Source organism: Mesorhizobium sp. M0174 (assembly GCF_040322275.1).
Lineage (GTDB): Bacteria > Pseudomonadota > Alphaproteobacteria > Rhizobiales > Rhizobiaceae > Mesorhizobium.
In genome coordinates, this window is the sequence record NZ_JAMYTB010000002.1 from 108,219 (window position 1) to 565,516 (window position 457,298).

Sequence of the window (457,298 nt, forward strand, 5' to 3'; positions counted from 1 at the left end):
GCCATAGGGATTCTGGAACACCATCTGCACGGGAAGGGCGCTCTGCCCGGCGACGGCCTTGCGCGTGCTGGCCGAGATTGTGCCGCGTGTCGGGCGCACCAGCCCCAGAATCGCGCGGGCGGTGGTGGACTTTCCGGAACCGCTCTCGCCGACGACCGCCAATGTCTCGCCCGGCATTAGCTCGAAATCCACACCGTCCACCGCGTGCACGATACCGCTGGCGCGGCTGAAAAACCCAGCCTTGACTGGAAACCGCACCACGAGGCCATCGACCATCAGCGCCGGCTCGGCAGCTTTTTGCGTTTCGCATTGCACGTCCTTGCGTACGGCACTGCCGCCGGCGAAATGCGGCACCGCATGAAGCAGATGCCGCGTATAGGGATGCTGCGGATCGTCCAATATCTGGTTCAGCGCGCCCTGCTCGACAGCTTCCCCGCTTTGCATCACCATGACCTTGTCAGCGATGCCTGCAACCAGACCGATGTCGTGGGTGATGAAGATCATCGACATCCCGGTTTCCTGCTTCAACTCGGCGAGCAGCGCCATGATCTGCGCCTGCACCGTAACATCCAGCGCCGTCGTTGGTTCGTCGGCAATGAGCAGGCGCGGGTTGCAAGCGAGCGCCATGGCGATCATCACCCGCTGCAACATGCCGCCCGAAAGCTGGTTGGGCGTATATTTCAGTCGCCGTGCAGCGTCGGGAATACGCACGCGGTCGAGCGCGTCCTTGGCCGCCGCCGTCGCTTGCCGGCCGGTCAGGCCGCGATGCAGGCGAAACGATTCCTCGATCTGCCTGCCGATGGTCAGCACCGGATTGAGCGAGCTCATCGGCTCCTGGAAGATCATGCCGATTTCACCGCCGCGGATCTTCGTCAGTTGCGGCTCGTCCGCGGCGGTCAGGTCGAAAATGCTGTTGTCGACCCGCTTCAGCGTGATCGAGCCTGCGGTGATGCGGCCGCCGCCATAATCGACAAGGCGATTGATCGACAGCGCCGTGACCGATTTGCCCGAGCCGCTTTCGCCGACGATTGCCAATGTCTCGCCGTCGGCGAGATCGAAGCTGACGCCGCGCACGACCTCATTGGCTTTCGGGTTGCGGCCGAAGCCGACGCGCAATCCGCTGACGGACAGCAGCGGAATCATGCGATCGATCTCCGCATCTTCGGGTCGAGGACATCACGCAACGCATCGCCGAGCAGGTTGAAACCGAGGATGCTGATCATGATCGCCACGCCGGGGAAGATCATCAGCCAGGGAGCTGTCTCCATCAGATTGCGGCTGTCGCTCAGCATCAGGCCGAGCGACGCGGCGGGCGGCTGCGTGCCTAGCCCGAGGAAGCTTAAGCCGGCCTCGGTCAGCAGTGCCCAGGCCAGCGCCAGCGTCACCTGAACCGTCAGTGGCGCCACCAGATTGAGCAGCAGATGGCGTGTTACGATATAGCCCGCACTGCTGCCGAACGTGCGGGCCGCGTCGACGAACTCGCGCGCCTTGAGCGACAGAGCCGGACCTCGCACGACGCGCGTGAAGATCGGCGTGTAGACGATGGCAATGGCAATGACGCTGGTCGAGGTTCCCGGTCCAGCAACCGCGACGATCAGCAGCGCCAGCAGGATCGCCGGGAACGCCAGCACAACGTCCATGATGCGCATCACCAGGCCGTCCCAGCGGCGCCCGAACCAGGCTGCCGCCAGCCCGAGCACGGTGCCGGCCAGTGTCGCGAAGGCGACCGAAAAGAAGGCCACGATGAAGGACTGGCCGATCCCGGTCATCAGCCGACTTGCGACATCGCGGCCGAACAGGTCCGTGCCCATCAGGTAGGTGCCGTCAGGCGCATGCAGTCGCTCGACCCGGTGCTGCGTCAGCGGATCGTGCGGCGTCAGCCCCAGCATGCCAAGCACGGCAAGCAGCAGATAAAGCGCAACGATGGCACCGCCGATGCGGCCGCTGGGATGCGCAAATATAGCCCGCAATGTCGCCATCAGTGCTCGCTTAGCCGGATACGCGGGTCGAGCGCGACATAGGCGAGGTCGACGAGGAGATTGACGATCATGAAGTTGAAGGCGATGAACAGCACGCTTCCCTGCACCAGCGCGTAGTCGCGCTGCAGGATGGCATCCAGCACCATACGGCCGAGACCGGGCAGCGCAAATATCTGCTCGACGATGACTGCCCCGCCCAGCAGATAGCCGAACTCTATGCCGCTCAGCGTCACGACCGGGATGAGCGCGTTGGGCAAAGCATGCCCCCAGATGACGCCGCGCGCCGAAACGCCTTTGCTGCGCGCCGTCCTGACATAGTCGTCGCTGAGCACATCGAGCATCGCCGAACGCGATATGCGGGTCACCGAAGCCGCGAAGGCAAATCCAAGCGTGACCGCAGGCAGCAACAGCTGGCCGAGATTGCGCAGCGGATCCTGCCACAGCGGCGAAAACTCACCCATCGCCGGCAAAACGCCAAACCCCGCCGACAGCGTGTAGATGATCAGCAGGGCAAGGACAAAGTTCGGCGTCGACTGCCCGATCATTGCGACAACGCGCACGCCGAGGTCGGACAGCTTTTCATTATGGGTGGCGGCAAAAATCCCGGTCGGCATGCCGACAACCAGGGCGATGACCATCGAAAGCAGGGCGAGCTCCAACGTTAGCGGGAAACGCTCGAGGATGACGTCGAGCACCGGCCTGCCATAGGTGGACGAAATGCCGAGATTACCTTGGACAAGACCAAGCAGCCAGCGCCAGTACTGGATGAACCAGGGCTGGTCGATGCCGAAATAAGCTGCAAGCGCATCGCGCTGCTGCGGCGTCAGCAGGCCGGCTTCGGTCCCCAGCATTGCCGTGATCGAATCGCCCGGAACCATCCTGATCGCCAGGAACACGACGATGGACACGCCAAGCAGGACGAGAGGGAAGGTTGCCAGTCGCCGCATCAGATAGTTCACGCGAAGAATACCCTCTCGTCTGGCACCAAAGCAGCTACTGGATCGTCACCTTGGCGAGGCTGAACAGCGAGCCTGTCGGCACCGGTTCGAATCCTGCGATATTCTTCTGCTGTGCGGTGTAGCTGTAGGACGTGTAGAGCCAGATCCAGGGCGACATCTCAGTGATGTGCTTCTCGAAGTCGGCGAAGATCGCTTTGCGCGCTGCCGGGTCGGTCTCGCTGCGGCCCTTCTGCATAAGACTGTCCAGCGTATCGTCGATATAGTTCGCGACCTTCTGCAGATTGCCCGTCTTGGTCCAGTAACGGTTGTACATAGTGTAGGGATCGGCCCTGCCGCCGTTCAGGGCGATGGCCATGTCGAAATCGCCCTTCAGCCAGGCATCGACATAGACGTTGAGCTCCATCATTTTGATGTCGAGCTTGACGCCGATTTCTGCGAGTTGCGACTGGATGACCTGGGCTTCCGCCGCCGCTGTCGGCGGCTCGCCGGTGGCGCCGATCACGGTCGCCGAAAAGCCGTCGGCGTAGCCCGCTTCGGCCATCAGCTGCTTGGCTTTCTCGACGTCGCGCTTATAGCAGAACAACTGGCTCGGATCGGTCGCCAGCGCAGGGATAGTCAGCGGGCCGGTGACTTTGCCTTCACCGAGCGAGGCGGTGTCCAGCACTTCCTGCCGGTCGATGGCGCAGGAAATCGCCTGACGCACCTTGAGTTCGGTCATCGGCTTGCGGGAAGGATTGAGCTGCAGCACGTGATAGGCAAGCACCGGCACACGGTTCAACTGCAGGCTGGCTTCCTTGGGCACAAGCGTGGCGACAAGCGGATCGTTGAGCAGGGCAAAATCGATCTGCTTGCTGCGCATCGCCGCCAGGATCGCCGTCTCGTCCGGCAGCACGCTGACCTCGATGCCGTCGATGCCGGTCGTGCCGCCCGCCCAATCCTTGTTGGCGACAAGCACTTCCTTGGAATTCGGATCCCACTTTTCCAACTTGAACGGACCCGAGCCGATCGTCGTCGTGCCGATCGAGCCGGCCATGATTTCGCTTGCCGGGACGATCGCGGCGTTGACGTCGCTCATCGCCGTCAGGATCGGCACATCCGGCTGCGAGAGGTGGAACACGACGGTGGCTGGATCGGGTGTGTCGATGCTGGCGATCGAGAGAAAGTTGGCGCGCGCGGCCGCGCCGGTCTTCTCGTCGAGTATGCGCTCGAACGATGCCTTGACATCGGCCGAGGTCACGGCGGCGCCGTTCTGGAATTTTGCTTTCGGATTGAGTTTGAAACTCAGCTCCTTGCCGTCCGGCGAGAACTGCCATGAATCGGCAATCGCGGGCGTGATTTGCAGGTTTGCGTCGAGCCGCACCAGTGGCTCATAGATCAGTTCCAGCAGCCGCAGTGAGGAGAATGCCGTCTGCTTGTGCGGATCAAGACCGGTGGCGTCCTGCGACCACGCCATATGCAGCGTCGCCGCACTCGCCTGCGCCGGTAGCGCCGCGATGCCAATCATTGCCGCGAGGGTCATGCCGGAAAGCAGTTTCTTGCCAATGTGCCGTACCATTGTCGTCTCCCATTATTGTTAAACCTGATGCCTTGCAGTTCGCCGGACCGCTTCAAAGGGACACACGCCCCGGAACATCGGCCCAGTGTCCATGCGGTCTTACACCGTCTTTTCGCCTATCGCCTTGCGCAGGAAACCTCCCGCGTTGCCAAGCGCCTTACGTGCTTCCTCGACGCCCATGCCGGTGATCGTCACCAGGATTGCCAGTTTTACATCGTTGCCGGTCTGGTCGAGTGCCTGTCGTGCCTGCTGTGCCGCGCAGCCGGTCGTCTGCATCACGATCCTGACCGCCCTGGCGACAAGCTTCTTGTTGCTTGGATTGAGGTCAACCATCAGGTTCTGATAGCTCTTGCCGATGCGGATCATGCTGGCGGTAGACAGCATGTTGAGCACCAGCTTTTGCGCGGTTCCCGATTTCAGTCGGGTCGAGCCGGTGAGAACCTCCGGGCCGACCACCGGAGAGATGGCAATGTCGGCTATGCCGGCAATGGTCGATCGCGGATTGCAGGACAGCGCCACGGTGGTCGCTCCCACCTGCTTGGCATAGGTCAGGCCGCCGATGACGTAGGGCGTGCGCCCGCTGACAGCGATGCCGACCACCACATCGTCGGCGGTCAGCTTGATGTCCTGCAATGCCTTTACACCCTGTTTCGGGTCATCCTCGGCGCCTTCCGCGGAGCGCACCAGCGCGTCGTCGCCGCCGGCGATCAGGCCCACCACCATGTCCTCGGGTACGCCGAAGGTCGGCGGACATTCCGAGGCGTCGAGGACGCCGAGCCGGCCGCTGGTGCCAGCGCCCACATAGACAAGGCGCGCACCCTTCTGGAACGCGCTCACGATCCGGTCCACGGCAGCAGCAATCTCAGGAATGACCTTCTCGACGGCGGCCGCAACGCCTTTATCTTCGTCATTGATCTTCCGCAGCACCTCGATGGTCGGCAACAGGTCGATGTCGATGGTTCTCGGGTTGCGGTCCTCGGAAACCAGCCGCTCCAACTCCGACATCAACCCGTGTTCGACCACTTGCTTACTTTCAATCTGCCGTGAGCGGGAACGCGATGCCGTGCCGGGCAGGCGACCGGCTGTCGTGTTTCTGCTTAGTTAACTTTTTAGAATTCGGTATTCCCGGTGTCAACGGATTGTAGGAATAAAATATTCCTCTTTGAGTAGCGCGTTACTCGCCGCAAAGCGACTTTCTGGCCAGGATTATGGCTCCCGAAACCGCATCGCCGTCGGCCGGCTTCAGCCGTCGGCGGACGTCGGGAGCGAGCCATGGCTCAAGCGGGCTGGACAACCCTCCGAGCAACGTAACCCGCGGCGCGCCTTTTTCGAACAGCACCCGCACGAAGGTGTCGATCTGCTCGGCAGCGCCTTGCACGATCCGCCGACCGGCCGGATCGCCCTGGTCGGCATGGCGGATCACCATCGGCGCCATGGCGGCATAGTCCGTCGCACTGGCGCGGTCCATCCAGGCCACCGCCTCGAACGGGTCGTCCTTGAAGCGCTGCATCACCTCGGCCAGCAGCGCGGTCCGCTCGTGCCGGCCGTCATGGGCGCGCAAGGCGAACTGTACCGCTTCCAAACCTAGATCGGCGCCGCTGCCCTCGTCGGAAATCGGAAAACCGTAGCCGCCGACACGCAGGTCGCGCCCTTCGACAAAGCCGAGCCCGATCGAACCGGTCCCGGCTATGACGATGGCGCCGTCCTGGCCCGAATGCGCGCCCAGGCAAGCCGCGACGCCGTCGCTGACGAAGTCGAGACTTGCAAAGGGATGGGAGATCGCACGAAACGCCTCAAGCGACCCCTTGCGGCCGATGCCGGCAAGACCGACGCCGGCACGGATCCTGGCGATTTTCGTCGCCGTGAACCCTGCCTCTCTGATCGCAGCACCAAAGGCTTTGGCAACGGAGGCCCAGGCCGCCTCTATACCGAGCCGCGTTGTCGCCGGACCTGAGAGACCTTGCCCGAGCACGGTTCCCGCCTCGTCTTCGATACGCGCCCGACAGCCGGTTCCGCCGCCATCGACGCCCAGGAAATAATGCGAAGACGCCGCGCCGGCACTCATCCACTTATCCGCTCGATCTGGGCGCCGCAAAGCCGGAGCTTGCGGTCCAGCTGCTCATAGCCGCGATCGAGATGATAGACGCGGTTGATCGTCGTCTCACCCTGGGACACCAGCGCTGCCAGCACCAGCGAGACGGAGGCGCGCAGGTCGGTGGCCATCACTTGCGCGCCCTTCAGCTTCTCGCCTCCGCGCACCAGCGTCATGGTGCCTTGCAGCTTGATGTTGGCGCCGAGCCGCATCAGTTCAGGCACATGCATGAAGCGGTTCTCGAAGATCGTCTCACGCAATAGCGAAGCGCCCTCGGCACAGCACATCAACGCCATGAACTGCGCTTGGAGATCGGTCGGAAAGCCCGGATAGGGCTCCGTCGTCACATCGACGGCTTTGAGCGGCCCGTCTCTCGATACGATCAGCCCGCGGTCGCCCGGCCAGATTTTCACACCGGCTGTTTCGAGCAGCTGGACGACGGATGCCATGTGCTCGAGCCGCGCGTGGGTCAGCTCGAGCTGACCGCCGGTGATAGCCGCCGCGACGGCATAGGTGCCGGCCTCTATCCGGTCCGGGATGATGTCGTGCGTGGCGGCGCGCCAGCCTGTGCTGCCCGCGATCAGGATACGGTGCGTGCCGGCGCCCTCGATCCGCGCGCCCATGGCGTTCAAGCAGGCGGCAAGGTCGGCCACCTCCGGTTCGCGCGCCGCATTGAGGATCTCGGTTTCGCCCTTTGCAGTCGTCGCTGCCATCATCGCCGTTTCGGTCGCGCCGACCGATGGTGAGCTCAAAACGATACGCGCGCCTTTCAGTCCGCCCGGCGCGGACGCGACGATCAGCCCGTTTTCGATCGCAATGTCGGCGCCAAGTGCGGCAAGTGCGGCGACATGCATGTCGACCGGCCGTGCGCCGATCGCGCAGCCGCCGGGCAGCGAAACCCTGGCGTGGCCGAAGCGGGCAAGCAGCGGGCCGAGCACCAGCACTGTCGCGCGCATACGCCTGACGGTATCGTAGGTTGTCTCCTTGGAGACGGCAGCACTGGTATCGATTGTGGCGGCATGCGCCGATCTGGTGACTTCGGCCCCATGAAGGCCGACGACGCCAAGCATGTTGTCGACGTCGGTCACCGCAGGCAGGTTGGTCAGTTGCAGCGGATAAGGGCTGAGCAACGCCGCCGCTATTTGCGGCAAGGCCGCGTTCTTGGCGCCGGAGATCGTCACCGCGCCCTCAAGCCTATGCCCGCCGACGATCCGCAATTTGTCCATGGCTCTGACCTAATCCCGAGCTGTCGGCGTGTCTACGATCTTTCGTGGCCGAATCGTCGGCTTGCCCGAAGGCTGGGCCGCAACCGCACCGGTAGAGATTTGATGGATCATTCTTGGCTGTCAATCAGAGACGGAATAATTTATTCCTTGGTTTGGCATTGTCCGTGACTGGCAACAGGTGAACGCATGTCCATCCTGAAGAAAATCGAGGCCAAGCTCGAAATCATGGCGCCCGGCGACCGCGAGATCGGTCGGTATATCGTCGATAATCCCGACCAGATGCTGCGCCTGTCGACGGCGGCGCTTGCCGCTGAGATCGGCCGCAGCCAGTCGAGCGTCGTCAAGTTCAGCCAGAAGCTCGGCTATTCCAGCTATCAGGAGCTCAAGCTCGCCGTCAGCGAGGCCAAGTCGCAGGAATGGCACGTGCCGGCCGGCATGATCCACGGTTCGATCGAGGTCGGCGACAGCTATCTGGTCATCCTGCGCAAGCTGATCGGCAGCAAGCTTTTGTCGATGCAACAGACGGTCGCGGCCAACACCGAGCATGAAATCGGCAAGGCCCTCGAAGCATTGAACGGTGCGCGCCGCATTCATTTGGCAGGCGTCGGCGCATCCTCTCTGGTGGCGCGCGATTTCTCATACAAGCTGATGAAGCTCGGCCGCAACGTGCTGCACGACAGCGACAGCCATGTGCAAATGGCCAATGTCTCGACGCTTGGACGAGGCGACGCGTTATTCGCGCTCTCCTATTCCGGGGCGAGCATCGAAACCCTGCGGATAGCTGAACTCGCACATAAACGCGGCACCACCGTTATCGCCGTCACCGGGCTTCGCGACAATCCGCTGAGCCGGGTTGGCGACATTCGCCTCCACACGATCGCCGATGAAGAGCGCGCGCGCTCTTCATCGATAACCGCGCGTGATGCACAACTGACGCTAACCGACCTGCTGTTCATCCTGCTTGTGCAGAAGCAGCCTGACGCCAATGAATATGTCCACAACAGCGAATTGGCCGTCTCGGTGCTGAAGGCTTAGCTGTCTTCGGCATGGCGTTAAGGCCTCTGTTCCTCCCTGATGCTGCACGTCGACAAGAGCAGGTTTCGTCCTCCGAATAGCTTTCTTCAATGCGCTCACACGCTCTCCGGCTGGCAGAGCCGCGGGAGCGCCGATTGGTCAAACGCCGCCATGGCAAACCAATGTTGACAAGATCATCTGTTGTTTCATACATCGAGTTCAGCCTCGAATTTGGCGGGCCAGGTGAGACGATGGACGACCTTGGAGCACAAGAACAAGCGGTTCTCGACCTGATTGCGGCGAATCCGTTCTCCGGCCAGCAGGATATTGCAACCGCGCTCGGCATTGCCCGCTCGACGGTCGCCGCCCACATCGTGCAACTCATCAACAAGGGCTACATTCTCGGCCGCGGCTATGTCTTGCCGGCGTCCAAACGTATGGTCTGCATCGGCGGCGCGGTGCTCGACCGCAAATACCACGCCAGGAAGGATCTGATCTTCGAGACATCGAACCCGGTCGAAGGCCATCGCAGCTTCGGCGGGGTTGCCCGCAACGTCGCCGAAAACCTTGCCCGCCTCGGTGTCGACATAAGCTTCGTCTCGATCGTCGGCGAGGATGAAACCGGCCGCGCGCTGGTGCGGCATTTGCGTGATTTCGGCGCCGATGTCAGCCAGGTCATCACCACCACGGAGCGGCCGACGGCCGAATACGCGGCCATCCTCGACCGCAACAACGATCTCGTGCTCGGCATCGCCGACATGGAGATATTCGATCTGTTTTTGCCGTCCTATCTCGACCGTTTCTGGCCGCACCTGGCTTCGGCGACATGGGTCTTCATCGACTGCAATCTGCCGGCCGCGACCATCGCAGCGCTGATCTCGCGCAAGCACGGTGCGCGCTTCAAGCTCGCAGTCGACACGGTATCGTCGCCGAAGTCGGCGCGCCTGTCAAAGGACCTGACCGGCATCGATCTTCTGTTCACCAACCATGACGAGGCCAATACGATGCTCGGCGTGACGGATGCCGACAAGCGGCTGACGCCGGAGGGAGCAGCAGCAGGGCTGCGCGCGGCCGGCGCCGCCGAAGTGATCGTGACCGCAGGCGCGCATGGATTTGCCGTTGCGACCGAGAGCGGTGTGACGGCCATGCGCTCCGTCCCGGCGCAGGCCGTCGACATCACCGGCGCCGGTGACGCGATGATCGCCGGCACCCTGTACAAGGTGCTTTCGGGTGAGCCGGTCGCTCATGCCGTGCGCACCGGCGCGCTGCTTGCCACACTGACCACCGAGAGCGAATCCAGCGTCCACCCCGATCTGTCGCCGCGCTTCCTTGCCGCCGGCATGTACCGCCTTCCTGCCTGAAAGCGAGATGATATGAAACCTTCCCTTGTCCATTTGAACGATGAAGTCGCTGCTGCGCTTGATAAAGGCCGCGCGGTGGTGGCACTGGAATCGACGATTATCACCCACGGCATGCCATATCCGGCCAATCTGGAAACCGCTCGTGGTGTCGAGACCGTCGTGCGTGAAGACGGCGCCGTGCCCGCCACGATCGCAGTGGTCGCCGGCAAGATCAAGGTTGGCCTCGACGATCGGGAACTGGAAGAGCTGGCAGCGGCAAAGGGCGTGGTCAAGGCTTCCGGGCGCGATCTCGCCGCAATCATGGTGCGCGGCGGCTCGGCCGGAACCACCGTCTCGGCGACGATGCGGATTGCCGCTTTAGCCGGGATCGGTATTTTTGCGACCGGCGGCGTCGGTGGCGTGCATCGCGGCGCCGAAGCCACTTTCGATATCTCCGCTGACCTGACCGAACTTGGCCAGACCGGCACGACCGTCGTCTGCGCCGGGGTTAAGTCGATACTCGATATTGCGAAGACGCTGGAATATCTGGAAACTCAGCGCGTGCCGGTGATCGCCTATGGGAGCGATGATTTTCCGGCTTTCTACACCCGCTCCAGCGGGCTCAAGGCAGACCATCGCCTCGATACCCCCGACGAGGTCGCGCGAGCCATGCTGCTGCATGACGAGATGGAATCCGGCACCGGCATTCTCGTCGCCAACCCTATTCCCGAAGCGGACGCGCTCGATCCGGCGTTCATCGACGGCACGATCGCAGCGGCCGTGGCTGAGGCCGAGAAGCGCGGCATCGGGCGCAAGGAACTGACGCCGTTTCTGCTCGCCCGCATCAACGAGCTTTCACAAGGCCGCAGCCTGAAGGCCAACATAGCGCTTGTCCGCAACAACGCCGCGCTTGCTGCCCGCATCGCAGTTGCGCATGCGGAATTGAAGGGCGCGACCAGATAGAGACAGCGCCCGGCCAGCGCTACGTGCCTTCGATTTCAGCCCGGTGCGAGGTCGAAGATGCGCCCGGCATTGAGGATATTGTTCGGGTCGAAGGCTGCTTTCAGGCGGCGCATGGCCGCGATCTCGGCGTCGCTGCGCACGAGATGCAGCCATTCCTTCTTGTCGAGGCCGATGCCATGCTCGGCCGAGACGCCGCCGCCAGCCGCGGCCACACCCCGGTAGATGATCCCGTATGCGGCCGCCGGATCCACGGTGCGGACCTGGTAATGCAGGTTGCCGTCGCCGAGATGGCCGAAGACGTAGATGTCGGCGCTCGGGTCGACGGCTTTGATAGCGGCTTCCGTCTCGCGCAGGAAAGTCGCCATTTTCGCCAGCGGGATGCTGACATCGACGCTAATCAGGCCTGCTATCGAAAACAGAAAACGGTTGGCCTCCTCGCGCACCGCCCAGAGCGCCCGGAATTCGCGCGGCGATTGCGAGACGACGACGTCGTCGATCACGTCGTCCTCGACCGCCTGCATCAGCGCCGCGGCAAAGCGGTCGCCGTCGCGGTCCGACTCGCTGCCCTGTATCTCGGCCAGCACATAGACGGGCGAGCCGACGGGCAGCGGCGCCGGCGCCTCCATGCCGGCGATCATGGCGCCATAGAGCGGTGCGAAATTCACATCATAGGCCGAGAGCAACGGCCCAAGCTTCTGCCGAAGCTGCGCAAGCAGCGCAATCGCCGCATCGAGCGATGGAACTGCGCAGAAGGCATTGACCTCGGTAGCAGGTTTGGGATGCAGCCGCAGGCAGGCGCGCGTGACCACGCCGAGCGTGCCTTCGCTGCCGATGAAGAGCTGGTTGAGGTCATAGCCGGAATTGTCCTTTGGCAAGCCCTTGAGCGACGTGAGCACACTGCCGTCGGCAAGCACCGCCTCCAGCCCAAGCACCTGCGCCCGGTACATGCCGTAGCGCAGCACGCGGATACCGCCGGCATTGGTGGCGACATTGCCGCCGACGGTGGCCGTGCCGCGCGCGCCGATGTCGACGCCGAAAAGCAAGCCGGCCGCATCGGCCGCGTCCTGCACCATTTGCAGCGGCGCGCCGGCCTCGGCGACGATAGTCGCCGCCTCGCGGTCGGGCGCCGCGACCGCCGTCATGCGCTCCAGCGACAGCACCGCCTCGCCGGGCTGGATGCGCGCCGCGCCCGCAAGACCGGTGCGGCCACCCTGGATGACGAGCCTCTGCCCGGCCTCGTTGCACAGGCGCAGAATGTCCGACAGCTCGCCGGTCGTGCGTGGACGCAAGACGATCGCTGGCGGCGCGCCGTCCTTGCCGTCGGGATCTTCCCGGTAGCGTGGTCCGGCCTCCTCAGCCGAGACAATCGCTGACCTGTCCAGCCGCTTTTCCAGCCGCGACAGAAGCTCGGCAATTTTCTGCGACATGTGGCTCAAGGACATGAACGGCCCGGGCGCATCGACGCGGCCGGGAGAGGGAAGGGCGAGGGCTGTGAAAGCGGCCGTGGCTGATTTCTACTGTTCAGCAAATATGGGGAAAACCCGCCAAGAATACAGCCGGTTGCCTTCGCCATGCGTCGCTCCTGTAACCGGTCGACCATAGGCGCGGCCGGCTATTTGTCAAACCTTTGACCGCAAGCGCTTGCCTGCGGGCGGCCCGGTATTCTGGACCGAGGCAAACGCTCACTCATGCATCCCAGGCGCCTCAGCCTCGGCGCGAATGAGCTTGATGTCGGCTCCCGCCGCCCAGGCGCCGATATCCTCCCGCCGCAGTGCCGCCGCCATCATGTCCGGAAACAGATCCGGCGTGCAGGCGAAGACCGGAATGCCAAGTGCCGCGACCGAACCTGCCATCGCTGGATCATAGCCGGGCCGTCCCTGATCGGTCAGCGCCAGAAGCACGACGACATTGACGCCGGATCGAACCAGCGCCGCCAGCCGCCGCAGCAGTTCCTGGCCATTGCCGCCTTCAAAGAGGTCGGTGATCAGCACCAGATGCGACTTGGTGGGCCGCTCGATACGGTCGGCGCAATAGGCGACTGCCTGGTTGATGTCGGTGCCGCCGCCGAGTTGCACGCCGAACAGCACTTCAACAGGATCGCTGAGTTCTTCGGTCAGGTCGACGATTGCGGTATCGAAACAGACGAGCTTGGTGCGCACAACCGGCAGCGAGGCCATGACCGCTGCGAAGATCGAGGCATAGATCACCGAACTTGCCATCGAGCCGGACTGGTCGACGCACAGAACCACCTCGTCGAGATCGACCAGCCGTCGCTGCTTGCGTATGAAACCAACCAGCTTCTCCGGCACGATGGTCTTGTGTTCGGGTTGGTAGTGGCGAAGGTTCGCCGAGATGGTGCGCTGCCAGTCGATATCGCGCGAACGCGGGCGGTTGGTGCGCCTCGACCGGTCGAGCGCGCCTCGGATTGCCTCGACTGTCTTCTGCTCCAGCCTCTGCATCAGCTTGGCCACGATATCGGCGATGATCGCGCGGGCGATGTCCTTGGTCTTGGCAGGCATCACCGAGCGGAGCGAAACCAGGTCGGCGACCAGATTGACGTCCGCCTCGATCGCCTTCAGGAACTCCGGCTCCATCAGCATCTGCTTCAGGTTCAGCCGTTCGAAGGCATCTTTCTGGACGATCTGGACGACCTGCGCGGGAAAGAAAGAGCGGATGTCGCCCATCCATTGCGCAACGCGCGGCGCCGAACGGCCTAGCCCGCCGCGCCGTTTGCGCGGGTCGGCAGCGGCATTGGCGCCGTCGCCGTATAACGCGTCAAGAGCCGCCGAAAGCCGTTTGTCGTCGCTGGAAAGTGCCGCAGATGTCTCATCGTCGGCGCCGATCGCCAGACGCCAGCGGCGCTCTCTTCCGCCATCGGGCGATGGTGCGCCGGTTTGGGTCGCCTCTGCCTCGTCGTCCATCGTTATGTCCCGCTCTTGAGCAAGGGTCCAAGCCGCTCCAGGTGCCGACGCCAGGCCTCGCCGCCATCGGGCGCCGGTATCAGGCCGGCCGGCAGCCGAGCGGCGCGGCCGAGCACCGCTTCAATCAACCGCCGGCGCTCCATGCTGTCCAGATTGGAGAAGACGCGGCGCAGCAGCGGTAGATGCGCGATGAAAGCGTCCTCGTCGAGGGACTTCAGCCACGCATCAACCGCGCCGCGCAGACCTTCGTCATAGATCAGCCGCTGACCGGCAGTGCTGAAGAAGCCTTCGAAGAACCCGGCCGCTTCAATGACAGGAGTCCCCGGTGACAAGCGTCGCTCGAGCAGTCCGGCAGCGTCCTCGGCGGAAAGCCGGCCAGCTTCGTAGAGCAGGTGCGCGGCGCATCCTGCCGGCAGCGCCGTCGACCGCGATCCCTCCAGCACGGCAGCCAGTCCGTTACGCCATCCGTCCAGCACGTCTTGCCCGGGCTCGACCAGTCTGATCGCCTCATCGGCCTTGCGCATCGCACCGACCAGCGTCGCGGCGGCTTGCTCATCCAGATCGCGTACAGCATACGGAAGCGCGATCGCACCTTCGACGATCAGCCGCTCCATGAGACCGGACAGCCGGTTCGTCTCCGTTTTGCGGGCCTCGCCGTAACGGATGATGTCGGCGAGGGGCGGCACAGACGCCAGGATCTCCAGGCATTCGCTGCTGCGCGCCGCTCGCGCCTCCAACGCCGCAAGGCCGGCAGTCGATGCTTCCGACAGGCTTGCCGTGATCGCGTTCTGCACCAATGCCGCAAGCGTATCGAGCGTCGCCGCCGTTTCGATCATCTGGATCAGGCGGGCATTGGCAGCCTTTTCGATGGTCGGCCCGTAGATCAGGTTCTCGACCAGACGAACGGCATATTCCGGTTCCCACGCCAGGGTCCACCGCTCGCGGAAGGTGCCACGGCTGCGACCGGCATCGGTCAGTCTGCCCCAATGCACACCAAGCACGCTCAGCCGATGCAGCAATGTCGAGCGAAACAGCCCGCTTTCGCTGCGCAGGTCGACGGACAGTTCGCGCTCCAGCGCCTCGGGCTTCAGCCGCGCCGCCTTCTGGTTGCGCTGCAGATCCTCGATCAATGGCGCCAGCGGCGTGTCGGGCGGAATTTCACCGACGTCCGCACCCAGAAGCAACTCGGCCTCGACCAGCCCCCACAGCAACGCTTCGCCATTGAACAGGGTCGCGATCGCGGCGTCGCGCAATTCCTCGAACCCGGGCTTCGGCCGTTCGCGAATGGCGGCGAGCGCGCGGGCGAGCCGCTCCGCTTCGATCAGCGAAGCGGTCGAGACCAGATGGCCCTTCGCCCGCAGCAGCGCCGCGATCATGGCAAGCCACAGGGTTGCCGCATCGCGCCGACCGCGCGTGCGCCAAAGATGCTTGCACCAGCCGGGCGCGACGACGCCCGCGCCATAGCCGTATCCCAGCGCCAGGCGCGGTCCGGTCCACGGTGCCCATGTCATTGTGCTCTTGCGCCGGGCAATTCCCTTGATCAGGACCTGATCGTTTTTCTGAGTGTGGGTGGCTTGCAGCGCCGGCACATGCCATGCTCCGCAGACGACGGCGATCGGCCCCTCGAACTGCTTACGCGCCTTGGCGATTTCGAGCCGCATATGCGCCTCGCGCTTGGCTTCGAACTGCGCGATCGGACCCTCACCATTCCGCAGTGTCGTCATCGCATCGGCGATGGCCGCAAATATCGGGCCGGGTTCCGGGTTCTGTTCAATGATGTCCGACCACCAGCTTTCGCCGTCCTCATAACCGGCGGCGTGCGCCAGCATGGCAATCGGATCACGCGGAATCGGAGCCGCGTCACCATCCTCGGGGGCTTGGGTAGCTTCGGTCGCATCGGTGTCCTCCGCGCCACCGATCGCAGCAGTGGTGAACCGTGCCGACGATGGCAGGTCGATAAACTGCAACGTCGCCTTATTGCCCACAGCCCAAAGCGCCGCCTGGTATTCGGGCGAGAACTCGGCAAAAGGCCAGAAGCTTGTCGAAGCCGGATCGTCTTCCGGATAGCAAAGGAGCGCCACCGGCGGCTGCATTTCGGGGCGGGCCAGCATGGGCAGAAGCTCAGAGGCGTCGATCGGCCCCTCGATCAGCACGGCGACCGGGTTCAAATCCTGCAGTGCCTGCAGCAGGCTGTCGGCGGAACCCGGCCCGTGATGGCGTATCCCGAAATAGGCAATGTCGCCGTGGCTCATGGCGTCAGATCGCTGCGTTCAGCGCCGCGTAATAGCCGGCATAGTCGGGGCGCTTCTTGAGCACCGTTTCCAGATATTCGTCGAGCACCACCTTATCCTGCACCGGATCCTTCACGATCGCGCCGACAAGGCTGGCGGCGAGACCTTCGGCGCCGAGCTTGCCACTGTCGAACCACGCCGCCTGGCTGAGCCCGCCAACCATCGTGGCGATCGCTTCTGCGGTCGACAGCGAGCCGGAAGGAATCTTCAGCGTCACCTTGCCGTCGGCAGTCGCGCCGGAGCGCAATTCGCGAAAGATGGTCAGCACACGGGCGATCTCCTCGCCGACATTTTTTGGCACCGGCAGGTCGAGTCCGCCAGCCATCTCATCGACCCGTTTGGAGACGATCGCCACCTCTTCGGCCATGTCTTCCGGCAATGGCAGCACCACGACATTGAAACGACGCTTGAGCGCCGAGGAGAGCTCGTTGACACCTTTGTCGCGGTTGTTTGCCGTGGCGATAATGTTGAAGCCGCGCTGGGCGTAGATCGAGGTGTTCAATTCCGGGATCGGCATCATCTTTTCGGAAAGCACGGTGATCAGCGTGTCCTGCACGTCCGAGCCCATGCGGGTCAGTTCCTCCAGCCGGCAGAGCTTGCCGTTCTGCATGGCTCGGTAGAGCGGCGTCGGCACCAACGCTTCTTGGCTCGGGCCTTTTGCCAGCAGCTGCGCATAGTTCCAGCCATAGCGGATCTGGTTCTCGTCGGTGCCGGCCGTGCACTGCACGATCAGCGTCGAGTCGCCCATGATGGCGGCGGCAAGATGTTCAGATACCCAGGACTTGGCGGTTCCGGGAACGCCGAGCAGCAAGAGTGCACGGTCGGTGGCGAGCGTCGCTACCGCGGTTTCCATCAACCGGCGGCGACCGACATATTTCGGGGTTATCAGTGTGCCGTCGCTAGCCTTGCCGCCGAGCAGATAGGTCAGCACAGCCTGTGGCGACAGGCTCCAGCCGGCAGGTTTTTGCCTGTCGTCACCGCGCGCCAGCGCCTGCAATTCAGAGGCATAGGCCTGCTCGACCGGGAGACGGATGGCAGCGTTCATATGAATTCTCCGGATTGATCATGTGTCGGTTCGAGACTGATGTTCGGCCAGCGCCGCGTTGAGACGCAGGACACTGAGTGATGGGGCGGCGGGCGGCATACCGGCAGCGACGACCTCGTCGATCAATTTGGCTGCTGTGGTCGCTGTGGCAAGGTAGCCGATCGTTGCCAGTATATCGTCAGCGCCCCGCCGCACGGCTTCGTCGTTTCCCGCAACGGCGGAACGCAAAGCGGGAAGAACTGACCCGTTCGAAAGATCGTCCCATTCCAGCCAGCCAGCATCAATGCCTTCCGCCAGATTGATCGCGCTGAGGTAATTTGCTTGCTTGAGGATCAGCCGGACGAGAGCCCGTTTCCTGCGGCTGTCCAGACGCGGCACAAGGTGCAACACGAACAGCGCCGGTTTGCCGCCTTCGGTGACAAGCATGTCCGCCATATGCGTCACCGCCGCGTCGCTCCCAGAAGCGGCGACCATTCGGGCGATCAGGATATCAGCGTTGTTGTCGGCGCCGAACTGCCAGGCTCCGATGAATTCGGGTTCCGTGATGCCGAACCGTCTGGCGAGGTCGACCAGATTGCAGGTCTCGAACAATTCGGCGCGGCGCTTTTCCTGCGCCGGGGATTTGAGTTTCGCCGGCGTGTAGGTGGTCCGGCGGCGGATGAAGCCGGATTTGCCTTCGCCGATGAAGACGGCGAGTTCGACTGCTGGATCCTCCGCCCCGCCTTCGCTCGAATGGCCGTGCTCGCCCAACCTTGCCAGCAACCGGCCAGCCAGGTCCTGCACCTTGCCGGAACGGTCGGTGGCAAGGCTTTTCAGGAACGGCGCGTCCTCGGCATTGAGGCCGAAGCGCATAAGTTCGATGAGCGCAAGCCTGACCTCCGCAGGTTCGCCCGAGGCCTTGGCCTCGATCAGCATTCGCGCCGCGGCCGGTTCGCGCCGGCGCATATCGGCCAGCGCGATGCGGCGCGCGGCGGGATAGAACTCATCCCAATTTTCCGCCGTGAGTTTCTCTTGCGGGGTATGTCTTTCTCCATCCACGCTGGCTTGCCAGTCGATCCATGGAGCGTAGATATCCGGGCTGTTCTGATCCGACGAGGGCATCCAGTCCATTGGGTGGAGCACGAAGCCGCGGCTGGCGACGAGCGCCGCCACGCGTGCCTTTCGCCTCGCGTCAGCGGCTTGTTTCAGGGCGGCGCGCAAAAGCGGCCGCAACCGCTCCGGCAGCATTGGCAAGGCAAGCCCGGGCAGCGGCGGCCGCCGCTTGAGCGTCTTCGGCGCCGCCGGCCGCAAGGCGACGTCGAGCGCTTGCGCTGCAATTGCCAGGAGCCGGCGCTCCTGCTCGTCGGGACTTGCGCCGCCTGCGATTGCCTTCCAGGCGGCAGGAGCCAGATCGAAGGTGGCTCCGCCGGTGATCCAGCATTCGCGCATGGTCGCCAGGCCTGTTTGTTCGCCCTCATTCACGACAGGTCAAGCCTCCCGAACCCGCTTTGAGCCGCCAGAAGGTCAAGCCGAGCGCCGTCCCAGAGCGCTGCCGTGGCGGCAAGGTCGAGGCCGAGCAATGTCTGATTGACGGCGCCACTGATCGGCAAGGCGAGCCCTTGCGGATCATCGGCGGCCTGCCACCAGGCTGCGCCCCGATCGTCGACCAGGATCGCACCAGGCGGCAGCATGAGAGGGCTATCTGTGAGCCAGGGAGCGGCATCCTGATGGCACACATGCGCAGCCAGCGGATCCTTGGCGACGCCCAGGGTAAAATCGGGCCACGGGCCCGATGCGACGTCGCCCATGCGTTCTGCCACCAGCGCCCGGAGTGGCCGGCGTGATGGATAAAAGACCAACCGGGCATTGAAGCGATCGCCTGGCGAGAAGGCGTTGGATCGGCGTCCGGCCGAGGCGGGAAAATAATCGAGCAGCAGGGCAAATTGTGGTGTGGAGCTTTTCAGATCGAGCAGCCATGTCGAATGGCTGACCAAACCATCGCGCCGGGTCTCGATCTTCTCGCCGACAACCTCCCAGAGACTTTCGACTTGCATTGCATCGGGATTGGCCAGCACCTGTTCGCGGGTTTCGGATGTCGATACAAGCCGCTTCAGCTCGGGATCGTCGGGCGCCGACCGCCAGGCCTTGGCCAGCAGCACGAGCTTGCCGAGTTCGCGGATCGCCGCATCCGGTCGTTCTTCGCTGCGCAGCGCCATCAGCCGCGATGGAATCTCGTCGATACGGCCGGCGAGCGCCGCTGCCTTCATATCGACCAGCCGCGCAGCAATCCGCCGGCAACGGTCGCTGCTGGCGTCGACAAACCCGGAAAGACCGAGCCGCAACTGGTCGGCAATCCATTGGTCGAGTTCATCGAGCGCCGCCGACACTGCTTCTCGTGTGCTTTCCGCCCGCTTGCGCTGCGCCGCCTCGCGACGCTCGACCGTTGCGTTATCTTCAACGGTGGCGCTCTCGTCCGCCCGTGCGGCTTCGCCAATGCTCTTGGCTTCCGCGCCCGGCGCCGGTTGCTGCACCGGCTGTGACGCCGTCTTCCGGCGCCGGCCAAGCCAGTCATTCACCCATCCCGGCGTGGATTCGGCCGCGGCAAAGCTGGCTGGCGCGGTGGCGGCAATCCACATCAGGGCCAGCGTGTGCTTGCATGGGAATTTGCGCGAAGGGCAGGTGCATTGGTAGCCGTGATCACCCGTGTCGACCACCACTCGATAAGGATTGGAGCCGGAGCCCTGGCATTCGCCCCAGATGAGCGCCTGCTGCTCATGCTTTTCGAGCCGCGGCCAGTTCGTTCGTTTGGTGAGCTTGGAGGCGGCGCTCAGCGACGCCTGATCGGGAGCAAGCGCCTCAATGGTCTTCAGGTCGAATTCCAAGCCGCGCTTCTCCCCGCCCCGACGCAGTATAGATAGGGTTTGTGACGAATTATTATAGCTCTGGCATGGTGAAGATTGGGCATGCCTTGGCCTGTTTGATGGGCCAGGACACGCCTCAGACGCAAATGGGGTCGACTGTTATTCGGCAGACAGAACGGGCTTTGGTAGCCGGCGGCCTAGACGGAAGCGTTCAGGCTCTGCCGTTCAGGAACTCGATCACCATCGCCGCGGTCCAGGTGAAGCGATTGCCGCCGAGCGGCTCGCCGCTGAGGGGACCGTAATATTCGGCAAAACCGCTCTCGGCGATCAGGTCGAGACTGGATTGCGTGATCCGTTGTGCGATTTGGCTGTGGCCGGCGGCGGCAAGGCCGTCGGCGATCATGTAGTTGACCACCAGCCAGACCGGGCCGCGCCAGTAGCGCTTTGGGTCGAAGCGTCCATCGCCAGGATCGTGCGAGGGGACGATGTAACGCGCTTTGCCGGCGATGCGCTCGATCGTTGCAGCGATGGCCGCTGCCCGGCTTTCCGGAATGGCCGAAAACACCGGCAGAATGCCGCCGACCGACGCGCTGTCCACGAGCTTTCCGGCCACTCGGTCGAAACAAATGTACTGGCCATGTGTGTCGCTCCACAGCCGTTCCATCGTTGAAAGCCCCTTTTCGGCACGGGCGCGGTTGGCTTCTGCGATTTCGGTTTCGCCAAGTGCCTCGGCGAGATCGGCAAGGTCGGCGGCGGAACGGATCAGGATGGCGTTGAAGCCGGGATCGACGACCTGGAAGGGCGAGGCATCGTGCAGCCGGGTGTTGTCCCAACCAAGTCCGCGGAAATGCTGCAGCAGCCAGATATAGCGATCGTACTGGGCCCTGGTCGGTCGATGCGCAGGGTCGGCGTGCAGGATGTCGCGGCGGGTGTAGGGCTCGACGCCTTCGGTCGGCACGCGCTCGAACGCCTCGTCCCAGTCGATCGAGTTGTCGCGGCCGGACTCCCATGGGTGAATTATGGCGACCAGCCCTTCGCCGTTCGGGTCGCGATTTTCGTAGAACCAGCGGTGCCAGGCGTCGATCTTCGGCAGCAGCGCGCGGGCGCGCTCGGCCGCCAGTTTCTTGTCCTTGGCCTGATCGAACAGGCGGCGCACGGCAAAGCCGGCGACTGCCGGCTGGGTGATGCCGGAGGTGGCGGTCGGGCGGTCCGTTCGCCAGACCTCCGGCCCGGGGAAATAGCCGTCGCTCCAGACGTGGAAGACGATGTGCGGCACCATGCCGTCCGGCCACTGGTGAGCAAACAGTGTGTCGATCTCGGTCCAGGCTCGGGCCTCGTCATAGTGGGCAAGACCGAGGGCGGTCAGGCAGGAATCCCAATTCCACTGGAACGGGTAGAGGCCTTTGGTCGGTATGGTGTAGGTGCCTTGGTCGTTTTCCCTGAGCACCTCGACGGCGCGGGCAATGGTTTCGTCAATGGCAAGAGATATCATTGAGGCGTTCGTGCTTTCAGGATCAAAGGGCGTTCGTGGTTTCGGGATCGAACCAGCGGATGCGGTCGGGTTTGGGAGCAAGCCGAAGATGATCGCCGACCGCGACCGTGGCATTCGATTCGAGGATGGCGCGAAACAGGCCGCCCTCGACATCGCAAGTGACCAGCGTGTGCGGTCCGAGCGGCTCGACGACGCGCACGGTGGCGTTAATACCTTCGTTGCCGGCGTCTACGTCCTCGGGGCGAATGGCGAATTCTATTGTCTGCTTGTCCGATTTGGGGCCGGGCAGCGTCAGGCCGGCGACGATCCAGCTGCCGTTCGCCGTCTTCGTCGCCGGGATGAAATTCATCGGCGGGTTGCCGATGAAGGAGCCGACGAAGCGGGCCGCCGGATTGCGGTAGACCTCTACCGGCGAGGCGGCCTGGACGATACGGCCCTGATGCATGACGGCGATGCGGTCGGCGAGGCTCATCGCCTCGACCTGGTCGTGGGTAACGTAGATGGCGGTGGTCTTGGACGCCGCCAGCACGCCCTTGAGCTCGGCGCGCATTTCGAGCCTGAGCAGCGCGTCGAGGTTCGACAGCGGCTCGTCCATCAGGATCACATCGGGCTCCATGGCGAGCGCGCGGGCGACGGCCACACGCTGGCGCTGACCGCCGGAAAGCTGGCCCGAATAGCGCTTCAAAAGCTGCTCGATATGCATGAGCTCCGCGGTGCGGTTGACGCGCCCGTCGACCTCCTGCTGCGGCAGCTTCTTCATGCGCAGGCCGAAGGCGATGTTCTCGAATACCGTCAGGTGCGGAAAGACCGCGTAATTCTGGAACACCATGGCGATGCCGCGGTCGCGCGGCGGCAGATGGTCGACGCGACGGCCGCCGATCCAGACCTCGCCCTGGCTTGGCGTTTCCAGCCCGGCGACGATCCTCAGCAGCGTGGTCTTGCCGCAGCCCGAGGCGCCAAGCAGCACCATGAATTCCTGGTCGGTGATGGTCAGGTCGATCGAATGCAGCGCGGTGAAGCCGCCGAAACGTTTTGCCACCTGCTTGATGACGATCTCAGCCATCGGCGTTCTCTTTTGTGCGCGTCATCGATTGGCGATCCCCCACATGGCGAACAAATATTTGCGGACGGCGAAGATGAAGATCAGCGCCGGAATGACCAGTGCCGCGCCACCGGCAAATTTGAGGTAGAGCGGCGATTCGCCAAGGCTCTGCAGCAGGAAGGCGGTCAGCGTCCGGTTCTCGATGGTGAGCACTGCGGCGGCAAACACCTCGTTCCAGGAGATGGTGAAGGCAAACACCGCCGACGCCGCGATGCCCGGCAGCGCCAGCGGCAGAATGACTTTTCGGAATGCCTGCAATCTCGTGCAGCCGAGTGTCCAGGCCGCCTCCTCCAGCTCGACGGGAATGCCGGAGAACAGCGAGAAGGTGATCAGCACGGCAAACGGCAGCGCCAGCGTGGTGTGGACCAGCGCCAGCCCGATCGCGGTGTCGTCGAGGCCGGTGCGGATGAACATCACCGCCAGCGGCAGCGCCAGCAGCGGCAGCGGGAAGGCGCGGGTCATCAGCACGAGGAAACGGAACGTTTCCTTGCCCCGGAAATCGAAGCGCGACAGCGCGTAGCCCGCGGGTGCGCCGAAGCCGATCGAGAGCAGCATCGTCAGCGTGGCGACGAGAACGGAGTTCCACAGCGCCTTGGCGACACCGGCGAAATTGATGAAGAAAGAAAGGCTGCCGAAATCGAGTGACGGGAAGAATCGCTTGGGAAAGGCGGTCACCTGTTCCGGCGACGACAGCGCGTTGACGATCAACAGATAGATCGGCAGCAGCACCCAGACGCAAAGCAGGATGACGGTGGCGACCAGCAACCAGTTACCGGCTTTGCGGGCCTCAGGCGCGGCGATCGAGAGCTCCGCGACCGTGCTCATATCCGCGCCTCCTTCGGCACACGCAGCACCCGCAGGAAGAACAGCGTGAAACCGATCGAGATGGCGAGGATGAACAGCGCCATGGCGGCGGCGACATTGCGGTCCTGCAGCGTGAACTGCCAATTGTAGGTCTCGCCCATCAGCACCGGCAGATTGGTGCCGCCGAGTGCTGCAACCACGGCGAAGACTTCAAAGGCAAGGATGACGCGCAGGATGATCGCCGTCTGCAGGCTTGGGCGCAGCAGAGGCAGCGTGATCTTGATGAAGCGCTTCCACGGGCTAGCGCCAAAAACCTCCGCCGCCTCGTAGTATTCCCGGGGGATCAGCCCCATGCCGGCGACCAGAATGACCATCATGATGGCGGTCGCGCGCCAGATCTCGGCCAGCGCCACGGCGATGAAGATCGTCAGCTTGCTCTGGTAGCCGAGGAACATAACCGGCCTGTCGATGACGCCGAGATTGGAGAGCAAGGTGTTCAGGAAGCCGGACTGGTCGAAGATGGCGAGCCAGATCAGTCCGGCGGCGAGATCGGAAATGCCGAGCGGAATAGCGAAGATGTAAAGCGCAGCGCTGCGTCCGGTTTCAAGCCGCGACACCATCGTTGCCATCAGCAGCGCCATCACCAGTTGGATCGGCACGACGATGGCGCTCAGCAGCAGCGTGTTGCGGACAGTGACCGGAAACTTCCAGCTGCCCGCCATGGTGCGGAAATTGTCGAGCGTAAAGCCGCCGTCGCGGGTGAACGCCTCGAAGGCGACCAGCGCGAACGGGTAGAGGAAGAAGACGCAGAGGAACAGCGTCGCCGGCATCAGCAGCAGATAGGGAAGGGCCTTGCCGTGCATGGAGCGCTCTCTATTCGACGCTTGAAAAAAGGGTGGGCGCCCGGCGCGCTGGAAATCCGGACGCCCAGGGAGGATTCCTAATCGACCGGGCAGGCGCCTTGCGATGGCTTGTCGGGCGCCCAGCACGGCGCCTTCGCCTGTTCGATGATCGCTTTCAGCGCCGTCGCCTGTTCGTCGAGCACGCCGTGCACATCCTCGCCGCCGAGCACGATGCGCTCGAAGCTGTCGGTGTAGATCTGATTGAACTTGCCGCTGAGGCCGCCAAGTCCCATCGGCAGCAGCGCCGGCAACGCATCGGGAGCTGCTGTCATGGTGGCGATCACTGGGCTGAAAGCCTTCACCGAGGCCGGCATGTCGTCGGGCAGCTTGACGTTGACGATGGGGAAGAAGTTTGTCGCCTTCAGCGTCGCGATCTGGGTTTCCGGTTTCAGCATATAGGCGACCAGCGCCTTGGCCTTGTCCATGTCAGGCGAGGTCTTCGGGATAGCGACACCGGCCACCACCGGCATGTAGCCGCGGCCTGCCGGGCCAGCCGGCGCCGGAAAGGCGACGAAGTCATTGGGTTTCTGGTTAAAGGCGTCGGCAAGCCGCGCCACGTGGTCGAATGCCACCCAGACTTCGCCGGTCAGCAGCGGCTCCTGCATGAAGGCATAGTTGGTCGAATTCGGGTTGGTGTACTGCCACAACTCCTTGAATTTGTTCCACGCCGTCTCGGCCTCCGCCGAGCGGAACTTGGTCACCATCGAACCGGTATAAGACGGAAGGAGAAAACCCTCGAAGAAACGATGCTTCAGCCCTTTCGGGCCGGCCGGAAAACCGAACTTGGGTGAACCAGTCTTTTCCGCGATGTTTTTCGCCCACTCGATCAGTTGGTCATAAGTGATGGTGTTGAGATCGGTGCCGGCCGGCAGATATTGCAGCGCCTGTTTGTTGGCCGCCATCAGAAAGGTGGCCTGCATCCATGGCAGGTACTTCTGCTCGCCGGTGCCGAGCATGCCGAGCTTCTTGTAGGTCTCGTTGACCTTGACGCCACCGAGATCGACGCCGGACAGATCGACAAGGTTCGCGCCGACGGTGGAGAAGTCTCCGTGCAGGCCGCCGAGCACGCCTATGGTGCCGGAGCCGGCCTGCAGTTCGGCCTGAAGGCGGGTGAGCCAGGGCCCGTCCTCGGCGACCTGATAGTCGACCTGGCCGTCAAACCCCTTCAGCACTTCGCTGCGCATCTTCTGTGTCTCTTCCACTGGTCGCGCCTGTGTCGACCAGAACAACACTTGCTGGGCTTGTGCTGCGCCAGCAGCAAGCGACAACGCCAGCACCGCACCTGCCAATGTCCTCAACGCATTCATCGTCATCTTCCTCCCTGGTTGTGCGCCGCTAAGGCGTCAGTTCCGTCCTGTAGGTGTCGGGCCATGGCTTGCCCGCGAGACAAGTATCGGCCGCACCAGCCGCGTCAGCGGCTTGGTCGGCCTGTCGCCGATGACGGTCAGCAGCATCTCGCCGATCTCGCGCGCGCACTGGCGGATCGAGGCGTCGAAAGTGGTCAGCCCCGGCGGCGCATAGGCGGAGGCGGCTATGTTGTCGAAGCCGATCACCGACAGGTCGTGAGGAATGGCAAGTCCGGCGCGCCCTGCCTCTTCCATGACCGTCAGCGCCAGCTCGTCGAACAGCGCGACAATGGCCGTCGGCCGCTCGGCAGCGTGCAGCAGCCGGTTGATCGCCTGGATGCGGGCACCGCGATCGAAACGCGGCGCCGTCGCCACATCGAGCCTGACCGACGGATCGCCCCGGCGGGCGATCGCGGCGGCGAGCCCATCCTGCCTAAGATGGCGAAACGTCATCGGCTCGGAAATCGTCACCAGGCCGAAATGCCGGTGTCCGAGGTTGTAGAGCATGTCGAAGGCTTCGCCGAAAGCATGCGCGCCATCGGTATCGAGCCAATGGTAGGCAAAGTCGCCGTCGAGCAGCCTGCCATGCGCGACGAACGGGAAATTGCGTTGGCGCAAATAGGCAAGCCGCTCGTCGACCTCGGCGATACGGGTGACGATGACCCCGTCGGCGCGGCCCGATTCGACGACATGGCGAAGCACGGAAAGTTCCGACTGGCCCTGCGCCGCTGCGGCCAGGATCAGGTCGGAGCCGTGCGAAACCAGCCCTTCGCCGAGCCCTGTGACGAATTCGCCGAGGAAGGAATCGACCAGATTGGGGCCGCGGATCGGCAGCACCATGCCGACAAAGCCGCTGCGGCCGGAGACCAGCGTGCGGGCTGCGGTATTCGGCACATAGCCGGCCAGGCGCGCGGCCTCGGTGACACGTTGGCGCGTTTTCAAGGCGATCTGCTCGTGGCCGGCAAGGGCCCGCGAAACGGTGGTGATTGACAGGCCGAGCTGCGCAGCAAGTTCCTTGAGGGTGGTAACGCGGGCCGGCATCGTTCCTCCCGAACGAAGTTTGAAACGTTTGTAATCACTTCAAACGAAATTGCAAACGTTTTAAATGGTGCGCGGTCGATGTGATTTCTTGCCCGTTGGGTAGCGCGGCCCTATCGACCCCGGCCCGCAAGCTCCTAGTCGGCGATTTAAACGCAGCGGTTGCTTGACTCGGGCGACGCCTTGTGAAAAATTTTGCAGCAACTGATAAAAATATCAAAGGGCGGAAATGGTTGGTTTTGGCAACGGCCTGCTGCGCGACGATGAGACAGGTATGGCAGCCCGTGCCGCCTGGCTTCACTATGCCGGCGGCCTGACCCAGTCGGAGGTCGCCAAGCGGCTCGGCCTGACCAGCCTCAAGGCGCATCGCCTGATCACCAAGGCCAATCAGGAAGGCCTGGTCAAAGTCTATATCGACGGCGAAGTCTCCGAATGCGTGGAGCTTGAGGACGAGTTGTCCGGCCGCTACGGCCTCGACTATTGCGAGGTAGTTCCGGACTTCGATGCCGAAGACCTGCCGCTCAAGGCGCTCGGCATCGCAGGCGCGCAGTTTCTCAAGCGCGAGATCGAACGCGGCGAAGAGGCGCTGATCGGCGTCGGCCACGGCCGCACGCTTGCCGCCTGCGTGGAGTATCTGCCGCGCATATCGGCCGGCCGGATCCGTTTCGTCTCGCTGCTTGGCGGCCTGACGCGCAAGTTCTCGGCCAATCCGCATGACGTCATCCACCGCGTCGCGGAACGGACCGGTGCGGAGGCCTATGTGATGCCCGTACCGATGTTCGCCAACACGGTCGAGGATCGAACCGTGTTGCTCGGGCAGAAGGGCGTCAGCGATGTCTTCGACCTCGCCAAGTCCGCCGACTTGCTTATCGCCGGCATCGGCACCGCCGAACGTGAGGCCTCGCTTGTCGCCACCGGTATGATCGAGAAGGGCGAGATGGAGGAGATCCGCCGCAATGGCGGCGTCGGCGAACTGCTCGGGCATTTCTTCGACAACGCCGGAAAGGCCGTTGCGACGACGCTTTCCGACCGGGCGCTGGCGCTGGCGCGCGAAGACATCAGCAACCGCAGGATTGTCGCCGTTGCCGGCGGCAAGGTGAAGGTTCGCGCCATCAAGTCAGTGCTGGAGGGCCGCTATCTCAAAGGCTTGATAACCGACGAGCGGACGGCGCGATCGCTCGTGGAACAGACGCCGGTCGGGTAGCCGGCAACCATTTCGTTGAAACTACCCTGTGGAGGAGAAGAGAAATGCGTGAGAAAGAGAAAGACCTCATCGACGCGTTCCTGCGTGGACAAGTCGACCGCCGTGGGCTGATCAAGGGCCTCGGTACAATGGGCCTTGCCGCCAGCACCGCCGGCACACTGCTCAATTTCGGGCAGACCCGCGCCCTGGCGGCTGATTTCGACTGGCAGGCGCATAAGGGCAAGACCATCAAGCTGTTGCTCAACAAGCATCCTTACGCCGATGCGATGATCGCCAACCTCGACAATTTCAAGCAGTTGACCGGCATGAATGTCGTCTATGACGTGTTCCCCGAAGACGTCTATTTCGACAAGGTTACCGCCGCGCTGTCGGCCAGCTCGCCCGAATACGATGCTTTCATGACGGGCGCCTACATGACCTGGACCTACGGCCCGGCCGGCTGGATCACCGACCTCAACGAATGGATCAAGGATCCGGCCAAGACCAACCCGAAATATGCCTGGGACGACTTCCTGCCCGGCGTCAGGAAGTCCTGCGCCTGGAACGGCCAGCCTGGCGGAGTGCTCGGTTCCGACGACGCCAAGCAGTGGTGCATTCCGTGGGGTTTCGAACAGAACAACATCACCTACAACAAGGGCATGTTCGACAAGGTCGGCGTCAGCGTTCCCGGCAATATGGATGAGATGGTCGCTACGGCGGCGAAGCTCACCAAGGACGTCGGCGGTGGCGTCTACGGCATCGGCGTGCGCGGCTCGCGCTCCTGGGCGACGATCCACCCGGGCTTCCTGTCGGCCTACGCCAATTTCGACCAGAAGGACCTGAACGTCTCGGCTGACGGCAAGCTGTCGGCCGCGATGAGCACCGCCGAATCCAAGGCTTTCCACAAACAGTGGGTCCAGATGATTCAGGAGAGCGGCCCGAAGGACTGGTCGACCTACACCTGGTACCAGGTCGGCACCGATCTCGGTGCAGGCGCCTCGGCGATGATCTACGATGCCGACATTCTCGGCTACTTCATGAATGGCGGCGATAACAAGATGGCCGGCAAGCTCGCCTTCGCGGCGTTCAAGGCCAATCCCGCCGCCAAGGCACCGACGCCCAATATCTGGATCTGGTCGCTGTCGATGTCCAACTTCTCCAAAGACAAGGACGCCACCTGGTACTTCATGCAATGGGCATCCGGACCCGAGCATGCACTGTTCGGTGCGACCAAGATGGACTTCGTCAATCCGGTCCGCCAGTCGGTCTGGAACGACCAGATGTTCCGGGACAAGTTGAACAAGAGCTATCCCGGTTATGTCGAGATGTTCGACGTCTCGGCGCCGGGCGCCAGCATCAAGTTCACTCCGCAGCCGCTGTTCTTCGATCTCACCACCGAATGGGCGGCGACGCTGCAGAAGATGGTGGCCAAGGAAGTGCCGGTCGACGAGGGCCTCGACAAGCTGGCCGAGAGCATCAACGGCCAGCTCAAGGAAGCCGGGCTCGGCTAAGGGGCGGCAAAGGCTGGCCCGTCGCGGGCCAGCCTTTGAGATGTGATACGTTTGCGACGCGGTCCCGAAAGGTGCCGCCTGCTCGCCCGCCCGGCCGCCTTGCTCCCTTGGGCGGCCGGGACGGCGAAGCAACAGGATGACGGAGCAGCAGATGACTGCGGCGACAATACAAAGAAACACGCCGTCGGGCTTCAGGATCAGCAAGCGTGTGCTGCCTTACCTCCTCAGCCTGCCGGCCCTGCTGGTCTGCATCGGAATCCTGATCCCGTTCCTGACCTCGGTGGTCTATTCGTTCCAGCGCTACCGGTTGAGCCAACCCTGGGCGCGGCAGTTCAACTGGGGCGACAACTATATCTCCTTCTTCACCGACCCGAAGTTCTGGAACACGCTGGAGATTTCGCTGCTCTACGCCGGCATCACCGTCGTGCTCGAGCTGCTTCTCGGTCTCGGCATCGCCATGCTGCTGCAGAAGCGCTCGACGCTAAACAACTTCATCTCGATAATGCTGTTGATGCCGCTGATGACGGCGCCGGCGCTCGCCGCGCTGATGTGGAAGCTGATGACCAATCCCGGCTTCGGTGTGCTCAGCTATCTCGCTAGCCTGATCGGGCTGCAGGATTTCCGCTGGGCCTCGTCTCCGTCGACGGCATTGCTCACCGTCGTCCTTGTCGACATCTGGGTCTACACGCCTTTCATCATGATCCTGCTGCTTGCCGGACTGCGCAGCCTGCCGACGCAGCCCTTCGAGGCGGCAGCACTCGACGGCGTGCCGCGCAGCTTCGTCTTCTTCCGCATCACCCTGCCGATGCTGACCCCCTACATCCTGACAGCGACGCTGTTCCGCCTGCTCGATTCAATCCAGCAGTTCGACATCATCTACGCCATGACCCAAGGCGGGCCGGGCGATACGCTGACCGTCTTCCAGGTGGAGGCCTATCTCAACTTCTTCCAGTCGACCAATGTCGGCCGCTCGGCAGCACTGATGATCATCCTGTGGGCGATTACCTATTTCCTCTCGAACATTTTCATCAAGAACTGGCTGCGGCTGCGCGAACGCGCCCGCGGCCATGCATAGGAGGCTGGCATGGAACACACCTCCCTTCTCGAACGCATCCTGCGTGGCATAGCCCTGGCACTGGTCGTGATCTTCTTCATGTTCCCGATCGTCTGGATCCTGATGATGTCGTTCCAGACCAACGAGACAATCCTGCGGATCCCGCCGCAGCTTGTCTTCGAGCCGACGCTCGCCAACTACACCGCCTTGATCACAGGCAAGCTGATGACGGCAGCCGGCACGCTCGACATCGCCTTCATGCGCAATCTCTGGAATTCCGTCTTCCTGTCGGTCACCTCGGTTGCCGTCGCGCTGCTGCTCGGCGTTCCCGCAGCCTATGCCTTTGCCCGGCACAAATTCCGCGGCTCGGAGGACATCGCCTTCACGCTGCTGTCGTTCCGGTTCGCGCCGGCGCTGCTGGTGCTTTTGCCGCTCACCCTTTATTTCCAGAAGCTCGGGCTGGCCAACACCTATATCGGGCTGATCTGGGTCTACCAGCTGATCTGCCTGCCGCTGATCCTGTGGATCGTGCGCGGCTATTTCGAGGATATTCCGGCCGACATCGAATACGCCTACCGCATCGCCGGCCATTCCTGGTTTGCCACCTTCCGCAAGATCGCGCTGCCGCTCGCCGGGCCGGGCATTGCCGCTGCCGGCCTGCTCGCCTTCATCTTCGCCTGGAACAATTTCGTCTTTGCGCTGGTGCTCGCTTCGGCCGACAAGCAGCCGGTGACGGTCGGCGCGCTGGCGTTCATCACCTCCTCCGGCATCCAGTACGGCCAGATCTCAGCCGCGATCGTGCTGTCGATCACGCCGACGCTGGCGCTCGCGCTTTATGCGCAGCGCTATCTCGTCGAAGGCCTGTCGCTTGGCGCGGTGAAAGGATAGTCCGATGGCAAGCCTCGAACTGCGAAACATCGTCAAGCGCTACAAAAGCCAGACCGTTCTCGACAATCTGTCGCTGACCGTCGCCGACGGCGAAACGCTGGTCCTGTTCGGGCCGTCCGGCGCCGGCAAGACGGTTCTATTGCGGCTGGTCGCCGGCGTCATCGACCCCGACGAGGGAAAGATCCTCATCGGCGGCGAGGACATGACCGACGTCGACGCCGAGTTCCGCGGCGTCGGCATGGCGTTCCAGAACTTCGCGCTGTTCCCGCATATGACGGCGTTCGACAACATCGCCACGCCGCTGCAGGCGAAGCATTCGTCGCAGGGCGCGATCAAGGCCGGCGTCGAGAGCGTCGGCAAGCTGTTGAAGATCGGCCATGTGCTCAGCCACAAGCCGCGGGCGCTGTCCAACGGCCAGAAGCAGCGCACCGCGCTTGCCCGCGCCCTGGTCGGCTCGCCGCCGCTTCTGCTGCTCGATGATCCCTTGCGCAACGTCGATGCCAAATTGCGCTTCGAAATGCGGCTCGAACTGCCAAGACTGCTCGCCGATCGTGGCGCAACCGTTGTCTACGTCACCCAGGACTACAAGGAAGCGATGGCGCTTGGCGATCGCATCGCAGTGATGTCGCAAGGCGTCGTGAAACAGCTCGGCACGCCCGAACAGATCTACCGCGAGCCGGCCAACGTCGAGATCGCCCGGCTGTTCGGCGACCCGACCATCAACCTGCTCGACGTCAAGCCGTCCCGGGATGCCAAGGGCGTCTATGTCGGCCTGTCCAATGTCCAGGTCCATCTGGCCGGCGCGCATGAGGCGGCGGTCGGCCGTGACTGCGTGATCGGCTTGCGGCCGGAGGCGCTGGCCTTTGTTGACGAAGGCACGTCCGGCGCCATCCCGGTAACGGTCGAGGCCGAGACGCCGCTCAACGAGAAGATCGTCACCCTGGTGCGCACCGTGCGCGGCCGTGAAATCCTGGTTTCGCGTCCGTCCGGGATACCGGGTCAATCCGAGGGCAGGGCGCATATCGCTGTCGACAGCAAAAGCGCCCTGCTGTTCGATCGTGCAAGCGGCGAGCGCATCGGCTCGAAAAATGTCGTCAATTTGCGCAGTGGAGAAGCGGCATGAGCCCGAGCGCAATCACCATTTCGGGCGTCGACAAGTTCTACGGTCCGGTCGACCGCGGCGTGCACGCCGTCAAGAACCTGACGATGGAAATCGCCAAGGGCGAGATCGTGGCACTGCTCGGCTCATCCGGCTGCGGCAAGACCTCGACATTGCGCATGATCGCAGGCTTCGAAGAGGTCTCGCGCGGCACAATCTCGGTTGCCGGCCGCAAGGTGCACACGTTGCCGCCGGTCAAGCGCAACGTCGCGATGGCCTTCGAGGGCTATTCGCTCTACCCGCCGCTGACCGTGCGCGAGAACATGGCCTTCGCCCTCAAGGCTGCCAGGCTGGCTAAGAGCGCGGTCGATGCAAAGGTTGCTCATATCGCCAAGCTGCTTGAGATCGAGGACATTCTCGAGCGCTATCCAAGCTCGATCTCCGGCGGCCAGCAGCAGCGCGCCAGCCTCGGCCGGGCGCTGATCCGCGAAGCCAACCTGCACCTGCTGGACGAGCCGATGGGCCAACTCGAGCCGCAGCTTCGCGCTGTGCTGCGCGGCCGCATCAAGCACTTCATCAAGGAGCGCGGCCTGACCGCGATCCTGGTCACCCACGACCAGACGGAGGCCAATGCGCTGGCCGACCGTATCGCGGTCATGGAAGGCGGCGTGCTGCAGCAGTTCGATACGCCTGACAGGATCAAGGAGCGGCCGGCAAACCTGTTCACCGGCACCTTCGTTGGCGAGCCGCCAATGAATGTCTTCGAAGCCTATGTCGGCACGACTGACGGCAAGATCAATCTCAAGCTGCCCGACGGGCTTTCGCTCGACTACGACAAGGATGCCTTCAGCGGCCCGGTTCGCGACGAATTGCTCAACCGGCAGCGCGTCGTCATCGGCGTCAGGCCTTATGCTGTCCGCCGCTCCAAGGACGGCGTGCCGGCCACGGTTTCGGCCAATCAATGGCTCGGCGATCAGACCCATATCGCCGCCGATTTCGCCGGCGGTTCGCTGGTTCTGGTCGAGCATGACCGGACCCGCCTGGAGCTCGGGGCGCCGATCAAGGTCAGCATCGATCCAAAAAACCTGCACGTCTTCGATCAGGCGAGCGGTGACGCCATATCGCATGGCACGGAGCTTGCCTGATGCGGGATGTGCTGATCGGCGTCGACGCCGGCACGTCTGTCATCAAATCCGTCGCCTTCGACACGGCGGGCAGGCAGATCGCGGCTGCCGCGCTGCCCAACAAGTACGAGACACTGCCGGGCGGCGGCGCCGAGCAGGACCTGACACGCACCTGGGCCGACACCGCGACGACCTTGCGCGAGCTTGCCAACAAGGTGCCGGATCTCGCCAGCCGGACCATTGCCATCGCCGTGACCGGGCAGGGCGACGGCACCTGGCTGATCGACAAGGATGGTGAGCCGGTGGCCAAGGGCTGGCTGTGGCTCGACGCGCGCGCTGCCGCGGTCGTCGAGGAGATACGCGCGCGGCCCGAGGACCGGCTGCGCTTCGAAAAGACCGGCAGCGGGCTCGCTGCCTGCCAGCAAGGATCGCAGTTCGTCTTCATGAAGCGCCACATACCCGCGATGCTTGCCAATGCAGCGACGGCCTTCCACTGCAAGGACTGGCTCTATTTCAAGTTGACCGGCCACCGCGCCACCGACCCGTCCGAGGGCACCTTTACCTTCGGGGATTTCCGCACGCGCGGCTATTCAGATGATGTACTCGAGGTACTCGGCGTCACCGATCTCCGGCATCTGCTGCCGCCCATCGTCGATGGCACCAGGCAAAGCACCTCGCTGTCGGCGGCAGCCGCCAAAGCGACCGGTCTGCTCGCCGGCACACCGGTCGTTCTGGCCTATGTCGATGTCGCCTGCACGGCGCTTGGCGCCGGCCTGTTCGATCGCGAGCGCAAGCCGGGATGCTCGATCATTGGCTCCACCGGAATGCATATGCGGCTTGCCGAAACGCCGGAGGAGGTTCTGCTCAACGAGGCTGCAACCGGCTACACGATGACGATGCCGGCGCCGGGCGTCTTTGCGCAGATGCAGTCGAACATGGCGGCAACGCTCAATATTGACTGGGTCCTTGGCCTCGCCTCCGGCATTCTCGCCTCGCAAGGTATCACACGGACCAATGGCGAGATGATCGCGCTGGTCGACCAGTGGATATCGTCGTCCGAGCCAGGCTCGTTGCTCTACCAGCCTTATGTCTCGGAGGCCGGCGAGCGCGGGCCGTTCGTCGATGCCAATGCCCGGGCCGGCTTCATCGGCATTTCGTCCAGGCACGGCTATGCCGACATGGTTCGTGCGGTGTTCGAGGGGCTGGCTTTCGCGGCACGCGATTGCTACGCCGCCATGGGGCCGCTGCCCAAGGAAATCCGCCTGACCGGCGGAGCGGCCAGGAGCCCGGCGCTGCGCAATATCCTGGGTGCTGCGATCGGCGCCGACATTCGCACCAGCGAGCGCGAGGAGGCCGGTGCGGCGGGCGCCGCAATGATTGCTGCGGTCTGCGTCGGCCAGTACGCATCGATGGACGATTGCGTCAGTGAATGGGTCACACCGTTGCTCCGTTCGGCCGAGCCCAGCGACCGAAAGCTTGCCGCTGCCTATGAGGCGATGGCTCCGTCCTACACATTGGCGCACGAGGCGCTGCGGCCGGTCTGGCGTTCGCTGGCCGCGTCCAGGCAAACCGACGTGAATTGAGAAGAGCATGCCCAAGAAAATTGCGATCATCGGCGACCGCTTCATGCTTCCGAACGTGTTTCGCGAGAAAATCGAGGCGGCCTGCGGCGACAATCTCGACATCCGCACCGTTGAAACCGCTTGGCCCGACGAGCCGATGCAATTCGGCAATGCGGCGCTCGGCCTCGACAAGGTCAAGGAGTATTTCGGCGATCCGGACGAGGTGGTCGATTTTGTCGGCGATGCCGAAATTTTTGTTACCCAGCTTGCGCCGCTCTCCGAAGCCATGATGCAGCGCCTGCCCACACTCAAGCTGGTTGCGGTGTCGCGCGGCGGGCCGATCAACATCGACATGGCTGCCGCCAAGGCCCATGGCATCACGGTGGTCAATGTGCCCGGCCGCAACGCCAGCGCGGTGGCCGAGTTCACCATTGGCGCCATTCTCGCCGAAACGCGGCTGATCCGCGTCGGTCACGAAGCCTTGCGCAAGGGCGAGTGGCGCGGCGATCTCTACCGCGCCGACCGCACCGGCCGCGAGCTCAACGAAATGACCGTTGGCGTCATCGGCTATGGCAATATCGGCACCAGGCTGGTTCGGCTGCTGCGTGCTTTCGGCTGTCGCATCCTGGTCTGCGATCCCTATGTGCAGTTGAGCGTCGAGGACCGCAATGCCGGCGTCGAGCTGGTAGCGCTGGACGATCTGCTGTCGCGCTCCGATGTGGTCACGCTGCATTCCCGGGTCACCGAAGAGACGCGCGGTCTCATCGGCAAGGACGCTATTGCCCGGATGAAGCCAGGCGTAATCTTCGTCAATACCGCGCGCGGACCGCTGGTCGACTACGATGCACTCTACGAGGCGCTCGTCTCGGGACAGATCGGCAGTGCCATGTTGGAGACGTTCGCCGTCGAGCCGGTGCCTGCCGACTGGCCCTTGCTGCAGCTGCCGAACGTGACACTGACGCCGCATATCGCCGGCGCGTCGGTGCGCACGGTGACTTATGCGGCCGAGCAGGCGGCCGAGGAAGTGCGCCGCTTCATCGCCGGTCTGCCTCCGGTCAATCCATGCTGACGACAGGGCATCGAGCGAGATGAACGGTGAAACCGAAATCGTCGACCTCTTCGTCGTCGGCGGCGGCGTCAATGGCGCCGGAATCGCGCGCGATGCGGCGGGCCGGGGCCTGTCGGTCATTCTTTGCGAAAAAGACGATCTCGCCGAGGGCACCAGTTCGCGATCGGGAAAGCTCGTTCATGGCGGTTTGCGCTATCTCGAATATTACGAGTTCCGCCTGGTGCGGGAGGCGCTGATCGAGCGCGAGGTGCTGCTCGAATCCGCGCCGCACATCATCTGGCCTATGCGCTTCGTGCTGCCGCACAGCCCCGATGACCGGCCGGCCTGGCTGGTCCGGCTCGGCCTGTTCCTCTACGATCATCTTGGCGGCCGCAAGCGGCTGCCGGCCACCCGCACGCTCGACCTGCGCACCGCACCCGAAGGCGCGCCGATCAAGGACGCCTTCAAGCGCGGCTTCGAATATTCCGACTGCTGGGTCGACGACGCCCGCCTGGTCGTCATCAACGCGCTCGACGCCGCCGAGCGCGGGGCCAGGATATTCACCCGCACCGCCTGCATTGCCGCCCGTCGCGAAAGCGGCCTGTGGTCGGTGGAGATGCGCGACGGTCGAACCGGCGTCAGGACCACCGTCCGGGCACGCGCGCTGATCAACGCCGGCGGTCCCTGGGTCAACGACATCGTCAACTGCGTGGCCGGCCAGAACTCCAAGCGGAACGTGCGCCTGGTCAAGGGCAGCCATATTGTCGTGCCAAAATTCTGGGAAGGGCGACAGGCCTATCTCGTCCAAAACAGCGACAAGCGCGTGATCTTCATCAATCCCTACCAGAACGATCTGGCGCTGATCGGCACCACCGACATCCCCTATGACGGGCGGCCGGAAGACGTGACCGCGGATGCCGGCGAGATCGATTATCTGATCAAGGTGGTCAACCGCTACTTCAAGCGCCAGCTTGCGCGCAGCGACGTCGTTCATTCGTTTTCCGGCGTCAGGCCGCTCTATGACGACAATGCCGACAATCCGAGTGCGGTGACCCGCGATTATATTTTCGAACTCGACGCTTCGGCAGGGCAGGCGCCGCTGCTTTCCGTCTTCGGCGGCAAGATCACCACCTTCCGCAAATTGGCCGAGCACGCGCTGGACCGCATCGCCCCGTTCTTTCCGAAGATGGGCAAGCCGTGGACCTCGAAAGGGCATCTGCCGGGCGGCGATATCGCCAATGCCGATTTCGAGCAGTTCCTCGGTGACCTCGGCCACGAATATCCCTGGATGCCCGCCTCCCTGGTCAAGCATTATGGCCGGCTCTATGGCACAAGGACGCGTGATCTGGTCGGCGCGGCCGGTTCGCTCACCGAACTGGGCCGGCGCTTCGGCAAGGATTTTTTCGAGCGCGAAGCTAACTACCTGCTCGAGCACGAATGGGCCGAGACCGCGGCCGATATTCTCGAACGACGCACCAAGCACGGCCTGCATCTGTCCAGCGCGGAAAGAGAAGCGTTCGAGGACTGGTGTTCGAATCGGCTGGCGAAGGCCGGCTGATGGCCTTTACGCTGTCCCTCAACACCAATCCGCTGGTCAACCGTTTTGCCGAACCGGACGACCTGATCGATACGATCGCCTACGACATCGGCATCCGCGACGTGCAGCTCACGCATGAGTTCATCAATCCCGGCTGGCCGGCGGCAACGATCGCTAAATTCACCCGCCTGTTCCGCTCCGCTCTCAACCGCACCGGGGTGCGCGTGACCTCGGCGATGACCGGCCCTTACGGCCGGCTCAATCATTTCGGCCATCCCGATGCCGACGTGCGACGCTACTACGTCGACTGGTTCAAGACCTTTGCCGAAGTTTCGGCCGAGCTCGGCGCCGGCGGCATGGGTACGCAGTTCGCGATCTTCACCCATCGGGATTACGACGATCCTGAACGTCGCGCGCGGCTTTTCGACATCGCGCTGGCGTGCTGGCGTGAGGTTGCCGAGCATGCCCGGGCCGCCGGCTTGATCTACCTGTTCTGGGAGCCGATGTCGGTCGGCCGCGAGTTCGGCCATACGATCGAGAGCTGCCGGACGCTGCAGCGCGAGATCGATGCCGCCGGCATGGCGATCCCGCTCAAGATGATGGTCGACATCGACCATGGCGACGTGACGTCGAGCAATCCGGACGACATCGACCCTTATGCCTGGGCCGAAGCCTTTCCAAAGCAATCGCCGATCATCCACGTCAAGCAGTCGTCGATGAACAAGGGTGGCCATTGGCCGTTCATTGCCGCCCACAACAAGGACGGCCGCATCACGCCGGAAAAGCTGCTGGAGACGGTTCGCCGTGGCGGCGGCGTCGACAACGAGATCTGCCTCGAATTGTCGTTCCGCGAGCGCGAGCCCGTCGACCACCGGGTCATCGCCATGATCCGCGAGTCGGTCGACTATTGGGCGCCCTTCATCGAGACTGGCAGGGCCGATCTTTTGCCGCGAGCATGATGGATGAGCAGGAGCCGATGCGGCCCCTGCTCATCCAGAACACATCAGCCGAATTTAGGGTCGAGGCTGCCGGATTTATAGCGCCTGGCCATTTCCGATAGCGGCAGCGGCTTGATCTTCAGTGCGTTGCCAGCGGTGCCGAATTGCTCGAAACGCTCCTTGCAGAGCTTTCGCATGGCGGCCATCGCCGGCGTCAGATATTTGCGCGGGTCGAATTCGCCCGGGTTCTCGGTCAGCACCTTGCGAATGGCGCCGGTCAGCGCCATGCGGTTGTCGGTATCGATGTTGATCTTGCGCACGCCGTGCTTGATGCCGCGCTGGATCTCCTCGACCGGCACCCCCCATGTCGGCTTCATCTGGCCGCCGTATTTGTTGATGATCTCCTGCAGCTCTTCCGGCACCGAGGACGAGCCGTGCATGACGAGATGCATGTTCGGCAGGCGGCGGTGAATTTCCTCGATGACGTTCATGGCCAGCACAGCGCCGTCCGGCTTGCGGCTGAACTTGTAGGCGCCGTGGCTGGTGCCCATGGCGACGGCCAGCGCATCGACACGGGTGTCGCGCACGAATTGTTCGGCCTGCACGGGATCGGTCAGCAGCTGGTCGTGACTGATGACGCCCTCGACGCCATGGCCGTCCTCCTGCTCGCCGCCGCCCATCTCCAGCGATCCGAGAACGCCGATCTCGCCTTCCACCGAGACGCCGCCCCAATGCGCCATGTCGACGACGCGGCGGGTGATGCCGGAATTATAGGTGTAGTCGGCCGGTGTCTTGCCGTCTTCCTTCAGCGATCCGTCCATCATCACCGACGTGAAGCCGTGCTGGATCGCGGTGACGCAAGTGGCTTCGTTGTTGCCATGGTCGAGATGCATGCAGACCGGGATATCGGGATGGATTTCGACCAGCGCGTCGATCAGCTTGGCCAGCACCACATCGTTGGCGTAGGCTCGCGCGCCGCGGCTCGCCTGCAGGATAACCGGCGATTTGGTCTCCTCGGCTGCCTCCATGACGGCGAGGCCCTGTTCCATATTGTTCATGTTGAAGGCAGGCACGCCATAGCCGTATTCGGCGGCATGATCGAGCAATTGTCTCAGTGTGATGCGAGCCACTCAGTAGTCTCCCGTATCCGGTTTCGAGCCAGTGTTTGCGGGCTGTTCGGTTGTCGTCGAGCCCCTGATGCTTCTGGCCGGATTTCCGCGGCACCGCAACCGCTGGGCGCTCGGCCGGCAGCAATTCTTGTTACAGCACGCGACCAGAAGCGTCATGATATCCCATAGAGACATAACATTATCACAAAAAATTTGATGGCTTGTGCGACGTTTGCTGTTATGTCTCGGAACCGGGGTGCACGAGGAAGCCGCGGAAATGAAGAGCGACGGCCGTCGGCAAGGCATCATGGATTTTCTGATGGACATCGGTACGGCCAGTGTCGACGATCTTGCCTCACGCTTCGGCGTGTCGAAGATGACCGTCCACCGCGACCTCGACGAGCTCGAGGAAAGCGGCTTTCTGCGCAAGGTGCGCGGCGGCGCCTCGATCCAGCCGAGCAGCCTTTTCGAGAGCGATTTCCGTTACCGCCAGAGATTGGCTGGCGACGAGAAAAAGCGCATCGCCGTCGCCGCCGTGAGGATGATCGAACCGGGCCAGACGGTGATTATCGACGACGGCTCGACCGCGGGCGGCGTTGCTCGGCACCTTGCCGATCTGCGTCCGCTGACGGTGATCTCGAACAACCTGGCTGTCATCCAGGATTTGGCGGGCGTTGCCGGCATCAACCTGATTGCGCTTGGCGGCCAATACAGCAAGAAGTTCCACGGCTTCTTCGGCCTGCTCGCCGAAGACACGCTGAAATCTTTGCGCGCAGATGTCGCCTTCCTGTCTTCATCGGCCATCCATGGTGCCTCTGCCTTTCACCAAGATCAGGAAGTGGTCCAGACCAAACGGCTGATGATGGCCGCAGCAGCGCGCAAATATCTGCTGGCCGATCACGGCAAGTTTGGCCGCACTGCCTTGCACTTCCTGGCCGATCTCAAGGCCTTCGACATGGTCTTCACCGGCCGCGAGCCGCAGCCGCAGATGCGCGCCGCGCTGGATGGCGCTGGCGTTTCGCTGACGGTGATCGCAGAGTAGGAGGGCACGTATGGTTTATTGGGTCGGCACCAGCTGGAAAATGAACAAGACGCTCGCCGAGGCGATGGCTTTCGCCGAGGCGCTGGCGGAGTTCGTCCCCGGTTTCGACGAGCGCATTCAGCCTTTCGTCATCCCGCCCTTCACGGCGGTCCGCGAGGTCAAGAAAGCGCTGTCGCCGACACGCATCAAGGTCGGCGCGCAGAACATGCATTGGGCCGACGCCGGTGCCTGGACCGGCGAGATCTCGCCGGTAATGCTGAAAGACTGCGAACTTGATATGGTAGAGTTGGGCCACAGCGAACGGCGCGAGCATTTCGGCGAGACCGACAAGGCTGTCGGGCTGAAGACTGCAGCGGCGGTGAAGCACGGTCTCGTGCCACTCATCTGCGTCGGCGAGACCTTGGCTCAACGCAACAGCGGGCAGGCCGCTGCGGTACTGGCCCTGCAGGTGCACGGCGCACTGCAGTTTCTCGAAGGGGCGGCGAAGGCGGCGACGATCCTGTTTGCCTATGAGCCGGTCTGGGCGATCGGCGACAAGGGCGTGCCGGCCAGTTCTGATTATGCCGACAGGCAGCAGGCGCTGATCAAGAAAATCGCCCGCGACCTGCTGCCGGTGGTGCCGCCGGTGCTTTATGGCGGCAGCGTCAATCCGCAAAATGCCGCCGAACTGGTCGGCCAGCCCAATATAGACGGCTTGTTTATCGGCCGTTCCGCCTGGCAGGCGGAAGGCTATATCGACATCCTCAAACGCGCCTCGGCGGCGATCTGAAGCATCGAACAGGAAGGAAACCGAACATGAAAATAGCCATTGGAGCCGACAGCGCCGGCAAGCCGCTGCTCGACGTCATTGCTGCTCACCTCGCCACCAAGCCCGGCCTCACGGTCAGCGACCTCAGCCAGGCGGGCTACTATGCCGACCTGTCGCAGAAGCTCGCCCAGACCATCCTGGACGGCGAGAACGATCGCGGCATCCTGTTTTGCGGCACCGGCATCGGCGTATCCATTTCCGCCAACAAGGTCCCCGGCATTCGCGCCGCACTCACCCACGACACCTATTCGGCAGAGCGCGCGGCAAAATCCAACAACGCCCAGATCATCACCATGGGCGCGCGCGTCATCGGCCCGGAACTGGCCAAGTCGATCGTCGACGCCTGGCTCGCATCGGAATTCGATGAGAAGGGACCATCGGCCGGCAATGTCCAGGCCATCGACAGGCTCGACGCGGCGAAGCGGGGTTAAGCCAGACTGTTCCGCATTGCCCTGATGATCGTCACGGCCGATGCGGCGCCAGGATCGAGATGGCCGATCGAGCGCTCGCCGAGACGCGAAGAGCGGCCCTTCGTGGCGATCATGTCCTTGGTCGCCTCGGCGCCGCTTTCGGCCGCGGCAAGTGCCGCATCCAGGCTCTCGGACAGGCTCTTGCCGGCTTCCTGTGCGACACCCGCTGCCTGCGCTGCCGGCAGCCAGGCGTCGATCATGGTCTTTTCGCCGAGCTCGGCCTTGCCGCGATCCTGGATGCCTTGTGCCATCGCCCGGAACATGGCGATGACGTCAGCGTCCTCCAGAATTGCCTTGCCTTTGACGGCGGCGGCACCGCGCATGAAGGCGGTCGCATAGAGCGGGCCCGACGAGGCGCCGACTGCGTTGAGAAACGACTTTGCCGCGGTGTTGAGCAATGCCGTCGGCTCGGTCGACGCATCGATCTGGTCCAGCGTGTCGCGCACAGCGCCGAAGCCTAGTGCCATGGCGATGCCATGGTCGGCGTCGCCGATGACGCCGTCGAGCCGGCAGAGCCTGTCCTTGTCGGCGTCGATCGCCGCGGCGATCGCATCGAACATTCTTTTCAATTTGGCCGTATCGGTGGATGTCATGATGCTCTCTCAGCCGGCGCGGAACATGGCGCAGTCGCAGGGATGGTCGAGCATCTCCTGCAATTCGCCGTCGAGATGCATCAGCGTCACCGAGGCGCCGGCCATTTCGAGCGAGGTGCAATAATTGCCGACCCAGGTCGCGTGGACGGAAACGCCGATGTCATCGAGCCTCTGCTTGATCCGCCGGTTCATGATGTAGAGCTCCATCAGCGGCGTTGAGCCGAGCGAATTGACGAGCACGGCGACCTTATCGCCGCGCGCCGGCGCCATCTCGTCGAAGATCTTGTCCAGCATCTCGTCGGTGATCTCGTCGGCGGTTTTCAATTTTCCGCGCGCGATGCCCGGTTCGCCATGAATGCCCATGCCGATCTCCATCTCGTCCGGCCCGATCTCGAAATTGGGCCGGCGGGTCTGCGGCAGCGAGCAGGGCGACAGTGCCACGCCCATGGTAAAGGTGTGATCGTTGGCCTTCCTGGCAATGCGTTCGCATTCATCGAATGACAGCATCCGGTCGCAGGCTGCACCAGCGGCCTTGAAGATGAAGAAATTGCCGGCGACGCCGCGCCGCTTCTGCCTCTGGTCGCGTGGCGCCGAGGCGACGTCGTCGGTGGTCAGCACGGTGCGCACTTCGATGTCGTCCATCGCCGCCATCTCTGCGGCCATGTCGAAGTTCATCACGTCGCCAGCATAGTTGCCGTACATGAACAGCACGCCGGCGCCGCCGCTGGCCGCCTTGGCGCATTCGAGGATCGGGTCCGGCGGCGGCGAGGCGAAGACATTGCCGATTGCGGCGGCGTCGGCCAGCCCCTTGCCGACGAAGCCGAGGAAGGTCGGCTCGTGGCCCGAGCCGCCACCGATGACGAGACCGACCTTGTCGGGGCGTGGGCCGTCGCGGGCGATGATGGAGCGCGGACTTCCCTCCGCACTGCTGAGATGGCGCGGATGCGCAGCCAGGATGCCCTCCAGCATCTCGTCGACGGAGCGGTTACCGTCATTGATGATCTTCTTGGTCTGCACCGGCATCCTCCCTGGTTTTCGTGAGATACTACAGCGCCTTACCGGGATTTCCACCCGCGACGGAGATTTCATGCCGCGATGCGTTCGCGTGCCGCCAGCAGTTGCACGCAGGCACTGGCCGCCTCTTTGCCCTTGACCTTGAAATGCTCGAAGAAGAAGCGGTGATGGTCCGCGCTGTCATGGTAGTTGTGCGGCGTCAGCACCGCCGAAAGCACGGGCACGCCAGTCGACAATTGCACGTTCATCATGCCGTCGATGACAGCGCCCGCCACGAATTCATGGCGGTAGATGCCGCCATTGACGACAAACGCCGCGCCGAGGATCGCCGCATAGCGACCGGTCTGGGCCAAGGTCTTTGCATGCAGGGGAATCTCATAGGCACCCGGCACGTCGAAGACATCGACGGCAAAGCGTTTCTCCCCGAGAACCGCCAGTTCCGCCTCGAACGCTTCAACGCATTGGTCGACGATGTCGGCGTGCCAGCGCGCCCGAATGACGGCAACGCGGATCATTTCATAGTTTTTCCGGGAATGCTGATTCATGGGTCCATCCTTCCGTTTCGAACCAGAATCAGGACGCACGATAGGGAATCCGAACCGCGAGAGCGGACCGTCTTCCATTCGTTCTCTTCCATCCGGACTTTGACCGTCGGCTCCGGAATCACACCGGATCTGCTGACCCTTCCGATCATCTGGAAGGCGCTCGCGGGCTTGGGCCGAAACCCTTCACCGCCGGTGGGGACTTTCACCCCGCCCTGAGAACATTGACGGCGTTTGTATGAAAGGGCTGGATGACGCTGTCAACCACCGGCGTCGCGGTCACCCTTGAGGGCGAGGAGGCGCTGACAACTTGCAGCGTCAAATGGCGATCACAGGCAAGGCAGGCAGCACCTTGTCCAAGGTGATGGGAAATTCACGCACTCGCACGCCGGTCGCGTTGTAAATGGCGTTGGCGACAGCTGCCCCGGCACCGCACACGCCGAGCTCGCCGAGACCCTTTGCGCCAAGCGGGTTGGCCTTGTCGTCATCTTCCTCGAGGAAGGCGACCTCCATATCGGGGACATCGCCATTGACCGGCACATGATACTCGGCAAGATCGTGATTGACGAAGTGGCCGTAGCGCGGATCGAGCACCGTCTGCTCCATCAGCGCTGCACCGATCCCCAGGTCATGCCGCCGATGATTTGCGAGCGCGCGGTCTTGGCGTTGAGGATACGGCCCGCGCCGATCACAAGTCAGCATCCGGCGCATGCGGATTTCACCGGTATCGCAATCGACAGCGACCTCTGCGAAATGCGCGCCATAGGAATGCTGCGAATAGGTCTTGTATGACTGGGTAGTGGCGCCCGCGGCTACGGAGCCTTCGGCTTCGAGCCCGTCGGGAGAGATCCCTCGGATAAGATCGGCTAGGCTCGCCGATCGCTGGCCGACCCTGACCTCGCCGTCGGCAAAGCTTGCCTCGGTGGCGTTCGCGCCGCGCAACGGCGAGGCTTCGTTCGACTGCGCCGCCTCCAGGATGCGTTCCGTCAGAGCGTTGCAGGCGTTGTGCAGCGCCGAACCCGCGCTTGCTGCGCCCCAGGACCCGCCGGAGCCGGCGGTACGCGGGAAGCGGCTGTCGCCAAGCTCCACTTTGATGACGAGATCGGCAGGCCGAGGCTCTCCGCCACGATCTGGGTCAGGATCGTATAGGTGCCGGTCCCAATATCGGTCATGTCGAGCCGCGCCGTCACCCGACCGTCCCGGTCGATCGCAACCCGCGCCGTCGCCGCGCCGATGTAGTTCGGACGGATCGCCGCCGCCATGCCGTAGCCGATGAGCTTGCGGCCCTCTCGGGTGCGGCCAGGTGTCGGGTTTCTCCGCTCCCAACCGAAACGGCGGGCGCCTTCCTCCATGCAGGCGACGAGATTGCGGGTGGAGAACGGCACGCCGCGCTCGGGATCCTGTGCCGGCTCGTTTCGGACCCTGAGTTCGATCGGATCCAGGCCGACCCGCTCGGCGAGTTCATCCATTGCACATTCGAAGGCCAGCATGCCGGGCGCTTCGCCGGGCGAGCGCATCCATTCGCCGCGGTTGATGTCCAGCGGAACCAGGCGATGGCGGGTGAGACGGTTCGGCGCCGCATAGAGCGAGCGCGCAAAAACTGCCGTTTGTTCGCAGTACTCCTCGAAGCTGGACGTTGCCGACCAGACATCGTGCGCGATCCCGGTGAGCCGCCCGTCGGTGCCCGCGCCGAGACGCACCTGTTGGATCATCTCTGCACGATGACCGGCATTGGCGAACATCTGTTGTCGCGTCAGCGCGATTTTCACGGGGCGCCGCAGGACCTGCGCTGCAAGCGCGGCCAGGATCGTATCGGCATGGACAATCAGCTTGGACCCGAAGCCTCCGCCGATGAAGGGGCTGACGACGCGCACTCGCTCGGGCGGGATGCGAAGCGTGCTGGCGACCCCGGCCCGGAAGTTCGCAAGGGTCTGCGCCGATGTATGGATCGTCAGCTCGTTGCCTGACCAGGCAGCAAGCGTCGCATGAGGCTCCATCGGATTGTGATGTTCGAAAGGCGTCCGGTACGTGGCATCGATCTTGACCGGAGCCACAGCAAAGGTGCTCTCGAAGTCGCCGATCACGCTGTCGGTCTCGAAGCCGGCATTTGTCCGCTTTGGCGCATAGGCGTCGGCCTTATGGCCCGGTAGATCGTAGACGCCCGGCTCCTCGTCGTAGCGCACCTTGATGAGGCCCGCAGCAGCGCGTGCCGCCTCGAACGTCTCCGCAACGATCAGCGGACGGGCTCGTCGTAATACCGCACCCGCTCGCTGTTGAGCGCGGGCCGGGCACGGGTGAAGACCTCTGGCACCGTCGGCGTGACCGCTGGGCCGAAATCCGGCTGGGCCGGCGCATTCCGGTGCGTCATGGCGAGCAACACCGCCGGCGCCCCTTCGGCATCGGTCGTGTCGATCTCGGCGATGCGGCCCCTGGCGATGGAGACGCCGAGAATGTAGCCATAGACTGTACCATCCAGCACATTCTCGTAAGCGTATGTGGCGCCGCCCATCACTTTGAGCGGACCGTCAATGCGGTCGATCGGCCGCCCGATTAAGGCATTGCGCGTTTCGGAAGGATGGTTCTCGCTGGTCTTCGTCTCTGTCATCGCATCACCTCATGCACTCTCGGCGGCAGCAGCGAGCGTGTGCCGCATCGTCCGTTTCGCCAGCGGGACCTTGAAATCATTGGCGCCATGCCCGACGGCTCCGGCGAGCGCGGCTTCGGCCGCGTCGGTAAAGGCACCGTGGGACGCCGCCGCGCCTGCCAGCGCGCGCTCCGCCTCCGTCGCGCGCCAGGGTTTCGCTGCCACGCCGCCCATGGCGATCCGAGCGCTTCGGATACGGTCGCCGCTTTTCTCGACGATTGCTGCCACCGACACCAGCGCGAAGGCGTAGGAGGCACGGTCGCGCACCTTGCCGTAAAGCTGCCGGCCGGGTGGTGGCGGCGGCAGGGTAACCGCAACGACCATTTCGCCGTGGCCGAGCACGGTCTCCACATGGGGCGTCGCCTCGGGCAATCGATGGAAATCGCCGATCGTGATCGTGCGGGTCTCACCGCCGGGCGAGACGGTCTCGATCCAGGCGTCGAGCCCGGACATGGCGACCGCCATGTCAGAAGGATGTACCGCGATGCAGGCTTCGCTCGCGCCGAGTACGGCGTGCATGCGGTTGAAGCCCTGAAGCGCCGCGCAGCCCGAACCCGGCTGGCGCTTGTTGCAGGGCATGTTGCGGTCATAGAAGTAGGGGCAGCGCGTACGCTGCAGGAGATTGCCGCTGGTCGAGGCCTTGTTGCGTATCTGTCCAGACGCTCCCGCCAGCAGCGCTTGCGTGAGCATCGGGTAGCGCGACCTTACCCGTGGGTCGGCGGCGAGATCGCTATTGCGGACCTGGGCGCCGACCCGAAGCCCGCCTTCCGCCGTCTCCTCGATCCGATCAAGAGGCAGCCGGCTGATGTCGACGAGATGCGCTGGGCGCTCGATCTCGAGCTTCATCAGGTCGAGCAGGTTGGTGCCGCCGCTGATGAACTTGGCGTCCGGCCGGGCCGCAACCGCGGCGGCCGCCTGCTCGGCACTCGTCGCACGTTCATAAGTGAAGGACTGCATTGCTCATGCCTCCTCTGCCGCGTCGCGGATTGCAGCGACAATGTTCGGATAGGCGGCGCAACGGCAGATGTTGCCGCTCATCCGCTCGCGGATCTCGACATCGGTGAGACCGACGGAAGCCGCTGCCACGTCAGCGCTCGCATGGCTTGGCCAGCCGGCCCGCGCTTCGCCCAGCATACCAACCGCCGAGCAGATCTGGCCTGGCGTACAGTAGCCGCACTGGAAACCGTCGCGGGCGATGAAGGCAGCCTGGACCGGATGCAGCCGGTCACCCTCGGCAAGGCCCTCGATCGTGGTGATCTCGTCGCCTTCATGCATTGCGGCAAGCGTCAGGCAGGAATTGATCCGGCGCCCATCGACGAGCACCGTGCATGCGCCGCACTGGCCGTGGTCGCAGCCCTTCTTCGAGCCGGTGAGGCCGAGATGGTTGCGCAGGGCGTCGAGCAGCGTCGTCCGCGGGTCGAGCGCGATGGCAAGATCCTTCGCGTTGATCCGCAACGATATCGTCATCGTCGGTACCGGCGTGGCCGATGCCGCCGCCGTGACGGTCTCGGCCGGCTCGGCGTCAACCGGTATTCCGGTAGCCAGGAGCACCCCGGTCGCAACACCGCCTTCCAACACCATCCGACGCGTCGGCCCGCTCCTGTTGTCCGTTTTGGCCATGCATGATCTCCCAGTCGCAATGAAGCGCAGACGGCAACTTGACCCGAGCAACCCTCGGGTTCTGTCACCCAACGACACTGGAGGTGGGAGTGCGCGCGGCGCCTTTCTTTCAAGAAACCGGCGGCACTATCAGGATTCTGGAGAAGAATTCATCCGATAGGCACGAGGCGTCGTGCGCCTTAGACGTCGGAAGGTCGTGGTGAAGTGGCTCTGGCTTGAAAAGCCGAGCCGAAAGGCAATGATACCGATCGACAAACCCGTTTCGCGCAGCAACACCTCCGCTCGCCGCACCCGTTCCTCGATCACATAGGCATAGGGTGCAAGGCCGGTCGTCGCCTTGAAGCGACGCGCAAAGCTGTCGACGGCCATGCCCGCGACGGCTGCCAGCTCGCTTAGCGAAATGTCGGAATTCATATGCGCATCGATGTAATCCCGAACGCGACCAAGTGCTCGGCGGCTGAGACAGCCGTGACGTACAAACCGCTGTTGCTCCCGGCTCAGGTTGGCCACGCGGAGGCTGACCAGGGCGACCAGATGCTCGACATAGGCAGTGTCTGGCTTGTGGCCGAGTGCCATCTCGTCGCGAAGCGAACTCAGGAGCGTGGCGACGACCGCGTCTTTCTTGTTTACCAGTAGAGGCAGGTTCCTCAGGCGTTGGCATCCGGGAAGCCTGATATCGGGATCGATCCACAGGGCTGAATAGGAGAGGTTTACATCGCGATAGAAGCCCTGTCGTTCCGCGCCTGCCGGGACGAAGGTGAGGGCTCCGGGACGGTCCATCCCATCGTAAAGGGATCGCGCCTCGTGCCGGATGGATGTATGGGACGTGCCGCCTTTTTCGGTCAGCACGATCAGATGATGAGGGGCTGTCCAGCGGAGCTCCGCCTCCCGGCACGCCCACCGCCGGTTGTCGAACACGATCGAGGAGCTGACCCATGACGCGGTTTGCAGGGGCTCCGACTTCTCGTCCTGGCTCCGAACCCGTCCGTCACCAAGCAATGGTCTGAATGACATCGCGGTATCCCGCTTGTTCACTCGCCGGGCCGTGGTCAACCCCGGCTTCGAGCGTTGGGCGCCGCCCCGCCGCTACGCATACAGCCGTCCATGTGGGACAGGCAACGGGCGTTTTTAACCGTGCCGTGGTCAAGAAATCGTGAGATGAGGCAATCCAGAGCGCCCTCCCGGAAAAGCCGATCATCCGCGCTCGGGAAACATCGCCTTCAGGCCTTCGCGCGAGGCCGTAGCGACACCGCGTTCGGTGATCAAACCGGTGACCAGCCGCGCCGGCGTCACGTCGAAGGCCGGATTGGCCGCCGGCGTGGCTTCCGGCGACACGCGGACCTGGGCGATCTCGCCGGAAGCGGTCTTGCCCCAGACCAGCGAGACCTCGTCGGGCGAGCGCTGTTCGATCGGGATTTCGGCCAGCCCGTCGCCCACGGTCCAGTCGATCGTCGGCGACGGCAGCGCGACATAGAACGGCACGTCGTTGTCGGCCGCGGCCAGTGCCTTGAGATAGGTACCGATCTTGTTGCACACATCGCCGTCGGCGGTGGTCCTGTCTGTGCCGACGACGACCATGTCGATCTGGCCGCGCTGCATCAGATGGCCGCCGGCGTTGTCGACGATGAGCGTATGCGGCACGCCGTGGCCGGCCATCTCCCAGGCGGTCAATTGGGCACCCTGGTTGCGGGGTCGCGTTTCGTCGACATAGACATGGACTGGAATGCCGGCTTCCGTCGCCAGATAGATCGGCGCGGTGGCGGTGCCGTAGTCGACGGTGGCCAGCCAGCCGGCGTTGCAGTGGGTCAGGATATTGACCGGTTCGCCCTGCTGCTTGCGCGCCGCGATCGTCTTGATGATTTCGAGCCCATGGGCGCCGATGGCGCGGTTGAGGCCGACATCCTCGTCGGCGATCTCGCCGGCACGCCGATACGCCGCCGCGGCACGTTCTGCCAGGGGAAGCGTCAGCAGGAAGCGCTGCATTTCGTTCAGCGCCCAGCGCAAATTGATCGCCGTCGGGCGCGTTTCGTGCAAGGTTGCCCAGACGGCGTCGAGTGCCGCATCCGACGGATCATCGGCCATCTGCATGGCGACGCCATAGGCAGCGGTGACGCCGATCAGCGGCGCCCCGCGAACCCACATGTCGCGGATTGCCGTGGCGATGCCGGCGACGGTATCGATCTTTTCGGTGCGGAACTCATGCGGCAGCCAGCGCTGGTCGATGATCTCCACCGAACGCCCGTCGTCACTCGGCCAGATGGTGCGGTAGTGGCGGTCGCCGACGTTCAAATCCTGCTCTCCCGTTCGATCAGCGCGGCCAACCGGTTGACCTCGTCGATGCTGTGGATCTGGCGCCGGTTGACGGCGAGGTGACGGCCGAATTTCAGCGCCTTTGCCTCACATCTGGCGCGCAGATCAGGATCGGCAATGGTCTCGAAATCGGCATTATGGGCAAGGCCGAGAATGCGCCGGTGAACCTCGACGCCGGCAAAGCCGAGCAGATCGGTCCAGATCGACTGCAGCATGTGGTCTAGCGCCTGCTCGGCGCCAAGCCTGTCGCCCTGATCCTCGAACAGACTCTTGTGGTAGAGCATGCCGGTACGCTCGGTTCGCCACAGATGCGAGAACTCGACGCGGAATACCGACCATGTCTCGACCGTAACGCCGAGCAGATAGTCGCGCATGGCATCGCGGCTTCCGCCCTGTTCATGGCCGCGCTGCGAGAAGAACGCCATCCAGAAATTGGCGAGCAGCATGCCGACGTCGAAGGCGATCGGGCCGTAGAAGGCGAATTCGGGATCGATCATCCGCGTTTCGGTGTCGGTGACCATGATCGAGCCGGAATGCAGGTCGCCATGCAGCAGCGTCTCGGCATTGGCAGCGAAGATGTGCTTCATGCGCTGCGCCTCGACCTTGAGGTCGCGGTCGGCGCGCAGCTCGGCGACAATGCCGTCGAGCTGCGGGCTGGTGTGCCGGTTCATCTTGGCATCGAAATACGGATCCGAGAAAACCAGGTTCTCGGTGATGTCGCAGAGTTCGACATTGTCGGCGAACAACGCCAGATCGGCCTTGCGATCCTTGGTCGCCATATGCAGGTCGGAGCCGCGAAACAACGTGCGGGCCATGAACAAGCCGATGTCTTTCGCGATGTTCGGCAATTGCCGGCCTTCGATCAGTGCCCGCCGCAGGATGATGTGCGGCGACAGGTACTCCATGATGATCAGCGCCTGGCCTTCATCGAAGTGGTAGATCTCAGGCACCGAACCCGGCGCCCGTGCCTGTTGCCGCGTCAGCGCATGGTATTCGAAAAAGGAGCGTTTTAACGGCAGCGGCCAGCTGTCGCCGACCAGCCGGACGTAGGGCAGGGCCTGCTTGACGACGGCCGCACCCTGAGCACCCTCGACGATGAACACCAGGTTCAGATTGCCGTCGCCGACTTCACGAACCTTCCACTGGCTCGTATCCTTGCCGATCTGCGAACACAGGGCCTCGTTGGCACCGAGACGGCCCGCCAGTGTCTCGACCGACAGTGCTTCGAACGGCGATTTCCCAGTCATCCTCACCTCCCGCTCATGTGCTCCGATAATAGCGGAGCCATGGCGGCCGGGCCAAGCTAGGAAGCCTTCTGGCAATTGTCAATCGTGTTGACAATTGCCGATATAGCCCATAGCGTCACGGTCAGGGAGGAACGAATGGGCAATGATGCCGTGTTCCGCGTCGACGGCCTGAGGAAATCCTTTGGCCATATCGAGGTGCTTGGCGGCGTCTCGCTCGAATTGCATGCCGGCGAAGTGACCGTGCTGATGGGCGCCAACGGCGCCGGCAAATCCACCCTCGTCAAGATCATCAGCGGCGTTTACGACCATGGCGGCGGCTCGATGTCGCTTGCCGGGCATGAGTTCGACCCGAAAACGCCGGCGGAGGCGATCCGCGCCGGCGTCGTTACTGTCCACCAGAACATCAATGACGGCGTCGTCGCCGACCTCGACGTCGCCACCAATCTTACCCTCGACAGGCTGAGCGGCAGCGGCGTGCCGACCCTGTTCAATCCAGGCCGGGTGCGTCGCGAGGCAAAGGCGGTGGCCCACCGCATGGGACTGGCCATCGACCTCAAGGCCCGGATCAGCGATCTCTCTCTGGCCGACCGCCAGATGGTGGCGATCGCCCGCGCCATGGCGCACCGGCCGAAAGTGCTGATCCTCGACGAGCCGACCTCCTCGCTGTCCAGCGCCGAAGCCGACCGGCTGTTCGCGCTGCTCGACCGGCTTCGCCAGCAAGGCGTGGCCATCCTCTACATCTCGCACCGTATGTCGGATATCAGACGGCTTGCCGATCGCATCATTTCGATGCGCGATGGGGTTATCTCAGGTATCTTCGACAAGAAGCCGCTGGATTACGAAGGTGCGGTCAACGCCATGCTCGGCCGCAAGATCCAGCTCGAGCGGATCGTCGCCAGGAATTCGGCCAAAGCAATTTTCACTGCCGACGCGCTGCGGATTGCTGAAGGCGCCAGGCCGATCTCGCTGACCCTCGGCGATGGCGAGGTCGTTGCCATCACCGGCCTTGTCGGTGTCGGCAAGACCGTGCTCGCCGAGACGCTGTTCGGCCTGCGCCAGCCGCTGGCCGGGACCATGGTGCTGAACGGGAAACCTTATGCTCCCGCATCGACCGGCGAAGCGATTGCCGCCGGTGTGTTTCTCGTCGCCAAGGACCGAGGCGAAAACGGCATCGTCGGCGACTTCAACATCCAGGAGAATATCAGCCTGCCGTTCCACAGCCGCATGTCGCGTCTCGGTGTTCTCAAACGCCGTATCGAACGCGCCATTGCCCGCCAGCAGATCCAGGAGCTCGGCATCGTCTGCCGCTCGGAGAGGGACGAGATGGCGTCGCTTTCCGGCGGCAATCAGCAGAAGGTGATGGTCGCCCGCTGGATGTCGCAGGCGGCAAGGCTTTTCATCCTCGACGAGCCCTTTCAGGGCGTCGACATTTCGGCTAGGCGCGACATCGCCGCCAAGCTGCGGGCCAGCGCCCACGGCCGCGCGACGCTGCTGTTCGTCACCGAACTCGACGAAGCCCTGGAGACGGCCGATCGCATCCTGGTGATGTCGGAGCAGACGATCGTCGGCGAGCACCGCAATACCGATGTCGATCTCGAGCGTCTGCTGGCCGAAGTGGCGGGCGGGCCGTTGCACAGCGCAGCCTGACGGCGGGATGACGATGAGAATTGGAATGGAGAGGGCATGAATTCGGGTTGGATAAAGACGGTGCCGGCGTGCGGGAGCGCTGAATGATCCTGCGCGACAATGCTATTCGCTACGGCTTCATCGTTCTGTTGTTCGGGCTGATCGCCTATTTCGCCGTCGCTGCCGATGGTTTCGTCTCGCCGCAAAGTGCTGTCTTCATCTTCCAGTCGGTCGCCATCACCGGCGTTCTGGCGCTCGGCGTCACCGCCACGCTGGTCGTCGGCGGCTTCGACCTGTCGATCGGCTCGGTCGCTACCAGCGCCATGATGGCGGCTGCCTATGTCATGGTGGTGCTGGAGCAGAACGCCGTCATGGCGGTCGTCGTCTGTCTTGTGATCGGCGCCGTGGTCGGCCTGATCAATGGCTGGCTGATCGTCTATATGCGGGTTCCGGACCTTTTGGCGACGCTCGGCATGATGTTCCTGCTTGTCGGCCTGCAGCGCATCCCGACCGAAGGCCGTTCGATCGCCACCGGCATGACCATGCCCGACGGCTCGGTCGCCAACGGCAGCTTCGGCGCCGCGTTCCTGGCGCTTGGCCGCCATCGCTTCGATTTCTTCATCCCGAACCTCATTCCGGTGTCGGTCGTCGTTCTGCTCGTGCTGGCGGTGCTGATCTGGTTTTTTCTCGAATACACGCGTTTCGGGCGCATGATGTATGCGGTCGGCAGCAACGAACGCGCCGCAGAACTCGCCGGCGCGCCTGTCAAGGCATACAAAATCTGGGCCTACGTTATTTCGGGAGTTTTTGCCTCGATCGGCGGCATTTTGCTCGCTGCCCGGCTTGGACGCGGCGACATCGCCTCGGGTAATAATCTGTTGCTCGACGCGGTGGCTGCGGCACTCATCGGTTACGCGGTTCTCGGCGCCGCCAAGCCGAACGCCTTCGGCACGGCTGTCGGCGCGGTGTTTGTCGGCGTGCTGCTGCAAGGCCTGACGATGATGAACGCGCCTTACTACACGCAGGATTTCGTCAAGGGCGTGGTTCTCGTGGTCGCCCTTGTCTTTACCTTCGCCCTTTCCGGCAGGGGCAGGAGATAGGGTTCGACCGGGTCATATTTTGGGTTCAACAAGTGGAGGAAACGACGTGAACATCACAAGAAGGCTTTTGGGGAAGGCAGCGCTCGGGCTTGCCGGCGCAACATTGCTGATGCAGATGCCGGCAATAGCGCAGGACAGGCCGGCGCCGTTCGACAAGCCGGGTGCCGTCAAGATAGCGCTGGTCCGCTATCTCTCGACCGGCGACTTCTTCCAGGCCTACCTTTCCGGCGTCGAGGCGCAGGCCAAGGCGCTCGGTGTCGACCTGCGCGTGCTCGATAGCCGCCAGGACGCGGCGCTTCAGGCGGACATGGTCGACCAGGCTATCGCGCTCGGCGTCCAGGGCATCATCATCCAGCACGGACTGACGGAATCGATGAAGGACGCCGCCCAGCGTGCGGTCGACGCCGGCATCAAGGTTGTCGCCTTCGACGTCAATGTCGAAAACCCCAAGATCCCGCAGATCGAACAGTCCGACCGCGACCTCGCGCGCCTGGCGCTCGAACAGGCGGTCAAGGACAATGGCGAGAGCTGGAAGGCCGGCTATGTCTATGTCGCCGGCATCGCGCCGCTCGACCGCCGCAACGAGACCTGGGTCGAATTCAAGAAGAAATATTCGGGCATCAACGAAGCCGCCATGTTCGGCACGCTCGACAATCCGATCGCCAATTCGGTCGCCAACCAGGCCCGTTCGGTGCTATCGGCCCATCCCGACATCAAGGTGATGTTCGCGCCCTATGACGAATTCGCCAAGGGCGTGAAGATCGCGGTCGACGAGGCGGGGCTGAACAAGGACATCAAGATCTATTCGGCCGACATCTCGACCTCGGATATCGCCGCGATGCGCGAGCCGGACAGCGCCTGGGCGGCAACCGCCGCCACCAACCCGGCCGTCGTCGGCCAGGTCTCGGTGCGTGCGCTGGCGCAGCTCTTGGCCGGCGAGGATCCCGGCCACAACGTCATCGTGCCGCCGACGCTGATCACCCAGAAGGATCTGCTCGACAAGGACATCAAGAACATGGAGGACCTCTCGGCCAAGCTGCCGCAATTCGCCCATGCCGATGTCGCGATGCCGACCTGGATGCCGAACCCGAACGCGAAGTGACTTTCGGCACGAGCAAAACAATAGCCGTCTGCAGCAGCTTGTTGCAGGCGGCCTTTTTGTCGAAGATGTCTGGCGTGCCGGACCGCCGAATTGCAATTGTCGCAGCCGCCGGCTTTGTGGGCCGATTGGACAATCGAAACCCAGGATTGACGGGTACATGGAGATGCGGGCGGTAGAGGAAAGTCTTACCGGCGCCGTCGCCGGAACATGTTTTCGATGCTTGAAGGCCACCACGGGCGTTGTGGTGTTGGGTGGATCGAGCGGCCGTGTTGACGTCGGTCGCGCGCGGCTCTTTGCAAATGCGGGTGCATCGGCCTTGGCTCTGCAGTGGTTTGGCGGTGAAGGCCAGGTTCCCGGAATATGTGAGATTCCCCTGGAAACGTTCTTTGCGGCAACCGATTATCTCATTGAAACAGGATGCCGTCGTATCGTCTATGTGGGCACGTCTAAGGGTGCCGAGGCGTCATTGCTTGCCGCCGTCCATGACCAGCGAATTGATGCGGTGGTCGCGATTAGCCCGTCATCCGTAGTTTGGGGAAATGTCGGTGCGGGCCGCGATGGTGTCAGCTGGCCTGAACGATCCTCATGGTCGCTCGACGGCATCGCGCTGCCGTTTGTGCCGACAGATCCAGATTGGACACCAGAGTATGTCGATGGCCAGGTGTCCTATAGGGGGCTTTTCGAAAGTTGTTTGAAAACGTTCAAGCGGGAAGCGAATACGGCGACCATCCCTGTTGAGACCGCATCGGCCGAGCTTCTGCTCGTCGCCGGTGGGGGCGATGCACTGTGGCCTTCCCTATCGTTCGCCCGAGATATTGTTGGGCGGCGCGGCGAAGCAGGCAAGGTCACGCATCTCATTTCGTCGCCGGATGCCGGTCACCGCATTCTCTTGCCAGGCGAGAACACACCACGCTCGACTTTGCATCCACACGGAGGCAATGACGAGGCCGATTCAAAGCTGGGCCGAAAGGCTTGGGAAGGCATCCGAGAACTACTTTAGCAAAATTCTCAAATGCGCACCTGTCTCGGCTATTCGTTGAACAGATCGGAATGGGAGCCGGTGCGAGCTAGCTGGAGTTCATCGCCGGCAACTCGGTAGATCAAGAGCCAGTCCGGTTCTATGTGAGCGTCACGAAAGCCTTTCCAATCGCCTTTCAGCGAGTGGTCCTTATAGCTCGCCGGTAGCTCATCTCCGGCGAGCAGGAGGCCTAGCAGTTCGCGCAACTTGCCAAGATCTTTGCCCCGCTTCTCCGCACGTTTCACGTCGCGACGGAATTGCCCAGAGCGAACGGGCGTCAGCACGTCACATTCCCAAATCCTTGAACAACTCATCGGCCGAGGCGAAAGGCTTGCCCTTGCCACGTTCCAATTCGGTCATGGCCTTTCGAGTCGTTGCGTTCGGCACTTTCACCGGGAAGGGAAATTCCTTGTCGGCGGCGACGCGGACCAGCAGCAGGCGAATGGCGTCGGAAACGGACAATCCCATTGCCGCCAAGGCCTCCGTTGCCTGATCCTTTGTCGCCGTATCGATCCGAGCGCGGACCACGGTATCCGTTGCCATGTTGTGACTCCTTGAGGTCTGAGCCACAATGTAGCTACAAAATACCAATTTCGCAAGAGTGATCCCGATCAGGGGCTATCTCAACGCAGCCGCGATGTTGCCGCCGTCGACCGTCGTCACATCGGCGGTGGTCCGCTCGGCCAGCGCTTGATGCAGAAAGGCCTGGGCGACGTCTTCTGCCGTCACTTCCTGCCCGAGCAGGTTGCCCGACATGTACTCCTTCTCCGACACGCCGCGCGCGCCCGAGCGGCTGGCGATCATGGCGTCGGTCAACAGCCCCGAACGGATGCGGTCGGCGTTGACGGCATTGGAGCGGATGCCATGGGCACCGTAGTCGAGGGCATATTGCCTGGACAAAAACAGCGTTGCCGCCTTGGGAATGCCATAGGCGCCGAACTTCGGCCCCGGATTGACCGCCTGCTTGGAGGTATTGAACAACAGCACGCCGCCGGTGCCCTGTTCCAGCATGATGCGCACGGCATTCTGCGCCGCCGACTGGTGGGCGAAGAAATTGAGTTCGAAACTCTTGCGCAAGGTGGCGTCGTCGAGCTCGCCGATCCGGCCCTCCCAGGCAGCACCGGCATTGGAGACAAGAATGTCGAGGCCGCCGTAGACCTCGACCGCTTTGTCGAAGGCGGCGCGCATCTGCACCGGTTCGGTGATGTCGGCGCCAATGCCGATCGAACCGTTGCCGGCTTTTTTTGCCGCCTCGGCAGCCCTTGACGCATCGAGATCGACGACGACGGCATGGGCACCGTTGTCGGCGAACAGCTTTGCGGTGGCAGCACCGATCGCGCCGGCGCCGCCGGTGACCAGCATCACCTGGCCGGTCAGCGGCTTCGGCTTGTTGGCGGCGAGCTTGGCCTGTTCCAGCGACCAGTATTCGAGCGGGAACAGGTCGGCTTTGGAGAGCGGGCGGAAATCGCCGACGGCTTCGGCGCCGCGTACCGCCTCGATCCACATTTCGCCGACGTCGGAGGCGATCTTCGCATCCTTCAGCGTGCGGCCGTGGCCGAACATGCCGAGGCCGGGCACCAGCGTCAGCCGCGGCATCGGGTCGAGCATGGTGCGCTTCACGTCGTCGAGCGCATCATTGGTTTCGAAATAGGCGCGATAGTCCTTGGCGAATTTCTCGACATGCTGGCGGATGACGGATTTGTAGTCGCCGACCTTGTCCGCGTCGGGCGCCGGCAATGCCATCGGTCCGGTCTTGATGCGGATCGACAGGTCGGGTGTCGACACACCGCGGCCGGCATAGTCGGCAATTTTTGCCGAATTGATGAAATCCACGATCGCATCCGAGGTGCGGAAATCGCTGATCATCCGGTCGAAGCGGCCTTCGCCGCGTGCCACCGCCACCGCGCCGCGCAGCATCGGCGCAATCTCCGCGGGCTTGGCCAGCCTGGCCGGCAGTGCCACTTTTTCGGTGCGCGGCTTGCCGTTCCCAGCGATGAAATCCTCGGCGACGTTCACATAATGGATCATCCGGTCATAGGCCTGCCTGGCATCGTCGCCGAAGGTGAAGATGCCGTGCTTGTCGAGGATCAGACCTTCGACCGTCGGATCGGCGTCGAATACATCGGCGGCCGCCTTGGCCAGATCGAAGCCCGGCATGATGTAAGGCACGAATCCCATTTTCGCGCCGAACACCTTCCGGCTCAGCGCTTCACTGTCCTCCTGGTCGACGATGGCCAGGATCGCCGTCGAATGGGTGTGGTCGACGAATTTGTGCGGCAGGAAGGCGTGCAGCAGCGTCTCGACCGAAGGGTTGGGCGACGACGGATCGATGAGGTTCGCCCGCTGCAGCGCGACCATGTCCTCGTCGGAGAGCTTCTTGAGCGACCGCGCCTTCAACAGCGCGCCGAGCTTGACCGCCGGCAGGCCCTGCGGCTCGATGACGCCCATGTCCCAGCCGCTGCCCTTGACGCAGAGCACGTCCCATTCGTCGCCGACAAGGTCGGTGGCCTTGATCTTGCACGATGTGTTGCCGCCGCCATGGAGGACGAGCCGCGGCTCGCCGCCCAGCAGCCTGGTCGTATAGACGCGCAGCGCCAGGTCGCGGGCCACACCCTTCTTTGCATAGTCGGCGACCAGCTTCTCCGCCTCGCCGTCATTCCACAGGTTCTTCATGTCAGCTTCGTCCGATTTCTCTTTTGTTGTGAACAGGAATACCGCGACGCCTTGATGACAATGCGTCGGCGGCTCTAGGTATCAGGCGACCTCTTTTGCTGCTGCTCCGGCATGGTCGAGCAGCCGTCGCGCCATGCGCGCGCCGACGACCAGATGGGTGCAGAGCCCGCCGGCGATCGCCGCGACGAGCGGTTCGAACTTGCTGTCCTCCTGCACCACCACCAGGCGCTTTTCGATGCTGCGCAGCGATGACAGCTCTGCCGAAATCAGCCGGCGGTTGTAGCTGCAGTCGAGCGCCTGGCCTCGGGCGTCGATGATCTGCCCGGCAATGACGCCGGCCGCACCCGCCTTGCGCAATGCAGCCATTTCGCTCTCGGTCAGCGCGCCGCATTTGACCAGATGGCTGTCGGTGTCCACCGAGCCGACCGAATACAGCGCCAGGTCGCACTCACCGATGCCCGACAATTGCTCGCGGATCACCGGCTCGGCGCGCAGGCCGCGTGCCAGTTCTTCCGTCGTCAGCACCAGCGGCGCGTAGAAATTCAGCCCCTTGGCGTTGAGCCGGCGCGCGATTTCCATCGTGCATTGGTCCGGCCGGTACGAATAGGGGGCGCCCAGATTGCCGCAGAGCTGCACCACGGTGACGTCCTGCAGATCGGCATAGGACATGATGTCGGCGATGGTGTAGATGGTCCGCCCCCAGGCGACGCCGATGCGGTCGCCCTTCCTGACCAGCTCGAGAAAGACGCTCGCCGCCAGCACCGCGATGTCGGTCGAGGGGTCGGCGACATAGCCGTTTTCCGGTGCTATCCAGACGGCGTCGAGTTGCAGCGCGTCTTCGAGCTTGCGCGCCAGCACGTCGTCGGTGAAAAGCTGGGTCGAGGTCGAGATGTTGACGATGCCGGTCTCGCGCGCCTTGCGCAGATACATCGCCACCGAGGCACGGGAAATCTTGAGCTGGCTGGCCACCTGGTCCTGGCGCAGGCCGTGTGCATAGTAAAGCCAGGCGGCCTTGTGGATAAGCTGTTCTGCCGGTCGGATCGCCATGCCATCTCCTCGCTGACATTATTCACGGCTCTCGACAAAAGTCAAACCTTAGGCTGCGCATCTGATCCGACACCTGGCATTCCGGATGTCAGTAATTGCGCATTTATTGTTATCTCGGTACAATAAACCGATCAGGAGGTCCGACAATGAACGTATCACTGGGAGAGCGTTGGGAAACCTTTGTTTCCAACATCGTCAAGCGCGGCCGCTACGGTTCTGCCAGCGAAGTCGTGCGCGAGGGCCTGCGCCTTGTCGAAGAGCGCGAGGAAAAGCTGAAGGCGCTCCGCGCCATGGTGGACAAGTCGTTTGCTGAAGGCGGCGAAGCCACCGAGCAGGATATTGACGCCGCCTTGGAAGCCAAGGCCAAGCAACTCGCAAGGGAAGGCTTTTAGGAGTGCCACGGCTGCGCATGCTGCCGTCGGCACAAGCAGATTTGGTCAATATCCTTGAATACCTCACTCGTGAAAGCGGCAGCCTGTTTATTGGCGGGCGTTTTGTGGATGCTCTGCGCCCGAAATGCCGTGATCTGGCGAGCTTGCCGGCGACGATTGGTCGTGCTCGTCCCGAACTCCGGCCGGACGTCCGAAGTTTCGCTTTCAGGGGATACGTGATTTTCTTCCGCTATAATGGCGACTTTTTCGAAGTGGCGAATATCGTGGAAGGGCATCGGGACATCGACGCTTTGTGGCCGGAGGGTGAGGGCGGGGAGGGGCGTCCCAAGTAATGGGCGAAGGTGGTAAGAAGGCTCGACCAGACATTGCGGAGGACGGGATGGGCAATCCCTACGAACAGGACCTCGACAGGAATCCGGCCAACCACCAGCCGCTGACGCCGCTGACCTATTTTGAGCGGGCGGCAAAAACCTTTCCCGACCAGACCGCCATCATCCATGGCCGCCAGCGCACGACCTATCGCGCTTTCTGGAAGCGCTCGCTGAGGCTTGCCTCGGCGCTGGCGAAGCGCGGTATCGGCAAGGGCGACACCGTCACCGTCATGCTGTCCAACACACCGCCGATGCTGGAGGCGCATTTCGGCGTGCCGATGACCAGGGCGGTGCTCCATTCGCTCAACACCCGCCTCGACGCCGCCGTCATTGCCTTCCAGCTCGATCATGCCGAAAGCAAGGTGCTGATCGTCGACCGCGAATTCGCCGGCGTGGTTCGGCAAGCGCTGACGCTGGCCAAGGTCAGGCCGCTGCTGATCGATTACGACGATCCCGACTATGCCGCCGATGCGCCCTATGCCAAGGGCGAGCGGATCGGCACGCTCGACTACGAGGCGTTTGTCGCCGACGGTGACGAGGATTTCGCCTGGTCGATGCCGGACGACGAATGGGACGCCATATCGCTCAACTACACCTCCGGCACCACAGGCAATCCGAAGGGCGTCGTCTGCCACCATCGCGGCGCGGCACTGATGGCCTATGCCAACACCATCCATGCCGGGATGGGCAAGCACCCGGTCTATCTGTGGACGCTGCCGATGTTCCACTGCAACGGCTGGTGCTTTCCCTGGACGCTTGCCGTGCAGGCCGGCACGCATGTCTGCCTGCGCTGGGTGCGGCCGAAGCCGATCTACGACGCCATCGCCGATCACGGCGTCACCCATCTGTGCGGTGCACCCATCGTCATGTCGGTGCTGATCAACGCCTTGGACGAGGACAAGCGGCAATTCCCGCAGACCGTCACCTTCAACACCGCCGCAGCGCCGCCGCCTGAGGCGGTGCTGTCGGGCATGGCCGATGAGGGCTTTGCCGTCACCCATCTCTACGGCCTGACCGAAACCTATGGCCCGGCCGTCGTCAACGAATGGCACGGCGAGTGGGACCGGCTGGAGAAAGGGGCGAGGGCGGCGAAGAAGGCCAGGCAAGGCGTGCGCTACGCCGCGCTCGAAGGCCTGACTGTGATGGACCCGCAGACGATGCAAGAGACGCCGGCCGACGGCGAGACCATCGGCGAGGTGATGTTCCGCGGCAACATCGTCATGAAAGGCTATCTCAAGAACCGCAAGGCGAGCGACGAGGCCTTTGCCGGCGGCTGGTTCCATTCGGGCGACCTCGGCGTCATGCATCCGGACGGCTACATCCAGCTCAAGGACCGTTCCAAGGACATCATCATCTCCGGCGGCGAAAACATCTCCTCGATCGAGGTCGAGGAGGCGCTGTACAAGCATCCCGCAGTCGGCTCCTGCGGCGTTGTCGCTAGATACGACGACAAATGGGGCGAGGTGCCAGTCGCCTATGTCGAGCTGAAGCCGGGCAAGGCGGCGACCGAGGCGGAGGTAATCGAGCACTGCCGCGCGCTGCTCGCCCGCTTCAAGGTGCCGAAAGCGGTGATCTTCGCGGAAATCCCGAAGACTTCGACGGGCAAGATCCAGAAGTTCCGGCTGCGGGAGATGGCAAAGCAGCCTTAGGGCCTGATCCGAAAACGGAACCGATTTCGGAAAGCATCTTTTCAAGATCCTTCGCAAAAAAACACGGGGCGGCGTTGCAGGCGCGCCCGGCGGAAACCACATGCGTTTCGTGGGCCAACTCCGTCGGGGGATGTCACCATCTGTCACTAGTAGCCAAAATCGTGCCTTGACAGGTGATGGTTTTCAATTTACGAGTGACGAAATTCTAAATTCGTCAGTCGTAAATTTGGCCAACGAGATGCTTGAAACCCTAGACACCACCGCCGATTCCGCCCGCCAGGAAAATGTCACGCGCATCCTGGATTGCGCGGAGCGATTGTTCCGCCACTACGGCTACGGCAAGACCAACGTCGCCGACATTGCGCGCGAACTCGGCATGTCGACTGCCAACATCTACCGCTTCTTCGCCTCCAAGGTGGAAATCCATCAGGCGGTTTGCGGCCGTATGCTCGAGACCTGCTACCGGTTGAGCTACGAAGCCTGCCATGGTTCCGGCACCGCCAGCGAAAAGCTCCGCCGCTACGTGCATACGCACTATCAGTGGACGCTGGAAACCATGATCGACCAGGAGAAGGTGCACGAGATGGTCATCGTCGCCATCGAGCGCGACTGGCATGTCATCGAAAAGCACATCGACCGCATCCACGACCTGGTCGCTGACGTGATCCGCGAGGGCATCGCCACCGGCGAGTTCGTCGATCAGGATCCGGTAGTCGCTTCCCGGTGTTTCGGTGCTGCCATTATCAGCCTCTCTCATCCACAGATGATGGCCCAGTGCCTCGCCAAGAAGAACCGGGCGACGCCGGACGAGCTTACCGAGTTTGCCATCAGAGCCTTGAAGAAATGACCATTGCCGCCCGTCGGGCGGTGATGTCGGCAATTCATCTCCACAATTCGGGAGTACGAAAAGTGTCTTTGTCCAAGTCCATCACCTACAGGCGACCGGCCGCCGGCCTGGCACTGATTGTCGTTGCCGCTCTCGGCCTCGCCGGCTGCTCGCAGGAGAAAGCCGAGGTCACCGAGATCATCCGCCCGGTCAAGGTGGTCGAGATCGCCAAGGCAAGCGATACCCGTCAGCTTTCCTATTCCGGATCGGTGCGCGCCCGCACCGAGATGAATCTCGGCTTTCGCATCAACGGCAAGATCACCGAGCGCCTTGTCGACATCGGTGACCGCGTCAAGCCGGGCGACGTTCTCGCCCGCATCGATCCCACCGACTACGAGCTTTCGGTGAGAAGCTCTCAGGCCAGCCTCGATGCTGCCGACCGTCAGGTCGAGACAGTCGAGCTTACGCGCAAGCGGGCCGAACAACTCTACGCCAAGAATTTCGCGCCGAAGTCGCAGCTCGAGCAGGCGACGCTCAGCTACAATCAGGCGGTCGCCACGCGCGACTCCGCCCGCTCGCAGCTTGCCCAGGCACAGAACCAGGTCCGCTATACCGATCTCAAGGCGGACAAGAACGGCATCGTCACATCAGTTGCCGCCGATGTCGGCCAGGTGGTCGGCTCCGGGACACCGGTGGTGACCGTTGCCATCGACGGCGAGAAGGAAGTCCTGATCGCTGTTCCGGAAACCGATATCGCCGAATTCAAGCCGGGCAAGACCGTCAAGGCTGGCTTCTGGTCCGATGAGGCGCTGACGCTCGACGGCAAGGTCCGCGAAGTCGCCGGCAGCGCCGATCCGCAGTCGCGCACCTTTGCCGTTCGCGTCAGCCTGCCCAACGATCCTCGCGTGCTGCTAGGCATGACCGCCTCCATCGAAGCCGCGGCGGACAACCGGCAGCAGCTGGTGTCGATCCCGCTGGCCGCGTTGGCGCAAAAGGACAGCCAATCGATCGTCTGGACAGTCGACCGCAACGGCGGGACCGTCCATGCGCATCCGGTCAAGGTCGCCGCCTTCACCCCCGACGGCGTCAGTGTCGCCGATGGGCTGAAGCCGGGTGACGTCGTCGTCGCCGCCGGCACGCAGTTCATGACCGAGAATCTGAAAGTCAAGCTGACCGGTGATGCGGCGCAACAGTCGGCGTCGGCCGATGACGCTGCAAGGCGCTTGCGCTGACGGCCAGGCAATTCACGGTTTCCGGGCGGCAGGCGCCCCCGATTTTCGAGATCTCAGGTCGATGTAACCCCCACGTCGATCCTCGCGTCCCACCGCGATGTAGATCTCTCAACTCGGAAAGCCACGCCGCCCGGAAGCCCACATCGGAAGTTCCTTGGGCATGCGAAAGCGCGTGCTCTGTTGATCAAATTGAAACGGACTGACGCCGATGACCATCGACACCAATGAAAAGCGGTCTTTCAATCTTTCGCGCTGGGCAATCGGCCATCCGAGCATTGCCCGCTTCCTGTTCGGGCTGATCATCGTCGCCGGTGCACTCGGCCTGATGCGCATGGGCCAGAAGGAAGACCCCGATTTCACCTTCCGCGTCATGGTCGTCCAGGCGATCTGGCCAGGCTCCTCGATCAAGGAGATGGAGGACCAGGTCGTCAACAAGATCGAGCGCAAGCTGCAGGAAACGCCGCACCTCGATTTCGTCCGCTCCTACACCCGCGCCGGCAGCGCCATCATCACCTTGCAGGTCAAGGGCGACACCAATCCGGCGCAGGTCGCCGATGCTTTCTATCAGGTGCGCAAGAAGGTCGGCGATATCGCCAATGAGCTGCCGCAAGGGCTGCTCGGGCCCTACTTCAATGACGAATTCGGCGACACGTTCATCACCCTGCATTCGATCAGCGGCGACGGCTACAGCTATCCCGAGCTGAAGAAATTCGCCATCCAGGCGCGTGACATGCTGCTGACGACGCCCGGTGTCGAGAAGGCCGTGATCATCGGCGACCAGCCGGAAAAGCTCTACATCGACGTTTCATCCAAGGTGCTTGCCGAACGCGGCCTGACGTTGACCGACCTGCAGAATGCGATCCAAGGCCAGAACAATGTCGACCCGGCAGGTTCGGTCGACACCGGCCAGCGTTCGGTGCGCATTTCGGTCGAGGGCGATGTCACCAGGGCGGCCGACATCCGCGAGCTTCGCCTGCGCGCCGGCAACCAGGTGACGCGCCTCGGCGACATCGCCACCGTGACCTCCGGCCTCGAGGATCCGTACCAGCGCAAATACCGTTTCAACGGTCACGACAGCGTCCAGCTCGGCGTCGTCATGGCCAAGGGCTTCAACGTCACCGACGTCGGCAAGGACGTCGAAGCGACCTATAAGCGCTTCGAAGAGGCGCTGCCCTATGGCGTTTCGGTCGATCAGATTTCCGACCAGCCGCATGTCGTGAAGGAGGCTGTGAGCGAGTTCATGGAAGCGCTCGGCGAAGCGCTGCTGATCGTGCTTTTCGTATCGTTCCTGTCGATCGGCTGGCGCTCGGGCCTGGTGATCGCGATCGTCATTCCGCTGGTCCTGGCCGCCACGTTCGCCATCATGTACGAGCTCGGCATCGACCTGCAGCGCATTTCGCTCGGCGCGCTGATCATCGCCCTTGGCCTCCTGGTCGACGACGCGATGATCGTCGTCGAAATGATGGAGCGAAAGCTCGAGGAAGGCTTGGTCAAGGTCGAGGCGGCGAGCTTCGCCTATTCCTCGACCGCCTTCCCGATGCTGACCGGCACGCTGATCACCACGGCCGGCTTCATCCCCGTCGGTTTCGCGGCCTCGACCGCCGGCGAATATGTGCGCACCCTGTTTTACGTCGTCGGCATCGCGCTGGTCGTGTCCTGGTTCGCGGCGGTCTATTTCACGCCATGGCTCGGCCACATGATCCTGAAGCAGCGCAAGCACGCCGGCAACCATCACGATGTCTTCGACACGCGCTTCTACCGCCGTCTTCGCTCGACCGTTGCATGGGCGGTGCGCCACCGCATCATCGTCCTGGTGATGACGCTGATGACGTTTGCCACCAGCCTGTGGGCGTTCCAGTTCATCCCGCAGAATTTCTTCCCGCAATCGTCGCGCCCGGAAATCCTTGTCGACCTCTGGCTGCCGGAAGGCACCAGCATCAAGGAAGTCGAGACCCAGGCCAAGGCGCTCGAAGCCAGGATGATGGACGACAAGGACAAGCGCTTCATCGCCACCTATGTCGGCGAAGGCGCGCCGCGCTTCTTCCTGCCGCTCGACCAGCAGCTTCGCAACCCGAATTTCGCCCAGCTTCTGGTGATGGCCAATGACGAACCGGCCCGCGAGCGGCTGATTGTCAAGCTGCGCACCATCCTGGCCAATGATTTCCCATCGATCCGCGCCAAGGTCGACCGCCTGTTCCTTGGTCCGCCGACCGGCTGGCCGGTGCAGATGCGCGTCATGGGTCCGGATCGCCAGGAGGTGCGCCGCATCGCCGACGAGGTGAAGGCGAAGTTCCAGGCAAATCCGCTGCTCGGCGCCATCCACGACGACTGGCTGGAGCCGGTGCCGACGATGAAGCTGGTGATCGACCAGGATCGCGCCCGTGCGCTCGGCGTCACCTCGCAGCGCATCCGCCAGACGCTGCAGGCGGCCATGTCGGGAGCGCCGCTCGATGACTTCCGCGACGGCGAGGAGACGGTTTCGATCGTCGCCCGTGAGCCGGAGGCAAGCCGTCACCTGCTGTCGGCGGTCGACTCCGTCTACATCCCGACCGATTTCGGCGGCTCCGTGCCGCTGTCGCAGGTCGCCAAGGTGGTCCCGGTGCTGGAGCAAGGCGTCGAATGGCGGCGCGACCGCTTGCCGACCATCAGCGTACGCGCCACGCTTCCGGACGGCGTGCAGCCGAACGATGTCGCCATGAAGATGTACAGCGACATGCAGGGCCTGCGCGCCAGCCTCGCACCCGGCTACAAGATCGAGATCCAGGGCGGCGCCGAGGATGCGGCCGAAAGCCAGGCCTCGATTGCGGCGAAAGCGCCGATCATGCTGGCCGTCATCGTCGTGCTGCTGATGATCCAGCTGCAGCATTTCGGCAAGGCCATGCTGGTGCTGGCGACCGGTCCGCTCGGCATCATCGGCGCGGCGGCGGCACTTTTGATCAGCGGCGCGCCGTTCGGCTTCGTCGCCATCCTCGGTGTCATCGCCCTGCTCGGCATCATCATGCGCAACTCGATCATCCTGGTCGATCAGATCGACCAGGACATCGCCGCCGGCGTGGAGCGTTCCGAGGCCATCATCGGCTCGGCGGTGCGCCGGTTCCGGCCGATCGTGCTGACGGCGCTGACGGCGGTGCTGGCGCTGATCCCGATCTCGCGTGGCGTCTTCTGGGGGCCGCTCGCCTACGCCATGATGGGCGGCATTCTCGTCGCCACGGTGCTGACCATCCTTGTCCTGCCGGCAGCCTATGCGCTGTTCTTCGGCAGGGAGCCCAAGAAGGTGGTGGAGCAGCCGGCCGAGACGGAAGAAAAGAACGAAAGGCCGCAACTGGCCCTGGCGGCCGAATAGCGGTCGAGCGAACGTCTTCCATAGATAACCCCGCCGAGGCGGGGTTATCAGGGTCGGGTCAGGCCGCAATCAGTTCGTACGGCCGAGCATCGTTATTCATTTTCTGTATTTTGATCGGTTGCTCGTCCGCGGTAGGAACGCTCCGACGCGACAACTCATCGATTCCCGCGTCAACAGGCAGCCCCAGCTTTTCGATTGCCAAACGACGCACCAGGGCCTCAGCCGAGCTGTCAATGTCGATTTCGTTGCGCTCCCATCGGCCAATCGACTGCTTGTCACGGTGGACCATGGCGGCCAATTCAGCTTGGGTCAGACCCATTTCGGAGCGCAGGAAACGAAGCTCGTCCCCGCTCATGCCCTTGGCATGGCTTACGATCCCAAGCGCGATTACTTGATGCAGTTCATTCACAGCAGGAATCGTGATGATGTCGTCGCCATCGTCATCCACCTCAACGGCGATGCCTTCGATGTAAACGTTGAGCAGACCGCTTTCTGTGTAGTGGTGTGCGTTATTCATCAGCTTCAACTCCAATTATCGAGCCCGCTTTTCGCTCGAACTCATCGATCCACATAACCGAAATAACTTTGACGAGACATCCGTTCTTGGAAGGGATGGATAACGACCCCGATGGATCGACTCCCGCTGTTCGGTGTCTTGCACTCCACGCGATAACGGAAATGACCCGGCCGGGTTGCGGGCACAGGTGGTTGGTACACATTTCCAAACTTGAGCGCATGCAGCACATCAGACATGATCAAGCCGCGTTCGGAAAGCCGATCCTGCGCATGCAGCTTGTACGAGATGTTTAGTTTCAGATTTCTCGCGATAGATCTTATTTCAATCGTCGCACGGCCGGCATCCCAAGGTTGCGTGATCGTCACAAATCCCCCTTCTATGGCATTCCTTCCGGTGCTTCATCTATCATGGTGATACCTACATAAGTGCTGAACGTCAATAAACAAGCGGCATGCCATTGACGCCCGTTGGGTGGTGACAAATTCGCTACCGAACACAGGACGACACCGCTATTAAGACTAGCGCGTGGTTGGAGGACAGTCATGACCATAGCTCAGACAAAGGCACCGCTGCGGCTGCCGATCGACGGGCGCCATCGCCGGATGTTCATCGGCGGCGGCTGGGTCGATGCCCGCTCCGGTCGGACCACGGAGAGCCGCAATCCCGCCACCGGCGCGGTCATCGCCACGGTGCCGCGCGCCGACCGCCAGGACATCGACTTGGCGGTGACTGCTGCGCGCAAGGCGTTCGAGGGCCCGTGGAGCCGGTTCAAGCCTTATGAGCGCCAGGTGCTGCTGCTGAGGATCGCCGACCTCTTCGAAAAGCACTGGGAAGAGATCAGCCGCTCCGACACCACCGACATGGGCATGCCGATCATACGCACCCGCGCCAATCGCAACCGGGTCATCGGCATGCTGCGCTACTATGCCGGCATGGCGACGGCGCTGCACGGCGAGACGATCGACAACTCGCTGCCCGGCGAAATCGTCTCTTTCACCCGCAAGGAGCCGGTCGGCGTCGTCGGCGCCATCATTCCCTGGAACGCGCCAACGGCGGCGTCGATCTGGAAGATCGGCCCGGCGCTGGCGACCGGCTGCACCATCGTGCTGAAACCATCGGAAGAGGCGCCGCTGACGCCGCTTTTGATCGCCGACATCATGAACGAGGCCGGCGTTCCGGAAGGCGTCGTCAACATCGTCACCGGCACCGGCACCGAGGCAGGTGCCGCACTCGCCGAGCATATGGGCGTCGACAAGATCGTCTTCACCGGCTCGACGGCGACCGGCCAGTCGATCGTGCGGGCCTCGGCCGGCAATCTCAAGCGCGTCTCGCTGGAGCTCGGCGGCAAGTCGCCGGTCATCGTCTGCGCCGATGCCGATCTCGACAAGGCGGTGCCGGTGGCGGCGATGTCGGTGTTCGCCAATTCCGGCCAGATCTGCATCGCCGGTTCGCGCCTTTTCGTCGAACGGCCCGTCCATGACGAGTTCGTCGAGCGGCTCGCGGCATACGCCAAGGGTCTCAGGGTCGGCGACGGCATCGACCCGGCGACCGAGATCGGTCCGCTCGTCTCCGAAAAGCAGCTGCAACGGGTCACCGGTTACCTCGAGGCCGGCACCGCGGAAGGGGCGAAACTCGTCACCGGAGGCACCCGGCTTGTGGAAGGCGCGCTTGGCGCCGGCAATTTCGTCGCGCCGACCGTCTTTGCCGGCGTCTCGGACGACATGAAGATCGCCCGTGAGGAGATCTTCGGGCCGGTAATTTCAGCCTTGCCGTTCGATACGCTGGACGAGGCAGTCGAGCGGGCCAACAACACGCCTTACGGCCTGGCTGCAGGGGTCTTCACCCAAAATCTCGCCACCGCCCACCAGCTGTCGCGCAAGATCCGCGCCGGCTCGGTCTGGGTCAATACCTATCACGCCATCGATCCGGCCGTGCCCTTCGGCGGCTACAAGATGAGCGGCTACGGCCGCGAGGGCGGCGCCGAGCACCTCGCCGAATATCTTAACACCAAGGGCGTGTTCATCAAGATCGATTGATCGGTCCGCCGCCCGCACAAAAAATGCTCCCCGACGCCGGTTTTGCAAAACAGAATTCCTTCCCATGGCCGCAAAGCCATCCCATGCTCGAGCAATTGGAGCGTTACGCTCGTCGTCATCGGTGCATTTTTCCATGGCAGAAAATCGACAATTGCGGCTTGGCGCTTTCATGCGGCCCGTCAGCCTTCATACCGGCGCCTGGCGCTACCCGGGCGCCTATCCCGACGCCAACTTCAATTTCGCGCATCTCAAGCACTTCGCGCAAAGGCTGGAAGCGGCAAAGTTCGACGCCTTCTTCATGGCCGACCACCTGGCCGTGCTCAACATGCCGATCGAGGCGCTGCGGCGCAGCCACACGGTCACGTCCTTCGAGCCGTTCACGCTGTTGTCGGCGCTTGCCGCCGTCACCGATCGTATCGGGCTGATCGCAACCGCCTCGACGACGTTCGACGCGCCGTACCACATCGCCCGTCGTTTCGCCTCTCTCGACCATATCAGCGGCGGGCGCGCCGGCTGGAATATCGTCACCACATCCAATCCCGACGCCGCGCTGAATTTCGGCCTCGACGAGCATGTCGAGCACGACGAGCGCTATCGCCGGGCGCGGGAGTTTTACGATGTCGTCACCGGCCTGTGGGACAGTTTTGTCGACGATGCCTTCATCCGCGACGCCGAAAGCGGGCTCTATTTCGATCCGGCGAAGCTGCATGTGCTCGACCATAAGGGCGAATATCTTTCGGTGCGGGGACCGCTCAATATCGCGCGGCCGGTGCAGGGCTGGCCGGTCATCGTGCAGGCCGGCGCGTCGGAGGCCGGACGGCAGCTCGCGGCGGAAACGGCCGAGGTGATCTTCGCCGCCCATGCCGATCTCGCCTCGGGGCAGCGCTTCTTTGCCGACGTCAAGAAACGTGCGCAAAAACTTGGCCGGTCGCGCGACGACATCAAGATCCTGCCCGGCGCCTTCGTCATTGTCGGCGAGACCGTCGAGGAGGCGCAGACGAAGCGGGCCAAGCTCGACAGCCTCGTCTACTACGAGAGCGGCGTCGCCTCGCTGTCGATCGCGCTCGGCCACGACGCGTCGCGGTTCGATCCGGATTCAGTCTTGCCCGAAATCCCGGAAAGCAACGCCAGCAAGAGCGGCCGCGAGCGCGTCATCGAACTGGCGCGCAAGGAAAACCTGACCGTCAGGCAGCTTGCGCAGCGGCTGGGCGGCTATTCCGGTCTTGCCTTCGTCGGCACTTCGAAAACCATCGCCGACGAGATGGAGGAATGGCTGGTCACCGAAGGCTCGGACGGGTTCAACGTCATGTTCCCCTATCTTCCCGCCGGATTGGATGATTTCGTCGAGAAAATCGTGCCCGAATTGCAGCGGCGCGGCATTTTCAGGAGCGAATACGAAGGATCGACCCTGCGCGAAAATCTTGGCCTGAAGCGGCCGCCAAACCGGTTCTTCCAACCTGAGACGGCAGCGATCCGCAAAGCTGGCTAGAACCGGTAATGATTTTAGACCGTGGCAAGCATCCGTTCTTTTCGTTCGGCCCGAATGTCCATAGGGTCAGCAGCGGGCTGGCAGCCCGAAATCATCGCGAGGGCTTTGCATCATGACCAATCCGGCCGTTGTCGGTTTCTCAGGCAATTTCACCCGGCCGTCCAAGACGCGCGGCTTCGTCGATCGTATCGTGAACGAGGTAGCCGGCAGATATGGCCTGGCCGCCAGCACGCATGACGTCGTCGACCTCGGCCCCAGCCTCGGTGGCGCCAAATGGGCGCGTGAACTGGATGCGCAAGCGGGCGATATCCTCAAGCGCGTCGTCGCGGCGGACGTGCTCGTCGTTGGCTCGCCCACCTACAAGGGCAGCTATACCGGCCTGTTCAAACACTTCTTCGATCTTGTCGACCCAACGGCGCTCAGGGGCAAGCCGGTGGTGCTGCTGGCGACCGGCGGCGGCGACCGGCATGCGCTGATCATCGAGCACCAGCTGAGACCGCTGTTCGGCTTCTTCGAGGCCTTTACGCTGCCGACCGCGATCTACGCTTCGGACAGGGATTTCATCGACGGCGTGCTTGCGTCCGAGACGATCCAGGCGCGCGTCGGACAGGTCCTCGAGGATATCGGTGCAGCGCTTGGCGGTCGCTCCCGCGCCGGCACCGCTGCCGAATAGCCCCTAAAAAGAAAAACCCGCCTCAGCGGCGGGTCTCGGGGCGAATCAGCACCATACCAAAATTATTAGCATAGCTGCCGGCACAAAGCAAGAACAAAATGCAGGAATCGAGCGCGCCTTGCGTGCCCGATCCCTCAACGCAGCCGTCAGATGACGAACAGCCAGTTGGCGAGCAGCATCACCACGACGCCGGCGACCAGCGTCAGATAGGGCAGCATCCCCGCCTTTTTCACCGCAAGGTCGGACGAGCTCATGCCGAGATCGGCCAGCATGTGGTCGGGGAATTTGCCCTTGTCCTGGATGTAGTGCCGGAAGCAGAACACCGGGATGATCAAGGCTGCCGTGATCAGCCCGGCCCACAATGCCATCGGGTTCCAGACCTTGGCGCCGGCGCCCATGAAGACCGCGTTGACGTAGGCAAAGATGGCGCCGAGGCCGAGCAGCCAGCTCGGCGCCCTCCATGGCCGCGCGATGTGGCCATTGTCGATGCGGTGGATCCAGCCGGCATTGAGGTTAAGGAAGTTGAAGATGATGTAGCCGCAATTCGACACGGCGAGGATGAAGAAGAAGCTTGTTGCGTCGGCCGAGGCGATGGCCAGCACGATCAGGTTGAAGATCAGGTCGGTCCACATCGCCCGCGTCGGGGCGCCGTGCTCGTTGACATGGCTGAGATAGCGCGGCAGCCAGCCGTCGACCGAGCCTTGATAGAGCGTGCGCGAGGAGCCGGCCATCGCCGTCATGATGCAGAGCACCAGCGCCAGGATCATCAGCATCACCAGCAGGCTGTGGATCAGCTGTCCGCCGCCGACCATACCGGCCAGCGCATCGGCAACGCCGGAGCCGTCGACGATCGGCGTCGCCAGCATGCCGTTCAAGCCGAGCACGCCCTGGAAGGTGAACGGCACCAGGATGAACAGCAGCATGCACAACAGGCCGGAATAGAAGATCGCCTTGAAGGTATCGGTGCCCGGGTTTTTGAACTCGGAGGTGTAGCAGACCGCGGTCTCGAAGCCGTAGGTCGACCACGCCGCGATGAACATGCCGCCGAGCACCAGCGTCCAGCCGGCGATGTTCCACGCGCCGGGCTCCGGCGCATAGGCTGCCGCGAGCGGCACCAGCGGCGAGAAGTTTGCCCAGTTGATCTGGCCGGTGACGATCGGCACCGCGCCGACGATCAGCATCGGGATGATGACCAGCAGGCCGATATATTTCTGCACGTTGGCCGTGCCCAGGATGCCGCGATGCTGGATCGAGAAGATGATCAGCATCAGCACCGCGCCGATGAAGAAGGTGGCGTTGAAGGTGAAGGAAACCGGGCCAAGCGTGTGACCGTAGAGCGTCCAGTTACGGATCGCCGGCGTCGCCGCCGCGGTGACCGCGGTGATGGCGTCGGCGGCGCTGGTTCCGGCATGGGCCGCGATATAGGCGGCGACCTCCGGCGACGTGTCGGTGAACAGCGGCACCGGCGCCAGTGCGTTGAGGATATAGGCGGCGGCGATCGAGCAGCCGAGCGACAGCACCGGCGACCAGGCGAACCAGTTGCACCACACCGAAAGCGGCGCGATGAATTTCGAATAGCGCAGCCACGCGGTGGCGCCGTAGACCGAGGCGCCGCCGGATTTGTTCGGGAACAGCCCGGCGATCTCCGCATAGGTGAAGGACTGCAGGAAGCCCATGACCATGGATACGGCCCAGATCAGGAAGGCCAGTGTTCCGGTGGTGCCGGCGATGCCGCCGATCGAAAACAAGACAAGGGCCGGAACGCCGCTTGCCACCCAGAAGGCGCCGCGCCAATCGATGTTCCGGTGCAGCTGCCCTTCGGCAGGCGGCACCAAGGTGGTGACTATCGTGCTCATTTACGTGGATTCCCCATTTTTGATGTTCCCCATCGGCAACAGCCGCAATCTCGCGAGGCGTCATCGACGCTCACGTTGAACGGCCCCAGGCGTTTTCCGCTCAGTAGTATTTTTTTCTTAGCAGTGAAGATTGACCCAAGGCGCTTTCACGTCAAGTGGTTTGTGACGCTGTGCACATTGCGTTTGTGAAACAGTCGAGCTTCGCTGGCGCTGCCAACGGGTGCGGTCTTTCTCCCCTTGTTGTGGGAGAAGGGAAGAACCAGACAGCGTCGATCAGGAGCGCGGCCTGGTCTTTTGCGGGTCGTAATGGGCAAGGGCGACAACGCGCGCCGGCAGCCGCTTGCTGTGGCCGTCGAGCTTGCCGATCTCGACCTCGGTGCCGACCGCCGAATGCGCGACGTCGAGCCTGGCCAGCGCGATGGTCTTGTTTAGCAGCGGCGAGCGCATGCCGGAGGTGACCACGCCGATCTGGGCGCGGCCGACATGCACGCAATCGCCGTGGCCGACGGCGACATTGGCGTCGATGTCGAGGCCAACCAGCTTCCTCTGCGGATTTTCCTTGCGCCGGATCAGCGCCTCGCGGCCGATGAAATCGTCGCTCTTGGTCTTCAGCGGTACGGTGAAGCCGATGCCGGCCTCGAACGGATCTGTCTGGTCGGAAAATTCGTAGCCGGCAAAGATCAGCCCGGCCTCGATGCGCACCATATCGAGCGCCTGCAGCCCCATCGGCTTCAGGCCGTGCGGCTGGCCGGCCTGCCAGATGGCGTCGAAGACCTTGTCGGCGTCGCGCGGGTGGCACCAGATCTCGTAGCCGAGCTCGCCGGTGTAGCCGGTGCGCGAGACAATGACGGGAATGCCGTTGCCGCCGCCGATGCGGGCGACCGCGAAGCGGAACCACTCAAGCTCGTCGATCGACGGCTGCAGCGGCGAGGTCCAGATGATCTGCCGCAGGATGTCGCGGCTTTTCGGTCCCTGCACCGCGACATTGTGCATCTGGTCGGTCGACGAGCGCACCAGCACGGTGAGGCCGAGTTTTTGCGCCGTTTCCCGCAGCCATTCGCCGGATAGATCGTCGCCGCCAACCCAGCGGAAATTATCCTTGCCGAGCCGAAGCAGCGTGCCGTCGTCGATCATGCCGCCGTGCTCGTAGCACATGGCGGAGTAGACCACCTGACCGGCGCCGAGCTTCTTGATGTCGCGGGTCAGCGTATATTGCAACAGCGCTTCGGAGTCCGGCCCGGTGACCTCGAACTTGCGCAGCGGCGACAGGTCCATGATCACGGCGTCCTGCCGGCAGGCCCAGTATTCGTCGATCGGGCCTTGCCTGGCGAAGGAATTGGCCAGCCAATAACCCTTGTACTCGACGAAGTTGCGGGTGTGCTTGGCAAAGCTCGAATGAAAGGCGGTCTCGCGGGTCATTTTAGGTTCCGAATCGGGCGTCATGCGTCTGGCGATCGCTCGCGAGAATTTGTGCTGGCCGGAATAGGTTCGCACATGGATGTCGGTCAGGTCCCAGCCATTGGCCGGCGTGGTGTCGTCGGGGCAGGCAGACGAAACGCAGACGATGTCCGTGAGCGCCCTGAGTAGCACATAGTCGCCCGGCCGCGACCACGGCTCGTCCGAAACCACGACACCATGCGCGTCGATCGCCGTGTTGAAGAAGAAGTTGATCGCCATCCAGCCGGCGCGGGGCGTGACGCCCTTGTCGGCCAGCGCGCGGTTGAAATTCTCCGAGCAGTTGGGATGGCCGGGATAGCCGATGTCGTCGTAATATTTGGCGGCGCAGGCGAGCGCGAACGCATCGTGCCGGCCGCAAGTGTCCTGCACCACCTCGACCAGCGGCTCCATGTCCTGGTCGTAGTATTTCGAATGCAGGCCGGGCATCGGATAGCTCGAGCCCATCAGCGTGCGCGTCGTCGTCACGTCGAGCGGATGATCGCGGCCCTTGTCCAGCTTGCGCGCCGAAAAGCACTGGAAATCCGTGCATTGGCGGCCGTCGACATCAATGATCTGCAGATAGTCGCCCGCCTTGACGAAGTAGGCCTCCGCCGTTGCCGAATGGACGCGCAGGTCGAGCACGGGATCGGCCAGCGGGTCGGCAAGCCTGGATTTCGCCGCCGGGCGGATGGTGGCGCGCCGGACGACGACGCTAAGCGGCGTCGCGGTATCGTGGCCGTCGACCAGCATCGGCCCGCCGGGCGCGGCAATCAGCATTGAGCCGTCGCGGGCGACGGCAAAAGCCTGTTCGGTACCGGCAGGGGTGGCGCCGCCGAAAACGCGAACCGCCTTTGCCTGATCGAGCTGCACCTCGCGCCGCTCGAGGCCTCGGCGCAAGGAAGCGAGGCTATCGTCGCCCTCGGCCAGCATCGCCTTGATGCCGGCGGCATTGCTGTTCGATTTCTCTCCGAGAATGCCGGGATCGGTCGCGCCGCTGCTGTCCCATGCCAGCAGCTCGCAAGCCTGCCCGCCCTCGACATTGCGCACGCTGATCGTATCGCCGGCCTCGACCTCGATCAGCACCGCGCCGTTGCCCTGGACGGTGTAGCGCTCCATCCCGGCCGGCAGCGCGATCTGGCCTGGCCGCAGGATCAGGCTCGGCCGCGGCGGTCCGGCGGCGACGGCGGGGTAGGGCGACTGGCTCATCTCAACCCTGGTTTCGAGAAACAAGTTTGCCTGTGCGTGAAATTATTTTAGCGGGAAGAATAGCAGGGGGATCGGGTTTGGCAAGGTGAAGGTGGCACAAGCTCCCCCTTCGCCCTTGTGGGAGAAGGTGTCGCCGAAGGCGACGGATGAGGGGTGTTCCAGGGAACGCCGGCCTCTCACTCCGCTGGAACACCCTCATCCGTCCCGGCGCTGCGCGCCGATCCACCCCACAAGGGGAGAAGGGAAGGCGCAACAAGGCTATGCCAACGCCTCGCTGTGGCTGATCTCGACGCCATACTCGGCGGCAGCGTCGAGCATCGTGTGCCACAGGCTTTCCGCGAATGTGGCGAACACCAGAAGATTGAACACCGCCTGCCCATCCGGCCGGTCACTGCCACGCCAGAGATTGATGCTGGTGTGATCGACCGCGGTCGCCGCAGCGGTGCCGGGCGGGAACGCCGCCGGGTGCAGGTCTAGTGACAACAATTTCGCCAACATCGAGCGCGCCTTGGCTCCAGAGACGCTGATCAGGGCGCGCGCATGCGACTGATCGGAAAGCGAGGCGGACTGCGAGAACGCCTGGCTCAGCTTCTCCATCGCGTGAATGCCGCCCTTCGACAAGACGAGGAACTGATCCGGTCCCGACCAGATCAGCGTCGCGTCGGGAACTCGGACCGCGTTGGGCGCATTCGGGGCGGCAACGCCGAAGCGGGTTTCGGCAGCCTTCGCCAGTTCTGCCGCTTTGCCGCGCCGCGCCATCACCTGGATCAGGTCGAAATTGCGGATCTCGGTGAGCGATACGCCGGCCGCCGTGCCGCGCGCGCCGTAGCCGCCGACAACAAGCGCTTTCTCCAGCGGACTGCGGGCAATCCAGGAAAACTCAGCCACGCTGGCGCCCTCCATCCGGATCGTAGAAGACAGGACTGCACAGCTCGACATCGTAATCTTCGCCACGCAGCGGATCGTGCGCATGGACGATCTCGCCGATGCGCTCGCGGCCGCGCTCGACCAGCCCAAGCCCGATCCACTGGTCGAGCATCGGCGAAAAGCAGACCGAGGTGACATAGCCCTGGTCATTGTCGGGACCGGGCGTCTCGCCCTTCGGGATAATATGCGCGCCGGAACGCAGGCCGCGCGTCTTGTCGACCGGCTTGATGCCGACGACGACCTGGCGGTCCGGCGCGACCAGCGCCTCGCGCCCGGCCATGACGCGGCCGATGAAGTCTTTCTTGGTCGACATCATCTTGCCGAGGCCGAGGTCGGCGGCGGTCGTCGTGCCGTTCAACTCCGGTCCGGCGACATGGCCCTTTTCGATGCGCATGACGCCGAGCGCCTCGGTGCCGTAGGGCGTAACGCCGAATGGCTTGCCAGCCAGCATCAAATTGCGCACCAGCGCGTCGCCATAGCGCGCGGGAACCGAAATCTCGAACGCCATTTCGCCGGAGAAGGAGATGCGGAACAGCCGCGCTCTGATGCCACCGTGCAGCGCGACTTCCCGCGCCCCCATGAACGGGAAACCTTCGTTCGACAGGTCCTCGGATTCATCAAGGACCTGTTTCAGCAACTCCCGCGCGCTCGGCCCGGCGATCGAGAATTGCGCCCACTGGTCGGAAACCGAGGTCAACTGCACGTCGAATTCCGGGAACAGCACCTGCCGGCAGAATTCGAGATGCTGCATCACCAGCCCGGCCTTGGCGGTGGTGGTGGTCAGGAAATAGTGATCCTCGGCCAGCCGCGACGTCGTGCCGTCGTCATAGACGATGCCGTCCTCGCGCAGCATCAGCCCGTAGCGGGCTTTGCCGACAGCAAGACTGGAGAAGGTGTTGATGTAGACGCGGTCGAGGAAGGCGCCGGCATCCGGGCCGTGCACGTCGATCTTGCCGAGTGTCGAGACGTCGCAGAAGCCGACGCCGGAGCGCACCGCCTTGACCTCGCGCGTGACCGATTCCAGCCAGTCCTTTTCGCCGGCGCGCGGATACCATTGCGCGCGCTTCCACAGGCCGGTGTCGACGAACACCGCGCCCTGTTCGGCGGCCCAGTGATGCGACGGCGTCAGTCGCGTCGCATGGAAGTTCTCGTCGCGATGATGGCCGGCGAAGGCGCCGATGGCGACCGGCACATAGGGCGGCCGGTAGATCGTCGTACCGGTCTCGGGAATGGACTTGCCTGACACAGCCGCCATGATGGCGAGGCCGGCGACATTCGAGGTCTTGCCCTGGTCGGTGGCCATGCCGAGCGTCGTATAGCGCTTGAGATGCTCGACCGATTCAAAACCCTCGCGCTGCGCCAGTTCAATGTCGGAAGCCGTGACATCGTGCTGGTAGTCGACGAAGGCTTTCCCTTTGCCGGCGACATGCCAGAGTGGCGTTAGTGAAAACGCTTCGCTGTCGGCGACCGGCGACGTGCCGGCATTGCCGCTTCGTCCGGCGCTCTGCGCTGCCGCAACACCCGCGGCAAATCCCTGGCGCAGGCAGTCGCCCAGCCCGAAGGCGCCGTTGGCGGCGCCGACAGCCACCATGCCGGGCGGCGCACCGTCCGGCACGAAAGCTGCGATGTCGTCCTGCCATTTCGGCCGGCCGCGATGATAAGAGGTCAACCCGACCGCCGGATTCCAGCCGCCGGAGACGGTAAGCCCGTCGGCTTCGACTTCCGCCCGGGAGCCACCGGTGAGCGCCACCGCAATTTTCCTAACGCCGTCCTTGCCGCCCTCGACCCCGCTGACGGAACCGTTGAGCACGGCAAAGCCGGCCTTGGCGGCAAGCACGCGATGCGCGGCGGAGACGTCCGGGCGCGCATCGACGACCGCCGCGATCTGCAATCCGGCGGCGAGCGCGCTCTCGACCGTGCGCCAGCCGTCCTCATTGTTGGTGAACAGCGCGATCCGCTTTGCCGGCGTCGCCGCATAGCGCGCGACATAGGTCCGCATCGCCGAAGCCATCATCACGCCGGGCGTGTCGTTGCCGGCAAAGACGATCGGCCGCTCGATGGCGCCTGCGGCGACGACGCAGTGCCTGGCCACGATCCGCCACAGCCGCTGGCGCACCTGGTGCTCGGGCGGCGAGGGCAGGTGGTCGTTGACCCGCTCGATCGCGCCATAGGTGCCGCCATCATAGACGCCGAACAGCGTCGTGCGGTTCATGATGCGGACATCGGGCAGTGCGGCGAGTTCGGCCAGCGTGCGTGAAATCCATTCGGCTGCCGGCTCGCCGTCGACCATGCCGCCGTCGGCGAGCAGGCGGCCGCCAAGCGCAAAATCTTCCTCGCACAGGATGACGCGGGCGCCGCCGCGCCCGGCCGCCAGTGCCGCAGCCAGCCCGGCCGGGCCGGACCCGGCAATCAGCACGTCGCAATGCGCCCACGCCTTGTCGTAATGGTCGGGATCGGCGACGCCTGCAGCGCGACCGAGGCCGGCGGCGCGGCGGATCGCCGGCTCGTAGACCGCTTCCCAGAATTTCGCCGGCCACATGAAGGTCTTGTAGTAAAAGCCGGCGACGAAGATCGGCGCAAACAGCTGGTTGACCGCCATCAGATCATGGCGCAGCGACGGCCAGCGGTTCTGGCTGGCCGCTTCCAGACCGTCATAAAGCTCGGCCGTGGTCGCCTTGGTGTTGGGCTCGCGTCGCGCTCCGCTGCGCAGTTCGACCAGCGCGTTGGGCTCCTCCGAACCAGCGGTCAGGATGCCGCGTGGGCGATGGTATTTGAACGAGCGGCCGACCAGCTTGACGCCATTGGCGATCAGCGCCGAGGCCAGCGTGTCGCCTTGGAAGCCGGCAAAGCTCTTGCCGTCGAAGCGGAAGCCCAGTGGCGCGGCGCGATCGATGAGACCGCCTGATACGAGACGATAGGGCTGGCTGGAGGTCACGATCGCCCGCCTTCCGTCGCTGTGGCCTGATGAGCGCTGACCTGGACAGAATTCATCTTGCAGCCTGCTTCGCACCAACGCCGGCCGCCGGCTCGACGGAGGAAATCTCATGCGTAAGCGTGTTGCGGGCGACCTTCAGCCAGGCCCGGCAGCCGCCGCCATGGTACCAGTATTCGCTCATCGGCCCGGCGACATTGTCGCGCAGATAGACATAGTCGAAGACCTCGTCTTCGGAGGAGCCGGCCGCCGGACGCACCGGCCTGGCGTCGCCCAGATAGGTGAACTCGCCGAGTTCGCGTTCGCCGCAGAAGGGACAGACAATGCGCATGCTCTTCAGCCAGCCTTCAATGCAGGTTCGGTTGGGCGCCCTGGCCCTTTTCGTCGATCATCGCACCTCGCCGGAAGCGGTCGAGGCGGAAGCGCGCCGCCTCCTTGTGCGGCTCGTCGCGCGCCAGCAGATGGGCAAAGACCAGGCCGGAGCCGGGCGTCGCCTTGAAGCCGCCATAGCACCAGCCGGCATTGAGATAGAGCCCGTCGACCGGCGTCTTGTCGATGATCGGCGAGCCGTCCATCGACATGTCCATGATGCCGCCCCACTGGCGCAGCAGCCGCACGCGGCCGATCATCGGCATCAGCGCCATGCCGCCCTCGCAGACGTCCTCCATGACAGGCAGATTGCCGCGCTGGGCGTAGGAATTATAGCCGTCGATGTCGCCGCCGAAGACCAGGCCGCCCTTGTCGGATTGGCTGACGTAGAAATGGCCGGCGCCGAAGGTCATGACATTGGGGATCAGCGGCTTGATCGCCTCCGAGACGAAGGCCTGCAGCACATGGCTTTCGATCGGCAGCCGCATGCCGGCCATCGCCGCGACGCGCGACGAGGAGCCGGCGACCGCCATGCCGACCTTGGCCGCACCGATCTTGCCGCGGCTCGTCTCGACGCCGGTCACCTTGCCGTTGCCGTCGCGGACAAAGCCGGTCACCTCGCAATTCTGGATGATGTCGACGCCGAGCGCGCTCGCCGCATGCGCATAGCCCCAAACCACGGCGTCGTGGCGTGCCGTGCCGCCGCGTCGCTGCAAAAGCCCGCCCTGCACCGGAAAGCGCGCATTGTCGAAGTTCAGGAACGGCATCATCTTCCTGACCGCCGCCAGATCGAGTAGTTCGGCATCGATGCCGTTGATGCGCATGGTGTTGCCGCGCCGTGCGTAGGCGTCGCGCTGCGCGTCGGAATGGTAGAGATTGATGACGCCGCGCTGGCTGACCATGGTGTTGTAGTTGAGGTCCTGCTCCATACGTTCCCACAGCTTCATCGAAAGCTCGTAGAAGCCGGTATTGCCGGGCAGCCCGTAATTGGAGCGGATGATGGTGGTGTTGCGGCCGGCATTGCCGGAGCCGATCCAGCCTTTTTCCAGCACCGCGACATTCCTGATGCCGTACTCGCTGGCGAGGAACCATGCCGTCGCCAGTCCATGGCCGCCGCCGCCGATGATCACCACGTCGTAGTGGCTCTTCGGGCTGGCGTCGCGCCAGGTGCGCTGCCAGTTCTTGTGGCCGGAAAATGCCGCCCGGGCGAGGGAGAAGATCGAGTATTTCATGAACCTGTTTCGCGCCGGGCGTGCTTCCGGATCAGATGTCGAGCGTGTGGTCGCGCTCCCACTGGGTGAAGTGGGAAGCATAGGAATTCCATTCCTGTTGCTTGAGCTTTAGATAGGCCGACGAGAATTCCTCACCCAGCGCCGCCTTGAGCGATTTGTCGTTGTCAAACTCGCGCAATGCGTCGAGCAGGTTGAGCGGCAGCTTCGGCGCGCCCTCGACCGTATGGCCGAACTGGTACATGTCGATGTCGTAGCGCCTGCCGGGATCGGCCTTCGAGCGGACGCCGTCGAGGCCGGCGGCGATGATCACGGCCTGCAGCAGATAGGGGTTTGCCGCGCCGTCGGGCAGGCGCAGCTCGAAGCGGCCGGGGCCGGGCACGCGCACCATGTGGGTGCGGTTGTTGCCGGTCCAGGTCACGGTGTTCGGCGCCCAGGTGGCGCCGGAGATGGTGCGCGGTGCGTTGATGCGCTTGTAGGAATTGACCGTCGGGTTGGTGATGGCGGCAAGCGCGGAAGCATGTTTCATGATGCCGCCGAGGAAATTCCTGCCCTTGGCCGACAGGCCGAGTTCCATCGCATTATCGGCAAAGACATTGGTCTTGCCGTCCCTGTCCCAAACCGAGATGTGGGCATGGCAGCCATTGCCGGTCAGGCCCTGGAACGGCTTCGGCATGAAGGTCGCGCGCAGGCCGTGCTTTTCCGCAACGGATTTCACCATGAATTTGAAGAAGGAATGCTTGTCGGCGGTCGCCAGAGCATCGTCGAAGGCCCAGTTTATCTCGAACTGGCCGTTGGCGTCCTCATGGTCGTTCTGGTAGGCGCCCCAGCCGAGCGCCAGCATATGGTCGCAGATCTCGGCGATGACGTCGTAGCGGCGCATCACCGCCTGCTGGTCGTAGCAGGGCTTCGACGCCGTGTCGTATTCGTCGGAAATCGTCTTGCCGTCCGGCGAGATCAGGAAGAACTCGGCCTCGACGCCGGTCTTGATGTGCATGCCGTCGCCGGCGGCCTCGGCGATCAGCCGCTTCAGCGTGTTGCGTGGCGCCTGCTCGACCGATTTGTCGTCCATGATGCAGTTGGCGGCGACCCAGGCGACCTCCGGCTTCCAAGGCAACTGGATCACCGAGGCCGGATCCGGCACCGCCAGCATGTCGGGATGCGCCGGCGTCAGGTCGAGCCAGGTGGCAAAGCCGGCAAAGCCCGCACCGTCCCGCTGCATGTCGGCGATCGCCTGCGCCGGCACCAGCTTGGCGCGTTGCCCACCGAACAGGTCGGTGTAGGATATCATGAAATATTTGACGCCCTTTTCCTTGGCGAAGGCGGCGAGATCGTTCCCCATTATAGTTCCTCGCTTACTGGCATTTGGTTTGTTTTAGAAGCCGTTCTTGCCCGGTATCCAATTGGTGCCGGCCAGCGGCACGCCGGCCATGGCTGCGGCTTCGATCGTCAAGGCCACAAGATCCTCGGGCTCGAGATTGTGCAGGCTATTCTTGCCGCAGGCGCGGGCGATCGTCTGAGCCTCAAGTGTCATCACCTTAAGATAATTCGCCAGCCGTCGTCCGGCCGCAATCGGATCGACCCGTTTCATTAGCTCGGGATCCTGCGTGGTGATGCCGGCCGGATCGCGTCCTTCGTGCCAGTCGTCATAGGCGCCGGCCGTGGTGCCGAGCTCGTTGTATTCCGCCTCCCAGCGCGGATCATTGTCACCGAGCGCGACAAGCGCTGCCGTGCCGATCGACACCGCGTCGACGCCGAGCGCTAGCGCCTTGGCGACGTCGGCGCCGTTGCGTATGCCGCCCGAGACGATCAGCTGCACCTTGCGGTGCATGCCGAGGTCCTGCAGCGCCTGCACCGCCGGCCTGATGCAGGCAAGCGTCGGCTGCCCGACGTTCTCGATGAACACTTCCTGGGTTGCTGCGGTGCCGCCCTGCATGCCGTCGACGACGACGACGTCGGCACCGGCCTTTACCGCAAGGGCTGTATCGTAATAGGGCCGGGCGCCGCCGACCTTGACGTAGATCGGCTTTTCCCAGTCGGTGATTTCGCGCAGTTCCAGGATCTTGATCTCGAGATCGTCCGGCCCGGTCCAGTCGGGGTGGCGCGAGGCCGAGCGCTGGTCGATGCCTTTCGGCAGCGTGCGCATTTCGGCGACGCGGTCGGAGATCTTCTGGCCGAGCAGCATGCCGCCCCCGCCGGGCTTGGCGCCCTGGCCGACGACAACCTCGATCGCGTCGGCACGGCGCAGATCGCGCGGGTTCATGCCGTAGCGCGACGGCAGATACTGGTAGACCAGCGTCTTCGAATGGCCGCGCTCTTCCTCGGTCATGCCGCCGTCGCCGGTGGTCGTCGAGGTGCCCGACAGCGTGGCGCCGCGGCCGAGCGCTTCCTTCGCCGGCCCGGACAGCGAGCCGAAGCTCATGCCGGCAATGGTGATCGGGATTTTCAGTTCGATCGGTTTTTTTGCATAGCGCGAGCCGAGCACGACGCTGGTGTCGCAGCGTTCGCGATAGCCTTCGAGCGGATAGCGCGAGATCGAAGCACCGAGGAACAGAAGGTCATCGAAATGCGGCAGCTTGCGCTTGGCGCCGGCGCCGCGGATGTCGTAGATGCCGGTCGCCGCGGCGCGGCGGATCTCGGAAAGCGTGTAGTCGTCGAAGGTCGCGGATTTGCGCGGCGTCGTCGGCGGGTTGCGATAGGTCATTGAGCCTCAATACGCGTCGGCGTTGTCGATATTGAAATTGTAGAGGGTACGAGCCGAGCCATAACGCTTGAACTCCGCCGCCTTGACGCCGGTCACGCCGGCGCGGTCGAGTAAGCCTTGCAGCAATTCGAGATGCTCGGGCCGCATCTCCTTGGCGATGCAGTCGGCGCCGAGGCTTTCGACCTTGCCGCGCACGAAAAGCCGCGCCTCGTAGATGGAATCGCCGAGCGCATCGCCGGCATCGCCCAGCACCACCAGATTGCCGGACTGCGCCATGAAGGCCGACATGTGGCCGATTTTGCCATGGACGACGATGTCGATGCCTTTCATCGAAATGCCGCAACGCGATGACGCGTTGCCTTCGATGACCAGCAGCCCGCCGCGGCCGGTGGCGCCGGCATACTGGCTGGCATCGCCTTTGACGACGATCTGGCCCGACATCATGTTCTCGCCGACGCCGGGCCCGGCCGAGCCATGCACGGTGATGGTGCCGCCGTCGTTCATGCCGCCGCAATAGTAGCCGACGCTGCCGCGCACATCGATGGCGACCGGCTGGTCGACGCCGACGGCGACCGAATGGCTGCCTCGCGGGTGGAGCACCTCCCAGGCGGTCTCGTTCGAACCGGGCGCCAGATCGTGCAGCGCCTGGTTGAGCTCGCGCAGCGACATTTCGGCCAGGTCGAAGACCCGCGATGCCTGGCCCGGCTCACGCGCTGCCTTGGAGAGGTTGATTGCCGGCATCAGCTCAATGCTCCCAGAAATAGACGGTTGCGGGCTCGGGTTCCCAGACGTTCGCATTGTCTATGCCGGGCAGTTTGGTGAGCGCACGATATTCCGAGCCGAAGGCGACATACTGGTCGGTTTCGGCCATCACGGCGGGCTTGCAGGCGATGGGGTCGCGCACCACGCCGAAGCCGTTCTTGGTGCCGACGACGAAGGTGAAAAAGCCGTCGAGATCGCTCAGCGTGCCTTCCAGCGCCTCGCCCAGGTTCTTGCCATGCGCCATCTGCGAGGAGAGATAGGCGGCAGCGACCTCGGTGTCGTTCTCGGTCTCGAACGTCATGCCTTCACGGATCAGTTCGCGGCGGACATTGTTGTGGTTGGATAGCGAGCCATTATGCACCAGGCACTGGTCGGCGCCGGTCGAGAACGGATGCGCGCCCATCGTCGTCACCGCCGATTCGGTCGCCATGCGGGTATGGCCGATGCCGTGCGTGCCGGTCATCTCGCGGACGCCGAAACGGTCGACGACTGCTTCCGGCAAGCCGACTTCCTTGTAGATCTCGACGACGTCGCCGGCGCCCATGATGCGGATGTCGGGGCGCAGCGTCTGGATCGCCTCGCGGGCTTCGTCGATCTTGGCAGGCATCGTCCGGACCACGGCATGCGTCGACTTCGCAGCAATGCTCACCGGCGCGCCGATTGCCTTGGCGAGTTCGGCGTCGAGGCCGCGGAAATCGCGCTCCGGCTTGGCCGACTGGATGGTGATCTTGGCTTCACTGGAGGGCGCGCCATAGATGGCGATGCCGGCGCTGTCGGGACCGCGATCGCTGAGCGAGATCAGCATCTCCGACAGCATCGCGCCAAGCTGGGGCTCGAGCGACTTGTCCTTCAAAAACAGTCCGACGATTCCGCACATGTCAGGCTCCGCGAGTTTGTTCCTCCGAGATGTATCGAATGAGTCCCGGGAATTCAATTGGTATGAAAAAAATTTTCCTGTCGTTATATATCGGCTGAGGCGCCGCCGGCCGCACTATTGCTGCGCTGGCCGCCATTGTGAACCCATTTGGCATAGCGGATCCGGGCGATCTTGTAGGCATCCAGGATCGACAGGGCATAGATCAGGACGCCGCCGGCATGGCGGCCGATGAAGCTGGCATCGGGCGGCGCGATCTTGGCGGTGACCCAGGCCAGGACCACCATGAAGAACAGGAATTGCAGGCCGCGCACCGGCACGCCGAGCACGACATGCCCGCTCGCCGGCAAAACGATCGCAGCGCCCAGAACCAGATAGGGGCTCAATGGTGCGGGGGAGGTGGTGATCTGCCTGCCGTTCGCTTTGATTGATGGCATCGCGCAGCGCCGAAGCCGACGACAGCAGCCGCTCGATCAGCCCCGGATCGAGCCTGACCGTGCCGAATTCGGCTTGCCGGAATACGCCGTAGCGCGCCCGCTCGGCCTCGGCCAGCAGCCAGACGATGCGCACGCCGTTCGGTGTGATCAGCAGTTCCTTGGCGCGCTCCTCGGCAAAGACATCGAGGTGATCGGCGATGACGGCTTCGGGGAAGCGCACGCCCTTGCGGTCGCTCCGCAGCACCGCCTCGGCTGGAAATCCGGCGGCCTTCGGCAGTGTATGGACGAGATGATCGAAATTGGAAAAAGTCGTCGGCGATCCCGGCCGCATCATCATGTCGAAAGTGCCTGGTATCACGACCTTTTCGGTGATCGAAACGCTCAGCCAGCGCGCCGGCAGCTTCCTTATCGCCAGCGTGTCGACGATGGTCCGCACCTGCACCCGCCGGCCGTTCCACGAGCCGGCGAAGGTGACGACGCCGGCGACGCCGTCCGAGACGTTGGCCGCGTCGGGGATGACGGCGCGGACGCCGGCTTCGTCGGCAGCAAGCGCAGTCGAAGCCTTGGCGCGGTTGGCGCGCGCAAGCCAGGCTATGTGGAGGACGAGAGCCAGGGCAACCGCCCCGGCGAGCAATGCTGAGATCACCTAGCGCACCTCGTCACGCAAATGCCCGCCCAGACCGGGCGCGCCGTCAGTACCCCTGCGGCTTCGGCCACGGCATGGTGAACTGGGCACCACGGCGTACGAATTTGTAGCGGTAGAAGTGGAACCACAGCGAGATCAGGAAGTAGAAGGCGACCATGGCGATCAGCTGCGAACCAAAGCCGAGGAAGATCGCAAAGAAGGTCACCACGCAAAGGCAGAACAAGACGATCGCCGGCAGCGGATGGAAGGGATGGGTGTAGCCGCGGCGGATCGAGCCGAGCGGCCACTTCTTCCTGAACATGATGATGTTGATGCTCATGAAGGTGTATTGCAGCACGCCCGACAGGATCGAGAAGGTGATCGCCTGGTTGAGGTCGGCGATGAAGGCGAAGGCGAGCGCGATCGGCAGCAGGAACAGGATCGAGCGGTAGGGTGTGCGGTATTTCGGATGCACCGCCGAGAACCAGGTCGGCAGATAGCGGTCGCGGCCGAGCGAAAACCAGGCGCGCGCGGCGTCGTTGATGCAGCCATTGGCGGAAGCAAGTGCAGCAAGCAGCGTCGCGATGAACAACAGGTTCTCCAGCAGCGCACTGCCAGTCAGTTTGCCTGCGTCCCACAGCGGATAATAGGTGATGCCGAGATATTCCCAGGGCATCAGCGAGGCGCAGACATACCAGGTCATGGCGGCCGCGATCAGAAGCGTGATCATCCCGGCCATCGTGCCGTAAGGCAGCGAGCGCGCCGGCGAGCGTACTTCCTCGGCGGCCTGCGTGGTGCCCTCGATGCCGAGATAGTACCAGATGCCGAACTGGAAGGCGGCGATGACGCCGATCCAGCCATAGGGCAGGGCGTTGCCGGGGGTGACCAACTCGTTCAGCTTCAGCACGGCGCCTTGCGTCCACGGACTGACCGAGAAGAACAGGATGACGATCGAGACATAGGCGATGGCGGTGATGACGAAATTGACGTTGAGCGTCATCAGCACGCCACGATAGTTCAGCCATGCCAGCACGACGATGGTCGCGGCGATGAAGGAATTGTGGTTGAGGCCCTCGACGCCGGCCTTGGCGACAATGGTGTCGCCGAGCAGGATCGCGTCCGACACTTCGAGCATGGTATAGGCAAAGACCAGGAAAAGCGCGACGTTGAAGGCCATCAGCGGCCCGACAATGTGCTTGGCCTGGGCATATTGGCCGCCGGCGGCGGCAACCGTCGAGGTGACTTCGGAATCGATCATCGCGACCGAGGTGTAGAGCAGTCCGACGATCCAGCAGACTATCAGCGCCGCCAGCGCGCCGCCCTTGTCCGCCGCGAAATTCCAGCCGGTGAATTCGCCGACCAGAACGATGCCGACACCGAGCGCCCAGACATGGGCGGGGCCGAGCACCCTGAGCAGTGAAACCCTGTCGCCTTGCACTTGCACCGCTGGTTCAGCCGCGATCGTCATCGTTCAATCCCCCACTCAGATCCGGTGTTTTTCGGACACGGCTTCAAGTTCGCCTTCCCTGGACGAGGTCAGCATCTCTTCGGAATAGGTCGTGTCGATCTTGAACCAGTCGTAGAGCATCCACAGCGCGAGCACGATCGAGATGCCCCAGCATGCGTAAGAGAGTGCCACCCACATGACGATGCTTCCCTATCTATTTGTCGCCGAATTTTTCGTCGATGACGTCGCGGTATTCGCGGTCCGATGCGCGGAACAGAAAGATGAAATAGCCGATCAGCACCGCGGCCATGATGATCAGCGTCGGCCAGTCGATGATGTAGTGGAACCGGTTCTGGATGATGTCGTGCGCGGTTTCCGGCGTGTAGCCGAGCTTTTCCCAGATCGAGGCCATGGTCGGGTTCTGGCCGAGCGCTTCCCACGTCTTGGCGTCGAGCGCGTCGATGGATTTTGCCGCCCCTGCCAGGCCTAGTTTCAGCGGCAGCCACAGCGCGACGAAAATCGCGACCACGACGACGGCGATATCGAAAACCTGTCCGGCCTTGCTCTGTTCGGGCGGTGTATAGCGGGCCATGCGTCTTCCCCTCAGGACTTGCGGTTGCGGTAGGCGTCGGCGTTCTTGATGTCGAGGCCGTAGATGAAGTCCTTGTCTTCCTTGTAGTGGTTGACCATCGCCAGGATCGCGGCCGTGTTGAAGATCAGCACGGCGGCCGCGGCGACCGCGACGACGAGCTTGATGCCGGCATCGGGGATGTATGGCCATGTCATGAACAGGACGAAAAGGATCGTCGCCCACAGGCAGACGATCAGGAGCACCGATCCACGAAGGTCGGAACGGTACAGGGCTTCAATGCGCTGCTGCATGTCGGACATCGGTTCCCCTCCATCGCTCTCTTTCAAGAGAGTGAAATTTTTTTCATAAATTCAAGCCGAATTCCGCAATTGTCAAGACGATTTTACGCAACGTTAACCGTTTGTTTGATCCGCCGAATTTTGCCTGACAATGAAATTATTTGCTTGCGGGTATTGCAGGCTCCCGGCGTTTGCGATCAATATTCGGGCAACGCTCCCGCCGCTGTGCAGGGAGCAGGGAAAGCAAACGTTTTTCGAAACGGAGGACAGCGGATGACGGCATCCTGGAGATTTTCGACGCTTGCGGACCGCCATCGCGCGCTCGGCTCCAAGCTCGAGGACTGGAGCGGCATGGGCACCGCCTGGACCTACGACAAGGACGCCGACGAAGAGTACATCGCCATCCGCACCAAGGCCGGGCTGATGGACGTGTCCGGCTTGAAGAAGGTCCACATCACCGGGCCGCACGCCTCTCACCTGATCGACCTGGCGACGACGCGCGACGTCGAAAAGATCTATCCCGGCAAGTCGGCCTATGCCTGCATGCTCAACGAGGCCGGCAAGTTCACCGACGACTGCATCCTCTACCGCACCGGCCCGAATTCCTGGATGGTCGTGCATGGCTCGGGCACCGGCCATGAAGAGCTGCAGCGTGCTTCCGTCGGTCGCGACGTGTCGCTGCGCTTCGACGACAATCTGCACGACCTTTCGCTGCAGGGGCCGCTAGCCGTGGATTATCTGGCAAAGCATGTGCCCGGCATTCGCGACCTCAACTATTTCCACCACATGCAGACGCAGTTGTTCGGCTTTCCGGTGATGATCTCGCGCACCGGCTACACCGGCGAGCGCGGCTACGAGATCTTCTGCCGTGGCCAGGACGCCGGAACGATCTGGGACAGGATCCTCGACGAGGGCAAGAGCGTCGGCATCATCCCGTGCCGCTTCACCACGCTCGACATGCTGCGCGTCGAGAGCTACCTGCTGTTTTACCCCTACGACAATTCGCAGAAATATCCGTTCGAGAATGAGGGGCCCGGCGACACGCTGTGGGAGCTTGGTCTCGACTTCACCGTCAGCCCGGGCAAGACGGGCTTTCGCGGTGCCGAGGAGCACTACCGCCTGAAGGGCAAGGAGCGCTTCAAGATATTCGGTGTGCTGCTCGAAGGCAGGGAGCCGGCCGACGAGGGCGCACCGGTCTATCGCGACGGCAAGAAGGTCGGCGTGGTGACCTGCGCCATGTATTCGCCGCTGGTCAGGAAATCGATGGCCATCGCCCGGCTCGACGTTGACTGCGCGGTCCAGGGCACCCGGCTCGAGATCCGCAACAGGAGCGGCGCCATCAGCGCAACCGCCGAGCCGCTTCCGTTCGACGACCCGAAGAAGACCAAGCGCACGGCGAAAGGCTGAGGCATACTGCGGGTATGGCAGCGAAAAGCATCATCAGCCGCCCGGTCTATGGGACCCTGTCTCCACAGCCCGGCAAGCACCATCTTTTCGTAGCGGACGCAGAGGGAGCGCTGGCGATTACCGATCTGGCTGCCAAGGCACCGGCGGATTTCTTCGGCGGCGCCCACATCATCTTCATTCCCGGCCGCGACGGTAAATACGCCGAGGCGGTCGAAGCACTGAAGCCGGCGCAGCTCTACCTCGGCCATTCCTTCGCCAGTGCCCTGCCGCGGCTGAAGCAGACGCTGGCCAACGCCCATATGGGCCTCAGGCTCTACCTTGCCGGCACCGAAGGGCTGATCGGCCAGGCCATGCAGGCGGCGCTCGAAGCCGGCATCGACCACACCTCGATCCAGACCGAGCATCGCGGCTCGCTGGCGCGCCGCGTGCAGTGCGTCCATTGCAAGGGCATCACCGAGAACGTCACGACGCAGCCGGCAACCTGTTCGCATTGCGGCCTGCTGCTTCTGGTGCGCGACCACTATTCGCGGCGCCTCGCCGCCTTCCAGGGCGTCTGCATCAACGCCGAGGACCGCAGCGAAATTCCTCCGATCGAGGAGGTCTTTCGATGAGCACCGGCACCACCAAACTCGATGTCGTCGTCAGCGATGTCGTCCCGGTCAACGAGTTGGTGACGCGCTTTCATTTCCGCAGGCGCGACGGCCAGCTTTTGCCGACCTTTTCCGGCGGCGCCCATGTCGTCGTCGAGATGCGCGATGGCGAACGCACCAGGCTCAATCCCTATTCGCTGATGGGCTCGCCGCTCGACACCCGCGAATACACCATCTCGGTGCGCCGCGACGACGCCGGCCGCGGCGGCTCGCTGTTCATGCACAGGCAGGTCAGGCCGGGCACGGAGATGGTGGTGAGCTACCCCGTCAATCTGTTCTCGCTCGATCTTCGGGCCAGGAAGCATCTGATGCTGGCCGGTGGCATCGGCATCACCCCGTTTATGGCGCAGACCGCGCAGCTGGCGGCGCAAGGCGGCAATTTCGAATTGCATTACACCTGCCGCACCGCCTCGCTCGGCACCTATGCGGACCTGCTGAGAGAGCGCTACGATCGCCGGGTCAGGCTCTATCACGACGACCGCGACGAGCGCGTCGATCTCGACCGGCTGTTGTCGTCGCAGCCGCTCGGCACGCATCTCTATGTCTGCGGGCCGTCCGGCATGATCGGCTGGGTGCGCGAACGCGCCGCTGCCCTCGGCTGGCCGCCAGAGACCGTGCATTTCGAGCATTTCGCGGCCCCGCAGCCCGGCGCGCCGTTCGACGTGACGCTGGCGCTCAGCGGCAAGACGATCCGCGTCGACGAGCAGCAGAGCCTGCTCGAGGCGATCGAGGCGGCCGGCGTCGATCCGCCCTATCTATGCCGCGGCGGCGTCTGCGGCCAATGCGAGACCAACGTGATTTCGCATGACGGCAAATTCATCCACAACGATCACTGGCTGAGCGAGGAAGACCACCGGTCGGGCTGCAAGATCATGCCTTGCGTGTCGCGCTTCGAGGGCAGGTCGCTGGTGCTGGAAAGATAGGAGGCGAGCTTGGGCATCACCTTTCGCAAGGAAACGTTCCGCGACGACTTCACCTTCAGGAACAGCCCCGAGCACATCAGGCGGTTCCCGTTCCCGTTCCATGAAGATAGCTACATGTATGCGGTCAACATCGAGCCGCATGTCGTCGGGCCGAAGGGCAGCGTGCTGGAGAATTTGATCGACGTCGACGAGCACTATGTCGCCGAGATGCAGGACCGCGCTTTGGTGCTGGCCGAGGATCCGCTGCGCTGCCAGTCGCTGCCGCACATGACGCTGGCCGGCTGGGACCTGCTCGAACTCCTGATGGAGCAGCAGGCGCTGGGCTACCCCGAGCATTTCACGCTGATCCGCGACGGCGATCGCTGGCGCTGGATCAACCGGCCGCTCGGCATCGACGACAGCTTCACCTTCGGCGACGTCTCGACGCTGCCCTATGGGCCAATGGAATACATCACCCGCCAGAGCCAGGGCGATTTCTGCATTCTCGACCAGCGCGACGGCAATCTGTGGATGGATGCCGGCATGGTCACCACCCAGGCCGACTGGTCGCTCGATTTCGACATCGGCATGAACTTCTTCGAATGGCACGCGCCGGTGCCGCTGGCGCATGAGAAGGGGATCTTCGTCCGGGCGCTGAAATTCCTCACCAACATCCAGCAGGGTAAGCCGGCGCGCCGGCTGAACTGGACGATGACCATCAATCCGCGCCTCGACACCAGCCCGGAAAATTACCACAAATGGGGTCCGGACCGCGCCACGGTGACGCCGGAAAACGTTGGCGAAAAAGTGCATCTGCGCGTCGAACTGCAGAGTTTCTGGCGGCTGCCACGCTCGAATGCGATCGTCTTCCCGATCCGCTGTTACCTCATCAAGATGGACGAACTGGTGACGCAGCCGAAATGGGCACGCCGCCTGCACCGCGTCATCCGCGACCTGCCCGACGAACTCGCTGCCTACAAGGGCCTGACGCGTTATCGGCCGACTTTGGTCGAATGGCTGTCGAAATTGGATGATGGCAGCCCGACATCGCCGGGCTTCGGGCCGGAGTAAAGCTGCCCGCGAAGCTGCTAATCTCCCCACGAGGGGGGAGATTGGCCAACTCACCCCGCGCTCTGCGGGTAGCAGATGATCGACAGATAGCGCATCGGCAGAACGCTCAGCACTTCCGGTCCGTGCGGCGCATCGGCGTCGAAGAACAGGCTGTCGCCGGGCTTCATCGGGTAGAGATTGCTGCCATGCCGGTAAACCACTTCGCCTTCGAGCATATAGAGGAATTCCATGCCTTCATGCTGGAAGGTCGGGAACACGTCGGAATCCTCGGTCAGCGTGATCAGATAGGGTTCGACGACGACGCCGCTGGTGTTGGAGCCGATATGGCCGAGCAAATTGTACTGGTGGCCGGCGCGCGTGCCGCGGCGTTCGACGTCGAGGCCTTCGCCGGCCTTGACGAAGACGGCACTGCGCTCCTCCTCGAAACGGCGGAAGAAGGCGGTGACGGGAACGCCGAGCGCCCGCGACAGCGCCTGCAACGTGGTCAGCGATGGCGAGGTGATGCCGTTCTCGATCTTCGACAGCATGCCGAGCGAAATGTCGGTGGCGGCAGCCAGATCGGCGACGGTGATGCCGAGCTTTTTGCGGAATGCCCGCACCTCGCGGCCGATCGCGACCTCAAGCACTTTTTCGCGGGTGTCGCGAATGGCGTGCGGGTTCTGGGTGAGCGGCACGCGTATCTTGCGCGGCTCGATCGCGGCGGGTTTGGCTTTGCCCGCCGCGGCGCTGGCATCTTGCTTCAGATTGGACGCTCTTTTCGCCATTTCGCCACCCCGGACCTTGCCGATTCATTTCACTCACGGTGAACATATTCGGTGCCGATACAGAAGCGCAACTCTCACGACAAGTCGAATTGCGCAATGACCGGATTTCGCCCGAGCTTCCACGTCGTTTAGAAATCCAGCTCGGCGAAGCGCGGTTTCGCGACAAGCCCTGTTGACAGCATCGAAGGGGCAATTACTGTCCTGTCAGTGAAATTTGTTTCGTTAGAGAAATGAGATTGGGAGGCCCGCATGAAAGATCGTGTTGCCGTCATCGGAGCCGGGCCGTCCGGCATGGCCCAGCTCCGGGCCTTCAAGTCGGCCGCCGACAAGGGCGCCGATATTCCCGAGATCGTCTGCTTCGAAAAGCAGTCCGACTGGGGCGGCCTGTGGAATTACACCTGGCGCACCGGCCTCGACGAGCACGGCGACCCGGTGCATGGCTCGATGTACCGTTACCTCTGGTCGAACGGGCCGAAGGAATGCCTCGAATTCGCCGACTACACGTTCGAGGAGCATTTCGGCCGGCCGATCGGCTCCTATCCGCCCCGTGCCGTGCTGTGGGACTACATCAAGGGCCGCGTCGAAAAATCGGGTGTGCGTCAATGGGTGCGCTTCAACAGCCCGGTGCGCATGGTCACCTTCTCCGACACGACGAAAAAATTCACCGTCACCGCGCATGACCGCACCAACGACGTCACCTATTCGGAAGAGTTCGACAATGTCGTCGTCGCTTCGGGGCATTTCTCCGTGCCCAACGTTCCCTATTTCGAGGGCTTCTCGACCTTCAATGGTCGCATCCTGCACAGCCACGATTTCCGCGACGCGATGGAATTCAAGGGCAAGGATATCTTGATCATCGGCCGCTCCTATTCGGCCGAGGACATCGGCTCGCAATGCTACAAATACGGCGCCAAATCGATAACCTCGAGCTACCGCTCGAAGCCGATGGGCTTCAAATGGCCGGAGAACTGGAAGGAAGTGCCGCTGCTGCAGAAGGTCGTCGGCAAGACCGCGCATTTCAAGGATGGCAGCACCAAAGACGTCGACGCCATCATCCTGTGCACCGGCTATCTCCATTCCTTCCCGTTCCTCACCGAGGATTTGAAGCTGAAGACCGCCAACCGTATGTGGCCGGACGGGCTCTACGAGGGCGTCGTCTGGGAGAAAAACCCGAAGCTGTCCTATATCGGCATGCAGGACCAGTTCTACACCTTCAACATGTTCGACGCGCAGGCCTGGTTCGCCCGCGACGTCATCATGGGCCGTGTCGAGCTGCCCTCGGCCGAAGCGATGGCGGAGCACGGCCGGAAATGGCGGGCACGCGAGGAGACGCTGGAAGACGCCGAGCAGATGATCTGGTTCCAGGGCGACTACACCAGGGAGCTGATGGAGCAGACCGACTATCCGGGCTTCGACGTCGAGGCCGTCAATCGGACCTTCATGGAGTGGGAGCACCACAAGGCGGAAGACATTATGGGCTTCCGCGACCATGCCTATCGCTCGCTGATGACCGGAACGATGGCGCCTTTGCACCATACGCCGTGGCTGCAGGCGATGGACGATTCGATGGAGAGCTATCTCGAGGTGAAGGGCGTGGCGGCGGAGTAGCAGTCAGAACGGCGATGACTTGCCTCAGACAACCTCCCGCGCCGGGTCGGCTGCAAGCGCCAGGGAATTTGCGACGTGCTCGAGGTGCTCCTCGTCCAGAATGCTGGTCGCGACGCGGACGGCGTTCGTTTTTCCGGTCGAAAACTTCGCCCCGGCATGGACCGCGATGCCGTGGGCGGCCAGCGTGACCATCGCGTAAGGTTCCGAAGCAACCGGAATGAGGACGCTGAGACCGTGCCCGGCGTCGATATCGACATTGCGTTTGGCCAGTTCGCAGGCGAGCCGTTCGCGGCGGCGGCGGTAGACCTGCTTCGCCCGCTCCACCAGGGCGGTTGTGGCCGGGTCTTGCAGCAGCCAGGCGGTGGCCGCCTGCAGGATGCGGCTGGTCCATCCCGAGCTGAAGCTGCGGTAGGATTGGATCTGCTCGACGATCGTCGCCGATCCGGACAGGACGGCGAGCCGCAGGTCCGGGCCGTGGGTCTTGGAATAGGACAGGATATGGATGACGCGATCGGGAAAACGCCGGCCAAGCGAGATGCGCGGCGCCGAGGCAATATCGCCGACGCCGTCATCTTCGACAATCAGCACATCGGTACCGGCGAGCAGGTCGCCGATGACTTCCAGCCGCGCCGGCGACATGCAGGCGCCGGTCACCGAATGGACGCGCGGCTGGAACAGGAACGCCACCGGCCGCTGCCGCAGTGCGCTGGCGAGCGCGTCCGGCAAGGGGCCGTCACCGTCGCAATCCACCGGAATGATCGGTACGTCGAGATCTTCGAGGATGTCGAGCAGGCGAAGCGCCGTCGGGTTCTCGATAGCTACCGGCGCTCCCGGCGGGACCAGCGCATGCAGCAAGGTGTAGATGGCGTTGTAACCGCCATTGGTGGCCAGGAACGCGCCGGGATCGTACGGCCATGATGGGCGCACTGCGCCCTCCAGCTCGGGCAGGATGCGCACCCGCTCGTAGCTGTTGAGCTTTTCGGCGCGCGCGCCATGCGCCAGCGCGATGTCGAGCGGCGGCAAGAGCCTCACATCGGGCTCCGCGATCGCCAGGTTCAGAACATCCTGTCCGTAATTGCCGCCGCTCATGTGGCGCTCGGGGCGGGCGGCAAAGCGGTTGCCCATGATCCAGGTGCCGTTGCGTCCGCGGCCGCCGATGATCTTGTAGCGCCGCAACTCGCTCCACGCCTGCGAAACCGTCGCCGGGCTGACGCCAAGCACATAGGCCAGATCGCGCACCGGCGGAAGTTTTGCGCCGACGGGCAGCGCGCCGCTTCTGATCAGCGCACTGGTCTCGCGCGCGATGCCGCGCATCGTGCGGTCGCCAAGGCGTTCAGCGAACCATCCTGCATCGAAATTCATCCGCATCGGCGACCGCTAAAGCTAATGTTCAATAACGTAATAACATTTGATCGGCAGAAAATAAACATTTACCAATCGCCGGTCAAACATAGCTTTGAAGTTCATGCCGATGGCCGTTTCCATCACTATAGCCACCCGCGATTGGGACTATCTCACTCCCTTGGTCCTGGGTGACGTCGCCTCCAGCCGCCTGTCGGTGAAGGTTGATCGTGTCGCCACGCTAATCGCGGATCTCGGCACCGATCCGAACTACGATGCGGCGGAGGTCTCGTTCAGCCGTTATGTGTCGGCCATGGCGTCGGGCCGGGATACGGTGGTTGGAATACCGTGCTTCATCATGCGCGGCTTTCGCCATCGCTGTATCATCACGGTCGAGGAAAGTCCGCTGGAGCAGCTTTCCGACCTTGCCGGCAAACGTATCGGCGTCACCGGCTGGCGCGATTCCGGCAACACGTGGACGCGCGGGGCGCTTCGCCGGGAGGGCGTCGGCATCGAGGATGCCTATTGGTTTGCCGGCCGGTTGACATCCGAGCACCCGATCGCCGACCGCCTCGACGGATTCGGCAGGCCGGGGCGCATCGAAGCAGCACCGGGCGAGCGCCCGATGATGGAGCTGCTGGCGCAAGGCGAGCTCGACGCCGTTTTCACGCCCTTCATGCCGGACGGCTTTTTCGGCCCGGCTTCCGGCTTCCGGCAAGTGCTGCGCGATTTTCGCGCGGCCGAACGCGCCTATTTCGCCGACGTCCGTTATGTGCCGGGCATGCATCTGGTCGCTGTCAAGGCTGCAATGGCCAGGGAACATCCCTGGCTGCCGCAGGAACTCGCCAGGCTGATCGACGAAAGCCAGCGCGTCTGGACGGCAAAGCGCCGAAAATATGCCGACACCTCGCCGTGGATCCTCGAGGAGCTGCTTCATGCGGGGCGCGACCTGCCTGCCTCCTGGAACGCCAGCGGCCTGCCTGCCAACCGGCGCATGATCGAGGATTTCGTCATCGAGCTCCATGCCCAGGGCATTCTGACGGAACCGATTTCCGCCGAAGCCTTGTTTCCTTTCGAGGCCGGGTCGCGGGCCACCTGACAACGCAACGAAGAACACGAAGGAGAATGCCATGAGGACAATCAGCTTCATATTCGCCTCGCTCGTCACCATGCTGGCGCAGGCCAGCTTTGCCCAGGACGTCCAAAAGCAATCGGTGAACGAAGACTTGCGCGCCCGGCTGCCGGAAGAGATCCGCACGGCGGGAAAGATCACGGCTGTCAACAACGGCTCGTTCCCGCCCTATGAGATCGTCACTGGCACCGAACTGACAGGGGCGACCAAGGACATTTCGGACGCTATAGGCCAGCTGCTCGGCGTCGAGGTCGACCATGCCTCGGTCGCCGGCCTGCCGGCTTTGCTGAGCGGCATCAACGCCGGCCGCTATCAGTTCGCGATGGGGCCTGTCGGCGACTATCCCGACCGCCAGAAGTCCAACGACTTCATCGATTGGGTGCGCGAATACGTCGTCTTCGCCGTCGAGAAGGGCAACCCGCAAGGCATCACCTCGCTCGACACCGCGTGCGGCAAGCGCATTGCCGTGATGTCGGGTGGCTCGGCCGAAAAGGTCATCAAGCAACAGGCGCAGAAATGCACCGAGGGCGGCAAGCCGGCCGTCGAGGTGCAATCCTTCACCGACCAGCCAAGCTCGATACTGGCCGTCCGGTCGAAGCGCTCCGACGCATTCTTCTCCTCGCAGGCGCCGCTGACCTATTTCGTCGAGCAGGCGAAGGGCCAACTGGAACTCGCCGGGGTCGGCCAGGCCAACGGCTTCAAGGACATCTACCAAGGCGCCGTCGTCAAGAAGGGTTCGCCGCTGGGCGGCGTGCTGCTCGACGCCTTCAAGATCCTGATGAAGAACGGCACCTACGCCGCGGTGATGAAGAAGTGGGGCCTCGAGAAGAACATGATCGACGCGCCCGGCATCAACCAGGGCCAGTAGAGGCTGCCATGACCGACGCGACCGCTGCCTACGCGGCCGGGCTGCCGCGACGTCCCGACGACGCGCTGCGCGACGTCAAACGAGCCCACCGGCCATTCCCGCTCGTCCGGCTGGCGCTCTGGGCATTCACCGTCGCCGTCGCCGCCGGCTTCGCCTATATCGTCGCGGTCAACCCGAATTTCGGCTGGCCCGTGGTCGCCCAGTATTTCTTCGATCCGACGGTCATGCAGGGGCTTTCCGTAACGCTCGGCCTGACGGTCGTGGCGATGATCCTGGGCATCGTGCTCGGCCTGCTGCTCGCCATCGCGCGCATGTCGAACGACAGGCTGGCATCCTTTCTCTCCGGCCTGTTCATCTGGTTCTTCCGCGGAACGCCGCTGCTGGTGCAATTGATCCTGTGGTACAACCTTTCGACGCTGTTTCCGCGCATTTCCCTCGGCTTCGCCAGCTGGAATACCAACGACCTGATCACGCCTTTGACGGCCGCCGTTCTTGGTCTGGCGCTGAACGAGGCCGCCTACATGGCCGAGATCATTCGTGGCGGGCTGCTGTCGGTGGACAAGGGACAGGCCGAAACGGCTGAAGCCTTCGGCATGACGCGCGCGCGGGCCTTGCGGCGAATCATCATCCCGCAAGCCATGCGGTCGATCGTGCCGCCGACCGGCAATCAGCTAATCAGCATGATCAAGGCGACGTCGCTTGTCAGCGTCATCGCCATGGCCGACCTGCTCTACTCGGTGCAGTCGATCTACAACCGCACCTTCGAAATCATTCCGCTGCTGATGGTTGCAGTGCTGTGGTACCTACTGATTACCTCGGTCCTCAATGTCGCGCAAGGCGCGATCGAACGCCACTACAGCCGCGGCGACCGCGGCGCGCGTGAGAAGACGGCGACCGCCACACTGGAGGCCGCCAATGAGCGCGCATGACACGCCCCTGGTCAGGGCGCGCAACGTTCACAAGGCGTTCGGCCCGCTCGAGGTGCTGAAGGGCATCGACCTGGACGTCGCGCCTGGCGAGGTGGTGGTCATTCTCGGACCGTCCGGCTCCGGCAAATCGACCTTCCTGCGATGCATCAATCATCTGGAGGCGATCGATCAAGGGTCGATTGAGGTGGACGGCGAGCAGATCGGCTACCGGCTGCACAACGGCCGGCTCGACAAACTCTCCGACCGGGCGATCGCCGCGCAGCGGCGCAAGATCGGCATGGTGTTCCAGCAGTTCAATCTCTATCCACACATGACGACCCTGCAGAACGTCATCGAGGCTCCAGTCGGCGTCCACCGGGAGAACCGCAAGGAGGCGATCGGCTACGCCCGCGAACTGCTGACCCGTGTCGGTCTCGCCGACAAGATCGACGCCTATCCGCGCCAGCTTTCAGGCGGCCAGCAGCAGCGCGTCGCCATCGCCCGCGCGCTCGCCATCCGCCCGAAATTGATGCTCTTCGACGAGCCGACGTCGGCGCTCGATCCGGAACTGGTCGGCGAGGTCCTCGCCACCATGCGCGATCTCGCCAGGCAGGGCTTGACCATGATCGTGGTCACGCATGAGATCGGCTTCGCGCGCGAAGCCGCGGATCGGGTGGTGTTCATGGACGACGGCAATGTGATCGAGGCCGGGCCTCCGGACGAGGTTCTGGCTAACCCCAGGCACCCGCGCACGCGGGCCTTTTTAAGCCGTTTCATCTGACAGCAAAGCCGGCACGATTACGTGCTCGGCCGGCAAAGGACCTTCGATGCCAAAGACCTCCAACCAGTTCGCCGACATTTCCGACTTCGCCGACAAGGCCGCCGAGCTTGCAGCGGCCCGCCAGCACCTGCACGCCCATCCCGAGCTTTCATTCCAGGAGCACGAAACCGCTGCATATGTTGCCGAACGGCTCGAAGGCTGGGGCTACGAGGTGACGCGCAATGTCGGCGGGCTCGGCGTCGTCGGCCGCTTGCGCCAGGGCAGCGGCCGCAGCATCGCCATCCGCGCCGACATGGACGCCTTACCGATTACCGAAGCGACCAATCTCCCTTATGCCAGCCAGGCCAGCGGCAAGATGCACGCCTGCGGCCATGACGGCCACACCACGATGCTGCTCGGCGCCGCCGAATACCTGGCGCGCACGCGGCATTTTAACGGCACGGTGAACCTCATCTTCCAGCCGGCCGAGGAAGCCGGCAAGGGAAGCGGGGCGCAGGCGATGATCGCCGACGGCCTGTTCGAGCGCTTTCCCTGCGATGCGATATTCGGGCTGCATAACCATCCGGGCGCGCCGACGGGTTCGTTCCTGATGCGCGCCGGGCCGCTGATGGCGGCGAGCGATACCGTCACGATCAAGATAACCGGGCGTGGCGGCCACGCCTCGCGTCCGCACCTGACGGTCGACCCGATCGTCGCTGCCGCCAACATCGTCATGACCCTGCAGACGGTGGTGTCGCGCAACGTCAACCCCATCGAGACGGCTGTCGTTACCGTCGGCACCATTCACGGCGGCACGGCCTCCAACGTCATCCCGGAACACGCCGAGATCGCGCTGAGCGTCCGCTCTTTCTCGGCCGAGATCCGCGACACGCTCGAGCAGCGAATTCGCAATATCGCAGCACTTGTGGCGCAGGCGCATGGCGCAACGGTCGAGATCGATTACGAGCGCGGCTACCCGGTGGTGATCAATTCCCAGGGCGAGACGTCCTTCGCGACAGACGTCGCTGTCGAGCTCGTCGGTCAGGACAAGGTGTCCGTCTGCCCGTTGATCCCCGGCAGCGAAGATTTTTCTTATTTCCTCGAACACAAACCCGGTTGCTTCCTGCGCCTCGGAAACGGCGAGGATTCAGCCATCCTGCACAGCCCGAAATACGATTTCAACAACGGCAATCTGACCGTCGGCGCAGCGCTCTGGGCTCGACTGACCGAGAGATTCCTGGCCATTTGATTCACATCTGCGGCTTGGATTGTCGATCGGCCGGTCGAGCAGAATTGGGGCGACCGGCCGCGCGACTATCAACGAACTCTCACCGCATTCCGCCTCTTCGAATAGGATAAGAGTTTCGCTCTCAGACGAACAAAAAGTCGCTCGTCGTCAGCGTGTTCGTAAAGTTTGCGAGAGTAACTTGATCGACTCCCGCGGTAATGATGGTGTCGGTTCCAGTTTGCGCAATAGTGAGATCATCGAACGATTGCACGCGCTCCACGCCGCTAAACACGATAGTGTCGCCTTGGGTCTGGCTGAAATCGTAGATGGTGTTTTGGGTTCCGACCGTCATGGAACCATCGTCCTTGAATATGAATTGGTCTCTGCCGCCCTGAGCCAACTCGCTCAGTTGCCCGTCGCCCCACATGTCATTGATGACCGTGCAGCCGGGTGCCGCGCTCCCGGCGTACAGGGTATCGTTTCCGCCCTTGGCCGAACCGGACATTTGCAGAGCGTCGCCGCACAGGAAGTTACGGACCTGGCCGCTTTCGCTGTTCTGGCCCCCAGTAAGAATGTCGTTGCCGCCCTGGGCGGAACCGGACATAGAGCGCGCGTCGCCGTATAACTCGTTTAGAACATCAGGAAAGGCGCTTTTGTCCCCGCCAGTCAGGGTATCATTGCCGCCCACAGCGCTGCCGAGCATCGTGACCGCATCGCCATACCCCAAATTATGAGTGCCTTGCAGCACGGCCACGTCGTCGCCCCCAAGCGCGTGATCGAACATACTGCCGCCCGCGTCCCCGTAGAACGTTATCTCCGAGCCACCCGCGCTCGTGAAAGTGTCGTTGCCGCCCGCGGCGAAACCGGAAAGATCACCGCCCGCATCGCCATAAAGAGTTTTGCTCCCGATCTCCCCACCCAGGTCCGTATAGTGGTCGTCGCCGCCCTGAGCATGGTCAGACATGTTGCCGCCGGCGTCACCGAAGAAGGTGTTGGTGGAAAAGAAGCTACCCGTGAAGGTATCGTTGCCACCCTTGCTGTAGGCCGACATATCGCCGCCGGCATCGCCGTAGAAAGTGTTGAAGGAGTCGGTCCTGCTCCTGAAATTGTCGTCGCCGCCTTGCGCATTGCCGGACATGTTGCTGGCCGCGTCACCGTAGAAAATGTTATTGGCTTCTATCGAGCCCTGGAAGGTGTCGTTGCCGCCCTTGCCATGATCGGACATCTCGCCGCCCGCGTCACCGTAAAAGATGTGATCGGCTCCTTGTCGAGTGCTGGTCACGAAAATGTCGTCGCCGCCTTGAGCAAAGCCGAACATGTTGCCGCCGGCGTCGCCGTAGAATGTGTTGTCTACCCGTCTACCCACTTCACTGCTCAACGTATCGTTGCCGCCCTTGCTGTGGTCCGACATATCGCCGCCGGCATCGCCGTAAAAAGTGTTGGAGGAGTCGCCCTCGGCGGTAAAACTGTCGTCGCCGCCCTGAGCATGGACGAACATGTTGCCGCCGACGTCACCGTAGAAGATGTACGTGCCTAGCGAGGCGCCTGTGAAACTGTCGTTGCCGCCCTTGCTGTGGTCCGAGCCATCCTCGCCGGCATCTCCGTACGCAGTGGTGGTGGAGGATGGCGGCCCCGTGAAGGTGTCGTTGCCGCCTCTTGAGAAATCGAGCAGGCTGCCGCCAGCATCGCCGATTAAGATGTTTGTATTTAGATCGCCTGCGAGGACGTCATCGGTGCCCCGTTGACGATCTACTAGATCACCGGGAGTAAAGGGAACGCGTATAGCCATTGTTCGCTCTCCTGTTGAGCCTGCCCGTCCGATGACAGCCGTACGATTTGAGGTAACAGCGAGCAATCATCCCGAATGGCTATATCTTTAGGCGTAGGGATCGGTGCCTCGTTAACGGCGCGCTTGGCGGCAGCTTCCTGACGCCGTCCTATTCCGGACTATCCCAGCCTTGCGCGAGCCTTCGCCGTCCAGGCGTTGAACAGCCGGTCGGCGACGATGCCGATGAAGGCAATGGCCAGGCCGGCGACGATCCCGCGGCCGGAATCGGCCTTGGACAGGGCGATGAACACCTCCTGGCCGAGATCGCGCGTGCCGACCATGGCGCAGATGATGATCATCGCCAGTGCCATCAGGATTGTCTGGTTGACGCCAAGCATGATCTCTGGAAGCGCCAGCGGCAGCTGCACGCAAAAGAAGGTCTGGCGCCTGGTGCAGCCCGAAACCTTCGCCGCCTCGATCAGCGCCGGCGGCACCTGTCGAATGCCGTGATTGGTGTAGCGGATCGCTGGCACCACGGCGAAGGCAACGGTGGCGATCATCGCGGTGACGTCGCCGACCCTGAACAGCATCACCACCGGAATGATGAAGCAGAACGACGGCAGCACCTGCAGTGTGTCGATGACCGGCGTGACGGTCTTTTCGAAGCGGTCGCTGCGCGATGCCATCAGCCCGATCGGGATGCCGATGAGGCAAGCGATAAAGGCCGAGATGCCGCACAAATAGACCGTCGCCATGGTCTTTTCCCAAAGGCCGGTGACGGCGCAGAACGCTGTCAATGCCGCGACCAGGGCGGCGAGGCGGAAGCCGCCGAGCTGGTATCCGGCAAGGCCGAGGAGACAAACCGCGCCCAGCCACGGAAAGCCCTCGCAGAAGGCGCGCACCGGGTTCAGCACGTTGAGGATAAGCGCCACGCGGAACGCTTCGATCGTGTCGAAGAAGTTGATGGTGATCCAGTTCACCGCCGCCTTCCACAAAGGCGCGGTGGTGAAGGTGATCGCCTTCGGCACCGCGGCGAAGGCCGGCACGAACAGGCCGAGCAGCGTGGTGACGGCGAGAATGGCGACGGCCAGCGTCAGGTTGGGATAACGCCGCCAGAAGCTGGTGCCGGCCTGATGGCGGACATTGCCCTTGTCGTGATTGTGGGCGATCGCCTGGCTCAGCCGGTCGAGTGCAATTGCCAGTGCGACAATGGCGAGGCCAGCCTCCATCGCCTCGCCGACCTTGAGCGCGCGCAGCGCCAAAAGCACGTCATAGCCGAGCCCACCGGCGCCGATCATCGAGGCGATGATCACCATATTGAGTGCCAGCATGATGACCTGGTTGACGCCGACCATCAATGTCGGCCGCGCCGACGGCAACAGCACTCGCCACAGCTTCTGCCGTGCCGTGCAGCCGGCCATCTCGCTGAAATCGTCGATCTCCGACGGCACCCGCGACAGGCCGAGCATCGTCGCCCGCACCATTGGCGGCGTCGCGAAAATTGCCGTCGCGATCATTGCCGAGACCGGGCTGTTGCCGAAAAGAAGCAGCATCGGGATGAGATAGGCGAAGGTCGGGATCGTCTGCATCAGATCGAGGGCAGGGGAGATCAACAGCCTCTCCACCCAAGGCTTGCGCCATGCCCAGATGCCGGCGAACAGCCCGGTGACAATGCAAAACGGCACGGCGATCGAGATTAAGCCCAGCGTCAGCATGGCGCTGGTCCACTGCCCGAACAGCGCGATGTAGAGAAAACAGCCGCCGGCCAGCGCACCCAGCTTCCAGCCGCCGGCCGCGCGTCCGGCAAGGTAGGCGGCAGCGCAGACGCCGACCCAGGACAGGCGCGGCAACACGACCATATCGGCGCCATGGCCGATCTTGAAATTTTTGGCCAGAAGAGCGAGCGCGAAATCGAGCGGCACGCCGAGCACCGCGGTGATCGAACGGGTCAGCCAGGAGAAATTCGACTTCACCCAGTTCATCAGCGCACCGACCCAGTCTGCGACAGGAACGATCGCGCCGGCCGGGTAATTGACCGCCCAGGGCAGGCTTTCCTGCAGCAGGAAAACGATAAGCACGGCGGCGAGCGCGCAGGCCCAGATCGCCAGCCAGGTTTGAATCGGCCGGGGCCTCGCTGCGCTGGCGCTTGCCGTGACCGTCATGCGCCGACCCCACGACGTTCTATGCCGGCGAGAAGATCGATCACCGCCTGCGGCGTGACCTCGCCGATCGGCTTTCCGGCGCCGTTGACCACCGCGAAGGGCTTGCCGGCAGAGACGATATCAGCCGAAAAACTTGATATCTTGGCATCCGGCGCGACCGTGCCGCCGTACTCGGCGCCATCGCAGGCGCGCATCAGGCTGCGCGCCGAGATCACCTTGGCGCGGTCGACGTCGCGGGTGAATTCGGCGACATAGTCGGTCGCCGGGTTGACCACCAACTCTTCCGGCGTGCCGATCTGGATGACCTCGCCGTCCTTCATGATGGCGATACGATCGGCTAGCCGGATGGCCTCGTCGAAATCATGGGTGATGAAGACGATGGTCTTGTGCAGCATGGTCTGCAGCCGCATCAGCTCGTCCTGCATCTCACGGCGGATCAGCGGGTCGAGGGCCGAGAACGGCTCGTCGAGGAACCAGATTTCCGGCTTCGTGGCGAGGCTGCGGGCGATGCCGACACGCTGCTGCTGTCCGCCGGAAAGCTCGCGCGGATAGAAATGCTCGCGGCCGCGCAAGCCAACCAGCTCGATGACTTCACGGGCTCGCTTCTCGCGCGTCGGCCGGTCCTGCCCCTGGATGCCCAAGGGAAAGGCGATGTTCTCCAGTACGTTGAGATGCGGCAGCAAGGCAAAATTCTGGAACACCATACCCATGCGATGGCGTCGCAGCTCGATCAGCGCGGCATCGGAAATCTTGAGCAGGTCCTTCCCCTCGAATTCGACCTTGCCGTGGGTCGGCTCGATCAGCCGCGACATGCAGCGCACCAGCGTCGACTTGCCTGACCCCGAAAGTCCCATGATGATGAAGATCTCGCCCTGTCGGATTTCGAGATCGACGCCGCGCACCGCGCCGACCAGTCCGGCCGCGGCGATGTCCGCCAGGCTGGCCTTGCCGTCGCGCCGGCGGATGAAATTGGCCGCGTCCGCCCCAAACAGCTTCCAGACATTGCGGCAGGCAAGCTTTATCGGGCGTGCATCGTTGCCGGCTTTCGCCGCCTGTTCAATCGTATCGCTCATTCAACCGTCCTTCTGGAATAGGGGATCGAGACCCGGCCCTGAATGGCCGGGTCGTCGCGTTTCCAGTCAGACGGTCACTCGGCCCAGGCTTTCCAGTCGGCTTCGTGGGCGGCGATCCAGGCGGCGGCGACATCTTCCGGCGTCTTGCCTTCGAGATCGATCTCGCCGCTCATCTTGTTGAGCTCGTCGGTATCGACCGTGTAGTTTTTCGCGACCTTGTAGGCGACCGGCCATTTGTCCTTCATGCCGGCCCAGGAATATTTCCAGATCTCGCCATGCGGCTTGCCGCAGTCATATTTGGCATCTGGGTTCACGCCCCATTTCGGGTCGTTGTAGCATTCCGGCGTATAGTCGGGGAATTCGACCCATTCGCCCTTGTATTTGGCCGGCGCCCAATGCGGCGAATAGATCCACAGCATGATCGGCGCCTTGCGCTGATAGGCCGAGTCCAGTTCGGCGAACATCGCCGCATCGGTGCCGGCATGGATGACGGTGAAGGGCAGTTTCAGCGCCTCGACGCGTTCGTCGTCAAAACCTTCCCATGTCACGGGTCCGCCGAGATAACGCCCCTTCGGCGCGGTTTCGGCGGTCGAGAACGCTTCGGCGCATTTCGGGTCTTTCAGCGCCTCCCAGTTAGGCAGGCCGGGGCATTTCTCTTTCATATACTCGGGAAACCACCATTCTTCCTTGGCCTTGGGTCCGAGCTTGCCGAGGCGTTCGGTCTGGCCCGTCGCGTCCGAGGCCTTCATCGCCTCGCCGGCCGTCGTGTCCCAGAATTCCAGGCCGACATCGATGTCGCCATTGGTCAGGCCGGTGGTCAGGCTGGAGAGATAGTCGGCGGTCGGGTACTCGACGGTGTAGCCGAGCTTTTCGAGGATGCCGCCGAGGATCTTGGCGTTCAGATTGACGCTGGTCCAGTCGAACAGCGCGATCTTGATCGGGTCGTTGGATTCCGGCGCTGCCGCATAGGCCGAAGATGTCAGTGCGGCTGCGGCAAGTGTTAAGGCTCCCATTGAGAAACTCGAAATCATGTTCCGAAGTGACATGCTTGTTCTCCTGTCAAGCTCTGGTGAAGTTATCGTTCGTTCCCTTCTTGCGTCTTTTTTTGATTGTGTTGGAAAAGCTGGTCGTTGCGCAAGGGCGTTGGCGCCAGATTGCTGCCGGCGCTGAAGCGGCGCAGAGCGGATGGTGCCCAATTTTGTGAAAATGTGCCGGAGGGGACCGTGTCATGGCTGCCGATGGATTGCCGCCAAGGCAGTCCGCGGATCGATCGCCGGTCTGGCGGCGCTATGAAAGGTGCGAGCCATCAAGGTCCCATGATCTCAGCTGTCGGCCTGGCGAACCCATCTCGCCAGAGCCGTTTCATGGGATGAAATTATATATACCAACATTCATGTCTCGCAACGCGTAATGCCGTCACGGTCATGCAATTCGGACAGGGCACTGCCGCCCGAGTATCCTCACGACATGATCAGGCCGCCATCGACATTGATGGTCTGCCCGGTGATGTAGGCCGCATCGTCGCTGGCTAGAAAGCTGACCAGGCCGGAGACATCCTCGCCGCTGCCGGCGCGGCCCATCGGGATGTTCCTCACCCATTCGGCCATCAGCTCGCCGGGCTTGTAGTCGCCCATCAACTTGCCCCATGCGGCGTCGTTATAGGCCCACATATCGGTGTCGATGATGCCGGGGCAGATCGCGTTGACGGTGATCTTCTCCTTGGCCACTTCCTTGGCCAGGCTCTGGGTGACGCCGACGACGCCGAATTTCGAGGCCGCATAATGCGGCGTGTAGATAAAGCCCTGCCGCGCCTGGCCGGATGCGGTGTTGATCAGCCGGCCGCCATCGCCATGCTTGCGGATGCGCGCGATCGCCTCCTGGCAGCACAGGAACACGCCCTTGGTGTTGACCGCCATCACCTTGTCCCATTCGGCCTCGGTCATCGCCTCTATCCTGGCGATTGTGATGACACCGGCATTCTGTACGGAGATGTCGACGCGGCCGAACTGTTGCTCGGCCAGGTCATAGAGGGCGACGACCTCGTCCTTTTTGGTCACGTCCATGCGCAGCGATGCGACCTTGGCGCCCGTAGCCTTGAGATCGGCGGCGACCTCTTCGACGCGCGCGTCGATGGCGCTGACGACGACCGCGGCACCTTCCGCCGCGAAGCGCCTGGCCATTGCCGCGCCGATGCCGCCGCTGGCGCCGGTGATGACCGCCGTTTTTCCCTGGAATCGCTTCTGCATCTTTTCTCCTACCAGCAGACGAAGCCGCCATCGACGATCAGGTCGATGCCGGTGACGAAACTCGAGGCGCGGCTGGCCAGGAACACGGTCGGGCCGACCATCTCTTCCGGCGCCGCCATGCGGCCCATCGGCGTGTCGCGCTCAAAGATCCTGACCTGGTCGGCGACCTCCGGCCGCTTGTTCATCGGCGTCAGCGTGTAGCCGGGGCTGACGACATTGACGCGCAGGCCGCGATCGGCCCATTCCATGGCGAGGCTCTTCGACATGTGGATCACCGCGGCCTTCGACGAATTGTAATGCGCCTGGGTCAGGCCGCGATTGACGATCGAGCCCGACATCGACGCGATGTTGATGATCGAGCCCTTGCGCCGCGTCAGCATGGCGCGGGCCTCGGCCTGGCAGGACAGGAACACGCCGCTGACATTGACGTCATAGAGCTTCTGCCATTTCTCCAGCGACAGCGTCTCTGCCGGCTCAGCTCCGGCGACGCCGGCATTGTTGACGGCGATGGTCAACGCGCCGAGTTCCATCTCCGTACGCTCGATCGCGGCCGCGAGATCGGCCTCTGAAGTCACCGTGCCGGTCAGCACCAGCGCCTTGCGGCCGAGTGCCGTGATCCGGTGCGCGGTCTCCTCCAGCCCGCCTTTCGAGGCGTGGCCGAAGCAGGCGATGTCGGCGCCGGCCTCGGCCAGCCCAATGGCGATTGCCTGCCCGATGCCGCTGCCGGCGCCTGTCACAAGTGCCACGTCACCATGAAGGTCGAATAATTTCATCGTCGGTCCCTCTGCTCCAACCGCCGTCCTCCGGAAATAAAGGGGCGCCAACTCTGTTGCTGGCGCCCCGCGCGGTCTGGTGCCCGGGAGGATACCACCTGCTGCGCTTTGTTTCGATGGGCTGTTCCTAGCTCGTGGCGAGTTCCATGACGGCGATATTGCTTGCTTCGCTGCGGTCGAGAATGCCGCGTTGCCGGCCGCGGCTCAGCACCAGAACGCGATGCGACAGGCCGAGAACTTCCTCGAGGTCGGAGCTCACCACCACCACCGCCATGCCGGAGCGGGCAAGGTCGGCGATGACATCATAGATCGCGGCGCGTGCACCGACGTCGATGCCGCGCGTCGGCTCGTCCAGGATGAATACCTTGGGCGGGCGCGACACCCATTTGGCGATGATCACTTTCTGCTGGTTGCCGCCGGAGAGCTTGCTGACCGCCTGGTTCGGCCGGCCCTTGACGCCGAGCCGGCGAATGCCGGCCTCGGCGAATTTCTGCACCGCCTTCGGGAACACCCAGCCATTCGGCGCGACATGGTCGAAATTGCCGATCGCCAGGTTCTCGCCGATCGTCTGGTCGAGCACCACGCCTTGCGCCTTGCGATCTTCGGGCACCAGGACGACGCCGGCCTTGATCGCCGCCGCCGGGCCATGGAGATGCACCGGCTTGCCGGCGACGCGCACCGATCCCGATGAGATCGGATCGGCACCGGCGATCGCTCGCACCAGCTCCGTGCGTCCGGCGCCGATCAGCCCGGCAATGCCGAGGATTTCGCCGGCCCGCACTGAAAAGCTGACATTTTGAAAGCTGCGTTCCGGCGAGGACAGGTTCTCGACCTCGAGCAGCGTGTCGTTGCCCGGCGCCGATATCGTAGGGAACATCCGCTCGACACTGCGGCCGACCATTTGCTCGACGACAGTGCGCACCGGAATGTCGGCGCGCTCGTGCCGGGCGACGATGCGCCCGTCGCGCATCACCACCACGCGGTCGGCGATTTGGGCGATCTCGTCCAGCCGGTGGCTGATATAGATGAAGGACATGCCTTCCGCCTTGAGCTTGCGGATTTGCTGGAACAGGAGCTCCGTTTCCTCGCCGCCAAGGGCGGCCGTCGGTTCGTCGAAGATCAGCAACTCGGCATTGAGCGTCAGCGCCTTGGCGATCTCGACCTGCTGCTGGGCGGCGATACGCAGCGTGCGCACCTTGCGCTCGGGCGAGACATCGAGGCCGAGGCGCTTCAACTGGGCCGATGCCCGTGCGTTCATTGCCGCGCGGTCGATGCGGCCGCCACGCATCGGCAGGCGCCCGACATAGACGTTTTCGGCGACCGACAGATCGGGCAAGAGCTTCAGCTCCTGGTGGATCATGCCGATGCCGGCGTCGATCGCCGCGGCAGGATTGGCGGGGGAATAAGCGTTCCCCCGCCAGGTGATGGTGCCGGCATCGGGTTTCGTCGACCCGGCGATGATGTTCGAGACAGTCGACTTGCCGGCGCCGTTTTCGCCAAGCAGCGCCACGACCTCGCCCGGCCGCACCTCGAAGCTCGCATCGGCCAGGACCTGCACCGGCCCGTAGCTTTTGCAGAGGCCGCTGACGACGAGCCCGTTATGGGGGTGCGTGTGGCGAGGATCGGTGGACATCGTTGCGCTCGTCGACTGCCGGACTGGTCTCAATCAGGGATGCTTGGCGATGAACTGCTCGACATTGTCCTTGGTGGTCAGCGTCGCATCCTGCAGCTGTTCGGCGGGAATGGTCTCGCCGGCCACCAGCTTGATCGCCGCATCGACGGCGAGCCGGCCCATGCCCTGGGTTTGCTGCGTCGCGGTCACGTCGAAGACGCCGTCCTTCAGTGCCTTGAGCGCCGCCACATCGCCGTCGAAGCCGGCAACCCAGACCTTGTGGCCGGGATTGGCGACCTTGACCGCCTGCGCCGCACCGAGCGCCAGCGCATCGGCCTGGCCGATGACGATCGACACGTCGGGGTGCGACTGCAACAGATCCTGCGTCAGCTTGAAGCCTTCGTCCTGATGCCAGCCTTCGCTCCACAATTCTCCGACAACCTTGATGTCGGGATAGCCTTTCAGCGCTTCGCCGCAGCCCTTCGAGCGGTCGACTTCGGGCGTCGTGCCCTTCTGGCCGTGGATGATGATCAGCTCGCCCTTGCCGCCGGCCTGCTTGGCGATGTAGTCGCAAACCGCCTTGGCCGATGCCACGCTGTTGGTTGCGATGAAGGTATCGCCGGGCGCGCCATCGGCGTTGCGGTCGACATTGACGACTGGGATGCTGGCAGCCTTGGCGGTCTTGGTCGGCACGGTGGCGGCGGTGGCGCCGGCTGGAATGTAGATCAGCGCATCGATGTTCTGCGTGATCAGGTCCTGCACCTGGCTGACCTGGGTCGCCGAATCGCCCTTGGCGTCGACGGTGACGACCTCGATCCCCTTTTCCTTGCCGTAGGCTTCGACGGACTGCTTGATCTGGTTGAAGAAGTCGGCCTGCAGATTGGCGACGGCGAGGCCGAGCTTCTTGGCCTCCTTGGCCGAGGCCATGTCGGAAAGGCCAAGCAGCGGGATGACGGCCGCGGCGGTAAGCAGCAATGAACGTTTGGTCAGCATGTTTATTCCTCCGTTGATGTTCAATCTGTCCTGCCCGCGCATCGCGGCGCCCCTTGGCCGAACAACTCCCAGTTTCGGATCACCGATCCGTTTTCGCCCGAATATCCGGGTGAATCTCATTGAGCCCAATTCTTCGTTGTGCCCCATTCTTCATTGTGCTCGGCGCCGCCAGGTGTCGGTGGCCACCGCCAGCGCGATCACCACGCCGATAACCACTTGCTGGATGAAGGGCGAGACACCGAGCAGGTTCAGCCCGTTGCGCAGCACGCCGATGATGAGGACGCCGATGGCTGTGCCGCCGATCGAACCGACGCCGCCCGACAGGCTGGCGCCGCCGATCACCACCGCCGCGATGGTGTCGAGTTCGTAGCCAAGGCCGGAGCTCGGCTGGACGGAATCGAGCCGGGCGGCAAGCACGATGCCGGCGAGACCGGCCAGCACGGCGCAGATCGCATAGACCCAGTTTGTCAGCGACTTGACTGGTATGCCGGACAGCCGGGCGACTTCGGCGCTGCCGCCGATTGCGTACAGGCTACGGCCGGTAGCGCGATAATTCAGGAAGATCGCGAAAATGACGGCAAGCACGATCATCAGTCCGACGGTGACCGACAGGAATCCGAAATGGCGGATGATCGACAGGCTGGTGAACCAGTCGGGAAAGCCGACGATCTGCGAGCCGTCGGTGATCATGTTGGCGAGACCGCGCGCCACCGACATCATCGCCAAAGTGGCGATGAAGGGCGGCAGCTTGGTGATCGTGACCAGCAGGCCCGAAACCAGGCCGCAAAGACCGGCGACGACGAGGGCCGCGGCGATGCCGGCGGGCAGGCCGAGATTGAGATAGTCGGGATGGGCGACGAAGCCCATCACCATGGAAGCCAGTGCCAGCACCGAGCCGACGGACAGGTCGATGCCGCCGATCAGGATGACCAGCGTCATGCCGATCGCCATGATGCCGAGCACGGTGACCTGGTCGAGCACGTTGAGGATGTTGCGGATGGTCAGGAACGTGTCGGTGGTCAGCGAGAGCGCCAGGCACAGCAGAACCAGCCCGATCAGCGGACCCATGGTTCCGGCAAAGACAGCTGAAAACCTTGCGCCCGCCGTAGCCTGCGCGCCAGAGCCTGCCTTCAACTCGCCTGCCTTCAAATTGCTTGTGTCGTTGCTCACAGCCACTTTGTCTCCTCCACAGCAATCCGGCGCTGCATCACCGCGCCACTTTGCTCACCAGGCTCCTCCCTGTGAACAATTTATCTTTAACATGCAATTTTGTTCAGCTAAACTGTTCGTCGGAAAATTGTCAAGGCCTGCCGCTTCATTCGAGGACGGGTTTGCGCTGTCCGCCGGTTTGGCTTACGCAAGGTCTCCGAAATCTTGGACATTTCGAAGTCGCCGCATTGGAATTTCATGAGCAGAGCCGGCGGCTGCGGCAAGGCAAACAGATGACGATCGTAGAGAACGAAAGAGCCTCGCGCTTCCCCGACGCCGAACTCAAGGCCCGCGCCGCCTGGCACTATTACGTCGAGGGTCTTACACAGGAACGGATTTCCGAAATTCTTGGCGTCGGCCGCATCAAGGTGCATCGCATTCTCTCCGCCGCCCGCGAAGAGGGGGTCGTCCAGTTTCGCATCCGTGACAGCGTCGTCGAATGCGTGATTTTGGAGGAAAGCCTGAAGCAGCGGTTCGGGCTCAGCCAGGCCGTGGTCGTGCCGTCGGCAGCCGACCGAAGCAATGCGCCGCTGATGATCGGCCACGCCGCTGCCGCCTACCTGGCCGACCATGTGAATGCCGGCGATGTCATCGCGCTGGGCTGGGGGCGGACACTGAAATTCGCCATCAATGAATTGCCGCGGCGGCCCATCGCCAGGACGACGGTGGTTTCGATGCTTGGCGGCCTCACCCATGCCCAGCCGCTCAACCCGACAGAAAGCGCCTGGGATTTCGCCGAAAAGATAGGTGCGGAATGCTTCCTGCTGCCGGTGCCGGTCTATGCCGACAGGCCGGAGCAGCGCGACGCCTTCATGAGCCAGCGCAGCGTTCAGGACGTCGTCTTCCGCGCACGCCGGGCAAACATCGCCGTGCTCAGCGTCGGCTCGTTTTCCAACGACAGCCCGATCGCCAATTATGGCTTCATCAAGCCAAGCGAACTCGAGGAATTGCAGGCGGCCGGTGCCGTCGGCGATATTCTGTGTCATTTCATCGACGTCGAGGGCCGCCCGGTCGACCACGAGGTCAACCGCCGCGTCTGCGCCTATCCGCTGCAGGATCTGTCGGATATCCCGAGCATCATCCTGGTGTCGGGAGGCAGCGAGAAGGTTGCGGTGATGCGGGCTGCGCTCGCCAACACCAAGGTATCGGTTCTGATCACCGACGAAGACGCGGCCAAGGGGCTGCTCAACCGCTAGATTTCGCGGAGAGCGCCGAGGCGGGTATGGATATCGCGCGTCGCCTGGTAAAGGTCGCGGTAGATTGCCTTGCGGTCGCGATAGGCGGCGACAAGCCCGTCGACCGGATCGACATGCCTGGTGGGAGCGGCAGCCATTACCTCTGCTGCGGCTTCCGGCGAGGCAAACCAGCCGATAGCCGCTGCCGCCAGCATCGCAGCGCCGAGTGCAGCGGCTTCGTTGACCGGCGAAACCGAGAGCGGCCGCTCGAGCACGCTTGCCATGATCTGCATGAGCAGCGCGCAATTGGTGCCGCCGCCGGCGGCAATCATCGCCGCCGGTCCGCCCGCCCGGGCTTCCATGGCCTCGGTGGCGACGGCCTGCTCGAAGGCGATGCCTTCCAGGACAGCGCGGAAGAGATGCTCCGGCCGGTGGTCCAGCGACAGGCCGACAATGGCGCCGCGCGCCGCACCGTCCCAATAGGGGCTCATGACGCCGGCCCAATAGGGCATGATGAGCAGGCCGTCGCTGCCCGCGGCAACATCCAGCGCAGCCTTCTCCAGCGCTGCCGCCGACGGCGAACCGGTCGTGCGAACGATCCAGTCGACCAGCTGCATGCCCGAGCGCAGCACGGTCTCGAGCATGAAACCGGAGCCGGTCGGCGAGACCAGCGTTCGAAAAGCGTCCGAGGTTTTCACCCTGCCGGAATAGCAGCCGCTGACCACGCCCGAGCCGAGCGAGAGATAGCTCTTGCCCTCGCCGTAAACGCCCATGCCAAGGCCCATAGCTTGGCCGTCACCGGCGCCGGCAACAACCGGCGTGCCGGCCTTCAGGCCGGTCAGCTGCGCTATGCTTGCGGAAAGACTGCCGCAGACCACGCCCGGCGCGACCAGCTCGGGCAATTGCTCCAGTTGCAGCCCCGCCGCCGCAACGAGCTCTGGACGCCAAGTGCCCTTCTCGAGGTCGAGCAGCCCGAGCGGATCCGCACTTGCGGTGCTGGTGACCAATCGCCCGGTCAGCCGCTGGACGAAGAATCCATGCACGTCGACCAGCGCCGCTGCCTGGCGAAGCACTTGCGGCTGGTGCTCGGCAAGCCAGGCGATGGCGTAGAGTGCCGGCGTCGGGTCCGGCGGCTTGCCGCTCCAGTCGCGGATCGCCTCGCGGCCGAGTTCGGCCGAAAGCCTGATAACCTGCGGACGGGCGCGTTCGTCCAGCCACAGGATCGCCGGGATCAGTGCTTTGCCGGCGCTGTCCACCAGCGTGAAGGTCTCGCGCTGATGGGCGATACAGATCGCCGCCACCCGCGCAGCGCCGACCGCCTCGGTGACCTGCTTCAATGCGCCAAGCAGCGCCGTCCACCAATGTTCGGCGTCCTGCTCGAAATGACCGGGCTTCGGATTTGAAAGCGGGTACGGTTCGCGCGCCTGGAACAGCTCTTCGCCGTCGCGCGAGAAGGCAATTGCCTTCACGGCCGTGGTCGAGGCGTCGATCCCGATTACGACATCTTCCATCAGGCGGAGATCCGGCGGGGTCAGGCCGCGTTGGTAGCGAACCGTCCGTCTGACTGGTCAAGACGGCGGCGGATCTGGGTTATCACCATCGAATCGTCGGGTACACAATTTTCATAGGTCAGGAAGTCGCCGGTCTTGAGCGGCTTGACCACCTTGGCGCGTTCGGCAAGGCCGAGCGGCAGGGCGCCGCGGGCGCGCGCATCCTCCCAGGTCATGGCGAAGCCGCGATAGTCGTTCTCGCCGATCATGCCGAGAGATTGGCCAACGCCGAGATCGCTCTTGGCAACCGCCACCGCCTCGGCGACCGGATGGTCGAGCGGCTCCATGTCGGCACGCTTGTAGACCACCGCGCGCGCCGCCGACAGCGGCACTTCCAGGCTGGTCAGATGATAGGGCCGGAAGATCGTGAAATAGGGGCCTTGGCCGACCTTGAGGTCGATCATGCGCTCCAGCACACGCGGATGCCGGGTTTCGATGATGCAGAACACGCCGGGCGCCACGCCCTTGCCGATCGAGTAATCGACAACGCCCTTGCGGTGCAGCACGCCGCCATCCTCGCGCGGGCAAAGCACGCTTGCCAGCTCCTCTAGCGTCGCGGTCGGGCCGTGCATGCCCGGCACATCGGGCACCAGGCCGGTCGCATTGGCGATTGCCACCATTTCGATCGCCGTCTTCGAGCCGTCGACGAATTCGACCAGCATGCGCGCATTCATGTTGCGCTCGGCCGCCTCCTTCTCGTAGTCGGCCGGCATGGCGTCGATCTTCAGCGGATTGTTCTTGCCCTTGCCGGCGGCGATGATGTTGAAGCCGAGGCTTTTGGCAAAGCCGATGATCTCCAGCGTGCAGGCGGGCTCGTCGCCGGCGGCACCGGTATAGACGACGCCGGCCTTGCGTGCCTCCTCCTTGAGGAAGCGGCCGATGGTGATGTCGGCCTCGACATTGAGCATGACGATATGCTTGCCGTTCTTCATCACTTCGAGCGCAAACAGCGTGCCGATATTGGGATTGCCCGTTGCGTCGATGATGACGTCGATCCGGCCGGCCGCCGCCAGCGCATGCAAATCTTCGGTCACCGCGATCTTGCCCGCCTCGATGGCGCGGTCGATCGCCGCGGCATTGCCGGCCTGAACGATGTCGGAATGGTCATGGCCAGCGAGCAGCGCCGCGTCGATCGCTGCCTGCGGCCTGACTTCGGAAATGGCGCCGATCCGCATGCCCGGCATCAGCGCGACCTGGACGACGATGTCGGTGCCCATCTGCCCGGCGCCGGCAAGCCCGATGGTGATCGGCCCCTGCTGTTCAGCGCGCTTCAGCAGTTCCGCTGCAAATTGCGGATGGGACATGTCGCTTCCTCCAGTTCCTGACGCGCCGCAGCGTCCAAATCAACGTTTTGAACATTTCTATTTGCAAATGAAAAATATTTCAACCGGCAATTGGGCATTGCCGCTCTGCAATCGGTCGAGGACGATTGGATGAGCGGTCAATCCACACGGCCGTGCCTCCGCAGTCAGAAGGACGCGGCATATTCAGGTTGATTCGGTGCAGCCTTATTGCAGTTCAGCTGCCGATTTCGAAGAAGGGCGCGCCGAGCAGGCCGGGAACGACATCGATGCCGAGGCCCGGCCCATCCGGAATGCCCATACGGCTTCCCGAAACCGGCGGCATGTTGGATGCGGTGCGCACCGTCACCCATTCGTGAAAGGCGATAGCGTGCAGCCGGCGCTCCTCCGGCGTCGACAGCGACAGATGCGCCATGGCCGATGTGTCGATCTCGGCGCCGCCAGTGTCCTCGACCGTGATCATGAAGCCGAGGTCGACGGCAAGGTCGCGGATCTGGCGCGTTTTGGTGACGCCGCCAAGGCGTGAGATCTTCAGCGTCAGCCCGTCGGCGGCGCCCTTGCGATGGATGTCGAGCATATCGTCAAGCGAGGCGACGGATTCGTCGAGCACCATCGGTTTGTCGAGCGAGCGGCGCACCGACAGGCATTCGTCGATCGTCGTGCAGGGCTGCTCGAACGTGTAGTCGATGTTGCGCGTCGCATCGGCGAACTGGCGCGCCTGGTAAGGCGTCCAACCGGCATTGGCGTCGCAGAAGATGACGGTGCCCTTCGGCACGGCGGCGGCGACGGCTGTGACGCGTTCGATGTCGTCATGGACGTTGCCGCCGACCTTGACTTGCAGCCGGTGAAAGCCGTCGTTGAGGATGCGCTTGGCGAGTGCGGCCATCGCGTCGACGGTGCCGTGGGTGACGACCTTGTAGAGTTCGGCCGTCTCACTTTCGCGCCCACCGAGCAGGGTGACCAGCGGCACGTCGGCGGCGCGCGCCGCGAGATCCGAGCATGCCATGTCGAGCGCCGACTTGATGTAGGGATGGCCCTTGAACACCGTGTCCATCAGCCTGTTGATACTGGCAAGCCCGCGTGGGTCATGGCCAATGAGATGCGGTGCGATCTCGACGACGCCGGCGCGCGTGCCGGCGGCGAAGGCAGGCGAATAGAAGTTGCCGAGCGGCGCCATCTCGCCCCAGCCGGTGAGCCCGCTATCGGCGGTGACGGCGACGATCACCGCGTCGAACGCATCGGCGACGCGCCCCTTGGACATACGATAAGGCCCGTCAACGAAGGGCTGCACGACATGATAGGCCTTGATGGTTTTGATCTGCACGTTTTCTGTCCGTTGCCTATTTTCCGGGATGACCACCAGAATTGTCTGGCTCAGCCGCCTTCAGGCGGTCCGGCACGATTGGCGCCAGCACCCTTTGAGCCGCGCTGTTCCAGCCCGCGCGCATAGGCGAGCAGTTCTTCGAAATCGAAATCGATGTGCTCCTTGGCGTGGCGCTGGGCAGCGCGCATGTCGCTGCCCTTGAGCAGCCGTACATAGGTCTCGTGAGCATCTTCGGCAGGCACCGGCTCGTTGCGCGCCCGCTGGTGCAGCGCGAAATACATCTGCAGCCGGCTGGTCAGCCGCTGCCACGTTTCAAGCAGCACCGAATTGTCGGCCCATTCATGGATCAGGCCATGCAGTTGCAGCGCGGTTTCGATCTGCCGCGTCGTGTCCAGTTCGCGCGTCGCCTGCTTCACCGCCGCATGGCGTCGGTCGATCTCGTCGAAGAAGCGCTCGTCGCGAAGCGGCCAGGTCCGCGCGATGGCGAATTCGTCGAGCACCTTGTTGAGCGAATAGGCATCGTCGATATCCTTCGCGGTAACGTCGATGACGAAGGTTCCGGCGTAAGGAATGCTGGTCAGGATGCCTTCCTGCACCAATTCGCGCATTGCCTCGCGCAGCGGCGCGCGGCTCACCCGCATCTGCTCGGAAATCCTGAGTTCGTTGAGCTTCTGCCCAGGTTCCAACTGGCCGGTCAGGATCGCCCGCCGGAGCAGCGCCACGATCTCGGCGCGTCTTGTCGTGTCGGCGATCGGACTGAAATCCAGCGTCGCCATTCCGGCTGCTCCAGCAAACCGGAAGGAAAAACAGATTGTCGACAATCTTACAAGAGGCTGGTTGTGGATTTCTTAACTTCCGCTTGGCCGGCGGCTTGCGGCGCAGGCAAGGCCGTCAGGCCGCACGGCCGCAGAACCGACCCCGCTGAACATCACGCCGGCTTCTCGAAGCTGGCGTATGTAGCGCTTTCCCCAAGGAATTGCGTAAAACGAAACATAGCAAAACGGCGCCCTTGGCGTGGGAGCCGAGGGCGCCGCGGGACCGGACCTGATGGGGGTTATCAGGTGGGCGGTTTCTCGGGCAGCGGCGAGACCGGCATTCCCGGGCCGATCTTCTGCAGATTGCCGGTAATGACCCGGTCGCCTTCGGCCACACCGCTCAAGATGGCGACCTGATCGCCATTGGTCGGTCCGAGCGAAACGATACGCTGGTCGACCGTGTTGTCCTTGCCGACGACATAGAGGTATTTGCCGAGCTGGCCTGAGCCGAGTGCCGTCTGCGGTACCATCAGCGCATCGGGCTGCTCTTTGACGTGCAGCCGGACGCGGACATATTGGCCGGGGAGCAGCGTGAACTTGGCGTTGCCGATCGTCGCCCGTGCCGTGATCGTGCCGGTCGAGCGATCGATCGAGTTGTCTATGAAGGTAAGATCGCCCTTCTGGCGCGGTTCCGTTTCACCGGGAAGCAGGACATCGACACTGATCGGTCCTGCGGCCCGGGCTTCCTCGATCTGTGTCAGGTCCGTTTCGCTCGGATTGAAGGTGACGTAGATCGGATCGAGCTGCACCAGCGAATTGAGCACCGTGCCGGCAACGCTGACCAGCGTTCCAACGGATGCCTGGCTGCGTCCGATGCGTCCCGCGAACGGGGCGCGGATTTCGGTATAGCTCAAATTGAGCTCGGCGGTCCGCAAGGCGGCCTGGTTCACGGCGAGCGAGGCCTGAGCCTCACGCAAGGTGCTGGTGCGCTGGTCGAACACGTCCTTGGCGAGATAGCCGCTCTTGGCGAGCTCGCTGCCGCGCCCGAGATTGGAGCGCGCATAGTCGAGTGTTGCCGTGTCGCGCTGGATAAGCGCCTTCGCCTGCTCGAGGGCAGCCTGGAAATCCTCAGGGGCGATCTTGTAGAGAAGGTCGCCCTTCGCAACGTCACTGCCGTCGATGGCGACCTGCTCCTGCAGGTAGCCCGGCACGCGCGCCTGCAGCGTGATGCTGCGGATCGGCTCCACCCGGGCGGCATAGTCGAGATAGATCGGGATCGTCTTCTTGACGACGCTCACCACCGGCACCGGCATGACGAAGGCTTCCGGCTTGGGTGTTGCCGCCCCGGCTGTGCCGGCGTTGAGGCTGAGGCTGCCCATGTCGAGCAGGTGAACGCTCGCCACCGAAATCGCCCCAAGGGCGACGGCCGTTCCCAGCGCCATTTTCCATTTACGCATGATCAATTCTCCAGTCCTATTCAGCCGCTTCGGCCAATGGCTCGAAGGCGGGTTCGGCAGTTGGTTGTTCGGTCGCTTCGGAAACCGGTTCGCTCTCGCTGCGGCGCTCGCGCAGCTGCTCGATCACCGCATAGAAGACCGGCACGAACACCAGCGACAGGATCGTCGCCGCGACCATGCCGCCAAAGACGGTGGTGCCGATCGACTGCCGGCTTGCGGCACCCGCACCTGTGGCGAACATCAGCGGCAGCACGCCGAGGATGAAGGCGAAGGCGGTCATCAGGATCGGTCGCAGCCGAAGCCGCGCCGCTTCCATCGCGGCGTCGACGATGCTGAGGCCTTCTTCGCGCCGGCGCCGGGCAAACTCCACGATCAGAATCGCGTTCTTGGCCGCCAGTCCGATCAGCATGACGAAGCCGATCTGCGAATAAACGTCGATCTGCATGCCGCGCAGCCACAGCACGACGAACGCACCGAACAATGCGAGCGGCACCGCCAGCAGCACCATGAACGGCATCGCCCAGCTCTCATACTGCGCGGCCAGGATCAGGAAGACGAAGACGATTGCAAGGCCGAAGACGACGGATGCGATCGATCCTGCCTTGAGCTCCTGATAGGTGATGCCGGTCCATTCGTAGCCGAAATCTCTCGGCAATGCCGTGGCAGCGGCACGCTCCATTGCCGCCACCGCCTGGCCGGACGAAAAGCCGGGGGCGGCGCCGCCATTGATCAGCGCCGACGCATTGTTGTTGTAATGCGGCACGGTCTCGGGGCCGACGATCGGCACAAGCTTGCCCAACGTGCCCAACGGCACCATGCCACCCGACGCATTGCGGACATAGAGCCGCGATATGTCCGCCGGACCGGCGCGAGAGTCCTTGTCGGCCTGGATCGTCACCCGGAAGGTGCGGCCGAACAGGTTGAAATCGTTCACATAGAGCGAGCCGAGATAGATCTGCAGCGTGTTGAAGACGTCCGGCAGGTTGAGCCCGAGCAGCTTCGCCTTGGCGCGATCGAGATCGTAGTTGAACTGTGGCGTCGAGGTCGAGAACGACGAGAACAATTGCTGCGGGTTGAGCTCCGGCTGCTTGCGCGCCTCGGCAATCACGGCTTGCGTCGCATCGTTGAGCGCCACGCTGCCGCGGCCGGTCAGGTCCTCGACCTGGAACTCGAAGCCACCGGTGGTGCCGATGCCCGGGATCGACGGCGGGTCGAAGCTCAGCGCAAAAGCCTCCGGAATTTGCAGCAGCTTGTTGCGCACGTCGGCGACGAGTTTCGAGGCGCTCTGGTCGGGGCCGCGTTCGTCCCATGGCTTCAGGATCGCGAATTCGACCGCCGAGTTCGACTGCGCGGCACTGGTCAGGAAATTCAAGCCGCTGATCGAGCCGACGATGTCGACGCCGGGCGTGTTTTGCAGGATGTCGCGCGCCTTTTGCGCCACCGCATCGGTGCGTTCCAGCGAGGCCCCGTCCGGGAGCTGGATGACGACGAAGAAATAGCCCTGGTCCTCGACCGGAAGGAAGGTCGACGGCAGGCGCTGCCAGACGAAATAGGTCGCGACAAGTCCGGCCGCGAACACGCCGAGCATGATCCAGCGCAGGCGGATGAGAATGCGTACGCCATTCGCATAGGCATGCGCCAGCCGTTCGAAGCCCATGTTGAACCAGCGGAACAGCACGAACTGTGTTTCCGGCCGGTGGCGCAGGAAGGCGGCGCTGAGCGACGGGGTAAGCGTCAGCGAGACGAAGGCCGAGATGCCGAATGAGATCGCCACGGTCAGGGCGAACTGGTTGTAGAGTCGGCCGGACACGCCGGGAATGAAGGCGACCGGCACGAACACGGCCATCAGCACGGCGGTCGTGGCGATGATCGGGCCAGTGACCTCGGCCATCGCCGTGCGCGTGGCGGCCAGAGGTTTGAGGCCGGCCTCAAGTTGGCGTTCGACATTCTCGACGACGACGATGGCGTCGTCGACGACGAGGCCGATCGCCAGCACCATGCCGAGCAGGCTGAGCATGTTCAGCGAGAAGCCAAGCATATGCATGACGGCCAGCGTCGTTACCAGCGACACCGGAATTGCGATCGTCGGGATGATCGTGGTGCGCCAGCTTTGCAGGAAGATGAACACCACGGCGACGACCAGGACCAGCGCTTCGCCGAGCGTGATCAGCACGTCGTGCATTGAGGCCGAAACGAAACGTGTCGTATCGTAATGCATGGCGTAGCTGACGCCCTTCGGGAAACGGCCCGACAGCTCCTGCATCTTGTCCTTGACGCGCTGCTGCAGATCGAGCGCGTTGGAGCCCGGCATCTGGTAGACCGCGAGCACCACCGTCGGGTCCTTGCCGAAGAAGGCCGACGACGAATATTGCAGCGCGCCGAGTTCGATGCGCGCAACGTCGCGCAGCCTGACCAGCGAGCCGTTGGCGGTATTGGCCCGCACGACGATGTCGCCGAACTCCTTGGGATCGCTCAGCCTGCCGACGGCGTTGACCTGCATCTCGAAGGCAGTGCCGGCCGGAGCCGGTGATTGCCCGATCTTGCCGGCCGCCACCTGGACGTTCTGCTCGGCGACGGCGTTCTGCACGTCGACTGCGGTAATGCCGAGATTGGCGAGCTTGTCGGGGTCGAGCCAAATGCGCATCGAATAGCGCCGCTCGCCGAAGATCTGCACGTCGCCGACGCCGGGCAGCCGCTTCAGCGGATCGACCACCTGCAGATAGGCGAGATTGCTCAGCGCGACCGGATTGACGGAACCGTCCGGCGAGGTGAGGTCGACGATCAGGACGAAGTTCGGGTTCTGCTTCTTGATCGTCACGCCGCCCTGATTGACGATGGCCGGCAGCGAGGAAGCCGCCTGCGAAACGCGGTTCTGGACGTCGACGGCCGCCGTGCTCAGATCGTAGCCGACGTCGAAGGTGATGGTGATCGTCGACGAGCCGTCATTGGAGCTCGACGACGACATATAGATCATGCCTTGGACGCCGTTGATCTGCTGTTCGAGCGGTGTCGTCACCGTGTCGGCGACGACCTGCGCGCTGGCGCCCGGGTAGTGAGCACTGACCACGACCTGGGGCGGCGTGATGTCGGGAAATTGCGAGACCGGCAGAAGGAAATAAGAGATTCCCCCGGCGAGCACCATGATGATGGCGATCGCCGACGCAAAGATCGGACGATGGATGAAGAAGTTTACCATGAGATGCACGCCTCGCCCGATGCTCTGGCCCGGCCGAAGGCCTTGGCCACCCTGGACAGTCGCCGGCTGCGCGTCGAGCCGGAATCTTCGAGAAAGCCGAAATCTTGCAGGGGGCGACGCGGCGCATTGCGGCGCTCGGCCTGCTCGTCCGCCAGCGTACGCAGCATCGCCTCGAAAGACCGCGGGTCGACGCGGTCGGCTTTCATCAGCATGCGGATCATCGGATCCCTCACGACTTCATCGATCGTCAGATCATTGCACTGCGACATCGAAGCGGCTCCTGGTTTTGGCGATCCGCGGCGAGCCGCGGATCGGGTGTTCTCTTGCTCGCCGGCCGAGGCCGTGCGGTGCGGTTCGTGCCCTTGCCGATCGGGGCGGGGCTGATGGCCGGCACTTGCGAGTTTGACATGATGCAATGCGGGTGTTACAGGTAAGTAACATCGCTAACGTTACAGACCGGTAACACCCTAGTCAAGAGGTGCACCGAGGGAATTTCGGAAACGCAATCACGGAGGTTTTGATGACAGACGGTGTTGTGGAGCGTGTTCGCCCCCGGGACAGGATCCTTGAGACGGCACGGGACATGTTTCACAAGCATGGCATTCGCGGCGTCGGCATCGACGCCATCACCGAGGCCGCCGGCACCAACAAGATGACGCTCTACCGGCATTTCGAGTCCAAGGACGACCTGATCATCGAATGTCTGCGGGCGACCGCCTGCAGCGCCAACGCGATGTGGGAGAAGTTCGAGGCGGAGAATCCGGGCGACAAGCTGGCGCAGCTGCACGCCTGGGTCCGGATGGCGGCCGATTGCCTGATGTCGGATCGCCGCGGTTGCGACATGGCCAACGCCGCCATCGAGCTGAGCGAGGCCGATCATCCGGCAAGGCAAGTGATCAAGGAACTCAAGGAAGCGCAGCGCGAGCGTCTGGTCTCGCTGTGTCGCGATGCGGGTATCGGACAGGCCGAGCTTCTCGCCGATACGCTGTCGCTTCTGCTCGAGGGCGCCCGCGTCAGCCTGCAAAGCGTCGGCGCCGAGGGCCCGAGCGCGCAGTTCGTCCGCATGGCGGAAGGCCTGATCACTTCTTTCAGGGCCAGATAATCTCGCAAGCGGCGAAACGATCCGCGGCGTTTTGATTGCGCGCCGTGCCGCTGGGTGATGTCTCGTCCCATCGCGATGTTCCATCTCGCGTCGCCCTTGCCGCAACAGCATTGCTGGCGCGGCGTTGTTTGCTGGTCGTCAGGCAGGATAGGGCCGTTGGCGAACCGGTGAGAGTGACAAGTGTGACAGGATTTCGCCCGATAAGCCGCGGCGGTCGCAGCGAAGCTCATCGATCCGCGGATCAGCAATCGTGTCCGGTGTCAGTCACGATCCCAGCATCGCCCGCTATCCCGGCGCCGGAACAAAAAAAGCCCGCTGCCGGGAGGAGGTGGCAGCGGGCTCGATTTCGAATACGGCACGGGAGGAGGTGTACCGCACTCAGCGTCGGCATCGCATCTGGGAGGAGTAGATGGCCGACACCTGCGAAACTATCAATTGCCCAATGATTCGGCAACCAAAAAAGTTGCATAGGTGATGTGCAGATTTGCGGTATCAACCGAATTTTAACGATCAAGGCCCGAGCGACCATCGCCCCCGCACGACATCACTGCACCGGGACATTTTCCTTGAAGATCAGGCGCGGCTCGATGAATTTCCGCGTCAGATAGGGCGCCGACGAGGCGATCGAGCCGAGCAGGCGAATGACCGACTGTTCGGCGATCAGCCGCGCATTCTGGTCGATGACGACGTCGAGCAGATCGTCGACCAGATAGCCGCGCGTCTCGCGCGTCAGGTCATGGCAGATGAACACCGGCTTCGTCCGAGGCCTGGCTTCGAGCAATGCTTTTGCCACGCCCGAGCGCCCGGCCCCGACACAGTAGATCCCGAGCAGCTCCGGCTCGTTGTGCAGCGCCTTCATGGTCGCGGTATAACTGACCTCCGGCTCGTCGTTGATCTCGACGGCGCTGGTGACGGTCAGATTGGGGAACTCCTCGCCGAGCACCGAGCGAAAGCCCATCTCGCGTTCCTCATGGCCGCGATAGGAGCGTGAGCCGACCACCATCGCCAGATGGCCCTGGCGGCCGCCGAGGAACCGTCCCATCAGCAGCGCCGCGGTGCGGCCGGCCACTCTGTTGTCGATGCCGACATAAGCTGAGCGCGGCGCGCCGGGAACGTCGGAAACCAGCGTGACCAGGCGGATGCCGGCCTCGACGATCTCGCGCAAGATGTTGCGCGTTCTCGGATGGTCGATGGCGATGACGCCGACACCGTTCGCCTTGAGAGAGAGGTCTTCGACGGCCATCTGCAAGGCACTCGGCGAGATGCCGGTGAGCTTGTGGATGCGGCAGGAGGCGACCAGCGGCAGGCGCGCCGCATAATCCTCGATGTGCCTGGCCAGATCGGCCATGAAGGCATTGCTGCCCATCGGCAGGAAGAATTCGAGATGTGCCGGCCGCGAGGGCAACGCGACCTGGTCGACGACCGGCAGATAGCCGAGCTGCTTGGCCGCCTCCATCACGCGCTGCCGGTTGGCGGCACTCGCCCCCGGCCGGTTGTTGAGCACACGGTCGACCGTCGCGGTCGACAGGCCGCAGCTCCTGGCAATATCCGAAACGGTGGCTTTCATGTCGCAACCATGTGGCGATGCGATCCAGTGCCTCGACGATAAGCCCGGCCCGGCTGCTCACCCGGGCCGTTGCGTGCCCTCGGCCAGCGCGTCACGGATCTCCTTGTCCGACATGCCGGTGATGACGCGCTCGACTTCGGCGACGCTGGTCTTCTTCGGGTCGATATCGTCGGCGACCACCTTGCCGCGGCGCATGACGACGATGCGGTCGACCACCTGGAAGACATGATGGATGTTGTGGGCGATGAAGATGCAGGAATGGCCGGAATCGCGGGCACTGCGCACGAAGCTCAGCACCCCTTGCGTTTCGGCGACGCCGAGATTGTTGGTCGGCTCGTCTAGGATGATAAGGTCGCTGTCGAAATGCATGGCGCGCGCAATCGCCACCGCCTGCCGCTCGCCGCCGGAGAGTGAGCCGATCGGCGTCGTCGGCGGGATGTTCTTCGAGATGCCGACCTGCTTGAGCAGGTCACGGGCAACCACGTTCATCGCCTCCTGGTCCATGCGGTTGAGGAAACGCGGCGGCTTGATCGGCTCGCGTCCGAGGAACAGGTTACGGGCGATCGACAGCTGCGTCACCAACGCGGAATCCTGGTAAATCGTCTCGATGCCATGGGCGATGGCGTCGCTGGTACTGCGCAAATTCACCTTCTTGCCACGGATAAAGATGTCGCCGCTGGTCAGCGGGACCGCGCCCGACAGCACCTTGATCAGCGTCGACTTGCCGGCGCCGTTGTCGCCGAGCAGTCCGACGATCTCTCTTTCGTTGACATGGAAATTGGCATCAATCAGCGCCTGCACGCGCCCATAGGACTTGCGGATTTTCGTCATGCGGATCAGTGGCTCGACCATCGTCTCAAGTCCCTGCCTGATGCCGGCGTTCCAGCCATGAGTGGAGCGCCATCATGCCGAGGATGATGGCGCCGATGAAGATGTTGTAGGCAAGGCCCGGCACACCGATCAGCACGATGCCGTTGCGCATCACGCGCAGGATCAGGATACCGAGCACCGTGCCGATGATTGTACCGCGCCCGCCGGTCAGCGCCGTGCCGCCGATCACCACCATGGCGATGACTTCGAGCTCGTAGCCGGTGCCGCTGTTGGGGTTGGCCGCCGAGGTACGCAGCGAGGAGATGACGCCGGCGAGCGAGGCCAGGATCGACGACAGGATGAACAGGCCGATCTTGACGCCGCTGACATTGACGCCGCGCGCCCTTGCAGCACTCGGGTTGCCGCCGGCCGCCTGGATCCAGTTGCCGGTCCGGCTCTGCGTCAGCACGTAGCCGAGCGCGATTGCGGCGGCGATGAACCAGAACAGCGACATATAGATACGGAACGGCCCGATGAAGAAATCGCCGACCAGGGCTTCCGCCAGCCAGCTGCCCTCGGCGCTCCAGGTCCGCTGCGGAAACCCGCTGGTGACGAACAAAGCGGTGCCGCGCACCACCAGCAGCATGCCAAGCGTCACCAGGAAGGACGGGATCTTGAGCTGCGTCACGAACCAGCCATTGACCAGTCCGATGAAGGCAGCGACCACCAGCGCAACGACGAAGGCGGCTTCGAGCGAGGCGACGCCGCTGTTGAACAAGGTCCACATCAGGACCGGCGAGAAGCCGAACACCGAGCCGACCGAGAGGTCGAATTCGCCTGATGTCATCAACAGCGTCATCGCCAGCGCGATCAGCCCGAGTTCGACCGTGAAGGCCAGCGTGTTCGAGATGTTTTGCGGCGACAGGAAGTCGTGGTTGATGCCCCAGAACACGGCGATCTCGATGACGAGCAGCACGAACGGCCCGAACTCAGGCCGCGCGATCGAGCGTTGGATAAGAGAACGATTTTCCACCTTGGACCCGCGATAGGATTGGATTTGGCCGAGACCGCAAGCGGTTCGGCGGAATGATGAGACGGTCACGGCCGCCGAAGCGGCCGTGACCAACTCGATCGCGGACCTATTTGCCGGACAGGATCTTGTCGTATACCGCGGCGGTGTCCTTCTCGTAGAGCGCGCCGGTGATCACGTCGAAGCCTGGCGGGATACCGCTTGCCGCCATGTTGGCGAGCGAGAGCGCGACGTAGCTGGTCGCCTGCGGATCCTGCCACTGCGCGGCATTGACGTAGCCGTTCAGCACTTCCTGAGTGGTGTCGAGCGAGTTGCCCCAGCCGACGACCGGGATTTCGCCCGGCTTGACGCCGACCTGGTCGAACACCCGCTTGATCGAACCGGTGACCAGGTCGCCGAGGCCGATAACCGCCTTGACCTTGGCCCTGTTGGCGGTGAGGTAATCGACCATGCGGTTGATCACTTCGGCCTGGTCGAGCGTCGCTTCGGTGATTTCGTAGGTGATGCCGAGCGGCTCGAACACGCTCTTGATGCCTTCCTCTTCCTGGACGCCATAGGTGGCGCCGGGAATCTCGACCGGCATCCAGACGAAGTCGCCCTTCTTCACCAGGCCCTTGTCGACCAGATACTGCGCCCAGTGGTTGCCGAAGGTGACGTTGTCGCCGCCGACATAGGCGTTGAAGTCCGCCTTCGGGTCGGGCGTGTTGAAGTTGATGATCGGGATGTTCGCCGCCCGCGCTTCCTTGACGATCTCGACAAGGCTGCCCGGATCAGGGCTGGTCGTGGTGATGCCGTCGGCCTTCGCGGAAATCGCGGCGCGAATAGCCTCCTGCTGCGACGCCACGTCGCCATTGTGGAACGATGTGTTGACAGTGTTGCCGGTGTCCGCCGCCCATTGCTTGGCCCCGGCAAGGAAGTAGGTCCAGACCGGATCGGCCGGGCCGCCATGCGAAATCCAGTAGAACGTCTTGGCCTGTGCCGCGGCCGGAATGGCCAGCGCCACTACCAAGCCAAGTACAAGCAGTCTTAGCCTCGTCAGCATGTGATTTCCTCCCATTTGAACCGAACTCCTCCTCCGACGACGATCACCGCGAAAGGCCGTGCGCGGCCAAAACGGTGGTCGCATTTTGCCAGCGTCGACCTGGGCGCATTAGAGCATTCCCTTTTTCGATCGATGGCAAGCCTCCATCCGCCAATGGACGTTGGCGCAATGCACGACGCCATCAGCAATCCCATCAGATTGCATCAGTTTGGCTGATATTTTCCAGGCGGCCGACGATCGGCCCTGCGACCGTCACGCAATGCCGCGCGGCGGCGCGCCGAGCACGGATTGCTCTAGGTCGATAAGCGTCCCGGTCATCAGCCCGGAGGCGTCGCTGAGCAGGAACAGCGTTAGCTGGGCGACTTCGTCCATGGTCAGCAATCGACCAAGCGGCAGGCCGGCGGCGGCGATCTTTGCCCAGTTTTCGCCCTTGCCCAGCGTGCGCGCCTGCATCTCTTGTTCGGCCGGCGTCGCTACCCAGCCCATGTTGATGCCGTTGACGCGGATGCGATCGGAAAGATGCGCGTTGGCAATGTTTCTGGTCAGCGTCGAAAGCGCGCCCTTGGTGGCGGAATAGATGGCAAGGTCCGGCGCACCGCAATGCGCATTCACCGACAGTATGTTGACGATGGCGCCCGCCGCCTGCCGTGTCTTCATGTCGGCTACGGCCGCTTGCATGAGGAAGAACGGCGCGCGCGCATTGACGGAAAACAACCTGTCCCAGTCGTCGATTGTGCCAGTTTCCAGCGAGGCCCGGTCGGTGAGGGCCGCAGCGTTCACCAGACAATCGATGCGGCCGAGTCTTTTGATCGCTTCCGCCATGACAGCTGCAGGCGCGGCCGGATCTCCAAGCTCGGCCTGGATGAAGACGACGGGCCGGCTTGGTCGTGAAAGCTCTTCGGCGATGCGTGCGCCACGCTCGGCATTGCGGCCGACAATGGCGATCCCTTCGCCGCCGCCGGCTGAGGCCAGCCGGGCGATGGTCTCGCCAAGCCCTTGCGTCCCGCCGGTAACGACAAGGGTCTTGCCCTCAAGAGCGACGATCAATGGACTCTCCCGAATGCCGACGAGCAGGTAATTTCCAATCAGAGAATTCTAGATCTATCGGATGTTAGGCTGGGGGACTAGATGAGGTCGGCCCTTGCGAGGTCACGCATCAGATGGCTGGCGCCGTAGGTCCAGTGTGGGCAGTCGGGTGACAGCCGCACGCGGTTGACCAAGGCACCGAACTTCTCCGACGATATGGTGACGATGTCGCCGACCTTGTGGGTAAAGCCCTTGCCTGTTTCGCCGCGATCCTTCGACGGCACGAACATCGTGCCGAGATAGAGCGCCAGCCCGTCCGGGTATTGGTGATGTGGCCCCATGGCGGCGGCGACCAACTCTTCTGGCGAGCGGCTGATCTCGGCCATCGAACTGGCGCCTTCCAGCGAGAATCCATCCTCGCCTTCGACTTTCAACCGTACGATCGCCTGCTTCACGTCGCCGATGGAAAATGTCTCATCGAACAGCCGGATAAAGGGGCCAAGTGCTGCCGAAGCGTTGTTGTCCTTGGCTTTGCCGAGCAGCAGCGCCGAGCGCCCCTCGACGTCGCGCAGATTGACGTCGTTGCCGATCGTCGCCCCGACGATCCTGCCGCTGCTCGCGGCGATCATGGCGATCTCCGGCTCCGGATTGTTCCATGTCGAAACCGGATGCAGGCCGACATCGGCGCCGAAGCCGACCGAGGCCATCGGCTGGCATTTGGTGAAGATCTCGGCATCGGGGCCTATGCCGACTTCCAGATATTGCGACCAGGCGCCGCGCGCAATCAGCTTGGCCTTGATCTCCATCGCTTCCGGCGAGCCGGGCTTGAGCTTCGACAGATCGTGGCCGATCAGCCCGGCGATGTCGGCGCGAATGGCGTCGGCCTTGTCGGCTGAACCGCGCGCCTGCTCCTCGATCACCCGTTCGAGCAGGCTGACGACAAAGGTGACGCCAGACGCCTTGATCGCCTGCAGGTCGACGGGGGACAGCAGGTACGGTTTCCCCGGATCGCGCGCTGTCTCGAAACTGTTGGCCGCAATGGCGTCGAGCGGGCCGATCGGCCGCCCCTTTGCCGAGCGGACGTGTCCTGCCGGATCCGGCAATTCGCAAACGTCGCGTACGGTCGGTGCCACATTTGACGTGATGTCGAAGACCGTGCCGTCACGCACCGTGACCACCAGCGGATGGGAAGCATCGCTCGCCCGGGCGCGGCCCACGAAGAGGCCTTCGGCGGGCAAATGTGTGGCGTTCGTCATGGCTTGTATTTCCTGTTGTCTTGTCCTTCGGCCGCGGCACTTTCAACAAATTCCCGGCAAAGGTCTATCCCGTTTCGAAGGCCAGCTTTGTCAATCTGTTAAGGTCGTCTTGCGCTGCTGGATCGTAATCGATTTCGCCCTGCGCCAATGGCGAGCCGAAAACAGGCTGTCAAATCCATGAAATCGTCACTAGGATTTTCACTGAAAAGCGCAGCCCAGGTGACCCTTGTCCTTACGGTTTTCCGATCCGATCTGGCAAAAGCCGCGGACAGCCACCGCGTTCCAGTCGCTTTTTCCAGCCGGCCAATGCGTCGATGTCGTCATCGTCGGCGGCGGCATCATGGGGCTGTCAACGGCCTTGCACGCTGCCCGGCTCGGCCTTGCGGTCCAGGTGCTGGAGGCCGGCGAAATTGGCAATGGGGCGTCCGGTCTGAACGGCGGTCAGGTTATTCCTGGCCTGAAATACGATCCGGACTGGCTGCTGGAGCATTTTGGTCTCGAACGCGGTGAGGCGCTCGTCAACTTTGCCGCCTCGACGGCGGACGCCGTCTTCGAAATGATCCGCGACGAAAGACTGGCGGTGCCGTTCGTCCGCAATGGCTGGATCCAGGCCGCACACACCGAGACCGCGCTGAAAGCGGCGGCGAATCGGGATCGGCAGTGGCGCGCCCGCGGCGCCGATGTCCGGTTGCTGAGCGGGACGGAGATCGCGACGATGACCGGCGCGCAAGGCTATCTCGGCGGCTGGCTCGATCGCCGTGCCGGCGTCATCGATCCGCTCGCCTACACGTCGGAACTGGCGCGCGTCGCTGCAGCGGCAGGCGTGAAGATCGCCGAGCGCCAGAACGTGATGCAGATCAGCAAGAATGCCGGCAATTGGCACGTTTTTACGGAAAGCGGCGCCGAACTCAAGGCCAAGGCGATTGTCCTGGCGACCAACGCCTATACCGGCGGCCTGCTTCCCGGCCTCGCCGAGACGATCGTCCCGCTGCATTCCTTTCAGATCGCGACAGCGCCGCTATCGTCCAATCTCGCGGCGGCGATCCTGCCGGAGGGGCAGGCGGTTTCGGATTCGCGCCGCATCCTCGTCTATTACCGCAAGAGTGCCGATGGTCGGCTGGTGCTTGGCGGACGCGGCCGCATGGCCTTGCCGAACAGCCCGGCCGACTGGGCGCATCTGGAACGCGCGCTGCTGCGGCTCTACCCGGCGCTGTCCGACGTGGTCATCGAAAAGCGCTGGTTCGGCCGGGTGGCAATGACGCCGGACCATCTCCCGCATATCCACGAGCCAGAGAAGGGTCTGCTGGCGGTGGTTGGCTGCCAGGGCCGCGGCATCGGCCTGATGACCGCGCTTGGCGAGCGCATTGCCTCCTATTTGTCGAGTGGCGACACCAGGCAATTGCCGTTCCCGGTCTCGCCGATCCGGCCGATTCCGTTTCACGCCTTTCGGCAGGTCGGCGTTGCCGCGACCATCGCCTGGTACCGGATGCTGGACGCCTTCGAACGCTGACGTTCATTCCCAAACGTCAAACAGCTTGACAGCTTCACGAATATGAAAAAAGCTTAGTCGATTTCAAATACCATAGGCAGTCGATGTCGACCATCGCCGCAACGCAGCCGCTGCCGGAAACCCGGTCTTCGCCGGGTTTCCGCTTCGCCATGCTGCTGCCGGGCGGGCTCGTCACCTTTGTGCTGATCCTTTTCGCCTTGGGGCTGGTGTTCTTCCTGGCCTTTCGCGGCAATGACGGCTCGCTGCTCGGGACTGGTTTCACCCTTGCGAATTTCGTCACGGTGGCCACCGATCCGCTGTACTGGACGGTGACGCTGCGCTCGCTGAGCATCGCCGGCCTGGTGACGCTGGCAACCGTCGTCACGGCGTATCCTGTCGCCTATTATCTGGCTTTCCATGCCGGGCGGCGACGCGGGCTGCTGCTGCTCCTGCTGACCCTGCCGTTTTGGACCAGCTATCTGCTGCGCGTCTTCGCCTGGAAGATCGTGCTTGCCTATAATGGCGTGCTCAACTCGGCGCTGATCGAAAGCGGCATCTGGTCGGAGCCGACATTGGCCTTTCTCAACACACCGGCAGCGGTCGTCGTCACGCTTGCCCACGCTTATGCCCCGTTCGCCATCCTGCCCATCTATGTGGCGCTGGACACGATCCCGAAATCGCTGCTCGAAGCCGCTTCCGATCTCGGCGCAAAACCGTTCACCAGCTTCCGCCGCATCGTGCTGCCCAATTCGATGCCGGGCGTGCTGGCGGCGGCCCTCGTCGTCTTCGTGCCGACCGTCGGCGACTATGTCACCCCGGCGTTGGTCGGCGGCCCGGCCAGCACCATGATCGGTACGCTGATCCAGGCCGAGTTCGGCAAGGCAAATGACTGGCCGTTCGGCGCCGCACTCGCCGTCGCCGTCATGCTGGTCATCCTCGCCGTGGTGCTGGTGGTGCGCTTCGCCGACCGCCGATACGGCAGCGGCACATGAACGCGGCGCGTATCGATGCAAAACAGGGCGGCGGCTGGCTCGGCGCCTATGTCCTTGCCTATTTGATATTCCTGTATTTGCCGATATTGCTGATCCCGCTGTTTTCCTTCAACAATTCAATCCAGGCGGCGTTTCCGCTGCAAGGCTTCACGCTTGAATGGTACGGCACGCTTTACGGCAATTCGGCGCTCTCCGGCGCGCTTGCCACCAGCCTCGTCATCGGCGCAATTGCTGCCACCGGCGCAACACTCTGCGGCGTGACCGTGTCCTATATGGACCTCTACGGCCGCTCGCCGCTGGCCGCCACGATCAGTGCTATAGCGCGGCTGCCGATCCTGATCCCAGGCGTCATCGTCGGCATATCGCTGCTCATCCTGGTCAACCTCGCCGGCGTTGGGCCGTCGCGCATTGCCATTGTGCTCGGCCACGTGTTGGTGGCGCTGCCGACGACGGTGGTGGTCATGCGCAGCCGCTTCGCCGCCATCCCGAAGACCATCCGCGAGGCAGCGCTCGACCTCGGCGCTTCCGACTGGACGACCTTCAGAAGGGTGATGCTGCCGCTCAGCCTGCCGGCCATTATTTCGGCCTTCATGCTGGCCTTCCTGACCTCCTTCGACGAGTTCATCGTCGCCTTCTTCCTTGCCGGCACCGAGCCGACGCTGCCGCTTTATATCTGGAGCCAGCTGCGCTTCCCGAAATCGCTGCCGACCGTCATGGCGCTCGGCACCGCGATCCTGGCCGTGTCGTTCCTCATCGCCGCGCTCGCCGAAATCCTGCGCCATCACGGGCTTGCTGCCACCCGGCGGTCAGCGCCCGCCAACCTGTCAAAACCAGAAGAAACCGAAAGAGGAGAACTGCAATGGCATTCGACCTGAAATCGATAACGGCAAAGACAGCGAAAACCGGACTGGCTGCGTTCGCGCTGGCGCTTGCGTCGACTGTCGCCTTTGCCGGCGACAAGCTGCAATATTTCACGTGGTCGGGCTATGAACTGCCCGACTTCAACAAGAGCTTCCTGGCCGCGCACCCCGATGGTCTCGAAGCTTCGATGTTTGGCGACGACGATGACGCTTTCACCAAGGTCAAGGCCGGCTTCCGCCCCGATGTCGCGCACCCATGCTATGACAAGGTGGCGCGCTGGAACAAGGAAGGCCTGCTGCAGCCGATCGACACCAAGCGCATCAAGAACTGGGATTCGATCTTCCCGGTCTTCAAGAACCTGCCCGACCTGCAGGCCGGCGACGGCAAGGTCTGGATGGTGCCGTGGGACTGGGGCAACACCTCGATCCTCTACCGCACCGATCTGGTGAAGAACCCGGAAGCCAGCTGGAACCTGCTTTGGGATAAGCAATATGCCGGGCGTATGGCGACCATCGATGCCGTCCACGACACACCGGTGGTGGCGGCCCTTCTCGCCGGCGTCAATCCATTCGACATGACACCGGAACAGATGGACAACGTGGCAGAAAAACTTCGCGAGCAGCGCCCGCTGCTCTCGAACTACACCACCGACATGACCTCGGTCGAACAGGCATTGGCCAGCGGCCAGCTGGTCGCGGCCATGACCTGGAACGCCTCGGCCACCTCGCTGAAGAAGCAGGGCGTGCCCGTCGAGTTCATGAAGCCGAAAGAAGGCATGCTGACCTGGGCTTGCGGCTTCGTCATGCTCAAGGACGCCAAGAACGTCGACCTAGCCTATGACTTCATCAACAGCCGGCTGGAGACGGATTCCGGAAAGTATCTGATCCAGGCCTACGGCTATGGCAGCTCGATCAGCTCGGCTTTCGCCGCCGTGCCGAAGGAGGAGTTGGAGAAATTGCAGCTACCTTCCGATCCCGAGGTGATGCTGAAGACCACGATTTTTACCGGGCCGATGAAACAGAATGACGAACTCGCCAAGATGTTCGAGAAGGTCAAGGCAGGCGGCTGAGTTCGCACTTCCTTCTCCCCTTGCGGGAGAAGTGTCGCCGAAGGCGACGGATGAGGGTGTTCCAGATGGCACAGACGGCACTCGGGCCAACACCCCTCATCCGTCTCGGCACTTCGCGTCGATCCACCTTCTCCCACAAGGGGAGGGAAAACCTTACCAAACAAGGACGAACGAATGGACATGCTGGACGAAGCGGCTGAGAAGCCGAAGGACGACGCCGACGTCAGGGTCGGCCGGCGCGTGCGGGCGCTCAGGCTGGAGCGCAATCTCTCGCTGGCCGAACTCGCCGCTAAAGCCGGCGTCTCGATCGGTGCGCTGAGCCAGATCGAGCGCGGCATGTCATCATTGCGGGTGCGAGTGATCTGGCCGCTTGCCGCCGCCCTCGACATCGAGCCGTCGGCGCTGATTGTTGACGGCAACGATGCCGGCAACGATCTTTATTGCGTGCGCGCCAACAGCCGGCGTCAGATCCCGGTCAAGTCGGAAGGCATCGCCAAGGCGCTGCTGTCGCCGCCGGCCGCCACGCTGACCGGCATGCTGGTGACGGTGGAGGCCGGCGGCGGCACCGCCGAAGCCTACGCCCATGCCGGCCACGAATTCGGCTTCGTCCTGTCGGGTGAGGTCGAACTGGTGGTCGATTCGACCAGATACGGGCTGAAGGCCGGTGACAGCTTCGCCTTCAAGAGCACCTTGCTGCATGCCTTCCGCAATCCCGGCAGCGAGCGCTGCCAGATCCTGTGGGTCAACACCACCAAGCCGTCCGAGGTTCGCGATGGCGCCTGATCCGCTCGTCCGGCTGGACAAGGTCTCCAAGATTTTCCCCGGCGGCATCGTCGGGCTCGACACTGTCGATCTCAATATTTCGCGCGGCGAGTTCCTGACCCTGCTCGGACCGTCCGGCTGCGGCAAGACCACCAGCCTGCGGGTCATCGCTGGTTTCGAAGGCCCGTCGAGCGGCAGGGTCCTGCTCGAAGGGCGCGACATCACGGGGCTCAGGCCCTTCGACCGCCCGGTCAACACCGTATTCCAGGACTACGCGCTGTTTCCGCACATGAACGTCGCCGAAAATGTCGGCTTCGGCTTGTCGCTGCGCAAGCTCGCGGGTGCCGAACAGGCAAAGCGCGTCGGCGCGGCGCTCGACATGGTCGGCCTTGCCGACAAGCTCGGCGCCCGCGTGTCCGAATTGTCGGGTGGCCAGCGCCAGCGCGTCGCGCTTGCCCGCGCCATAGTCTGCGAACCGCGCGTGCTGCTGCTCGACGAGCCGCTGTCGGCGCTCGATGCGCATCTGCGCGAACAGATGCAGGCCGAGTTGAAGCGCCTGCAGTCGCGCCTCGGCACCACTTTCGTCATGGTCACGCATGACCAGACCGAGGCGCTGTCGATCTCTGACCGCATCGTTGTCATGAACAAAGGCCGCATCGAGCAGATCGCGCCGCCGGCGACTCTCTACGACCGGCCCGCCACCAAATTCGTCGCCAGCTTCATCGGCACGATGAACCTTCTGCAGTCGCGCTTTGTCGGCCGCGACGGCGAGCGCTTGCGGTTCGCCGCCGGCGCCCTGCCGCTGGAAGCGGTTTCGGAGACGGGCGAACTGCCTGGCGAGGGCACGGTGCGCACCATCGGCGTGCGTCCGGAGGATCTTTTGGCGACGACCGAGGCCACGGCCGGCACTGTACCGGTGCGGGTGAACAGCATCGTCTTCCACGGCCGCACCTTGCGCCTTCATGCAGAGCTGGGGCAGGGGACACAGGTCGTGATCGACGCGCCACGCCCGACAGAGGGTTTTCAATTCAGCGTCGGCGATGTGGCGCATATCAGCCTGCGCCGCGGCGCCAACTGCCCTATGCTGCCCAGCTAGTCTGATTTTCAACTTCCAGAAAACTGGAGTGTTCCCACATTATCGGCAACGGGGCGCAGACTTCGAATTCCTGCTCGGCAGGGCTTCCTCGACCGCTGAAATCGCGGGTGTTGGCGCGGAAAGCATTCAGCGCCCGTTGCGTTTCCATTTGACGAGTTCTCTGTTTGTTCTAAATTTCTCGGTCGGATACGATTTTGCCGGACGAGAGATCAATTATGAGTGGGCAACCTGCATTCGGAACCCCGAACAACGGCCAGATCTTTTTCCGATGGCAGGGGACCAAGCGACGTTTCGACGACCGCATATTCTTGCCATCTTGGCTGAGAGCGCGGTCGCTGGTCCCTTGGCGCGAAAGACTATCGCCTTGAATCGAGAGTTAAGGCTGCAAGGCTGGTTTGTTCCGGAGAACCACATCCATATCTCGCTCGTCGGCCTCGGTGACCATGATGGGTATCCGGAAAAGCTGGTTGAAATCGCTCGGCATATCGGCTCGATGATCGTTGCAAAACCGTTCGATATTTCTTTCGATCGCCTGACGGCTTTTGGTGGTGGTTCGCTGGTTCTGCGCAACGGTGACAGCAATCCAGCGCTCCAAGAATTCTGGCGCAATCTCACCCTCTGATTTCCGACAGCCCGCTAAAGCTCTTTCTCACGAAGTCCATTGAACCGCATGTTACGCTGCTTCGTGACGAAGTCCGTGTCCCCAGGATTCGCGAACGGTCGATTGATCCAATTGGCTGGACAGTCCGGGATTTTGTGCTGATCCACAGTGTAATCGGCAAGGGGATTTAGCGCGAGAGCGCACGTTGGCAATTGAACGGCCAAGACGATGCCTTGGCCGGGATGTAGAGGCCCAAGCCGTCGTCATAGCCCGCACGATATTCATCATCCTGACATGGCATGTCAGCTGTCTCGGGATTGACGATGGCAGGCCAGCACGCGACCCGCTACTTCCAATGCGTCTTAACAAGAGGAACCCCATGACGATCACGGAAATTGCCAAGGATTTCACCGAGCTCCTCAAGCAGGGCGATCATCAAGGTGCTGCTGAGAAGTACAATGCCGACGACGTCGCCAGCTACGAAGCCATGGAGGGGCCGATGGCCGTCTCCCGTGGCAAGGAAGCTCTGAAGCAAAAGAACCAGTGGTGGCAAGAGAACAACGAAGTGCATGGCGGTTCGGTCGAGGGCCCATATGTCAACGGCGACCAGTTCGCAGTGCGCTTCAAGTTTGACATAACGCCCAAAGCTACCGGCGAACGTGCCACCATAGATGAGGTTGGTCTGTACACGGTCAAGAACGGCAAGATCACCGAAGAGCGGTTCTACTATTGAGGCCGGAAATACCACCGGCTTCCGGGAGCCGCTGCAAGGTTGAACAATAAGCATGGCGGCCGGAGGATGACCTGGCCGTCTTCGAGAAGCTCAGATCGTTTTGACGTAGCCCGCCAACTGATCCGCCACCGTGCCCCAGCCGTCGTAGAAGCCCATCTCCTCGTGGCTGTTGCGCGTGGCTTCGTCGCGGTGGATGGCGGTCGCGGTGTAGCGCGTCGCCTCGCCCCGCGATTGCAGCGATATGACGGCTGTAATGAATGGGTCGCCTGACGGCCGGTAGCCTGGCAGCAGCGCATCGGTCCACACCAGCCGCTCATCCTGGACGATCTCGAGGTAGCAGCAACGCCTGTCGTTGACTTGCCTGCCGTCGGGCGACTGCATGCGGGTGCGGAACAGGCCGCCGGGCCGCAGGTCGATCTCGCAATCGGTGATGATCCACGGCTTCGGCGTGAACCATTGGCGGACATGCTCGGGCTTCGTCAAGGCCATCCACAGCAGTTCGCGCGGCGCCTCGATCGACCGTTCGAGCACGAGGTCGAGCTTCGGATCGGGTTGGAACAACGGAGCCATGTTCATCTGTCTTTCTCCTTGAGTTTCAGCACGTAGTCGTCGAACTGGTCGAGACGGCGCTCCCACAGCGCCCGCTGCTCGGCCAGCCAGTTTTCCGCGAGCTTCAGCGGCTCCGGCGCGAGCCGGTAGGTCCTGACGCGGCCTGCCTTCTCCGAATGCACCAGCCCGCAGCCTTCCAAAACCCTGAGATGCTCGATGAAGGATGGCAGGGCCATCTCGAACGGCTGGGCAAGCTCGCCGACCGAGGCGGGGCTTCGGTTCAGTCGCTCGACCACGCGTCGCCGGGTCGGATCGGCGAGTGCCCGGAAAATGCCGTCGACGGGCGGGGGGCTTTCGGTCTGCAGGCTCGTCATAGTCGTTTCCTTGCCTCGGCCATTCCGCGTGACCAGAGTTGGCTTAGAAACAGTTAGGGAAATTCCTTACTATTGGCAATGGCGAAAATCATGGATGCCCGGCAAGCCGCTGGAAAACTGAGAGGTGCGGTTTTAGGGTGCCGTCAGATTCGACCGGTCCGAGGATCCGTTTTTGACGATCACCATGTATGGCATCACCAATTGCGATACGATCAAGAAGGCCCGTTCCTGGCTGGCGAGCCATGATGTTGCCTATCGCTTTCATGACTACAGAGTCGACGGGCTGGATGCGGATCGGCTGAACGGCTGGTCAGGCAAAGTCGGTTGGGAAATTCTGCTCAACAAGGCGAGCACGACGTTTCGCGAACTGTCGGAGGAGGACAGGATGGGCCTGGATGAAAGGAAGGCCAAGGCGCTGATGCTGGCAAAGCCGACGATGATCAAGCGTCCGGTGCTGGAACTTGGCGATCGCATATTGGTTGGCTTCAAGCCTGATGTTTATCAACAGGCGATCGGTAGGAAGTAGAACCGACCCACCGCGATCCGTCGCGCCCCCTCTGTCCTGCCGGCATGCATATCGATCGTATCAGATGCTTGTGGTTTTCCCACGCAAATAGCTCGCCAGCGCGACCGCATTATTATGGGCCTCGTCGTGCGCGCCGTAGAGCAGCGTCACCTTGCCCTCACGGAGCAAGGCGCGCAGTTCCGCCAGCGCCTCGCCGTTCCGGTCGAGCTCATCGCTGTATCGCCGCTGGAACTCCGCCCAGCGCGCCGGCTCATGGCCAAACCATTTGCGCAACGCGTCGCTTGGCGCGATGTCCCTCAGCCATAGCGTCAGCGCCGCGTCCTGCTTGGCGATGCCGCGCGGCCATATGCGGTCCACCAGCACCCGCTGCCCGTCATCGGGCGCCGGCGGCTCATAGATGCGCTTGACCGCGAGTTCCATTGCCAACCCCGCATGCGTCACAGGCGCGGCTGCGTGCTGGCGCTCTTAAACCCACTCGCCCTTGCGCATCACCGGCACGCGGCTGCTGTCCTTGTGGACGCCGTCTATATCGATCTTGTCCGAGCCGATCATCCAGTCGATGTGGATGAAACTCTTGTTGCCGCCGCGCGCCGCGATCTCGTCCTGGCTGAGCGAGGCGCCGTCGACGAAGCACTTCGAGTAGCACTGGCCAAGCGCGATGTGGCAGGCCGCGTTCTCGTCGAACAGCGTGTTGAAAAACAGCAGCCCGCTCTTGGCGATCGGCGAGGAATGCGGCACCAGCGCCACCTCGCCGAGACGGCGCGCGCCTTCGTCGGTATCGAGCACCTTCTGCAGCACATCCTCACCTTTCGAGGCCTTGGCCTCGACGATGCGGCCCGCCTCGAAACGCACCGCAATGCCGTCGATCAGCGTGCCCTGGTAGGACAGCGGCTTGGTGCTGGTGACATGGCCTTCGACGCGCCTTGCATGCGGCGTGGTGAAAACCTCTTCGGTCGGGATGTTCGGGTTGCAGGTGATGCCGTTCTTGGCGGTCGAGGCGCCGCCCATCCACTCGTGGCCGTCGGCCAGCCCGACGGTCAGGTCGGTGCCGGGACCAGTGAAATGCAGCGCGTGGAAATTGTGGCCGTTCAGCCATTCGGTGCGGCTCTTCAACGCCGCATTGTGCGCCGTCCAGTTGCCGATCGGGTCTTCGACGTCCACCCGCGAGGCGGCAAAGATGGCGTCGGCGAGCTTGGCCACGGCGACGTCTTCGGCATCGTCCGGGAAAACCTGCTTCGCCCACGCCTGATCAGGATAAGCCACAATGTTCCAGTTGATGTCGAAGCCGGTGATCTTCTCCAGCGCCGGCTGATAGGCCATCGAATTCGCCTTATTGGCACGCGCCACCTTTGCCGGGTCCTGAGAAGAAAGCAGCGACGGATCCTCGCCGCGCACAGCAAGCCTCGCCGCATTGTCGGCGAAGGCTTTTGCCATGCCTTCATAGAGCCAGCCGGCGGCGCGGTCGAAACCGGCGTCGGCGCCGTAGCGGAAGCGCGCGAGAGTGATCTCGTCGTCGTTGAAGATCGGCGTCACCAGGCCGGCACCTGCCTTGTAGGCGTGCTCGACGATCCGCCGCGTCAGAGGCAGCGCGGCGATAGACGAGGTCAGCACCAGATCCTGACCCGGCTGCAATTGCAGCCCGACCTTGACGGCGACCTCCGCCAGCCTGTCGAGCTTCACCGGGTCGATGGTTGCGGAAACGCCGCGCGAATGTGTGGTCATGATCCTGCCTGCCGTGATTGGGGACTGTGTCTTACATAGACCGGCGCTACCGACCTTTCCACTCTGATGACGCCGGCAGGTCTAGCTGACGCTCTCGAGCGACCTGAACTGCGCCATCGTCGCCTCGATCTCTTCGCGCACCCAGATCTTGAAATCCCTGACCTTGCGGCTTTCGCCCTTGCTGGCCGAGGTCACCAGCCAATAGCCGAGTCCGCTCTGGGCGCGTATGCCGAACGGCGCAACGAGACGGCCGTCGGCCAGCGCGTCTGCGGCCAGCAACTGCCAGCCGAGCATGACGCCGTGACCGGCAATCGCCGATTCCAGGCACAGCATCGGATCTGTGAAGCGCGCGCCTTTCATGAAGGTGACCGGCTCCACCCCGGCCGCTTCGAACCAGCTCTCCCAACTGATCATCGATCTTTCGTCTGTGATCGCACAAGTCAAAGCAAGGTCCTCGATCGATTTCAGCTTGCTGGCGATCACCGGTGCACAGACCGGAAACACCTCTTGCGCCAGCAGCAATTCGGCCCGCCCGCCCGGCCATTTGCCGTCGCCGAGCCGGATGGCGACGTCGATGTCCGAACGATCGAAATCGGCAAGCCGCACCGAGGCATCGATGCGCAGGAGCACGTTCGGATGCCGGGCAAAATGCCGCGATAGCCGCGGCAGCAGCCATTTCGAGGCGAACGCCGGCGCCACCGAAACCACCAGCGTGCACTCCGAGCTTTCATCGGCAAGCGCTACCGCCTGTGCGAGTTCGCGAAACCCGGCGCTGAGCCGCGCGGTAAAGACGGTGCCGAATTCGGTCGCCACCAGGCCAGCTGGCGTTCGTTCGAACAGCGCCCGGCCGAGCTGCTTTTCTGTCCGGTTGATCTGCTGGCTCACGGCGCTGACCGAAACGTTGAGCTCGCCGGCCGCCGCCGCGAGCGAGCCCAGGCGGGCAACGGTTTCCACGGCGCGCAAGCCGTTGAGATGGACGCGGTTCAAAGTAGCCATACAGTTTTTCTAAACTCGAACGGCGGAAATCTCAATTGCCAAACACTGCAGGATGCCGGATTCTAAGTGGGTTACTCAGAGTGACGAGGCAAATCCGATGAAGATTTTGTCATGGCTCGGCGCCTTTTCGCCGATCGGAACGCAACCACACCGGCATGCCACCAGCTGGGTGACCGATCCGCTGTCGCATCCGGTGCTCGACACCATGTCGGAGCGCGAACTCGCCGACATGCCGTTCAGGCTGACCGCGCATCGTACCCGCTACGAGACGGCCTCGACGAGGACCTGCTGCGGCTGAACAAGGACTTGCTGACACTTCAGGTGAGCCGGCCGCCGACGCCGCTGCGCAGCCCTTCTGGGCCAATAAAAGGCGGATTGTCTCGCCGGCAGGCGCACTTATTGTGCACCGCGATGAACATCGCTTCGCCCTTGCGCCTGGCAATCGCCGGCATGATCGCCCTGGCCGTCGCCATGGGAATCGGCCGCTTCGTTTATACGCCGATCCTGCCTGGCATGATGGAAGAGCTCGGCCTGTCGCCGGCTGATGCCGGCTGGATCGCATCGGCCAATTATCTCGGCTACCTCGTCGGCGCGCTTGCCGCCACCGGCGGCTGGGCGCAAGGCCGCGAACGCCAGCTGATGCTGGCCGGCCTTGCAGCCACTGCGATACTCGCCGGGCTGATGGGCCTGACCGGCACGATGGCCGCCTTCCTCCTCATCCGCTTCCTTGCTGGCCTCGCCAGTGCCTTCGTCCTGGTCTTCATGACCAGCATCGCTTTCGGCCATCTCGCCGCGGCCGGGCGAAACGACCTGCAGGCACTGTATTTCGGCGGTGTCGGCCTCGGCATCGCGGCATCCTCGGCGCTGTTGGCGCTCCTCGTCACCGAACACGCCGGCTGGGCGGCGGGGTGGCTGTGGTCCGCGGTGATTTCGGCCTGCGGCTTTGCCGTCGTCGCGTTGCTGGCTGCCGGCACCTCGACCGCGAACAGCGTTGCCGGGCCCGAGCCGGCGTTGCCAAAAAACCCTTCACTGGTGAAGGTCATTGTCGCCTACGGCCTGTTCGGCTTCGGCTACATCGTCACGGCAACATTCCTGGTCGCGATCGTCCGCCAGGGCGGCGACGGCCGCGTCTTCGAGGCCGTGGTCTGGATGGTCACCGGCCTTGCCGGTTTCCCGTCGGTCTGGCTGTGGCAGAAGCTCGCGGCCAGAATCGGGCTTTATGCCACCTATGCCCTGGGGTGTCTGGTCGAGGTGGTCGGGGTCAGCGCCAGTGTCGTCATCGACGGACGCACCGGGCCGCTGCTCGGCGGCCTGCTCGTCGGCGGCACCTTTATCGCCATCACCGCGCTTGGCCTTCAGACCGGCAGGCAGCTTGCTCCGCAAGCGCCGCGCCGGATGCTGGCGGTGATGACGGCCGCCTTCGGCCTTGGCCAGATCGTCGGCCCGATCGTCGCCGGTCTGCTTGCGCAGGCCTCGGGTAACTTTTTCCTCGCCTCGATCGTGGCCGCCGCCGTCCTGCTCGCTTCCGGCGCGATCGCCTGGTCGGCTGCGCCAAAATCGCCATGATTGTGGTCTTGCTCGGGGCCGGGCGTGGGACACGGGCATTTTCTTTCCCACTAATGTGTGACTTTATGCCCGCTGACCAACGCCGCTGATTTGCGCCGACCGAGGATTTCGCCACAGTGTTTGTATCGTTTTTTCCGCAGCCGAAGCTGTTTTTCACCTCGGCGGCCGTCTGGAGTCTTCTGCTCGTTGTTCTTTGGTTTTTCGGCGGCGAACACCTCGGCACGATGCTTGGCATGCCGCCAGTCGATCCGCAGGCCGCGCCTGTCATAAGCCCAGTGAGATTCCTGACGCCGTCATTCCTCTGGTTCTACGGATATTTCTTCGCCGGTATCGGCATATTTTACCTTTTTTGGGCGCTGTACGCCCCCCATCCCTGGCAGAACTGGTCGATCCTTGGTTCTGGTTTGGTTGTTTTTGTCACTAATTTCATCGTCCAGATAAGTGTGGCGCTGAACGATTGGCGTGGCATGTTCTACGATATGGTGCAGAGGGCCCTGACCACGCCCAGCTCCGTCACGCCTGCCGAGCTTTACTACGGAGTGTGGCAGTTCCTCTCTTTGGCGCTGGTCTATATGACCATCGCGGTTTTGAACGTCTTCTTCGTCAGACACTATGTCTTCCGCTGGCGGACGGCCATGAACGACTATTTTACCGCCTATTGGCCGAGGCTACGTCATATCGAAGGGGCGTCGCAGCGCGTTCAGGACGACACGATGCGCTTCTCGAGCACAATGCAAGGGCTGGGAGTGAACTTCATCGATTCCGTTATGACCCTCATCGCATTCCTGCCCTTGCTGGCAGCTCTGTCTCGTCATGTCCCAACCCTTCCCATCGTCGGAGCGATTCCCTATCCATTGGTCATCGCCGCAATCGTGTGGTCGTTGTTCGGCACTGGGTTGTTGGCCGTCGTCGGGGTCAAGCTTCCTGGCCTGGAATTTCGGAATCAACGGGTTGAAGCCGCTCTGCGCAAGGAACTTGTCCTTGGTGAGGACGATATGGCAAGAGCGCAACCGCTAACCCTAGCTGAGCTGTTCGCGAATGTTCGGAAGAACTATTTCACCCTCTACGCTCACTATGTCTACTTCGACATGGTCCGGTATCTCTATCTCCAGGTAGACAATGTTTTCGCCACACTTATTCTTGTTCCGACTCTCGCTGTGGGCAAGATAAGCTTCGGCATTTTTCAGCAGGTCGTCTCCGCCTTTTCCCAAGTCGCCAGTTCGTTCCAGTATCTCGTCAATTCCTGGCCTACTATCGTCGAGTTGATTTCTATCTACAAACGTCTGCGCGCGTTCGAAGCGACCCTTGAAGGGGCACCGCTGCCGGTAATCGATCAGCACTATCTGGAACGGGAGCAAGCTGGCCTGCGCCCTGAGGATCAGCCAGCAAGCTAAGAAAATCGGGCGGCGATCGCTTCCGGCTCAGCCGCCCACCGCCGCCTGTCTTTCGCCTCGCCGCGAGACGTAGTCGCGAAAACTGATGCACTCGACTTCCGCCTTGACGCAGACCTCGCCGGCAAAGCGTTCCAGCGCGTTCCAGTAGGCGCCGTCGTTCATCAGCGTGAAGTGGAAGCCGAGCTCCAGCGGAATGCGCTTGCCCTGATATTGCGCATCGAAGGCGGCGCGAAAGGCCTGATAGGTCCGGTCGGCGAACGCTTCTGCCATGCTCGGCCGCTCGAAGCCGCCGGAATGCCTGACATAGAGATTGTAATCCATGGCGATCACCCGCGTTGAGTTCGGCCCTTCCGGGATCTGCGGAAGCGAAAAGCGCGTGATGCCGTTGACGGTCGGCGGCTCGACCGGCCCACGGGAAACGCCGCTTGCGTCGAGCAGGAAACCGGCCGCGGGCAGCGCCTCGTAAAGCGCCTTGTTTGCCGACAGGTAGGGCGCGCGAAACCCGACCACTGCCCTGCCTGCGAAATCGCGCCAACCCTTTGGTTCGGGTGCAATGCCGTTGATCGAATAGGCGTTTTGGAGAATGTGCTTGAACGAGCCGAACTCGCTCAGCCAGTCGGCCTTGCTCCAGTCCTTGCCATCGAAATGACCGCAGCCATGGCTGCCGATGTCGTGGCCTTCCCTGGCGGCGAGGTTGATCTGCTCGAGCCGCTCGGCAACTTCCTGTTTGGAGGCGGCAAAGCCGATATTCGATTTGCCGGCCGTTTTGCCCGGCGCGGTGTATTCCTTGCGCGTCTCGGGTGACAGCAGGAACACGCAGGAGACAAAATACGTGAAATGCGCACCGGTGCGCGCGGCCAGCGCCCGGCTGCGCTGCCACTGCGAAATATCGCGGGCGCTGTCGAACGAAATGATGACCGTCTGCTTCGGTTTTGCCGGCGCCGCCGGCGGGTCGGCAAAAGCCGCGCCGGTAGCAAGCGCGGCAATCGAAAACGCAACAACGCGGGACAAACGGGGCAAAGGCATCTGACCGGATCAAGGAATGTAGAAGCACCGCCTACCGGCGAAATATGGCACGGATACGATCGACCTGCGCGGCCGCCGGTGGCGGCGGCTGCCTCGTGAATAGGCGATTTTCCTGCGGAACCCCTTCCATGCCGGCAAAATTTCGCTAAAACGCGGGCTCATCAACCGCCCCGGCCGGGGGCATGAATGGTTTTGATCCATGTCGGACGACAGTTTTATCCGCGAAGTCAACGAAGAGATTCGTCGCGACCAGGCGCATGCGCTGTGGGACCGTTTCGGTCCCGTCTTGCTCGTATTGGCCGTGCTGGTGGTGCTCGGCACTGCCGCTGTCGTCGGCTACCGCTATTGGGACGAGACCCGCGCCAACCGCTCGGGCGATGCTTTTTCGCAGGCGCTCAAGCTCGCCAATGAGGGCAAGAACGACGAGGCGCTTGCCGCTCTGGAGGCGCTGGAAAAGGACGGCTACGGCGCCTACCCGCTGCTCGCCCGTATGCGCGCGGCAACCGTCAAGGCGGACAAGGGCGACGTCGATGCCGCCGTCAAGGACTTCGACGAGGTCGCCGCCGACACCAAGATCCCTTCCGGCATTCGCGACATGGCGCGGCTCAGGGCTGCGCTGCTGCTGGTCGACCACGGCTCTTTCGCCGATGTCTCCAGCCGCGTCGAGGCGCTCACCGCCGACACCAATACGCTGCGCCATACGGCGCGCGAGGCGCTTGGCCTTGCCGCCTGGAAGGAAGGCAAGGCGGCGGATGCTTTGAAGCTGTTCGACCAGATCGCCGCGGACGACGGCGCCCCGCGCAACACGCGCGAGCGGGCGACGTTGATGTCCGAGCTGATCCGCGGCTCGGGCGGTGTATCGTAATGCATGTCGCCCAAAAGTGCGCAGCGGTTTTGGGACAACGACATGCATGGCAGATGTAGGGCCGGATGACCTTCAAAGTCGCCATCATCGGCCGACCTAACGTCGGCAAATCGACCCTTTTCAATCGGCTGGTGGGAAGGAAGCTGGCGCTTGTCGACGACACGCCCGGCGTCACCCGCGATCGACGCGTCCATGCCGCAAAGCTCTACGATCTGCATTTCGACGTCGTCGACACTGCCGGTTTGGAGGATGCGGCCGCCTCGACGCTGCCCGGCCGCATGCGCGCCCAGACCGAGATCGCCATCCGCGAGGCCGACCTGATCTTTTTCACGATCGACGCCAAGTCCGGGCTGATGCCCGACGACAAGACTTTCGCCGAGATCGTGCGCAAGTCCGGCAAGCCGGTTGTCGTCGTGGCCAACAAGGCCGAGGCGCGCGGCGCCCAAGGCGGCATGCTGGAGGCATGGGAACTCGGCCTTGGCGAGCCGATCCCGGTCTCGGCCGAACATGGCCAGGGCCTGCCCGATTTGCGCGATGCGGTGATCGCCGCACTGGGCGAGGCGCGCGCCTTCGGCGAGGACGAAGAGGCCAGCGAGGAGGAGATCGCCGCCAGCGAGGTGCTGATCGGCGAGGACATCACCGACCCGGACGCCGAGCCGAGCTATGACGACACCAAGCCGATGCGCATCGCCGTCGTCGGCCGCCCCAACGCCGGCAAGTCGACGCTGATCAACGCACTAATCGGCGAGGAGCGGCTGTTGACCGGCCCTGAGGCCGGCATCACTCGCGATTCCATCTCGGTCGACTGGGACTGGCATGGCCGCCGCTTAAAATTGTTCGACACCGCCGGCATGCGCCGCAAGGCCAGGATCCACGAAAAGCTCGAAGTGATGTCGGTGCAGGACGGCTTGCGCGCCATCCGCTTTGCCGAAATCGTCATCATCGTGCTCGACGCCACCATTCCCTTCGAGAAGCAGGATCTGCAGATCGCCGACCTGATCATCCGCGAGGGCCGTGCCCCGGTGATCGCCTTCAACAAATGGGACCTTGTCGATCATCCCCAGGAGTTGCTGGCCGAGCTGCGCGAAAAAACCGAGCGGCTGCTGCCGCAGGCGCGCGGCATGCAGGCGGTGCCGGTGTCGGCCGAGACCGGGCGTGGCCTCGACAAGCTGATGGATGCTGTCATCAGGACGCATCGAGTTTGGAACAGCCGTGTGTCGACCGGCAAGCTCAATCGCTGGCTGGAAGGCATCCTGGCGCATCATCCGCCGCCCGCTGTCGCCGGGCGTCGGCTGAAGATCAAATATGTCACGCAGGCCAAGACGCGGCCGCCGGGCTTCGTCGTCTCCTGCTCACGGCCGGATGCGATGCCGCAATCCTACGTCCGCTATCTCTCGAACAGCCTGCGCGAGGCTTTCGACATGCCCGGCGTGCCGATCCGCATCGCCTTGCGCACCTCGGACAATCCTTTCGCCGGCAGGGCGAAGAAGCGCCGCTGAGCTGCGCGTCTTCTGGGCGCCAGCATCAGGCTACGCTCGGCAGGCCGCTCGCGGGCAGCGCCTGCACATTTTCGGGAAGGCGATTCCACCGACACCTGCAGCAGGATGTCGGCAAGTCGCGCCGCCACCGGGTCTGGCTCGGCCTTCCTTGCGATGCGGCAACAGGCCCATCTCAGGCAGTGCGGGCAGCCCGGCGATCTCCGGCGTCATCGCCCTGACGGTGGCCGGCGCGAGTGGGGGCAGCCTCTGCACCTAATGGGCGGTGTAAGCTCCGTCCACCAGATGGTAGCTCCCAGTGATAAAGCTGGCCTGGTCGGACAAGAGGAAGCATACAAGAGCCGCTACCTCTTCTGGTTTCCCGCGCCTGCCCATCGGCTGAAGACCTGCCATGCGCCGGCTGGCTAATGCCTCCATTTGCTCCGACAAAAGAGGCGTTTCGATCCAGCCGGGGCCGACTACATTGATCCGGATGCCCATCCTGGCATATTCGATCGCCGCAACTTTGGTTAGTCCAACGACTCCGTGTTTCGCTGCCGTGTATGCGGACGCAGTTGGCAAGCCGACGGAACCGAGGACGGAGGACATGTTCACGATGGCGCCTCCGCCTCGATCCAGCATCGCGGCGATTTCGTACTTCATGCTGTAGAAAACGCCATTTAGATTGACGTTTATCAGCTTGTGCCAGTTGTCGAGCGGATAGTCTGCCGTGGCTTTTCGAATGCCGTCGATACCTGCATTGTTTACCGCCATATCCAGTCCGCCGCATTTCTGGACAGTGAACTCGATCAGCTTTTCCACGGCTGCCGCATCCGTGACATCTACCGCAAAGTCGTAGGCCCTGCCGCCTTGCGAGCTTATTTCGGCGGCTCTGCAGTGCGCGGCCTCGGCATCAAGGTCGGCGACAACAATCTCGGCTCCTTCTTGCGCGAGTTGCCGTGAAACAGCCGCCCCTATTCCGGAGCCTGCGCCGGTCACAATCGCGACTTTACCATGGAAGTCAGGCTTCATCGTCTCTGTCCTATGCCAATTTTGACATAACCGAACAGAGGCAGACGGTTATCGCAAGAAGTTTCGCTCCAATTCGCTTGTCAATCCTGTGAATTCATTTTGCCACCACACAGCGAGACTTGGCGCGCAGGCCTTGGAATGGTAGAGACGAGGGCGGCGGTAGATGACCAGTTTCCTAGCAGGTACAAATGGAAGAACACCACATTGCGCGCCGGGGGCTCGTGCTGGGTAGTCTGGCTCTGATGGTCTCCGGATGTACGTCGATTTCATCCGCGTTCGGACCAAGGCGTGGCCTGAATCCTCGTTACCGACGACAGCACGTGCGGTACGACGGAAACGAGCCGGCCGGAACGATCGTCGTCGATACTTCGCAACGCTTTCTCTATGCCGTCGAGACGGACGGGTGGGCGACGCGCTACGGCGTTGGCGTCGGCGAGCAGGGACTTTCGTTCAAGGGTACAGCGACCGTCGGCCGCAAGGCGGACTGGCCGTCGTGGACACCCACCGCCAGCATGATGCAGCGCAAGCCGCGCCTGGTGAAGTATGCAGGGGGGGTCCCTGGCGGACCAAACAACCCGCTTGGTGCGCGTGCCCTTTATCTCTATCAAGACGGGCGCGACACCCACTTCCGGATACATGGTACAAACGAGCCATGGACGATAGGCACAGCGGTATCGAACGGGTGCATCCGTATGATAAATGACGACGTCATTGACCTCTACGACCGTACTCCTTTGGGCACGACGGTGGTGGTTGTTTGATGGTGGGCAGGCCTGATCTCCGTTGCATGGTGAACCCTGCCAGCACGTCACCGCAAAGGTGCCGCCGGCAACTGGATGCCAACTGTGTCATTTCTGCACTAGGCGTTGGTGTAGATCGCAGCTAACTTGGTGGGGCTGCATATCGTTTTAGTTGTGGCGATTCTATAGGCTATTCCGCCCCCGGGGAAAGGATTGCTTGATGAACAGGATATTGGTTGCAATGGTTGCTGTGCTCGCCGTTGCCAGCCTGAGCGGCTGCGCGAACGACTGGATCGGCAAAGGAAAGGGTAAGGCTCCGGCACCCGCTCCGGTAGAGGAACCAGTGATTAAGTAAGGACCGGCTTGTATGGGGAAGGGGTGCCAAGCCCTTCCCCATACATACGCAGCCGGGGCTTTGGCCGGCTTCATAGCGTCCGGCGCGGTTGGCGGGCATAGGCCGTTATTAGGTCTGTGCATTGTGAAGTTCGGGAATGGACGCGGCGATGACGCTTGTAAGTAGCCGTCTCTTGCTTGTGGCATTGGTGGCCCTCCCGGCAGCGGCATGTCAGACGAAAGACCTGCCGCCCCAGCCGAATTTCGTATCTTATGCCGATGGCGGAGCTGCGCCTAAAAAAAACGACGAGCGGTACTTCATCGAGTTCCGCTCCCGCTACGCCCTAAGCTACGGCCACACCTACGCAGTTTTTGGGCGCCTGGACCGGGCCGGGAGAATGATCGATCCCCAAGTCGCGGGCCTTCACCCGGCTTCGAACAGTGCGGTTCCCTATGTTCTGGGCCATATCGTGCCGGTGCCAGCCGAAACCGGGTGGAGCGACGGTGATCTGGAAGAACCATACAGATCCGCAAGCTGGCGAATCATATTGACCCGGGCCGAATACGACAAAGTCGTTGCCTACATCCGCAAGCTGCAGGCGAGCTCGCATGTCTGGCAGGCGACGGTCTTGAACTGCAACGGCTTCGTGGCGGACATCGCTCATTCCATGGGATATAAGACTCCCGCCATTCAGCTCCGGCCGCAACAATTCATAACCGAGCTTCGGGAGATGAATACATAACCAAGATTCGAGGGATGAATGGGACCGAATGCGATCGGTACTGCCCCTCCGGCTTTCGCGTGTGCGGACTAACTCGGAGAGGATCGCTGCGCCTGAAGGTAGGCCGGTGACGAAATCGAGGCGATGGGTGAAGTGGCCATACTCAGGGGCAGCTGCTACAGTCGCGATCGCAGAAAGGGCGCTGGTGACCTGAAGTGACCATTGCTTTAGCCTCACTTGGCGAGATCATATGGGTGATCGGCATCGTCGCTTGGTACGTGATCCGGTATCCCTTCGAGCGCCGGGCAAGGCGCGTGCGAATAGTAGCTGGCGGCCGCTCAAGTTCCGACACCGTCGGGCTTGCATCGGCTCTCCTTGGCCTGGCGATCCTGCCTGGCTTCTATGTCGCCACCGGCATCCCCGCAGCGGCTGATCATCCGGCCAGCGTGTGGTCGGTGGCGCTCGGAACCATCATCTTCTGCTCAGCGCTGTGGATTTTTCGCTTATCCCACAAGGAACTTGGCCGTAACTGGTCGATTACGCTCGAGATTCGCGAACGGCATGAACTGGTCAGCGCCGGGCCATACGCCTTGGTCCGTCACCCTATGTACACCTCTTTCCTGCTTATGGGGCTCGGCCAGCTCTTTCTGCTGCCGAACTGGGTTGCGGGCATATCGGGTTTGGTTGGTTTCGCAGTCCTTTTCCTGCTGAGAGTGGATAAGGAAGAGCGTATGATGCTGGAGAATTTAGGCTCGCAATACCGTGTCTATATGGAAAGGACCAAGCGAATATTCCCTTATCTTTATTAGAGGTCGTTTTATGCGAGGCCGAGCCCTCAAGCTTTCCGCGCCCCGGCGCCTTGTTGGCGACCTGATGAGGTTTTCGATCGGCGTGCCACGGGTCGCGGTGCAGCGTCAGATGAATCTCGGCCCACTCGTAAGGGCTAGAATGGCGCAGCAGACCAGGCCCTCGTGGACCGCGATCTTCCTGAAAGGGTATGCGCTTCTTGCCCTAAAGACCCCGGAGTTGCGGCGCGCCTATGTCAAGTTGCCCTGGCCGCAGCTTTACGAGTATCCGGCAAGCGTAGCCTCGATTGCCCACGAGCGCGAATATGATGGCGAGCCGGCCGTTCTGCTGAGCTGCATCAAATGCCCGGAGCGCTACTCCATCACGGAACTTGAGCGATCCATCCACGCGGCTCGATCACGGCCGATCCAGGAGGTCCCGGAGTTTCGGCGTGCCTTGCGGATGGCAGGTGCGCCCGCGCCAGTCAGGTGGCTGCTTATGTGGCTAGGGTTGAACATCGCCCGGCAAAGGGCAAATTACTTCGGTACCTTCCAACTGTCCGTCTATTCTGGTCTCGGTGCGGAATCACTCAACCCGCTGACACCACTGACCACCCTTCTAAACTACGGTCCGATCGGCAAAGACGGATCGGTGAATGTCCGCATCCACTACGATCACCGGGTCATGGATGGAGCGAACGTCGCACGAGCACTGGAGAGATTCGAAAAGATTCTGAACGGCACTGTCGCCAATGAAGTGGTGCTGCTCGGTCAAGGTGTTTCCGCTCCTGCAAGACAGAGGAATGCGAAGTGATTTCGCACTGTGAATTCCGGCCAGCTATCGTCGTGATTGGCGGCTCGGGTGGAATTGGCCGGGCGATTGCGAGCGTCGCTGCAAGGGAGCGCGGTGCGGTTGTGCTGGTTGCCCGCTCACCTGAGGGTTTGGCCGCCGCGGCGTCTGAGGTTAGGGAGGCGGGCGGCGAGGCATTCACGCTCGAGTTGGATCTCGTGGCAGGCGATGCGCCAACGCGCCTGGAGGGCTTTCTGTCCGCACACGGCCTGGTCTGTGATGTCCTGGTCAACAGCGCCGGGTACGGCCTGCGGGGCGCGACGACGGCGCTGCCTATTGATGGTCAACTCGGCATCATCGATCTCAATATACATTCCCTCACAGAACTGACCCTTCATTTTCTGCCGGGAATGGTGGCACGCCGACGGGGCGGGGTGCTCAATCTCAGTTCCGTGGCCGGGTTCGTTCCCGGGCCTTATATGGCTCTGTACTTCGCTAGCAAAGCTTTCGTGCGCTTCTTCTCAGAGGCGCTTCACCAGGAATTGCGCCGAACCGGTGTGACGGTCACATGCGTTGCACCAGGCCCGGTGTCCACGGAGTTTCTCGCAAGATCAGGCGCCAATCAGACGGTGCTCTTCAACATCTTGCCCAAGGTGGATCCGAAGTATGTGGCCGAACAGGCGTGGCGAGCGTTCAAATCCGGTCGTCGCCTCGTCGTACCGGGAATCTCGGGTAAGTTGGCTGCCCTTGTGGCAGCGCTCCTGCCTTCCGCGGCGCTGCTGCCCCTGGTCGGCCGGCTGCAACGCGGCGGCAATGATCAATGTCCTTGCGGTTCAGGTATGAAGTTCAAGAAATGCTGCGGTACCCGCCAGATTCAGCTACGCCGGGGCCCTCGGGGAATTATCCCCTGACCGGACCAGCATGTCACCGAAAAACCTCATTGAAACAAGAGACCGCTCGCCGATGACGGGCGTAAAGTAAGCATGTTGGTAGCATAGAGGCGAGGCTTTCGATATGCCCGGCGCGCCGATCCGCATCGCTTGCGCACCTCGGACACCTGTTCGCCGGCCGGGAGAGATTGGCCGTTCCCTCCGCTTTTAGCCAATCTCCGACGCCGAAAGACGGGTGGGACGGCGAAGCTGCTAATCTCCCCCTCGAGCGGCCCTCGAGGGGGAGATATCCGGCAGGACAGAGGGGCGCGCGAGGGATCGCCAGCATTACTGCTTCTTCGACCGACTAAGTTATGGAGCGCCCTGCGCCCCTTTCGGCTCGTCTGCGCTAAGCCGCTTTCCTCAGACCATCCGCGTCGCCACTTCCCGGCAACGCTTCCAGCGCCGCCTGCAGCAGGATGTCGCCAAGCCGCGCCGCTATCGGATCGGGCTCGGCCTCCTTGCGGTGCAGGAACAGCGCCATCTTGGGCAAGGCGGGCAGCCCGGCGATCTCCGGCGTCATCGCCCTGACGCTGGCCGGCAGGCCGATATCGGTGCGGATCGTCAGTCCGAGCCCGGCGGCGACGGCTGCCCAGATGCCGCCAAGGCTGGGGCTGGAGAAGGCCATCCGCCATGCCAGGCCGGCGCGGTCCAGCGTTTCGGTCGCCACGCTGCGCAGCAGGCACGGCGCTTCGAGCGCCACCAGCGGCAACGGCTCGCCATCGCGCAGGCAGGTCTCGATCTGTTTTGCCGGGCCGATCCAGCGCATCTGGACGTCGGCGAGATTCCGGCTGTAGGGCAGCGTCGCGCCATTGTGCCAGGCAAGCGCGATATCGACGCTGCCCGAAATGATCCTTTCGGCAAGCTCATGGCTGCGCGCGATCCTGGCCTCGATCTTGACCTTGGGATGGGCGCGCGCGAAGCGCCCGAGCACATCCGGCAGCACCGCCTCGCCGAAATCCTCCTGTAGCCCAAGCCGTACCCAACCCTCCAGCTCGACATCGTGGATGGCGGAGGCGGCCTCGTCATTGAGCTCGATCAGCCGGCGCGCGTAGCCGAGCATGGTCTCGCCCGCGTCCGTCAGCGCCAGGCCACGCCCAGATTTGCGGAAGATCGGCGTCGCCGCCTGCTCCTCCAGCTTCTTCAATTGCGCACTGATTGCCGACGTCGAGCGGCCGAGCCGGTCGGCGGCCTTGGCGAAGCTGCCCAGCTCCATGCCGGTAATGAAGCTGCGCAGAACTTCGAGATCGAATGTCACGCGTCGCATAGCGATAATCCTGATATTTAGGACATTATGTGAAAAACTTCCTGATATTCAGTACGAAGTTATGGCGGTAGAGAGAGCGCGTCAAGACCCGAACGCAACCAGCGCATGCAGGAGCTGAACCATGTCCGCTGTCGACACACGAGCAGATTGCAAACCGCTTCGCCCGGCCGCCGTTACCACCCTGTCAGAGGCGGCGGTGCTTCGACCCAATCATCGCTGGAAGGTGCTGGGTATCGGCGTCGCCGCCAACGCCTGCTTCTCCGCGACATTCTCCGGCATTCCGGCCACGGCGGTGTTCCTACGCTCGGGCTATCATCTCTCCAATGGCGAGCTCGGTCTGGCGCTTGGCCTTCTCGGCTTGGGCGTGGCGCTGAGCGAATTGCCGTGGGGGCTGCTGACCGATCGCTGGGGCGACCGCCGCGTGCTGCTGACCGGGCTCGGCGCAACCGCGTTGTGGCTGCTCGTCATGGCCGCGCTGGTCGTGCCGTCACCAGCCCAAATTCCCGGCGTCGCGCTTCTCGCCGCTGCCCTGCTGGTCACCGGATTGCTCGGCGGCAGCGTCAACGGCTCCAGCGGCCGCGCCATCATGGCCTGGTTCGGCGAAGGCGAGCGTGGCTTTGCCATGAGCATCAGGCAGACGGCGGTGCCGCTTGGCGGCGGGCTTGGCGCGCTGGTGCTGCCGTCGCTCGCTTCGGCCCATGGCTTCACGGCGGTCTTCGGACTTCTGGCGGCTGCATCCGCCGTCTCGACCTCACTCGCCTGGCGCTGGCTGCATCAGCCGCCGGCGCACGACCATGCCCATTCGAGCAGCGCGGCAAAGCCGGCCGGCCCCGCGCCGCTGCGCAACCCGGCCGTCTGGCGCATCGCGACAGCCATCGGCCTGCTGTGCTTCCCACAGGTGGCCGTGCTCACCTTTGCTTCCGTCTTCCTGCATGATTTTGCCGGCATGGGAACAGCCGTGATCAGCGCCAGCCTGGGTGCCGTGCAGGTCGGCGCCATGGTCATGCGCGTCTGGAGCGGCCGCTATACCGACCGTCACGGCAACCGCCGGTCGTTCCTGCGTCTGTGCAGCATGCTGAGCGTGGCCGCCTTCGCCGTGCTTGCGGCGCTCGTCTTGTTTTCGGCCCAATTCTTGTCAGGCCAAGCGCCGATGCTGTCGCCGGCGATCGTTGCGATGCTCGTCGTGGCCGGCATCTGCGTCTCCTCCTGGCACGGCGTCGCCTACACCGAGCTTGCGACGCTGGCCGGCGCCAGCCAGGCCGGAACGGCGCTCGGCCTTGCCAACAGTCTGGTCTTCATTGCCTTTTTCCTGGTGCCGATCGCCATTCCGGGGCTTCTCGTGCTCTGCTCGTGGCCAGGCGTCTGGCTGGGTGCGGCTATTTGCGCGCTGATCGCCTGGCCGATCTTTCTTCCGCCAACGGACAGCCGCAAAAGCGCCTGACTTCGACACGAGATGGGAAAACAAGGTTCTAAGCTGTTAACGCCCCATCAAGGTTAATGCATCATTGTAGCTCTCCAGTGGGGTCCGTTGCGTTTCTGGAGAGTTCCGTGCATCGACGTGTTTTGACGCGGCTTGTCGCCGCCGCCGGTGAGAAAAAGCGTTCCTTCCTGTCTCCGTTTATTATTGGCCTTGGCATCTGGATCGGCTTTCCGAGTGTCGTTGCCTATCAGGACATGACAAGCCTGGTCTCCGGTCTTGAGGCGCCGAGCGTCCGCTGGAACGCCTATGTCGAGAAATCCGTCGCCGGCTCCGTTCACGCCGCCGAAATGCCCTTCCTCGATTCCAGCAGCACCGGCTCGCTCTCCGGCTCCGGCGTCCAACTGCCCGGCATCGGCGCCGTCTCGTTTCGCGGCAAGGGCGGCATCGCCGGCACGACGCCGGACGAGAACCGTATCACGCGTGCCGACAAGAAGGGCCGCATCATCGAGGTCTCGCCCGTCTCGCCGCCGAAGAACTTCAACGCCGGCTCGATCTTCGAGCGAACCTCCTCGCTGCTGCGCCCAAGCATGGACAGCGGCCTGAGGATGGCCTTCGCCAAGCCCGAGATCAAAGGCAAGGAAATTCAGATCGCGGCCTCCTTCCACACGCGCGTCGACAAGAAGCCGGATTCCGGCGTGCCGGCGATGCTTGCCGCGCTGGTCAACAACGATCATCCCGACGTGCTGGCGACCGCCTATGCCTCGTCTGCCCCCGATTACGCCAAGGCGTCGCCTTTCGAGGCCTTGCTGCAGGACGAGGACCCGAACGATGGCCGCTTCATTCCGCCCCTGAGCAAGGGCGATCATTCTTGGATGCAGACGCCGCTGCCGGCGAGCGTCTTTTCCAAACCGGAGCAGGCCTGTCTCGCCAACGGCATCTATTTCGAGGCGCGCGGCGAGTCCGTGCGCGGCCAGGCCGCCGTCGCCCAGGTCATCCTCAACCGTGTCCGAAACCCGGCCTATCCGAACTCGATCTGCGGCGTTGTCTACCAGAACGACAACTGGTTCAACCGCTGTCAGTTTTCCTTCGCCTGCGACGGCAGGAAGAAGCGGATCGACAACCCCGCTGCCTACAAGACCGCTCAGGATGTCGCCATGGCCGTCACAGCCGGCAAGATCTTCATTCCGGAAGTCGGCTCGTCGACCCATTATTACGCCAACTACGTCCATCCGGGCTGGGCGCGGACGATGCAGAAAATGACCAGGATCGGCCTGCACATCTTCTACCGCACCTATGGCGGCGGCTGGAGCTAAGCGCTCTGGCGGCCCTTGCATCTTTCCCGCGAGAGCGGCCGATGGAAGACGCATCGCCGTGGGGATTCGGCCGCAGCCCGCCGGAGACCGCGTCGGGCACGATGTCGCACCCAGGCAAGTAGCTGATTCATAACGAAAAAATACTTGAGCTCGAAGGTCCGCCCGTGGCTTGACGGGCGCGGACCCTCTAACTATGTTGCCGGCGACTTTAAGAAGCGGACGGACGGTAACGGTCTGACCGGGCAGGGGGGGTTGCGTGGCCGACAAGAATGGGCCAGACGGAACCGGCAAAACCGGCCGCGGCAAGCAGCATGAAGCCGACATCCGCGACGACGATCTTGAGCGCCGCCGGCGCGACCTTGAAGCATCGCTTGCGACAAGGCGGCCGGATCGGCTCGAGGGGAAAGACGACGCGAAAACGGGCAGTGTGGCCGGGTACGGCCAGGCGCTCAAGCTGTCCAGCGAGTTCATCGCCGGGATAGTGGTCGGTGCGGCTCTCGGCTGGTTTATCGATCGCGTGGCGGGGATATCGCCATGGGGTCTGATAGTCGGGCTGCTGCTGGGTTTTGGCGCCGGCGTGCTCAATGTCCTGCGTTCAGCCGGGCTTGTGTCGGAATTCGGAACGGGCGACAAACCGCGCGATCCGAAAGAATGAATTGAGGCGCCGCATGCCGGCGCATTGAACAGAATGCTGAAGCCGTCTGCGGCTTTGATGGGGATTTAAAGTGGCTGCTGACAAGGTCGATCCGATCCACCAGTTCCAGATCCATCCGATCATTCCGATTCACATCGGCGGCTATGACCTGTCTTTCACCAATTCGGCTCTGTTCATGCTTGCGACGGTTGCCGTCGCGGCGGCGTTTCTCTATCTCAGCACATCGAGCCGCAGCCTGGTTCCGGGCCGCCTTCAGTCGGTCTCGGAAATGGCCTATGAATTTGTCGGCAATATGCTGAGGGACGCCGCGGGCACGCAGGGCATGAAGTTCTTCCCCTTCGTGTTCTCGCTGTTCATGTTCGTGCTTGTCGCCAACCTGCTTGGCCTGTTCCCGTATTTCTTCACCGTCACCAGCCACATCATCGTCACTTTCGGCCTCGCCGCGCTGGTGATCGGAACGGTTGTCGTCTACGGCTTCACCAAGCACGGCGTTGGCTTCCTGAAGCTGTTCGTCCCGCATGGCGTGCCGGTCTACCTGCTGCCGCTGGTGGTGCTTATCGAGGTGATTTCCTTCGTCTCACGTCCGGTCAGCCTGTCGGTTCGTCTGTTCGCCAACATGCTCGCCGGTCACATTACGCTGAAAGTGTTCTCGGGCTTTGTCGTCAGCCTGAGCGCGCTCGGCGCGGTCGGCGTGGCGGGTTCGGTTCTGCCGCTGGCGATGGCCGTGGCGCTGACGGCGCTTGAGTTGCTGGTCGCGTTCCTGCAGGCCTACGTCTTTGCCGTGCTGACCTGCATGTATCTCAACGACGCCCTGCATCCCGGGCACTAACTAGGTTCCGGCATTGCCGCCGGATCGAATTTGCAACGGAATTTTAGATCCAAAGGAGTTGAACAAATGGACGCAGAAGCAGCAAAGTACATCGGCGCCGGCATCGCATGCCTCGGCATGGGCGGCGCGGGCGTTGGCCTCGGCAACATCTTCGGCAGCTATCTGGCGGGCGCGCTGCGCAACCCGTCGGCCGCCGACGGCCAGTTCGGCCGTCTGATTTTCGGCTTCGCCGTGACCGAAGCGCTGGGTATTTTCTCGCTTCTCATCGCGCTTCTCGCCCTGTTCGGCTGAATATTTGTTCGGCTGAACATTGGGAAGAATTGAACAGGCCGGCCGCGATCCTGCGGCGGGACTGAATTTCGGGGATAGTCCATGTTCGTGACATCTGCCTTTGCGCAAGAGTCCGCGCCCGCCGCAACGGAAGCCGACGCGCACGCCGCCACCGGCGTGCCTGCCGAGGCGCACGGCACGTTCCCGCCATTCAATCCGGCAACGTACCCGTCACAGCTGGTGTGGCTGGCAATCACTTTCGGGCTGTTCTACCTCTTCTTGAAACGGGTAGTGATGCCGCGCGTCGGCGGCATCATCGACGTTCGCAACGACCGCATCACGCAGGATCTCGATCATGCTGCCCGGTTGAAAAGCGAGGCCGATGCCGCCGTTGCCGCCTATGAGCAGGAATTGGCGGAAGCCAAGGGCAAGGCCAATGCGATCGGTCAGCAGGCCAACGATGCGGCCAAGGCGGAAGCCGAAGCTGCCCGCAAGACGATCGAGGCAGCGCTTGACCAGAAGCTTGGCGAGGCCGAGGCGCGTATTTCTTCCATCAAGGCCAATGCCATGAAGGAAGTCGGCACGATCGCCGAGGACACCGCTTCGGCCATCGTCGAGGCGCTTGTCGGCGGCAAGGCCAGCAAGGCCGAAATCGCGGCCGCGGTCAAATCCGTGGCCGGGTGAGGAGCGCATCATGGACGCCACATCTCTCGCGACGCTTTGGGCAACGGTTGCCCTCGTAATCTTCCTCGGCATCGCCATCTACATCAAGGTGCCGGGCATGATCGCCAAGGCGCTCGATGCGCGGGCCGACAAGATCAGCTCCGAGCTCGAGGAGGCGCGCCGGTTGCGCGAAGAGGCACAGCAGCTGCTTGGCCAATACCAGCGCAAGCGCAAGGAAGCCGAGCAGGAGGCGGCGGCCATCGTTGCCGCCGCCAAGCGTGAAGCCGACATGCTTGCCGCCGAGGCGCACCAGAAGACCGAGGACTATGTCGCCCGGCGCACCGCCTTGGCCGAGCAGAAGATCGGCCAGGCCGAGCGCGAAGCGATCGGCGAAGTGCGTGCCAGCGCTGTCGACATTGCGGTCGAAGCCGCGCGCGCGCTGCTGGCCGGCAAGATCGACGCCAAGGCCGGCGCCGACCTGTTCAACGCCTCCCTGCAGGATTTGAAGTCGAAACTGAATTAAGCGACTTCGTCGAGAAATTCATCGGAAGCCGCCGGGGAAACCTGGCGGCTTTTTTGTTGGCGAAAGCGGCAGAGCGCATAATCTCCCCCCTTGAGGGGGAGATGTCGCCAAAGGCGACAGAGGGGGGCGGTACGTCCTGGCGCGACGCCACTGGGACGAAAGAGAACGTTGACGCTTCACACGAAGGCGACCCCCTCTGGCCTGCCGGCCATCTCCCCCTCAAGGGGGGAGATTGCGCGCTCAGCCGCTTTCGCCAATCTCAATCCAAACCCGAAAAACCCTCTTCCTCCAGCACCTCGGTGCCGCCGAACCGGAACGGCGCGAAGGAGGCGCGGTGCAGCCGCGCCACCGGCCCGTGCAGATCGATTGCCGTGCGATGGCGCACAGTGGCGTAGCCCATATGCAGTTCGAAGCCGTAACGCGCATGATGGCTGCCGCAGCCGCACATCATTCGGTCGCGCAACACCTTGGCGACGATCGAGGCTGCGGCGATCGACTGCGAGCGCTGGTCGCCCTTGATCAGCGCTTTGCCCTCGCAGGGCAGGCCGGGCGGCACGTCGCGGCCGTCGGCCAGTGCCAGCTTCGGCCGGATTGACAGGCCGGCCACTGCACGGCGCATCGCCTCCAGGCTGGCCCTGAGAATGTTGGAGGCATCGATGCCTTCGGCGCTGACCGAGGCCATCGACACGGCGAGTGAGGAGCCGAGGATTTTCATGAACAGCGCCTCACGCTGCAAATGCGTCAGCCGCTTGGAATCATCGAGGCCGTCGGGGATGTTGGCGGGATCGAGCACCACCGCTGCCGCCACCACCGGCCCGGCGAGTGGGCCGCGGCCGGCCTCGTCCATCCCTGCCACCGGCCAAAGGCCTTCGGCCATCGCTCTCGTTTCGAACGAGAAGTCGGGTTTCTCGACGATTTCGAAGAGAAGCGGAGAATCGGAACGCGGGCGAGCCATGGTGCGGCGAGGTTCGCATCGGCTCCGATTCTCCGCAAGTCCCCTCCGGGTCGGGCGGGGCACCGGACCAGGAGGGGGCTACCGTCTGCAAGCCCGGGGACAGGACAGGCCGGACGGGATTTTTCGCCTTCTGCGGCCGCTTCAAAGCGGCTGGCGCGAGACGCTTTGTCACAGCAGCATCAGCTGCTCGGTTGCCTTGGCAGCGGGGACGAACTGGTCGGTCCTGAGCGAGCGCCGTTCGGCATTGAGGCCGAGCCGTTTGGCGGCGATCTCGAAACGCCGGCCGATCTGCCAGGCATAGGGGCCGGAGCCTTTCATGCGCTTGCCCCATTCCGAATCGTAGTCCTTGCCGTCGCGCATCGAACGGATCAGCGACATGACGTGGCGATAGCGGTCGGGATAGTGGCGCAGCAGCCAGTCCTTGAAGATCGGCGCGACCTCCAGCGGCAGGCGCAGCAGCACATAGCCGGCTTCACGCGCGCCCGCTGCCTGCGCCGAATCGAGGATGCGCTCCATTTCCGGGTCGGTCAGTCCGGGGATGATCGGCGCGACCATCACCGAGGCCGGAATGCCGGCGTCCGAAAGCTGTCTGACCGCCTCCAGCCGCTTGGTCGGCGTCGACGCGCGCGGCTCCATCGTTCTGGCCAGCATCCTGTCCAATGTCGTCACCGACAGCGCCACCTTGGCCAACCCTCGCTCGGCCATGCGCGACAGAATGTCGATATCGCGGATCACCAGTGCCGATTTGGTGACGATGCCGACCGGATGGCCGCGCGCCTCCAGAACTTCGAGGATCTCGCGCATGATCCGGTATTGCTTCTCTATCGGCTGATAGGGATCGGTGTTGGTGCCTATGGCGATGGTGCGCGGCTGGTAATTGTCCCTGGACAATTCCTTGTCGAGCAACCGCGCCGCATCCGGCTTGGCAAACAGCTTCGATTCGAAATCCAGCCCCGGCGACAAGCCCATGAAGCTGTGCGTCGGCCGCGCGAAACAATAGACGCAGCCATGTTCGCAGCCGCGATAGGGATTGATCGAGCGGTCGAAGGAGATATCGGGCGATTCGTTGCGGGTGATGATGGTGCGCGGCTTCTCGACCTGTACCTCGGTCCTGAAGGGCGGCAGCTCCTCCAGCGAATTCCAGCCGTCATCGAACACATGCCGGCTGACCGGCTCGAAACGGCCGGACGGATTGATGCCCGCCGACCTGCCGCGATTGCGGTCCGGACGGACGCGCATGCCGCTCTGCTCGATCATCGCATTCGCCATCTCGGCCCTGCCAGCGCCGAAGGCGGCAATGTCGGCACGCACGATCTGTTCCATTTTGGCCCTTTCCCAGGGACTATCCGCCCGCTGTCGAATCGCTCTGCTCATGAATGTATTCCTATCGCATCGATGAGAACAAAGCAAGAACTTTCTCGCGGCGCGCCGCAAAAACTGGCGCTGCCCACCGCTTTCCGCTATTCGGCTAAACATGCTCAGCGTCCTGATCGAAACCCTGAATGACGAGGAGGGCCTTGCCCGCACGCTCGCCTCGCTGATCGGCGGCGCGGTCGAGGGCGTGGTGCGCGACGTTCTCGTCTGCGACACCGGCTCGACCGATCAGACGCACCGCGTCGCCGAACATGCCGGCTGCCACTATGTCAGCGGCGGCATCGCTGCGGGCATCAGGCAGGCCAAGGGCGACTGGCTGCTCTTGCTGGAACCGGGCGCGCGGCTGGGGGAGGGCTGGATCGACGAGGTCGTCGCCCATACCGCCAGGCAAACCATGGCGGCGCGATTTTCGCGGGCACGCGGCAGCCGCGCGCCCTTCCTGTCACGCGTCTTTGCCGGAAATCGCGCTCTCGCCGAAGGCTTGGTGATCAGCAAGCGTCAGGCCGCCGCGCTATCAAAGAGCGCCCGCAGCGCCGAAGCGATCGCCCGCGGCCTGGCGACCAGGAGGCTCCACGCCGAGATCTGGGTGGCGCCGCGGAAGTGACGGCTTACCATCCCGGCCTAGGGAATGCCGCCCAAGCAAATTTTCTGGCGGGTCGTCGCTTATTGTGCATTGCACAAAATCTGGCCGGGGGTTACCATTCCCTGCGAAACGGGCGAATGGGTTTGGGGTGTGCCGGAGCGGCGGCGACGACTATCGTCGATGCTGTTCCATCGACATTTGAGGACCCCGATGACCCTTTCAAGCCCCGACAAGTCCGGCGCTGCAAGCCTCGAGGCGATCGCACGCAACGGCGGTACGCTGCGCCGCATCGCCGCCCGCATCCCGACCTATCTTTCCGACCTTCGCGAGAATCCGGCATGGCTGCCGATGTTCATGCTGGCCCGCACCATGCCGGCGCGGCGCCTGCACTGGCGCGGTGCAAAGCCCGTTCCGCCGGCGCGCAATGTCGGTGAAACGATGTTCGCCGGCGTCGATCGCGATGCCGTCGTCGGCGCGCTGCGGACGGAGGGGCTCTATTCGGGCCTGATGCTGCCGGCCGCCATCCATGAGGAGATTGCCCGCTTCGCCGAGCGCACGCCATGCTTCGGCAATTTCGACCGCCGGCTGGAATTCCTGCCCGAAAAACACGCCGATGCCGAAAAGCATTTCGGCCGCCCGCTGCTCAGCGGTCACTATTTCGAACGGGTCCTCGACTGCAACGCTGCGGTCGCCGTGCAGCGCGATCCGCTGCTTCTCGATATCGCAGCGCACTATCTCGGCAGCCAGGCCAAGCTGATCACCACCCGCGTCTGGTGGAGCTTTCCGACCGGTGGCGTCTCGGACGCCGACAAGAACATGGCCTCGCTCGGCAAATACCATTTCGACCTCGATGACTGGCGGATGCTGAAGTTCTTTTTCTACCTGGTGCCGGTCGACAACGACACCGGGCCGCATGTCTATGTCCGCGGCTCCCACAACCGCCGCATCCTGAAGCATCAGCTGACGCTGCTTGTCGGCCATTCGGCGGAGGAGGTGCTGGGCGTCTATGGCGAGCAGAGCCCGGTCACGCTGACCGGGCCGGCCGGCCTCGGCTTTGTCGAGGACCCGTTCGGCTTCCATATGGGCACCGTGCCGACGCGCACGCCGCGGCTGATGATGGAGGTCGGCTTCGGCGTGTCGCCGCCCTCGCGCCGCCGTTTTCACGGCGAGCCGGTCATTCGCTAAACCGAGGTCGCTTGGCTGATACCTTGGCTCGCCTCAGCCGCGCCGCAAATGCTCGTCCAGCCGCGGCATGATCTCGACGAAGTTGCAGGGCATTTGCCGGTAATCGAGCTGCGGCTTCAAGATGCCGTCCCAGGCGTCCTTGCAGGCGCCGGGCGAGCCCGGCAGCACGAAGACGAAGGTGGCGTTGACGACGCCGCCGGTTGCCCGGCTCTGGATCGTCGAGGTGCCGATCTTGTCGTAGGATATGCGGTGGAACACTTCGGAAAAGCCGTCCATGCGCTTTTCGAAGATCGGCTCCAGCGCTTCCGGCGTCACGTCGCGGCCGGTGAAGCCGGTGCCGCCGGTGGTGATGACGACATCGATCGCTTCGTCCCTTGACCAACCTAGGACCTTGTCGCGGATCTTGTCGCGGTCGTCGGTGACGATGTCGCGGGCGGCGAGGATGTGGCCGGCCTCGGCAATACGGTCGGCCAGCGTCTGCCCGGATTTGTCGTCGACGAGGCTGCGCGTATCGGAAACGGTCAGTACCGCGATGCGCACGGGAACAAAGGGGCGGCTCACGTCAATCCTGGCCATGGGCATCAGCCTCCGATCTCACGCTTCGCGTCGCCGCGACAAACCAGTCGGGATGGCGGCCGCGGATATCGACGGCCGCGCGCTTGGCCACGTTGCCGGTCTCGAACAGCCCGAAGCAGGTGGCGCCGGAACCCGACATCCTGGCAAAACCGGCTCCGGCCTTGTTAAGCACGGAAAGCGCCTTGCCGATGGCGGGCTGGATTGCACGCGCCGCAGGTTCGAGATCGTTGCGGGTGATCTCCAGCCAGTTGCGGATGCTGTGGAAGTCGAGGCTGTGCGGCAGCGGCGGCAGCGCCGCATTGTCGCGGCGGCCAAGCGCCTCGAACACGTCGGCCGTCGAGACGGCAGTGCCGGGATTGACGAGCACCAGACCCAGCGCCGGGAAATCCGGCACGAGTGTCAGCTCGTCGCCGACGCCGCGGGCTATCAGTGGCTTAGCAGCGAGGCACATCGGCACGTCGGCGCCGAGCGACAGGCCGATCCGCGCCAGTTCGGCATCGTCAACATCAAGTCCCCAGGTCTGGATCAGGGCGCGCAGCACAGCCGCCGCGTCGCTCGATCCGCCTCCGACACCGGACGCGACCGGCAGGTTCTTTTCGAGCCGGATGGCGACAGCCGGCGCGTGTTGGGAACCGGCCTCGCGACGCAGTGCGTCGCGCGCTCTCACCACCAGATTATTGTCGTCGACCGGCACCGCGGAGGCGTATTTGCCGGACACGGAAAACCCATCGCTGTCGGCAAGTTCTGTCTCGATGCGGTCGCCGAAGCGCGTGAACACAGCCAGGCTTTCGATCATGTGATAACCGTCGGCGCGCCGGCCGGTGACGTGCAGCGCGAGATTTATCTTGGCGTGCGCATGCAATGCCCGGAGGCTGGCCTCGGCGTTGATTGGCTCGGCCGCGAGGGGGACGACGGTCAATCCTTGGCCAGACGGTATTCGCCGGTCTTCGGATCCTTGACCAGTGTTCCCATGGTCCCGTTGGCCGTCTGCTTTTCGGCCCGACGTACCTTGGCGGTCACCCGCTCGGCTTCCCTGACGAAGGAGCGGTAGCCGAAATAGGCGGCAATGCCGACGACGGCGAAGAAAATGATCTGCGGCATGTCAAACTCCTCCCTCGCAAGGCCGGCAAGGCCGCCGGTCGGGTCGGTTGATGATTTATGCTAGACGCTTTCACCGGCTTTTCAAAGCCCGAAGCGCGCCCACAGCGCGCGCTCTTCCGCCGCATCGATGACGCCGCTTGCCGCGGCGGCAGCGATGTCGGGCGCCGACAAGCTCGAGCCGAACAGGCCGAAGCGGCCGAACAGGCCGCGCGGCGCGGTGATCAGCTTGAGCTGGGTTTTCGGCCCGAAACGGCTCTTCAGCACGCTGCGCATGTCGCCGAGCGCATCGACCAGCCCGAGTTCAAGCCCCTTCTTGGCCGTCCAGAACAGGCCTGTGAACAGGTCGGGATCGTCCTTGAGCTTGCTGCCGCGCCTGTCCTTGACGAGGTCGATGAAGGTCTCGTGGACCTCCAGTTGCAGCGCCTTCAGGCGCTCGACGTCCTCCTTCTTTTCCGGTTTGAACGGGTCGAGCACCGCCTTGTTCTGGCCGGCGGTGTGGACGCGGCGCTCGACGCCGATCTTCTTCAACAGCTCCGGAAAGCCGAACGAGGCCGACACCACACCGATCGAGCCGACGATGGAGGACGGGTCGGCAAAGATCTCGTCGCCCGCGACCGCAATCATGTAGCCGCCCGATGCCGCCACGTCCTCGACGAAAACCAGGACTTTCTTGTTCTTCTCGCTCGCCAGGTCGCGGATGCGCCTGAAGATCAGCCGCGACTGCACCGGCGAGCCCCCTGGCGAATTGATCGAGATGGCGACCGCCGGCGCATCGAAGGAAAACAGCTTTTCGAGAAGACCGGCGGTGGAAGCGAGCGACAGGCTCGGCCGGAACTGGCCGCCGCCGGGCATGATCGTGCCGTGCAGCCGGATGACCGGAATGGTGACGACGGTGGAGCGCCAGGATTTCGGCAGCAGGCGGTTGAAAAGGCGTTTCACGAGGGGGCGGTCTCCGGTCGATTTGCTTGAGGCATGTAGGAATTCGCCGGCCAACGGCAATGCCGTCACCCCGGCAATCAGAATGGATCAGTCTCCGAACAGCGACGCCAGCCCGTTATTGATCAGCTCTGCCCGCTCCGAAGGGCCATTGCCTGAGTAGGCATGCAGCATCAGCGGTGGCTGGATCGACAGCTTGCCGCGTGCGCCGAGTGCTGCCCGGACGACGATGCGGATCGCTGCCGCCTCGGGGCGAGGATGGACGGCCAGCATCTCGGCGTCGCCGAAGCGGCCGGCAACGGCATCGAGGATGGCGCCGAGCTGTTCCGGCCGGGCGATGACGGCCAGCCCGCCGCCCGGCCTCACCACCGCGGCCGCGCTGCGGATCCAGCTGTCGAACAATCCATCCTCCGAGACATGCGCGGCCTTTCTCAGCGGATCGGGCGTCGCGCGATCCTCGGCGGCATTGAACGGCGGGTTCATGATGACGAAATCGAAGCTGTTGTCCTCGAGGCCGGCGGCCGTTCGCGCCCGGCCCGACAGCGCGACATCGGCGACGAGCACCGAGGCGCGGTCGCTGAGATGCGCATTGCCGGCATGGGCAAGCGTGGTGGTGGCGAAGGCCGCCATTTCCGGGGAACGCTCGACAAGCACGGCCGCGGCAGCGGGGCAGCGCGACAGCACCGCCAGGCCCGCGGCACCGGCACCCGCGCCAAAGTCGGCCAGCCGCCCGGCGAAGGAGGACGGCACGGCAGCCGCCAGCATCATCGCATCCATGCCGGCGCGGTGGCCGGCCTTTCTCGGCTGCACCAGCCAGAAGCGACCACGATGGAAGGCATCGACCGTGTGAGTCGGCATGTCCGGGACAAGGGCAGCGGGCGACGCGGACATTATTTTTGGCGGATCTCGTTGGCGATGCCGGCATCCGTCAGGATGCGCCGTGCCGCATCGGCCTTGTCGGCGTCCACCATGACACGGCGGGGCAGGATGCCGATCGAGCCGTCGAGCACGCTCATGTTCTGGTCGGCGACGAAACAGCCGATACCGGCATCGCGCATCAGCGATTCGACAAACGAAATGATGACAGCGTCGTTGGTGCGGATGAGCTCTATCATCGGATGAAACTCGCAGTTTGCGGCGTTGATGTAAACGTAGGCGTGATCATGTACCAGAGCCGGCGCGCCAATTCGCCTCTTGCCGCACCGGTGGGTGACACCCTAGAGTCTGTCCAGGGACCATGTTGCCGTCGTGCATATCGAGGTTGGGAGTTTTGCCGTGGGTGTCGTTCTCAACATTGAAAACGGGAAGCGCGAAGCCGCCTCGATAAAGGACCTCATCGACCTGACCGCGGCCGACATGGGGCGCGTCAACAAATTGATCCTGTCGAAGGCCGGCTCCGATGTCGAGATGATCCCGGAGATCGCCAACCATCTGATCTCGTCCGGCGGCAAACGGCTGCGGCCGATGCTGACGCTCGCCGCCGCCCAGATGTTCGGCTATTCCGGCGACGGCCATGTCAAGCTCGCCACATCGGTCGAATTCATGCACACCGCGACACTTCTCCACGACGACGTTGTCGACGAAAGCGGCATGCGGCGCGGCAAGAAAACGGCGCGCATGATCTGGGGCAACCAGGCCAGTGTTCTGGTCGGCGATTTCCTGCTCGGCCAGGCCTTTCGCATGATGGTCGATGTCGCCTCGCTGGAAGCGCTCGACATCCTGTCGAGTGCGGCCTCGGTGATCGCCGAAGGCGAGGTGATGCAGCTTGCCGCCGCCAAGAACCTCGAAACCACCGAGGACGAGCATTTCGCCGTGATCAAGGCCAAGACCGCGGCGCTGTTCTCAGCTGCCGCCGAGGTCGGCCCGGTCATCGCCCAGGCGACGCGCAACGATCGCGCAGCACTCCGCTCCTACGGCATGAATCTCGGCCTTGCTTTCCAGCTGATCGACGACGCGCTGGATTATGGCGGCACCAGCAAGGATCTCGGCAAGAATGTCGGCGACGATTTCCGCGAGGGCAAGGTAACGCTGCCGGTGATCCTCGCCTATCGGCGCGGCACCAAGGCCGAGCGCAGCTTCTGGAAACGCGCCATCGAGGACAATGCCGCCGACGATGCCGGGCTGGAAAAGGCAATCGGCCTGATGCTCCGCCACGGGGCGATTGCCGACACCATCGGGCGCGCCCGCCATTTCGGCGAGATCGCCCGCGACGCCCTGGCGCCGCTCGAAGCGACGCCGCAGAAGTCTGCACTGATCGACGTCATCGATTTCTGCATCAGCCGGGTGAATTGACAGCCATCGGCGCCCGCGCCGTTCTCATCGCGCCTTTGCCGGAAGAACCATTGCTGCGAGCAGGCTGACGACGATGCCCGCCGCCGCGAACCAGAAGGCGACCTGGATGCCGTCGGCGACGGCAATTTTCAACGCATCGCCGGACAATTCGCCGATTTGGCTGTTCGCAATCGCGATCAGCACGGCCATGCCGATGGCGTTGCCGACATTGAGTGTCGTCGAAGCCATGCCCGAGGCGACGCCTTGCTGATCATGGGCAACGCCGGAAGCGGCGGCAATCCACATTGCGGTCCAGACGATGCCTTGTCCGACGCCGGAGACGATCAGGCCGGGTACGAGGGACAGATAGCTGCTCTCCGCGGTTGCGCCTGATACCATCAATGCAGTGCCGACCGCGCCGACGATCATGCCGCCGACCAGCGTGCTGCGCGTGGAAAAGCGCGTCGCCAGACGCTCGCCGGCTTGCGTGCCGGCGGCGATGGCGACCGACGGCACGAGAAAGGCGAGGCCCGTCTGCAAGGCAGTGAAACCGTGCACGTTCTGCAGCAGCACGGTGAGGAAGTAGGGCAGCGCTCCGAAAGTCGCCATGTAGAGGAAGGTTATCGTCATGCCGGCGACGAGGCTGCGGTTGTAAAACAGGCGCAGCGGCATCAGCGGATCGGCGCTCTTCGCCTCGATCATCGTGAAGGCGATCAGGAAGAATGCCGCCAGTGCTGCGCTGACGATAATTGCGGTCGATCCCCAGCCATACTCAGGCCCCTGAACCAGGGTGAAGACAAGCAGCGTCGCCCCGGCGGTGACGGTCAATGCGCCCGGCAGATCGAAGCTACGGTGCTCGTGCCGCTTGCGATCGCGCGGGATGATGGCGAAAGCCGCGATGATGGCGATCCCGGCCAGCAGCACGTTGACGTAGAAGACCGACGGCCAGCCAAAGGCGCTGGTCAGAAACCCGCCGGCAAGCGAACCGAACGTCAGGCCGCTGGCGCCTGCGCCGCCCCAGACGGCGAGCGCCCGGTTGCGTTCCGGTCCTTCGGCGAACAGACGGTTGATCAGCGACAGCGTCGCCGGAAACAGGAATGCGGCGCCGATGCCTTGGACCGCGCGTGCCGCAATGATGATTTCCGGTGACCATGCCAGGCCGCCGACAAGCGAAGAAAGCGCGTAGAGCCAGAGTGCGAAGATGAAGACGCGGCGCTGGCCGATCAGGTCGGCGGCCCGGCCGCCGAACAGCAGGAAGCCGCCGGTAAAGACCGTGTAGGCGCTCACCACCCATTGCAGGGTCTGACCGGAAAATCCGAGGCCGGCGCCGATCTCCGGCAGCGCCACGAAGACGATGTTGAGGTCGAGCGAGATGATGAGCTGCGCTAAGGCGAGCAGCGCCAGCGTTGCGCCGCGCTTCACACCGGTCGTCTCTTGCGTTGCGATTGCCCCGAGCGGCGCACCCTGATCCAGTGAACTCATGTCGGTCTCCTTGTCGACAATTATTTAATGATCAACAAAGAATTGAGATTTGCAATCCGAAGTCAAGCGTATTATTTGTTGATCGACAAAAATTGGAGGTCGCAATGGCGGGAAGGCCAAGGGAGTTCGACCGCGATCAGGCGCTGGAGAAAGCCCGGGACGCTTTCTGGAGACGTGGCTACGAGGGCACCTCGATGGCCGATCTCGTTTCGGCGCTTGGCCTCGCATCGGCGCGCATCTATGCCGCCTTCGGCTCGAAGGAGGATCTGTTTCGCGAAGCGGTGGCACTTTACGAGGCCAATGAGGGCGGCTTTGCCACACGCGCGCTGCAGGAAGAACCAAACGTCCGGGGCGTCATCGAGCGCATGCTTCGCGACGCCGTCGAAATCTATACGCGGCCGGGGCAGCCGCAGGGCTGCATGGTGGTGACGGCCGCCACCAATTGCGCCGTCGAAAACGACGCCGTGCAGCAATGGCTGGCGGAGCATCGGCTGGCGCGTACCGCATCGATCGTCGAGCGGTTGAAGCAAGCGGTGCGCGAAGGCGAATTGAAGCCGGGTACCGACGCCGAGACGTTGGGTGATTATTACGCCACGCTGATGCACGGCCTTTCGGTGCAGGCACGCGACGGCGTGCCGAAAAAGCGGCTGCACGATCTTGTCACCGTCGCCATGCAGGCGCTCGACGCAAGCCTTTCGCAAACGTCCTGAGTTCCGGGCCGTGACGCCGGTTTCCCATGGTCGGATTGTCGCAATGCGGTCGTGCGACCTCTTTCGGCATGGTTTATTAGTTGCTTTACCCGATTGTGAATTCGGGCCGGGTTGAAGCGTGACCCCAAAAAGGCCATGCTTTACCTGTAAAGATCGAGTCTACGGCGATCCCGCTGACGCGGAGATGGCGTTTGGCTGAAAGGGATATGATGCGGCAAGGATATGCGCGCTGGCTGACGGGGCTGGCAATCGCGACGGGCATGGCGATCTCGGCTTTGCCGGCGCATGCCAGACAGACCGCCGAGCCGGTCAGGATCACATCCTTCTCGGGAGCCTATCTCGCGGCGCGGATTGCCGAAGGCGACAACGACCTCGACAGCGCCATTTCCTATTACAAGCAGGCGCTCGCGTTCGATCCGAACGATACGGGACTGCAGCAGAGCCTGATGCTGTCGCTGATCGCGCAGGGGCGCTTCGACGAGTCCCTGGTCTATGCCGACAAGCTCAAGGCGGTTCCCGACGTCGAGCGCTTCTCGCGCCTGGCGCTGGCGATCGATTCCTTCCACAAGAAGGATTTCTCCAAGGCCGAATACTGGCTCAAGCTGTCGCTCGAATCCGATCTCGACCGGCTGATCTCCGGCGTCATGACCGGCTGGGCCAAGCAAGGTGACGGCGACGCCGGCGAGGCCATGGCTTCCATCGACAAGCTGCAGGGCCCCGACTGGTTCAGCCCGTTCAAGTCGTTCCACCGTGCCTTGATTGCCGACGCCTCGGGCCTGCCCGACAGGGCGGATGCGCTCTACACCGCCACCCTGCAAGACACGGCCGCTGGCGGTGCGGCGCCCGAAACATGGATGCGCAACGCGCAGGCCTACGCCTCTTTCCTCGCCCGCAAAGGCGACAAGGCCAAGGCGCTGTCGGTGCTCGACAAGGCCGAGGCGTTTGCGCCCGGCAAGGTCGAGATTGCAGCGCTTCGCGACAAGATCAACAAGGGCGAAAAGATCGAACCATTCGTTGCCGGTCCCTCGGACGGCGCCTCGGAGATCCTGCTCGATCTCGCCACCGCGCTCAACCGCGGCGGCGGCGAGCCGTTCGTGCGGCTTTATCTGCGATATGCCCTGGCGCTGCGGCCCGGCAACGACGCGGCGCTCGTTCAGCTTGCCGCGGTCGCCGAGCAGTTGAAGGACGGCGAGGGCGCCATCGCGCTCTATCGCCGCATTCCCGCCGGCTCGCCGCTGAAGGAGCTTTCGGACCTGCAGCTTGGCCTCAACCTTGCCGATCTCGACCGCAATGACGAGGCGATCGCTCACCTCAAGGCCATCGTCGATGCGCATCCAGACGACATGCGCGCCTATCTGGCGCTCGGCGGCGTCTATTCCGCGAAGGAGGACTTCCGCTCCGCCGCCAATCTTTACGACAAGGCAGTCGAGGTGCTGAAGACGCCGACCGCCGCCAACTGGAACATCTTCTACCAGCGCGGCATCGCCTATGAGCGGCTGAAGGAATGGCCGAAGGCCGAGCCGAATTTCCGCAAGGCGCTGGAGCTCTACCCCGACCAGCCGCAGGTCCTGAACTATCTCGGCTATTCCTGGGTCGACAAGAACATGAACCTCAAGGAAGGCCTCGCGATGATCCAGAAGGCCGTCGACCTGAGGCCGAGCGACGGCTACATCGTCGACTCGCTGGGCTGGGCCTATTACCGCCTCGGCCAGTTCGACGACGCGGTGCGCGAAATGGAACGCGCCGTTTCGTTGAAGCCGGAGGATCCGGTGCTCAACGATCACCTCGGCGACGCCTACTGGCGCGTCGGCCGCAAGCTGGAAGCCACCTTCCAGTGGAACCAGGCCCGCGACCTGAAGCCGGACCCGGATGTGCTTGCCGCCTTGCAGCAAAAGCTGATGAAGGGCCTGCCGCCGATCGAATCCAACACGGCGCAGGAAACCCCCAAGGTGAAGGCCGAGCCGGCGCCCGCCCCGAAGGGATGACTCCATCGCCTTGACGGTCGCGGAGCGGCACTCTACGAGGTGCCGCATCCGCCGGAGGCCGCCGTGACCGTTGATATCCCTGCCCATATGCATCCCAGCCGCTCGTTCCAGGGGCTGATCCTGACGCTGCATAATTACTGGGCGGACTATGGCTGCGTCGTCCTCCAGCCTTACGACATGGAAGTCGGCGCCGGCACATTTCATCCGGCCACGACATTGCGCGCGCTCGGCCCAAAACGCTGGAACGCCGCCTATGTCCAGCCCTCGCGCCGCCCCAAGGACGGCCGCTATGGCGAGAACCCGAACCGACTGCAGCACTATTACCAATACCAGGTGATCCTGAAGCCCAATCCGCCCAATCTGCAGGAGCTTTACCTCGGCTCGCTGGCCGCGATCGGCGTCGATCCGCTGCTGCACGACATCCGGTTCGTCGAGGACGACTGGGAAAGCCCGACGCTGGGCGCCTGGGGGCTGGGTTGGGAGTGCTGGTGCGACGGCATGGAGGTGTCGCAGTTCACCTATTTCCAGCAGGTCTGCGGCATCGAATGCGCACCGGTAGCGGGCGAGCTCACTTACGGGCTGGAGCGGCTGGCCATGTATGTCCAGGGCGTCGACAATGTCTATGACCTCAACTTCAACGGCCGCGAAGGCGCCGACAAGGTGACCTATGGCGACGTCTTCCTGCAGGCCGAGCAGGAATATTCGCGCCACAATTTCGAATTCGCCAACACCGCGATGCTGCTGCGCCATTTCGAAGACGCCGAAGCCGAGTGCAAAGCGCTGCTACAAGCCGGCGCGTCGGCGTCGAACGACAATGTGGCGATGCACAGGATGGTCTTCCCAGCCTACGACCAGTGCATCAAGGCCAGCCACGTCTTCAACCTGCTCGACGCACGCGGCGTCATTTCGGTCACCGAGCGCCAGAGTTACATCTTGCGGGTGCGCAATCTGGCCAAGGCCTGCGGCGAGGCGTTTCTGCTGACCCTGGCGGGCGGAATGGCGGCTTAAAGCGCGTCGCGTTCGACCGGCCTCATGCGACGCGCTTTAAGTTCTTGTTTTGATGCATGTCGTTATCGCAAAACCGCTGCACACTTTTGCGCGACATGCACATTAGCTCCAGGCGATTTCGACAGGAGCGCTGATTGGCAACGTACCTTGGCCGCTTGCACCGGCTATCGTCCGCAGCGCTTGCCTGACGCCGGGCATCGAGAACGTGCCATGCACCTGTGCTGTAAAACAGGCGCTGAGCGCGAGGATCTGCAGGAATGTCGATGCCGTTTTCATTCGTTCAGCCAATAGTTCTCTGCCTGAGCGTTGGTCGCTTCAGCGCTGCGTTCGGTTGATGGAAATCTTTGACCCAAGGACGGGCGGACCGCTTCGTGTCCGACAGGCGGATGAATTTTTTCGGAAATCGCCGTTGGATGCCGCGATCGTGCAGGCCCGACTTTGCTGGGAAGGGTGACAGCGGCCGGCCGAGTTGCTATGCCCCGCCCGGACCATTTGCCGCGTGAGCACACTCAATGCCCGACCTGCTTTTAGAACTCCGTTCGGAAGAGATTCCTGCTCGTATGCAGAGAAAAGCTGCCGGCGACCTGAAGAAGCTGCTGACCGACGGTCTGGTCGAGGCCGGGCTGACTTATGAGGCGGCGCGCGAATATTGGACGCCGCGCCGGCTGGCGCTCGACATCCGCGGTCTGACCGCCCGCTCGAAGGACATAAACGAGGAGATCAAGGGCCCCTCGACCAAGGCGCCCGAGCAGGCGGTGCAAGGTTTTCTGCGCAAGGCCGGCCTTGCCTCGATTGCCGACGCGCATGTTCATTCCGATCCGAAGAAGGGCGACTTCTATGTCGCCCATATTGCCAGGCCGGGCCGGCCGGCCGAGCAGATCATCGCCGAGCTGGTGCCGGGCATCATCCGCAACTTTCCCTGGCCGAAATCGATGCGCTGGGGGCCGGCTTCGGCCAAGCCCGGCTCGTTGCGCTGGGTGCGGCCGCTGCAATCGATCCTGTGCACCTTCGGCCCCGAAACCGAGGAGCCGGTGGTGGTCGATTTCGAGATCGACGGCATCCGCTCGGGCAATGTCACCTACGGCCACCGTTTTCATGCGCCGGGCGCCATCACGGTGCGCCGCTTCGACGATTATGTCGCCAAGCTTGAGGCGGCCAAGGTCGTGCTCGATGCCGACCGACGCAAGGAGATCATTCTTGCCGATGCCAGGAACCTCGCCTTCGCCAGCGGGCTCGACCTCGTCGAGGACGAGGGGCTGCTGGAGGAAGTGTCGGGCCTGGTCGAATGGCCGGTCGTGCTGATGGGCGAATTCGAGCAGGATTTTCTGACCATTCCGGCCGAGGTGATCAGGCTCACCATCCGCGCCAACCAGAAGTGTTTCGTGACGCGGCCGCACAGTACCGGCGAAGACCTCTCCAACCGCTTTATCCTGACCGCCAACATCGAGGCCAAGGACGGCGGCAAAGAGATCGCCCATGGCAACGGCAAGGTGGTACGCGCGCGCCTGTCCGACGCGCTCTATTTCTGGAAGACCGACCAGGGCGACCTGCCGGATCTCGACCAGCTGCAGGCATCGGCGCAAAAGTTCGGGCTCGATCTAACCAAACCGCTCGACCAGCGCATGGCCCGCCTCGACCATCTCGGCGTCACCTTCCACGCCAAGCTCGGCACGCAGGGCGAACGGGTGGAGCGCATCAAGCGGCTGGCGGAAGAACTGGCGCCGGTCGTGGCGAGTTCAATCTCCCCCCTTGAGGGGGAGATGGCCGGCAGGCCAGGGGGGGTCGCTTCGCGTGAAGCGCCGGCATCCTCTGCCCAAAATAGGAAGCCGCGTCAGGACGTGCCGACCCCCTCTGTCGCCTTCGGCGACATCTCCCCCTCAAGGGGGGAGATTCCCGCGCTGGCGCGTCGCGCTGCCGTTCTGGCCAAGGCCGATCTCACCACCGAAGTCGTCGGCGAATTCCCGGAACTGCAAGGCGCCATGGGCCGCAAATACGCGCTGCTGCAGGGCGAGCATCCGTCGGTCGCCGCCGCGATCGAGGAGCATTATAAGCCGCAAGGCCCGTCCGATAACGTGCCGACCGATCCGGTTTCGATCGCAGTAGCGCTTGCCGACAAGCTGGATACGCTGGTTGGATTCTGGGCGATTGATGAAAAGCCGACGGGATCGAAGGACCCTTATGCGCTGCGGAGAGCGGCCCTGGGGGTAACGAGGATACTGATTGAGAACGGGATTAGGTTGTCCCTGAAATCTGTGGCCAATGTCGCGTCCGAAAATATTGCTGATCACATACGCGATCCCGAACTCGACCGACAGTTCGAAATTGCTGCGGAGCTAGAGCAGCAACTCGGGGGAGATTCGCTTACCGATCTCGTCATCGAACGCGATTCCGCAATCTCAAACAACACCTTTGAGCGTTCTGGAGAAAGGCAGCAGCAAGAGATCAACAACCTCCTGTCCTTCTTCCATGACCGCCTCAAAGTCTATCTCCGCGATCAGGGCGCCCGGCACGACCTGATCGACGCCGTACTCGCGGCAGGTTCGCGCCCAATCTCCCCCCTAGAGGGGGAGATGTCGGCGAAGCCGACAGAGGGGGGCGCTGTCCCGCCAGCCTCTCATTCTGTCGCGCCCCCCTCTGCCCTGCCGGGCATCTCCCCCTCTAGGGGGGAGAGTGGCCTATCGCAAAACGACGATCTCCTGCAGATCGTCCGCCGTGTCGAGGCGCTTGGCTCCTTCCTCGACACCGAGGACGGCAGGAACCTGCTTGCCGGCACCAAGCGCGCGGCCAACATTGTGGCTGCCGAAGAGAAGAAGGGGACGGCGATCGCAACCAGCGTTGAGCCGGCTCTGTTCCGGGAGAACGCCGAAAAAACCTTGTTCGCCGCGGTGAATCAGGCCGAGAGGCAAGCCGGCGAAGCAATTCAAAACGAAGACTTTTCCGCCGCCATGCTGGCGCTTAGCGTGTTGCGCGAGCCAGTTGATTCATTCTTTGAGAAAGTCCTGGTAAACGATGAGGACCAGGCGGTGCGCGCCAATCGCCTGGCATTGCTCGCCCGCATCCGCGCGGCGACGGACCGGGTCGCCGATTTCTCGAAAATAGCCGGCTGACATCCGCGAAAAAATCATCGCTTGTGCTTCAGGCCCTATTTGGGCTGGTCGGGAGCTGCTAGCGGCGCAGGCTGCGGCGCTGCCGGCTCAGGGGTTTTGCTGGCGACCTTTGGATCGGCCTTGCTGTTCGCGGCGGGCGCGGCAGCGGTGGCCGGCGCGGCTTTGGGCGCGGGCGTTGCAAAGGCATCGCCGACGATACCGCCGCGAATGATCATCGGGCTTCTGTCGAAGCCATGACTCGGCTGGCTCGGGATTACCGCGACCTTTTCATCGGTGACGGTTTCATTAACGTCAGGCAAGTTCTCGCCGAGCGCGACGATCGACGGTGTTTTCGCCCGTTCGAGCGCGCCGGCACTTACCACCGACGGCGTTGCAGTCGTCTGCCCGACAAAAACCAGCGACGAGGCCTGCGCCGTGCCGGCCATAGCCGCAAGGCCAAGCGCACCAACGATACGCATCGAAAACATGATAGTTCCCCTTGTCCAAGAAGACGGCACCCTAGCCGAGGGCAATTGATGCCGGCTTGCGAGGAAGCATAGCATTTTAGCGATTTGCGATTCGCCGACGCCTGGGCTTGCCCGCCCGGCGTCGCCGTACTAGGCACCCGCATCCGTGAGGTGACGACAGTGGCTGAAATTCGTGCCGTCGGCGAGGCGATGGAAAGAGCGTTGGCGCTGCTCGAGAGCGGCGATGTCGTCGCCATCCCGACCGAGACCGTCTATGGGCTGGCCGGCGACGCGACCAACGGCGTTGCCGTGGCTCGTATCTTCGAAGCCAAGGGCCGACCTCGCTTCAACCCGCTGATCGCCCATATTGCCGATCCGGCGATGGCCGAGCGCATCGCGCTGTTCGATCCGCTGTCGGAAAGATTGGCGCAGGCATTCTGGCCGGGGCCGCTGACGCTCGTGCTGCCGCAACGGCCCGGCAATGGCATTCATCCGCTGGTCACCGCAGGGCTGGACACCATCGCGCTGCGCATGCCGAAAGGCTTTGGCGGCGAGCTGATCGCCAGGCTCGGTCGCGCGCTGGCGGCGCCCAGCGCCAATTCCTCGGGCAGGATCAGCGCCACGACGGCGGAAGCCGTGGCCGCCGACCTCGGCCCCAGGATCAAGCTGGTGGTCGATGGCGGCGCGACGCCGGTCGGGCTGGAATCGACCATCCTCAAGGTCGAAGCTGGAAAGCTGCGGCTGTTGCGGCCCGGCGGTATTGCCGCCGAAGAGATCGAAGCGATCGCCGGGGTGAAGTTGCTCCGCGGCGCTTCGGCCATCGAGGCGCCCGGCATGCTCGCCTCGCACTATGCACCAGGTGCGGCGGTACGGCTCAATGCTGCGGAGGTCGCACCGGGCGAAGCCTTGCTGGCCTTCGGCCGCAGCCGTGCCGAAGGCTGGCGCGATGCAGCCGCACTGCGCAATTTGTCGGAGACCGGCGACCTGCGCGAGGCAGCGAGCAATCTCTTCGCCCATCTGCAGGATCTCGATCGCAGCGGCGCCAAAACCATCGCCGTCGAACCGATCCCGTTCGACGGGCTGGGCGAGGCGATCAACGACAGGCTTTCGCGCGCCGCCGCCCCGCGTGACAAGATCGCCCCTCGTGACAAGATGGATTGGGCACCATAGTTTCCACCCATGAACGACATTTCCCTCGACCTCGACCCCGCCGTCGTCGCGCGCTTTGCGGCAATCGTCGGCGACAAATATGCGCTGCGCGACCAGCAGGACATCGCGCCTTACCTCACCGAGCGGCGCGGACTTTGGCATGGCAGGACGGCGCTGGTGCTGAGGCCGGGGACCGTCGAGGAGATCAGCAGCATCATGCGGCTGGCGACCGAAACCGGCACGCCCATCGTGCCGCAAAGCGGCAACACCGGGCTGGTCGGTGCCCAGGTGCCCGACTCTTCCGGCCGCGAGATCGTGCTGTCGCTGTCGCGGCTGAACCGCATCCGCGAGATCGATACGCTGTCAAACACGGTGACGGTCGAAACCGGCGTCATCCTGCAGACGCTGCAGGAAGCGGCCGATGCCGCCGACCGGCTGTTTCCGCTGTCGCTTGCCGCGCAAGGTTCCTGCCAGATCGGCGGCAATCTCTCCTCCAACGCCGGCGGCACCGGCGTGCTTGCCTACGGCAATGCGCGCGAGCTGTGCCTCGGCGTCGAAGTGGTGCTGCCGACCGGCGAAGTGTTCGACGACCTGCGCAAGCTGAAAAAGGACAATACCGGTTACGATTTGAAGAACCTGTTCGTCGGCGCGGAAGGCACGCTCGGCATCATCACCGCCGCCGTGCTCAAGCTTTTCCCCAAGCCCAAGGGGCGCGAGGTGGCGTTTGCCGGCCTGTTATCGCCGGAGGCGGCACTGTCGCTGTTCAGCCTGGCGATGGATCGTGCCGGGGCAGCGCTCACCGCCTTCGAGCTGATCGGCCAGAGGCCCTACGACTTCACGCTTGCCCACGCACAAGGCGTGGTGCGGCCGCTGGCCGGCGATTGGCCGTGGTATGTGCTGATGCAGATCTCGTCGGGCCGTTCGGCCGACGATGCCAGGGCGCTGATCGAGGAGGTGCTGGAGGCAGGCCTCGAGCAAGGGATCGTCGGCGATGCGGTGATCGCGGCAAGCATGGCCCAGGGCGACGCGTTCTGGAATTTCCGCGAGGTGCTGCCCGAGGCGCAGAAACCGGAAGGTGCCTCGATCAAGCACGACATCTCGGTGCCGGTGGCGTCAATCCCGCCATTCATCGAAAAGGCCGCCGGCGCCGTGCAGTCGGTCAGTCCCGGCGCACGCGTCGTCTGCTTCGGCCACATGGGCGACGGCAACCTGCACTACAACATCTCCCGGCCGGTCGACGGCGATGACGAAGCGTTTCTCGGCCTTTACCACGTCATGAACAAGGCCGTGCACGACGTCGTGCGCTCGTTTCATGGCTCCATCTCGGCCGAGCACGGCATCGGCCAGTTGAAGCGGGACGAATTGATCGCGACGGCACCGCCGATGACGATCGAGCTGATGCGCAGGGTGAAGGCCGCGTTCGACCCGGCCGGCATCATGAATCCCGGTAAGGTTATCTGATCCTTTCGCCGGTCTGCGCCGGTTCGCAATCCGATAACCATCCGCCCCGGATCAGCAAAATTTAACCGACTTTCTTAAGCGCGAGGATAAGAAGCTCGCGCTAATGTTTCTCCACAACGAGGCTGGGAAAACCGGCCCGGAGAACCGGAAACACCGGCTCTCAGGAGAAACAGGAAAGGCACGACATGAACACTGGACTGAAGCCAGTCTGGGCCGGCCGCAATATGCGTCTCGACCCATTCCGCCTGCCGCAGGTGGTGAGCTACGCCACGCGCGACGACTATGGCGACGTTACCTTCACCATCGACCAGCGCGGCGCGGTTATCCGCCGCACGCTGGAGATGAGCGGCGTGCCGGCGATCATCGCTCTGCCCGCCAACGCGTTTCGCGGCGTCGCCGCCCGCGCCATGGAGGATCCGGATGGCAATGTCACAGTGACGCTCGAGCTTCTGCACAACGATCCGATGCTGTCGGTGCCGCTGCTGGTCGCCGACGATCTCGACGATGTCGCCGCCGACTGGCGCGCCTGGGCCGACGCCTACCGGCTACCGATGCTGCTGATCGAGGCCGACGGCATTGCCCGCACGCTGGAAGAATCGCTCGGCGCCGCCATCAAGGCGCTGCCGGCGCAGGACCGCCGCAAGGGTCGCGTCTCGACCATGCGCCGCCCGCGCTTCCTCGCCCGCCGCCGCGCCGGCGATCTCGGCCTCAGGCTGGTCATCGGCGGCGAGGAGCTTATTTCGCGGGAGTAGCTAAACCAGCGGCTTCAGCGCCACCCAGGCTGCGCCGCCGATCAGCCCGAGGAAGATCAGCCAGCCGACTTGGTTGTTCGATCTGAACAGCCTCAGGCACTGGTCCGGATCGTCGATGTCGAGCACGGCGATCTGCCGCGCCATATGCGCGCCGGCGGCGATCAGCCCGGCGAGCGCCGGCACCGGTGCCTGCGCCGAGGCAAAGGCAATGGCGAAGCAGACCAGCGCTCCGCCATAAAGCCCGGCCAGCCAGGCTTTGGTGTTATCGCCGAACAGGCGCGCCGTCGAGCGCACGCCGACGATGGCGTCGTCTTCCTTGTCCTGATGCGCATAGATCGTGTCGTAGCCGATCACCCACAGAATCGAGCCGATGTAGAGCATGATTGCCGGCCCATCGAGATCGCCGAACTCGACCGCCCATCCCATCAGCGCTCCCCAGGAAAAGGCAAGGCCGAGTACCAGTTGCGGCCAATTGGTATATCGCTTCATGAACGGATAGATGGCGACGATGACCAGCGAGCCGATGCCGAGCGAGATGGCAAAGCTGTTGAACTGCAAAAGCACGGCGAGGCCGACCAGTGCCTGCAGGGCAACAAACATCCAGGCCTGTCGGCGCGTGACCTTGCCGGCCGGCAGCGGCCGCGAGCGCGTGCGTTCCACCTGGTTGTCGATGTCCTCGTCGACCAAATCATTGTAGGTGCAGCCGGCGCCACGCATGGCGAACGCACCGAGAAAAAACAGCAGCAGGTACCACGGCGACGGCAGCAGCGAGAGCAGCGGATCCGTCGGACGCGGATAGGCGCTCGCGGCAAGTGCAGCCGACCACCAGCATGGCCACAGCAGCAATTGCCAGCCGATCGGCCGGTCCCACCGGGCAAGCTGCGCATAGGGCCACAACCCCCGCGGCAGCGCGCGATAGACCCAGTGGCCGCTCGGCGCATCGGCGACGCGGCCTTGGGCCGCTTTCGACTGGACGGTTTCCATTTTGCTGAAGTGGCAGCAGAGGCGAATGCCGTCAAGCGTCAAGCAGCCCCCGCGCGCTCGCCACGCGCAATCGGCGCGTCGGCAGCCAAATGTCTTGACCCGTCGGGCGCGGCGCAATAGCGCAGTCCTGGTCTTGGAATGACGAGGAATCTGGGCATGCGTGTTTTACTGATCGGCTCCGGCGGACGAGAACATGCGCTGGCATGGAAGATGGCGGCGTCACCGCTGCTGACCAAACTCTATGCGGTGCCCGGCAATCCGGGGATCGGCCGCGAAGCCGAGCTGGTGAAGCTCGATATTGCGGATCACACGGCGGTGGCCCGGTTTTGCCGCGAGAATGAAATAGACCTCGTCGTGGTGGGGCCGGAAGGGCCGCTGGTCGCCGGCATTGCCGACGACCTGCGCGCCGAGGGCATCCGCGTCTTCGGCCCGTCAAAGGCGGCGGCACGGCTGGAAGGATCAAAGGGTTTCACCAAAGACCTCTGCGCCAAATACGGCGTCCCGACCGCCGCCTATGGCCGCTTCGGCGATCTGGCTTCGGCCAGGGCGTATGTCGAGAAGGCGGGTGCGCCGATCGTCATCAAGGCCGACGGCCTAGCTGCCGGCAAGGGCGTCACCGTCGCCATGACGCTTGACGAGGCGCGGACCGCGCTCGACGCCTGTTTTGATGGCTCCTTCGGCCAAGCCGGCGCGGAAGTGGTGGTCGAGGAATTTCTCGTCGGTGAAGAAGCAAGTTTCTTCTGCCTGTGCGACGGCACCACCGCGCTGCCCTTTGGCACGGCGCAGGACCATAAGCGCCTCAGTGACGGCGACACCGGCCCGAACACCGGCGGCATGGGCGCCTATTCGCCGGCGCCGGTGATGACGCCGGAGATGATCGACCGAACCATGCGCGAGATCGTCGAGCCGACCATGCGCGGCATGGCTGAAACAGGCGCTCCGTTTTCCGGCGTGCTGTTCGCCGGCCTGATGATTACTGACAAGGGGCCAAAGCTGATCGAATACAACACCCGTTTCGGCGACCCGGAATGCCAGGTGCTGATGATGCGGCTGAAGGACGATCTGCTCGTCCTGCTCAACGCCGCCGCTGACGGCCAACTGGCGCACACCTCGGTGCGCTGGCGCGACGACGCGGCGCTCACCGTGGTGATGGCGGCCAGGGGTTATCCCGGAGCGCCGGAAAAGGGCTCGGTCATCCGCGGCGTCGAGGCGGCGGCGGGCGAGGGCGTCGAGATATTTCATGCCGGCACCGCGATAAACGGCGGCGCACTCGTCGCCAATGGCGGTCGCGTGCTCAACATCACGGCGACCGGCCGCACCGTCGGCGAGGCGCAGAAGAGGGCTTACGCCGCGCTCGACAGGATCGACTGGCCGCAAGGCTTTTGCCGCCGCGACATTGGCTGGCTGGCACTGGCGCGCGAGCAGTCGAACTGACGCTTCAGGCGGCCTCCGGCTTCAGTGCAGGCCGCTGTAGAATTCGGTCGAGACGGTGCTGACCGCACCGGCGGCGGAGACAATTCCAGGGTCCGATGCCGCACGCTTTTCGTTTCGCATCCAGGCAACATATTCGGCAATCCCGCGGGGAAGGCTCGGCGTCGTCTTCGCAGCCGGCATTTGAAAGCCGCTGCTGAAGCTGGCCAAGCGCGCCCTAAATACCGCGACCAGTTGCTCGAGGCTCGGGGGTGCTGCCACGGTGGCGTAGGTCATAGCAGTGCCGGCGAGCCCCGCCTCGCGTGAGAGCGGCACCGGTATCAAGGCGAGATAATCCGGCTGCACGTCGATCAGGCCGCCGAATGGCCACTGCGCGCGCAATTCCGTCGCGTTCATCGGCGCGACGCTGACGTCGATATCGTTGGGTGTGCCCGCGACCCGGTAGGGACAGCGGAACCGGCCGCAATTTGCTCGCGCCGAAAACTGCCAGAGCGCATAGCCCTGCCAGTTGCCCATCGGAAAATGCAGGCCGATGTCTGGCTTGTAGCGCGCATACCACAGCGGCAGCCGGGACAGGAGCGGGTATTTATACTTGTTGTCGGCGATATGCCTGGCTGTCGTGCCGTTGGTGTAGAGCACCGGAAAGCGGCCAACCCGACGATGCACATGGCGCACGAATTCCTCGGCATTTTCGAGCGACATCCATTGGGTGGGATCATCGTCCTCGATATCGAGGGCAAGCAGGTCATCCGGCCCGGGTTTCACGAAATTGATGAAATTATTGGCCTGTCCCACGGGGTTGCCGGGGCGGGCGAGATGATAGGCACCCCATTTCAGGCCCAGTGCCTTGGCCACCACCTTGCGCGTCTGGAACAGTTCCTGTGCCATCGCATGGCGTTTCCAGAGCGTCTTGCACAGCCGCAGCTCGGTCTCGTCGCCGAAACAGAAATAGGGTGGCGGCATTCCGTCCGATGCCTTGTTGATGAAGCCGACAAGACGCTTGTCGGCGGCTAGCCGGGTCCAGTCGATGGAATTATATTCGTAGGCGTCGACGACCAGCGCCCGGTCCGCATCCTTCCAAGGTTCGGAGAAATCCGAGGCCTTTGCCGGCGTCAGCGCCAGGGTCATCGCGGCCGCGACAAGGAGGAGCGCTGAGCGGACAAGGGGGCGCGCCGGCGTCTTCAAACAGCAGATCCTTGCTGGCCAAAGCCATATCCTGAACGGCCATGGTTAAGGAAATGCTCTCGATCGCGGCCCGGGGACGCCACGGCTCGGACAGCTTCTCCGTCGATGGTTTTGATGGTCGTCAATGTCGAGAGCGGGTTTGAAACGGGTCGGGCGCCGGCACTTGCGACAGCGTTCCCGCCGTCTCGCGCTTACGGTGACGGGCGAGCGAGCATTGCGGCGAGCACAATATGCCGCGATCAGACCAATAGCCTGCTCCGTTCTCCATCTTACCTTCGTGATAGCAAAAACCGGTCGCCCGGTAGGGCAGGCCGCATTCGATGCAGCGATAGGCGTCAGGTCTGGCGAGCACGGGCGGTCCGATCCGGTATTCCTGATTCCGCCGGTCGAACTTATCCCGGCTTTTGGCGAATTTAGCCTGCGTCGCAGCAATTGGCAAAATCCGCGTGACAAAGTTTGACGTTTACGTAAAAAGAAGATCGCCAGGGAAGCCGAAAGCAGATGATTTTGCCTCGGCACGGGTCTTAAGTAGACCTTCCGGACTGAGGGCGGCCGGACGGAGGAGGAGCGAGCGCCATGTATCGGGCACCGGTCGAGGAAATCGCCTTCACCCTGAAGCATGTCGCCGGCTTGAAGCCGGCGCTCGATGCCGGCACCTTTGGCGAACTCGGTGAGGACCTCGTTGACGCCATTCTGGCCGAGGCCGGCCGCTTCGCCAGCGAGGAGGTGGCGCCGCTCTACACGATCGGCGACCAGCACGGCGCGGTGCTCAACGGCGCTGCCGTCACTACCCCGCCGGGCTGGAAAGAACTTTATCGCCGCTGGATCGGCGGTGGCTGGAATGCGCTGTCGGCGCCGGAAGCGTATGGCGGCCAGGCGCTGCCGGCCATGCTCGGCGTCGCCGCGCTTGAAATGTGGAACTCCGCCTCGATGGCGTTCGGCATCGCCCCGACGCTGACCATGGGCGCGGTCGAAGCACTCGACAAGCATGGCTCGCAGGCGCTCAAGGCCAAATATCTGGAAAAACTGGTCTCCGGCGAATGGATGGGCACCATGAACCTGACCGAGCCACAGGCAGGCTCGGACCTGAATGCCTTGCGAACCCGCGCCGAACCGGTCGGCGACGGCAGCTACCGCATCTTCGGGCAAAAGATATTCATCACCTATGGCGAGCACGATTTCACCGACAACATCATCCATCTGGTGCTGGCGCGGCTGCCGGACGCACCGCCCGGTACGCGCGGCCTGTCTTTGTTCCTGGTACCGAAATTCCTCGTCGGCGACGATGGCGCGCTGGGCGCACGAAACGACGTCTTCTGCTCCGGGCTGGAGCACAAACTGGGCATCCACGCTTCGCCGACCTGCACGATGATCTATGGCGATGGCTTCGAAGGCGCTGCGCCCGGCGCGATCGGTTGGCTGGTCGGCGAGGAGAACAAGGGCCTCGCCTGCATGTTCACCATGATGAACAACGCGCGCCTTGCCGTCGGCATGCAGGGCGTGGCGGTCGCCGAGGCGGCGATGCAAAAGGCGCTCGCCTATGCAAACGACCGCCGGCAAGGCAAGGCGGCGAGCTATCGCGGTGCCGGCATGGCGCCGATCGTGCATCACCCCGACATCCAGCGCAGTCTTCTGACCATGAAGGCGCTGACCCAGATTGCCCGCGCCATCTGCTATTCCTGCGCCCACGCCATCGATCTCGCGTCGCGGAGCGAGGATGCAAAGCACTGGCAGGAGCGCGCCAATCTCTTGACGCCGCTGGCCAAGGCGTTTTCCACCGATGTTGGCGTCGAGGTCGCCTCGCTTGGGCTGCAGGTGCATGGCGGCATGGGATTCATCGAGGAGACAGGGGCAGCGGCGCTTTATCGCGACGCGCGCATTGCACCCATTTACGAAGGCACCAATGGCATCCAGGCGATCGATCTGGTGACGCGCAAGCTGCCGCTCGGCGGCGGTCAGCATGTGCATGGCTACATCGCCGAGCTCAAGGCCGTCGCCGATGCGGTGCGAGCGTCGAACCTTGAGGGCTTTGGCCGCACCGCCGATCGCCTCGACCAGGCGCTTGATGACCTGTCACAGGCGAGCCGTTCCCTGCAAGACCTGCAGGCCGAAGGCCGTCCGGACCAGGCGTTGGCCGGCGCCACACCTTATCTCAGGCTGATCTCGCTTGCCGCCGGCGGCGCCTATCTGGCGCGCGGCGCGCTTGCCGACCAAAGCCGCATCGCGCTGTGTCGGTTCTTCGCCGAGAACCTGCTTGGCGAAGCGGGCGCGCTCAAGGAGCGCGTCATCGGCGGCGCCGACAGCCTTGCCGTTGCCGGCAAAGCGCTGATTTCAGCCTGACGTTCGCACGCGCCGAAATTCACAAAGGCCCGAAATTCACAAAGGACCAATCCGTGACAGACCACATCCTCGTCGAACGCCAGGGTGCCATCCAGATCATCCGCATGAACCGTCCGGACAAGAAGAACGCCCTGACCCGCGCCATGTACGCGACGATGTCGGCGGCTCTTGCCGGCGGCGACGCCGATCCGGCAATCCGCGTCCATGTCTTTCTCGGCGTGCCCGGTGCCTTCTCGTCCGGTAACGATCTTGCCGATTTCATGGTCGTCGCCTCGGGCGGCGAAGGCGGTACCGAAGTCTGGGATTTCCTGATGGCGCTGGCCAAAGCGGAGAAGCCGATGGTTTCCGGCGTCGACGGCATTGCGGTCGGTATCGGCACCACGCTCAACCTGCATTGCGACCTGACCTTCGCCACGCCGCGCACAATGTTCCGGACGCCCTTCGTCGATCTCGGCCTTGTGCCGGAGGCAGGATCGAGCCTGCTCGCACCGCAGATCCTTGGCCGGCAAGGCGCCTTCGCGCTGCTTGGCCTCGGCGAGGGCTTTTCGGCCGAGCGCGCCAAGGCCGCCGGGCTGATCTACGAGGTGGTCGAGGAAGAGGCACTCGAAGCATCGGTATTGGCGGCGGCGGGCCAGATCTCGGCCAAACCGCCGCAAGCGCTAAGGATCGCGCGCGACCTGATGCGCGGCTCGCGCGACGACCTTGTCGAGCGCATCGGCAAGGAAAGCCAGCATTTCCGCGAGCGGCTCAAATCCGAGGAGGCCCGCGCAGCCTTGACGGCCTTCATGGCCAGGAAAAAGGCCTAGACCCTGGCCTTGTCTCGCATCGTGGACCCGCCGGCAGCGACCGGCGGGCGGTTTCGCCACGCTCTCTTTGTCACATCGCCATTTTCTTACATTCGGCCTGAGCCTTTGCCGAAGACGTGTCGATCATGAATGTCTTGCCTTTGGCGTCGGTCATCAACATCATGCAATGCTTGATCGGTTTCGCCATTTTCATCATTTCGGCGCTCATCTTCGCGTCGGGCATCATGGTGCCCATATGCCCATCGGGCATGATCGCCATGACCTCCCCACCCTTCATCATCGTCATTGTCCCCATCGTGTCTTCCGCAAAGGCCTGCGAAGCGAAAAGGCCGACGAGACCGGCCATCGTGACCAACCTGAGTGAATGCATTGCGTCCTCCTGAATTTGCGCCAGCGGCGCGTTGAGCCCTTTCCTGGTTCGTTGCGGCAAGCTGGAACGTTTCACGCACACGAGATCGTGATCGTGGGATTGGAAACGCCAGAAGCGGCCCGGCCTTGGCCGCCTTCATGACTAGGAAGAAGGGCTGAAAAAATGGGCGCCGGTGCGGAAGCTGCCGATCTGCCCCACAAGGGCCCACAAGGGGGAGATCGGCGCTCCACCGTCGTGCCCTACGGATAAAGCCTCATTTTGTCCCAGCCGCCCTCGGCGTTGCGCGAAAACACGACACGGTCGTGCAGCCGGAACGGACGGTCGTGCCAGAACTCAATGCTCTGCGGCACGATGCGAAAGCCCGACCAGTGTTTTGGCCGCGGGATCTCGCCGATCGCGTGGCGCGCCGTATATTCGGCAACCGCCTTTTCCAGCGCGAAGCGGCTTTCCAGCGGCCGCGACTGCTTGGAGGCCCAGGCGCCGATGCGGCTGCCGCGCGGACGCGTCGCATAATAGGCATCGGCTTCGGCGTCGGTGACAATCTCCACCGGGCCCCGCGCCCGCACCTGCCGGCGCAGAGATTTCCAGTGGAAGCACATCGCTGCTTTCATGCTGCCAAGGATCTCGCGGCCCTTGGCGCTCTCGAAATTCGTGTAGAAGACAAAGCCACCCTCATCGAACCCCTTGAGCAGCACCATTCGCACATTCGGCATGCCCTCGGCATCGACCGTCGCCAGCGCCACGCTGTTGGGGTCGTTGATCTCGCTCTTCGTAGCGTCGTCGAGCCACGCCGCAAAAAGCCGGAACGGCTCCGCCGCCTCGGTAAAGTCACCGCTTGTTAACCCGGTTTCGCTCATAGTTTTCCCAAATTTGTCGCCGGCTGGGGAGATTGCCGATTGTCGCGTATCGCGCAAGCTTTTGACAGTGGGCAATGGAGCGTTATCGCTTCGGCCAGCGCCAAAGCCATGATCGTGACAATCATCCTGCCGCTTGCCGCCTGTGGCGGGGGCGGCTTCAGCCTGGAGCAGGCGGAGGTGGACGGCTCGATACTGACCTCGAGCACGCCGGCCTCAGTCACGCCGCTCGATCAGGACCGCGCTTCCGACCAGGCTACGATCCGCAACGCCGTGTCCTCCGCCGACGTCGAGCAACTGGCCGGGCAGGCCATTCCCTGGGCGAATGCCGACACCGGCTCGCGCGGCTCCATCACCGAGCTCGCAGAATTCAGGGCTAACGGTGAGACATGCCGTCGCTTCACCGCGTCGCGCGAGAGCTTCGACGGCGTCGCGCTGTTCAAAGGCGAAGTATGCCTGGCCGGCGGCAGCGCCTGGCGAATGCAGGACTTCAAGGCGCTCTGATTTTCCGCCGGCTATATAGCGGTAAGCCACTGGAATTTCTTCCTATGCAAGCGCATATAGGAGGCGATCATGGAACCACTCCTTCTCCAGGGCAGTAAGCATGCGCGACCCCTATGAGGTGCTGGGCGTTGCCAAGAACGCATCGGCCAAGGACATAAAATCGGCGTACCGGAAGCTCGCCAAGAAGTATCATCCGGACCAGAATCCGGATCCCAAGGCAAAGGAGCGTTTTGCCGCCGCCAATCAGGCTTACGAGATCGTCGGCGACGAGAAGAACCGGGCGGCTTTCGATCGCGGTGAGATCGACGCCGAAGGCAAACCGCGGTTTCAGGGTTTCGAGAGTGCGGCCGGCGGCGCCGATCCTTTCGCCGGTTTCCGCCGGCAGCAAGGGCCGGGCGGCGCGCATTTCGAATTCCGCACGGGCCGTCCCGGTGGTGACCCGTTCGACGGCAACAGCGACATCTTCAGCCAGATCTTCGGCGATGCTTTCAGCCAGCAGCGCGGCGCCGGCACGGGCGGCCGCCGTCAGGCGCCGACGGCCGCAGATCTCAACGTGACGCTGGACGTCACCATCGAGGAAGCCGCCACCGCCGAGAAAGTGACGGCGATGTTCCCCGACGGCCGCAAGATGGCGGTCAAGTTGCCGGCCTATGTCGAGGACGGCCAGACCATCCGGTTGAAAGGCCAGGGTGAGCAAGGACCGGGGCAGCCGGGCGATGCGCTGGTCAAGATCCGTTTCCGCCGGCACCCGCGCTACCGCGTCGAGGGCCGCGACCTGCATGTCGACCTGCCGGTAGAACTGGCCGATGCGGTGCATGGCGCCAAGGTGGCAGTCGAAACCCCGACCGGCAGGATTGCGGTCAACGTCCCCCCTTGGTCGAGCTCGGACAAGGTTCTGCGGCTGAAGGGCAGGGGCCTGCCGGAAAAGGCCGGCGGTCACGGCGACCTCTACGCGCACGTGCGGCTGATGCTGCCGGAAGGCGGCGACGCCGAGCTAGAGGCGCTGATGCGCCGGCGAAAGCGCTGACGGTCGAAAAGGCCGGCGCTTGACGTCGTAAGCGGGCGTGAGTGGTTTCATGCCGCGTCGGTTATTGACAGGAAACGAGCAACCAGCGCCACTGGGCTGGCCGACCACAACTCGCGATCGGCCATGCGCGCACTAGATCTAGCGTCTATCAGTCGCCAAGTCTTCCCCCGCGGTGCCCCATCATCATTCGGGACGCGTACATTGTGGGCGAGCTTTTGCCCGGTAGATTCGCGTCAAGAACAATCTGCTCGACGAAACCCTGATTCACTTCAATCTCCACGCATTTGTCGAGCTTATCAACGATCCAGACGGCGTATCCTTCACTCTCCTTGGATTTATAGTTGGAGTCGTCTTCAGGAATATCTGCCTCCGGATTTGCTGGAATTAACATTACCTTGGGCTTCGGGAGATCATAAGTATGACCCTCGTAGGCATATCCAAATATTACACCGCAACTAAGTATTTCTTTATCACCATTTGTCGGGTTTATATCAATCGCCCCAAGCATAAGCATAAACCTATTTACGATAGAATTAACAAACACATAACTGCTATTGTTAGGTGGGGTTTTACTAAGATATTTCTTAAACCGTAAAATTCTTTTGTCATCAGGATCGCCGTCATCAAGTATCTTTGCTATTATTATAGAATGATTCTTGTATTTTCCTGTTATTGGCTCCAATGTCTTTTTCTTTTTGCTGGATATAGGAAGACCAAGACCAGGTATTCCATAGAGGCGCACTTGTGTGGCGTTAAATGCTCCATGGGGATCTTTCGTGGTGTAAGTCGGTCGATGAAAATCGTCGCTCATGTTGTTACCCTCCGTTGCAATCACCAATTCATAAAATTTCCCGCCACCTGAAATTCTCTTCGAAGCTTGCCGCTATGGCCGGGCGGATGCGGTCGGACACTTCGATGATGGTGGAGGCTGCGACTGCGAATGTGAGATGATCGGCATCGAGGCGTGTCCACGCGCGCGCAAGCCCAAGCGCGACATCGTCGCGCGCCTTGATTAGCTCGGTCTTAAAAAGGAACGGACGGGCCCGGAATGCATCGCCCGTGAAGTCGGAGATGTGCCGCATGTCGGCTTCGCCAACCTGCCTGATGTCGAAGCCAAGCAGGCGCTCGTCGGCCAAGCCCTGCCGCACCAGGCCGGCATGGTAGAGATCGACCAGAGTATCGAACACCGCTCCCGTGAATGGGCGAGACCGGTCATGAATCTCTTCGGTCACTTCCGTCATCTTGCGCGAGTTACTGGCAAGGCGGATCTGGCGGTCGCCCGTCAGTTCGGCGATGCGGTTGAGCTCGTTGAGGACAAGCAGGTTTGCCTGGCTGTGCCGTAACAATCGATCCATCCCGCTGTCGAAATGCAGGAACGAAAGCAGCGAAATAAGATCGGCGTTGGCTTCGTGGAACGGCCCGAAGTCGCCGTCCTGCAGGCCTTGCGTGGGCACTCCGAAGAGAGAAAAGAGTATGGCGTGACCCATTTCGTGCGCGATCACGTCGAAGTTGAGGGCGTACGGATGGCCGCGCCCGTCGGCTCCACGCTCGCGGCCAAGCTCCAGATATCCAAACCCCGATTGCGCATTCTCCCAGTCAAGCCAGGGAATGATCTCAAGCCGCTCGTATGTTTCGGCGAAGTACCAGACAATCGGCTTGCCCAGATAGCTTTCCCAGATGTCCAGCACCCGGCTCGCGGCCGCGAACGCATGCGCTGCCAGGAACTGGCGCGACTGAAGAGAGAGGTGGTCGAAATGACCATCAAGGCCGGGTCCGGCTGGTGGGAAATACGCGCCAACAAAGGGCGGCAGGTAAGGATACTCGTACGGCTGCTTGTCCAGCACGGGATCACGCACGTATATGCGATGATCCTCCGGGCCCGGATGGATCAAACCAGGCGATGTTGAAATCCAGACCGCCTCGGGTTTCTCGTACCCAGAAACGTGAGGCGCTTGTGGGTATAGCAGGAAGCGCGTTCCAGCCGACATCCCCGCCCGACCGGCGACATCGAGCGCGTTCAACTGCGCGGCCCCTCTCATAGTCGGCAACACTAGCACGAAGCCTGCACTTCGTAAATTGCACCAGGTATCACCGGCAACTCTGTCGTCAGATTGCTAAGCCGGCGTCCTCCAAATCCTGGACAAACGCGACCGTCATTCTGAAATTCTTCAATTCCGCCGGCACCAATGCCTTTTCTCTCATAAGTTGCAGAGCCGACAGTGCGTCGCGTTTCTTTTGCTGAACGAAAGCTCCTGCGAGAATTTGCCGGCAGGCTTCGATATCATGGTCACCGGCTTCCGGTAATGTCTCGCGGACCATTCGCGACAGCGTACGTTCCCTAAAATTGAGGTTCCGGGCCGTATTCCCAAGCTTTCCTGACAAATCGGTGGAGATCAGGTTCCGCCTCCAAGCGGCGCGGACGGTTATTCGCAAATCAACCAAAGCGTGCGTTAGCGGCGAAAAATTCACCGCCTTCGGACCGTACAGCACTGCCACTGCGTCATCAGGCAGGAAAGCGAAGCGGCGATACCATCGATAGATAAGGCCAACGCCGTGCATGTACGGGTAAAGCTCGGCGGCTCGCAAGGCTCCCATGCTTCCCGCACCAATTACCGGGATGGCCTGGCTGATCGCCCACAGTATCTCCTTGTGCCTCACTGCCGGCTCAGCCTGGAAAGCGCCGTCTATGATGACAATTGCAGCCGGGTCATAACGCTGCACCGCGGCTATGATCGAGCCTTGTACCGCGGGCGCCAGGCAGATCACGTCGGCCACCTGCTGTGCCTCTGGATGCGATAGCGTGGGGCCGGTGAAAACGAGCCGAGGTCGCATCCGGTCACTCCACTAAAGGGTACAATTGCGGGATAACTATCCTGACGGCCGACAGTCGGTTCCAAGGGCTGGTGTTGAGGCGGATCAGATACACCGCGCTGATTCCGCTTTCCTCCAGTCGTGCGAGAAGGCTGCCACGCAAGGTCTGCCCGCTCGCCGCTCGATCGGCAGGCTGGCGGGCGAAACTCACGTCCTTGCGGCCGCCGGTGATCAGCTGGCGGTGCGCCTCGATAAGCTGCCAGTCGGGATATTTCGGATAAGACGCCCGGGTCATGTCGTCGCGCGCACCCGAGATCGCCGCAAGCCGCGCCTGCGCCGCCTCATGGATCGCTTGGACGGCAGCTGCCGCCGGATCGAATGCAGCGGCCGAGCCGTCGGCCGGCAGATGGAGCAATGCCGTCTCTCGAGGATTGCTCTCAATCAGATGGCACCAAATCACAGGCAGGCCAACAGGCGACGGCGCGAGCCAAAGGCCGACGATCATGTCTTTTCGTGCGAGTTCATCCAATAAAGCCAAGACCCTTGCGTCATCGATGGTCGCTGGATCGATTCGCTGGTGTTGCAGAAAACCATGCGTCTTGAGAGCGCGGGCGATCGCATCGCGTTCGACGCATTCCAATATGCCGTGTGTGATGGCGTCTGCTTCATCAAGCGCGGCCGCCAGTCCGGTTGTGGTTGGCGTGAAAATTCCGTCACAGGGGCTGGGCGGTACGAGATAGGCCGTGTGCACCAATTCCAGCGGAACGAAGTCGCGGCCGCCGCCCAGCAGGTTCTCCGCCTCCATCCAAGCGATTTTTCGGCCGCGCCAATCAGCAGGGGCGGGCTCTCGCAGCCACGTCTCAAATCGCCCGTAGGGTATGCCGAGTAAAGTGGCCGAAGCGTAAGCTGCATCAAGATATTCGATGCGCTCGGCGAAAAAGCTCTCAGCGGATTCCAAAATGGCCGATATGGCAGCGCGAGCCAGGCTGGCACCCTTTCCCTGCGCGACCGCGTTTGAAAACGAGAACGGCCTCATTGCCTGCACGACCGGGATGCCGACACGGTCCAGGCCGGTAATGTCCGCAATACGGGTGATGCCCAACGCTTGTCGCATCGACATCAGATACGTCAGCGCTTCGTCTGCCGGAGGACCAAGGCGCTCATATTGTTCCACTATCGGCTGGCCCGCAGTTCCGGCTCAGGGTTGACGATCAGCGGTTCGCCGGGCTCAACCGACTTCCTTGCCGCTTCGATACGGTCGTTGTAGCTCCGAAGCAGGACGGGCGAGAGATTTGACACGCTGAGCGTCTCGTAGGCCGCGATGAGGATGGGCACGGCATTTTGCTCGGCTGCAGTATTGAGGCTCTTCTCAAGGGCAGCTGCCACCTGGCCAGCTGCCGCGCCGTCAAGGACGAGAAGTTGTGCAATTCGCCGATGTAGTTCCGCCAGCCAATATCGACTGCCACCCGCCTCGGCCTGCGCCACCGCCGAATGAAGCAGGGCAAGCGCGCCACTGATCTCACCCGAGCGCGCGAGAAGTTCCGCCAGCATGCCGCAATAGACGGCCTCGTCCTCAGGTGTCTGCACTTGTCCATGCAGGCCGAGGGCCTCACGCATCTTGTCCTTGCCCCGCTCGAGGTGGCCAGCGTTGCCATCGCACCAGCCCTCGAAGATTTGTGCCGAGACGACTAGCGAAGGCAGGTGATGAAGCGCGGTCAGCTGCCGCAGATCCTCAATCACGTCACGCAACGAAGCGAAGTCGCGGCGATAGCAACTCAGCATCGCGCCGTTGATACAGGCATGCGCGATGCTGCTGACATGGCCAGTCTGCTGAGCCCAGCGGCGGGCCTCCGACATGGAGCGGAGAGCGCTCGTTGCACGTCCCGAGAACCACAGCGACAGTGCACGATGCGCCAAGCCGCACACGCGCGCGTCGTGCCCCCCAAAACGCGTGGCATTCGCGTGCCCCTGGCCCACGTCATAGTGCGGCAATCCAGCATCAACCGCGGCTATGCATCCACCATGGTCTCCGCGATTGAAATCGACTGCCCACAAGCAGTGCCTAGCCTGAAGCTGAATCTCGGGGTCGTTAACCTCCTTTAGATCACTGACGACGGCCTGCGCCCGCTCGCCATCAACGACCGAACCCGTGAACCACCAACCCCAATAGATCGGGAACCACTTGGCGCGCTCCGCTATCGGCCGACGCCGTGCGATATTTACGCCTTCGTCGTAGAGCCTGCGGGCGTGCTCGGAATTTGGCCCTTCGACAGCGGTCAATATCGGCCCGAGCGCCACCATCGCCGAGAGCCGCAGCGCATCCCGTTTGTCATGATCAGAAACCTGCCCGCAAAGCGCAATGGCATGCTCGAGCAGCTGCCTTGCCTCAGCCATAGCCGAGCGGGACGAGCTTTCCATGCCGGCATTGACGAACTCGCCGATCGCTTCGTCAAGCAGGCCACCTCGCTCAGCATGATCGGCAAGAGCTGCCGTTGTTAGCCAGCCAACGAGGCTGCGGTTGCCACTAGCCACCGCATAAAGACGCTGATGCAGGGTCCGGCGCCGTTTCCGTAGTGTTCCACTATAGATCGTTTCTTGGATAAGCGCATGCCGAAACGCGTACACTGTTGCTGCTGCATGCCTGGCGCGTACGAAGCCAGCCTCGGCCAGGGCATTGAGCGCCGCAGAGATTGTGCCCGGGTCAAATTCCGGCAAGAGCGCCGACAGCAAGTCCAGGCTGAATCTGTTGCCGGCGACGGCGGCCGCGCGCGCCACCTCGCGGGCGCGGCCGAGAGGCTCGAGCCGGGCGTCCAACACTGTTTCCAACACCGCCGCGCGGCCGAGCGAAACACCCTGTGGCAGGTGCTCAGTACCGCTAGCGGCATTCTCCGCCATCCATTGGCAAACCTCCTCGATGAACAGGGGTACACCGCCGGTGACGCGCTCGACCAACTCTATCAGCTCAGGCGCGGGCGCTCGCTTGCCCTGAGGCCACATCGTCGCGATTGCCCGCAAGGTGTCGGCATGCTCAAGGGGAGCGAGCAGGACATGCTTGCTTTTTTCATCCAGCCAGTCGCCAGATCCCGGCCTCGTCGTTGCGATCAAGAGCACGGGGCAACTAGGAACCAGTTTTGCAAGTTCACCCAGCAGTTGCTTCGACGTAAGGTCGATCCAGTGAATATCCTCAGCGATCAAGATCACTGGGCCACTGGCGCACGTTGCTTGTAACGCATGGCGCGCAGCCCAACCGGCTTTCTCTCGGATCACTTCCGGATCCATCTCATGGAAACCGGACCTCGCGCCTTCCACGCCGAGCAGAAAAGAAAAGATGTCGACGACTTCGGCGTCGTGAATGTCATGTGCTGCGAACACCTCTGCTACAAGCGCAGGGGTGAGTGCACGCTCGCCGTCGTCGAAATTGCCCAGCATCGCCTGCCGCAGTGGATACAGCGTCGAACGCGAGTCGCCTGGCATACATTGGAAGAGGAGCAACCTGTTGCGTTGGAAGCGCGTTCGCCGGCGCACCTCGTGTAGGATGCGCGACTTGCCAATGCCGGCCTCGCCCTCGATCACTACGACTTGGCCACGTCCCGAAACGGCCTCATTCCAACATTCGTGGATCAGCTCGGCCTCATCCGTACGGTCGACCAAGGGGCTGGTGAGGCGTCCGAACGCGGAGAAACGGTCTACCCCCCGCTTGTGACTCAGCGCCTGCCAGACCTGCTCGGGTTGCGCGAAGCCTTTGATGACGTGAGAACCGTAGAAGCTAAATACGTGTGAGCGCCGTGCCAGATTACGCGTCTCGTTGCACACGACGACGGTATCCGGCCGGGCAATTGCCTGCAGCCTGGTTGCCAGCGCAAATGCAGGGCCGGTTACCGTGTCCTGCGCTACAGCGGTGTCGCCCTTCAGGATTAGCGTCATCGAGGTCGCCACGCCTACCCTTACATGCAGGTCGCTCCTCCCTTTCTCCGCGGCAAGGAGCTTGCACGCCCTGACGATCCCAAGCCCGGCGCTGATCGTCAGCGACGCCGCATCCTTCGCACCCAGATCGACTGGGAACACAGCGACGCCGCCGTCGCCGACCTCGACCGTCACGGTTCCGGAGCACGATACAATCGCTTCCTTGGCGGCCATTTGAAACGCCAAGATAAGTTCCTCAAAATCTTCGATGCCGAGCAGGCCCAGCAGCTCGGTGGAGCCTACGAGATCGTAGCAAAGAGCGGTTAGTATGCGCCGTTCGTGACGGGTCTCGACACCGTCATCCATCAACCCTTTGCCGATCGGAAGGCGCGAGCCAGTCCCCGCCTTCGGAACATCAACTCGGCTCTTATGCGACATGTCACCCTCGCTGACAGGGCATACTATCAAAAGTATGACAGAGCACAAATTACTGAGCGGCGATCGCCGGAAGGTGCGACGGCTGCTCAGGACCTCTCGCCTGTGGGTTGGCGGACTCAACGTCAAATTTTTTGTCCAAAGGCAGACATTCGACGGCCTAAGCCCAGACGTCCGCTCCCGGCGCACCGCAAAGCGGTCGTCCACGGCCCAAAGTATGGAAGTCGGCTCGGGGTCATGACCGTGGCTTCGGCCGCTGGCCAACGAAACTTCTGCCAAAGGGTCATCTTCCGCCGTGACACCGATACTGGCGTCGGATTTTTCCACTGGCCCGCCACTCCAAGGTCAAAGCGCTACAGCGTCCTTTGCGCGCCCAAAAGGACTCGCGGCTCTGTAGACCAGCGGCTTTGTCCCCCGAACTGTCCGCTTTGAACGCTTGAAGGGGCACTGTGGCTGTGCGATAGGCACTCCACAAAGCAGAGAACCTTGCGGAGAGCGCTGACATGGCGGGTGAACGGGGCCTTATGGCCGGCAAGCGCGGCCTTATCCTTGGCATCGCCAACAATCGCTCGATCGCTTACGGCATCGCCAGGGCCTGTGTCGATCACGGCGCCGAGATCGCGCTGACTTATCAGGGCGAGGCGTTCAAGAAACGTGTCGAGCCGCTCGCGGCGGAACTGGGCGCGCATGTCGCCGGCCACTGCGATGTGACCGACCCGGCCAGCCTCGATGCGGTGTTCGCCGATATCGCCAGCCATTGGGGCAAGCTCGATTTCCTCGTCCACGCTATCGCCTTTTCCGACAAGGACGAGCTGACCGGCCGCTATGTCGAGACGACGCGCGATAATTTCCTGCGCACCATGGATATTTCGGTCTATTCCTTCACGACCATTGCCAAACGTGCCGAGGCGCTGATGACCGACGGCGGCTCGCTGCTGACGCTGACCTATTACGGCGCGGAAAAGGTGATGCCGCACTACAACGTCATGGGTGTCGCCAAGGCGGCACTCGAAGCCAGCGTGCGCTATCTGGCCGTCGATCTCGGCGCCAAGAAGATCCGTGTCAACGCGATCTCCGCCGGCCCGATCAAGACGCTTGCCGCATCCGGCATCGGCGATTTCCGCTATATCCTGAAATGGAACGAATACAATTCGCCGTTGAAGCAGACGGTCACGCAGGAGGAGGTTGGCGATTCCGGCGTCTATTTCGTGTCCGACCTTTCGCGTGGCGTCACCGGCGAGATCCATCATGTCGATTCCGGCTATCATGTTGTCGGCATGAAGGCGGTCGACGCGCCGGATATTTCGACGGTCAAGGACTGACGCCACCGCCTGACCTCCTCCGGAAGACCTGATGTACCCGCTCGTCTATATCGTGCGCCACGGCCAGACGGCGTGGAACGCCGAGGCCCGGCTGCAGGGGCAGGCCGATACCGACCTCGACGAGCTTGGCCGCGAGCAGGCTAGCCGCAACGGGCGCAGGCTGGCCGAACTCATCGACAAGCCCGAAGATTTCGACTTTGTCGCCAGCCCGATGCGGCGCACGCGCGAGACGATGGAGCGCCTGCGCGCGGCGATGAAGCTCGATCCGCACGCCTATCGTACCGAGCCGCTGCTCGTGGAATTGAGCTTTGGCGACTGGCAGGGTTTCACCTTTGCCGAACTCGAGGCGAACAATCCTGGTTCGACCAGGCGCCGCCGGCTCGATAAATGGAATTTCCAGCCGCCCGGCGAAGGCGCCGAAAGCTATCAGATGCTGCTCGAACGGGTGAAGCCGTGGTTCGACGCGCTCGATCGCCAGACGGTCTGCGTGACCCATGGTGGCGTCATGCGCGTAATGTTCCGCTTGGTACTGGGGATGTCCGAACAAGATGCGGTCAGCATGGACGTGCCGCAGGACCGCGTGCTCAGACTGGACGGCCGGCGCCTGGAGTGGCTTTGAGACCGATGACGCAGCGTATGTTGAGATCAGGTCGGGCCGGCATCAGCTGAATGTCGACGCGTCCTACTCGGTCGATCCGGTGTCCGGCAGTTCCATATCGGTGACGACATTCTCGCCATTCGTCACGTCATAGGCGAGGACGATGTCCATGCCTGGCTTCAGCGCATCGAGGTCGGTTTCGGCGTTCAGCTTGTAGGACTTGCCGTCGTCCAGCGTCAGCGTCAGCGCATCCTTGTCGACCTTCTTGATCAGGCCTTCGGTCTGGCCGGCGAAGGCGGCGGTGGAAATCAACAGCGTGGCGGCAACAGCGCCAATCAGGATACGCATCATCGTCCTCTTTAATCATTGCCGGTACAGCGGCTCGGTCCAACGGAACGGAACTGAGCAGAAACCAATCGAATGTGTCAAAACTAAATCCGCCGGATCACAGTTTGACCACTGTGGAAAACGCCAATAGAAGGCAGGCGACAGCGCCGCGCGTCCTCCTGGACGCGCAAAGGACGCTGTAGCACTTTTGATTTTGTGCATGATCCTTTCCGAAAATCGCTCCGATTTTCGGGGTTATGCGCTAGGCCGGCTCCGACGCCGGCAGGGCTGGTTCCATGTCGCACAACACGTTCGGCCATCTTTTCCGCGTCACCACCTGGGGCGAAAGCCACGGGCCGGCGTTGGGCTGCGTCGTCGACGGCTGTCCGCCAGGCATCCGCTTCACTCGCGACGAGATCCAGGCCGAACTCGACAAGCGCCGCCCCGGCCAGTCACGTTTTGTGACGCAACGTCGCGAACCGGATGAGGTGAAGGTCCTGTCCGGCTTCGTCCTCGATGAGGACGGCGAGACGATGATCACGACCGGCACGCCGGTGTCGATGCTGATCGAGAATGTCGACCAGCGCTCGAAGGATTATGGCGACATCGCCCGCCAGTTCCGGCCGGGCCATGCCGATTACACGTACGAGGTCAAATACGGTCTGCGCGACTACCGCGGCGGCGGCCGCTCCTCGGCGCGTGAGACGGCGGCGCGGGTGGCGGCCGGAGCGCTTGCCCGGAAGGTCGTGCCCGGCATGGTGGTGCGCGGCGCGCTGGTGTCCATGGGCGATAAATCGATCGATCGCGCCAATTGGAACTGGAATTTCGTCGGCGACGCCGAAAACCCGTTCTTCACACCTGATCCGGCGTCCGTCGCCGTCTTCACCAAATATCTGGACGGCATCCGCAAGGCGGGCTCCTCGGTCGGTGCGGTCATCGAGATCGTCGCCGACGGCGTTCCGGCCGGGCTTGGCGCGCCGATCTATGCCAAGCTCGACCAGGACATCGCCGCCGGCCTGATGTCGATCAACGCCGTCAAGGGTGTCGAGATCGGCAACGGTTTCGAGGCCGCCCGCATCACCGGCGAGGAGAATGCCGATGAGATGCGCATGGGCAATGACGGCAAGCCGGTCTTCCTGTCCAACAATGCCGGCGGCATTCTCGGCGGCATCTCGACCGGCCAGGCGATCGTCGCGCGTTTCGCCGTCAAGCCGACCTCGTCGATCCTGACGCCGCGAAAGTCGATCGACAAGGACGGTAACGACGTCGAGATCATGACCAAGGGCCGGCACGATCCGTGCGTCGGCATCCGCGCTGTACCGATCGGCGAGGCGATGGTTGCCTGCGCCATTGCCGATCATTATCTGCGTCATCGGGGACAAACGGGAAGGCAGTAGGGAGTAGAGTAGGGGAGTAGGTTACGCAGCTCCCACGACAGCATTTTTTCCTTTTCTCTACTCCCGTACTGCCCTACTCCCCTATTCCCTGCGAGCGAAGCGAGCACTTATGCCTTACGACCAGAAGAAGATCGTCGAAGCCCTGCGCGCCTTCGAGCGCGGCGAGATCGTCGTCGTTATGGACGATGACGGCCGCGAGAACGAGGGCGACCTGATCGTAGCCGCCGTCCATTGCACGCCGGAAAAGATGGCGTTCATCGTTCGCAACACGTCGGGCATCGTCTGCACGCCGATGCCGCGCGAGGAAGCCAAGCGGCTCAACCTGTCGCCGATGGTCGCCGACAATGATTCGGCCCACACCACCGCCTTCACCGTCAGCGTCGATTTCAAGCACGGCACCACGACCGGCATTTCGGCGGACGACCGTACTCTGACTGTCCGCAACCTCGCCAACGGCAATGTCGGCGCCTCCGATTTCGTCCGGCCCGGTCACATCTTTCCGCTGATCGCACGCGAAGGCGGCGTGCTGATGCGTTCGGGCCATACCGAGGCCGCTGTCGACCTCTGCAAGCTCGCCGGCCTGCCGCCGGTCGGCGTGATTTCCGAGCTGGTCAACGATGACGGCACCGTCATGCGTGGCCCGCAGGTGCAGGCCTTCGCCGAAAAGCACGGGTTGAAGCAGATCTCGGTTGCCGACCTCATCGCCTACCGGCAGCGCAAGGAAACGCTGGTCGAGCGTGTCGCCTGTTCCGACATTGAGACGGCAGGCGGCAAGGCACAGGTCTTCACCTACACGCTGCCCTGGGATTCGATGCATCATGTAGCGATCGTCTTCGGCGACATCCGCGACGGCGAGGAGGTGCCGGTGCGCCTTCATTCCGAGGACGTGGTCAGCGACGTGTTCGGCACCAGCCACAGACTGGACGCCATCATGAAGACGATGGGCGAGCGTAAGCGCGGCGTCATCGTCTATCTGCGCGAAGGCTCAGTCGGCGTCGCCCATCAGGAGCGCAAGCGCCCGGCTGCCGGCGACCGCGAGGATCACGAAGAGGCTCGCCGCCGCGAAAACGAATGGCGCGAGATCGGCCTCGGCGCGCAAATCCTCAAGGATCTCGGAATTTCCTCGATAAATCTGATCGCCTCGCGCGAGCGCCATTATGTCGGCCTCGAAGGTTTTGGCATCCACATCGCCAAGACCGAGATTCTTTAGGCCATTCTCACGGTGCTGGTATGCGTCCGGCCCCGGCTCGGGGCCGGACGCACCGGAAACTATTCCGCAGCGACCGCGGCTGCGTCGCATGCCGCCATGTCGCAGTTCGGCGCGGCAAGGCTGCGCTGGCCGGCGAGCACGATGGCCAAAGCGATTGTGCCCGATGCCACCGATACCCAGAACCCGTTCTGCGCGCCGAAAGCGTCCACCACCCAGCCGGCGGCGAAGGAGCCGAGCGCCATGCCGATGCCGATGCCGGTCATCACCCAGGTCACGCCCTCGGTCAGCACCGCCTCCGGCACGCGCCGCTCGATCAGGCCGAATGCCGTGATGAAGGTCGGCGAGATTGCCACGCCGCTGACGAAGACGGCCAGTGCCAGCAGCGGCACGGTGTCGGCGACGAGCAGCGGCAGCGTGGTGAGCGCAATGATGGCGATTGCGATGGCAAGCTGAATCTGCAGCGGCACTTTCAGGTTCAGGGCGCCGATGACGATGCCGACGACGAACGATCCGAGCGCGTAGACGCCGATGACGAAGCTGGCGGCGCCCGGCTGGCCAAGCTCCTTGGTGATCGCCACGGTGCTCACCTCCGTGGTGGCGAAGGTCGCGCCGATGAAGATCAGGGCCAAGGTGATGATCTGGACCGGCCGCAGGCGGATTGCCGAGCCGCCCGAACCGTGTTCCACCGGTCGCGCTCGCGGTTCGGTCGAGCGCTGCAGGATGAAGGCCGTCGAACCGAAGGCCAGGAACAATGTGCTCGCGAGCACTCCCGCTTCCGGGAAAAGCGCGACACTCAGTCCGACCGACAGCGATGCGCCGGCGATGTAGACCAGTTCGTCCGCCGCCGACTCGAAGGCGAACGCCGTGTTCAACTCGGGGCGGTTGCGGAAGATTTCGGTCCAGCGTGCGCGCACCATTGCCGGGATGCTGGGCATGACGGCGGCGAGCAGCGCCGAGACGAATAGCGTCCATATCGGCCAATGCTGATTGGTCGCTGCAATCAGGATCGCGAAGGCGAGCGCGGAAATCATGGTGGTCGGCACCACAATCCGCGTCTGGCCGAGGCGGTCCACCAGTCGCGATACCTGCGGGGCGACGAAAGCGTTGGCCAGCGCATATGTCGCGGAAACGGCACCGGCCAGCCAGTATTGGCCATCGGTCTGCGACAGCATTGCGACGATCCCGATCGGAGCCATGGCCATCGGCAGCCGGGCAACGAACCCGGCGGCAGCAAAGCCCTTGGCGCCCGGCGCGCGAAAGATCTGGGAATAGGGATTTTGCATGGTCTGGCTCCTCGACAACGGCCGGTTCGGCGATTACATACGTAGCGTATGAGTTTAAATAGATCATACGTGGCGTATGTCAATTGGCATGCGAAGCGTATGTTAATAGGGCCAGTGCATGCACAAACCACGCAAGGAGATGATTGCCGAGACCCGCGCCAAACTGATTGCCGCGGCGCGCCAGGCCTTCGGCACGCTCGGCTATGCCGAAGCCTCGATGGATAACTTCACGGCATCGGCCGGGCTGACGCGCGGTGCGCTCTATCATCACTTCGGCGACAAGAAGGGCCTGCTCCAGGCGGTTATCGCCGAGATCGACGCCGAAATGGCAGCCCGGCTGAAGGTCGTTTCGGCCAAGCCGGACAATCTCTGGCAGGGCTTTGTCGACGAATGCACCGCCTATATCGAGATGGCGCTGGAGCCGGAGATCCAGCGTATCGTGCTTCGCGACGGGCCGGCGGTGCTCGGCGATCCATCGCAATGGCCAAGCCAGAGCACATGCATCCGCTCGATGACAGAGAGCCTGCAAAGACTGAGCGACGAGGGGACAATTCTCGCCGTCGATCCCGAAGCCGCGGCAAGGCTGGTCAGCGGCGCCTCGCTGCATGCGGCGCAGTGGATCGCAAATTCGAACGATCCCGAAGCGACGTCGAAGAAGGCAGTGAAGGCGTTCAAGGTTCTTCTGGAGGGGCTGCTCAATCGCACCGGCAGGCTGCATCAACCTGATCGACCGTCAGCGATGCAGCCCGAGGTTGACCGATCACCGGCCTGAGATCATCTTTTCGCCAATCCCAGGCGGCTCGCGGTGGGCTCGGCCGACGCCGGTTGCCTAAACCCTGTTGAACATCGCGTCACCAGCGCGCGAAAACATGGCCAAAGCGGTAAGGCGCGCCTATATCGGGGCATGGTCACGAGACTTTACACGCATCCGATTTTCCTCGAGCACATAACACCGCCCGGTCATCCGGAGCGGCCGGACCGTCTGCGCGCCATAGAGCGTGTGCTTGACGACGAGGCCTTCGCGGCGCTCGATCGCGTCCAGGCGCCTGAAGGCGACGAGGCAACCATTCTCTACGCGCATCCGCCCGAATTCGTCGAACGTGTCCGTGCAGCGATACCGGACACCGGCATCGCCCGTATCGACGCCGATACCACCGCCAGCCCGAAGAGCTGGCAGGCTGCCGTGACCGCGATCGGAGCTGCCAACGCCGCGGTCGATGACGTCTTCACCGGCCGTGCCGAGAACGTCTTCGTCGCCGCACGGCCGCCCGGCCATCATGCCGAAAAGACCACCTCCATGGGTTTTTGCCTGTTCAACACCGCGGCGATCGCGGCACGCTACGCGCAGAAGAACCATGGCGCCGGCCGTGTCGCCGTCGTCGACTGGGATGTGCATCACGGCAACGGCACGCAGGACATCTTCTGGGACGATCCGTCGGTGCTCTATTGCTCGACACACCAGATGCCGCTTTACCCGGGAACCGGCGCCGCGAGCGAAACCGGCGCCGGCAACATCGTCAACGCGCCGCTGGCGCCGCAGAGCGGCAGCGATGTTTTCCGTGACGCCTTTCTGTCACGCATCCTGCCGGCGCTCGACAATTTTGCGCCCGATCTCATCATCATCTCCGCCGGTTTCGACGCCCACCACCGCGATCCGCTGGCCGAGATCAACCTGACCGAGGATGATTTCGACTGGGCGACCGGCCAGTTGCTCGAACGAGCCGGGCGCCATAGTCGCAACCGGCTCGTCAGCGTTCTCGAGGGCGGCTACGATCTGCAGGGATTGGCATTTTCGGTCGCCGCCCATGTCGGGCGGCTGATGAAGGGATAGATGATGGCTGGTGAGACCAACGAGGACGTCAAGGCGATGAGCTTCGAGCAGGCGCTCGAGGCGCTGGAACGGATCGTCGACGATCTGGAGCGCGGCGACGTGCCGCTCGACCAGTCGATCCGCATTTACGAGCGCGGCGAGGCGCTGAAGGCGCATTGCGACCGGCTGCTGAAAGCGGCCGAGGACAAGGTCGAGAAAATCAGGCTGTCGCGTGACGGCAAGCCGGTGGGGACAGAGCCGCTGGATGCGGACTGAGGCGCGGCCTCGAACGACGATTGTGCTTACCGGCTTTGGACATCATCACGATTGAGGGTAAAACTCATCCCGTTTGAAACGGCTCCAGGACGAGAGGAGATTGCGAACGATGTGCAGAAACATCAAAACCCTGTTCAATTTCGATCCGCCGGCAACCAATGACGAGGTCCGCGATGCCGCACTTCAGTTTGTCCGCAAGCTGAGCGGAACGACACGGCCGTCGAAACAGAACCAGCATGCGTTCGACCATGCCGTCGAGGCCATTGCCGCCTCGGCGCGTGAATTGCTCGACAGCCTCGAGACGACGCAGCATCCGCGCAATCGCGAAGAGGTGGCGGCCAAGGCGAAGGCCAAATCTGCACTTCGCTTCGCCTGAGGGGACCGCGTGAGCTTCTTTCCCGGAAACGATCCGCAGATGGGCGATGCCTTCGCCAGCGATCAGATCGAACTGATGGTCATTCCGAATGCCAAGGACATCGGCGGATTTCAGGTTCGCCGCGCCTTGCCGACGGCCAGGCGCCGGCTGGTCGGACCCTTCATCTTCTTCGACCGCATGGGTCCAGCCGTTCTGCGGGCCGGCCAGGCGCTCGACGTGCGCCCGCATCCGCATATCGGCCTGTCGACGGTGACTTACCTGTTCGACGGCAAGATCAGGCACCGCGATTCGCTCGGCACCGAGATGGTGATCCAGCCCGGCGACGTGAATTTGATGACCGCCGGCCGCGGCATCGTCCATTCGGAGCGCACGCCGGAAGAACTGCGCGGCTTGCCGATGTCGGTTTCCGGCCTGCAGACATGGCTGGCGCTGCCGGACGGCAAGGAAGAGGTCGCGCCGGTCTTCGAAAACACCGCGGCCCTGCGCCTGCCCGAAATCGATGCAGAGGGTGTCAGCGGCCGTATCGTCATCGGTGCATTGTCCGGGCTGCGCTCCCCGGTCGCCACCGCTTCGGACACGCTCTATGCCGATCTCAGGTTGGCGCCGGGTGCCAGCGTGAAGATCCCGGCCGACGCCGAGGAGCGCGCCATCTATACGCTGGCAGGCGAGGTTTCGATATCCGGTGACCGCTTCCCGGCCGAGCGGCTGCTGGTTTTCCGGCCCGGCGATGAGATCGTTGTTTCATCGGAGGGCGGCGCCCATTTCATGCTGTTTGGCGGCGCTTCGCTCGGTTCGAAACGTTATATCTGGTGGAATTTCGTATCGTCCTCAAAGGAACGCATCGAGCAGGCGAAAGAAGAATGGAAGACGGGCCGCTTCGATATCGTTCCTGGAGACGAGCAAGAGTTCATCCCGCTGCCCGAAAGCTGATGCGCGTTACCGCCACATTTACATTCGCCGGCCAGCGGCATATTTCACGATGAACAGAAAATCTGACCAGGCTCGCAAACAGTGAACGCAAAGCCCGATACGCCGCTTCTCGACAAGGTCCGCGTCCCAGCCGATTTGCGCACGCTTGCCGAAGCCGACCTGCCGCAGCTGGCGTCAGAGCTTCGCGCCGAACTGATCGACGTCGTTTCCCACACCGGCGGCCATCTCGGCGCCGGCCTCGGCGTGGTCGAACTGACTGTCGCGCTGCACTACGTCTTCAACACGCCGGACGACCGGCTGATCTGGGACGTCGGCCACCAGGCCTATCCGCACAAGATCCTGACCGGCCGCCGCGACCGCATCCGCACGCTGCGGCAGGAGGGCGGCCTGTCCGGCTTCACGCGTCGCGTCGAGAGCGAATACGATCCGTTTGGCGCAGCCCACTCCTCAACCTCGATTTCAGCCGGCCTCGGCATGGCGATGGCGCGCGATCTGTCCGATGGCCGCAACAATGTCATTGCCGTCATCGGCGACGGCGCCATGTCGGCCGGCATGGCCTACGAGGCGATGAACAATGCCGGCGCACTCGATGCCCGGCTGATCGTCATCTTGAACGACAACGACATGTCGATCGCCCCGCCGACCGGTGCGATGAGCGCCTATCTGGCGCGGCTCGCCTCAGGCAAGACCTATCTTGGGTTGCGCGATTTCGGCAAGAAGCTGACGTCCTATCTTGGCGAGCGCGCCGATCGCGCCATCAAGCGCGCGGTCGAGCACGCGCGCGGTTACGTCACCGGCGGCACGCTGTTCGAGGAGATGGGTTTCTACCACATCGGTCCGATCGACGGTCACAACCTCGAGCACCTGATCCCGGTGCTGAAGAACGTCCGCGACAATGCCGACGGCCCGGTGCTGATCCATGTCGTGACCCAGAAGGGCAAGGGCTACGCCCCGGCCGAGGCCGCGGCCGACAAATATCATGGCGTCAACAAATTCGACGTCATCACCGGCGCCCAGGCCAAGGCGCACGCCAATGCGCCGAGCTATACGAAGGTGTTTGCCGAAAGTCTGATCCAGGAGGCCCGAGAGGACGACCGCATCGTCGCCATCACCGCCGCCATGCCGAACGGCACCGGGCTTGACCTGTTCGGCGAAGCGTTTCCGGCGAGGACCTTCGATGTCGGCATCGCCGAGCAGCATGCGGTTACCTTCGCCGCCGGCCTTGCCACGGAAGGCTTCAAGCCTTTCGCCGCGATCTACTCGACCTTTCTCCAGCGCGCCTACGACCAGGTCGTCCACGACGTGGCGATCCAGAAATTGCCGGTGCGCTTTCCGATCGACCGCGCCGGCTTCGTCGGCGCCGATGGTGCCACCCATTGCGGCGCCTTCGACACGACCTTCCTGGCGACGCTGCCCGGTTTCGTCGTCATGGCCGCGGCCGATGAGGCCGAGCTGCGCCACATGGTACGCACCGCTGCAAGCTTCGATGACGGCCCGATCGCCTTCCGCTACCCGCGCGGCAACGGCGTTGGCGTCGAGATGCCGCAACGAGGCTCGGTATTGGAGATCGGCAAGGGCCGGATCGTCAGGGAAGGCACCAAGGTTGCGCTGCTTTCCTTCGGCACCAGGCTGCAGGATTGCCTTGCCGCGGCCGAGGAGCTTGGCGCGGCCGGGCTTTCGACCACGGTCGCCGATGCCCGTTTTGCCAAGCCGCTCGACGAGGACCTGATCCGGCGGCTGGCCCGTTCGCACGAGATCCTGGTGACGGTGGAAGAGGGCGCGGTCGGCGGCTTCGCCAGCCATGTGCTGCAGTTCCTGGCCCATGAAGGGCTGCTGGAGAGCGGCTTGAAGGTGCGCCCGCTCGTGCTGCCCGACGCCTTCGTCGACCATGCCAAGCCGGAAAAGATGTATGCCGATGCCGGGCTGGACAGCGCCGGCATCGTGCGCACTGTGTTCGTGGCGTTGGGGCATACCGCGCAGGCCCAGCGCGCCTAGTTTTTAGACGCATGTCCCGCGACGCCGAAGCGATTCAACTTGGCTGCAAGATGCCGGTCTGAATCAAAATCTCAACTGCTTGAATCAAATTGCCGGCGAACAGTCGTAACGTGCTGTTTACGCTGCTGGTTTCCGGCCGCGCACGCAGGTGTCCGGCGACAGCAGCGACGGTCTGACGCCGGCCGTCGAACGGCGGGTTTCGCGGAAGATATTCTAAAGCATGATCCCGAAGAGACTCTAGAAACTAGAACCACATATCCCGCACGCAGCGACCATCTCTCGGCAAATCCTCGAATGTATCGAGACCATCGAAATGGTCGATCGGGAGATCGGCGACGGCCTCGGGCGGCGCAAGCCTCACATTGACGGCGATGCGGTAGCGCCCAGCCGCATCGGGACGCAAACCGCGCCAGGCCAGGACGCAAGCGCACGTTGGACAGAAGAGAATCTCAAGTGAAGGATGAGCCTTTCCGACGCGACTATAGGCGCTTACGGGCCCGGCAAGGCGGATGCGTTCGTCGATATAGTCGTAAGCCCAGAGCGTGCCGTAGCGGCGGCAAAGTGTGCAGTTGCAGGCAGTGACCGAACCGGGATCGCCCTCCAGGGTCCAGCGGGCGGCACCGCAGTGGCAGGTTCCCGTCAGCATTTCCTCCTCCGCGTTTCGACCGCAAAACGGCATCTCGTTCTTAGCATTGCGTCGCGCCTGGCGCGAGGTTCGACTGGTAGCGGAGCGGCTTGATGCGTTCACCGCTTTTCCAGCCATGCCTTGTCTCATCGCCAATATCCTTGCCATCATCGTTGGCATTCGCCATGAAGGCCGATGACTTCCCTTCCGCCAGCCAGCATACGCCAGAGGCTCGACGAATTGCTCGTCCAGCGCGGCCTGTTTGCCAGCCGCTCGCGTGCCCGCGATGCCGTGGGGCGCGGCACCGTGACGGTCGATGGCATCGTCGCCCGCAAGCCAAGCCAGGCCGTTCTGCCTGAGTGCAACATCGTCGTTGATGATCCGGCGCAAGGTTACGTGTCGCGCGCCGCACTGAAGCTGAAGGCTGGTCTCGACCATTTCGGCCTCGACCCCACCGGCAGCGAAGCCCTCGATGTCGGCGCCTCGACCGGCGGCTTCACGCAGGTGCTGCTCGAACGCGGCGCGGCGCATGTCACGGCGATCGATGTCGGGCACGGCCAGATGCACTCCGACATTGCCGGCGATCCGCGCGTGACGGTAATTGAGGGCCTGAATGCGCGCGAACTGTCGGCAGCCGATCTCGGCGGCCGTGTGCCGGATTTCGTCGTCTCGGACGTCAGCTTCATCTCGCTGAAACTGGCGCTGCCGCCGGCGCTTGCCTTGGCCGGGAACGGCGCAAAGGCTGTGTTTCTGGTCAAGCCGCAGTTCGAGGCCGGCCGCGAGGCGATCGGCAAGGGCGGGCTGCTGAAGGACCCCTATGATGCGGCGCGTATTGCCGGCCTGATGCAGGACTGGCTCGATGCCATTCCCGGCTGGCGCTCGCTAGGGCTGCACCTGTCGCCGATAGAGGGCGGTGACGGCAACCGCGAGTTCCTGCTCGGCGGCATCAAGGACGTCGAGACCCAGAAGCGATGAGCACCCGTTTCACGATCGCGAGGTTGGGCTCGCAGGGCGACGGCATCGCCGAGACGGAAACCGGCGAGGTTTTCATTCCGTTCGCGCTGCCGGAAGAGATCGTCACCGCCGCGCGGGAGAAAGATCGCGCCACCTTGATGTCGGTCCTTGAGGCTTCGCCGTTGCGGGTCGATCCGCCGTGCCGGCATTTCGGCGCGTGCGGCGGCTGCGCCGTTCAGCATCTCGAGACAGAAGCCTATCACCGGTGGAAGCGCGAAAAGGTCGTGCATGCGCTGAAGAGCAAGGGCATCGCTTGCGATGTCGGCGCGCTGGTGCCGTGCTCGCCGCACACGCGCCGCCGCGTCGTCTTCACCGCCCGGCGGAGCGAGGCGGGAATGCAGTTCGGCTTTGTTCGCGCGCTGTCATCCGAGATCATCTCGATCGAGGAATGCCCGATCTCGCTGCCGCAGATCGTCGCTGCGCTCGGCCGTTTGAGGATGCTTGCCGGGCTGATCTGCACCACGACCAAATCGTTCCACATGGCGGTAACGGTGACCGGTTCCGGCCTTGATGTCGCGGTTCACGATTCCGGCAAGCTCGGCGAGAACCAGCGCCGCGTCGCGTCCAACTTCGTCATCGCCGAGGGGCTAGCCAGGCTGTCGGTCGACGGCGAGATCATTATCGAACCAAAGAAACCGGTCGTCCTGTTTGATGGCGTCACCGTCGCACTGCCTCCGGGCGCTTTCCTGCAGGCGACCGAGGCTGCCGAACAGGCGATGGCCAACATTGTCGGCCAGCATTTCGCGCGCGCCAAAAAGGTCGCCGATCTCTTCGCCGGCTGCGGCAGCTTCGCGCTGCGCCTGGCCGCAAGATCTGAGGTTCACGCGGTGGAAGGCGATGCGGCAGCACTCGCGGCGCTCGACCGGGCATTCCGTTTCGCCAGCGGCCTGAAGCGGGTGACCGGCGAACGTCGCGACCTGTTCCGGAGGCCGCTCACATTCAAGGAGTTGAATGCCTTTGACGGCGTAGTCTTCGACCCGCCCCGCGCCGGCGCCGAGGATCAGTCGAAGCAGATCGCGCGCTCCGACGTGCCGCTCGTCGCCGCGGTGTCCTGCAATCCGGCAACGCTGGCGCGGGATCTTCGCATCCTCCTCGATGGCGGTTACGCCTTGAAGAGCGTAACCCCGATCGACCAGTTCCTGTGGTCGCCACATGTCGAGGCAGTGGCATTGCTGGAGAAGCCCAAGAGAAGGCGCTAGCAGCATTTATCGGGCGTGAAATGCGCACTAAAAAAGCGCATTTAAGCGTACGCCGGTCAAATATTCTAGGAAATTTATAATGAGCCAAAGCCTTTGATATTTCGGCATCGCGCTGCGGCGAGGAGCGGACGCCGTTTCTCTCGTCGAAGCGGATGGCTGAACTGCTCGGGAACTGGCGGGCCTGAGCGGCATCGCCCGCGACACGTTTGCCGCTAAGACCGGAGCGCGCAAGGTCGACGCCGCATTGAGCCCCATCATTCGTATTCTGGCGACGGCCGGCGAGATGACCGGCGATCAAGTGCGTGCAGCGATCTGGTTCAAACATCAGCCGATCCCGGCTGGGTGGGAAAGACCGCCTATGATCTGGTTCGCGAAGGCAAGACGGATAAGGTTCTCGCTTACCTGCAGGCCGCTCGTTCCGGTATCTATGCCTGAACGGTCGCCTTCATGCCAGGCTGGGTGGCCATAAACTGCTATGCTTCTTGCACGCCGTCATATCCAGCCGCCTGCGCTGCCGTGACGAACTTACGATCAAAAGTCGCGAAGCCAACGCAGTGAGCAGATTTGCCCAGATGCAGCGCATCAGCGAAATCCAATCCCCTTTCCGAGAGGTCGAGCGCGGACGACACGACCGTCCCGTCTTCCACCTCTACCGTAGGGAGCCCGCTAAACGCCCGTAGCGTGCGGGCGATTTCGAGCGGTGCCAAACCGTAGGCGCTGCGCAACACCCACTCGACCTCCAGCATTACCGTGACGGCGACAAAGACTGGCTGGCTATCGATCAACGCGCGGGCGCGGGAAGACTGAGTCGGGTGATCGTCCGTCAGGTAGCGGACGATCAGGTTGGTATCAATCGCGAGCATGGCGCCGCCGCGCTTCGGCGAGCACGCCCGCGTCCATTTCTTCCAACGTCTTCGGTCTGCCGCTATAGCGCAGCGATCCAAACACGTCCTCTGGCCGCGTCTCGGCGAAGACTGGCGCAGGCTTCAGTAGCACTCCCTCCGGGGTATCTTCGACCAGAAGGCGTGTGCCGGCGTCCCATTCTCTCCGTTTCCGGATCGAACTGGGCAGGATGACCTGTCCCTTGGTCGAGACGGTGGTCACGAGCTTTTCCGCGGCAGCCATGATGGCGCTCCTCTGGATGTAAGACGAACGTAAGATAAGTGAAGATCGCGCCCAATTCAAGGCTCGAATAGCTCAATGGGACGACAGGACGGACAGGGTGTTCGAAACAGCGATGCCGGACCGCCGGCCGCATCAAACCCTGGTGCCGCCGACCGTCATCTGGTTCATCCTGAGATGCGGCTGGCCGACGCCGACCGGCACGCCCTGTCCGGCCTTGCCGCACATGCCGATGCCGGTGTCGAGCGTCATGTCGTTACCGATCATCGCCACACGATGCATGGCATCCGGCCCGTTGCCGATCAGCATGGCGCCCTTGATCGGCTGCGTTACCTTGCCGTTCTCGATCATGTAGGCCTCGGTGCAACCGAACACGAACTTGCCCGAAGTGATGTCGACCTGGCCGCCGCCGAACGACACGGCATAGATGCCGTTCTTGACCGAGGCAATGATTTCCTCCGGCTCCATGTCGCCTGCGGTCATGTAGGTGTTGGTCATGCGCGGCATCGGCTCGTGTGCGTAACCTTGGCGCCGCCCGTTGCCGGTGGCTTTCATGCCCATCAGACGCGCGTTCTGGCGGTCCTGCATGTAACCGACCAGCTTGCCATCGTCGATCAACACGTTGTGGGCAGAAGGCGTGCCTTCATCGTCGACGGTCAGCGAACCACGCCGTTCGGGAATGGTGCCGTCGTCGACGACGGTGACGCCTTTCGCCGCCACCTGCTGGCCAAGCAGGCCGGCGAAGGCAGACGTCTTCTTGCGGTTGAAATCGCCTTCCAGCCCGTGGCCGACGGCCTCGTGCAGCATGACGCCCGGCCAGCCGCTCGACAGCACGATGTCGAAAGTGCCGGCAGGCGCGGGAACCGCTTCGAGATTGACCAGTGCTTGCCGCAGCGCCTCCTTGGCCGCATGCTTCCAGCTGTCCTCGATCAGGAACTCGCCAAAATCCTTGCGCCCGCCCATGCCGTAGGAGCCGCTCTCCTGGCGGTCACCGTCGCCGACCACCACCGACACGTTGATCCTGACCAGCGGGCGGATGTCGCGGACCATCTGGCCATCAGCGCGCACGATCTCGACATGCTGCCAAGAGGCGGCGAGCGACGCCGTCACCTGCCGGACGCGCGGGTCCTCCGATCGCAGCCAGGCATCGATTTCCTGAAGCAGCTTGGCCTTGGTCTCGAAGGAAGGCGAGGGGATAGGGTTTCCGTCACCGTAGAGATGGCGGTTGGTGCGGGCGGGAGCCGCAGCAAGCCTGCCGGAATAGCCGCTCTTCACCGTCGAAACCGCGTCGGCGGCGCGCAGCAGCGAGGCTTCGGAGAGATCACTGGAATGGGCGTAGCCGCTGGCCTCGCCGGCGACTGCGCGCAGGCCAAAACCCTGGTCGGTGTTGAAATTGGCGGTCTTCAGCTTGCCATTGTCGAACATCAGCGCTTCGCTTTCGCTGTATTCGAGAAACAGTTCACCGTCGTCGGCGCCGTTTATAGTCTCGGCGACGATCTGCTTGATGCGATCGTCGGAAATGTCGAATTGGCCGATCAGGCTGTTCATGGCGCTGGCCTCTTGAGAAGTGATTTACGGCATGTAGGCGCCTGGGCGCCGTTCGGCAACTTCACGGTGGAACACCACGACCTAAGTCAAGCGGCGTGCCATCATGATTTCGTCGATCTCCCTGCCTTCATGAAGAAAGCCGGCCGGTATGCAGCCTACTTCGTGAAAACCTTCTCGTTGATAGAATCGTATGGCCGCTGGATTTTCAGCACTTACAGCCAGCTCGACCTGCCTTATGCCCAATGCTCGGGCGTGATCGAGCAGCAGATTGAGCATCTTGACGGCGTATCCGCCGCCACGCTCGCTGCCGCGCAAATAGACCATGACGATCGTCGCGCGGTGCGCCATCTTGCTGGCCGGCTGGCGCATCAGGCCCATTATGCCGACAGGTTCCCCGCTCCGAAAGCTGACGACAACCAGGTTGTTCGTCAGGCGCCGCCGCCATTCCTCGTCGGGAAGTTGCTCCCATTCCGCTGCGCTGCTGGCGAAGGCTTCGGGCGCAGCGCGCAAAGCCTCCAGGCGAATTCGCCTGAATATCTCGAAGTCGTCCGCATCGAGCAGTTTCAGCGTCAACGTGCAGCCTCAAGGCAGGGCGGCAAAGCCGTCGGCGAAACCCTTGAGGTCGACGGGAATGCCGATGCCCTCCTCCGGCGTCTGGAAGACGATGAAGGTGGCGGACGTACCGGTCTTCAGCGTGTCGAGCAGCGGCTTTTCCAGGATGACCTCGGCGTAGCAGCCGTCCTGGAAACAGCGCACGAAATAGGCGCGGCCGATATCCTTGCCGTCGACATTGAGGCCGAGCCCGTTGGGCAACAGCACGCCGAGCGGCGCCAGCACGCGAAGGATTTCGGCCTTATTGTCGGCTGTACGCAGCACGACGACGGAAAGACCCATTTCCGGGCGGTCCTCGGCGACGACGTTCTGCATCATCACGCATTGTTCGGACGTAGCACCGGCCGGCGTATCGCAGATGATCGACCACGCCCCATGCGTCGACTTCACCGTGCCGCTTGGCTGCGCGGCATTGGCCAGGCCGGCGCCGGGCAAGGCTATTGCGGCGGCAACAAGGATGACCTTCGCCAAGGTTCTCGAAAGCCAAGGGTTCATGACGGCTCCATTGCGAATCACGGCACTTTAAGCCGCACTAAACCCAAGTAAAGGACGAGACCCCGGCGATCTGCCCCGACACAGGCGACAATGCGCTTTTCAGTGCCAATTTCGCCCTAATTGCGACGGTTCCGCGCGCCGCGCGGCTCATTCTACTCGGATGCCGCTCTGGTGATTCGCGGCGAGCCATCACCGCACGAAGCCAGCGCCGCGCTTGCGCGCAAAAATGCCGCACGGGTTCCGGCGCTCCTTTCTTGCGGAGGCAAATAGAGTATGGTTTGAACCAGCCTTGAATTGTCCGGGATTCCCGTCCCGGCATTGTTCGACATTCTTGCGGTCCGATCGCGAGGAACTGGGAGATAACGAGGGCGATGAGAAAATTCCTGGCAACCGCCAAAATCGTAGCTAGTGCCGCCGCCACGTTGTTTGCCGCTGCATCGGCTCGTGCAGCCCAGCCCCAGCCTTGGGAAACCAGTTTTCAGCCTGCGGCGACCGACATTATGAGGCAGATCGAGTGGTTCGGGAACTACTCGTTCGCGTTCATCATTGTGATCACCGCCTTGGTGCTTTTCCTGATCGCCTACTGCATTTTGCGGTTCCGGGCGAGCGTCAACCCGACCCCGTCGCGCACCAGCCACAACACGCTGATCGAGGTCATCTGGACTGTCGGTCCCGTCGTGATCCTGCTCTGTCTCGCCATTCCCTCGTTCCAGCTGCTGACCGCGCAGTACACGCCGCCGGAAGAAGCCAAGCTGACCGTCAAGGCGACCGGAAATCAGTGGAACTGGGACTACGAATACCAGGTCGACAATACGCTTTCCTTCAATTCCGCGATCCTTCAGGATGCCGACAGGGCTGCTGCCGGCAAGGAAGATCGCGCCGCGTATCCGCGCCTGCTCGCCGTCGACAATGAGATGGTGGTGCCGGTCAACACCATGACCCGGGTGCTGGTGACGGCGACCGACGTCATTCACGCGTTTGCCATGCCGTCCTTCGGCATCAAGACCGATGCGGTGCCGGGCCGCATCAACGAGGTGTGGTTCAAGGCCGACAAGGAAGGCCTCTATTATGGCCAGTGTTCCGAACTCTGCGGCAAGGACCACGCCTTCATGCCGATCGCTATTCGCGTCGTCTCCGATGCGCAATACAAGACCTGGCTGGCGGCAGCCAAGACCGACCTTCCCGGCGCCAACAAGGCGCTGATGGCCGAGGTCGATGGCACGAACAAGGTAGCGGCCGCCGGCAACTGATGCCGCGACCAGAAAAGATTCAGGGAACGGAGCCGATCATGGCAGACGCTGCAGTTCACGACGACCACGACCACAAGCCGTATCATGGCTGGGTCCGGTGGGTGTATTCGACCAACCACAAGGACATTGGCACGCTTTATCTGATCTTCGCGATCATGGCGGGCTGCATCGGTGGCGCCTTGTCGGTCGTCATGCGCATGGAATTGCAGGAGCCGGGCATCCAGATATTCACTGGCCTGGCGCAGATGGTCTACGGCATGAATGGTGACGCCGCTATCGACGGCGGCAAGAGCATGTACAATGCTTTCACCACGGCGCATGCGCTGATCATGATCTTCTTCATGGTGATGCCGGCGCTGATAGGCGGTTTTGCCAACTGGATGGTGCCGATCATGATCGGCGCGCCGGACATGGCCTTCCCGCGCATGAACAACGTCTCGTTCTGGCTGCTGCCGCCGGCTTTCATCCTGCTGATTATCTCCGCCTTCGTCCCGAGTGCGCCCGGCGCCTACGGCGTCGGCGGCGGCTGGACGCTTTATCCGCCGCTATCGACATCGGGCCAGCCCGGACCGGCCATGGACCTGGCGATCCTTTCAATCCACATCGCCGGCGCCTCCTCGATTCTTGGCGCCATCAACTTCATCACCACCATCTTCAACATGCGCGCGCCCGGCATGACCATGCACAAGATGCCGCTGTTCGCCTGGTCGGTGTTGATCACCGCCTTCCTGCTGCTTCTGTCGCTTCCAGTGTTGGCCGGCGGCATCACCATGCTGTTGACCGACCGCAATTTCGGCACCACCTTCTTCGCCCCGGACGGCGGCGGCGATCCGATCCTGTTCCAGCACCTGTTCTGGTTCTTCGGCCATCCGGAGGTCTACATTCTGATCCTCCCGGGTTTCGGCATCATCAGCCACATCATCTCGACCTTTTCGAGGAAGCCAGTGTTCGGTTATCTAGGCATGGCCTATGCGATGGTTGCCATCGGCGCAGTGGGCTTCATCGTCTGGGCCCACCACATGTACACGACGGGCCTGTCACTCGACACACAGCGCTATTTCGTCTTTGCCACCATGGTCATCGCGGTGCCGACGGGTGTGAAGATCTTCTCGTGGATCGCCACTATGTGGGGCGGGTCGATTTCGCTCAAGACGCCGATGCTGTGGGCGATCGGCTTCATCTTCCTGTTCACTGTTGGCGGCGTCACCGGCGTGCAGCTGGCCAATGCCGGCCTCGACCGCCCGCTGCACGACACCTATTTCGTGGTCGCGCACTTCCACTACGTGCTGTCGCTGGGCGCGGTCTTCGCCATCTTCGCCGGCTGGTACTACTGGTTCCCGAAAATGACCGGCTACATGTATTCGCCGGTGATCGCCAACACCCACTTCTGGGTCACTTTCGTCGGCGTCAACCTGGTTTTTTTCCCGCAGCACTTCCTCGGCCTTTCCGGTATGCCGCGTCGCTATATCGACTATCCGGATGCCTTCGCCGGCTGGAATATGGTGTCGTCCTACGGCTCGTACATCTCGGCTGTCGGCGTCGTCATTTTCCTGTTCGGCGTCTTCGAGGCGTTCCAGAAGAAGCGTGTCGCCGGCGCCAATCCTTGGGGCGAGGGTGCGACCACGCTGGAATGGCAGCTGCCTTCGCCGCCGCCGTTCCACCAGTGGGAACAGTTGCCGAAGATCAAGTAGGCGGTTGCCTCCTTTAATACGGAACCGCCGGCCGACCGGCGGTTTTGGCCAACGGAATGATGGACTTTAAGTACGCATGGCCCTTGCCGAAGACAGACTGATTGACGAGCCAGGCTTCCGCATGTCGGAAGCGACGGCGGGCGATTTCTTCGCCCTGCTGAAGCCGCGCGTCATGTCGCTGGTGGTGTTCACCGCGTTTGTCGGCATGGTCGCCGCTCCGGTGACCATCAATCCGCTGCTGGCGGTGATCGCGATCCTGGCTATTGCCATTGGTGCTGGCGCGTCCGGTGCGCTCAACATGTGGTACGACGCAGACATCGATGCGGTGATGACGCGCACCGCCGGCCGTCCCGTGCCGGCCGGCCGCATCCGGCCAGGCGAGGCATTGAGTTTCGGGCTGGTGCTTTCGGTTCTGTCGGTGATGACGCTCGGCGTGCTGGTCAACTGGTTGGCCGCATCGCTTCTGGCCTTCACCATCTTTTTCTATGCTGTCATCTATACGATGTGGCTGAAGCGCCGGACGCCGCAGAACATCGTCATCGGCGGTGCTGCCGGCGCCATTCCGCCGGTCATCGGCTGGGCGGCGGTAACCGGATCGGTCAGCCTCGAAAGCTTGGTGCTGTTCCTGATCATCTTCCTGTGGACGCCACCGCATTTCTGGGCGCTCGCGCTGTTCAAGTCGGAGGACTACGCCAAGGCAGGCATTCCGATGATGCCGAATGTCGCCGGCCATCCCGCGACCAGGCGCCAGACCTTTGCCTATGCGCTGGTCCTCGCGCCAGTTGGCGTGCTGCCATGGGTTCTTGGCTTCACCACGCCGGCCTATGGCATCGTTGCATTGCTGCTCGGCGCCGGCTTCGTCTGGTATGCGTGGAAGGTGCTGCAAATGGCCGATGACGACAGGGCGATGAAGCCGGCCAAGGCCTTGTTCGGCTATTCGCTGCTTTATCTCTTCGCTATCTTCGCCACCTACCTTGGCGATTGCGTCGTCGCGCGCGCGCTGACCATCGGCGGAGCATGAGCATGGCCGAAAAGCAGCTTGAACTGGTCACACTGACCGAACGTCAGCAGAAGGCGCGCCGCAATCGCTCGGCCGCAATCGGTTTGGCGCTGGCGGCGCTGGTCGTCATATTCTACGTCGCGACCATCGTGAAATTTGGCCACAGTTTCCCTGGCTCGATGTGAGCTGACGATGACCAGGCAAACAGTCACCGATCCTACGAAGAAGAATACGAACCGCGTCGTCGCTGCCGTCTGCATCGCGTTCTTCGGCGGCATGATCGGCATGGCCTACGCCGCGGTGCCGCTCTATGCGATGTTCTGCCAGGCGACAGGCTACGGCGGCACCGTCAAACGGGCGACCCAGCAATATGCCGATCGGGTGCTCGACCGCGACATCACCATCCGCTTTGATGCCAACACCGCCGGCGTTCCCTGGCAATTCCAGCCGGTCGACCGCTCGATCACCATCAAGATCGGCGAGACCGCCGAGGCGCATTTCAGCGCGACGAACAAATTCAGCCGGCCCATCACCGGACGCGCCACCTTCAACGTGCAGCCGGAACTGGCCGGACCTTACTTCAACAAGGTCGAGTGTTTCTGCTTCACCGACACGACGTTGAAGCCGGGCGAGACGCTGGACATGCCGGTCGTGTTCTATGTCGATCCCGACATCGTCAACGCGCCGGAATTGAAGGATTTGAGGACGATTACCCTGTCCTACACGATGTTCCCGGTCGACAAGACCAAGCCGGTCGCATCATCGGTGCCGGCCGACGGCCGCCGCAACAAGATTTCAGATACCGAAGCAAGCCTCGGGGGTTGATATGGCAGACGCACACGCAAAACCACAGCATGACTATCATCTCGTCGACCCGAGCCCGTGGCCTTTTCTGGGCTCCGTCGGGGCGCTGGTGACCGCGATCGGCGGCGTCTGTTACATGCAGTATCTCAAGGGCGGCGATTTCCCGATCTTCGGTTTCAACATTGCCAATCCGTGGCTGTTCTTCATCGGCCTTTTGATCGTCATCTACACGATGTTCGCCTGGTGGTCCGACACCATCAAGGAGGCGCATGAGGGTCGCCACACCCGCGTCGTGTCGCTGCATCTGCGCTACGGCATGATCATGTTCATTGCCTCCGAGGTGATGTTCTTCGTCGCCTGGTTTTGGGCCTTCTTCGACGCCAGCCTGTTTCCGGGCGAGGTCCATCAATACGCCCGCACCGCCTTCACCGGCGGCGTCTGGCCGCCCAAGGGCATCGAAGTTCTCGACCCCTTCCACCTGCCGCTCTACAACACCGTCATCCTGCTTCTGTCGGGCACCACGGTGACATGGGCGCATCACTCGCTCATCCACGGCGACCGCAAAGGCCTGATCAATGGCTTGGTGCTGACCGTCGGCCTCGGCATGCTGTTCACCATGGTGCAGGCCTACGAGTACATGCACGCGCCGTTCGGCTTCAGGGATTCGATCTACGGCGCCACCTTCTTCATGGCGACCGGCTTCCACGGCTTCCACGTCATCATCGGCACGATCTTCCTGTTGGTCTGCCTGATCCGCGCCATGAAGGGCGACTTCACGCCCAAGCAGCATTTCGGCTTCGAGGCCGCCGCCTGGTACTGGCACTTCGTCGACGTGGTGTGGCTGTTCCTGTTTGCCTCGATCTACGTCTGGGCATCGAACGGCGCGATGATCGAACCGCATTGAGATCGACCTGAGGAAATCGACAAGGCGGCTGCGGCGACGTGGCCGCCTTATCTTTTGCGGCAAATGCTCCTAGGATGATCCGATGAGCGACGACAAGGCGATCTGGCCACCAATCGATCCGATCCCGGCCGGCCTGCATGGCCGCTGCCCGCGCTGCGGCGAGGGCAAGCTGTTTTCTGGATTCCTCACGGTCGGCAATCGCTGCACCAATTGCGGCCTCGATTATTCCTTCGCCGATGCCGGCGACGGGCCGGCGGTGTTCGTTATCCTGATCATCGGCTTCATCGTCGTCGGCCTGGCGTTGTGGACGGAGGTGACGCTCAATCCGCCGCTCTGGCTGCATCTGCTGCTGTGGATTCCGCTGACGCTGGTGCTTTGCCTGGCGGCGCTCCGGCTGATCAAGGGCGTGCTGCTGACGCTGCAATACCGCAACAAGGCGGCCGAGGGCCGGCTGGACCGCGGCGAATGAGCGAGGCATCAGGTTTGGTGGCCGGCCGGTCGCGGCCCAAGCGCGCATTGGCACTCGGCCTGGGTATCATCGTGTTTTTGATCCTGCTGGCGCTCGGCACCTGGCAGGTTCAGCGCCTGCACTGGAAAGAGGGCCTTCTCCAGACGATAGACCAGCGCACGCATTCGGCGCCTGTGCCATTGGCCGAGGTCGAAAAGCGGTTTGCTGCCACCCGCGACGTGGACTACACGCCGGTAACGGTGACCGGCACTTTCCTGCATCAAGGCGAGCGGCATTTCCTCGCCACCTGGGAAGGCCAGTCCGGTTTCGATGTCTTCACGCCGCTGCAACTCGACGATGGCCGTTTCGTACTGATCAACCGCGGCTTCGTGCCTTACGATTTCAAGGACCCAGCCAAGCGGCCGCAGGGGCAGGTAACGGGCGAAGTGACGGTGACGGGGCTCGCCCGCAACCCGCTGCCGGCCAGGCCCTCGATGATGCTTCCCGACAATGATCCGCAGAAGAACATCTTCTACTGGAAGGATCGTGATGCGATGGCCTCGAGCGCCGGCCTGCCGGCAGGTGCGGCGCTGGTGCCGATCTTCATCGATGCGAACGCCACGCCCAACCCCGGCGGGCTGCCGGTCGGCGGCGTCACCGTCATCGACCTGCCGAACAGCCATCTGCAATATGCGATAACCTGGTACGGCCTTGCCGCCGCCCTTGCCGGTGTCCTTATCTCCTGGCTCCGCCGCCCGGCGAAAGACCAATGATCGCCGCCACTACCCTTGACAGGGCAGGGCCGCGCACCTCATTTCGCGCCTAGAGCTCAGAAGTCACAGTCCGATCAACCGGCCTACAATCAGCGTAAGATGCAATCATGCTTCACACAAAGCCACCGCTGACCATCCGGCTTTGCCAGCCGCGCGGTTTCTGTGCCGGCGTCGACCGTGCCATCCAGATCGTCGTGCTGGCGCTGAAGAAATACGGCGCGCCGGTCTATGTCCGCCACGAGATCGTGCACAACCGCTACGTCGTCGAAGGGCTGCAAAGCCTCGGCGCGGTGTTCATCGAGGAGCTCTCCGAAATCCCGCCCGAGCATCGCCAGAGCCCGGTCGTCTTTTCGGCGCATGGCGTGCCGAAATCGGTGCCGGCCGACGCCCAGTCGCGCAACCTCTTCTATCTCGACGCGACTTGCCCGCTGGTTTCGAAAGTCCACAAGCAGGCAATGCGCCATCAGCGGCTTGGCCGCCACGTGCTTTTGATCGGCCATGCCGGGCATCCCGAGGTGATCGGCACAATGGGCCAGTTGCCGGATGGCGCGGTCACTCTGATCGAGACCGAAGCCGACGCCGCAAGCTTCGTGCCTGCAGACCCGCAGGCGCTCGGCTTCGTGACCCAGACGACGCTGTCGGTCGAGGACACCGCCGGTATCATTCGCGCCCTGCAGCAGCGTTTTCCCGAGCTGCACGCGCCGGCGGCGGAATCGATCTGTTATGCCACCACCAATCGCCAGGAAGCGGTCAAGGAAACAGCGGCCGGCGCCGATCTCTTCCTCGTTGTCGGCGCACCTAACTCCTCCAACTCGCGGCGCCTGGTCGAAGTGGCCGAGCGCGCCGGCGCCTCGATGTCGCTTCTCGTGCAGCGCGCCTCCGAAATTCCGTGGAATGAGATTGCCGGCATTTCGACGCTCGGCCTGTCGGCGGGCGCCTCGGCGCCGGAGATCATCGTCGACGAGATCGTCGATGCGTTCAGGCAGCGCTTCGACGTGACCATCGAGCTGGCCGTAACGGCGACGGAGACGGAGGACTTTCCGGTGATGCGGGTGTTGCGCGATGTCGAACTGACGGCCGCCGACATGGCCTTCGTCAACGGGGCCGCGTAACAACGATGGCGGTCTACACCGACGTCAACGAGGGCGAGCTCGGCGCATTCCTCAGGAACTATCCGGTCGGCGACCTCCTGTCCTACAAGGGCATCGCCGAAGGCACCGAAAACTCGAATTTTCTGCTGCACACCAGCAGCGGCTCCTACATCCTGACGCTTTACGAGAAGCGCGTCGACAAGGCTGACCTGCCGTTCTTTCTCGGCCTCATGGCCCATCTCGCCAGAAAGGGCATTTCTTGTCCGCTCCCGGTCACCGCACATGATGGCAGTGTGATCGGAACACTTGCTGGTCGGCCGGCGGTCATCATCACCTTTCTCGAAGGCCTGTCGCTGCGGCGGCCGACGGCTGCGCATTGCGGCGAGGTCGGCAAGGCACTGGCGGCACTGCATCTGGCCGGCGCGGATTTTCCGATGACCCGCCTCAACGCCCTTGCCATCGATGGCTGGCGCAAGCTGTGGAATGCCGCCCGCGCCCGCGCCGACGAGGTCGAGCCGGGACTGGCGGCCGAGGTCGATGCCGATTTCGCCGATTTCGAGCGGAACTGGCCGAACGGTCTGCCGCAAGGCATCATCCATGCCGATCTTTTCCCGGACAATGTGTTCTTCCTCGGCGAGAAACTGTCCGGGCTGATCGACTTCTATTTCGCCTGCAACGACCTCTACGCCTATGACGTTGCCACGTGCCTGAACGCCTGGTGCTTCGAGAAGGATTTTTCCTTCAATCTGACCAAGGGCACGGCGCTGCTTGCCGGCTACCAAAGCGTGCGGCCGTTGAGCAGTGACGAGAAAGCTGCGCTGCCGATGCTGGCGCGCGGCTCGGCGCTGCGCTTCATGCTGACCCGGCTCTACGACTGGCTGACGGTTCCGGATGGCGGGCTGGTGATGAAACGCGACCCGACCGAGTATATCCGCCGGATGCGCTTCCACCGGGCGATCAACTCTCCTTCCGAATATGGACTGACATGACCAAGCGCGTTGAAATCTTCACCGATGGTGCCTGTTCGGGCAATCCCGGGCCTGGCGGCTGGGGCGCAATCCTGCGCTTCAACGGCGCCATCAAGGAGCTCCATGGTGGCGAGGCTCTGACCACCAACAACCGCATGGAGTTGTTGGCGGCGATCTCGGCGCTCAACGCGCTCAAGGAGCCTTGCGTCGTCGACCTTTATACCGACAGCAACTACGTCAAGGACGGCATTTTCGGCTGGATCGAGGGCTGGAAACGCAACGGCTGGAAGACCGCTGCCCGGCAGCCGGTGAAGAATGCCGAGCTGTGGCAGCAGCTCGACGCGGCGCGCAACCGCCATCAGGTCACCTGGCATTGGGTCAAGGGCCATGCCGGCCATCCTGAGAACGAGCGCGCCGACGAATTGGCGCGGCTCGGCATGGCGCCATTCAAGACGAAGTCGGCGAAACCCGTGCTCGCGTCCGTGCCGCCGAAGGAAGGCACCCGGTCCAGGCAATCGGCGGCCAAGAAGGTTCGGCGCTCGACCCAGAGTTATTGATCCGGTTGAACTGGCGTGTCAGCGGATCAGAAGGGCGGTGCCGAACAGTCCGATGGCAAACACCGTATGCGACACAAGATTGAGGGCGCGGACCTGCATCGGATTGGGCCGCTTCGAAGCGGTCCAGCCGGCGCCCATGCCGGGCGCCAGCAGAAACCACCCGGCGCCGACGGTGACGATGCCGAGGATAAAGGCCGGCAGGAAGGTCGGCGCGGTGAGCCAGGCCGTCCCGGCCAGCACGACCAGTATGATGCCGTAGACGATACCGACAGCATAATGAAAGGCCCAGCCAAGTACTGATTCATGTGGATAGGGCGAGGCCTCGCCAATGTCATCATGGAAGACCTTGCCCTCCCTGAGATGCCAGACCCAGCGGCCGACCAGCCCCCAGTTCGGGCGCGGTTGGGCAAAGGCCTTGTTCAGGAAAATCGCCCAGACATCCATAAGCGCGGTTGCGCCGATGCCGATCGCGACGCTGCGCCACAAGATGTCAGACATAATCGAGGTCCCCAAAAGCAAGCAGTCCCGAAGGGCCGACACATGGCCCCGAAAACCGGGTCGGCTTTCGGAAGGATCATGCGCCGATGAAAAAGTCAGCGTCCTTTGGACGTTGAGCGCTCGAAGGCGCCCTTTGCCGTGCCTGGCCTAGGCTGTCGCCAGGACGGAAAGCTGTCCGAGAATGTGAGCCGCACCGGATTCGTCGACGCCGGGCTTTGTCTCGACATTGAGTGCGGTGACCTTGCCGTCCTCGACGATCATCGAAAAACGCTTCGAGCGCAGCCCCATGCCGCCGCTCGAGAGGTCGGCGTCAAGGCCGACCGATTTGGCGAAATCGCCATTGCCATCGGCAAGATAAAGGATTTTGCCTTCACCGCCGCTGAAGCGGGCCCAAGCTCCCATGACGTGAACATCGTTGACCGAGACAACGGCGATAGTGTCGACGCCGCGCGCCAGGATGGCGTCGTAATTGTCCAGGTAGCCGGGCAGATGATTGTTGCTGCAGGTCGGCGTGAAAGCGCCTGGAACGCCAAACAGCACGACCGTCTTTCCTGAGAATATCTCGCCCGTCGTGATCGGCTTTGCACCGTCGGCGGTCATTGTCTTGAAGGTCGCATCGGGCAGTTTGTCGCCAACGGAGATCGTCATGATGGTCCTCGTTTGGAATGGAAGGGAGTTTCCTTGCGATAGCGAATTAAGGCGCGCCCGGCAACCGTCCAGACGTTGGCATCACGGGAATGGCAACAGGCCTTCGACCGCGCCTGCGGCACTTGTCAGTGTGTAGTGCAGGCCGCCATCGGTTGGCGTTGTCGACGGCCTGTCGAGGATCGGCACAGTAAAGATCAGCTTGCCATCCTTTTCGCTGCGTGCCGGGACACCGAACATGTATTCGCGTTCGCCGGCAACGAAGAAGTCGGCGCCCTCGGGGCTGCCCGGAAAGCTCGCTTCGACAATCAGTGTTTCGTGGTCGCCCGGCAGTACGTTTATGCCGAAATCGGGCGTTGCCGTGGCGGGCAGGGTGGCAAGGCCTGCCTTGACCAGTGCCGCATCCTCGGCGTTGTCCGGATCGGCGCCGGGATCGACAGTCAGCCTTGTCTGCACCGGGATGCAGATGGTTTCGCAGATGCCGAGGAAAATGTCAGCATCGATGACCGCCGGCTGGCCGGGCGCGGCAAGCGTGAACGTCACCGGCAACGAAACCGGGTGGTCGTAGCCGGCCCATTTGCCATAGCCGTCGTCATGGCGCTGCGGCGGCGGAAATAAAAGCGTCGCGTCGGCAATGTTGGTGCTGGCCGAGACGTCGATCTGTGGCGGCACGCCCGCATCGCCCGGATCGCGCCAATAGGTTTTCCAGCCGGGCTTAAGCGCAATGTCGAGGACGCCCTGGAGGCGTCCGGCCTCGTCGGCTTTGCCGCTCGTCACCAGCCTCACCCTGCCGCCTTCGCTGTTGTACCAGGCCGACGAGGAGGCTGAGGCCGGGAGGCCGGTCGCCGATCCAATGGCCACACCAAGCAGCAGGATTTTCAAGCTTTGCATGACGGTGATTTGATCGTCCGTTGATGGCCGCACAATGATTTCATGACGCGGCCGGCATCATATTTGCGTGACCTTCGATTTACGAGCCTGATCAAATCGAGCGCCGCCCATCTTTTCGAGGCTTCGGAAACGCGTTACGCTGTGGCCATGGATTTGTTGCGCCATAAAAGGACGGCCGCAGGACCCGGCTTTCTCGACGACCAGTTCCTGATCGCCATGCCCGGCATGAAGGACGACCGCTTCACGCGCTCTGTCATCTACATTTGCGCGCACAGCGACGAAGGCGCGATGGGGCTGATCATCAACCAGACGCAGCAGATGCTGTTTCCGGACCTGCTCGTGCAACTTGGCATCATGAATGAGATGGAGGCGATCCGTCTGCCGGCGCCGGCGCGCGACTTCGTCGTGCGCAATGGCGGACCGGTGGATCGCAGCCGCGGCTTCGTCCTGCATTCGGGCGACTACCGGGTGGAATCCTCGCTCGCCGTGTCCGATGACGTCTGCCTGACCGCGACCGTCGACATTTTGCGCGCCATCTCCTCCGGCCGCGGACCCCGGCGGGCGCTGATGGCTCTCGGCTATGCCGGCTGGGGTGCGGGCCAGCTTGAAAACGAGATCGCCGAGAATGGATGGCTGACTTGCCCGGCAAGTGCCGAGCTTCTGTTCGACGCCGACATCGACCGCAAATACGACCGGATCCTTGCCTCGATCGGCATCGATCTCGCGCATCTCAGCCTGGCTGCAGGTCACGCCTGAGTGAGCGGATACTGTTCCTTCAGCGTCTTCAGCACCTGGTCGCCGGGCATCGGCGCGCCGAACATGAAGCTTTGCACGTATTCGCAGCCCATCTGCCGCAGCTCCAGCGCATCGCTTTCGTCCGAAATGCCTTCGGCAACGACCGACAGGCCGAGCTCATGCGCCATGTTGACCATCGATTTGAGCAGCACCGCGCGTTTCGGCGTCGCGTCGTCGACGAAGCTCTTGTCGATCTTGATGGTGTCGAACGGAAAGCGCGTCAGATAGGCCAGCGATGAGTAGCCGGTGCCGAAATCATCCAGCGACAGGCCGATCCCAAGCTGCTTCAGCTTGGTCAGCACATGGGCGGTCTGCTCGGGATTGTCCATCACCAGCGATTCGGTGAGTTCGAGCCGGAAGCAGCGCGGTTTCAGGTTGGCTCGCGCGATCACCGAGCGGACGTCGCTGACCAGGTCGCGGCGGATGAGCTGACGGCTGGACAGATTGACCGAGACCGACAGCGGCGCATCGCCGATCTGCTTTTGCCATCCGGCCAGGTCTTCGGCAGCCTGCTGCATGGCGAACAGCCCAAGCTGCACGATCAGGCCGCAGTTTTCGGCAACCGGAATGAAATCCGCCGGCGGGATCATGCCGCGCCGCGGATGGTCCCAGCGCAGCAACGCTTCGAAGCCGGCAACGCTGCCGTCCTCGAGCCGCACGATCGGCTGATAGGCAAGCGTGAATTCACGTCGCTCGATGGCGCGGCGCAGGTCGGACTCGAACTGCAGCCGGTCGGTGCCGACCGTGCGGAAGGCGGGCCGGAACGGCTCGATCCTGTCGCCGCCGAAGCGCTTGGCCTGATGCATGGCAAGCTCGGCATCCTTGACCATGTCCTCGGCCGAGGTCTGCGTGGACGTCCAGGTGATCAGCCCGATCGAGGCGGTCAGCACGATCTCGCGCTTGGCGAAGGTGATCGGGTTGTTGATGGCGTGCTTGATGGCATCGGCGATGGCCGCGATGCGAGCCGGATCCTGCTCCGACAAAAGCATCAGCGCGAACTGGTCGCCGGCAAAGCGCGACAGCGAATCCTTCGGCTTGAGCAGCCGGTGCAGCCGCCGCGCTATGGTCAAAAGGATGGTATCGCCGGCCGAGATGCCGAGCCCGTCATTGACCTGCTTGAAGCGATCGATGTCGATGACGAACACGGTCGGGCGCACCTTCTCTTCGGTGCGGGCGATCGAAATGATCGCCTCCAGTCGGTTCATGAACAGCTCGCGGTTGGGCAAGCCGGTCAGATTGTCGTGCACGGCGTCGTGCAGCAGCCGTTCCTCGGACTTCTTCTGCTCCGTCACGTCGACCATGGTGCCGACGCAGCGGATGACCTCGCCGTCCGAGCCGATCACCGGCCGGGCGCGCAGCGCAAACCAGTGATAGTGCCCGTCGGCGCCGCGCAGACGGAAGTTTTGCGACACCCGGCCACGCCGGTGCTCGAGCACCACGTCGAGCGTCGTGCGAAACGTGTCGCGGTCGTCGGCATGCAGCACCGGCAGCCAGTTGCGGGCGGGACCGCCGAGACTGTTGGGAGCAAGGCCGAGCTGAATGCTGACGTCGGGACGAGTGACGACCCGGTCGCGCAGCACGTCCCAGTCCCACACAGTATCGCCCGATCCGGCAACCGCCAGCGCCTGCCGCTCGAGATCGGAGAACAGGCCCTGATGCAGGGCGCCGCCAGCAAAAGCGTGCTGCATCACCGTGAAGCCGATCAGCAGGATGATGAGGATCAGCCCGCCGCCCAGCGCCGGCTGGGCGATATCGTTGTCCAGCATGCCGGTGATCGCCATCCACGATCCGCATAGCCACAGCAGAACCATCACCCAACTGGGCACGAGCATAATGGCGCGGTCGTAACCGCGGATACCGAGGAAGATGATCAGGCCGAGCCCGGTCAGTGCGGTGGCGGCGAAGGACAGCCTGGCAATGCCGGCGGCAACCGCCGGATCGATGATGGCGACGCCGGCGATCAGCACCAGCCCGAGAATCCAGACCAGCGCGCCGTAGCTGAAATGGCCGTGCCACCGGTTGAGGTTGAGATAGGCAAACAGGAACACAACGAAGGTCGCCGCAAGCGCCACCTCCGTTCCGGCGCGCCACATCTGCTCGTTCCCCGGGGATATTTCTATGATCTTGTTAAGAAAGCCGAAATCGACGCAGATATAGGCAAGCACCGCCCAGGCAAGGGCCGCCGTCGCCGGGAACATCGAGGTCCCCTTGACGACGAAAAGAATGGTCAGGAACAGCGCCAGCAGGCCGGCGATGCCGATGACGATGCCACGAAACAGCGTGTAGGAATTGACCGAGTCCTTGTAGGATTCAGGATCCCACAGATAGACCTGCGGCAGCTTGGGCGAGGCGAGCTCGGCGATGAAGGTGATCACCGTTCCGGGGTTCAACGTCACCCGGAACACGTCGGCGTCGGGGCTGGTCTGGCGGTCGAGCGCAAAGCCTTCGCTGGGCGTGATCGCAGCGATACGGGTCGAGCCGAGATCCGGCCAAAACAGGCCGGAATTCACCAGCCGGAAATGCGGTGCGACAATCAGCCTGTCGAGCTGCTGGTCGGTGGTATTGGCGAGCGCGAACACCGCCCAGTCGCCGGTCGAGCGCGCGTCATTGGCCTCGACCTCGATGCGCCGCACGATGCCGTCCGGGCCGGGTGCCGTCGAGACCTGGAAATTCTCGCCCTGGTTGCGGTAGATTGCGACGGCACCCGAAAGGTCGAGCGCCACGTCGTCGCGGGCAATCTTGATCGGTTCGACCGCAAACGCCGACGATGCTGCGCAGAGCGTGACGATTGCCGCCAGCATAAAGGCAAGCAGCGACCCGTTGCGCAGAAAATTCGTCAAAAATCAGTCCTTTGTTCCAACGCCCGGCGGATCGTCCGCGATTCGGGCGTATAGGTAATGGTCCTGCCAGATGCCGTTGATCCTGAGATACGATCGTAGCAGTCCTTCGCGCCGGAATCCGGCTTTTTCAAGCACGCGGATCGACCGGGCATTATCGGGGATACAGGCAGCTTCGATCCGGTGCAACCGCAGCGTTTCGAAGGCGAAACGCGTCACCACCTTGACGGCATCGGTCATCAGGCCGCGTCCGCTGAACCGCTCGCCGATCCAATAGCCGATATGGCCGCTTTGGGCGACCCCGTGGCGGATATTGCCGAGGGTGATACCGCCGGCCAGCTTGCCGCTGCTTTTCTCGAAGATGAAGAAGGCGATCGCCGTCCCCTGCGCGTAGTCCTCGCGGTAGCGGCCGATACGGTGCCGCCACGCCGTGCGGTCGAGCTCGTCAGGCGTCCATCGCGGCTCCCACGGCTCGAGGAAGGCGCGGCTTTCACTGCGCAGCACCGACCACTCGCGATAGTCGTTGGTCAGCGGCACGCGCAGCGTGACCAGCTCGCCCTTCAGTGCCGGCAGGTCGCGGCGAAAGAAAGGGAGCGCGAACACGATGCTCGAATGGGCTTAGACGGCAAGCTTACGGGCAGTGGTCTGCGTGCCCGAAAGCGAATCGAGGATCGCCTCATAGGGCGCGAGCGTACCCACCGGCCCGACAGCTGTAAGCGTCGGCTTGGTCGAAAAAAGCCGGGACGACAGATCCGTCAGCCGCTCGACAGTCAACGCCGACAGGCGCTCCATCAGCTCTTCCTTGGCGATCGGCCTGCCGAACAGAAGCAACTGCCTGGCGATCTGCGAGGCGCGGCTGGCCGGGCTCTCGGCCGACATGATCAGCCCGGCGCGGTACTGGGCACGCGCCCGGTCAAGCTCCTCCTGCAGGATGTTTTCGCCGGCCTTTTGCAGCTCGTCGATGATCACAGGCACCAGCTCGGCAATATCGCTTTGTCCGGTCGCGGCATGGACCCCGAAGACGCCGGTGTCGGAAAAACCCCAATGGAAGGCATAGACCGAATAGCACAGGCCGCGTTTTTCGCGGACTTCCTGGAAAAGTCGCGACGACATGCCGCCGCCGAGGATCATCGACAGGACCTGGGAGGCATAGAAATCGCGGACGTGATAGGCGCGGCCCTCGAAACCCAGCACGATCTGGGCGTCCATCAGGTCGCGGTCCTCGCGAAAATCGCCGCCGACATACTGCGCATATTGCGGGATGGTGCCGTCGGCCTTGCCGCGGAAGCTGCCGAGACGCTTTTCCACCTCCCGCACGAAATCGTCGTGCTTGATATCGCCGGCCGCCACCATCACCATGTTCTCGGCGCCGTACTGTCGTTCGATGAAGTCGTGCAACTGCTTCGAAGTGAAGGATTTGACGGTTTCCGGCGTGCCGAGAATCGAGCGGCCGATAGTCTGGTGGCGAAAGGCGGTCTCGGTAAAGTGATCGAAAACGACGTCGTCGGGCGTATCGTGCGCGGCGCCGATCTCCTGCAAAATCACATGCTGCTCTCGTTCCAACTCCTGCGGATCGAATTCGGATTCCTGCAGGATGTCGGAAAGAATATCGACCGCCAGCGGCACGTCGTCGCTCAGAACCCTTGCATAATAGGAGGTCGTCTCGACGCTGGTGGCGGCATTGATCTCACCGCCGACGTCCTCGATCTCCGAGGCAATCTCGAAGGCGCTTCGCCGCCTGGTGCCCTTGAAAGCCATGTGCTCGAGCAAGTGCGCCATTCCGTGCTCTTCGTCACGCTCGTTGCGTGCGCCCGACTTGACCCAGGCGCCAAGGGCAACAGATTCGAGGCTTGGAAGGGTTTCGGTGGCGACTGTCAGGCCGTTCGACAGACGGCTTACCTCAACACCCATATGGCAATTACTCCCTAACGCGCCGCCCGCGTGTGGCGGCCGAGATAATCTTCCACCATTTTCAGGTCGGATGGAAGTACCGTGTATTTTTCCTCGGCGCTCATCAACCCGCCTAGCCATGCAGGCAGGGCAGGCGACACGCCGCTGGCGGCTTCGACGGCGGCGGGAAACTTTGCCGGGTGCGCAGTGCCCAGCACCACCATCGGCACCTCACCCGCAGCCTTGCCGGCGGCCACATGCACGGCCGCGGCCGTATGCGGGTCGAGCAGATAGCCGCTCGCCGCTAGTGTGGTGCGGATACTGGCGGCGACCTCGTCCATGGTGGCGCGGCCGGCGTCGAATTCGGAGCGGATCTTGGCGATTTCGCCAGCCTCGATGGTGAAGGCGCCGGACTGCTTGAGCCCGTTCATGTAGCGCCGCACGGTCGAGGCATCGCGGCCGGACGCTTCGAACAGCAAGCGTTCGAAGTTCGAAGACACCTGGATGTCCATCGAGGGCGACGTGGTCGAAAAAACCCCCTTCATGCGGTATTCGCCTGTCGCCAGCGTGCGCGCCAGAATATCGTTGTCGTTGGTGGCGATGATCAGCCGTTCGATCGGCAGCCCCATCTTCTTGGCGGCATAGCCGGCAAAGATGTCGCCGAAATTGCCGGTCGGCACGGTGAAGGAAACCGGTCTGTCGGGCGCGCCGAGCGACAGCGCGGAGGAGAAATAATAGACGATCTGGGCCATGATGCGGGCCCAGTTGATCGAATTGACGCCCGACAGCGATACCCGGTCGCGAAAACCGTGGTCGTTGAACATGTCCTTCACCAGGCCCTGGCAGTCATCGAAATTACCTTCGATCGCCAACGCATGGACGTTTGCGGCGGTCGAGGTCGTCATCTGCCGCTGCTGTACCGGCGAGACGCGGCCATGCGGGAAAAGCACGAAGATGTCGGTGCGGTTGCGCCCGGCAAAGGCATCGATGGCGGCCCCTCCGGTGTCGCCGGAGGTGGCGCCGACAATGGTGGCGCGCTGGTCGCGCTCGGCCAGCACATGGTCCATCAGCCGTGCGAGAAGCTGCATCGCCACGTCCTTGAACGCGAGCGTCGGGCCATGGAAGAGCTCGAGCACGAAGCTGTTCGGCCCGGTCTGCACCAGCGGGCAGACGGCCTCATGGCGGAAGCTCGCATAGGCTTCGCGCACCAGCCGTTCAAACACCGGCGCCGCGATCTCGCCGCCGAGGAACGGCGACAGCACACGGATAGCAAGATCGGGATAGGCAAGGCCGCGCATGGCGCGGATCTCGGCTGCGGAAAAATGCGGCCAGGCGCTCGGCAGGTAGAGCCCGCCGTCGCGCGCCAGTCCGGCCAGCACCGCGTCGGAAAATCCCAGCGCGGGCGCTTCCCCGCGGGTACTCACATATTGCATCGTTACGTTTCCATTGCTGCCGGGAATTTTGGCCCGCCGCGAGGTGGTGGATTTCTGCGCTGGCTCAGTCGCATTTTTGCCGCGCGGTTGATATACGTCACCGGCTTTGCGAGAGGGAAGTGCAGTTCATGGCGTTTCATTCATTCAACGGTCGTTTTGTCGCGGGTCTGGCGCTCGCCGGCTTTATGCTTGCCGCCGCAGGCTGCCAATCGAGCGACAATGGTATTCTCGGCTTCGGCAAGAAGGACACGACACCCCCACCGCCACCCGATCCCAAGGTGCTTTCCAGCCAGCTGCAGGCCTATTGCCCGAAAGTGACGTTGCGTGACGGCACCGCCTTCTTCAATACCTACGCCAAGAGCGGTCCGAAGCCGAAGAAAAAAACCGATGTCGCCGCCGAGGAAGCCGCCCAGCCGGCAGCGGGCGCGGCAGGCGTCGATCAGCCGGACGATTCCGCCAAGATCATCTATCAGGCTTCGATCACCGATGTGACCCGCGACTGCAGCCGTGCCAACGGCTCCTTGTCGATGAAGATAGCCGTCGCCGGCAAAGTCGTGCCTGGCCCGATGTTCACCCCCGGCACCATCACCATGCCGATCCGCATCGCGGTGATGCACGGCACCGAAGTTCTCTATTCGCAGCTTCACTCCTATCAGGTCCAGGTTACCGATCCTTCGAGTGCCACACAGTTCGTCTTCACCGATTCCAACGTCGTCGTTCCGGAGCCGACGGCGAAGGACTACCAGGCATATGCCGGGTATGACGAGGGCGCTCCGAAAGTAGCGACAGACAAGCCGAGGAAAAAGAAAGCCGCCGCGACCAACTAAGCCGGTGCATTCGCGCCACGGCGGCTGGAGGCGGCCTCTCACGCGTCCGCCGACCATTCCGACAGCGCGGCGATCACGCTTTTCAGTTCTGCCCAGCGGCGGATGACCGTTTCCGCGCCGGCCTCGGTCAGCGCATCGGCGTGGCCGGGATAGCTGTGCGCCGCGCCGGTAAAGCCGATGACGCGCATTCCCGCCGTCTTGGCGCCGGTGACGCCATGCACCGAATCCTCGATGACAAAGGTGTTCGCCGGATCGGCCTTGAGCTTTTCCGCGGCGAACCGAAACACGTCCGGCGCCGGCTTGGTTTTCCCGGTCGGGGTTTCCAGCGAGGAAAAGATCCGGCCGGCAAAGAACGGCAAAAGCTGCACCTTCTCCAGCATGAATTCGATCCGCTCAGAACGCGAATTCGAACAGACGCAGCGCGGCACTGCTACCGCGGCGACAGCTTCGTGCGCTCCGTCGATGGCACGCACGTCGCTGCGCAGCCGCCGATCGACAAGCTGTTCCTCCTTGTCGATCAAGGAGGCCTGGAACGGGATCCGGGACTTTTCCTCGACCCGCATCATGATGTCCTTGAAAATCAGCCCGGCATAGACCTCGGAAATCTCCTCGGCCGATATCTCGTAGCCGGCCGAGGTCAAAAGCTCGGCATCGATACGCGCGGCGATGATTTCGGAATCGACGAGCACGCCGTCGCAATCGAAGATGACAAGATCTGGCTGGGGCATGGTGATCCGGGAAGCGGGATGAGGGGAATGCCGAGAGGGCCTTTGGTCAAAACGGCTCAGGCGGCGCGGCATACACCAACAGGCCGGGCTTCGCAAATTCGGCGTGCTGCTTCACTGAATATTTACGCTGATCGGTAACCATAACGGACAGTAAACAGTAACGCGTGCCTTGGGTGTCACAATGTCTGCCGTGCGTTTTCTCGACGACCTTTCCGATGCTCCCCAGCAATCCGAGTGGCTGGATACGATCCTGAAAGGCGACTGCCTCGCCGCGCTCGAACGGCTGCCGGAAAAGTCGATCGACGTGATCTTTGCCGATCCGCCTTACAATCTGCAGCTCGATGGCGATCTGCACCGGCCCGACCAATCCAAGGTCGATGCCGTCGACGACCATTGGGACCAGTTCGACAGTTTTGAGGCCTACGACGCCTTCACTCGCGCCTGGCTGCTGGCGGCGCGCCGCGTGTTGAAGCCCAACGGCACGATCTGGGTCATCGGCTCCTACCACAATATTTTCAGGGTCGGCGCCAAGATGCAGGACCTGGGCTTCTGGATCCTCAACGACGTCGTCTGGCGCAAGACCAATCCAATGCCCAATTTCCGTGGCCGCCGTTTCCAGAACGCGCATGAGACGATGATCTGGGCATCGCGCGACCAAAAGGGCAAGGGTTACACATTCAACTACGAGGCGCTGAAGGCGTCGAATGACGACATTCAGATGCGTTCCGACTGGCTATTTCCGATCTGCACCGGCGGCGAGCGCCTGAAGAACGACAATGGTGACAAATTACATCCGACGCAGAAGCCGGAAGCGTTGCTTGCCCGCGTCATGACGGCATCGACCAGGCCAGGCGACATCGTGCTCGACCCCTTCTTCGGTTCAGGTACCACCGGGGCTGTGGCCAAGCGGCTTGGCCGCCACTTCGTCGGCATCGAGCGTGAGCAGGCCTATATCGATGCCGCCATGGAACGTATCGATGCGGTCCGGCCGCTGGAAGGCGCCAATTTGACGGTGCTGACCGGCAAGCGGGCTGAGCCGCGCGTCGCATTCGTCACGCTTCTCGACAATGGCTTGGTGGCGCCCGGCGCCACGCTCTACGACGCCAAGAAGCGCTGGGCGGCAAAAGTGCGTGCCGATGGCACGCTGGCGATCGGCGACAGTGCCGGGTCGATCCACAAGATCGGCGCTCACGTCCAGGGGCTGGACGCCTGCAACGGATGGACCTTCTGGCATTATGAGCGCAGCGGCGGTCTGACACCGATCGACGAGCTTCGCCGCATTGCGCGGCTGGGCATGGAGCGGGCAGGGGCCTGAGGCTCCGAGTTGCGATAGATCGGTTATGCCAAGGCTCACCCAACCTCTGGAAGCGATTCAAATCACACTTTGATCCCAAGGCGCTCAAGGTCCGCCCTGAGCGTCTTTGCGTCGGTGAACAGCACAGCCTGCCAACCGGCCGCCTTGGCGCCGTCGACATTCTTCTGGCTGTCGTCGATGAACAGCGTGGCTGCCGGATCGAGGCCGAACGCGGCGACGTGGTGATCGTAGATGGCGCGATCCGGCTTGATCTGGCGGATGTCGCCCGACACGGTCACGCCGCGCGGCCTATTGAGGAAATCGAACCGCTCACGGGCCTCGGCAAGCGTATCGGCCGCGAAATTGGTCAGCATCGTCACGTCGTGGCCGCTCTCGATCAGCCCGATCATGATCGCGACGCTGTCCTCATAGGCATGAGGCACCATCTCGTGCCAGTGCCGGCGGAAATTGCGGATGTTTTCGGCATGGTCGGGATATTGAGCGATTGCCAGCGCTTCGGCCTCTTCCCAGCTGCGGCCGCGGTCCTGCTCGATGTTCCAGTCGTGCGTGCAGACATTTTCGAAGAACCATTTCCGTTCGTCGGGATCGGGGATCAAGCGGCTGAAGGGCAGGTTCGGATCATAGTGGATCAGCACTTTGCCGATGTCGAAAACGATGTGGCGGATTTCGGACATTCTTCTCTCTTTCAATGCGGCCGCTGCTTTTTCGTCGCGCCCGGTATCGCCGCTTCGATTACCTTTTTCATGACGCTCGGCAGCGCCTCCCCGGAAATTTCATGGGCCAGCGACCAGAAATGCCCGGCCGGGCCGACGCTGTCGGTCTCCGCCTTGAACACGTCGAGTTCAAGCGCAAAATGGGTAAAGATATGGCCGATGCGTCCGGCCTGCCGCCAGTCGCCGGGGAACGGGGCTGCCGCCACCGTGGTGGCGCCATCGATCCGCGCGGTCCAGCCGGTCGTCGGCACTTCGGTCATGCCGCCCAGCAGGCCTTTATTCGCGCGCTTGCGCAAAAGGATGGCGCCGTCGCTCCTGACGGCGACGAAGGCGGCGCCGCGGCGCAAGGGTTTCTCGGCCTTGGGCAGGCGGACCGGAAAGCGCTCGGGATCGCCCGAGATTGTGGCGCTGCAATCCTGCCTGACCGGGCAGAGCATGCAGCGGGGCCGGCGCGGCGTGCAGATCGTCGCGCCCAGGTCCATCATCGCCTGCGCGAAGTCGCCGGGCCTTGTCGGGGGAACCATGCGTTCGACCTGGCCGCGTATCTCGCCCTTGGCGTCGCCCAGAGGCGTGGCGATCGAATACAGCCGTGAGACGACCCGTTCGACATTGCCGTCGACGACCGCGGCTGGTCGGTCGAAGGCGATCGCCGCGATCGCCGCCGCCGTGTAGGCGCCGATGCCGGGCAGTTCCCTCAAGCCGGACTCGCTGTCCGGAAAGCGGCCGCCTTGCCGCGCGACGAGATCGGCGCAGGCTTTGAGGTTACGGGCGCGGGAATAATAGCCGAGCCCGGCCCAGGCCTTCATGACGTCTTCGGTCGGTGCCGCCGCCAGTGCCTCGACAGTTGGCCATTTCTGCACGAAAGCCCGGAAATAGGATTTTACCGCCTCGACCGTGGTTTGCTGCAGCATCACCTCGGAAAGCCAGACCAGATAGGGATCTGGCTGGGCGCCGCCTGCCACCGCACGCGGCGGAACGCGCCACGGCAGCTCGCGGTGATGCGCGTCGTACCAGCCAAGCAGCCGGAACGCGATCTCGCCATTGTCTCCGGATACGGCCTTGCGGGTCTGGTCGTGCAGTGCCATTGATCGAGGGTCGGCCCTAATCCACTGATGCTGAAGCTGGAGAACGCACATGGCAGGGAAAAGGCCCTTCGGCAATCCCGTTCCGGTGAGCGATCTCGCAACCGAGATCCTCGACCCGGTGCTGCGCAAGCGGGCCGGCATGTCGATCGGGCTGGTCCAGTCGTGGGAAGAGATTGCCGGACCGCGGCTTGCCGGCCGCTCGCGCCCGGAAAAGATCCAGTGGCCGCGCCGCATGCACGAGGACGATCCGTTCGAGCCGGCCGTGCTGGTAATTGCCTGCGAGGGTGTGGCGGCACTGCATCTGCAGCACGAGACCGGCGAGATCATCAACCGGGTCAATGCGTTTCTCGGTTTCAATGCGATCGGCCGGATCAGGATCGTGCAGAAGCCGGTAATGGCGGGCAAGGAAAGGCCGGCACCCAGTTTGCGGCCGCTGACCGTGGCGGAGAAGGCGAAGCTGTCGGGCTCTGTCGGTTTGATCGAGGACGACGGGCTGCGCGCCTCGTTGGAGCGCCTTGGCGCCACCATTCTTGGTCAAAAGAAGCCGTGATCTCGCGCTATCGTGATGGTATGCCCGGATTTGGCGATTGGAATAGGGGCGGTAATGCCTTAATTCGCGCCAACTCTCGCTTTTTGTAGCCTTTGCATTGCAAAATCCAACTATTGCCAGGTGACTCGTATGCTTCGTTCCTTGTCCCGCAGACACCTTTTGACTTCACTGGCCGCAATACCAGCGGCAGCCCTGCTTGCCGCCTGCAGCGACTCGGGCGAGAAAGCCGAGGCGCAGGATGTGAAACCTGCGGCTCCGGCGGAACCTGCGAAGCCGGCCGCCCCGGCCGCCGCCAAAGCGCCTGAAGCTCAGGGCACGGTGGATATGGCAGCCTTGTTGAAGCCCGGCGCGCTGCCCGACATGCAGCTCGGCAAGGACGATGCAAAGGTCACCATCGTCGAATATGCATCGATGACCTGCCCGCATTGCGCGCATTTCGCCGAGACCACGTTTCCGGAGCTGAAGACGAAATATATCGACACCGGCAAGGCCCGTTACATCCTGCGCGAGTTTCCGTTCGATCCCAGTGCCGAGGCCGGTTTCATGCTGGCGCGCTGCTCCAAGGACAACTATTTCCCGATGGTCGACGTGCTGTTCAGGCAGCAGGCGAACTGGGTTGGTGTGAACAATACCAAGGACGCACTGCTGCAAATCGCCAAGCTTGCCGGTTTTACACAGGAGTCCTTCGAGGCCTGCTTGACGGACCAGAAACTTCTGGACGATGTGAGATCCGTCCAGAAGCGCGGCGCCGACGAATTCAAGGTCGATTCCACACCGACCTTTTTCATCAACGGAAAGACCTACAAAGGGGCGATGTCGATTGCGGAAATGTCGGCCATCATCGACCCTCTGCTCTGACGTTTCGGCAGTGCCGAAGCGGCGTCGCTTCGGCGTGCGCACTTCTTTGGCTTGCCGCGGGTTCTCCTTGCAAAACCCCGGAACAGTGTTGCGAAACTTGGCTATGGGCCGGCGCGAATGAAGTTCTCGCGCCTTCGCCTGCTCGGCTTCAAATCCTTCGTAGAACCCGGCGAGTTCGTCATCGAACGCGGCCTGACCGGCATCGTCGGGCCGAATGGCTGCGGCAAGTCGAACCTGGTCGAGGCGCTGCGCTGGGTTATGGGCGAAAGCTCCTACAAGAACATGCGTGCGTCCGGCATGGACGACGTCATCTTTTCCGGTTCCGGAACACGACCGGCCCGCAACACCGCTGAAGTCACGCTTTTTCTCGACAACAGCGACCGTAGCGCGCCCTCGGCCTTCAATGATTCAGACGAGTTGCAGGTTTCGCGCCGCATCGAACGCGAGGCGGGTTCGCTCTACCGCATCAACGGCAAGGAAGCCCGCGCCAAGGATGTGCAGCTGCTGTTCGCCGACCAGTCGACCGGCGCGCGTTCGCCATCGATGGTCGGGCAGGGCCGCATCGGCGAGCTGATCCAGGCAAAGCCGCAGGCGCGCCGCGCGCTGCTGGAAGAGGCAGCCGGAATTTCCGGCCTGCACACACGGCGCCACGAAGCCGAGCTGCGGCTGAAGGCGGCGGAACAGAACCTCGAAAGGCTGGACGACGTTGTCGGCGAACTGGAAAGCCAGATCGAAAGCCTGAAACGCCAAGCCCGCCAAGCCTCGCGCTTCAAGAACCTGTCGGCCGACATCCGCAAAGCCGAAGCGACGCTGCTGCATCTTCGCTGGACGCTGGCCAAGACGCAGGAAGGCGAAGCGCGTTCGGCGCTGGCGATTGCCACCGCGCTGGTCGGCGACCGTGCTGCTGCCCAGATGGCTGCCGCCAGGGAACAAGGCATCAACGCCCACCGGCTGCCGGACCTGCGCGATGCGGAAGCAGCAGCCGCCGCAGCCTTCCAGCGTCTGTCGATCGCCAAGGCGCAGATCGAGGAAGAGGCAGGCCGCATCCGCGCCCGCCAGGCAGAGCTCGACCGCCGACTGCAACAGCTTGATGACGACCTTGCCCGCGAGCAGCGCATGGTCCGCGACAATGCGGATATCCTCGAACGTCTCGCTGCCGAAGAAGCCGCGCTCAACACCGAAAACGCCGGCGCCGCCGAGCGTGAGGCCAGCACCCGCGCGGCTTTCGAGCAGGCGGCATCGACGCTTGCCTCTAGCGAGGCCAGGCTCGCCGCGCTGACCGCCGAACGGGCGGAGGCTGCCGCCTCCCGCAACCAGATCGAACGGACGCTGCGCGATACCGCCGAGCGCCGCGACCGCTTTGGCCGCCAGCTTGCAGATGTCGACCGCGAATTGTCGGAGATCGTCTCCAGGGTCGCCGGCCTGCCCGATCCCGCCGAGAAGCGGCTGCTGGTCGAACAGGCGCTGGCACTGCTCGAAGGGGCCGAGGCAGCAGCGATTGCAGCCGAACGGGCGGTCGCCGAGGCGCGTGCGGGCGAAGGTGCTGCCCGCCCACCGGTTCAGGACGCAAAGGCCGAGCTGGCGCGGATCGAAACCGAGGCCCGCACGCTTGCCAAGATCCTCAATGCTGCGAGCGGCGACTTGTTTCCCTCGGTGCTGGAGCAGATCAGCGTCGAGCGCGGCTACGAGACGGCGCTGGGTGCCGCACTTGGCGAAGATCTCGACGTGCCGCTCGACCGCAGCGCGCCGGTGCATTGGGGCCAGAGCGAAATCCAGCCCGGCGACGCCGCGTTGCCCGAAGGTATAAAGAGCCTCGCCAGCGTGGTGCGCGCGCCGGCGCAGCTGGCCCGCCGGCTGGCCCAGATCGGCATTGTCGAAGCCGCCGACGGAAGAAGGCTGCAGACGCTGCTTGCCCCCGGTCAACGGCTGGTCAGCCGCGAAGGCGCGCTGTGGCGCTGGGACGGCTTTACCGCCAGCTCCGATGCGCCGACCGCCGCCGCGCAGCGGCTGGCGCAGAAAAACCGGCTGGCCGAACTCGACGCCGAAGCGATCCATGCCACCCGCATACTGCGCGACGCCGAACAGGCTCTTGCCCGGGCCGAACAGGCGCTTGCCCAGGCGAGCGAAGCCGAACGCTCCGCTCGACAGGCCGGGCGCGACGCCCAGCACGGGCTGGACGCTGCTCGCAATGCGCTGGCCGAGGCCGAAAAGGCCGGCGGCGAACTGTCGAGCCGGCGTGCAGCACTTGACGAGGCGCGCGCCCGCATTGTCGACAGCCATGAGGAAACGGCGACAGCATTCGTCGAGGCGGAAATGCTGCTGCAGGACGCGCCCGATCTCGGCGATCTGCAGTCGCAACTCGACCAGTCGGCCGCCAACGTCGCCCGCGACCGCGCCGCCCTTGCCGATGCGCGCGCCGTTCACGAGGGCCTGAAGCGGGAAGCCGAGGCACGTGCGCGCCGGCTCGACGCCATCGGCGCGGAACGGCGCAACTGGGTGGAGCGCGCCGAAAACGCGTCGACGCAGATCGCAGCGCTCGGCGAACGCAAGGCCGAGGCCGAGGCCGAGCGCGAGCGGCTGGCCGACGCACCCGACGAGATCGACGCCAAGCGGCGCGCCTTGCTGTCGCAGCTCGCCGAGGCCGAAAGCCTGCGCAAGGCTGCCGGCGACCGCTTGCAGGAAGCGGAGAACCGGCAGTCCGAGCTGGACAAGGCTGCGACCGCTGCCATCCAATCGCTCGCCGAAGCGCGCGAAACGCGTGTTCGCGCCGAAGAGCGGCTGACCGCCGCCGACGAGCGTCGGCTGGAAGTCGAAGCGCGCATCCAGGAAACGCTGAACACGCCGCCGCATCTGGTGATCCGCCACACCGGCCTCGAACCCGACAGCCCGATGCCCGAAATGGCCGAGATCGAGCGTCAGCTCGACCGGCTGAAGGTCGAGCGCGAACGGTTGGGCGCCGTCAATTTGCGCGCCGAAGAAGAGCAGAAGGAACTGTCGGACCGGCTGGAGACCATCGTTTCCGAGCGCGACGACATCATCGAGGCGATCCGTAAGCTGCGGCAGGCGATCCACAGCCTGAACCGTGAAGGCCGCGAGCGGCTGCTCGCTGCCTTCGAGGTGGTCAACGGCCATTTTCAACGGCTGTTTTCGCATCTGTTCGGCGGCGGCACCGCCGAGCTGCAACTGATCGAGTCCGACGATCCGCTCGAAGCCGGGCTCGAGATCCTGGCGCGACCGCCCGGCAAGAAGCCGCAGACGATGACGCTGCTGTCGGGCGGCGAGCAGGCGTTGACGGCGATGTCGCTGATCTTCGCCGTGTTCCTGACCAATCCGGCGCCGATCTGCGTGCTCGACGAAGTCGACGCGCCGCTCGACGACCACAATGTCGAACGCTTCTGCAATCTGATGGACGAAATGGCCGCAACCACCGAAACGCGCTTCGTCATCATCACACACAACCCGATCACCATGGCGCGCATGGACCGGCTGTTCGGGGTAACCATGGCCGAGCAAGGCGTCAGCCAACTGGTGTCGGTTGACCTGCAGGCGGCCGAAGCCATGCGCGAGGCAAGCTGACGCATCAGCTTAATGGTGGTCTCCACCTCGGCTTTCGACTATAGCACGACGAAATGGGCCGGATCTGCCGCTCCAGATACCGGCCCGGCTATGCGCGTGGAGAAGCTTGTTGCCTATACTTGTCACCGGTGCCGCGGGGTTCATTGGCAGTCACGTTTGCCACTATCTGCTCGACCGGGGACAAGCGGTCGTCGGCGTCGACAACATGAACGACTATTACGACCTGGCGCTCAAAAAGGGGCGGCTTGCCCGCCTTCTGCCCCGCAAGGATTTTTCGTTCCACCAGCTCGATATTGCCGAACAGGGCGCGCTTGCGGCTGCTCTGGCCGGGCAAGGCATCGTCAGGATCGTGCATCTCGCCGCGCAGGCCGGTGTGCGTCACTCACTCGACAATCCGCGGCTCTATGTCCGCTCCAATGTCATGGGCCACCTCGAAGTGCTCGAATTCTGTCGCGCCGAGCCGGCATTCGAGCATCTGGTCTATGCCTCGTCGAGCTCGGTGTATGGCGGCAACCGCAGCGTGCCGTTCAGCGAAGCCGATCAGGTCGACAAGCCCGTTTCGCTCTACGCCGCCACCAAGAAAACCGATGAGTTGATGAGCCACACCTACGCCCATCTGTTCGGCATACCGCAGACCGGCCTGCGGTTTTTCACGGTCTATGGTCCTTGGGGCCGCCCCGACATGGCCTATTGGATGTTCACCCGGGCGATGCTCGAGGGCAAGCCGATCCGGGTTTTCAACAATGGCGAAATGTGGCGCGATTTCACCTACATAGACGATGTGGTTAAGGCGGTCGTCGCCGTGCTCGACAAGCCGCCGGCAGCCGACGTTCCGCCGAACAGGCTCTACAATGTCGGCAACAACCGGCCGGTGCGTCTGGGCGACTTCATCGACATTCTGGAAAGGCTGCTCAAGGTCAAGGCAATCCGCCACAACGAGCCGATGCAGGCGAGCGACGTCGAGAAGACTTACGCCGACATGAGCGCGCTGGAGCGGGATTTCGGCTTCAGGCCTAGCGTTTCGATAGAGGACGGGCTGAAGAAGTTTGTCGACTGGTACCGGCCATACTCGAAGCAGTGATTTGCACCACTCGCCGTGACGCCTTCAAGCGGGACACCTGGAGTGGGCACAAGCCGGTCCGCAAAAGCATCGTTTTGTCCTAACATCCTGTTAACCACATGCTCGCTGAAAGGTATCCGATTAACCTTTGAGGCGCTTATGGCGGCTATGTTTCGTGGCTTGCTGTTCAATATGAGCTGTGTGGATGTGCGGATTCGGGGGCTATTTCGGTTCAGTCCGGGATGCGGAAGCTTTGCTTGCGCGCATGACGTCCGCGATCGCCCATCGCGGACCGGATGAACAAGGCAAATTCGTAGCGCCCGAGGCTGGACTCGGGCATGCGCGGCTGTCGGTGATCGGAATTGGTGATGGCCAGCAGCCGATGTCCGACGAAACCGGCAATTTGACGATTGCGTTCAACGGCGAGATTTTCAATTACGTGGAATTGCGCGAAGGGCTGCTGGCCAAAGGCCGACGCTTCCGCACGTCGAGCGACACCGAGGTTCTCCTGCAGCTGTATGAGGAAATGGGCGAAGACTGCCTCCCGCTCCTGAACGGTGATTTCGCCTTCGCGATTTGGGATAGCCGGCGGCGGCGGATGGTGCTTGCAAGAGACCGCATGGGTGTTAGGCCGCTGTTCTACACCAGCAAGGACGGGGTGGTCTACTTTGCGTCCGAGATAAAAGCCCTGCTGAAGGTACCCGGCATCTCTGCCGAAATCGATCCGATTGCACTCGACCAGATCTTTACGCTTTGGGCGCCGATCGCGCCACGCACGGCTTTCCGGGATATCCACGAGCTGGAGCCGGCAAGCGTAATGATCGCGACCGAGGGGCAAGTGACGGTCAAACCATACTGGCATCTGGACTATCCTCATCGAGATGCGCCATCGAAGATCACCAATGAGGACGACGCGGCCGAGGAACTGCGGACCTTGTTGACCGACGCGGTGAGGCTTCGCATGCGCGCCGACGTGCCGGTCGGTTCTTACCTTTCGGGCGGGCTCGATTCATCCCTCGTTTCGGCACTCGCGGCCGGCATGACTCCTCTTAAGCTGCAGACATTTTCCGTAACGTTCGACAGCGGCGAGCATGACGAAAGCGCCTTCCAGACCGAAATGGCGTCAGCACTTGGCACGCGCCATCGAACCATAGCCTGTCGTGCCGGTGATATCGCCGGCGTGTTTCCCGAAGTCATCCGCTTTACCGAGCGGCCGATCATCCGCACCGCCCCGGCCCCCCTCTATCAACTGTCCGGCCTCGTTCGCCAGGCCGGTTTGAAAGTGGTGCTGACAGGCGAAGGCGCCGACGAAGTCTTTGCCGGCTATGATGTCTTCAAGGAAGCGCGGGTTCGCCGTTTCTGCGGACGACAGCCGGCATCGCGCATAAGACCACAGCTGTTCCGGAAGCTTTATCCCTATCTGCCAGGTCTGCAGCAGCAGTCCGTAGAGTACCTGGCCGCGTTCTTCGGCACCGGCAGCGCAGCCCTGGACGATCCGCTGTTCTCGCATCGGCCGCGTTTCAAGACCACATCAGCGGCCAAGATGTTTTTCTCCGGTGACCTGCGTGCGACATTGAAGGGCTACGACGCAGCCGAGGAACTGGCCGGCCGGTTGCCTGAGGCGTTTTCCCGGTGGCATCCGCTGCATCAAGCGCAATATCTCGAAACCCGCTTTCTCCTGCCGGGCTACATCCTCTCCAGCCAGGGCGATCGCATGGCCATGGCGCATGGTATCGAAGGGCGTTTCCCCTTCCTTGACCATCGCTTGGTGGAGTTTGCGGCAAGACTTCCGCCGGAGATGAAGCTCAAGGGACTGGTGGAAAAACACATACTGCGCAAAGTTGCCAAGCACCTGCTTCCGACGGCCATCAGCGAGCGCACCAAACAGCCTTACCGGGCGCCGGAAGCCCGCTCCTTCGTTGGACCCGGAGAACTGGACTACATACGCGACTCGTTGAGCGAGGCAAGCATCGCCGCCGGAGGACTATTCAACGCCAAGGCGGTGGCGAACCTGCACGAGAAATGCCGCTTGCAGCCCGCGTCCGGATTCCGCGACAATGCGGCTTTCGTCGGCATTTTGTCGACGCAGCTGTGGCAGAAGATTTTCACCGGCGAAAAGGTCGGTGCAGCACGAGCGGCCTGAGAAATCGAGGGAATGAAAAATCATGGTAGCAATCAAGGACAAGGTCAAAACCTTTATCGTCGACAACTTCTTGTTCGGCGACACGTCCTACGAGCTTGCGGACTCCGCGTCACTGATCGAAAACGGCATCATCGATTCGACGGCCGTGTTGGAGCTCGTGGCATTTATAGAGGATGATTTCGGCATAGCGATGGTCGATGCCGACATCGTACCGGCCAATCTGGATTCGATTGACCGCATCTCAGCCTTCATCAAGGCAAAAGCAGAAGCGCTGGCAGCGTAGGCGCCATCGGCGAGGAGCGTCCGTGCGAATCGAACATTTTCTGACGGCGAAAGCCGCTGCCGATCCAGCCAAAACGGCATTGATCACCGAGCACAAAAGGCTGTGCTACGAAGAGCTGGACGATCTCTCGAGCCGCCTGGCCGCCGCCCTTTTCATGAATGGCGTCAGGCGCGACGACCGGGTCCTGATCTTCATGGACAATTGCTGGGAGGCTGCGGTTTCGATTTTCGCGGTTCTTAAAGCAGGCGCGACTTTCAGTCCGATCAACGCATCCACTAAGGCCGAAAAGCTGGCCTACATTATCACCGATTGCGATGCGGCCGCGATTCTCACTCAAGCAAAACTGATGCCCGTGGTCGCGGAGGCGTCAAGATACTCCGGCAAGACCGGTATCTTCGTGGCTTCCACCGTTGCTGCCGATAACCAATGCCCGGCAGGAGCCACATCCCTGGCGGATTGCTTGACGTTTCAAGCCGGGGAGATTGACCATCGCGGCATTGACGTCGATCTTGCGATGTTGATCTACACCTCGGGCTCGACCGGCCGGCCCAAGGGTGTGATGATGACGCACCGCAATTGCGACGCGGCGGCCGACTCCATCACCACTTATCTGCGCAACTCGCCCGACGACATCATCTTGAATGTTCTGCCGCTCGCCTTCGACTACGGCCTCTATCAGTTGCTGATGGCCGTCAGGCTCGGCGCCACGCTCGTGCTCGAGAAGTCCTTCGCTTTTCCCCAGGCGGTCTTTGAACGCATCCGCCAGGAACGAGTCACCGGGCTTCCGCTCGTGCCCACGATGGCAGCGATGATCCTGCAGATGCGTGATCTGGCGCCGGGCTTCCTGCCCAGCCTTCGCTATATTTCCAACACGGCGGCTGCCTTGCCGCCCTCTCACATAGAACGCCTTCGGTTCCTTTTCCCCGGTGTCAGGCTCTATTCGATGTATGGCCTGACGGAATGCAAGCGCTGCACCTATCTGCCGCCCGAGGAGCTCGACCGCCGGCCGGGCTCGGTCGGAATAGCCATTCCGAACACCGAAGCCTTTGTCGTCGACGACCACGGGCAACGGGTGCCGCCGGGCGTAGCAGGCGAGCTGATCATTCGCGGGCCGCACGTCATGCAGGGTTATTGGCGAAACGAAGCTGCGACAGCACGAGCCCTGCGCCCGGGTCCGAACCCTTGGGAGAAGGTTCTCTACACCGGCGATCTGTTCAGGGCCGATGAGGAGGGCTTCCTTTATTTCGTCGGCCGCAAGGACGACATCATAAAGTCGCGGGGGGAGAAGGTGGCGCCCAAGGAAGTGGAAGCCGTGCTTCACGCTCATCCGGGCATCGCGGAAGCGGTGGTTGTCGGTGTGCCGGATCCCGTGCTCGGGCATTCGATCGGCGCAGTTATCGTACGGTCCGACCCGGCGCTTAGCGAAAAGGATATCATCCGTCACTGTGCACGCCACCTTGAGGACTTCATGGTCCCCAAGGTCATCGAGTTCCGCCGGGAACTGCCGAAGACTGATACCGGCAAGGTCAGCCGTCGGCTTGCGGCAGAAACCATGGAGGCCGCGCAATGAATGTTCGCCCGACCGAGGATGCGCGGGCCTTTCTGACGCAGGCTCTGGCAATCGACCTGATCACCGAAACGGACCGTATCGTAACGGCCTTGCGCCAGCAGTTGCGCGGGCTTCGCAAGCGGGGCCTTGTGCTCGGTCTTTCGGGCGGGATCGATTCGAGCGTGTCGGTCGCGTTGGCGGCACGAGCCGTCGGGCCCAAGAATGTGCTTTGCCTGTTCATGCCGGAAAGCGATTCCGATCCTGAAAGCCTGCGGCTCGGCCGCCTCGTCGCCGAAACTTTCGGTGTCGAGGCTGTGACGGAGGATATAGGGCCGATCCTGCGCGCAATGGGCTGCTACAAGCGTCGCGACGCCTTCATCCGCGAAGTGGTCCCGGAATACGGCGAAGGCTGGGCCTCGAAGATCGTCATCGCGAACGCGCTCGAGGGCGGGGGTTACAACATCTCATCCCTGGTGGTGCAGGATCCGGACGGCAAGCAGACGAAACTGAGAATGCCGCTGCCTGTCTATCTCGGCGTCGTCGCCGCTACCAATATGAAACAACGCACCCGCAAGCAGATTGAATACTATCACGCCGACCGCCTGAATTTCGCCGTTCTTGGAACACCGAACCGGCTGGAATACGATCAGGGTTTCTTCGTGAAGAACGGTGACGGCGCCGCGGACGTCAAGCCGATCGCTCATCTCTATAAAACGCAGGTCTATGCGCTCGCGGCCCATCTCGGTGTTCCGGAGGAAATCCTCAACCGGCCTCCGACCACCGATACCTACTCGCTGGCGCAGACCCAGGAGGAGTTTTACTTCTCGCTTCCTTATGACCGCATGGATCTGTGCCTTTACGGTCTCAACAACGGCGTGGCGGCTGAGGTAGTGGGGCAGGCGGCGGGGTTGGCCGCCACACAAGTGGAAAGCGTCTGGGCCGATATCATCGCCAAACGCAGGGCGACGCGTTATCTGCACCAGCGTCCGCAACTCGTTGATGTCGTCGAGGAAATCGGCACCTGACAAACAGGTAGAGCGGTGTGCACGGTTCGATTTGCATGCATCCCGCTCTAGCTGAAACGGGTGCCGATCAGCCGGCTCCATTGCTCGCCCGCAAGCCCGTTCAGGAAAACTTGCGAGTTCTTCATGGCGTCCAACAGCTCTGGATCACGTGAATGCACCACCGTTGAAGCAACGGTCAGGAAAGCGATCCGTCGTCCAAGCATCGCCTCTAGAAGTGCAGGTTGAACACGTCCGCGCAGGCCGCTGACGCCGCGCGCGGCGGCATGATCGATCAGGCAGTCTATCACGGAGCCCGCCTGGCCGGGCAGGGCGAGGATCTGCAGCACGCGGCCAATTTCATACTTCCGTGCGTAATAGGCGAAAGCGCCGACATTGGTGCCGACTGGCGACGTCACGCAAACGTAGACAAGCTCGCCCAGATCCGGCTTTTGTGCGGCATCGGTCAGGATGTGGTTGAGTTGGTCTTCCGTCCATTCCGGGCGTAGCGCGAAACGCGCGATAAACGGCTCGATTAGCTTGGCAAATGTGTGGCTGTCGATTTCGGACATGCGAAATCCCCCGTGACCTGCCCCGTCCGCCGCCACACCCGACCAGCGTCGTTCGCTGGACGTCATCCTCCTGCAATAGAATCGGTCGACGGCACGCGCCAACGGATTGAGCACTCGGGCAAGCTCCATGCGATTGGCGGAAAGGCTGAGCATGAAGGTCGCTGGCCGCATCACACGCACCCAGTCGAGGCTGTATTGCGGCAGGACCACGCCGCGCAGCCGGGTCCACAATTTCACCGAGATATCGTTGGCCGTCTCGCTGAAGGAGATGTCCTGCGGACCATCCAGGTAAGCTTTCAGCAAGCGGGCGCCGGCCAGCGGGTCGTGCTCATGGTCCTCGACCATGAGCGAGCTACAGATGGCGGCGCGTACTTGACGGCCGTTGAACGTCATCGGCAACACATGAACACCGACAAACCCGGAGACACGACCGGCGTCGTTGACGTGGACAAGCGACCGGAGGCTATCTCCGCAACCGGGCGCATCCAGATAAAACCGTTTCATGTATTCCACGAGAGAGGCCGGCGCTTCGGTCCTTTCCTTCAGCAGCACGCGTTGAAACATGTTCGCGACTGCTGGGAGATCGGCGCCTTGCAAGGCGCGAATGACGCTCAAGCCCGGCTCCCGCCACCAAAGTTCCACCCACCGAGCTTCCGGGCCAAGGCGACACGAGGCACGAGAACATCGGGCGCGCGTTCCAATTCGACGCCCATGAAGCCGTGGAACCTCGGCCAGTTGCGATCGCCCGGGTGACCGAACGGAATGCTGAATTGCTGCGGCAAGGTGAACCCTTTGCTTGACCGACGAAAAACCGGCGTCATTGCTGCTAGCAGATTCAGGTAAACCGATATTAAAGTCGTTGCTTTGAATGGTAGCGAACCTGGTTGTCCGGGCCTCATACTTGGGCATCAGCAATTTTGGTTCCTGGCGGACGACCGGCGTGAGTTGCGTGCTCCACGTCGAACCGTTTCGGCTAGCCAAAGTTTCGTGCGGCGGCTCTTGACTGGGAGCGCGGGCGGAATACGGTGAGGACAAATACCGGCTCTGGCCGCCGGGCGGCAAGAATGCCTCGTATGCCTCGCCTTGCGGCGGTGGCTGCGGGGCATTGTCATTTTGAGGCTTTGCTTGAAACGGCATATCGAGATCGGCATTCTCTATTCGCGGTCCGGCAACTACCGGCTGGTGTCCGAATCCTGCCGCGCGGGCGCGGTGAACTCCATCGCGGACGTCAATGCCGATCCCGCTGTCCCCTTCGAATTCGTCCCGGTCGAGCGCGACCCGCAGGGCAACATCGATCGGTATGCAAGCGGCTGCGCCGACATTCTCGCCAACAGTGGCGCGCGTCACATCATTGGCTGCGTCACCTCGTGGAGCCGCAAGGAGGTCATTCCAATCCTGGAAAGGGCAGGCGGCACGCTGTGGTACGCCTGCCCGTACGAAGGTTTCGAAGCCAACGAGCACGTCGTCTATACGCACGCCTGCCCCAATCAGCATCTCGTACCGCTGCTTGCCTATGTCGTGCCTCGTTTCGGCGCCGACGGCTTCCTGCTCGGTTCCAACTACATCTGGGGTTGGGAGACCAACCGTGTGGCGCGCGACCTGATTGCGGACGCCGGCGGCAAGGTGCTGGGTGAACGCTATCTGCCGCTCGGCGAGGTCGATGTTGCGCGGCTGATCGCGGAGGTTCAGGCGACGAGACCTGATTTCATTCTGAACAATCTCATCGGCCCTTCGTCCTATGCCTTTATCGCCGCCTATGCCGAGCTTGGCCGGCGGGACCCGCATTTCAGGCCGGAGCGTTGCCCGATCCTGTCCTGCAATCTCACGGAATGCGAATTGCCGGCGCTCAACGGGGCAGGCAATGGCCATCTTTCCGTTGGGCCCTATTTTCACGATATCTCGGGCGCGGATCGCGGAGCGGCTTCAGTGTCTTCCGTTATGCCTGCCTCATCCTTCGAGGCGGCTGCTTATGCCTCGGTGCGCACGCTCGCAGAGATACTCACCCGCAACCCCGGTGCACAATGGATGGACCTTCCCAAGGTCTTTGCCGGAACATCATTTCGAACACCGCTGGGCGACATCGCCATCGACCCGCAAACCCAGCATGCTACGTTGCCAGTGCAGATCGGACGTATCGATGGAACATCGTTCAAAACGGTCACGCTGACGAAGGGCGTGGCACCCGATCCCTACCTTTCCCGCTATGACCGGACGGAGACGTTCGGGCGGCCACGCCTGCGGGTGGTGTCGTGAGCAAGATGGCGCGTATCCCGAACCTTGGAGGCGCCAGGGCTTTTGTCCTGCATCGTCCACATCCGACCGTGCAGGCGATCACAAGACAATTGTCGGCCATCGGCCTTGAGGCGATTGGCTTCTGGCCGGAACTGCCGGCCGAAGCCTTGGCGGCGGACTTCGTCTTCTTCGACGTCGACCTCGGCTTTGACGAGCAATTTCCGTGGAAGCCGGGCGAGGCCCCGATGCCGCTGATAGCGCTGATCGGCTCCGAGGCGCCGGGGCGTGTCGAATGGGCACTGTCGCACAAGGCCGATGCCCAATTGCTGAAACCAGTCGGCAATGCCGGCGTCTACAGCGCGCTTTTGATCGCAAGGCAGAGTTTCGAGGCGCGCAAGCTTCTGGCCGGCGAGATCGCCTCGCTTCGTCAGCGGGTCGCGGAGCGCCAGACCATCGTACGCGCGGTGGAGGCCTTGTCGAAGGGCGTCGAGGACGGCCGTGCCTATGCGCAGCTCCGCTCGCTGGCAATGAGCTGGCAAATCAGCGTCGAGGAAGCAGCGCGCAGGATCGTGGCGATGACACAAGAAGAAGGCGACGATGACCAATCCGATCGCGCCTGAGCTTTCAGCCGCCGGGCGTATGCCGGCCAAGCCTCGCGCCGGCCTCTGGCGACGTCTGCTAAAACGGCCTCTCGCTTTGCTCGGCCTCGGGATTATTGCCCTTGTCTTGGCCGGCGCCATCCTTGCACCGTGGCTGACAGGCTACGATCCGAACGAGCAGATGTTCGACGGGCTCACGCTTGAAGGCGCGCCACTGCCGCCGGGAGCCCAGTTCTGGCTAGGCACCGACCTGCTTGGCCGCGACCTGCTGACCCGTCTCCTATTCGGCGCGCGCACGTCGCTGATCATCGGCATCGTCGCCAATGGCGTGGCGCTTCTGATCGGCACGCTAGTCGGCATCACCGCCGGCTACTTCCGCGGCTGGATCGGAAGCGCGCTTATGCGCTTCACCGATTTGATGATGGCTTTCCCCGCGCTGCTGCTCGCCATCTGCCTGGCGGCGGTCCTCCAGCCGAGCCTGTGGATCGTCGCCATGGTGATCGCATTGGTGAACTGGGTGCAGACCGCCCGCGTCATCTACACCGAGACAAGTTCGCTCTCCGAGCGCGAGTTCATCGATGCCGAGCGCACCATCGGCGCAAGCTCTCCACGTATCCTGTTTCGCCATATCCTGCCCCACCTTTTGCCGACGATCATCGTCTGGGGCACGCTCGGCATCTCGACGACGGTGCTTCTGGAAGCGACGCTCAGCTATCTCGGCATCGGCGTGCAACCGCCGACTGCTTCCTGGGGCAACATCATCTTCGAAAATCAAACCTATTTTCAGGCAGCGCCCTGGCTGGTTTTCTTTCCGGGTGCGGCGATCCTGGCGCTGGCGCTAGCCTTTAACCTGGTCGGCGATGCGCTGCGCGACATCCTCGATCCGACGCAAAGGGGGCGGGCATGATCGCCTATCTCGGCCGCCGCGTTGTCCAGTCGGTTCTCATCTTGCTCGGCGTCTCCCTGATCACCTTTGCGCTGCTCTATCTGCTGCCCGCCGATCCTGTCCGCCAGATCGCCGGCCGCAGCGCAACGCCCGAGACGGTCGAGAGCATCCGCCGGCAGCTCGGTCTCGACCAGCCCTTTGTCGTCCAGTACTGGCACTACCTGACCAGCCTTCTCAGCGGCGATCTGGGGCGCTCCTACATTCAGCGCTCGGAGGTCACGGAGCTTATCGTCTCGCGGCTGCCGGCAAGCCTGCTGCTGATGGTCGGCGCCATTGCTTGCGAAGTCGTGATCGGGCTGACGATGGGCCTCATCGCCGCCATCAAGCGTGGCACCGCCACCGACCAGTCGCTGATGGTCGCCTCCTTCGTCGGCGTCTCGGCACCGCAATTCGTCGTCGGCCTGCTGCTGCTTTATGTATTCGCGGTGCGGCTCGGCTGGTTCCCGATCGGCGGTTACGGCACCTGGCGTCATCTGGTGCTGCCGTCGCTGACCATGGGAATTCTTGGCGCCGGGTGGTACGCCCGCATGATGCGCTCGGCGATGATCGACGTGCTGCGCCAGGATTACGTGCGTACCGCGCGTGCCAAGGGTCTTGCACGCAGCGCCATTATCTTCCGGCACGCGCTGCCCAACGCCATCCTGCCGGTCATCGCCATGATCGGCATCGACATCGGCATCTTCATGGGCGGCATCGTGGTTGTCGAAAGCGTGTTCGGCTGGCCAGGCATCGGCCAGCTAGCCTGGCAGGCCATTCAGCGCATCGACATTCCGATCATCATGGGGGTCACCCTGGTTTCGGCCTTTGCCATCGTGCTCGGCAATCTCCTGGCCGACACTGTCGCACCGTTCATCGATCCGCGCATCAAGCTCAGATGAAAACCCAAAAATCAGAGAAGGGAACATGACATGAGAAAATATCTGATATCCACCGTGGCAGCATCGGCGCTTGCGCTGGTGCTTGGCATGACGAGCGTACGCGCCGAAGACATTGTCGATCCGAATGCCAAGCAGGGCGGCGCGATCACCATCACCTACAAGGACGACGTCGCCACGCTCGATCCGGCCATCGGCTATGACTGGCAGAACTGGTCGATGATCAAGAGCCTGTTCGACGGGCTGATGGACTACGAGCCGGGCACCACCAACCTGCGGCCCGACCTTGCCGAGAGCTACGAGATTGCGCCTGATGGCAAGACCTTCACCTTCAAGCTGCGCCATGGAGTGAAATTCCACAACGGCCGCGAGATGACCGCCGACGACGTGAAATATTCGCTCGACCGGGTCACCAATCCAAAGACACAGAGCCCGGGTGCCGGCTTCTTCGGTTCGATCAAAGGCTATGACGATGTCGCTGCCGGCAAAGCGGAAAGCCTGGCCGGCATAACCGTCGTCGATCCCTACACGATCAAGTTCGAGCTGACCCGGCCCGACGCCACCTTCCTGCATGTCATGGCGATCAATTTCTCGCACGTCGTGCCGCATGAAGAGGTCGAAAAATACGGCGCGGACTTCGGCAAGCATCCGGTCGGAACCGGCGCCTTCAGGCTCGCCGAATGGACGCTCGGCCAGCGCGTGGTCTTCGAGCGCAACCCGGATTACTGGCACAAAGGTCTGCCGCATCTCGACAAGATCACCTTTGAGATCGGCCAGGAGCCGATCGTGGCGCTGCTGCGGCTGCAGAAAGGCGAGATCGACGTTCCCGGCGACGGCATTCCCCCGGCGAAATTCCAGGAGGTGATGGCCGATCCCGAGCAGAAGGCCCGTGTCGTCGAGGGCGGCCAGTTGCACACCGGCTATATCACCATGAATACCACCATGGCGCCCTTCGACAATGTGAAGGTACGTCAGGCGGTCAACATGGCGATCAACAAGGACCGCATCGTCCAGCTGATCAACAACCGTGCGGTGCCGGCCAATCAGCCGTTGCCGCCGTCGATGCCTGGCTACGACAAGGAATTCAAGGGCTATCCCTATGACGTGAGCAAGGCCAAGGCTTTGCTTGCCGAGGCCGGGCATCCCGACGGATTTGACACGCAGCTGTTTGCCATGAACACCGATCCCAACCCGCGCATCGCGCAGGCCATTCAGCAGGATCTGGCGGCGGTCGGCATCAAGGCCAGTATCCAGTCGCTAGCGCAGGCCAACGTCATCGCCGCCGGCGGCGACAAGGCCGGTGCGCCGATGATCTGGTCCGGCGGCATGGCCTGGATCGCCGACTTCCCCGATCCGTCGAACTTCTACGGCCCGATCCTCGGCTGCGCTGGTGCCGTCCCGGGCGGCTGGAACTGGTCGTGGTATTGCAACAAGGACCTCGACGCCAAGGCAGCCGAAGCCGACTCCATCGTTGACCCGGCCAAGGCTGGCGAGCGCGCCAAGATGTGGAGTGAGATCTACGGCAAGATCATGGAAGACGCGCCCTGGGCACCGGTGTTCAACGAGCAGCGTTTCACCATGAAATCAGCCCGCATGGGTGGCGCCGACAACCTTTATGTCGACCCGGTCCACATCCCGATCAACTACGACAATGTGTATGTGACCGATGTGCAATAACTGCGACTACACCATCCACGGGCGCCACCATCATTTCGGCTGGGACAATTCCTTTGTCCCGGCCGAACGAGTGGCGCCAGGGTCGACGATCGAGTTCCAGTGCCTGGACTCGTCCGGCGGGCAGCTGACGATGGAGAGCACCGTCGACGACGTTGCTGTGCTCGATTTTGCCAAGGTGAACCCGGTCACTGGGCCGATCTATGTCGACGGGGCGGAGCCGGGCGACGCCCTGAAAATCACTATCGAGGCGTTCAAGCCGTCCGGCTTCGGGTGGACGGCAAATATCCCGGGATTCGGTCTGTTGGCGGATGACTTCACTCAACCGGCACTGAATATCTGGAAGTACGACGCCGCCTCGCTCGAGCCGGCGCTGTTCGGCAAGAGCGGCCGGGTGCCGCTCAAGCCCTTCGCCGGCACCATCGGCAATGCCCCGGCTGAGCCGGGTCTGCATTCGGTGGTCCCGCCGCGGCGCGTGGGCGGCAATCTGGACATACGCGATCTCGCTGCCGGCACGGTGCTCTACCTGCCCGTAGAGGTCGCGGGAGCGTTGTTCTCGGTCGGCGACACGCACGCCGCGCAAGGCGACGGCGAGGTCTGCGGCACGGCAATCGAGAGCCCCATGAATGCCGTGCTGACGCTCGATCTGGTCAAGGATGCCCGGCTGCGGACGCCGCGTTTCACAACGCCCGGTCCGGTGTCGCGGCATCTCGACGCCAAGGGCTATGAGGTGACAACCGGTATCGGGCCGGATCTGATGGATGGCACCAGGAGCGCCGTCTCCCACATGATCGACCTGCTCTCCGGCCGCTACGGCATGGATCCGGTAGATGCCTATATGCTCGTCTCGGTTTGCGGTGACCTGCGCATCAGCGAGATCGTCGACATGCCCAACTGGGTGGTTTCGTTCTACTTCCCCCGCTGCGTCTTTGAATGAACGTGGAGGACATCAAACGATCCGGGCAGGCCGCCGCAAAGAGTGGCTCCATTAGGCCGGTACTCAGCGTCTCAGGTCTGAGCGTCGCCGTGCGTGGCGAGGAGGGCGAGCGCGACGTCGTTTCCGACCTGACATTCGGCCTGATGCGCGGCGAAACGCTTTGCATCGCCGGCGAGTCCGGTTCCGGCAAGTCGATGACGGCGCTGGCCATCATGGGCTTGCTGCCGCAGCCGGCGGCACGCATCAGATCAGGCTCCATCCGGCTCGGCGATCAGGATCTCGCGGCTCTCAGCGAGAGCGGAATGCGCCGCATCCGCGGCAACCGTATTGCAATGATCTTTCAGGAACCGATGACATCGCTCAATCCGGTTCTGTCCATCGGCCGTCAGCTCACGGAGGCGATCGAGGCACACACCTCGCTGTCGCGCTCCGACTCGCGGCTGAGGGCGCTCGAGGCGCTGAAGGCAGTCCGAATTCCGGATGCCGAACGGCGGCTCGAGCACTATCCGCACGAACTCTCAGGCGGCATGCGTCAGCGCGTGATGATTGCCATGGCTCTGGCCCTGAACCCGGATGTGCTGATCGCCGATGAGCCGACGACCGCCCTCGATGTCACGGTTCAGGGCGAGGTGCTGGAGCTGCTGCGCGACCTGCAGCGCGAGCACGGCACCAGCGTTATCCTGATCACGCACGACATGGGCGTCGTCGCCGAGATGGCGGACCGCGTCATTGTCATGCGCGACGGCCGGATGGTCGAGCAGGGCAGGGCGGCTGACATCTTCAATCGCCCGCAGGCCGACTATACGCGCGAGCTTCTGGCCGCCGTGCCGCGTATCGGCGGCGGACGGATGGCCGAAGACCGACAGGATGCCGCCAACATGCCGGCCGAGCTTGTACATGTCGGCGATCTTCACGTCCGCTTCGACCTGCGTGGCGGCTTCTTCGGCCGCGTCGACCGCAGGGTGCACGCGGTCGAAGGCGTCAGTTTCTCGATCGCGCCGCACGAAACCCTGTCGCTGGTCGGCGAATCGGGCTGCGGCAAGTCGACGACGGCCAAGGCGATCGCCGGGCTGGTGCCCTACATCGGCAGCATTTCAATCGGCGGCCAGGACTTGTCGGCACTCAGCCGAAAGGAGCGCAAGGCTGTCCGCCGCAATGTGCAGATGATCTTTCAGGATCCCTTCGCGTCCCTCGACCCGCGCATGCGAGTAGGCGATCTCGTCGCCGAGCCTCTGCTGATCCACGGCCTTGGCGACAGAGAGCAACGGCGTGCCCAGATCGCCGCCCTGTTCGAACGCGTGGGCCTCTCCGCTGACCAGATGGAGCGCTATCCCCACGAATTCTCCGGCGGGCAGCGCCAGCGAATCTGCATTGCACGGGCGCTGGCGCTGCGACCGAAGCTGATCATTGCCGACGAGAGCGTCTCTGCTCTCGACGTGTCGGTGCAAGCGCGCGTGTTAAGTTTGCTGAAGGAACTGCAGCGCGAATTTGGCGTCGCATATCTCTTCATCTCGCACGACATGGCGGTGGTAGAAAACATCTCCGATCGCGTGGCGGTAATGTATCTGGGGCAGATCGTCGAGATGGGCACCCGCGACCAGATCTTCTCCAACCCGTGCCATCCTTACACAAAGCGGCTGATCGAAGCCGTTCCGGTTCCCGATCCAGGCCGCCGGCGCGCCCGGTTCGCCCGCTTGGACAGTGAAATTCCAAGCGCTGTGCGGCGCATCGGTGACGAGCCCCGGAAGCTCAAGCTTGAAGATGTTGGCGACGGCCACCTCGTCGCCACTTGAGCGAGCTTAGGCTACCTCGTCCAGCCAATCCGCAGGGCTCGGGGACAGCAGCCTATGCGATGCTCGGGCGCGGGAAATGATCGGCGATGCTGCTGCCGTGACAGCGCCAGTCGGCGATGCCAGTTTACATCTGACATGTTAGCGTGCTAACGCTACGTGCACATTGATTTCAACGGAGTTCGCATTGCCTTCCCGCTTTGGTCTTTCGGTTGCCCTAACCACACCCTTCGACCCGTCGGGGCAGATAGCGCTCGCGCCGATGATCGCGCATGCCCGAGCCTGCCTCGGCGCCGGCTGCAGCAGTGTGACGCTGTTCGGCACCACCGGCGAAGGAGCCTCGGTCGGCACCGACGAGCGGCGGATCGTGATCGAGGCCATGCTGGCGGCCGGTATTCCGGCACATCAGCTCGTTACCGGCGTGCTGGTCGATGCAGCCGAAGATGCCGCCGATCAGGCCCGGCACGCTTTGCAGCGCGGCGTTCGCAACATTCTGCTGGCTCCGCCGAGCTACTTCAAGAATGTCGGCGAGGACGGGCTGTTCGGATGGTTTTCCGCCGTCTTCGCCGCACTCGGTCCGCTGGCGCGCGACGTGCTCCTCTATAACATCCCCTCAGTCACCATGGTGCCGCTCCCGCTTGGGCTGATCGGCCGGCTGCGCACCGCTTTTCCCGCCGCGGTGGCCGGGGTGAAGGATTCCGGTGGGGACTGGAGCTACAGTGAGGCGCTGCTTGAAGCGCACGGCGATCTGGTGATCCTCATCGGCGACGAACGGCATCTGGCGAGAAGCGTGCGCCGCGGCGGACAGGGTGCGATTTCCGGCATGGCTAATTTTGTTACCGGCGAAATCCGCGCAATGGTCGAAGAGGGCCGCGACGACTCACGCGTCGAGGACTTCGTGCTCGAATTGCTCAAATACCCGGTCACGCCGGCGGTGAAGGTCATGGTCGCGCGCAAGATCGGCGACGAGCGCTGGCTGGCGGTTCGCCCGCCCCTGGAGGCGATCGGCCCGCAAGGACAGCGGCAGCTTGCTGCTGCATACGACAGGCTGTTTGCGACAGAGGCGGCCTGACCGACAAGGCCGGGCTGACCGACAAGGAAGCGAGCTGAAGTGGAAGACGGCAGCGAACCGATCACTCTCCGGGAGAAAGCCTATGCCAGCTTCACGCGGCATTTGCTGGCCCGTGATCTGCGGCCGGGGCAATTCGTGTCACAGCGCGAACTGGTCGCTTTCACCGGACTGCCGCTGGGTGCCATTCGCGAGATCGTTCCGCGTCTCGAGGCTGAGGGACTGCTGACCACCATCCCGCAGCGCGGCATGCAGATCGCGCATATCGACATCAATCTGATCCGCGAGGCGTTTCAGTTTCGGTTGTTCATGGAACGCGAGGCAGTGGCGCTATTCACGACCAGCGCTTCTGATGCCGAACTTGCCCGCATGCGGCGCGAACATGAGGAGATGTTGGCTCAAGCTCTGGGACAGGCGCCGACGCCGGAAATGGAGGCCAAGGCCCAGAACATCGACTGGGCCATGCACGACACCTTCATCAATGCGCTCGGCAACGAGATTATCGCCAAGGCCTACCTGGTCAACTCGGTGAAAATCCGGCTGATCCACCAGGAGCGTTTCCGCATCGACGGACGTGTGGTGCCGGTGATGCGCGAACATTTGGCTGTCATCGAAGCTATGGAGAGCCGCAATCCGCAAAAGGCGGTTGAAGCGATCAGTCTGCATATCGACAATGCGCGCCGGCTGGCGCTCCAGATCTGAGGAAATATAGCCGCGCCGCGGGTTCGCGGCGCATCCACAACGACAGCAACCGGGAGGAAGAAATGTCGTCCAATCTGTTCAACCCAACCAGGAGGCAACTCCTTGCCGGAACCGCAGCGCTAACCGCTGCCGGCCTTGTGGGGCTTCGCCCCGGCTTTGCCGCAGGCGTCGACTGGAAACGCTTTGCCGGGACGACGCTTGACGTCAATCTGGTGAAAAGCCCGCGCAGCGACACTATCCTGAAATATCTTGCCGAGTTCGAGGAACTGACCGGCATCAAGGTCAATGCCGAGGCGACGCCCGAGCAGCAGCAGCGCCAGAAGACGGTGATCGAGTTGAGCTCGGGCAAGCCGAGCTTCGATGTGGTGCATCTGAGCTACCACGTGCAGAAGCGCCAGTTCGAGAAGGGCGGCTGGCTGGCCGACATCGCCGGCTATCTCGCCGACCCGTCGCTCACCGATCCGGCGCTGGTCGAAAGCGACTTCGCCGAAGCCGGCATGCTGTTTGCCAAGGACGGCCAGGGCGTGCTGCGCTCGCTACCCTTCTCGGTGGACTACTGGATCCTCTACTGGAACAAGGAGCTGTTCGAGGCCAAGGGCCTCAAATACCCCGAGGCCTTCGAGCAACTGGTGGCCGCCGCCGAAGCGCTGACCGACCCCTCGACCAATACATACGGCTTCGTCGCCCGCGGGCTCAAGAACGCAAACACGCCGGTGTGGACGTCGCTGATGCTCGGCTACGACATGACGCCGCTCGATGACAAGGGCAAGCTGCGCACCGAGGCTCCCGAGGCGGTCGAGGCTGCCGCGCTCTATCAAAGATTGATGACCAAGTCCGCCCCTCCGGGCGTCACGGGGTTCAATTGGGCCGAAGCACAGTCTGCCTTCCTGCAGGGCAAGATCGGCATGTGGTTCGACGGTGTGGGTTTTGCGCCGCCGATGGAAAACCCGGAAAAGTCGCGGGTGGTCGGCAAAGTCGGTTACGGCGTCATGCCCAAGGGTCCCAAGGCGCATGCCTCGGGCACCTTCGGCGACGGGATTGGCGTTACCGCCGCCAGCGAGAAAAAGGAGGCTGCCTATCTGTTCTGCCAGTGGGCGGTATCGCCAGCCATGGGTGCACGGCTGTTGCAGGCCGGCGCCGGTGTTCCGTTCCGCAAATCAGTGCTGGAGGATCCCAAGGTGCGCGAAGGCGTCACCATGCCGGCAAGCTGGCTCGATGCCGTGGTCGGCTCGGGCAATATCAGCCGGCTGGCGCTGCCGGTCATCATCCCCGTCACCGAATTCCGCGACATCTATGGCGTGGCGCTGACCAACATGATTGCCGGCGCCGATCCCGCCGCGGAGCTGAAGAAGGCCACCGAGCAGTTCCAGCCGGTTCTCGACAGGAGCGAGCAGGGCTGATGTCGGCCACCACCCCAGAACAGACCGGGGTGACGATGCCGGTTATCGACGGGAGCCAGACCATCCGGCTGGCTCCCAACTACTGGCCTTTCGTTGTCCCCGCACTCGTCGTCGTCGGCGCCGTCATCGTCTTCCCCTGGGCTTTCACCCTGTGGATGAGCGTCAACCGCTGGACGCTCGGCCAGTCGCGGAGCTTTGCCGGGATGGAAAACTATCTCCGCCTGGCCAGCGACCCACGTTTCTGGGAATCCCTTGTTCATACGTTGACCTACACCTTCCTCTCGGTTGCAGCGCCGATGCTGCTGGGCACTCTGGCCGCCCTGATTTTCGACGCCAGGTTTCCGCTGCGAGGCTTGCTGCGCGGCGTCTTCGTCATGCCGATGATGGCGACACCCGTTGCCGTGGCACTGGTTTGGACCATGATGTTCCATCCTCAGCTTGGCGTGCTCAACTACCTGCTGTCGCTGGTCGGCATCCCGGCTCAGGAATGGATATTCAACGCCAACACGGTCATCCCGTCGCTGGTTGCGGTCGAGACCTGGCAGTGGACGCCGCTGGTCATGCTGATCGTGCTCGGCGGGCTCGCCTCGGTGCCGCGCGAGCCCTTCGAAAGCGCCGAGATCGACGGCGCCAATGCCTGGCAGCAATTCCGCTATCTCACTCTGCCGATGATCGCGCCGTTCCTGATGATCGCGGTCATCATCCGGACCATCGATGCGTTGAAGAGCTTCGACATCATCTACGCGATGACCCAGGGCGGCCCGGGCACGGCGTCGGAGACCATCAACATCTATCTCTACAACACCGCCTTCTCCTACTACGATATTGGCTACGGTTCGGCCATGGCCGTGGTGTTCTTCGTCGTCATCGTGGCCCTGTCTTTTGTCCTGCTGATGCTGCGCCAACGCTCGCAGTGGATCGATACGGAGGGCAAATAGATGAGTTCACGGCTGCTCAACCAGATCGGTCTGTTTTTCGCTGCCCTGGTTTTCGTCTCGCCGGCGATCCTGTTCTTCCTCTGGATGATCTCGTTGTCGCTGAAATTCGAAATCGATAACGGTGCCTATCCGCCGATCCTTATCCCCGAACGTTTCGCCTGGTCGAACTATGTGAAAGTGTTCGAGGAGAACAATTTCCTGCTGTATCTCTGGAATTCGGTTCTGGTCACCGGCACGGCGACCTTGCTGGCGCTGTTGATCGGCGTACCGGCCGGTTATGGCATCGCACGGCTCAAGGCTGAACGATCGGCGGTCGTCATCATGATCGCCCGCATGACGCCCGGACTATCCTATCTCATCCCGCTGTTTCTGCTGTTTCAATGGATCGGGATCCTCGGCACGCTCTGGCCGCAGATCATCATCCACCTGGTGGTGACGGTGCCGATCGTGGTCTGGGTGATGATCGGCTATTTCGAGACCACGCCGATGGAACTGGAGGAGGCGGCCAACATCGACGGCGCCAGCTCCTGGCAGGTTTTCCGGCTGGTTGCCCTGCCCATCGCCAAGCCGGGCATCGTCGTCGCCTTCATCCTGTCCGTGATCTTCTCGTGGAACAATTTCGTTTTCGGCGTGGTGCTCGCCAGCCGTGAGACGCGCACACTCCCGGTCGCCGTCTACAACATGCTGTCCTACGAGCAGGTCAGCTGGGGGCCGCTCGCCGCGGCGGCGCTGGTGGTGACGCTGCCGGTGCTGATCCTGACCATGTTCGCGCAAAGGCAGATCGTCGCGGGGCTGACCGCCGGCGCCGTCAAGGGCGGCTGAGGACGCGGCCTGACATCACCCTTTTCCAGGAAAGATCCAATGGCATCGGTAACAATCAACAACGTGCAGAAGGCCTTCGGGGCCACCAAGATCATTCACGACGTCAGCGTCGACATCGCCGACGGCGAATTCGTCATCCTGGTCGGTCCGTCGGGATGCGGAAAATCGACGCTGCTGCGCATGATCGCAGGCCTTGAAACGATCTCCGGCGGAAAGATCGCCATCGGCGAACGCATGGTCAACAATCTGCGCGCGCGGGACCGGAACATCGCCATGGTGTTTCAGAATTATGCGCTCTATCCGCATATGACTGTTGCCGACAATATGGGCTTTGCCCTCAAGATCAAGAAAGCCGATCCGGCCGACACCGCTGGCCGGGTCCGGAAGGCAGCCGGCATTCTTGGCCTGGAAAAGTTGCTTGACCGCTATCCGCGCCAGCTTTCTGGCGGCCAGCGTCAGCGCGTTGCCATGGGCCGCGCGATCGTACGCGACCCACAGGTCTTCCTGTTCGACGAGCCGCTCTCCAACCTCGATGCCAAATTGCGCGTCCAGATGCGCGGCGAGATCAAGGCCCTGCACCAGCGGCTGGGTACTACGACGATCTATGTCACGCACGACCAGATCGAGGCCATGACCATGGCCGACAAGATCGTCGTGCTGCATGACGGCCTAGTCGAGCAGATCGGCGCGCCGCTGGACCTCTACGACCGTCCGGCCAACCTCTTCGTTGCCGGTTTCATAGGCTCGCCCGCCATGAACTTCATTGCCGGCCGCATCGAGGAGGGCGTGTTCCGCAGCGCCGGCGGGTTGATCCTGCCGTTGCCGGAAGGCGCCCGGCCGAAGGATGCCGCGGGACGCGAACTCGTCTACGGCATTCGACCGGAACATATCCGGGCAACCGGGCAGGGCGTGCCGGGCACGATCACGCTTCTCGAGGCGACCGGCTCGGAAATCTTCGCCAGGGTCGATTGCTCCGGTGAAGAAATCTCCTGCCTCTTCCGAGAAAGGCTTGCGCTCAAGCAAGGCGAAGGGGTGCGGATCGAAATCGATCGCGCATGTGCGCATCTGTTCAACGCAGCAACCGGTCGGCGCATCTGACTCGGTGGTTGGTGAATGCGTGGTTGGCCTTAGGTCGGCAATGCGAATTCACCGGCGAGTTCGATGGCGCGGCCTTCGCGGGCCGATCTCTCGGCGGCAAGACCCATGACGACAGCCCACCAGCCGTCTCGCAAGGTCACTTCCACTTTGCCTTGTCCGCGCACCGCAGCGGTGAAGCGAGCGTGCTCGAAAAAGGTCGAACCGTTATGGTCGCCTGCCTCGAGCAGCCGGGGGTCGACGGGAATCTCCAGCAGTCGTGGTCCAGGCGGATCGCGCGGGCTGACGATCAACTGGGGCACTGGCGCAGGGCCAAGGTGGGTCGGCCAGAAACGGCCTGGTCCGGGCACCAGACATTCGATCTTTCCGTCGCCGCCGACAGCGCAGAGTTCCTCCTGGTAGCGGCTGCCCTCGGCAAACATGCAGAGTTCCAGCATGGCGCGCGCGCCGCTCGCGAAATCAACCAGCACATAGCCATGGTCAAGGATATCCGGCCTCTCACCGCCATAGCGTTCGTCGAGATGGTTTACGGCCTGTCCAGCGCTCGCCATCACACGGACGGGATCCGATTCAAGGATCAGCCGCATCAGGTCGAAGAAGTGGCAGCACTTCTCGACGAACGTGCCGCCGGTGTTGCGGTTGAAGCGGTTCCAGTCGCCGACTTTGGCCAGAAACGGGAAGCGGTGCTCGCGGACCGTCAGCATGCGGATGCCGCCGGTGGCGTGGCGCGCCTGCTCGATGAATGCGGCGACGGGCGGCATATAGCGGTATTCCATGGCCACCCAGACAAGCGGAAGCCGAGCTTTCAGCGCCGCGATCCGCTCCTCGTCGGCGGCGTCGGTGAAGAGCGGCTTTTCCACCAGTACCGGCAGTGGTCGAAGTGCGGCGATCTGCTCCATCTGACTGAGGTGCTGGTGATTGGGGCTGGCAATCAAGACGCTGTCCACCTCGTCCATCGCCAGCAGTTCGGCGATCGATGCCGCCGATCGCGCGCCCGACGCCGTCGCCAGCGACGCCGCCAACATGCCGGGGTCCGGCTCGACGATCGCGGCCACGTGCGCGTCGGGCAACAGAGCGATATTGCGGATATGCTCGCGGCCCATCATGCCGCAGCCGATGATGCCGTAGCCGATCGATGATCTGGTCACGCTGCGTCTTCCTCCGGCCTATCTGAAACGCGTGACGTACCGCGCCGCGCCCGGATCGAACCAGCTGCTGGAATATTCCGCGCTGGCGCCGTCGCCAGCCCAGGCGATACGTTCTATGAACCCCACGACCGTCCCCGGCGGTGGCCTGAATTCGAGCGGGGCCCAGTCCGGCGCGGGTGCGACGGCAACATGGTCTTCGGCGCGAACGATCGAAAAGCCGAGAGCGAGCCGGTAGTGGAGATAGAGGGATTCCGACAAATCCTCGCGCTTGAGCCGCTCGGCGCGGCTGACGTCCAGCCAGATCTCCTCGACCGCGGCCGGCTCGCCGTCGAGCCGCCGCAGCCGGCGTATACGGTGGGCTTCGCCGGCGCTGCCGAATTGCGGCAGGTCGGCGGGCTTGCGCAGTCGCTCGACGGACAGCACGTCGGCGCTCGGCAGGCCGCCGCCGCCGATACGCTCCAGGCGAAAGAAAGCATAGACCCCGAGCAAGTCGCCGCGCGCCCGCACATAGTTACCCGAGCCCTGGATGCGGTCGAGAAGGCCCTTTTCGGTCAAATCTGCCAGCGCCCGCCTGAGCGTGCCGACGGCAATCCCGAGGCTCGCGGCCATCTCGCGCTCGGGCGGCAACCGCGCCCCGTCGGCCAGCCGTCCGGCCGCGATTTCGCGGATCAGCATTTCGCTGGTCTGCAAGTGCACAGGCAAGGGCCCGCGCATCTGGCTGGATCGGTGGCCGGGGTCAGCCCTTGTCAAATGCATCCCGCGTTCCAATCGCATCCCGGTTTCGGGTTTGGCTCAAATTGATACAGTATTGATCTACACCAAAACGAATGCTACGCAAGCCCTGTTCGCAGCTCCGGACCTCTTTGAAGAATGGCCCGAGCTTCTTTTTTGAAGAGTGGCAATGAGCATCGTCCCAATCACCTCGCCGGATCTCGATGCAGCCGAAGTCTCGTGGTTCGCCGCACTCTGCTCGGACGACTATCGCTATCTCGGTGTGCCGGACGGCGCGTTGCGCTCGAGCTGGGCGCATTGCTCCGAGATCGTGAAGGCGTCCGAGGAACTAGGTTTCCGCAACATCCTGTGTCCGTCGTCCTATCAGGTCGGCCAGGACACGCTGAGCTTCGCAGCCGGCTGCGCGCCGATCACCTCGAAGATCAATCTGCTCGCCGCTGTGCGCTGCGGCGAGATGCAGCCGATCATGCTGGCGCGCACGATTGCGACGCTGGATCACATGCTGGAAGGCCGGCTGACGGTGAACATCATTTCGTCGGACTTTCCGGGCGAGACAGCCGACAACGCCTACCGTTATCAGCGTTCGCGCGAGGTTGTGCAGATCCTGCGCCAGGCGTGGACCAGGGACAGCATCGATTTCGAGGGCGAGGTCTATCGCTATAAAGGACTCTCGACGGCGCCAGCGAAGCCCTATCAGCAAAATGGCGGCCCGCTGCTCTATTTCGGCGGTTATTCGCCCGACGCGCTCGAGCTTTGCGCCGAACAGTGCGATGTCTACCTGATGTGGCCGGAAACCAGGGAGGAACTTGCCGGGCGCATGAAAGCCGTCCACGAACGCGCCGAGCGTCATGGGCGGACGCTCGACTACGGCCTGCGCGTCCACATGATCGTGCGCGACACCGAGGCCGAGGCAAAGGAATATGCCCGGGAGCTGGTTTCGAAGCTGGACGACGAGCAGGGCAGGGCGATCCGCGAGCGCGCGCTCGACGCCCGATCGCTCGGCGTATCGCACCAGGCCAGGAACCGCCAGATCGCCGATGCCGAAGGCTATGTCGAGCCGCGTCTGTGGACGGGTGTCGGGCGAGCGCGCTCTGGCTGCGGCGCGGCGCTGGTGGGCTCGACCGATCAGGTTCTGTCGGAAATCGAGGCATATATGAAGATGGGGATCCGCGCCTTCATCTTTTCCGGCTACCCGCATCTCGACGAGGCGCGCCATTTCGGCACCAAGGTGCTGCCCCAGCTCAAGACATGCTCGCTCCCGCACGCCTATGGCCGGGTGCCGGAACGGATCCCGGCGACACCACTGGGAACGGGGGAGCGCCGCTGATGGAGCATGTCGTGTGCGATCCACGCCTTTTGCGCAATGCCTTCGGGCGCTTCGCCACAGGCGTAACGGTCGTCACCACTGGCACGGCCGACGGCCCGGTCGCAATCACTGCCAACAGCTTCTCATCCGTGTCGCTCGACCCGCCGCTGGTCCTCTGGTCAATCGGCCGCCACTCGCGCCGGTTCGAAGCCTTCGCTAATTCCGCGCACTACGCCATTCACGTGCTGGCGGAAGATCAAATCGATCTGTGCTGGCGTTTTTCGAAGTCGGGGACGGACTTTGCCGATCTTGACCTGTCGTGGAACGAGCACGGCGTGCCATTGCTGCCGCGCGCGCTGGCGCGGTTCGAATGCAGCGTCGCCGACCGTTTCCCGGCTGGCGACCATATGATCCTGCTTGGACGTGTCCTTGAACTGGAGACGCAAAAGGGTTTGCCGCTGCTCTTTGCTGGCGGCAAGTCGCGCGCTCAAGAGGCCAGTTGATGACCGCCGGCGCCGCTCCGGGCTGGTGCCGTCGACTGGCGCACCACGAGATTGCAGGCAAGCTCGACGCGGCGCGGCGGCGACCCCGAATGGGCCATGTCGTCGAGCAGCAGGCTAAGTGCTGCCGATCCGATCTCGCGCATGGGAATGTGCATCGCCGTCAGCGGCGGGTTGCAGAAGGCAGCGAGCGGCAAGTCGTCCATACCGACCACGGACACATCGCCAGGCACCGAATATCCGGCCTCCTGGACGCCGGCGATGGCACCAAACGCCAGGCTGTCGCCGGCCGTCAGCACGGCGGTGAAATCGAGGCCGCGGGCCGCGATGCGCTTGGTCACGGCTCTGCTCGCAAGTTCCGGCAGCCAGTCCTGCACCTCGACCACAAAGTCGTCGAAGCCGGCAATGCCGGCCGTGATCAGCGCGTCGCGCCAACCTTCATAGCGCCGCTCGATTGTGCGCCGGCCACGCCGCATCAGGAACAGGATGCGGCGGTGGCCAAGGCCGATCAGATGCTGCGCGGCAAGCATGGCGCCAGAGCGATTGCAGGGCGTCACGCTCGAATGGCGCATCGAGGGATCGTCGCCGTTGACGAGCACGATCGGCTTAGCGAAGCCGGCTGTCAGCGTCAGCACATCGTCATCGTCCAGCGTCAGAAACAGGCAACCGGCGACGCTGTCGTCGCGCTCGGATTCACGCAGCAGCGCGATTTCGTCCTCGGGCGCCGAAACCGGCCGGGTCACCAGTTCGACGCCCAGCAACCCGGCACGCTCGTTCAGTCCATCAAGGACATGGTAGGTGAACTGATTGCGGGCACTGTCCACCATTGCCACGCTGCTTGCGGCCAGGATGACCTTGCGGCCGGCAACCGAGGCGGGAATGGCGTAGTTCATCGACTTCGCCGTTTCGATGATCCTGGTGCGAAGCTCATCCCTCACGCCGCCGACGCCGCTCAGCGCACGGGAGGCGGTGCTGACCGACACGCCGCAACGCGCCGCGATCTCCTCAAGTCGAATGCGGCGGCTGGGGCGGCCGCGCTTGCCCTGGATATTCATCCGCTTCGTTATCTCCGGCAAAGTCATCCGATTAATGCAAAAAATTTTCAGATTGCGCAAGAAAAATGGCTGTGAAACAGTTCTGATGAAGCGGGAGAAACGGGAGGAGTGATGCCGCTATCGGCCGAACGCCTGAATTCCGCGCTTGCCAGCCTCGTGGCGGGCATGACCGGCTTGCGTCATGACGGGCGGTTCCATGAGCCTAATCTCGACGGCACGCCGGGCGACTATGTCAGCTTCGACAGCTGGGAATGGCCACAAGGCGTGGGGCTCTACGGGCTGGTTCGGCTGTGGGCGCAGACCGGCGACGATCGGCTGCTGCAGACGATCGAGACCTGGTATGATCGACGCATCGCTGCCGGTCTCCCGGCGATGAACGTCAACACCACCGCGCCTCTGCTGGCGCTAAGCGAATTGTGGCGACGGCGGCGCCAGCCGCGCTTCGAGCCGGTCCTGCGCGAATGGGCCGAGCAGGTAGTCATCGCCTTGCCGCGGACGCCCGAAGGCGGTTTCCAGCATGATGTTTCGGACCGGGTCAACGACGACGAATTGTGGGACGACACGCTGTTCATGGTGGCGCTGTTCCTCGCATCCTACGGCCAGGCTGCCGGCCAGCGTCGCTTCGTCGAGGAAGCAGAAAGGCAATTCCTGGTTCACGCCCGTTATCTCGCTGACCCGGCATCAGGGCTGTGGTTTCACGGCTGGACGTTCGCGGGACGGCACAATTTCGCCCGTGCGCGTTGGGCGAGAGGCAATGCCTGGATTACCGTCGGTATTCTCGAACTGGTGGAGTTCGCCGAAATTGCACCTTCGGTCCGGGCCTATCTGCTCGGCGTGCTGGACACGCAGATCAACGCCCTGCTCGAGGTGCAGGCAGGTTCGGGCGCATGGCACACTCTGCTCGACGACCCGATGTCTTACGAGGAGATTTCCGCCACGGCCGGCTTCGGCTACGGGTTGATGAAGGCCGCGCGGCTCGGAATCGGCTCGACAGAGTGCCGTGCCGCCGGCCTCCGCGCCTTGGAAGCCGTGGTGGCCAACATCGATGACAAAGGTGTGGTGGCGAACGTGTCCTATGGCACACGCATGGGCGCCGACCTGCAGTTCTATCGCGATATACCCATCCATCCGACGGGCTACGGGCAGGCGCTGGCCATTCTGTGCCTGACCGAAGGGGCGCGGCATCTGCAGTCGAAGGTGGAGGCGGCGTGATGCGGACGCTCTATGGCGCGTCGCCGGGCGATATTGCCGGCATGGACACGGACCGGCTGAGGGCCGAGTTCCTCGTCGACGGCTTGTTCCGGCCTGGCGCGATCGAATTCGTCTACACCCATGTCGACCGCATGATCTTCGGTGGCGCGATGCCGCTGGCCAACCCGCTGGCATTCGGCAACGGGGCCGAAGTCGGCACCCCGCTCTTCTTTGACGCGCGCGAGATGGGCATCGCCAATCTCGGCGGCAATGGCACGGTCGCGGTGGACGGCCGGCGCTTTCACGTGGCTAACCGCGACATCGTCTATGTCGGACGTGGAGCGCGTGAGGTGACGCTGGAGAGCGACGATCCGGAGAGGCCGGCACGCTTCTACATGAACTCGGTGCCGGCCGGCGCCGATGTTGCGCACCGTCTCATCGTCAGCAGCGAAGCCAGGCCGCTTGTGCTCGGCGAGGAGGCCCGCGCGAACAGGCGCACGCTGCGTATGTACATCCATCCCGAAGTGGCCCCGTCCTGCCTCTTGCTGATGGGGATCACCGACCTCGCGCCGGGCAGTGTGTGGAACACCATGCCGCCGCATCTGCATGAGCGGCGCATGGAAGCTTATTGCTATTTCGACCTCGCCGAGGCCGACCGTGTAATCCATCTGATGGGCCGGCCAGACAAGACGCGCCACCTGATGGTCGCTGACGGCGACGTCGTCCTGTCGCCTGCCTGGTCTATCCATATGGGTGCCGGGACCGGCCCCTATGCCTTCGTCTGGGGCATGACCGGCGAGAACCAGGCCTACACCGATGTCGATCCAGTTGCCGTGAAGGATTTGCGATGAGCGAGGCCGCGCAAAGCGTTCGGACGGACTTTACGCTGCGCCGGCCGCTCATGGCGGGGCAGCCAATCGTCTATTGGCGGCTCGGGTCTATCGCCGAGCAACGCTACGACGTGGCCGACCAGCCCATGCAAGGCGAGATGGATCCCTTCTTCTTCCTGACCAAGCACAAGAATTTCATTCCCCATGAATATCCGTGCCGCGCGCAGTTCGCAGCGGAACGACGCGGCAAGCGACCACAGGTCAGCGCCGAATTCGGCGCCGAGCGCATCTGGCTGCCCTTCGCCTCGCCGCGCATCGACCTATCGGGCTTCTGGTTCCGGCCGACGGTGCTTGGAACCTGGGCCGAGACCACCATCGAGGCGGCCTCGACTGGCGAGGCGCTGGTGCGGCTGCGCACATGCGGCGGCGCCACACTCTTTGCCAATGGCGAGGAAGCCGGCTGGATGGCGCCCTACGGCCGCAATCTGGAAAGTGCAGAGCATTTCAAGATCGCGCTGAAGGCCGGCCGCAACGACGTCCGGATATGGTTCGACGATCTCGCAGAGCGCGACGCCCGCTACTATTTCCAGCTCGATTATCTATCCGGTCCGGCTGCTTCGGTGGCACTGCCGATCGAAGTCGAGAGCGGCGTTGCCGATGCGATGGAAGCAGCCCTTGACGACATGCATTTCGACCGTCCCGCCTATGACGGCGGCGAGGTGGCGCTCGTCACCGGCGTGGCCCTGCCGCGCGACGCGCAAGTCGAGATCGAGATCGAAGGCGATTTCATGTCGATCGAGACGCCGGTGCGCTTCGCCTTCGATCTGCCGGCGGGCCAGACGCGGCTGCCGATCGCCGATACCGAGCAGCTGCCGGCCGACTTTCGCCATTTCAAGGTGGCGCTGACGGTCGCAGACCATTCCGTATCGCGTGTCTTCGGCGTCGAGATATGCCACGCGCGCCGTCAGGGCGATGCGCCGGAAACGCTTACCGCGCGTATAGATGAAGCCCTGCGCGAGGTCGCCGGTCACGCCGAGGCCGACACCGTGCGCGCGCTGGCGCGCCTGGCGATCGGGCGGCAGGGCGCCGAGACCGACGCCATGATCTCCGGCACGCTGCCGGCGATCGAGGATTGTCACGATTGCGCCGACTTCATCCTGGTGCCGCTGCTGTGGTGCCGCAAGGCCTATGGCGATCGGCTGGAAGCGAGCCTGCGCGCGCGCGTCGACAACGCCATCCTCGGCTATCGCTACTGGATGGACGAGCCCGGCAATGATGTGCAGTGGTACTTCTCCGAGAACCACGCGCTGCTCTTCCACACCGCCGCCTATATTGCCGGGGGCCTGTTGCCTGATGTGCGGTTCGTGCGGTCGGGCCGCCTTGGCCGCGAACAGTCCGCGGTTGGAGCCGCGCGTGTACGCGCCTGGCTCGACCATTTCGAGGCATGGGAGATGGCCGAGTTCAACTCGGCGCCTTATTTCCCGATCGACCTCAAGGGCCTGTGCGCGCTCTACGCGCTGGCCCCGGACAAGGACATCGCCGAACGTGTCGGCAAGGCAATCATACGCCTGCTTGAACTCGTCGCCCGCTCGGCGCACCGCGGCATTCTCACCGGGGCGCAGGGCCGCTCCTATGAGCACACGCTGCGCGCCGCGCGTTCCCTGGAATTATCCGGCATCTGCCGCATGCTTTGGGGCAAGGGCAATTACGGCATGCGCTTTCACGCGCTGCCGCAGCTGGCACTCTGTCTGCGGGATCACGATTTGAGCGTTCCCGATGGGTTGGCTGCAATTGCTTCCCTCACCGACGATACGGCGTGGGAATGGACTTTCGCGCAGGGACAAGACCGCTTCGCGCGGCTCTACCACTATAAGACGCGCAACCATGCGATGGGCAGCGCCGCTGGCTACCGCTGGAACCAATGGGGCTATCAGGAAACCGTCATTCACGCCCGGCTGGGCAAGAATCCGGATGCGCAGATCTGGATCAACCACCCCGGCGAAGTGCTGCAGTCGGGATATGGCAGACCATCATATTGGGGCGGCTCAGGCACTTTGCCCCGGCTTCACCAATACCGCGACCTCGCCATAGTCAGCTTCTCCTGCTCGGATGAACAGCCCGACTTTTCACACGCCTGGTTCCCCGCAAGTGCCTTCGATGCCGTGCAAGTGGGTGGCGATCGGGCGCTCGCGCAATCTGGCGACGCCTTCGTCATGTTGAAGACGGATGTTCCGCTCACGCAGGTCGTGGCCGGCCCGACCGCCGGCAACGAGTTGCGGGCGGCGGGACGCAGGACGACATGGATCGTCCGCCTCGGTGATCGGAATGCCAATCTGCCGGCGCTCGACGCGTGGGCGGGCGCCTTTGCCGGCCTGTCTGTGCGGTCGGGTCCAGACGGCGAGTTGACCGCCGAGGATCCGGAGTACGGCACGGTGCATTTCCTGGCCGACGCAAGGATTGTGGCTGAGGGACGTACACTCGATCCGGCCAATTGGACCGTGCGCGGTGAGGCGATGCGCATGAAGCAAAGAGAGTAGGGAGGAAATCGGCTGCGACGCTCAAGAGGAGAGGGCGTGGCCGCTTGAACCATCGGGGCGCCGCCCCGCTAAAGGAGGAGACCAAGCATGAATAAGACCCGCACTTTGCTGGCCGCGCTATCGGTCAGTCTGCTCGCATCGACCAGCGCGTTTGCCGGTGACGTGCGCATCATGTGGTATTCGGACGGTGTCGAGGGCGATGTCATCCAGGACATTCTGAACCGCTTCATGAAGGACAATCCCGAGATCCACGTCACGCTCGACAACGTCGCCTACAAGGTGATCCAGGAGCAGCTGCCCATCCAGCTCGAAGCCGGCCAGGGGCCGGACATCGCTCGCGTCACGAACATCAAGGAGCTTGCCCAGCACTGGCTCGATCTCAGGCCACTGGTGGCCGATCCGAAATACTGGGAGGCCAATTTCGCTGACACGCTGGACTGGATGCGCCCCGATGGCTCCAACGCCATCCCGGGTTTCATGACCCAGCTCACGCTCACTGGCGGCTTCGCCAACAAGACGCTGTTCGAACAGGCCGGCGTGCCGCTGCCCGGTGACAAGGCGACCTGGGACGACTGGATCGCCGCCGCCGCCGAGGTGGCGAAGAGCCAGCAGCTTCCGGCTGCCTTCGCCATCGACCGTTCCGGTCACCGCATTTCGGGTCCGAATGTCTCCTTCGGAGCGAACTATATAGGCCCCGATGGCATGCCGGCGAAAGTGGACGACGGCACCAAGGCGTTCGTCGGCAAGCTCGTCGACTGGACCGCCAAGGGCCTGATGCTGAAGGATACCTGGGTGTCGGCGGCAGGCTCGACCTATCGCGCGGCCGCCGACGACTTCATCAACGCCCAGATCCCGTTCTACTATTCGGGCAGCTGGCAGGTCGCCAATCTGTCGACCAAGATCGGCGATAGTTTCGACTGGGTGGCAACCGGCTCGCCCTGCGGTACCGCAGGATGTTCGGGGGTGAAGGGCGGCGCGGCGCTGGTTGCCATCAAATACACCAAAAATCCCAAGGACGTCGCCAAGGTCATGGATTATCTGGCCCGTGAAGACGTGGTGAAAGAATTCAGCGAGCGCACGCTGTTTCTGCCCGCGCACAAGGGCGTCGTAGACAAGGGCGGGCTGAAATGGGTCTCGGCCGACAAGAACGTCGGTCCGGCGCTCGACAAGTTCGTCAAGGCGGCGGGTGAAACCCTGCCGGCGGCCGATGCGCTGCCGCCGTGGAAGTGGGCCAACGCTTACTTCGCCGCGCTGGTGACGCGCGTCAGCCAAGTGATGGCCGGCGAACTCAGCCTCGACGATGCCTGGGGCAGAATCGACCAGGATATCGCCGACAAGGTTGCCGAGGCGAAGTGACCGCCGCCGCGACACTGAAGGCATGGACTGGCGCCGCGCTCGCGGCGCCGGTCGTCTGGCTGGCATCGATCGTCAACGTGCCGCTGAAGTTCTGGCAGCGCGCGACGGGCACCGGTGGCATGGCCGCGTTCTTCCTCGCGCCAAACATGGCGATCTTCGGCATTTTCGTCCTGGTGCCGATGATCATCAACTTCTTCTATTCGGCCACGTCGGGAACGGCCTACTTCCTGCAGGACCGAACCTATGTGGGGCTCGAGCAATACCGCCGCCTGCTCGATTGCGGCAACTACCTGGACACTGCCACTTGCCACGAGGATCTCTTCTGGAAGGCCGTGCACAATACGGGCCTGTTCGTCGTCGTGCAGGTGGCGCTGATGACGGCCGTGTCGATGGCGACAGCGTTGATCCTCAACCGCGAGATCGTCGGGCGCAGCTTCTGGCGCGCGGTGTTCTTCTTTCCGGTGCTGCTGTCGCCCGTCGTCACCGGCCTGATCTGGCGTTGGATCCTGCAGCGCCAGGGCCTGCTCAACCTGATCGTCCATGATCTGGGCGGCGAGCCGCACAACTGGCTGACGGACCGTTTCTGGGCCTTCACCGCCGCCGTCAGCGTTTCGGTCTGGGCACATATGGGCTTTTACACGCTCATCCTGCTTGCCGGATTGCAGGCGATCCCGCGCGACCTTTACGAAGCGGCCGAGATGGACGGCACGAAGCCGGCGCGGGTGTTCTGGCGCATCACGCTGCCGCTGCTGATGCCGAATCTGCTTGTCGTCATCGTACTGACGCTGATCCGCGCCGTGCAGATCTTCGACGAAGTCTATGTGCTGACGGGTGGAGGGCCGGGAACCTCGACCCTCTATATCACGCAGTACATCTATGAGATCGGCTTCGCCTCCCTGTTGCGCAATCCGGGGCTGGCTTCGGCGGCTTCGATCCTGATGGGGTTGGTGCTGGTCGTGCTCACCTTGGTTCAGCTGCAGGTCGGACGCCGGGGTGAGCGGAAAGGAGCCCGCGAATGAGCCGGGTCGTGACATTCCTGACCCGCCGGCGCGGCGGTCGCGGCTGGCACTGGACGGATATCGTGAGCTGGCTGTGGCTGCTCGGCGGTGTTGTCATCATGTTCGGCCCGGCCGTCTGGCTGGTGGGTTCGTCATTCAAGACGCCGGCACAGCTCGCCGAGTTCCCCCCGACCATAATGCCTTATGTCAGCCAACAGGCGACGGTCGAAGGCTACGACAAGCCGCTGGCCCTCTACAGGGTGAAGCTGCCGGATGGTTCGAGCAAGGTGCTGGCCGAGGTGCGGCGCATCGGCATCATGGCGCAGATGGTGGACCCGCAGGCGCCGAAGGATGTCGTCAAGATCAACATCGCCGACCGGCAGCCGGTGCGCGAAATTGGCTTCGCGACGGAGAACTACACCGAGCCCTTCGTCCATTTCGACTTCCTGCGCTATCTGCGCAATTCGATTTTTGTGACGGCAATGGCGACGCTGATCACGCTGCTCACCAATTCGATGGCCGCATTCGCCTTGTCGAAATACAAGTTCCGCGGTCGCGATCTGACGATGCTTGTTATCGTCGGTACGCTGATGGTGCCGCTGTCGGTCATCCTGGTGCCGCTCTATTCGGTGGTGGGCGCCGTTGGGCTGCTCGATTCGCTGTGGGGCGTGATCTTGCCGACCGTGGCGACGCCAACCGGCGTCTTCCTGCTGCGCCAATACATGCTGACCATCCCCGACGAGCTGCTCGATGCGGCTCGCATGGACAATGCTTCCGAATGGCAGATTTACTGGCGCATCGTATTGCCGCTTGCAGCACCGGCGCTCGCCGTGCTGGCGATCTTCTCGGTCGTCTGGCGCTGGAACGACTTTCTGTGGCCGCTGGTGGTGCTGTCGCGCAAGGAACTCTACACACTCCAGGTCGGCCTCAATACCTATGCCGGCCAGCTAAACGTGCAGTGGCACTACATCCTGGCGATGACCGTGGTGACGATGATCCCCGTCGTCCTCGTCTTCGTCTTCCTGCAGCGTTACATCACTTCCGGCATTGCCGGCACCGGGCTGAAGTGAGGATGTCATGGGACGGATAACGCTGACCAACATCGATCGCGCTTACGGCAAGATGAAGATCTTGCACGGCATCAACCTCGACGTCGGTGACGGCGAGATGCTGGTCCTCGTCGGCCCGTCGGGTTGCGGCAAGTCCACGCTGCTGCGGCTGATTGCCGGGCTCGATCGACCGACCGACGGCAAGATCGAGATCGACGGGGTCGACGTCACCAACGTTTCGGCCGCGCAGCGCGGTCTGGCAATGGTGTTTCAGTCTTACGCGCTCTACCCGCACATGAGCGTGCGCCAGAACCTCGCCTTTGGCCTCGAAAACATCCGTATGCCCAAAGCCGAGATCGACGCGCGGATCACGGAAGCGACGCGCATGCTGGAAATTGCTCCCTATCTAGACCGCCGGCCCGGTCAACTGTCGGGCGGCCAGAAGCAGCGCGTGGCAATCGGCCGTGCGGTGGTGCGCAATCCGACCGCCTTTCTACTCGATGAACCGCTGTCCAACCTCGATGCCGAACTGCGTATCACCATGCGCGCTGAACTGGCGGGCCTACACCGGCGGCTGGCAACCACGATGATCTACGTCACCCATGACCAGATCGAGGCGATGACGCTGGCGGACCGCATCGTGGTCATGCGCTCGGGGCGGATCGAACAGGTTGGCCGGCCGCTCGATCTCTACAACGCGCCGGCCAACCTGTTCGTCGCCGGCTTCATCGGCGCGCCGCGGATGAACCTGCTGCCGGTGAAGGTGCGTTCGGCAAGCGGCGCCGAGGTGCGTGTCGAAGGTCCAGGCGGGCTCTCAGCCTCGATCGCGGCCGATGGGGTCGCGCTGAAACCGGGAGACGACGCGACGCTTGGCATCCGGCCACACGACATCCAACTTTCGAATGGCAGCAAGGGATCGGTGGAAGCGCGTGTAATGCTGGCCGAGGCGTTGGGACCGGAAACCGTTGTCCACGCCACCATTGCCGGCGACAGCAAACTGATCGCCGTTCTCAAGCAGCAGGGCGTTGAAACGCAAGGGCCGCCGATCAACCTCGCTCTGCCGCCGGAGCGCATGCATCTCTTCGATGCCGCCGGGCTGCGCGTTCCACAGCGTTAGCCTCACGCGAGGCCATCGTTAGGGGCCTCGTAGTGGCGATATCTCCGCGCAATACATGGATTTCCATGAGATGCAGCCGAGGCATGGCGGAACTAGATTTAGGCGGTGAGTTCGCCTGTCCAGATATTGAAAACAAGTGCTATATCAAGCGCTGACGGTCCCCAGGCTTTTTTGTCCGACAGGAGAAGCCAATGACACCAGCGTCCAACTCACTTGGCGAAATCGACCCCGAAGCAACGCTTGCGCTGCAAATCATCGAGAGCATGCCCGGCCACGCGTGGGCAGCCGATGCCGCCGGAAGATTCACCTATGTCAGCCCAAACACCCTGGCGTTCCTCGGCAACACGCATGAGGATCTCAACACTTCCGAAGACGACGATGAGTTCGGCTGGCGTCGAGCTGTCCATCCCGACGATTATGATCCTGTAGCCGCCAGATGGCGGCATTGCCTCGAAACCGGCGATCCCTATGATACCGAGCATCGTCTGCGGCGCGCCGATGGCGTCTATCGCTGGTTTCGAAGCTCAGGACGACCTTTTCGCGATAGCCAGGGGCGCATCATTCAATGGTACGGCACGACAATAGACATTGAGGATCAGAAGCGGGCCGAGTCAGCATTGCGCGACCGGGAGGGGGAACTCTCGCAGCTCGTGGATATGGTCCCGAGTCACATCTGGCGGCTCGATCCCGACGGCGAGCCGATCTTCTTCAATGGGCGCATGGTTGACTTTCTTGGCCTCGACGTAGCGGATCTGGACCGACCGGGCATGAGCCGGCTGGCGGCGATGATACAGGCCGCCGTTCATCCGGACGACGCGGCAGCATTCGGCGATGCACTCCGCGGTTGCTTCGCTACCGGTGCGAGCTTCGCCATGCGCTATCGCCTGCGCCGTGCCGATGGCGTCTATCGCTGGATGTCGAGCCGGGCGGAGCCGATGCGCGATGACGCCGGCCGCATCGTCCAGTGGTATGGCCTCTGTCACGATATAGACGATCAGATGCACGCCGAAGCGGCGTTGCGGCAGAGCGAGCAACAACTTCGGCACATGATCGACGCCGTGCCGGTCCGTATCTGGAGCGTGATGCCGACCGGCGGGCCGGTCTACTTCAACAAGCGATACCAGGACCATTTCCGCTCCGTTATCGCCAACTTTGACGCGCTCGGCGAGCCGGGAATCGAAACGTTGCTGTACGAGGTGATTCATCCCGAAGATGCTCCCGAGGTGCAGCGCACGTTGCTGAGTTGTTTCGAAACTGGCGGCGGCTCCGCGATGCGGTTTCGCTGGCGCGAAAAAGACGGCACCTATCGCTGGGCTGAGTGCAGGGTCGAGCCGCGGCGCGATGACGACGGAACGGTCGTGCAGTGGTACGGGGTTTCTCTCGACATCGACGATGAGGTGCGCGCGCAGGCGGCGTTGCGCAAAAGTGAGCGGCGCCTTCAGCAGCTTATCGACACCGTGCCCGCTTTGATCTGGAGTACGACACCGGAAGGGACGCCATCCTACGTCAACAAGCGGTTCACCGATGTAACCGGGGCCACGCTCCATGACATCACGGCCCCGGACGGCTCGCCGTCGCTGAGCGTCATCCACCCAGACGATATCGACACCGCACGGCAGGCGATCCGCCATTCATTCGCAACGGGCGTGCCTTACGTTCAGAGATATCGCCAACGGCGGGCCGACGGCGGCTATCGCTGGACCGAGACTCGCGCCGAGCCGCTGCGCGACGAAGATGGCAGCATTCTCCAATGGTACGGTGTGAGCGTCGACATCCATGACCTGGTGACCACGCAAGCGGCGTTGCACGACCGGGAACGAGAGCTCTCGCAACTCGTCAACATGGTTCCGAGCTACCTCTGGCGGCTGTCTCCCAACGGTGAGCCGACCTTCTTCAACAAGCGCCTGATAGATTTTCTCGGCCTGGACATAGCGGACGCGGAAAAACCGGACATGAGCCTGCTGGCGGCCTTCATTGCCACCGTCGTCCATCCCGACGATGCAGCCAGCCTGAAGGAAGCACTCGACAGCTGCTTTGCCACCGGCGAGCGCTTCTTCATGAGGTATCGCCTACGCCGTGCCGATGGCGTTTATCGTTGGATGGAGGGCCGCGCCGAGCCGCTGCGGGATCACGGCGGACGCATTGTCCAGTGGTACGGTCTTACGCACGACATCGACGATCAGCTGCGCGTCGAAGCGGCGCTGCGCGAGAGAGAACGCGCTCTCTGGCAGCTCGTTGAAACGCTGCCGGCAATGATCGATTGCGCCGCGCCAGATGGCGAACCGATATACCGCAGCCAGCAGCTCCGCGAATTCCTCGGATACAATCTTGAGGAATTGGACGAAGCGGGAAAGTCGCGGCTGGCTGGCACACTCGACGCCGGTGTTCATCCCGACGACCTGACAGGCGTCAAAGAAAGATATGCCCATTGTCTGTCCACAGGCGAGCCGTATGCGCGACGGCACCGTCTGCGGCGCTTCGATGGTGAATATCGCTGGGTCGAGACGCGTGCCGCGCCGATGCGCAATGCCGAAGGCGCCATAGTGCAATGGAACGTTATCTGCCTCGACATCGAAAATGAGGTGCGGACACAAGAGGAGCTTCGACTGGCACAAGAGAGACTTGCGCGTGCGAGTCAGGCGGCGAGCCTTGCCGAACTCTCCGCATCCATCGCTCATGAGGTGAACCAGCCGCTGGCCGCCATCGTCGCCAACTCGAACGCATGCCACCGTTGGCTGTCCGCCGAGCCCCCGAACGTCGAGCGCGCGAAGATCACGGCCGAGCGCATCATCCGCGACGCCAATTCGGCGGCGGATGTCGTCAGCCGCATCCGTGCCTTGTTCAGACCTTCGCTTGAAATGAGAACCAGTACGCCGATCCCCAGCGTCGTTGCGGAAGCCCGTGACCTTATGGCCGAGGAAGCCATGCGGCGTCGCGTTCGCATGGACATCGACGTCGAAAGCAACCTTCCGCTGGTTGCGTTCGATCGCGTCCAGATCCAGCAGGTCCTGGTCAACCTCATTCGCAACGGCATGGAGGCGATGGACACCACCGCGGGCGACAAGGTTCTTGGGATGCGCGTGCACCGGATAGAGGACACGATCCAGACCGAGGTCAGCGACCGAGGCCCGGGTATCGAACGTCCTAACAAGATATTCGAGCCGTTCTTTACAACGAAAGGGAACGGGATGGGCATGGGGCTCGCGATCTCCCGTTCGATCATTGAGTCTCACGGCGGACGCCTTTGGGTGGAAAATAGCGTGCCGCGTGGGGCGACATTCATCTTCACTCTCCCGGTTGAAGCGAAAGCTGCGCAATAAGTCGGGCGACACCTCGGCCACCGGCGGCGCTCAGTAAGCGCTTGGTTTTTCGGCTCTCGGTGAAGGGGCGCCGCCGCCCCGTGCAATGCATGGATTTCCATGAGGTGCGGTTGGGGCGTGGCGGGATTAGGGTGGCGACGTGAGTCCGTCAGCCCAGTCCAGCTATCAAGAACAAGTGCTACACGAAGCGCCGACAATCTCCAGATTTTGTTTGTCCGTCAGGGGCACCCGATGACGATAGCGCCCAACTCACTTGGCGAGACCGATTCCAACGCAACGCTCGCGTTAACGCATGAGTTGGACCGATCCGGACCGGGAAGTGGCCGACCTTTCGCGACGAATGAACCGGGCCTGATTCGCGGCAACATGATCAGCGATCTTGAAAGAGGCAGGTTGTCGCGCGTCTGGTCGCACCGTCCTCAATTCTTGCATCTGGGGCTTTTTATTACGGCCTATGTCCTGGGCTGCGGCTTCGCCCAGTCGCTCGCAATCATACCTGGAACAGGGATTTCCATTTGGCCTCCGAGCGGGCTTTTCATCGCTACGCTTGTCTTCGCCTCCAGGTATAGCTGGCCGTGGTGGGTGCTGGGGGCCTGTGTGGCAGAACTGTTCAGCAACTTCTTGTGGTTCCACACTCCGCTGCCCGCGGCCTTCCTGATCTTTGCCGGCAACGCTCTTGAAGCGGTGACCGGCGCATGGCTTGTGAACCAGACCTGCAAGCGCCCAGTTCGGCTGGAAACGTTGCGGGACGTCCTCGCATTCGTCGTACTGGCCGCTGGAGTTGCGCCGGTTGCAAGCGCCACGGTCGGAAGTGCGGCGCTTGCGTGGTTTGGCATACAATCGCAAAGCTTTGCGACGGCTTGGCCGCTGTGGTGGATCGGAGACGCGACAGGAGTCCTGATCGTAGCGCCACTGGCGCTGGTCGTGTTCCAGAACTGGCGCGGCAAGGCGCAGCTCTCGGCAGCGCGGTGGATGGAAGCTTGCGTCCTAGGGCTGATCTTTCTTGGGATCGCCGCCCTTTCCTTGAGCGGCTATCTGCCGTTCGCCTACATCATCATGCCGCCTCTTCTTTGGGCCGCGGTGCGCTTTGAGTTCCGAGGCGCCGCCGTAGCATTGACCGTTCTCGCTCTGATCACGGCAGTATTCACGATATCCGGCGCCAGCCAATTTGCCGGCGATCCCGAGTCCCAGAAGCACAACCAGATCATGCTGCAGCTTTTTCTGGGCATCTCTGCATTTTCGGCGCTCGTCGTGGCCGCCATTTCCAGGCAGCATCAGGCGGCGGTGCTCACTTTGCGCCAAAGTGTGGAGACCTTGCGGGAGCGGGAGCGAGAACTCTCGTTGCTGGTCGAAATGATCCCCGCTCACATTGCCCGCATGGCGCCCAACGGCGAACCAACCTTCTTCAGCAAGCGCACGACAGACTATATCGGCCTCAACGACATCGCGGGCTGGGACAAGCCGGGCACGAGCCGCCTGGCGACCGTAGTCGCGGCAGCCGTCCATCCCGACGATGGACCCAGGATGAGAGAATGGCTCAGCCGCTCACTCGCCACCGGCGAACCCTATCCCATACGGTATCGCCTGCGTCGCGCTGACGGTGTCTACCGCTGGAGGGAGGGCCGCGCCGAGCCGCTGCGGAACCAGAGTGGAGCGATCGTCCAATGGTACACGGCCAGCATCGACATCGACGATGAGGTGCGCGCGCAGGAGGCATTGCGCGACCGGGAGCGGGAGCTCTCGCAGCTTGTCGACATGGTTCCGAGCCACGTTTGGCGCCTGACGCCGGACGGCGAGCCGACCTTTTTCAACAAGCGAATGGTCGACTTTCTCGGCCTTGACGTAACGGATTTGGACAAACAGGGCATCGGCCGGCTGGCGGCGATGATAGCGGCCACCGTCCATCCGGACGACGCAGCAGCATTCGGCGACACGCTCAGTCACTGCCTTGCTACCGGCGAGCGCTTCTCCATGAGGTATCGCCTGCGCCGCGCCGATGGCGTCTATCACTGGATGTCGAGCCGGGCAGAGCCGATGCGCGATCACGCTGGCCTGATCGTGCAGTGGTACGGCCTCTGTCACGACATAGACGATCAGATGCAAGCCGAAGAGGCGCTGCGGCGGAGCGAATTGCAGCTTCAGCAGATGATCGACGCTGTGCCGGTCCGCATTTGGAGCGCGGTGCCGACCGGCGGGCCGGTCTACTTCAACAAGCGATACCAAGACCATTTCCGCGCCGTCATCGCCAATGTCGAAACACTCGGAGAGCCGCGCATCGAGGAATTGCTGCAAGAACTGGTTCATCCCGAAGATGCTCCCGAGGTGCTGCGCACGTTGCTGACTTGTTTCGAAACAGGCGGCGGTTCCGCGATGCGGTTTCGTTGGCGCGAAACAGACGGCTATCGCTGGGCGGAGTGCAGGGTCGAGCCGCGGCGTGATGAAGACGGGGCGGTTGTGCAATGGTACGGGGTTTCCCTCGACATCGACGAAGAGGTGCGCGCGCGGGAAGCGCTGCGACAAGCCTCCGACAAACTCGCGCAAGCCACTCAGGCTGCAAGTCTCGCCGAGCTTTCCGCTTCGATCGCGCACGAGGTGAATCAGCCGCTGGCCGCGATCGTCGCCAATTCCCATGCATGCCACCGTTGGCTGGGCGCCGTCCCGCCGAACGTCGAACGCGCGAAGATTACGGCCGAGCGCATTATCCGGGACGCCAATTCGGCGGCGGACGTCGTCGGCCGCATCCGCGCGCTGTTCAAGCAATCCACCGAGACGAGGACCAATGCCGCGCTCAGCAGTGTCATCGCAGAGGCACGCGACCTCGTGACCGAGGAAGCGATGCGGCGGGGCGTTCGCATCAGCGTTGATGTCGAAAGCGACGTTCCGCTAGTCGCGCTCGATCGCGTCCAGATCCAGCAGGTTCTGGTCAATCTCATTCGCAACGGCATCGAGGCGATGGACTCTGGTGCGGATGACGGAGTTATCAGCATCCGCGTGCGCCATATCGGGGATGTTGTCCAGGCCGAAGTCAGAGATCGCGGCCGGGGCGTCGAGTTTCCCGACCGGATATTCGAACCGTTCTTTACCACGAAAGAGCAAGGGATGGGCATGGGACTGGCGATCTGCCGTTCGATCATCGAGTCGCACAGCGGGCGTCTATGGGTCGAGAAGAACGAACCACGTGGAGCGACGTTTATCTTCACGTTGCCGGTTGAAATGGAAGCGGCGTCATGACGACGGACGGCCAAATTGTCTTTATCGTAGATGACGATGAACGCATCCGGGAGGCGCTTAGTGAACTGCTGGCCGCACATGGCCTGCGTGCCACAGCGTTCGGATCGGCGGGCGATTATATCCGCGCTGACAAGCCGGACGTCCCTGCCTGCCTCATCCTCGATATCGAGTTGCCGGATATTAACGGCCTCGATCTGCAGCGACAGATTGCCGAGGGCGATCATCCGCCGATCGTTTTCCTGACAGGACATGGCGATATCCCGTCCTCGGTGCGTGCGATCAAGCACGGCGCCGTGGATTTCCTGACCAAGCCCTTCAGCGATGCAGACCTCATGGCCGCAATCCATGCGGCGATTGCCCAGGATCGGGTACAGCGATCGGAGCGCGCCGAGCTGGGCGTGTTGAAGCAACGTTATCTTGAGTTGACGCCGCGCGAACGTGAGGTGCTGCCGCTGGTGGTCAGCGGCCTGCTCAACAAGCAGGCCGCCGCTGAACTAGGGATCAGCGAAGTTACGCTGGAAATTCATAGAAGGAACGTCATGCAGAAGATGATCGCGGCGTCGCTCGCCGACCTAGTGCGCATCGCCGAGCGATTGGGAATACCGATCACGCACTCGCGCCGGGCAGGGGGGAGCTGAGGGTGAGCAAGCGGAGGCCTGTCGTTGCGATTGTCGACGATGACCCAAGACTGCTCGAGTCGCTGGAGGACCTCTTGGAGTCCGCCGGCTATGTGGCCCGCAGCTTCTCGTCGCCGGGGGCATTGCTGGTCAGCGGCCTGTCTGGATTGGACATGCTCATCACCGACATCGGGATGCCCGGCATGGACGGCTTTGAACTTCGTGACCTGGTCAAGAAGGCGCGTCCGGACCTGCCTGTGTTCCTGATCACCGGTCGCCACGAGATAGTGGATCAGCACCGCGCCAAGGGCATTGGCGGGCTTTTCTGCAAGCCCTTCGATGGCCAGGCCCTGCTTGCGGCGATCGGCGATGCTTTACGCAACCCAAAAACGGAGCCTAAACATGACAGTTGACCAATTGCCATTACGGAGATCGACGCCGTCATCACAGCAGCGGAGGGCTGAAGCCGAGCAGCCGCTGGTCATTATTGTTGATGATGATGCCTCTGTTCGGGAGGCGCTGTCGGAATTGATCCTGTCGGCGGGTTTCCTGCCGGTCAGCTTTACCTCGACCCGCGAATTGCTTGACGCCGATGTGTTGGAAGGTCCCGGCTGCTTGATCCTCGACGTGCGCATGCCAGGGACGAGCGGTCTCGATCTGCAGCATCATCTTGCGAAAAACGGCAACCCCAAACCCATCATCTTCCTGACCGGACATGGCGATATCCCGATGACTGTCCAAGCGATGAAGGCCGGCGCCGTGGACTTTCTCACCAAGCCGGTGCGGGATCAGACCCTGCTTGACGCGGTGATCACGGGCATTGCGGTGGACGCCAAGCGGCGGGCGGATGCGGTGATCGTCAAGCGCAATGTAGAGCGGGTCGAGACGCTGACGCCGCGCGAGCGCGAGGTTCTGCGAGAAGTGGCGCGCGGACGCCTCAACAAGCAGATCGCCTTCGACCTCGGCATCAGTGAAGTGACGGTCAAGCTGCATCGCGGCAATGTCATGCGCAAGATGGAGGCCGCTTCCATCGGTGAGCTGATCAGGACATGGGAAACGCTGCCCGCGCCGATGCGCCAGGCCTAGAATTTGGCACAAGCCCATCCATGCCCCATCCAATAGGATCGCCCGGCGCGCCCGGCTGCTTCAGGCTGCGGGAAATTGCTACCTCTGCGCGCCCAGGCCTTCCTGCTGTCGGTACGCTCGTGCTGGTGCGGGTGATCCTGATGTACATCGGTGGTCCTGTTGGGTGTTTCGCGGCAAGGCCCGCGCCAACATCGGTTACCATTGAGCGGCGCTCCTTGGCGGCCCAGCCTGACCGACAAACTCGCAACATTCCATGCAACAACAACTGACGCCGGCCATGCCGCGGCGGTCCCCGCGCCGCTACCCAAGCCTAAATTGACGTGTGTCTATAAGAGCTTGCCTTGGCCCGCCCCTATCCTCGGCGTGCCTGCCCTGCACCTTGGCATCGTATGACAGATGCTTCGGTAGAATAGGTTCGCGGCCCGGATCGGTGCATCCTGTTCCTCGCAAGCCATCACGACCGTCGCGTTTCTACCGCTCCTCGCTCGCTCCTCCCCGAACGCGACCGCACAGGCCGACTCGACGGTCGTGATGGTGAGCAGGATGTTCAGAGCACATGGATGGACATGATGAACAAAGACGGACTTTTCTCCGTCGGCGGATCTCGCCGCGATGTCTTGTTGGCAGGCCTGATCTCTACGGTAGCCAACGGACTGCCCCGCGCTGCTTCGGCAACGAGCCGAAAACAAACGCTTTCCTCTTCCCCCTCAATCAAAGGAACCAAGACGATGAGCACCATCACGACCAAGGACGGCACCGAAATCTACTACAAGGATTGGGGCAAGGGTCCTGTCGTCACATTTTCGCACGGCTGGCCGCTGAATTCCGACGCCTGGGACGGCCAGATGCTCTTTCTTGCCCATAACGGCTTTCGCGTCGTCGCGCATGACCGGCGCGGCCACGGCCGATCGAGCCAGGCGACGTCCGGCAACGACATGAACGGCTATGCGGACGATCTTGCAGCCGTGATCGAGGCGCTGGATCTCCGGGACGCCACGCTGGTCGGCCATTCCACCGGAGGAGGCGAGGTTGCTCGCTATATCGGACGGCACGGGACGAAGCGGGTGGCCAAGGCTGTTCTTATCGCCGCTGTTCCGCCGATCATGGTGAAGACGCCGGCCAATCCGGAAGGCCTGCCGATCGAGGTATTCGACGGCATAAGGGCTGGCCTCGTCAAGGATCGTTCGCAGTACTACCGCGACCTCGCACCGTTGTTTTATGGCGCGAACAGGCCGGGCGCCAAGGTTTCCCAGGGGACTCTGGATCAGTTCTGGCTCTGGAGCATGCAGGCGGGTCTCGTCAACGCGTACGAAAGCGTCAAGGCGTTCTCCGAGACCGATTTTACCGAGGACCTCAAAAAGTTCGACGTACCAACCCTGGTCCTGCATGGCGAGGACGACCAGATCGTCCCCGTCAAGGACTCGGCAGTCAAGTCGGCCCGATTGATCAAAGGCGCAAAGGATATCTATTACCCCGGCGCGCCCCACGGGATCACGGCCACACACCAGGATCAGGTCAATGCTGACCTGCTCGCCTTCATCAAAGGATAGTACGCCCTCAGACACGACCGCATGTTGTCCGCACTTCCTTGGAGCCGCCGATGACCACCTTTGGCAATATTTCGCGCGCCCTGAACAGCATTTCAGGTGGCGCGCCAGGTCAAACCTTGTGCGCTCGCATAGCCGAGCGGTGGCCTGAATGCCGGTCTGTCGGCTCATGTCCCGGATTGTGGAACCGAACCACTGCGCCATCGAGTTAGAGCGCTGGCAAAGGCGGCAAACATATGCTGCGACAGGGCTGCCATTCGGGCAACTGCGCCTGTGCAGCGCGGAGGCGATCGCTGGCGTTCGACACTACGTCGCGCTGTCGGGGGTCGCCGCCGCGCCTTGAAGGCCAAAGCGCTCTCGATGACGTCAAACTGGCTAATCGCCGGGAGTTTATCAATCGGTAGCCGTTTGCGATTGCCGCTCATTTTGGCGGTCTCAATTCGGCGTGAAATTTTCTTGGCCAGCAGTTGCGACCATCGCAGCAGCACCGGCACAATTTTTCGAAGGCAGGAACGACATGGGCGCACTCTCAGGTAAGATCGCGGTGGTCACCGGCGGAAACAGCGGGATCGGACTATCGGCTGCTAAAATCTTTGCGGCCGAGGGCGCGCAAGTCGTCATTACCGGCCGCCGGCGGCAGGCGGTCGAGGAAGCGGTCGCACAGATCGGGGCAGGCGCGCTGGGCATTCAGGGAAATGTGGCCGACGTGTCGCACCATGACGAGGTAGCGCAGCAGATCCGCCAGAGGTTCGCGGCGCTCGACATCTATATGGCGAACGCCGGCATAAACACCATCACGCACTCGGCCGACGTCTCCGAGGCAGAATATGATGCGCAATTTGCCGTTAACACGCGAGGCGTCTTCTTCGGCGTCCAGAAGCTGATTCCGATCATGCGGAACGGCGGCGCAATCATCCTCACAGGCTCGCTCGCCAGCGAGAAGGTCCTGGATGGTCATGCTGTATACGCGGGCTCGAAGGCGGCCATAAATGCCTTTGCGCGCGCTTGGGCGATCGAACTGAAGTCTCGCGGCATCCGGGTCAACGTGCTCAGCCCAGGTCCGGTGGATACGGCTATTCTCGATAAGCTAGGTATACCGTTTGAGCAGCGCGGGCTGTTTGAAAAGGCGATGGCGGAGGCAATACCCCTGGGCCGGATGGGGCAGCCGGAAGAGCTGGCAAAAGCTGCTCTGTTCCTTGCCTCGGACGCGAGCAGTTTCGTCACGGGCATCAATCTGCGGGTGGATGGCGGGATGGCAGTGCTCTGAGCCATGACTGCGAGATCGCGCCAATAGACTGCCGGTTATCGGCTGAGCAATCGGTCTTCCTCACGAAAATTTTTTGGGAAGCTGCCGCACGACTCGCGCCAAATAGGTCGGAGGCGACACGTTTTGTCGACGTGGCGCAAATTGAGCCACGTAAATAGCAAGTCGCATTGCAGGGATCGACGCGCAAGAGAAGTCGGATCGCCAGGTCTCGCCACGGCGGCAGCGGCGTCTTGCAAACACAGCTCTCCGGCCGCGCGCCCTCAGTGTCTGTTCCGGCGTCCGCCGACAATGCACACCCGGCATAGATACCTCAATTATGCTGCAGGGCACCTGATCTCCCCGGTGACCTACCCTGCACCTTGGCATTGTATGACAGACCCTTCCGCACAATAGGTTGGCGGGCAGCGTCGGCGCATTCTCTTGAGCATTGGTCACCACAGGCCACACGGGAGAAAGCAAATGCGAAACATAACTCGAGCCCTGGCGCTCACCGCAGCGCTGGCCGCGTCGGGCGGCGGGATGGCGCAGGCCGCCAATTCTCAGCCCAAGCCGACGATCGTACTGGTGCACGGCGCCTTCGCGGAATCGTCGAGCTGGGACGCAGTCATCACCAAGCTCAGTAAAGACGGTTATGTAGCGATAGCCGCAGCTAATCCGCTCCGCGGCGTTGCCAGCGATGCGAAAGCAGTCTCAGCCATCGTCCGGTCGGTTTCCGGGCCGGTCGTGCTGGTGGGGCATTCCTACGGCGGGCCTGTCATCACCGAGGCCGCCAATGGCAATCCCAACGTAAAGGCGTTGGTCTACGTGGCGGGTTTCGCGCCGGATACCGGCGAATCGAGCCTTACGTTGTCCAGCATGTTTCCCGGCAGCACCTTGGGGAGCGCGCTTGCTCCGGTAGCGTTGCCGGACGGCGGGCAAGACCTCTTCATCGAGCCGGCCAAGTTCCGCGCCCAGTTCGCCGCCGACGTTCCGCAAGAGCAGACTTTGCTGATGGCTGCCACTCAACGTCCTGTTGCGCAGGCGGCTCTGGCTGAAACCTCGGGCGTCGCCTCATGGAAGACGCTGCCGTCCTACATGATCTACGGCTCGGATGACCGCAACATCCCGGCAGCCGTCATGAGCTTCATGGCCAAGCGTGCGCACGCGGTAAAGACCGTCGTCATCGAGGGTGCGTCCCACGCGCTCATGGTTTCGCATCCCGACGAGGTCACGTCACTCATCGAGGATGCTGCTGCATCGGTCAGTCAGTAGCAGGCTGGAAGCGCCTGCATCCGATCGAGCAACGAAAATAAACACGCAACACCAGGAGACCAGACATGAAGATCGTCGTCATCGGCGGAACCGGGCTGATCGGTTCAAAGACCGTGGAGAGGCTGCGAAATAAAGGACACGACGTGCTTGCGGCGTCGCCGAATTCGGGCGTCAACACCGTTACGGGAGAGGGTCTGGCGGCCGCGCTTGCCGGTGCGCAGGTCGTCGTCGACCTGGCGAACTCGCCGTCGTTCGAGGAAAAGGCTGCCCTGGAGTTCTTCGGGGCATCCGGGCGTAATCTTTTTGCCGCCGAAACGGCCGCCGGCGTCCGTCATCACGTGGCGCTGTCGGTCGTCGGTACCGACCGGCTGCAGGGCATGGGCTATTTCCGCGGCAAGTTGCTTCAGGAAAAGCTGATCAGGGAATCAGGAATTCCTTACACCATCGTTCACGCCACTCAGTTCTTCGAATTCACCGCCGCCATCGCAAACACGGGCGCCGTCGGGGATACCATTCATATGTCGCCGGCCTACTTCCAACCCATGGCGGCTGATAATGTTGCCGATGCGATGGCGGACGTCGCGCTTGCCGCGCCGTTGAACGGCATGATCGAAATTGCCGGCCCGGAGCGTGTTCGCATGAGCGAACTTGTCGAGCGCTTCCTGAAGGCCACCAACGACCCGCGCAAAGTCGTCCCGGATCCCGGCGCGCTCTACTACGGCCAAGTGGCAATCGACGACCGAACGCTGGTGCCCGGCGAGAATGCGCGCATCGGCGCCGTGCGTTTCGATGATTGGCTCAGCCGATACACGCCACCGAAATAAGCAATCACCGGATAGGCCATTCTCACAATAAGGAGACCAGACATGATCAGAACACTTCTCTGCGCCGCGCTCACCGCCGCTTCCGTCACCGCAGCAATGGCCAATGACGCCGCCAGCGTGAAGCTTGTCTACGACCAGGCCCTTCCAAACGTGCCCGGCAAGAGCATGAAGGCCGTGCTCGTCGAGTACGCGCCGGGGGGTACGTCGCCGGCCCATACCCATCCCAAATCCGCGTTCATCTATGCCACGGTTCTGGAGGGGGCGATCCGAAGCCAGGTCAACGATGGGCCGGTGAAGACTTATCGCGCCGGCGAGAGTTTCTCCGAATTCCCGGGCGACCGTCATGCCGTCAGCGAAAACGCCAGCAAGACGGAAGGCGCTCGTCTGCTTGCTATTTTCGTCGTTGACACCAGCGAGACGGAACTGACGACGAACGCGAAATGAAATCGCGGCCCCCGGACCATCGTATGCGAAAGGACGGTCAGTGACATGAATTCGATCGCCAGCCGCACACTTGCAGGGATTTCGGTCCCCGATACACCGCTTGTTGGCCGAGCGATCGAACATGCCCGCCAGCGATGTGAGCCCTACCTGTTCAACCACGTTGTCCGATCCTGGCTTTTCGCGGCCCGGATCGGACAGATTCAGAATATCCAGCACGACGCGGAGGTTGTTGCCGTTGCAACCCTGTTGCATGACGTCACGCTCAATGAGGACTTCGCCGGGCCGCGCCGTTTCGAAGTGGAAGGCGCCGATCTTGCCCGCACCTTCGTTCGGGAAGGCGGCTTCGACGAGCGGCGCGCCCAATTGATCTGGGACAGCGTCGCCCTCAACTCGACGCCGTCGATCGGCCTCTACAAGGAGGCTGAGGTGGCGCTGTGCACAGCCGGCATCTGCCTCGATGTCGTCGGCTTGCAATACAGCCTCGTTTCGTCAGCCGAGATTGCAAAGATCGTTGGCGAATTTCCGCGCCTCGGGATGAAGCGGCGGATGACGCGATGCTTTTGCCATATCGCCGAGGTCAGGCCGGAAACCACCTACGACAACTTTGCCCGGGACTTCGGCGAGCGCTTTGTTTCAGGCTACAAGGCGACTTCGGCAGTTGATCTTGTGATGAACGCTCCCTTCGAAGCGTGAACGCAGTTTCGATCCAGGTTCAATCGACACCGGTCGGTTCAGCCTCGCCCTTCAAGTGACCCAAACGCTGTGCGCCTGTCGCATGCCTGCGGCAAAGCGAATTGCCGAGGGCAGCGTTCCACCGCTTCCTATACTTCGGTTTAGGCGCGCCGACCTATTGAATGGCAATACATATCATCGGGCACGATAGTAACAATTTGGCTCACCGATCATCCTTACGCTGCAATGGATTGCAAACACCTCAAGGAGATAAAGTAATGAATATTGAAGCGTCACCGGTCGCTCCGAAAGGAAAAGCCGCCGCCCAACGCGCGAGTTATGCTGAGCAGTCGCCCGAACTTCTGAAGAAATTTATTGAATTTCTTGGTGCGACGCGAGAGGGGTCGATCGAAGAGCCAATCCGGGATATTGTTGCCGTCCGAGCCGCGCAGATGAACGGGTGCACCTTCTGCCTCGATATGCACGTCAAACAGGCGAAGATTCATGGCGAGCGCGAACTGCGCCTTTACCACCTGGCAGCCTGGCGGGATTCGACCTTGTTCGTTCCTCGCGAGCGTGCAGCCTTGGCATGGACGGAAGTCTTGACGAAGTTGCCCGAGCAGGGTGTCCCGGACGAGATCTACGATCGGGTCAGGTCGCAGCTTTCCGAGAAGGAAATCTCCGATCTGACCTTCGTTGTCATGGCGGTCAACTCTTGGAACCGTCTGAACATCGGCTTCAAACCCGTCCCGGGCTCGGGCGATGCGAAGTTTGGCCTGAGCAAAGCAGCGCTGAGCTAATCTTTGGAATGGGTCAGAATGGCGGTTGTTTGTGAGCCATTCTGAGCGGCCGGGCAAAGTCGCCGAGCTCGGCGACCAACACTGGAACCGATCTCAGCCTCCCGGCCACGGCCGCGAGGCGCTCTCAGGAGGGCGTCATGCGCATTGACAGTCTGCATCCAGTAATATCGGCCCGTCTCATGGTGGTCGATGTCGACGCTCCACTCCGCAGTGCGGCACTCTCACTTTCCAGGCCCGCAATAGGCCTGGTCGTGGTGTGTCACGGCAGTGGGGAGGCGGCAGGCGTGCTGAGCAAGTCCGACCTTGTCCGCCATCTGGCCAATTCAGGGTCAACAGAAGCGGCGATTGCGGCATTGATGAGCCGGTCCATCGTGTCCTGTGGTCCCGATGATGATCTTCATTCAGTCTGGCAGACCATGGCCGCGCAAGGCCTGCAGAATGTGCCGGTGCTCGGGGCTGACTCGAAACCGCTAGGCGTCCTCGATATCCGTGATGCGATGAAGGCGCTCTTTAAACAAGAGGAACTGCAGGAACGGCTGCTTGCCAACTACATCAGCGGGATCGGCTATCAATAGAGCATGGTCTCGCGATTGAATATACGGAAGTATGCATCGGCGTCTTCTTAGATATAGTAGAAAATAAAGGTCGTAAATTATAGCGTATTGGAGCAAATAGGTGACGACTTAGCCAGCGGGGAATGAAATGTTTCGTCCGGACATAAAGGAAGATGTCTTCGACGGCCCGCCCGATGGCCCTGGCAGTGGTATGTCCGTGCAAATGTCGACGGTCGGCATCGTCCATGACCTGGGCAATCTCATTCAGGTCGCCTCGTCGGCGTTGAACCACCTGGCCCGCGATCCGAACATCCAAGCGGCTCCGGCACTTGGGCCTGTAATTGCCGGCGCCAAAACGGCTTTGGAGCGGGCTGGTGGCCTTGTCCGGCAAACCATCAGCCTGGCCCGAGAGAGCCACGCTGAAATCGAATACACAAACGTAGGTGCTTGCCTGGCTGAGATCGAAACCCTCGTACGGAGCGCCTTGGACGCCAATTTCGGTCTTGAGCTTCGGGTCGGGTCCGACCTGCCTTTGGTGCGATGCGATCGCTTTGGATTGCAAAATGCGGTTCTGAATCTTCTGTTCAACGCGCGCGATGCAATGCCTGACGGCGGTTTCATCTCGATCGATGCCGGCTTGGCCTCTGAAAACTCCGCCGCCAGTCAGGTAGATATCCGTGTCGCGGACAACGGTATCGGGATGACCAGCGAGACGATGGTCTGCGCCTTCGATCCGTTCTTCACCACCAAAAGCGAAGGCCTCGGCGGCGTCGGATTGCCGATGGTGAAGCACTTTGCCGAGCAATCAGGCGGAAGCATCGATATTCAGAGCACACTTGGGGCAGGCACGACCGTCACTCTGCGGTTGCCTGCGATGCGATAGCGGCCCCGCCAATCTGCCTCCGGTGATAAACGTGACATACAATCGAGAGATAAAGATGGATGCACAAGTCGTCGAAAACGTCCAACAGCATCGTTTCGAGCTGCCGATCGCCGGCGATAGGTTTGCGGCGGCCTATTATCGGCTCGAGGGCGGGAAGGTTGCGCTGATACACACCGAAGTCCTGTCGGAATTTTCCGGACAGGGGATCGCGTCGCAATTGGCCCAAGGGACCTTCGAACTGCTCCGCAAAACCGGCCGTAAAGCGATCTTGAAATGTCCCTTCATGAGCCGCTTTTTCGCCAAGCACCCGGACTATGCAGATGTCGTCGGCGGCTAGTCATGGGCACGAATGTTGAGGGTTTCCCAAGGATCTATCCAAATGCCTGACGAGTATGATTTGCAGAGGTTCGTCAGCGCACAGGATCCGGTCTACGACGACGCGCTGGCCATTCTACGTCGAGGGATGATGTGCACTCCCTACATGGAGTTCATTTTCCCAAGGTTGGCCACAAGGCAAAGTGGTGCAGCGCCTGAGCCATATGCAATCACATCGCTCGACGAAGCCAGCGCCTATCTCTCATTTCCGATCCTCGGACGCCGTTATCGGGAATGCGTTGGCACCCTGCAACGGCTCTCCGGCCTGAGCGCTCGCGCTGTCTTCGGTGAGGTTGATGCGAAGAAGTTGCACGCGTCCCTCACGCTGTTTTCCGAAGCAAGCAACGACGAGTTTCTGCTCGAGACAATCTTCGACGTCTGGTTCGACGGTTTGCTCGACGAGGAAACGATGAACGATCTCTACTTGATGTCGTAGTGGTCTGCTCGTGCCAGCGGCGTAAAGCCGTCGCGGCGCAGAGGTCACCATCCGCTGCCTTATCATGCGGTGCCATTTCGAAACCGTGACCTGCGTCGAATATAGCGGGGCCGAAATGGTCGAACAGGACGAAGGGCCCGATCATGAGGCGATTCGAGGAGGGCAATACGCGCCCTACCTTCAGTCCGTCCGCAAAATCAAGGATAGCCGGCTGGATCGATGCCTGTGATATCGCTTTGGCGGATGGTCATGGATCTCTGTCCTTCTGCATGCCTTGTCAGCCAGGTGCTCGAACGCGCTTGAACGGAGCGGCTCGAAAGACCGTCTGAATGGCTTTGAGGAGCGCGAATTTGGAGCTCGTGTGATGCTGTCCCGCGATGCCGCTTTCATTAGAAGCCGACACCCTCATCGACAGGATCGCGGCAAGATCTTCGGCCATTTCGGGCCGGTCGTGCAGCAGCGGTGCAAAGCTTTCCTGGTCTATCTCGTAAACCGTGACAGGGGTCATTGCCCGCAAACTCGACATCTCGCCAATGCCGGCGAGCAAGCCGGTCTCGCCGAAGAAATCGCCAGGTGCAAGCCGGCCGATCTCCTGCAGTTGATCGTCGTCCTCGCCAATTTGCCGGACGATGACGCCCGTCCGTACGATCATGAGCGACGGCAGCATCTCTCCCTGTCGTGCGATGATCTCGCCCTTATGGTAGGTGTGAACCGAGGCCGCTTTGGCGAGCGACTCCTGCTCGGTACCCGTCAGTGCCGAGAACACCGGTATGGAATTGATAAGCTCGATCGGGGTGAAGCCTTGCGAGGCTGCCGTCTCGTCGCTCGGCCGGTTGGTCATGGCAATCGAGCCCGAAAGTGGCTGCGCCAGCAGCATGCCGGTCGACTTTGAATGGCGATAAATGAGATCGAAGATGTCGTTCCGAGCGGCACTTCGCTGGTCAATACTTGCGACGCGAAACGACAACTCGATCTCGATAGCTGCGGCATCCAGGCTTCTGATGGTAACCGAAGGCGAAGGGTCCTGGAGGATTGAATTGCAGCTCAGCAAGACAGTGCGCATGAGATCTACGATGATCGCCGGCGTCTTCGTTGGCGCCACCTTGACGGTGACGGCAAGTCCATGGCTCTCGTCCGGACCACTTAAATTTGTTACCCCGATCTTGGCGAGAAGGCTGTTTGGCAGCGCGACGACATTGTGGGTCGGGGTCAGGAGTTGGGTCGACCGCCAGTTGGTCTCGACAACGCGGCCTTCGGTTCCGTCGCCCAGAATGATCCAGTTTCCAAGCACGTAAGGGCGGCCGAGGTTAAGCGCGATCCCCGAGAATACGTCACCAAGCGTATTCTGGAGCGCCAGTCCCAGGATGACGGCAAACACGCCCGACGTGGCAATGAGCGTTCCGACCGGCACTGCAAAGACGAACGCCAGGATCGACAGGAACATTCCAGCATAGACGATGCCGACCACGACGTCCTGCAGGAGACGTGCCTCGCGCGGCTTTCGCTCAAAGACGAGATAGATACGGACAAATCCGATCAGCGCCCAGGCAAGGTGAACCCACCAGAGCAGCTTGACCGAGCCGATGAGGATCGCTCCTCCGGTTGTCTCGTTGTCCCCTGCGGCCTCGTACGGCACGACGCGCAGGTGGAGAACCATGGCCGACATCGCGACGAAAAAGGCGAGTTGGACGACCAGCTTCGCATTGGCGAAGCGTCTGGGGATGAGAGACCAAACGACGATCCCGGCGAGGCCGAGCAACACGATGTAGACCAGAGGAGAGTTCCACCAGTTCATGAACAATCACCGCAATGCCCAGTTCAACGTTTGGTCTCCGGCCCGGCGATCGGGCCTCTGCCCCTGGCCTTGCCTTTTTCGAGCACTGCTTCGGTGATCGAATTCGGCAGCCGTCGCGGCTTTTCGATCAGCCCGAGCACCGGCATGGCGATGATGAAGAACGCGAAATAGTAAAGCGTCGCCAGTTGGGACATCACGACGTATGCGCCTTCCGCCGGCCGGGAGCCGAGCCAGCCGAGAAAGAGGGCATTGGCAACGAACAGCCAGAAGAGCACCCTGTACCAGGGGCGATAGACTGCCGAGCGCACCTTCGAGGTGTCGAGCCACGGCACCAGGAACAGCACCGCGATCGAGCCGAACATCGCGAGCACGCCGCCGAGCTTGGAATCGATCGGCCCGATATTGAACGTGATGGCCCGCAGGATCGCGTAGAACGGCAGGAAGTACCATTCCGGCACGATGTGGGCCGGCGTCTTCAGCGGATTGGCGATGCTATTGTTGTCGGGATGCCCGAGATAGTTCGGCAAGTAGAAGACGAAGTAGGCGAAGAAGAACAGGAACACGAGGATGCCGAAGGCATCTTTGACGGTCGCATAGGGCGTGAAGTCCACGACATCGGTTTTCGATTTGACCTCGATGCCGGTCGGATTGTTCTGGCCGACGACGTGAAGCGCCCAGATATGCAAGGTCACCACGCCCGCAAGCACAAATGGCAGCAGGTAATGCAGCGCAAAGAAGCGGTTCAGCGTCGGATTGTCGACCGCGAAGCCGCCGAGCAAAAGCTGCTGGAGCCAGTCGCCAACCAGCGGAATGGCCGTGAAGAAGTTGGTGATGACAGTAGCGCCCCAGAACGACATCTGTCCCCAAGGCAGCACGTAGCCCATGAAGGCCGTCGCCATCATCAGCAGGAGGTTGGTGCAACCGAGCACCCACAGCAGTTCACGCGGCGCCTTGTACGAACCATAGTAGAGCGCGCGGCAGATATGGATGTAGACGGCAATGAAGAAGAACGACGCGCCGTTGGAATGGAGATAGCGCAGCAGCCAGCCCGAATTCACGTCGCGCATGATCTTCTCGACCGAATTGAAGGCCAGCCCCGTATCAGGAGCGTAATGCATCGCCAGCACGATGCCGGTCAGGATCTGTGAAACCAGCATGATCGTGAGAATGCCGCCGAACGTATAGGCGTAGTTCAGGTTGCGCGGGACGGGATAGACGATGAAGCTGTCATAGACCAGCCGCGGCAGCGGCAGGCGGGCGTCGAGCCAACGTTCGATTCTGGTTTTAGGCGTATAGGTCGAGTATTTGTCGCCGCTCATCGAAATGCCCCTGCCTCAGCCGATACGGATCTTGGTGTCGGAAACGAATTGGAACACTGGTACCGCCATGTTCTCCGGCGCCGGCCCCTTCCGGATGCGGCCGGCGGTGTCGTATTGCGAACCATGGCAGGAGCAGAACCAGCCGCCGAAATCGCCTTCCTGACCATGCGGGATGCAGCCGAGATGGGTGCAGACCTGGATCATCACCAGCCAGGCCTCCTTGCCCGCAATAGTCCGGTTGGCGTCGGTTGCCGGCGCGTCGGCCGGCAGGTTGGCGTTGCGGGCAATTGGATCCTTGAGCTCGGGGAGACTGACCGCCTCGGCGTCCTTCCTCTCTTTTTCGGAGCGGTTGCGTACGACCACCGGCTTGCCATGCCAGTCGACGATCAGCGACGTTCCCGGCGTCAGCGATGAGACGTCGACCTCGATCGCGGCGGGCGCTTCGACGCGCAATGTGTGCTCGGCTGTGGAGGTTTCGGAAAGGTCGGCCATGGTGGCGACTCCTGTTGCTGGAAGCTGCGTCATCGCGTTGGTGGCAATCGAGCAAAAGCAGGCCATGGCTTTCGCCTTTCCAGTCTGCTCATATCGCCCAAATATGCCGGCCGTGGCCGGGTGTGAGCCATCGTGCCAACGGCACGTGCGTCCAATACTTTCGTTTAGGATTTCCTGAGCGAAGGACTGGCCGGGCTGGCGATGATGCCATCATGGAAGGTCGTGGATTCCTCCAGACAACCGTTGGTCACTGAGCTGGGATATGCCCCGGCATTGCGCACGGCGATCCCAAACTTCAGCCCGACCATACCTCGGCATAGGCACGTCTAGCTGTCGGTGTCGTAGTCGTGGTCTCCGCCAGATGCGAGTTTCTGGAGCGGTTGTCTCGCGTGGCAGGTTTTCCGCCCGGCGAGGACCAATTGCGCAATTCAATCGGGTTCAGAAAAGGGAAAAGCGGTGAAACTCTACTACAGCCCTCTCGCCTGCAGCCTGGCCGACCACATCGCGCTGGAGGAGGCTGGTGCATCCTTCGAGCGCGAAACCGTCAATCTCAAAACCAAGCGGACGGCCTCCGGGGATGATTTCACCACCGTGACGCGCAAGGGGTATGTTCCAGCCCTCGTGCTGGATAGCGGCGAAACGCTGACGGAAAACATCGCCGTCCTCGATTGGCTCGCGTCGCGATACCCGGCACTGGGAGTGGAAGGGCCTTTGGGCCGTACGCGCGTTCTCGAAGCGCTGACCTACGTCTCGACTGAAATACATCGAAGCTTCAAGCCGATGTGGCACCAAAGCAGCGATGCTGAAAAGGCCAAGGCGAGCGCGACGATTACGAGCCAATTCGAGTTCTTCGCTGACGGGCTCAAGACCGACTATCTGTTCGGCGACAAACCCAGCGTCGCGGATTTTTATCTTTTCGTGATGCTGCTTTGGGCGGCCCGCTTCCACGTCCCCGTTCCCGCGCCTTTGCAAGCCCTCCGCGCCCGAATGGCTGCTCGACCGGCCGTGCGCATCGCAATGGATCGTGAGGGCCTCGTCTGAAGCCGAGGGTGGCCGCGAGCGTAAGATCAGACGCAACATATTCTCTCGCCCCAACAGAAGATCAGGAGTCATTCTCATGCTGCCGTTTCTGCGGATGCTACATCCAGCCGCTTCCAAGCGCGGGGACGGCCTACATCTCGAATTTGTCCGAAGGGAAATCGAGGAAACGCTTGACCTTACTGACATTCCGTCAGAGCTCGCCGCACTGCCCCCTGGCCGAGTGGTTGCGAATACCGGATTCGCCGCAGTCACCGTCGAAATAAGCGCAATATTTCCTGTCGGCCGATGAGGCGGGCGGGTCTCGTCGTTCCCGCTTGTTGGTCATCATAGAGCTTCATCATGAATGCGAGTAAGGCTCCGACACGGTCGATCATCGCCGCCGGCGCATTGTCGGTGCGACAGCAATGACGTTCGCCGCCACGATCAGGCAAGCTGAGTGAGCTGCCGATACCTGCGCTGGATGGGCGGCGAGGACATGATGTTTGCGAGCTGAACATCGAGGTGCGGCCCTGGTCCCACATCGACGTTGCGCTTGACTCGTCCATATTATTGGTAATAAATCATACATATTGCCTTCAAAAAAGACGGCAGGACTGGGAGGACCGATGAAAATCACGGCCATCAAGGCGCGCGTCTGCAATGCGGAAATGCGCAACTGGGTCTTCGTTCGGGTCGAAACCGGCGAGCCCGGGCTGTTTGGCTGGGGTGAGGCGACGCTGGAATGGAAGACCCGAGCCGTCGTTGGGGCGCTTCAGGATCTTGAGGCCCTGCTCGTCGGGCAAGATCCGCGCAACGTGGAGCAGTGTTACCAGATACTTACGCGCCACGGCTTTTGGCGTCTTGGCGTCGAGGGAATGTCTGCCGTCAGCGGCATCGAGATCGCGCTCTGGGACATCCTGGGCAAGTCATTGGGCGTCCCCGTCTGGCGCCTTCTGGGCGGCCAGGTCCGCGACTATCTGCGCACCTACACGCATCTCGGCCTCGGGGACATGAAGGCGGTCTATGAGACCGGATCCGCGGATGCGATCGTGGAACGCGGACGCATCGTGACGCAAGCAGGCTATGACGCGGTCAAGGTCGTCTGCGTTCCCTACACCCACTACGTATCGCCCGCCAAGGCAGTCGACTCCGTTGCCAATATGGTTGGCTCGCTTCGCGAGGCGGTGGGCCCGGATATCGACATCATGGTCGATTTCCACGGACGCCCTGCATCGGTTAACGCGGCGATGGATTATCTCAACGCAATCGAGCCGGCCCGCATCATGTTCGCGGAAGAGCCCGTTCCACCCGAAGATGTTGCCGGACTGGCGCATATCACCGCGCGATCAGCCGTGCCGATCGCCTCCGGCGAGCGGCTGATCGGACGTCGCGAATTTACGCACTCGATCGCAGCCCGCGCCTTCAACATTGCCCAGCCTGATATTTGCCACACTGGCGGTCTGCTCGAGACGAAGAAGATCGCGGCCATGGCGGAAACCGCAGGCATCGGCCTTGCGCCGCACAACCCGCTTGGTCCGATCGCCGGTGTGGCTGCTCTTCATTTCGGCATATCGACGCCGAACGTTGTCATTCAGGAGGAGATGTCCGGTGCCGTCGCCTGGTACGACGACGTCGTCACCTGGCCAATTCAGCGTAAACCAGGCCGCTGGGATCTGCCCGAACTGCCGGGCCTTGGCGTTACCGTCAATGAGGACGTGATCGCGCGCCACCCCTTCAAGCAGGAAGTGCTGCATGCCCGTAATGCCGTCATGCCGGACGGCACCGTGGTCGACTGGTGAATGCGATGGCAGGCCGGCTGCAAGGAAAGATCGCAATCGTCACGGGAGCGGGCCAGGGCATTGGTGCCGCCACCGCCCGCGCCTTTGCGATGCATGGGGCAAAGACCGTTATTGCCGAACTGAATGCGGCAAGCGGGAAAGCGATCGCCGACGAACTGCTGGCACAAGGCGCGGACGCTCTGTTCGTCGAGACTGACGTCACCGACGCATCCGCGGTCGCGAACATGGTCGCGCGGACGATCACGGTCTATGGCGGCGTCGACATTCTGGTCAACAATGCCGGTGCCAACGTCTTCTACGAACCATTGATGATGCCGGATGAGGAATGGGAGCGCTGCCTTAATCTCGACCTCCAGGCCGCGTGGTTCTGCGCCAAGGCGGTTTTGCCGACGATGTTGGCGAAGGGCTCGGGGTCCATCGTCAACATAGCGAGCTGTCACGCCTTCCAGATCATTCCCCATACGTTCCCGTACCCGGTCGCCAAGCATGCACTTTTGGGCCTGACCCGTTCGCTGGCCATCGAATACGCCGCACGCGGAATCCGGGTGAACGCGATCGCGCCCGGCTATATCGAGACGCCGATCGCGGAGGCCTACTGGAACACGTTCCCGAACCCCGCCGAGGAGAAGCGGCGAGCCTACGACCTCCATCCGCCCAAGCGCATCGGCCGGCCGGACGAGGTTGCAATGACGGCGGTTTTCCTCGCTTCGGACGAAGCGCCGTTCATAAATGCCGAGACGATCACCATCGATGGTGGGCGCTCGGTTCTCTACCACGACTAGCAATCACCAAAGAGCTCTCAGGGAGGATCTTCATGAAAACCACAACAAAGGCTTTGGCGACATTTGCGGTACTGGCTGCCGGACTGATGAGTGGCGCAGCAAGCGCAGACGAAATCAAGATCGGCTACATCAACAAAATGGGTGACCATCCATGGTTTGTCGCCGAAGTTGGTGGCGCCAGGAAAGCGGCTGAGGCGGCCGGGGCCGCGTTCGTGTCGCAGAACGTCCAGTTCGACGCCAATTTGACGATCACGACCTTCGATACGATGGTCGGCGATGGTGTGAAAGGCATCGCCATCGTCGTCCCCGACAAGGCGCTGGGACCAGTCATCGCGGAGAAAGCAAAGGCCGCTAAAATTCCCTTGGTGGCGGTCGACGACGATATCTACTACCAGGATGGCACCCAGGTCCCCTATGTCGGCATGAATGCCTACAACATCGGTGCGCGGGTGGGCGAAGAGCTCGCCAAGCTCTACAAGGCCGACGGCTGGGCGGGCAAAGAGGTGCGCATCGCCTCGATCGAGGATCGCAAGGCGGATACCTGCATGCAGCGCAACAAGGGCGCGGAAGAAGCGTTCTTGAAGGCGGTGCCCGATTTCAAGCCTGGGAATATCCTGCGCGTCCCCTACGACAACACGATGGTCAACGCCATCGACGTGATGACCACCACATTGACGGCCAATCCCAGCGTCACGAACTGGATATTCTACTCATGCAACGATGATGGCGTGCTGGGTGGTGCGCGAGCACTGGAGAATGCCGGCTATACCGCAGACCAGGGCATGGGGATAGGCATCGACGGGAGCCGCGCCTGCGACGCCTTCGGATCAGGAAAGCCATCGGCATTCCGTGGCACGATGTGGCTCAACTCGGAAAATCACGGCGCGCTTGCGGTGAAGATTCTCTTGGCCTCGATCAAGGATGGAACGAAGCTGCCGGTTCAATCCTTCACCGACCCGGAATACATCACCGCCGACAATTTTGCGTCGGACTACAAAGCCAAGCTCTGCCGCTGAACCGGCTACGCGTCATGCGCCGCAGGGCGCATGACGCTTTTTGGGCCCGCAGTTGTCAGCGCGCACACGCCACCGACACGGGATCGATCCTCGGGAGTGAGCTTTGATGCAATCGGATTTCTTCTCGCTCGATAGGATATCGAAACGCTTCGGCGTCGTGCAGGCGCTTGACAACGTCTCGATTGCCTTTCGGCCGGGAGAGGTGCTCGCCCTGGTTGGCGAGAATGGGGCCGGCAAATCGACGATGATGCGAATTCTCGAGGGCGTGTTCGGGCCTGACAGCGGCACTGTGCGGCACGGTTCCACGCCGATCGTTTTCGGCGAACCGCGCGACAGCCATAGAGCGGGAATACGCGTCATCCATCAGGAGCCGGAGATCGTTCCGAACCTGACCGTGGCCGAGAACATTTTCGTTGGGGAACTGCCGCGGCTGGCGGGCGTCCTGCTCGACTGGCACAGGCTGGAGGAGCAGACCGATAAGGTGCTTGCGACCTTCGGCATGCAACAGGATATGCGGCCGCGGCAACTCTGCAGCACGCTCGGTCGGGCGCAGCGTCAGATGATCGAAATCATGCGCGCAATACGTGCCGGCGGCCAGTTGATCGCATTCGACGAGCCGACCTCGTCACTGACCGACGACGAAGCGCGCCGTCTGTTTTCAGTAATCCGCCGGCTGCGCGAAGAGGGCACTTCGATCGTCTACATCTCTCACCGGCTGAACGAGATCATCGACCTAGCAGACCGCATTGTCGTTTTACGGGACGGCCGGCTGGTCGACGAATCCCCCGCTGCCGGTGCCAGCGAGCAGACCATAGCCAAGCTCATGGTGGGCCGCGACATCGCCGATCTGTTTACGCGCGAGACGTGGCAATCGGGGCAACCGTTGCTGGAGGTGACGGGCCTGACCACCGACCACGTCACCGATGTGAGCCTCAAGGTCCGCCGCGGGGAGGTGCTCGGCATCGCCGGCCTTATGGGGGCGGGCCGATCCGAACTGGCGAAGGCGATCGTCGGCTATGATCGGCGCCTCGGCGGAACCATAACGATGAATGGCGTGCCCGTTGGCTCTAACAGCCCGCATGCAGCGATCGTGGCGGGCATCGGCTTCGCCCCGGAAGACCGCAAGCACGAAGCCCTGCTGCTGTTCCGCAGCATTCTTGACAACGCTTCGCTTTGCGTGCCCGACAGGACATCGACCTTCGGCTTCTTCAACCGGCGCAAGGCGCTGGAGATTGTCTCACCGCTCGCAGCAAAGATGTCGATCAAGGCGCCTAACCTCGACGAACAGGTTTCGAAACTGTCGGGCGGCAATCAACAGAAGGTCGTTCTCGCGCGCTGGCTTGCGCGGCAGCCGATGCTTCTCCTCCTCGACGAACCGACCCGCGGCATCGACATCGGCGCCAAGGCGGAAATCTATCGCCTGGTCGATGAACTCGCCGCCAGCGGCATCGGCATAATCCTGATTTCCTCGGAAATGCCGGAACTGATCGGGCTCGCCGACAGGGTGCTCGTCATGGCTGGAGGCCGGATCACCGCCGAACTTTCCCGCCCCGACATCGACGAGGCCACGATCCTGAAACACGCAATGCCGCAATCTGTGCCATCGCTCGGAGGACAAATTCAGTGAATAGCCTTGAACTCAGGACAGCAACAGCACAAACCGACAAAAGGCGCGCGTCCTTACGCATCGCGGAGCGCATCGGCATTCACAACATAAGCCTTCTGGTTGTTCTCGCCATCCTCGTGCTCATTTTCGGCATCCTGAGAGGCGACGTGTTCTTCTCCAGCCGAAACCTGCTGAACATCGGTCTAGGTATTACCATCCTGGGCGTTCTGGCGATGAGCCAGACCGTGGTTATTGTCGCCGGAGGGCTCGATATCGCTGTCGGCGCAATTGTCGGTCTGACCACAGTATCGACCGCAATGGCCATCCAGGCCACCGGATCACCCGCGGTGGGCATTGTTGCCGGCCTGGTCCTGGGCGGTCTTGCCGGTCTCGTGAACGGCATCATCATCACCTATGGGCGGGTCAACGCAGTCATCGCGACTCTCGGTACGATGGCGATCTTCCGCGGCATCGCATTCATCATGTCCGATGGACAATCGATCGCGATCTTCAGCGACACATTCCGCTTCATCGGGATCGGAAAAATCCTCGGCTTGCCTCTGCTGATCTGGATTCTTTTGCTGACCGCGATCGTGTTCCATCTCTTCCTTGCCCGCTCGATCGTTGGGCGTAACATCTATGCCCTGGGCGGCAATCCCGTTGTCGCGCGCTTCTCCGGCATCAACATCAACCGCTACCGCGTCGGCATCTACATCATGAGTGGAGTGACGGCCGGATTGGCCGGGATTCTGTTGGCTGCCCGTACCGGCTCGGGGCAGCCCGTATCCGGATCCCAAGGTCTGGAACTCGAGGCCATCACAGCGGCCGTGCTGGGTGGCTGCGCCTTGCAGGGCGGGAAGGGTACGATCATCGGCGCGCTGCTGGGCGTCGCCATCATTGGCGTCCTCAACAACGGGATGATACTGACGTCCGTGCCAACCTTCTATCAGTTGCTTGCCAAGGGCTCGCTGCTGATACTTGCTGTGGTAATTGCCGAGTACCACTTGAACAGGACATGACGATGGACGCGGCGATCGCTTCGACTGGCCAGGGCAAGCAGGACATTCCTGCCGCGGATGGCACCACGTCATCGCTCAAGGATCGCATCGCACGCGATCTAGGACAGCGCATCCTCGCCGGTTCCTACGCGCAGCATTCCGTGCTGCCAACGGAAGCCGAACTTTGCGTCATCTACGGGGCGAGCCGCACTGCACTTCGCGATGCTCTTCTGACGCTTTCGGCGAAAGGACTGATCGAGGCACGCAAGCGGGCCGGGACGCGTGTGCGCGCGTCGAGCGAATGGAACAGGCTGGATGCACAGGTTCTGGAATGGATGCGCGATATCGAGCCCGACCTCGATTTCGTCCGCGGATTGATCGAGGCGCGACTGGTCATTGAACCCGCTGCCGCCCAACTTGCGGCCAAGATGGCGACGTCAGGCGATCTCGCAGTCATCGAAGCGGCCTATGAAGCCATGCGCATTGCTCCGCAGGACGATCTCGCTGCGTGTCTCGATGCCGACGTCAGGTTTCATACCGCCATTCTTCGTGCCAGCCGCAACCCGGTGTTCGCCAATCTCGGCAATATGCTCGCGGCCGCTCTCAGCTTCTCCTTCCGCTTGACCACATCGGCCACCGCCAATTACCAGCAGACGCTCAGCGCGCATGGCGACGTGCTGGAGGCAATTAGGATGCGCAGGGCCGACGACGCTCACGATCAGATGAAGGCGCTCATCGGGATCGCGTCGAACGACCTTCTTGCAGTGGCTCGCAAAGGCCGCCGTCAACAGCCGATCGCCGCTGCCAAGGCCGACACCGTCCGAAACTGATGGTCCGGACGATCAAGATCAGAAGCGGAGACCTGTCCGCTGAAATTGTCCCATCGCTTGGGGCAGGCCTTGCGAGACTGGACTATGGGCGCGTGCCGCTCTTCCGGCCATGGCCGGATGGCGGGAGCAGCAACCCGTTCGACCTTGCCTGCAACCTGCTTTTGCCGTGGTCGAATCGCATCTCGGGCGGCGGGTTCACATTCGACTCCAAATTCCACGAACTGCCTGCCAATGTTGCAGGCGAGCCATTTCCCATCCACGGCAACGGATTTTCCAGCGAGTGGGACGTCGACAGCGCAGCGCAGGACAACGCGAAGCTGTCCCTCATCAGCAACGGGCCCGGCCCATACCGATATCGCGCCGAGGTGAGCTACGCGCTGGCCGGACAGGGGCTCGAGTTGAAGCTTCGCATCGTCAATCAGGCATCGATCAGATTGCCGTTCGGGCTTGGCATCCATCCGTGGTTCCCGAGAACGGCACGAACCGCGCTTCATGCGCTGGCCTCGCAGGTTTGTCTCGAACTGCCCAGCCATCTCCCCGAACGATTTGTGGATGTCAAAACCCATGCCGATTGGGATTTCGGCGCCCCAGTCGTATTGCCGAGTGGATGGATAAACAATCTGTTTGCCGGTTGGAGCGGCGTCGCCACCATATCGTGGCCGGAGCACAGTTGCAGCCTGCGGATTGAAGCTTCATCGCCCTTGAATTTCTACCTGGTCTATTCGCTATCGGACGAGAGCGACTTCTTCTGTTTTGAACCGGTCAGTCATGCTGTCGATGCCCACAATCGTGGTTCGATCGACAAATGGAATGGACTGTCGGTGCTTGCGCCTGGCGAGGGCCTGGTAGCCCGTTGCAGCTTTGCCGTCACTTAGGCGGACCTCAGCTGCGCCCTCGAATTGGCGGATCTCGGCCAGGCTAGCCGTCGGCGATCCAATCCGAGAGGCTGCGGGCAAAACTTCGCGGCACGATAAGTTCACACGCGGTCTCCCCGGTGCGCAGGAAGAGCACGGACACGTGATGGAAGGATGTCAGCACGGCGCGGCCCGGAGCGGCGGCCGGCGCGTGCCAGTCGACGGCAATGCAGCCGGACAGAAGACTTGCGATATCAGGGCCAGCCATTTTCAAACGAACACGACCTTCCCCGAGGGGAACGGAACAGCCGAGATCGGGGTCGACGACGAGGGCAGGCGGTTGCGTGCCTTCGTCGAGAGCCAGCCAGAGGCGGCGAGGTGCAACGCGGATAATTAGAAGCCCCTTGTGGCGAACCGTCTCTCCGACCGAAGCGGGAAGTCTCTTGCCCAGCGGCGCCGAGACGCTCTTTTCGAATTGCGTCAATGTCGCGTCCCAGCCCTCGATCTGGATAAGCGGACAATCTGCCACGGACAGGCTGAAATCCCGAGAAGAGGTCAAGCTAGTCATGCAGCCGTTCTCCTTGTGGATCGACGAATACCGGCGAGACAACGCGGGCGCGAACCGTTTCGGCCTTCATCGGATAAACCGCTACGACGTCGCTTCCTTCTGCCGCGACATCGCCGGCAAGCAGGGCCAGCCCGACATAATGGCCGCGTTCGGGGCTGAAAGTGACGGAGGTGACGCGACCGCGCCCATGGCCATGGGGTTTCTCATCCGGCAGGAACAGGATGGCGCCGCCGCGCAGGCGTTTTCCGTCCTCAATGCATTCCAGTCCGACCAGGCGCTGTCGGTTGGGGGCCTGGAGGGCAGGGCGCCGTCGCAGGACGTTGCCGACGAAGCCGCTGCGCTTGCCCGCCATGCGGCCGAGGCCGAGATCGTCGAGCGTAGTGCGCCCGTCGATCTCCGGTCCGGCGACATGGCCCTTTTCGACCCGCAGCGCGCCAAGCGCCTCGACCCCGTAGGGCTTCAGCCCGAGCAGTCTGCCGGCTTCGACCAGACGGCTCCAGAGCTGTTCACCGGCAGTGGCGCCGACATAGATTTCGTAAGCGCGCTCGCCGGAATAACTGAGACGCAAGATGCGGAGCCCACGGCCCTCCCACTCGCTTTCGAGTAGTCCCATGTGCGGAAGTGCCCCATCGGAAACGTCAAGGGCAGGAAAAGCGGCACCGAGGATTGCGCGGCTGTTAGGCCCGGCAACCGACATTGCCGCCCATTCATCGCTGACCGAGGTGACGGCCACACGCAAATCCGGCCAGGCCGTGTCGAGCAGGAATTCGAGACGCGACAGCACATCGGCGGCCCTGGCGGTCGAGGTCGTCATGAAGAACCGGTTTTCCGCCAGCCGCGTCGTGGTGCCGTCGTCGAAGACGATACCGTCGTCGCGCAGCATGATGCCGTAGCGGGCGCGGCCTACCGCCAGTTTGGCAAAGCCGTTGGCGTAGACGCGGTCGAGGAAGATTGCCGCATCCGGGCCCTGGACATCGATCTTGCCGAGCGTGGAGATGTCCATCAGCCCCGCGGCCTGGCGCACATTCCGCATTTCGGCGACATAGGCGTCGTTCACGTCACGTCCCGACTGCCGGTAGAAATAGGGCCTCATCCAGAGCCCGACCTCGAGCATCTCGGCGCCGTTCGCCATGTGCCAATCGTGCATCGGCGTGCGGCGGATCGGCTTGAAACGATGGCCGATGGCGCGCCCGGCAAGCGCCCCGATGGCAACCGGCGTATAGGGCGGGCGGAAGGTTGTGGTGCCGGTCTCAGGAATCGTTGCGTTGCGCAGCGCTGCCATCGCGGCAAGTGCGGGAAAATTGCTGGTCTTGCCCTGGTCGGTGCCCATGCCGAGCGTGGTGTAGCGTTTCAGGTGCTCGACCGATTCATAGCCCTCGCGATGGGCGAGCTCGATATCCCCGGTCGTCACGTCCATCTGGAAATCGACGAAGGCTTTTCCACGTCCAGCGGGCAGGGCTTCGCGAAGGACGCTCGAGCCGGTCTCACCGAGATCGAGTTTCGATGGAGCGGGCACCGGCGCCGACTTGCCGCAGGAGGCTGCCGCTTCGATGCCGGCGCGATGGCCGTCCTCGATGGCAGCGACTGTCGCATAGGCTCCTATCATTGCACCGGCGCCGAACTGGCTGGCTGAAAGGACGCCCGGCACGAAGCCATCAATGTCGTCGCGATACACGGGTTTGACACCGAGGTGTGAGGTGAGATGCACGGTTGGCGACCAGCCGCCGGAGATGCAGACCAGGTCGCAGGCGGCCGAAGATTGTCCCTCCGGACCATTGAGCGTTACGCGCCTGATCGCATGGCCGCCATGCAGGTCGACGATGCGCGTTGCGGCGCGCACCACCACGCCGAGCCGTGCGGCTTCTGCGGCAAGTGCTGCGGGCGGGACGGGGCGCAGATCGGCAACCGTCACCTCCGCGCCGGCTGCGGCATAGTCGAAGGCGGTGCGCCAGGCACCGTCATTGGTGGTGGCGACGACGATTTTCTTGCCCGGCAGGACGGCGAAACGGTTGAGATAGGTCCGGGCGGCCGAGGCAAGCATGACGCCGGGCCGGTCGTTGTTCGAGAACACCATCGGCCGCTCGATGGCGCCGGTGGCGAAAACGATCGAGCGGGCGCGCAGCATGGTGACTGTTTGCCGTGTCTCGCCATTCGGCTGCGGATTGGTTGGATCGCGCTGTTCGACCAGTCCAAGGACATTGCCGTCATAGCTGCCGAAAGCGGTGGTCCGCTTCATCACCCTGATGGTTTCAAAGCCCTCCAACTCGGCCTCGGACTGCCGCAGCCATGCGGCCGCTGCGCTGTCGGACGGTTCAGCCAGAAGCTGGCCGCCAAGCAGGAAATCCTGCTCGATCAGCGCGACCCGCGCGCCGGCCGCGGCGGCCGCCCGCGCCGCCGATAATCCCGCCGGGCCGCCGCCGACGATGGCGACATCGGCGAAGGCATGACGAACCTCGTAGTGGTCGGGATCCGCGCCGGTGCCGGCCCTGCCCAGGCCGGCCGCCTTGCGGATGAAATGTTCGTAGAACATCCAGGCGCGGTGCGTCGGGCCCATGAAGGTCTTGTAGTAGAAGCCGGCGGACAGAAACGGTGCCAACAGTCCGTTGACGCTTTGCATGTCGAAGGCAAGCGATGGCCAGCGGTTCTGACTCTCCACGACCATACCGTCGGCGAGTTCCAGTGTGGTCGCCGGCAGGTTCGGCTCGCGCCTCCCGGCGGTCCCGAGCGTAACCAGCGCATTCGGCTCTTCGGGGCCGGCGGAAAAAATGCCGCGCGGGCGATGATATTTGAAGCTGCGCCCGACCAGCGTGACGCCATTGGCGAGCAGGGCGGAGGCAAGCGTGTCGCCGCGATATCCAGCCAGCTTGCGGCCGTCGAAGGTAAACTCGACCGGCTGCTCGCGAATGATGCGGGCACCCACCGACAGCCGTTTGCGGTTTGAACTCATTCCGGTGACTTCCTGAGAGTTGATTTCCTGGCCCACAATTTTCTGGCGAAGTCGACGGCTGCGATGGCATGGTTGCGGGTGTCGCGTTCGACCACCAGCCATTGCCGGCAACCGGTCACGTGCTGCCAGAATTCACGGTGCGGGCCGGCCGGGTTTGTCCTGACATAGACATAACGGTACCAGGCCTCCGGATCGGGATCGTCATGGGCCGGACGCTTGACCGAGGCATCGCCGCCATAGCGGAACTCGTCATGGTCACGCGGGCCGCAGCAGGGGCATTCGATGCGCAGCATTTTGTCCCGCCTCCTATTGCAGCCAGGCGGAAGGGCCGGCGCCGGCCTCATCGAGCGTGTGGCCGGTGCGGAAACGATCGAGCCCGTAGGCCGCGATCAAGGGATGCGGTTTGCCGGTGGCGATCGTGTGGGCGAAGCACCAGCCGGAAGCCGGCGTCGCCTTGAAGCCGCCATAGCACCAGCCGCCGTTGAGATAGAGTCCCTCGATCGGCGTCGGGCAGATGATCGGGCTGGCATCGGGGGTCATGTCCATGACGCCGCCCCAATGGCGAAGCAGACGGACGCGCGAAATGCATGGCATCAGCGCAATCGCTGCCTCCGCCACTTCGCGCACGACGCCGAGATTGCCGCGCTGGGCGTATGAATTGTAGCCGTCGAGATTGCCGCCGAAGACCAATCCGCCCTTGTCGGACTGGCTGACGTAGAAATGGTCGGCGCCATAGGCCACGACGTGATCTACCAGCGGCTTCAGCGGCTCGGTGACGAAAGCTTGCAGCACATGGCTTTCGATCGGCAGTTCAAGCCCAGCCTTGGCGCCGAGCACGGACGTGTGGCCAGCGACCGCGAGGCCGACCTTGCCGGCGCCAATCCGGCCTTTCGTCGTTTCGACGCCGACGATGCTGTCGCCGTCACGGACAAAGCCTGTCACCTCGCAGTTCTGGATGATGTCGACGCCATGGCTGTCGGCGGCACGCGCATAGCCCCAGGCGACGGCGTCGTGGCGTGCCGTGCCCGCGCGGCCCTGAAAGATGGCGCCATGGATCGGGAAGCGGGCGGTGTCGGAAAAATCGAGATAGGGCACCAGCCGGCGCACGTCTTCGCGATCGAGGATGTCGGCGTCGATGCCGTTCAGCCGCATGACGTTGGCGCGGTGGCTGAAACCGTCGAGCTGATCGGCCGAATGCGCGGTGACGAGTTGACCGCGCTGGGAGAACATTACGTTGAAATTCAGCGCCTGAGACATGTCCTCCCAAAGCTTCATCGAGAATTCGTAGAACTGGGTGTTGCCGTCGAGCAGGTAGTTGGAGCGGATGACGGTGGTGTTGCGGCCGACATTGCCGCCGCCGACATAACCCTTTTCGAGCACCGCGACGTCACGGACGCCGTGGTTCTCGGCGAGGTAGAAGGCGGTGGCGAGGCCGTGTCCGCCGCCGCCAATAACGATCACGTCATAGGACGATTTTGGCTCCGCGGCCCGCCAGGCTCGTTGCCAGTTCTTCTGGCCTGACAGCGCGTTGCGGAGAACCGAAAATGCCGAGTAGCGCGCCATTCGTGCAGGCCTATCGAACGATCGGGCCGGCCGGCGTGCGGGTAAGCACTTCGGCGCCCGCATCGGTCAACAGCACCGTGTTGGAGACGAAGTCATTGCCGCGACCAGTGCCCATCAGCCACGACAGGATGTGGAAGCTCATCCCGGTTTCGATCTCGAGGTCGGAATCGTGTCGCAAGCCGGTCACCGAATTGCCGCCGGTCCATGACGGCGGCTGGCCGGCGCCGACAAGGTAACCGCAGTGATGGCGGCGATAGTGGGAAAGACCGGCCTCGTCGGCGACGGCCTGCCAGGCGGCGTAGACATCGCGCGCCTTGGCGCCCGGCCGTAGCGCCTCGACGACCGCGTTGAACGCCTTGGCGGTCACCTCCGCCATTGTGGCGTCTTCATCGCTGATGTGGCCTATGCGAACGAGCCGGCCGAGCGGGGCGTGGTAGCGCGAGATGCACCCGGACAGTTCGACAAAGACGGGCTCGCCCTTGCGGTAGATCCCGTCGCCCCAGGTCGTGTGCTCTTCACCCAGGCGCGCGGCCGGGCGGATGAACGGTCCGAAGCCCGGCGCATGACCGCCGGCGCGGATCATTGCCGCAACACATTGGGCGGCGACCTCCTGTTCGGAAGCGCCATCGGAGATCGCAGCGATCGCGGCACCGGCGGCGGCGTCCGTCACTTGTGCCGCCCGCCGCATCAGCGCCTGTTCTTCGGCGCTTTTCACCCGCCGCATTTTGTCGATCAGACCGGAGACATCGCTCCACTTTGCATCGGCTTTCATCTGGAGTGCCACGGCAAGTCCATGGCTAAGGCCGGCTGTCCAGTATTCGAGGCCGATCCGCTTGCCGGATAGGCCGAGCTCTGCCAGCACCCGCGCGGCAAGGTCGGCCGCCGTTTCGCTGTCGGAATGGCCACGGAATTCCGCTGCCTTCACCTGCTTCTCGATCGTCACCTTCTCCATCGAGCGGGTGACCAGGACAGGTTTTCCTCGGAGCGGGACAATCAGCAGGTGAGGGGCAAAATACCCCCAGTGATCAAGCCCGGTGAGATAGAAGACGTTCTCCGGCGAGGCAAACACTGCCGCGTCGAGCTCACGCTCAATCAGTGCAGTACGGACCTTTGCCAGGCGGCCTGCGATTTCGGCTTCGGAAAAAGGATTGCGATCCATCGGGCGTCCTCATGCTTGTTGCCGGCTTGCTGGCGGGCATAGTCTTTTCGGCAGCCGGTTTCCCGGCCCCTATGTCAGTCGATGACGATGAGTTCGCGCGCCACATCGCAGAGGCGTTCGCCGCCGCGTTCCGTGACGACGAACGATTCCGAGATGGCGATGCCGAAATCGTCGAGCCAGACGCCGGCCATGAAATGGAAGCACATCCCAGGCTGCATCTCGGTAGTATCGCCCGGACGAAGGCTTGCGGTGCGTTCACCCCAATCGGGCGGATATGCGAGCCCGACCGGATAGCCGACGCGGCTGTCTTTCTTCAGCCCGTTCCGTCGCAGGACTGCCTGCCAGGCGGCTTCCACCTGTTCGGCGGTGTTGCCGGGGCGCGCGTTCTCGAGGCCAGCGTCGACGCCCTCGACGATCGCCTTGGCCATGTCGAGCATGGCTTGCGGCGGCTTGCCGAAATGTACCGTCCGGGTCAGCGCCGCATGGTAGCGGCGGCGCACGCCGGCGATCTCCAGAATGGCGAGGCCGCTGTCCGGCAGCGGCGCGTCGGACCACGTCAGGTGCGGCGTGCTAGTGCCCTCGCCAACGGGCATCAGCGGACAGATCGCGGCATAGTCGCCGCCTGATCCGGGCACGCCCATGATCTGCGCGTGATAGATTTCCGCAATGGCGTGGTTCTGAGGCACACCGGGCCGCATTTTCTCGATGGCACGGTTCATGGCATGCGTGCAGATCGCACCCGCCTCGCGGATCAGCACCAGCTCGGCTTCGGATTTGATCAGCCGCGCCCAGTTGACGAGATCGTGGTTGTTGGCGAAGTGCGCGTCGGGCAGTCCCTCGACAAGGTGGGCGTGGCAGCGCGCAGTGTAATAATGCGCGTCCATCTCGACGCCGATACTGGCCTTTTCCCAGCCGCGCGACCGGATCAGTCGGGCGAGTTCGTCATAGGGGTGTTCGACGGGCTGCTGCACCAGCCGCTCCGAGAACGGCACGATGTTTGTCTCCGGCAGGCCGGTTGTCAGGCGCGCGCTCTTGGCATCCTGCGCCCTGCCGAACCAGATCGGCCGATCCTCCTCCAGATGGACGAGGACGCACTGCGGAACATAGAACGACCATCCATCATAGCCGGTCAGCCAGCACATGTTGGCTGGATCCTGACAGACGATGAGATCGAAGCCGGCTTTTTGCATGCGTGTCTTCACGCCGGCGAGACGCTGCCCATACTCCGCTTGCGTGAATGTCCCGAACCCGTTCGCGGTCGCCACCGAAATCCTGCCTTCCAGGTACGCCGCTTGCCCTTTGATCAACATGGGCAAATAGGCCAAATTGTGCACAACTCGACGTCAATTTGTTGGCTAACTACGAATTATCGCCGAGTTTTCATGGTTTCTATATCTCTGCTTGCGAAATGTCTAGGGCAGTTGTATACGTCTTATCAAGCAGGCGTCGACCTCGAAGAAGGCCGCGCCCTGGGAACCATCCACAGTTGTCCAATGGGAGAAAAGCATGCTCAATTCATCAATATCGCGCCGCATGGTCGTGAAAGCGGCTGCCTGCATCGCGCTCGCCGCGACGTCATTGACGCCGCTATCCGCTCACGCCGAAACCACCCTCGAACGGGCCAAGAAGGACGGCTACATCCGCGTCGGTTTCGCCAACGAGGCGCCGTTCGGTTACGCCACGCCTGACGGCAAGCTGACCGGCGAGGCTCCTGAAGTCGCCAAGGCGGTGCTCGCCAAGATGGGCATCCCGCAGGTTGACGGTGTGCTGACCGAATTCGGTTCGCTCATCCCGGGTCTCAAGGCCGGCCGCTTCGACATCATCGCCGCCGGCATGTTCATCAACCCGAAGCGCTGCGCCGAGATCAATTTCTCCGAGCCGTCCTACGGCATCGGTCAGGCCATGCTGGTCGCAAAAGGCAATCCGAAAGGCGTGAAGGACTTTTCCAGCTTCAAGGAAAATCCGGATCTCAAGCTCGCCGTGATGGCCGGCGCGGTCGAAGGCGGTTACGCCAAGGACGCGGGCGTCGCCGATGGGCAGATCGTCGCCTTGCCCGACCAGTCCAGCCTGGTCGCGGCCGTCCAGTCGGGCCGCGCCGACGCTGCTGCGCTGACCGCTCTTTCGATCGCCGACATGGCCAAGAAAGCCGACGGCGTCGAATCGACCAAGCCCTTCGGCGAGGTTGCCGGCAAATCGGTGAAAGGCCATGGCGGCTTCGGCTTCCGCAAGGAAGATACAGATCTGCTGGAGGCGTTCAACGCCGAGCTGAAGAAGTTCATCGGTTCGCCGGAGCATATCGCGCTGGTCGAGCCGCTCGGCTTCGGCAAGGACTACCTCCCCAACAAGACCACCGCGGAGCTTTGCGCGGGCAAGTAGGTTCCCAACTGCTGGCGGCGCGAAAGCGCCGCCCTTTTTCCCCGGGGTAATCGCATGGGTATCCGTACGCTCGTTGCCATGCTGGTCATCGCGCTCGTCGTGATCGGCGCGTTGGCAACACAGGAAAGCTATCGAGTGTTCATGCCGGGGCTGCTGCAAGGCGCGGTCCTGACAATCGAGATCGCCGTCCTCGGCAGCCTGCTCGCAATCGTCATGGGCGTGCTTGCAGCACTTGCACGGATGTATGGCCCGGCGCCGCTCAGATGGCTGGCCACGGTCTATGTCGAGATCTTCCGCGGAACGTCGGCATTGGTACAATTGTTCTGGCTGTTTTTCGTGCTGCCGCAATTCGGCGTCACGATCAATGCTTTCGTGGTGGCAGTCCTGGCACTCGGCCTGAACGTCGGTGCCTACGGGTCGGAGGTCGTGCGTGGTGCGATCCTTTCGGTCGCTCGCGGCCAGTGGGAGGCATGTACGGCATTGAACATGAGCCGGCCACAGATGTTGCGCCGGATCATCCTGCCGCAGGCCTTTGTGGCGATGATCCCGCCCTGGGGCAATCTGTTCATTGAGCTTCTGAAATCGACAGCGCTGGTCTCGCTGATCACGCTTTCCGACCTCGCCTTCAAGGCGCAGCAAATGAACCAGAATACGTTCAAGACCATTCCGATCTTCACACTTGTCCTTTTGATGTACCTGGCAATGTCGCTGGTTCTCACCATCGGCATGCGGCTTCTCGAAAGGCGGGCATCGATCGGACTGGCGCGAGGCAAGGCAGCATGATTTGGGACTGGGCATTTGCTTTTGAAATCCTGCCGGTGCTCGCCCGCGCGGCCATCGTCTCCATCGAGGCGACGCTGATCGGCTTTGCACTTGCCGCCTCGCTTGGCCTGGTGCTGGCCGTCGTCCGTATCGCCGTGCCGTGGACCGGCTGGACAATTTCGGTGCTGGTCGAACTGATCCGTTCGACCCCGCTGCTTATCCAGATATTCTTTCTCTATTTCGTCTTTCCGAAATTCGGTGTCGTGCTCGACGCCTTCACCGCCGGGGTGCTGGCCATCGGCATCCACTATGCCGCCTATTGCTCTGAGGTCTATCGCGCCGGTTTCGACAACATCCCTCGCGGCCAGTGGGAAGCCTCGATCGCACTTAATCTTTCGGCTTGGACAACGTTCCGCGACATCATCATTCCGCAGGCGATTCCGCCGATCGTTCCGGCGCTCGGCAACTATCTGGTTGCCTTGTTCAAGGAGACGCCATTGCTGTCCGCAATCGCCGTGCTGGAGCTGATGCAGACGGCCAAGATCATTGGCTCCGAAACCTTCCGCTACACCGAGCCGATGACGCTGGTCGGTCTGTTTTTCCTTGCCATGAGCCTGGTTTCTGCTGCGCTCATTCGCTCCCTCGAAGGCCTGCTCAACCGGAGGACCATGCGATGACGGAACAACCGATGGTTCGCTTCGACAATGTATCGAAACGCTACGGCACGTTAACCGTTCTCGACGGGCTTAATCTGGAAATAGCACGCGGCGAAAAGGTCTCCATCATCGGCCCGTCCGGCTCCGGCAAGACGACGGTGCTGCGCATGCTGATGACGCTGGAGACGATCAATGACGGTGTCATCTGGGTTGAAGGCGAGCCGCTGACCCATATGGAGAGGAACGGCAAACTTGTTCCCGCCGATCTCGCCCACATCCGCAGGATCCGCGCCAAGATCGGCATGGTGTTCCAGTCGTTCAACCTGTTCCCGCACATGACGGCGATGCAGAACTGCATCGAGGCACCGATAACCGTGCTCGGCATGAAGCGGGCCGATGCGGAGGCGCGTGCCGCCGAACTGCTCGACATGGTCGGCTTATCGGATAAGAAGGACCACTATCCCTCGCAGCTCTCCGGTGGTCAGCAGCAGCGTGTCGCCATCGCACGCGCTTGCGCCATGCGGCCCAAGATCATGCTGTTCGACGAGGTGACCTCGGCCCTGGACCCCGAACTCGTCGGCGAAGTGCTTGAAGTCATCCGAAAACTTGGTAAGGAGCATGACCTCACCATGCTGATGGTCACCCACCAGATGGGATTTGCCAAGGAATTCTCCGATCGTGTCTGCTTTTTCCACGCGGGCAAGATCTGCGAGCAAGGGCCGCCAGGCGAGTTGTTCGGCACCCCCAAGAACGAGCGGACACGGCAGTTCCTGCACGCTGTCCTGGAGGCTGGATGACGCTTGAGACAGATGCCACGCCCACAGCCGTGACCGCCGCGCCGCCACGTCCGCTCTCGGCCCGGGAGCGATTTGAACGCATTTACCGGATACTGCGCGACCGCATCTGCCTGCTCGATTATGCGCCGGGAAGCCATCTGTCCGAGGAAGAACTTGCCCAGGAATTCGAGATCAGCCGCACGCCGGTCCGGCGTGTCCTGGCGCGTCTCGAATCCGAGGGTCTGGTTCAATCCGTCCACGGCGTCGGCACGATCGTCACCGATGTCGATATCGAGGAATTGCAGCAGGTCTATCATTTGCGCCTGGAGCTGGCGCTCCTCGTCGGCAAGCTTTCGCCGATCCCGCGCACGGCGGACGAACTCGACCGGATACGGGCGCTCATCGCGCGTTGCGATGCCGATATACTCAATCCCGACCAGCGCGCTTTCCTGCGCCTCAACATGGATTTTTTCTACGAGCTCACGGCGATGACCGGCAACCAGCCGCTGCGCGAGATCAGCGAGCGCCTGTATTTTCAGGTCGCGCGCGTCGTCCTGAAGATGATGCCGCAGTTGGGCCTTGTCGAGGAGTTCACCGCGTTCCGCCGCGAAATGGAAGAGGTCCTTGCCGCCGCCGAGATCGGTGACTGGGAGTCCATAGGGCACATAAGGCGGGCGCACATCTCAATGAGCTTTCGCCGCATGATGCGTCATGCAGGCGAGGCGAATCTGGATAGAGCAACATAGTCAGCCCCTCGGGGTTGTGCTGGCCGCCAAGGTCGGCGACAGCGATAGTCAAAACCGAATGTGCGGTTTCATAGCAGTCTCCTCTGGTCGAAGAACGCGCCGAGGTTTCACTCGCTGTGCAGAAGATGATGAATCCGTCGCGGGGTGCTTCCCGTCAGGCGGCGGCTCTCGCGGACAAGATGCGCCTGGTCGGAATAGCCCGCTTCGGCCGCCAGCATGGCGGTGGAGCTGCTGGAGCGGCTCGAAAGCCGCAGAAAGCGCTGGTAGCGGAGGATACGGTCAAGCGTCTTGGGGCCATAGCCGAAGCTCGTGTCGAAGCGCCGGCGCAACGTCCTTTCGCTCATCTCGAGCGCGCGCATCAACCAAGGGACGAGCGGCGCGTCGGGTGGCGGCCCGCGCTCGATCAAACGATATGCCGCCTGCATGGGAACGTCGGTCGCGGGCGCGGGCACCTCCTCGGCGACGACCTGTTGGAGCGAGCAGGCCAGATCCTCGAGACTGTCGCTGGCGCGCACGCGGCTGGCGAGGCGGCGAGCTCGCGCCCCCCACAGATCGTCGAGCGACAGCCTCTTGCCGACCAGCTCGATTTGCGGCACGCCGAGCCATGCCGCCGCCGCGGCAGGATGGAAGCGCAAGCCGATCACGACCTCGTCCGCCGCTAGAACCTCGGTCTGCGGTTCCTTGTCAGGGCCGGCAATTCGGAAGCTGCCTCCGATCCATTGCAAATCGATCGTTGTGTCGGGCATGATGACGATTGGCGGTGAGCCCGCCGGGTCCATTCGATGCACCCACACCGAAGCAAAGCTCCCGCGAAGCCGCGCCGACGCTGGACGTTGCTGAAATGAACCCGTTGCCTGCGCTGGGACGGGATCGCTCATCTCGCTCCCCTTCGGATTAGCGGCGGTGAACCTACGGCGCAGCGGCTGCGCCCGGCCGTCGCTCGAGACAACGTCTTCCAATCGAGAACGGTTGCAAGAATCGGTTGTTTTCTTCCGGCCGGAACGAAGAGGGCAGTTGGGGGGCGATGCGACGTGCATCGCCAGTGTGCGGCTCATACGTCAATGGCCGTTCTGTTCAATAAGGCAAGCGAGATGCGTGCTTATCTTTCGGCGTCGTACATCACATGAGAGGTATGCGTCATGAGCAACAAAAACGACCAACGGATCGACTACGTCGAATTCAACGTGAAAGACATTCAGCGGTCACGCGACTTCTACGGAAAGGCGTTCGGCTGGACCTTCACCGACTACGGCCCGCAATATTGCGAGTTCAACGACGGGCGCTTGTCAGGTGGCTTTGCTGCTGGCCCAGCGAGGTCCGGAGGAGGCCCGCTCGTCATTCTCTATGCCGATGATCTGCCGGGAACGGTCAAGCGTGTCGAGGAAGCGGGGGGCAAGATCGTCAGGCCGATTTATGGGTTCCCCGATGGCCGGCGCTTTCATTTCGCGGACCCGGACGGTTACGAGCTAGCGGTTTACACCGAAGATGGCAGCAATGAATGATCGCGTTCCTCCCACCTCGGGTTGGTTTTGCTCGGCGGCGTCTTGATTTGGGAGGGCGCCGAGCATGTCCTCAGATTCCGGGCGATTGCAGCGTCCCTGGCCGGGCGGGGCTTCCTGCTCCCAAGCCTCTTCTCGCGGCCGGATCGTTTGCCTCGCAACGGCCTTGGTGGACCCTTTCCCGCCGCGGCCTTGGCCGTATTCACCATTACGGCGTCGTTCATGGCGCTCAACTTCTGGCCTACAGCGGCGATGAACGCGAAGCGCTTCGTACCGGCTTCACCAATGTTGCCGTCTTGGGCGGGTTGATTGTCGCCGCGACCACTAGCCTGTGATCATCATTTCGGGGCGGCGGCTTCGTCTTCATCTGCAATCAGCCGCTGGTCGTTGGTGATCCGGTGTTGTTGCAGCATCCGCCTATCGCTGCCAGAAGGGCAGCTTGGCGATCTCTTCCTCGGCCTGTCGCCTCGTCAGACCGATATCGTCGATCAGATGGGGATTGGTCTGCGCCAATCGCTTGAGATCCCAGCGAAAGCGTGTCGGCTCGCGCCAGGCCGCGATAATGCTTCGCAGCGTCGCCAGGCTGTAGCGCCGAGGCGATGCTTCCGCCGGCCGCGTTGCCTCAAGCGGGGCCGAGGCAAAGGTGGGAATATCGTTCATGGCAACCTCCATATGGTTTGAGGGGGCCCATACGATTTTGGGAGTGTGGGGCCCTCGACCTGAAAGAGGCTGAATTCTGCAGGATACGAACCGCGCCGTAATTAAGCTCTCCCAAATAGTTCTCAAAACTTGCAAACGGGCTATAGATGCGCCGTATGCAGGGATCGCGCTTTGCCTTTGGTCCGTTCGTGCTTGATCCGGGTGCGGGAACGCTTATTCGGAACGATGTCCCCGTTGCCGTTAGCTACCGCGGGCTAAAGCTGCTTGCGGCGCTCGTCGGACGGTCCGGCGAAATCCTTGAAAAGGCTGAGTTGATGGACGCGGCGTGGCCGGGTACAGCCGTCGAGGAAGGCAACCTAACCGTCCAGATCGCGCTGCTGCGGAAGCTGCTTGGCCCGGCCGCCGACGGCGGTGAATGGATCGCCACGGTTCCGCGCGTCGGCTACCGCTTCACGGGAGCCGTCGAACAGCTCGGCGTCGCGAAGCGAAAACCTTTGCCGCTGCCCGACAAACCATCGATAGCCGTGCTGCCCTTCGTCAATGTCAGCAACGATCCCGAGCAGGAATCCTTCGCGGATGGGTTGACCGAAGACCTGATCACCGACTTATCCAGGATCTCCGGCCTGTTCGTCATCGCACGCAACTCGGCCTTTGCCTACAAAGGAAAGGCGATGGACGTGCGCGGGATCGCTGAGGACCTTGGCGTGCGCTACCTGCTGGAGGGTAGCGCAAGGCGCGCCGCAGGGCACGTGCGCATCAACGCACAACTGGTCGACGCGGTGAGTGGCGATCATGTATGGGCGGAACGCTTCGATCGCAGCCTGGAAGATATTTTTGCCGTTCAGGACGAGGTTACCGGCAAGATCGTCGAGGCGTTACTCGGCCGGCTGCGTGCACCGCCGCCGCGCAATCGGCCCCAAAATCTCGAGGCCTACGATCTCTGCGTGCGAGCGCGCAAGCTGATGGATGATTCGCCGCAGACGGCGCAGGAAGCGCATCTGATGCTCACCCGCGCGGTTTCGCTCGATCCGGAATATGCCGAGGCCTATCGCTGGCTTGCCATGAACCACTGGATGGGATGGGTGCATTCCGGCGGACCAACCGAAACATCCCGTAGCGCTGCTTTGGAACTCGCGCGCAAAGCCGTGGCGATCGACCCCAACGATGCCGGCTGCCGCTGGGTTTTGGCTTACCTGCTTGCCTACGAGCGCAGCTTCGCCGAGGCGGATGCGGAATTCGCCAAGGCGATCGAGCTTGACCCGAACGAGGCCGATGCCTGGGCGGCATTGTCCGACATCGCGGTCCTGGCCGGACGGGTCGAGGAGGGTCTTGAGCACATTCGCAAGGCGTTCCGGCTGAATCCGTTTCCGGCAAGTTGGTATTATCTCGCGCTCGGCCAAGCGCAATATGCAGCCGGCGAATACGAATCCGCTATCAAGACACTGCGCAGGGACGAGACCTATCGTACAAGCTCTCGCCGTTTCCTGGCGGCAAGCCTTGCCCAACTCGGCCGGCTCGACGAGGCGCGCGCAGAGGTCGAACTGTTTCTCGTCGGCAACCCGCATTTCACAACCCGCCACTGGGCGGCGACGGAGCCATTCCGCGACGCTGCGACGCTTGAGCATTTCGTTGACGGCTTCCGTAAGGCCGGCCTTCCGGAGTGACGCGCCGGCGCCGTCGCACGGTTCGTGCGACCTATTCCTCAAAGCGACCCGTGGCGTCACGATCGCGCTCGTATCGTCTCGTGAGCGGAAACGGCGGCAACCAGGACTCGCGACGGATGATCCAGCTTTCGTAAGTTGGCATCAGTTGGTCAGGCGCGTCCAGGGATCCGAGGTTCACTTCGACTTCGTCGGCGGTGCGGGCGAAAACGGTCGAGCCGCAGCGGGGACAGAAAAACCGCCCGGCATAGTCGCGTGTTTCGCCGTCGATCGTCACCGCATCTTCGGGAAATATCGCGGAAGCGTGAAAAAGGGCTCCATGATGCTTGCGGCAGTCGAGACAGTGACAAAGGCCGACCCGGTATGGGCGTCCCGAAGCGACAATTCGGACGTTCCCGCACAGGCACCCGCCGGTGAATCGGTCCATGCTGCGTCTCCTCCAAAATCAAGCGGCCGGAATGGTTACAACGACCGGCACTGTTGTTGCAATCGCCGCCGCGGGCGGGGACATGTCGTTCTTCCGTGGCGATGACATTGCAGCCGCCTCTCTATGCCTTATGCGAGCTTGCCGCCGAAAACAGGCTTTGGTTTGTCATATGGAACGAAACGGCGCGTTCCATTGAGCCGCCAACTCGGCGGCCGAGGCGAGCCTGACTCCGCAGTCGGCGAGTATGCGTGCGACCGTCGCTACCGCCTCGGCGTTGGACGAGGCTATGCTGCCGTTCGGAAGGAAAAGGTTGTTTTCGAAGCCGACCCGGACATGGCCCCCAAGCAATGCGGCGGCGGTCGCGCACGCCGCTTCGTTGCGGCCGAAGGCGCAGACGCCCCAATGGTCGAAGCGCGGCATGTTCGCCGCGAGGAATGGCAAGAGATCGGCAGGAACGGACGTCTGTCCCGGCGTGTAGCGGCCCAGCACGTAGAGAACCGGTATGCTTGCCCAGGGGATCAGTCCGCGCTGCTGCATGTCCGAAAGCCTGACGGCCTCCTCGGGCGAATAGAGGATGATCTGTGGCGCAACCCCCTCGGTGTGCAGCCAGGCCATGAAGCGCACGAAGGCGAGTTCCGATCCGGCATCAGGAACGATTTCGCGAAGCGCCAGGGAGACAGCTTGCGGCTTCACATCTTGTACGACGGCCATCTGTTGGGCCGGCGAATAGATACCGAGTGCTTCGGAGGTGATCTGGATTACCAAGCGGTCGCCGGCAGCACCGCGGATGGCGGCGATCGCCTGGCGGTAGGCGTCGGCGTCGAGCAGATGATTGCCGCTTCGGTCGCGGACATGAACGTGGATCATAGCCGCACCGGCATCGGCGCATTCCGCGGCCGTCCTCGCAAGTTCGGCTGGTGTCAGCGGAATCGCCGGATGGTCGGCCTTGCTGCGACGTCCCCCGTTCGGGGCGACGGCTATGGCGATGCGGTCGACACCATGGGCCGGCTTCATGGGAACGTTCTGTAAGCGACAAGATTCATATGAATCAATCTTTGATCACACTGAAACAGACGTTGCAATCGCTGGTCTGGCGAGCTAGCAATATCCATGGACCAGGAAGAGCTTGCTGGACAGATCGTCACTGCCTTCGACGGCATGTCGGCGCAGCTTCGGTCCGCTGCGCGCTATGTCCTTGATAAGCCGTATGATGTCGCGCTGTTGTCCATGCGCGAGCAGGCCCGGCACGCAGGAGTGCAGCCGGCGACGATGACGCGGCTGGCCCAGCATCTCGGCCTTGATGGCTACGAGGCGGTACGCGATATCTACGCCGCCGCGATCCGGGACGGCGAAATCGGTTTCGCCGGCAAGGCGGGCCTTCAGGTCGCCAGCCAAAAGCTCAAGGGCGACCACGCGCTGGCGGCCGATATTCTGGATTCGATTTCCAGCCAGCTTGCCCATCTCGCCGAACGCAGGTCGATCGACCGTCTGGTCGAGACGGCCAGGGCGCTGAGTGCGGCAAGGCGCGTCTATTGCCTCGGCCTGCGCTCGAGCCACGCAGTGGCCTGGCATCTGCATTACATCCTGTCGCTGATCGGCGAGAAATCGGTGCTGCTGCACGGCATCGGCGGAACCGATGGCGACGCTCTGGCCCATGCGACCAGGGACGACGTGCTGATCGCCGCCAGCGTCCTGCCCTACACGCGCTTCACCATCGAGCTTGTCGAGTACGCTGCCGGCCGCGGCGTACCGGTCATTGCGATCACCGACAGCGGGGTAGCGCCCTTGGCGCTGCTTGCCGATCACCTGGTCGTCGTGCCGACCGGCAGCCCGTCCTTTTTCCACACCATGACGCCAGCTTTCATCGTTGCTGAGGTCCTGGGTGCTCTTGTCGCAGGGCAGGCAGGCGAGGGCGCTGTTGAGTCGCTGCGACGTTTCGATGAGCAGGGCGCCGCCCTCAAGACCCATCTGAACCAGCGTCCGCCGAAGAAAATGCCCATGAGGGACCGTCGATGACACACATTCTTCATCGAACCATCCACTCGACGCTGCCGGTCGCCGCTCGCGGCCAAGGCATCGAACTGTTCGATGCCGAGGGCAAGTCCTATATCGACGCGTCGGGCGGCGCTGCCGTGTCCTGTCTCGGCCACGGTCATCCCGACGTGATCGCCGCGCTGCACGCCCAGCTTGACCGCATCGCCTACGCACACACCAGCTTCTTCACCACCGAGGTGGCGGAGCGCTTGGCGGATCGGCTGGTCGAGGACGCGCCGAAAGGGTTGGACCACGTCTATCTGGTCAGCGGCGGCTCGGAGGCGGTCGAGGCCGCGCTCAAGATGGCCAGGCAGTATTTCGTCGAGAAAGGGGAGCCGCAACGGCGCCATTTCATCGCACGCCGGCAGAGCTATCACGGCAATACGCTCGGCGCTCTCGCCACCGGCGGCAACGAATGGCGGCGCGCCCAGTTCAGGCCGTTGCTGATCGAGACCCACCATATCGACCCCTGTTACGCCTATCGCTATCAAAAGCATGGCGAAAGCGACGAAGCCTATGCGGCGCGCGCCGCCCAGCAGCTCGAAGACAAGATCCTTGAACTCGGCCCGGACGAGGTCATCGCCTTTGTCGCCGAGCCGGTGGTGGGTGCCACGCTCGGCGCCGTGCCGTCGGTCCCCGATTATTTCAAGCACATTCGCGCGATCTGCGACCGCTACGGCGTGCTGCTCATTCTCGACGAAGTGATGTGCGGCATGGGCCGTACCGGCACGCTGCATGCGTGCGAGCAGGACGGCATCGCTCCCGACCTGCTGACCATCGCCAAGGGGCTCGGCGGTGGCTACCAGCCGATCGGCGCGGTGCTGCTTGGCCGGCATATCTTCGACGCCTTTGCCCAGGGCTCGGGCTTCTTCCAGCATGGACATACCTATATGGGGCATCCAATGGCGGCGGCGGCCGGCCTTGCCGTGCAGGAGGTCATCCGGCGCGACCGCCTGCTCGACAACGTCAGCGCAATGGGCGCGCAGCTCGACGAACGCCTGCACCAGCGCTTTGATAACCACCATCACGTCGGCGACATTCGCGGACGAGGTCTGTTCAGGGGAATCGAGCTGGTGGTCGATCGCGCCAGCAAGGAACCGTTCGACCAGAGATTTGAACTCAACGCTCGCATCAAGCGCGAAGCAATGGCCCGCGGCCTGATGATTTATCCGATGGCCGGGACGATTGACGGTGTGCGGGGCGTTCATGTGCTTGTGGCGCCGCCTTTCATCATTTCCAGACAGGATATCGATCGGATCGTCGAACGGCTCGGTGAGGCGATCGACGCTGCGATCGCTTCAGCGGCCTGACCCGCACGACGCGGACCGCCTCAATCAGTTCCAACGCGTCATCGGCGATGGGCCGGGACACCCACCAGAGAGGTAGCAACCATGTACAGTTCGATGAGAATCCTGATCGGCGCGGCGGCTTGCATGCTGCTGGCGCTGCCGTCCGTCGGAGCCGAGCAGCGCTTCGTCACGGTCGGCACCGGCGGGGTCACCGGCGTCTACTATGCCGTCGGCGGCGCCATTTGCCGGCTGATGAACAAGGACCGGCAGAAAACCGGCATCCGATGCTCGACGGAGTCGACCGGCGGTTCGGTCTTCAACGTCAACTCCATCCAGACCGGCGATCTCGATTTCGGCTTGACCCAATCGGACGTCCAGTACCAGGCCTATGAGGGGACCGGAAATTTCGAAGGCAAGCCGTTCAAGGATCTGCGGGCCGTCTTCTCCGTCCATCCCGAGCCGTTTACCGTGCTGGCGCGGCCCGATGCCGGCGTCCCAAATTCGAGGACTTCAAAGGCAAACGCTTCAACGTCGGCAATCCCGGGTCAGGCACCCGCTCGTCGATGGAGGAGTTGCTGAAGCAGATGGGCTGGACGCTCGGCGATTTCTCGCTTGCCGCGGAGCTGAAGGCGGACGAGCAGGGCAGCGCGCTGTGCGACAACAAGATCGACGGTTTCTTCTACGGCGTTGGTCATCCTTCCGCCGCGATCCAGGATCCGACCACGGCCTGCGGCGCCAAGCTCATCCCGCTGACCGGTCCGGCAGTGGACGCGCTGTTGGCAGCTCATCCGTACTATTCGGTCGCCACCATCAAGGGTGGCATGTACGCCAACAACCCGGACGACGTGAAGACATTCGGCGTCCGCGCCACCGTGGTGACGAATGCCAGCACGCCCGATGAGGTGGTCTACGAGCTGGTGAAGTCGGTCTTCGAAAATTTCGACGACTTCAAGAAACTGCATCCGGCTTTCGCCAATCTCGATCCCAAGGAGATGATCAAGACCGGTCTGTCGGCGCCAATGCATCCGGGCGCGGAGCGCTATTACAAGGAGAAGGGCTGGCTCTGAGGCTTTCAATGCGAGGCGCCAAGGGCGCCTCGCATCGCAAATAAATGTGGGGAACGATGACAGATCAAAGCCAGCGGGCGGCAGCGCCTGACCAACCCGTTATCGACATCGACAAGCTCAGCGAGATCGTCGCGGAAGCCGACACCGGTGGGCGCAAGCCGACCGGCCGCACCGCGAAGCTGATCCTCGGCGTATCGCTTGCATGGTCGCTGTTCCAGCTTTGGTATGCCTCGCCCCTTCCGTTCATGCTCAATTTCGGCGTTGTCAGCGACGGCATCGCCCGCTCCATCCATCTGGCCTTCGCCCTGTTTCTGGCGATGCTGACGTTTCCCGCCTTCAAGACCTCATCGCGCAGCCGCGTGCCGCTACCCGACTGGGTGCTAGGCATCGCCGGGGCGGCGTCCGCCCTCTATCTGCTGGTCTTTTACAGCGATATCGCCCACCGGCCGGGGCTTCCCACTACCGCTGACCTGGTCATATCTATCGCCGGCGTCCTCATCCTGCTCGAGGCCGCCCGTCGCGCCGTCGGGCCTGCCATCACTGTCATCGCGGCGATCATGCTGATCTATATTTTCGCCGGGCCTCACCTTCCTGGCCTGCTCGGCCACAAGGGCGCGACGTTATCGCGCGCAGCCTCGCAGATGTGGCTGACGTCCGAGGGGGTGTTCGGTGTCGCCCTCGGTGTGTCCACCAATGTCGTCTTCATGTTCGTTTTGTTCGGAACATTGCTGGAGCGCGCCGGCGCCGGCGGCTTTTTCATCCAGCTTGCCTTCTCGCTGCTCGGCAAATACCGCGGCGGTCCGGCTAAGGCCGGTGTCGTGGCTTCCGGCCTGACCGGCATGATTTCCGGCTCTTCGATCGCCAATGTCGTGACCACCGGAACCTTCACTATCCCGCTGATGCGGCGGGTCGGATATTCTGCGGTGAAGGCGGGCGCCATCGAATGCGCGGCCGGCGTCAATGGTCAGCTGATGCCTCCTGTGATGGGCGCCGCCGCGTTCCTGATCGCGGAATACGGCGGCATCTCCTATGCCGAGGTAGTCAAGCACGCCTTCTATCCGGCGCTGCTGACCTATGGATCGTTGTTCTACATCGTCGATATCGAGGCGATGAAGACAGGGATGAAGGGCCTGCCGTCACGCCGCACGCACTCCGCATTTCAGGGTGCGCTGCGCGGGCTGATGGGCATATGCGGCTTCATCGTCCTCGCAGGGCTTGTCTATTACGGCATTGGCTGGACGAAGACCGTTTTCGGCGCGGCCGCGACCTGGATGATCACTACCGCGCTGATCGCCGTTTACATCGGCCTTGTCGCCTACCGGGCGCGCTATCCCGACCTGCCGCTCGAGGATCTGGAGGGCGAGATCGTCAGGATTCCGCACTTCGGCGAGACGGCGCGCACCGGATTGCATTTTCTGCTGCCGGTGATCCTGCTGATCTGGTGCCTGATGGTGGAGGAGCTGTCGCCGGGCCTCTCGGCATTCTGGGGCGTTGTCGCCCTGATGGCGCTGATCGTCACGCAACGGCCGCTCACCGCCTTTTTCCGCAAGGACCGAGCGCTGGCACGGCATTGGCTTCACGGTTTCGACGATCTGGTCGGTGGCCTGTCCGCCGCTGCGCGCAACATGACGACGGTCGGCATTGCCACTGCGACGGCCGGCATCATCGTCGGCACGGTTCTGCTCACCGGCATCGGGCTGGTGATGACCGAGCTCGTCGAATTCATCTCGGGCGGCAGCTTCATCGTCATGCTTTTGTTCACCGCGGTGATCTGCATCATTCTCGGCATGGGCATGCCGACCACCGCGAGCTATGTCGTCGTCGCCACCTTGATGGCGCCGGTCATCGTCGATTTGGCGGCGCAGAACGATCTTGCCGTGCCGCTGGTCGCCGTCCACATGTTCGTTTTCTATTTCGGGCTGATGGCGGACGTGACGCCGCCGGTGGGGCTGGCGGCTTATGCTGCTGCGGCAATTTCAGGCGCCGATCCGGTGAAGACCGGGATTCAGGGTTTCAAGTACGAGATCCGTACCGGCCTCTTGCCGTTCATCTTCATCTTCAACACCGGACTGCTGATGATCGATCTCGAAGGGCCATTCGACTTCGTTGCGATGGTCGTGACATCGACGCTGGCCATGGTCTCGTTTGTAGCAGCGACGCAGAATTGGATGCTCGTGCGCAACCGCTGGTACGAGACGATTGCGTTGCTTCTGGCCTGTTTCATCTTGTTCAGACCGGGATTGTTGCTCGATCAGGTGAGCGAACCTGATCGGGCAGTGCCTGCCTCCGAACTCAGCCGTATCGTCGACAAGACAGCCGAAGGCGGAGCGGTTCGCCTGCGCCTGACGACACTGAAGCTCAACGGCGATGAGATATCGAAGCTGGTTCGGCTACAACTCGGGCCCGCAAATTCATCGGCCGAACGCCTGAAGGCTGTGGGGCTGGACGTCAGCGCGCTCGGCGACAGCGTGACGGTCGGCGTCGTGCGACTGGGCAGCCAGGCGGCCAAATTCGGCCTGCAGCCCGGCGACGAAATCAACCAGGTGCTAGTGCCCGCGGAGCGGCCGTCGCGTTACTGGTTCGCGATTCCAGCCCTGCTGTTGCTCGGTCTCGTCTTCTGGGTTCAGAAGCGGCGAAGGCGGACAGTCGGCCCATAAGCGTCTTGTGAGCAGAAGAGGCTCGCCAGCATGTCAGTAACAAGAGAACCAAACGGCGCCGCGGAACCGGCTAATGCGGAAATGCGCATGACGACGCGCGACCGCCCCTTCGAACCCGTCGACTACGGGCTTTACGCGCTGACGGTCATTGCGTGGAGCGCATCGTGGTTCGCGATCGAACTTCAGGTCGGCAGCGGCATGTCGAACGAGGTCAATCTGGTCTGGCGCTTCGCCATCGCCACGCTGCTGATGTTTGCCTGGGCGGCTTTTTCCGGTCGGCGGCTCGGCTTTCCGATCACCGATCATTTGCGCTTTGCTGTGCTTGGCATCCTCATCTTCTCGTCGAACTTCCTGTTTTCTATTATGGCGCCGGCTATCTCGTCAGCGGCTTGCTCTCGGTCGTCTTCTCGCTCGCCTCGGTCATCAACATGCTGCTCGGTGCCTTGGTCATCGGCGAGCGCCCGGCGCCGCGCATTCTCGCCGGCGGCGTCATCGGCTTCGCCGGCATAGCGCTGATGTTCTTCCCCGAAATCGCTGCCAACGGGCTTTCCGGCGGCACGTTGGTGGGCCTTCTTCTGTGCCTCTGCGGCACCCTGAGCTTCTGCACCGGCAATCTCGTCTCCGTCGCAAACCAGCGCCGCGGACTGCCGCTCGTTTCAACGAGCGCCTGGGGCATGCTTTATGGCACTTGCTGGTCGGCGTTCCTGGCCTTCCTGCTAGGTGAGCGGTTCGTGTTCGCGACGACCGCCTCTTATATCGGCTCGCTGGTCTTCCTCGCCGTCATATCGACGGTCGTGGCTTTCGCCGCCTACCTGACGCTGCTCGGACGCATTGGCGGCGCCCGCGCCGGCTATGCGACCGTCATATTTCCCGTCTTTGCGCTTTTGATCTCCACGGCGCTGGAAGGCTATGCCTGGACTGCGTACGCGATCATCGGGCTCGTCCTCGTCGCCGCCGGAAACGTCCTGGTCATTCGAGGAGGACGACGCTGACGCATGCAATGCGTCGCAATGCGCCGCCTTCCGCTGCGCGGGCCCCGCCACATACGTGCACCGGCTAGATGGGGCAGGGCGCCTTCTTCGTCTGTCTGTTTATCCAGCTTGACTCTCTTGGTCGTCAGTTTAGGCTGCGGTCAATGGGTCAGACCAATGTACCAGGGCGGCCGGGGAGGGGAATTAGACGCGCATGCCGATCCAGGCTGTTGAACCTCGCCGGCTATACCGACAGGTCGCCGATCAGCTCAGGCAGTTGATCGATGCCGGCGAGTTTTCCGTCGGCGACCGTCTGCCGACCGAGCGGGATCTGGCCGACCAGCTCGGAATTTCCCGCCCGACGGTCCGTGAAGCGCTGATAGCGTTGGAGGTCGAAGGCCGCATACGCATCCGCGTCGGCTCGGGTATCTACGTCACCGATCCGCCGAGCGCCGCCGCCTCCGAACCCGAAGTCGAGGAAGGCCCGTTCGAGCTGTTGCGCGCGCGCGAATTCGTCGAAGGCGCGATCGCCGCCGAAGCGGCCCTCCATGTCCGGCCTGCAGATATCGAACGACTCGACGACGTGCTGCGCCGGATGGAGGCCATGCGTCACCCCAACAAGATGACCATTGCGCTCGACCGGGAATTCCATACCGCGGTCGCCGGCATTCTCGAGAACGCGGTGCTGGTGCGCTTCATCGGCGAGCTTTTCGACCAGCGCATGAACCCGTACTTCGAACGCCTGTCGATCTATTTCGAGACCAGCGATTCCTGGCAGGTCGCGGCAAGGGAACATCGTGCCGTGCGCGATGCAATTGCCGCGCGCGACCCCGAGCGGGCCAAGGCCGCCATGCAGCAGCATCTGCGCCAGTCGCAAATCAGATTCTCACGCAATTTCGATGAGAGAGCCGCAGCCAAGGAGGTTGCGGAATAGCAGTTGGCCTGGGGGAGATCCGGCCGTCAAATTCAACCAGGGAGGAATTAGATGCTGAGAAAATACGCAGTTCTGCTCGGTGCGATCGCCGCAATTGCCTTACCCATGGCGTCGGCCTCGGCGGAAACGGTCCTGAAATGGGCACATGTCTACGAGACGACGGAGCCCTTCCACACCGAATCCGTGTGGGCTGCCGACGAAATCAAGAAGCGCACCCAGGGCCGCTACGCCATCGACGTCTATCCGGCCTCGCAGCTTGGCAAGGAAGCCGACATCAACCAGGGCCTGATGCTCGGCACCGTCGATATCATCATTTCCGGATCGAGCTTCGCGGCGCGCGAATATCCACCGATCGGCGTCACCTATTTCCCGTACACTTTCCGCGATGCCGACCATCTGCTGAAATACACCAAAAGTGACGTCTACAAGGCCCTGACCAAGGGCTATGAGGACAAGACCGGCAATCACATCGTCGCCACCACTTATTACGGGACGCGGCAGACCACCTCGAACCGGCCGATCGCCAAGTGCTCCGACATGCAGGGCTTGAAGATGCGCGTCCCCGACGTGCCGGCCTATCTGGCCATGCCGCGTGCCTGCGGGGCCAACACGGCGCCGATTGCCTTCGCCGAGGTCTATCTGGCTCTGCAGAACGGCACGGTCGAGGCCCAGGAGAACCCGCTGACCACCATCGAGGCGAAGAAATTCTACGAGGTGCAGAAGAATATCGTGCTAACTGGCCATATCGTCGATCATCTCAACACCATCATATCGGCGTCGCGCTGGGCCTCGCTGTCCGACGAGGACAAGAAGATCTTTACCGAGGTGATGCAGGAGGCTGCCGCCCGCGCCACGGCGAAGATCGTCGCCCGCGAAAAGGAACTGGTGCAGGTATTCAAGGACCGCGGCATCACCGTAACGGATGTCGACCGTGCCGACTTCGAGAAGAATGTGTTGGAGAAGGTCACCTTCGAGGAGTTCGGGTACAACAAGGCCGATTGGGAAGCGATCCGCGCTATCAAGTAGAGCATCGGAAACTGGATGCTCTATCAAGAGGATAGAGCGGCAATCGGATTCGCCGCTTTAACCCGCCCATCCGTCCGGCCTCAAATTGCGCCGGACGGCCTTCCAATCCTTGACGATCCAACAGCTTCGGGAGTGCGCGCCAATGGCCGAGGAACACCACACCGAGATCACCGTCGAAGAGATTGCGCATGCCTTCGAGGAAGTGCCGATACGCGTCGACCTGTCGGACCACGGCATCGAGGACTGGGTCACGCTTGCCGTGTTCTGGGGCATGGTCGTCTGTGTCTTCCTGCAGTTCTTCACCCGTTATGCGCTGAACAACAGCTTTGCGTGGACCGAGGAGATCGCCATCAACGCGCTCGTCGTCGTTGTCTTTCTCGGCGCCGCCATGTGCGTGCGCCTTTCGCGCCACATCCACGTCGACGTGCTTTACCACTATCTGCCGGAGCGCGTCGGCCGCTGGCTGGCCCTCGCCGTCGATATCATCCGCATCGCATTCTTCGCCTACGGATCCTGGCTGATGTGGCGCTACGTCACGATCGTGGCGCATGAGCGCATGGTCACCGTCAACCTGCCGCGGCGCTGGTTCTTCTACGCCGTACTGGCCGGCTTCGTGCTGATGCTTCTTCGCTCGATCCAGGTCTTTATCGGCAATTACCGGCGCGGCTATTCGGTGCTCGAGCGTCCTGGTGCGTTCGAGACGGCGGGGGTCTGAGCGATGCTGCTTCTGGTCGGGGGCTTTCTTGTCCTGATGCTCATCGGCGTGCCGGTCGCTGTTTCGATGGCGGCCGCCTCGATCCTTTACCTCGTCATCTACGGCGTTGCGCCCGACATCATCGCAGCCCAGCGCATGATCGCCGGGGTGGAGAGCTTTCCACTGCTCGCCGTGCCCTTCTTCATTCTGGCCGGCAACCTCATGAACATCGCCGGCGTCACCGGGCGTATTTATTCCTTCGCCCTTGCCCTGGTCGGCTGGATGAAGGGCGGCCTGGCGCAGGTCAACATCATCGGATCGGTGATCTTTTCCGGCATGTCGGGTACCGCGCTCGCCGACGCCGCCGGTATCGGCACCATCGAGATCAAGGCGATGAAGGACCATGGCTATCCGATCGACGCCGCGGTTGGCGTCACCGCCGCTTCTGCCACGCTCGGCCCAATCTTTCCGCCCTCGCTGCCCTTCGTCATCTACGGCATGATGGCCAATGTCTCGATCGGCGCGCTGTTCATGGCCGGCATCCTGCCCGGCATGGTCATGACCATGCTGATGATGATTACGGTTGCCATCTTTGCCTACAGTCGCGGCTGGGGCTCCGACACGCCTTTCGAGCTTCGGCGGCTCGCCGAAGCGGCGGGCGAGGTGCTGGTGGTGGCTGCCTTTCCGATTGGCTGTTACGTGCTTGTGCAGCTTGGCCTGTCGATCAACGTCGCGGTCGGCATCGCGCTGCTGCTGCTGATCGCCGCGGACTGGTATTTCGATTTCTCCGCGGTCATGGCGCTGATGACGCCGGTCATCCTGATCGGCGGCATGACGATGGGCTGGTTCACGCCGACGGAGGCGGCAATGGCGGCTGTGATCTGGTCGCTTTTCCTCGGGCTGGTGCGCTACCGCACGATGACGTTTCGCTTGCTTGCCAAGGCCAGCTTTGACACGATCGAGACGACCGCCTCGGTGCTTTTCATCGTCACCGCCGCATCGATCTTCGCCTGGCTGCTTACCGTCAGCCAGGCGGCACAGCTGTTTTCGAACTTCATTTTCGCGCTCACCGAAAACAAGTGGGTCTTCCTGATCCTGGTGAACATCCTGATGCTGGTGGTCGGCTGCTTCCTCGATACGATCGCCGCGATCACGATTCTGGTGCCGATCCTGCTGCCGGTCGCTGCCGTCTACGGCATCAACCCGGTGCATTTCGGGCTGATTATGACGCTCAATCTGATGATCGGGCTTTTGCACCCGCCGCTCGGCATGGTGCTGTTCGTGCTGTCACGCGTCGCCAAGCTCTCGGTCGAGCGCACCACCATGGCGATCCTGCCGTGGCTGGTGCCGCTTATCGTGGCGCTGCTTCTGATCACCTTCATACCCGCCATCACGCTTTGGCTGCCGACCGAGATGGGCTTGATCCGGTGAGTGGCCAGGTGATCGCCGCGACACTATTCGGCCCGCAGGACCTCCGCGTCGTGGAGCATCCGCTCGAACCGCTGGCACCAGGCATGGTGCGTGTGCGCTTCGGGGCCGGGGGCATCTGCGGCTCCGACCTGCATTATTTCCGCCATGCCCGCACCGGCGACTTCGTTGTGACCTCGCCGCTTGTCCTCGGCCATGAAATCTCCGGCGAAATCGTCGAGATCAACGGCGCGGCACCCGGCTTGGGCGTCGGCGACCACGTCGCGGTCAATCCGTCACGCTGGTGCGGGCATTGCGCGCGATGCCTGGAAGGCCGCGCCAATCTCTGCGAAAACATCTACTTCATGGGCTCGGCATCGAAGACGCCGCATATGCAGGGCGGCTTCGCCAGCCTGTTCGACGTCACGCCCGCGCAATGTTTCAAGGTTCCATCTGATGTGGCCTACCAGGCGGCCGCACTTGCCGAACCGCTGGCGGTCAGCCTGCACGCCGTCGCGCGGGCCGGCGACATCAGGGGCCGCAACGTCGTCCTGTTCGGTGCCGGTCCCATTGGCCTCTTGACCATGCTCGCGGCCAGGCTTGCCGGCTGCGCTGAACTGACCGTCGTCGATATCGCCGCCGCGCCGCTCGCCTTCGCCCGCAGGTTGGGCGCCGACAGGACGATCGACCTTGCCAGCGGGGACGCCGAGATCCAGTCGCTCGCGGCCGGCGGTTCGCTCGATGTGGCGTTCGAGATTTCAGGCACTGCCGCAGGCCTTGCCGCGGCAATCGCCAGCGTCCGGCGCGGCGGCACGGTGGTCCAGGTCGGCAATCTTCCCGGTGGCCAGATCCCACTGCCCGCCAATGCGGTGATGGCCAAGGAGATCGACCTCAAAGGCACCTTCCGTTTCGGCAGCGAGTTCGGTCGCGCAGTCGACCTCATTGTGTCGCGGGAGGTGGACGTCCTAAAGCTGGTGACGGCGGAGCGCACGCTTTCCTCCGCCCCCGATGCCTTCCGACTTGGCGCCGACCGCGCTCAAAGTGTCAAGGTTGTGCTGACCGCGGACTGATTGAGGATTCGCAACGTCCCTGTTTTTTACGAGCCCATTGGCGCTTCACGGTGCAGGTACAAACAGAGGATGTGCGACGGAGCGGCGTCGCGCCTTCCAAACGTGGCGTGTGGGCCATGCCGGCGCGCGCGAAGACGCTGGACAGGTTCGAACGACCAGGAGCGATTCGTACCTGATTCTATGTTCCTTTCACGACTCTCGGCTTAATCGGCCGGCGGGATTGGGCCGCGCTCTCGAGTGTCAAGGCCAACCGCTTCTCGTCTTCGATGGCGCGATCGACTGCCTCGATTTCCTCTTGGAGGACCTTCAGCTCGACTCCGTAGCTGGAGCCGTCGCTGTCGCCAATTTGAAAGCCACTTGCCCGCATTGCGTCGCGAGTATGGTGCACGTTACGGACTCCTTCGCGTCGAGTCGCGACCAGAATTTCCCTGAATTCTCTAAGACGTTCAACGTGATTGCGAGCCATTTGCGTTCTCCTATTTCGTCGTCATCGTCGCTGACGGCGATTCAGCCGACAAAAACCTACGGCGCAGAAGGTTTAAGCGCCTCTAAGAGATACGCTCGACAGAGCATGAATGCGGAAGGTCAAATTTGAACGTCTTGCAATAGTTTGAAGCACGGCAGCTGGAGAGACGCTTCGGCCGAGCGCCTCTGCTGCTCGGCGCTCTTGCTGGTTCCTCCGGCTTCAGGATTGCGAGGGTCCATCTGTGAGCGTGCAGCGCCGCATGGTCTCATGTCTGCTAAGCGGCGCAGTCACGACTACAGTTGGCAAATCGCCGGATCGGCCCATCACTCCCAACGGCGCGCCTGAGATCGCCTGCGCTCGGTTTTATTGGTCCGAAAACCTCACGCTCACTCCGCGCTGCCGAAAATAAGCCTGCATCAACTTGCGGCCCGAGCGATTGTTCTGCGCCAACTTGGTCGGATCGAACACCGCCTGTTTTATCCCCTCTCGTGTGAGCGCTGCCTTGAGCGTCGCGATACCTGCGTCGATGTCGGCATTGCCCGCCCGGAGCGAGGCATAGATACTTTCGGTCGCCTCGGCCACGGTCAGTTCGCTCACAGATGTCGTCCTTTCGTACAGGGCGGCGGCTTAGCATGGATTCGCGGCTCGCCGATACCGATGAGACCGTCATTGGAATCCTGTCGGCGGCGCTGACGTAGCGGTATTACTCGACCGGCGACGAGGGCGTGCTGCGGCTCGGCGTGATGACATACCTTTATGGGGACCTAGTCTAACTGCGTGAGAGATCGAAAAGACCTTCCACGCCAGCAATTTACCCCGAACCAACAAATCACTGAGGAGACAATTCCCATGAAAGCGATCGTAGTGACGGACCAGGCTGCAGGAACGGCCGGAATGAAGCTGGGGCAGCGGCCCGAACCGCAGGCGGCAATAAACGATGTCGTCGTACAAGTTCATGCGGCGGGATTCGTCAACACCGAACTGGAGTGGCCTTCGACCTGGGCCGATCGGGCCTTCCATGACCGGACGCCGTCGATCCTCGGCCATGAGCTGGCCGGTGTGGTCACGGCCCTCGGCTACGGCACCACGGGGCTTTCGATCGGTCAGCGGGTGTTCGGCCTCGCCGACTGGCATCGCGACGGCACGCTCGCGGAGTATGTCGCCATGGAGGCACGCAATCTCGCACCGCTGCCCGGCGACGTCGACTTCACGGTTGGCGCAAGCTTGCCGATCTCCGGCCTGACCGCGTGGCAGGGACTGTTCCAGCACGGCCGCCTTCGGGCGGGGCAGAGCGTTCTCGTGCATGGCGCGGCCGGTGCCGTCGGTTCGATGGTGGCGCAGCTTGCAAGGGAGGCCGGAGCTTATGTCATCGGCACCGGACGCGCCGCCGACCGCCAGAAGGCGCTCGACTTCGGTGCAAATGAATTCATCGATCTCGGGAATGACACCCTGGAAGAGGTCGGCGGTGTCGATCTGGTGTTCGATGTCATCGGCGGCAATATTCAGAAACGGTCCGCAACGCTGGTCCGGGCCGGAGGAACGCTTGTGACAGTCGTCGGACCAACGGATATTCGACCTGCAGATGGCCTGACGGTTGACTTCGTCGTCGAGGCTGATCGAGCCCAGCTTTCGGAGATAGTTCAGCGGATCCGGGATGGACGACTGCGGACGAACATCGGCAAGGTCTCGAGCATGGATGATGCCGTCGCCACCTTCAACTCAACCGAGCGACGCACGGGAAAGACAGTCATCAGCGTTCGTCCGTAAGAACTCGGGGAGAGAGGGCGGTTCCTCTCTCCTCGTCTACTCCCATCAGCAAGATACCATCAGCAAGATAATTGCCTCGGCCATGCCAGTCTTCGTCGCTTAGACTCTCCGTGTCGCTCGGTGTATTGGCGCTGTTCCCCTCCGCGAGGCCCCGCGATGGCTGCAGGACTATGCGCCGGACCTCCAGTCGGCCGTGTCGGTGAGCGCAGGGTGGAGCGTCTTCGCGATGGAGGACGGAGCGGTCTACAACACCTACCGCCGCTATCCACCGCTTGTGGGGCCGCCCTACGCGCCGTTGCTCGAGTTCGTGCCAAAGCCGTGACATCCGCAACTTGCGCGCCTGCCTTGGCGAAGCGGGCATTCGCCGATAGAGAGCGTGTCATGCAAGCACGTGACCGCTTCTTATCGCGGGGATGTTCCTAAGGCGGAGGCCCTAAAATCAGCCGCGAGCGAAGAAGACGCAGATGCGGAATTAGCGTGCCGTCCTCGCCGCTTCCGCCTCGGCAGCGCGAGCAAGGTCTTCGACCCACTGCTGATGATAGCGGTAGAGCCCACCGGGGTGCTTGTGTCCGAGCACGTCGAGGAACCAAGGGCCCTGCTGCGTCTCTTCCGTCAGCACATGGCAACCCGTGTCCTTGGGAGTGATGACCCAACCGTGATAGGCGGTCGAGCCGGTCTCGTCGCCGTCGACCACCGTTTTCCACGCGAGCCTGTGGCCGGGCTCGCACTCCGTCACGACAAGGCTCATCGGAAATCCAACCGTCACCCGACTGAATCTGGTTCCGAGCGCCAGTTTAGGTTCACCGGTCAGGATCTTGACCTGATCCTCTGGAGGAAAGTAGCTCGACCAGTTCTCGGCGTCGACCAGCAGCTCCCACACCACTTCAGGCGGCGCTTTCACGTCAATGTCATTGAGCGCGTAGATCGACGAAATCTTCGGGTCGAAATGGTCAGGCCATTTTACACGATCATACATGGCTCAAGCCTGCTTCTTGAAGAGATCTTTGAAAATTAAAGGCGCCCAGGTGTTTCCTCGCGCCTGAATGAGCAGCCCACCCTCTGCGAGCCTTCCAAGGTTGACCGGTGCATAGCCGAGTTGCTCGACCAGCGTGGGCACCACCGGAAGGGCGCTGTCATTGTCGCTGGAGAGAAAAACCACTCGCCGCCACCGCCGATGGAGGGCTCCTGAGCAAGGACGCCTGCAGGCAGGTGGTTGAACGCCTTGACAAGCGCGGCAGCGCCAAACGCCTTGGCGATTACGGCCGAAGACGGGAGGCTGCCCAAATCGTTTGGTGAGACGCCGTAGGCGTTCGTCACATCGATAATGATCTTGCCCCGCCAGTCCTTGGCAGTGTTCGCAATCTCCCCGTGCGCCCAGAACGGAACAGCCAGCAGGATAATGTCGGCCTTGAGCGCTTCGTTCAGGGAGCTGGGGATGACCGTGGTTCCGATGGCCGTTGCGAGCGGCGCGAGCGCCTTGGGCGCACGTGTGCTTGCTATGGCCACTTCGATACCCTTGCGGGCGAACCTTTTCGCGAGCGCCTGACCGACGGCCCCGGCGCCTATGATTGCGTAAGTCATTTCATATCTCCAGATCGGCGAATTGCCGGTACGTCCTGGAGCTTAGCTAAGGTCGTGGAGCCTCAACCGGGATTGACGATTTCTCAACAGCGGCTGTGCATCGGCGCACCATTCACGGATTGGTCGCGCTTCGGCGTCCCAGTGGAGCTCGACACCCGTGGCCAAGGACAGCGAACTCGAGGACTCCCTCACCCGCATCCGTGAGACGATAGCCTGAGGGTAGCTTCTCGAACAGGTACGCGCCGAGGCGCTGTTCCAGTTGGGCAATGCGTCGCAGCACAGTCGAGTGGTTTACCTTGAGGCGCTCAGCGGCGGCCCGAACCGAACCTTCGCGCGAGATGACAAGAAAGTAGCGAACGTCGTCCCAGTCGATCATGTGGTGCAACCTTGCACCGCAAGGTGCGGTGTTGAAACACGTATTAAATAGCATGAATGGTGCGAACCTCTTCGTCGACCTCCACAGTTCTAGTTTCGCTGCAGCTCCCATACCTCGGCAATCGGCTATTCTGCGGCATTCGCAGCCAGTGCGAACACCATCCCCTGGGAACAGGCGGTGCGCCAACGCACAGCCGCTGTCGAGAAATCGTCAATCCCGCCTGAGCGCGTTCGATCCCATTTGCTTGCGAGGGGGCGAGATGATCGTCGGCCCTGGACGAACGAAAAGGAGAAACCGACATGGGAAGACTTGATGGTCGGATAGCCGTTGTCACAGGTGCGGCAAGCGGCATCGGCCTTGCCACCGCGAAGCGGTTTGCGGCCGAGGGCGCAGTAGTCGTGATGGTGGACCAGCACGGCGAGAAGGTTCGACGTGCCGCGCAGGCGTTGGGGCGGGGCCTGGATCCGGTCCTCGCCAACATCACGAAGATGGCAGATCTCGCTGCTCTTCGCGACCACGCCGCCAAGACCTACGGCTTCGCCGACGTCCTGTTTGCCAATGCCGGCGTCGCTACGTTCGCGCCGGTCGGCGAAGTGAGCGAAGAAGCGTTCGATCGAACCGTCACGACCAATTTGAAGGGCACATTCTTCACCGTGCAAACGCTGTTGCCGGTGCTCCGCGACGGCGCCTCGATCATTCTCACGTCGTCCGTGTCGGGCTCGAAGGGCGCTCCGGCTTTCAGCGTCTACTCGGCCACCAAGGCTGCGGTCCGCTCCGTCGCGCGGACCCTCACCTCGGATCTGAAAGCCCGTCATATCCGCGTAAACGCGCTCGCCCCCGGCAACACCGAAACGCCTGTCGGCATAAATGCCGGTCTGTCCCAGGAGCAGAGCGATGCCTTTTTCGCGCACACTGCCCTCGACACGCCGCTGGACAGGAACGGTCAAGCCAACGATATCGCTGCGGCCGCGCTCTACCTCGCGTCCAACGACAGTTCGTTCGTGACCGGCATCGAGCTGACCGTCGACGGGGGCTTCGCGCAGGTGTGAGCCCGGGCCGCTGGCGCTGAGGGGCCGCCGCTAATGTCGGCATCGGTCGACCACTTCGCGCAGGCAGGTACGGCACTTTTCTCGCTTTTGTCCCAACACGGAGAACAACATGTTCGAGGCAATCAAATGGCCGGCAGACCTGACGCCCAGCCGATCCCCGATCCATTTCACCAACGAACTTGAGGTCGCGGCCTCTGCTGAAACGATCTGGTCGTTGCTCGTAGATCCCGCCGCTTGGCCTGGCTTCTACCCGGGCGTCGAACACGTGCAGTTGCTTGATGGGCACGAATCGCTTCGCCTTGGCACACGGTTCGAAACCAACCTGGCCGGCCAGGACGTCTTCGCGTCAGTGCAGGAGTTCGAGCCCATGACGCGCATCGCGTGGGGCGGCTACCCCAAGGCGGCGGTGACTTCGAAGGCCTATCACGCATGGATTATCACACCCACGGCGAATGGATGCCACCTCTGGACCGAGGAGACGATGCAGGGCCCGTTCTGGATCGAATTGGCCAAGAAGGCCCCCGACGTTTTTTGGCGCACGCACGAGAAGCTCCTTGAGGATCTCGCCAAGGTCGCAACCGAACGCACTGCCTCACACATCAAGTAAAACAGCCGTCGCTGTCGCAGTCCGAAATTGAAGGAATAGACTCATGAATATCGATCTTAAGGGCCGCAAGGCCGTTGTAACGGGTTCCACGGCGGGCATCGGTCGCGCCATCGCCGAAGGACTGGGGCGCGCGGGCGCTTCGGTTGTGATCAACGGCCGCGGCGAGGAACGCGTCGCCACAGCGCTTCGCGAGATTCGCGAGCTTTTCCCACAGGCTGGTCTGACGGGCGTTGCGGCTGATCTGGAGACAGCCGAAGGGGCCGGAGCTCTGTTCGCACAGGCGCCCGATGCGGATATCCTCGTCAACAATGTGGGGACAGCGCGCCCGAAGACTTTCTTCGATCTCGCCGATGACGACTGGCTAAGCCTCTTCCAGCTCAACGTCATGAGCGGCGTTCGCGCCGCACGCCACTATGTGCCGAAGATGACAGCGCGGGGTTGGGGACGGGTCGTATTCATCAGCAGCGAATCCGCACTCAACGTCCCGAAAGAGATGATCGACTATGGCATGACCAAGACGGCGCAACTCGCTATTTCGAGGGGGCTTGCCGAAGCGGTCGCCGGAACGGGTGTCACAGTTAACGCGGTCCTCCCCGGCCCAACGAGGTCCGAAATCCTGTCGAATATGATGAGTGAGCTGGCGCACTCGCAAGGCATCAGCCAAGAGGAAGCGGAGCAAGTGTTCTTGACGACGATGCGCCCGACAACACTGATCAATCGATTTGCGACGACCGAAGAAGTAGCCAACATGGTTGTTTACGTTTGTTCGGAGCAAGCGTCAGCGACGAGTGGCGCCGGTCTGCGCGTCGACGGCGGTGTACTTCGGTCAATCGTCTAAAGTGTACGGATTATAAACCAGCTTCCCTAGCGCGAGTCGACGTCGCCAGTGAGTTCCGTCGCGGCCGAGATCACTTTCACCATCTCGCGCATCCGACCCTGCAGGCGCTCGATGACGGGTTACGGAGTGTGTTGCGGTGGACACCGTCAACTGGGCCAGGTTGGCCACCTTCACACCCAGTGCCTGCGACAGGTGCTTCGGCGAGATATAAAGCGTGCGCGGCTCCTCAAGGCTATCGACAAAGCCTGAAACCACCGTGGAATGTGCGAGCTGTGCTTGGCAAGTGAACAGAGGCCTGACGCCTTCCAGCGCACTGCTGTCCGTCCTCATCCGTAGCGGTTGTTAGCGCACCACTACCACACTGCGGAACTCGACCAGTGCGCCATCGCCTGTGCGCTTGATCAGGCGTCCGTTGTGGACTGCGATGGTCGGGTCGATCAGGTCGCTGCGCAGTGCCCGCGACCTGGCCAAAGTACGGTCTTCATCCGCGCTCGCCGGCCGGCTGTACCCGACCACGTCGGCGGCGAGGATCGCGGCTAACTTGCGGTTCTCGCTCATAGGGGGGCATCTTCTCGTGTCCATAATAACGGGAAGACACGTGATTACTGAAGGCCCGCTTCTGATAATCCGAGCCTCGAAGCTGCCAATCCGCCTCCGGCTCCAAATCGAGACCCTCCTTGCTTGTCGCGAAGTATCGTCAATGCGCCATGCGACCTTCCAACTTGAGACTGAAACACGTCATGGCCCTCTCTTTTCCGTTAACGGTGAGCGAGGCGTTTGATCGGGTGGAATCTAGCGCCGTAGATAGGACAAAACATCGAAAAACATTGGAATTGAATGCCGCGAAGCCCCAAACGTCGTCCGGGCCCACCATTACCATTATTTATCAATGCTTTATAGCATGGTCGCCACGAGGTTCGCCGATTCGTTCAGGCCTCTACTACTATTGTCTGCGCGCCGGGCCTGGCATGGCCGATGATGCGAGCCGAAGGGTAGCCGTCCGCGACGATCCTCTCGACGAGCGCGGCTGCGCAGTCGGTCTCGCAAGCAACCAGCAACCCGCCCGAAGTCTGTGGGTCCGTGAGAAGGTGGCGTCGCCACTCGGGCATGCCGGGAGGTAAGCTTACCGCGTCGCCATAACTCGCCCAGTTGCGCCAGGATGCGCCGGTAACGTGGCCGTCGACCGCGAGCGAGGCAGCCTCGGAAAACAGCGGCACGTCGCGGCTGCAAATTATCAGCGTGCACCCGGAACCGCGTGCCATCTCGAGGGCATGTCCGAGCAAGCCAAATCCGGTCACGTCGGTGACCGCGTGGACGCTCGCGTCCTGCGCCAGCTCCGCTCCGATCCGGTTGAGAAGGGTGGTGGAGGCGATCATTTCGCGATAGCCGCTCTCGGAAAGCGCCTGCATCTTGATGGCGGCGGAATAGATGCCGACACCGAGCCCTTTCGTCAGGATCAAGGTGTCGCCTGGCCTGGTATCAGAATTGCGTCGGATATCCTCGGGTCGGCATGTGCCGATGACTGCAAGGCCGTAAATCGGCTCCGGCGAGTCGATTGAATGGCCGCCGGCAACCGGGATTCCGGCGTTGGCGCAGACAGCTTCGCCACCTTTCAGGATTTCGCGGACCATGAGCGTCGGGATCTTGTCGAGAGGCATGCCGAGTATAGCCAACGCCATGATCGGCCGGCCACCCATCGCATAGATATCGGACAGGGCGTTGGTTGCGGCAATCCGGCCGAAATCGTAGGGGTTATCTACCATCGGCATGAAGAAGTCGGTGGTCGCAATGACGCAAGTCGCGCCGTCGAGCTGCCAGACTGCCGCATCGTCGCCGGTCTCCGTGCCGACGAGAAGCTGATGATAGGGACTGGCAGCCGCCGGATCGGCGAGAAGCTGCTGCAGCACTGACGGCGCCAGCTTGCAGCCGCAACCGCCGCCATGGGCGAGGCTGGTCAGGCGCACAACGGGCGCTTCCGTGACTTCAGGCGAGAGGGCGATTGCCATGGTCGTCGAGCCTCCTCTGCTGCCACGCTTTAGTAGGGATCAAAGTCAACCGGAATGGAAAATACGATCGCCCGACGCACGGCACGTTTGGAGCACGCTTACTCTCAGCGGATTTTGTTGAGTTAGGAAAGGCAAGGACCGTATCCAGCGTGCGAGGCACCGCCGTCATTGGGTATAGATCGAAAGGCGCCCCGACCCGCGGGAGCTGTTTCATCGCCACGCTTTACTTTATGATAATACGTTCGTTTTCGTCAATCGCAGTCGCGGTCACGAAAACAAGACAACAAATTCGACAATAATACACAGTGCCGATTTGCGGGCACAAACCTGCTGCGGGAAGGCCGTTCGGAGGGCACTTTTGCTGCACCGTACGCATCTCGTTCTTTGGCATTGATTTTATTTGGTCCGAGACTAGTTACCCGGATTGAACCGTTGGTTCGAGTTGCCTTGTGGGGCATCGGCTTCGGGAGGAACCCATGAACATCGATCTTTCTCGACGCGCGTTCCTGCAAACAGCAGGCGCGGGTCTCGCCGGTACTACGCTCGGAGCCCTCGGCTTCGGCGATAGCGAGGCCGCACACGCGGCGGCCATACGGTCCTTCAAGCTCGCGAACACCATCGAAACACGCAATACCTGTCCATACTGCTCGGTGGCTTGCGGCATAATCTTGTATTCGAAGGGCGATCTCAGAAAGGGCGAGCCAGCCGAGATCACCCATATCGAGGGTGACACTGATCATCCGACCAATCGCGGCACCTTGTGCCCCAAAGGGTCGGCCCTGCTCGGATTTGTCAAGTCGCCGACCCGTCTGCAACATCCGATGATCCGCAAACCGGGCTCGGACAAGTTCGAGCCGATAAGCTGGGAAGACGCACTCGGCCGCATCGCCCGCCTGATGAAGGACGATCGCGATAAGAACTTCGTCGCGACGAACAATGACGGCGTGACGGTCAACCGGTGGATCACCACCGGCTTCCTCGCCGCCTCGGCTTCGACCAATGAAACCGCGTTCGCGACCTACAAGGTGGTCCGCAGCGCGGGCATGCTGGTGTTCGACAACCAGGCACGTGTCTGACACGGCCCGACGGTGGCGAGTCTCGCCCCAACATTCGGCCGCGGCGCAATGACGAATTCCTGGACCGACATCAGGAACACGGATCTCGTCGTCATCATGGGCGGCAATGCCGCCGAAGCGCATCCTTGCGGCTTCAAATGGGTCACGGAGGCGAAGGCCAACCGCGGCGCCAAGCTCATCGTCATCGACCCGCGCTTCACACGCTCGGCTTCGGTATCGGATCTTTACGCGCCGATCCGCCAGGGAACGGACATCGCCTTCCTGCTCGGGCTGATCAACTACTGCATCCAGAACGACAAGGTGCAATGGGACTATCTGAAGGCCTTCACCAACGCGACATATGTTGTGAAGGAGGGCTTCACCTATCAGGACGGCCTCTTCTCCGGCTATAACGAGGCGAAGCGAGACTATGACAGGTCCAGTTGGGACTATGACATAGGCTCGGACGGCTTTGCCGTTGTCGACACGACATTGGCCAATCCCCGCTGCGTCTGGAATCTGCTCAAGAAGCATGTCGCGGTCTACACGCCGGAGATGGTCGAGCGCATCTGCGGCACACCGAAGGACCGGTTCCTGAAGGTGGCCGCGATGGTCGCCGAGACGTCGTCTCCGACCAAGGCGATGACCTCGATGTACGCGCTCGGCTGGACGCAACACTCGAAGGGCTCGCAGAACATCCGCGCCATGGCGATGCTGCAGCTTGTTCTCGGCAACATCGGTATACGCGGTGGCGGCATGAACGCGCTTCGCGGTCACTCCAACATCCAGGGGCTGACCGACCTCGGGCTGATGTCGAACCTGCTGCCCGGCTATCTGACGCTGCCGACTGAGAAGGAGGTCGATCTGGCAGCCTACATGTCGACCCGGGGCTTCAAGCCGCTCCGGCCGAACCAGATGAGCTACTGGCAGAACTACAGGAAGTTCTTCGTAAGCTTCCAAAAGTCGATGTGGGGCAACGCGGCAACACCGGAGAACGATTTCGCCTATGACTTCCTGCCGAAGCTCGACCTGCCGGGCTACGATCTGCTGCGGGCTTTCGAGCTTATGCACCAGGGCAAGATGAACGGCTATTTCTGCCAGGGCTTCAACCCACTACAGGCAGCTCCGAACAAGAAGAAGGTGATCGAGTCCCTCTCGAAGCTCAAATACCTCGTCATCATGGATCCGTTGGACACGGAGACGGGCCGGTTCTGGGAGAACCACGGGCCGTACAACGATGTCGATCCGTCGCAGATTCAGACGGAAGTCTACCAGCTTCCCTCCACCTGCTTCGCCGAGGATGACGGGTCGCTGGTCAATTCGGGGCGCTGGCTGCAGTGGCATTGGGCCGGCGGCACGCCCCCCGGCGAGGCCAAACGCGATACCTGGATCATGGCGCAGCTCTATTTGCGCCTGAAGGAACTCTACACCAAGGAAGGTGGTGCCTTCGCCGATCCCATCGTCAAGCTCAATTGGCCTTATGCCGATCCCGGCGATCCGAAGGCCGAGGAGCTTGCCCAGGAGATCAATGGCAGGGCGCTCGCCAGGGTAACCGATACGGCCGACCCGACAAAGGTGCTGGCCGAGGCCGGAAAGCTCTTGCCGGGCTTCGCCGCGCTGCGCGACGACGGCTCCACCTCCTGCGGCTGCTGGATCTATTCCGGCTGCTTCAACGAAAACGGCAACAACATGGCCAGGCGGGACACCGCCGATCCTGACGAAACCGGCGCCTATTCCAAATGGGCGTTCTCATGGCCCGCCAACCGCCGCATTCTCTACAACAGGGCGTCGGCTGACCTCGCCGGAAAGGCTTGGGATCCAAGCCGCAAGGTGATCGAATGGGACGGCACGAAATGGTCGGGCTACGATGTCCCCGACATCTTGCCAACGGCAAAGCCCGATCAAGTAGGCCCGTTCATCATGAATCCGGAAGGCGTCTCGCGCCTCTTTACCCGGGGCATGATGCGCGACGGACCATTCCCGGCGCATTACGAGCCATTCGAGTCGCCCATCGCGAACCCGATAGCTCCCAAAGTCCGCGGCAACCCCGCAGCGCGGGTGTTCGAAGGCGATATGGCCCAGTTCGCCGAATCGGCTTCGCAGGAGTTCCCCTACGCGGCGACCTCCTACCGACTGACCGAGCATTTCCACTTCTGGACCAAGCACGTCATCACCAATGCGGTGATGCAGCCGGAGTTTTTCGTGGAAATTTCGGAACAGCTTGCGGCCGAGAAGGGCATCACCAAAGGCGGCTGGGTGCGCGTCTGGTCGAAGCGCGGTTCCGTTGTGGCGAAGGCCATGGTGACCAAGCGGATCAGGCCGCTGACCTGCGATGGCAAGACCGTCCACATCGTCGGGATACCGCTGCACTGGGGCTTCACGGGAGCGGCGAAGAAAGGCTTTGGCCCGAACATGCTCACCCCCTTTGTCGGCGACGCCAACATCGAGACGCCGGAATACAAGGCGTTCCTTGTCAACATCGAGCCCATCGCCGGGCCGGTAGCGTAGGAGGCGTAAGCGATGTTTCCTCCACTTCCAAATCCTTCGACGACGAATACCGCACCGCGTTTTTCCGACAAGGACCTCATCCGCCGCTCTGCCTCGAGGGTTCCCGCACCCGAGCAGCACTTGACGGAGGTCGCCAAGCTCATCGATGTTTCGAAATGCATCGGCTGCAAGGCGTGTCAGACGGCCTGCATCGAGTGGAACGACACGCATCCGGAGATCGGCTTCAATGCCGGCGTCTATGAGAATCCTGCCGATCTCACGCCGGACATGTTCACGCTGATGCGCTACAGCGAATGGGACAATCCCGAGACGAACGAACTCGAATGGCTGATCCGCAAGGATGGCTGTATGCACTGCGCTGACCCGGGCTGCCTCAAGGCTTGTCCGGCGCCGGGCGCCATAGTGCAGTATTCGAACGGCATCGTCGATTTCGTCCATGAGAACTGCATCGGCTGCGGCTATTGCATCAAGGGTTGCCCGTTCAACATTCCGCGCATCTCCAAAGTCGATCACACGGCCTACAAATGCACGCTCTGCTCCGACCGCGTGGCTGTCGGCCAGGGACCAGCCTGCGCCAAGGCCTGCCCGACCCAGGCGATCGTGTTCGGCACGAAAGACGAGATGAAACAGCACGCCGACGGCCGCATCAAGGACCTGAAATCGCGCGGCTACTCGAATGCCGGCCTCTACGATCCGCCCGGCGTCGGAGGGACGCATGTGATGTATGTGCTGCACCATGCCGACCAGCCGGAACTCTATTCTGGTCTGCCGAGGGAGCCGAAGATCAGCCCGCTCGTGGAGGCGTGGAAGGGCGTGACCAAATATGCCGGCCTCACCATTCTCGGCGTGGCGGCCGGCGTCGGCCTGCTTCACCATCTGGTCATGGGACCGAACAGGGTCTCCGAGACGGATGAGGAGCATGCCGAAGAGCTGACGGAAGGCGACTACGATGGCCGCGTATGACGTGAAGCCGAACGAGCAGGTACATCCCGGCAAGCCAGTGATCGTGGACCGCTACACGGTTGGCGCGCGGATCAACCATTGGATCACGGCGGCCAGCCTGATCCTGCTCGCCTTGTCGGGCCTTGCCATGTTTCACCCGAGCCTGTTCTTCCTGTCGGGGCTGTTTGGCGGCGGCCAGTTCACGCGCTTCATTCACCCGTGGATCGGCGTCTTGCTCTTCTTCAGCTTCCTTGGGCTTTTCCTTCGGTTCTGGAAGGCCAATTTGTGGAGGCCCGAGGACGGAACGTGGCTCGCACGTTTCCGTGACGTATTATCCAATCACGAGGACAACGTCCCCGAAGTCGGCAAGTACAATGCCGGCCAGAAGCTCGTCTTCTGGTCAATGTCGATCCTCATCATCATCCTGATTTCGAGCGGCATTGTCATCTGGCAACAATATTTCGCCGCTTACACCACGATCAGTCAGCAGCGGGTGGCGCTGCTTGTTCATTCGATCGCTGCCGTGGCGATCATCGGCGTGTGGATTATCCATTTCTATTCGGCCATCTGGGTACGCGGCACCATTCCCGCCATGACGCGCGGACGGGTGACCGGCGGCTGGGCTTGGCGGCATCATCGCAAATGGCTGCGTGAACTGATCGCACGCAAACCGGACGGACGTTCGGGATCGAATCCCGCCGAATGAGCGGGCATTTATTTTTGCGCAATTCCGGACGGAAAGCCGTTATACTTTTCGTGGAATTGCTCTGGAGCAGTATCAAGCCGACCACGTGGCCCGTGAGGTTCGTGAGGTTGAAATGCCAAAGCAACAAGATCCGTCACGCCCTGACCCGACTGTAATCGGCGAGGTCTCGGCCCCACCCTTTGCGCGCCTGCCTGATCCGCGGACCTTGTTCATTCGCCGCTCCGAGCGATTGAATGTGTTGGCGGATGACCACCAGCTCGGCCCCTATCTCCGCTTCCTCGCTGCACTGACGGATGCGCAGCACCGCATCCAGGACGGCTTGCCGGATGTCGAATTGCCGACCGCGGAGGCGCGCGAGCGTGCACGAACCTTCGGTATGCCGCCGCTCGATCGCAACCAATTCACTTCGGATGCCGCCGTTGGAATGACGCTCGGCCGCCTGTTCGAAGTGGCAGCCACGATCGAAAAACCCGAGGCGGCCGCAGCCGCCTTGGACAGGCTGGCGGATATCGATGCGTTCGGGGTCGAATCCATGGTGCGCAATGTGCTCACCGATGCGATCCCAATGAACGCGCTTGCCGAGCATGTCTATGTCGCGGCCGCGCTGCAGGTTCACTTCGCCCGCCTCGCGGCATGTCTCGACAGCTCGAAGCTGGTTCCGGTTGCCGACGGCGCCTGTCCGGCCTGCGGTGGGCCGCCCGTATCCTCGATCATCGTCGGTTGGCACGGCGCACACGGGGCGCGGTTCTGCGCCTGCGCGCTGTGTGGAACATTGTGGAACCACGTCCGCATCAAATGTACGCTGTGCGGCTCGACCAAGGGGATAGGCTATCAGGAAATCGAGGGAGGCTCTGGCACGGTCAAAGCCGAGACCTGCGATGCATGCGGCTGCTATGTAAAGATCCTATCCCAGCACAAGGATCCGGCTCTCGATCCGGTCGCCGACGACGTGGCGACGCTCGGCCTCGACCTGCTCGTCCGCGAGGGTGGCCATCGCCGCGGATCGTTCAATCCGTTCCTGGTTGGCTACTGACGATACGATGACCGCTTCATCCGCAAACCCTTTACGCAATCTTCCGTCGGTCGACCAGGTGCTGAGGACCCCGCTGGCGGTGGCCGCAATCGAGCGCTTCGGGCGGCAGGCCGCGACGGAGGCCATTCGCCGAGCCGTCGCCGATGCGCGAATGGCCTCCCGCAATGCTGGAGCGATCGTGCCGGAGGCAAACGATCTTGCCGGCGACGCACTCTTGCAGCTCAAGGATGGCGAACGACCTTCCCTGCGCCCCGTTTTCAACCTGACCGGAACGGTGCTGCATACCAATCTCGGACGTGCCCTCCTTGCGAAGGAGGCGGTCGATGCTGTTCGGCTGGCAATGAGCGAAGCGGTGGCTCTCGAATTCGATGTCGAGAACGGCGGGCGCGGCGAACGGGACGATCATCTTCGATCGCTCGTTTGCGAGCTGACCGGAGCCGAGGATGCAACCGTCGTCAACAACAACGCGGCCGCCGTTCTTCTCGTCCTCAACACGCTGGCGCTCGGTCGCGAAGCGATCGTTTCGCGGGGCGAGTTGATCGAGATCGGCGGCTCTTTCCGGATGCCCGAGATCATGACGCGCGCCGGCGCCAGGCTTGTCGAGGTCGGCACCACCAACCGCACGCATCGCAAAGACTATGTCGCGGCGATCGGCCCGGAGACCGGGCTCATCCTCAAGGTGCACACATCGAACTACCGGGTCGAAGGATTCACGGCCGAGATCCGGGCACCCGAGCTCGCTTCAATCGCCAAGGTGCATGGAATACCGCTGGTCCATGATCTCGGTTCGGGCACGCTGGTCGATCTAGCCCGCTACGGCCTTCGGCGCGAGCCGACCGTGCGCGAGGCGGTCGCCGACGGCGCCGATCTCGTCACATTCTCCGGCGACAAGCTGCTCGGCGGTCCGCAGGCGGGTTTCATCGTCGGCTGCAGGGACCTGCTCGCAGCGATCCGCCGCAACCCGATGAAGCGGGCGCTCAGGGTCGACAAGCTTCGTTTGGCCGCGCTCGAAGCGACGTTGAAGCTCTACCGCGACCCAGACCGCTTGGCCGAGCGCCTGCCGACGCTAAGGCTGCTCTCGCGCTCGGTGAGGGAGATTGCAGCGCAGGCAAAGCGCCTTGCTCCCCTGGTTGCTGACGCCGTGGGCGAAGCCTTTGCGGTCGACACGGTGGAGTGCCGGAGCCAAGTCGGATCCGGCGCGCTGCCGCTCGAAACTGTGCCAAGCGCCGGGCTTGCACTCAAGCCGCGCTCAGGGAGCGGCCGGGCGCTCGAAGCGCTTGCGGCTGCGCTGCGTGGGCTGGGCGTCCCCGTGATCGGGCGCATCGAAAACCAGGCGCTCGTGCTCGATTTGCGCTGTCTGGAAGACGAGGCGAACTTCATCGCCAATCTTGCCGGCTTAAATCCGGGAGGAACCGATGCGCTGGCTTGATCGCCTTGCGCGCCGCCCAGCCGAGACGCCTGTGGCCGCACGCATGACCGAGGCCCTCGAAGCCGCGCGGCGAGGCGACCATGCCGTGGCTCTCTCCATATGGGAGCCGCTCGCTCACCGGGGCGTTGCCCGCGCTCAGAACAATATCGGCGCCTGCTTCGCCGAAGGGCTCGGCGTCAAGCGTGATGCGGAAATGGCCTTTCGCTGGCTGGCGCTCGCCGCCGAGGCAGGGGATCCTGTCGGGCAAAGAAATTTGGCGTCGCTTTATTTCCGCGGCGAAGGCGTCGAGCAGGACTTTCGCCGGGCGGCCGAGCTCTATCGGGCCGCAGCGGAAACTGGCGACGGACCGGCGCAGGATATGCTGAGCTGGATGCTGCTGGAGGGCGAAGTGATGCTTCCCGATGTCGGCGAGGCGCGACGCTGGGCGCTTGCCGCGGCCGATCAAGGCATCGCATCCGCGATGACCCGGATCGGCATGCTTTATCACAATGCGCTCGGCGTGCCGCGCGATCCCCACGAGGCTGTCCGCTGGTGGCGCCGTGCTGCCATGCGAGGAGACGCGGAAGGGCAGGCAATGCTCGGTGCCGCCTGCCATCTTGGCACGGGCGTGCCGGCTGACGCGGTCGAGGCGCTGGTTTGGCTCCTGCGTGCCCAGGCAGGCGGCAGCGCCCTTGCCGGCCGCTATCTGGCTGCGGTGCGGGCCGAATTGAGCGCGGGCGATGCCGCCGAGGCCGAGCGTCGCGCCGCCGCGCCGTGGCCGGAGGCCGCATCATCATGATCGTTGGCACGGCGGGACATGTCGACCATGGCAAAACTGCGCTGGTGTATGCGCTGACCGGTATCGACACCGATCGTTTGCAGGAGGAAAAGACACGCGGCATGACGATCGATCTCGGCTTCGCCTATTTGCCGGTGCCGGGTGGGGATAGCATCGGTTTCGTCGATGTTCCCGGGCACGAGCGTTTCGTACACACGATGCTCGCCGGCGCCAGCGGCATCGACTTCGTGTTGCTGGTGGTGGCCGCCGATGACGGCGTCATGCCGCAAACTCGGGAGCATCTCGCCATCATCGATCTGCTCGGTGTCAAGCGCGGCGCCGTCCTGCTCACGAAATGCGATCTGGCCGGTCCCGAGCGCCGCACTGCGGTGGCGAACGATATCCGCTCGGTGCTTGCCGGGACGATGCTTGCCGAGGCCCACCTGATTCCCGTCTCGGTCCTTACGGGCGAAGGTATCGATGAACTCAGGTATCTCTTGTTCGAGGAGGCGTCGCATCTTGCCCGGCGTACAGATTCGGGCCGTTTTCGATTACCGGTGGACCGCTCGTTCACGCTGCGCGGCGTGGGCACCGTCGTGACGGGCACCGTGCTTTCGGGTTCTCTCGGTATTGGGGACAACGTGGTCGTAAGCCCCTCGGGATTGCTTGCGCGAGTTCGATCGATCCACGCCCAGAACCGGCCGGCCGAACGTAGTCGGGTGGGAGACCGGTGTGCGCTCAATCTGACCGGCGAAAGGGTTTTCAAGGAGGCGATCCGGCGCGGCGACGTGATTGTCGATCCGGAGCTTCACGCGCCGTCGGGCCGGATCGACGCAAGCCTTCGCGTTCTGCCGGGGGAACGCAAGCCGATCGGCCAATGGTTTCCGGTGCGGCTCCACCATGCCGCGACGGAGGTCGGGGCACGCATCGTACTCCTCGGAGACGAACCGATCGGGCCTGGCGGCACGGCCAATGTTCAATTGGTGCTGGACAGTCCGATCGCGGCCGCTGCCGGCGACGTTTACGTGGTGCGGGACACCTCCGCGCAGCGAACCATCGGCGGCGGACATTTTCTCGATCTGCGGGCGCCCAGCCGCAAACGCCGCGCGCCGGAACGGCTGATCCAACTCGATGCCCATGCGCTATTGGCGCCCGAACTGGCCGCCGCCGCACTCCTTGATGCGCCGCCCCACTATTTCGACCTGAAGGCTTTTGCGCGCGACAGGGCGCTTAGTGACTGCGAGACGGAAGGCCTGATCGATCAACTCGGGCTTGTCCGTTTTACCGTTGGAGAAATGCTTCTCGTGCTGTCGCCGGAGCGCTGGTTGCGATTTAAGCGCGACTTGGCCGCGACCCTGGGGACCTTCCATGCCGACAATCCGGATTTGCCCGGCGTAGGAATGGAGAGACTGCGTATTGGGCTTGATCCACGTCTGCCGGCCTCCTCTTTCATAGCAGTTCTGCGGAGCCTTTCGCACGCTGGAGAAGTTGCCTTGGACGGCGCCTGGGTGCGACTACCCGGTCATGAGGCGCACTTGACGGCAAAGGATGAAAATCTCTGGCTACAGATCCAGCCTCTCATTGGCGGACCCGAACGATTCCATCCGCCGAGGGTGTGGGATATTGCCGAGGTGCTGGGCTCGCCGGACACCGAAATCCGCCGGCTTCTGAAGCTTGCCGGCCGCATGGGGAAGGTCCACGAGGTCGCTCATGACGACTTCTTCCAGCGCGAGGCATTGGCGCAAATCGTCGAGATCGCGCGCGACCTCGCTGCGTCGATGCCCACAGGGCAGTTCACCGCTGCTCAATTTCGCGATCGCGTGGGCAGCGGACGCAAGGTCGCCATCCATATCCTCGAATTTCTCGATCGGCACGGCGTGACGCTGCGGCAGGGAGACTTGCGCCGTCTGAACAGGCGCAGGCTGGACCTGTTCCGCCTGACAGGCGAGGGTGAGCCGCCGATGGCGCAAATTTCTGGAGGAGCATCGTCCCCGGTGGGGCGTCCGGACTTCAAATCCGGGAGGGGCCGCGAGTCGGTCTCTGGTGGGTTCGACTCCCACTCTCTTCCGCCATCCTAGTGAGCCAAGATGAACCCGACGGCTTCCTTTCTGAATGACCTGAAAACGACGGCTGAGACCGCCAGGACAACCGAGGCAAGCTTCAGGCGACAAGCGGCCAATCAGATCGCGGTTCTGGAACAGGAGCGCGCTTTCGCCTTCAGGCGGCTCAACCTCATGCAGGATATCTCCGACGCCGTGGCCTCGGCCGAAAGTGAGGAGATCGCTGTGGCCAGCGCTTTGGCCGTCTTGCGCTTGCGGCTCGGCTGGAATGCGGACAGCGAGGCGCGCACGGAAGCGATCACGCATTTTGGCCCGGTTGCGCTTGCGTTGTTCCAGGCCGCGAAGTTGCCCGACGTCGAACCCGCCACCAATATCGGCGAGGCCCTTGCGATTTTTGAGCATTGGTACTCCGAATCCCAGGGATCGCCGTTCTGGGCGCTGTTCGAGCACCAGATCGTTGACACGCCGCTGGTCGACTTTTGACCGACGGACTTTTCGGCATACCCGGATGTGGAAGCAGAGAGCGCAACGTCGCTTTACCGACAAGATACGGTAACTGGCGCCTCGGCCACCGCCGTAAGCAACTGCTTTGGGCGCGGATGCCGGAAGGCGTTCACTCCCATGACAGACGCGGCGTAGTGCGGTCGCGTGGCCAAACGGCCATGCCGGTGGCGAAGGACATCGGCCGCTTCCAGCTATATCAGCATGAGAGCGGCGTACTGCATGGTCAGATCGAAGCCTCTACCCGAAGCCAGGGCGAGCGATACCGCCGCCGCCGGACCGCCCAGCGGCAAGCGCGTCTATGATACGGCCCCAGACACCAGCCCGACGCCACCTAACGAAGTGGTTGTAGCAAGTGGCAATATCCCGCTCCTTGGGTGATGAGCACAGTTACATATATAGAAGCATAACCAATATCCTCACAGAACCCCTTGAGGGGGCTGCGCTGGATAAAGGTAGGCAGCGGGGGAATTCGCGTCGGATTCGCCGATAAACAGATAGCTTCAGAACGCGGCTATCAGCGTAGCTCCGTTATGCTCACCAGCGCGTCCCAATGACAGCCGGGCGGATGCCGGCAGTGCCGCCGACGCTATCCCTTGATCGCCGAACCGACGATCGAATCCACGAAGAAGCGCTGCAGGAAAACGAACAGCACCAATGGAGGCAGCACAGCAAGTGTGGCGCCGGCCATCACCAGTCCAGTATTGAGGGCGCCTCTGTTGTAGCTGAGCAGGCGGCTGAGGCTGATGACGATCGGATAGTCGTGTGCATTACCCTGTAGAACCGTCAGCGGCCAGAGATAGCTGTTCCAATGATACACGAAGGCAAACAGCGCCAATGCTGCGATCGCGGGCGCCACGCTCGGCGCGACGATCTTGAACAGGATCACAAGTTCCGACGCCCCATCCATCCGTGCCGCGTCGATCAAATCGTCTGGCACGCCGGCGATGAACTGGCGCATCAGAAAGATGCCGAAGGCATTGGCGAGGTTGGGCACGATGATGCCGGCAAGGCTGGCATTCAGGCCGATCGATCCGACGAGCCGGTACAACGGGATCAGCGTGACGATCGGCGGCAGAAACATGGTGGCGATCAGCACGGAAAACAGCAGCGAGCGACCGGGAAAGTGGTGCTTGGCGAAGGCGTAGCCAGCCATCATGCTGGTGACCAGAATGCCTGCGGTGGTGATCGAGGCGATCACCAGCGAATTGCACATCGAGCGGCCGACATTGATGACGCCGGAGACTTTCTCATAGGCTTCGAGGCTCGGCGTGCGCGGTATCCACACCGGCGGCACCTGCATGGTTTCGGCCGGCGTCTTCAGGCTGGAGAGTACCATCCACAAGAGCGGGAAGGCGGAGGCCACGGCAACCAGCAGCATCAGCGTGGCGAGCAGCGCTCTGCGGCCCGCCAGGCGTTTGCGCGCCAACCGGCTCGATCCTGTGCGGCCCCGCGCGCTCATTCGGCGTCCTTCCGGTTGGCAAATGCAAACAGCGCGCACACAACGACGATCAGCGCCAGCATCAGCATCACTGCCATGGCCGAGCCCAATCCGCCTTGCGCGCGCTCGATGCCGACACGGCGGATGTGATAGGTCAGCACGTTGGTCGAGCCGACCGGCCCGCCTTGGGTGATCAGCGCGACCGGCTCGAATACCTGCACGGCGTTGATGATGGCGATGACGGCGCTGAACAGAAGCGTGCGCCGCAGTAGTGGCAAGGTGATGAAGCGGAACTGTTCGCGCCGGTTGGCGCCGTCCAGAGTCGCCGCCTCATAAAGACTGCCCGGGATCTGGGTCAGCCCGGCAACCGCCAGCACCGTGAAATAGCCGATCTGCTGCCAGACATTGAGCACGACGATCGAGATCAACGCCGATCTTGGCGTGGACAGCCACGGTTGCGGGCCGATACCGGCCAGGCCGAGTATCTGGTTGAGGGGCCCTTCGCTCGGCGAATAAAGCTTCGACCAGACCAGCGTCACGGCGATCATCGGCACCATGTAGGTGGAAAACAACACGGTCCGCAGCGCCGCGCCGCCTGCGACATCGCTCTGGTGGACCAACAAGCCGAACACTACCGAAAGGGGCAGGATGAGCATCATCGACAATGCCGTGTAGATCGCGGTGTTGAGCAGTGCTCGCTTGAAATCCCGCCCGACCGAGGTCGGTCCGAATATTTCGCGAAAATTGTCGAAGCCGATGAAGCTCGCACTGGAAAAAGGTGTTTGCGTCGACCAGTCCTGGAATGACAGCCAGATGGTGAGCAGCATCGGCAGCAGGATGAAAACGCCGATCAATGTCACGGCGGGCGCCAGCATGATGCCCGCCGAGGCACGATAGGTCTTGATCATCGCTCTGCTTCCAAAGCGTCGGGCTCACGAAACGGCGCCTTCGCTATTTGGCGGCACGCTCCAGGATCGAGACGGCATCGGCCTGCGCGTTCGCCTGCGCATCCTTGGCCGAGAGCTGCCCATACTGCAACGCCTCGAGCGTCTGCTGGAGCGATTCGCTGAACTCCTGCCCTCCCGGGACGACAGGGAAGGGCTTGGCGTCGGCAAGCACGCTGACATAGCCGGACAGGAACTCGGAACCGAGCTTGTCCTTGTGGGCTTCGATGTCGGAGGTCCGCGTCGGCAGGATGCCCATCGACATCAGAATATCCGACATTGCCGAGGCGCCGTTCTTGCCGGACTTCGGACTGTTCAGCCATGCCAGGAAATCCCATGCCGCTTTTTGCTCGGCCTGACCGGCATTGGCGTTGACGACGGTCATCCACGAATAAGAGATCGAGTGCGGTTTGTCGCCGCTCGGGCCGACCGGGATGGGTGCGGTGGCGATATTGGAGAACTTGTCGCCCATGCCGCTCTTCAATGCGCTTTCCCACCAGTTGGCCATGATGATCATGCCGGTCTTGCCGGAGACGAAATTGTCGAGGAAGGGACCGGTGGTGTTGGCGTCGGCCGTGGCCATCGCCGGATCGCTGGCGCCCGACTTGATCAGATCCTCATAGAGCTGGAAAGTCTCACCGGATTGAGGACTGTCGAGCATCGGTTTGCCGTCCTTGACCAGCTCCCCGCCATTGGAGGCCAGCAGCGAGGCGAAGGGATGGACGACGCCCGCGGCCCAGGAATTGATCATGCCGAAACCTTGCTGGCCGGCGTCTTTCCGGGTCAGCTTCCGGGCGGCATCCTTCAATTCGGACCAGGTCTTCGGTGCGGCCGTAATGCCGGCCTGCTTGAACAGCTCCTTGTTGTAGTTCAACGCATAGACGTCGATCTCGTTTGGAATGCCGTAGAGCGTGCCGCCGACCGATGCCGCACTGACGACACCGGCCGGCCATGCGCTCTTGACCTCGCCGGCAACCGCATCGGGGGCCGGCGCGACCAGCTTGTCTCGCGCCAGTTCGGGCAGCCACAAATCATAGATGCCGCCGATCGTCGGCCCATCGGAACTGCCGCCCTGGGAACGCAGTGTCGTCAGGAGGTCGCCGAAGGGGACGGCGCGGATGGTGACGGTCACATCCGGATTGCTCTTGGCGTAGTCCTTGGCCGCGGCGTCCAGCAAAGCGACCGTTTCGGGCGACCAGTGGGTCAGATAGGAGATGCTGACCGATTGCGCCCATCCAGCGGTGGGCGAGGCTAGTAGCCCTGCAGCCAATGCCAGTTTCGAAATCCAAGCCAAAGACATCCGGGATCCTCCGCGTAGGCGCACAGCGATATGAACGACGTTATGACAACTTGAAGCAACGATGCAAGGGCTATCTTCGCGGAGAGTTCCTGGCCGGCGCCGTGGGAGATTTCTTATCTGGCCTGTGAGGGAGAGATATGTCATTGAAAACAGATAATTAGCTGCGATAGCTAGGGTTGTTTATCACTGCCGGAAATGCCCAAACGTGCCGCAAGAGCTCTTGCGAACAAAGTCATGTCGTTATAATGACACTTACCCCGCCGCAAAGGAAGCCGATGTCGAATGAGAGACGGATCATGGTTCATCGACGCGCTGCGCCCAGCCTGATCGGCGGCTTCGCCGTCGCGTGCACCGGGGTCTGTATCGCACTGCCGACCAGAGCCGACGACACCGTGAGGAACTGGCGCGCCGAGGACCGGGCGGCTGCCAATCGGAGCCGCTCTCGATGACACGCGTTCTGGCCATCGATCTTGGCGGCACCAATTTGCGCGCCGCAATCCATACCGGCGATGTTCGCTGGCTGGAGATGCTCAGCCGCGAGCCTGCGCCGGCAAGCCTTGATGCCTTCGTCGCCCGTATCGGCGCGTTGCGCGCCGAGGCCGGTCCGGTCGACGCCCTTGGCCTGGCGGTGCCGGGGCTTGTCGAAGGCTCGGTCTGTCACTGGGTTCCGAACCTGTCCTATCTCGACGGTGTCGACATCGCGGCGTTGTTTCCTCGTCTGCGCTTGTCCGTTGGCAATGACGCACAGATGGCCATGCTGGCCGAAGCGGTCGAAGGTGCTGCAAAGGGCCTGTCCGATGCCATCCTGCTGGCAATCGGCACCGGCATCGGCTCCGCCGTTCTGGCCAATAATCGCATCGTCGCCGGCGCACGTGGCGGCGCCTGCTCATTCGGCTGGGCCTGCGCCGACATCGAGGATGAAGGCGAGGACCGCAGCGGCTGGCTGGAGCGCTTCGCTTCCGGGCGGGCGTTCGACGCCGCGGCGCGCCAGATCGGGCTGGCCAATGGCGGCAGGCTGGTCGAGGCCGCCCGGGCCGGCAAGACGGCCGCCCTTGACGCATTGGAGTTGCCGGCGCGCCGGCTGGGCACCGCCCTTGCGAGTGCGGTCGCGCTGCTCGATCCCCAGGCAGTCCTGATTTCCGGCGGCCTTGCCGATGCGCTGGACGTGGTAGGGCCGCCGCTGCTTGCGGCATTGCGGCGTCAGCTGCCGCCGCATCTGCGCGGCGTCGTTCTGCGGTCCGGCGAATTCGGTTCCCGCGCCGGTCTCGTCGGCGCCTCGCTGGCCGGTCTCGCCGGAGCACAGTGGAGGCAGATAAGATGAGCGAGCCGAGCTTTCAGCAACCGGACCGCAAAAGGCCCGAGCCGCTCTGGTATCAGGTGGAAGAGGCCATCCGCGCCATCGTCAAGAGTGGCGAGTGGGCGACCGGCGACCAGATTCCGGCCGAAGACAGACTGTGCGCCCTGTTCGGGGTGAGCCGCATCACGCTGCGCCACGCGCTGCGCAATCTGGAGGAGCACGGGCTGCTCAGGCGCGAACATGGCCGTGGCACCTTCGTGCGCTCCACCACGCTGGTCGCCGGCACCCGCGAACTGACCAGCTTCACGCAGGAAATGGGCAATATGGGCGTGGTCGCGGGCTCGCGCTTGCTCGACTGCAGCCTGACCACCGCCAATGCCGCCGCGGCCGGAGCGCTGGAGATCGAGGAAGGCGACCCGGTGGTGCGCGTCCGCCGGCTCAGGCTCGGCAACAACGAGCCGATCGGTATCCAGACGGCGCAGCTCTCGGCCGCGCGCGTGCCCGGCTTTCTCGATGCCGGCCTGCTGCAGGGCTCGCTCTACGAAGCGCTGGAGCGCCATTACGGCATCGTGCCGGTCGCGGCACGCGAAAACTACCGTGTCGGTGCGGTCGGGGCGGCGGATGCCGAGTTGCTCGATCTGCCCGCGGGGAGTCCCGCTTTCGTGGTCGAGCGCATCACCACCGACGAGCGCGGCCCGTTCGAATTCACCGTCTCGGTCATGCGTGGCGACCGCTACGAAATCCGCTCGACGCTGCGTGCCGGTCGCGCCGCGCCAACCGCAAGAAGCTGAGCCATACCCAAGCCGACCCATAACAGGAGTACCGACGTGTCCGATCTTTACATACCTCGCCTTGCCGCCCTCATCGAACAGGCCTCGAAAGCCAATGCCGAAGCTTTTGGTGAGGCGGCCAGCCGCTTTGCCGACACACTCGAGAGCGGTGGCTTGGTTCATCTCTACGGCTCTGGCCACTCGGTGTTGCCGGTTCAGGAAGTGTTTCCGCGCTACGGCAGCTATGTCGGCTTCAATCCGCTGACCGACCCGCGTGTCATGTGGCATAATGTGCTCGGCGCCGGCGGCGTGCGCGAACTTCTGTGGCTGGAGCGGACCGAGAAATACGCCGAGAAATTCCTAGATCACCAGCCGCTCAACAAAGGCGATTCGATCATCATCTTCGGCCACAGCGGCCGCAATTCGTCCGGCATCGACACCGCGCTTTACGCGAAAAAACGCGGCATCTTTGTCGTTGCGGTGACCAGCAAGAACAATCTCGACAAGCCGGCGACGCACTCTTCCGGCAAGCGGCTTGCCGATGCCGCCGACCTTGTCATCGACACCTGCTCGCCGATCGAGGATGCCATCGTGCCGGTCGAGGGCTGGAGCCGGCCGGTCTCCGGTTCGTCGACCGTGCTTGCCATGATCCTGGCGCATGAGTTGATCGCCCGCACCGCCGAGGCGCTTTCGAAGCGCGGCATCGAGCTGCCGGTTTTTGCCTCGCCGACGATTGCCGGCGTCACACTGCACGACACCGACGTCATCTATGGCGTCTATCGCGAGAAAATGCTCGAGGCGCAGAAGAAGCACCTGCCCACCTTCCAGGCGACCATGCGCGGCGAATAACCGGGGAGGGCACGCAAATTTGCGAGGCCTTCCGAAGGGCGTAGTCAGGTCACGAGGCGGCGACACCCCCGCGCACCGCTGGAGCCGATCAGTTTCGGAGTGCAGGATCAGGAGGAGCTGTTTTTGGGGACAGCGGTGAACCGTCGACCAGGTCTGGGCCGCCAGATTGCCCGCCATTCTGAATCGCTTGTTCGCGGCTCGTATCATGGTGCAGCTCCGGAACGGTGAAAACCGGCACCTCACCCTTGAAACCCTGGAGCTCAAAGGCGCCCGCCTGGACGACTGGCATCGATGCTCCCTTCGCAAAGCCGGGACCAAGCACCAGGGGGATGCGCAGCTTCTTGGTCGTCGATTCGAGCCGTGCCGTGCGGTTCACCGGCGAGCCGATCGCGGTGTAGTCGAAGCGCCGCTCGGAGCCGAAATTGCCTACCGAGCAGATGCCGGTCTCGATGGCGACGCCGATTGCGATAGAGGGGTGGCCGTCGGCGGTGAAAGCAGCGTCTTCGCGCTTTACCCGTTCTATCAGGGCTAGCCCCGCGTCGAGCGCGCGCTCGCGATGATCCGGCTGATCAAGCGGCGCGTTCCAGAAGGCCAGCACGGCATCGCCCATAAATTTGTCGATGGTGCCGTCGCGCTTGAGGATCTCATCGGTCGCAATGCCGAGGAAGTGGTTGACCACCTTTGCGATTTCCTGGGTATCGAGTTGTTCGCTCATCGTCGTGAAGCCGCGTATGTCGCTGAGCAGGATTGTGATCTCGCGCTTCTCGCCGGACAGGATGGCTTCGGTGTCCGAGCTTGCGAGGCGCTGCACCACGGAAGGCGACAGATACTGGGAGAACTGCCGTGCCAGGGTGGACCGGCGCTGCTCGCTGCGCCTGTAGAGGACATAGCCTTCGAAGCTGGCTACCAGGATCGTCGCAAGCGCCGGCTGCAGCGGGTCATAGAGTGTACCCTGCATATTATATTCGAGAGCACCGAACACGAACGGCGTGACGGCCAGCAGCGCGAGAGCCAGGGCACCAAGCACGACACGTTCGGCGAGCATTCCGGAAAGCCCGATGAACATGATGGCAGTGAGGACAAACCAGAGCCGCTCCACCGTGCGCGCGTGCATTGGCTCCGCCAGGTAGCGCCCGGCAAGCAACTGGCCGATTGCATCGGCGTGGATGTCCGCGCCTGGTCGCGCTGGACGTGTCGGGGTGGGCAGGTACTGCGTCAGTCCCACGGCCGACAGATCCACAATGACAATGGCATCCCGCAGCCGCTGATCGCTGTCGCCCGAAAGGATAGTGCTGGCAGATATGCGTGGCGTATCGGTGCTGGTTTCCCAAAGGCGGATGGTCCCCTCTGGCTCGAGCGGCACGATGGCGCCGGCCATCCTGAGCGCGTCGAACCCGGCGGCATTCAGGCGGGCTATGTAGCCGTCCTGTCCGGCATAAAGGCGCAGGAGTTCGAGTGCGAAGGACGGCCACAGCTGCACGCCTTGAGCGGTGTTGCGAAGCCAAAGCAGCGGCACATGGCGCAGTACGCCGTCTGGATCTGGCAGGGTGCGAATGACGCCGAGGCCCGCGGCCGCGTTCGAGAATTGGGCAAGCGAGCCGGTCAGGCCGGTGAAGCCGGGAAGTGTGTCGGGTACCTGCCCGACGATCGACCAGCCGGCTTTGGGCTCTGCTTCTGAAACTGTCGCCTCGTTGCCCAGGCTGACGGCAAGCGCCGTTCGGTTTTTGGCCAGCGCCGCTGCCAGGCGCTTGTCTCCGGCGATGCCCTCAGGCGAGGTGTCGGCCTCGGGCAGCACCAGCGCAAGCCCGATCACCGCGGCGCCGGATGCGGTGATGCCATCGACCAGATCGGCCAGGAGGCCACGGTTCCAGGGCCATCGCCCATGTGCCTTGAGGCTGGCGTCGTCTATCGAGACGATCACGACAGGATTGCTCGTCGCTTGGCGCGGGGCGAGAAACTGGTAGAAGTCGTATGTGCGTTCGCGGAGGCGCGACAGCGGCCCGTCGAAAGCCAAATGGCAAGCGAGCAGCAGGAGCACGACCGCAAGACCGGATATTTTGCGCCTGCCAGCTTGCCGCCAATCAGCCCAGCGCCAACCGACCAAGAGGCTCATGTCGTGCGGCCAGGCCTAATTGCAGTAGTAGCAGCAACCTTCACCCTCACACTCGCCATCATCCTTCACCCCGCCGCCCACAGGTGGCGTTAGGCTGTCGGGGAACTCCATGACCACTCCCGGTAATGCGCCGTCGGTGGACTCGCAGACTTTGAGCGAGCCGCCGAGTGCCGACGCACAAATCGCGCTTACATCCAGTCCAGGACCCGGTGCGCCTGGCAGGCCGGTGCCGGCTATCCGGTCGATGCTGTCCAATATCGGGAATGTGTCGATGCCGCCGTAGCCGGTCAGCAGCTTGCCATCGTCCGATGTGCAGGCGTAGCCCGGGTTTGTGATGACCAGCCGTTTGCCATTGATCGTGCAGGTCATGCGGCCGGCGCGCAGTATGCCGACGGTCTGGCCGGCTGCCACCAGCACTTCGATGATGCCGCCTCTGGCGCCGAGCACCATATGCGGCGTCGCAACCTGCATGACGCCGCCTTTCGAAACCTGGCCGCCATAAAAACGGGCCAGGCCGCTGTTCATCCCGATGTCGATTTTTCCAGATACGGAGCCCGGATTGTAGACGAATTCATCGATCGTCAGGCTGGTGTTCGGACCAATCTTGGCGCTCGATTCGTCCCGGAACACCAGCATTCCAAGACCGGTGGGATCGCTGCGCAACTGATCGCCGAGTTCCACGCCGGCACCGACGTTCATTGTCCCGCCGTTGTTGCGGACGATGTTGGTCTGGTAGGCCGTCATCGACCCGATCGTTTCAGCGGCGGATGGTGCCGCGAAGGCAAGGCAGGCGACAAAAATGGCGATCTGACGGTACGGGGTCCTCATCGCGGCCTCTTTCAATTGAGCGTCAACGTGTAGCTCATGAGCATTTCGAACGATTTCCGGTCGCGGTTGGCGATGTCGAAGTTGGTTTCGCGATAGGCGAGATCGACGCTGATCTTCTGCGACTCCGTCAGCTGAAAATCGCTTTCCGAGGCAATGCGCCAGAAGTCGCTCTTGATATTTGTGCCGATGCCAACGGACAGATCGGGAGTGTTGCTGTGGCCGGCCGAGAACGCGACCTGGTGCGACCATGCGAAAAGATCCGGTACGGTCATCAACAGGCCGCCATAGCGGATCTCGCCCGTGTAGCTGTGGCCGATTTCGCCAGATCCGGAGGCGAAGTCATTTGACCCGACAAAGCGCAGTCCGAGCGCCTGGCCATTGCGGAAGCGGTAGCTGCCGCCTGCCTCATAGAAAACCCTGCTATCGGCGAAAATGCCTTGCGAGGCGCTTAGATCGATGTAGCCGCCGCCTGCAAAAAGCGTCGTCTCGACCGTCGGGCGCACAAGAAAGCGTCCACTGAGGCCGATGCCGGTTTCTTGGATATCGCTGTCGAAACGATCTGTAAAAGTAAACGCCGAAAGCAGCAGGCGCAGCGAATCGATCCCACTATTGGGCAGCCCCTTGTCCCAGGTGATAGCGGCGTTGCCGTGGACGAAAGTCTCCTTGCTACCCGGAACCGACAGGTCTTCCGTGAAAAAGCGCTGTGTCGCAGTCAACGACCCCGAAAGGACCAGGGCGTCGGCGCTTGGCGTGCCGAGGTCCCATCGCACAAAGCCTTCCGCCCGCCCATAGGGCGAGACGAAGCTGTCCTCGTCCTGCGCCCCACCCGGCTCAAAATCGGTGAATGCGCTGAACACGCCGCCGGTCAGGGCGAGTTCCCAGGTGACGCCACGCAACGCGCGCTCGATGCGGGCAAGCAGGCGAGCAGCTTCCTGCTGCTCAGCCGCGGACAGCCCCCCAACCTCGATGCCGTACTGCACCTGCCGTCGGGCCAATTCATAGGAGCCGACATGATAGTACAACCGGCTGGCCGCCAGCCGGGCGCGCGCATCGCGGGGATATTTGATCAGATACTGCTCGATTGAGGAGATCGCCTGATCGTATTGTCCTGCATTGACGGCAACCGTGACGAACTGGGCGAGCGTTCCGTTGTCGGCCGGACTGGCGATGCGGGCTGAAAACGCATCGTCATAGGCCGAAAAAAGACCCTGCGCGCCAGCCGGCAATGCGCTGCTACAAAGCAGCGCCGCGGCGCAGCCGACGATTGTTCGAAACGAAGATTGCATGCCGAGAACCACCCCAAACCCGACCAGTGCGAAGGACTTAGCACGACCACAAGAAAAAAGGCGACTGAACTTTGGCGAAATCGTCCGAGTTTTCAACAGCTGTTGCAGCCGCGCAACAAACTATCGGGTCCATTCGTATTTCGGCTGCGCTGGTTGTCAAAACATCTTCTCAGCGTTTCTGTAACAATGGAAGTATTCGTCACCAGCGGCAACTAATTCAATCATCACCAATCGTGGATCGCACACCCGACAAGATTAATATTCTCTGCGCGTATCTGGTCACCGCCCGACACATATAGCTCATCCAAAGGTCTTCCTTGGGCGTTGCGCAAGCGGTCGGAAGCTGCAGGGCCGATGCTTGTCGCAACGGCCTGTGCGATTGCGGGCTGGTCTTCGCAATTTCGTCCGCCGCCGACGTAGTCAGCTTATAGGAACCCATCGCCCAGGGAATGCGTCACCGGACGCGCCCTTGCTACAGCACGAGCATAGTGGCCAGCCCCAGCATCAGGCCCATGCCTACGATATCGGTCACGGTGGTGAGAAAGATCGCCGAAGCGACCGCCGGATCGGCGCCGACCCGGCGCAGGCCCAGCGGGATCAGCACGCCGGAGATTCCGGACATGAGGCACGATCCGGACATGGCGAGCAGGATCACGAGTGCCAGCATGGGCGCCTGGGCCGCCGACTCCGGTTGCCGCGAGGCGTAGAACCACATCGCCGCAGCCGCCACAAGACCGACGAGCACACCGTTGGCGATCCCGAGCGCGCCCTCCCTCATCACCAGGTGCAGCTTCGATCGTTTGTCCACATCGCCAAGGGCAAGGCCACGCAGCGTCATAGCCAGTGCCTGGCAGCCGGTGTTTCCGCTCTGCCCGGCCAAGACCGGGAGGAATGCCGCCAGGGCGACGATCTTCTCGATCGTGCCTGTGAACGAGCTGACCACGAAAGCGGCCATGAAGGCCGTCAGTAGGTTGAGCTGCAGCCACGGATGCCGCTTCAAGAAGGCTGAAAACAGGGGCGTAAAAGAACGCTCCTCCTTCTGGACACCCACCATCTGGCCCGACTGGGCAGAAATCTCGATGATTTGCTGCTCGAACAGCCGCCAGCCGCGGACCTGCCCGAGCAGCCGGTTCTCCGCGTCCACCACCGGATAGACAGGGTAGTGACGGCGTACCGCCGCCTTGCATGCGTCGCTCAAAGAGAGATCGGCGGGGAGGGCGAACGGCTTCGGCAGCATGATCTGATCCACCGTGGCGTCCGCTTCGCTCAGCATCAGATCGCGCAGGACCACGAGGCCAACCAGTTTATCGCCCTGGTCGGTGATGTAGAGATAAGTGAGCTCGGTCGGCACCGGGGTGCGTCTGACGGCCTGCACTGCGGCGGCTACTGTCGTGCCGACGGGAACGCTGGCGGGAATCGGGTCCGTCAGTTCGATGAGCGACTCGGGGACCGCGACGTCCTTGCCATCGCCATGAGGCTTGACGGGCCGCATATGCGGCGGCAAATGCTCCGCCACCTTGCGGGCGTGCCGGTCTGGCAACAACTTTAGTGTGTCCCGGATGAACTCGGGAGACTCTCGGGCCAGCAATACCGCCGCGTCATCAGGTGCTCGAGCACGCAGCGTGCGTACCAGCTTCTCAACGTCGTTCTCTTCCTTCATCTGTTCCCCCAATTGCGAGTGTCTTGCCTCTGACGGTATGACACGGATCGGATCGCTCTGTCCTGGCGCAGTGGCCCATGCGCCTCGATCCGGAAATTTCGCCTCTTTGGGTACCGAGTGGACCGAACCGAGACAGATCTGAGCCATTGCGGGGTGCATACAGGCGGGCTGTAACGTCAGAGTGTCGCCGAGAATTTGACGTGTTGCGAACTTCACCGGTCTTCCGGGCTTTGCGATCACGCCGCAGCAATAAGACTTAAACCCGGAAATTCTGCAGAGGCAGGATCTCGGGCGTTCGAACCTGATTGCCTCATCCGGCGCATCTTGCCAGGTTCACCAGCTATTGACGCCAGCAGACATCTACCGGTAACTATCTGGGTCCTTGGCCTTCGCGGCCTGGCAAGCAACCTTACTCAAAGCAGCCTTACGGTAAGCGCCTTCAAACACGCGGATAGCCCTCTCGAATTTAGCCGGATTAGGCACCAAGTGTTTATCTAGCCCGTCGTACAAAAGTATGGAGACGGCCATCATGGCTTTTCCACTTTCGCTTCGTCTCAGCGCCGGGCACGCCATAGATGTTACCTGAAATTGCTGCAGCCCGATGCAATTTGCTATCTGACATACGTGCCAAGTAATTGATGTTTTGCTGCTCTCCCTGCCCGGCTGAAGCAGTCGATATTGTGAAGCAGATTGCTGCGATGACCGTTACCAAAATGCGGGTCAAACGTTTCCCCTCTTCTTGCAGTCAACTCGCCCTACTAATCACCCCTTATCATAGCTTAGCCTGAGCCTCAAAAGCTCGCCAACCGACGCCAGCGGGCGCAAACGCCATTTTGCTCGATGTCTGCGGATCGGACCCGCGTACGCTTGGCTGGGGCGCCAGGATTCGAACCTGGGAATGTCGGTACCAAAAACCGATGCCTTACCACTTGGCGACGCCCCAACAGCCGGAGCGTGCCCGCTGTGCGCGCGGCCTTATAGGACGAGCCGCGAGAAAGCTCAATGCCGACATATCGACTATGCGCGACCGACCCGCCAGTTTTGCAATCGTCACTTTGAACGGACCTATTCACCCCAAACCGCCATTTCATTGCCGGCCGGATCGACGAAATGGAACCGCCTGCCGCCGGGGAATGAAAAGATCGGCTTGAGGACGGTGCCGCCGGCATTCTCGACGGCGCTTAGTGTTTCCTCCAGCCTTTCGGAATAGAGCACGGGCAGCGGCTTGGCCGGCGCATCTTGGCCATCCGCCTGAAAACCGCCGTCCAGCCCTTCGGCAAAAGCTGAATAGGTCGGCCCGTAATCGGTGAACGACCATGAGAAGGCTGCGCTGTAGAAAGCCTTCACGCTGTCCAGCGTTCCGCCTGTCGCCGGCATTTCCAGATAATCGAGCTTTCCGGCCATTCTCATCGTTCTGCCCTTTTGTTCTTGTTATGTTCTACAACAAAGCTTTCCAAAAAGCAAGTCTTTTCTGTGCCGCTTTTCCTTAATCGATTGTAGAGGCCGGCCGGCTTGGCCGATGCCTTGCCTTTCGCACTGCAGCATCATATCGCTCGATTTGCCGATCTTTCCAATCTCCTGCAACCGGGGAGCAAGCATGACCAAGTGGGTCTACACCTTTGGCGATGGCGCGGCGGAGGGCCGTGCCGGCGACCGCAATCTGCTCGGCGGCAAAGGCGCCAATCTGGCCGAAATGTGCAGCCTAGGCCTGCCGGTGCCGCCAGGGTTCACCATCACCACCGACGTTTGCAACGCCTATTATGCCAACGGCCACACCTATCCGACTTCGCTGGAGGCGGACGTTGCGGTCGCGCTCGACCATATCGGTCGGCTGACCGGACGCCGTTTCGGCGATCCCTCGAAACTGCTTTTGGTGTCGGTTCGCTCAGGGGCGCGCGCCTCGATGCCAGGCATGATGGACACCGTGCTCAATCTCGGCCTCAACGATGAGACGGTGGAAGCCCTGGCCGCGGATTCAAGCGATGCGCGGTTCGCCTATGACAGTTACCGCCGTTTCATCCAGATGTATTCCGATGTCGTCATGGGTCTCGACCATGAGGTGTTCGAGGAAATCCTCGAGGACCAGAAAGGCGGCCTCGGCCATGAGCTCGACACCGAACTGACGGCGATCGAATGGCAAGGCGTGATCGCGCTCTACAAGGCCAAGGTCGAGGAGGAGCTTGGCAAGCCCTTTCCGCAGAATCCGCACGAGCAGCTCTGGGGCGCCATCGGCGCGGTGTTTTCCAGCTGGATGAATAACCGCGCGATCACCTACCGGCGCCTGCACGATATCCCCGAAAGCTGGGGCACGGCGGTCAACGTCCAGGCCATGGTCTTTGGAAATATGGGCGACACTTCGGCCACCGGCGTCGCCTTCACCCGCAATCCGTCGACCGGCGAAAAGCAGCTCTATGGCGAGTTCCTGGTCAATGCCCAGGGCGAGGATGTCGTTGCCGGCATCCGTACGCCACAGAATATCACCGAGGCCGCGCGCATTGCCGCCGGTTCCGACAAGCCGTCGCTGCAGAAGCTGATGCCGGACGCCTTCCAGGCTTTCGTCAGCATCTCCGACCGCCTGGAAAACCATTACCGCGACATGCAGGATCTGGAATTCACCATCGAACGCGGCAAACTGTGGATGCTGCAAACCAGGTCCGGCAAGCGCACCGCCAAGGCGGCGCTGAAGATTGCCGTCGACATGGCCAGGGACGGACTGATTTCAAAGGAGGAGGCCGTCGCCCGCATCGACCCGGCCTCGCTCGACCAGTTGCTGCATCCGACAATCGATCCGAAGGCGGCGCGCGATGTGATCGGCGTCGGCCTGCCGGCCTCCCCGGGCGCTGCGACCGGCGAGATCGTGTTTTCCTCGAACGACGCCGAAGAGGCCAAGACGCAAGGCCGCAAGGCGATCCTGGTCCGCATCGAGACCAGCCCCGAAGACATCCACGGCATGCATGCGGCCGAAGGCATCCTGACGACGCGCGGCGGCATGACCAGCCACGCCGCCGTGGTGGCGCGCGGCATGGGCAAGCCTTGCGTATCAGGAGCCGGCTCGCTGCGCGTCGACTACAAAGCCGGCACGCTGATGGCGATGGGAGCGACCTTCCGCAAGGGCGACGTGATCACCATCGACGGCGGCAACGGCCAGGTGCTGAAGGGCGCCGTGCCGATGCTGCAGCCGGAACTCTCGGGCGATTTCGCCGCCATCATGGAATGGGCCGACGGCGCGCGCCGCATGAAGGTGCGCACCAACGCCGAGACGCCGCTCGATGCGCGTATGGCCCGCTCCTTCGGCGCCGAAGGCATCGGGCTTTGCCGCACCGAGCACATGTTCTTCGACGGCGACCGCATCGTTGCCATGCGCGAGATGATCCTGGCCGATACGGAAAAGGACCGCCGAACGGCGCTGGCCAAGCTGTTGCCGATGCAGCGCTCGGATTTCCTCGAGCTGTTCGAGATCATGGCCGGCCTGCCGGTGACGATCCGCCTGCTCGATCCGCCGCTGCACGAATTCCTGCCGAAGACCGAGGCGGAGGTGGCCGAGGTCGCCGCAGCCATGAACGTATCCCCGGACAAGCTCCGGCGGCGCACCGAAGCGCTGCACGAGTTCAATCCGATGCTCGGCCATCGCGGCTGCCGGCTTGCCGTCTCCTATCCCGAAATCGCAGAGATGCAGGCGCGCGCCATTTTCGAGGCAGCCGTCGAGGCCGGCAGGAAGGCCGGCGCGCTGGTGGTCCCGGAGATCATGGTGCCGCTGGTCGGCCTGGCGAAGGAGCTCGAATTCGTCAAGGCGCGCATCGATGCCGTCGCCAAGAGCGTGATGGAGGAAACCGGCGTCAAGATCACCTATCTGACCGGCACTATGATCGAACTGCCGCGCGCTGCGATCCGTGCCCACGTCATCGCTGAGGCGGCCGAATTCTTCTCCTTTGGCACCAACGATCTGACCCAGACCACCTTCGGCATCTCGCGCGACGACGCGGCCTCGTTCCTCGAGACCTACCGGCAAAAAGGTATCATCGAGCAGGATCCGTTCGTGTCGCTCGATATCGAGGGCGTCGGCGAACTGGTGCGTATGGCGGCCAAAAAAGGCAGGGCAACGCGGCCGGAGATCAAGCTCGGCATTTGCGGCGAACATGGCGGCGATCCAGCGTCGATCCATTTCTGCGAGGAGGTCGGCCTCGACTATGTCTCGTGCTCGCCCTATCGGGTCCCGATTGCCAGGCTGGCCGCCGCGCAGGCGGCAGTACAGGCGGCAAAGAACGGCCGCGGATAGAAGTTGGAGTCCACCGGCGTCTGACCTTACCGATTTGTAACCAAATTCACGCGAACGTGCGCGTGACGGCTCCAAATCCCGACATCGTTTCTGCCCAGTTTCCGGCTCCCGAACCCGTCCCGGTGCCAGAAACAGATGTTGCAGAACCCGCCCGCGCACGTCCGCTCGATTCTTATCCTCCAGACGAAATTCATCGGCGATCTTGTCCTCGCCTCCGCGCTCGCCAGAAACCTGCGCCTCGAATATCCAAAGGCCAGGATCGTGTTCCTTTGCGAGGCGAGCTTTGCCAGTTTCCTGACGGCTCATGGCATCGCCTCGGACGTGGTGGCGTTCCGGCGCGCCCGGATGCGTGGCACCCCACTGGAGCGTGGCCGCGAGCTTTACGCGATGGTGCGCGCTCTGCGCCGGTTCCGGTTTGACCTGACCATCGACCTAGCCGATTCCAAAACCTCACGCATCACCGTCAGGCTCGTCAACGCCAAGACCCGCGTCGGATATGATCCTCCCGAAAAACCGTTGCGCTGGATGGAACGCCAGCCCGCCAACGTCCTGGCCAAGCCGTTTGGCTTTGGTGGCCGGCATTATCTCTACCGCTATCTATCGCCGCTTGAGGCGCTTGGCGTAGAGTTGCGCGCGCCGGTCCCAAAGATTGAGCCGCTGCCGCTGGAGACCGCCAAGGCATTGGCGCTTCTCGACCGGCATCATCTGCGGCGCAACGCCTTCATAGCCGTTCATGCGGGAGCGAGCTTCCGGGGCCGGCAATGGCAACCGGAACGTTTTGCGCTGGCGATCGACGAGCTCTCGCGACAGACCGGGTTGGACTTCCTGCTTGTCGGCGGCCCCGGTGAACAGGCATCTGCCGAGCGCATCGTCGCCAAGGCCGTTTCGCCGGTCGTCAATTTGGTCGGGGCGCTGTCGCTGGCAACGCTGCTGGCGGTCCTCGGCCAGGCACGCCTGTTTCTGGGGAACGAGAGTGGCCCGATGCACATGGCGGCCGCCGCCGGAACGCCGGTTGTCGGCCTCTTCGGCCTGACCGACCCCGCCGTCTGGGGTCCTGTCGGCGTGGCCAGTGTTACGCCGCGGCCCTCCATGCCTTGCGAGTGCATAGCCAGGGACCTGTGCCGCCGTCCCGATCCGAGCAAGGCTTGCTGCGTCTGGCGACTAGAGGTTAAAGCGGTTGTCGACGCGGTGCGCGCGATCCTTTCACGTACGGTTAAGGACGTCGAGCACGCATTGTGACCTCGTGCTTGCCAAAGGTCAGGCCGGTGGTCAAATTGCCGCTGCCGACGCTTTTGCAGGGGCATCGTCCCGATTTCCGCCTTGATGCCGGTCTTGGGGTCGCCGCTTCAACTTTGATCCGGCGACCTGGAAATAGTCAATGCGCCTGTTCCAAAAGCATTTTTGCGCCATTGCGATATCGCTGTGGGCTGCTTCTCCCAGCAACGCCCAGTTGCTCATCGAACCGACGCTGCACATCAAGGCCGAGGCGGGCGGCGGCCGCGTCGCGCTGACGCTCGATGCCTGCGGCGGGCGGACCGATACAAGGATTCTCTCGGCGCTGGTGGAAAACAAGATTCCCGCTACCATTTTCGTCACCGGCATCTGGCTGAAACACAACGCCGCCGCCGTCGAGATCATGCGGGCGCATCCCGAACTGTTTGAATTGGAAAACCATGGCGGCCGCCACGTCCCGGCCGTCGACACGCCGCAAAAGATCTACGGCATTCGCAGTGCCGGTAGCCCGCAGGCCGTGCTGGCCGAAGTCGAATCGGGTGCTGCCGCTCTTGCCGCGACCGGCGAACCGGCGCCGAAATGGTTTCGCGGCGCAACCGCCGAATACAGCCCGTCGGCAATCGCGATGATACGCAAGCTTGGTTTCAAGATCGCCGGATTCTCGATCAACGGCGACGGCGGCTCATTGCTCGGTCCAAAAGAGACCGCCCGGCGCATTGCCGCGGCAAAGGACGGCGACGTCATCATCGCTCACATCAACCAGCCGACCCATGCGGCCGGCGAAGGCGTGGTCCAGGGACTTCTGGCGCTGAAGGCGAAGGGCCTCACCTTCGTGCGGCTCGACGACGCTGACGGCATCGGCGATGAAGGCACCACCGACTGATCAGCCGGGCGTGGCCTCGATCGTCACCTTGTTTGGATAGAACGCGCCGTAATCGCGGATAGCGGCCATCTCGTCGAACGGCCGTTCATAGGCCCACATCGCGTCCTTGCCGGCATCGCCGGCGGGCAGCACGCTCCAATAGCTGGCATCGCCCTTGTAGGGGCAATGGGTCGAGTGTTCGGTCTTGCCAAGCTGGTTGAAGTCGATGTCGTCGAACGGAATGTAGAAAACCGGAGGGTAGGGCGATTCGGTCAGCACTTTGACCTTGCTGGACGAGGCGATGACGGTATCGCCGGCGCGCACCGTCACGGTGCCCTTATAAGGCTTGACGGTAATGACCTTGTCCGGATTGCGTTGAAAGCCGGGTGCCGGGTTTGCGATCTGGTCCATGTCGGATCTCCTTGCCTCAACCCAAGATGTGTCTGGCAAGAGCCTCGCGCAAGAGCTGCCTGCCACCTGGCGGGGTCGCCCGCAGTTGGCAAGTCTTGCGCTCGCCTCCGGTAGCCCGCCTGGAAATCAGGCCGCGGCCTGGAATGCGTCCATCAGCCCGGCATAGGCGGCGGCAATGCCGGCCACCGGATTGGTGCTTTTCGAGGTGGTCTCGACCTTCAGCGCACCACCGCTGGTCGGCAAGGTGAGCAGCAGGAATTGACGATTGCCGCCATCGCCGACGCAGGCGGCAGCGACGTGCTGGGCTTCGCCCTGGTTCTCGACGCACATCTTGAACAAGAGCGTGCCGCCGACCGCCTCGAGGGCGCCACCGACGACCTCGACGAATTCATCTTCGGAAACGGTTTTGGCGTCGGGCACCAGATCGGCCTGCGCGACATCTGCTGCAACCAGATCGGCCAGACTTTCAGCAAGCGTATTTTCGAGGGCTTCGTCGTCGAGCTGCGCGTCCATGCGACACCTCTTTCATTAGCCAATCGCGCTCCGCCCGTTAATCAACGTTAACGCCGAGGATGGCCGGATTGTGGCGAATTCGGCCTCATTTCGCCCTATGCACCGCTCCAGCCCGGTCACCGCTGGACAATCCGCCGGTTCGTCCCACAATGGCGCAAAAAAATAACGGGAGGAACAAGATGCTCGGGTTGATGCAGGAATGGCCGCTGCTTTGCCATAAGCTGATCGACAACGCCGAGAGGCAGCACGGCAGACGCGAGATCGTGTCGCGCTCGATCGAGGGGCCGATCGTGCGCAGCACATATGCCGAAATCCATCATCGTGCCCTGAAGGTCGCCGAGCGGCTCGAGCGTGATGGTTTCGGGCTTGGCGACCGCATCGCGACCCTGGCCTGGAACACCGCGCGCCACATCGAGGCCTGGTACGGCATCATGGGTGTCGGCGCGATCTATCACACGCTCAACCCGCGGCTCTTTCCCGAGCAGATCACCTGGATCATGAACAATGCGGAGGACAAGGCGATCTTCGTCGACCTGACCTTCCTGCCGCTGCTCGAAAAGATCGCCGGTGCGGTCAAGTCGCTGAAGCAGGTTATTGTGCTGACCGACACGGCGCATATGCCGGAGACTGCGCTGCCCAATGTGGTTGCCTATGAAGAATGGCTTGCTGAAGCCGACGGCAACTTCGCCTGGAAGACATTCGATGAAAACACGGCCGCCGGCATGTGCTACACCTCGGGTACGACGGGCGACCCGAAAGGCGTCCTCTACAGCCATCGTTCGAACGTGCTGCACGCCATGATCGAGGCGATGCCCGACGCCATGGGCCTGTCGTCGCGCGATACCATACTGCCGGTCGTGCCGATGTTTCACGCCAATGCCTGGGGCCTTGCCCAGAGCGCGCCGATGATTGGCGCCAAGCTGGTCATGCCCGGCTGCAAGATGGATGGCGCTTCGCTCTACGAGCTGCTCGACACCGAGCAGGTGACCTTCAGCGCCGCTGTGCCGACGGTGTGGATGATGCTCCTCCAGCATCTGGAAGAGACCGGCAAGAAACTGCCCTATCTGCAGAAAGTGGTCATAGGCGGCGCGTCTTGTCCACGCGCGATCACGACGAAGTTCCAGGACAATTACGATGTCCAGGTCGTCCACGCCTGGGGCATGACCGAGATGTCGCCGCTCGGCACGCTGTGCACCCTGAAGCCGGACTACGCCGGGCTGAAGGGCGAGGCCCGCCTCGGCGTCCAGCAGAAGCAGGGCTTTACACCGTTCGGCATCGAAATGAAGGTGACGGACGACGCCGGCAACGAACTGCCATGGGACGGCAAGACCTTCGGCCGGCTCAAGGTCCGCGGGCCGGCCGTCGCGCGCGCCTACTATGGCGGCATCGGATCCGAACAGTTCGATCAAGACGGCTGGTTCGATACCGGGGACGTCGCGCACATCGATCCCTGCGGCTATATGCAGATCACCGACCGCGCCAAGGACGTGATCAAGTCGGGCGGCGAATGGATCTCGACCATCGAGCTCGAGAACGTCGCGGTCGGCCACCCCGATGTGGCAGAGGCCGCCGCCATCGGCATTCCGCATTCCAAATGGGGCGAGCGGCCTTTGCTCGTGGTCGTCCGCAAGCCGGGCAGGGAGCCGACCAAGACGGACATCCTCGCCTTCATGGACGGCAAGGTGGCGAAGTGGTGGATGCCGGACGACGTCGCCTTTGTCGGCGAAATCCCACACACCGCTGCCGGCAAGATCCAGAAGATTACCTTGCGCCAGCAGTTCCAGGATTATCACCTGCCGACGGATTGACCGGAGATGCGGCGTCTTTGCGCCTTCAAGCCGCCGCTGAAAGGCACTATGCCTTTGTTCGGGTTGGGGCAGCGCGGAAAACAATGACGGGAATTCCCGAGCGACAAACGTCGAGGGCTGCCGGTTGGTCGCGGCGCGCCGGCGCGTTTTCGGCAGTCCTGCTGCTGACCGCTCTCGTCGGCCATCGCTATGACTTCGTCGAGACCCCAGCTTTCCTATGGGTGCTTGGCATTGTCGCCTTGCTGGCCGCATTTGCGCTTCTGTTTGCCGGATTTGCCTTTGCGCGATTGTGGAATTTCGGCGATCGGGGCGGCCACGACCTGACCGCCGGCGCCTTGCTGGCGCTTCTGGTGCTCATTCCTTACGGCGTCGCGGCCTATTGGGCGGCGACTTATCCGCCGCTGCGCGACATCTCGACGGATCTGGACGACCCGCCGGTGCTCGATATTTCTACCCGATCAAAGGACATGAACGAGCTTTTGCCGCCGACGCCCGGCGAGCAGCGCCTGCAAATCGAAGCTTATCCGCTCGTTACCGGACGCAGCTACACCTTGCCTTTCGATCGCGTTCTGGAGGCGGTCAAAACCGTGCTCGATCGGCGCGGCTGGCAGCTCACGGCGCCATTCCCCGACGCAGCAGGGCAAAGCGACGTGACGGTCGATGCGCTGGCCAAGAGCTTGCTGCTCGGCCTTCCCGCCGATGTCGCCATCCGCGTGACCGACGACGGCGACGTGGTCATCGTCGATATGCGCTCGGCCTCGCGTTACGGCCGCCATGATCTTGGCGACAATGCAGCGCGCATCACGGACTTCCTTGCCGAACTCGACCAGGAAGTCGCCGGCCAGGTGGGCGTGGCGCCGGCGGAATGATATCGGGAGGGTACTACTTTACCGGCGAATAGATGCCGTCGATAGCCGGCGCGCCGTCGGTGTGGACCAGGCCGCGCGCCACCAGGTCTTCCAGATGGGCAAGTACCGACAGGCCGGCCGCGCCATGCAGGCGCGGGTCGGTGTCTCGATAGATCACCTCCACCATGTCCTTGATTGCCCGGTCGCCGCTGTTGATCCGCTCCAGAATTGCCCGTTCGCGCATTTTGCGATGCGTTTTCAATCCGCGCATGAAGTTGCGCGGCTCGGTCACCGGCCCGCCATGGCCGGGCAGCAGCAGCCGGTCGTCGCGTTCGATCAGCCGGTCGAGCGATGTCATGTAGTCCGCCATCGCGCCGTCCGGCGGCGCGACGATCGTGGTTGCCCACGCCATGACGTGGTCGGCCGAGAAAAGGATGCCGGTTCCCTCCAGCGCAAAGGCTGCGTGGTTGGCGGTATGGCCGGGCGTCAGCACCGTCCGGATCGCCCAGCCGTCGCCGTCGATCACCATATCGTCTGGCAGCGCGATGCCAGGAGCAAAGTCGGTGTCGGCGCTGGCATCGAGCGGACTGACCTCGCCGGTACGCAACGGCCGCGCCGGACGATGTCGGCCTTCCGCCAGAACCGCCGCACCCGTATGCTGCTTCAGCCGCGCCGCCAGCGGCGAATGGTCGCGATGCGTGTGGCTGACGAAGATATGGCTGACCGGCCTGGTCCCGATCGCTTCGAGCAGTGTTCTAAGATGTGCCTCGTCATCCGGTCCGGGATCGATCACCGCCAGTGTCTCACGTCCGACGATATAGCTGTTGGTTCCGTGAAAGGTGAACGGGCTTGGGTTCCTGGCGGTGATCCGAAGGACGTCGGGTGCAACGGCTACGCCCTGGCCGTAGGCAGGGTCGAAGTGTGTGTCGAATTTCAGTGCCATGCGAACGTCGCGACCTTTTTTGGGGCGAGGGCAAAACCGATTGCCGCTTAGCACGGAAGCCAATATAGGAAAACGCAAGGCCGCGTTCGGCGGCAATCCGGAACGGGGAAGACCATGGCAATTGCAACGACGATGCGTCCGCTCATTTCTCTCGCTTTGCCCGAAAAGGGCGCAGCCCGCCTGGCGGGACAGCTTCTGCTGGCGTTCGCCGGAACGCTGCTGCTGGTCTTGTCGGCCAAGACCAAGGTCATGCTCGGTCCGGTCGATATCTCAATGCAGACGCTCGCCGTCTTCCTGATCGCTGCCTCCTTCGGCATGCGCCTCGGCGTCGCAACGCTGCTTCTCTACATGGCTGAGGGCGCGATGGGCTTTCCGGTCTTCCAGAGCACGCCGGAAAAAGGCATCGGCATCGCTTACATGCTGGGTTCGACCGGCGGTTACCTAGCCGGCTTCGTCGTCATGGCGGCGATCGTCGGCTGGGCTGCCGACCGTGGCTGGGATCGCCATCCTATCAAGCTCTTCAATGCCATGCTGGTGGCCGAGATCGTCATGATGGCAATGGGCTTTGCCTGGCTGGCGCTGTTGATCGGCCCGGAAAAATCCTGGCAGTTCGGGGTGGTGCCCTTTATCGTCGGTGATCTGATCAAGGTTGCGCTGGCCGCGAGCCTGGTGCCAGCTGTCTGGTCGCTGCTGAAGCGTTCGTGAAGCCGGTCGAGCGGAACTTAAGTCAAAAACGGACCTGCATGTTGCATCGCTGTCGCCATGTTATTGCCTGAAGCCCCATGACTCGATGGTGACCCGTTCTGCGCGAAAATCTGCCGAATGGTTTTCGCCGTAGTTGGTGCGGCCGTGCAGGATCTTTGTCGCTGGCGGCAGGCTTGTGCGCGACGCCATCCGTCACATTAGCTTCAAGTCGACGGACTAAGTACCAGAACCAACGGGCGATTCGTCACGACCAGCGTAACCAAGCACTTCCGTATGGAAATAAATTGCTCGACATAGCATCTCAGCCAGCTGAAAAAGAAAGCGGCTCGGTGATTATTTAGGCACAGCTAAATTTCTGGGCAATGTGTAGGAAATTCTTAACCCAACCGCCTTGACTCTAGTGGCTTGGTTGTTTGCTGGTATCCACACACTGTCGTAACCGTTGAGCTGAGATCATGCCGCCGACCGCCGAAGGGAGACACGTGAGTAGCGCGGAAAAAACAACGAGCAAGGCAACAATCCCGTCGCCTGAGCCGACCGCCGCGCCGGCAACCCGCTGGTATGCGGCCAGCGTCTTTCCCGGAAAGGAGCACGTTGCCGAGCGGCATCTCCGGATCCAGGGGTTCCAGCCCTTTGTGCCTCGCTGCGAGAAAACCGTGCGTCATGCCAGGCGGCTCGAAACACGAGTTGCGGCTTATTTCCCCGGTTACATGTTCATCGCCCTTGACGTCGCGCTGCAACGTTGGCGCTCGATCAACGGAACGTTCGGTGTGCGCTCCCTCGTCATGCAGGGGGACCGGCCTTTGCCTGTCCCCTCCGGTCTGGTAGAGCGCTTCATTGCATTGACCGGCAGGCATGGCCTGCTTGATTTCAGCGGCGGCCTCGCAGCCGGCGCTTCGGTTCGGATCCTTTCCGGCCCTTTCGCAGAAATGATCGGTCGCCTTGACCGGCTCGATCCAGCCGGAAGAGCTCGGGTTCTGGTTGCCATCATGAATGGCGAGATACCTGTCGATCTGGATACCAGGGATCTCGTCGCCATCGCATAGCCGTAAGCACCGAGGTGCGGCGAGGCGATGCAAATTGTTGTAGGATCGGCTCTCGGGTTTTTCACCCGGGAGTGCGGTAGCCGTTCTTCGGTGGGACTAGGCGCTGTGTGGCGAGATCGTCTCGTCGGCGCTGATTGAGGGTGCGCGGTATGCGAATAACAATGATTGGTGCCGGCTATGTAGGGCTCGTCTCGGGCGCCTGTTTCGCCGACTTTGGCCATCAGGTCTGCTGCGTCGACCGGGATGCGGAAAAACTTGCCATGCTCAAACTAGGCAAGATACCGATCTACGAGCCAGGGCTTGACGACCTCGTCACCACCAACGCCGCGCAAGGCCGCTTGCGTTTCGACGACAACCTGGCCGACGCCGTTTCTCAATCGGATGTCGTCTTCATTGCCGTAGGCACGCCATCACGGCGTGGCGATGGCCATGCCGACCTGTCCTTCGTCTATGACGCGGCCGCCGAAGTTGGTCGCGCGCTCAAGGGGTTTACGGTCGTGGTGACGAAATCGACCGTCCCCGTCGGGACCGGCGATGAAGTGGAACGGATCATCCGCGAGCAAAATCCCACCGCCGATTTTGCGGTGGTCTCCAATCCGGAATTTCTTCGCGAGGGATCGGCGATCGAGGATTTCAAGCGGCCCGACCGCATCATTGTCGGCACCGATGCCGACCGGGCCAAAGCCGTCATGGGCGAGATCTACCGCCCGCTCTCGCTGAATGTCGCGCCGATATTCTACACGAGCCGGCGTACGGCTGAGCTTACGAAATATGCCGGCAACGCATTTCTGGCCATGAAGATCACCTTCATCAACGAAATAGCCGATCTCTGCGAGCGGTTGGGAGCCGATGTGCAGGACGTCGCGCGTGGCATCGGCATGGACAACCGCATCGGCGCAAAGTTTCTTCATGCCGGGCCGGGCTATGGCGGTTCCTGTTTCCCGAAAGATACGCTGGCACTGGTCAAGACCGCGCAGGACGCGGCAAGCCCGGTGCGGCTGATTGAAACGACTGTCTCGATAAACGACCAGCGCAAACGGGCGATGGCGCGCAAGGTGGTCGAGGCCTGCGGCGGCTCGGTTCGCGGCAAGACCATCGGTATCCTGGGCCTTACGTTCAAGCCGAACACCGACGATATGCGCGATGCCCCCTCATTGGCCATCATTCAGGCCCTCAAGGACGCCGGCGCCTCGATCAAGGCCTATGATCCGGTCGGCATGGAGCAGGCACGCAAGATGATAGAGGGCATTGAATTCGGAGAGAGCGCTTACGCGGCGGCCGAGGGCTCGCATGCGATCGTCATCGTCACCGAGTGGAACGCGTTTCGGTCACTGGATCTGAAGCGGCTCCGCGCACTCATGGCGACGCCGGTGATGGTTGACCTGCGAAACGTCTATCGCGGCGAGGACGTCGTGAAGGAAGGCATAGCCTATTCGAGCGTCGGCCGAGAGCGGCTTGTTGTCAGGTGAACGTCCAGCAACTTGGAGTTCGAGTTGCCAGGGTTGTGCAGAGAACAATGAAAGCAGCCAAAACGCATTTGGAAGAAACTTAGATCCAGTAGCCCGCAAGAGAGCGTTTTAACTTGAACATAGTCATGATGAATCGGCCGAGACAGCGGCACCTTGTGCACAGGGTCAGGTTTCAACTCCTGGGCGGTTTGGCGTTCGCAATCCTGCTTCCCGCGCTGATCCGGATTCTGGTTGACCCATCCCTTGCGTATTATACAAACCTGCAGATTACGATCTTTGCGGGCATCGTTGCTCATACAATAGGTTACTTCTCTTTTCGGCGCATAGGTAATTTTCCGGGTATTGCAGCTTCTGGTTATATCTTTCCGACATTTGCATTGTCGTATGGGTTTGTTTATTTGGTCATTTTCTTAGCGCGAATTGAATATAGTGGCTTCCAGGCGGCCAGCAGCTTGACGTTGTCAATTCTCTGGTACTTTGTGCTGACCATCATAAGCCGGCGTCTTGACCCTTACAGTCTTGCTGTGGTTCCAGGCGGCGCCGTTGGTCGCCTAGAGGAGATAGGTGGGGTAAACTGGCATTGGCTTGTTTCCCCTGACATGATCATTGAACGCGTCAACGGCGTCGTTGCCGATCTGCGGGCGGATCTGTCCGACGATTGGGAGCGCTACATAGCCGATCGGGCACTTGCGGGAGTTCCGGTCTACCATGTCAAGCAAATCACCGAATCGCTGACTGGCCGCGTCGAAATCGAGCATTTATCCGAAAACACGCTAGGCTCGATTAATCCCAACCAGGCCTATATCAAGATCAAACAGGCGATCGACTGGGTCTGTGCGCTGTCGGCGCTGGTCGTGCTGGCGCCTTTGCTATTGTTGATCGCGCTGATGATCAGGCTGGAATCTCCCGGACCCGCCATATTTCGCCAGGAGCGCCTGGGCTTCGGCGGAAAATCATTTACGGTCTACAAGTTCCGGACGATGACCGTCAGTGAACCTGAGGCGGCAAACGTTCGCAGTCTCGCCGTCACCAAGCCAGGTGACAGCAGGGTTACCCGGCTCGGTCGCTTCCTTCGCAGAAGCAGAATTGACGAACTGCCGCAGTTGATAAATATCGTTCGTTCGGAAATGAGCTGGGTCGGGCCTCGCCCCGAGGCGACAGTGTTGTCATCCCATTATTCGGTAGCGTTGCCATTCTACCGCTACCGAAATATCGTCCGTCCCGGAATTTCCGGGTGGGCTCAAGTGAATCAAGGATATGTCTCGGAGGACGACGACGAGACCGAGAAGCTGCACTATGATTTCTACTACATCAAGAATTTCTCGCCGTGGCTTGATTTCGTCATCGTGTTGAGAACGTTGAAAACTCTGCTAAGTGGGTTCGGATCTCGATAGAGACCGTGCTGAATTTTGCCTCCATCAAAATTTATCTGTCGAACACAGCGCCAGGACAATGCTTGGCCATCATGTGTTTAAAGCTGCCGAAGGGTATGAAATGAGCCGAAAAACCGCGCTAATTACGGGCATCACCGGCCAGGATGGTGCCTATCTCGCCGACCTCCTGCTCGCCAAGGGATATGCAGTCCACGGCATCAAACGGCGTTCGTCGTCTTTCAATACGGGTCGTATCGATCATCTCTATCAAGACCCGCACGAAACCAGCGTCAATTTTTCACTTCACTATGGCGACATGACCGATGCGACGAATCTGATCCGCATAATCCAGGAAGTGCAGCCTGACGAGATTTATAACCTCGCGGCACAATCGCATGTCCAGGTGAGCTTCGAGACCGCGGAATATACGGCGAATGCCGACGCAATCGGCACATTGCGGCTTCTGGAAGCCATCCGGCTGCTTGGCTTGACAAAAAAGACGCGGTTCTATCAGGCATCGACCTCCGAGCTCTATGGCAAGGTGCAGGAAGTTCCGCAGAAGGAAACGACGCCTTTTTACCCTCGCTCGCCCTATGCGGCCGCAAAGATCTATGGCTACTGGATCACGGTGAACTACCGCGAAGCCTATGGCATTCACGCCTCCAATGGAATTCTGTTCAACCACGAGAGCCCAATGCGGGGCGAAACATTCGTGACCCGCAAGATCACCCGAGCCGCCGCGGCGATCAGCCTCGGCCTTCAGGACAAGCTTTATCTCGGCAATCTCTCCGCCGAGCGCGATTGGGGACATGCGCGCGACTATGTCGAAGGCATGTGGAGGATCCTTCAGCAGGAAACCCCGGACGACTATGTGCTGGCCACAGGGATCAAGAACTCCGTTCGGAAATTTGTCGAACTCGCCTTCGCCGAAGTTGGGGTCCGCATTCAGTGGAACGGTTCCGGGGTTGACGAAAAGGGCGTCGACACGAAAACCGGCCGAATATTGGTCGAGGTCGATCCGCGCTATTTCCGGCCGACCGAGGTCGACCTGCTGCTCGGTGACCCTTCGAAGGCCGAACGGATACTTGGCTGGAAGGCGACGACGTCGCTAGATGAGATGGTGCGCGAGATGGTTCAATCCGACCTCAAGGTGGTGGCGCGCGAATTCGAGCATCGCCGGCTTGACGAAGAGCACAACCGCAAAGCGGCCCGGTAGCCGCGACGAGCCCCCCGCGAAGATGAAGATTTCCGTTCTAACGGTCTGCTGGAATTCGGCGGCGACGATTCGTCATACGCTCGACAGTTTCTTTGCCCAGGATTACGAGGACAAGGAACTGATCGTCGTCGACGGTGCCTCGACCGACGAGACGCTCGCGATTGTCCGCTCCTATACTGGGCAAGGATTGCAGGTCATCAGCGAGCCCGACCGCGGCATGTATGACGCGTTGAACAAGGGGCTGGCGCTTTGCACGGGGGAGGCGATCGGGGCCCTTAACGCGGACGACGCATTTCACGATGCTTCCGTGCTCGGCAAGATCAGCGAGGCGCTTGCTGAAAGCGATATCGTCCACGGCCACCTCGACTTCGTTGAAAACCATGAAAGCAAGCGAGTGGTCCGCCGCTGGCGAGCAGAGCCAAGACCCAGTGACGGGTTCCGCTCCGGCTGGATGCCTGCCCACCCGACCTTCTATGTCCGCCGCGCCGTTGCCGAAAAGAACGGGCCGTTCGATCTGACGCTCAAAGTCTCCTCGGACTACGACTGGATGCTGAGGGCCGTCGAGCTCCATGGCTTCAGGATCGCGACAATCGATCAGGTCCTCGTCGACATGATGGTCGGAGGCGCCAGCACAAGGAGCTTCCGTTCGCATATCGGGCACAACCTCGAAGCGTTGCGTGCCAGGCGCCGTTGGCTCGGCTCCGGCGCTGTCGACTATGCGCTCATCGCCAAACCGGCGCGGAAAATCCGGCAGTTCGTTTTCGCGCGGCGACGCTAGGCGAGGTGTGCTGTGTTCTGCCGCGAGGAAGCTAATCACGCGACTTGTCGTCACTTGCTGCGGGGCGGACCGGCCTAGTGCAATCAGTCGCTTTCTCTAAACCTGGCAAGGCCGAATGTTTCGAAGCATCTTGACGGTCCTGTCGGGGTCGGTAATTGCACAGATCATTGCAGTTGCCGTTCTGCCCGCGCTTACACGACTCTACGATGCGGAAGCATTCGGTCGCTATCAGATCTATGTTTCCATACTGAACGTAGCGGTCATCTTTGTCGCTTTCCGTTACGAATTGGCGATCCTAAGCGCGAGACCGGGGCCGATTTTGGAGAACCTGCTGAAATTAACATTTCGGCTCTGCGTGTTGACCAGCATCATTGCACTTTTTGTCGCCGGCATCGTCGATTTGTGGATGCCAGGCGTGGCATCATCTTTGAAGGGCATCCTCTTCTTTTTGCCAGCCGCGATGGCAATCGCGGGGATCTATCAGATGCTCAGCTACTTGCCGATTCGCGAACGTGACTACCGGCTCAGTGCACGTTCGAAGATCTCTCAATCGGTGGGTTTCTCGGTCGGTGCACTTGGATGTGCCGTTCTGTCTTTCGTAGGAGTAGGCCTGGTTCTGGCCGACACGTTCGGACGAGTAGTCGGAAGTATTTCCATCCTCCTCGGTAGCGGCAAGCTCTGGCGAACGTTGATCTCTCCCGCCTCTTTTCCTGTAATGAAAATTACGGCAATTCGCTTCCAAAAGTTCGGGTTCCTCACGTTCCCGGGAGCCCTTCTATCTGCGCTCAGCGCGGCCATCGTACCGTTTGCCTTTTTTGCCCTATTCGACCTCACAGTTGCGGGACAGTACGCACTTGTAGAGCGGTTCATTTTGATGCCCGTCGGGATCATCGCGATGGCGATCTCGCAAGTCTTTACAGGGGAATTCTCTACGCTCTATCGCTCTGACAAAAGGAGCTTGAATCGCGCATTTCGACGTTCGCTCCTCTACTTGCTCGCCGTCGGCCTTTTGCCAACGATTTTAGGAATGCTGCTCTCGGCGAAGGTGGTTCCCCTTATCTTTGGAACGGACTGGGCACTAGCCGGAAAACTGTGTGCCATCGGATTTCCGATCGCATACATGCGTTTCGTAGCAATCGCGGTTACCATGACTCTTGTCGTTGTCGATCGCCAATCGCTTCAGTTCACCTGGGAACTGAGCCGGTTTGTCTTTACGCTGTGTGTCTTCGGCTGGGTCTGGTGGGTGGATCCCGGCAGTCCAGCAATCGTCATGGTCTGGTATGGTCTGGCAACTGCCGTCAGCTATGCTCTTCACTTGGCATTTTGCGACCGGGCGACGAGAGCGGTAAGTCTGCAGGCAGAGATGAGCGAACGGGTAAAGGCATGAATCTAAGGATAGCAATGTAGATGCTGTCTCCCAATCAAACTGTTGGCACGAAGGGTGGCGCGGTGGTTCTCAAGAGGTTTATCGGTTGGAACAGGAGCGCCGCCGCCTGGCTCGAACGCCGCTTGCCCAGGGTTTTCGGCGCCCCATCCTACAAAGCGGAGCTCGAGCGCCGTATCGCCGACGACATTGCGCGGCTCAGGCCTTCCGCGATCCTGGAGGTCGGCGGGATCGACCGGCCACTTCTGCAGCGCGGTTACGGCTTTAGCTATATTGGCCTCGATATCGAGGAAAGGCCTGACTGCTATACCGTCTACGATCAATTTATCGTCCAGTCGATCGAGCAGCCGGTCAATGTCGAGGCAGATATGCTTATTTCCATCACGTTGATGGAGCATGTGCCGGACAACAAAGCCGCATCGGGCTCGATGTTTTCCGCATTGCGGCCAGGCGGTGCGATGCACCACTACATGCCCTCGAAATGGCATCCTTATTCGATCGCGCTGCGGCTCGTCGGGCCAGTCATGCAAAAATGGCTGATTCCGTACCTCCGACCGTCGGCGGTGGGCGTTACTGGGTATCCGGCCTTTTTCGACCATTGCTCGCCCTCAGGTATGGCAAAGGTGTTTCGGCAGCAAGGATTCGAGAAGATCGACGTCATGCCATTCTACCGTGCCAGCGATTACTTCGCTTTCTTTCTGCCTGCCTATGTTTCCGTCGCTCTATTCGAGAACCTTTGTGCGGCCTTGAACTGGCGCATCTTCTGTTCAGGTTTCGTCATCAGCGCCATAAGACCCGCAGACTAGCTGCGAGCAAGAACGAGGCCATGCGACTTTTTCAAAATTCCGGGATCAATCCTGTCTATCAACCGCGGCTGGCCGATCTCGTCGGCGGCACCAGCGGATTCGAGCAGCAGAAGGACGTATTTCTGAACGATCGCTACGGCGCCGCGCACATCCTTTTGCCGGTGCTCGACCGTCATCCGAAGGCGTTCTTTACGAATGGCGATGACGAATCGCTGCAGCGGGCGTGGGCACGCGAAAACGGGCTTGGCGAAGACACGCCATTGGAAGACATCCTTCTTGCCCAGATCGAGCATCATAACACAGAGGTCTTCTACAATCTCGACCCATTTCGTTACGGCGCCGCTTTTGTGCGCCGCTTGCCTGGGCACGTGAGACGAAAGATTGCCTGGCGCGCCGCACCAGGCAAGATCGACTTTTCTGGTTATGACCTCGTGCTTTGCAACTTTCCATCCATGCGACAGATCTGGGAAGAGCAGGGCGCCAGGACGGCGGACTTCTTTCCGGCTCACGACCCGGAGCTCGATAGAGTGGCTGCGAATCGGAACAGAGACATCGATGTCCTGTTCTTCGGCGGTTATAGTCGCCACCACCAGCGTCGGCGAGAGATTCTGGAAACGGTGGCGTGTCTTGCCGGCCGCCGCCAAGTTGTCTTTCATTTGCATTTGTCACGCTATACGCCGCTCGCAGAGACGCCGCTTGGCTGGTTCGGTCCGCTGAGTGCGGTGCGCCGCCCGCCTGCGATCCGCAAAGTCAGCGCGCCTCCCGTATTCGGTCGCGCCATGTATGCAGAGCTTGGGAGGGCCAAGGTCGTGATCAATGCCTCGATCGATATGGCAGGCCCGGATCGTGGCAACATGCGCTGTTTCGAAACGATGGGAGCTGGAGCTCTGCTGGTTTCCGACTCCGGTAACTACCCCGGGCCGATGCGCGATGGCGAAACCATGATTGTCTACGAGCAGCCGCAAGACGTCTTGAAAAGAATCGAGCAGCGGCTGGACGATGGGAGCTGGGACAGGATCGGCTGGGCCGGCAACCGTGCGATTCGTGAAGAATACAGCAAGCAGCGCCAATTCGAGCGGTTTGTCGAACTGGCGTAGCCCGTTAGCCCGTTGACTGCCAATGGCGACGTTGTGTTTTGATGGCTGGGAATCCTCTGTGTGCCAACGAATTTTGGTATGCTTGCTCTGAAGACCTGCAGGAATTTCTTGTCATAGCCGACCCTTGAGGCTCCTTCGTGGGAGGCGAGCCTTTGTCAGACGATTAGTTTTTGGAGATACGCACATGTATGGAAAAATTGCCGACGAGGTCGAACGGCGCCTGGCAACCTTCGGGTTTCGTATCGCCACCTGGGACGATGCGCGATCGTGCGGCAAGCTCTACGCGGGGCGGCTGACACGCAATCTCCCTCAGTTCGATACGCATATCGGACTGACGCCCTACAGCCCGTCACCTCGCAACATCAATCACGATGTGACGCAGCCGATGCCGCTAAAGGAATGCATCGATATTTATCAATCTGAGGATGTCTTTGAACACGTAGCGTACGAGAAACTGCCGCAGATTTTTGTGTACATCCATACAGTGCTGAAGCCGGGCGGCTTGTTCCGGATGAGCGTGCCCGATTATCGTTTCGATGTTTACCGGGATCGGTCCGTCAGGGATGGCGACCGGTTCATATTCGACCCTGTCGGCGGCGGCAAATATGAAAATGGCGCCGTCACCGGCGGCGGGCATTTGTGGTTTCCGACGTACGAAAGCGTCACTGCACTTGCTGCCGCAAGTCCATTCTCGAAATGGGAGGTGCTTGAAGGTTACGATCCGGACGGCAACGCGATCATCAAGCCCGTCGATGAATCATATGGACGGGTGCTGCGCACTTCCTATAGAGACCCCCGTGTCGCGAGCCGTCCACGCCCATTGTCCATGATCATGGACCTTTGGAAGTAGCTCGACCGCTACGGTGCGGAATCAAGCTAACGGCAACTTTAGCCAACATGCCTGACGAGCCGGTGCCAACCGTTGTCTCAACTCGACAAGGCATGGTATCGCTGTTGCCGTTTAACTAGTGAACCTCCACCATCATGTACATCAGCAAACACGTTCCGATCTACAAGGACTTATGGGCCTGGAGTTTCGCCCTGGCGGTTGCCGGTTATCCACTAATAGGAGTTTTCTCGTCTGCTACGGGGCGGGAGGACGCAAAATTATCGATCGCCTTCCGCATCCTGGTAATTGCTCTAAGCGGCATCGCATTTTTTTGGTCGGACCGGCACAAGGCATGGCGATTCGGAGATGTGTGGCTATTTGCCTTTGCCGCGCTCTACCTAACAAAACTCGGCATCGATGCCGATTACAACGTCGATGGAGCGTCGGACGCGCTCGTATTTGCCCTGATCACTTCGATTGTGCCAGCTGCTCTTCTGGCGTTGTCGACAAATACGTGGTCGGAGATCAACGTGGCGTGGGCACTTTTCACCGTTGGCGCATTGAGTGTGGCGGGTATCGTTTGGCTCCAATACAGTGGTTCAGATGCGGTGCTGGTCGATACGACGGATCGTGTCTATTTCGAAAGATTGAATCCCATATCCGTAGGTCATGCCGGCCTGACTACACTTATAGCATCATACACCCTGCTTAGGTTTGATCAAAGCAAGATCATAAAGATTGTTATCCTGAGTGTAGTGTCTGCCTCGGCAGTCGCTATCTATCTAGCGGCGGCCCGCGGTCCGCTTGTCGCTCTGGGGTGTTGTATCGTTTTATTTCCCTTACTCCGGCCGAATTTTACAACCATGCTCGTGTGCTTAGTGGTTGTTGCCGGAGCGGTATTGGCGTTGGCCATCACGGACATAACGCCGTTGCTCGACAAATTCCATCTGACGGTGATAGGAAAGGACAATTCGACCACCGAACGGCTCGGATCGATCTCGCTGTCGTGGGGACTGTTTCAGCAAAGCCCTTTGTTTGGCTGGGGCACGCAATTGCCTCTGTTCGTATACCCCCACAATATGTTCATGGAGATCCTCCAATCGGTTGGCCTTCTCGGTATGGCAATATTTATCCCCGTTTTCGTCAAACTGGGAATGGCGATAAAATTCCTAGCCGACAAACGCCTGGTGCTTTTGCCGCTTCTGGCAACGCAAGCCATCGTCGGCGCGCAGTTCTCCGGGTCCCTTTGGGGGTCAGCATTCCTCTGGATCGTCGTTACGGTCTTGATTTTCCGTGTCAATGCCATGAGGTCATTTGACCAATGGTCGCAGCGGCACATGGCGTGGCGCACCCCTGCTCGATTCGGTGTGCCCGGAGAGGGTTGGGCAGCGAGTAATGTTGCCGTTCGGAAGTGAGATGCACGTTCGCCTGCGATACCGTTTGTTCGGCACTATTGCGCTTCGTCAATCTCGCTCAGGAATTTCAAGGTAGCCTGCCACCATTCGGCTTTTTCGTCCCATTTCACTGGCCCGTCGCTTAGACCGCCACGCATCGTACCCCAGATGACGATCCCGTCTGCCAACCTTCTGCAAGTATCTAGTTGAGCATACCAGAAGTCGCCGGGCAGGAAAGCGAGCGTCTTTTGAAACTGCGGCCATAGGAAGCAGTAAACCGGCTTTCCTTGTGCGACCCGTCGGGCTTCACCGATGTTGGCTTGCGCATAGGCTATCCAGGCATCCTGATCCCCATAAAACGTGTAGAGGGATGGAAACAGCGCGTCGACGTAGGGGACAAGGGCGGAGGCGATCCTGGTGTTTTGCTGCTTCCAGTCCTCCTGAGCCGCAGCACCATCATGGCCGATCGCCCTCCAATGATCCCTGATCGGCATGACGCCGTAGAAGCCAAGCTTGACGTTCGGGTCTGCCCTTCTGAAAACGCTCAAAGTTTGTTGATATTTAGCAATTGAAGATGCTTGATCCGGGCCTTCCAACGGCCAGTTTTCGATGTCGATCACCAGGAAATGGTTGCTTCTTGGCAGCTCTAGAGCTTGCCGCACCTGGTTGGCATTCGGCACGTCCAATCCCAGGACGTGTGGATCCGCAATCGTGAGATGGTCCAGGCCGAACGAGCGGAAATCTTTTGGCCCGTTCTCAAACAGCAAAGTCTCGAAGACCTTGAACGGTTCGCGCGTCTGCGACGTCGCGGGCCACGTGCCGGCCAAAAGGCACATCACACAGGACATCGTCTTGAAAAACGAGACGTTGCGCATCCGGCCTCGCCAATTCGCGAACGTTTGCGCTGGTGAAAATCGCATGGATTGAATTCCTCATGACCTGAGCTTGACGAGTCAAGAAACGGTAGCGTAGCTGGAAAATTCGAACAACGTCCTGGTGAAAGAGGGATGCATTGTCGCAGGGTGACAGGGCAGGCCGTGCTTCTTAGCAGCCGGAAATTATCCGCGGTGGAACAGTGGACGAGCGAAGCACGCAAGCCTATGACCGAGCCGCTACTGCACGCGCCACCTGGGCCTCGCGGCGGCTGTCGTGGACGCATCTGACAAATCTGACGAGGAGATCGAGATCGCTGTGACAAAGAACGTGCCGCCTTACGCAGTTGCCGAACATCCGGCGCGGAATCATTCAGCACGTGGTTTCTCTCGATGCCTGAAATGGCCATGACTTGGGAAGATGCCGTCCGCTGGTGCATGAGTGAGCCTTCGATGAAGGATCTCGCCCGCGCGGCCTATTTCGATGATCCGGTCGCCGCGGCGCAGCGTTACCACGAAAGTGCGGAGTTTCAGGCGGTTCGCGGCATGATCCCGCGCAAGCCGGGACGTGCTCTCGATCTCGGCGCCGGCAATGGCATCCTCTCTTATGCCATGGCGCGCGAGGGCTGGTCGGTAACCGCTGTCGAGCCCGATCCCAGCGCGCTCGTCGGTGCCGCTGCAATCCGGACACTTGCCGAAAAGACCGGCACGCGCATCGATGTGATCGAAGCGTTCGGTGAAGCGATCCCATTGAGCGCTGCAGGCTATGATCTCGTCGTCGCCCGGCAGGTGCTGCATCATGCGCATGACCTGCCGGCGTTCTGCCGCGAAGTTGCGCGTCTGTCCCGCGATGGCGCGACGTTCCTGTCGTTGCGCGACCATGTGATTTCCGGACCGAAACAACTGGAACCGTTTCTGCGCGCTCATCCGTTGCATCATCTCTACGGCGGGGAGAATGCCTTCACACTGGCAAACTACCGCGCTGCTCTCGAAGGGGCAGGGCTGACGATCGATCGTGAAATGAACTCTTTCCAATCGGTTGTGAATTATGATCCGATGACAGCATCCGAAATTCGCGAGAGGCTCGCTGTGGCCTTCGGTCCCCTGTCGGGGCTCGCGCGCCTGACTTTGTCCCCACTGCCCTTCGGTGCCGTTGTCGCGGCAGCGGCATTGCTTGACCGCCGGCCCGGGCGGCTGGTCTCTTTCCTTTGTCACAAGTAGGGGAAGGGCTGATTTGGTGGCGAAGTTGAACGAGGCGAAGCCTGTCTGGGTGACTGGAGCCGGTGGCTTCATCGGCCTGCACCTGTCGCGATTTCTTGCCCAGCAGGGCCAGGTTGTCCTTGGCTTCGGCCGAAGCGAAGCGCCTGGGTTCGCCATCGCAACTGGCGGCGCTTTTTTTTCCGGCGGCGTGACCGCGGAAACGATGGGCGCTGCTCTGGCCGCATATGGTCGCCCGGCGGCCGTATATCATCTGGCAGGCGGCTCTACGGTAGGCCGGTCGATTGCCGAGCCGCTGAAGGACTTTGAACAAAGCGTCGGTTCCACGGCTTGTGTCCTCGATTTCCTGCGTCGCCACGCACCCGGGGTCTCCGTCGTTCTCGCATCGTCCGCCGCCGTCTATGGCGGTGGCCATTTCGGCCCGATCGGTGTCGATGCAGCGCTCGACCCCTATTCCCCTTACGGCTATCACAAACGCATGGTGGAGGAGTTGGGCCGGTCATATTGCACGACATATGGGCAACCGGTCTCGGTTGCACGGCTTTTCTCCGTCTACGGCGAGGGGCTGCGCAAGCAACTTCTCTGGGACCTCTGCGGCAGGCTCGCGGCCGGCGAAACCGACATTGTGCTTGGTGGCACCGGAGCGGAAATGCGGGATTGGCACCATGTCTCGGATGTCGTGCGATTGATCCATCGCGTCTTGCCCGCCAATGCAGCAAGCTTCGCTGTCTATAATGGCGGTGCGGGCGCCGCCGCGTCCGTCAGCACGATTGCCGGGATGGTCCTGGAAGCCTGGGGCGGGAAGCATCGCCTCTCCTTTTCAGGAGAATCCCGGCGGGGCGACCCTGTCAACCTGATCTCGGATCCGTCGGGTGTCCCGGAGGGGCTTCGGCTGCAGGTGCCGCTCGGCCAGGGCATTGCGGGATATGTCGATTGGTACCGCGCCGAGGTTCTCGGCGAGCCGGTCGGCGATTTGCGACGCTTCGCGCCTTGATCACCGTCGGCTTCACACTCATCGGCCGCGGAACCTGGTCAGGCGGCGAGTCCTATCTACGCAATATGCTGAGCGTCATCGCCTCCGAGCTGGGCGGTAAGGTTCAGGCGAAGCTGTTTTTGACGCCCGAGCAGCGCGCGAGCGTTGGCGCATCCTTTGATCACATGTTGGCCGCGCCGGCTATCGTCGACGACCGGGTCACGGGCGCCGGGCTTGGCAAGCGAGGGCTGATCGCTTTCGCTGGCGGAACTGACCGCCCTTTTGCCGATCTTATGGTCGCACACGCCGTCGATCTCGTATTTGAAGTCGCTCAGTGGTTCGGCAACCGATTTCCACTGCCGGTCATTTCCTGGATTCCGGATTTTCAGCACCGTCGCCTGCCCCACCTCTTTCCGCGTCGCGCCTGGTGGCGCAGAGATCTCGGCTTCCGTCTGCAGACGTCCGGCAATCGCACGATAATGCTCTCCAGCGAGGATGCGCTTGCCGATTGCGGAACATTCTACCCGGCCTCGCGCGGCAAGACTGCCGTGGTGCGCTTCGCCATCGATGTCGATCCAGGCGCCGTCATGGCGCGCACCGAAGCCGCACGCCGGGCGCACGATCTGCCCGAGCGCTTCTTTTTCCTGCCCAACCAGCTTTGGATCCACAAGAATCACGGACTGGTTGTCGACGCGTTGAGGCATGTAGACCGGCTTGGGGCGTTGGATTCAGTGCCACCGATAGTCCTCACGGGGCGCACGACCGACCCACGCGATCCCACCTTGTTCAAGCGTCTGATGGGCCTTGCGCAAACGTATCGGGTTGAGAGCCATTTTCGACACCTCGGATTGATCCCTTATGACGACGTCGTCGCCCTGATAGGTGCAACGGACTGTTTGATAAACCCGTCCCATTTCGAGGGGTGGTCGACCACCGTTGAAGAGGCGAAATCGCTGGGCGCGCCCATGTTGCTGTCCGACATCCGGCTGCATCGCGAGCAGGCTCCGGACGCGCTCTTCTTCCCGCCGGACAACGCAGAAATCCTGGCGCAGCGGCTCCTTGAAATCGGGCGGCAGCCGACTGTTGTCCGCGACAGTGTCACTGTGCTGCAAGGCCGGCAACAGGTCCGCCGACGGGGTTATGCAGCAGCACTGCTTGCCTTGTTTGAAAAGACCAAAACCGCCGCGCGTTGATTGTTGAATCGGGAGTGAGGAATTGTCGATCGGGAAGATGGTCGTACTTGCATTCATAGCGTTGGCGTTTGCGGGCGGCTTTCTTTTCATCGCTATCAACAAGGGAACGAATATTCGCGCACAGGCGTCGAAGCCGGTGGACGTCCCCACATCGTTCGATGGCAAGCTTGACGTCCAGTCAATCGACGATCTGCGGGTCGGTGGCCGCAAGGTCGTGCTGTGCGGCGTCGCATTTGCTAAGCCCCAGTCAATGCGGGTCATGGTCACCGAAGCCATGCGCCGGGGCTATCAAGGACTCGCTTTGACATGCAAACCCGTAGGCTTGGGGACACCGTGCGACGGCAATGTCGCGCCAAAATTTCGTGACGCCGTCGTCGTGCAGTGCCTCGCCTCCGACGGCGCGGATCTGGCTGCGAAGCTCGTCGAGGCAGGCATTCTGTGCGGGCAGCCCGCGCAGGCGGGCTCGACCTATAAACCTTGCGCGCCGGGCTCGTAGCTCCTGCGGACCCGTGGCGTAGCCGTCGAAACGAAGGTGACGCCAGCGCCCCAAGGAACGCCGGATTGGCTCGCTGGCAAACGCGCTCTATTGTGGCCGACAGTAAAGATGATACATTTCGATATTCTAATGGTGTGTTCAATCAACCACACCGAAACCAAAAATTATCTCGCATTTGCGAAATGGGTTGGAATTGGCGCAGAAAGCTGTTACGCGCTTTTGAGTACCTTAGCGGTTGGGTGGGCCTCAGGTAACGTGGGACAGAAGGATTGATGCGGATGAATCTAGTTGTTAAAAGTGCGTTGGCCGGAGTTGTTGTGTTGGCCGGCTTCGCCCCGGTGTCGTCTTTCGCGCAGGATGGGTCGTGCACCTGTGCAACCGCCTATAACGGCGTAAATCCGATTGGATCGCTCGGCAGCGTCAATGGCGACGTGATGATCTCGCAGGTGGCTGGCTATGGCCCGGCGCAAGCGGGCGGCGCGCTTGATTTCGGCAGCCGTGTCGTGGTTGGCGCCAAGGGCTCGGCTTCGGTTCAGGTCGGTGGCTGCAATGTGAAGGTCCCGGCGAATTCGACGCTCGATATTTCGCGTGTCGAGAACAAGATTTGCCTCAATGTCCTAGGCTCTGAGAAGACCGCCCAGACGGGCAATCCTAACACAAACACCAATAACACGCCGCTCTTCATTTTTGGCGGCATGGCTCTTGGGGCTGGTGTTCTGGCTGCAACGGCGGATAAAGATCACGGCCACGCCGTTAGCGACTAAGTTGACCGCGTAGTAAATAACGCAACGGCAGCAGCGGCGTGTGACGCTTCTGCTGTGTTTGTGTTGGCGACAGAGCGAGCTTGGCGTGTATGCTGGTATCGCGCTGCCGCATCGGTCGGATCGCCTAAGCCAAGGCGACATGCGGATGTCTGAGGCTGGCGAACATGCCAGGATGAGGGGCGAAGCGCCAGTCTATCCAGGCAAATTTGTTGAATCGCAATCTTTTGCTGCTGCAAGTTGGTACAAGTTTCGGATACGAACGCGACGGTCAAGATCAATCCTGCGGAGGGCGGCATGTGTGTAGCGCTCGAAACATCAGGCGCAGCTTTTGCCGCTGTTGTGGCGCTGATCATCGGCCTGCATGATGACGACGACTCTGTCCGCCAGTAACCGGGACCTACCATCTATCGTATCGCATGAACTTGACAAATGCGTCATTCGCTGTCTTGCGGATGACGCATTTATACTTTTTGGGGATGACGTCGCCACGTTGCTTCGCTGCAGTCACAAACGCCCATGATCGATCTACATTCCCATATCTTGCCCGGCCTCGACGACGGCTCGCCCAGTCTTGTAGAATCACTGGAAATGGCTCGACTGGCGGTGGCCGACGGAACGACCCATATGGCGTGCACGCCACACGTGACACCCGGCGTATACGAAAACGGAACATCGAACATCGTTCGGGCGGTACAAGAGTTGCACCAGGCGCTGCGTAGCGCCGCAATACCACTTGCTCTCTACGTCGGTGCAGACGTTCACATAGCGCCGGATCTTCCGGACCAATTGGCGGCGGGCAGCGTGCCAACCTTAAATAGGTCGCGTTATTTTCTGTTCGAACCGCCGCATCATGTTCTACCTCCACGAATGGAGGATCTTGCCCTACGCCTGATAAACGCCGGCTTTATCCCGATTCTTACTCATCCGGAGCGTTTGACCTGGATCAAAACGAATTACGACGTTATCGAGAGGTTGAATGCGGTCGGCTGCCTCATCCAGCTTACCGCGGACTCGATCGTTGGTGCTTTTGGACGCACGGCGCTCTATTATTCGGAGAAGCTGATTGACGAGGGCAGGGTGGATATCATCGCATCGGATACTCATAGCGCAACGCGCCGCCGTCCGGGGCTTTCCAAGGCGGTTGCTGCTGCTGCCAAGCGATGTGGGGAAGACGAGGCCCGCAACATGGTGTTGAAACGTCCAGGCGAAATATTGGCGAACCGGCCCCTTGAGCCGATCGGAAAAGCACGTCCGAAAAACCCAACCGCCGGTAACGCCGGCCGTTTTGGAGGATTGGGCCGCCTATTCAAGGGCGGGACCGCGTGATGGGCATTTTTCATTTGGTAAAAAGCCACATAGGCATGGCACTCGTCTTGCTGGCTTCGCTTGCAACGTCGGCATGCACGAGCACCTCGTCGACGACACCTACTTCCTCGAGTGCGGTGGATGCGCTGCAATTGACGTCGTCATCGACGCCACTTTCAGGCGGCGGCGCGCTGAAAGTGGTGAAGGACCTGCCTCCGCCGCAGAACACCCAGAACGGCAACGAGCAGCCTTTGTCTCCGAACGATGTGCTCGAAGTGAATGTATTCCAGGTCGACAATTTGAGCCGAACAGTTCAAGTCGACTCCAGCGGCCAGATATCGCTTCCGCTTATCGGAACCATTACCGCGGCAGGCAAAACCGTTCGTCAGCTGGAGCAAGAGATCGAGACGGCCTACGGCGCCAACTACCTGCAGTCACCCGATGTGACGATCTTCGTAAAGGAGTCAATTGGGCAGCGCATAACAGTCGATGGCGAAGTCAACAGGGCCGGTATCTTTCCGGTAACGAGTAATTCCTCGCTTCTGGACGCGATCGCTCTGGCAGGAAATTTCAGCCCAGTTGGGGACGCAAGCAAGGTCTTCGTCTATCGCAATATCGGCCAGAATACCTTGGTCGCAAATTACAACGTGGAGGAAATTCGTGCCGGCAAGGCCCGTAACCCGCGGATCTACGGTGGGGACAAGGTCGTCGTCTTTGCTTCAAAATCGAAGATTGCCGTGAACAATCTCAAGGACGCGCTAGGCATAGCCTCCAGTGCCGCGCGAATTGCCGTCATCCCTGGGATATAGTTCGTAGCCGGTCAGTCGAATAGGATCACTCCGCACCATGCTCGATCGAAACAGGCAGCATCAAATTGCAGGTCCAGGACATGGCCAAGCCTTGTCCGCCGACCTCTATTATGACGGCGGGCAAAACTACAGCCCTTACGGTCGGGATTATTCGGAGCAGGAACAGGGCTTCAATCCACTCAAGCTGCTCTTCTACGTCGTCCAGTATCGGTGGCTGTTCGTCATTATGGCGGCAGCCGGGCTTGTCGCCGGTGTCATCATCACGATGATGCAGACGCCGAAATACCAGGCAACGACGCAATTGGAAGTGCTGGTCCCTTCGGCCAAGGTCTTCCAGGACATCGAGGTAGTTTCTGAAAATGCGGACGTGCGGGCTTTCCTGACCGCACGTGAAAAACTCAAGAGCCGCGCATTGGCGCAGCGTGTTGTGTTTCAACTGGGTCTCAGCGAAAAGCCGGATTTCCTTTTTCCCACGCCAGCCTTTTCCCTCAGCAATATTTTCTATCGCGCGTTCGGTATCTCCAAATCGCCTTCCTTTGAGGAGAAGACCCCAGAGGAGCGCGAGGAAATTGCCATCAAGCGTGTTTTGGACGACCTCACGGTCAACCTGGTCACCAACACGAGCCTGCTATCGATCACCTTCGTCGATCAGAAGCCGAAATATGCAAGCGATATCGCAAACCAGGTCGCGCAAAGCTTTATTGACCAACGCCTCGACCAGACCAGCGAGACATCCGACCTTGCACGACAGTTCATCCAGGAACAGGTTCTGCAGGTGAAGCAGAAGCTCCAGAAATCGGAAGAGGATCTGGTCGCTTACGCGAAGGATGCCGGCATCACGATAACCGGCGACGACAAGTCGCTGATAGGATCGAACATCGAGGCGCTGAATACCGCCCTTGCGACAGCGATCCAGGACCGTCTCGACGCAGGACGTGTGGTGGACCAGATCGATAAAGGCCGCGGTTCGAGCTTGGCCCCCGTCCTGGAAAGCGAAGGTTTGCAAAAGCTGAGTGAAAAGCTGGCGGATTTGACCAGCCAGTACCAGCAGAAGCTGGGCATTCTCAAGCCCGGTTTTCCCGAAATGCAGCAGCTTCAGTCCCAGATCAAGGAGTTGCAGCGGCTCTATAACAACGGCGTGCTTGCTATAACGGATTCACTGCGGCTGAAATATCAGGAGGCGCAGAACAAGGAGGCCGATCTCAAGTCTAAACTTGCTGAGATGGAAAAGCAGCAGGTCATCTTCAACGACAAGAACATTAAATACACAATTCTCAAACGCGAGGTCGATTCGAACCGATCGCAATATGACAATCTTATCGCCAAACTGAACGAAGTTGGTGTCAGCTCCGAGCTCAAGACGCAAAGTGCCGCAATAGTCGATTTCGCGTCACTGCCGGATCGGCCATATTCCCCGCGCTTGAGCATCAATCTTGCAATCGCGCTGGCCCTTTTCATGGCTCTGAGCGCGTCTGTCATTTATGTTATCGAACTGCTGAACAACACCTTCACCAATCCCGAACAGGTTGAAAAGGAGCTCGGCTTGGCGATGCTCGGCATCTTACCGCTCGTCGATGACCGGGAACTCATGGCCAGTATTGCCGATCAGAAGTCCGGCCTGTCGGAAGCCTATCGTTCGCTTCGAACATCGCTACAGTTTTCCGGTGCGGAAGGTGCCCCACGATCGCTGGTCGTCACGAGTTCGGAGCCTTCGGAAGGCAAATCGACCACATCGTTTAAACTCGGACAAGATTTTGCAGCACTCGGCGCAAGGGTTCTCATTGTCGACGGCGATCTCCGTAAACCAAATCTTCATCGCTTGTTTGGTCTCGACAATACGATCGGGCTAAGCAATCTGCTGACAAATACCGTGCGCAAGGAGGATCTGGCGAGCATCTTCAGGGCGACGAAATATCCCAACGTGACCGTTCTGACTTCGGGAACAATCCCTCCCAATCCTGCGGATCTGCTCTCCTCACCGAAGATGGCTCTGATAGTAACCAATCTCGGCAAGCGCTTCGATCTTGTCATTATCGATGCGCCGCCGATTGTCGGTCTTTCTGATGCTCCTATTCTCAGCCGACTGGCGGAGGGCACATTGATGGTCATCTCTACAAATCAGGTGACGCGCAAGTCGGCCAAGACCGCGTTGAAGCGCCTGCGAGCTGCTGGCGCGAACGTGGTCGGAGCCGCGATGTCAAAGTTTGCGGTGAACAAGTTCGACTACAATTACGCCTACAAATATATGAACTATCAGTATTATAACTACGGGACGGACACGAATACTCCCAAGATTGAGGGCAAAGTCGATGATGGAGCAAGCCAGCCCGCTTATGCTAAGTCTCCGACATTCAGTCGTTTGGTTCGTCGCATCCGTTCTAGTGTTGGTGGCTTCCTCGATCGGGCTAAGTCGATTTCTTGAAACAGAAACACCGGCTGTTTCTCTTGTGCTGGACCCGCTCAACACCGACGCATTGACAGCTGAAATCAGCAGTGACCTGAACGATACGAATAATGCTACCGATCTTGGTGCCTTGCTTGCCAAGGCCAAGCGCGCGCTCGCCTTCGATTTGGCCGATGCACGTCTCTATAGCCTGATTGGTGAGATCAAATACCGGCAAGGCGAAAAAGACGAGGCCTACCAGCTCTTCGATCAAGCCCGAAAATTGTCCAAGACAGAGATCCATGCGCTACAGAGGTCAATTGGCCGCAACATCGAAGCAGGTGATTTGCCCAAGGCCGTTGGCGAGATCGACATTTTGCTGCGCCGCTGGCCGGACCAATTTCCGGCGATCGCCGAGGGCATGCCGCCAATTCTCTCGAACCCCGATGGCTATCAAGCCGTGCTGACGGCCATCAGGGCGCAAGCGCCCTGGAGAGCCAGTCTGATCTACGCTCTTATCAAAACTCCTGAGCAGATCAATTTCGCAAATCGGCTGCTGCTCGATTTGACCGGATCAAGCGCACCACCGAATTCGAGTGAACTCACAGCCGCGATCAGCGGCTATATTCGTCAGAAGCAATATGAACCAGCCTATCGGCTGTTTCTTTTCACCCTGTCCGAGCAAGAGCGAAAATTAGGCGGATACATTTTTAACAGCACGTTCGAGCCGGTCCCCAGCGGCAAGCCCTTCGATTGGCAGGTTCCTGGTCAATCGGGCTTGGAAGTGACATTTGCAGCATCCCAGGATGCTGTGGAGGGCGAGGGTGGGGCAACGGTCCGGTTCTTGAACACCCCGGTCAAGAACACTGCCCTCCAGCAATATGTTCAATTGCCTCCAGGCTCGTATAAGATTTCCCTCGTTGCCTCTGCGCGAAACCTGAAGCTTCCAAAGGAATTGTTCTGGTCGATCAAATGTTTGGGGCCGGCTGGCGAAATAGCACGGTTCAACATCCCCGAGGGCACATATAACCGACAAAAGCTGAGCCAGGACTTCTCGGTTGTACCGACTGGCTGCCCCATGCAACTATTGACGCTGCAGACCGCCGCCATTGCCGAGAGCTGGCGATTTCGATATGTCGGCACCTTGATAATGCACAAAATGAGCGTTGAGAGACTTCCATCTTGAACGACCGGCCGTCGGAATGGGATAAATATCTCCTCGGCACGGTCTTGTTTGTATCGCTGCTGATCGGTGGTGGTACTGCGAGCGGCCTTTACACAGACACTCTGATCGAGGTCGCGGCGATAGTTTCGGCCGCGGCCGTCTTTTCGCAACCCCCCGGCCAGAGAATCGCCCGGCCTGTTCTGTGGCTGCTGGTCTTCGCCATGGCGTTGATCGTTTTGCAAATCGTCCCACTGCCGGCAGCCATATTCAACGGGTTGCGGCCGGAACTGTTGCTCGGAGATCCCTGGGTTGGAGAAAGCCGATTTCGCTTCATCAGTGTTGGGGTCGGCCGCACGGTCGAATGTCTGCTTTATCTTCTGGCCGCCGCAGCGTTTTTTTTGGCCGTATTGCGTTTGCGTGCCGAGCAGGTCAGCGCGCTCCTTCCGTTTTTCTTCATGGGTGTTATCTGCAATGGTTTGGCGGGAGCGATTCAATATTCGCTCTCCGACGACGTCGCTATTGTCGGGCTGTTGCCTTTTACGATCAATGCCGGCCTTTTTGCTAACGTAAATCATTTTTCGGCGTTGCTTTTTGTGTCTATTCCCTTCGTCGTCTATTATGGTCTGTTCCGCGGACATCTTTTGTCCGGATCCTTCGGCTTGATCGCCCTTTTGCTGCTTCTTTTGGCTGCCGGTTCTCGCGCCGGCGTCCTGATCGGTTTGGCGATCACCGTATTGTCTGTGGTCTTTCTCTCAGCTCGTTCGTGGGCGAGTGGGTTCGGCGTTCTCCTGATTTTTATCGCGCTTTCGATCTACACGATAAGCGCCTGGACCAAGCTGGATGCACAGGCGCTTGATCCGGCGTTCGGGCGAGGAGAATTTGCGCGAACCACAATCGAGGGCATCAAAGACAATTGGGCGACAGGCATTGGATTCGGGAATTTCCAGAAGGCCTATCAGATATACGAAAGAGCAGGCATGATTTTCAGGGAGTATGTGAACCATGCTCACAATGAATACCTTGAAATTACCTTCGAAGGTGGAGTTCCGGCTATCCTGCTGATGGTAGGGTATTTCGTGTTGCTTCTGGCTGCATTGGCTAGGGTTCGCCGTGACCCGCTGCAGAAAGCGGCATTCCTCTCGGTATCTTTTCTTCTCATTCACTCGCTGGTTGACTATCCGTTGCGAACCGGTGCGCTGGCGATGACCTTTGCCTATATGAACGCCATCATCTTCCACAAAGGATTTGCGGAACGCTTGAGCCGCAAGAGCGAGATGATGGAGATCGATCACAACGGTGACAAGTTGCTTGTTCCCATCGGCACTTCGTCTTAATGACCTCCTTGCTACGGCTGGTGTCGCCAGAACGTGGCGGACCGCTGTGAGGGGAGCCGGTTCCTGGCTCTCGGGTTCCGAGGCTCAGGCAACATTTTCCTTCCTCTACCAAGTGCAATCGCTCGCTGAGCAGAAATTTCCCGAATTTATCGGCTGTATGGAAAATTCATTCCCGAACCATCCGCCGCCGGCTTGTCTTGCATTGTTCTGGACAGGAACGATCTGCTAGAACGCCCGCACGAATAGATTGTCCGGAAGTGCAGTCTGGCCCTTCCGTGGATCGGTACGAAAGAACGCTCGCAGTCCATGAACATCGCACTTACGCACCTTCAGCGGCTTGAGGCCGAATCCGTCCATATTTTTCGCGAGGTGGCCGCAGCCTTTGCCAAGCCGGTAATGCTGTATTCGGTCGGCAAGGATTCGTCCGTGCTCATGCACCTGGCTATGAAGGCGTTCTATCCGGCCAAGCCGCCCTTTCCCTTTCTCCATGTCGACACGACCTGGAAATTCCGCGAGATGATCGCCTTTCGCGACCAGATGCAGCAAAAGCTCGGCTTCGACCTCCTGGTCCATGTCAATGAAGACGGCGTGCGCGACAACATCAACCCGTTCGACCATGGCTCCAACACGCATACGCATGTGATGAAGACGGTGGCGCTGCGGCAGGCGCTCGACAAATACGGGTTTGACGCTGCCTTCGGCGGCGCGCGACGCGATGAGGAGAAGTCGCGCGCCAAGGAGCGCATCTTCTCGTTCCGCAACGCCCAGCATGCCTGGGATCCGAAGAACCAGCGGCCGGAGATGTGGAAGATTTTCAACACCCGCATCGCTGCCGGTGAATCGATCCGGGTGTTCCCGTTGTCGAACTGGACCGAGCTCGACATCTGGCAATACATTCTCCAGGAAGACATCCCGATCGTGCCGCTGTATCTGGCCAAGGAGCGGCCGGTGGTCGAGCGCGATGGCATGCTTATCCTGAGGGATGATGAGCGCATGCAGCTGCGGCCCGGCGAAACAGTGGAGAACCGGATGGTGCGGTTCCGCACGCTCGGCTGCTATCCGCTGACCGGCGCGATCGACTCGGACGCCGACACTCTGGAGGCGATAGTCGGCGAAATGCTCACCGCGCGCACGTCCGAGCGGCAAGGTCGCCTGATCGACCGCGACGAAGCCGGCTCGATGGAAAAGAAGAAGCGCGAGGGGTATTTCTGAGTATGCGCCACATCATGGCCAAGAGCCTCGCCCCGACCGACGGCGTCCGCGACTATCTGGCGGCGCAGGAACGAAAGTCGCTGCTGCGCTTCCTGACCTGCGGCTCGGTCGACGACGGCAAGTCGACGCTGATCGGGCGCCTGCTTTCCGATACCAAGCAGATTTTCGAGGATCAGTTAGCCACACTCGAGCGCGATTCGCGCAAGCACGGCACCACCGGCGACGACGTCGACTTCGCGCTGCTGGTCGACGGCCTCGAGGCCGAGCGCGAGCAAGGCATTACCATCGACGTCGCCTATCGCTTCTTCGCCACGCCGATGCGCAAGTTCATCGTCGCCGACACGCCCGGCCACGAACAGTACACGCGTAACATGGCGACAGGTGCATCGACGGCGGATCTCGCCATCGTGCTGATCGATGCCCGCCAGGGCGTACTGCGCCAGACCAGGCGGCATTCGATCATTGCCTCGCTGCTTGGCATCCGCCACATTGTGCTCGCCGTCAACAAGATCGATCTTGTCGGCTTCGACGAAGCAGTTTTTGAACGGATCGTCGCTGATTACGGGCAGTTCTCACGTGAGCTCGGTTTCCGGACGATCGTGCCCATCCCGATGTCGGCCCGCTACGGCGACAACGTTACGGGCCGTTCCGTTAGGACAGACTGGTATTCCGGCCCGACGCTGATCGAACATCTCGAAATCGTCTCGGTCGACGAGGCCGCGGTCGAATTGCCGTTCCGGTTTCCTGTCCAATATGTGAACCGTCCCAACCTCGATTTCCGCGGCTTCGCCGGCACCATAGCGTCCGGATCGGTTGCGCCGGGCGACGAGGTGGTCGTCGCGAAATCCGGCAAGTCCTCCCGTGTCAGGCGCATCGTCTCGCATGGCGGCGATCTTCAGCAGGCTATTGCCGGCCAGGCCATCACCCTTGTCCTCGACGACGAGGTCGAGGTCTCGCGCGGCAATATGCTAGTATCGCCGGCGGCGCGGCCGCAGGTCGCCGACCAGTTCGCCGCAAACATCGTCTGGTTCGACGAACATGCGCTGCTGCCCGGCCGCTCTTACATTCTGCGCACCGAAACCGACCAGACCAGTGCCACCATCACCGACCTGAAGTACCGGGTCAACGTCAACGACTTTGCCCATGAGGCGGCCAAGTCGCTTGAAATGAACGAAGTCGGCATCTGCAACATCTCGACGCGGTCGCCGATCGCCTTCGATCCGTTTGCCGAAAACCGCACCACCGGCGCCTTCATTCTGATCGACCGTATCACCAATGCCACGGTCGGTGCCGGCATGATCCTGCATTCGCTGCGCCGCGCCGAAAACATCCACTGGCAGTCGCTCGATGTCGGCAAGCGCGCGCGTGCCGATATGAAGAACCAGCGGCCGGCCGTGTTCTGGTTCACCGGGCTTTCGGGCTCGGGCAAGTCGACCATCGCCAATCTGTTTGAAAAGAAACTGTTCGCCACCGGCCGTCATACCTACATTCTGGATGGCGACAACGTCCGTCACGGACTCAACCGCGATCTCGGCTTCACGGACGCCGATCGTGTCGAGAACATTCGCCGCGTTGCCGAAGTCGCGCGCCTGATGGCCGACGCCGGGCTGATCGTCATCGTGTCATTCATTTCGCCGTTCAGCGCGGAGCGGCGCATGGCGCGCGAATTGATGGCCGATGGCGAATTCATCGAGGTGTTTGTCGACACACCTTTCGAGGAATGTGCCAGGCGCGATCCGAAGGGCCTCTATGCGCGGGCGTTGAACGGCGAGATCAAGAATTTCACCGGCGTCGATTCACCCTATGAGGTGCCGGAAAAGCCCGAAATCCATCTCAAGACACTCGGCAGATCGGCCGAGGAGATGGTGGACGCCCTGGAACACTGGCTGAACGAGCGGGACATTGCCGAAGACCAATATGACAGCGGCGGCGGTATCTGACGACGAAGCAATGCTCGCCGTCTTCGAGCACCTTGCCTTGGCGGCGGGACGCGAGGTGATGCGCGTCTTTCGTGCCGGCTGTGCGGTCGACAGCAAGTTGGACAGTTCGCCGGTGACGGAGGCTGACCGCGAGAGCGAGAAGATTATTCTTGCCGGGCTGCGCGCCGCATTTCCCGAGATTCCGTGCGTGGCCGAGGAAGAAGCTTCGGCCGGCATCATGGCACCGGATCTCGGTGACGCCTTCTTCCTGATCGATCCTCTCGACGGCACCAAGGAGTTCGTCAACCGCAGGACCGATTTCACTGTCAACATAGCGCTGGTTCGCGATGGCGTGCCGGAGATCGGCGTTGTCTTCGCGCCTTGCACCGGCCGCTTCTTTTCCGGCCGGCCGGGCAAAGCGGAAACGATCAAGATTGATGACAACTATGTGATCGTCGATCGCCAACCGATTTCGGCAAGGGCCGGTATGATGCCGCTGACCGTCGTTGCCAGCCGCTCCCACAACACGCCGGAGACCGACGCCTATATCCGCGCGCTTGGCGCGGCCGAGATCGTCTCGGTCGGCTCGTCGCTGAAATTCTGCCTTGTCGCCGGCGCCGAGGCGGACGTCTATCCGCGCTTCGGCCGCACCATGGAATGGGACACTGCCGCGGGTGACGCGGTGCTACGCGCTGCCGGCGGAATGACGCGCACGCTGGATGGTGCGCCGCTCGCCTACGGCAAGCGTAACCAGAGCGACGACGAGGATTTCGCCAACCCGCATTTTATCGCCAGCGGCAAGGCGGCTGGATCTGGCTAGACGATGACTGCGCAACCAAAGGAACGCGTCAGACCTGTCAGCGTTCCTCTCGCACGACTTGTCGCGACGTAAGCGCAGTTCCAGCCCCATGTGTGAAAGCGAATGTGTTACAGTGACTTATGACCGCGATCTCAGGTGCTGACCGAGGCGTGTAAACACCACGATAACGCTCCCCATCCGGCCTGGGGGCGACGTTAGCGACCCACATCAAGCTAAAGGAGTCTGCAGCATGGCTCGACCAGTCATGATTAAGTCCTTGCGGGCCTCGTCGTATTTTTCGTGATACCAGCCGGGTGCGTCAATACCGGCGGCGCATGAGGCGGCTTTGAACCCGACTTTGTGTGGCTGGCCAAGGTCCAGATTGCATCACGTTCAAGACCCTAAAATGCGGCGGGCTTGCTTCGGATGGATAAGGCTAGGAGCGCCTCCGAAAGTCGTTTCTTCGCCCGCTCGACCCCGTTCTCGTCGATTGCCTCAACATCGAGGAACAAGTCGAGGCCAGTCGCGTGCTCGCTGATGACCTGAGGACGCTGGGCGAGCTCACCCAGGAGGCCCTCGACTTCGTAGGGGACAACCTCCCGGCTGATCCCCTTCATGGCAATCGGTGCTAATGGACGCGCCCGGACAAGGTCGCGCACGAGCGCGTAAGTCTCATAGCTGAGGCAGATACCGCCGGGCTCGGCAATCGACTGCAGCCGGGCCGCCAAGTTCGCCTCGGCTCCAATGATCGTGTAGTCCATCCGATCATCGGAACCGAAGTTCCCGACATTGCAATAGCCCGTGTTAATCCCCATGCGAGCTCGGAAGGGCCGTTCAACTCCGCGGTCATGCCACACCCTGTTCAACTGCTCCAGCCGACGCTGCATGTCGACAGCCATGCGCAAGCAGGCTCTCGCGTCTTCCTCGACGCCTTGCGTCTCGGGGTCTCCGAAGAACACAAGAAGCGCGTCGCCGATGAACTTGTCGACGGTGCCCCCGTGTTTGAGCGCGATCGTCGACATCTCGGTGAAGTACTCGTTGAGGAGAAGCGTCAGGTCCTCGGGCTGGAGACGTTCCACGATCGCGGTGAAATCCTTGACGTCGGAGAAAAAGATCGTGAGCTTCTTGCGCTCGGTCGCGATGGTGACGTCCTTCTGGCCGCTGAAGATGCTTTTGTAAATTTGAGGCGAAAGGTATTTGGCGATCTTCAATGAGATCGCGGCCAGGAAGTCGTTTGCCTCCGAAAGCTCCTTGTTCATGCCTTGAATCAACGCGGACTGCCGACGCTGCAGGAGAATGAACGTCAGACCCGCCGCCGCCGCGAAACCGAAATATAGGAGCAGATACTTGAAAGTCAGCACGTTTGCAGCAATAGGCTGATTGACTGATATCTCCTGGATCCCTCGGACATCCCCGACCTTCCAGTCCGTCTTGGGGCTATCCGGGTGTGAGTTATGGCATGTCACGCACACTTGTCCCATTATGACAGGGGCCGCGGCGCGGACCTGCCGGTCAAACAGTGAGCCCGAGACTTCGATGATCGGCTCCTTCGGGTTGGCGCGCAAAGCCAAGATTGCGTTCCGCTCGAACGCATCGAGCTGGTGGGGCGCGCGACCTTTGAAAGGCAGATCCGAGACGAACCGATATTTGACCGAGCCATCGTGAGCGCTGATGCGCTTGCCGAGTTCGATCGAGAGGGTTGCCGGAATAGGGATCGCACCTGGTACGTCCCGGTAGTTGTGCGTCGCAGTCACGGCGCCGTCTGCCTGCAGCACGCGTCCCACGACGTCGCTGCCGTAGAATCCGCGCATTTCGTCGATGATCCGGCTGATTTCGCTGGCTTGCCTGCGCAGCATCCGTTCCGACAGGTCTCGGAGGTCGAGCCAGGCTGCAACGGGCAGACCGATAAGGCCGATGACCACTGCCGCCACCAGGAGCGGTCCCATGGTGCGCTGCTGACGCGCAATCTGTTCACCCAGTCCAGCCATTGTGCAAGCGCCCGGCCGTCTTAGTATGTGAACTATAGCTCATTCCCGGCACGGTACCAGAGTCAGTCTTGGCTCGATGAAAACACGTCAGCCCTGCAACGTGGGACCGACCTTGAGCGGTTGTTGCTAAGCCCCGACGCTCACAGCGGATTTCGCATTCTGGCGCAGACGGACAGTGAATCAGTGAAGGGATGTCGCAACGTCGGTTGTGGCCGGAATGCGCTCCGAGATAACCGCTCAGGGGTCAAAAATTCACCTCTAGCAAGGTTGAGACTTCTGGGGTCGGAGAGCGGGTCGGAAAAGAGCTGCCCCCGCAAAATTATCCGCGCTTCGGCCGCACTATTGGAATGCGACCCTGCGGCGGGTGACGCGGTACTGCGCGCTGCCGGCGGCATGACGGGTACGCTGGACGGTCAGCCACTCGCCTGCAGCGCAACCAGGGCGATGACGAGGATTTCGCCAATCCGCATTTCATTTGCCAGCGGCAAGGGCTGCCACGGCCGCTTAGCCACCATGATGAACTCGGATCCCATTCCGGCTCGTCCCCCCAAATGACGCCGTCGCGCATGCGACGCCTAGGTGAAACATTTATTTTCAGTCGAACCGTTGCGCTAGGAATAACCCTACGGTGTGGATCGTGGCAGCGCTTTCGCGTGTTAAACTGCTTGCATGGAGATCGACACCGACAAGATCGACGATGCCGTTATGGGCCTGCTTTGGCTGACGCTGCATGAAGAGAGGCGCGCCTGGAAGGGGTTGGATTGGAATGCCCTGGATCGCTTGCACCAGAAGGGGCTGATCGCGAATCCGGCAAACAAGGCGAAGTCAGTGGTTCTGACGGATGAAGGACTGCGGCGTGCTGAGGAGCTATTCCGAACCCTGTTCACTCGCCCGGCGCCCTGAGCCAGAGCGCTGGACGGGCGCCTGCGAGCTGATAGCGCACATGGCTGAATTTTTCGACACCGGCGGCGCGCTGACCCCAGGCGGGACGGCGATGTTCTCGCCATGGCGGCCAGTCACCTACGCCAACGGGGGCATTCTGTCTGTCAAGGCAGTGGCAGATAACACCGCAGCCGCGACCCTCAAACGTCAACGGCATTGACGCGAAGTCCAGCCGCGAGCTGCTCTCCCGGCGAATCGGGCGTCCAACGCGCTGAGTTGCAGCCAGCAGCGGGTCTGTGCCGCTGCTGACACATGGGATGTTAGTGGGGCAGATTGCCACTCGCGATGCGAAATCTCTATGGCTGCGGATTTCCGAAGGCAGGTTTCTCAAGCACGAGCACATGACTACCAAGGGGCGATGTGTGAGTGCTCTTGACCTGGAACCCCTCGTCAGAAAGCGTTTCGATGAATTCGCCATCCGTTCCAGGCGGAACGCGGGCAACGACGTTTGAGGTGCGCCTCACAATATTGGAAAGCACCCTTCGCGCCTTGCCTGGGCCGATGTTGCGCTGCATGTGCTGATAGACGGCCAGCAGCAGAACGATATCGTATTTCGGTAGAAGGATATTGCCGAGGCGCCGGCTGCCAAGATTCAGGCGATCGAACCGGGCATGTACCGGGGAGCCGCTCAACAACATCTTTGCAGTCTCGATATGCGGCTTGGCAATGTCGATCCCATGGATCGAACTGGGTTTCAGCTTGGATATCTCATAGGCGACAACACCCATATTGCAGCCAACATCGAGAATGGATTTTCCGGCGTAGTCGACCTTTGCGGAGAATAGCCCGTCAAGTCTGTCGTCCCACGTTCCTGCAAAACCCCTTTTGAATCTTGACCACCACAAATCATCAGCTCCTTTGGGAAGAGCCCCCTTGAGCGCCTCCTACCACGAGAGAATTAACGGTCGATACCCTTTCAACTGGAATTGATCCCATTGACGAACCAAGGCAGGGACGTGTGCAGCGGCGTCACGACCCCATCACCTTGAGTGCCGCAGGAACCGCGTAGCGGCTGCCGTGATAGCGCAGCCGGTAGGTCCGCTTCACAGGCTTGCCGGGATGGGACTGGCATTCGCCATTCTGGTCGGGGGAGGGATTGTCGGTATTCGATCGCTCGACCGCAATGATGTCTCGATAGCCGTGGTGGCGCGCCGGGCTCATCGCCAGGCTGACCTGGCTGGAATGAAAGGATCCGGCGCAACTACCATCGCTATCGCCGCCAGAGCCGGCCACCACGAGGCCGTCGAGCACCACGTGGAGTTCACCGCGGACGAGAGCGTAGAGCCGCAGGTCGGTTTCAGTGAAGGGAGTAGCTTGCGAATGGTTTGCCATTTCGATGCGCAGGCCGAAGGCGGTGACCTCAGGGGCCAGTGCATAGCGGCCGGTGTCGAATTCCACCTTACGGATCGCGATGGCATCATCGGTCATCAGTCCAGGCTGGAGCAGGCGCTGGCGCACCCGCAGGCTCTTTCTATCGACCACCAGCAGCTCGATGTCGCCGACATGCAGGTGGTCGCCGTTAGCACTGTCGATCAGGGGTACCGCGACCAAAAGCAGGTCGTCATGAGCCGGCCAGATCTTGCAGGCGAGGCCGAATGGCGCATCGCTCTCCGGGAGCGTTGAGGCGATGCTCGTATGGGGTACAAGCGTGAACGACGCGCGGTCGGCGCTCTTTTGGGCCTTGGGATAGGCCTGCCGCACCAGGGCGGCGGCATCGCCGCAATCGCCGGCCGTTGCCCGGGCGGGCGACAGGCTGGTCAGGCAGAGGAAGAAGACAGGCAACAGGATTCGCATGAGGTTCTCACATCGCAGCGCGGGATGCCGGCAGGCATGTCTACGCGAGATTGGTGGCAGCGCACAGGGGTGCGCGGAAAGTGCGGCTAACGACGCCTCGATGGCCGCCAGAGGAACAGGCCCGCCGCTCCGACACTCCAATCGTGGCCTGCAGATGCACGATGGCTTCGCGCTTGGCGGCGGGCCCTACCATTTTTTTGAAAGAAGCTCGCGCAGTGCCGACGCTTCCAAACCTCGAACATGAGGCAGGGTGGGCTCTAACCGAACGCCGCGACGAAGGTGGTGGAGCGCACATCGACATTGCCGACGATCGCGTTGCCAACGGTTCCGTAAGACGCGGCCAGAAAGCCGCTGACACCCAGCCCAATAGAGCATGAAGCGCTCGCGTCGCGCATCATTGCAAATTACGGCCGGAGTGATGGATGAGGCCGAACTGCTTTCGACTTCGAAGCTGCCGCTGGGCCGATAGAGCCCGCTGCTTCACCTCGGCTGACCGGCCTTCAAGCGCGCAGCTGGCAAAACTGAACAAGTCTCCTGGCAGGCATTCAGTCGGGCAAGCACATCAGCTCGGCTGCTGTATTGCGGCGAGCTTCCAGTCCCCGCTGTTCTGGCGCATGAAGGTCCACAGTTCGGTTGTCTCGGTCGGCTGATCGGCTTGACCCTCAACGATCTTGCCGCTGCTGCGATCGCGGGTCACGTCGCGAGACTCATAGCGCAAAGCAGCCGTCGCGTAGTCGCGGTCACCCTCCCGCCAACTTTCCGCAATATCGGCCTCCAACAGGCTGACGTCCGACACGTCGTTCCTGACGCCCTTTTTGGCATTGTCGGCAAGTTCCTCGGACAGATAGGACACCATCTCGGGCGTCGCCAACCGGCGCAAAGCAGCATGATCTTCGCGCCCGAATGCCTCCTGAACTTCCGTCAGCCGTTGCTGGAACGTGTCGAGGTCGGTTTGCGTGAGTGTGATCTCATCCGAAGCGTTGGCTTGGCTCGTTCCGCCAAATCCTGACCCGATGCCTGGAATGGGGAAAGCTGTAGCGTTGCTCGGCTCGGGCCCAGCTGCAGCGTTTCGCCCAAAGCTCCCCGTACCCCGCGAGGCACCGGCCGTAGCGGGCGCTGGGTTGTATGTCGATTGCGAGCGGAAAAAGCGGATCGCCAGCATGATCACGCCGCCGATCAGCAGTACTTGGAGCAAAAGGCCCAACATGCCGGCCAAGCCGCCGAACCCATGGCCCAGAAGAACGCCGATCAAACCGCCGAGGAGCAGCCCCCGCATCATCGATCCGCCGAGGCCGTTGAAGAAGCCTGGGCGCTGGAATGCCTGCGGCTGACGGGCCGCATTGTTCGTTGCCGCATTAGGCGTCATCGAGCGCTCGACCGGTGCGGCCGGTTGCGGCGCGACTCTGGTCGGCGGGACCGGCTGGAAAGTGCGCATGCCGCGACTGCCGAAGCTGCCGCCACGGCGCGCATCGGCGTGATCCACAGCGACCGTGGAAAATGCCAGGAACAATCCGGCGAACAAAACTGCAAACCGTCCCCAACGCGAAATCAGCATAGGCAAATCCTCAAGTGACACTCTGTCCACCCATATGGGGTGCGTCGATCGAAATATCAGTGAATGAGATATTTTCCGACGGCATGGTCGGGCGCCCGCCGGGGTTCACGATGAGACTGTCCAGCCTGCCCAAGCGAGATGATTGCCTGTCCGAGCATGCAGGCGCGCCGCACCCGGCCGACCGCCGTCTGGCGCATCAAGAGCAGCGGATATGCAAGCGTCGGGTTACCGCTCTTCCGGCGACCATGCCGACGGTCTCCCGGCAATGACTTGAGCTTGACATACAGCTTTTCTAAGTACTATCAACACATCTGCAAAACCTGCCATACAGGTTTGCCTTCTGAACTGGAGATCGCGTGAGCACGGTGGTAGCCGCAAAACATTCCGACGCAGCGAGCCTGGTCAGCAATACGATCGGCGAGATCACGCGCCACATCCGCACGCATGAACTCGGACCAGGCGACCGGCTGCCCAGCGAGGCCGCGCTTTCGAGGCAATTGAGCGTCTCGCGTACTGTGGTGCGCGAGGCCTTCAGCTCGCTCGCCGCGATGCGGCTTATCGACCTCAGGGCAGGCAGGCGGGCTACCGTCGCCGAGCTGGACTATGGCGCCATGTCGCTGGTGATCGAGCATGGCGTCCACACCGAGCAGATCACGGTGCAGCAAATCTACGACGTGCGCCGCACGATCGAGACCCGCACCGCCATGCTGGCGGCCTTGCGCAGAACCGCCGACGAAGTGGAAAGGATCAGGGCGCACGCGCTTGCCATGCGCGAGAATTTCCAGCGGCCGGAACAGGTCATGGAGCACGATCTCGCCTTTCACCTCGAAATCGCCAAGGCGGCAAAGAATCCGGTTTTTAGCCTCATCGTAGGCGCGTTCGAGCGCGTATCGCGCCAGACCTGGCCGATCGGCTGGCGCAGCCGCCCTTCGGATGCCGAGCAGTTGAAGATGATCCAGATCCACATCGAGCTCGCCGAAGCAATCGAGACCGGTGATCCCCAGTCTGCTCGCGACCTGATGGCGAGGCATTTTGACGAGAGCGTCAAGGCCCTGCTGGCGGCCGGCATCGCCTGAGGACGGGGGCGCAATGAAGATCGCGAAACTGGAAACGCTGCGGCTCAAGGAGCGGCCGAACCTTCTCTGGGTCCTGGTTCACACGGACGAAGACTTCGTGGGACTGGGCGAGACCTTCTTCATGGCCGAGACCGTCGAGACCTATTTGCACGAATATGTCGCGCCGCGCGTGATCGGTCGCGACCCCTTGCAGATCGACCTGCTCGCCGCCGATCTTGTCGGCTATCTCGGTTTCCGATCGACGGGCGCGGAAGTCAGGGGCAATTCCGCTTTCGACATCGCGCTTTGGGATCTGTTTGGAAAGGCCACGGGTCAGCCGATCGCACAGCTCCTCGGCGGGTTCACCAGGCACGAGATCAGGACCTATAACACCTGTGCCGGACCCGAATACATTAAGAAGGCCACGGGCCAGACGACGGCCAACTACGGGCTCGATAAGCCCGGCGACGCCTATGATGATCTGAACGGCTTCCTTCACCGCGCCGACGAACTGGCGCATTCGTTATTGGAGGAAGGCATCACGGCCATGAAGATCTGGCCGTTCGACATGGCCGCCGAGAAAACGCGCGGCCAGTATATATCGCAGCCCGACTTGAATTCCGCGCTGGCGCCATTCGAGAAAATCCGCAATGCGGTCGGCGACAAGATGGACATCATGGTTGAATTCCATTCAATGTGGCAGCTACTGCCGGCCATCCAGATCGCTCGCGAGCTTGCCCCCTACAAGACCTTCTGGCACGAAGATCCGATCAGAATGGACAGCCTGTCCAGCCTGAAACGGTATGCCGAGGCTTCGCTGGCGCCGATATCGGCTTCGGAGACACTCGGTTCCCGCTGGGCCTTCCGCGACCTTCTCGAAACTGGAGCGGCTGGTGTCATCATGCTCGATATCAGCTGGTGCGGCGGGCTCTCGGAGGCGCGCAAGATCGCTGCCATGGCTGAGGCATGGCACCTGCCGGTCGCGCCACACGACTGCACCGGTCCAGTGGTGCTCGGCGCATCGACCCACCTGTCGCTGAATGCGCCGAACGCGCTTGTCCAGGAGAGTGTCAGGGCCTTTTACAAGACCTGGTACCGCGACCTTGTGACCGCTTTGCCGCAGGTGAAGAACGGCATGATCACCGTGCCTCCCGGACCGGGCCTCGGCATGGAACTGAACCCGGAGATCGATCGCGCCTTCACGGCGCTTCGACGGGTGACTGACGCATCGACTCTCTGAAAATGAACCTGAAGCAGCTTTCTACGGAGGAGGAGAACCATGAAGAAGCTACTTATCTCGGCAGCCTTGGGAGCAGTACTGGCTGGAGGCTCGGCAATCGGCTCACGCGCACAGGAGCCGATGAACATCGTCTTCACGCATCATTCGTCGGCGTCGAACCCGTTCTGGCAGGCGGTGAAGAAGGGGTTTGACGACGCCTGCGCCAAGATACAGGCCAATTGCCAAATGGTCTTCACGCAGACCGAAGGCTCGATCGAGCAACAATCGGCCAACATGCAGGCGGCACTCGCGGCAAAACCGGACGCGCTGATCACCTCGATCGTCGACAACAATGCTTTCGACCAGATCATCGCCGACGCCCGCGCTGCCGGCGTCACGGTGATTGCGTCCAACGTCGACGACACCGAGGGTGCAGCCGGCAATGCCCGCCAGGCCTTCATCGGCCAGGGCTTCATTCCCGCCGGCTACGAACTCGGCAAGAAGATGTCCGAGTTCTTCCCCAAGGAAGGAAAGATCAGGGCGCTCGTCGGCGTCTCCGCGCCCGGTCAGAACTGGTCGGAACAGCGCGCTGCCGGTGTCATGAAGTTCCTTGAGGAATACAAGGCCGCGAATGGCGGACGCGAAGTAGTCATCGAACGGCTCGACACCGGCACAGATGGCGCCGTCGTCGCCGATCGTGTTGGCGCCTATCTGTCTGCCCACCCGGACACCACGGTGTATTTCGACACCGGCCTTTGGCATGCCTACGTGGCCCAAGTGCTGATCGATCGCGGCATCGAGCCGGGCAAGGTGCTGATGGGCGGCTTCGATATCGTCTCGGAAGTCCTGCAACAGATGGAAGCGGGTTATATCCAGGTCCAGGTCGACCAGCAGCCCTACATGCAGGGCTTCATGCCGGTGATGGAAGCCTATCTTTCCAAGAACATCGGTCTGCTGCCGGCAGACATCGACACCGGCAAGGGCATCATCGTCAAGGAAGACGTGCCGAAGCTCAAGGAACTGGCCGCAAAAGGCGTGCGGTAGGGCGAAGCCGGCATCCTCTCCTCGTTCTTTGCGGGAGGGGGCAGGGGTGAGGGGCAGGCCGCGTGGCCTTTGGGCGTTTTAGCTCCGCCCCTCATCCTGCCACCGCATCTCTCCGTCAAATACGGTAGAAGACAGACTGCCGCCATACCGCTTGTCGATGCGACAAGCCAGCGGAAAACAATCCCAAGCCGGAGCGATCGATGAAGCGCTTGATGAAGATCTACCTGGAGAAGCCGGAGCTTGCGGCCGTCGTGTTCCTGCTCCTCCTCCTCCTTGTCTTTCAGATACGCTCGAACGGCGTATTTTTGAACACACAGAACGTGCGCGGAATGCTTGGACTGCTGCCTGAAATGGGGCTGGTCGCGATCGGCGTGACCCTGCTGATGATATGCGGCGAGTTTGATCTTTCCGTGGGCTCGGTCTTTGCGCTGACCCCGATGACGATGGCGGTGATGCTGGCGGCCGGGGTGCCGTTCGCGCCGGCCTTTGCCGCCGGCCTCGCGATCGCCGCCCTGATCGGCTTCTTCAACGGGTTCATAACGATTCGTTTCGCGATACCAAGCTTCATCACCACGCTTGGCATGCTGTTCATCGCGCGTTCGCTGACGGTGGTAATCTCCGGTGGCTTCCCTCCTGTCATTCCGGCCAACGCTCTGCCCAAATGGCTGTTTACGATCTATGTGGGGCCAGGCGACCTCTTTCGGATGTCGTTCTTCTGGTTTGTCGCCGTGGCAATCCTGGCGACGGTCCTTCTGTCGCGCACGAATTTCGGCAACTGGGTGCGCGCCACCGGCGGCTTTCTGCCTGCCGCGCAATCGATGGGCATCCCGACGGCCCGGGTGAAGGTCGCCTGCTTCATGATCTGTTCTGTGCTCGCCGGCTTTGCCGGCACCATTCAGGTGATGCGGCTCGGCGCGCCGCTGCCCTCGATCGGCGAGGGGCTGGAGTTGCAAGCCGTGTCGGCTGCCGTCATCGGTGGCGCCTCGCTGGCTGGCGGCATCGGCACTATCTTCGGCGGCATCATAGGGGCTGCCCTTATTCGCGTCATCGACAACGGACTGGTGCTGAGCCAGGTTGACGCCAACTGGTTCAAGATGGCAATCGGCTTCCTGACTATCTTCGCGGTCGTCGTGAATGCCTGGCTGCGAAAGCGGGGCAGGGCAATGAAGGTGGAGACGTGATCATGGCAGCACCCATTATCGCGATCAAGGGACTCCAGAAATGGTATTCCGGCGTCCACGCCTTGAAGAACGTCACTCTGGACATTTATCCAGACGAGGCCCTGGGCCTTGTCGGCGACAATGGCGCCGGCAAATCGACGTTGATCAACATCCTGTCAGGCACCCAAAAGCCCGATGGCGGCGAGATCAGGATCGAAGGTGAACCGGTCCTATTCTCGAATCCGCGCGACGCCATGGATCGCGGCATCGAGACGATCTACCAGTACAATTCGATGGTGCCGACCATGACCATCGCCCGCAACGTTTTCATCGGACGCGAGCCGGTGAAGGGCTCGGTTTTCGGCATCGGCATCCTGGACCAGAAGCGCATGCGTGATGAAAGTGTCAAGGCGATCGCCGACGTCGATCTGCATCTGAGGTCGCCGGACGCGCTGGTCGGCGAACTGTCGGGCGGCCAGCGCCAAGGCGTGGCGATCGCCCGGGCCATGCACTTCAAGTCGAAAGTCATGATTCTCGACGAGCCGACCAATCATCTTTCGGTGAAGGAGACGCGAAAGGTGATTGGCTTCGTTCGCGCGCTCAAGGCCCAGAACATCACCAGCGTCTTCATCAGCCACAACATGCATCATGTTTTCGAATGCTGCGACCGGGTCGTGGCCATGGCGCGTGGAGAGATCGTTCTCGACAAGCGGATCGGCGAGACTTCGATCGAGGAAATCCACGAGGTTCTGTGACGCGAAGAAGCGATCAGTCGCGAGCCGCTCTGCTGGTAGAGATCAGTCTGCGCTACGGCTTTTGCGCAAGGATCGCCTCAGCGGTTTTCTCGTCGGTGATCAGCACATCGACGACTCCCAGACGCAACACGGCGCGCAGCACCGGAACCTTGTCGAGGCCACCGGAGGGGAGGATCACAGTGTCGATGTCGCGCAGATGTTCGGGCGCGAGACCGATTACGCGATTGTTTAGCGGGTGATCGACGAGTTGTCCGTCGGCGCCGATCCAGTGGCCGCAAATATCGCCGACGGCTCCCGCCTCGCGGAGCGATTTGAGATCATCGTCGCCTACCAGTCCGATCCGAAAAATGGTGGCGTCCTTGTGCACCGCGCCCACCGAAACGAAAGCGGCGTCAACGTCGCGGGCATGGGTGAAGGCGTCTTCCAGAATGGACTGGCGCATAAGCAGATCGCGCGTGGCCTCAGTGTCCGTGAACACCGGTGCTGCGATGTAGAAGCATTCCGCATCGAAAAGCGCCGCGAGCCGCGAAGCGATCTCATAGATGTTGATCGCCGATCCGCGCGTGAGCCCACCAAGCAGGGAAACGACCGACATTCCTTTGACCGGGCGTACGGTCACTGACCGCAGACTAAGCTGGAGCGTCCGTCCCCATCCCACGCCCACCGATATCCCGTCGCGGATTCTGAGCGACAGGGCCTCACCGGCGGCGGCTGCGATGACCTGTGGCACCAGCGCAGGATCGGGTGGTGTCGGAACCACGATTGGATCCGAGACACCATAGGCGTCCCGCAGCCGGTGCTCCAGCTCGATGCAGTTCGCCACCTTCGAATTGATGCGAATCTGAACGATCCCCCGCTGGCGCGCGTGCGCCAGCATCCGGTTGACGCGAAGGCGGGTCAGGCCAAGAGACTTGGCAATTTGCGCCTGCGTGAGGTCACCGACGTAAGCAAGCCAGGCGGCGCGCACGAGCAGCCCTTCCTCACGATCAGCCGTGACCGAACTCGTTACAGCTTGGCGGCCGTCGCGTTTCTTTCGTGCGGGTTTCTCCATCAGATCATCCTGTCCACTCCGCGGCAGCGGGTCCAGAGCGGGCTCGGCCGAGCCATGTGCTCATCGATATGAGGCATCAATCGAGTTTCCCCGGCTCCGCTAGCCTCGATGATAGCGGTCGAAGGACAAAACCAGCGGAGCATCGTGACAAACCGCGTCGATGATGGCGGTCGTCAGCGGCAGGCGATCATGGGGAAGTACACCCCGGGCCATCATATTCTTCAAAGTCGGACCAAGGTCCAGCGCCAGTTGCGCTCCCTCGACCGTGTCCGAACTCATATGTTCGCGCTTCGCCACGGAATAGGGCAGGCCGCGGCCAAGCAGGCGCCCCATGCGACCGTTACGGCCCGCCTGGCAGGTCACATAAAGATCGCCGGAGCCTGCCAGCCCCAGCACTGTTTCGATTTTTCCGCCCAGAGCATCGACCAGAATCGCCATCTCCGCGAGGGACTGCGAGAAAAGTGACGAGGCAAGATTGTGCATGAGCGCACCATTGGGCGCCTTGCCGTCGCGCTCCAGCAGTCCGACGGGAGCCCCAACTGCGAGTGTGTAGAAATTCTTGAAAGCAGCGCAGATCTCGACGCCGACGAGATCGGGTGACGATCGCGCATGATAGAAAGGCGCGCGCAGAATGCGGTACGCCGCGGCCACCTGGTCGGGATCGTGCCCGGCCACGATCACAGAGGTGTCGCGCTGTGCCGCCAGTTCGCCGGCAATGCACGGTCCGCCGACGGCCATCACCGGGACAGACAAGCCGGTGCGTTGCTCGATCTCGCGGGCAAGCAGATGTGGCAGGATTTCGATGCCTTCGTCGCTTGCTGCAAGTCCTTTCGTAATCATCAGTATCGGCACCGGCAACTTGATGCTTTCTGCAATGCGCTCGATCGCCCAAGGAATGCCGGCCGACGAGACGCCGAGTACAAGCAGATCGGGTCCATCGTTCATCGCTGCCCCGAATTCGGTCCAGGACCTGGCGGCTACCATATCAGGCAGTGTGATGTTGAGGCGCGGATGACGACCTGTGCCGGCCACCAAGCCGACGATCTCCTCGTCGAGATGGGTGCCGACAAGAGTGATGCGGTTACCCGCGTGAGCGGCCGGAAGCGTCATGGCAGAGCCCATGACGCCGGCGCCGAGGATAACGACCTGGGCCATTCAGCTTCTTCCCTTGTCCAGTCGCTCGCCGCTGCCTTGGTCGAACAGGTGGATTCGCTCAGGCGCCGGTTCCAGATGGATTAAAGCTCCAGGAGAGAGCTCCATCCGGTCATGCAGCACCGAGCAGATCGCGGTGTTGCCCATGCTGGCAAAGATGTGGATTTCGGGGCCGGTCGGCTCGACAACCGTAATCCTGGCCGGAATGCCGCGCCCGTTGGCCACGGGTCGAAGATGTTCGGGGCGAATGCCGTAGATCACCCTTTGGCCGGGCCGGACCGCAGCCCCTGGCGGCAGCGGGAGGGATAGCTCGTCGGTCCGCACCACCCAGGCGTCACGCTCGGATGCCACCTCGCCATGCAACATGTTCATTGCGGGCGAGCCGATGAAAGAAGCGACGAACAGGTTTGCCGGGTGATCGTAGACATCGAGCGGGCGCCCGATTTGCTCGATACGGCCGTCGCGCATGATGACGATGACATCGGCCATGGTCATGGCCTCGATCTGGTCATGCGTGACATAGACCGTGGTGGTCTTCAGTCGCTGGTGGAGTTCCTTGATTTCGGTGCGCATCTGCACCCGCAGCTTGGCATCGAGGTTGGACAGCGGCTCGTCGAACAGGAACACAGTTGGGTCCCGCACGATGGCGCGGCCCATGGCGACACGCTGCCGCTGGCCGCCCGAAAGCTGGCGAGGGTACCGTTCCAGATAGGGAGTCAGGTTGAGGATCGATGCCGCCCACCCGACCTTCTGTTTGATTTCTTCGTTGGGGCGCTTCTTCAACTGCATGGAAAAGGCCATGTTGTCGAAGACGGTCATGTGCGCGTAAAGCGCGTAATTCTGGAAGACCATCGCGATGTTGCGGTCTTTGGGGTGAAGCGTGTTGACGACCCTGTCGCCTATGGCGATCTCACCGGACGTGATGGGCTCGAGACCGGCTATCATGCGCAACAACGTGGACTTGCCGCAGCCGGACGGCCCCAACAGAACGACGAACTGGCCATCCTCGATCGAGAGATCGAGTCCATCGATAATCGAGAGGGCGCCATAGTCCTTCTTTATGTTGCTGATGGTGACAGACGCCATAAATTCCTACCCTTCGATTGCCCTTGCCGGTTGGATCTCATTTTCGCCGTGCGAGCCATTGGCGATCGGATGCGCTCTCACCATTCGCTGTCCAGAAATTCTTCCAGGAGTCCTGCATCGGCGGCCAGATTGACAAAGGACCAGCGGCCGCGGATTTCTCGCGAATAGCGAATGGCATCGTGCCAAAGCGCGCGCGGCAGGCCTAGTTCCGCGCCGGTGACCGGCCCCCCCGCAGCCTTCAGGGCTGCCTCCATGCGGGCAACCGGCATTGCCATTGGCCGAACCTCCTGGCGCAGGGCCGGCCAGATTTCCGCGAGTTTCCGGTTGAAGATTTCCGTCTGGCTGGCGTCGAGTGCTGTCTTCCTCATCTCGGCAATGCAAAGTGGTCCAAGCTGCGCTCCATAGCGGGCCAGCATCGCCGCCTCGTCGATGACGGTTGGCTTTGCCTGCGGCGGCTCTTCCATGTCCAGCAGCCGCGCTTGCAGACGCGCCATGACCAGCGAGGCAACCCCGACCTGCTGGCCGTGCGTGGTGCCTGGATGATGTGCTTGCGCGAACATGTCGACCCAATGGGAGATCTGGTGCTCCCCCATGGACCCGGGATGGGAAACGCCGGCAAAGCACACGCCCATCGAGCACAGCGTCAGGACGCGCTGGAGATGCCCGACGGCGGTGATGTCGTGCCTGGCAAGGCCAGGCGCATGGGCCAGCATCGGTTCCTCATCGCCCGCCTGAAGCAGATAAGGCACCTCGGAATAGTAAGTGCCGAACAGCCGATGCGAAGCCCACCAGTCGATCTGGGCGGTGGAGCGGCAGAGGCTGTCGCCAAGCCCGGCGGCGCTGAGCCAACTGGGTGCTGCAGCCGACACGCCAAGGTCCAGGAAGATGCCTCGCGGAGCATGCGAGGGCAGCGAGATCTTGAGCCCTGAAGCCAACGTCACCGACGCTGTCGAGGCGCCATAGCCATTCATCGAGGCCGCCGTGCCGAAGACGGCATAGGGCCGCTGGTCGAGGAAGGTTGCATGCTTGCAGCTGTCGTTGAGGACGCCGGACCCGACGGCCACGACGCCTTCGGCGTGACGCGTCTTCTCCCTGACCATCTGGATCGTTGCCTCATCGCAGTCGAGGCCGTCAGGCAGCACGATTTCGTCGATTTCGGCGATGGCACGCAGCGCCTTCGCGACGCGCCTGCCCATCACATCGACGGTGTTGATGTCAGAGACCACGGCGATGCGGCTGCCTAGCGCCAGAGGCGCAACGAGATCCCCCTCGCGGCCCTCCGTCGTCTCCAGCAATTCGATTGTCTGGAACGGCAGGACCGCGGCTGCGCCTGTCTTGGGATCTGTCCAGCGTCCTGCGACAACGTCCTCGATCAAGGCGTTCCAGTTGCTCGCTTCAGCCATGATCGGTCTCCATGAAGGCCGCGAGACGCTGGTTCCAGGTTGAAAGCGTTGGCCAAAGATCGGCATGGATCGCAAGAAGTTCGGCGTAGAGCGCGGCCCGTTTCGCGTCTGGTTCGAAGGTTTTGGCCGGCTCGCTGGCCATTGCCAGCGACGCTTCGGCGATGGTGGAAAACCAGCCCACGCCCTTTGCCGCCGCCATCGCCGCGCCAAGCGAGGAGGCTTCCACCGTCGTCGAACGCTTTACGGGACGATCAAGTGCATCCGCCAGAATCTGCATCCACAGGTCGGACTTCGCCCCTCCGCCGATGGCTATGAATTGGCCGATGGTCTGGGCGGCAGCTGCAGCGGCCCGCTGACTTGTCGCGGCCTGATGCAGCGCTATGCCTTCCAGCACGGCACGATAGATGTCGCCGCGGCTGCTCGAGCCGGACAGCCCGGCAATCACACCACGGGCCGTACTGTCCCAGTGCGGGTCCATGACGCCCTGCCAGTAGGGAAGAAGCATTATGCCACCTGCGCCGATCGGGCTGGCAGCGGCTTCGGCCTCGAGCGCTGCCAGGCCGCTTGCGCCATGCAGATCGACGCCAAGCATCTCGCGCGCCATCCAGTCGACGAGAAAAGTGCCGGCGCGAAGGCACGTCTCGTAGATATAGCCATCATCGGCGACCGCCGTCTCGGTGCGGAAGGCCTGGTCATGGACGTAGTCCGTGCCAAAGCTGCCGGAGACGACCGCCGTGCCGAGATTGATGTAAGCGCATCGCGGCTGCAACACGCCAGCGCCCGTTCCGGCGCATTGACCGTCGCCGCCGCCGGCGACGATCGGCGTGCCCTCCCGCAGGCCCGTCAGTATGGCGGCTTCCGAAGTCAGTTGGCCCAGAACCGTGCCGGGCCGCGCCAGGTCCGGCATCATGCGCCGCGCGACGCCCGCAGCGTCCAATATTTCGTTAGACCAGTCCATAACTCGCATATCGAGTATGCCCATCGGGTCGGCGGATGCGGTGGATGTCACCCACTGGCCGCTCAAACGAAAGACCAGATAGCCATGGACTTCGGCCATTCGCTCCACGCGGGCAAAAATCTCGGGCTCTTCCTCGCGAAACCAGATCATGCGGTAAAGGCAAGGAATGACGTCGAGCGGCTTGCCCGATATTGCGTGGACGCGTGCCGCGCCGAAACTCTCGCCGAAGCGCCGTGCTTTCCCACGGGCGCGCTCATCGAGCCAGAGCGTCGCCGGCCCGACCGCCTGGCCCTGCTCGTCGAAAAGGCCGAAGCTCTCGCGCTGGTTGGCAATCGCAAGGGCGGCAATGCGTGCCGGCGAAACTGTTGCCGCGACAGCACGAAGCGCCGTGACCGTCGAGGCCCACCACTCGGCCGGATCCTGCTCGAAATAGCCCGAACGCGGGTTGGACATTGCAAGCGGTGCACGGCCTTCAGCCACGGCCAGCCCATTGCGGTCCCAGGCGATCGCCTTGGTTGCCGAGGTCGAGGAATCGATGCCGATGACGAGATCCGGAACCATTGCCGCCACATTGCCAAAGGGCGAGGGCGGTGGAAGCCGCCTTCGCCCAAATCACCGACGAGCCGCTAAAGACCGGCGTCCTTGACTTTGCCGTCGACAATGCCGGCAATGGCATCGAGGCACGCCTTGGCATTGCCGCCATAGTCTTGGCCCGTAAGCAATTTGCCGAGCTCAACAGGAATGTCGTTGTTCGACAGATCCGCCCAGATCGGCATGTCCGGCTCCGATCCCATCTGGTTGTCGATCGTGTATTTGATCGCGTCGAAGTGGCGTGTCGTTCCAGGCCCGACAACGGCCTTCGCCTTCACGCGAGGATCGGTGAAGGAAGAATTGCGCATCGGCGAGGCGCCGCCGCCGAGCGTCGATACCCGCGCCATCACATCCTTCGAGCAGACCCACTGCATGAACAGCCATGCCGCTTCCTTGTTCTTGGAATATTGCGACAGCGAAATCGTCGAGCCGCCCTGGTGACCAACGGCCGGGATTTCGTTGAAGCCGCAATCGGCGGCGGCGCGACGACCGGGAACCTCCTTGGGCGCGGGCAGGGCCTCGAACAAGCCTTTGACCTTGGAATCGTTGGCGTCGAAGCCGGGGAAATCTTCGCCCCAGGTGATTGCCATCGCCGCCTGACCCTGTGTCAGTGCCTGTCCCTGGCCGTCCCATGTCCAAGTCGTCGCCGAGGGCGGCGAGTTCTTGACCAGCTCCTGATAGAATTGCAGCCCGGCCACGCCGCGCTCGTCATTGCCGACAAACTTCTTGTCTTTGTTGAAGATCGACCCGCCATGGCCCCACAAGGCGAAGGTCCAGTCGCATTCCAGCGAATAATGGCCGGACTTCGCCTGGCACGCGGTGCCGAAGATGCCGTTGCTTTTTTCTGCCTCAGTGAGCGCCTGCACGGCCTTGAGGTAGGCGTCGAGGTCTGTCGGCAGCGCAATGTTGTGTTTGTCGAAAAGATCCTTGCGGTACATCAGGATGAAGATCGGAATATCGAAGGGGATTCCGCACTGCTTGCCGTTGTACATGGCGATGCCGTCGACCAGCGGCTTGGAGAAATCGTCCCAGTCGAAGTTGGGCATCGCCAGTTCTTTGTTCTGGTCGTAATACTCGCGCGGATCGACGACATCCTGCGCAAATGTCGCCATCCAGGACTGGTCGAGATAGTAGACGTCATAGGTGCCAAGCTGGCCCTGCACATCTTGCGTCGCTTTGGCGAGAACCTGCTCCAGCGGCACGATCTCGACTTCCACCTCAATGCCGGTGGCCTTGGTGAATTCACCCGCGACAAGCTGGTTGGCGACGATCGTTGGCGGCGTCGCTTCCGAAGTGTAGCGGATTTTGGTGCCGGCATACGGTTTGCCGACATCGGCCAGCCACTTCAACATATCGGCGTCCTGGGCGCGGGCTTCTTCAACCCCGAGGCCCAGGATCCCCCGATTGGTGCGGCCGCCACCTAGCATGGCTGATCCGAAGGCAGAAAAGCCGACACCGGCGAGCGCCATCTTCCTCATGAAGTCGCGTTTGGTTATTCGGCGCGCCGTAAAGTCGTTGCAGGTATCGGCGACGAATGTCTTCTTGTCGTGTTCTCTGAAGCTCATGATCGTTCCTCCGTTGCGTTTTTTGTCGTCGTTCTTCTCGCCTGCGCCTCACTCCTTCAGGGACCCGAGGGTGAGGCCGCGGACCAGATGCCGTTGAACCAGCAGGATAAAGATGAAGCTGGGTATGATCGCGGACGTGCCGAGCGCTGTGATGTAGCCCCACTCGGTTGCGGTCGAGGTGACAAACGTCGAGATCTTCACCGGCACGGTGCGGATCGACGTTGTCAGGAACAGTGAGAGCAGGAACTCGGTCCACGAAAAGATGAAACACAGCACAGCCGTCGCAGCGATGCCGCCCTTGACCATGGGAAGGACCACGCGCCGGAACGTCTGCCAGCGCGTCGCGCCGTCGATCAGCGCCGCCTCATCGACCTCGCGCGGGACGTCGTCGAAGAACGACTTCAAAAGCAAAACCGCCAGCGGCAGATTGATCAAACTGTGAACGAGGATGAGCCCCGTATAGGTATCGCGCAAGCCGAGATCGCGGAACATGAAAACGATCGGAATGACGATCGCGATTGGCGGCATGAAGCGCTGCGAGAGAATCCAGAACAGGAAGGACTGCTGGCCGCTGAACTGCATTCGCGACAGGCAATAGGCGGCCAGAGTTGCCAGCAGCAGCGTCAGCGCCGTCGATCCGACGGCTATGATGGCACTGTCGAGCAACGACTGGCGGGAATCATAGGAACTCGCGCCCCCCTTGATGACCCCGGCCGCTTCGCCGCCCTGTTCCATGCCGATGTCGACGCGCGAAACGCCAAGCAACGTCACGCGGTAGTTGTCCGGCGTCGGCGTGAAACCGGTGTAGACCGGTCCGCTGCGATCGAAGATCGCCGAATAGGGTTTGATGGACGACAGGGCCCACCACGCGATCGGGAACATGAAGATCGCCACCACCAGGACGGCGAGCACGTCACGGGCGATCGTTTGGGCGCGCGACGACTCCATCAGAACCTCACCTTGAACAGCCTGACGAAGACGTTCGACACGACGATCAAGACGACGAGCACGATCAGCGACAGGGTCGCGGCATAGGGGAAGTCTCCGGTGAAGTAGATTCGCCCCGCGTAGAATGAAAGCGTCTCGGTGGCCGTGCCAGGCCCGCCAGCGGTGATGATGTAGACGTAGTCGTAGATGCGAAAGAGATCGACGCCGCGGATCAGCACCGCAACCGCTATCACCTTGCGCAGCATCGGCAATGTGAGCCGCCAGAACGTCTGGATGCCGGTGGCGCCGTCGATCGCCGCGGCTTCGAACGGTTCCTTCGGCAGCGCCCTAAGCCCTGCCAGGATGATGAGCACCATGAACGGCGTCCACTGCCATATGTCTGCCAGCAGGATCGCCGCCAATGCGGTTCCGGGCTGCGTCAGGATCGGCTGTGCCGGCGAGATCAGGTCGAGGGCATAGAGGTAAAACGATAGGACACCGAAAGAGCCGTCCTGCATCAGCAGGAACATCATTCCGGTCACCGCAGGCGGCACCACCAGCGGCAGTGTCATCAGCGCCCGAAGCACCCCGTAACCTTTGCGATCGGTGTCAAGCAGAAGCGCGATGAGGATGCCGAGCGCAAGCTGAACCGCAAGCGCGACGAAGGTGTAGATCAGCGTGGTTTCCAACGAATGCCACATACGCGCATCCGAGAAGGCGCGCGTCCATTGGTGGAGCCCGGCGAAGTCAAGTTGCCGGGAGACGACATTGCGTTTGTGGAACGACAGCCAGACTGAATAGGCGAGGGGGTAGATACCGAAAACGAGAAGCATCACCGTGATCGGCGCGAGCCAGGGGAAAGGATGCTCGGCCGTCATGAACCGGGGCAGGGCCCATCTGGGCGTTTCGCGGGTCACGGTCATCGTGCTCACGCGCAAATCTCCGCTCGGTCACAGAGATGCATCGGCCTTCTCCCTATCGGCCAGATTGTGCCAACTTGAACTTTTGTAAGTTTGTTGTGCCTTTTGTTAAGAGCGTGTCGGACGGCCGCCGATTTGTCAAGTGTCGGTTCCCTCTCAGCACTCAAGGGATTTGCTCGTGGTCCCAGAGGATCCCGTCATCGCCGGGTGTGGAGTTGTTTTTGGAGGGAGCGCCGCCGGTAAATGCCGTGTGTCAGCACCAAAAGCGCTCAGGGCTGCCGTCAGCCAGCCTTGGCGGCCCAAGAAGCTACGCAACGCACAGGAGATCGGGAGGGCAGCCCGGGGGATTTGGAACTCGCCTTAATCCGGCAATTGGATCTGAAGCTTTACGTCCGCCGGCCGGGCTTCGACCGCGCGATCAAATGCGGTGATGGAGTCTTCGAAGGGGAAGGTCGCCGAAATCAATGGTTTGAGATCGACCCGACCCGATCCCATCAGTGCGATCGCCCGGTCATATTGGTGGGCATAGCGGAATACCGTCTCGATGCGAATTTCCTTGGTAGAGGCCGTAGCGATGTCGAACGCCACCGGCGCGACCGGCAGGCCGACCACCACCACGGTACCACCGGGCCGCGGCAGATCGAGCAGGGTCTCCCATGCCTTGGACGAGCCCGAGCATTCAAACACCACGTCGGCGCCCCAGCCATCGGTCAGGCGCTTGACCTCCGCCGCCAGGTTCTTGTCGCGGACGTTGATCGGGATCACACCCTGGTAGCCGGCGGCAATGTCGAGCTTGGGTTGGGCGAGATCTGCTACAACGGCGCGGGCGCAGCCGCCGGCGAGCGCGGCGATCGCCACCATCGTGCCGATCGGCCCGGCGCCAATCACCACCGCGGTGTCACCCGGCGCAATCTTCGCTTTGGCCGCCGCCTGCATGCCGACAGCGAAGGGCTCCACCATCGCGCCCTCGGCGAAGCTGACATTGTCGGGCAGTTTGAAAGTGTAGTTGGCGGGGTGGACGACATAGGGCGTCAGCACGCCGTGGATCGGCGGCGTTGCCCAGAACCTGACCGCTGGATCGATGTTGTAGAGGCCGAGCCGGCTCGCCCGCGAATTGGGATCGGGGATACCCGGCTCCATGCAGACGCGGTCGCCGACCTTCAGATGCTCGACGCCTTCACCCGTTCCGACGACGGTGCCGGCGGCTTCATGGCCCAAGACCATCGGCGCTTCGACCACGAACGGGCCGATGCGGCCATGTGTGTAGTAGTGCACGTCGGAGCCGCAGATGCCGACAGTGTGGATTTTGATGCGAACTTCGCCCGGGCCGACGGTCTGTGGCAGATCGATGTCACGCAGCTTGAGTTCGTGTTGGCGTTCGAGGACAAGGGCGCGCACGTTCGTCATCGACGTAGTCTCCTCTAAAGCCGATCGTAGGGGCCTTTAACCCTCTACGGGTATACACACCGTCCATCTATGCATCATTGTTCTCCGGGCTGGCGCTGTGGCCCCGATAGACGCGATCGAGCGCAGGCAGGTTCAGTTGGTGCTGGTTGTGGGGGTGAACCCGCACTGCTTCTGTTCCATATCGATCTGTTTCGTGATGCGGACGGCGTTCTGCGCGTAGGCCTCCGTCACTGAGCCACTATTCACGGTCTTGCCCTTCAGCGGACTCACGCCTGCGCAGAGGTGGAAAACATGCGGCTCGGCGGACTTCGCGGCTCCGGCTTCCGGCGCGATCCAGTAGACGACATCCTGACCGGCGGGGTGGCTCGCGTCCCGCGTCGCCGCCGTTACCGCGGCGGTGTCCGTCGCGATCGCCTGCGCCTGAGCGGCGACATCGGGCGAACAGGCGGTGGTGGGCTGCCCCGACTTGATCTGGGCCGCGCATGCGTTCATATCCTGGGTGTACTGCTCGACCGACGGGGGTTTGAAACTGATCCCCATGACCGTCGCGAGCACGGCCAGAGCAGCGCCGACGCCGCCGGCAACCTTCTTGGTCCGCGGATCCATGTTTTTGTCGGTGAGGATCAAGAAAACCAGCGGAAGGAAAGCAATCAGCGTGATAATTGCGCCGAGCTGGTTTTGGAAGAAGAACCTGGCCGTGTCGGATGCACGGGCCGGATCGTGCCTGTTGGCCGCCTTCCACAGCAAGTTGCCGGCGATTGCGAAAATCGCGATGCCGACCAGAAGGCCGATGACCAGCGGCAGGTGTGCCTGGCCGAACTTGCTCTGGCGAAGCAGCATGATTCCGTAGATCTCGCCGCCAATGGCGACGATCCACGAGAGTGCGGCGAAAAGGCGAAGGCGCGTGGCGGAGGACTTCTGGCCCTGCGTCGCTTGCCAATCCTTGGTAACGTCTGGCTTGTTGTCGGTCATTGACCAGATCCCCTGATATCGACACTTCTGCGGGCGCGTTAGACCAGAAGGCCAACCCACCCGGCGCAGCGTCATTGAATGAGCGTCACCTGCCTTAGCGACACCGCGAAAATGTGAGCGCCACGGCAGCCTCATCTCCACTCATAATTCATATTGCGCATGAGTGAATCCGTCCAGACCCACGCAGGCAGACGCCTATGCGGCGATTGCTCCGTTCTTCTTAATCTCTGGCTTGAACTTGACGTAGCGGACTGACAACTTACCGCCACATAAGCGCGACGTAGGGTATCTGCTCGGCAAAGATCGCTCCTGTGCAACTCCGACGTCGCATATCTGCGGTACGGATGTCAGATCAGAATGGCGGGGTGAGAGCCGACGATCGCCGATAGATGGTTGTGGAAATCGTTAGAATTCCCCAACTACCAGGCCGACTTGGTCGCGCAGATCGCGTAGCGATGCTGCGTCGAGCGTTCCAGCGCCCTGAGGAAGTTCATGTGCCGCGCCTGCGCACGATGAATTGCGCCGAGCCGGGTGTCGACCACAGGCATCTCAAAGCCAGCCTCCACCAGAAGCGCGCAGACCTCGTCCGCTTTGGCGCCATGCGAAAAGTGCAACCGTGAGAGGATGCTGCCATGGCGGTCCGCCATCACCTGATCCAGTTCGTGGACCGGCCCGACTGTCCGGCCAACGGCCCTTTCCAGGACTTGTCGCAGAGAGGTTACCCAGGTCTTACTGACGAAATCACCATCAATGATCAGCAGCCGTCCGCCAGGCTTGAGCAGCGAGAACCATTCGGCGAATGCTGCTCGCGGATCCACCAAGGTCCAGACGAGATGACGGGTGACGAGGACGTCATAGCTCTCTGCTTTTTCAAGGGTGCGCTCGGCGTCGCCGAACAGAAACCGGATGCCGCTTTCCCTCTGCGTCGCCTTTGCACGCGCGCGGGCAAGCATGGCCTCTGACCAATCGAGCCCGGTCACGGCATAACCCAGGTCGTGCATGAGATGGGATATGACCCCGGTGCCGCAAGCGAGGTCGAGCGCGCGACGCCCATCCCCGCGCCCCAAGTGCTTGAGTATCAGCCTGTGCCAGGCCAGGCGTTCGCGCGGTGAGAAGATTTCATGCCCCACCGAAAGGTCGAATGTTCCAGCGCGCGTCGACCAATAGTCGCGTATCTCGTCCCGCAGCGAATAATTGGGCTCGCCCGCCATTCCAGACCCCTTGTCGTCGAACCAGTCTGGAATGGCTCTAAAAGATATTTCTTGAGAATTGAAGTCATCTTTTATAAGCCCCTCTGGCTAATCCATTTCAAGAGAGGGCGCGATGAATTTCGGAAAGATCCCAGCAGCGACGATGGCGGCCGCTATCGTCGCTCTGTCGATGACGCTGGCCGCCAGGGCCGAAATGATTGCAGTGACCGACATCACGGGCCGCCAAGTCAAGGTGAACGTCCCTGTCGAGAGGGTAATCCTGGGTGAGGGCCGGCAGGTCTATCTCGTCGCGGCGCTCGACACCGAGGATCCGTTCAAGCGCATCGCTGGCTGGCGCGAGAATTTCAGCCAAGCGGATCCGGACAACTACGCCGCCTATCTGGAAAAATTCCCAAGGATGGCGAATATCCCCACATTCGGCGGTTTCAAGGACGGCACTTTCGACGTCGAGCAGGCAGTATCGCTCAAGCCCGACGTCATCGTGATGAACACCGAGTCGAAGCAGGCCACGGAAGACGCCGAGTATATCGAGAAACTCACCGCTGCCGGCATTCCGTTGGTTTATGTCGATTTCCGCGAGCGTCCCTTTACCAACACCGAACCCAGCATGCGCCTGTTTGGCAGGCTGTTCGGCAAGGAGCAGCGCGCCGAGGAATTCATCACCTGGCGCGCCGCCGAGATCGTGCGCGTTACCGACGTAATCGAGAAGGCCAAGCCGGAAAGGCCCAAGGTCTTCATCGAACGCGCCGGCGGCTATTCGGACGATTGCTGCATGAGCTTCGGCGACGACAATTTCGGCAAATTCGTTGAGATGGCAGGCGGTGACAACATCGCCAAAGACATCATCCCCGGCACCTTCGGCACACTCAATCCCGAACAGATCATCGCCTCCGACCCGGATCAGATCATCGTCACCGGCGGCTCGTGGGAAGCCTATGTACCGGGCGGTGCCTGGGTGGGCGTCGGCCCCGGCCGTGATGAGGCGGAGGCGGTGCGCAAGCTGAAGGCGCTGACCGAGCGGCCGGCGCTGACCGGCGTGAAGGCCGTCGAGGACGGCGCGGTGCATGCCATCTGGCATCAGTTCTACAACAGTCCTTATCAGTTCGTGGCCATCCAGCAGATGGCGAAGTGGCTGCATCCCGATCTTTTCGCCGACCTTGATCCTGAGGCGTCCTTCAGCGAGTTGCACAAGAAATTCCTGCCCATCGCATACAGGCCCGGCCACTGGGTCTCGCTGACCGATGTCGATTGAATCGACGGCCGTCAGCACCGCGCTCCACAGCACCGATGGACGAGGGCGTTACCGCGCCCTCGTCTGGCGGCGGCAGGTGATCCTTGCCGGCCTCGGCGCTGCCCTGCTCTTCAGCCTGTGCGTCGACCTTGCGGTCGGTCCCGCCCGCTACGACCTCGGCGAGGTCGTGCGGGCCCTTGTGTTCCCCGACACCGTGCCGCAGCAGGTGCGCGTGGTGCTCTGGGACATCCGCATGCCGGTGGCCCTGATGGCGATTGTCGTAGGGGCGGCGCTCGCCGTGGCCGGCGCGCAGATGCAGACCATCCTCAATAATCCGCTGGCGAGCCCCTTCACGCTCGGCATATCCGCCGCCGCGAGCTTCGGCGCCGCGCTTGCGCTTGCCTTCGGAGTGAGGCTTGTCCCCGCCGCAGTCGAGTATGTAGTGCCGATCAACGCCTTCGTGATGGCGATGCTGGCGGCCTTCCTCATTCACGTGCTGAGCGTCAAGCGCGGCGTCAGCGCGGAGACCATCGTGCTGCTCGGCATCGCGCTGGTTTTCACCTTCAACGCGCTGCTCGCGCTCGTCCAGTTTTTCGCGTCGGCGGAAGCGCTGGCGGCGGTCGTCTTCTGGACAATGGGCAGCCTCACCAAGGCCACCTGGCCTAAGGTTGCGGTCACCACATTCATTCTCCTCGCAGTCTTACCCATTTTCGCCCGGCGCGTCTGGGCGCTGACGGCGTTGAGGCTCGGTGAGGACAAGGCGGCCAGCTTCGGCGTCAAAGTCGGTCGCCTGCGGCTCGAGACGCTCATCCTGGTGAGCCTCCTCGCCGCCATTCCGGTCGCCTTCGTCGGCACCATAGGTTTTATCGGCCTCGTGGGCCCGCACATCGCGCGCATGATCATCGGCGAGGACCAACGCTTCTTCCTGCCCGCCTCGGCCCTTGCGGGCGCGCTCATCCTGTCGGCCAGCTCGGTCGTCAGCAAGTCGCTTATCCCGGGGACGGTCTTCCCGATCGGCATCGTCACCTCGCTGATCGGCATCCCCTTCTTCATCTCGCTCGTCCTCTCCAGCACGAGGCGCTCATGGTGACGATCCGGCTTGAGGCGCTCGGCGCGCGCTACGGCACGAGCCTCCGGCTTCGGGATGTGACGACCCCAGCGTTCGAGGGCGGAGACATTGTGGCCGTGATCGGTCCGAATGCCGCCGGGAAGTCGACGCTCTTCAGGCGCATCGCCGGCCTCCTGCACGGACCGGGAGCAATGCATGTCGAGGGGGCCATTCGCGGGACGAGCGGCATCTGCTACATGCCACAGGAAACGTCCGCCAACGCGGTGCTCACCGTCTATGAGTCAGTGTTGCTCGCCCGCAAGCAGGGTATGGGCTGGTCCGTGGGCGACGATGATCTGGCTCGCATCGACGAGACCCTTGCGGCGCTCGGCATCGCCGACATCGCTTTCCGCAACATTGGCGAGCTTTCCGGCGGCCAGCGGCAACTCGCCAGCCTGGCACAGACGCTGGTGCGCGAGCCGGAGGTCCTGCTGATGGACGAACCGACATCAGCACTCGATCTGTCGCGGCAGGTGGAAGTGCTCGGTCTCATGCGGGAACTTGCCAGGGCGCGAGGCATGGTCGTGCTGATCGCCCTGCACGACCTCAATCAGGCCCTGCGCTTCAGCGATCAGACAATGGTCATCGCGGACGGCCGGCTGGTCGCATGCGGGCCAACGCGGGACATCATCACCTCACATCTGCTGCGGGACATTTATCATCTCAACGCGCGCATCGAGCCGTGCTCGCGCGGCATCGGCCATGTCATCGTGGATGGCGTGGCGGATGGGCGTCGGACGCTCACAATGCCGGCAGCGGAGACCGATCCGGGCTTCGGAGCAGATTCGAGGCGGCAGCCGTTCCGGCCGCGTGACGGCAACGGCATTAAGCCGGTTGATCGACGCCCGCACTGATCGACCTGGTCCTCTAACCGCTGGTTGAAGGCGACAGCGTGCTTGCATTCAACTCAAGGCGTGGCCGGCCAATCCATAGACCCAAGGCCCATTGTCTTCCCGGTTCAGAAAGCGGCGCCCCTTGGACATGGTCGTAACGGTCTCGGCAATGCCGAGGCCGCACTGCTGGAGAAACGCGGCAAACACGCCATCCTTCTCGCGGGTGTCGACACGGGCAAATCGTCCTGCCAGTCCGTTCAGATGCACGGCTGTAAGATGGACCGCGTCGAGATCGTTTCGCGCGACCATCGGGCCGATCACGTGACCACGCCCGAACTCGCGACACATGGAATAGCCGACGATCTCGCTGCCGCGGCTCAAAGTGCAGATTGAGGCATCGGCCGCGAGCAACGTGAGCAGCCTCTCGCGGTTTGTCCCAAACGCGCGGGTGTCCAGCGCCGTGATTTCCTTCAGCCTGTCGCTCGACAGCGCCTGCAATTGACCGTCCAGGGACGGCACTGTTGGGAGGATCGGTGGGACTTCACCCTGGCGCATGTATACAGTCGCCTCGGTCGTGAAACCGAGTGAGACATAAAGAGGATAGGCAGCATGGGTAGCATTGAGTGCCAAGTTGCGATCGCCGCACTGCTCGAGGACTAGGTCCATGAGCCACCGGCCGCCTCCTTGCGCTTGCGTGCGGGGCGTTGTGATCACTACGCCGATGGTGGCGAAATCGTTCCCGTGAGGAAACCACATCGCGCTGCCGAAAACGCGTCCAATACCATCAACGGCAACGATGCCCTGGCCGGCGCGACGCAGTAGGTTCCAATCCTTCGGCCGATGAGGCCAGCGGACTGAGATCGACAGCGCGTGCAGCAGCTCAACGTCGACATCATTGATGTCCCGCGCGACCAGTTCGAAGGATTTCAGGCGTACTGATCTCTGCATCTCAGTCGATCCTTCAACAAATGCGCAAGGCACGCGGTGTGACGTTGTGATCGATCGCCGTGTCGCGACATGCCTCTTTTGCCGTAGCATTATACGGGAAAGCCAGCAGGTTTCGCTGGTTCGAGGTGCTTTTTCGCAATCTTCGGCCAAAGCATGACGCAATTCGGCAGCGAACTCTGCTGCCTGCGGATACGCTGGTTGCACCCGGTGATAATGTGCGATTAGAGCGGACCGCCATGAACGTGGAAGAAATCCTCGCGACGCTGATTGGATTTCCCTCTGTTGTGGGCACGCCAAACCGCGCGATCGTCGATTGGATCCGCGACTACTGTCAGGCAGCCGGAGCCGAGGTGACGGTTCTGCCCGGTCCTGAGGGCGACCGGTCCAACCTCTTCGTGACGATCGGCCCGCGCCAGGGTCGGGGCTACATCATCTCCGGACATATGGATGTCGTGCCGGCCGGCGAGCCGGAATGGAGCTCGGATCCGTTCGTCCTGCGCCGCGAGGGCGGCAGGCTATACGGCCGCGGCACCACCGACATGAAGGGCTTCCTCGCCTGCGCATTGGCCGCGCTCCCAGGACTTGCGGCGATGAACCTGCGGCAGCCAGTTCATCTCGCATTCTCCTATGACGAAGAGGCGGGGTGCCGTGGTGTGCCGCATCTCCTGGCCGCGTTGCCGAGCTTATGCGAGAGGCCGCTTGGCGCCATTGTCGGCGAGCCGAGCAGGATGCAGCCTGTGCGCGCGCACAAGGGGAAGGCCGCCGCGCGGCTCGAGGTGATCGGGCGATCCGGCCATTCCTCACGCCCCGATCTCGGACTCAATGCTGTGCACGCCATGGCCAGCGTCATCACATACGCCGTGGTCTACGGCCAGTCCCTCGCCGACGGGCCGCTCGATGAAAATTTCGAGCCCCCATATTCTTCCTTGCAGGTGGGCGTCATCGCCGGTGGACAGGCGGTCAACATCATCCCTGGCCAATGCACAGCCGATATCGAGGTGCGCGCCGTGCCCGGCGTTTCTCCAGCCTCCCTGCTTGAGCCTGTCAAGACCCGGCTTTTCGCCCTGCGAGACAGTGGCTTCGATGTGGCGTGGCACGAGTTGAGCACCTATCCCGCCCTCGCGCCCGCGAACGGGAGCGCGCTAGCGGCCGTTCTGACCGAGCTGACGGGGCAGGAGCCGCTCACAGCCGTCAGCTTCGGCACGGAGGCCGGGCTTTACCAGCAGGCCGGCATCGACGCGATCATTTGCGGTCCTGGCGACATCGGCCGTGCCCATCGTCCCAATGAGTATATCGAGATCGGTGAACTCGCCGCTTGCCGGAAGATGATCGAGGGGCTTGGCGCGCGTCTTGCGGCCTGAAGGAAGGGCGGTCGCCATGGCGTTTCTTTTCAATTCCGATGCGGCGCGTGCTGCGGTCTTCCGCGAGATATTCGCGCGCGAGCTCCCGGATCTGGATTTCTTCCATTCCGGAGATGAGATGGAGCCGGAGAAGGTGCGCTATCTCATCACCTGGACGGTGCCGGACGAGATCTCGCGCTACCGCAATCTGGAAGTGCTGTTTTCCATCGGCGCGGGCGTCGACCAGTTCAAGCAGGACGTGGTGCCAAGCCATGTGAAGCTTGTGCGCATGGTCGAGGACGGCATCATACGCATGATGCAGGAATACGTTGCGCTCGGCGTGTTGGCGCTCCACCGCGAGATGCCCGCTTATCTTGAGCAGCAGAAAAGATGCCTCTGGAAACCGATTGCCGCTCGACAGGCGGCCGAACGCCGGGTTGGCTTTCTCGGCCTTGGCATGCTGGCCCGCGCGGCTATCGAGCGTTTGAAGCCGTTCCAGTTTCAGCTTGCCGGGTGGAGCCGCAGCGAAAAGCGGATCGAGGACGTCGCCTGCTTTCACGGCACGGACCAACTCGCGGGCTTTCTGAAGCAAACGGATATTCTCGTCTGCCTGCTCCCGCTCACGGAACAAACGCACGGCATGCTCGACGCGGAGTTCTTCCACTTACTGCCCGCCGGGGCTCAACTGCTGCATGTCGGCAGGGGTCCGCAACTGGACCAGGCCGCGCTGATCGACGCGCTCGACACCGGTCACGTATCTGCGGCGATGCTTGATGTCACCGATCCAGAACCGCTCCCGGAAGACCATCCGCTGTGGTCGCATCCGAAGGTGATGATAACGCCGCACATCGCCTCGGTGACGCAACCGCATACGGCGGCACAATCCGTCGTCGACAACATTCGGCGCCACCGCGCCGGAGAAGAACTGATCGGCCTCGTCGATCGGACACTCGGCTACTAACCAGGAATCATCACATGTCACTTCTGATCACGATCGACACAGTTCCAGACTTTGCGCCGAAGGAGGCATTACCGGCTCCGGAGCGGCTCATTTCCGGCAATCCATCCTTCAAGACTTGGGCGCAGGATGCCTCGAAAGGTGAGAAGGTTCTGACCGGCGTCTGGGAGGCGACGCCCGGCGAGACGCATTCGATCAAGGGCACTATCTACGAGTTCTGCCACATCGTCTCGGGTCTCGTAGAAATCGAGGAGAAGGGCGGTGAGACCAAGACCTACCGCGCCGGCGACAGTTTCGTGATGAAACCCGGTTTCGTCGGCGTCTGGCGCACGATCGAGACCGTACGCAAGATCTACGTCTGCGTTTATGACTGAGTTCAGTGCTCAAGGTCCGGCCGAATAGCGCGCGGCGGTTCCAGAACAATCGGCTTTTCAGGTTCCGCCTGACGCGATTCGACGCCGTCGGAGGCATAAACCTCGACGGAAAATGCGGCGGGCGGTCGACTACTGTTCGGGCCACGCCAGTGCGAATGAGGACCTCCATCCATGAAGACCTACAAGATAGCGCTGATCCCCGGCGACGGCATCGGCAAGGACGTGACGCAGGCGGCATGGCAGGTGCTGCAAGTGGCGGCTAAGCAGGGCGGTTTCGTCCTTGATGACATAAGATTCCCGTGGTCGTGCGCCTACTACCTGGAGACCGGTGCAATGATGCCGTCAGACGGCATCGATACACTCCGAAAATTCGATGCGATCTATCTCGGCGCTGTGGGCTGGTCCGCGGAAGTGCCCGACTCAGTATCGCTTCACGGACTGCTCCTGCCGATCCGGAAAGGCTTCACGCAGTACGCCAACATACGACCGCACCGGCTGTTGCCGGGCGTTCAGGGGCCCCTCCGCTCCGATGGTTTCGATATCCTGTGCATCCGTGAGAATACGGAAGGCGAATATTCCGGCGCCGGTGGGCGCGTTCATTCCGGCACGGCCGATGAGGTCGCGGTTGAGACTGCGATCTTCACGCGTACGGGTGTCGAACGGATCATCCGTTTCGGTTTCGAACAGGCGCGGGCGCGTCGCAAGAAGCTCGCATCTGTCACCAAATCCAACGCGCAGAAGCACTCCATGGTTTTCTGGGATGAGGTCACGCGCGAGGTGGCGAAAGACTATGCCGATGTGGAGGTCTCGCACTACCACATCGACGCCATTGCCGCCCGTATGGTCCTGGCGCCGGAAAGCCTCGACGTAATCGTCGCATCGAACCTTTTCGGCGACATCCTCACCGATATTGGAGCGGCCATTCAGGGAGGGCTGGGTTACGCCGCCTCCGCCAATATCAATCCCGATCGCAGCGTGCCTTCCATGTTCGAGCCGGTCCATGGTTCGGCGCCCGACATCGCGCATCTCGGCGTCGCCAATCCGATCGCCGCGATCTGGTCCGGTGCCATGATGCTCGAGCATCTGGGCGAGGGGCACGCTGCGGCGGAAGTGATGTCGGCAATCGAGTCCGCAACCGCGCGGGGGATTGGCACGATCGCAGGCAAGGACAGGACTGAAACGATCGCGCAGGCCGTGCTGGCAGGATTAAGTTGAAAGGGAAGAGGAAAAGACCATGAATGCGATGACGAAGGTTGGCATGTTCAACGATTCCGACCTTTTTCGCCAGCAGGCGCTGATTGGCGGTGTCTGGCGGGATGCGGAAACGAAGGGCGCGGTCGATGTCATTGACCCTGCCAGCCAAATTGTTCTCGGCACCGTTCCCGCAATGGGGGAGAACGAGACGAGAGCGGCAATCGATGCCGCGGCCGAGGCCTTCAAAGGCTGGAAGAAAAGGACGCATGCCGAGCGTGCAGGATTTCTGGAACGCTGGCACGACCTCATCCGCCAGCACGAACAGGATCTCGCGCTCCTGCTGACGCTGGAACAGGGCAAGCCGCTTGCCGAGGCATTGGCGGAAATCCATTACGGCGCCTCCTTCGTGAAATGGTTCGCCGAAGAAGCTCGCCGGATCGGTGGCTCGACCATTCCGTCACCCACGGCCGATCGCCGCATTCTGGTGCTGAAAGAACCCGTCGGCGTCTGCGCCATCATCACGCCGTGGAATTTCCCCAACGCGATGATCGCACGCAAAGTAGCACCGGCGCTGGCCGCAGGTTGTACGGTTGTCATCAAGCCGTCGGAATTTACGCCATTCTCGGCGCTGGCGCTCGGCGTTCTGGCGGAACGGGCAGGTATCCCTGCAGGCGTGATCAACATTGTGACCGGCATGCCCGTCGAAATCGGCAACGAACTGATGGCCAATCAGACGGTGCGCAAGATCTCGTTCACCGGTTCGACCCGCGTCGGTGCGCTGCTCATGCGCGGCGCGTCCGATACCATCAAGCGGCTGAGCCTGGAGCTTGGCGGCAACGCACCCTTTATCGTCTTTGACGACGCCGATCTGGATAAGGCAGTTGAAGGGGTGATCGCATCCAAGTTCCGCAATGGCGGTCAAACCTGCGTCTGCGCGAACCGGATTCTTGTGCAGGAAGGCGTTTACGACGCTTTCGCCGAAAAGCTGAGCCGGCGCGTCACGCGGATGAAGGTTGGCGCAGGGACCGATGAGGGCACTGAGATCGGCCCGATGATCAACGCAGCCGCGATCGACAAGATCGAGCGTCACATCGCCGATGCTCAGGCGAAAGGCGCGCAGATCATCGCCCAAAGCGAGACGATGCCGGAGGGTAAGCAATATGCACGGCCCGTCGTGCTGGGAGAAGCTACTGCGGGGATGCTCCTGGCATCGGAAGAGACGTTCGGTCCAGTGGCGCCGCTTTTTCGCTTCGAGACGGAGGAAGAGGCCATCGCCATTGCGAACGGTACGCCGTTCGGCCTTGCCGCCTACTTCTACACCGACAACCTCAAGCGCTCATGGCGTGTTGCCGAGGCGCTGGAGTTCGGTATGGTCGGGCTCAACACAGGCATGATCTCTACCGAGGTTGCGCCTTTCGGCGGTGTCAAGCAATCGGGAGTGGGGCGCGAAGGATCGCAGCTCGGCATCGAGGAATATCTCGAGGTCAAGGCGCTTCATGTTGGCGGGCTTAACTAGTTATCTTGCACGCAGGTGGAAACACTTGCAGCCCTAAAGCGTTGGAACCACAAGAAAGGGGCGGTGAAAACCGCCCCTTTCTCTATCGCGACCAGTGATTATTAACGTCTGGGAGTGCCTCAGCCTGGTGCGACTGCGCCAGCAAACAAAGTTAGGCGAATTCCCGAACAGGCTCCAGCCCGACGGCGCCGGCCAAACCGCCGATATCCTTGATTTCGGTATATTCGTAGAAGGGGTTCGCAGGTTCATGGCCGCGGTTCACCCAGACCTTGCTCTTGATGCCAAGATCATAGGCGGTCATGAGATCGTAGCGGAATGAAGACGACACATGTGTGATGTCCTCCGGGCCGCAGCCTAGCTTCTCGAGCATATATTCGAAGCCCTTCATCTGCGGCTTGTAGGCGCCGGTCTCCTCGGCCGTGATGACCATGTGAAAGGGTGCGCCGAGTTTCTCCACATTCGACATGATCAGGCTCTTCATGGAGTTCGACAGGATCACCAGCGGAATCTCCTTGGCGACCTTGGCCAGGCCCGCCGGGACATCCGGGTGCGGACCCCATGTCGGCACTTCCGCATAGATGCGTTGGGCATCTTCGGGCCGGAATGCGACGCCGTTGCGCTTGCAGGTCCGTTCCACGGAATTGTGCACGACCTCGCTGTACGGCTTCCAGGCGCCAAGAACCTCGTCGAGGCGATAGGCCGAGAAATCCTTGATGAACTGCGCCATCCCAGCTGGGGAGAGCTGCGCGCCGTATACGCGTCTCGCCGCACCGGCCATGTCGAAGTTGGTCAGCGTACCATAGCAGTCGAAGGTGATGTATTTCGGTCTGAACTGGGTCATGGGCGTCGATCCTTCCAATCCTGTCGGCACCGCGTGCCTTTAACAGCAAGGATCATAATGAGGACCGCAGAAGACTAGTCGCCGCATTCGATGCGCCCTGAAGCAGATTGTTTTGTATTGCGTGAGAGCTTTGGCAGAGAGTTGCGCCTGAGTTCGTTTCGAGCTTCGGCGGAGCGCGATCCTTCAGCCGCGCGTCGGCATAAGATGCGGCGCCGGCGACAAAGGAAAGTCAAAACGCCCATCGCTCAGGTTCTGGTCGGGAGGAACTGCTGTCCGCGGCGGGCTATCTTCGGCCTAGGCGAATTCAGGCCCGAAATGAACCGTGACCGCGCAGCAGATCACGCTGGAAAACGAGCTGAAGGACGAAACCGCACCACACCGGACTTACGCTCTCGTAAGTCAGGCACTACGCTGAATCGGAGGAAGCAAATGCTGGCAAACTCACTGATCGAACTCGATCGCGCACATCTGGTTCACCCGTTTTCATGCTATCGGAGCCACGAGGAGACGGGCGTGCGGGTGCTCAAATCCGCCAAAGGCGCAACCGTGACCGATGCAAGCGGGAAAACCCTGCTGGACGGATTCGCCGGTCTATGGTGTGTAAATATCGGATATGGCCAGGAAAGCGTCATTGAAGCAGCGACAAAGCAGCTAAGAGAGCTTCCCTATGCGACGGGATATTTCGGGTTGGGATCCGAGCCTGCCATTCGCCTTGCTGCCAGGCTTGCCGAGCTGGCGCCCGGCGATTTGAACCATGTCTATTTCACGCTTGGCGGCTCCGACGCAGTCGACAGTACGATCCGCTTCATTCGCTATTACTACCATGCCAAGGGTACGCCGCAAAAGGACCAGTTCATCTCCGTGGAGCACGGCTACCATGGATCCTCGACGGCAGGGTCAGGTCTGACCGCGATCCCGGCTTTTCACGCGGGTTTCGGCGTGCCTTACGACTGGCAGCACAAGATTCCCTCGCACTACGCCTATCGCAATCCAGTCGGTTCCGATCCGCAGGCGATCATCGGCGCATCGGTCGCGGCCCTGCGGGCCAAAATTGCAGAACTCGGCGCGGGCCGCGTTGCGGCCTTCTACGCCGAACCCATCCAGGGTTCGGGCGGTGTCCTCGTTCCACCGACAGGTTGGCTGAAGGCTCTGCACGCCGTGTGCAAGGAACACGCCATTCTGTTCATTGCCGACGAAGTTATCACTGCCTTTGGCCGCACAGGCCCTCTCTTCGCCTGTGAGGAAGACGAGGTCGTGCCGGATTTCATGACCACGGCGAAGGGACTGACCTCGGGCTACGTGCCGATGGGCGCCGTCTTCATGTCGGACCATGTGTACAATACGATCGCGGACGGAGCCGGCAAAGCGGCTGTCGGCCATGGCTATACCTATTCGGCCCATCCCGTGAGCGCGGCGGTCGGGCTCGAATGTCTGCGTCTCTATGAAGATGGCCTGCTCGAGAATGGGCGGAAGGTGGGGAAGCGGTTGATGGAAGGCCTTCGCTCGCTCGCCGACCACCCGCTGGTTGGCGACATTCGCGGTCGCGGCATGCTGGCAGCAATCGAGTTGGTCACCGACAAGGCACGCAAGACACCGCTGCCGGCGGCGGCCGATCCGGGGCGCCGCATCTTCGAGCGCGCGTGGGCAAACGGCCTTGTCATCCGTGCCTTCAACAGCGGCATCCTCGGCTTTGCGCCGCCGCTCTGCTGCACCGAGGACGATATTGATGAAATCCTTGAACGCACGCGGATGACGCTGGACCAAACCCTCGAAGATAAGGACGTGCGGGCAGCGATGAAGGGGTGATCATTGCCATCACCGAACCGACCTGAGTCAATGCGGTAGACGCCTGGCGCCCCGAAGCAATCCTCAGGTGATGCCGCCGTCTGCCAAGTGCAAAGCAAGTTGCCGGTATGTGGAATCTCTTGCCGTTGCACAAGCGCAGCGAAAACAGCAAGAAGGAGCGCTGGCGCGCGGCTCTCCAGATCCGAGACTGCGGAGCTGCATTCTCATTTGTCGAAAATGATGTCGAGAGGCAAATGGGATTTCACGATCGGTGACTTCAGCACGACGAAGCTGAAATATTTGTCGATTCCGATATCCAATTCGATCATGCGCTCCATTATCGTCTGGTACTCGCTGATGCCCGCTGTGACGAACTTCACAAGATAGTCGTAACCGCCTGAAACCAGATGGCATTCGATGACCGAATCGACTTTCTGAATTGCGGTGAGAAATCTCGCGAAGTCGTTCTGTTGATGGTGCTTGAGCGTGACTTCGGTGAAGATCGTTAGAGTCTGTCCGAGCTTGGACACATCGATCTGGGCGGAATAGCCGGTGATGAAGCCTTCCGCCTGAAGCTTCTTCACCCGCATCAGGCAAGGGCTCGGCGAAAGGTTGACAAGGTCGGCAAGCTCGACATTCGTGACTCGCCCGTTCTTTTGCAGTTGGGATAAGATCTTGATGTCGATCTTGTCGAGCTTCATTGGAAACCTGTCACATGTTCGAACCGCGGATCGCTCGGCAGACGGCGTCCGTCACTTCCTGCGTGGTCGCTGTCCCTCCCACGTCCGGCGTCAGCACGCCTTCACTCGTCACCGTTTCCACAGCGCTCATCAACCGCACGGCCGCTGCGCTCTCGCCCAGATGTTCGAGCATCTGGGCAGCGGTCCAGAAGGTGGCGACCGGGTTGGCAATACCCTTGCCGGCGATGTCGAATGCCGAGCCGTGAATTGGCTCGAACATCGAGGGATAGCGACGCTCGGGATCAATGTTGGCGGTCGGTGCAACGCCGAGACTGCCCGCGAGCGCGCCTGCAAGGTCCGACAATATGTCGGCGTGAAGATTGGTGGCGACGATCGTATCGAGGCTCCGAGGTTTCAACGTCATACGCACTGTCATAGCATCGACTAGCATCTTGTCCCACGCGACGTCAGGGAACTCTTGCGCCACCTCGGCTGCGATTTCGTCCCACATTACCATCCCGTGACGCTGAGCGTTGGATTTCGTAACCACGGTCAGGAGCTTTCGCGGCCGTGACTGCGCCAGCCGGAATGCATAGCGCATGATGCGGGTGACGCCGACGCGCGTGAAGATCGCGACCTCGGTTCCGACCTCCTCGGGGAGGCCGCGATGGGCGCGGCCGCCGTGGCCCGAATACTCGCCCTCGGAATTCTCCCGCACGATCACCCAATCCAGATCGCCAGGGCCAACACCCGCCAGAGGCGAAACAATCCCGGGCAATATTCTTGTTGGCCGCACGTTCGCGTATTGATCAAAGCCTTGGCAAATCGGCAGCCGGAGGCCCCAGAGCGTGATATTGTCGGGCAAGTCGGGAGCGCCTACCGCGCCAAAGAAGATGGCGTCGAAGCGCTTCAGTTGCGCCACGCCATCTTCGGGCATCATCCGACCATGGGCCTTGTAGTAATCCGAGCCCCAGTCGAAGTGCTGGACGCGCAGCTTGAAGTCGCCGCAGCGTTGCTGCAGCGCCTCAAGCGCCTGGAGACCTGCGGCAATGACCTCTGGCCCGATCCCGTCGGCAGGAATGGCGGCAATCTCATATTCGCGCATCGTCAGTTCCCTGTTTTTGGTGCTGGCCGCATCGTGCCTCAATCTCGTGTGCGACCGATTGTACCTTGGCAAGACGGTCTTCTCAGAATTCAGCGACCTTGCCCCACGCAGCGGTCTTCAGACGCTCGGGCCTATAAGGACGCGGATCGACAATAGGCTCGCTGCCTGCGATGATGTCGGCGATCATATGCCCCGCACCGGGGCCAATCCCGAAGCCGTGACCGCTGAATCCCGCCGCCAGGATGAAGCCCGGAATCCCCTCCACTTCGCCGACTGCGGGAATGCCGTCGGGTGTACTGTCGATATAACCCGCCCACACATCGGAGATCGCCACCCGTTGGAGTTCGGGGATCAATTCGCAGGCTCTCCGATATGTCAGCCGAATCTGCCCCATGTCGGGCTTCGGGTCGAGAATCCGGTTCCGTTCCATTGGCGTGATGTCGTCGAGGGTCCATTTGCGCAGGCTTTCGTGGCCCTGACGCCAGCCCTCGAAGGCGCCCGGGGCGAGATTGCGCCAGCGGCGGGCGAACATAGGTACAAACTCGCGGCTGAACCTGAACTGTTGCGGCGTTGGATCGACACGCGCCCGCCCGCTGATCGCCAGCGTGTATCCACCGTTGCTGCGCCGCGTCAGAGAGATGCGAGCGGTATGCAGGGCATCTGGCAGACCGTTTGCGCCTGGCGCCACGGCCAGAATGGACTGACGCACGGCAGCTTGCGGAAAACGCACACCGAGCTGGTTGCAGAAGGAAGACGCCCACGCGCCCCCGGCCATGACCACGGTCTTTGTCCGGATGCTACCCGCTTCGGTCACGACAGCGCTCACCCGGCCGGCGCTCAATTCCAGCCCGCGCGCCGCGCAGTGCTGATGTACGGTGCCTCCCGCCGCCATGATGCCGCGCGCTGCAACCGGCACTGCCTTGGAAGGGTCCGCCGTTCCGTCGGTTGGCGAGAACACGCCACCTTTCCATTTGCGGCGCGTCGCTCTGCCCCGTTCGGTGGCTTCTTCCGCGCTCAGCATGTGCGTGGTGACGCCGACCGTTCTCGCAAAATCGCGCCACTTCGCCCAGCCTGCCAGCTCATTTTCGTCTTGTGAGAGATAGAGGAGCCCGCAGCGGCGAAAGCCGGTGTCTTGGCCGGTCTCCTGTGCTACCTTCTCCCAGAGGTCGAGGCTCTTGGTCGCCATCGGCAGCTCACGCGCATCGCGGTTCTGCTGGCGGCACCAACCCCAGTTGCGGCTGGACTGCTCGGCCGCGATACGCCCCTTCTCGACCAGGGCGACCTTGAGGCCGCGGCGCGCCAGATAGTAAGCGCTGAACACGCCCACCACCCCGCCGCCGATGACGACGACGTCCGCCTCGCGAGGGAGGGAAGGGCTGCAGTCGATGTGCATGAGCGGCGCGGGCATGGATGGGACTCCGGTAATTTGAACCATCCTAACCTGCCGCCCGCAGAGGCAGACTGCGGAGTTTGTGCCTGGACGGAATTTCCTGCGTTTAGCAGCCCCCAGGACAGGCAATTATTGCGCTAAGAGCTCGCTGCGTGGGCAAGCTGGAGTACATTTCATGCAGTCGCGTCATCTGCGGCATGGGCGGCATACGGCGCAGTCGTCGACCTTGATCGGCAGCGCCTTGGCCGACATTGCGATGGGCCGCACGGTCACCAATCCGTTTGGGCGCCATGGCCCGCAAATGGTGTCGATGTACACCGGAAATCTTTGGTCCTATCCCTCATGGCCACGTATTGCCGAATAAAGGATATGGTTGCCTGATCCCGGTTTCCGCGCCGAAACGGGAACAGAGTGAAATGCCGAACTGGATGTTCTTTTCAGAAGTTCCTGCCGCGCGAGGGCCAAGTTTCGAAGACTCTGCGGAAACAGAACAGTCAGACTGGCTGCAAGAACGGAGCAACCCTTCCTTTTGGCAGGCAGGCTCCAGAGGACATTCGACAGGCAAGGCTTGCTCCTTCGGAGAGTTCTCCAAGAAAAAGGGAACAGAGTCCGGTACACGGATCGGATTTCATAAGGGAGCCGCTAGGATGAGCAGAACCCGTCTCTCGCAGCCTCAGCGCGCGAAGCGTCGAGAAGGCGGGACTACGGCCGCTAGGGTGAGGCGCTTCTGCTCAAAGGGCGATGATGCGGTCCGCAACAGGGTGGACGCGCTCGGTTGAAAGGGGAGGTGATCTCGATGATCGCAAGCATCCAGGCTGTAGCCCCCCACGATGTGGCGCTTTCGGTGCGCGACCTCACAGTGAATTTGCCGCAAGGCATGGAACGGACCCATGCTGTCAAGGACATTTCCTTCGATCTGAAACGCGGCCAGATCCTTTGCATCATAGGCGAGTCCGGATCGGGTAAGTCGGTGACGGCGAACGCGATCATGGGGCTTCTGCCGAAGGTGATCCGCCTCTCATCGGGTGTCATCCAGCTGGAAGGGATGAACATCGTTGGCATGTCGCCAGACAAGCTGCGCAACCTGCGTGGACGGGTCGTGTCGATGATCTTTCAGGACCCGCTCTCGGCGCTCAATCCCCTGATGACGGTGGGCGCGCAGATTGACGAGGTCATGGCCGCGCACGGCTTCGGCACGCCACAAACCTGTCGCAACCGCGCAATCGAACTGCTCACTGAAGTAGGCCTGCCAGATCCCGAACTCATGTATTATCAGTACCCGTTCCGGCTTTCGGGCGGGCAGCGGCAGCGCGTCATGATCGCCATGGCCTTGGCGCTCGAGCCGACGGTGCTGATTGCGGATGAGCCGACCACCGCGCTCGACGTCACCACCCAGGCTCAGATCCTGCAACTGATCCGTGACATTCAGCGGCGCAAGGGCATGAGCGTGATGTTCATCACCCATGATTTCGGCGTGGTGGCCGAGATCGCCGACAGCGTCGTGGTGATGGAAAAGGGTCATGTCGTCGAACAAGGCAGCGCCGAGCAGGTGTTGAAGTCGCCCAAGCACCCTTATACCCAGCGCCTGATTGCAGCCGTACCGCATTTGACCGGCGAAGATCGCCCCCGTCCGGACGCTGCCAGCAAGGAGCCGATCCTGAAGGTTGAGGGTCTGGTGAAGACCTATCGCGGTGGCAGCGCGCTGTTCGGCGCGCAACGGACTGTGACAGCGGTCAACGAGGTTTCGTTCGAACTGGCGCCCGGCCGCACGCTTGGGGTCGTAGGCGAGAGCGGTTCGGGGAAATCGTCGCTGGGCCGGCTGCTGATCAAGCTGCTGGACAGTGACGGCGGCGGGATCTTGTTTGAGGGCTGTGACATAGCCAAGCTTTCCGAAGCGAAGTTCCGCCCGCTTCGACCGCGGATCCAGATGATCTTCCAGGATCCCTTCGCTTCTCTGAACCCACGCTCGACGGTCGGTCACATCATGACGGTAGGCCCGCTGGCGCACGGGATGCCTTATGTCCAAGCGCGCGATGAAGCGCGTGCGCTTCTGGCCCATGTCGGTCTCGATGCCGGCGCTTTTGGCCGCTACCCGCACGAGTTCTCGGGTGGGCAACGCCAGCGCATCGGCATCGCTCGTGCGCTGATGTTCAAGCCGAAGCTGTTGATTGCCGACGAGGCGGTCTCCGCACTCGACGTGTCGATCCAGGCGCAGATCCTGCAGCTTCTGGACAAGATCCAGCGCGAGACGGGCGTGTCGATGGTCTTCATCACGCACGACCTGCGCGTCGCCAGCCAGATCTGCGACGAAATCGCAGTGATGCAGACGGGCCGGATCGTCGAGCGCGGACCGCCCTCACAAATATTCCTGAACCCGCAAGCAGCCTACACGCGCCAACTGGTAGCGGCGATTCCAGGAGAGCGGCCGGGCAATGCCGGTCCAGTAGCAGCAAACGCATAAGAAATAACAAGAGAGGAACTACCATGACCAAAAATTCATCGACTACGTCCAACTACTCGAGGCGCGAAGCGCTGCGACTGATGGCGATAGGTGGGGCTGCAGGCCTCATCGCGCCCAATCTGTTGGGCAAGCCCGCCTTCGCCAAGACCCCTCCTGCAGGGCCGGCCGGGCGCGTCGTCGTCGGCCTCTCCCAAGAGCCGACCGTGTTCAATCCGCTGATGGCGCATATCGAGGTCGATGACGCGATCCATTTCTCGGTTTTCGACGCGCTGGTCCGCATGGATCCCCAAGGCGGCCTACATCCAAACCTCGCGGCCGAGGTGCCAAGCCAAAAGAACGGCGGCATTTCGGAGGACGGTCTCAACTGGCGCGTCCGGTTGCGTGACAATGCCCGCTGGCACGACGGTGAGCCCTTCACGGCCGAAGACGTGAAATTCACCCTTGAGCTCATCA

General features: G+C 62.3%; 416 protein-coding genes, 2 tRNA genes, 11 pseudogenes and 1 riboswitch (2 of these 430 cut by a window edge). Of the genes and pseudogenes, 248 read left to right on the plus strand and 181 right to left on the minus strand.

Translation table 11 applies throughout. The features are described from left to right. From NKJ13_RS04030 to murA, 7 genes are all read right to left on the minus strand, one after another. On the minus strand, positions 1–1,143 hold the 5' portion of the coding sequence (locus NKJ13_RS04030; protein WP_352737227.1) for an ABC transporter ATP-binding protein. It extends 606 nt beyond the left edge of the window; only the first 1,143 of its 1,749 coding nucleotides appear in the window; the start codon lies at positions 1,141–1,143; its stop codon lies beyond the left edge, outside the window. Next, positions 1,140–1,979, minus strand: coding sequence for an ABC transporter permease (locus NKJ13_RS04035; RefSeq protein WP_352476522.1), 840 nt, complete (start codon positions 1,977–1,979; stop codon positions 1,140–1,142). Before NKJ13_RS04035 ends, NKJ13_RS04030 begins: the two co-directional genes overlap by 4 nt. Next, positions 1,979–2,938, minus strand: coding sequence for an ABC transporter permease (locus NKJ13_RS04040; protein ID WP_352505360.1), 960 nt, complete (start codon positions 2,936–2,938; stop codon positions 1,979–1,981). The genes NKJ13_RS04035 and NKJ13_RS04040 overlap by 1 nt, the downstream gene beginning before the upstream one ends. A gap of 34 nt (positions 2,939–2,972) precedes the next feature. Beyond that, the gene (locus NKJ13_RS04045) at positions 2,973–4,493 is read right to left on the minus strand and encodes an ABC transporter substrate-binding protein (protein ID WP_352505359.1); all 1,521 of its coding nucleotides are present in this window, start codon (positions 4,491–4,493) and stop codon (positions 2,973–2,975) included. 99 nt (positions 4,494–4,592) lie between these two features. Further along, positions 4,593–5,498: an N-acetylmuramic acid 6-phosphate etherase gene (murQ, locus tag NKJ13_RS04050; RefSeq protein WP_502896030.1), complete on the minus strand. Its 906-nt coding sequence runs from the start codon at positions 5,496–5,498 to the stop codon at positions 4,593–4,595. Between the two features lie 169 nt (positions 5,499–5,667). Continuing rightward, positions 5,668–6,558 (minus strand): glucosamine kinase nucleotide-binding domain-containing protein, encoded by an 891-nt coding sequence (locus NKJ13_RS04055; protein WP_352737226.1) that lies wholly within the window; start codon positions 6,556–6,558, stop codon positions 5,668–5,670. After that, positions 6,555–7,811, minus strand: a complete 1,257-nt coding sequence (gene murA, locus NKJ13_RS04060) for a UDP-N-acetylglucosamine 1-carboxyvinyltransferase (protein ID WP_352737225.1) — start codon at positions 7,809–7,811, stop codon at positions 6,555–6,557. The genes NKJ13_RS04055 and murA overlap by 4 nt, the downstream gene beginning before the upstream one ends. 186 nt (positions 7,812–7,997) lie before the next feature. Here murA and NKJ13_RS04065 point away from each other — a divergent pair, with 186 nt between their 5' ends. The 3 genes from NKJ13_RS04065 (at position 7,998) to NKJ13_RS04075 (ending at position 11,128) form a co-directional block, all read left to right on the plus strand. Beyond that, the gene (locus NKJ13_RS04065) at positions 7,998–8,846 is read left to right on the plus strand and encodes a MurR/RpiR family transcriptional regulator (protein WP_352737224.1); all 849 of its coding nucleotides are present in this window, start codon (positions 7,998–8,000) and stop codon (positions 8,844–8,846) included. A gap of 230 nt (positions 8,847–9,076) precedes the next feature. Then, positions 9,077–10,186, plus strand: coding sequence for a carbohydrate kinase (locus NKJ13_RS04070; protein WP_352737223.1), 1,110 nt, complete (start codon positions 9,077–9,079; stop codon positions 10,184–10,186). A 12-nt stretch (positions 10,187–10,198) separates the two neighbouring features. Further along, positions 10,199–11,128 carry a pseudouridine-5'-phosphate glycosidase gene (locus tag NKJ13_RS04075; RefSeq protein ID WP_352737222.1) on the plus strand — a complete coding sequence of 310 codons (930 nt, stop codon included), beginning with the start codon at positions 10,199–10,201 and terminating at the stop codon, positions 11,126–11,128. A 35-nt stretch (positions 11,129–11,163) separates the two neighbouring features. Here the strand turns inward: NKJ13_RS04075 and NKJ13_RS04080 are convergent, their stop codons facing one another. From NKJ13_RS04080 to NKJ13_RS04135, 12 genes are all read right to left on the minus strand, one after another. Then, positions 11,164–12,555 (minus strand): FAD-binding oxidoreductase, encoded by a 1,392-nt coding sequence (locus NKJ13_RS04080; protein ID WP_352777147.1) that lies wholly within the window; start codon positions 12,553–12,555, stop codon positions 11,164–11,166. Positions 12,556–12,810: 255 nt separating this feature from the next. Beyond that, positions 12,811–14,049, minus strand: coding sequence for a VWA domain-containing protein (locus NKJ13_RS04085; RefSeq protein WP_352738484.1), 1,239 nt, complete (start codon positions 14,047–14,049; stop codon positions 12,811–12,813). Positions 14,050–14,051: 2 nt separating this feature from the next. Further along, complete coding sequence (locus NKJ13_RS04090) at positions 14,052–16,301, minus strand: DUF5682 family protein (protein ID WP_352738487.1); 2,250 nt, start codon at positions 16,299–16,301, stop codon at positions 14,052–14,054. A 4-nt stretch (positions 16,302–16,305) separates the two neighbouring features. Then, positions 16,306–17,385 carry an ATP-binding protein gene (locus NKJ13_RS04095; protein ID WP_352738489.1) on the minus strand — a complete coding sequence of 360 codons (1,080 nt, stop codon included), beginning with the start codon at positions 17,383–17,385 and terminating at the stop codon, positions 16,306–16,308. 18 nt (positions 17,386–17,403) lie between these two features. After that, the gene (locus NKJ13_RS04100; protein ID WP_352738491.1) at positions 17,404–18,846 is read right to left on the minus strand and encodes a DUF5691 domain-containing protein; all 1,443 of its coding nucleotides are present in this window, start codon (positions 18,844–18,846) and stop codon (positions 17,404–17,406) included. Beyond that, a complete protein-coding gene (locus NKJ13_RS04105; RefSeq protein ID WP_352738494.1) occupies positions 18,843–20,246 on the minus strand; it encodes an SWIM zinc finger family protein in 1,404 nt (467 codons plus the stop codon). The genes NKJ13_RS04100 and NKJ13_RS04105 overlap by 4 nt, the downstream gene beginning before the upstream one ends. A 190-nt stretch (positions 20,247–20,436) precedes the next feature. Next, the gene (locus tag NKJ13_RS04110; RefSeq protein WP_352738495.1) at positions 20,437–21,717 is read right to left on the minus strand and encodes an amylo-alpha-1,6-glucosidase; all 1,281 of its coding nucleotides are present in this window, start codon (positions 21,715–21,717) and stop codon (positions 20,437–20,439) included. Positions 21,718–21,739: 22 nt separating this feature from the next. Beyond that, positions 21,740–22,780 (minus strand): ABC transporter ATP-binding protein, encoded by a 1,041-nt coding sequence (locus tag NKJ13_RS04115; protein ID WP_352777149.1) that lies wholly within the window; start codon positions 22,778–22,780, stop codon positions 21,740–21,742. 21 nt (positions 22,781–22,801) lie between these two features. Further along, on the minus strand, positions 22,802–23,644 hold the full coding sequence (locus NKJ13_RS04120) for a carbohydrate ABC transporter permease (protein WP_352738499.1): 843 nt from the start codon (positions 23,642–23,644) through the stop codon (positions 22,802–22,804). Then, positions 23,641–24,486 carry a carbohydrate ABC transporter permease gene (locus NKJ13_RS04125; protein ID WP_352645339.1) on the minus strand — a complete coding sequence of 282 codons (846 nt, stop codon included), beginning with the start codon at positions 24,484–24,486 and terminating at the stop codon, positions 23,641–23,643. Before NKJ13_RS04125 ends, NKJ13_RS04120 begins: the two co-directional genes overlap by 4 nt. Before the next feature lie 77 nt (positions 24,487–24,563). Next, positions 24,564–25,838 (minus strand): ABC transporter substrate-binding protein, encoded by a 1,275-nt coding sequence (locus NKJ13_RS04130; protein ID WP_352505341.1) that lies wholly within the window; start codon positions 25,836–25,838, stop codon positions 24,564–24,566. Between the two features lie 30 nt (positions 25,839–25,868). Further along, the gene (locus NKJ13_RS04135; RefSeq protein ID WP_352505340.1) at positions 25,869–26,912 is read right to left on the minus strand and encodes a substrate-binding domain-containing protein; all 1,044 of its coding nucleotides are present in this window, start codon (positions 26,910–26,912) and stop codon (positions 25,869–25,871) included. 226 nt (positions 26,913–27,138) lie between these two features. Here NKJ13_RS04135 and NKJ13_RS04140 point away from each other — a divergent pair, with 226 nt between their 5' ends. From NKJ13_RS04140 to NKJ13_RS04185, 10 genes are all read left to right on the plus strand, one after another. Next, positions 27,139–28,113 (plus strand): sugar-binding transcriptional regulator, encoded by a 975-nt coding sequence (locus NKJ13_RS04140; RefSeq protein ID WP_352701800.1) that lies wholly within the window; start codon positions 27,139–27,141, stop codon positions 28,111–28,113. A gap of 44 nt (positions 28,114–28,157) precedes the next feature. Beyond that, positions 28,158–29,603, plus strand: a complete 1,446-nt coding sequence (locus tag NKJ13_RS04145) for an ABC transporter substrate-binding protein (protein WP_352505338.1) — start codon at positions 28,158–28,160, stop codon at positions 29,601–29,603. A 151-nt stretch (positions 29,604–29,754) separates the two neighbouring features. Beyond that, on the plus strand, positions 29,755–30,678 hold the full coding sequence (locus NKJ13_RS04150; RefSeq protein WP_352505337.1) for a carbohydrate ABC transporter permease: 924 nt from the start codon (positions 29,755–29,757) through the stop codon (positions 30,676–30,678). A 9-nt stretch (positions 30,679–30,687) separates the two neighbouring features. Next, positions 30,688–31,545 carry a carbohydrate ABC transporter permease gene (locus tag NKJ13_RS04155; protein ID WP_023676025.1) on the plus strand — a complete coding sequence of 286 codons (858 nt, stop codon included), beginning with the start codon at positions 30,688–30,690 and terminating at the stop codon, positions 31,543–31,545. Between the two features lie 4 nt (positions 31,546–31,549). Beyond that, the gene (locus NKJ13_RS04160) at positions 31,550–32,668 is read left to right on the plus strand and encodes an ABC transporter ATP-binding protein (RefSeq protein ID WP_352476539.1); all 1,119 of its coding nucleotides are present in this window, start codon (positions 31,550–31,552) and stop codon (positions 32,666–32,668) included. After that, positions 32,665–33,789, plus strand: coding sequence for an ABC transporter ATP-binding protein (locus NKJ13_RS04165; RefSeq protein WP_352476540.1), 1,125 nt, complete (start codon positions 32,665–32,667; stop codon positions 33,787–33,789). Before NKJ13_RS04160 ends, NKJ13_RS04165 begins: the two co-directional genes overlap by 4 nt. Further along, positions 33,789–35,351, plus strand: coding sequence for an FGGY-family carbohydrate kinase (locus NKJ13_RS04170; protein WP_352738502.1), 1,563 nt, complete (start codon positions 33,789–33,791; stop codon positions 35,349–35,351). The genes NKJ13_RS04165 and NKJ13_RS04170 overlap by 1 nt, the downstream gene beginning before the upstream one ends. 7 nt (positions 35,352–35,358) lie before the next feature. Further along, positions 35,359–36,399, plus strand: a complete 1,041-nt coding sequence (locus tag NKJ13_RS04175; protein WP_352738505.1) for a 2-hydroxyacid dehydrogenase — start codon at positions 35,359–35,361, stop codon at positions 36,397–36,399. Between the two features lie 19 nt (positions 36,400–36,418). Continuing rightward, entirely contained in the window at positions 36,419–37,936 is a 1,518-nt protein-coding gene (locus NKJ13_RS04180; RefSeq protein ID WP_352777151.1) for a glycerol-3-phosphate dehydrogenase, read from the plus strand. Then, positions 37,936–38,874 (plus strand): sugar phosphate isomerase/epimerase family protein, encoded by a 939-nt coding sequence (locus NKJ13_RS04185; protein WP_352738595.1) that lies wholly within the window; start codon positions 37,936–37,938, stop codon positions 38,872–38,874. The genes NKJ13_RS04180 and NKJ13_RS04185 overlap by 1 nt, the downstream gene beginning before the upstream one ends. 44 nt (positions 38,875–38,918) lie before the next feature. Here NKJ13_RS04185 and fba read toward each other — a convergent pair whose 3' ends face one another. Continuing rightward, entirely contained in the window at positions 38,919–39,983 is a 1,065-nt protein-coding gene (fba, locus tag NKJ13_RS04190) for a class II fructose-bisphosphate aldolase (RefSeq protein WP_352738509.1), read from the minus strand. Positions 39,984–40,239: 256 nt separating this feature from the next. Here fba and NKJ13_RS04195 point away from each other — a divergent pair, with 256 nt between their 5' ends. Genes NKJ13_RS04195 through derI form a run of 3 tightly spaced genes read left to right on the plus strand, consistent with a single transcriptional unit; the run spans position 40,240 to position 42,243 of the window. Continuing rightward, entirely contained in the window at positions 40,240–41,004 is a 765-nt protein-coding gene (locus NKJ13_RS04195) for a DeoR/GlpR family DNA-binding transcription regulator (protein ID WP_352738511.1), read from the plus strand. A gap of 10 nt (positions 41,005–41,014) precedes the next feature. Then, complete coding sequence (locus tag NKJ13_RS04200; RefSeq protein ID WP_352777153.1) at positions 41,015–41,773, plus strand: triose-phosphate isomerase; 759 nt, start codon at positions 41,015–41,017, stop codon at positions 41,771–41,773. Positions 41,774–41,799: 26 nt separating this feature from the next. Then, on the plus strand, positions 41,800–42,243 hold the full coding sequence (gene derI, locus NKJ13_RS04205; protein WP_254818715.1) for a D-erythrulose-4-phosphate isomerase: 444 nt from the start codon (positions 41,800–41,802) through the stop codon (positions 42,241–42,243). Here derI and dhaL read toward each other — a convergent pair. The 9 genes and pseudogenes from dhaL to mtnK all read right to left on the minus strand — a co-directional run bounded on the left by dhaL (position 42,240) and on the right by mtnK (position 52,252). Continuing rightward, complete coding sequence (gene dhaL, locus NKJ13_RS04210) at positions 42,240–42,875, minus strand: dihydroxyacetone kinase subunit DhaL (RefSeq protein ID WP_352738516.1); 636 nt, start codon at positions 42,873–42,875, stop codon at positions 42,240–42,242. The genes derI and dhaL overlap by 4 nt on opposite strands. Before the next feature lie 9 nt (positions 42,876–42,884). Then, positions 42,885–43,892: a dihydroxyacetone kinase subunit DhaK gene (locus tag NKJ13_RS04215; RefSeq protein WP_352701781.1), complete on the minus strand. Its 1,008-nt coding sequence runs from the start codon at positions 43,890–43,892 to the stop codon at positions 42,885–42,887. A gap of 68 nt (positions 43,893–43,960) precedes the next feature. Further along, entirely contained in the window at positions 43,961–44,434 is a 474-nt protein-coding gene (locus tag NKJ13_RS04220) for a 6,7-dimethyl-8-ribityllumazine synthase (RefSeq protein WP_352701779.1), read from the minus strand. Between the two features lie 76 nt (positions 44,435–44,510). Continuing rightward, a riboswitch (FMN riboswitch) is annotated at positions 44,511–44,658 on the minus strand. A gap of 91 nt (positions 44,659–44,749) precedes the next feature. Then, positions 44,750–47,036 (minus strand): annotated as a pseudogene (locus tag NKJ13_RS04225) (xanthine dehydrogenase family protein molybdopterin-binding subunit). Between the two features lie 9 nt (positions 47,037–47,045). Further along, positions 47,046–48,032, minus strand: a complete 987-nt coding sequence (locus NKJ13_RS04230) for an FAD binding domain-containing protein (RefSeq protein WP_352738518.1) — start codon at positions 48,030–48,032, stop codon at positions 47,046–47,048. A gap of 3 nt (positions 48,033–48,035) precedes the next feature. Further along, positions 48,036–48,695 (minus strand): 2Fe-2S iron-sulfur cluster-binding protein, encoded by a 660-nt coding sequence (locus NKJ13_RS04235; protein WP_352476552.1) that lies wholly within the window; start codon positions 48,693–48,695, stop codon positions 48,036–48,038. A 129-nt stretch (positions 48,696–48,824) separates the two neighbouring features. After that, positions 48,825–49,709 carry a helix-turn-helix domain-containing protein gene (locus tag NKJ13_RS04240; RefSeq protein ID WP_352738597.1) on the minus strand — a complete coding sequence of 295 codons (885 nt, stop codon included), beginning with the start codon at positions 49,707–49,709 and terminating at the stop codon, positions 48,825–48,827. Positions 49,710–49,889: 180 nt separating this feature from the next. Next, the gene (gene mtnA, locus NKJ13_RS04245) at positions 49,890–50,984 is read right to left on the minus strand and encodes an S-methyl-5-thioribose-1-phosphate isomerase (RefSeq protein WP_352738520.1); all 1,095 of its coding nucleotides are present in this window, start codon (positions 50,982–50,984) and stop codon (positions 49,890–49,892) included. Beyond that, entirely contained in the window at positions 50,981–52,252 is a 1,272-nt protein-coding gene (gene mtnK, locus NKJ13_RS04250; RefSeq protein ID WP_352738522.1) for an S-methyl-5-thioribose kinase, read from the minus strand. Before mtnK ends, mtnA begins: the two co-directional genes overlap by 4 nt. Before the next feature lie 135 nt (positions 52,253–52,387). On the opposite strand from mtnK, the gene NKJ13_RS04255 reads away from it, so the two are divergent. From NKJ13_RS04255 to NKJ13_RS04270, 4 genes are all read left to right on the plus strand, one after another. Next, positions 52,388–53,899, plus strand: coding sequence for a sugar ABC transporter ATP-binding protein (locus NKJ13_RS04255; protein ID WP_352738524.1), 1,512 nt, complete (start codon positions 52,388–52,390; stop codon positions 53,897–53,899). An 83-nt stretch (positions 53,900–53,982) separates the two neighbouring features. After that, a complete protein-coding gene (locus NKJ13_RS04260) occupies positions 53,983–54,978 on the plus strand; it encodes an ABC transporter permease (protein WP_352615088.1) in 996 nt (331 codons plus the stop codon). A gap of 46 nt (positions 54,979–55,024) precedes the next feature. Continuing rightward, positions 55,025–56,080, plus strand: coding sequence for a substrate-binding domain-containing protein (locus NKJ13_RS04265; protein WP_352472282.1), 1,056 nt, complete (start codon positions 55,025–55,027; stop codon positions 56,078–56,080). A 157-nt stretch (positions 56,081–56,237) separates the two neighbouring features. After that, on the plus strand, positions 56,238–57,080 hold the full coding sequence (locus NKJ13_RS04270) for an acyl-CoA thioester hydrolase/BAAT C-terminal domain-containing protein (protein WP_352738526.1): 843 nt from the start codon (positions 56,238–56,240) through the stop codon (positions 57,078–57,080). 29 nt (positions 57,081–57,109) lie between these two features. Here the strand turns inward: NKJ13_RS04270 and NKJ13_RS04275 are convergent, their stop codons facing one another. The 4 genes from NKJ13_RS04275 to NKJ13_RS04290 all read right to left on the minus strand — a co-directional run bounded on the left by NKJ13_RS04275 (position 57,110) and on the right by NKJ13_RS04290 (position 60,818). Beyond that, a complete protein-coding gene (locus NKJ13_RS04275; RefSeq protein ID WP_352502059.1) occupies positions 57,110–57,382 on the minus strand; it encodes a type II toxin-antitoxin system YafQ family toxin in 273 nt (90 codons plus the stop codon). A 1-nt stretch (position 57,383) separates the two neighbouring features. Further along, entirely contained in the window at positions 57,384–57,641 is a 258-nt protein-coding gene (locus NKJ13_RS04280; protein ID WP_352472285.1) for a type II toxin-antitoxin system RelB/DinJ family antitoxin, read from the minus strand. A gap of 75 nt (positions 57,642–57,716) precedes the next feature. Beyond that, positions 57,717–59,771 (minus strand): bifunctional aldolase/short-chain dehydrogenase, encoded by a 2,055-nt coding sequence (locus tag NKJ13_RS04285; protein WP_352738528.1) that lies wholly within the window; start codon positions 59,769–59,771, stop codon positions 57,717–57,719. Positions 59,772–59,852: 81 nt separating this feature from the next. Beyond that, positions 59,853–60,818, minus strand: coding sequence for a sugar-binding transcriptional regulator (locus NKJ13_RS04290; RefSeq protein ID WP_352472287.1), 966 nt, complete (start codon positions 60,816–60,818; stop codon positions 59,853–59,855). A 146-nt stretch (positions 60,819–60,964) separates the two neighbouring features. Here NKJ13_RS04290 and NKJ13_RS04295 point away from each other — a divergent pair, with 146 nt between their 5' ends. The 6 genes from NKJ13_RS04295 (at position 60,965) to NKJ13_RS04320 (ending at position 68,631) form a co-directional block, all read left to right on the plus strand. After that, positions 60,965–61,210, plus strand: a complete 246-nt coding sequence (locus NKJ13_RS04295; protein ID WP_352453248.1) for a type II toxin-antitoxin system ParD family antitoxin — start codon at positions 60,965–60,967, stop codon at positions 61,208–61,210. Between the two features lie 17 nt (positions 61,211–61,227). Continuing rightward, positions 61,228–61,542 (plus strand): type II toxin-antitoxin system RelE/ParE family toxin, encoded by a 315-nt coding sequence (locus NKJ13_RS04300; protein ID WP_352738530.1) that lies wholly within the window; start codon positions 61,228–61,230, stop codon positions 61,540–61,542. A gap of 47 nt (positions 61,543–61,589) precedes the next feature. Then, positions 61,590–63,230: an acyl-CoA synthetase gene (locus NKJ13_RS04305; protein WP_352738532.1), complete on the plus strand. Its 1,641-nt coding sequence runs from the start codon at positions 61,590–61,592 to the stop codon at positions 63,228–63,230. 238 nt (positions 63,231–63,468) lie between these two features. Continuing rightward, positions 63,469–64,077 (plus strand): TetR/AcrR family transcriptional regulator, encoded by a 609-nt coding sequence (locus NKJ13_RS04310; protein ID WP_352542219.1) that lies wholly within the window; start codon positions 63,469–63,471, stop codon positions 64,075–64,077. A gap of 62 nt (positions 64,078–64,139) precedes the next feature. Continuing rightward, positions 64,140–65,288, plus strand: coding sequence for an efflux RND transporter periplasmic adaptor subunit (locus NKJ13_RS04315; protein WP_352680435.1), 1,149 nt, complete (start codon positions 64,140–64,142; stop codon positions 65,286–65,288). Positions 65,289–65,496: 208 nt separating this feature from the next. Then, positions 65,497–68,631, plus strand: a complete 3,135-nt coding sequence (locus tag NKJ13_RS04320) for an efflux RND transporter permease subunit (protein WP_352472294.1) — start codon at positions 65,497–65,499, stop codon at positions 68,629–68,631. A gap of 58 nt (positions 68,632–68,689) precedes the next feature. On the opposite strand, the gene NKJ13_RS04325 is transcribed toward NKJ13_RS04320, so the two are convergent. Beyond that, positions 68,690–69,148 carry a helix-turn-helix domain-containing protein gene (locus tag NKJ13_RS04325; protein ID WP_352455217.1) on the minus strand — a complete coding sequence of 153 codons (459 nt, stop codon included), beginning with the start codon at positions 69,146–69,148 and terminating at the stop codon, positions 68,690–68,692. Between the two features lie 41 nt (positions 69,149–69,189). After that, positions 69,190–69,513: a DUF4258 domain-containing protein gene (locus NKJ13_RS04330; RefSeq protein WP_352738534.1), complete on the minus strand. Its 324-nt coding sequence runs from the start codon at positions 69,511–69,513 to the stop codon at positions 69,190–69,192. Between the two features lie 177 nt (positions 69,514–69,690). Between NKJ13_RS04330 and NKJ13_RS04335 the strand changes: the two genes are divergently transcribed. The 3 genes from NKJ13_RS04335 to msuE all read left to right on the plus strand — a co-directional run bounded on the left by NKJ13_RS04335 (position 69,691) and on the right by msuE (position 73,346). Beyond that, positions 69,691–71,184: an aldehyde dehydrogenase family protein gene (locus tag NKJ13_RS04335; RefSeq protein WP_352472296.1), complete on the plus strand. Its 1,494-nt coding sequence runs from the start codon at positions 69,691–69,693 to the stop codon at positions 71,182–71,184. 133 nt (positions 71,185–71,317) lie between these two features. Further along, entirely contained in the window at positions 71,318–72,673 is a 1,356-nt protein-coding gene (locus NKJ13_RS04340; RefSeq protein WP_352738537.1) for an LLM class flavin-dependent oxidoreductase, read from the plus strand. A 112-nt stretch (positions 72,674–72,785) separates the two neighbouring features. After that, positions 72,786–73,346 carry an FMN reductase gene (msuE, locus tag NKJ13_RS04345; protein ID WP_352455213.1) on the plus strand — a complete coding sequence of 187 codons (561 nt, stop codon included), beginning with the start codon at positions 72,786–72,788 and terminating at the stop codon, positions 73,344–73,346. A gap of 146 nt (positions 73,347–73,492) precedes the next feature. Here the strand turns inward: msuE and NKJ13_RS04350 are convergent, their stop codons facing one another. The 11 genes from NKJ13_RS04350 to NKJ13_RS04400 all read right to left on the minus strand — a co-directional run bounded on the left by NKJ13_RS04350 (position 73,493) and on the right by NKJ13_RS04400 (position 88,079). After that, entirely contained in the window at positions 73,493–75,202 is a 1,710-nt protein-coding gene (locus tag NKJ13_RS04350) for a trimethylamine N-oxide permease (protein WP_352738539.1), read from the minus strand. 273 nt (positions 75,203–75,475) lie between these two features. Beyond that, complete coding sequence (locus NKJ13_RS04355) at positions 75,476–77,845, minus strand: trimethylamine N-oxide demethylase (protein WP_352777155.1); 2,370 nt, start codon at positions 77,843–77,845, stop codon at positions 75,476–75,478. Positions 77,846–78,103: 258 nt separating this feature from the next. Beyond that, a complete protein-coding gene (locus NKJ13_RS04360; RefSeq protein ID WP_352738543.1) occupies positions 78,104–78,733 on the minus strand; it encodes a sarcosine oxidase subunit gamma in 630 nt (209 codons plus the stop codon). Beyond that, positions 78,726–81,707 carry a sarcosine oxidase subunit alpha gene (locus tag NKJ13_RS04365; protein WP_352738546.1) on the minus strand — a complete coding sequence of 994 codons (2,982 nt, stop codon included), beginning with the start codon at positions 81,705–81,707 and terminating at the stop codon, positions 78,726–78,728. Before NKJ13_RS04365 ends, NKJ13_RS04360 begins: the two co-directional genes overlap by 8 nt. 52 nt (positions 81,708–81,759) lie before the next feature. Beyond that, positions 81,760–82,035 carry a sarcosine oxidase subunit delta gene (locus tag NKJ13_RS04370; protein WP_352738548.1) on the minus strand — a complete coding sequence of 92 codons (276 nt, stop codon included), beginning with the start codon at positions 82,033–82,035 and terminating at the stop codon, positions 81,760–81,762. 16 nt (positions 82,036–82,051) lie between these two features. Further along, positions 82,052–83,305 (minus strand): sarcosine oxidase subunit beta family protein, encoded by a 1,254-nt coding sequence (locus tag NKJ13_RS04375; protein ID WP_352548741.1) that lies wholly within the window; start codon positions 83,303–83,305, stop codon positions 82,052–82,054. A gap of 31 nt (positions 83,306–83,336) precedes the next feature. Next, positions 83,337–84,644 (minus strand): type III glutamate--ammonia ligase, encoded by a 1,308-nt coding sequence (glnT, locus tag NKJ13_RS04380; protein WP_352777157.1) that lies wholly within the window; start codon positions 84,642–84,644, stop codon positions 83,337–83,339. Between the two features lie 33 nt (positions 84,645–84,677). Next, positions 84,678–86,006 (minus strand): FMN-binding glutamate synthase family protein, encoded by a 1,329-nt coding sequence (locus NKJ13_RS04385; RefSeq protein WP_254818691.1) that lies wholly within the window; start codon positions 86,004–86,006, stop codon positions 84,678–84,680. 6 nt (positions 86,007–86,012) lie between these two features. Continuing rightward, positions 86,013–86,747, minus strand: a complete 735-nt coding sequence (locus NKJ13_RS04390) for a GltB/FmdC/FwdC-like GXGXG domain-containing protein (RefSeq protein WP_352738550.1) — start codon at positions 86,745–86,747, stop codon at positions 86,013–86,015. Positions 86,748–86,751: 4 nt separating this feature from the next. Then, the gene (locus NKJ13_RS04395; RefSeq protein ID WP_352738552.1) at positions 86,752–87,645 is read right to left on the minus strand and encodes a class II glutamine amidotransferase; all 894 of its coding nucleotides are present in this window, start codon (positions 87,643–87,645) and stop codon (positions 86,752–86,754) included. An 83-nt stretch (positions 87,646–87,728) separates the two neighbouring features. Next, positions 87,729–88,079: a hypothetical protein gene (locus NKJ13_RS04400; RefSeq protein WP_352777159.1), complete on the minus strand. Its 351-nt coding sequence runs from the start codon at positions 88,077–88,079 to the stop codon at positions 87,729–87,731. Here NKJ13_RS04400 and NKJ13_RS04405 point away from each other — a divergent pair. Continuing rightward, a complete protein-coding gene (locus tag NKJ13_RS04405; RefSeq protein ID WP_352777161.1) occupies positions 88,045–88,719 on the plus strand; it encodes a hypothetical protein in 675 nt (224 codons plus the stop codon). The genes NKJ13_RS04400 and NKJ13_RS04405 overlap by 35 nt on opposite strands. A 52-nt stretch (positions 88,720–88,771) precedes the next feature. On the opposite strand, the gene NKJ13_RS04410 is transcribed toward NKJ13_RS04405, so the two are convergent. From NKJ13_RS04410 to NKJ13_RS04425, 4 genes are read right to left on the minus strand one after another with little or no spacing between them, the layout of a single operon-like run. After that, complete coding sequence (locus NKJ13_RS04410; RefSeq protein ID WP_352738560.1) at positions 88,772–90,172, minus strand: APC family permease; 1,401 nt, start codon at positions 90,170–90,172, stop codon at positions 88,772–88,774. A gap of 15 nt (positions 90,173–90,187) precedes the next feature. Beyond that, complete coding sequence (locus NKJ13_RS04415) at positions 90,188–90,349, minus strand: hypothetical protein (protein ID WP_023673991.1); 162 nt, start codon at positions 90,347–90,349, stop codon at positions 90,188–90,190. A 16-nt stretch (positions 90,350–90,365) separates the two neighbouring features. Continuing rightward, positions 90,366–90,743 (minus strand): hypothetical protein, encoded by a 378-nt coding sequence (locus NKJ13_RS04420; protein ID WP_023673992.1) that lies wholly within the window; start codon positions 90,741–90,743, stop codon positions 90,366–90,368. Positions 90,744–90,754: 11 nt separating this feature from the next. Further along, positions 90,755–91,042 carry a hypothetical protein gene (locus tag NKJ13_RS04425; RefSeq protein WP_023716771.1) on the minus strand — a complete coding sequence of 96 codons (288 nt, stop codon included), beginning with the start codon at positions 91,040–91,042 and terminating at the stop codon, positions 90,755–90,757. A gap of 252 nt (positions 91,043–91,294) precedes the next feature. Here NKJ13_RS04425 and NKJ13_RS04430 point away from each other — a divergent pair, with 252 nt between their 5' ends. From NKJ13_RS04430 to NKJ13_RS04445, 4 genes are read left to right on the plus strand one after another with little or no spacing between them, the layout of a single operon-like run. Then, positions 91,295–92,428, plus strand: coding sequence for an aminomethyl transferase family protein (locus NKJ13_RS04430; protein ID WP_352738561.1), 1,134 nt, complete (start codon positions 91,295–91,297; stop codon positions 92,426–92,428). Positions 92,429–92,442: 14 nt separating this feature from the next. Beyond that, complete coding sequence (locus NKJ13_RS04435) at positions 92,443–93,039, plus strand: dimethylamine monooxygenase subunit DmmA family protein (RefSeq protein ID WP_352505300.1); 597 nt, start codon at positions 92,443–92,445, stop codon at positions 93,037–93,039. After that, positions 93,036–94,001, plus strand: a complete 966-nt coding sequence (locus NKJ13_RS04440) for a PDR/VanB family oxidoreductase (RefSeq protein WP_352505299.1) — start codon at positions 93,036–93,038, stop codon at positions 93,999–94,001. Before NKJ13_RS04435 ends, NKJ13_RS04440 begins: the two co-directional genes overlap by 4 nt. 9 nt (positions 94,002–94,010) lie before the next feature. Continuing rightward, on the plus strand, positions 94,011–95,051 hold the full coding sequence (locus tag NKJ13_RS04445) for a heme-dependent oxidative N-demethylase family protein (RefSeq protein WP_352738563.1): 1,041 nt from the start codon (positions 94,011–94,013) through the stop codon (positions 95,049–95,051). A 50-nt stretch (positions 95,052–95,101) separates the two neighbouring features. Here NKJ13_RS04445 and NKJ13_RS04450 read toward each other — a convergent pair whose 3' ends face one another. Then, a complete protein-coding gene (locus NKJ13_RS04450; RefSeq protein ID WP_352738565.1) occupies positions 95,102–95,815 on the minus strand; it encodes a helix-turn-helix domain-containing protein in 714 nt (237 codons plus the stop codon). A gap of 249 nt (positions 95,816–96,064) precedes the next feature. Here NKJ13_RS04450 and NKJ13_RS04455 point away from each other — a divergent pair, with 249 nt between their 5' ends. Next, the gene (locus NKJ13_RS04455; protein ID WP_352738567.1) at positions 96,065–97,423 is read left to right on the plus strand and encodes a trimethylamine monooxygenase; all 1,359 of its coding nucleotides are present in this window, start codon (positions 96,065–96,067) and stop codon (positions 97,421–97,423) included. Between the two features lie 24 nt (positions 97,424–97,447). On the opposite strand, the gene NKJ13_RS04460 is transcribed toward NKJ13_RS04455, so the two are convergent. Then, entirely contained in the window at positions 97,448–98,791 is a 1,344-nt protein-coding gene (locus NKJ13_RS04460; protein WP_352777164.1) for an aminotransferase-like domain-containing protein, read from the minus strand. A 103-nt stretch (positions 98,792–98,894) separates the two neighbouring features. Between NKJ13_RS04460 and NKJ13_RS04465 the strand changes: the two genes are divergently transcribed. The 5 genes from NKJ13_RS04465 to NKJ13_RS04485 all read left to right on the plus strand — a co-directional run bounded on the left by NKJ13_RS04465 (position 98,895) and on the right by NKJ13_RS04485 (position 103,681). Beyond that, complete coding sequence (locus NKJ13_RS04465; RefSeq protein ID WP_352738572.1) at positions 98,895–99,863, plus strand: substrate-binding domain-containing protein; 969 nt, start codon at positions 98,895–98,897, stop codon at positions 99,861–99,863. Between the two features lie 70 nt (positions 99,864–99,933). Continuing rightward, positions 99,934–100,764: an ABC transporter substrate-binding protein gene (locus tag NKJ13_RS04470; RefSeq protein WP_502899798.1), complete on the plus strand. Its 831-nt coding sequence runs from the start codon at positions 99,934–99,936 to the stop codon at positions 100,762–100,764. Positions 100,765–100,772: 8 nt separating this feature from the next. After that, positions 100,773–101,693, plus strand: a complete 921-nt coding sequence (locus tag NKJ13_RS04475; RefSeq protein ID WP_352505293.1) for an amino acid ABC transporter permease — start codon at positions 100,773–100,775, stop codon at positions 101,691–101,693. Further along, positions 101,680–102,453, plus strand: coding sequence for an amino acid ABC transporter ATP-binding protein (locus NKJ13_RS04480; protein ID WP_352505292.1), 774 nt, complete (start codon positions 101,680–101,682; stop codon positions 102,451–102,453). The genes NKJ13_RS04475 and NKJ13_RS04480 overlap by 14 nt, the downstream gene beginning before the upstream one ends. 46 nt (positions 102,454–102,499) lie before the next feature. Continuing rightward, entirely contained in the window at positions 102,500–103,681 is a 1,182-nt protein-coding gene (locus NKJ13_RS04485; RefSeq protein ID WP_352738577.1) for a M20 aminoacylase family protein, read from the plus strand. 121 nt (positions 103,682–103,802) lie between these two features. On the opposite strand, the gene NKJ13_RS04490 is transcribed toward NKJ13_RS04485, so the two are convergent. The 9 genes from NKJ13_RS04490 to NKJ13_RS04530 form a co-directional block, all read right to left on the minus strand. Further along, positions 103,803–105,449: a calcium-binding protein gene (locus NKJ13_RS04490; RefSeq protein WP_352738579.1), complete on the minus strand. Its 1,647-nt coding sequence runs from the start codon at positions 105,447–105,449 to the stop codon at positions 103,803–103,805. A gap of 158 nt (positions 105,450–105,607) precedes the next feature. After that, positions 105,608–107,590 (minus strand): ABC transporter permease, encoded by a 1,983-nt coding sequence (locus NKJ13_RS04495; RefSeq protein ID WP_352738580.1) that lies wholly within the window; start codon positions 107,588–107,590, stop codon positions 105,608–105,610. Then, complete coding sequence (locus tag NKJ13_RS04500) at positions 107,587–108,663, minus strand: quaternary amine ABC transporter ATP-binding protein (RefSeq protein WP_352738581.1); 1,077 nt, start codon at positions 108,661–108,663, stop codon at positions 107,587–107,589. The genes NKJ13_RS04495 and NKJ13_RS04500 overlap by 4 nt, the downstream gene beginning before the upstream one ends. 74 nt (positions 108,664–108,737) lie before the next feature. Next, entirely contained in the window at positions 108,738–109,709 is a 972-nt protein-coding gene (locus NKJ13_RS04505; protein WP_352645412.1) for an ABC transporter substrate-binding protein, read from the minus strand. A 414-nt stretch (positions 109,710–110,123) separates the two neighbouring features. After that, positions 110,124–110,909: an SDR family oxidoreductase gene (locus NKJ13_RS04510; protein ID WP_352738583.1), complete on the minus strand. Its 786-nt coding sequence runs from the start codon at positions 110,907–110,909 to the stop codon at positions 110,124–110,126. A gap of 8 nt (positions 110,910–110,917) precedes the next feature. Next, the gene (locus NKJ13_RS04515) at positions 110,918–111,682 is read right to left on the minus strand and encodes an SDR family oxidoreductase (protein ID WP_352738585.1); all 765 of its coding nucleotides are present in this window, start codon (positions 111,680–111,682) and stop codon (positions 110,918–110,920) included. Between the two features lie 127 nt (positions 111,683–111,809). Continuing rightward, positions 111,810–113,315 carry a sugar ABC transporter ATP-binding protein gene (locus NKJ13_RS04520; RefSeq protein ID WP_352738586.1) on the minus strand — a complete coding sequence of 502 codons (1,506 nt, stop codon included), beginning with the start codon at positions 113,313–113,315 and terminating at the stop codon, positions 111,810–111,812. A gap of 33 nt (positions 113,316–113,348) precedes the next feature. Continuing rightward, the gene (locus NKJ13_RS04525) at positions 113,349–114,287 is read right to left on the minus strand and encodes a sugar ABC transporter substrate-binding protein (RefSeq protein ID WP_352738588.1); all 939 of its coding nucleotides are present in this window, start codon (positions 114,285–114,287) and stop codon (positions 113,349–113,351) included. Positions 114,288–114,437: 150 nt separating this feature from the next. Continuing rightward, on the minus strand, positions 114,438–115,421 hold the full coding sequence (locus NKJ13_RS04530) for an ABC transporter permease (RefSeq protein ID WP_302897181.1): 984 nt from the start codon (positions 115,419–115,421) through the stop codon (positions 114,438–114,440). A 308-nt stretch (positions 115,422–115,729) separates the two neighbouring features. Between NKJ13_RS04530 and NKJ13_RS04535 the strand changes: the two genes are divergently transcribed. Beyond that, the gene (locus NKJ13_RS04535; protein WP_352738590.1) at positions 115,730–116,692 is read left to right on the plus strand and encodes a sugar-binding transcriptional regulator; all 963 of its coding nucleotides are present in this window, start codon (positions 115,730–115,732) and stop codon (positions 116,690–116,692) included. Here NKJ13_RS04535 and NKJ13_RS04540 read toward each other — a convergent pair. From NKJ13_RS04540 to NKJ13_RS04570, 7 genes are all read right to left on the minus strand, one after another. Continuing rightward, the gene (locus tag NKJ13_RS04540) at positions 116,689–118,182 is read right to left on the minus strand and encodes a xylulokinase (protein WP_352777166.1); all 1,494 of its coding nucleotides are present in this window, start codon (positions 118,180–118,182) and stop codon (positions 116,689–116,691) included. The genes NKJ13_RS04535 and NKJ13_RS04540 overlap by 4 nt on opposite strands. A 20-nt stretch (positions 118,183–118,202) precedes the next feature. Then, on the minus strand, positions 118,203–119,525 hold the full coding sequence (locus tag NKJ13_RS04545) for an NAD(P)H-dependent oxidoreductase (protein ID WP_352737105.1): 1,323 nt from the start codon (positions 119,523–119,525) through the stop codon (positions 118,203–118,205). Between the two features lie 214 nt (positions 119,526–119,739). Continuing rightward, on the minus strand, positions 119,740–120,846 hold the full coding sequence (locus NKJ13_RS04550) for a mandelate racemase/muconate lactonizing enzyme family protein (protein ID WP_352701689.1): 1,107 nt from the start codon (positions 120,844–120,846) through the stop codon (positions 119,740–119,742). 50 nt (positions 120,847–120,896) lie between these two features. Continuing rightward, a complete protein-coding gene (locus tag NKJ13_RS04555) occupies positions 120,897–121,622 on the minus strand; it encodes a GntR family transcriptional regulator (protein WP_352701687.1) in 726 nt (241 codons plus the stop codon). A gap of 281 nt (positions 121,623–121,903) precedes the next feature. Further along, complete coding sequence (locus tag NKJ13_RS04560) at positions 121,904–123,058, minus strand: efflux RND transporter periplasmic adaptor subunit (protein ID WP_352737104.1); 1,155 nt, start codon at positions 123,056–123,058, stop codon at positions 121,904–121,906. Between the two features lie 16 nt (positions 123,059–123,074). After that, the gene (locus NKJ13_RS04565; RefSeq protein WP_352777168.1) at positions 123,075–126,254 is read right to left on the minus strand and encodes an efflux RND transporter permease subunit; all 3,180 of its coding nucleotides are present in this window, start codon (positions 126,252–126,254) and stop codon (positions 123,075–123,077) included. Continuing rightward, on the minus strand, positions 126,248–126,523 hold the full coding sequence (locus NKJ13_RS04570) for a hypothetical protein (protein ID WP_352737102.1): 276 nt from the start codon (positions 126,521–126,523) through the stop codon (positions 126,248–126,250). The genes NKJ13_RS04565 and NKJ13_RS04570 overlap by 7 nt, the downstream gene beginning before the upstream one ends. A gap of 251 nt (positions 126,524–126,774) precedes the next feature. Between NKJ13_RS04570 and NKJ13_RS04575 the strand changes: the two genes are divergently transcribed. Beyond that, positions 126,775–127,356: a TetR/AcrR family transcriptional regulator gene (locus NKJ13_RS04575; RefSeq protein ID WP_031211029.1), complete on the plus strand. Its 582-nt coding sequence runs from the start codon at positions 126,775–126,777 to the stop codon at positions 127,354–127,356. A gap of 544 nt (positions 127,357–127,900) precedes the next feature. Here the strand turns inward: NKJ13_RS04575 and NKJ13_RS04580 are convergent. The 6 genes from NKJ13_RS04580 to NKJ13_RS04605 all read right to left on the minus strand — a co-directional run bounded on the left by NKJ13_RS04580 (position 127,901) and on the right by NKJ13_RS04605 (position 134,087). After that, positions 127,901–128,923: a LacI family DNA-binding transcriptional regulator gene (locus NKJ13_RS04580; protein WP_352737101.1), complete on the minus strand. Its 1,023-nt coding sequence runs from the start codon at positions 128,921–128,923 to the stop codon at positions 127,901–127,903. A gap of 57 nt (positions 128,924–128,980) precedes the next feature. Continuing rightward, the gene (locus NKJ13_RS04585; protein ID WP_352737100.1) at positions 128,981–129,775 is read right to left on the minus strand and encodes an ATP-binding cassette domain-containing protein; all 795 of its coding nucleotides are present in this window, start codon (positions 129,773–129,775) and stop codon (positions 128,981–128,983) included. Positions 129,776–129,779: 4 nt separating this feature from the next. Continuing rightward, entirely contained in the window at positions 129,780–130,766 is a 987-nt protein-coding gene (locus NKJ13_RS04590; RefSeq protein WP_254820392.1) for an ABC transporter permease, read from the minus strand. A 106-nt stretch (positions 130,767–130,872) separates the two neighbouring features. After that, positions 130,873–131,805, minus strand: coding sequence for a sugar ABC transporter substrate-binding protein (locus NKJ13_RS04595; protein WP_352737099.1), 933 nt, complete (start codon positions 131,803–131,805; stop codon positions 130,873–130,875). A gap of 252 nt (positions 131,806–132,057) precedes the next feature. Next, positions 132,058–132,852 carry an SDR family oxidoreductase gene (locus NKJ13_RS04600; RefSeq protein WP_254820394.1) on the minus strand — a complete coding sequence of 265 codons (795 nt, stop codon included), beginning with the start codon at positions 132,850–132,852 and terminating at the stop codon, positions 132,058–132,060. A gap of 77 nt (positions 132,853–132,929) precedes the next feature. Next, on the minus strand, positions 132,930–134,087 hold the full coding sequence (locus NKJ13_RS04605; protein WP_352737098.1) for a fumarylacetoacetate hydrolase family protein: 1,158 nt from the start codon (positions 134,085–134,087) through the stop codon (positions 132,930–132,932). A 226-nt stretch (positions 134,088–134,313) separates the two neighbouring features. Between NKJ13_RS04605 and NKJ13_RS04610 the strand changes: the two genes are divergently transcribed. The 8 genes from NKJ13_RS04610 to NKJ13_RS04645 all read left to right on the plus strand — a co-directional run bounded on the left by NKJ13_RS04610 (position 134,314) and on the right by NKJ13_RS04645 (position 141,690). After that, complete coding sequence (locus tag NKJ13_RS04610; RefSeq protein WP_352737097.1) at positions 134,314–135,597, plus strand: NAD(P)/FAD-dependent oxidoreductase; 1,284 nt, start codon at positions 134,314–134,316, stop codon at positions 135,595–135,597. A gap of 83 nt (positions 135,598–135,680) precedes the next feature. Then, positions 135,681–136,568, plus strand: coding sequence for an ABC transporter permease (locus NKJ13_RS04615; protein WP_352737096.1), 888 nt, complete (start codon positions 135,681–135,683; stop codon positions 136,566–136,568). Further along, positions 136,565–137,443 (plus strand): ABC transporter permease, encoded by an 879-nt coding sequence (locus NKJ13_RS04620; RefSeq protein WP_352737095.1) that lies wholly within the window; start codon positions 136,565–136,567, stop codon positions 137,441–137,443. The genes NKJ13_RS04615 and NKJ13_RS04620 overlap by 4 nt, the downstream gene beginning before the upstream one ends. Then, positions 137,428–138,498, plus strand: a complete 1,071-nt coding sequence (locus NKJ13_RS04625; protein WP_352737094.1) for an ABC transporter substrate-binding protein — start codon at positions 137,428–137,430, stop codon at positions 138,496–138,498. The genes NKJ13_RS04620 and NKJ13_RS04625 overlap by 16 nt, the downstream gene beginning before the upstream one ends. A gap of 174 nt (positions 138,499–138,672) precedes the next feature. After that, complete coding sequence (locus tag NKJ13_RS04630) at positions 138,673–139,281, plus strand: cupin domain-containing protein (RefSeq protein WP_254820400.1); 609 nt, start codon at positions 138,673–138,675, stop codon at positions 139,279–139,281. Further along, a complete protein-coding gene (locus NKJ13_RS04635) occupies positions 139,271–140,356 on the plus strand; it encodes an ABC transporter ATP-binding protein (protein WP_352737093.1) in 1,086 nt (361 codons plus the stop codon). Before NKJ13_RS04630 ends, NKJ13_RS04635 begins: the two co-directional genes overlap by 11 nt. Positions 140,357–140,384: 28 nt before the next feature. Then, on the plus strand, positions 140,385–140,978 hold the full coding sequence (locus NKJ13_RS04640; RefSeq protein WP_352737092.1) for a hypothetical protein: 594 nt from the start codon (positions 140,385–140,387) through the stop codon (positions 140,976–140,978). A gap of 358 nt (positions 140,979–141,336) precedes the next feature. Beyond that, positions 141,337–141,690: a SnoaL-like domain-containing protein gene (locus tag NKJ13_RS04645; protein ID WP_352505266.1), complete on the plus strand. Its 354-nt coding sequence runs from the start codon at positions 141,337–141,339 to the stop codon at positions 141,688–141,690. A 90-nt stretch (positions 141,691–141,780) separates the two neighbouring features. Here NKJ13_RS04645 and NKJ13_RS04650 read toward each other — a convergent pair whose 3' ends face one another. After that, complete coding sequence (locus NKJ13_RS04650; RefSeq protein ID WP_352702081.1) at positions 141,781–142,260, minus strand: SRPBCC family protein; 480 nt, start codon at positions 142,258–142,260, stop codon at positions 141,781–141,783. A 2-nt stretch (positions 142,261–142,262) separates the two neighbouring features. Beyond that, a complete protein-coding gene (locus NKJ13_RS04655; RefSeq protein ID WP_352737091.1) occupies positions 142,263–142,613 on the minus strand; it encodes an ArsR/SmtB family transcription factor in 351 nt (116 codons plus the stop codon). A 172-nt stretch (positions 142,614–142,785) separates the two neighbouring features. On the opposite strand from NKJ13_RS04655, the gene NKJ13_RS04660 reads away from it, so the two are divergent. After that, the gene (locus NKJ13_RS04660) at positions 142,786–143,139 is read left to right on the plus strand and encodes an ArsC family reductase (protein ID WP_352737090.1); all 354 of its coding nucleotides are present in this window, start codon (positions 142,786–142,788) and stop codon (positions 143,137–143,139) included. 60 nt (positions 143,140–143,199) lie between these two features. Here the strand turns inward: NKJ13_RS04660 and NKJ13_RS04665 are convergent, their stop codons facing one another. From NKJ13_RS04665 to NKJ13_RS04675, 3 genes are all read right to left on the minus strand, one after another. Next, positions 143,200–143,565 carry a DUF488 domain-containing protein gene (locus tag NKJ13_RS04665; protein WP_352737089.1) on the minus strand — a complete coding sequence of 122 codons (366 nt, stop codon included), beginning with the start codon at positions 143,563–143,565 and terminating at the stop codon, positions 143,200–143,202. 39 nt (positions 143,566–143,604) lie between these two features. Next, entirely contained in the window at positions 143,605–144,861 is a 1,257-nt protein-coding gene (locus NKJ13_RS04670) for an aminopeptidase (RefSeq protein WP_352737088.1), read from the minus strand. Between the two features lie 81 nt (positions 144,862–144,942). Continuing rightward, positions 144,943–145,857, minus strand: a complete 915-nt coding sequence (locus tag NKJ13_RS04675) for a LysR substrate-binding domain-containing protein (RefSeq protein WP_502899789.1) — start codon at positions 145,855–145,857, stop codon at positions 144,943–144,945. Positions 145,858–145,954: 97 nt separating this feature from the next. On the opposite strand from NKJ13_RS04675, the gene NKJ13_RS04680 reads away from it, so the two are divergent. The 3 genes from NKJ13_RS04680 (at position 145,955) to sbmA (ending at position 148,817) form a co-directional block, all read left to right on the plus strand. After that, positions 145,955–146,155 carry a hypothetical protein gene (locus NKJ13_RS04680; RefSeq protein WP_352737087.1) on the plus strand — a complete coding sequence of 67 codons (201 nt, stop codon included), beginning with the start codon at positions 145,955–145,957 and terminating at the stop codon, positions 146,153–146,155. Between the two features lie 113 nt (positions 146,156–146,268). Beyond that, positions 146,269–147,423: a YbfB/YjiJ family MFS transporter gene (locus NKJ13_RS04685; RefSeq protein ID WP_352737086.1), complete on the plus strand. Its 1,155-nt coding sequence runs from the start codon at positions 146,269–146,271 to the stop codon at positions 147,421–147,423. Positions 147,424–147,539: 116 nt separating this feature from the next. Beyond that, positions 147,540–148,817, plus strand: a complete 1,278-nt coding sequence (sbmA, locus tag NKJ13_RS04690) for a peptide antibiotic transporter SbmA (RefSeq protein ID WP_352737085.1) — start codon at positions 147,540–147,542, stop codon at positions 148,815–148,817. 27 nt (positions 148,818–148,844) lie between these two features. Here the strand turns inward: sbmA and NKJ13_RS04695 are convergent, their stop codons facing one another. Next, the gene (locus NKJ13_RS04695; protein WP_352777419.1) at positions 148,845–149,837 is read right to left on the minus strand and encodes a polysaccharide deacetylase family protein; all 993 of its coding nucleotides are present in this window, start codon (positions 149,835–149,837) and stop codon (positions 148,845–148,847) included. Positions 149,838–150,042: 205 nt separating this feature from the next. Here NKJ13_RS04695 and NKJ13_RS04700 point away from each other — a divergent pair, with 205 nt between their 5' ends. Together NKJ13_RS04700 and der are read left to right on the plus strand one after the other, a co-directional pair. Beyond that, a complete protein-coding gene (locus NKJ13_RS04700; protein ID WP_352737084.1) occupies positions 150,043–150,708 on the plus strand; it encodes a tetratricopeptide repeat protein in 666 nt (221 codons plus the stop codon). A gap of 65 nt (positions 150,709–150,773) precedes the next feature. Then, positions 150,774–152,207: a ribosome biogenesis GTPase Der gene (gene der / locus NKJ13_RS04705; protein ID WP_352737083.1), complete on the plus strand. Its 1,434-nt coding sequence runs from the start codon at positions 150,774–150,776 to the stop codon at positions 152,205–152,207. Positions 152,208–152,459: 252 nt separating this feature from the next. Here der and NKJ13_RS04710 read toward each other — a convergent pair whose 3' ends face one another. Continuing rightward, a complete protein-coding gene (locus tag NKJ13_RS04710; RefSeq protein WP_352476622.1) occupies positions 152,460–153,215 on the minus strand; it encodes an SDR family NAD(P)-dependent oxidoreductase in 756 nt (251 codons plus the stop codon). Positions 153,216–153,403: 188 nt separating this feature from the next. Between NKJ13_RS04710 and NKJ13_RS04715 the strand changes: the two genes are divergently transcribed. The 6 genes from NKJ13_RS04715 (at position 153,404) to NKJ13_RS04740 (ending at position 157,496) form a co-directional block, all read left to right on the plus strand. Continuing rightward, positions 153,404–153,976 (plus strand): L,D-transpeptidase, encoded by a 573-nt coding sequence (locus tag NKJ13_RS04715; RefSeq protein WP_352505257.1) that lies wholly within the window; start codon positions 153,404–153,406, stop codon positions 153,974–153,976. A gap of 199 nt (positions 153,977–154,175) precedes the next feature. Next, the gene (locus tag NKJ13_RS04720) at positions 154,176–154,310 is read left to right on the plus strand and encodes an ABC transporter (RefSeq protein ID WP_254820414.1); all 135 of its coding nucleotides are present in this window, start codon (positions 154,176–154,178) and stop codon (positions 154,308–154,310) included. 148 nt (positions 154,311–154,458) lie between these two features. Beyond that, a complete protein-coding gene (locus tag NKJ13_RS04725; RefSeq protein WP_254820425.1) occupies positions 154,459–155,031 on the plus strand; it encodes a hypothetical protein in 573 nt (190 codons plus the stop codon). A gap of 200 nt (positions 155,032–155,231) precedes the next feature. Further along, entirely contained in the window at positions 155,232–155,819 is a 588-nt protein-coding gene (locus NKJ13_RS04730) for a protein-S-isoprenylcysteine O-methyltransferase (protein ID WP_254820426.1), read from the plus strand. Positions 155,820–155,829: 10 nt separating this feature from the next. Continuing rightward, positions 155,830–156,609, plus strand: a complete 780-nt coding sequence (locus NKJ13_RS04735) for a hypothetical protein (RefSeq protein WP_352777422.1) — start codon at positions 155,830–155,832, stop codon at positions 156,607–156,609. Next, positions 156,606–157,496 (plus strand): SDR family NAD(P)-dependent oxidoreductase, encoded by an 891-nt coding sequence (locus NKJ13_RS04740; RefSeq protein ID WP_352505256.1) that lies wholly within the window; start codon positions 156,606–156,608, stop codon positions 157,494–157,496. The genes NKJ13_RS04735 and NKJ13_RS04740 overlap by 4 nt, the downstream gene beginning before the upstream one ends. Positions 157,497–157,863: 367 nt before the next feature. On the opposite strand, the gene NKJ13_RS04745 is transcribed toward NKJ13_RS04740, so the two are convergent. Then, positions 157,864–158,781, minus strand: coding sequence for a LysR substrate-binding domain-containing protein (locus NKJ13_RS04745; RefSeq protein ID WP_352505255.1), 918 nt, complete (start codon positions 158,779–158,781; stop codon positions 157,864–157,866). 121 nt (positions 158,782–158,902) lie between these two features. Here NKJ13_RS04745 and NKJ13_RS04750 point away from each other — a divergent pair, with 121 nt between their 5' ends. The 7 genes from NKJ13_RS04750 to NKJ13_RS04780 all read left to right on the plus strand — a co-directional run bounded on the left by NKJ13_RS04750 (position 158,903) and on the right by NKJ13_RS04780 (position 164,454). Further along, positions 158,903–160,222, plus strand: coding sequence for an MFS transporter (locus tag NKJ13_RS04750; RefSeq protein ID WP_352505254.1), 1,320 nt, complete (start codon positions 158,903–158,905; stop codon positions 160,220–160,222). A gap of 107 nt (positions 160,223–160,329) precedes the next feature. Beyond that, on the plus strand, positions 160,330–161,514 hold the full coding sequence (locus NKJ13_RS04755; protein WP_352505253.1) for a cell wall hydrolase: 1,185 nt from the start codon (positions 160,330–160,332) through the stop codon (positions 161,512–161,514). A 256-nt stretch (positions 161,515–161,770) separates the two neighbouring features. Next, entirely contained in the window at positions 161,771–162,169 is a 399-nt protein-coding gene (locus NKJ13_RS04760) for an AtpZ/AtpI family protein (RefSeq protein ID WP_352505252.1), read from the plus strand. Positions 162,170–162,239: 70 nt separating this feature from the next. Continuing rightward, entirely contained in the window at positions 162,240–162,998 is a 759-nt protein-coding gene (locus NKJ13_RS04765; protein ID WP_352505251.1) for a F0F1 ATP synthase subunit A, read from the plus strand. A 66-nt stretch (positions 162,999–163,064) separates the two neighbouring features. Continuing rightward, positions 163,065–163,289, plus strand: a complete 225-nt coding sequence (locus NKJ13_RS04770; RefSeq protein ID WP_254820421.1) for a F0F1 ATP synthase subunit C — start codon at positions 163,065–163,067, stop codon at positions 163,287–163,289. A gap of 81 nt (positions 163,290–163,370) precedes the next feature. Further along, positions 163,371–163,952, plus strand: coding sequence for a F0F1 ATP synthase subunit B (locus tag NKJ13_RS04775; RefSeq protein ID WP_352505250.1), 582 nt, complete (start codon positions 163,371–163,373; stop codon positions 163,950–163,952). A 10-nt stretch (positions 163,953–163,962) separates the two neighbouring features. After that, complete coding sequence (locus NKJ13_RS04780) at positions 163,963–164,454, plus strand: F0F1 ATP synthase subunit B (protein ID WP_352505249.1); 492 nt, start codon at positions 163,963–163,965, stop codon at positions 164,452–164,454. Between the two features lie 259 nt (positions 164,455–164,713). On the opposite strand, the gene rnhB is transcribed toward NKJ13_RS04780, so the two are convergent. Beyond that, positions 164,714–165,409 (minus strand): ribonuclease HII, encoded by a 696-nt coding sequence (rnhB, locus tag NKJ13_RS04785; protein WP_352505248.1) that lies wholly within the window; start codon positions 165,407–165,409, stop codon positions 164,714–164,716. A gap of 168 nt (positions 165,410–165,577) precedes the next feature. After that, complete coding sequence (locus tag NKJ13_RS04790) at positions 165,578–166,732, minus strand: PA0069 family radical SAM protein (protein WP_352505247.1); 1,155 nt, start codon at positions 166,730–166,732, stop codon at positions 165,578–165,580. 151 nt (positions 166,733–166,883) lie between these two features. Between NKJ13_RS04790 and NKJ13_RS04795 the strand changes: the two genes are divergently transcribed. Beyond that, positions 166,884–167,387, plus strand: a complete 504-nt coding sequence (locus tag NKJ13_RS04795; protein WP_023716858.1) for a glycosyltransferase — start codon at positions 166,884–166,886, stop codon at positions 167,385–167,387. A gap of 189 nt (positions 167,388–167,576) precedes the next feature. Further along, positions 167,577–168,551, plus strand: coding sequence for a phytanoyl-CoA dioxygenase family protein (locus tag NKJ13_RS04800; protein WP_352701642.1), 975 nt, complete (start codon positions 167,577–167,579; stop codon positions 168,549–168,551). Positions 168,552–168,584: 33 nt separating this feature from the next. Here NKJ13_RS04800 and moaB read toward each other — a convergent pair whose 3' ends face one another. The 6 genes from moaB to NKJ13_RS04830 form a co-directional block, all read right to left on the minus strand. Next, positions 168,585–169,127 carry a molybdenum cofactor biosynthesis protein B gene (gene moaB / locus NKJ13_RS04805; protein WP_352777170.1) on the minus strand — a complete coding sequence of 181 codons (543 nt, stop codon included), beginning with the start codon at positions 169,125–169,127 and terminating at the stop codon, positions 168,585–168,587. Further along, positions 169,114–170,016: a 4-(cytidine 5'-diphospho)-2-C-methyl-D-erythritol kinase gene (locus NKJ13_RS04810; RefSeq protein ID WP_352505454.1), complete on the minus strand. Its 903-nt coding sequence runs from the start codon at positions 170,014–170,016 to the stop codon at positions 169,114–169,116. The genes moaB and NKJ13_RS04810 overlap by 14 nt, the downstream gene beginning before the upstream one ends. A 26-nt stretch (positions 170,017–170,042) precedes the next feature. Then, positions 170,043–170,228, minus strand: a complete 186-nt coding sequence (locus NKJ13_RS04815; RefSeq protein WP_292665400.1) for a hypothetical protein — start codon at positions 170,226–170,228, stop codon at positions 170,043–170,045. An 81-nt stretch (positions 170,229–170,309) separates the two neighbouring features. Beyond that, positions 170,310–171,167 carry a S49 family peptidase gene (locus NKJ13_RS04820; protein ID WP_352505244.1) on the minus strand — a complete coding sequence of 286 codons (858 nt, stop codon included), beginning with the start codon at positions 171,165–171,167 and terminating at the stop codon, positions 170,310–170,312. 87 nt (positions 171,168–171,254) lie between these two features. Next, positions 171,255–172,055: a tRNA1(Val) (adenine(37)-N6)-methyltransferase gene (locus tag NKJ13_RS04825; RefSeq protein WP_352777172.1), complete on the minus strand. Its 801-nt coding sequence runs from the start codon at positions 172,053–172,055 to the stop codon at positions 171,255–171,257. Next, on the minus strand, positions 172,055–172,279 hold the full coding sequence (locus NKJ13_RS04830) for a putative signal transducing protein (RefSeq protein ID WP_023674082.1): 225 nt from the start codon (positions 172,277–172,279) through the stop codon (positions 172,055–172,057). The genes NKJ13_RS04825 and NKJ13_RS04830 overlap by 1 nt, the downstream gene beginning before the upstream one ends. Positions 172,280–172,439: 160 nt before the next feature. On the opposite strand from NKJ13_RS04830, the gene NKJ13_RS04835 reads away from it, so the two are divergent. After that, positions 172,440–173,456: a polyprenyl synthetase family protein gene (locus NKJ13_RS04835; protein WP_254818409.1), complete on the plus strand. Its 1,017-nt coding sequence runs from the start codon at positions 172,440–172,442 to the stop codon at positions 173,454–173,456. A 24-nt stretch (positions 173,457–173,480) separates the two neighbouring features. Here NKJ13_RS04835 and NKJ13_RS04840 read toward each other — a convergent pair whose 3' ends face one another. Then, positions 173,481–174,917: an MFS transporter gene (locus NKJ13_RS04840; protein ID WP_352777174.1), complete on the minus strand. Its 1,437-nt coding sequence runs from the start codon at positions 174,915–174,917 to the stop codon at positions 173,481–173,483. Positions 174,918–175,021: 104 nt separating this feature from the next. On the opposite strand from NKJ13_RS04840, the gene NKJ13_RS04845 reads away from it, so the two are divergent. From NKJ13_RS04845 to NKJ13_RS04855, 3 genes are all read left to right on the plus strand, one after another. After that, positions 175,022–175,627: a TetR/AcrR family transcriptional regulator gene (locus NKJ13_RS04845; RefSeq protein ID WP_352737080.1), complete on the plus strand. Its 606-nt coding sequence runs from the start codon at positions 175,022–175,024 to the stop codon at positions 175,625–175,627. Between the two features lie 209 nt (positions 175,628–175,836). After that, complete coding sequence (locus tag NKJ13_RS04850) at positions 175,837–177,612, plus strand: tetratricopeptide repeat protein (protein WP_352777423.1); 1,776 nt, start codon at positions 175,837–175,839, stop codon at positions 177,610–177,612. An 87-nt stretch (positions 177,613–177,699) separates the two neighbouring features. Beyond that, positions 177,700–178,620 carry a glycine--tRNA ligase subunit alpha gene (locus tag NKJ13_RS04855; RefSeq protein WP_352777425.1) on the plus strand — a complete coding sequence of 307 codons (921 nt, stop codon included), beginning with the start codon at positions 177,700–177,702 and terminating at the stop codon, positions 178,618–178,620. A 102-nt stretch (positions 178,621–178,722) separates the two neighbouring features. On the opposite strand, the gene NKJ13_RS04860 is transcribed toward NKJ13_RS04855, so the two are convergent. Then, positions 178,723–178,896: a hypothetical protein gene (locus NKJ13_RS04860; RefSeq protein ID WP_023674088.1), complete on the minus strand. Its 174-nt coding sequence runs from the start codon at positions 178,894–178,896 to the stop codon at positions 178,723–178,725. Positions 178,897–179,132: 236 nt separating this feature from the next. Between NKJ13_RS04860 and glyS the strand changes: the two genes are divergently transcribed. Continuing rightward, the gene (glyS, locus tag NKJ13_RS04865) at positions 179,133–181,727 is read left to right on the plus strand and encodes a glycine--tRNA ligase subunit beta (RefSeq protein ID WP_352777176.1); all 2,595 of its coding nucleotides are present in this window, start codon (positions 179,133–179,135) and stop codon (positions 181,725–181,727) included. A gap of 35 nt (positions 181,728–181,762) precedes the next feature. Here glyS and NKJ13_RS04870 read toward each other — a convergent pair whose 3' ends face one another. Then, positions 181,763–182,152, minus strand: a complete 390-nt coding sequence (locus NKJ13_RS04870; protein WP_352777179.1) for a hypothetical protein — start codon at positions 182,150–182,152, stop codon at positions 181,763–181,765. Between the two features lie 201 nt (positions 182,153–182,353). On the opposite strand from NKJ13_RS04870, the gene NKJ13_RS04875 reads away from it, so the two are divergent. The 3 genes from NKJ13_RS04875 to NKJ13_RS04885 all read left to right on the plus strand — a co-directional run bounded on the left by NKJ13_RS04875 (position 182,354) and on the right by NKJ13_RS04885 (position 185,535). Further along, positions 182,354–183,343: an L-threonylcarbamoyladenylate synthase gene (locus tag NKJ13_RS04875; protein ID WP_352777180.1), complete on the plus strand. Its 990-nt coding sequence runs from the start codon at positions 182,354–182,356 to the stop codon at positions 183,341–183,343. A 9-nt stretch (positions 183,344–183,352) separates the two neighbouring features. Then, entirely contained in the window at positions 183,353–184,783 is a 1,431-nt protein-coding gene (locus tag NKJ13_RS04880) for an FAD-binding oxidoreductase (RefSeq protein ID WP_352777182.1), read from the plus strand. A 185-nt stretch (positions 184,784–184,968) separates the two neighbouring features. Then, entirely contained in the window at positions 184,969–185,535 is a 567-nt protein-coding gene (locus NKJ13_RS04885) for a DUF6101 family protein (protein ID WP_023674094.1), read from the plus strand. On the opposite strand, the gene ubiA is transcribed toward NKJ13_RS04885, so the two are convergent. Then, positions 185,536–186,519, minus strand: a complete 984-nt coding sequence (gene ubiA / locus NKJ13_RS04890) for a 4-hydroxybenzoate octaprenyltransferase (protein ID WP_352777426.1) — start codon at positions 186,517–186,519, stop codon at positions 185,536–185,538. 156 nt (positions 186,520–186,675) lie between these two features. On the opposite strand from ubiA, the gene purD reads away from it, so the two are divergent. Beyond that, entirely contained in the window at positions 186,676–187,953 is a 1,278-nt protein-coding gene (purD, locus tag NKJ13_RS04895; RefSeq protein ID WP_352777184.1) for a phosphoribosylamine--glycine ligase, read from the plus strand. A gap of 21 nt (positions 187,954–187,974) precedes the next feature. On the opposite strand, the gene NKJ13_RS04900 is transcribed toward purD, so the two are convergent. Continuing rightward, positions 187,975–189,135, minus strand: a complete 1,161-nt coding sequence (locus tag NKJ13_RS04900; protein ID WP_502901881.1) for a glycoside hydrolase family 25 protein — start codon at positions 189,133–189,135, stop codon at positions 187,975–187,977. Positions 189,136–189,256: 121 nt separating this feature from the next. After that, positions 189,257–189,487 carry a hypothetical protein gene (locus tag NKJ13_RS04905; RefSeq protein WP_352689748.1) on the minus strand — a complete coding sequence of 77 codons (231 nt, stop codon included), beginning with the start codon at positions 189,485–189,487 and terminating at the stop codon, positions 189,257–189,259. A gap of 224 nt (positions 189,488–189,711) precedes the next feature. Between NKJ13_RS04905 and NKJ13_RS04910 the strand changes: the two genes are divergently transcribed. Both NKJ13_RS04910 and NKJ13_RS04915 read left to right on the plus strand, forming a co-directional pair. Continuing rightward, on the plus strand, positions 189,712–191,475 hold the full coding sequence (locus NKJ13_RS04910) for an acyl-CoA dehydrogenase family protein (protein WP_352689747.1): 1,764 nt from the start codon (positions 189,712–189,714) through the stop codon (positions 191,473–191,475). A gap of 53 nt (positions 191,476–191,528) precedes the next feature. Further along, positions 191,529–192,281 carry a crotonase/enoyl-CoA hydratase family protein gene (locus NKJ13_RS04915; RefSeq protein ID WP_352689746.1) on the plus strand — a complete coding sequence of 251 codons (753 nt, stop codon included), beginning with the start codon at positions 191,529–191,531 and terminating at the stop codon, positions 192,279–192,281. 70 nt (positions 192,282–192,351) lie between these two features. Here NKJ13_RS04915 and NKJ13_RS04920 read toward each other — a convergent pair whose 3' ends face one another. Beyond that, positions 192,352–192,651 (minus strand): hypothetical protein, encoded by a 300-nt coding sequence (locus NKJ13_RS04920; protein ID WP_352689745.1) that lies wholly within the window; start codon positions 192,649–192,651, stop codon positions 192,352–192,354. Between the two features lie 239 nt (positions 192,652–192,890). Further along, complete coding sequence (gene pdxH / locus NKJ13_RS04925) at positions 192,891–193,508, minus strand: pyridoxamine 5'-phosphate oxidase (protein ID WP_352470672.1); 618 nt, start codon at positions 193,506–193,508, stop codon at positions 192,891–192,893. A gap of 39 nt (positions 193,509–193,547) precedes the next feature. Between pdxH and NKJ13_RS04930 the strand changes: the two genes are divergently transcribed. Together NKJ13_RS04930 and NKJ13_RS04935 are read left to right on the plus strand one after the other, a co-directional pair. Further along, complete coding sequence (locus NKJ13_RS04930; protein ID WP_352777187.1) at positions 193,548–194,009, plus strand: RT0821/Lpp0805 family surface protein; 462 nt, start codon at positions 193,548–193,550, stop codon at positions 194,007–194,009. A gap of 100 nt (positions 194,010–194,109) precedes the next feature. Continuing rightward, entirely contained in the window at positions 194,110–195,036 is a 927-nt protein-coding gene (locus NKJ13_RS04935; protein ID WP_352501969.1) for a DnaJ C-terminal domain-containing protein, read from the plus strand. Positions 195,037–195,184: 148 nt separating this feature from the next. On the opposite strand, the gene NKJ13_RS04940 is transcribed toward NKJ13_RS04935, so the two are convergent. The 5 genes from NKJ13_RS04940 to NKJ13_RS04960 all read right to left on the minus strand — a co-directional run bounded on the left by NKJ13_RS04940 (position 195,185) and on the right by NKJ13_RS04960 (position 202,188). Beyond that, positions 195,185–195,847, minus strand: coding sequence for a hypothetical protein (locus NKJ13_RS04940; RefSeq protein WP_352505230.1), 663 nt, complete (start codon positions 195,845–195,847; stop codon positions 195,185–195,187). A gap of 28 nt (positions 195,848–195,875) precedes the next feature. Continuing rightward, complete coding sequence (locus NKJ13_RS04945) at positions 195,876–197,057, minus strand: gluzincin family metallopeptidase (protein ID WP_352689740.1); 1,182 nt, start codon at positions 197,055–197,057, stop codon at positions 195,876–195,878. Positions 197,058–197,142: 85 nt separating this feature from the next. Then, positions 197,143–197,811, minus strand: coding sequence for a TfuA-like protein (locus tag NKJ13_RS04950; protein WP_352505228.1), 669 nt, complete (start codon positions 197,809–197,811; stop codon positions 197,143–197,145). A gap of 61 nt (positions 197,812–197,872) precedes the next feature. Then, entirely contained in the window at positions 197,873–199,021 is a 1,149-nt protein-coding gene (locus tag NKJ13_RS04955; protein ID WP_352777190.1) for a YcaO-like family protein, read from the minus strand. After that, complete coding sequence (locus NKJ13_RS04960; protein WP_352689738.1) at positions 199,021–202,188, minus strand: ATP-binding protein; 3,168 nt, start codon at positions 202,186–202,188, stop codon at positions 199,021–199,023. The genes NKJ13_RS04955 and NKJ13_RS04960 overlap by 1 nt, the downstream gene beginning before the upstream one ends. Before the next feature lie 500 nt (positions 202,189–202,688). Here NKJ13_RS04960 and fabI point away from each other — a divergent pair, with 500 nt between their 5' ends. Beyond that, the gene (gene fabI, locus NKJ13_RS04965) at positions 202,689–203,507 is read left to right on the plus strand and encodes an enoyl-ACP reductase FabI (protein ID WP_352777192.1); all 819 of its coding nucleotides are present in this window, start codon (positions 202,689–202,691) and stop codon (positions 203,505–203,507) included. 31 nt (positions 203,508–203,538) lie between these two features. After that, positions 203,539–204,126 carry a histidine phosphatase family protein gene (locus NKJ13_RS04970; RefSeq protein WP_352476657.1) on the plus strand — a complete coding sequence of 196 codons (588 nt, stop codon included), beginning with the start codon at positions 203,539–203,541 and terminating at the stop codon, positions 204,124–204,126. A 63-nt stretch (positions 204,127–204,189) separates the two neighbouring features. Here NKJ13_RS04970 and NKJ13_RS04975 read toward each other — a convergent pair whose 3' ends face one another. Continuing rightward, positions 204,190–204,453, minus strand: coding sequence for a DUF1344 domain-containing protein (locus tag NKJ13_RS04975; RefSeq protein WP_023716902.1), 264 nt, complete (start codon positions 204,451–204,453; stop codon positions 204,190–204,192). Positions 204,454–204,728: 275 nt separating this feature from the next. Here NKJ13_RS04975 and aroC point away from each other — a divergent pair, with 275 nt between their 5' ends. Both aroC and ribB read left to right on the plus strand, forming a co-directional pair. Beyond that, complete coding sequence (gene aroC / locus NKJ13_RS04980; RefSeq protein WP_352505225.1) at positions 204,729–205,829, plus strand: chorismate synthase; 1,101 nt, start codon at positions 204,729–204,731, stop codon at positions 205,827–205,829. Between the two features lie 109 nt (positions 205,830–205,938). Then, positions 205,939–207,039, plus strand: a complete 1,101-nt coding sequence (gene ribB, locus NKJ13_RS04985; protein ID WP_254818438.1) for a 3,4-dihydroxy-2-butanone-4-phosphate synthase — start codon at positions 205,939–205,941, stop codon at positions 207,037–207,039. A gap of 59 nt (positions 207,040–207,098) precedes the next feature. On the opposite strand, the gene NKJ13_RS04990 is transcribed toward ribB, so the two are convergent. Then, complete coding sequence (locus tag NKJ13_RS04990) at positions 207,099–208,322, minus strand: MFS transporter (protein ID WP_352505224.1); 1,224 nt, start codon at positions 208,320–208,322, stop codon at positions 207,099–207,101. Between the two features lie 118 nt (positions 208,323–208,440). Here NKJ13_RS04990 and NKJ13_RS04995 point away from each other — a divergent pair, with 118 nt between their 5' ends. The 6 genes from NKJ13_RS04995 to dxs all read left to right on the plus strand — a co-directional run bounded on the left by NKJ13_RS04995 (position 208,441) and on the right by dxs (position 213,709). After that, the gene (locus NKJ13_RS04995; RefSeq protein ID WP_352505223.1) at positions 208,441–209,094 is read left to right on the plus strand and encodes a TetR/AcrR family transcriptional regulator; all 654 of its coding nucleotides are present in this window, start codon (positions 208,441–208,443) and stop codon (positions 209,092–209,094) included. Between the two features lie 132 nt (positions 209,095–209,226). Next, positions 209,227–210,153 (plus strand): histone deacetylase family protein, encoded by a 927-nt coding sequence (locus NKJ13_RS05000; RefSeq protein WP_352476662.1) that lies wholly within the window; start codon positions 209,227–209,229, stop codon positions 210,151–210,153. A gap of 3 nt (positions 210,154–210,156) precedes the next feature. Beyond that, complete coding sequence (locus NKJ13_RS05005; RefSeq protein ID WP_031211056.1) at positions 210,157–210,408, plus strand: exodeoxyribonuclease VII small subunit; 252 nt, start codon at positions 210,157–210,159, stop codon at positions 210,406–210,408. A 109-nt stretch (positions 210,409–210,517) separates the two neighbouring features. Continuing rightward, complete coding sequence (locus NKJ13_RS05010; protein WP_023716908.1) at positions 210,518–210,784, plus strand: DUF2277 domain-containing protein; 267 nt, start codon at positions 210,518–210,520, stop codon at positions 210,782–210,784. A 9-nt stretch (positions 210,785–210,793) separates the two neighbouring features. Beyond that, entirely contained in the window at positions 210,794–211,714 is a 921-nt protein-coding gene (locus NKJ13_RS05015) for a pirin family protein (protein WP_352505222.1), read from the plus strand. A gap of 81 nt (positions 211,715–211,795) precedes the next feature. Continuing rightward, positions 211,796–213,709, plus strand: a complete 1,914-nt coding sequence (gene dxs / locus NKJ13_RS05020) for a 1-deoxy-D-xylulose-5-phosphate synthase (protein WP_352777194.1) — start codon at positions 211,796–211,798, stop codon at positions 213,707–213,709. A gap of 244 nt (positions 213,710–213,953) precedes the next feature. Here the strand turns inward: dxs and NKJ13_RS05025 are convergent, their stop codons facing one another. Continuing rightward, a complete protein-coding gene (locus NKJ13_RS05025) occupies positions 213,954–214,355 on the minus strand; it encodes a GFA family protein (RefSeq protein WP_352505221.1) in 402 nt (133 codons plus the stop codon). 174 nt (positions 214,356–214,529) lie between these two features. Here NKJ13_RS05025 and NKJ13_RS05030 point away from each other — a divergent pair, with 174 nt between their 5' ends. The 3 genes and pseudogenes from NKJ13_RS05030 (at position 214,530) to NKJ13_RS05040 (ending at position 216,982) form a co-directional block, all read left to right on the plus strand. Next, positions 214,530–215,309 carry a TlyA family RNA methyltransferase gene (locus NKJ13_RS05030; protein WP_352737065.1) on the plus strand — a complete coding sequence of 260 codons (780 nt, stop codon included), beginning with the start codon at positions 214,530–214,532 and terminating at the stop codon, positions 215,307–215,309. Then, complete coding sequence (locus NKJ13_RS05035; protein WP_352777196.1) at positions 215,306–216,547, plus strand: class I SAM-dependent RNA methyltransferase; 1,242 nt, start codon at positions 215,306–215,308, stop codon at positions 216,545–216,547. Before NKJ13_RS05030 ends, NKJ13_RS05035 begins: the two co-directional genes overlap by 4 nt. A 98-nt stretch (positions 216,548–216,645) precedes the next feature. Beyond that, positions 216,646–216,982 (plus strand): annotated as a pseudogene (locus NKJ13_RS05040) (antitoxin Xre/MbcA/ParS toxin-binding domain-containing protein). 38 nt (positions 216,983–217,020) lie between these two features. On the opposite strand, the gene NKJ13_RS05045 reads toward NKJ13_RS05040, so the two are convergent. The 5 genes from NKJ13_RS05045 to NKJ13_RS05065 form a co-directional block, all read right to left on the minus strand. Then, a complete protein-coding gene (locus tag NKJ13_RS05045) occupies positions 217,021–217,410 on the minus strand; it encodes a type II toxin-antitoxin system VapC family toxin (protein ID WP_352505217.1) in 390 nt (129 codons plus the stop codon). Beyond that, the gene (locus tag NKJ13_RS05050; RefSeq protein WP_254818449.1) at positions 217,397–217,672 is read right to left on the minus strand and encodes an AbrB/MazE/SpoVT family DNA-binding domain-containing protein; all 276 of its coding nucleotides are present in this window, start codon (positions 217,670–217,672) and stop codon (positions 217,397–217,399) included. The genes NKJ13_RS05045 and NKJ13_RS05050 overlap by 14 nt, the downstream gene beginning before the upstream one ends. Before the next feature lie 132 nt (positions 217,673–217,804). Beyond that, a complete protein-coding gene (gene tldD / locus NKJ13_RS05055; RefSeq protein WP_352505216.1) occupies positions 217,805–219,217 on the minus strand; it encodes a metalloprotease TldD in 1,413 nt (470 codons plus the stop codon). 81 nt (positions 219,218–219,298) lie between these two features. Then, positions 219,299–219,790 carry a GNAT family N-acetyltransferase gene (locus NKJ13_RS05060; RefSeq protein ID WP_352505215.1) on the minus strand — a complete coding sequence of 164 codons (492 nt, stop codon included), beginning with the start codon at positions 219,788–219,790 and terminating at the stop codon, positions 219,299–219,301. A 9-nt stretch (positions 219,791–219,799) separates the two neighbouring features. After that, positions 219,800–220,324, minus strand: coding sequence for an invasion associated locus B family protein (locus NKJ13_RS05065; RefSeq protein ID WP_254818452.1), 525 nt, complete (start codon positions 220,322–220,324; stop codon positions 219,800–219,802). A 371-nt stretch (positions 220,325–220,695) separates the two neighbouring features. Between NKJ13_RS05065 and coxB the strand changes: the two genes are divergently transcribed. From coxB to rnhA, 11 genes are all read left to right on the plus strand, one after another. Then, the gene (coxB, locus tag NKJ13_RS05070; RefSeq protein ID WP_254818655.1) at positions 220,696–221,574 is read left to right on the plus strand and encodes a cytochrome c oxidase subunit II; all 879 of its coding nucleotides are present in this window, start codon (positions 220,696–220,698) and stop codon (positions 221,572–221,574) included. A 38-nt stretch (positions 221,575–221,612) separates the two neighbouring features. After that, positions 221,613–223,265 carry a cytochrome c oxidase subunit I gene (gene ctaD / locus NKJ13_RS05075; RefSeq protein WP_352476671.1) on the plus strand — a complete coding sequence of 551 codons (1,653 nt, stop codon included), beginning with the start codon at positions 221,613–221,615 and terminating at the stop codon, positions 223,263–223,265. Positions 223,266–223,341: 76 nt separating this feature from the next. Beyond that, positions 223,342–224,286, plus strand: coding sequence for a heme o synthase (locus NKJ13_RS05080; RefSeq protein ID WP_352505214.1), 945 nt, complete (start codon positions 223,342–223,344; stop codon positions 224,284–224,286). Beyond that, entirely contained in the window at positions 224,283–224,450 is a 168-nt protein-coding gene (locus NKJ13_RS05085) for a cytochrome c oxidase system small membrane protein (protein WP_502900450.1), read from the plus strand. The genes NKJ13_RS05080 and NKJ13_RS05085 overlap by 4 nt, the downstream gene beginning before the upstream one ends. Positions 224,451–224,457: 7 nt before the next feature. Then, complete coding sequence (locus NKJ13_RS05090) at positions 224,458–225,090, plus strand: cytochrome c oxidase assembly protein (protein ID WP_352476673.1); 633 nt, start codon at positions 224,458–224,460, stop codon at positions 225,088–225,090. A 1-nt stretch (position 225,091) separates the two neighbouring features. Next, on the plus strand, positions 225,092–225,973 hold the full coding sequence (locus NKJ13_RS05095; protein ID WP_254818455.1) for a cytochrome c oxidase subunit 3: 882 nt from the start codon (positions 225,092–225,094) through the stop codon (positions 225,971–225,973). An 82-nt stretch (positions 225,974–226,055) separates the two neighbouring features. Continuing rightward, positions 226,056–226,442 (plus strand): DUF983 domain-containing protein, encoded by a 387-nt coding sequence (locus NKJ13_RS05100; protein WP_352505213.1) that lies wholly within the window; start codon positions 226,056–226,058, stop codon positions 226,440–226,442. After that, positions 226,439–227,194: an SURF1 family protein gene (locus NKJ13_RS05105; protein ID WP_352505212.1), complete on the plus strand. Its 756-nt coding sequence runs from the start codon at positions 226,439–226,441 to the stop codon at positions 227,192–227,194. The genes NKJ13_RS05100 and NKJ13_RS05105 overlap by 4 nt, the downstream gene beginning before the upstream one ends. 107 nt (positions 227,195–227,301) lie before the next feature. Next, on the plus strand, positions 227,302–228,306 hold the full coding sequence (gene ispH / locus NKJ13_RS05110; protein ID WP_254818458.1) for a 4-hydroxy-3-methylbut-2-enyl diphosphate reductase: 1,005 nt from the start codon (positions 227,302–227,304) through the stop codon (positions 228,304–228,306). A gap of 5 nt (positions 228,307–228,311) precedes the next feature. Beyond that, complete coding sequence (locus tag NKJ13_RS05115) at positions 228,312–229,274, plus strand: homoserine kinase (RefSeq protein WP_352777198.1); 963 nt, start codon at positions 228,312–228,314, stop codon at positions 229,272–229,274. Then, positions 229,271–229,810, plus strand: a complete 540-nt coding sequence (gene rnhA / locus NKJ13_RS05120) for a ribonuclease HI (protein WP_352777201.1) — start codon at positions 229,271–229,273, stop codon at positions 229,808–229,810. Before NKJ13_RS05115 ends, rnhA begins: the two co-directional genes overlap by 4 nt. 18 nt (positions 229,811–229,828) lie before the next feature. Here rnhA and NKJ13_RS05125 read toward each other — a convergent pair whose 3' ends face one another. The 3 genes from NKJ13_RS05125 to NKJ13_RS05135 all read right to left on the minus strand — a co-directional run bounded on the left by NKJ13_RS05125 (position 229,829) and on the right by NKJ13_RS05135 (position 231,844). Beyond that, positions 229,829–230,308, minus strand: a complete 480-nt coding sequence (locus NKJ13_RS05125; protein ID WP_352777203.1) for a DUF2938 domain-containing protein — start codon at positions 230,306–230,308, stop codon at positions 229,829–229,831. 147 nt (positions 230,309–230,455) lie between these two features. Next, the gene (locus tag NKJ13_RS05130) at positions 230,456–230,956 is read right to left on the minus strand and encodes a peroxiredoxin (protein WP_352688974.1); all 501 of its coding nucleotides are present in this window, start codon (positions 230,954–230,956) and stop codon (positions 230,456–230,458) included. An 81-nt stretch (positions 230,957–231,037) separates the two neighbouring features. Then, entirely contained in the window at positions 231,038–231,844 is an 807-nt protein-coding gene (locus NKJ13_RS05135; protein ID WP_352777204.1) for a protein-disulfide reductase DsbD domain-containing protein, read from the minus strand. A gap of 147 nt (positions 231,845–231,991) precedes the next feature. Here NKJ13_RS05135 and NKJ13_RS05140 point away from each other — a divergent pair, with 147 nt between their 5' ends. Then, positions 231,992–232,600, plus strand: coding sequence for a YqgE/AlgH family protein (locus tag NKJ13_RS05140; RefSeq protein ID WP_352777207.1), 609 nt, complete (start codon positions 231,992–231,994; stop codon positions 232,598–232,600). On the opposite strand, the gene NKJ13_RS05145 is transcribed toward NKJ13_RS05140, so the two are convergent. From NKJ13_RS05145 to thrC, 4 genes are read right to left on the minus strand one after another with little or no spacing between them, the layout of a single operon-like run. After that, a complete protein-coding gene (locus NKJ13_RS05145; RefSeq protein WP_302895658.1) occupies positions 232,591–235,479 on the minus strand; it encodes an EAL domain-containing protein in 2,889 nt (962 codons plus the stop codon). The two genes, NKJ13_RS05140 and NKJ13_RS05145, sit on opposite strands and share 10 nt — an antisense overlap. Positions 235,480–235,482: 3 nt before the next feature. Further along, positions 235,483–236,079, minus strand: coding sequence for a GNAT family N-acetyltransferase (locus NKJ13_RS05150; protein WP_254818464.1), 597 nt, complete (start codon positions 236,077–236,079; stop codon positions 235,483–235,485). Between the two features lie 15 nt (positions 236,080–236,094). Beyond that, complete coding sequence (locus NKJ13_RS05155; RefSeq protein WP_292657506.1) at positions 236,095–237,387, minus strand: M16 family metallopeptidase; 1,293 nt, start codon at positions 237,385–237,387, stop codon at positions 236,095–236,097. 14 nt (positions 237,388–237,401) lie between these two features. After that, a complete protein-coding gene (gene thrC, locus NKJ13_RS05160) occupies positions 237,402–238,799 on the minus strand; it encodes a threonine synthase (protein WP_352777209.1) in 1,398 nt (465 codons plus the stop codon). 128 nt (positions 238,800–238,927) lie between these two features. Between thrC and NKJ13_RS05165 the strand changes: the two genes are divergently transcribed. After that, the gene (locus tag NKJ13_RS05165) at positions 238,928–239,626 is read left to right on the plus strand and encodes a hypothetical protein (protein WP_352777211.1); all 699 of its coding nucleotides are present in this window, start codon (positions 238,928–238,930) and stop codon (positions 239,624–239,626) included. A 38-nt stretch (positions 239,627–239,664) separates the two neighbouring features. Here NKJ13_RS05165 and NKJ13_RS05170 read toward each other — a convergent pair whose 3' ends face one another. Next, entirely contained in the window at positions 239,665–240,354 is a 690-nt protein-coding gene (locus NKJ13_RS05170) for an HAD family hydrolase (protein WP_352737050.1), read from the minus strand. 181 nt (positions 240,355–240,535) lie between these two features. On the opposite strand from NKJ13_RS05170, the gene NKJ13_RS05175 reads away from it, so the two are divergent. Further along, entirely contained in the window at positions 240,536–241,669 is a 1,134-nt protein-coding gene (locus NKJ13_RS05175; protein ID WP_352777213.1) for a site-specific DNA-methyltransferase, read from the plus strand. Between the two features lie 62 nt (positions 241,670–241,731). Here NKJ13_RS05175 and NKJ13_RS05180 read toward each other — a convergent pair whose 3' ends face one another. Further along, positions 241,732–242,343 (minus strand): HAD family hydrolase, encoded by a 612-nt coding sequence (locus NKJ13_RS05180; protein ID WP_254818470.1) that lies wholly within the window; start codon positions 242,341–242,343, stop codon positions 241,732–241,734. 11 nt (positions 242,344–242,354) lie between these two features. Further along, entirely contained in the window at positions 242,355–243,467 is a 1,113-nt protein-coding gene (gene mutY, locus NKJ13_RS05185) for an A/G-specific adenine glycosylase (protein WP_352505204.1), read from the minus strand. A 49-nt stretch (positions 243,468–243,516) separates the two neighbouring features. Here mutY and NKJ13_RS05190 point away from each other — a divergent pair, with 49 nt between their 5' ends. The 8 genes from NKJ13_RS05190 to nadE all read left to right on the plus strand — a co-directional run bounded on the left by NKJ13_RS05190 (position 243,517) and on the right by nadE (position 254,511). Next, complete coding sequence (locus NKJ13_RS05190; protein ID WP_352777216.1) at positions 243,517–244,017, plus strand: DUF721 domain-containing protein; 501 nt, start codon at positions 243,517–243,519, stop codon at positions 244,015–244,017. Between the two features lie 129 nt (positions 244,018–244,146). After that, positions 244,147–244,875, plus strand: a complete 729-nt coding sequence (locus tag NKJ13_RS05195) for a DsbA family protein (RefSeq protein ID WP_254818473.1) — start codon at positions 244,147–244,149, stop codon at positions 244,873–244,875. Between the two features lie 117 nt (positions 244,876–244,992). After that, the gene (smc, locus tag NKJ13_RS05200) at positions 244,993–248,451 is read left to right on the plus strand and encodes a chromosome segregation protein SMC (protein WP_352505202.1); all 3,459 of its coding nucleotides are present in this window, start codon (positions 244,993–244,995) and stop codon (positions 248,449–248,451) included. Positions 248,452–248,560: 109 nt separating this feature from the next. After that, positions 248,561–249,532 carry an NAD-dependent epimerase/dehydratase family protein gene (locus NKJ13_RS05205; RefSeq protein WP_352737047.1) on the plus strand — a complete coding sequence of 324 codons (972 nt, stop codon included), beginning with the start codon at positions 248,561–248,563 and terminating at the stop codon, positions 249,530–249,532. A 184-nt stretch (positions 249,533–249,716) separates the two neighbouring features. Next, on the plus strand, positions 249,717–251,654 hold the full coding sequence (gene asnB, locus NKJ13_RS05210; protein ID WP_352737046.1) for an asparagine synthase (glutamine-hydrolyzing): 1,938 nt from the start codon (positions 249,717–249,719) through the stop codon (positions 251,652–251,654). A gap of 19 nt (positions 251,655–251,673) precedes the next feature. After that, on the plus strand, positions 251,674–251,937 hold the full coding sequence (locus NKJ13_RS05215; protein ID WP_254818658.1) for an acyl carrier protein: 264 nt from the start codon (positions 251,674–251,676) through the stop codon (positions 251,935–251,937). 22 nt (positions 251,938–251,959) lie between these two features. Next, positions 251,960–253,507 (plus strand): class I adenylate-forming enzyme family protein, encoded by a 1,548-nt coding sequence (locus NKJ13_RS05220; protein WP_352737045.1) that lies wholly within the window; start codon positions 251,960–251,962, stop codon positions 253,505–253,507. After that, positions 253,504–254,511, plus strand: a complete 1,008-nt coding sequence (nadE, locus tag NKJ13_RS05225; protein WP_352777218.1) for an NAD(+) synthase — start codon at positions 253,504–253,506, stop codon at positions 254,509–254,511. Before NKJ13_RS05220 ends, nadE begins: the two co-directional genes overlap by 4 nt. Positions 254,512–254,558: 47 nt before the next feature. Here the strand turns inward: nadE and NKJ13_RS05230 are convergent, their stop codons facing one another. Beyond that, positions 254,559–255,674 carry a hypothetical protein gene (locus tag NKJ13_RS05230; protein ID WP_352505197.1) on the minus strand — a complete coding sequence of 372 codons (1,116 nt, stop codon included), beginning with the start codon at positions 255,672–255,674 and terminating at the stop codon, positions 254,559–254,561. Positions 255,675–256,184: 510 nt separating this feature from the next. On the opposite strand from NKJ13_RS05230, the gene NKJ13_RS05235 reads away from it, so the two are divergent. The 13 genes from NKJ13_RS05235 (at position 256,185) to NKJ13_RS05295 (ending at position 270,141) form a co-directional block, all read left to right on the plus strand. Further along, positions 256,185–257,312: a transporter substrate-binding protein gene (locus tag NKJ13_RS05235; RefSeq protein WP_352777221.1), complete on the plus strand. Its 1,128-nt coding sequence runs from the start codon at positions 256,185–256,187 to the stop codon at positions 257,310–257,312. Then, complete coding sequence (locus tag NKJ13_RS05240) at positions 257,309–257,911, plus strand: ANTAR domain-containing response regulator (protein ID WP_352645958.1); 603 nt, start codon at positions 257,309–257,311, stop codon at positions 257,909–257,911. Before NKJ13_RS05235 ends, NKJ13_RS05240 begins: the two co-directional genes overlap by 4 nt. Before the next feature lie 19 nt (positions 257,912–257,930). Beyond that, positions 257,931–258,797, plus strand: a complete 867-nt coding sequence (locus NKJ13_RS05245) for an ABC transporter permease (protein ID WP_352777429.1) — start codon at positions 257,931–257,933, stop codon at positions 258,795–258,797. Then, a complete protein-coding gene (locus tag NKJ13_RS05250) occupies positions 258,794–259,714 on the plus strand; it encodes an ABC transporter permease (RefSeq protein WP_352777223.1) in 921 nt (306 codons plus the stop codon). Before NKJ13_RS05245 ends, NKJ13_RS05250 begins: the two co-directional genes overlap by 4 nt. A gap of 30 nt (positions 259,715–259,744) precedes the next feature. Next, positions 259,745–261,388: an ABC transporter substrate-binding protein gene (locus tag NKJ13_RS05255; RefSeq protein ID WP_352777226.1), complete on the plus strand. Its 1,644-nt coding sequence runs from the start codon at positions 259,745–259,747 to the stop codon at positions 261,386–261,388. After that, the gene (locus NKJ13_RS05260) at positions 261,378–262,322 is read left to right on the plus strand and encodes an acetamidase/formamidase family protein (RefSeq protein WP_352777228.1); all 945 of its coding nucleotides are present in this window, start codon (positions 261,378–261,380) and stop codon (positions 262,320–262,322) included. Before NKJ13_RS05255 ends, NKJ13_RS05260 begins: the two co-directional genes overlap by 11 nt. After that, positions 262,319–264,115, plus strand: coding sequence for an ABC transporter ATP-binding protein (locus NKJ13_RS05265; RefSeq protein ID WP_352777230.1), 1,797 nt, complete (start codon positions 262,319–262,321; stop codon positions 264,113–264,115). Before NKJ13_RS05260 ends, NKJ13_RS05265 begins: the two co-directional genes overlap by 4 nt. Positions 264,116–264,299: 184 nt before the next feature. After that, entirely contained in the window at positions 264,300–265,184 is an 885-nt protein-coding gene (locus NKJ13_RS05270) for a dihydrodipicolinate synthase family protein (protein ID WP_352777232.1), read from the plus strand. A gap of 39 nt (positions 265,185–265,223) precedes the next feature. Then, positions 265,224–265,883: a GntR family transcriptional regulator gene (locus NKJ13_RS05275; RefSeq protein ID WP_023674176.1), complete on the plus strand. Its 660-nt coding sequence runs from the start codon at positions 265,224–265,226 to the stop codon at positions 265,881–265,883. A gap of 62 nt (positions 265,884–265,945) precedes the next feature. Beyond that, a complete protein-coding gene (locus NKJ13_RS05280) occupies positions 265,946–267,283 on the plus strand; it encodes an extracellular solute-binding protein (RefSeq protein ID WP_352777233.1) in 1,338 nt (445 codons plus the stop codon). A gap of 35 nt (positions 267,284–267,318) precedes the next feature. Beyond that, entirely contained in the window at positions 267,319–268,221 is a 903-nt protein-coding gene (locus tag NKJ13_RS05285; protein WP_352476784.1) for a carbohydrate ABC transporter permease, read from the plus strand. After that, positions 268,222–269,043: a carbohydrate ABC transporter permease gene (locus NKJ13_RS05290; RefSeq protein WP_023674179.1), complete on the plus strand. Its 822-nt coding sequence runs from the start codon at positions 268,222–268,224 to the stop codon at positions 269,041–269,043. A gap of 39 nt (positions 269,044–269,082) precedes the next feature. Next, a complete protein-coding gene (locus NKJ13_RS05295) occupies positions 269,083–270,141 on the plus strand; it encodes an ABC transporter ATP-binding protein (protein WP_352777235.1) in 1,059 nt (352 codons plus the stop codon). Between the two features lie 29 nt (positions 270,142–270,170). On the opposite strand, the gene NKJ13_RS05300 is transcribed toward NKJ13_RS05295, so the two are convergent. Next, positions 270,171–271,244: a Gfo/Idh/MocA family protein gene (locus NKJ13_RS05300; protein ID WP_502899797.1), complete on the minus strand. Its 1,074-nt coding sequence runs from the start codon at positions 271,242–271,244 to the stop codon at positions 270,171–270,173. Positions 271,245–271,304: 60 nt separating this feature from the next. Beyond that, positions 271,305–271,961, minus strand: a complete 657-nt coding sequence (locus tag NKJ13_RS05305; RefSeq protein ID WP_352777239.1) for a GntR family transcriptional regulator — start codon at positions 271,959–271,961, stop codon at positions 271,305–271,307. 226 nt (positions 271,962–272,187) lie between these two features. On the opposite strand from NKJ13_RS05305, the gene NKJ13_RS05310 reads away from it, so the two are divergent. Together NKJ13_RS05310 and NKJ13_RS05315 are read left to right on the plus strand one after the other, a co-directional pair. Then, on the plus strand, positions 272,188–273,345 hold the full coding sequence (locus NKJ13_RS05310; protein WP_352777242.1) for an LLM class flavin-dependent oxidoreductase: 1,158 nt from the start codon (positions 272,188–272,190) through the stop codon (positions 273,343–273,345). Further along, positions 273,345–273,827 (plus strand): flavin reductase family protein, encoded by a 483-nt coding sequence (locus NKJ13_RS05315; protein WP_352777244.1) that lies wholly within the window; start codon positions 273,345–273,347, stop codon positions 273,825–273,827. Before NKJ13_RS05310 ends, NKJ13_RS05315 begins: the two co-directional genes overlap by 1 nt. Here NKJ13_RS05315 and NKJ13_RS05320 read toward each other — a convergent pair. After that, entirely contained in the window at positions 273,812–274,879 is a 1,068-nt protein-coding gene (locus NKJ13_RS05320) for a LacI family DNA-binding transcriptional regulator (RefSeq protein WP_352777246.1), read from the minus strand. The two genes, NKJ13_RS05315 and NKJ13_RS05320, sit on opposite strands and share 16 nt — an antisense overlap. 111 nt (positions 274,880–274,990) lie before the next feature. Here NKJ13_RS05320 and bglB point away from each other — a divergent pair, with 111 nt between their 5' ends. The 23 genes from bglB to NKJ13_RS05435 all read left to right on the plus strand — a co-directional run bounded on the left by bglB (position 274,991) and on the right by NKJ13_RS05435 (position 301,264). Then, positions 274,991–276,091 carry a beta-galactosidase BglB gene (gene bglB / locus NKJ13_RS05325; protein WP_352701578.1) on the plus strand — a complete coding sequence of 367 codons (1,101 nt, stop codon included), beginning with the start codon at positions 274,991–274,993 and terminating at the stop codon, positions 276,089–276,091. Continuing rightward, a complete protein-coding gene (gene kduI, locus NKJ13_RS05330; protein WP_352701577.1) occupies positions 276,091–276,921 on the plus strand; it encodes a 5-dehydro-4-deoxy-D-glucuronate isomerase in 831 nt (276 codons plus the stop codon). The genes bglB and kduI overlap by 1 nt, the downstream gene beginning before the upstream one ends. Beyond that, the gene (locus NKJ13_RS05335) at positions 276,918–279,437 is read left to right on the plus strand and encodes a hypothetical protein (RefSeq protein WP_502899788.1); all 2,520 of its coding nucleotides are present in this window, start codon (positions 276,918–276,920) and stop codon (positions 279,435–279,437) included. The genes kduI and NKJ13_RS05335 overlap by 4 nt, the downstream gene beginning before the upstream one ends. Before the next feature lie 87 nt (positions 279,438–279,524). Further along, positions 279,525–280,793: an ABC transporter substrate-binding protein gene (locus NKJ13_RS05340; RefSeq protein ID WP_352701576.1), complete on the plus strand. Its 1,269-nt coding sequence runs from the start codon at positions 279,525–279,527 to the stop codon at positions 280,791–280,793. Continuing rightward, entirely contained in the window at positions 280,790–281,812 is a 1,023-nt protein-coding gene (locus NKJ13_RS05345) for a carbohydrate ABC transporter permease (RefSeq protein ID WP_502896023.1), read from the plus strand. The genes NKJ13_RS05340 and NKJ13_RS05345 overlap by 4 nt, the downstream gene beginning before the upstream one ends. Further along, entirely contained in the window at positions 281,809–282,861 is a 1,053-nt protein-coding gene (locus NKJ13_RS05350) for a carbohydrate ABC transporter permease (protein ID WP_352777248.1), read from the plus strand. Before NKJ13_RS05345 ends, NKJ13_RS05350 begins: the two co-directional genes overlap by 4 nt. A gap of 7 nt (positions 282,862–282,868) precedes the next feature. Next, the gene (locus NKJ13_RS05355; RefSeq protein ID WP_352737040.1) at positions 282,869–283,957 is read left to right on the plus strand and encodes an ABC transporter ATP-binding protein; all 1,089 of its coding nucleotides are present in this window, start codon (positions 282,869–282,871) and stop codon (positions 283,955–283,957) included. 191 nt (positions 283,958–284,148) lie between these two features. Then, positions 284,149–287,277, plus strand: coding sequence for a PAS domain-containing protein (locus tag NKJ13_RS05360; protein WP_352737039.1), 3,129 nt, complete (start codon positions 284,149–284,151; stop codon positions 287,275–287,277). 366 nt (positions 287,278–287,643) lie between these two features. Continuing rightward, positions 287,644–290,508, plus strand: coding sequence for a sensor histidine kinase (locus tag NKJ13_RS05365; protein ID WP_502899796.1), 2,865 nt, complete (start codon positions 287,644–287,646; stop codon positions 290,506–290,508). Continuing rightward, positions 290,505–291,146: a response regulator transcription factor gene (locus NKJ13_RS05370; RefSeq protein WP_352505175.1), complete on the plus strand. Its 642-nt coding sequence runs from the start codon at positions 290,505–290,507 to the stop codon at positions 291,144–291,146. The genes NKJ13_RS05365 and NKJ13_RS05370 overlap by 4 nt, the downstream gene beginning before the upstream one ends. 2 nt (positions 291,147–291,148) lie before the next feature. Beyond that, positions 291,149–291,538: a response regulator gene (locus tag NKJ13_RS05375; protein WP_254818501.1), complete on the plus strand. Its 390-nt coding sequence runs from the start codon at positions 291,149–291,151 to the stop codon at positions 291,536–291,538. Further along, entirely contained in the window at positions 291,528–292,211 is a 684-nt protein-coding gene (locus NKJ13_RS05380; RefSeq protein WP_352505448.1) for a response regulator transcription factor, read from the plus strand. Before NKJ13_RS05375 ends, NKJ13_RS05380 begins: the two co-directional genes overlap by 11 nt. A 566-nt stretch (positions 292,212–292,777) precedes the next feature. Continuing rightward, on the plus strand, positions 292,778–293,761 hold the full coding sequence (locus NKJ13_RS05385; RefSeq protein ID WP_502899795.1) for an alpha/beta fold hydrolase: 984 nt from the start codon (positions 292,778–292,780) through the stop codon (positions 293,759–293,761). 514 nt (positions 293,762–294,275) lie between these two features. Further along, positions 294,276–295,025, plus strand: a complete 750-nt coding sequence (locus NKJ13_RS05390; protein ID WP_352688887.1) for a glucose 1-dehydrogenase — start codon at positions 294,276–294,278, stop codon at positions 295,023–295,025. A gap of 459 nt (positions 295,026–295,484) precedes the next feature. Continuing rightward, positions 295,485–296,276 carry an alpha/beta fold hydrolase gene (locus tag NKJ13_RS05395; protein WP_352688884.1) on the plus strand — a complete coding sequence of 264 codons (792 nt, stop codon included), beginning with the start codon at positions 295,485–295,487 and terminating at the stop codon, positions 296,274–296,276. 65 nt (positions 296,277–296,341) lie between these two features. After that, a complete protein-coding gene (locus NKJ13_RS05400; RefSeq protein WP_254818504.1) occupies positions 296,342–297,100 on the plus strand; it encodes an SDR family oxidoreductase in 759 nt (252 codons plus the stop codon). 42 nt (positions 297,101–297,142) lie between these two features. Beyond that, the gene (locus tag NKJ13_RS05405) at positions 297,143–297,544 is read left to right on the plus strand and encodes a cupin domain-containing protein (protein WP_352646006.1); all 402 of its coding nucleotides are present in this window, start codon (positions 297,143–297,145) and stop codon (positions 297,542–297,544) included. Positions 297,545–297,589: 45 nt separating this feature from the next. Continuing rightward, complete coding sequence (locus NKJ13_RS05410; RefSeq protein WP_352688881.1) at positions 297,590–298,237, plus strand: HD domain-containing protein; 648 nt, start codon at positions 297,590–297,592, stop codon at positions 298,235–298,237. A 257-nt stretch (positions 298,238–298,494) separates the two neighbouring features. Next, complete coding sequence (locus NKJ13_RS05415) at positions 298,495–299,016, plus strand: carboxymuconolactone decarboxylase family protein (RefSeq protein WP_352777251.1); 522 nt, start codon at positions 298,495–298,497, stop codon at positions 299,014–299,016. A 137-nt stretch (positions 299,017–299,153) separates the two neighbouring features. Continuing rightward, the gene (locus tag NKJ13_RS05420; RefSeq protein ID WP_352688875.1) at positions 299,154–299,591 is read left to right on the plus strand and encodes a CBS domain-containing protein; all 438 of its coding nucleotides are present in this window, start codon (positions 299,154–299,156) and stop codon (positions 299,589–299,591) included. A gap of 127 nt (positions 299,592–299,718) precedes the next feature. Then, the gene (locus tag NKJ13_RS05425) at positions 299,719–300,453 is read left to right on the plus strand and encodes a sensor histidine kinase (protein ID WP_352688872.1); all 735 of its coding nucleotides are present in this window, start codon (positions 299,719–299,721) and stop codon (positions 300,451–300,453) included. Between the two features lie 55 nt (positions 300,454–300,508). Then, positions 300,509–300,790, plus strand: coding sequence for a GNAT family N-acetyltransferase (locus tag NKJ13_RS05430; protein WP_352777253.1), 282 nt, complete (start codon positions 300,509–300,511; stop codon positions 300,788–300,790). Positions 300,791–300,832: 42 nt separating this feature from the next. Further along, complete coding sequence (locus NKJ13_RS05435) at positions 300,833–301,264, plus strand: DUF1810 domain-containing protein (protein ID WP_352777256.1); 432 nt, start codon at positions 300,833–300,835, stop codon at positions 301,262–301,264. A gap of 277 nt (positions 301,265–301,541) precedes the next feature. Here NKJ13_RS05435 and NKJ13_RS05440 read toward each other — a convergent pair whose 3' ends face one another. Genes NKJ13_RS05440 through petA form a run of 3 tightly spaced genes read right to left on the minus strand, consistent with a single transcriptional unit; the run spans position 301,542 to position 304,936 of the window. After that, positions 301,542–303,059 (minus strand): mechanosensitive ion channel family protein, encoded by a 1,518-nt coding sequence (locus NKJ13_RS05440; protein ID WP_352777258.1) that lies wholly within the window; start codon positions 303,057–303,059, stop codon positions 301,542–301,544. Positions 303,060–303,082: 23 nt separating this feature from the next. Beyond that, positions 303,083–304,378 carry a cytochrome b gene (locus tag NKJ13_RS05445; protein WP_352777260.1) on the minus strand — a complete coding sequence of 432 codons (1,296 nt, stop codon included), beginning with the start codon at positions 304,376–304,378 and terminating at the stop codon, positions 303,083–303,085. A 15-nt stretch (positions 304,379–304,393) separates the two neighbouring features. Next, positions 304,394–304,936, minus strand: coding sequence for a ubiquinol-cytochrome c reductase iron-sulfur subunit (petA, locus tag NKJ13_RS05450; protein ID WP_502899787.1), 543 nt, complete (start codon positions 304,934–304,936; stop codon positions 304,394–304,396). Positions 304,937–305,326: 390 nt separating this feature from the next. On the opposite strand from petA, the gene NKJ13_RS05455 reads away from it, so the two are divergent. The 8 genes from NKJ13_RS05455 to NKJ13_RS05490 all read left to right on the plus strand — a co-directional run bounded on the left by NKJ13_RS05455 (position 305,327) and on the right by NKJ13_RS05490 (position 313,796). Beyond that, the gene (locus NKJ13_RS05455) at positions 305,327–305,911 is read left to right on the plus strand and encodes a glutathione binding-like protein (protein WP_352777262.1); all 585 of its coding nucleotides are present in this window, start codon (positions 305,327–305,329) and stop codon (positions 305,909–305,911) included. 605 nt (positions 305,912–306,516) lie between these two features. Continuing rightward, positions 306,517–307,689: a galactonate dehydratase gene (gene dgoD, locus NKJ13_RS05460; RefSeq protein WP_352777263.1), complete on the plus strand. Its 1,173-nt coding sequence runs from the start codon at positions 306,517–306,519 to the stop codon at positions 307,687–307,689. 5 nt (positions 307,690–307,694) lie between these two features. Then, on the plus strand, positions 307,695–308,471 hold the full coding sequence (locus NKJ13_RS05465; protein ID WP_352701559.1) for an SDR family oxidoreductase: 777 nt from the start codon (positions 307,695–307,697) through the stop codon (positions 308,469–308,471). Positions 308,472–308,503: 32 nt separating this feature from the next. Next, positions 308,504–309,487, plus strand: a complete 984-nt coding sequence (locus NKJ13_RS05470) for a substrate-binding domain-containing protein (RefSeq protein WP_352777265.1) — start codon at positions 308,504–308,506, stop codon at positions 309,485–309,487. A 106-nt stretch (positions 309,488–309,593) separates the two neighbouring features. Then, the gene (locus NKJ13_RS05475; protein ID WP_352777267.1) at positions 309,594–311,114 is read left to right on the plus strand and encodes a sugar ABC transporter ATP-binding protein; all 1,521 of its coding nucleotides are present in this window, start codon (positions 309,594–309,596) and stop codon (positions 311,112–311,114) included. Next, entirely contained in the window at positions 311,111–312,112 is a 1,002-nt protein-coding gene (locus tag NKJ13_RS05480) for an ABC transporter permease (RefSeq protein WP_352777269.1), read from the plus strand. The genes NKJ13_RS05475 and NKJ13_RS05480 overlap by 4 nt, the downstream gene beginning before the upstream one ends. A 2-nt stretch (positions 312,113–312,114) precedes the next feature. Continuing rightward, positions 312,115–312,921 (plus strand): FadR/GntR family transcriptional regulator, encoded by an 807-nt coding sequence (locus NKJ13_RS05485; RefSeq protein ID WP_352688840.1) that lies wholly within the window; start codon positions 312,115–312,117, stop codon positions 312,919–312,921. Further along, a complete protein-coding gene (locus NKJ13_RS05490; protein ID WP_352688837.1) occupies positions 312,921–313,796 on the plus strand; it encodes an aldose 1-epimerase in 876 nt (291 codons plus the stop codon). The genes NKJ13_RS05485 and NKJ13_RS05490 overlap by 1 nt, the downstream gene beginning before the upstream one ends. Before the next feature lie 43 nt (positions 313,797–313,839). Here NKJ13_RS05490 and NKJ13_RS05495 read toward each other — a convergent pair whose 3' ends face one another. The 6 genes from NKJ13_RS05495 to NKJ13_RS05520 all read right to left on the minus strand — a co-directional run bounded on the left by NKJ13_RS05495 (position 313,840) and on the right by NKJ13_RS05520 (position 321,283). Further along, the gene (locus NKJ13_RS05495; RefSeq protein ID WP_352701555.1) at positions 313,840–314,343 is read right to left on the minus strand and encodes a sarcosine oxidase subunit gamma family protein; all 504 of its coding nucleotides are present in this window, start codon (positions 314,341–314,343) and stop codon (positions 313,840–313,842) included. Next, positions 314,336–317,290, minus strand: coding sequence for a sarcosine oxidase subunit alpha family protein (locus NKJ13_RS05500; protein WP_352777271.1), 2,955 nt, complete (start codon positions 317,288–317,290; stop codon positions 314,336–314,338). The genes NKJ13_RS05495 and NKJ13_RS05500 overlap by 8 nt, the downstream gene beginning before the upstream one ends. Next, positions 317,287–317,583, minus strand: a complete 297-nt coding sequence (locus NKJ13_RS05505; RefSeq protein ID WP_352646036.1) for a sarcosine oxidase subunit delta — start codon at positions 317,581–317,583, stop codon at positions 317,287–317,289. Before NKJ13_RS05505 ends, NKJ13_RS05500 begins: the two co-directional genes overlap by 4 nt. A 13-nt stretch (positions 317,584–317,596) precedes the next feature. After that, the gene (locus NKJ13_RS05510) at positions 317,597–318,853 is read right to left on the minus strand and encodes a sarcosine oxidase subunit beta family protein (RefSeq protein ID WP_352777272.1); all 1,257 of its coding nucleotides are present in this window, start codon (positions 318,851–318,853) and stop codon (positions 317,597–317,599) included. A 10-nt stretch (positions 318,854–318,863) separates the two neighbouring features. Next, complete coding sequence (locus NKJ13_RS05515) at positions 318,864–320,012, minus strand: M24 family metallopeptidase (protein ID WP_352777274.1); 1,149 nt, start codon at positions 320,010–320,012, stop codon at positions 318,864–318,866. 74 nt (positions 320,013–320,086) lie between these two features. Continuing rightward, complete coding sequence (locus tag NKJ13_RS05520; RefSeq protein WP_502899794.1) at positions 320,087–321,283, minus strand: M24 family metallopeptidase; 1,197 nt, start codon at positions 321,281–321,283, stop codon at positions 320,087–320,089. A gap of 235 nt (positions 321,284–321,518) precedes the next feature. On the opposite strand from NKJ13_RS05520, the gene ehuB reads away from it, so the two are divergent. The 5 genes from ehuB to NKJ13_RS05545 are packed head-to-tail and all read left to right on the plus strand — an operon-like array spanning position 321,519 to position 325,328. Further along, entirely contained in the window at positions 321,519–322,388 is an 870-nt protein-coding gene (ehuB, locus tag NKJ13_RS05525) for an ectoine/hydroxyectoine ABC transporter substrate-binding protein EhuB (protein ID WP_254818528.1), read from the plus strand. A gap of 54 nt (positions 322,389–322,442) precedes the next feature. After that, positions 322,443–323,171 carry an ectoine/hydroxyectoine ABC transporter permease subunit EhuC gene (gene ehuC, locus NKJ13_RS05530; protein ID WP_254818529.1) on the plus strand — a complete coding sequence of 243 codons (729 nt, stop codon included), beginning with the start codon at positions 322,443–322,445 and terminating at the stop codon, positions 323,169–323,171. Continuing rightward, entirely contained in the window at positions 323,168–323,827 is a 660-nt protein-coding gene (ehuD, locus tag NKJ13_RS05535; protein WP_254818530.1) for an ectoine/hydroxyectoine ABC transporter permease subunit EhuD, read from the plus strand. Before ehuC ends, ehuD begins: the two co-directional genes overlap by 4 nt. Then, positions 323,824–324,603, plus strand: a complete 780-nt coding sequence (ehuA, locus tag NKJ13_RS05540; RefSeq protein WP_352777276.1) for an ectoine/hydroxyectoine ABC transporter ATP-binding protein EhuA — start codon at positions 323,824–323,826, stop codon at positions 324,601–324,603. Before ehuD ends, ehuA begins: the two co-directional genes overlap by 4 nt. Continuing rightward, positions 324,600–325,328 (plus strand): GntR family transcriptional regulator, encoded by a 729-nt coding sequence (locus tag NKJ13_RS05545; protein ID WP_352777278.1) that lies wholly within the window; start codon positions 324,600–324,602, stop codon positions 325,326–325,328. Before ehuA ends, NKJ13_RS05545 begins: the two co-directional genes overlap by 4 nt. Before the next feature lie 107 nt (positions 325,329–325,435). Here the strand turns inward: NKJ13_RS05545 and NKJ13_RS05550 are convergent, their stop codons facing one another. Further along, positions 325,436–326,206 carry a helix-turn-helix domain-containing protein gene (locus NKJ13_RS05550; RefSeq protein WP_502899793.1) on the minus strand — a complete coding sequence of 257 codons (771 nt, stop codon included), beginning with the start codon at positions 326,204–326,206 and terminating at the stop codon, positions 325,436–325,438. 261 nt (positions 326,207–326,467) lie between these two features. Here NKJ13_RS05550 and NKJ13_RS05555 point away from each other — a divergent pair, with 261 nt between their 5' ends. Next, the gene (locus tag NKJ13_RS05555) at positions 326,468–326,830 is read left to right on the plus strand and encodes a VOC family protein (protein WP_352508685.1); all 363 of its coding nucleotides are present in this window, start codon (positions 326,468–326,470) and stop codon (positions 326,828–326,830) included. A 414-nt stretch (positions 326,831–327,244) separates the two neighbouring features. Here the strand turns inward: NKJ13_RS05555 and NKJ13_RS05560 are convergent, their stop codons facing one another. Continuing rightward, on the minus strand, positions 327,245–327,487 hold the full coding sequence (locus NKJ13_RS05560; protein ID WP_352476747.1) for a DUF1127 domain-containing protein: 243 nt from the start codon (positions 327,485–327,487) through the stop codon (positions 327,245–327,247). Positions 327,488–327,642: 155 nt separating this feature from the next. Here NKJ13_RS05560 and NKJ13_RS05565 point away from each other — a divergent pair, with 155 nt between their 5' ends. Beyond that, a complete protein-coding gene (locus tag NKJ13_RS05565) occupies positions 327,643–329,151 on the plus strand; it encodes a winged helix-turn-helix domain-containing tetratricopeptide repeat protein (protein WP_352777431.1) in 1,509 nt (502 codons plus the stop codon). Positions 329,152–329,182: 31 nt separating this feature from the next. Here the strand turns inward: NKJ13_RS05565 and NKJ13_RS05570 are convergent, their stop codons facing one another. Then, positions 329,183–329,575: a GFA family protein gene (locus NKJ13_RS05570; protein ID WP_352508686.1), complete on the minus strand. Its 393-nt coding sequence runs from the start codon at positions 329,573–329,575 to the stop codon at positions 329,183–329,185. A 165-nt stretch (positions 329,576–329,740) separates the two neighbouring features. After that, the gene (locus NKJ13_RS05575) at positions 329,741–330,589 is read right to left on the minus strand and encodes a beta-keto acid cleavage family enzyme (protein ID WP_352508687.1); all 849 of its coding nucleotides are present in this window, start codon (positions 330,587–330,589) and stop codon (positions 329,741–329,743) included. A gap of 96 nt (positions 330,590–330,685) precedes the next feature. Here NKJ13_RS05575 and NKJ13_RS05580 point away from each other — a divergent pair, with 96 nt between their 5' ends. From NKJ13_RS05580 to NKJ13_RS05630, 11 genes and pseudogenes are all read left to right on the plus strand, one after another. Further along, the gene (locus NKJ13_RS05580) at positions 330,686–331,591 is read left to right on the plus strand and encodes a MurR/RpiR family transcriptional regulator (protein WP_352508688.1); all 906 of its coding nucleotides are present in this window, start codon (positions 330,686–330,688) and stop codon (positions 331,589–331,591) included. Next, positions 331,588–332,919, plus strand: a complete 1,332-nt coding sequence (locus NKJ13_RS05585) for an aspartate aminotransferase family protein (RefSeq protein ID WP_352777281.1) — start codon at positions 331,588–331,590, stop codon at positions 332,917–332,919. Before NKJ13_RS05580 ends, NKJ13_RS05585 begins: the two co-directional genes overlap by 4 nt. Before the next feature lie 93 nt (positions 332,920–333,012). Then, positions 333,013–333,965, plus strand: a pseudogene (locus NKJ13_RS05590) (TAXI family TRAP transporter solute-binding subunit). Positions 333,966–334,021: 56 nt separating this feature from the next. Then, entirely contained in the window at positions 334,022–336,622 is a 2,601-nt protein-coding gene (locus NKJ13_RS05595; RefSeq protein WP_352777283.1) for a TRAP transporter permease, read from the plus strand. An 87-nt stretch (positions 336,623–336,709) separates the two neighbouring features. Then, the gene (locus NKJ13_RS05600) at positions 336,710–337,132 is read left to right on the plus strand and encodes a DMT family transporter (protein WP_352508691.1); all 423 of its coding nucleotides are present in this window, start codon (positions 336,710–336,712) and stop codon (positions 337,130–337,132) included. Next, positions 337,051–337,614, plus strand: coding sequence for a DMT family transporter (locus NKJ13_RS05605; RefSeq protein WP_352508692.1), 564 nt, complete (start codon positions 337,051–337,053; stop codon positions 337,612–337,614). Before NKJ13_RS05600 ends, NKJ13_RS05605 begins: the two co-directional genes overlap by 82 nt. Before the next feature lie 193 nt (positions 337,615–337,807). After that, a complete protein-coding gene (locus tag NKJ13_RS05610; RefSeq protein ID WP_254818542.1) occupies positions 337,808–338,527 on the plus strand; it encodes a FadR/GntR family transcriptional regulator in 720 nt (239 codons plus the stop codon). Positions 338,528–338,578: 51 nt separating this feature from the next. Then, positions 338,579–339,553 (plus strand): sialic acid TRAP transporter substrate-binding protein SiaP, encoded by a 975-nt coding sequence (locus NKJ13_RS05615; RefSeq protein WP_502899786.1) that lies wholly within the window; start codon positions 338,579–338,581, stop codon positions 339,551–339,553. A 142-nt stretch (positions 339,554–339,695) separates the two neighbouring features. After that, entirely contained in the window at positions 339,696–340,268 is a 573-nt protein-coding gene (locus tag NKJ13_RS05620; protein WP_352508693.1) for a TRAP transporter small permease, read from the plus strand. Between the two features lie 3 nt (positions 340,269–340,271). Next, positions 340,272–341,678, plus strand: coding sequence for a TRAP transporter large permease (locus tag NKJ13_RS05625; RefSeq protein WP_352777286.1), 1,407 nt, complete (start codon positions 340,272–340,274; stop codon positions 341,676–341,678). Next, positions 341,675–342,724, plus strand: a complete 1,050-nt coding sequence (locus NKJ13_RS05630; RefSeq protein ID WP_352777288.1) for an L-idonate 5-dehydrogenase — start codon at positions 341,675–341,677, stop codon at positions 342,722–342,724. Before NKJ13_RS05625 ends, NKJ13_RS05630 begins: the two co-directional genes overlap by 4 nt. 178 nt (positions 342,725–342,902) lie before the next feature. Here NKJ13_RS05630 and NKJ13_RS05635 read toward each other — a convergent pair whose 3' ends face one another. Both NKJ13_RS05635 and NKJ13_RS05640 read right to left on the minus strand, forming a co-directional pair. Continuing rightward, positions 342,903–343,190, minus strand: a complete 288-nt coding sequence (locus NKJ13_RS05635; RefSeq protein WP_254818635.1) for a hypothetical protein — start codon at positions 343,188–343,190, stop codon at positions 342,903–342,905. 363 nt (positions 343,191–343,553) lie between these two features. After that, on the minus strand, positions 343,554–343,787 hold the full coding sequence (locus NKJ13_RS05640; protein WP_352507602.1) for a hypothetical protein: 234 nt from the start codon (positions 343,785–343,787) through the stop codon (positions 343,554–343,556). A 252-nt stretch (positions 343,788–344,039) separates the two neighbouring features. Between NKJ13_RS05640 and NKJ13_RS05645 the strand changes: the two genes are divergently transcribed. After that, complete coding sequence (locus NKJ13_RS05645; RefSeq protein WP_352689896.1) at positions 344,040–344,957, plus strand: NADP-dependent oxidoreductase; 918 nt, start codon at positions 344,040–344,042, stop codon at positions 344,955–344,957. A gap of 472 nt (positions 344,958–345,429) precedes the next feature. On the opposite strand, the gene NKJ13_RS05650 is transcribed toward NKJ13_RS05645, so the two are convergent. The 3 genes and pseudogenes from NKJ13_RS05650 to NKJ13_RS05660 all read right to left on the minus strand — a co-directional run. Then, entirely contained in the window at positions 345,430–345,933 is a 504-nt protein-coding gene (locus tag NKJ13_RS05650; RefSeq protein ID WP_352750972.1) for an SRPBCC domain-containing protein, read from the minus strand. Positions 345,934–345,936: 3 nt separating this feature from the next. Next, positions 345,937–346,538: pseudogene (locus tag NKJ13_RS05655) on the minus strand (NADPH-dependent F420 reductase). A 169-nt stretch (positions 346,539–346,707) separates the two neighbouring features. Next, positions 346,708–346,914: pseudogene (locus NKJ13_RS05660) on the minus strand (LysR family transcriptional regulator); the annotation flags it as partial. Positions 346,915–347,213: 299 nt separating this feature from the next. Here NKJ13_RS05660 and NKJ13_RS05665 point away from each other — a divergent pair. The 3 genes from NKJ13_RS05665 (at position 347,214) to NKJ13_RS05675 (ending at position 349,408) form a co-directional block, all read left to right on the plus strand. Beyond that, entirely contained in the window at positions 347,214–347,963 is a 750-nt protein-coding gene (locus tag NKJ13_RS05665; protein WP_352777290.1) for an SDR family oxidoreductase, read from the plus strand. Between the two features lie 109 nt (positions 347,964–348,072). Further along, positions 348,073–348,570 carry an SRPBCC domain-containing protein gene (locus NKJ13_RS05670; RefSeq protein WP_352750968.1) on the plus strand — a complete coding sequence of 166 codons (498 nt, stop codon included), beginning with the start codon at positions 348,073–348,075 and terminating at the stop codon, positions 348,568–348,570. 43 nt (positions 348,571–348,613) lie between these two features. Continuing rightward, a complete protein-coding gene (locus NKJ13_RS05675) occupies positions 348,614–349,408 on the plus strand; it encodes an SDR family NAD(P)-dependent oxidoreductase (RefSeq protein ID WP_352777292.1) in 795 nt (264 codons plus the stop codon). A 38-nt stretch (positions 349,409–349,446) separates the two neighbouring features. On the opposite strand, the pseudogene NKJ13_RS05680 reads toward NKJ13_RS05675, so the two are convergent. The 3 genes and pseudogenes from NKJ13_RS05680 to selD all read right to left on the minus strand — a co-directional run. Beyond that, positions 349,447–349,738 (minus strand): annotated as a pseudogene (locus NKJ13_RS05680) (hypothetical protein); the annotation flags it as partial. Between the two features lie 24 nt (positions 349,739–349,762). Next, positions 349,763–349,966, minus strand: a pseudogene (locus tag NKJ13_RS05685) (adenylate/guanylate cyclase domain-containing protein); the annotation flags it as partial. Positions 349,967–350,337: 371 nt separating this feature from the next. After that, positions 350,338–351,414 (minus strand): selenide, water dikinase SelD, encoded by a 1,077-nt coding sequence (selD, locus tag NKJ13_RS05690; protein ID WP_352777294.1) that lies wholly within the window; start codon positions 351,412–351,414, stop codon positions 350,338–350,340. A gap of 476 nt (positions 351,415–351,890) precedes the next feature. Between selD and fdnG the strand changes: the two genes are divergently transcribed. The 9 genes and pseudogenes from fdnG to NKJ13_RS05735 all read left to right on the plus strand — a co-directional run bounded on the left by fdnG (position 351,891) and on the right by NKJ13_RS05735 (position 362,387). Then, positions 351,891–354,977 carry a formate dehydrogenase-N subunit alpha gene (fdnG, locus tag NKJ13_RS05695; RefSeq protein ID WP_352777296.1) on the plus strand — a complete coding sequence of 1,029 codons (3,087 nt, stop codon included), beginning with the start codon at positions 351,891–351,893 and terminating at the stop codon, positions 354,975–354,977. A gap of 12 nt (positions 354,978–354,989) precedes the next feature. After that, positions 354,990–355,940 (plus strand): formate dehydrogenase subunit beta, encoded by a 951-nt coding sequence (gene fdxH / locus NKJ13_RS05700; protein WP_352777297.1) that lies wholly within the window; start codon positions 354,990–354,992, stop codon positions 355,938–355,940. Then, complete coding sequence (locus NKJ13_RS05705) at positions 355,927–356,625, plus strand: formate dehydrogenase subunit gamma (RefSeq protein ID WP_352507612.1); 699 nt, start codon at positions 355,927–355,929, stop codon at positions 356,623–356,625. The genes fdxH and NKJ13_RS05705 overlap by 14 nt, the downstream gene beginning before the upstream one ends. A gap of 112 nt (positions 356,626–356,737) precedes the next feature. Further along, the gene (fdhE, locus tag NKJ13_RS05710) at positions 356,738–357,658 is read left to right on the plus strand and encodes a formate dehydrogenase accessory protein FdhE (RefSeq protein ID WP_352777299.1); all 921 of its coding nucleotides are present in this window, start codon (positions 356,738–356,740) and stop codon (positions 357,656–357,658) included. A gap of 7 nt (positions 357,659–357,665) precedes the next feature. Beyond that, positions 357,666–359,087 (plus strand): L-seryl-tRNA(Sec) selenium transferase, encoded by a 1,422-nt coding sequence (gene selA, locus NKJ13_RS05715; protein ID WP_352777301.1) that lies wholly within the window; start codon positions 357,666–357,668, stop codon positions 359,085–359,087. Continuing rightward, positions 359,074–359,865 carry a tetratricopeptide repeat protein gene (locus tag NKJ13_RS05720; protein WP_352777303.1) on the plus strand — a complete coding sequence of 264 codons (792 nt, stop codon included), beginning with the start codon at positions 359,074–359,076 and terminating at the stop codon, positions 359,863–359,865. Before selA ends, NKJ13_RS05720 begins: the two co-directional genes overlap by 14 nt. Continuing rightward, positions 359,862–361,697 (plus strand): annotated as a pseudogene (gene selB, locus NKJ13_RS05725) (selenocysteine-specific translation elongation factor); the annotation flags it as partial. The gene NKJ13_RS05720 and the pseudogene selB, both read left to right, overlap by 4 nt. A 123-nt stretch (positions 361,698–361,820) precedes the next feature. Then, positions 361,821–361,916: transfer RNA gene (locus NKJ13_RS05730), tRNA-Sec, on the plus strand. 183 nt (positions 361,917–362,099) lie between these two features. After that, positions 362,100–362,387: a hypothetical protein gene (locus NKJ13_RS05735; protein ID WP_352777306.1), complete on the plus strand. Its 288-nt coding sequence runs from the start codon at positions 362,100–362,102 to the stop codon at positions 362,385–362,387. A 607-nt stretch (positions 362,388–362,994) separates the two neighbouring features. On the opposite strand, the gene NKJ13_RS05740 is transcribed toward NKJ13_RS05735, so the two are convergent. Genes NKJ13_RS05740 through NKJ13_RS05750 form a run of 3 tightly spaced genes read right to left on the minus strand, consistent with a single transcriptional unit; the run spans position 362,995 to position 366,090 of the window. Then, a complete protein-coding gene (locus NKJ13_RS05740; protein ID WP_352777308.1) occupies positions 362,995–363,867 on the minus strand; it encodes a carbohydrate ABC transporter permease in 873 nt (290 codons plus the stop codon). Next, positions 363,864–364,754 (minus strand): carbohydrate ABC transporter permease, encoded by an 891-nt coding sequence (locus NKJ13_RS05745; RefSeq protein WP_352777310.1) that lies wholly within the window; start codon positions 364,752–364,754, stop codon positions 363,864–363,866. The genes NKJ13_RS05740 and NKJ13_RS05745 overlap by 4 nt, the downstream gene beginning before the upstream one ends. Positions 364,755–364,797: 43 nt before the next feature. Beyond that, positions 364,798–366,090 carry an ABC transporter substrate-binding protein gene (locus tag NKJ13_RS05750; protein ID WP_352777312.1) on the minus strand — a complete coding sequence of 431 codons (1,293 nt, stop codon included), beginning with the start codon at positions 366,088–366,090 and terminating at the stop codon, positions 364,798–364,800. Between the two features lie 445 nt (positions 366,091–366,535). On the opposite strand from NKJ13_RS05750, the gene NKJ13_RS05755 reads away from it, so the two are divergent. The 3 genes from NKJ13_RS05755 to NKJ13_RS05765 are packed head-to-tail and all read left to right on the plus strand — an operon-like array spanning position 366,536 to position 369,006. Beyond that, positions 366,536–367,411 carry an ROK family protein gene (locus NKJ13_RS05755; protein WP_352777314.1) on the plus strand — a complete coding sequence of 292 codons (876 nt, stop codon included), beginning with the start codon at positions 366,536–366,538 and terminating at the stop codon, positions 367,409–367,411. Continuing rightward, entirely contained in the window at positions 367,408–368,178 is a 771-nt protein-coding gene (locus NKJ13_RS05760; protein ID WP_254820103.1) for a GntR family transcriptional regulator, read from the plus strand. The genes NKJ13_RS05755 and NKJ13_RS05760 overlap by 4 nt, the downstream gene beginning before the upstream one ends. A 36-nt stretch (positions 368,179–368,214) precedes the next feature. Then, entirely contained in the window at positions 368,215–369,006 is a 792-nt protein-coding gene (locus NKJ13_RS05765; protein ID WP_023678721.1) for a sugar isomerase domain-containing protein, read from the plus strand. Positions 369,007–369,094: 88 nt separating this feature from the next. Here NKJ13_RS05765 and NKJ13_RS05770 read toward each other — a convergent pair whose 3' ends face one another. The 6 genes from NKJ13_RS05770 to NKJ13_RS05795 form a co-directional block, all read right to left on the minus strand. Beyond that, entirely contained in the window at positions 369,095–371,119 is a 2,025-nt protein-coding gene (locus NKJ13_RS05770) for a CHASE2 domain-containing protein (protein WP_352777317.1), read from the minus strand. 15 nt (positions 371,120–371,134) lie between these two features. Continuing rightward, positions 371,135–371,947 carry a FecR family protein gene (locus tag NKJ13_RS05775; RefSeq protein ID WP_352750934.1) on the minus strand — a complete coding sequence of 271 codons (813 nt, stop codon included), beginning with the start codon at positions 371,945–371,947 and terminating at the stop codon, positions 371,135–371,137. 11 nt (positions 371,948–371,958) lie between these two features. Continuing rightward, positions 371,959–373,233 (minus strand): tetratricopeptide repeat protein, encoded by a 1,275-nt coding sequence (locus NKJ13_RS05780; RefSeq protein ID WP_352777319.1) that lies wholly within the window; start codon positions 373,231–373,233, stop codon positions 371,959–371,961. A gap of 472 nt (positions 373,234–373,705) precedes the next feature. Further along, complete coding sequence (locus tag NKJ13_RS05785) at positions 373,706–374,893, minus strand: magnesium transporter (RefSeq protein ID WP_352646122.1); 1,188 nt, start codon at positions 374,891–374,893, stop codon at positions 373,706–373,708. A gap of 868 nt (positions 374,894–375,761) precedes the next feature. Next, positions 375,762–375,836 (minus strand) — tRNA-Gln (locus tag NKJ13_RS05790). 122 nt (positions 375,837–375,958) lie between these two features. Beyond that, positions 375,959–376,303 (minus strand): VOC family protein, encoded by a 345-nt coding sequence (locus NKJ13_RS05795; protein ID WP_352750862.1) that lies wholly within the window; start codon positions 376,301–376,303, stop codon positions 375,959–375,961. A 187-nt stretch (positions 376,304–376,490) separates the two neighbouring features. Between NKJ13_RS05795 and ppdK the strand changes: the two genes are divergently transcribed. The 3 genes from ppdK (at position 376,491) to NKJ13_RS05810 (ending at position 381,285) form a co-directional block, all read left to right on the plus strand. Next, positions 376,491–379,169, plus strand: coding sequence for a pyruvate, phosphate dikinase (ppdK, locus tag NKJ13_RS05800; RefSeq protein ID WP_352753037.1), 2,679 nt, complete (start codon positions 376,491–376,493; stop codon positions 379,167–379,169). Between the two features lie 135 nt (positions 379,170–379,304). Then, positions 379,305–380,408: a glycosyltransferase family 9 protein gene (locus NKJ13_RS05805; protein WP_352777321.1), complete on the plus strand. Its 1,104-nt coding sequence runs from the start codon at positions 379,305–379,307 to the stop codon at positions 380,406–380,408. A 139-nt stretch (positions 380,409–380,547) separates the two neighbouring features. Beyond that, positions 380,548–381,285 carry a polysaccharide deacetylase family protein gene (locus tag NKJ13_RS05810; protein ID WP_352750854.1) on the plus strand — a complete coding sequence of 246 codons (738 nt, stop codon included), beginning with the start codon at positions 380,548–380,550 and terminating at the stop codon, positions 381,283–381,285. On the opposite strand, the gene NKJ13_RS05815 is transcribed toward NKJ13_RS05810, so the two are convergent. Then, on the minus strand, positions 381,286–381,675 hold the full coding sequence (locus tag NKJ13_RS05815; RefSeq protein WP_352750851.1) for a DUF427 domain-containing protein: 390 nt from the start codon (positions 381,673–381,675) through the stop codon (positions 381,286–381,288). Between the two features lie 126 nt (positions 381,676–381,801). Then, a complete protein-coding gene (locus tag NKJ13_RS05820) occupies positions 381,802–382,188 on the minus strand; it encodes a hypothetical protein (protein ID WP_352750848.1) in 387 nt (128 codons plus the stop codon). 179 nt (positions 382,189–382,367) lie between these two features. On the opposite strand from NKJ13_RS05820, the gene NKJ13_RS05825 reads away from it, so the two are divergent. Both NKJ13_RS05825 and NKJ13_RS05830 read left to right on the plus strand, forming a co-directional pair. Continuing rightward, entirely contained in the window at positions 382,368–383,996 is a 1,629-nt protein-coding gene (locus NKJ13_RS05825; protein ID WP_352777323.1) for a fatty-acid--CoA ligase, read from the plus strand. 83 nt (positions 383,997–384,079) lie between these two features. Next, a complete protein-coding gene (locus NKJ13_RS05830) occupies positions 384,080–384,865 on the plus strand; it encodes a DUF1499 domain-containing protein (protein WP_352777326.1) in 786 nt (261 codons plus the stop codon). Positions 384,866–384,878: 13 nt separating this feature from the next. Here the strand turns inward: NKJ13_RS05830 and NKJ13_RS05835 are convergent, their stop codons facing one another. Beyond that, positions 384,879–385,787: an MBL fold metallo-hydrolase gene (locus tag NKJ13_RS05835; RefSeq protein ID WP_352701510.1), complete on the minus strand. Its 909-nt coding sequence runs from the start codon at positions 385,785–385,787 to the stop codon at positions 384,879–384,881. Positions 385,788–385,901: 114 nt separating this feature from the next. Between NKJ13_RS05835 and NKJ13_RS05840 the strand changes: the two genes are divergently transcribed. From NKJ13_RS05840 to NKJ13_RS05890, 11 genes are all read left to right on the plus strand, one after another. Next, positions 385,902–386,492 (plus strand): biotin transporter BioY, encoded by a 591-nt coding sequence (locus NKJ13_RS05840; RefSeq protein ID WP_352478465.1) that lies wholly within the window; start codon positions 385,902–385,904, stop codon positions 386,490–386,492. Positions 386,493–386,947: 455 nt separating this feature from the next. Then, a complete protein-coding gene (nusG, locus tag NKJ13_RS05845) occupies positions 386,948–387,538 on the plus strand; it encodes a transcription termination/antitermination protein NusG (protein WP_352777328.1) in 591 nt (196 codons plus the stop codon). A 149-nt stretch (positions 387,539–387,687) separates the two neighbouring features. Next, complete coding sequence (locus tag NKJ13_RS05850) at positions 387,688–389,007, plus strand: UDP-glucose dehydrogenase family protein (RefSeq protein WP_352777330.1); 1,320 nt, start codon at positions 387,688–387,690, stop codon at positions 389,005–389,007. A 113-nt stretch (positions 389,008–389,120) separates the two neighbouring features. Continuing rightward, positions 389,121–390,401, plus strand: coding sequence for a sugar transferase (locus NKJ13_RS05855; protein WP_352777332.1), 1,281 nt, complete (start codon positions 389,121–389,123; stop codon positions 390,399–390,401). 100 nt (positions 390,402–390,501) lie between these two features. Next, complete coding sequence (gene gmd, locus NKJ13_RS05860) at positions 390,502–391,596, plus strand: GDP-mannose 4,6-dehydratase (protein WP_352777333.1); 1,095 nt, start codon at positions 390,502–390,504, stop codon at positions 391,594–391,596. A gap of 22 nt (positions 391,597–391,618) precedes the next feature. Continuing rightward, positions 391,619–392,374 (plus strand): glycosyltransferase family 2 protein, encoded by a 756-nt coding sequence (locus tag NKJ13_RS05865; protein WP_352777335.1) that lies wholly within the window; start codon positions 391,619–391,621, stop codon positions 392,372–392,374. Positions 392,375–392,489: 115 nt separating this feature from the next. Next, positions 392,490–393,761 (plus strand): lipopolysaccharide biosynthesis protein, encoded by a 1,272-nt coding sequence (locus tag NKJ13_RS05870; protein WP_352777338.1) that lies wholly within the window; start codon positions 392,490–392,492, stop codon positions 393,759–393,761. Positions 393,762–393,781: 20 nt separating this feature from the next. Further along, positions 393,782–394,564, plus strand: coding sequence for a methyltransferase domain-containing protein (locus NKJ13_RS05875; RefSeq protein WP_352777340.1), 783 nt, complete (start codon positions 393,782–393,784; stop codon positions 394,562–394,564). A 20-nt stretch (positions 394,565–394,584) separates the two neighbouring features. After that, on the plus strand, positions 394,585–395,661 hold the full coding sequence (locus NKJ13_RS05880) for a glycosyltransferase family protein (RefSeq protein ID WP_352777342.1): 1,077 nt from the start codon (positions 394,585–394,587) through the stop codon (positions 395,659–395,661). Positions 395,662–395,845: 184 nt separating this feature from the next. Beyond that, a complete protein-coding gene (locus NKJ13_RS05885; RefSeq protein ID WP_352777344.1) occupies positions 395,846–396,511 on the plus strand; it encodes a class I SAM-dependent methyltransferase in 666 nt (221 codons plus the stop codon). Positions 396,512–396,645: 134 nt separating this feature from the next. After that, positions 396,646–397,905: an O-antigen ligase family protein gene (locus NKJ13_RS05890; protein ID WP_352777345.1), complete on the plus strand. Its 1,260-nt coding sequence runs from the start codon at positions 396,646–396,648 to the stop codon at positions 397,903–397,905. Positions 397,906–397,940: 35 nt separating this feature from the next. Here NKJ13_RS05890 and NKJ13_RS05895 read toward each other — a convergent pair whose 3' ends face one another. Continuing rightward, entirely contained in the window at positions 397,941–398,759 is an 819-nt protein-coding gene (locus tag NKJ13_RS05895) for a hypothetical protein (RefSeq protein ID WP_352777347.1), read from the minus strand. A gap of 405 nt (positions 398,760–399,164) precedes the next feature. On the opposite strand from NKJ13_RS05895, the gene NKJ13_RS05900 reads away from it, so the two are divergent. The 13 genes from NKJ13_RS05900 to cysQ all read left to right on the plus strand — a co-directional run bounded on the left by NKJ13_RS05900 (position 399,165) and on the right by cysQ (position 414,347). Next, positions 399,165–399,977, plus strand: coding sequence for a class I SAM-dependent methyltransferase (locus NKJ13_RS05900; RefSeq protein WP_352777348.1), 813 nt, complete (start codon positions 399,165–399,167; stop codon positions 399,975–399,977). A gap of 16 nt (positions 399,978–399,993) precedes the next feature. Continuing rightward, positions 399,994–400,968, plus strand: coding sequence for an NAD-dependent epimerase/dehydratase family protein (locus tag NKJ13_RS05905; protein WP_352777350.1), 975 nt, complete (start codon positions 399,994–399,996; stop codon positions 400,966–400,968). Further along, positions 400,965–402,140, plus strand: coding sequence for a glycosyltransferase family 4 protein (locus NKJ13_RS05910; protein ID WP_352777351.1), 1,176 nt, complete (start codon positions 400,965–400,967; stop codon positions 402,138–402,140). Before NKJ13_RS05905 ends, NKJ13_RS05910 begins: the two co-directional genes overlap by 4 nt. Positions 402,141–402,162: 22 nt before the next feature. Further along, on the plus strand, positions 402,163–402,636 hold the full coding sequence (locus NKJ13_RS05915; protein WP_352777353.1) for a hypothetical protein: 474 nt from the start codon (positions 402,163–402,165) through the stop codon (positions 402,634–402,636). 272 nt (positions 402,637–402,908) lie between these two features. Beyond that, positions 402,909–403,400 carry a hypothetical protein gene (locus NKJ13_RS05920; protein WP_352777355.1) on the plus strand — a complete coding sequence of 164 codons (492 nt, stop codon included), beginning with the start codon at positions 402,909–402,911 and terminating at the stop codon, positions 403,398–403,400. A 516-nt stretch (positions 403,401–403,916) separates the two neighbouring features. Beyond that, positions 403,917–404,726, plus strand: a complete 810-nt coding sequence (locus NKJ13_RS05925; protein WP_352777357.1) for a tyrosine-protein phosphatase — start codon at positions 403,917–403,919, stop codon at positions 404,724–404,726. Further along, entirely contained in the window at positions 404,726–405,514 is a 789-nt protein-coding gene (locus NKJ13_RS05930; RefSeq protein WP_352692408.1) for a polysaccharide biosynthesis/export family protein, read from the plus strand. The genes NKJ13_RS05925 and NKJ13_RS05930 overlap by 1 nt, the downstream gene beginning before the upstream one ends. A 37-nt stretch (positions 405,515–405,551) precedes the next feature. Beyond that, positions 405,552–407,936: a GumC family protein gene (locus tag NKJ13_RS05935; protein ID WP_352777360.1), complete on the plus strand. Its 2,385-nt coding sequence runs from the start codon at positions 405,552–405,554 to the stop codon at positions 407,934–407,936. After that, positions 407,902–409,083, plus strand: a complete 1,182-nt coding sequence (locus tag NKJ13_RS05940; RefSeq protein ID WP_352777362.1) for a tetratricopeptide repeat protein — start codon at positions 407,902–407,904, stop codon at positions 409,081–409,083. Before NKJ13_RS05935 ends, NKJ13_RS05940 begins: the two co-directional genes overlap by 35 nt. Then, positions 409,080–410,396: an O-antigen ligase family protein gene (locus NKJ13_RS05945; RefSeq protein WP_352777364.1), complete on the plus strand. Its 1,317-nt coding sequence runs from the start codon at positions 409,080–409,082 to the stop codon at positions 410,394–410,396. Before NKJ13_RS05940 ends, NKJ13_RS05945 begins: the two co-directional genes overlap by 4 nt. Positions 410,397–410,702: 306 nt before the next feature. Continuing rightward, positions 410,703–411,608, plus strand: coding sequence for a sulfate adenylyltransferase subunit CysD (gene cysD / locus NKJ13_RS05950; RefSeq protein WP_352701491.1), 906 nt, complete (start codon positions 410,703–410,705; stop codon positions 411,606–411,608). A 2-nt stretch (positions 411,609–411,610) separates the two neighbouring features. Then, on the plus strand, positions 411,611–413,548 hold the full coding sequence (gene cysN / locus NKJ13_RS05955) for a sulfate adenylyltransferase subunit CysN (RefSeq protein WP_352701490.1): 1,938 nt from the start codon (positions 411,611–411,613) through the stop codon (positions 413,546–413,548). A 10-nt stretch (positions 413,549–413,558) separates the two neighbouring features. Further along, positions 413,559–414,347, plus strand: coding sequence for a 3'(2'),5'-bisphosphate nucleotidase CysQ (gene cysQ / locus NKJ13_RS05960; protein ID WP_352702058.1), 789 nt, complete (start codon positions 413,559–413,561; stop codon positions 414,345–414,347). Positions 414,348–414,727: 380 nt separating this feature from the next. Here the strand turns inward: cysQ and NKJ13_RS05965 are convergent, their stop codons facing one another. Beyond that, positions 414,728–416,314 carry an adenylate/guanylate cyclase domain-containing protein gene (locus tag NKJ13_RS05965; RefSeq protein ID WP_352777366.1) on the minus strand — a complete coding sequence of 529 codons (1,587 nt, stop codon included), beginning with the start codon at positions 416,312–416,314 and terminating at the stop codon, positions 414,728–414,730. 320 nt (positions 416,315–416,634) lie between these two features. On the opposite strand from NKJ13_RS05965, the pseudogene NKJ13_RS31585 reads away from it, so the two are divergent. The 3 genes and pseudogenes from NKJ13_RS31585 to NKJ13_RS05980 all read left to right on the plus strand — a co-directional run. Beyond that, a pseudogene (locus tag NKJ13_RS31585) lies at positions 416,635–416,805 on the plus strand (3'(2'),5'-bisphosphate nucleotidase CysQ); the annotation flags it as partial. 178 nt (positions 416,806–416,983) lie between these two features. Beyond that, positions 416,984–417,217, plus strand: a complete 234-nt coding sequence (locus tag NKJ13_RS05975) for a DUF6429 family protein (RefSeq protein ID WP_352777368.1) — start codon at positions 416,984–416,986, stop codon at positions 417,215–417,217. Between the two features lie 40 nt (positions 417,218–417,257). Then, the gene (locus NKJ13_RS05980) at positions 417,258–417,416 is read left to right on the plus strand and encodes a hypothetical protein (protein WP_352508778.1); all 159 of its coding nucleotides are present in this window, start codon (positions 417,258–417,260) and stop codon (positions 417,414–417,416) included. A gap of 136 nt (positions 417,417–417,552) precedes the next feature. Here the strand turns inward: NKJ13_RS05980 and NKJ13_RS05985 are convergent, their stop codons facing one another. The 5 genes and pseudogenes from NKJ13_RS05985 to NKJ13_RS06005 all read right to left on the minus strand — a co-directional run bounded on the left by NKJ13_RS05985 (position 417,553) and on the right by NKJ13_RS06005 (position 420,605). Next, complete coding sequence (locus NKJ13_RS05985) at positions 417,553–418,101, minus strand: class I SAM-dependent methyltransferase (protein WP_156948240.1); 549 nt, start codon at positions 418,099–418,101, stop codon at positions 417,553–417,555. Positions 418,102–418,225: 124 nt separating this feature from the next. After that, the gene (locus NKJ13_RS05990) at positions 418,226–419,050 is read right to left on the minus strand and encodes a PA3715 family protein (protein WP_352777370.1); all 825 of its coding nucleotides are present in this window, start codon (positions 419,048–419,050) and stop codon (positions 418,226–418,228) included. 115 nt (positions 419,051–419,165) lie between these two features. After that, positions 419,166–419,281 (minus strand): annotated as a pseudogene (locus tag NKJ13_RS05995) (IS3 family transposase); the annotation flags it as partial. 26 nt (positions 419,282–419,307) lie between these two features. After that, positions 419,308–419,448: a hypothetical protein gene (locus NKJ13_RS06000; protein WP_352777371.1), complete on the minus strand. Its 141-nt coding sequence runs from the start codon at positions 419,446–419,448 to the stop codon at positions 419,308–419,310. 164 nt (positions 419,449–419,612) lie between these two features. After that, on the minus strand, positions 419,613–420,605 hold the full coding sequence (locus NKJ13_RS06005) for a Tim44 domain-containing protein (RefSeq protein ID WP_352777373.1): 993 nt from the start codon (positions 420,603–420,605) through the stop codon (positions 419,613–419,615). Positions 420,606–420,961: 356 nt separating this feature from the next. Between NKJ13_RS06005 and NKJ13_RS06010 the strand changes: the two genes are divergently transcribed. The 5 genes from NKJ13_RS06010 (at position 420,962) to NKJ13_RS06030 (ending at position 425,838) form a co-directional block, all read left to right on the plus strand. Further along, positions 420,962–421,681 carry a FadR/GntR family transcriptional regulator gene (locus NKJ13_RS06010; protein WP_502899785.1) on the plus strand — a complete coding sequence of 240 codons (720 nt, stop codon included), beginning with the start codon at positions 420,962–420,964 and terminating at the stop codon, positions 421,679–421,681. Between the two features lie 13 nt (positions 421,682–421,694). Next, on the plus strand, positions 421,695–422,900 hold the full coding sequence (locus tag NKJ13_RS06015; protein ID WP_352777375.1) for a mandelate racemase/muconate lactonizing enzyme family protein: 1,206 nt from the start codon (positions 421,695–421,697) through the stop codon (positions 422,898–422,900). A gap of 39 nt (positions 422,901–422,939) precedes the next feature. Further along, the gene (locus NKJ13_RS06020) at positions 422,940–423,923 is read left to right on the plus strand and encodes a sugar ABC transporter substrate-binding protein (protein WP_352777376.1); all 984 of its coding nucleotides are present in this window, start codon (positions 422,940–422,942) and stop codon (positions 423,921–423,923) included. 200 nt (positions 423,924–424,123) lie between these two features. Continuing rightward, a complete protein-coding gene (locus NKJ13_RS06025; RefSeq protein ID WP_023678771.1) occupies positions 424,124–425,104 on the plus strand; it encodes an ABC transporter permease in 981 nt (326 codons plus the stop codon). A 2-nt stretch (positions 425,105–425,106) separates the two neighbouring features. Further along, complete coding sequence (locus NKJ13_RS06030; RefSeq protein WP_352701483.1) at positions 425,107–425,838, plus strand: ATP-binding cassette domain-containing protein; 732 nt, start codon at positions 425,107–425,109, stop codon at positions 425,836–425,838. 52 nt (positions 425,839–425,890) lie between these two features. On the opposite strand, the gene NKJ13_RS06035 is transcribed toward NKJ13_RS06030, so the two are convergent. The 11 genes from NKJ13_RS06035 to NKJ13_RS06085 all read right to left on the minus strand — a co-directional run bounded on the left by NKJ13_RS06035 (position 425,891) and on the right by NKJ13_RS06085 (position 439,081). Beyond that, entirely contained in the window at positions 425,891–426,889 is a 999-nt protein-coding gene (locus NKJ13_RS06035; RefSeq protein WP_352507685.1) for a sugar-binding transcriptional regulator, read from the minus strand. A gap of 99 nt (positions 426,890–426,988) precedes the next feature. Continuing rightward, positions 426,989–428,044 carry a hypothetical protein gene (locus NKJ13_RS06040; RefSeq protein WP_352701482.1) on the minus strand — a complete coding sequence of 352 codons (1,056 nt, stop codon included), beginning with the start codon at positions 428,042–428,044 and terminating at the stop codon, positions 426,989–426,991. Further along, a complete protein-coding gene (locus NKJ13_RS06045) occupies positions 428,045–429,127 on the minus strand; it encodes an ABC transporter ATP-binding protein (protein WP_352701481.1) in 1,083 nt (360 codons plus the stop codon). Between the two features lie 77 nt (positions 429,128–429,204). Beyond that, positions 429,205–430,530, minus strand: a complete 1,326-nt coding sequence (locus tag NKJ13_RS06050) for an iron-containing alcohol dehydrogenase (RefSeq protein WP_352739061.1) — start codon at positions 430,528–430,530, stop codon at positions 429,205–429,207. Continuing rightward, positions 430,523–432,049 (minus strand): xylulokinase, encoded by a 1,527-nt coding sequence (locus tag NKJ13_RS06055; protein WP_352777378.1) that lies wholly within the window; start codon positions 432,047–432,049, stop codon positions 430,523–430,525. Before NKJ13_RS06055 ends, NKJ13_RS06050 begins: the two co-directional genes overlap by 8 nt. 65 nt (positions 432,050–432,114) lie before the next feature. Beyond that, entirely contained in the window at positions 432,115–433,644 is a 1,530-nt protein-coding gene (locus NKJ13_RS06060; protein ID WP_352777380.1) for an ABC transporter substrate-binding protein, read from the minus strand. A 48-nt stretch (positions 433,645–433,692) separates the two neighbouring features. Next, positions 433,693–434,592 carry a carbohydrate ABC transporter permease gene (locus NKJ13_RS06065; RefSeq protein ID WP_031212286.1) on the minus strand — a complete coding sequence of 300 codons (900 nt, stop codon included), beginning with the start codon at positions 434,590–434,592 and terminating at the stop codon, positions 433,693–433,695. Further along, a complete protein-coding gene (locus NKJ13_RS06070; protein ID WP_352777434.1) occupies positions 434,592–435,494 on the minus strand; it encodes a carbohydrate ABC transporter permease in 903 nt (300 codons plus the stop codon). The genes NKJ13_RS06065 and NKJ13_RS06070 overlap by 1 nt, the downstream gene beginning before the upstream one ends. Before the next feature lie 357 nt (positions 435,495–435,851). Next, positions 435,852–436,898, minus strand: a complete 1,047-nt coding sequence (locus NKJ13_RS06075) for an NAD(P)-dependent alcohol dehydrogenase (protein ID WP_352777382.1) — start codon at positions 436,896–436,898, stop codon at positions 435,852–435,854. 132 nt (positions 436,899–437,030) lie between these two features. Further along, complete coding sequence (locus NKJ13_RS06080) at positions 437,031–437,870, minus strand: hypothetical protein (RefSeq protein ID WP_352777384.1); 840 nt, start codon at positions 437,868–437,870, stop codon at positions 437,031–437,033. Positions 437,871–438,289: 419 nt separating this feature from the next. After that, a complete protein-coding gene (locus NKJ13_RS06085) occupies positions 438,290–439,081 on the minus strand; it encodes a class I SAM-dependent methyltransferase (protein WP_352777386.1) in 792 nt (263 codons plus the stop codon). Between the two features lie 142 nt (positions 439,082–439,223). Here NKJ13_RS06085 and NKJ13_RS06090 point away from each other — a divergent pair, with 142 nt between their 5' ends. From NKJ13_RS06090 to NKJ13_RS06100, 3 genes and pseudogenes are all read left to right on the plus strand, one after another. Then, positions 439,224–440,333: an ABC transporter substrate-binding protein gene (locus NKJ13_RS06090; RefSeq protein ID WP_352777436.1), complete on the plus strand. Its 1,110-nt coding sequence runs from the start codon at positions 439,224–439,226 to the stop codon at positions 440,331–440,333. After that, positions 440,323–441,402, plus strand: a complete 1,080-nt coding sequence (locus tag NKJ13_RS06095; RefSeq protein ID WP_352777388.1) for a FecCD family ABC transporter permease — start codon at positions 440,323–440,325, stop codon at positions 441,400–441,402. Before NKJ13_RS06090 ends, NKJ13_RS06095 begins: the two co-directional genes overlap by 11 nt. Then, a pseudogene (locus NKJ13_RS06100) lies at positions 441,396–442,145 on the plus strand (ABC transporter ATP-binding protein); the annotation flags it as partial. The gene NKJ13_RS06095 and the pseudogene NKJ13_RS06100, both read left to right, overlap by 7 nt. Positions 442,146–442,322: 177 nt before the next feature. On the opposite strand, the gene NKJ13_RS06105 reads toward NKJ13_RS06100, so the two are convergent. Continuing rightward, positions 442,323–443,201, minus strand: a complete 879-nt coding sequence (locus NKJ13_RS06105; protein ID WP_352646234.1) for a GNAT family N-acetyltransferase — start codon at positions 443,199–443,201, stop codon at positions 442,323–442,325. A gap of 236 nt (positions 443,202–443,437) precedes the next feature. Here NKJ13_RS06105 and argE point away from each other — a divergent pair, with 236 nt between their 5' ends. The 5 genes from argE to NKJ13_RS06130 all read left to right on the plus strand — a co-directional run bounded on the left by argE (position 443,438) and on the right by NKJ13_RS06130 (position 448,583). Continuing rightward, positions 443,438–444,562 carry an acetylornithine deacetylase gene (gene argE / locus NKJ13_RS06110; RefSeq protein WP_352701471.1) on the plus strand — a complete coding sequence of 375 codons (1,125 nt, stop codon included), beginning with the start codon at positions 443,438–443,440 and terminating at the stop codon, positions 444,560–444,562. Between the two features lie 16 nt (positions 444,563–444,578). Next, a complete protein-coding gene (locus NKJ13_RS06115) occupies positions 444,579–445,502 on the plus strand; it encodes a 2-hydroxyacid dehydrogenase (protein WP_352752794.1) in 924 nt (307 codons plus the stop codon). A gap of 14 nt (positions 445,503–445,516) precedes the next feature. Continuing rightward, complete coding sequence (locus NKJ13_RS06120) at positions 445,517–445,873, plus strand: cupin domain-containing protein (RefSeq protein WP_023678793.1); 357 nt, start codon at positions 445,517–445,519, stop codon at positions 445,871–445,873. A gap of 171 nt (positions 445,874–446,044) precedes the next feature. Then, positions 446,045–447,088: a tartrate dehydrogenase gene (locus NKJ13_RS06125; RefSeq protein WP_352777389.1), complete on the plus strand. Its 1,044-nt coding sequence runs from the start codon at positions 446,045–446,047 to the stop codon at positions 447,086–447,088. Positions 447,089–447,107: 19 nt separating this feature from the next. Continuing rightward, positions 447,108–448,583 carry an NAD-dependent succinate-semialdehyde dehydrogenase gene (locus NKJ13_RS06130; RefSeq protein WP_352777390.1) on the plus strand — a complete coding sequence of 492 codons (1,476 nt, stop codon included), beginning with the start codon at positions 447,108–447,110 and terminating at the stop codon, positions 448,581–448,583. 151 nt (positions 448,584–448,734) lie between these two features. Here the strand turns inward: NKJ13_RS06130 and NKJ13_RS06135 are convergent, their stop codons facing one another. After that, the gene (locus tag NKJ13_RS06135) at positions 448,735–449,424 is read right to left on the minus strand and encodes a haloacid dehalogenase type II (protein ID WP_352752789.1); all 690 of its coding nucleotides are present in this window, start codon (positions 449,422–449,424) and stop codon (positions 448,735–448,737) included. Between the two features lie 429 nt (positions 449,425–449,853). Between NKJ13_RS06135 and NKJ13_RS06140 the strand changes: the two genes are divergently transcribed. Further along, the gene (locus tag NKJ13_RS06140; RefSeq protein ID WP_352777438.1) at positions 449,854–451,230 is read left to right on the plus strand and encodes an aspartate aminotransferase family protein; all 1,377 of its coding nucleotides are present in this window, start codon (positions 449,854–449,856) and stop codon (positions 451,228–451,230) included. 203 nt (positions 451,231–451,433) lie between these two features. Here the strand turns inward: NKJ13_RS06140 and NKJ13_RS06145 are convergent, their stop codons facing one another. The 3 genes from NKJ13_RS06145 to NKJ13_RS06155 all read right to left on the minus strand — a co-directional run bounded on the left by NKJ13_RS06145 (position 451,434) and on the right by NKJ13_RS06155 (position 454,402). Beyond that, a complete protein-coding gene (locus NKJ13_RS06145; protein ID WP_023718597.1) occupies positions 451,434–451,910 on the minus strand; it encodes an Lrp/AsnC family transcriptional regulator in 477 nt (158 codons plus the stop codon). A gap of 10 nt (positions 451,911–451,920) precedes the next feature. Then, positions 451,921–452,994: a tartrate dehydrogenase gene (locus tag NKJ13_RS06150; RefSeq protein ID WP_352507721.1), complete on the minus strand. Its 1,074-nt coding sequence runs from the start codon at positions 452,992–452,994 to the stop codon at positions 451,921–451,923. Positions 452,995–453,076: 82 nt separating this feature from the next. Continuing rightward, complete coding sequence (locus NKJ13_RS06155) at positions 453,077–454,402, minus strand: NAD(P)/FAD-dependent oxidoreductase (RefSeq protein ID WP_352507722.1); 1,326 nt, start codon at positions 454,400–454,402, stop codon at positions 453,077–453,079. Positions 454,403–454,559: 157 nt separating this feature from the next. Between NKJ13_RS06155 and NKJ13_RS06160 the strand changes: the two genes are divergently transcribed. The 3 genes from NKJ13_RS06160 to NKJ13_RS06170 form a co-directional block, all read left to right on the plus strand. Beyond that, positions 454,560–454,748: a hypothetical protein gene (locus tag NKJ13_RS06160; RefSeq protein WP_352507723.1), complete on the plus strand. Its 189-nt coding sequence runs from the start codon at positions 454,560–454,562 to the stop codon at positions 454,746–454,748. Between the two features lie 432 nt (positions 454,749–455,180). Beyond that, entirely contained in the window at positions 455,181–456,845 is a 1,665-nt protein-coding gene (locus NKJ13_RS06165) for an ABC transporter ATP-binding protein (protein WP_352752786.1), read from the plus strand. A gap of 23 nt (positions 456,846–456,868) precedes the next feature. Beyond that, positions 456,869–457,298: the start of a peptide ABC transporter substrate-binding protein gene (locus tag NKJ13_RS06170; protein ID WP_352478671.1), read on the plus strand. Its footprint extends 1,241 nt past the window's final position; 430 of the gene's 1,671 nt are visible here — the first part of the coding sequence; its start codon is at positions 456,869–456,871; its stop codon lies beyond the right edge, outside the window.

Excerpts from the sequence above, each read along its gene's own strand:
- NKJ13_RS05665 (WP_352777290.1), top strand. The coding sequence starts at position 347,214 with ATGGGAAGACTTGATGGTCGGATAGCCGTTGTCACAGGTGCGGCAAGC.
- NKJ13_RS05290 (WP_023674179.1), top strand. The coding sequence starts at position 268,222 with ATGAGTTCACGGCTGCTCAACCAGATCGGTCTGTTTTTCGCTGCCCTG.
- NKJ13_RS04115 (WP_352777149.1), bottom strand. The coding sequence starts at position 22,780 with ATGGCTGAGATCGTCATCAAGCAGGTGGCAAAACGTTTCGGCGGCTTC.
- NKJ13_RS04975 (WP_023716902.1), bottom strand. The coding sequence starts at position 204,453 with ATGCGTATCCTGATTGGCGCTGTTGCCGCCACGCTGTTGATTTCCACC.
- NKJ13_RS06050 (WP_352739061.1), bottom strand. The coding sequence starts at position 430,530 with ATGGCTGAAGCGAGCAACTGGAACGCCTTGATCGAGGACGTTGTCGCA.
- NKJ13_RS05925 (WP_352777357.1), top strand. The coding sequence starts at position 403,917 with ATGATCGATCTACATTCCCATATCTTGCCCGGCCTCGACGACGGCTCG.
- NKJ13_RS06165 (WP_352752786.1), top strand. The coding sequence starts at position 455,181 with ATGATCGCAAGCATCCAGGCTGTAGCCCCCCACGATGTGGCGCTTTCG.
- NKJ13_RS05870 (WP_352777338.1), top strand. The coding sequence starts at position 392,490 with ATGTTTCGAAGCATCTTGACGGTCCTGTCGGGGTCGGTAATTGCACAG.
- NKJ13_RS05350 (WP_352777248.1), top strand. The coding sequence starts at position 281,809 with ATGAGCCGGGTCGTGACATTCCTGACCCGCCGGCGCGGCGGTCGCGGC.
- NKJ13_RS05475 (WP_352777267.1), top strand. The coding sequence starts at position 309,594 with ATGCAATCGGATTTCTTCTCGCTCGATAGGATATCGAAACGCTTCGGC.
- NKJ13_RS06080 (WP_352777384.1), bottom strand. The coding sequence starts at position 437,870 with ATGACCGACAACAAGCCAGACGTTACCAAGGATTGGCAAGCGACGCAG.
- NKJ13_RS04255 (WP_352738524.1), top strand. The coding sequence starts at position 52,388 with ATGGGCAATGATGCCGTGTTCCGCGTCGACGGCCTGAGGAAATCCTTT.
- NKJ13_RS06005 (WP_352777373.1), bottom strand. The coding sequence starts at position 420,605 with ATGCTGATTTCGCGTTGGGGACGGTTTGCAGTTTTGTTCGCCGGATTG.
- NKJ13_RS04395 (WP_352738552.1), bottom strand. The coding sequence starts at position 87,645 with ATGTGCGGAATCGTCGGACTGTTTTTGAAGGACAAGTCGCTCGAGCCC.
- NKJ13_RS05005 (WP_031211056.1), top strand. The coding sequence starts at position 210,157 with ATGGCTGGTGAGACCAACGAGGACGTCAAGGCGATGAGCTTCGAGCAG.
- NKJ13_RS04140 (WP_352701800.1), top strand. The coding sequence starts at position 27,139 with ATGGTTGGTTTTGGCAACGGCCTGCTGCGCGACGATGAGACAGGTATG.
- NKJ13_RS04130 (WP_352505341.1), bottom strand. The coding sequence starts at position 25,838 with ATGACGATGAATGCGTTGAGGACATTGGCAGGTGCGGTGCTGGCGTTG.
- NKJ13_RS04470 (WP_502899798.1), top strand. The coding sequence starts at position 99,934 with ATGCTGGCGCAGGCCAGCTTTGCCCAGGACGTCCAAAAGCAATCGGTG.
- ubiA (WP_352777426.1), bottom strand. The coding sequence starts at position 186,519 with ATGGAAACCGTCCAGTCGAAAGCGGCCCAAGGCCGCGTCGCCGATGCG.
- NKJ13_RS04400 (WP_352777159.1), bottom strand. The coding sequence starts at position 88,079 with ATGCCATCAATCAAAGCGAACGGCAGGCAGATCACCACCTCCCCCGCA.
- NKJ13_RS04150 (WP_352505337.1), top strand. The coding sequence starts at position 29,755 with ATGACTGCGGCGACAATACAAAGAAACACGCCGTCGGGCTTCAGGATC.
- fabI (WP_352777192.1), top strand. The coding sequence starts at position 202,689 with ATGGCGGGTGAACGGGGCCTTATGGCCGGCAAGCGCGGCCTTATCCTT.
- NKJ13_RS06055 (WP_352777378.1), bottom strand. The coding sequence starts at position 432,049 with ATGGTTCCGGATCTCGTCATCGGCATCGATTCCTCGACCTCGGCAACC.
- NKJ13_RS05785 (WP_352646122.1), bottom strand. The coding sequence starts at position 374,893 with ATGAAGGAAGAGAACGACGTTGAGAAGCTGGTACGCACGCTGCGTGCT.
- NKJ13_RS05990 (WP_352777370.1), bottom strand. The coding sequence starts at position 419,050 with ATGCGAATCCTGTTGCCTGTCTTCTTCCTCTGCCTGACCAGCCTGTCG.
- NKJ13_RS04455 (WP_352738567.1), top strand. The coding sequence starts at position 96,065 with ATGAAAGATCGTGTTGCCGTCATCGGAGCCGGGCCGTCCGGCATGGCC.
- NKJ13_RS05165 (WP_352777211.1), top strand. The coding sequence starts at position 238,928 with ATGGCGTTTCATTCATTCAACGGTCGTTTTGTCGCGGGTCTGGCGCTC.
- NKJ13_RS06095 (WP_352777388.1), top strand. The coding sequence starts at position 440,323 with ATGTCGATTGAATCGACGGCCGTCAGCACCGCGCTCCACAGCACCGAT.
- NKJ13_RS04390 (WP_352738550.1), bottom strand. The coding sequence starts at position 86,747 with ATGCCGGCAATCAACCTCTCCAAGGCAGCGCGTGAGCCGGGCCAGGCA.
- NKJ13_RS05840 (WP_352478465.1), top strand. The coding sequence starts at position 385,902 with ATGGCAATTGCAACGACGATGCGTCCGCTCATTTCTCTCGCTTTGCCC.
- NKJ13_RS04510 (WP_352738583.1), bottom strand. The coding sequence starts at position 110,909 with ATGCAGAAGCGATTCCAGGGAAAAACGGCGGTCATCACCGGCGCCAGC.
- NKJ13_RS04430 (WP_352738561.1), top strand. The coding sequence starts at position 91,295 with ATGACGGCATCCTGGAGATTTTCGACGCTTGCGGACCGCCATCGCGCG.
- NKJ13_RS05810 (WP_352750854.1), top strand. The coding sequence starts at position 380,548 with ATGCGCCTGTTCCAAAAGCATTTTTGCGCCATTGCGATATCGCTGTGG.
- NKJ13_RS04880 (WP_352777182.1), top strand. The coding sequence starts at position 183,353 with ATGAACGACATTTCCCTCGACCTCGACCCCGCCGTCGTCGCGCGCTTT.
- NKJ13_RS05820 (WP_352750848.1), bottom strand. The coding sequence starts at position 382,188 with ATGGACGCGCAGCTCGACGACGAAGCCCTCGAAAATACGCTTGCTGAA.
- NKJ13_RS05885 (WP_352777344.1), top strand. The coding sequence starts at position 395,846 with ATGTATGGAAAAATTGCCGACGAGGTCGAACGGCGCCTGGCAACCTTC.
- NKJ13_RS05965 (WP_352777366.1), bottom strand. The coding sequence starts at position 416,314 with ATGGCTGGACTGGGTGAACAGATTGCGCGTCAGCAGCGCACCATGGGA.
- NKJ13_RS04370 (WP_352738548.1), bottom strand. The coding sequence starts at position 82,035 with ATGCGCATTGTCTGTCCCTTCTGCGGCGAACGCGAACTCGGCGAGTTC.
- cysN (WP_352701490.1), top strand. The coding sequence starts at position 411,611 with ATGCGCCACATCATGGCCAAGAGCCTCGCCCCGACCGACGGCGTCCGC.
- NKJ13_RS05670 (WP_352750968.1), top strand. The coding sequence starts at position 348,073 with ATGTTCGAGGCAATCAAATGGCCGGCAGACCTGACGCCCAGCCGATCC.
- NKJ13_RS05565 (WP_352777431.1), top strand. The coding sequence starts at position 327,643 with ATGCAGGGATCGCGCTTTGCCTTTGGTCCGTTCGTGCTTGATCCGGGT.
- NKJ13_RS05545 (WP_352777278.1), top strand. The coding sequence starts at position 324,600 with ATGACGCTTGAGACAGATGCCACGCCCACAGCCGTGACCGCCGCGCCG.
- NKJ13_RS05115 (WP_352777198.1), top strand. The coding sequence starts at position 228,312 with ATGGCGGTCTACACCGACGTCAACGAGGGCGAGCTCGGCGCATTCCTC.
- NKJ13_RS04425 (WP_023716771.1), bottom strand. The coding sequence starts at position 91,042 with ATGTCCGACATGCAGCAGCGCATTGAAGCCCTGTACCGTTCCGACCTT.
- NKJ13_RS04480 (WP_352505292.1), top strand. The coding sequence starts at position 101,680 with ATGAGCGCGCATGACACGCCCCTGGTCAGGGCGCGCAACGTTCACAAG.
- NKJ13_RS05155 (WP_292657506.1), bottom strand. The coding sequence starts at position 237,387 with ATGGGTGTTGAGGTAAGCCGTCTGTCGAACGGCCTGACAGTCGCCACC.
- NKJ13_RS04575 (WP_031211029.1), top strand. The coding sequence starts at position 126,775 with ATGACAGACGGTGTTGTGGAGCGTGTTCGCCCCCGGGACAGGATCCTT.
- kduI (WP_352701577.1), top strand. The coding sequence starts at position 276,091 with ATGCGGACGCTCTATGGCGCGTCGCCGGGCGATATTGCCGGCATGGAC.
- NKJ13_RS04825 (WP_352777172.1), bottom strand. The coding sequence starts at position 172,055 with ATGTCCGCGTCGCCCGCTGCCCTTGTCCCGGACATGCCGACTCACACG.
- NKJ13_RS04280 (WP_352472285.1), bottom strand. The coding sequence starts at position 57,641 with ATGGCAACGGATACCGTGGTCCGCGCTCGGATCGATACGGCGACAAAG.
- NKJ13_RS05100 (WP_352505213.1), top strand. The coding sequence starts at position 226,056 with ATGAGCGACGACAAGGCGATCTGGCCACCAATCGATCCGATCCCGGCC.
- NKJ13_RS05980 (WP_352508778.1), top strand. The coding sequence starts at position 417,258 with ATGGCTGAATTTTTCGACACCGGCGGCGCGCTGACCCCAGGCGGGACG.
- NKJ13_RS05835 (WP_352701510.1), bottom strand. The coding sequence starts at position 385,787 with ATGGCACTGAAATTCGACACACACTTCGACCCTGCCTACGGCCAGGGC.
- NKJ13_RS05335 (WP_502899788.1), top strand. The coding sequence starts at position 276,918 with ATGAGCGAGGCCGCGCAAAGCGTTCGGACGGACTTTACGCTGCGCCGG.
- NKJ13_RS05400 (WP_254818504.1), top strand. The coding sequence starts at position 296,342 with ATGAAGATCGTCGTCATCGGCGGAACCGGGCTGATCGGTTCAAAGACC.
- NKJ13_RS04650 (WP_352702081.1), bottom strand. The coding sequence starts at position 142,260 with ATGGCTCCGTTGTTCCAACCCGATCCGAAGCTCGACCTCGTGCTCGAA.
- der (WP_352737083.1), top strand. The coding sequence starts at position 150,774 with ATGACCTTCAAAGTCGCCATCATCGGCCGACCTAACGTCGGCAAATCG.
- NKJ13_RS04260 (WP_352615088.1), top strand. The coding sequence starts at position 53,983 with ATGATCCTGCGCGACAATGCTATTCGCTACGGCTTCATCGTTCTGTTG.
- NKJ13_RS05420 (WP_352688875.1), top strand. The coding sequence starts at position 299,154 with ATGCGCATTGACAGTCTGCATCCAGTAATATCGGCCCGTCTCATGGTG.
- NKJ13_RS04460 (WP_352777164.1), bottom strand. The coding sequence starts at position 98,791 with ATGCGGATGAATTTCGATGCAGGATGGTTCGCTGAACGCCTTGGCGAC.
- NKJ13_RS04800 (WP_352701642.1), top strand. The coding sequence starts at position 167,577 with ATGACCCTTTCAAGCCCCGACAAGTCCGGCGCTGCAAGCCTCGAGGCG.
- NKJ13_RS04200 (WP_352777153.1), top strand. The coding sequence starts at position 41,015 with ATGGTTTATTGGGTCGGCACCAGCTGGAAAATGAACAAGACGCTCGCC.
- NKJ13_RS04745 (WP_352505255.1), bottom strand. The coding sequence starts at position 158,781 with ATGCGACGCGTGACATTCGATCTCGAAGTTCTGCGCAGCTTCATTACC.
- NKJ13_RS04750 (WP_352505254.1), top strand. The coding sequence starts at position 158,903 with ATGTCCGCTGTCGACACACGAGCAGATTGCAAACCGCTTCGCCCGGCC.
- NKJ13_RS04845 (WP_352737080.1), top strand. The coding sequence starts at position 175,022 with ATGGCGGGAAGGCCAAGGGAGTTCGACCGCGATCAGGCGCTGGAGAAA.
- NKJ13_RS05865 (WP_352777335.1), top strand. The coding sequence starts at position 391,619 with ATGAAGATTTCCGTTCTAACGGTCTGCTGGAATTCGGCGGCGACGATT.
- NKJ13_RS05675 (WP_352777292.1), top strand. The coding sequence starts at position 348,614 with ATGAATATCGATCTTAAGGGCCGCAAGGCCGTTGTAACGGGTTCCACG.
- NKJ13_RS04595 (WP_352737099.1), bottom strand. The coding sequence starts at position 131,805 with ATGCTGACGAGGCTAAGACTGCTTGTACTTGGCTTGGTAGTGGCGCTG.
- NKJ13_RS06115 (WP_352752794.1), top strand. The coding sequence starts at position 444,579 with ATGGCGTTTCTTTTCAATTCCGATGCGGCGCGTGCTGCGGTCTTCCGC.
- NKJ13_RS04440 (WP_352505299.1), top strand. The coding sequence starts at position 93,036 with ATGAGCACCGGCACCACCAAACTCGATGTCGTCGTCAGCGATGTCGTC.
- ehuC (WP_254818529.1), top strand. The coding sequence starts at position 322,443 with ATGGGTATCCGTACGCTCGTTGCCATGCTGGTCATCGCGCTCGTCGTG.
- NKJ13_RS04715 (WP_352505257.1), top strand. The coding sequence starts at position 153,404 with ATGGAAGAACACCACATTGCGCGCCGGGGGCTCGTGCTGGGTAGTCTG.
- NKJ13_RS06085 (WP_352777386.1), bottom strand. The coding sequence starts at position 439,081 with ATGGCGGGCGAGCCCAATTATTCGCTGCGGGACGAGATACGCGACTAT.
- NKJ13_RS04585 (WP_352737100.1), bottom strand. The coding sequence starts at position 129,775 with ATGGTCGAGCCACTGATCCGCATGACGAAAATCCGCAAGTCCTATGGG.
- NKJ13_RS05550 (WP_502899793.1), bottom strand. The coding sequence starts at position 326,206 with ATGAGCGATCCCGTCCCAGCGCAGGCAACGGGTTCATTTCAGCAACGT.
- NKJ13_RS05900 (WP_352777348.1), top strand. The coding sequence starts at position 399,165 with ATGACTTGGGAAGATGCCGTCCGCTGGTGCATGAGTGAGCCTTCGATG.
- NKJ13_RS05600 (WP_352508691.1), top strand. The coding sequence starts at position 336,710 with ATGACGACGCGCGACCGCCCCTTCGAACCCGTCGACTACGGGCTTTAC.
- cysQ (WP_352702058.1), top strand. The coding sequence starts at position 413,559 with ATGCTCGCCGTCTTCGAGCACCTTGCCTTGGCGGCGGGACGCGAGGTG.
- argE (WP_352701471.1), top strand. The coding sequence starts at position 443,438 with ATGAACGTGGAAGAAATCCTCGCGACGCTGATTGGATTTCCCTCTGTT.
- pdxH (WP_352470672.1), bottom strand. The coding sequence starts at position 193,508 with ATGAGCGAAACCGGGTTAACAAGCGGTGACTTTACCGAGGCGGCGGAG.
- NKJ13_RS04815 (WP_292665400.1), bottom strand. The coding sequence starts at position 170,228 with ATGCCGCAGATCATTTTCTTCGCCGTCGTCGGCATTGCCGCCTATTTC.
- NKJ13_RS04185 (WP_352738595.1), top strand. The coding sequence starts at position 37,936 with ATGGCCTTTACGCTGTCCCTCAACACCAATCCGCTGGTCAACCGTTTT.
- NKJ13_RS04230 (WP_352738518.1), bottom strand. The coding sequence starts at position 48,032 with ATGCAGTCCTTCACTTATGAACGTGCGACGAGTGCCGAGCAGGCGGCC.
- NKJ13_RS04620 (WP_352737095.1), top strand. The coding sequence starts at position 136,565 with ATGAACGCGGCGCGTATCGATGCAAAACAGGGCGGCGGCTGGCTCGGC.
- NKJ13_RS04635 (WP_352737093.1), top strand. The coding sequence starts at position 139,271 with ATGGCGCCTGATCCGCTCGTCCGGCTGGACAAGGTCTCCAAGATTTTC.
- NKJ13_RS05745 (WP_352777310.1), bottom strand. The coding sequence starts at position 364,754 with ATGATCAAGACCTATCGTGCCTCGGCGGGCATCATGCTGGCGCCCGCC.
- NKJ13_RS04045 (WP_352505359.1), bottom strand. The coding sequence starts at position 4,493 with ATGGTACGGCACATTGGCAAGAAACTGCTTTCCGGCATGACCCTCGCG.
- NKJ13_RS05080 (WP_352505214.1), top strand. The coding sequence starts at position 223,342 with ATGGCCCTTGCCGAAGACAGACTGATTGACGAGCCAGGCTTCCGCATG.
- mtnK (WP_352738522.1), bottom strand. The coding sequence starts at position 52,252 with ATGACTGGGAAATCGCCGTTCGAAGCACTGTCGGTCGAGACACTGGCG.
- NKJ13_RS05575 (WP_352508687.1), bottom strand. The coding sequence starts at position 330,589 with ATGAAGCCGGCCCATGGTGTCGACCGCATCGCCATAGCCGTCGCCCCG.
- NKJ13_RS04160 (WP_352476539.1), top strand. The coding sequence starts at position 31,550 with ATGGCAAGCCTCGAACTGCGAAACATCGTCAAGCGCTACAAAAGCCAG.
- asnB (WP_352737046.1), top strand. The coding sequence starts at position 249,717 with ATGTGCGGATTCGGGGGCTATTTCGGTTCAGTCCGGGATGCGGAAGCT.
- NKJ13_RS05190 (WP_352777216.1), top strand. The coding sequence starts at position 243,517 with ATGGCAGGGAAAAGGCCCTTCGGCAATCCCGTTCCGGTGAGCGATCTC.
- NKJ13_RS05175 (WP_352777213.1), top strand. The coding sequence starts at position 240,536 with ATGTCTGCCGTGCGTTTTCTCGACGACCTTTCCGATGCTCCCCAGCAA.
- petA (WP_502899787.1), bottom strand. The coding sequence starts at position 304,936 with ATGGCCTGCTTTTGCTCGATTGCCACCAACGCGATGACGCAGCTTCCA.
- NKJ13_RS04090 (WP_352738487.1), bottom strand. The coding sequence starts at position 16,301 with ATGAGCCACGGCGACATTGCCTATTTCGGGATACGCCATCACGGGCCG.
- NKJ13_RS05090 (WP_352476673.1), top strand. The coding sequence starts at position 224,458 with ATGACCAGGCAAACAGTCACCGATCCTACGAAGAAGAATACGAACCGC.
- NKJ13_RS05750 (WP_352777312.1), bottom strand. The coding sequence starts at position 366,090 with ATGTCTTTGGCTTGGATTTCGAAACTGGCATTGGCTGCAGGGCTACTA.
- NKJ13_RS05180 (WP_254818470.1), bottom strand. The coding sequence starts at position 242,343 with ATGTCCGAAATCCGCCACATCGTTTTCGACATCGGCAAAGTGCTGATC.
- NKJ13_RS05170 (WP_352737050.1), bottom strand. The coding sequence starts at position 240,354 with ATGCCCCAGCCAGATCTTGTCATCTTCGATTGCGACGGCGTGCTCGTC.
- NKJ13_RS04605 (WP_352737098.1), bottom strand. The coding sequence starts at position 134,087 with ATGACGAACGCCACACATTTGCCCGCCGAAGGCCTCTTCGTGGGCCGC.
- NKJ13_RS05340 (WP_352701576.1), top strand. The coding sequence starts at position 279,525 with ATGAATAAGACCCGCACTTTGCTGGCCGCGCTATCGGTCAGTCTGCTC.
- bglB (WP_352701578.1), top strand. The coding sequence starts at position 274,991 with ATGCCGCTATCGGCCGAACGCCTGAATTCCGCGCTTGCCAGCCTCGTG.
- NKJ13_RS04070 (WP_352737223.1), top strand. The coding sequence starts at position 9,077 with ATGGACGACCTTGGAGCACAAGAACAAGCGGTTCTCGACCTGATTGCG.
- NKJ13_RS05760 (WP_254820103.1), top strand. The coding sequence starts at position 367,408 with ATGAGCGAGCCGAGCTTTCAGCAACCGGACCGCAAAAGGCCCGAGCCG.
- NKJ13_RS04125 (WP_352645339.1), bottom strand. The coding sequence starts at position 24,486 with ATGCACGGCAAGGCCCTTCCCTATCTGCTGCTGATGCCGGCGACGCTG.
- NKJ13_RS04435 (WP_352505300.1), top strand. The coding sequence starts at position 92,443 with ATGGCAGCGAAAAGCATCATCAGCCGCCCGGTCTATGGGACCCTGTCT.
- gmd (WP_352777333.1), top strand. The coding sequence starts at position 390,502 with ATGAGCCGAAAAACCGCGCTAATTACGGGCATCACCGGCCAGGATGGT.
- NKJ13_RS05130 (WP_352688974.1), bottom strand. The coding sequence starts at position 230,956 with ATGACGATCTCCGTTGGCGACAAACTGCCCGATGCGACCTTCAAGACA.
- rnhA (WP_352777201.1), top strand. The coding sequence starts at position 229,271 with ATGACCAAGCGCGTTGAAATCTTCACCGATGGTGCCTGTTCGGGCAAT.
- NKJ13_RS05495 (WP_352701555.1), bottom strand. The coding sequence starts at position 314,343 with ATGACTAGCTTGACCTCTTCTCGGGATTTCAGCCTGTCCGTGGCAGAT.
- NKJ13_RS04580 (WP_352737101.1), bottom strand. The coding sequence starts at position 128,923 with ATGAAAGCCACCGTTTCGGATATTGCCAGGAGCTGCGGCCTGTCGACC.
- NKJ13_RS04035 (WP_352476522.1), bottom strand. The coding sequence starts at position 1,979 with ATGGCGACATTGCGGGCTATATTTGCGCATCCCAGCGGCCGCATCGGC.
- NKJ13_RS04300 (WP_352738530.1), top strand. The coding sequence starts at position 61,228 with ATGCTGCCGTCGGCACAAGCAGATTTGGTCAATATCCTTGAATACCTC.
- NKJ13_RS05245 (WP_352777429.1), top strand. The coding sequence starts at position 257,931 with ATGCCGGCCAAGCCTCGCGCCGGCCTCTGGCGACGTCTGCTAAAACGG.
- NKJ13_RS05355 (WP_352737040.1), top strand. The coding sequence starts at position 282,869 with ATGGGACGGATAACGCTGACCAACATCGATCGCGCTTACGGCAAGATG.
- NKJ13_RS04500 (WP_352738581.1), bottom strand. The coding sequence starts at position 108,663 with ATGAGCGATACGATTGAACAGGCGGCGAAAGCCGGCAACGATGCACGC.
- NKJ13_RS04735 (WP_352777422.1), top strand. The coding sequence starts at position 155,830 with ATGCGAGGCCGAGCCCTCAAGCTTTCCGCGCCCCGGCGCCTTGTTGGC.
- NKJ13_RS05815 (WP_352750851.1), bottom strand. The coding sequence starts at position 381,675 with ATGGACCAGATCGCAAACCCGGCACCCGGCTTTCAACGCAATCCGGAC.
- rnhB (WP_352505248.1), bottom strand. The coding sequence starts at position 165,409 with ATGGCTCGCCCGCGTTCCGATTCTCCGCTTCTCTTCGAAATCGTCGAG.
- NKJ13_RS05720 (WP_352777303.1), top strand. The coding sequence starts at position 359,074 with ATGCGCTGGCTTGATCGCCTTGCGCGCCGCCCAGCCGAGACGCCTGTG.
- NKJ13_RS05310 (WP_352777242.1), top strand. The coding sequence starts at position 272,188 with ATGAGCATCGTCCCAATCACCTCGCCGGATCTCGATGCAGCCGAAGTC.
- NKJ13_RS05920 (WP_352777355.1), top strand. The coding sequence starts at position 402,909 with ATGCGGATGAATCTAGTTGTTAAAAGTGCGTTGGCCGGAGTTGTTGTG.
- NKJ13_RS05775 (WP_352750934.1), bottom strand. The coding sequence starts at position 371,947 with ATGAGGACCCCGTACCGTCAGATCGCCATTTTTGTCGCCTGCCTTGCC.
- NKJ13_RS05895 (WP_352777347.1), bottom strand. The coding sequence starts at position 398,759 with ATGCGCAACGTCTCGTTTTTCAAGACGATGTCCTGTGTGATGTGCCTT.
- NKJ13_RS05405 (WP_352646006.1), top strand. The coding sequence starts at position 297,143 with ATGATCAGAACACTTCTCTGCGCCGCGCTCACCGCCGCTTCCGTCACC.
- NKJ13_RS05195 (WP_254818473.1), top strand. The coding sequence starts at position 244,147 with ATGCTTCGTTCCTTGTCCCGCAGACACCTTTTGACTTCACTGGCCGCA.
- NKJ13_RS04935 (WP_352501969.1), top strand. The coding sequence starts at position 194,110 with ATGCGCGACCCCTATGAGGTGCTGGGCGTTGCCAAGAACGCATCGGCC.
- NKJ13_RS04855 (WP_352777425.1), top strand. The coding sequence starts at position 177,700 with ATGCATCCCAGCCGCTCGTTCCAGGGGCTGATCCTGACGCTGCATAAT.
- NKJ13_RS04080 (WP_352777147.1), bottom strand. The coding sequence starts at position 12,555 with ATGTCGCAGAAAATTGCCGAGCTTCTGTCGCGGCTGGAAAAGCGGCTG.
- NKJ13_RS04920 (WP_352689745.1), bottom strand. The coding sequence starts at position 192,651 with ATGCATTCACTCAGGTTGGTCACGATGGCCGGTCTCGTCGGCCTTTTC.
- NKJ13_RS05065 (WP_254818452.1), bottom strand. The coding sequence starts at position 220,324 with ATGAACCCTTGGCTTTCGAGAACCTTGGCGAAGGTCATCCTTGTTGCC.
- NKJ13_RS04235 (WP_352476552.1), bottom strand. The coding sequence starts at position 48,695 with ATGGCCAAAACGGACAACAGGAGCGGGCCGACGCGTCGGATGGTGTTG.
- NKJ13_RS05285 (WP_352476784.1), top strand. The coding sequence starts at position 267,319 with ATGCCGGTTATCGACGGGAGCCAGACCATCCGGCTGGCTCCCAACTAC.
- NKJ13_RS04685 (WP_352737086.1), top strand. The coding sequence starts at position 146,269 with ATGAACATCGCTTCGCCCTTGCGCCTGGCAATCGCCGGCATGATCGCC.
- ribB (WP_254818438.1), top strand. The coding sequence starts at position 205,939 with ATGCCTTACGACCAGAAGAAGATCGTCGAAGCCCTGCGCGCCTTCGAG.
- NKJ13_RS04340 (WP_352738537.1), top strand. The coding sequence starts at position 71,318 with ATGGCAGAAAATCGACAATTGCGGCTTGGCGCTTTCATGCGGCCCGTC.
- NKJ13_RS04465 (WP_352738572.1), top strand. The coding sequence starts at position 98,895 with ATGGCCGTTTCCATCACTATAGCCACCCGCGATTGGGACTATCTCACT.
- NKJ13_RS04135 (WP_352505340.1), bottom strand. The coding sequence starts at position 26,912 with ATGCCGGCCCGCGTTACCACCCTCAAGGAACTTGCTGCGCAGCTCGGC.
- NKJ13_RS04110 (WP_352738495.1), bottom strand. The coding sequence starts at position 21,717 with ATGATATCTCTTGCCATTGACGAAACCATTGCCCGCGCCGTCGAGGTG.
- NKJ13_RS05250 (WP_352777223.1), top strand. The coding sequence starts at position 258,794 with ATGATCGCCTATCTCGGCCGCCGCGTTGTCCAGTCGGTTCTCATCTTG.
- murA (WP_352737225.1), bottom strand. The coding sequence starts at position 7,811 with ATGGACAAATTGCGGATCGTCGGCGGGCATAGGCTTGAGGGCGCGGTG.
- NKJ13_RS06130 (WP_352777390.1), top strand. The coding sequence starts at position 447,108 with ATGAATGCGATGACGAAGGTTGGCATGTTCAACGATTCCGACCTTTTT.
- NKJ13_RS05315 (WP_352777244.1), top strand. The coding sequence starts at position 273,345 with ATGGAGCATGTCGTGTGCGATCCACGCCTTTTGCGCAATGCCTTCGGG.
- NKJ13_RS06060 (WP_352777380.1), bottom strand. The coding sequence starts at position 433,644 with ATGAGCTTCAGAGAACACGACAAGAAGACATTCGTCGCCGATACCTGC.
- NKJ13_RS05555 (WP_352508685.1), top strand. The coding sequence starts at position 326,468 with ATGAGCAACAAAAACGACCAACGGATCGACTACGTCGAATTCAACGTG.
- NKJ13_RS05615 (WP_502899786.1), top strand. The coding sequence starts at position 338,579 with ATGCTGAGAAAATACGCAGTTCTGCTCGGTGCGATCGCCGCAATTGCC.
- NKJ13_RS04545 (WP_352737105.1), bottom strand. The coding sequence starts at position 119,525 with ATGTCCCATCCGCAATTTGCAGCGGAACTGCTGAAGCGCGCTGAACAG.
- NKJ13_RS06020 (WP_352777376.1), top strand. The coding sequence starts at position 422,940 with ATGAAGAAGCTACTTATCTCGGCAGCCTTGGGAGCAGTACTGGCTGGA.
- NKJ13_RS05605 (WP_352508692.1), top strand. The coding sequence starts at position 337,051 with ATGCTGCTCGGTGCCTTGGTCATCGGCGAGCGCCCGGCGCCGCGCATT.
- NKJ13_RS06090 (WP_352777436.1), top strand. The coding sequence starts at position 439,224 with ATGGCGGCCGCTATCGTCGCTCTGTCGATGACGCTGGCCGCCAGGGCC.
- NKJ13_RS04540 (WP_352777166.1), bottom strand. The coding sequence starts at position 118,182 with ATGGAAGATGTCGTAATCGGGATCGACGCCTCGACCACGGCCGTGAAG.
- nadE (WP_352777218.1), top strand. The coding sequence starts at position 253,504 with ATGAATGTTCGCCCGACCGAGGATGCGCGGGCCTTTCTGACGCAGGCT.
- NKJ13_RS06035 (WP_352507685.1), bottom strand. The coding sequence starts at position 426,889 with ATGGAGAAACCCGCACGAAAGAAACGCGACGGCCGCCAAGCTGTAACG.
- NKJ13_RS06025 (WP_023678771.1), top strand. The coding sequence starts at position 424,124 with ATGAAGCGCTTGATGAAGATCTACCTGGAGAAGCCGGAGCTTGCGGCC.
- NKJ13_RS04165 (WP_352476540.1), top strand. The coding sequence starts at position 32,665 with ATGAGCCCGAGCGCAATCACCATTTCGGGCGTCGACAAGTTCTACGGT.
- NKJ13_RS04970 (WP_352476657.1), top strand. The coding sequence starts at position 203,539 with ATGTACCCGCTCGTCTATATCGTGCGCCACGGCCAGACGGCGTGGAAC.
- NKJ13_RS05095 (WP_254818455.1), top strand. The coding sequence starts at position 225,092 with ATGGCAGACGCACACGCAAAACCACAGCATGACTATCATCTCGTCGAC.
- NKJ13_RS05440 (WP_352777258.1), bottom strand. The coding sequence starts at position 303,059 with ATGAACTGGTGGAACTCTCCTCTGGTCTACATCGTGTTGCTCGGCCTC.
- ehuA (WP_352777276.1), top strand. The coding sequence starts at position 323,824 with ATGACGGAACAACCGATGGTTCGCTTCGACAATGTATCGAAACGCTAC.
- NKJ13_RS04725 (WP_254820425.1), top strand. The coding sequence starts at position 154,459 with ATGACGCTTGTAAGTAGCCGTCTCTTGCTTGTGGCATTGGTGGCCCTC.
- NKJ13_RS05515 (WP_352777274.1), bottom strand. The coding sequence starts at position 320,012 with ATGGATCGCAATCCTTTTTCCGAAGCCGAAATCGCAGGCCGCCTGGCA.
- NKJ13_RS04305 (WP_352738532.1), top strand. The coding sequence starts at position 61,590 with ATGGGCAATCCCTACGAACAGGACCTCGACAGGAATCCGGCCAACCAC.
- NKJ13_RS04670 (WP_352737088.1), bottom strand. The coding sequence starts at position 144,861 with ATGACCACACATTCGCGCGGCGTTTCCGCAACCATCGACCCGGTGAAG.
- NKJ13_RS05105 (WP_352505212.1), top strand. The coding sequence starts at position 226,439 with ATGAGCGAGGCATCAGGTTTGGTGGCCGGCCGGTCGCGGCCCAAGCGC.
- dhaL (WP_352738516.1), bottom strand. The coding sequence starts at position 42,875 with ATGACATCCACCGATACGGCCAAATTGAAAAGAATGTTCGATGCGATC.
- NKJ13_RS05280 (WP_352777233.1), top strand. The coding sequence starts at position 265,946 with ATGTCGTCCAATCTGTTCAACCCAACCAGGAGGCAACTCCTTGCCGGA.
- ppdK (WP_352753037.1), top strand. The coding sequence starts at position 376,491 with ATGACCAAGTGGGTCTACACCTTTGGCGATGGCGCGGCGGAGGGCCGT.
- NKJ13_RS05740 (WP_352777308.1), bottom strand. The coding sequence starts at position 363,867 with ATGAGCGCGCGGGGCCGCACAGGATCGAGCCGGTTGGCGCGCAAACGC.
- NKJ13_RS04095 (WP_352738489.1), bottom strand. The coding sequence starts at position 17,385 with ATGAACGCTGCCATCCGTCTCCCGGTCGAGCAGGCCTATGCCTCTGAA.
- NKJ13_RS04520 (WP_352738586.1), bottom strand. The coding sequence starts at position 113,315 with ATGTCCACCGATCCTCGCCACACGCACCCCCATAACGGGCTCGTCGTC.
- NKJ13_RS06135 (WP_352752789.1), bottom strand. The coding sequence starts at position 449,424 with ATGACCCAGTTCAGACCGAAATACATCACCTTCGACTGCTATGGTACG.
- NKJ13_RS04375 (WP_352548741.1), bottom strand. The coding sequence starts at position 83,305 with ATGAAATACTCGATCTTCTCCCTCGCCCGGGCGGCATTTTCCGGCCAC.
- NKJ13_RS05850 (WP_352777330.1), top strand. The coding sequence starts at position 387,688 with ATGCGAATAACAATGATTGGTGCCGGCTATGTAGGGCTCGTCTCGGGC.
- NKJ13_RS04490 (WP_352738579.1), bottom strand. The coding sequence starts at position 105,449 with ATGGCTATACGCGTTCCCTTTACTCCCGGTGATCTAGTAGATCGTCAA.
- glnT (WP_352777157.1), bottom strand. The coding sequence starts at position 84,644 with ATGGGGAACGATCTCGCCGCCTTCGCCAAGGAAAAGGGCGTCAAATAT.
- NKJ13_RS05595 (WP_352777283.1), top strand. The coding sequence starts at position 334,022 with ATGACAGATCAAAGCCAGCGGGCGGCAGCGCCTGACCAACCCGTTATC.
- NKJ13_RS05265 (WP_352777230.1), top strand. The coding sequence starts at position 262,319 with ATGAACGTGGAGGACATCAAACGATCCGGGCAGGCCGCCGCAAAGAGT.
- NKJ13_RS04410 (WP_352738560.1), bottom strand. The coding sequence starts at position 90,172 with ATGACGATCGCGGCTGAACCAGCGGTGCAAGTGCAAGGCGACAGGGTT.
- NKJ13_RS05260 (WP_352777228.1), top strand. The coding sequence starts at position 261,378 with ATGTGCAATAACTGCGACTACACCATCCACGGGCGCCACCATCATTTC.
- NKJ13_RS05830 (WP_352777326.1), top strand. The coding sequence starts at position 384,080 with ATGACGGGAATTCCCGAGCGACAAACGTCGAGGGCTGCCGGTTGGTCG.
- NKJ13_RS05880 (WP_352777342.1), top strand. The coding sequence starts at position 394,585 with ATGCGACTTTTTCAAAATTCCGGGATCAATCCTGTCTATCAACCGCGG.
- NKJ13_RS05975 (WP_352777368.1), top strand. The coding sequence starts at position 416,984 with ATGGAGATCGACACCGACAAGATCGACGATGCCGTTATGGGCCTGCTT.
- NKJ13_RS04085 (WP_352738484.1), bottom strand. The coding sequence starts at position 14,049 with ATGGACGACGAGGCAGAGGCGACCCAAACCGGCGCACCATCGCCCGAT.
- NKJ13_RS04560 (WP_352737104.1), bottom strand. The coding sequence starts at position 123,058 with ATGCGTAAATGGAAAATGGCGCTGGGAACGGCCGTCGCCCTTGGGGCG.
- NKJ13_RS05510 (WP_352777272.1), bottom strand. The coding sequence starts at position 318,853 with ATGGCGCGCTACTCGGCATTTTCGGTTCTCCGCAACGCGCTGTCAGGC.
- NKJ13_RS05295 (WP_352777235.1), top strand. The coding sequence starts at position 269,083 with ATGGCATCGGTAACAATCAACAACGTGCAGAAGGCCTTCGGGGCCACC.
- NKJ13_RS05010 (WP_023716908.1), top strand. The coding sequence starts at position 210,518 with ATGTGCAGAAACATCAAAACCCTGTTCAATTTCGATCCGCCGGCAACC.
- selD (WP_352777294.1), bottom strand. The coding sequence starts at position 351,414 with ATGGCAATCGCCCTCTCGCCTGAAGTCACGGAAGCGCCCGTTGTGCGC.
- NKJ13_RS04295 (WP_352453248.1), top strand. The coding sequence starts at position 60,965 with ATGAACGTATCACTGGGAGAGCGTTGGGAAACCTTTGTTTCCAACATC.
- NKJ13_RS05625 (WP_352777286.1), top strand. The coding sequence starts at position 340,272 with ATGCTGCTTCTGGTCGGGGGCTTTCTTGTCCTGATGCTCATCGGCGTG.
- derI (WP_254818715.1), top strand. The coding sequence starts at position 41,800 with ATGAAAATAGCCATTGGAGCCGACAGCGCCGGCAAGCCGCTGCTCGAC.
- NKJ13_RS04830 (WP_023674082.1), bottom strand. The coding sequence starts at position 172,279 with ATGATAGAGCTCATCCGCACCAACGACGCTGTCATCATTTCGTTTGTC.
- NKJ13_RS05035 (WP_352777196.1), top strand. The coding sequence starts at position 215,306 with ATGAGCACCCGTTTCACGATCGCGAGGTTGGGCTCGCAGGGCGACGGC.
- NKJ13_RS05780 (WP_352777319.1), bottom strand. The coding sequence starts at position 373,233 with ATGCAATCTTCGTTTCGAACAATCGTCGGCTGCGCCGCGGCGCTGCTT.
- NKJ13_RS05485 (WP_352688840.1), top strand. The coding sequence starts at position 312,115 with ATGGACGCGGCGATCGCTTCGACTGGCCAGGGCAAGCAGGACATTCCT.
- NKJ13_RS05560 (WP_352476747.1), bottom strand. The coding sequence starts at position 327,487 with ATGAACGATATTCCCACCTTTGCCTCGGCCCCGCTTGAGGCAACGCGG.
- NKJ13_RS05825 (WP_352777323.1), top strand. The coding sequence starts at position 382,368 with ATGCTCGGGTTGATGCAGGAATGGCCGCTGCTTTGCCATAAGCTGATC.
- NKJ13_RS06015 (WP_352777375.1), top strand. The coding sequence starts at position 421,695 with ATGAAGATCGCGAAACTGGAAACGCTGCGGCTCAAGGAGCGGCCGAAC.
- NKJ13_RS04170 (WP_352738502.1), top strand. The coding sequence starts at position 33,789 with ATGCGGGATGTGCTGATCGGCGTCGACGCCGGCACGTCTGTCATCAAA.
- NKJ13_RS04680 (WP_352737087.1), top strand. The coding sequence starts at position 145,955 with ATGAAGATTTTGTCATGGCTCGGCGCCTTTTCGCCGATCGGAACGCAA.
- NKJ13_RS04420 (WP_023673992.1), bottom strand. The coding sequence starts at position 90,743 with ATGGCCCGCTATACACCGCCCGAACAGAGCAAGGCCGGACAGGTTTTC.
- NKJ13_RS06000 (WP_352777371.1), bottom strand. The coding sequence starts at position 419,448 with ATGATGCGCGACGCGAGCGCTTCATGCTCTATTGGGCTGGGTGTCAGC.
- NKJ13_RS04555 (WP_352701687.1), bottom strand. The coding sequence starts at position 121,622 with ATGGCGACGCTGGATTTCAGTCCGATCGCCGACACGACAAGACGCGCC.
- NKJ13_RS04485 (WP_352738577.1), top strand. The coding sequence starts at position 102,500 with ATGCCAAAGACCTCCAACCAGTTCGCCGACATTTCCGACTTCGCCGAC.
- NKJ13_RS05505 (WP_352646036.1), bottom strand. The coding sequence starts at position 317,583 with ATGCTGCGCATCGAATGCCCCTGCTGCGGCCCGCGTGACCATGACGAG.
- NKJ13_RS06120 (WP_023678793.1), top strand. The coding sequence starts at position 445,517 with ATGTCACTTCTGATCACGATCGACACAGTTCCAGACTTTGCGCCGAAG.
- thrC (WP_352777209.1), bottom strand. The coding sequence starts at position 238,799 with ATGCAATATGTGAGTACCCGCGGGGAAGCGCCCGCGCTGGGATTTTCC.
- NKJ13_RS05805 (WP_352777321.1), top strand. The coding sequence starts at position 379,305 with ATGTTGCAGAACCCGCCCGCGCACGTCCGCTCGATTCTTATCCTCCAG.
- NKJ13_RS06075 (WP_352777382.1), bottom strand. The coding sequence starts at position 436,898 with ATGACGAACGTGCGCGCCCTTGTCCTCGAACGCCAACACGAACTCAAG.
- NKJ13_RS04220 (WP_352701779.1), bottom strand. The coding sequence starts at position 44,434 with ATGAATCAGCATTCCCGGAAAAACTATGAAATGATCCGCGTTGCCGTC.
- NKJ13_RS05085 (WP_502900450.1), top strand. The coding sequence starts at position 224,283 with ATGAGCATGGCCGAAAAGCAGCTTGAACTGGTCACACTGACCGAACGT.
- NKJ13_RS04840 (WP_352777174.1), bottom strand. The coding sequence starts at position 174,917 with ATGAGTTCACTGGATCAGGGTGCGCCGCTCGGGGCAATCGCAACGCAA.
- NKJ13_RS04320 (WP_352472294.1), top strand. The coding sequence starts at position 65,497 with ATGACCATCGACACCAATGAAAAGCGGTCTTTCAATCTTTCGCGCTGG.
- NKJ13_RS04565 (WP_352777168.1), bottom strand. The coding sequence starts at position 126,254 with ATGGTAAACTTCTTCATCCATCGTCCGATCTTTGCGTCGGCGATCGCC.
- NKJ13_RS04625 (WP_352737094.1), top strand. The coding sequence starts at position 137,428 with ATGGCATTCGACCTGAAATCGATAACGGCAAAGACAGCGAAAACCGGA.
- NKJ13_RS05415 (WP_352777251.1), top strand. The coding sequence starts at position 298,495 with ATGAATATTGAAGCGTCACCGGTCGCTCCGAAAGGAAAAGCCGCCGCC.
- fdhE (WP_352777299.1), top strand. The coding sequence starts at position 356,738 with ATGCCAAAGCAACAAGATCCGTCACGCCCTGACCCGACTGTAATCGGC.
- NKJ13_RS05255 (WP_352777226.1), top strand. The coding sequence starts at position 259,745 with ATGAGAAAATATCTGATATCCACCGTGGCAGCATCGGCGCTTGCGCTG.
- NKJ13_RS04990 (WP_352505224.1), bottom strand. The coding sequence starts at position 208,322 with ATGCAAAATCCCTATTCCCAGATCTTTCGCGCGCCGGGCGCCAAGGGC.
- NKJ13_RS05135 (WP_352777204.1), bottom strand. The coding sequence starts at position 231,844 with ATGCAAAGCTTGAAAATCCTGCTGCTTGGTGTGGCCATTGGATCGGCG.
- NKJ13_RS04120 (WP_352738499.1), bottom strand. The coding sequence starts at position 23,644 with ATGAGCACGGTCGCGGAGCTCTCGATCGCCGCGCCTGAGGCCCGCAAA.
- NKJ13_RS04285 (WP_352738528.1), bottom strand. The coding sequence starts at position 59,771 with ATGAAGAACCTGTGGAATGACGGCGAGGCGGAGAAGCTGGTCGCCGAC.
- NKJ13_RS05050 (WP_254818449.1), bottom strand. The coding sequence starts at position 217,672 with ATGGCTGCCGCGGAAAAGCTCGTGACCACCGTCTCGACCAAGGGACAG.
- NKJ13_RS05570 (WP_352508686.1), bottom strand. The coding sequence starts at position 329,575 with ATGGACCGATTCACCGGCGGGTGCCTGTGCGGGAACGTCCGAATTGTC.
- NKJ13_RS06030 (WP_352701483.1), top strand. The coding sequence starts at position 425,107 with ATGGCAGCACCCATTATCGCGATCAAGGGACTCCAGAAATGGTATTCC.
- NKJ13_RS05770 (WP_352777317.1), bottom strand. The coding sequence starts at position 371,119 with ATGAGCCTCTTGGTCGGTTGGCGCTGGGCTGATTGGCGGCAAGCTGGC.
- NKJ13_RS04535 (WP_352738590.1), top strand. The coding sequence starts at position 115,730 with ATGACGATCGTAGAGAACGAAAGAGCCTCGCGCTTCCCCGACGCCGAA.
- NKJ13_RS05380 (WP_352505448.1), top strand. The coding sequence starts at position 291,528 with ATGACAGTTGACCAATTGCCATTACGGAGATCGACGCCGTCATCACAG.
- NKJ13_RS06065 (WP_031212286.1), bottom strand. The coding sequence starts at position 434,592 with ATGGAGTCGTCGCGCGCCCAAACGATCGCCCGTGACGTGCTCGCCGTC.
- msuE (WP_352455213.1), top strand. The coding sequence starts at position 72,786 with ATGACCAATCCGGCCGTTGTCGGTTTCTCAGGCAATTTCACCCGGCCG.
- NKJ13_RS04995 (WP_352505223.1), top strand. The coding sequence starts at position 208,441 with ATGCACAAACCACGCAAGGAGATGATTGCCGAGACCCGCGCCAAACTG.
- NKJ13_RS04335 (WP_352472296.1), top strand. The coding sequence starts at position 69,691 with ATGACCATAGCTCAGACAAAGGCACCGCTGCGGCTGCCGATCGACGGG.
- NKJ13_RS04310 (WP_352542219.1), top strand. The coding sequence starts at position 63,469 with ATGCTTGAAACCCTAGACACCACCGCCGATTCCGCCCGCCAGGAAAAT.
- NKJ13_RS05795 (WP_352750862.1), bottom strand. The coding sequence starts at position 376,303 with ATGAGAATGGCCGGAAAGCTCGATTATCTGGAAATGCCGGCGACAGGC.
- NKJ13_RS04495 (WP_352738580.1), bottom strand. The coding sequence starts at position 107,590 with ATGACGGTCACGGCAAGCGCCAGCGCAGCGAGGCCCCGGCCGATTCAA.
- NKJ13_RS04870 (WP_352777179.1), bottom strand. The coding sequence starts at position 182,152 with ATGGCCGGCACGGCGCAGGCCTCGTCGCTGGTTTTTGTCGGGCAGACG.
- NKJ13_RS05410 (WP_352688881.1), top strand. The coding sequence starts at position 297,590 with ATGAATTCGATCGCCAGCCGCACACTTGCAGGGATTTCGGTCCCCGAT.
- mutY (WP_352505204.1), bottom strand. The coding sequence starts at position 243,467 with ATGGCACTGCACGACCAGACCCGCAAGGCCGTATCCGGAGACAATGGC.
- tldD (WP_352505216.1), bottom strand. The coding sequence starts at position 219,217 with ATGAACAGCCTGATCGGCCAATTCGACATTTCCGACGATCGCATCAAG.
- NKJ13_RS04180 (WP_352777151.1), top strand. The coding sequence starts at position 36,419 with ATGAACGGTGAAACCGAAATCGTCGACCTCTTCGTCGTCGGCGGCGGC.
- NKJ13_RS04195 (WP_352738511.1), top strand. The coding sequence starts at position 40,240 with ATGAAGAGCGACGGCCGTCGGCAAGGCATCATGGATTTTCTGATGGAC.
- ctaD (WP_352476671.1), top strand. The coding sequence starts at position 221,613 with ATGGCAGACGCTGCAGTTCACGACGACCACGACCACAAGCCGTATCAT.
- NKJ13_RS05395 (WP_352688884.1), top strand. The coding sequence starts at position 295,485 with ATGCGAAACATAACTCGAGCCCTGGCGCTCACCGCAGCGCTGGCCGCG.
- NKJ13_RS04505 (WP_352645412.1), bottom strand. The coding sequence starts at position 109,709 with ATGTCACTTCGGAACATGATTTCGAGTTTCTCAATGGGAGCCTTAACA.
- NKJ13_RS04940 (WP_352505230.1), bottom strand. The coding sequence starts at position 195,847 with ATGAGCGACGATTTTCATCGACCGACTTACACCACGAAAGATCCCCAT.
- NKJ13_RS04780 (WP_352505249.1), top strand. The coding sequence starts at position 163,963 with ATGGACGCCACATCTCTCGCGACGCTTTGGGCAACGGTTGCCCTCGTA.
- NKJ13_RS05000 (WP_352476662.1), top strand. The coding sequence starts at position 209,227 with ATGGTCACGAGACTTTACACGCATCCGATTTTCCTCGAGCACATAACA.
- NKJ13_RS04155 (WP_023676025.1), top strand. The coding sequence starts at position 30,688 with ATGGAACACACCTCCCTTCTCGAACGCATCCTGCGTGGCATAGCCCTG.
- NKJ13_RS05045 (WP_352505217.1), bottom strand. The coding sequence starts at position 217,410 with ATGCTCGCGATTGATACCAACCTGATCGTCCGCTACCTGACGGACGAT.
- NKJ13_RS04355 (WP_352777155.1), bottom strand. The coding sequence starts at position 77,845 with ATGAGCCAGTCGCCCTACCCCGCCGTCGCCGCCGGACCGCCGCGGCCG.
- NKJ13_RS05500 (WP_352777271.1), bottom strand. The coding sequence starts at position 317,290 with ATGAGTTCAAACCGCAAACGGCTGTCGGTGGGTGCCCGCATCATTCGC.
- NKJ13_RS04450 (WP_352738565.1), bottom strand. The coding sequence starts at position 95,815 with ATGGCGAAAAGAGCGTCCAATCTGAAGCAAGATGCCAGCGCCGCGGCG.
- NKJ13_RS05875 (WP_352777340.1), top strand. The coding sequence starts at position 393,782 with ATGCTGTCTCCCAATCAAACTGTTGGCACGAAGGGTGGCGCGGTGGTT.
- NKJ13_RS04065 (WP_352737224.1), top strand. The coding sequence starts at position 7,998 with ATGTCCATCCTGAAGAAAATCGAGGCCAAGCTCGAAATCATGGCGCCC.
- NKJ13_RS06105 (WP_352646234.1), bottom strand. The coding sequence starts at position 443,201 with ATGCAGAGATCAGTACGCCTGAAATCCTTCGAACTGGTCGCGCGGGAC.
- purD (WP_352777184.1), top strand. The coding sequence starts at position 186,676 with ATGCGTGTTTTACTGATCGGCTCCGGCGGACGAGAACATGCGCTGGCA.
- moaB (WP_352777170.1), bottom strand. The coding sequence starts at position 169,127 with ATGGCCAGGATTGACGTGAGCCGCCCCTTTGTTCCCGTGCGCATCGCG.
- NKJ13_RS05470 (WP_352777265.1), top strand. The coding sequence starts at position 308,504 with ATGAAAACCACAACAAAGGCTTTGGCGACATTTGCGGTACTGGCTGCC.
- NKJ13_RS05705 (WP_352507612.1), top strand. The coding sequence starts at position 355,927 with ATGGCCGCGTATGACGTGAAGCCGAACGAGCAGGTACATCCCGGCAAG.
- NKJ13_RS04850 (WP_352777423.1), top strand. The coding sequence starts at position 175,837 with ATGCGGCAAGGATATGCGCGCTGGCTGACGGGGCTGGCAATCGCGACG.
- NKJ13_RS04910 (WP_352689747.1), top strand. The coding sequence starts at position 189,712 with ATGTATCGGGCACCGGTCGAGGAAATCGCCTTCACCCTGAAGCATGTC.
- NKJ13_RS05320 (WP_352777246.1), bottom strand. The coding sequence starts at position 274,879 with ATGAATATCCAGGGCAAGCGCGGCCGCCCCAGCCGCCGCATTCGACTT.
- NKJ13_RS05305 (WP_352777239.1), bottom strand. The coding sequence starts at position 271,961 with ATGCTGATCCGCGAAATCGCGGCCGGACGGCTGGCCGACGGGGCGCGG.
- NKJ13_RS04795 (WP_023716858.1), top strand. The coding sequence starts at position 166,884 with ATGCTCAGCGTCCTGATCGAAACCCTGAATGACGAGGAGGGCCTTGCC.
- smc (WP_352505202.1), top strand. The coding sequence starts at position 244,993 with ATGAAGTTCTCGCGCCTTCGCCTGCTCGGCTTCAAATCCTTCGTAGAA.
- fdxH (WP_352777297.1), top strand. The coding sequence starts at position 354,990 with ATGTTTCCTCCACTTCCAAATCCTTCGACGACGAATACCGCACCGCGT.
- NKJ13_RS04885 (WP_023674094.1), top strand. The coding sequence starts at position 184,969 with ATGAACACTGGACTGAAGCCAGTCTGGGCCGGCCGCAATATGCGTCTC.
- NKJ13_RS04655 (WP_352737091.1), bottom strand. The coding sequence starts at position 142,613 with ATGACGAGCCTGCAGACCGAAAGCCCCCCGCCCGTCGACGGCATTTTC.
- NKJ13_RS05490 (WP_352688837.1), top strand. The coding sequence starts at position 312,921 with ATGGTCCGGACGATCAAGATCAGAAGCGGAGACCTGTCCGCTGAAATT.
- NKJ13_RS04325 (WP_352455217.1), bottom strand. The coding sequence starts at position 69,148 with ATGAATAACGCACACCACTACACAGAAAGCGGTCTGCTCAACGTTTAC.
- NKJ13_RS05140 (WP_352777207.1), top strand. The coding sequence starts at position 231,992 with ATGGATTTGTTGCGCCATAAAAGGACGGCCGCAGGACCCGGCTTTCTC.
- NKJ13_RS05585 (WP_352777281.1), top strand. The coding sequence starts at position 331,588 with ATGACACACATTCTTCATCGAACCATCCACTCGACGCTGCCGGTCGCC.
- NKJ13_RS05755 (WP_352777314.1), top strand. The coding sequence starts at position 366,536 with ATGACACGCGTTCTGGCCATCGATCTTGGCGGCACCAATTTGCGCGCC.
- NKJ13_RS06145 (WP_023718597.1), bottom strand. The coding sequence starts at position 451,910 with ATGAAGCTCGACAAGATCGACATCAAGATCTTATCCCAACTGCAAAAG.
- NKJ13_RS05125 (WP_352777203.1), bottom strand. The coding sequence starts at position 230,308 with ATGTCTGACATCTTGTGGCGCAGCGTCGCGATCGGCATCGGCGCAACC.
- NKJ13_RS05425 (WP_352688872.1), top strand. The coding sequence starts at position 299,719 with ATGTTTCGTCCGGACATAAAGGAAGATGTCTTCGACGGCCCGCCCGAT.
- NKJ13_RS06040 (WP_352701482.1), bottom strand. The coding sequence starts at position 428,044 with ATGGCCCAGGTCGTTATCCTCGGCGCCGGCGTCATGGGCTCTGCCATG.
- NKJ13_RS05300 (WP_502899797.1), bottom strand. The coding sequence starts at position 271,244 with ATGATGGGCCGCGAGCATATCCGCAATATCGCTCTGTTGCCCGACGCG.
- NKJ13_RS05610 (WP_254818542.1), top strand. The coding sequence starts at position 337,808 with ATGCCGATCCAGGCTGTTGAACCTCGCCGGCTATACCGACAGGTCGCC.
- NKJ13_RS04240 (WP_352738597.1), bottom strand. The coding sequence starts at position 49,709 with ATGTCATTCAGACCATTGCTTGGTGACGGACGGGTTCGGAGCCAGGAC.
- NKJ13_RS06070 (WP_352777434.1), bottom strand. The coding sequence starts at position 435,494 with ATGACCGTGACCCGCGAAACGCCCAGATGGGCCCTGCCCCGGTTCATG.
- cysD (WP_352701491.1), top strand. The coding sequence starts at position 410,703 with ATGAACATCGCACTTACGCACCTTCAGCGGCTTGAGGCCGAATCCGTC.
- selA (WP_352777301.1), top strand. The coding sequence starts at position 357,666 with ATGACCGCTTCATCCGCAAACCCTTTACGCAATCTTCCGTCGGTCGAC.
- glyS (WP_352777176.1), top strand. The coding sequence starts at position 179,133 with ATGCCCGACCTGCTTTTAGAACTCCGTTCGGAAGAGATTCCTGCTCGT.
- NKJ13_RS05580 (WP_352508688.1), top strand. The coding sequence starts at position 330,686 with ATGGACCAGGAAGAGCTTGCTGGACAGATCGTCACTGCCTTCGACGGC.
- NKJ13_RS04525 (WP_352738588.1), bottom strand. The coding sequence starts at position 114,287 with ATGCTGACCAAACGTTCATTGCTGCTTACCGCCGCGGCCGTCATCCCG.
- NKJ13_RS06160 (WP_352507723.1), top strand. The coding sequence starts at position 454,560 with ATGCAGTCGCGTCATCTGCGGCATGGGCGGCATACGGCGCAGTCGTCG.
- NKJ13_RS04570 (WP_352737102.1), bottom strand. The coding sequence starts at position 126,523 with ATGTCGCAGTGCAATGATCTGACGATCGATGAAGTCGTGAGGGATCCG.
- dgoD (WP_352777263.1), top strand. The coding sequence starts at position 306,517 with ATGAAAATCACGGCCATCAAGGCGCGCGTCTGCAATGCGGAAATGCGC.
- murQ (WP_502896030.1), bottom strand. The coding sequence starts at position 5,498 with ATGTCGGAGTTGGAGCGGCTGGTTTCCGAGGACCGCAACCCGAGAACC.
- NKJ13_RS04675 (WP_502899789.1), bottom strand. The coding sequence starts at position 145,857 with ATGGCTACTTTGAACCGCGTCCATCTCAACGGCTTGCGCGCCGTGGAA.
- NKJ13_RS04615 (WP_352737096.1), top strand. The coding sequence starts at position 135,681 with ATGTCGACCATCGCCGCAACGCAGCCGCTGCCGGAAACCCGGTCTTCG.
- NKJ13_RS05360 (WP_352737039.1), top strand. The coding sequence starts at position 284,149 with ATGACACCAGCGTCCAACTCACTTGGCGAAATCGACCCCGAAGCAACG.
- NKJ13_RS04270 (WP_352738526.1), top strand. The coding sequence starts at position 56,238 with ATGGAGATGCGGGCGGTAGAGGAAAGTCTTACCGGCGCCGTCGCCGGA.
- NKJ13_RS04790 (WP_352505247.1), bottom strand. The coding sequence starts at position 166,732 with ATGGAACAGATCGTGCGTGCCGACATTGCCGCCTTCGGCGCTGGCAGG.
- NKJ13_RS05385 (WP_502899795.1), top strand. The coding sequence starts at position 292,778 with ATGATGAACAAAGACGGACTTTTCTCCGTCGGCGGATCTCGCCGCGAT.
- aroC (WP_352505225.1), top strand. The coding sequence starts at position 204,729 with ATGTCGCACAACACGTTCGGCCATCTTTTCCGCGTCACCACCTGGGGC.
- NKJ13_RS04415 (WP_023673991.1), bottom strand. The coding sequence starts at position 90,349 with ATGTGGGTGGCACTCTCTTACGCATGCTGGGGCATCTCGATCGTGCTC.
- NKJ13_RS04700 (WP_352737084.1), top strand. The coding sequence starts at position 150,043 with ATGTCGGACGACAGTTTTATCCGCGAAGTCAACGAAGAGATTCGTCGC.
- NKJ13_RS05390 (WP_352688887.1), top strand. The coding sequence starts at position 294,276 with ATGGGCGCACTCTCAGGTAAGATCGCGGTGGTCACCGGCGGAAACAGC.
- NKJ13_RS04055 (WP_352737226.1), bottom strand. The coding sequence starts at position 6,558 with ATGAGTGCCGGCGCGGCGTCTTCGCATTATTTCCTGGGCGTCGATGGC.
- NKJ13_RS05620 (WP_352508693.1), top strand. The coding sequence starts at position 339,696 with ATGGCCGAGGAACACCACACCGAGATCACCGTCGAAGAGATTGCGCAT.
- NKJ13_RS04720 (WP_254820414.1), top strand. The coding sequence starts at position 154,176 with ATGAACAGGATATTGGTTGCAATGGTTGCTGTGCTCGCCGTTGCCAGC.
- NKJ13_RS06140 (WP_352777438.1), top strand. The coding sequence starts at position 449,854 with ATGCTGGCAAACTCACTGATCGAACTCGATCGCGCACATCTGGTTCAC.
- NKJ13_RS05430 (WP_352777253.1), top strand. The coding sequence starts at position 300,509 with ATGGATGCACAAGTCGTCGAAAACGTCCAACAGCATCGTTTCGAGCTG.
- NKJ13_RS04710 (WP_352476622.1), bottom strand. The coding sequence starts at position 153,215 with ATGAAGCCTGACTTCCATGGTAAAGTCGCGATTGTGACCGGCGCAGGC.
- NKJ13_RS04775 (WP_352505250.1), top strand. The coding sequence starts at position 163,371 with ATGTTCGTGACATCTGCCTTTGCGCAAGAGTCCGCGCCCGCCGCAACG.
- NKJ13_RS05025 (WP_352505221.1), bottom strand. The coding sequence starts at position 214,355 with ATGCTGACGGGAACCTGCCACTGCGGTGCCGCCCGCTGGACCCTGGAG.
- NKJ13_RS04645 (WP_352505266.1), top strand. The coding sequence starts at position 141,337 with ATGACGATCACGGAAATTGCCAAGGATTTCACCGAGCTCCTCAAGCAG.
- NKJ13_RS04630 (WP_254820400.1), top strand. The coding sequence starts at position 138,673 with ATGGACATGCTGGACGAAGCGGCTGAGAAGCCGAAGGACGACGCCGAC.
- coxB (WP_254818655.1), top strand. The coding sequence starts at position 220,696 with ATGAGAAAATTCCTGGCAACCGCCAAAATCGTAGCTAGTGCCGCCGCC.
- NKJ13_RS05890 (WP_352777345.1), top strand. The coding sequence starts at position 396,646 with ATGTACATCAGCAAACACGTTCCGATCTACAAGGACTTATGGGCCTGG.
- NKJ13_RS05645 (WP_352689896.1), top strand. The coding sequence starts at position 344,040 with ATGAAAGCGATCGTAGTGACGGACCAGGCTGCAGGAACGGCCGGAATG.
- NKJ13_RS05930 (WP_352692408.1), top strand. The coding sequence starts at position 404,726 with ATGGGCATTTTTCATTTGGTAAAAAGCCACATAGGCATGGCACTCGTC.
- NKJ13_RS05435 (WP_352777256.1), top strand. The coding sequence starts at position 300,833 with ATGCCTGACGAGTATGATTTGCAGAGGTTCGTCAGCGCACAGGATCCG.
- NKJ13_RS05635 (WP_254818635.1), bottom strand. The coding sequence starts at position 343,190 with ATGGCTCGCAATCACGTTGAACGTCTTAGAGAATTCAGGGAAATTCTG.
- ehuB (WP_254818528.1), top strand. The coding sequence starts at position 321,519 with ATGCTCAATTCATCAATATCGCGCCGCATGGTCGTGAAAGCGGCTGCC.
- NKJ13_RS04175 (WP_352738505.1), top strand. The coding sequence starts at position 35,359 with ATGCCCAAGAAAATTGCGATCATCGGCGACCGCTTCATGCTTCCGAAC.
- nusG (WP_352777328.1), top strand. The coding sequence starts at position 386,948 with ATGCCGCCGACCGCCGAAGGGAGACACGTGAGTAGCGCGGAAAAAACA.
- NKJ13_RS05365 (WP_502899796.1), top strand. The coding sequence starts at position 287,644 with ATGATCAGCGATCTTGAAAGAGGCAGGTTGTCGCGCGTCTGGTCGCAC.
- NKJ13_RS05465 (WP_352701559.1), top strand. The coding sequence starts at position 307,695 with ATGGCAGGCCGGCTGCAAGGAAAGATCGCAATCGTCACGGGAGCGGGC.
- NKJ13_RS06150 (WP_352507721.1), bottom strand. The coding sequence starts at position 452,994 with ATGCGCGAATATGAGATTGCCGCCATTCCTGCCGACGGGATCGGGCCA.
- NKJ13_RS05370 (WP_352505175.1), top strand. The coding sequence starts at position 290,505 with ATGACGACGGACGGCCAAATTGTCTTTATCGTAGATGACGATGAACGC.
- NKJ13_RS04475 (WP_352505293.1), top strand. The coding sequence starts at position 100,773 with ATGACCGACGCGACCGCTGCCTACGCGGCCGGGCTGCCGCGACGTCCC.
- NKJ13_RS05935 (WP_352777360.1), top strand. The coding sequence starts at position 405,552 with ATGCTCGATCGAAACAGGCAGCATCAAATTGCAGGTCCAGGACATGGC.
- NKJ13_RS05650 (WP_352750972.1), bottom strand. The coding sequence starts at position 345,933 with ATGTATGATCGTGTAAAATGGCCTGACCATTTCGACCCGAAGATTTCG.
- ispH (WP_254818458.1), top strand. The coding sequence starts at position 227,302 with ATGCTTCACACAAAGCCACCGCTGACCATCCGGCTTTGCCAGCCGCGC.
- NKJ13_RS06125 (WP_352777389.1), top strand. The coding sequence starts at position 446,045 with ATGAAGACCTACAAGATAGCGCTGATCCCCGGCGACGGCATCGGCAAG.
- NKJ13_RS04770 (WP_254820421.1), top strand. The coding sequence starts at position 163,065 with ATGGACGCAGAAGCAGCAAAGTACATCGGCGCCGGCATCGCATGCCTC.
- NKJ13_RS06155 (WP_352507722.1), bottom strand. The coding sequence starts at position 454,402 with ATGCCCGCGCCGCTCATGCACATCGACTGCAGCCCTTCCCTCCCTCGC.
- NKJ13_RS04290 (WP_352472287.1), bottom strand. The coding sequence starts at position 60,818 with ATGGCGATCCGACCGGCAGAACAGCTTATCCACAAGGCCGCCTGGCTT.
- NKJ13_RS06045 (WP_352701481.1), bottom strand. The coding sequence starts at position 429,127 with ATGGCGTCTGTCACCATCAGCAACATAAAGAAGGACTATGGCGCCCTC.
- NKJ13_RS04385 (WP_254818691.1), bottom strand. The coding sequence starts at position 86,006 with ATGACCTATCGCAACCCGCCGACGACGCCGCGCAAATCCGCGACCTTC.
- NKJ13_RS04860 (WP_023674088.1), bottom strand. The coding sequence starts at position 178,896 with ATGAAAACGGCATCGACATTCCTGCAGATCCTCGCGCTCAGCGCCTGT.
- NKJ13_RS05030 (WP_352737065.1), top strand. The coding sequence starts at position 214,530 with ATGACTTCCCTTCCGCCAGCCAGCATACGCCAGAGGCTCGACGAATTG.
- NKJ13_RS05445 (WP_352777260.1), bottom strand. The coding sequence starts at position 304,378 with ATGAGCGGCGACAAATACTCGACCTATACGCCTAAAACCAGAATCGAA.
- NKJ13_RS04515 (WP_352738585.1), bottom strand. The coding sequence starts at position 111,682 with ATGAAATTATTCGACCTTCATGGTGACGTGGCACTTGTGACAGGCGCC.
- ehuD (WP_254818530.1), top strand. The coding sequence starts at position 323,168 with ATGATTTGGGACTGGGCATTTGCTTTTGAAATCCTGCCGGTGCTCGCC.
- NKJ13_RS04145 (WP_352505338.1), top strand. The coding sequence starts at position 28,158 with ATGCGTGAGAAAGAGAAAGACCTCATCGACGCGTTCCTGCGTGGACAA.
- NKJ13_RS04350 (WP_352738539.1), bottom strand. The coding sequence starts at position 75,202 with ATGAGCACGATAGTCACCACCTTGGTGCCGCCTGCCGAAGGGCAGCTG.
- NKJ13_RS04960 (WP_352689738.1), bottom strand. The coding sequence starts at position 202,188 with ATGTCGCATAAGAGCCGAGTTGATGTTCCGAAGGCGGGGACTGGCTCG.
- NKJ13_RS04075 (WP_352737222.1), top strand. The coding sequence starts at position 10,199 with ATGAAACCTTCCCTTGTCCATTTGAACGATGAAGTCGCTGCTGCGCTT.